Source organism: Neisseria mucosa (genome assembly GCA_003028315.1).
GTDB lineage: Bacteria > Pseudomonadota > Gammaproteobacteria > Burkholderiales > Neisseriaceae > Neisseria > Neisseria mucosa.
Genome location: CP028150.1, coordinates 115,343 through 576,715, shown reverse-complemented (window position 1 = coordinate 576,715; position 461,373 = coordinate 115,343). Strand labels below are relative to the sequence as shown.

Sequence of the window (461,373 nt, the reverse complement as noted above, 5' to 3'; positions counted from 1 at the left end):
TAGTCAATTAAAATAAAAATAGGACAATAGAGCATCGTCAAATCGGGCGTAATCAGACAATACGATTCGCAGATACCGCTTAATATTCGCCCACACCTTCTCAATCGGGTTGAGCTCAGGTGAATAAGGTGCAAGAGGCAATACCTTATGTCCCCATTTTTCCGCCATTTCCCGTAAGACACCCATACGGTGAAATCGTGCATTATCTAAAATAATCACCGATTTTTGAGTCAATACAGGCAGTAGGCATTGCTGAAACCACGCTTCAAAAAAGACTCCGGTCATCGTATTTTGATAAATCATCGGAGCAATCAGCCGGTTGCCGACTTGTGCGGACACCAGAGATAAGCGTCGGTATCTTTTTCCACTTATCTGCGCTTTCACTATTTGCCCTTTCGGGCTGCGGGCATAGGGACGGAACAGGTAGCGGTCAAATCCTGTTTCATCCAAATATAGTTAATTAAAATCAAAATAGGACAGTAGCGCATCGTCAAATCGGGCGTAATCAGACAATACGGTTCGCAGATACCGCTTAATATTCGCCCACACCTTCTCAATCGGGTTGAGCTCAGGTGAATAAGGTGCAAGAGGTAATACCTTATGAGACCTTTGCAAAAAAGCCTTTCCCCAAACAACCGAAACCCCAACACAGATTTTCGGCTGTTTTCGTTTCAAATATTCACCGATTTTACCCAAATACCCCCTTAATCCTCCCCGGATACCCCATAATCAGGCATCCGGGCCGCCTTTTAGGCGGCAACAGGCACACTTAGCCTGTTAGCCGCTTTCAACAGGTTCAAACACATCGCCTTCAGATGGCTTTGCGCACTCACTTTGAGCAGACCAAAATAGGCTGCCCGGGCGTAGCGGAATTTACGGTGCAGCGTACCGAAGCTCTGTTCGACCACATAACGGGTCTTCGACAAATATCGGTTACGTTTGGTTTGCGCTTCCGTCAGCGGACGGTTGCGGTGGGCTTTGCGCATAATGCCGTCTAACAACTGATGCTCTTTCAGATGTTGCCGGTTTTCCTTACTGTCGTAGCCTTTGTCGGCATAGACGGTCGTACCTTCGGCAATGCCTTCCAACAAAGGGGACAGATGGTTGCACTCATGGACATTGGCGGGGGTGATGTGCAGTTTCTCGATATAGCCTTCCTCATCGGTACGGGTATGTTGTTTGTAACCGAGTTTGTAGAGGCCGTTTTTCTTTGTCCAACGGGCATCTTTGTCCTTACTCGGTGTGGTTTGGCCGCTGACTTGTCCTTCCTCGTCGACTTCTATGGCCTGACGCTGTTTGCTGCCGGCAGTCTGAATAATGGTGGCGTCAATGACGGCGGCGGATGCCTTCTCTACTTTTAGGTTTTTTTCGGCCAGTTGTCGGTTAATCAGTTCCAGCAATTCGGACAGGGTGTCGTCTTGCGCCAGCCAGTTACGGTAGCGGCATAAGGTACTGTAATCGGGGATGCTCAGTTCGTCAAAACGGCAAAACAGGTTGAAGTCGATGCGGGTGATGAGGCTGTGTTCGAGTTCGGGATCGGAGAGGCTGTGCCATTGTCCGAGCAGGACGGCTTTGAACATGGACAACAGGGGATAGGCGGGACGGCCGCGGTGGTCTCGGACGTAACGGGTTCTTTGACGATTCAGGTACTGCTCGATCGGTTGCCAATCAATCACCTGATCCAACTTCAATAATGGGAAGCGGTCGATGTGTTTGGCGATCATGGCTTGTGCGGTTTGCTGGAAGAAGGTGCTCATGAGAAATCCCCTAAATGTCTTGATGGGAATTTAGGGGATTTTGGGGAATTTTGCAAAGGTCTCAATTAATGTAATGAGACCTTTGCAAAAATAGTCTGTTAACGAAATTTGACGTATAAAAATGCGCCAAAAAATTTCAATTGACTAAAACCTTCCTAATATTGAGCAAAAAGTAGGAAAAATCAGAAAGGTTTTGCATTTTGGAAATGAGATTGAGCATAAAATTTTAGTAACCTATGTTATTGCAAAGGTCTCGTAATGTATTAAAGTGCTGCAATAATACATTTATGGGTAACTTAACTTTTATAGCATCTTGATGTTAAATCATCATTCGCTTCGACCGCTTTGACCATAAAAATCAAAAAAATCGCCGATACCCTTACTCAAAGGATATCAGCGATTATCTCTCAGTGATGCTACTTAGCTCGAAAATCAACCAAAATCTTTAGAAGATTTCCCGCCAAGATATACGGCGAAGACCGGTCTGACAGATTTTTCCATATGCTTTTACCACAGAGTGAACACCTTGCGTACCCTTAGTACCGCTGATATAGGCAGTATTATTTACTCCAGAGAAACAAATTCTGGGCGCAGGCTTACCGCCGGCGCGTAAAACATCGTCTTCACCATTGCGGAGTGCTCCGAAAATAGTAGTGGAGCTTTGAGAGCCGGTGAGAGAGTTATTGCTGCCGCTAAGCAAGAGCGCATAGTTAGGCAGGCCGGCATTGTAGCTAAAACCTGTATACTTCTTAACGTCCTTGTCGCCAACATCTTTAGTCTTATTCGTACCCTCAAAGTCCAAATAAGCATACTCGCGGTGATTGACACCTTCCGGCGTACCTTTGGTTTTGGCAATATCACCACCATTATCGACTTTAACCTGCATAATCCAGCCTGAACCGGCGGATTCGGTACGTTTTACAGTAGGTTCACATTTATCACCACTTATTGAACCTCCAGTTGGAGCATGTTCGATACGCTTATAACTCCGGGTGCTGAAGACAAGGGTCCTTAACAGCATATCGGGTTGCACAACTACGCGCTCACTCGCTTCACCTGCCTGATTTGACAGTTGGAGATCAAAATACCAACCTTGATAAGTTGCAGGATCTAGGAGCGTATCGGTCATACTGCGTTTGTTTCCATCCGTACTCATCGTTTGCTGAAGCAAATTCACCGTTGTTTTTTCAGTCGGATCCAACACAGTCAAATCGTCATAAATACCATAAACGGACTGCTGAGTACCATCACTTAAATCGCTTTGATATAAATCGCTGCCCGTACCAAAACTAATAATATATTTGTCTTGGTCACGTCTAAACACAGCAGGTGCAGAGGTTACTTTTTGCCCCGGCTTGGCTTGGAATATCTTTTTGGCAGCCCATGAATTTAAAGGACCTCGCAAATCAAAACGATACAGGCCTCCCGAATAATCCGCAGCATAGGCAACATCTGCCACACCGTCAAAGTTTACATCCACTACGGTAGGCTGCATTAAGCCGCCACGATTTTGCTCTGCATTTGGTACTGAGATTTTCTTAATCAACTGGCCTGCCGACATTGCGTTTCTAGGCTGGGTACCTGAAGGATCAGGCAAACCGACGTTTTCTTTATCTAGCGCATTGTAAATATACAAAGCAGCTTCTGTATTATCGTCATTGCCGGACAATTTAGAGAGGTTCCGCGTACCGCTGCTAACAAAAACAGCATATTTGACATCATACAGATTAGTGGTCATGGAACTATTGTCTGCTGCAAGTGTACGATCTGTGGAAACGCGACCAATCTGCGGTGCACCGATGGTATACCCCATGACATTATCGTTTCCTTTTTGCGTTTCAAATAGAGGAACCGATTTGTCCCAGTCATTTTGAGCAGCATCAAGGCCGGCATTTTTTCCGGATTCGGGTAATTTACCGCCCAACGCCAAAGCATAAGCCCCCCTTGCTCCCCGTCCCATATTACCTGCAATAAAATGCAATTGCGGCCTAGATTTGTCAGTCGTACGATAAGTGATGCCCCCATCATTTAAGTAAACATGAGGCTTATCGGAAACCTTACCATATTGAGGATCAACGATATCCTTCAGATTAGTCGCTACGGTTTCATGAATTGAAGAGCGTTCCATACCGGCAGGCAAGTAGTTTAATTTCAAATCATACGGATGATTAGAATCGGAAGAACTTTCAAACAAATAAACCATGCCGTCATTCGCGGCGGTAACCATATACTGCTGCCGATTGTATTTTTGTCCACCAAGGGTAATCAAATCCGAACCGATAACATCACCCATATTCCTTTCATCGGGGTTGTTTTCACGAATACGGTAGCTTAATTGATTAGTATTGATTGCCGCAATTGCCGCATCAGGAGCACTTCTATTCAACCAAGGTGCTAGCGAAGTTTTCCATTCATTGGAATTATTACTTGCTGAAGGAATGTTGAAATAAGCGTTACTACCTACAGAAAGATGGTCGTTAAACCATTCAACTTTATTACCGATATTAATCAATGTACGTCTATTGGCAAAATTCGGTGTACGGTATGTATTTTGCAATGAGCCGCTACTGTTTATATCGTAAATCCGGATTTCGCTACTTCCAGATTGAAGGTTTTGGAAAATTGCAGCCGCACCGACTGCTTTCTTATCGGCATCATTCACATTAATTGCAGGAGTGGCACTAGCAAAAGACGAACCTGCTGCAGTCGAATTTTCACTTTTAATCTGCGAGAAAATCTTCAGGAATGCGTTATCCAACTCAGCCTGATTATTGGCAACCAAATATTGCCCCCCGTTAGCGGTGGCACCGCGTGATAAATATACTTTACCATCATTACTCAAGCCGCTACCGAAGCCGATAGTAAAAGTACCGATGGTTTGCTTGCCGCCGTTGACTTTCGGATCATCCCAACTTTTCCCGGCTGCATCCAAGCCGCCTGTTTTCAAGTCGGTTTCATAGACATATTCGGCAAAGTATTGCATAGCCCTTCCGTCGGAAGCCCAAACAGATTGAGGATAAAGTCCATTTGAAGGGCCAAAATTTACAAAGTCCTGATTCCATTTATAACCACTTCCTTCTTTAATCAGCAAGGCAGAAGCGTGCTCCCCCCCAACGATTTGCTCCGGGGAAATAGGCACGGCTACACGCTTACCTTCGCTGTTATAGCCCAATTTGGTTTGACTTGCCTTCTGACTCACACCGGAAATATATCCGGTAAATTTATCAGGATCCCTATGCAAATAAGTAAAACGGTCACCTTTCGCCCACCACGGAGCAATCGAGGGACCTGATACCGTACTTATTCTGACATTATTGTTATTTCTATCATTATCTGCTGACGGGAAAAAGCCCCTTATTGAATCTCCCCCCATATCTATTCGATAACCGTTGGCATCACCATCCGAAAATAGAACCACATAATTTTTCTGACAGCGGTACGCATTATTTGCATCGTAAGTACTACGTAAAATATGCAATGAATCTAAATATCGCTCTGTTGAGGGGGTTGCGCAACTAGCTGTCAATTTTTCCACGCGCCGAAGCAAATCTCCCGGAGCTACGCCAAATTGCCAGGCAGGATCGCCATCCCTATAGCCATTTGGCCAAAAATTATCCGAGTTACAAAGTGTAATCATGTTCCAATTCACTGCATCTCTAAATTCAGGATTGGTTAACAGCTTCGTAAGCGCCTGCCTTACGACTTGAATACGAGTAGGCCCACCATCAGAACGGTATGTACCATTCATATAAGCGTCCATACTGCCCGAATCATCAATCTGCAGCAGCACATTCGGCTTGACGCCTTCTGTCACCGATACCGACTCATCTTGAAGATGAAGGGGACTCTTGCAAACGGCCCCGTTACCGCTTGCGCATAAGGAATCCCAACCACCATTAAAGCCGCAAAAAGCGCGGTCGGCTTAAAGGGAAACCCTGAAAATCTTTTTTGCTTCAACGTTTTCATTGTTATGTATCCTTGAGTTATATTATTCGATTCGCAATCATGTGAATTAATGTCTGAATGATGTCAAATTACTTGATACTGCTGCTCTTTTCATTATACAGCAATATTAATTCTAAAAGCATACTTTACTTTTTTGAACTTATGGAGAGGCTGTCCGATACGGAAAACACAAACTCCAACTATCGAAGATATTCCTAACAGATATTGAGAAGGCCCTTGGATTCGGATTTCAAGTGCAACACTAGTGTATCAGTGGTTTGAACAGATTCAAGAATAAAACACTTGGCGTTTCGTAGCCAAGTGTTTTTCTTGGCCGGTGGTTCAACTCATCTTGAACCCTGCGTATCTCCCGATCACTGATGTTTCGGAAATCGGTTTGTTTGGGGAAATATTGCCGGATGAGTCCATTGGTGTTCTCATTCAGCCCTTTCTCCCACGAATGGTAAGGGCGGCAAAAATAGGTTTTCGCCTTCAATGCTTTGGCTATTTTGGTGTGTTGGTAGAACTCTTTGCCGTTATCCATGGTGATGGTGTGGACTCTGGCTTTATATGCCTTTAATACCCTAATGGCCGCTAGGGTAGTGTCTTCGGCTTTTAAGTTCTTCAATTTGCAGATGATGGTGTAGCGGGTAACGCGTTCGACCAAGGTCAGTAATGCGCTTTTCTGTCCTTTGCCGACGATGGTGTCGGCTTCCCAATCGCCGATGCGTTTTTTTTGGTCGACGATGGCGGGTCGGTTTTCTATGCCGACACGGTCGGGCACTTTGCCTTTGGTCCATGTGCTGCCGTAGCGTTTGCGGTAGGGTTTGCGGTAGGGTTTGCTGCATATTCTGAGGTGTTGCCACAAAGTGCCGCCGTTGTTTTTGTCTTGGCGAAGGTAGCGGTAAACGGTGCTGTGATGGAGTGTGATACCGTGGTGTTTGCGCAGGTAGGCGCATACCTGTTCGGGACTGAGTTTGCGGCGGATAAGGGTGTCGATGTGTTGAACCAGCTGCGAATCGAGCTTATAGGGTTTTCGCCGGTGCTGTTTGGTCAGCCGGCTTTGCTTCTGTGCTTTTTCGGCGCTGTATTGCTGTCCTTGGATGCAGTGCCGCTTGATTTCTCGGCTGATGGTGCTTTTGTGGCGGTTAAGTTGTTTGGCGATTTCGGCGATGGTGCAGTGGCGGGACAGGTCTTGGGTCAGTTGTGTGTAGCTCATGGCAATCTTTCTTGCAGGAAAGGCCGTATGCTACCGCATACTGGCCTTTTTCTGTTATGGAAAGTTGCACTTCAAATGCGAATCCGCCGACCTTTTGAACCAAGCTCAAGCTCCTGCTGTGTATTTTCTGGCTTCGGTATCGTTCTTCTACAATTTGATTTCCTTTGCGCCACCGTGACGAATGGCAGGTGTTAACGTTGATGGGTCAGCGGTTTTAAGTCTATGGGTTGTCAATCGGCATTGGATATTTTTAGTTTGTGGTCTTTGAGATAAGGTTAGCGTTCCAAAAGTAGATGCTGTATGGCACAGGTAGTCTGAAAGGCGGTATTGTGTGTGCCGGATAGTCCCGCGAAGGTCTCCATCCATTCGATTCCTCTTATATCTGACTCTACTGAGGGCAAAATATTGCAGCAAGGTACTGAGGGAGACCTTTGCAATAACATAGGTTACTAAAATTTTATGCTCAATCTCATTTCCAAAATGCAAAACCTTGCTGATTTTTCCTACTTTTTGCTCAATATTAGGAAGGTTTTAGTCAATTGAAATTTTTTGGCGCATTTTTATGCGTCAAATTTCGTTAACAGACTATTTTTGCAAAGGTCTCTGAGGGATAAAAAATCTCCGCGCTGCTTGCACGGAGATTTTGAACTGAATCGGGAACCTCTCAGCCGACAGATTTGCGATTGCATTGCGGCGGCCGGATTTTGCATAAAGAAATTTTGAATTGGATATAAACTGCCCGACTCGCATTTACAAGCCGGTTAAAGTGCAGGCTTTGTGTTGGCTGCCAGGGACATCCACCAAGGTCAAATCAACCTGATACAAACGGCACAGGTTCTCTTCATTAACAATCTCTGCCGTATCCCCCGCCTTCAAATGGCCCGACCCGTCCAAAATGGCCGTCTGACTGTTCGGGCAGCGGCCATACAGCAACAATGGATGTTCCGGATTATGTGTCGTCATTACTACGGTATAACCTCGTTCCGACAAGTCCGCAATCAGGCGTAAGGTTTTAGCGGCATTACCGTAGTCCAAAGCTGATGTAGGTTCGTCAAATAAAATCAGCTGCGGTTCCTGTACCAACACTTTGGCAATATTTGCCAACTGCTTTTCTCCGCCGCTAGCATCCATATAAATGTGGTCGGCGAGGTGGGCGATGCCCAAAACTTCCAACGCCTGCACTGCCCGTTCATAATCCGCAGCTTCAGGCTTCTGCATTATTCCCAATCGCGCTGCACAACCAAGGACTGCATACTCCAACATCGTATAACGGTAGGTTTGCGGTGAATACTGAGGCACATAAGCGGTTATCTTTGCCATTTGGCGCGCACTCATGGACTGCACCGACTTGCCATCCAACATAATCCGGCCACGTTGCGGCTTTAACAAACCGGCAATGCAGTTTAACAAAGTAGATTTTCCCACCCCATTTCGACCAAGCAGCGTCAGCAGTCCTCCTTTGTCCAGTGTCAAATTAATCCCGTTTAAAACCAAACGATTCCGGTATGCATAATACAGATTACTAATATCCAACATCATTCAATCCGCCACTTTCTGCCGCACCAAAATCCACGCAAAAAACGGCGCGCCGATAAAGCCGGTCATAATCCCTAATGGAATTTCCTGTTCGTAAAGGTTGCGTGACAACATATCGGTCAGAAGAAGGAATACCGATCCTATTAAAGATGCCAAAGGCAAGGCCCGCAAATTATTATCCCCACCCAACATCCTTGCCAAATGCGGCACCACCAAACCGAGCCAGCCTATGGTACCGCTCAGGCAAACTGCCGAAGCCGTCAACAAAGTAGCGCATATCACCACCACTGTCCGCTCGTATGTAATATCTGCCCCCGCCAGCCGCGCTTCTCGGTCGCCCAACGACAACACGTTAATCCGCCAACGCATGGCAAACAAAACGGATATGGCAGCTAGAATCAACGGCGCCAACATGATCAGATTGCCGTAATCCGACTTGGCCAAACTACCCAACTGCCAATAGACAATTTCCGCCAACTCCGTTTCGGGGTCGGCCAAATATTTTACCAACCCCAAAACTGAAGACATAAACCCCGATACCACTATACCGGCCAACACCAGCACGATGGCCGAATCACGACCGACCAGTTTGGGCAATGTCAAGGTTGCGCCTACCGCCGCCAATCCTCCGATAAAGGCAGCCGTCTGAATTCCCCAAATCCCAAAACCTGCCAAAATCGCCACAGCCGCACCAATACACGCGCCGGCTGAAACCCCCAGCAAATCGGGAGACACCAAGGGATTGCGGAAAATACCCTGATAGGCTGTTCCCGCCGCCGACAGCGCAGCACCGACCAAAACTGCAGCCAATACGCGCGGCAGCCGCAAATTCAGCACAACATTCTGTTGTACATCATCAGGATTCTGTTGCAACAGGCTCAGCCATACCCCTTCCATAGGTACGGGAAACCGCCCCCACGATAAAGATACCGCCGCAACAGCAGTCAAAGCCACGATCAATAAGATCAACATCAATTTATACGGCAGATAACGACGTACAAGTTTCGTTTCATTTACCATGTTAAATCCAGCATTCGTAATTGGAACCAATATTCAATAAAAATAAACGTATAGAAAACAATCGTGCTATTTAGCAGCTTGAAACTAAATCTGCCTCCCAAAACAACGGATTGCCAGATTAGCAGCCGGGCAGGACAAGACTTGGAGAGGCAATGTTCCTTAATTTTTTGCACTAGGCAGGAAATTGCTTAGAAAAAATAGAAGTGAGATGCGTGTTTTGATAATGTTCCGCTCCAGTATTTTCCCTAAAGATACTGAAAACAAAACTAATTTCTACCAAAGGGCATACATTCTATTGGGGGTATGGTGATACCGTCATCCATCAAAAGGAGTAAAAAAACATATACTCCTTTTGATTCAATAAATATTCCCAAAATGCCATTAAAATATAAATAAATCCCAATATAAACAATGAAATAAAAAATCAATTTTAAAAATTAATTCTTCTAGACTAATTCTCAAGAAACCTTTTACTTCCATTTACTTAATTGAATAATATCATGCCTATTTTGATACGCTTGAATCTACCTTTTATGTTCAAAAAAACCAAAATTGAAATAAAGCAGGAAATACAATGTTTTTTTAATGTCAAATGGGCATAACCCTATGATGGATCAAAATATAGATTCAGTATTAAACCGCATAAACACACTACGTTTATCATCTAAAACCATTTTAAGGACCACAACCTGATGACTTCCACCATTTTCAAATTAAGTGTTTTAAATACTTTATTGCTTACTGCATTTACCACGTATGCACAAGATAGCGAAACCGCCGCCGAAGTCAGCAAAGGCGAGCTGCCGACTGTTTATGTAACAGCAGAACGCCAAGTCAAACAACAGTTGGGGGCTTCTGTCATTACCGCCCAAGACATCCAAAGAAACCCCGTTACCAACGATTTATCCGAAATCGTCAGCAAAATGCCCGGCGTGAATATGAGTTCCAACTCGCCCGGTGGAGAACGCGGCAACAAACGCCAAATCGACATCCGCTCCATGGGGCCGGAAAACACGCTGATCCTTATAGACGGCAAACCGGTAACTTCACGCAATGCCGAGCGATACGGCAGAAGCGGTGTGCGTAACACCCGTGGCGACAGTAACTGGGTGCCTGCTGAAATGGTAGAAAAAATCGAAGTATTGCGCGGTCCGGCTGCTGCCCGTTATGGTTCCGGCGCGATGGGCGGCGTGGTCAATATTGTTACCAAAGGCATCAGTGACGAAGTTTCCGGAAGCGTGGGCATTTATGCAGACCATCCGCAAAGCGACAAAGAAGGAGCAACCCGCCGTGCAAATTTCGTACTTTCCGCCCCTTTGGTTAAAGACACTTTAGGTCTCCGCGTTTATGGCAATCTAAACAAAACCCAAGCCGATGCATTCGATATCAATGACAGCGTGAAAAGTTCGCGTACTGCATTGAGCGCGGGACGGGAAGGTGTGCGTAACAAAGACATTGCAGGACGTTTGCAATGGAATATTACCCCGGATCAAAAACTGATTTTTGATACTTCATACAGCCGCCAGGGCAACATCTATAACGGCGATACCCAAAGCAGCAATGTGTTGGTTGCAGCCATACAGCCAATTGCACAACAACTGATAGGCAGAGAAACAGCCAGACTGTACCGCCAAAGCTATACCCTAACCCATAAAGGAAAATGGAATTGGGGCAATACTGAAACTTATTTAAGTTATGACAAAACTGTCAACAGCCGCCTACCCGAAGGTCTTTTAGGCAGCACCGAAGGCGCGTACAACGCCACCGAAGGTTTTACCGACAGCATATTGAAAAACTATCGCTTTGGCAGCCGCGCGGACTTTTCCGTCAACAACCATACCGTAACCGTCGGCACAGAAGCCAACCGAGCCAAATTGGACGATACGGCCTCCATGACTGCAAATATGCGTACTTACGGCGTTATCCCATGGCTGGCCAATTCAGGCCGCAGCGGAAAAGGCGCGCAAACCGAATATGCCCTGTATGTGGAAGACAATATCGCCTTAAACGGCGGGAAAACGTTCCTGACGCCCGCCTTGCGCTGGGACAGACACAGCGTTTCCGGTTCCGCATGGACTCCATCGCTCAACTTCTCCCACGCCTTCAATCCGGTATGTAAAATCAAAGGCGGCATCGCGCGTGCCTACAAAGCACCCAACCTTTATCAAAGCCAGCCAAACTACCTGCTGATCAACGCCAGTAACGGCTGTCCGATAGACGCCCAAAACCACTGGAACAACCCCAATGCCTTAACCCATGACGGTGGCAACGGCTCCCGAACCAACCCTTACACCAACAACAGCGCACAAGGTTTTGATTGGGGACGCGCCTGCTATTTCCTCGGCAATAAAAACATCAAACCCGAAACCAGCTTGAATAAGGAAATCGGCTTTGAATTTTCTCAAAACGGTTATTTGGCCTCACTGGCGTACTTCCACAATGATTACCGCAACCGCATTGTAGACAACGGCCAATTTATCGAAACCGTCAACGGCAATTACGACCGCGAAATTCGTACCGACAACACACCTGACGGCACACCCATTTATCGGAATTACAAGGGGACCAACGTCTATCGTTGGGGCAATGGCGCCCGTGCCATTATTTCCGGCTTGGAAGGCAACTTAACCCTTCCTTTGCTAGACAAACGCCTGACAATGACCACCAATTTCACTTATATGCACAAAAATGAGGATCGTGCCACGAAAAACCCTGTTTCCATCGTACCCAAATATACGATTAACAGTACTTTAAACTGGAGAATCAATGACTCATGGGATGTGAATGCCTCATACACACGATACGGTCGCCAGGTTACCCGAAAACACCCCAACCGTTTTATGGACGTTATCTACAACAGTGGCGAGAGCATCGTAAAACAATATGAATTAGGCAGTTATGGTATATTCGGACTGAATGCCGGCTATAACTGGCAAGACAAAATCACAGTACGCGCCGGCGTAAACAACCTGTTCAATAAGAAAATCCTGCGTACCGCCGGCACGGCACGAACCTATAACGAACGCGGTCGTTCTTATTACCTGAGCGCACGCTACTCGTTTTAAATAATCAATAATGTCAAAAAGGTCGTCTGAAAACACAATATCCGTGCTTTCAGACGACCTCCCCCCCCTTTTCCCAACCTTATAGGAAAATCCCAATGTATCGGAATCTGAAAAAAATACTGGCAGGCGCACTGCTTTCCGCCTTTATCCTAACCCCTGCCCCACTATACGCACGCCCGGTTCAAGACATCAACGGCAAAAAAGTCGAACTGGCTGAGCAGGTAAACCGCATTGCCGATTTATGGCATGCAAACAATCAGGTCGTACTGCTTTTAGGAGGCGGTAACAAATTGGTCGCCACCACCGACGTTATCCGCAACAATCCCTGGTTTGCCGAAGTCCTCCCAAAAATTAAAACTGTCCCTGCCCTGACTAACGGCCAAAGCATTCAAATGGAGGCTCTTTTGGCTACACGTCCCGATGCCGTGCTGATGTCCAATCCCACTATGCAGCAACAGGTAGAAAAAGCCGGCATGAAAGCGGTATTAGTCAATTTTCAGGACTTTAACGGCTTGAAGAAAACCGTCCGCATTACCGCCTCCGTCATTGGTGGTAACGCCCCCAAAATTGCCGAAACTTACATCAGCGAATTGGACGGCAATATCAATTTTGTCAACAGCCGACTTAAAAACATACCTGAAAACCGTCGTCCTACCGTATTGCACATTACCGGCAGTACCAACCTGACTGAGATAGACGGCGGAAAATCCATGATTGGCGAATGGATTCGCCTGGCAGGCGGACGCAGCGTCCTGGCAGGGACAGGAAATAAAGCCGTTGTCAGCCTGGAAGAAATCATCAAAGCCGATCCCGAAATCATCATTGTCGGCAGCGGACGCTCCAGCGGCAAAAAAGGAATTGATGCAATTAAGAAAAACCCTGCATGGCAAAGCATACGCGCCGTCAAAAACGGCCGTCTATATGCCAATCCGTCAGGCACATTCCCATGGGACAGATACAGCACCGAAGAAGCACTGCAAATTTTGTGGGCGGCAAAACTGTTCCATCCAGAACAATTCAAAGACCTCGATATGGTGTCCAAAACCCAGGCATTCTATAAAAAATATTACAACTACAACCTCAGCCGTACCAACGCTGAACGCATGTTGGCCGGATTACCGCCCGTAGGCAAATAAAATCAACAGGTCGTCTGAAACCGAGTTTTTTGTTTTCAGACGACCTAATCTTTTTCTGCAAATTTGGGACTAAGGAGGTTTACTAAAATACAACAGAAATGACTGGAAATTTTTTCCATAGCCTTGAGGAGACGAAATGTGAAGTTTTTTAACTTTGGCGTACCGAAACGGTAATTAAAAACCCTGAGAAATGGGTATGATATTTAAGGCCAATCTGCTTCAGCCCCAATTTTTATTAGTCAAACAAAAGGCACTGCTTTAAACAGTGCCTTTAAAATCTGGCAGAGAGGAAGGGATTCGAACCCTCGATACGCTATTCACGTATACACGCTTTCCAGGCGTGCGACTTAAACCACTCATCCACCTCTCTGTGGAATCAAACATATTTTGTCGTCTGATATTGTAGCTTAATCAGACAAATAAATCTATTCAATAAAAAATCCGGATAAGCCGGATAATTGATTTGGTGCCCAGGAGAAGACTCGAACTTCCACACCCGTGAGGATACTAGCACCTGAAGCTAGCGCGTCTACCAATTCCGCCACCTGGGCAATTAGGATGGATAAGCAAAGCGGCGACCAAAAGGTTTGGTGCCCAGGAGAAGACTCGAACTTCCACGCCCGTGAGGACACTAGCACCTGAAGCTAGCGCGTCTACCAATTCCGCCACCTGGGCTTTGCTTTATTTCCTGTTTTGCGTTACAGTGATTGACTATTTCGCAAAGAAGCGGTCATTATATATTTTAGAAAAAGAATGTCAACCAATAAAATGAACAAAAATATTAAATCTTTAAATTTACGAGAAAAAGACCCGTTTTTGAAACGGGAGAAACAACGTTACGAACATCCGCTGCCAAGCAGGGAGTGGATCATTGAATTATTGGAACAAAAAGGCGTGCCGTCGAAAATCGAAGTCTTGGCACGCGAGTTGTCGATTACGGAAGAAGAGTACGAATTTTTCGAACGTCGTCTGAAAGCGATGGCGCGGGACGGTCAGGTTTTAATCAACCGCCGCGGTGCGGTTTGCGCGGCGGACAAATTGGATTTGGTCAAATGCCGTGTCGAGGCGCACAAAGACGGCTTCGGCTTCGCCGTACCGCTCACGCCCACCAAAGACGGCGATTTTGTCTTATATGAACGCCAAATGCGCGGCATCATGCACGGCGACATTGTTACTGTCCGCCCTGCCGGCATAGACCGCAGAGGCCGTCGCGAAGGTACGGTTTTGGATATTGTCGAACGCGCGCAAAGCAAAGTGGTCGGCCGTTTCTATATGGATCGAGGCGTAGCGATTTTGGAAGCGGAAGACAAACGCCTGAATCAAAGCATCGTCTTGGAACCTGACAGCGTCGCGCATTTCAAACCCGAATCCGGTCAGGTCATCGTCGGCGAAATCGAGACTTATCCCGAGCAAAACCGCCCTGCCGTGGCGAAAATCATCGAAGTATTGGGCGATTATGCCGACAGCGGTATGGAAATCGAAATCGCCGTGCGCAAACACCATTTGCCGCACCAATTCAGCGAAGCGTGTGCCAAAGCCGCGAAAAAAATCCCCGACCATGTTCGTAAAAGCGATTTGAAAGGCCGCGTCGATTTGCGCGATTTGCCTTTGGTAACCATAGACGGGGAAACGGCGCGCGATTTCGACGATGCCGTGTTTGCCGAAAAAATCGGGCGCAATTACCGTTTGGTCGTGGCGATTGCCGATGTCAGCCATTATGTCCGCCCCGATGACGCTATCGACACGGACGCGCAGGAACGCAGCACCAGCGTTTACTTCCCGCGCCGCGTGATTCCCATGTTGCCGGAAAACCTGTCCAACGGCATCTGCTCGCTCAATCCCGATGTTGAGCGTTTGTGCATGGTGTGCGACATGGTCATCACTTACGCGGGCAATATTAAAGAATACCGCTTCTACCCTGCGGTTATGCGTTCCCATGCCCGCCTGACGTACAACCAAGTCTGGGATTGGATTTCAGACGACCTCGACCATCCGCACAAAGCCCAAATCGACACTCTCTACAAACTCTTCAAAATCCTTCAGAAAAAACGCTTCGAACGCGGCGCGGTGGAGTTTGAAAGCGTCGAAACCCAAATGCTTTTCGACGACAACGGTAAAATCGAAAAAATCGTGCCCGTTGTCCGCAACGACGCCCATAAGCTGATTGAAGAGTGCATGTTGGCGGCGAACGTCTGCGCGGCAGAATTCCTGATAAAAAACAAACACACCGCCCTCTTCCGCAACCACTTAGGCCCGACACCCGAAAAACTCGCCACCCTGCGCGATCAGCTCGGCTTATTGGGTTTGCAACTGGGCGGCGGCGACAACCCGACGCCGAAAGACTATGCCGCGCTTGCCGAAAAATTCAAAGGCAGACCCGATGCCGAATTGCTGCAAGTCATGATGCTGCGCTCCATGCAGCAGGCAGTTTACGAACCGCATTGCGACGGACACTTCGGCCTTGCCTACGAAGCATACGCCCACTTCACCTCCCCCATCCGCCGCTATCCCGACCTGACCGTACACCGCGCCATCAAAGCCGTGTTGAGCCAGCAAACCTACACGCCAAGCAAAAACTGGCAGGCGTTGGGCGTACATACCTCGTTCTGCGAACGCCGCGCCGACGATGCCAGCCGCGACGTGGAAAACTGGCTGAAAACCTATTACATGCGCGATAAAGTCGGCGAAATATTCGAGGGCAAAATCTCCGGCATGACCAACTTCGGCCTCTTTGTTACCTTGGACGGCATCCACATCGACGGCTTGGTACACATCAGCGATTTAGGCGAAGACTATTTCAACTTCCGTCCCGAAATCATGGCGATAGAAGGCGAACGCAGCGGCATCCGTTTCAACATGGGCGACAAAGTCAGCGTCCGAGTAGCGCGCGCCGATTTGGACACCAGCAAAATCGACCTGACCTTGATCAGCGGCGGAAGCAGCGGCAAAAAACGCCGCACTAAAACCACTGCACAAACCGGCTCGAAAACCAAACGCAAACTGACGGCGAAAGAAATCGAAGACGCGATGAAAACGCCTGTAAAACAGGAAAAACCCGCCGCCAAACGCCGCAGCAAAGTCCAACTGGCCAGCGCAGCAACGTCGTCTGAAAACGGCAAAAAGAAAACCGCCAAAGCCAAAACGGCAACGGAAAAAGCCAAACGCAAAGACAAGAAGCCAAGCAAAAGCGTGAAAATCAAGGTGAAAAATCCGGATACCGCGCCAACCAAGCGCAAAGGCAGAAGCAAGGCTAACGGCTGATATTGCAACCCCAAGCCTCCTTCAATCACAAAAGGTCGTCTGAAATTTTCAGACGACCTTTTGTGTAATGACATTCATTTCGCAACAAATAAATGCCAGTAGTTTGAATATATTTAATTTTTCGGCTCAGGCAATGTTTGATTTTCCGTAACGGATAAAACAATCATCATGGTCAAATTGTAAGACACGGGCACGCTGTTGCTGCAACCACCCCCTCACCGTCCTTAATCCTGAATTCAAATAAGGTACGGTACTTTGTAAAATTTGCGGGCGGATGAACATCACGTTGTAATGCGGCGTTACAGGTGTTTCGATATAAAAGGCATTGCACAAAGGTGTTTTTTTAGAAACTGCCTGAAACCTTTCTACCAAATCATCCGGCAAATTAGGCATATCGCACGGCACAACCAAAAGCCAGTCGGCAGAGGCAATCTGCAAATCATTGGCAGCGGTACACAATGCAGCCAATCCGCCCAAATACCGCCATTGCCTTGCATCCGGCAGCAGGTGCGGGCTTCTGACGGCATAACTTTCCAAATTACGGTTGGCACTGATGGCAATATGGTCAACTTGCGGCCTAATCCTTTCGATAACACAATCAATCAACGTTTTTCCTTGCCAGAGCAACAGGCCTTTATCTACGCCGTCTGACTGTCCCCCTGCCGATATCAACGCAAATATTTTCATATTTATCCTTTGTGAAGCGGTTTGGTTACCCGATGTCGTCTGAAAGTCTTCATCCGAGTGAGCGGGCTTATGATAAAATTCATATAATTTGAATTTTATCATAACATGATTTTACATTGAAACAGTGTCATCTCTATTTCATGGCAACCATCTCGTCGGTCCGATTGCCTCTAAGCCGAATGAATGATATGTTTACACAGTAACCGACCGAAAACTTCCAACGGCATATACCTTCTATGTCTTTCACATTCCGTTTTTTAAACCGCCTGAGCCTGTCTTCGCGCTTGAAGCTGCTGACCATATTATGGGTCGGCTCCGCCCTTTTGTCCGTCATCCTGACTTTGGTACTCTCTTGGAGGTTGCAAAATGCCGCCACCGTTATCGAAGATGCAGGCAACTTGCGGACGCAGGTTTACCGCCTTGCCTACATGGTCGGCGAACGCGCACCCAAGGCGCAAATCAACAATCAAATCCGCGAATTCGAACAAAACCTCAACCGCATCAGCCAGAGTAACGCCATACACCCGCTGATGCCCTCTGAAACACCGCCCGCCTACGACCTGATACAGACCGCGCTGATTGAAGACTGGAAAGCCAACATACAACCCGTCCTGCGTCGTTACGAACGCCCCGACCAAATCAAGCTCTACCGTTTTGCAGCCAATATCGAACTGTTTTTACAGGCGATGGAACACGCCAATGAGAAAAACACACTATGGTTGCGCCGCTTTCAAATGATTATGATGGGGATGATTTTTGCGGCGGCGGGACTAATGATTATCTGGCACTATGCATGGATTATCCGGCCTTTGGAAACACTGAGGGACGGTGTAAAGACCATCAGCCAAGGCAGGTTCGGCGTTCAGATCGACACAGACCAGATAAGCGAGTTTGCCCAAGTCAACAAAGGCTTCAACCAAATGAGCAGCCGGCTAAAGACGCTTTATACCGATTTAGAGGGGCAAGTGGCACGTCAAACTCAAGACCTAGCGCGACAAAACCGTGATCTGACGCTGCTCTATCAAACCACCCGCGATTTGCATCAAACTTTTACCCCCCAACAGGCGGCGGAAGAATTTCTCAAGCGCACCCTGCCTGCCGTCTCCGCAGAAGCAGGCAGCATCCGCCTTTGGGATAACGAACGCAAACGCACGGACATAGTGGCGTCCATCGGGCTGCCTGATGATTCGGATGAGCCAGATACTGCCCCGGATAAAACGGCACTCAAACACGCCGTTTTCCCCATCAGCTATCAAGAAGAAGAACTGGGTGTTTTAAACCTGTATTTTTCAGACGACCTTAAACCAGATAACAACGACAACGAACTGCTGCGTACATTAAGCGGACAATTAGGCGTTTCCATCGTCAACAGCCGCCTCGAGCAAGAACGCCGCCTGCTTGCCGTTTTACAGGAGCGCAACCTGATTGCCCAAGGCCTGCACGACAGCATCGCACAAGCATTGACTTTCCTAAACCTCCAAGTCCAAATGCTGGAAAGCGCATTCTATTCAAACCAAAAAGAACAAGCCGAAGAGAATATCCGCTTCATCAAAGACGGCGTGCAGGAATGTTATGAAGACGTACGCGAACTACTGCTGAACTTCCGCACCAAAATCAGTAACAAAGACTTCCCTGAAGCCGTTTCTGCCCTGCTTACCCGATTTGAAAGGCAGACCAAAATCAACGTCAGTACCGAATGGAGGGATGAAGGCGCGGCATTGAACAACGATGAGCAGTTACAGATTATCTTCATCCTCCAAGAGAGCCTGTCCAACATCCGCAAACACGCCTTGGCACGCAACGTTACCGTCAGCATTGACAACCGTCAGGACTTCACGCTGATCATCCGCGATGACGGCGTAGGTTTCGATCCCGCTCACCTGGACACGCTTTCCGGCGAACATGTCGGCATGGGCATCATGCGCGAACGCGCCCAACGTATCCACGCAGAATTAGAAGTCAGCTCCAAACCGGATGAAGGCACAACCGTTACCCTAACCCTACCCAAACACAAGAGAACATTCTCATGACCATTAAAATTATCCTGATCGACGACCACACACTCTTCCGCAGCGGCATCAAAGCCCTGCTCTCCCGTCAAAGCGACTTCGAAGTCATCGGAGAAGCCGCCGACGGTTTGTCCGGCGTCAAAATGGCGGAACAGCTCAAACCCGACGTCGTCTTACTCGACCTTGACATGCCCGTCATGAATGGTCGCGAAGCACTGGCACAAATCTTGGGCGTCAACCCGAACCAAACCGTCATCATGCTGACCGTTTCCGAAGACAGCGACGACCTGACCGAATGCATGCGCATCGGCGCACGCGGCTTTTTGCTGAAAAACATCAACGCCGACTTCCTGCTCGACAGCATCCGCAAAGCCGTGGACGGCGACAACGTCTTCTCGCCCGAAATGACCACCCGCCTCGTCCAATCCCTGATTTCCCCGTCCGCACCGCGTACCGATCAGGCACTCTCTACCCTCACCCCGCGCGAACTCGAAATCTTAGGCTACCTCGCCGCCGGACACAGTAACAAAGTCATCGCCCGTCATTTGGAATTGGCAGAATCCACCGTCAAGGTTCACGTTCAAAACCTGCTGCGAAAACTTGACCTCAGTAGCCGCGTCCAAGCCGCCGTTTATGCCGTTCAGCACAAAGTCCCGCAGCCTGAAATCAATTAAACGGCTCAAGATACCGGTACTCAAGCGGTAAAACATGAAAGGTCGTCTGAAAATGGTTTAGCAGAATTTACCCTATCCGTTTTCAGACGACCTTTCCCGTTCCAATCGGCTATGAAAAAGAGACAATCCGACGGGCATCATCTATCAAGTAGTCCGATAATCCCCCCTCGCGACGATAAAAAACAATCGCTGCTTTTAATATAAATTAAGGCCTATAAACGGCTGCTGCGTTTATAATGTGCCTGTTCAACCCTTCCACCGAGAAGACGCCATGAAAAAACTCCTTTACTTCTTTACCGCCTTTTTTGCCCTGTGTTCCAGCGCGTTCGCTGTGAACGCCGACGATTTGCTGCCGCCTGAAAAAGCGTTTGTGCCGCAAGTGAACGTTACCGACAAAGGCATCAACGTCGAATTCAAAATCGCCGACGGCTACTATATGTACCAATCGAAAATCGTTGCCGCCACCGCGCCTGAAGGCGTATTGGGCGAACCCGTTTTCAGCAAAGGTGAAGCCAAAGAAGATGAGTTTTTTGGCAAACAAACCGTGTTCCACCGCGCTGCTCAGGTCAACTGGCCTTACAAAAAATCCGCGCCGACCTACAAGCTGACGCTGACTTATCAAGGTTGTGCCGAAGCCGGCGTATGTTACCCGCCCGTGGACACGTCTTTCGAGATTAATGGCAACGGCCTGTACCAGCCGCAAAGCGACGAACCCATATCCGCTAAAGACCGCTTCCTGCAACCCGATTCCGCCAAACCATCCTCCGCCACCGCGCCTAAAGCCTCGCAAAACGATGACAACAGCCGCTTCAAATTATCGTGGGACACATTAAACGCCAACCTGTTGGCGTTTTTTACCGCAGGGGTATTCTTGAGCTTTACCGCCTGTATGTATCCGCTTTTACCGATAGTCTCCAGCATCATCGTCGGCGATAAAACCGCCGGCAAAGGCCGCGCCTTCGCGCTGTCCGTAGCGTATGTGCAAGGTTTGGCACTGACCTACACGCTGGTCGGCGTCATCGCAGGCCTGACGGGTGCACTCTTAACCGTATGGCTGCAACAGGCATGGGTCGTCCTTGCCGCCGCAGGCCTGATGGTCGTCCTTGCACTTTCCATGTTCGGACTCTTCAACATCCAACTGCCCAACGCCGTCCAATCCTATTTCCAAAACCAAAGCAGCAAACTCTCCGGCGGCAAAATCTTCTCCGTCTTCGTCATGGGCATACTCTCCGCGCTGATCGTCGGCCCCTGCGTCGCCCCGCCGCTCGGATTCGCCTTGGGCTATATCGGACAAACCGGCGATGCCGTTTTGGGCGGACTGGCGTTGTATGTCTTGGCACTCGGCACCGGCGTTCCGCTGATCCTCATCGGCACATTCGGCGGCCACGTCCTGCCCAAAGCAGGCGACTGGATGAACGGCATCAAATACGCCTTCGGCTTCATCCTGCTTGCCGTAGCCGTCTATCTCGCCACGCCGCACCTGCCCTACTACCTCGTGGTCGCGCTTTACACCCTGCTCATGATCGTCCCTGCCGTCATGTTGCTGGTTAAATCCGGCAAACAGAAAGGTCGTCTGAAAACCGCAGCCTCCGTTTTAGGCTTCCTGCTCATCATCGGCGGCGCATGGTTCGGCTGGCAAAGCGCAAACAAACAAACCACCGCCCTGCACCACTTCCTGACGCTGTCTCCCCCGTCCAAAGCAGGCACAACCACCGACCACGGCAAAATGTTCACCGACGTCGCCGAACTCAAAGCCGCCATGGACGCCGCATTGAAAGCCAACCCCGACAAACCTGTCGTTTTGGATTTCTACGCCGACTGGTGTATTTCCTGCAAAGAAATGGCAAACTACACGCTCAACCAGCCGCAAGTGCATGAAGCCGTCGATATGGAACGCTTCTTCCAAATCGACGTAACCGCCAACACGCCCGAACATCAGGCACTCTACAAAGAATACGGAATCTACGGCCCGCCGGGCATTTTCGCCATCCACGCCGACGGCAGACGCAGCGACCCCTTGCTCGGCTTCGCCAAACCGGACGAATTCATCAACTGGTACAAACAAAACGAAAAATAAAGACGAAAGGTCGTCTGAAAACCTGAAACAGGGTTTTCAGACGACCTTTTTACAAACAACCGCACTATAATCCCAACTATCTCCCTTCACAAAGGCAGCCTCATGCAAACTTGGCACGAAGCAATCGGCTCGGAAAAGTCCGAACCCTATTTCCAACACATCATCGAAACCGTCAAAAAAGAGCGCGGCATGGTGCGGATTATCTATCCGCCTGCCGAAGACGTGTTCAACGCCTTTAAAGCAACCGAATTCGGTAACGTCAAAGTCGTGATTTTGGGGCAAGACCCGTATCACGGTGCAGGACAGGCGCACGGGCTGGCGTTTTCCGTCCGCGAAGGCATCGCCGTCCCGCCCTCGTTGGTCAATATTTACAAAGAGTTGGCGGACGACATCGAAGGCTTCCGTATCCCGCAACACGGCTATCTGCAATATTGGGCGGAGCAGGGCGTTTTACTGCTCAATACCGTCCTGACCGTCCGCGCGGGACAGGCGCATTCTCATGCGACATTGGGTTGGGAGCGCTTTACCGACGAAGTGGTCAACCAAATCAACCAAAACCGCGAACACGTCGTCTTCATGCTTTGGGGCAGTCATGCGCAGAAAAAAGGCGCGTTTATCGACCGCAGCCGCCATCTCGTCCTCAGCGCGCCACACCCCTCGCCGTTGTCCGCCTATCGCGGTTTCTTCGGCTGCAAACACTTTTCCCGCGCCAATGCTTATTTGCAAGAAAAAGGCATAACGCCGATAGACTGGCAGGTATAAAAACAGGTCGTCTGAAAACGGCAGCCATAGCAAACCGGACAATCCACCCGCCGTCTGAACAAGCCTTCCTTTTTCAGACGACCCCTTCCCCAACCCCACAGGAGAACACTATGCAGGTAACGACTTCAGCCATTGTCAACGGCGAATTTGAAGACAAATACGGCAAGCGCGGCAGCCAGTTCAGTCCAAACAACATGCCGACTTACTCCATCCCCTTTGAAATCAGCGGTGCGCCCGAAGGCACGAAATCCTTTGCCGTTGTTTTGGAAGACAAAGACGCCATTACTGCCAGCGGATTTGTGTGGACACACTGGCTGATTGCTGACCTCAAGCGTACCTCCGTCGCCGAAAACGAAAGCCTGACCGCCACCGACTATACGCAAGGCGCAAACAGTTGGGCGAGCCTGTTGGGCAAGTTGGACATCGAAGAAGCCACAGGCTACGGCGGCATGTATCCGCCCAACTGCCGCCACCGCTACGAACTCATCGTTTACGCACTCGATACCGTATTAAACCTGCCGCGTGGCTTCCGCTTCAACGACCTGCATTTCGCCATGCAGGGACATATCTTGGACAGCGCAAGCGTAATGGGAACGTATGACGTATAAAGTTTAAGCAGTTTGAGACCTTTGCCAGATTTTTCAGAAAGCGCAATCTTAGAAACAGAAACGTCGTCTGAAACCTGTAACTACGTTTTTAGACGACGTTTTTATTGAATCAGCTTAGAATGAACTGACGATTTATTTCAAATAATGTTTATTTTAAATCTTTGCTTTGGAGTTTAAAAAGCAGATTCATTTCAAACTGTCGGTTCTTTTTCACGGGTCTTTATCCGATGATATTGGATGCATCCAACCATTTTGATGGATCGTCGCTATCGAATTTGGCAAATACGGTGCTACTGCTTGAACCTGCTGCACGATAAGCAAGAGTCTGCTGCTCTGTATCAAAGATGAGATAAGGATGGTCTTTTTGGAGAATGACCTCAGAGCGTGTTCATAGTCTTCGTAGCAGGACTCCCAAGAAAGCCAAAGCTACCATTTGCAGACTGGTACTCAACTTACGCTCGCAGTTTTTCCAAAGCCGCCTGTTCTTTTCCAACCAGGAAAAGCTGCGCTCTACTACCCATCGCTTCGGCAATACTGCAAAACGGTGCAATTCGTTTCGTTTGGCAATCTCTACCTGCGCACCAATCAACTCCTGTACCGACGAAGCAAATGCCTTACCCGTGTAACCACCGTCAGCAAGGATTTTTTGTATCGCACCAAGATTATCCCGCCCACGTTCCAATGCCACCAGGCAGCCTTTTCTATCCGTAACATCCGCCGTCGTTACCGCAAGGGCATGCTGCAAACCTTGCGTGTCAACCGCTATATGTCGCTTGATACCGCTAACCTTCTTGCCCGCATCGTAGCCTTTTTCCATGGCGGTATCCGTGTTCTTCACACTCTGCGCATCAATAATCAGGAAAGTAGTTGCTTCATGGCGCCCCTGCTTGCGGCGCTCCGCAACTACCTGATTTTTTTAATGCTTCCTCAAGGATGCTGATGCCACTCTCGCGTGGTTCGGTCCATCTCTGGAAGTAGGAATGCACGGTGCGCCATTTGGGGAAGTCGCCCGGCAAAGCGCGCCAGGAGCAGCCAGTGCGTTGCAGGTAGAGAATGGCACAAAAGACATCGTACAAGTCCACCTGGCGTGGCGCTGTGCGTTTACGGGCACTTTCCAGCAGGGGAAGGAGAGGCGCAAATTGCTCGCGACTGATATCGCTTGGGTAGGTTTTTCTGTTCATGCCGATAGTTTACAGCAGAGGCTGAGACAATGAACACGTTCTCAGGGTCTTTGTCAACGAACATCTTTGACCAGCTCAAATTGGCGTTGCTGCCAGTCAGCAATGAACGCATACCAGATAGGTCGAGTTTATCCGTCTCAGGGTTAAAGTCGAGCAAACGATCTATGCTGCCTTCACGAATATCTGCTGCAGTAAAGGCGACAGTGTCTCTGCCTGCACCTGTTATGATGGTGTCGCTACCCAAGCCGCCTGCAAGATAGTCATCTCCGTCTCCTCCGTTGAGGTGATCATTTCCATTGCCACCTGACAGGGTGTCGTTGCCGCCCATGCCGTACAGGAAATCGTTGCCTTCTTCACCACTCAAGCGGTTGTTGCCGCTGTTGCCTATCAGAATATTGTTAGAGTTGTTGCCAAATCCGAAGGTGTTGCCGTTGCCTTCCAGTGTCAGGTTTTCGACGTGGGTCGGTAAGGTAAAGGTTGTATCGGCGTAAACCGTGTCGTTGCCTTCATTTGCATATTCAACAATGGTGTCGCCCGCGTTCTTACTGTAATAAATATCGTCGCTCAAGCCGCCGTAGAATGTGGTATGTCCGAGACTGCCATGTAAAACGTCATCATGGGGCGTTCCTTTAAGGACGTCTGATTTATTGTTTGCTGCGCTGCGGGATAAAGAGTGCAATGTATTGGCCATGATGGCTCTCCTTGAGATCAAGTAGCCGGGAATATAAATAATTCTATCTATATGACATTAAAGAATTTTTTTCTTGTACATCTCAACGAGGATTTGATCGGCGAATGAAATGATGAGAAAGATATAATAATTTATATTATTGTTTTGTTTATTAATTTAAAATAAAAATGATATTTGATGGCACTTCAATAAAATGCCAATTGCATTTTACATCTTCAGTCAATCATGCTACTGCCGAAGCAAAATTGCAAAAAACGCTTGCTTCAGACTGGAGTCCAAAGTATAAACTGGTGTCATTTAGTAACTTTATTAATGAATTAAAAGGCAAAAATAATGGAAATTAAACAAACCAATTCAACCATCAAATCGCGTGCGGCGGTAGCATTCGCGCCAAATCAACCCTTACAAATTGTGGAAATCGATGTAGAAATGCCGCGTAAAGGCGAGGTGTTAATCCGCAATACCCACACTGGCGTGTGCCATACTGATGCATTTACATTATCAGGGAACGATCCTGAAGGCGTATTCCCTGTGGTGCTTGGACACGAAGGTGCAGGTGTAGTCGTTGCTGTGGGCGAAGGTGTGTTAAGCGTAAAACCAGGTGATCACGTCATTCCTCTTTACACCGCTGAATGTGGAGAATGTGAGTTTTGTCGTTCAGGTAAAACCAACTTATGCGTCTCAGTGCGTGATACGCAAGGTAAAGGCTTAATGCCGGACGGCACGACGCGTTTTTCTTATCAAGGTCAGCCGATCTATCACTATATGGGCTGTTCGACTTTCAGTGAATATTCTGTTGTTGCCGAAGTTTCACTGGCGAAAATCAACCCGGAAGCCAACCACGAACAAGTATGTTTGCTCGGCTGCGGTGTTACCACAGGTATTGGTGCGGTACATAACACGGCAAAAGTGCAAGAAGGCGACTCTGTGGCCGTGTTTGGCTTGGGGGCGATTGGTTTGGCTGTGGTGCAAGGTGCGCGTCAAGCCAAAGCGGGGCGCATTATCGCCATTGATACCAATTCCGCAAAATTCGAGTTGGCAAAACAGTTTGGTGCGACTGACTGCTTAAACCCGAACGATTACGATAAACCAATCAAAGATGTGTTGTTAGACATCAATAAATGGGGCATTGACCATACCTTTGAATGTATCGGCAATGTAAACGTAATGCGTCAAGCATTAGAAAGTGCACACCGTGGTTGGGGACAATCCATTATCATCGGCGTAGCAGGTGCAGGACAAGAAATTTCAACGCGTCCGTTCCAGTTGGTAACCGGTCGTGTTTGGAAAGGCACGGCATTTGGTGGTGTGAAAGGCCGCTCTGAACTTCCGAAAATGGTGGAAGATTCAATGAAAGGTGATATCCAGTTAGAACCGTTTGTGACTCACACAATGACACTTGATCAAATCAATGAAGCCTTTGAGTTAATGCACGAAGGTAAATCGATCCGCTCTGTTATTCATTACTAAGGCCCGTGATGAAACTGATTGAACAACATCAAATTTTCGGCGGTTCGCAACAAGTTTGGGCACATCATGCCCAAACGCTTCAATGCGAAATGAAATTTGCCGTCTATTTGCCGGATAATCAGAAGAATCGACCACTTGGTGTGATTTATTGGCTTTCCGGCTTAACCTGTACTGAACAAAATTTCATTACCAAATCAGGCTTTCAGCGCTATGCGGCAGAACATCAAGTGATTGTGGTTGCCCCCGATACCAGCCCTCGCGGAGAGCAAGTGCCGAACGATGCGGCTTATGATTTAGGGCAAGGTGCAGGCTTCTATCTGAATGCGACCGAGCAGCCTTGGGCGACGAATTATCAAATGTATGATTATATTTTGAACGAGTTGCCCAGTCTGATTGAGGAAAATTTTCCTACCAACGGCAAACGTTCCATTATGGGGCATTCAATGGGCGGACACGGCGCATTGGTATTGGCACTGCGAAACCGAGAACGTTATCAAAGTGTCTCTGCCTTTTCGCCCATTTTGTCGCCAAGCCTTGTGCCTTGGGGAGAAAAAGCCTTTTCTGCCTATTTAGGAAAAGATCGTGAAAAATGGCAACAATATGATGCTGGCACGCTCATTCAACAAGGCTATAAAGTGCAAGGTATGCGCATTGATCAGGGCTTGGAAGATGAGTTTTTACCAACACAATTGCGTACCGAAGATTTTATCGAAACCTGTCGTGCGGCAAATCAGCCGATCAACGTGCGCTTCCATAAAGGCTATGATCATAGCTATTACTTCATCGCCAGTTTTATTGGTGAGCATATTGCATATCATGCGGCATTTTTGAAGTAATCCAAAGAAGTGATTCGTGAATCGAATAAACGTTGAAGTGAACGTTAATTTTTCATGTTAATGAATTAAAAAGGCATCGGATTGATGCCTTTTGTTTTTATAAATGATGAAAAAGTGCTATTAAAATCAGCTATCTCCTAGAATCAGCATGAGGAGACCTTTGCAAAATCTCCTCGCTCATTCTACTTAAATATCCCCCCATTCCAATACAAACCATTGTTGAGAGGTAAAAAACGAAAAGGTCGTCTGAAAACCTGTTTTCAGACGACCTTTTGTTGTTTTCGAGAACTTTGCAAATAGCCCTTTTCACCCCCAACAGTCGAAACCCAAACACAGGTTTTCTGCTGTTTCGTTGCGGATTACAAAAAACAGTCAGGCATACCGCCCTGCCCAGTTTCGTCCTACATATTTTCCTTGCGTCAAGCCCACGCTACGCTGCCAATGCAACAGATTTATTTGATTGATTGCTGACGGTTGATGGCAACTGATTCGTCAAAAACCAAAGAAGCCGTCGATATGCCTTATCCGCAAAAAAAGCAGCCCGTTTCAGGCTGCTTTTTGCGTCATGGGATGTAACGCGTCAAATTTATACCACTTCGGCTTTGGTGATGACGACAGGTTCGGTCGGTACGTCGTCGTGGTAGCCGTGGCGTTTGGTGGCGACGCCTTCGATGGCATCGACTACATCAAAACCATCGACGACTTTGCCGAATACGGCGTAGCCCCAGTCTTGGACGACGGTTTTGCCGTACAGCTCTTTGGAACGGAAGTTCAGGAAGGCGTTGTCGGCGGTGTTGATGAAGAATTGCGCGCTGGCGGAATGCGGGTCGGAGGTGCGCGCCATGGCGATGGTGTATTTCTCGTTGGGCAGGCCGTTGGACGCTTCGTTTTGAATCGGCTCGCGTGTTTCTTTTTCGTTCATGTTCTCGTCCATGCCGCCGCCTTGAATCATGAAGCCTTTGATGACGCGGTGGAAGATTACGCCGTCGTAGAAACCGTCTTTGACGTATTGCTCGAAATTTTTGGCGGTAACGGGGGCTTTGTCGAAATCGAGTTCGATTTTGATGTCGCCTTTATTGGTGTGCAGGATAATCATGGGTTTCCTTTCGTTAAGAATCTTTTTACAAATGGTGCTGGGCGGAAAAACTTCAAGGTCGTCTGAAAAATATTCTTTCAGACGACCTTGTGGTTATGGTTTTACGGGTTTACATCAGGATGAAATAAGCCCACAGCGCAACCAATACGATACAGAGGACGTTCAGCAGCAAGCCGACGTTCATCATTTCGCGTTGCTTAATCAAGCCTGTACCGAACACAATCGCATTGGGCGGCGTGGCAACCGGCAGCATGAACGCGCAAGATGCGCCGATGCCGATGACGAATACCAAGACTTGTTCGGGCAGCCCCATTTGCGTGGCGATGCTGGCGAAAATGGGCACGAGCAGCGCGGCGGAGGCGGTGTTACTGGTGAACTCGGTCAGGAAGATGATGAAGGTGGCGACTACGAAAATCACCAGCAGCGGATGCGCGGCGGTGAAAGTGGTAGCTACCTGCTGACCCAAGGCTTCGGATGCGCCGGAAGATTGCAGCAGCGCGCTCAAGCTGATGCCGCCGCCGAAGAGCATCAACACACCCCAGTCGGTATTGCGGGCGACTTCTTTCCATTGCGCCACGCCGAATACGACGACGGCGACGGCGGCAATCAGGGCGATGACGGTATCGGGGTTGGAAATACCGAATGCTTCTTTGATTTTGGAGCTGAATACCCAAGCGACAGCAGCAGCGATGAAAATCAACAGCGCGATTACACGGTGCAGCGTCCAAGGGATAGACTCGGCTTTGACTTCGACGCGCTCGTTCAGATTGGGCTTGAGGATGACGTACATGGAGAACAGCATCAGCGGCAGAATCAACAGCATCATCGGCAGACCGAGCTTCATCCAGCCGACGAAGTCGAGATTCAGGGCTTTGGCGGCGATCATGTTCGGCGGCGAACCGACCACGGTACCCAAACCGCCGATACTGGCGCAGTAGGCGATGCCGAGCAGGACGAAGACGTAGGTTTTACGTTCTTTTTCTTGGTCGAGGTGGCTCATCATACCCATTGCCAAAGGCAGCATCATGGCGGCGGTCGCGGTATTGCTGATCCACATGGACAGGAAGGCGGTAACGGCAAACAGCATCAACACGGCGACTTTCATATTGCCGCGTGACAGGCGCAAGAGGTTGACGGCGATTTTGCGGTCGAGGCGCTGCATGTGCAGGGCGGTGGCAAGCGCGAAGCCGCCGAAGAAGATGTAAATCGTCGGATCGGCAAAGCCCGCCATCGCTTTTTTGATGTCCATATCGGGGAAGCCGAGTACGACGGCGAGAATCGGCACCATCAATGCGGTTACCGTGATGTGGACGGCTTCGGTGAACCAAAGCGCGGCAACGAAAATCAACAGCGCAATGCCTTTGTTGGCATCGGTGCTGTAGGGCAGGATGCTGTAAATGCCGAAACAGACAACGGCGGAAATGATGGTGGTCAGCAGGCCTTTAAAGTCGGTGATCGGCTTTTGCGCACTGAGCAGCTCGACATTCTCAGGATGCTGGGTTTTGTCCTTTGCATGTAAGTCCATGGAGTATTCCTCTGAAACATAACGTGAAATCGCTAAAACCGCTGATGCCTAGGCTCATCGCCTGACATTGCTTTTTTATTGATTCCACTGAATCGGTTTTTCTTGTTTCCCGCAGCGGGTTGTTCGCAGGCTTTGGATTTCAGGCAAACAAAGCCGTGCGGCATGGCAATGAGTATATTTGTAATCGGGTGTAGTGTAAATATAATGTTAACAATCGGGCGCGGTTTTTTACGAAAACGGATTGATGGGAAACTAAAAATATCTTTTTGTTGATTTTCAGACGACCTCCTTTGTAGTTAAAGCGTTAAGGTCGTCTGAAAACCCTAATTCATACCGTTATCGTGATATGATGCCGCATCCTTAACCGACGTCATGACGTCAATGAAAAAAATATTCAAAATCCTCCTGAAAGCCCTGTTGGCATTTATCATCGCCGCCATCCTTTACTTTGCCGCCGCCTACATACTTGGTAAGATTCCGCAGGACAGCACTGAAGCCTCTGACGGCGGCGTAACCCTTTATCTGCACAGCAACGGCGTACACGCCGACGTCGTCATGCCGCTTTCAGACGACCTTTTCGACTGGACCAGCATCATCAATCCTGCCGACAGCCCCGCAGGGCAAGGCGATGCGCCCATCCGCTACGTCGGCATAGGCTGGGGCGAGCGCAATTTCTATTTGAACACGCCGCAGTGGTCGGATTTGACCGCCTCTACGGCAGTACAGGCGTTAAGCGGGGTCAACAGCACGCTGATTCACGCCATCTACTACCGCGAGCCGCCGCGCGAAGGCGAAAATACCGTCAAATTCACCGTCAGCCGCGAACAATACCGCCGCCTGAGTGCCAACCTGATGCGCCATTTCAAGTTGAAAGCGGGCAAAGCCATCCCTGTCGCCGGCGCGCATTACAGCGCTGACGACGCATTCTACGAGGCAGAAGGACGCTACCATCTTTTCAATACGTGCAACAGCTGGCTCAACCGCCGCCTGACCGAAAGCGGTATCAACGGCGTTGTCTGGACACCATTCCCCGATCCGCTGCTCGACAGCCATCGTACCAATACAGCAGAAAACCCATGAAAACCCTGACCATCCGCCATCTCACGCTCGGCAGCGGGCAACCGAAAATCGCCGTTCCCTTGGTTGCCCGAGACGAAGCAGCCTTATCCGCTGCCCTGAAAAACCTCGAACACGCCTGTTTCGATATTATCGAGTTCAGAGCCGACTATTTCGACCAAGCGGGTAACCCCGAGTACCTGCTCGCCCAAGCCGAAGCCGTACGCCGCGCCTTTCCAGAAACCCCGCTGCTGTTTACCTTCCGACGCGCAGAGGAAGGCGGCGAATACCCTTGCAGCAAAGCGTATTATTTCGAGTTGCTCGATAAAGCTGCCGCTTCAGGCATTATCGACATCATAGACATCGAACTTTCCGCCGGCGAGAGCGAAGTCCGCCAAGCGGTTGCCGCCGCCAAAGCGAACGACACCGCTGTACTGATGAGCAACCACGATTTCCATCAAACACCCGCCAAATCGGACATCACAGGTCGTCTGAAAAAAATGGAAGAGGCAGGCGCGGACATCTGCAAAATTGCCGTGATGCCCCAAAGCCCCGCCGATGTCCTGACGCTTTTGGACGCCACTTGGGAAGCCCGTCAAACCGCAAACCGCCCGATTGTTACCATCTCCATGGGCAAGCTCGGACTCGTCAGCCGCATCGCAGGCTCGACCTTCGGCTCCGCCATCACATTCGGCACGGCAGGCACCGCCTCCGCCCCCGGCCAGCTCGATTCCGCCAATCTGAAAAACATCTTGGATGTTTTGGAAAACGGCAACACCGCCGGATAACAATAAATACAAAAAAACAAAAGGTCGTCTGAAACAGCGTTCAGACGACCTCGTTTTCTTTGTTTCAACAATTTGGCGAGCAAATCTCCTGAACGACGAATTGGTTTCAGACGACTTTTACAGCGGATTGGCTTATAACCATCCAAATAAACCGCACCCTCCACTACCCCGCCCTACCCAAACTCAAACCAAACAAAACGTCGTCTGAAAACAGGCATAGCGTATTTCGCAAAACCGTTTTCAGACGACGTTTTCTCCGAATCCATCTTTTTATCTTCTCTCCTGCCTGCGTATCAGCCACACCGCGAGCAGTGCGAAGGCTATGGTGGGCAGTGCGCCGGCGAGGAAAGGGGGGACGCCGTAGAGTTGGCTGGTAAAGCCGAAGAGCCGTCCGGCGAAGTGGAACAGCAAGCCGAGGCAGATGCCGCCGAAGAGTTTCAAGCCCATATTGCCGTGGCGGGTGGTTTGCGGGGTGAAGGCGAAGGCGACGAGTGCCATGACCCAGGCGGCGACGGGGTAAACCAATTTGCGCCACCAGGCGATGGCGTAGATCTGGGTGTTTTGGTTGTTGTTTTCGAGGTGGCTGATGTAGGTGGTCAGTTCGCCGACCGACATTTGGTCGGGTTTGACAAGCAATACGTCCATCAGGTTGCGCTTGACGGCGATCGGCCAGTTTTCTTCGTTTGCGGTCGAGGTTTCGACTTTGTCTTCGCTAAGTGTGCTGCGGCGGATGTTTTTCAACTGCCAACTGCCGTCGTTGTTTAAAACGGCGGATTCGGCTTCCGTTGCCTGCGTCAGCTCGTTTTTGTCGTTGCGCACCCAAATTTTAATGCCCAGCAGGGTATGGTCGGGCAGCATTTCGCGCACGTTGATGATGCTGTTTTTTTCTTTGAGCCAAAGCCCCGTATTGCCGGTGCTGATTTTGCCGTTGATGGCGGCGGATTTGATGTTTTCGGCTTTTTGGCTGAGGGTGGGGGCAATCCATTCGCCGAGCGTGGCGGTGGCGAGGGCGAAAATCAGTCCGAACTGCGACAGGATCAGCAGCAGTTTTTTGGTGCTCATACCGCTTGCTTTGATGACGGTCAGTTCGCTGCCGGCAGCAAGCTGGCTGAGGGAGACGAGTCCGCCGATGAGGACGGCGAGGGGCATGAGTTCGTAGGCGCGCGCGGGCATCTGCATGAGGACGTATTGCGCCATGGTTGCGCCGTTATAGCTGCCTTTGCCCAAGTCGCCGACTTCGTTGATGATCTCGAAAAAGCTGTACAGGGCGAGGAAGGCCAGGAGGGCGTAAACCGCCATAACCGCCATTTGGCGGATGATGTAACGTGAAATCAGGTTCATTTTCCGCCTTTCAATGTCAGACTTTTGCCAACCGCCCGCCAGAAGGGCTGGCTGGGCATGCTGCGGACGCGCAGGAGTACGACGGCGATGGCGAACATGATGATGTGCATGGGCAGCAGTCCGAGCCAGAAATGGATTTTGCCGTCTTCCACGGCATTGCGCAGGAAGGTCAGTCCGTTTTGGTAAATCAGGAAAAGCCCGATGGCGACGAGGATGTTGTAGGTGTGGCCGCTGCGCGGGTTGAAATAGGAAAGCGGTACGGCAAGCAGGCAGAGCAGGAGGACGCTGACGGTCAGCGAGATACGCCACATCAATTCCGCCTGATGTTGCGGGTTGCTGCTGCCGATGAGCTGCGATGTCGGGATGGTGCGGCGGTGGGAAACGGGGTCGATGAGTTTGGGCGTGGTGCTGATAATCAGGCTGAGGTTTTGAAAGGAAACGCGGTTGTAGTCGGCTTTGCCGGGCGTGCCGCTGTAACGGTAGCCGTTGCGCAGGTCGAGCGTGCGCTTGTTGTCGTTCAGCGAGAAATTACCTTCTTTGGCGAAGATAATGTTGTCGTTGCCGTTTTTATCCTGTTCGCGCAGGAACAGATTTTTCATGATGCCTGATTCGGTATCGAAGGTTTCGACGAAGTAAACCCTGCCGTTGCGCTTGCCCAGGCTGTTGAACTCGCCTGCTTCCACCATGGATAATTCTTGCTTCTGCTTGAGGATTTCGGCGTATTCGCGGCTGCGCAGTTCTGCCCACGGCATGACCCAAAGCTGCATGACGGCAATCAGGATGGCAAACGGTACGGCAAACTGCATGACGGGGCGTATCCATTGCCTCAACGCCAGCCCGCAGGAGAGCCAGACCGACATTTCGCTGTCGCGCCAGTAGCGGGTCAACACGGTCAGCGTGCTGATAAACGCGGTCAAAACCAGCAAAAGCGGCGTCATGCCGATGACCCAGAAGCCGACCAATGCCAACACGGCATCGATGGCGACGCGCCCGTCGGCGGCACGGCCGAGCAGGTTGATTGCCTGCGTGGAGACCAACACTGCCAAGAGGACGACGAAAATGCCGACGGCGGTAAAAGAGAGTTCTTTGATGAAGTTTCTTTGATAAATCATAGAATCGCGGCTAGGAGCGGTAGCGGTTCGGCGCAGGCGGATTGTCTGCGCAAGGTTTCAGACGACCTCTCAAATGGAGTACAATCTTTCCAACCGTTTTCAGACGACCCCTTGATGCAAAGGGTCGTCTGAAACTACCCGAAACCATCTCAATCAGGAGAATAAACGTGGAATTTAGCACAAAAGCCGGAACCTTGCAGCCGCAACAGGCAGGCGCGCAGTTATTTGTCTGCACCGAAACCGCACAATTAAACCACCCGACCGCCCTTGCCCTTTTGTCTTCGCTTGAAGAAGGTCAAACTTTTGCCGACACCAAAATCCCGACGGACAACGGTTTGCAGGTAGTCGCCGTCGTCCGCCTCGAAAAAACCGACCGCGCCGCGCTGAACAAGGCCGCTGCCGAAGCCGCCAAATGGGCGCAAAATCAGGAAACGGTTAATACGGACATCCATGCCTTCGATGAAGCGCAAGCCGCCGCCGTTGCCGAAGCCTTTGCCATCGCGTTCGGTAACGCCGCCTACCGTTTCGACCGCTACAAAAAAGAAGCCAAGCCCGCCAAGTTCTCGCAAGCCGTGTTCCACACCGCACACGAAGCCGCCGTCAAAGAAGCCCTGCGCGTCGCCGAAGCGCAGGTTTACGGACAAAGCCTCTGCCGCGACTTGGGCAATGCCGCGCCCAACGAATGCACGCCCGAATTTTTAGCGCGCACCGCCAAAGCCGAAGCCGAAAAACTGGGCGCACACGCCAAAATCATCGAAAAAGACTATATCAAAGAAAACATGGGTTCGTTCTGGTCGGTCGCCAAAGGCAGCGTGGAAGATCCCTATCTGATTGAATTGAGCTACTTCGGCGCGGCCGACAAAGAAGCCGCCCCCGTCGTCTTGGTCGGTAAAGGCATTACCTTCGACACCGGCGGCATCTCCCTCAAACCCGGTCTGAACATGGACGAAATGAAGTTTGACATGTGCGGCGCGGCAACCGTCATCAGCACCTTCTGCGCCGCCGTCAAACTGCAACTGCCGATTAACCTCGTCGCCGTCGTCGCCACCTGCGAAAACATGCCTTCCGGCGCGGCAAACAAACCGGGCGACGTCGTGAAAAGCATGAAAGGCCTAACGATTGAAGTGTTGAACACCGATGCCGAAGGCCGTCTGATTTTGTGCGACGCGCTTACTTACGCCGAGCAGTTCAAACCCAAAGCCGTCATCGACGTCGCCACCCTGACCGGCGCGTGTATCATCGCCTTGGGACATGACGTCAGCGGCGTGATGGGCAACAACCAGGATTTGGTCGACAGCCTGCTTGCCGCCTCCCGCAACGTGGACGACAAAGCATGGCAGCTGCCGCTCTTTGAAACCTACAAAGACCAGCTCAAATCCAACTTCGCCGACATCCCCAACATCGGCACGCCCGGCGCAGGCACGATTACCGCCGCCACCTTCCTGTCTTACTTCACCGAAGACTACCCGTGGGCGCACCTCGACATCGCGGGTACGGCATGGAAATCCGGCAGCGAAAAAGGCGCGACCGGCCGCCCCGTTCCCTTGTTGCTGAACTATCTGCGCAACGTGAAATAAGCCTTGACGCCTGCGGGGGAAAAGCCATCGCCTCCGTAGGTCGTCTGAAAACGGAACGCATCAACTAATGCAGGCTGTTCGAAAACATATCGGGTTTGGTAACCCCATTATGCAGCGTTGTTGTTCATTGTCCAGCAGTCGGTAATCTTACCGTCTTTGATTTTCAGAAAATCCGTACCGACTTTGACGGCGGTTTGGTTACCGAGCGTAGCGGTTACACGCCAATATGCAGAAATTGTGTCTCCGTCGCGGAACGGACCGAGTACGATTTCATAATGCAAATCTGCTTTAGCACGAATGGTAGCTATCCAAGCCTTTGCACTGGCTATGTCAGTTACGGGCGCGGGTGGTGGAGTGGAATCAGCGGTCAGATGTGCTTTGAAGTTGTTTGACAGCAGTTCATCGGCAATGTTGAGATTGCCATTCCACATCTGTGTCCATGCAGTATAGATTTTTTGTGTTTCGGTCATGTTTTTGTCTCTTAACGATGTTGGGGTAATAAGGAAAATCCTGTGCTGAAAAGCTGGGAAATGATGCTATGCAATCTTACCTGTCGTCAATATTGATACGTAAACTGTCTGAATGCAGCCTGCGCTTTATCTGCCCCAAAAAAACAAACGGAGAACCATGATGAAACCGCTATTTGCCGTATTGTCCGTCGCCTTTCTGCTCGGCACGAGCGTCAGTATCCACGCCGCGGAACAGGCCAAACCTGCCGACCGCAGCGTCCAAGTGTACAAAAAAGCCGACTTGGCGGAGTGGAACCGCGAAAACGCAGCCGGAGGCAAAGGCCCGCTGCTCGGCCGCTTCGCCTTCAACCGCCACCAGACCGCCGCACAAGACGCGTTCAGGGAAATCGGCTGGCTGACCCTGCCGCCGGGCGCATCCATCGGCGAACACAAACACACCGACAACGAAGACGTTTACATCATCGTATCGGGCAAAGGCGTGTTTACCGACAGCACGGGCAAACAGACCCAAGTCGGCGCCGGCGACATCACCATCGCCCGCCCCGGTCAGTCCCATGCGTTGAAAAATATCGGCAAAGAGCCGCTGGTCTTCCTTGACTTGATTGCCGAAACCGCAGCAGTCAAAGTTGCCAAATAGCAGTCATCAAACCGTAAAGGTCGTCTGAAAACGGAATCTGGTTTTCAGACGACCTTTTTTGCTATTTAGGCAACATGATGCTTTGCAAACAAACCGGAAGGGTGGCGTACTGCCGCTATTTCCGTCTTTTTATTATTTTTAAGATATTAGGTTTCCGACGCTATACGGGGTTTTATAGTGGATTAAATTTAAACCAGTACGGCGTTGCCTCGCCTTGCCGTACTATTTGTACTGTCTGCGGCTTCGTCGCCTTGTCCTGATTTAAATTTAATCCACTATATCTTGGGACTGAGGTAGATTAGCAGCTATGCTAATCTACCTCAGTCTCTAATTAAATCCATTTTTCATTTTTAAAATAAGATCTTGCCCACGTGATTACTTTCTCCATTATATCTATACAATATCCTTTTTCTAATATAACCTCCTGAATCTCCCCTTTATAATCTCTAAATATGATTTTTTCCGAATGGTCGGTTGATACCAGCCAGCTATTTTGATTATCAAAAATATTTTCTTCTATATTTAAATAGGTTGAGTCATATAATTGATATTCCTCATAGGTTTCATCTCCGTTTAAGATCTTTTCCAAAATATTTTCTAATTTTTCCAAAATATATTGAGCATCTTGGTTATAGATCGTGAAAGCATTGAATTTATTCAGGCTGCCTATTTTTACATTCAATGAATTTACCGCATCTAGAATGCTGATTGATTGATACTTCAATTCGGTCGGCAATATATAACCTTGAATTATATAATGAAATACTCCATCATTTTTCAAATCTTCTCCCCATTCCAGAAACCAATCTTCTACAAAATCAAATTGAATAGCAAATTTATATGGATCTCCAAAAATCATCATATCCTCCAAGATATATGTATATTAAACTAATTGTTACCAACATCCTTTAATTTTTTAACATTAATATTAAAGTAATGTTTAATTTCTATAGGTATCTGATTAGCCTGTTGTTTTCCTTTTATTCCTGCACAGTGATAGACACCATTACTGAGTGCAAATTGATGAACCATTTCACCATCAAAATAAAAGCGTAAATTACTGTCGGGATTTTATGCGGGTACGGATTTTTTGAATAAATCCAAGAAATTCCTAGATTCAATACTTGCAATAAGTCCCGGACCAGCACCAATTCCTTTCCTAGTGTGTTTAATATTTGATTGATATTTTAAACCATTATCTAAATTTACTACATTTGACCGAAAACGGATTATTGTTATGGTCGCTGTTTAACACTGCCTCTTTATTGTTTTTGGTTTTGCGCTGTTTGTATGGGCTTTGGCTTGGCTGTTTTGCGGCATCAAATGCGATTTGCTTCTTAAATTCTTGTTATATTAATGCTGAAATGTTATATAATAACAAACTTTCGAAATATGATGAAAAACTAAAATGACACAAAACACACTCAAACCCATTGTTTTATCTATTCTTTTAATCAGCACCCCTATTCTTTCTCAAGCGCATGAAACCGAGCAGACGGTGGACTTGGAAACGGTCAACGTCGTCGGTAAAAGCCATCCGCGCGCCACTTCGGGGCTGCTGCACAGTTCAACCGCCTCCGACAAAATCATTGCCGGCGATACTTTGCGGCAAAAAGCCGTCAATCTCGGCGACGCGCTCAACGGCGTGCCGGGCGTCCATGCTTCGCAATATGGCGGCGGCGCATCCGCGCCTGTGATACGCGGGCAGACGGGCAGACGGATTAAAGTGTTGAACCATCACGGTGAAACGGGCGACATGGCGGATTTTTCGCCCGACCATGCCCTGATGGTGGACACCGCCTTGTCGCAACAGGTTGAAATCCTGCGCGGGCCGGTAACGCTGTTGTACAGCTCGGGCAATGTGGCGGGCTTGGTGGATGTTGCCGACGGAAAAATCCCCGAAAAAATGCCTGAAAACGGCGTATCGGGCGAACTGGGGCTGCGTTTGGGCAGTGGCAATTTGGAAAAACTCACGTCCGGCGGCATCAATGTCGGACTGGGTAAAAACTTCGTGTTGCACACGGAAGGGCTGTACCGCAAATCGGGCGACTACGCCGTACCGCGTTACCGCAAAGAAGAGGGTCGTCTGAAACGCTTGCCCGACAGCCATGCCGATTCGCAAACGGGCAGCATCGGGCTGTCTTGGGTGGGCGAGAAAGGCTTTATCGGCGCGGCGTACAGCGACCGTCGCGACCGCTACGGCCTGCCTGCGCACAGCCACCTCTACGACGACTGCCACGCCGACATCATCTGGCAGAAAAGTTTGATTAACAAACGCTATTTGCAGCTTTATCCGCACCTGTTGACCGAAGAAGACGTCGATTACGACAATCCGGGCTTGAGCTGCGGCTTCCACGACGACGATAATGCACACGCGCATACCCACAGCGGCAGACCGTGGATAGACCTGCGCAACAAACGCTACGAAATCCGCGCCGAATGGAAGCAGCCGCTCCCCGGTTTCGAAGCCCTGCGCGTGCACCTGAACCGCAACGACTACCACCACGACGAAAAAGCGGGCGATGCGGTGGAAAACTTCTTTAAAAACAAAACGCAAAATGCCCGCATCGAATTGCGCCACCTGCCCATAGGTCGTCTGAAAGGCAGTTGGGGCGTGCAATACCTCACCCAAAAATCCAGCGCGCTTTCCGCCATTCCCGAAACCGTCCAACAGCCGATGCTGATCGACAACGATGTGCATCATTACAGCTTTTTCGGCGTAGAACAGGCAAATTGGGACAACTTCTCGCTTGAGGGCGGCGTGCGCGTGGAAAAACAAAAAGCCGCCATCCAGTACGACAAAGCCTTAATTGATCGGGAAAACTACTACAACCAACCCTTGCCCGATCTCGGTGCGCACCGCCAAACCGCCCGCTCGTTCGCGCTTTCCGGCAACTGGTATTTCTCGCCATACCACAAACTTAGCCTGACCGCTTCCCATCAGGAACGTCTGCCGTCAACGCAAGAGCTGTACGCACACGGCAAACACGTTGCCACCAATACCTTTGAAGTCGGCAACAAACACCTGAACAAAGAGCGTTCCAACAACATCGAACTCGCGCTGGGCTATGAAGGCGACCGCTGGCAATACAATCTGGCACTCTACCGCAACCGCTTCGGCAACTACATCTACGCCCAAACCCTCAACGACGGACGCGGCCCCAAATCCATCGAAGACGACAGCGAAATGAAGCTCGTGCGCTACAACCAATCCGGCGCCGACTTCTACGGCGCGGAAGGCGAAATCTACTTCAAGCCCACACCGCGCTACCGCATCGGACTTTCCGGCGACTACGTCAGAGGTCGTCTGAAAAACCTCCCGTCGCTGCCCGGCAGGGAAGACGCCTACGGCAACCGTCCCTACATCACCCAAGCCGACCAAAACGCCCCGCGCGTTCCCGCCGCACGGCTCGGCTTCCACCTGAATGCCGCGCTGACCGACCGCATCGATGCCCATCTCGACTACTACCGCGTGTTCGCCCAAAACAAACTCGCCCGCTACGAAACGCGCACGCTCGGACACCATATGCTCAACCTCGGCGCAAACTACCGCCGCCGCACCGGCTACGGCGAGTGGAATTGGTACGTCAAAGCCGACAACCTGTTCAACCAATCCGTTTACGCCCACAGCAGCTTCCTGTCCGACACCCCGCAAATGGGACGCAGCTTCACCGGCGGCGTGAACTTTAAGTTTTAAGGGGCGATAGACAAGAAAAAAGGTTTTCAGACGACCTCTGAAAACCTTTTTTATTCATCCCTTCATGTCATCCCAATCTTTTGACTTTCGTCAAAGGAAATTGTTTTCATCCGTCTACTTCCAGTATTAATCCGGCCTTTCCGCGCTCGTCATAAACCTTTGTAAACCAAATCATCCGACAGGTATCCGATATTCCTCCCCTCTTCGTCCCAAACATCCCCCTGCCCCACAGCCTTCCCCACATAAAATTTTTTTCCAAATAATATATACAGTTACCCCAAACACACCCGCCGCCCTAGGTTTAAAAAAATTCCACATAAAACAATACGGTTACTCCTCTCCAAACCCTGTTCACAAGCAGTTTCTTAAAGTATGATAAGCCTGTCTCCGGCCAATGTTCCCGCCGGAATCAGGCTTCCAAACAAATCCAACCTCAACTCGGAGTAAACATTATGTTGACCCAGACCCAACAGGTCGATTTGACCCTGCATCATCTCAAAGAGCGCGCCTTGGCAGAATATAGCCCCAAACAGCGTGCGACCGTCGAAGCTTCCGAAGACTGGAAACAGTTTGACCGGCGTTTGAACGAGCATTTCCCCAAGCTGATGCACGAGCTGGACAACGTTTACAACGACAACGAAGCCGTCCTGCCCATGCTGGAACAACTGATTGCCCAAGCATGGCAAAGCTATTCCCAACGCGATAAGTCTCTGAAAGCCATCGATGCCGCGCGTGAGAATGACCCCGATTGGATTTTGTCCAATAAACAGGTCGGCGGCGTGTGTTATGTCGATTTGTTCGCGGGCGATTTGAAAGGCTTGAAAGCCAAAATCCCTTATTTTCAAGAGCTGGGGCTGACCTATCTGCACATGATGCCCCTGTTTAAATGCCCTGAAGGCAAAAGCGACGGCGGCTATGCGGTCAGCAGCTACCGCGACGTCAATCCGGCTTTGGGTACGATAGACGATTTGCGCGATGTCATTGCCGCGCTGCACGAAGCGGGCATTTCCGCCGTCGTCGATTTCATCTTCAATCACACTTCCAACGAACACGAATGGGCGAAACGCTGCGCCGCCGGCGATCCGCTTTTCGACAATTTCTACTATATCTTCCCCGACCGCTGGATGCCCGACCAATACGACCGCACCCTGCGCGAAATCTTCCCCGACCAGCATCCGGGCGGCTTCTCCCAATTGGAAGACGGACGCTGGGTATGGACGACGTTCAATTCCTTCCAATGGGATTTGAATTACAGCAATCCATGGGTATTCCGCGCCATGGCAGGCGAAATGATGTTCCTCGCCAATCTGGGCGTCGACATCCTGCGTATGGACGCCGTCGCCTTCATTTGGAAACAAATGGGTACGGATTGCGAAAACCTGCCGCAAGCCCACGCCTTAATCCGCGCGTTCAACGCCGTCATGCGCATCGCCGCACCTGCCGTGTTCTTCAAATCCGAAGCCATCGTCCACCCCGACCAAGTCGTCCAATACATCGGACAAGACGAATGCCAAATCGGCTACAACCCGCTGCAAATGGCATTGTTGTGGAACACCCTCGCCACCCGCGAAGTCAACCTGCTCCACCAAGCCCTCTCCTACCGCCACAACCTGCCCGACCATACCGCATGGGTCAACTACGTCCGCAGCCATGACGACATCGGCTGGACGTTCGCCGACGAAGACGCATGGCAGTTCGGCATCCACGGCTACGACCACCGCCAATTCCTCAACCGCTTCTTCGTCAACCATTTCGACGGCAGCTTCGCGCGCGGCGTCCCCTTCCAATACAACCCCAATACCGGCGACTGCCGCGTCAGCGGTACTGCCGCCGCCTTGGCAGGTTTGGCGCAACACGACCCACACGCCGTTGACCGCATCAAACTCTTGTACAGCATCGCCCTGAGTACCGGCGGCCTGCCCCTGATTTATCTCGGCGACGAAGTCGGCACGCTCAACGACGACGACTGGTCAAACGACAGCAACAAGAGCGACGACAGCCGCTGGGCGCACCGTCCGCGTTACAACGCCGAGTTGTACGAACAGCGCCACGACCCGTCAACCGCGGCAGGACAAATCTATCAAGGCCTGCGCCACATGATAGACATCCGCCAAAACAACCCGCGCTTGAACGGCGGCCGTCTGGTTACCTTCAACACCAACAACAAACACATCATCGGCTACATCCGAAACAATGCGCTGTTGGCGTTCGGCAACTTCAGCGAACACCCGCAAACCATCAGCGCGCACACCCTGCAAGCCATGCCCGCCCGCGCCAAAGACCTCATCAGCGGCGAAACCGTGGCATTGAATCAAGATTTGGTGCTGCGCCCCTACCAAGTGATGTGGCTCGAAATCGCCTGATGATTGAGGCAGCTTAAAAACGCAAAGGTCGTCTGAAAACCGGCATTGCCCGTTTTCAGACGACCTATTTAAAATATAAGGCATCAAACCTACCCAAGCGATGATACTTTCCCCAACATCCGCATACAATGCGCCTTTCCATACGCAGCTTAAAAATAAATTCCATTAATTACAAAAAGTTGAAAAATTATTAATCAAATTTATCCATCAAGTATTGAAATTATTCGACTTTCTGATTTAGAATTCAGCGCATATATATTCAATATCCAGCAAAATACCATCATGCAAACCGCTAAGCATTCAAACGCTTTCTTCTATTGGTACCACACAAATGTGCGGTACTTTTTTGCGCTTGTCTGAAACAGACGGAAATGAACAGCAAAACAAGAGCCGCCCTGATTGAGCGGCTTTTTTTATACCCTTCATGGCCGCCAATCCCGATACACGATGCGAATAGATACCAATAAAGGAAAAGCCATGAACCTCTCTGCAAATATCCAAAGACGTCCACAAACCCTTCACCGCTGCCATATGATTGTTGACGGCAACAGCCACAACACATTTTCAGACAACACCATTCCCCAAACCTCAGGCCTTATCAGCGAGGCCTTGATTCCACAAATCCGCTCTCTCGCCACATTGATTGCGGCCGAACGCCACGACTTCAATTGCAACAGTCCCGCCGTGTTTACAGAAGAAGCCGACTTCTTCGCCGCACGCATCCTTATTTTGGGCGTTCGCCGCTTTCATCTCGACATCACTCTGATGCCCATGCTCAAAACCGCCAATCAGCGCGCACAAACATTTGCCAAACACCATCACCTCCCCTTCTCCCCCGCGGAAATGCACATGAGCCTGCACGCCCGCCGCCCCGACAAACTGCTTATTATGGAAACCGAACACGAAGTGAAACCTCAAGGAAATATTGTTGCCGACAGCCTTGCTTTTGCAGCCAAACTACCGAAACTCCCATTGTAAAAAAGAGCAACCTTGCTTGATAAATCCCCAAAACACACCATATGGCAGGCAGGCCACGCGCTTAGAACCATGCCGACGACTTACATAAGACGGCATTAATGACAACCGACCAAGGAAACACACAACAATGAAAAAAATTATCGCCTTAGCCGCGCTCTCCGCTTTCGCCCTTGCCGCCTGCAAAGACAATACGCAAGCACAGCTTGAACAGCAGCAAAAACAAATCGAAGCCCTGCAACAACAATTGGCACAGCAAAACGGCCAGCAGGACAATACCGTTTACCAACTCACTCCCGAAGCCGTACAAGACACCATCCCTGTCGAAGCGCAAGCTAACGGCAACAACGGCCAACCCGTTACCGGCAAAGACGGACAACAATATATTTACGACCAATCCACAGGAAGCTGGCTGCTTCAAAGCCTAATCGGTACAGCCGCAGGCGCATTTATCGGTAACGCACTGGCAAACAAATTCACCCGTGCGAACAATCAAAACAGCCCGATTGCACAGCGCGCCCGTACCCATTACTACCAATCGGCCCGTCCCAACGGCCGTACCAGCCAGCAACTGAATACCCGCAGCATCCCCGCGCAGCAGGCTCAACAACAACCCCGCTACCGTCAAACCACCCAACAACCTTCCAACTACCGCCGCCCGATGGGTCGCGGATTCGGTCGTCGCCGTTAATTCGGCAACAATTACAAAAGGTCGTCTGAAAATATTTTCAGACGACCTTTTTATTTCAAGCCAACCATTCCGGCTGACAGATTCCATATCTCAATCTTTTTTATGTTCGATGTAAGCCTGATGCTTCGTATCCGAATCTTTACCCGTTACCGTATATTCGCCTTCAATCACATCATCATCTTGTGCTTTAGTTGAAAACGGCCGCTGCCCAAATATATTCCCATCCGTCTCCGCTTGCACAACCGGGCGACCTTTAAACGGCAACAACAGCAATAATGCCAATCCCGTCGAAATAAAGCCCGGACTCATCAGGCACACCGCTGCCACAGCATAGCGTATCGGCCATAGCATCTGATAAAGCGAAACCTTTCCTCCGCTCCGTATCGTCGCTCCTGCCAGTAAAATGCCGGACAGCCCCGTATTGCGCAGCATAAATACGCCGGATACGAAACTGACGACCATCAGCAGCAACGCCACGCTGCCGCCAAGCCAGTCGGCAACCCAGACAATCGACATGATTTCCAAAAAAATCAAAACTAAAAAACCGATACCGAAAAATTGCATAATTACTGTTCCTTAATCTCTAAGCCGAAGCGATTCTGACCAATCCGTATTTATATTCGAAGCCATAGCGGATACTAACATAAAGATAAAATCCCTGCTTTCAAGCAAGGAAAATGTGAAAAACGGTAAGTATTTCCCACCTTTTCAAACCCAAGCCGATAGATATATCGATAAGATGTTTATTATCCAAATATTTATCCGAATCCCGACAGTTTCTCCGACAAAATCCGTGCATCCTGCCGAAAATTCCTCTATAATGCCTGCTTATTCGGAATGTAGCGCAGCCCGGTAGCGCACTTCGTTCGGGACGAAGGGGTCGGAGGTTCGAATCCTCTCATTCCGACCAAATATAAAAACCTGCTTTGATTGCATGATCAAAGCAGGTTTTTTCATATCGTGGTTTTAAGTCTGAATCCTGACATTTTAATAGGGTGGGAAATGACAATGGTTTCCTAGTATATCCAGCTATATCCCCTGTTTTGTTTTCAGACGACCTTTGTCTTTATGGCTTTCCCCTAAAAAATGCAAAATTCCCAGATGTTTTCACTATAATGCTTTTTGATATTCAGTTAAGAACCGTTAATCCGTTCGCGTATAATTTCAAGTTTTCCCAACAAGGCAGATGGTGTTTTATGTCTTCCAACCAACCCCGTCAAACTTGGTCCAACCGTTTGGCTTATATCCTTACCGTTGCCGGCGCGACTGTCGGTTTCGGCGCGACGTGGCGTTTCCCGTATTTGGTCGGTGAAAACGGCGGCGGCGCGTATGTGTTTTTATTCTGTATCGCCATGTTTGTTATCGGTATTCCGATGATTTTGGTGGAAAACGTCATCGGACGGCGCAAAGGTGTGAACGCGCTGGATGCGTTCGGCGGCTCGATGAACGGCAAACCCGTCGCTAAAATTTGGAAACTGGTCGGCTGGATGGGCTTGCTCGGCTCGTTCGGCATCATGGCGTATTACATGGTGCTCGGCGGCTGGGTGATCAGCTATATCATTAATATTATTAGCGGAAACCTGAATATTTCCAGCCCTGTCAGCGGCGAACTAACGAAAAGCTTCTTTACCGAACACATCGAAAACAGCCCCTGGGAAATTGCGTTCTACACTTTCTTGTTTGTCGTTGTGAACCAATGGATTTTGGTCAAAGGCGTCATCGGCGGCATTGAAAAAGCGGCGAAATACCTGATGCCGCTGCTGTTTCTATTCCTGATTGCCATGGTCGTGCGCAACGTTACCTTGCCGGGCGCGATGGAAGGGATTACTTTCTATCTGAAGCCTGACTTCAGCAAGATTACTGCAGAACTTTTCGTCTTCGTTTTGGGGCAAGTATTCTTCGCTTTGAGCTTGGGTTTCGGCGTAATGATTACCTTGTCCAGCTATCTGGATAAAAACGAAAATCTGGTGCAAACCGCAGTCATTACCGCAATTACCAATACCATCATCGCCGTACTGGCGGGCTTTATGATTTTCCCGTCGCTCTTCAGCTTCGGCGTCGCGCCCAATTCCGGTCCGACTTTGGTATTCCAAAGTTTGCCGATTGTATTCTCGAATATGTGGGCAGGACCTGTGTTCGCCGTGATTTTCTTCTCGCTGCTCCTGATTGCCGCGCTGACGACTTCGCTGACCATTTATGAAGTGTTGATTACGACGATTCAGGAAAAAACCAAAATCCGCCGTACTGCCGCGATTACGATTGTATTGGCTGCTATCTTCATCTTCGGCAACATCCCGTCCATTCTGAGCTATGGCCCGTGGAAAGATGTTTCCGTGTTCGGCAAAAATATTTTTGATGCCTTTGACTATATCAGCGGCAATATCTTGTTTATGCTGACGGCGCTCGGCTCCGCGTTGTTTGTCGGTTTTGTGATGAAGGACGAAGCGAAGGACGAATTGCTTTATAAAGGCAACCATACGACGGTCAATATTTGGTTTGCTTATGTGAAATACCTTGTACCGTTAGTGATTTTGCTGATTTTTGTCAGCAACCTGTTCTAAAGTCTAATTAGGACAACAAGGTCGTCTGAAAACCTTTTCAGACGACCTTGTTTTATAAGAAACAGTAAATACGGTATAATTTAGACCTTACACACATTACACCCGACGGATTGATTCCCCGTCGGTTTTCCCTTTTCAGACGACCTGTACCGAATATCAAAAATCCATCCATGACCGCAAAATCCTCTAAAACCGCATCAAAAACTAAAGCCAAAACAAACGCCAAACTGAGCACGCGCCGTCAAAGCCAAACGAAGGCGCAGACAGAGCCGAACAAGGTTTCCGAGCGTTTGAAGGCTGCCAAAGCGCTGCAAAAAAATGAAGAAAAAAAAGCGCGCCCCGAGCATGTCGTCAATCTGATTAACGACGCGCTGTGGCTCTTCGGGCTGATGGTGACGGTCTTCATCGCCATTTCCCTCGCCAGCTTCAAAATGACCGACCCCGCATGGTCGCGCAGCGTGCCGAAATCGGACGACATCGCCAATTTCGGCGGGCTGTTTGGCGCGTATGTTTCCGATGTCGGCTATTATCTTTTCGGACTGTCATTTTGGTGGTGGATCGCCGCTTCGTGCGTTTTCCTCTATAAAAATTTCCGCCCGCTGCAAAAGCGCGAAAACTACAAATCGTACAATCACGGCGTTGCCGCGCTGGCTTTGTTCCTGCTTTTGGTGTGCAGCCCGATTCTCGAATATTTCACCCTTCAAAATACTTTGGACGAAACCCTGCCTGTCGGTGCGGGCGGTTTGGTCGGCGCTTTGGCAGGTTCGGGCTTGGCTTGGCTGCTGGGCAAATCCGGCAGCCTGCTGATTATGTGCGTCATGCTGCTGCTTTCCGTTTCCTTGCTGGCGCAAGTGTCTTGGCTGGAGTTCATGGCAAAAACAGGACGCAATACCGAAAGCCTGTTTTCAGGCATTTGGGGTCGTCTGAAAAAGGCGTTGGGCAGACGCAAGGATGACGGCTCGACCGCCGAAGCCTTGGAAACGGAAAATACACGCCGCATGGTGAAAGAAGCCAAAAACATCACCGCCACGCCCGTTACTCCGCTTGCAGGCAGCACCAGCAACCGCAAATCCGTCGCAGTCTCCGTTGCGCCGCCGCCCAAAATTCAGGCTTCTTTGTTTGAAGACAACGAGCCGCAACAGACAGGCGAATACCACAAACCCAGCATGAGCCTGCTGCGCCTGCCCAATGGCGAACCCGTCAGCATCAATCCCGCCGAATTGGAGCGCACTGCCGAGCTGATTGAGTCCAAGCTGGCTGAGTTCGGCATCGGCGTGCAAGTCGTGTCCGCCACTTCAGGCCCGGTGATTACGCGCTATGAAATCGAACCCGCGCAAGGCATAAAAGGCAGCCAAATCGTTGCTTTGTCTAAAGATTTGGCGCGTTCCATGTCGCTGCAAGCCGTGCGCATCGTGGAAACCATCGCGGGCAAAAACACGATGGGCATTGAGTTGCCGAACGAAAAACGCCAAGACGTGATGTTGAGTGAAATTTTGTCTTCGTCCGTGTTTACCGAAGCCAAATCCAAGCTGACCGTTGCGCTGGGCAAAGACATCTCCGGTACGCCCGTCGTCGGCGATTTGGCAAAAATGCCGCATCTTTTGGTCGCCGGCATGACCGGTTCGGGTAAATCCGTCGGCGTGAACGGCATGATTATGTCCATGCTTTTCAAAGCCACGCCCGACGAAGTCCGCTTCATCATGATTGATCCGAAAATGCTCGAATTGAGCATTTACGACGGCATTCCGCACTTGCTCTGCCCGGTCGTTACCGATATGCGTGAAGCAGGGCAGGCGTTGAACTGGTGTGTCGCCGAAATGGAAAAACGCTACCGCCTGCTTTCCCACGCCGGCGTGCGCAACTTGGAAGGCTTCAACCAAAAAGTCGAAGCCGCCAAAGCATCGGGCAAACCCATGCCCAACCCGTTCAGCCTGAATCCGGACGATCCCGAGCCGCTGGAAAAACTGCCGATGATTGTGGTCGTTATCGACGAGTTGGCAGACCTGATGATGACCGAACGCAAAGCCGTCGAGCAACAAATCGCCCGCCTCGCCCAAAAAGCGCGTGCCGCCGGTATCCATATGATTGTTGCGACCCAACGACCGAGCGTCGATGTCGTCACCGGCTTGATTAAAGCGAATATCCCGACGCGCATGGCGTTTACCGTACAAAGCAAAATCGACAGCCGTACCATCCTCGACCAAATGGGCGCGGACGAATTGCTGAAATACGGCGACTCCCTGTTCCTGCAACCGGGCAGCGCCGAGCCGACCCGCCTGCAAGGCGCGTTTGTTTCAGACGACGAGGTGCATCAAGTCGTCAACTACGTCAAATCGCAAGCCCCCGCCGACTATGTCGAAGGTTTGCTCAGCGGTGAAGCCGCGCTGGAAACCACCAACATCGTCAATCCGAATGCGGGCAGCGATGAATTGTTCGACCAAGCCGTCGCCTACATTTTGGAAAGCAAAAAAACTTCCATCTCCTCCCTGCAACGCCAGTTGCGCATCGGCTACAACCGCGCCGCCAATCTGATGGAAGCGCTCGAAAACGCCGGTATTGTTTCTCCCGCAGACATCAACGGCAGCCGCAGGATTTTGGCGCAAAAAGACCAGTTGTAATCCTTGTAATTACCAAAGGTCGTCTGAAAACTGAACTGCACCCCAAAAGTTGGACATCCCCTCCAACTCACAAGGTGCAGTTTTTTTATGAGCAAATATACATTACACTTCAAATACCAAGCCGTACTCCACTACCTGCATATACGCAGCCAGCAGCGTACCGCAGACCACTACGGCATTTCCCGAACCCACCTGAGACGATGGATACGCGCCTATCAAGAAGGCGGTATCGGCGCACTCGAACATCCCCAATCCAAAACCATGCCCCAACACCGCAAAAACCCCTTCATCGCAGATAAACCCGATCAAGAAAAAACGCAGGCAGAGCTTATTGAAGAGTTGTGCTATATGCGCGCAGAGGTCGCCTACCTAAAGGAGTTAAAAGCCCTCAGCCAAAAGCGGACCGAAAAGGACAAAGCCAAACCGTCCAAACACTGAGGGCGCAACATCCGCTCAAATACCTGCTGCATATCGCAAACCTGCCCAAAAGCAGCTTTTACTACCACCACCAAGACCGATCCGACCCCGACGCAGCCGACAAAGCCCTCCTCGTCGAAACCTACCGGCGGCATAAAGGACGCTACGGGCAAAGGCGCATTGCCGCCGCATTGGGTTGGAACCGCAAAAAAGCGGCGCGGTTGATGAAGCAGTTGGAACTGAAAGCCCTCATACGGGCGAAAAAAGCCTACCGCCATCCCGCCATGGGCGAGATATCGGAACACCTCCTCAAACGCCTATTCAAATCCGAAAAGCCCAACGAAAAATGGCTGACCGACGTTACCGAACTCAAAGGGAAAGACGGCAAACTGTACCTCTCGCCAATCTTGGACTTGTTCAACCGCGAGATCGTCGCCTACGCCATGAGCCGCAGAGCCGACAGCGAAATGGTGAAGGAAATGCTCGAAAAAGCTGCCCCCCGTCTGACTGATAAAGGAACGATGCTTCATTCGGACCAAGGTGTGCTGTACCGTACGGCGGGGTATAGGGAATTGCTTGCGGAGCATTCCATGGTTCAAAGCATGTCGCGAAAGGCGAACTGTTGGGACAATGCGCCGATGGAAAGCTTCTTTGCGGTGTTGAAGACGGAGTGTTTCTATAACGCAGGTGAATTGACGGTGGACGAATTGATGAAGCAGATAGATGATTATATAGACTACTACAACCGTGAGCGTTGCAGTTTGAAATTGAAAAAGCTGAGTCCTGTCGCATACAGAACCCAGCTTGCACAGAGCGCCTGAATAGGCTTTTATGAGTGTCCAAGATTTGGGGGCCAGTTCAAACCGAAATATCGGTTTCAGACGACCTTTTTATCAAACATAAGTAAACCTACCGTTCACCGTTAAGAAATGATTCTCATCCTTTCCTATGTTAAGATAAACGTCTTTACAACCTCACACAAAGGACAAGAATCATGAAAAAAATCATCTTCGCCGCACTCGCAGCAGCAGCCATCGGTACAGCCTCGGCCGCCACCTACAAAGTGGACGAATACCACGCCAACGCCCGTTTCGCCATCGACCACTTCAACACCAGCACCAACGTCGGCGGCTTCTACGGTCTGACCGGCTCCGTCGATTTCGACCAAGCCAAGCGCACCGGCAAAATCGACATCACCATCCCCGTCGCCAACCTGCAAAGTGGTTCGCAACACTTCACCGACCACCTGAAATCCGCCGACATCTTTGACGCCGCCAAATACCCGAACATCCGCTTCGTTTCCACCAAATTCAACTTCAACGGCAAAAAACTGCTCTCCGTTGACGGCAACCTGACCATGCACGGCAAAACCGCCCCCGTCAAACTCAAAGCCGAAAAATTCAACTGCTACCAAAGCCCGATGGCGAAAACCGAAGTTTGCGGCGGCGACTTCAGCACCACCATCGACCGCACCAAATGGGGTGTGAACTATCTGGTTGATGCAGGCATGACCAAAAACGTCCGCATCGACATCCAAATCGAAGCAGCCAAACAATAAGCCACTGCGCAACACATAAGGTCGTCTGAAAACGAAGTTTACTGTATCCGTTTTCAGACGACCTTAAAATATTTCACAACGCCTTTTAGAGATTTCACATAAAATCCGCGATAATAACGTTTGATTTTCACACTACGAGAAACACTCAAATGAACAAAACCCTCAAACTCACTTTCGCCGCCCTTGCCCTTGCCGCAGCCTTCAACGCCCAAGCCGAGACACACGCCGTCATCGAAACCAATATGGGCAACATCAGCCTGTCGCTCGACGAAACCAAAGCACCCAAAACCGTCGCCAACTTCGTCAACTACGCCCGCAAAGGCTTTTACGACAACACCATCTTCCACCGCGTTATCGACGGCTTCATGATTCAAGGCGGCGGCTTTACCCCAGACCTTGCCCAAAAAACCACAGATAAAGCTGTTATCAACGAAGCGGACAACGGCTTAAAAAACACTGTCGGCACCATCGCCATGGCGCGCACCGGCGATCCTAATTCCGCCACCAGCCAGTTCTTCATCAACACTGCCGACAATACATTCCTCAACTTCAAAAACAAAACCCCGCAAGGCTACGGCTATGCCGTCTTCGGCAAAGTAACCTCGGGCATGGATGTCGTACGCCAAATCAGCAAAACACCGACTGAAACACGCGGCTTCCATCAAAACGTCCCAATCAAACCCATTATTATCAAACGTATAACCGTCACCCAATAAATATCGCGAATCCAAATAAAAAGGCCGTCTGAAAAATCGAAATAACGGAATCCTATTTTCAGACGACCTTTTTTTGTTTTAAACGGCTATACCATAAAAATTAACTCAATGACTTACAACGATTTCAAGCGGTTCCAAAACGCCCTGACCTGACCGCCATACAAATCAGCGGACGTACAATACGCAATTTCCAAACCACATTGACCTTGCGTCCCATATTTTTTAATACATTGGTTCAACGCAGTCTGATGGACGCTTTTAAAACGCGGAGAAGTAATAGCGACCACATTTTCCGCCGTGAGGCCGCCTTGCGCTTTCGGATAAGCGAGCGCAATACAGGTATTGTGAAGCGGAATAACCGACTTACACCCTGTCGCCTGCCCCTGCTGCACGCCCGAAAGTGTATCTTGTGCGCGGCAGAAAGCCTCCAATTCGGCATTTGCTTCCAGTTGCGAAGCATTTTCTTTGGTTGTTTTAAGCTGTACGGCACTGCCGCCATCCGCAGGATTCTGCCACATGACCAAGTAGCCATAAGTATCCGCCGCCCCCGCAGTACCTGCACATACGGCAAGAAGCAATGCAATAACTGTTTTTTTCATATTCATCCCTGATTACTTTATTTACATCGGCTGTTGTCATTATAAAACAAAAGAACGGCATGATATATGCCCCTTTCAGGCGACCTTATCCTGCTCGAACGGACTAAAGGTCGTCTGAAAGCTGCTTACTCTTGCGGCTGCTTTCTGTGTTTCACGCATTCTGCGGCATATTGCTCGCCCCAGCGGTGCATCGCCTCGATGACGGGCATCAATGTCCGTCCGAACGCGGTCAGCGAATACTCCACCTTCGGCGGCACCTGTGGATACACTTCGCGATGGACAATACCGTCGTGCTCCAACTCGCGCAGCTGCAACGTCAACATCCGCTGGGTAACACCTGCCAACAGACGCTGCAACTCGTTGAATCGTCGGGTTTCCCCGTATAAATAATATAAAATCAACACTTTCCACTTGCCGCCGATAATATCTAAAGTATTAACGACCGGACAGCAGGCGCCGTGTGCCGGTTCTGTTTCCGCCATTATTGACCTCCGAATGACAGTATAAAAATTGTGCGTACTTGTGAATAAGTTTGTACCCCATATAATACATGCAACAAAGTATGGCAACCACGACATTATTAATTTCATTACACAAAGGTCGTCTGAAAAGGTTTCAGATGAGCCCACAAGAAGGAACCTCATCATGCGCAACGTCAAACAAATCTACCGTGCAATCAGCCAACACTGGGTCGGCGACGGATTCCTCGTCCAACCCTTGTTCTCCCACATGGGCGACGACCGCGGCACCAACCCTTTCCTGATGCTCGACTACGCCGCACCCTATGAATTCTCCCCCAACGAAGCCCGCAGCCCGCGCGGTGTCGGCCAACACCCGCACAAAGGCTTTGAAACCGTTACCATCGCCTACCACGGCGAAGTGGCACACCGCGACTCCAGCGGCGGAGGCGGCATCATTTACGAAGGCGACGTGCAATGGATGACCGCAGGTTCGGGCATCATCCATGAAGAATTCCACTCCGAAAACTTCAGCAAAAAAGGCGGACTGTTTGAAATGGTCCAACTTTGGGTCAACCTGCCCGCCAAAGACAAAAACACGCCGCCGCGCTATCAGCATCTCGCCAAAGCCGGTATCCCCGTGGTTGAGTTCCCTGACGAAGCAGGCTGCCTGCGGCTGATTGCAGGAGAATACAAAGGCGTAAAAGGCGCAGCCGACACCTTCACCGAAATGAACGTCTGGGACATCGTTTTGAATGCCGGTAAAAAAGCCGTATTGGAAATACCCGAAGCCCACAACCTGTCTATGGTCGTCCTGCGGGGCAACGTTACCCTAAACGGCAAAGAGCAGGCGGACGCAGGACAATTGGTCGGCTTTGAGAAAAGCGGCGGCAACGTACACATAGAAGCCGGCAGCGAAGAAGTCAAAATCCTTTTGCTCTCCGGCGTCCCGATTGACGAACCTGTCGTCGGCTATGGCCCGTTTGTGATGAACACCGCCGAAGAAATCCGCCAAGCCATCAGCGATTTCAAAAGCGGCAAATTCGGCAGCATTGATTGAGCCTCTACGCCGAAACAAAATAGGCTGTATCTTACAGACAGGCTTCTCATGCTGAAAACGGAAATCACGCGTTTCACTATAGTGGATTAAATTTAAATCAGGACAAGGCGACGAAGCCGCAGACAGTACAGATAGTACGGAACCGATTCACTTGGTGCTTCAGCACCTTAGAGAATCGTTCTCTTTGAGCTAAGGCGAGGCAACGCCGTACCGGTTTAAAGTTAATCCACTATATATTTTTTTAAGGTTGCCTTAATTTCTTGGGACAACCTCTTTTCTATCTATAAACATAAAATATAGCTCGGCTAAAATGATGCAAAAAAATGGCATACGAGCCTTATTAATATTTGATTACTTACATTAGTAAATTCATATAAATAAACATACAAATATCCGCTAGTTATTTAACTATTATCTCATTTAAACAATGGGTTATTTATTTAAAATATTAGGATTACCGTTCGCTGATATTTATGTCATATCATTTTTTATAACCTCCCAAACACTCGTAAAATAGTTTGCCAAACTCATAATTTTTGATATAAAATGAAAAGAATTAACCCAAACCAACTCTCTCTAAGGATAAGTGGATTTGTTATGTTGAAAAAAACTGTTTTGATGTCCCTTGTGTTATCTGCGCTGGTCGGCTGTTCTCCAACCTATGGCAATATGCGCTTCTTACCTTCCCCTGAACAAGAAGCCACAATGCGGGCTGATTCCCAAAGAGTTCAGCACGATGAACGAGTAGAACGTGCCGAACGCCGTCGCGAACGCCGTGAGGAAATGATGGATGAAGCAGATGCCATCAAACGTGCTTACGGTGATCAAAAAATTTATATCCTCCACTAAATTTACAATACACCCGCTTAATTTTTTTACTAGGTAAAAATTATGAAAAAAACAATTGCTGCCCTGCTTCTTTCTTCTCTGGTAGTAACAGGTTGCGCTACTCAAGGAAGCTCCGTAGGTGACTTGGCTATCGGTGACGATTCCGCAGCCATCAAAGCAGGCCGTAACCGCGCCTCTGCCCAACTCTCCCGTGCGGAACTGGAACAACACCGTCGCCAACGTGCAAACGTTTCTGAAGAGCTGGCATTGGAACGTGAAAAACGCGCCAACAAACGAGACCAAATCAACGGTGCAATGGGTACTGCTGCCGGTGCGGTCGGTCTGATTGGCGGTATCGCAGGTACTGCCGCTTTGATCAAAGCTTGGTTCTAATTTAGCAGGTATTCGTAAGAACGACCGGTACGGCGTATCGGTCGTTTTTCTTATTCTCAGCCTCATAGGCTAATTGAGTTTAAACTTTCTAAATACCGCAGTTTAAACTTGTCCATCCTTTATTAAGTCATAGATAAAACCTAAAAGGTCGTCTGAAAACCCAAACCAGTTTTCAGACGACCTTTATCTATTCAATACCATCAAGCCGCTTTACGATGGTAATGCCGTAGCGCATGTTCTTTGCGCCGTCCGCTCGAGAAGGCGGATACGCGTTTCAGGTAGCCAATAACGCGGGTGCCGTAGTCGATGTCGTGCGAACCGCAGGCGGAACAGGCGTGCAAGGTGCGTTTATCGATGTGGCCGCATTCGTTGCAGATGGTGATGCGCACGTTCACGCAGAAGTAGTTGCAGCCGGTTTGTGCGGCGATGTCCAGCAGCGAACGATAGCCGGATTCAGGCAGGGCTTCGTCAAGATTCAAGTGCAGCGCGGAGCCGCCGTCGAGCCAGTCCACCAGTTCTTTGCCGTGCAGCAGGAATTTGTCGAGCGCGTTGATTTCTTCGTCTTCGACGACGTAGAAATAGGAGTTGTAGCATTCGCGGCTGACTTTGTAGCCGTCGGCTTTGTCCCATTTGGCGTTTTTCACGCCGAGGTTTTCGGCGGGGACAAACTCGGTGTTGAACTTCACGCCGTAGTGTTTGCTGGCGGCTTGGTTGGCTTCGAATATGGTTTTCAGACGACCTTGGACGAAGTTGATGTAATCGTCGTTGTAGCCGACTTTGATGCCTTGCGATTCGGCGGCTTCCGCCATGCCGTTGATACCGATGGTGAGGAACTGTTTGTCCAACGTGATGAAGCCTGCATCGTAAACGGGCAGCATGCCGGCGGCTTGGTATTCTTCCATCAGTTTGCGGTAGGCGTATTGGTATTTGTGGATTTTGGCGACTTCGGCGGCAAGGTCGCGTCCGTCTTGTTCCAGCCGGTTCATATTGATGGTGATGACGTTAATGGAACCAGTCGCCACGCCGCCTGCGCCGAGGGTATAGCTGAAAGTGCGGTCTTCGATGGCGTTACGCAGGCGGCAGCAGGAAGCCAACGAGTCGGGATTGTCGGAAAGATAGACGAAGAAGGAATTGCCCTCCGCCAACTCTTTCGCCATTGCGTCGGCGAACACGGTGTCTTTGCATTTGCCGCCATCAGTCAGCATCGCAGCGGTCACGACGGGGAAAGTCAAAACGGCTTTGGTGCGTTCCTGATTGAACCATTTGAGGAAGAAGTTTTGCAGCTTCGCCACGCTCGCCCACACCGGTTTGCTGAAATCGGGGAAGACGAAATCGCCGAACATTGCGTCGAAATAGTATTGATCGTAAACGGAAATATTCCAGAATACGCTCTGATAGCCGCGCGCGGCAGCGGGCTGGTTGATGCTGTACACCACCTGCTGCATATGGTTGGCGATTTCTTTGCCGTGGGTTTCCAAATAATCGTCGCCATAGTCTTTTCGGGCGAAATAGTCGAAATAGGTCAGAAACTCCACCGTCGCCACCGCGCCGGCAAACTGCGCGCTGATGGCAAACACAAGATTGATAAACGAACCGCAAAACGATGCCAGATGCTGCGGCGCCTTAGATTCGCCGCCGAGTTTGCTTAAGCCGTCGAGCAGGAAGGGATAGAGCGTAACCGACACACAATAAGGCTTGAGGCTGGTTTCGTCGTGCACATAAATCTCGTGTGCCTCAATCTGGCGGATGTATTCGTCGGCAACGGATTGGTCGAAAATTTCGGCGATTTTGCGCGACACTTGGGCGCGGTTAATCTGCACGAAAAAGTCTTTCATGATTTCCGCTTCCATCGTGGCGATGTTTTTCTGGGTAACGTTGGCGTTGGCGTCCATTTTCGAGCCGTCCGCCGCGTTTTGCGCACTGATGTAGTCGTGCATGAATTGCAGTTTGCCGTTTAACTGTTCGGGATGCAGCCGAATCATGTTAAGTCCTCCTGTGTGGGTTGGATAAAAAGCCTCAGGCCGTCTGAAAAGCGGCCGTCTGCGGCTGAGTCGTAATCGGGATGATTTTGGGCGCGGGTTTGTCTTTGATAAACAAGCGGTTCAACACCTCGCCCGTACGCAAATCGATAAACTTCTGATTGGTTGTCGGGCTGTCCAAGCCGCCCAGCTCCATCTGCCAACGGCCGGTTTTCAGATACGTCAGATAAGGCAGGATGCCGTCTGAAACCGCCTCCAGCTCCTCACACTCCAAACCGGTGTACAAACAGGCTTTCAACCCCGCCTGCGTCACGATGCCCAACATTTTCTGCAAGGCTTCCGGCTGCCATTCCCCGCCCATAAACAACACGCAGCTAATCAGCCCGCGATAGCGTTTCAGACGACCTCTCAAATAATCCTCGGTCAATTCCGTGCCGACACCCTCTTTCCACGCATCGGCACTATGGCAACCCTTGCAGCGCAGCGGGCAGCCGGAAAACAGAAACGCCAGCGACACTTCACCCGGCACTTCCTGCCAGACAATTTGCTCGATTGTGAATTTCAACGCTGCCATGACTTGCCACGCATAAATACAATATATGGTGTGAATTAAATCATAAGAACACAAGATATGGTATTTTTATTTAACAATGCAACAAACCGATATGATAGTTTTTAATAATTCCTCATATTGAAATTACAAATCAAGACCGGCTTCCAATACGAAAAATAAGTCGTGATAAGCAAACTCCGTTATGGCAAAGACCTGCTTCAAGGCAGACTGACAATTTGAAATGAGTCGGTTTTGGGCACAGAAAATGCCGGATTCAAGGCAAAAAGCACAGCAAGATTGAACATCTTACGAGCATTTTTAATGCGGAAGACGGCGCTTTATGAGACAAAATACCGCCATTATCGAATGAGCCCCAGTCTAAATCTCAAAAACAGAAAAGGTCGTCTGAAACCCGTTTCCAGGTTTTCAGACGACCTTTACACATTCCCCAAGCCTTCAATCAGACAATATGCTGCACCCGTTCGTACAATTGTGCAGGATTCACCATCTGATCGGCAAAACTCAGACTGAGGTCTCGCGATTGTGCCGAAGCGTAGTAATGCTCAACCTTCACCTCATCCCCTTCACCGAAAGCACGGATAAGCAGGCTGTCTTGGGCGCGTGCGAACACGGCATCTGCCTGTTTCACCCCTTCAAACACCAAACGGTCGGTAAACACGCCCGCACGGGTTGAGCCGTCGGCTACTGTATCTTTGCCGTGTCCCGCCGCAAAAACGTAAGTATCCGCAGTGTTGATACCGCCTGCCAGATAATCATCGCCTTTCCCGCCGATAATCGTGTCTTTGCCGTAGCCGCCGTAGATTTTATCGTTGCCCGCGCCGCCATGAATCGTATCGTTGCCGTGCCAGCCCGTCAGCGTCGCGCCTGTATCGGAGCCATATATTTCCATAGCCGCTGTTTTCATGGCTTCCGCATCCAAGGTTTTGTCGGCAAACTCGAAACGTACATGACGGTTGGCAACCGACTGGAAATAATTGGCGACCGTTACCGAATCGTCTTCACCGTATGCCTTGACGGTCAAATCGTTGCCGCTGCGGATAAATCTGACCGAACCGGAAACCGCGCCATCGAAGCGCAGCGTATCGGTAAATTTACCGCCCTGATAAGTCGCATCCCTGACGGTATCGTGTCCGTGTCCCGCTGCAAAAAGGTAAACATCGCTGCTGTTGATACCGCCATACAGTGTATCATTGCCCGCACCGCCTGCCAGCACATCACTATCCAAGCCGCCGCGCAGCAGATCTTCGCCGTCCGTTCCGGTCAAAATCCTGTCCTGTCCCGACGAACGTCCCAATACTTCCAAGCGCATAGCGGCTTCTGCCGTTGCGCCCTGCGTATCGGCTGCCGTAATTTTCAAATTAAAGCTGCCCGATTGCAGAACCCTGCCGCCGAATACGCCGCGTTTACCGTCAAAATCCATGCCTTCAGGTAGTCTGCCACCATCGGCAAGCGTCGCGCGGTAAGTCAGCGCATCGCCGTCTTTATCGGCAAACAATCCCTCCGGCAATGCAAACTTCCATTCCTGTCCCGCGCGTGCGTATTGCGTATTCAGACGGCTCTGCACTTCGGGCGCATGGTTTTCCGCCCCGATTGCCAACGTCCAATCTTGAGACGCCGACAAACCCTCATTATCGAATGCACTGATTTTCAAAACCAATTTATCCGTTTCAGACGACACTTTGCCGCTCAAAGTACGGCTTGCCGAATCAAACGCCAAACCTTCGGGCAGGGGCGAGCCGTCCGCCAAAGTCAATTCATAGCGCACGACACCCTTATCGTCGCGGAACAAATCATCCGCAAGTTGGTGGCTGAACAGCTTATCCGCCGATACCGACAAAGTTTCAACTGCCTTATCCGCCTGCGGAGCAGCATTGAGCGCAGGCAACGCCAATCCAAACATTCCATCGCGGAAATTCTCTATCGCAATCTGTCCTTGGAACGTCGCGCCCGTCAAAACCAGGCTTGTGCCCATCAGAGCCAGCGTCCAACCTTGCGCCGAATGCCAAACATCAGGCTTATCGGCATCCGCCGTCCAAACCGTACTGTCGAGCGAAACGCCGTCGATAAAGATCGCGCCTTCCCCGCCCGCATCGCGTATGGTTTTCACATCATCGGCATTCTGCAAATCGCGGGACGCAAAGAGATAAGAATCGAAACCCTCGCCACCGTCGAGCAGGTCGCGTCCCGCGCCCGCCGCCAGCGTATCGTGTCCCTTGCCGCCGTAGAGCCTGTCGTCGCCCTCCCCGCCGTCCAGGTAATCGTCTCCCGATACCGCAGCGTCGCGGTTGTCGTCGCCCCACAAAATGTCATTGCCCGAACCGCCGTACAGCACATCGTTGCCGTCCTGGCCGACAAGCAAATCATTACCCGCGCCGCCATGCAGCACATCCGCCGCACCGCCCGCAGCAACGCGGTGTACATTGTCCGAAGGCGCAATTTTCGCCGTCAGCGCGTAATCGCCGGTCTCGGCGTCAATCACAACATCCCAAGCATCCGTATCGTTGTGCGTACGGCTTGCGCTGTTCAGATAGTTCGGATCCCATTTACCGTCGCCCCAAGTATATTCGTAGCTCAGCGTACCGGCAGGAATCCGTACCGGACGCGGCATGACCAAGCCCGGCACCAACGGCATAACGGGCGCAACCGTACCGTAATTGAAATAAATGTCCCCGCCACCCGTGGAAATATAATGTCCGCGGCGGCCGGCGCGCAAAAAGCCGTCGCCCAGAATCACATCGTCGCCCGCGCCGCCGAAGACCGTATCGCTGCCTTCGCCGCCCGTAATCAAATCGCGGTTTGCGCTGCCGAAAACCTCATCATCACCCTCGCCCGCAGCAACCCAGTCGCCGCGTTCGGACGAACCCGTTTCCGACAGATGGCTATCTGTCAGCTCCGAATAAATCACATCGTCGCCCACGCCGCCGTAAATCAAATCCCGGCCTGCGCCGCCGATGATGATGTCGCGGTCTTCCGCCTTCTGCGCCTCGGTTTTGTTGCCCGCAAAATTGCTCCCGTTCAACAAATCGTTGCCCTCGCCGCCGTTGATGACGTCCGCGCCGTAGCTTTCGTACACACGGTCGTTGCCCGCACCTGCCGACACCGTCAGCCTGCCCGCGCCGCCCGCAAACAGCACATCGTCCTTATTGCCGCCCGTCAGATTGAACCAACGGTCTTGCGCATTCGCATAGAACACATTGTACTTGTCCGCCGTACCGACCCCGTCGGTACGCACCAAAGAGCCTTCCCCGGCCTCCGAATCGGGCATGGCAGGCTTCTCTTTGGTCATCAATGTGATCCCCAAAGCCGAAACATCCGATTTCTCGCCTTCAAAGAAACCGCGAATGACCGCCATATCCTTACCGTGTTTCACCAACAGCGAATGGGAAAGAGCAGGACGCACCGCCGTCATCAAACCGTCAGGTTTGCCGTCCACACCCACGCTCAACCAAGTATCGTCGCTTTCGCTGTTTCGGATAAAACGGGACGCGCGGACGTCGTCTGAAAACACGATTGACCCCTTGTGGTCGCTGTCGAAGACATTGTCTAAACCGTTGATACGGTAGGTATCGTCACCGTTGCCGCCTAAGAAACGGTCTGAATATTCAGTACCGATAAGGGTATCGTTACCTTCTCCTGCAATATAGGTTGCACCATATTTCGTATATTTCTGATAATGGTTTAACTCGGTTATCTGTTGCATCAATTCATTAAATAGTCCCAGCTCTTTCGCTATATTGACACTGAGAGGGAATAATGAACTAATTAAAGTATTTATCTGGGTACTGATAGTATTCAAATCAATATTTTTACTTAAATCCAACTCCTGCTCCTGAGTGTCAGTTTTTTCGATATCTACACTCAGAACCTTTTTGATTTTGTAATCATTCAAAGTATCCTTCGACTGAGTTCCATAGATAACCAATTGGTTAGCATCATCCAAATAATCAATTACGCCTGAATTTTGAATAGATTGAAACTCCTTCAAGAAACCAAATAATCTTGATACCATCCTCATCTTATTGATTTGAGGTTGAACATAAGCCTCAAATTTAGGTCGAACATAAGGATCAATATAGGGATGAATAATAGTATTATTATATTCCATAGGGTGAATAGTTTTACCTTCCAGTGCATCAACACCGATATATTGAAACAAGACTTTTTTACCAATGCTGAAAGGATCAGTTATACGGTCAAGTAAAGTGTTGACAACATCTGTTAAGCCGCCATTTCCCTTAAAATCAAAGTTATCTTGAAAGTCTCCATTTCTTTCATTGTAATCTCCAATATTTATCTTGCTATAAGGAAATAATTTAAAATTTTCAATTCGCAAAGGATTACCATTTTTATCAACAATAAAACGAATATTATTTGTATCAAAAGTTAACTTAACCGAACCAAAAACAAAGGCATTCTTACTTAAGTATTCAGCGTTATAATCCTTATCCCAATAAAAGTAATAGTCTCGAACAGGTAGAGCTGATTTCATATAATTAGAATCAAGATTATTGCTTTCTCTATAGAGATAACTTCTAATTTCATTGTAAGTAAGCGATAACTCCCCATTAGAAAATTTTTGAAGATTACCATTTTTTAAAACATTAAAATCTTTACTTCCATTTTCATGTTCATTATTGAAAAACTTTCGAATAACACCAAACTCATAGGGGTGATATTGATATAAACCAGTTTTATCCAAAAAACTTCTTGTATCGATATTTAAAACAATTTGATCTGTTTTTGCTCTATCAATCCAATTTTCAGATATTAAATTGGTCTTTGAAGGGGGGGGCATCCATACCCCATAAATAGTAAGATAGAACCTTATTAGCATAGTTTGTATTTAAATCTAATTCAAAAAATTTATATTGGTTCATTTTTGATTCCTTTTGACGTTACAAGAAAAAAGATATTGTCCATCCCATATAACTTTTTCTTCAGGGTTAGAAATATCAACTTTATATAAAGGTGTGTTATTATTTACCCATTTTGAGCATATATTTAAATCAAAAATATATTTTTTATAAACTTCAAAATTTTTGTATGGGATATATAATTCATTGTGAGCTTTCATCTCATATGTACCCGAATATGGTGATGCTACAGAGTATTTTTCAGGCAAATAATCACCACAATTACTCAGAATATACTTTTTATTTATATAAGTTAAGTTATTATTTTTTCCAATATGTAAACTAGAAACATTTAAAAAATAGCTTCCTAAACCTCTTTCTTCTAGATAATTAGGCACTCCTAAAAATGGGAAATCATCTTCCGTTAAATCTTTTCTATCATTAATACTGCAACATTTATACGGGAAAAAATGAACGGAGCTGTTTTCTATAACAGAATAAAAACTATCATTATTTATTTTTGGATTATTCTTTGATGAAAATAGTAAACCTGAGTTAGAGAAAAGAATTTTCTTGCCTTCTTCTTGATTTAAAAACTTCCTTTTTCTGCTATCAAAAATATATTCTGCTATGCTTGCTTTCCCAACAGAAGTAAGCCAACAAGCACCATCGACAGGGCAATATTCTCTCCATTCACTATTCATTTCGTCATAATATCTACCTTGTGATAAATATCTGAAATAACTGGTCATTCCTCTGGCTAATAATTCTTCCTTATTCAATTTCCTTCCTTCGTCCACGCAAATCCCTTGCAGGTTCTGTTCTATAGCTTTGTTGCTGAGGATTTCAAAAGGAGAGAAGAAGATACGGTAATTGTTGAAAAAATAAATTGAGAACAAGATAACTGAGGTTAAAATCGCTAAAATTATTTTATTATTTTTAATCATATAGTTACCTGATTTTTAAAGTTTGCGGATTATTCTATGAATGTCATGTTTATGCAATAGGATTACTGAAAAGGTCGTCTGAAATTTTCAGACGACCTTTCAATACTAAATCCAAACAACCTCATGCGTACATTCCGCATACATCCTATCTAGTGAAACAGGGACTATAGCTTGCTAAAATTAAAATTTAATGAATGGTGTTATTTTCCCACAATATGTAACTGGATATGCCAATAAAACAGCACTACTGGCATAATTGTTACTTCTTCCTAGCATATTTAAGCCAGTATAAGAAGAAACTGCGCGATCTAAATTATAGGTTTTTATAACTAAGAACTTAATTTTATTCAACTCCTCAATACTCATAAATTTTTCTATAAGATACAATGTATGTACAAAATCATAACTACTTTTTAATTCTGAATATTCCAGCAATCGACAACAATCTTTGGGATACCATACAACACCATCGTAGCTTCTCTGAATAACTGCAAAAGGAGTTTCTCTATTAAAATATTTTCCCTTGTAAGGTCTATCTTCGAAAGGATTAAAAGAAATTCCTGACCACTCTTTTGATACCAATGATTTAAAATCACTTATCTTGTAATTTTTACTTTCCCATTTTTGAATTATATTTAAATCATTATATTCATATAATAACCAAGGATAACAAGTACTGTTTATTTCATTAGATTTTTCTCCATTTATATTCCTCAGCCCGCATATTTTCCTATTTAAATCATATGGAGTATCATCAAGTATTAATTTTTCATCTTTCAATGTTTGAATTTTATTATCCCAATCGGAAATTTTTTCAACCTGATATTTCCAATAATCATCCATAGCTAATTCATATAATTCGCTATTACTTAACTCGTTACTTGGATTATTACATATTAATTTAGAAAAAAAATGCTGCCTATAATTTTCCCTGTTCTGCTCTTCTTTTTTCTTTATCCGAAATTCTTTTTCTTTTGGAGATTCAAAATAAGAACTGATACCCAAATATACTTTTTCTATTTTGGATGCTATCCAAGGTAAATTAAATGCGAAAACAGGAAATAAAATTAAAATGAATATAACTAATGTTAAAATTAGCACAATTATATTTTTATTATTAATCATATAGTTATCCTTGATTTTGTTTTTTGTATTATAAATGACTTGTAAAATTATGCAATCGAACTACCAGACAGGATAGGATTTTTTCAGACGACCTTATAATGCCAAATCCAAACAACTGCGTGCGTCCATTCCGCATACATCCTATCTGATGAAACAGAGACTTTATGCAGGCTACGGCTTGCTCTCCCTTACAATGTCTCTCATCCTATTAAACCTGAATTAGCGGCTTCAGTTACTTTTGTATAAACTGCACACCACACAATATTTTTAATAGTATTAATAAAAATTCCATAGTATGATTTTCAAATATATATACGTTTAAAAATCAATCTCTTTGACTATATTAAAATTATATAACTTATCAATTGAGTTGATATAATGAAGATTACAGTACCTATTAGAGAAGAGAAAAGGCGTTTTCTCTCCCCCTACAGCTCCATTCAATACTTTTGAAATCCACCCCCCTTTAGCTACATAAGGATAAACGATAATGTATTTTTCTCCATGAGAATCAACATATTCCCTCTTATAATAATAAATTTCTAAAAAAGAAAATCCAACATTACTTTTTTTATATCTTACTTCTATTAAATCCTTATTTTTTATCTCATTAGGATTATGCAGAAATACAATACTGGATTGATTACATAATTTTTCAAACTGAATCAATCCTATTAGTTCATCAAAGAACATAAATCCAAATCCCAAAATGAGACTTATAAAGAGATATAACTTTGTTTTTTTACAATCAAGTAGAGTATTCTGCTTTGCATACTGCCACTCAAATGCCACACCAAGCACAAACCCAACTGCCCCAAAAACAATAATATGAAAAATCAGGAGAAGAATACCTATCATAATTTAAGTCCTTACCTTTCTCTTTCTTTCCGAGTGCCTTTTTCTGTAAAACCTTGCCCCAATCCTAAACCCAGGAATAATTCCAATGACTAAAATAAAAATGTAATAAGTAACCGCTGTCATAACCCTTCCATCACGTCTAACAATAAATCCGAGCACTATTATCTCTAAGTTTTTGAATATCCGTATAAACTGCATCAGCTAGCAACGAGCTAATATAAATTCCCTAAATCTGACTCATAATATTTCTTAAATTTAATTATTTAAATTAATGATTTTAACATCATATAAATCTTTTAGTCTTTTATAATCCATAGAATTACAATGTTTATTCCAATCTGAAATCCACATTGGACCAATTGAACTTCCAATTACGGAGTCATTTAAACGTGAAACCCACCCCCCAGATGCCATATAAGATTTAGAAATAATATAAATTTTTTTATCATCACCCCCATACTTACGAACATAATAACGTACAGGAACAGCACTTCCTTTTAATTTTAGATACTTACTATCTAACTCTATTAGATCTTTATGTTTAAAATCTTCAATAGGGAAAACAAAAACCATTTTATTTGAATTGCAGATATTTTTCATTTGAATCTCCCCAATCAGCTCATCTCCAAACATCAAAACAAAGCCAATAACCATCCCTAAAATATAAAATATTTTTCTCTTTTTATTAGAATGAAGAATATTCCATTTTGTATTCTGCCATTCAAATATTGCACCAAGAACAAACCCGATTGACACAAAGACAATAATATGAAGAATCAGGAGAAGAATACCAATCATAATTTAAGTCCTTACCTTTCTCTTTCTTTCCGAATGCCTTTTTCTGTAAAACCTTGCCCCAATCCTAAACCCAGGAATAATTCCGATGATTAAAATAAAAATGTAATAAGCAACCGCCGCCATAACCGTTCCATCATATCTAACAATAAAATTGCCCAATTGATCATTAGGATAATCAAATATCTATCAGCTTGAAATATTCTATAAAAATGGAATAAAAAGACAAAGCGTTTTTACCCAGTGGTTATATTTCTGATATAAAAGGTCATCAGGAATTTTCAAACAACATTTCTACACTAAACCTAAACAACCAAATGAATACATCTCATACAATACTTCGCTTGTATAATTTCCAGACAAATCCAAAACAAATTTTTTAGTTTGAGACATTATTGCATTTTCTCGTGTAATTTAAGAGTCCTTAGGACAACTGTAAAAATCATTACCATTCCAAATGGTTTGGTAGTTGAAAATATAATCCAATCTTTTAAAAAGTAAACGCGTTACAGAATCATCAGGTTTTCCATTACTCCATTTTCTACAGCCAACAGGAATTTCTGTAACCACCTGAATCCAATTTTCATTAATATGAAAACCATAATCTGTAGTCATATGCTTTGTATAATCGCCTTTTACAGAAGAATATTTTTCAGGAAGATATAATCCACAATTATTTATGATATATCTCATATAATATACTTCCATTTTATCTGTTAAATTTAAATTAATTATTTTTAAATCCAAAAAATAATTTCCTAACCCTCTTTGTTCCAATAAATCGGGTGTGCCATTGAACGGATAATCAGATTTCAACAACTCTGACTTTTCCTTGATACCGCAGCAGTCATAAGGGTAAAAAGAACTGAACCTGTTTGAGGCATAAAACCCGAAGGGCAGATTGTGCGATTGGTAGCGGACATTTTTTGGGAAAAACTGATCCGCCCTGCTGAATGTAACTCCATTATTCCTTGCCTTTAATAGCGAGATTCTTTTTTCCTTGTCAAAGATATAATCCCCCATCTCGATAGCGGGCATCATATACAACTGACACGATTTCTCCGTGGGGCATCTGTCCTTCCATGCACCATCAGACGTATCTTCAAAGTACTGCCCCGACGACTCATGCGCGAAATAGCTGACCAAAGCCCGTCTCAGCAACTCTTCCTTACTCAACTTTCTGCCCTCATCCACGCAAATCCCTTGCAGGTTCTGTTCTATGGTTTTGTTGCTGAGGATTTCAAAAGGGGAAAAGAAGATACAGTAATTGTTGAAAAAATAAATTGAGAACAAGATAACTGAAGTTAAAATCGCTAAAATTATTTTATTATTTTTAATCATATAGTTACCTGATTTTTAAAGTTTGCGGATTATTCTACGAATGTCATGTTTATGCAATAAGATTACTGAAAAGGTCGTCTGAAATTTTCAGACGACCTTTCAATATCAAATCCAAACAACCGCGTGCGTCAGTTTCGCATACATCCTATCTAGTGAAACAGAGACTCTATACAGGCTATGCTTGCTTATTAATTAACAAATAATTTATCAGAAGATATAACACTAGAGCAATTTGAAAAATCATCTTTAGTGTATTTACCTTCCACCCCATAAATATTAACAGACTTCCAAATTCTAGTTTTCTGTTTAATATTAATATCTTTCAATAAGAATTCTCCTCCTCCATCTGCCGATGTTGTATTCATATTATGTATTAATGAATAATATGAAAAATTTGCATCATTCTTTGCATCATTTCCAGCAGAGAAGTAATTAATATTTAAAGTTCCCCAAATGCTATCAATATCATTTTTAAATGTATACTTAGTTCTATAAAATAAATATTCTTTTCCCATAAAATTATCAGTAACTATCTCACAATTCGATAGTTTTTTTTCAATAGTATTAGATGAAAATTTAACCTTAGAGTTTAAGCATAGATTATGTGCGCTATTATCGCTAGAATATGTAGTATATATAGTAATCAAACCACAAGAGTAATCGTATTGTTTTTTCTCATATAAACGGCTTACTTCTTCTGAATTTATGTAACTAATATCAGAGTTATATCTGTTATAATAATCATCTAAAACAAAATAATATTTCAATCTAAACAAAAGAAAAAATATTAGCGTAAATACTAATACAGAAAATGAATATATAATGATTTTATTTTTTAACATGACAAATCCAAAACAAATTTTTTAGTTTGAGACATTATTGTATTTCCTCGCGTAATTTAAGGGTTCTTAGGCAACTGTAAAAATCATTACCATCCCAAAGAGTTTGGTAATGAAACATATAATCAAATGATTTTGTTAGAGAATTTATGGTAGAATTATCAGGTTTACCATAATTCCATTTCCAACAGCCAATAGGAATTTCGGAAACAATTTGAATAAAATCTTGCGGCAGATAAAATCCATAGGAAGTTGTCATATATTTAGTATAATTTCCTTGCACGGAAGAATATTTATCAGGAATATATTGTCCACAATTATTAACAATATATCTATGATAATAAACATTCATTCCTTCGCTTACTATTTTTAAATCCAAAAAATAATTTCCCAGCCCTCTTTGTTCCAATAATTCGGGTGTACCATTGAACGGATAATCAGATTTCAACAACTCTGACTTTTCCTTGATACCGCAGCAGTCATAAGGGTAAAAAGAACTGAACCTGTTTGAGGCATAAAACCCGAAGGGCAGCTTGTGCGATTGGTAGCGGACATTTTTTGGAAAAAAATGATCCGCCCTGCTGAATGTAACTCCGTTATTCCTTGCCTTTAATAGCGAGATTCTTTTTTCTTTGTCAAAGATATAATCCCCCATCTCGATGGCCGGCATCATATACAACTGACACGATTTCTCCGTGGGGCATCTGTCCTTCCAGGCGTAGTCAGATGGGTCATCGAAATACTGCCCCGACGACTCATGTGCGAAATAGCTGACCAAAGCCCGTCTCAGCAACTCTTCCTTGCTCAATTTCCTTCCCTCATCCACGCAAATCCCTTGCAGATTCTGTTCTATGGTTTTGTTGCTGAGGATTTCAAAAGGGGAGAAGAAGATACGGTAATTGCTGAAAAAATAAATTGAGAAAGAGATAACTAAAATTAAAATCGTAAAAATTATTTTCTTATTTTTAATCATATTGTTGCCTGCTTTTTAAAGTTTTCGGATTATTCCACGAATGTCATATTTATGTAATAGGATTATCAAAAAGGTCGTCTGAAAATCAAATTTCAGACGACCTTTTTGTTTACGCTTGAAGCTTAATGCTCCAGCCCCTCGGTATCGATTTTGACGACCTTATCGGTTTTATCTTCCGGCAAAAGCAGGTTCAGGATAACTGCCGTGATGCCGCCGGCGGAAATGGAGTTTTGGAACAAGACGGGCAGGTTCTTAAACACTTCCGGCTCAAACGCCACGCCCAAGCCCAGACCGACCGAAGTCGCCGCAATTACCGCTTCGCGCCTGCGGATGCCGTGGCTGACCAAAATCCGCACGCCCGCAATCGCAATCAAGCCGAACATCAAAACCATCGCGCCGCCGAGAACCGGACTCGGAATCGTCGTAAACGCGCGTCCGACGACGGGGAACAAACCCAGCAACACCAAAATCACGGCAATATATTTGCCCACATGGCGCGAAGCCACGCCGGTCATCTGAATCACGCCGTTGTTTTGCGCGAAGGTGGTCAGCGGCAGCGAACCCAAAGCCGTCGCAATCACCGATACCAAGCCGTCCGCCAACACGCCGCCGCGCAGGCGTTTGGTGTATTCCTCGCCTTCAATCGGCTGGTCGGACACCATTGCCGTCGCAGTCAAATCGCCGACCGCTTCAAATACGCTCAACAGGAAAATCGCGCCCGCCACAATAAATGCGTGCCAGTCGAAAGCAAAGCCATATTTAAACGGTACGGGCAGCGTAACCAGCGGCAGGTTTTGCAGCGCGGAAAAGTCTACCTTGCCCAAAAACAGCGCGACAATGTAGCCGACAATCAGCCCGACTGCGATGCCGCTCATACGCAGCAGCGGATTTTTCATGCAGTTGAATATCAACACAATCAGCAACACCAGCGACGCCAGTCCCAAGTTTTCCATCGAGCCGAACGTGTCGCTCGTCTTCGCGCCGAAGCCACCGCCGAAATCAGTAATGCCGACGTGTACCAAACTCAAGCCAATCAGCATCACGACTACGCCGCTGACTGTCGGCGTAATCACTTTCTTCAAATACGGCAGAAGCCATGCCGAGAAGCACACCAAAAACGCGCCGACAAACGATACGCCCAACAGCGTCGAAATCATCGCATCCTTAGTCAAACCGCCCTCTTTCATCCCCGCGCCGAGCGCAATCATGACGGTAACGAACGAGAAATTCACCGACTGGATAGACAGCATCCCCGAACCGACCGGTCCGAAGCGGTTGACCTGCAAATAAGTGCCGACACCCGACGCCACCATCGCCATCGACACGAGATACGCCGTCATCTCCACCGGCAATTCCAGCGCGCCGCCCACAATCAGCGCGGGCGTAATCATCGGCACAAAAATCGCCAGAAGATGCGTTATCGCGCTTAATAAGGCATTTCCGAATGGCGGTTTATCCTCCAAACCGTACACCAAATCAGGCGAATCCGCCTGTTTTTTCATTGTTTCAGCCATCGCAGTCTTTCTATCCGTTGTCAAACGTTAAAAAAATTTAAGAAACGAAATTGTAACCAATACTGTATGTTCTATCAATTTCAGCCTGCAATACAAATACGGCAAAAGGTCGTCTGAAAACCGGCATTGCAAGTTTTCAGACGACCTTTGTATGTGAACAGACGGTTTAGGCTTTGCCCGTGCTGCCGAAGCCGCCTTCGCCGCGTTCGCTGGCGGCAAATTCGTCCACGACTTTAAACGAGGCTTGGACGACGGGGACGATGACCATTTGCGCGATGCGTTCCATCGGCTCGATGGTAAACGCTTCTTTGCCCCTGTTCCACACGGAGACTTTGAGTTCGCCCTGATAGTCCGAGTCGATCAGTCCGACCAAGTTGCCCAAGACGATGCCGTGTTTGTGTCCCAGGCCGGAACGCGGCAGCAAAACGGCGGCGTAGTCGGGATTGGCAAGGTGAACCGCCAGACCGGTCGGAACGAGATAAGTACCGCCCGGTTGCAGGGTAACGGCTTCGTCCAGACAGGCGCGCAAGTCCAGTCCGGCGGAACCCGGCGTGGCGTAGGCGGGCAGTTTGTCCGCCATTTTCGGATTGAGGATTTTCAGTTCGACTTCGGTTTGCATGATTTTTTCCGTTTCATTTGATTTGACGCGGATTATACACATATTCCCCCTCCCTATCGTTGGAGTCGTCTGAAAAAACGGGGTATGATTCATTCAAACAAACTTGAGTATCGGAGGACATCATGGATTTGCACAATATCCGCGAAGATTACAGCAAGCGCGAACTGTCGGAATCGGAATGCTATGCTGACCCGATTGTCCAGTTCGAGCAATGGCTGAACGAGGCGATTCATTCGCAAGTCAACGAGCCGACCGCCGTCAACGTCGCCTCGGTGGGCGAAGACGGCAGGCCGAACAGCCGCATGGTGCTGCTGAAAGAAGTCAATCCGCAGGGATTTGTGTTTTTCAGCAATTACTTAAGCCGCAAAGGACGCTCGTTTGACGCGCATCCGTTTGCCGCCATGACGTTTTTCTGGCCGGAGCTGGAGCGGCAGGTGCGCGTTGAAGGACGCATCGAAAAACTGGATGCCGCCGCTTCGGACGAATATTTCGACAGCCGCCCCTACACCAGCCGTATCGGTGCATGGGCAAGCGCGCAAAGCGAAGTGTTGTCGAGCAAAGCGATGTTGGTTGCCAAAGCCGCTGCCGTAGGCGCGAAACACCCGCTGCACGTCCCGCGCCCACCGCATTGGGGCGGCTATCTCGTCATTCCCGACCGCATCGAATTCTGGCAGGGCCGCCCCAGCCGCCTGCACGACCGCATCCAATACCGTTTGGTTGACGGCAACTGGATACGCGAGCGGCTGTCGCCTTAAACTTTCCACAGCTTCAAGCCGATAGGGTAAAATTCCGACTCCAGCAAAAGGTCGTCTGAAATATAAAAACGTTTTAGCAAAACTCGTTTCATTCGTTTCAGGCGACCTTTTATCCGTAACTTATCCTGCCGCCACCGCCGCAGAAGAACCGTTTTCCACAGCGGGTTGAATTTGACTTGCTCAAATTCAACCCGCTGCCATCAAACGCGTTAGGAGAATCCCATGTCCAAGCAACCCACCAGCAAACGCCAATGGCGCGACGGCGCAGCCCCGTCTGCCAAGAAAACCGCCAAACCTTTCAAAAGCAAAGCCCGTCCCAAAGACGAAACGCGCAAAACCGCTTCCAAACCTTACGGACAAAAAGTTTCAGACGACCTCAAGCCGCAAAACGCCCCCAAACAGCGCGCCGCCAAAGCCAGAAAACTCGTCGTGCGCAACCCCAACCAAAAAATCATGGAACGCGCGCGCGATTTGAAAGAGCGCCGCAGCGACCTGTCGCGCATGGAACCCGAACGCCTGCAAAAAGTGCTTGCCGCGTCCGGCGTCGGTTCACGCCGCGAAATGGAAGAATGGATTAACAACGGCTGGGTAACGGTCAACGGCAAAACCGCGCAACTGGGCGACAAAGTCACCCCCGACGACCACGTTACCGTCAAAGGCAGCATCATCAAACTCAAATGGGCAGACCGCCTGCCGCGCATCATCCTGTATTACAAACAAGAAGGCGAAATCGTCTCCCGCGACGACCCACAAGGCCGCGTCAGCATCTTCGACCGCCTGCCGCAGGCCGCCAGCAGCCGCTGGGTCGCCATCGGACGCTTGGACATCAACACCAGCGGCCTGCTCATCCTGACCACCTCCGGCGAACTCGTCCAACGTTTCGCCCACCCCAGCTTCGAAGTTGAACGCGAATACGCCGTGCGCGTACTGGGCGGGCTGACCACCGAACAAATGCGCAGTCTCACCGAAGAAGGCGTGATGCTCGAAGACGGCTTGGCAAAAGTCGAACGCATCTACGAACAAGGCGGCGAAGGCGCAAACAAATGGTACAACGTTGTAATTAAAGAAGGCCGCAACCGCGAAGTACGCCGCATATTCGAAAGCCAAGGTCTCACCGTCAGCCGCCTCGTGCGTGTCGGCTTCGGCCCCATCGGCCTGCCCAACCGCCTCAAACGCGGACAGTTCTACGAACTCAACCCCGCCGAAGTCGCCAACATCATCAAATGGGCGGACATGCTGCTGCCGGGCGAACGCCGCCGGAAGAAATCCTGACCGCAAAGGTCGTCTGAAAACTTTTCAGACGACCTTTTATACACCCTGCCTCAACCACCATCAGGAGCCGCTTCATGTTCACACTCAAAACCGACAACGACCGCCTGCTGCTCGCCTCAGCCGATTTGCGTGCGGAAATTTATCTCTACGGCGGGCTGCTCAACCGCTACGAAATCCGCCGCCCCGACGGCACATGGTTCAACATCATCAAAGCCTACGACACCCCGCAACACGCCCGCGAGAGCCTGACCGAATGGTTCCGCAGCGGCAAGCTCAGCCCGTACGCCTGCCGCCTGCGCCACGGCAAATACAACTTTGACGGCAAAGCGTATCAGTGCGGCAAATTCAAACTCGCCGAACACGCGGCACACGGTTTGATGTATGACCGCGAGTTTACCCTCGTCAACAGCCATGCCGACGGCCAATCCGCCGAAGTCGAAATCCGCGCAGATTACGCACAAGACGACAGCGGCTATCCCTTCCCCTTCAGCCTGACCGTCCGCTACCTCCTCAGCGCAGACGGCTTAAGCATCCGCTCTACCGTCCGCAACCAAGGCACGACCGCCATGCCGCTCGCAGACGGCTGGCACCCCTATTTCACACTCGGCGGCAAAACCGACGATTGGTCGCTGGAAATCGACAGCAGCAAACGCTTGGGCTTCGATGCCGATTTGGTTCCCGACGGCAGCATGATCGACGACACCCGTTTTCAGACGACCTCAAGCTTGGCAGGCATCGAATTGGACAACAGCTTTGTCTTGGCACGCCAAAAGCCCGCCGCCTGCACGCTTTCAGGCAAAGGACTGACCCTGAGCATTTACCCCGACGCATCCTATCCCTACCTGCAAATCTTCACCCCATCGACCCGCGACACCATCGCCATCGAAAACCTCAGCGGCGCACCCGACTGTTTCAACAACGGCTTAGGGTTAATCAAGCTGGACGCGGGAGAAGAAGCCGCATTTGAAACGCGCTACCATATCGCAGCCAACCGTCCGTAAGCAGCCCGAACCGTTACCGGCAAAGCAAAGGTCGTCTGAAAACGCCCAATCAGGTTTTCAGACGACCTTTTCGATTTTTAAGCGACACATTCGTCCCAAAAATGCCGCAGCACACCGCCAACACTCAAAACAATAATTTCTTAATTAACAATATATTAAGATTATTTTAACAAAGAAACTGTATTAAAACTCTAATTTCCTATTTGATTAGAGTATAATTCCTAAAATCTTAAAACAGGCGTCATTTAGCCGATAAAAGCAACCTCGATACAGATACCGTCTATTAAAAACACCACCCGCAACCATCAAGGAACCCATACATGCAAAACAACTTCGACCCATTGCACATCCGAGGCAAATCATTGATTCCCGTCGTCCAAGGCGGGATGGGCGTGGGCGTTTCCGCATCGAAACTCTCCAGCGCGGTCGCCCGCGAAAACGGTGTCGGCACGATTGCCAGCGTCGATTTGCGCCACCTGCATGACGACCTGCTCGCCGAATCCAAAATCAACCCGAGTGAAGAAAAATACACCCGACTCAACTGTACCGCGCTTGACCGTGAAATCCAAAAAGCCAAAGCCGACGCAAACGGCAAAGGCATGATTGCCGTCAACGTCATGAAGGCCGTCAAAGACCACGCCGCCTATGTCCGCCAAGCCTGCGAATCGGGTGCGGACGCGATTGTGATGGGCGCGGGATTGCCGCTGGATTTGCCCGAAATGACCGAGGGTTATCACAAAGATGTCGCCCTGTTCCCGATTTTGTCCGAATCGCGCGGTATCGGCATCGTATTGAAACGCTGGATGAAAAAAGGTGTTTTGCCCGACGCCATCGTTATCGAACATCCCGCACACGCTGCCGGACACTTGGGCGCGGCAAGCGTGGCAGGTGTGAACGATGCCAAGTTTGAATTCAAACGCGTCATCGAAGAAACTTTCGAAGTATTCAAGAACTTAGGTCTTGAAAGTGAAAAAATCCCGCTCATCCTCGCCGGTGGCATGGCGAACTTTGAAAAAGTCAAAACCGCGCTGAAAAACTGGGGCGCATCCGCCGTCCAAATCGGCACGGCGTTTGCGGTTACCGAAGAAGGCGATGCCCACATCAACTTCAAAAAAACGCTGGCAGGCGCAGAAACCGAGCATGTTGTCGAATTTATGTCCGTCGCCGGACTGCCCGCACGCGGTGTGCGCACCAAATTCCTAGACAGCTACATCAAGCGCGAATCCAAGCTGCAAGCCAATGCCAAAGCCGACCCGCGCCGCTGTACGCAAGGCTTGAACTGTCTGACCAGCTGCGGCCTGCGCGACGGTTTGGCAAAAGCCGGACAATTCTGCATTGATATCCAACTCTCTGCCGCTTTCCGTGGCGAAGTCGATAAGGGCTTGTTTTTCCGAGGTAAAGACCCGCTACCGTTTGGCAACGCCATCCGCACGGTGCAAGAAACCATCCAATATCTGCTCAACGGCGCTCTTCCCGCAGCAGCTAAATAATTCATATCCGCAGATGAACGCTAAAAAAGGGCATATTTCAATATGCCCTTTTTTAGTGGATTAACTTTAAACCAGGACAAGGCGAGGCAACGCCATACTGGTTTAAAGTTAATCCACTATATCTTGCCTGCAAATCGCATGATGCTTAAAAAGGTCGTCTGAAACCGATTTTCAGACGACCTTTTCCCAACGCTGCCTCCCTTTTCCTGCACACATTGTCAACAAAATCCGCATAAAAAATGCTAAGATGACCGTCTCGATAGACATTTGGAACACCCATGAACCCACTACTCGACCAGCTCCAACCCTATCCGTTTGCCCGCCTGCGCGAAGCCATGCAGGGCGTTAATCCTCCCGAAGGTGTCACCCCCGTCCACCTTCACATCGGCGAACCGAAACACCCTACCCCCGAAGTCATCACCAATGCGCTGACCGCCTCGCTGCACGAACTGGAAAAATACCCCCTGACAGCAGGTCTGCCCGAGCTGCGTCAGGCCTGTGCCGACTGGCTGCGCCGCCGTTACGACGGACTGACCGTCAACCCCGATACAGAAGTCCTGCCCGTACTCGGCAGCCGCGAAGCCTTGTTTTCCTTCGTTCAAACCGTCTTAAACCCCGCTTCAGACGACCTCAAACCCGTCATCCTCAGCCCCAACCCGTTCTACCAAATCTACGAAGGCGCAGCCATCCTCGGCGGCGGCGAAATCCGTTTTGCCAACTGCCCTGCCCCGTCCTTCAAGCCCGATTGGAAAAGCATCACCGGAGACGTATGGCAACGCACCAAAGTCATGTTCGTCTGTTCGCCCAACAACCCCAGCGGCAGCGTCCTGCAACTGGAAGACTGGCAAGAAATCTTTGATCTGCAAGACAAATACGGTTTCATCATCGCTTCCGACGAATGTTATTCCGAAATCTATTTCGACGGCAACAAACCCATAGGCGGCTTACAGGCGGCAGCGCAATTAGGACGCGGCAACCGCAATATCGTTATGTTCACCAGCCTCTCCAAACGTTCCAACGTTCCCGGACTGCGCTCCGGCTTTGTCGCAGGCGATGCCGAATTGCTTAAAAACTTCCTGCTCTACCGCACCTACCACGGCAGCGCGATGAGCATCCCCGTCCAACGCGCCAGCATCGCCGCGTGGAACGACGAAGAACACGTCATTGCCAACCGCCGCCTATACCAGGAAAAATTCGATCGCGTCATCCCCATTTTGCAGCAGGCATTCGATGTCAAACTGCCCGACGCATCATTCTACATCTGGCTGAAAGTCCCCGATGGCGACGATTTGGCATTTGCCAAAAACCTCTGGCAAAAAGCCGCCATCCAAGTCCTCCCCGGCCGCTTCCTCGCCCGCGATACCGAATGGGGCAACCCCGGTGAAGGCTACGTCCGCATCGCCTTGGTCGCCGATGTCGACAGCTGCGTCAAAGCCGCTGAAACCATCGTTTCCCTGTATCGCTGAATAAAGTGGCAATTCAATAAAAGGTCGTCTGAAAACTTTAAATCCGAGTTTGAACTGCACCCCAAAAGTTGGACATCCCCTCCAACTCACAAGGTGCAGTTTTTTTATGAGCAAATATATAGTTAATTAAAATCAAAATAGGACAGTAGCGCATCGTCAAATCGGGCGTAATCAGACAATACGGTTCGCAGATACCGCTTAATATTTGCCCACACCTTCTCAATCGGGTTGAGCTCAGGTGAATAAGGTGCAAGAGGCAATACCTTATGTCCCCATTTTTCCGCCATTTCCCGTAAAACACCCATACGGTGAAATCGTGCATTATCTAAAATAATCACCGATTTTTGAGTCAATGCGGGCAGTAGGCATTGCTGAAACCACGCTTCAAAAAAGACTCCGGTCATCGTATTTTGATAAACCATCGGAGCAATCAGCCGGTTGCCGACTTGTGCGGACACCAGAGATAAGCGTCGGTATCTTTTTCCACTTATCTGCGCTTTCACTATTTGCCCTTTCTGGCTGCGGGCATAGGGACGGAACAGGTAGCGGTCAAATCCTGTTTCATCCAAATAAACACGTTGGTAGTCGGAAAATTCGGCCAGCTGTGTCAAATAATGCGTTACTTTGGCCGGATCTTGTTCTTTGTAAGTGGTGGTCTTTTTTTGCGCGTCATTCCCATCTGTTTGAGTGCATAGCAAACGGCGGCTGGCGTACAATCAAAATGTTTGGCGATTTCATGCAGATAGGCATCCGGGTGTTGCCCAACATATTGAGCCAGTTTTTGCCTATCCAATTTGACGGCATTTAGACCGGTAACTTGATGTTTTAGGCTGCCTGTTTGTTTTTTAAGGCGAATCCACAGGTAAAGCGTGTTTCTTGACAAGTTAAATGTTGCTGCGGTTTGGCTGATGTTTTTGCATTGTTCGTAATAGTTTAAAGCTTTGTTTCTTAAGTCCGCAGAGTATGCCATGGTTAAACCTTCAAAGTTGAGTATTGTACTATTTTATTTTTAATTGACTATACATTACACTTCAAATACCAAGCCGTACTCCACTATCTGCATATACGCAGCCAACAGCGTACTGCAGACCACTACGGCATTTCCCGAACCCACCTGAGACGATGGATACGCGCCTATCAAGAAGGCGGTATCGGCGCACTCGAACATCCCCAATCCAAAACCATGCCCCAACACCGCAAAAACCCCTTCATCGCAGATAAACCCGACCAAGAAAAAACACAGGCAGAGCTTATCGAAGAGTTGTGCTATATGCGCGCAGAGGTCGCCTACCTAAAGGAGTTAAAAGCCCTCAGCCAAAAGCGGACCGAAAAGGACAAAGCCAAACCGTCCAAACACTGAGGGCGCAACACCCGCTCAAATACCTGCTGCACATCGCAAACCTGCCCAAAAGCAGCTTTTACTACCACCGTCAAGACCGGCCCGACCCCGACGCAGCCGACAAAGCCCTTATCGCCGAAATCTACGAACAGCATAAAGGACGCTACGGACAAAGGCGCATTGCCGCAGCATTGGGTTGGAACCGCAAAAAAGCAGTGCGGCTGATGAGGCAGCTAGGACTGAAAGCCCTCATACGGGCGAAAAAAGCCTACCGCCATCCCGCCATGGGCGAAATATCGGAACACCTCCTCAAACGTCGGTTCACAGCCAAAAAGCCCAACGAAAAATGGCTGACAGACGTGACCGAACTCAAAGGAAAGGACGGCAAACTGTACCTCTCGCCGATATTGGACTTGTTCAACCGAGAAATCGTCGCCTACGCCATGAGCCGTAATGCTAACAGTGAAATGGTGAAGGAAATGCTCGAAAAAACCGCACCCCGTCTGACTGATAAGGGAACAATGCTGCATTCCGACCAAGGTGTGCTGTACCGTACGGCGGAATATAGGAAATTGATTGCAAAACATTCCATGGTTCAAAGCATGTCGCGAAAGGCGAACTGTTGGGACAATGCGCCGATGGAAAGCTTCTTTGCGGTGTTGAAGACGGAGTGTTTCTATAACGCAGGAGAATTGACGGTGGATGAATTGATGAAACAGATAGATGACTATATGGATTACTACAACCGGGAGCGTTGCAGTTTGAAATTGAAAAAGCTGAGTCCTGTCGCATACAGAACCCAGCTTGCACAGAGCGCCTGAATAGGCTTTTATGAGTGTCCAAGATTTGGGGGCCAGTTCAGTTTTCAGACGACCTTTTTGATTTAGAGATTTCCTCCCACCCCCTTAAACTTCTCCACAAACGCCGCAATTTTCTGAAAAACACTTTGTTTCTTCGTCAGATATTGCGGGTTGAGCGGACTCATTTTCGGCAGGGCTTCGGTCAGTTCCGTGCCGTTTTCGCTGGCATAGCCGCGTTTGAGCGAGCCGGTCAAATAACGTTTAGCGGCGGTTTCGTTCAAACCTTCGGCGGCAATCAGCTCTGCTGCTTCACTCCTCATCACCTCTTGCGCATAGGTGTAGAAGGTTTCCAGTATGGTGGGAACGTCGGGTACTTTGTCCAAATCCGTATCGTTGATGAAATCCACAATCAGGCTCTCTTTGGCGCGGTGGCCGATACTTGCGCGGATGATGCGGCGGATTTCTTCCACCAGCTCCGCTTTGCCTTTGATTTTTTTGTGATGCTCGAAAACCAGTTGCAAGATGTAATCCAGATTGATTTCCTGTGATTTGAGCAAATCCACCTCAAAAACCACATCGTCCCAATCAATTTTTGACTGTTCTTTCTGTTCGCCTGCTTTTTGGCGGCGCAGCCAGTCGCGGATGTCATTGTAGACAGAGCGATAATCCTGCACTGCCCTTTCAGAGGGCATCGGCACTTTCCGCATTTTCTGCACATCTTCATCGCTCAGGTAGTATTTTTCCTGAAACGCCTTCATAGCATCTTCGTCCGCCGCATCCACATTCTGCAACTCGCGCAATGCGGCAAATTCATCGTAGTTCTGCAATACGTTTTCCGCCCGCAGGTATTCGCCGAAGAGCTTGGCAAAATCTTTTTTGTCTTTTTCCGTTTCGATTTTGTCGGGATCGGGGAAACGTTGGCGCAATTCTTTTGCCACATCCAAATAACCGCGCCGCGCTTCGCCGGTCAGGCTGTCGGTATAGCCGTTCATGTATTCTTCGTAACTTTTTTCCAGCACCACATTTTTGGTGTTTTTGTCGCCAAACAGGGTAATCGCATCAATGGTTGCCTGCTCCAAATTGCGGAAGCAGACAATGTTGCCGAAGGTTTTGGTGGCATCATAAATGCGGTTGGTGCGAGAAAACGCCTGCATCAGGCCGTGATAGCGCAGGTTTTTATCGACGAACAGCGTGTTCAGCGTCGGCGCGTCAAAACCCGTCAAAAACATGCCGACCACAATCAGCAAATCCACTTCCTGGTTTTTCACCCGTTTTGCCAAATCGCGGTAGTAGTTCTGAAAGGCTTTGCTATCCGTGCCGAAATTGGTTTTGAAACAGGCGTTGTAATCATTGATGGCAGCCTGCAAAAATTCTTTCGCGCTGCTGTCCATCGCTTCCGGTTCAAAGGTCTCATCGACAATTTCACCGACGGCGTTTTGCTCTTCGTTGGCTGCAAAGGAAAAAATAGTGGCCACTTTCAGCGGGTGCAGGCTGCCTGCCTGTTGTGTTTTGAACGCTTCGTAATAGCACTTCGCCGCATCCACGCTGCTGACGGCAAACATGGCGTTAAAGCCTTTGCCGCCCGCATTCAGCCGGTGAGTTTTCTGCCTGAACTGGTTCAGGATATATTGCGTGATTTCGCGGATGCGTTCGGGGTGAAGCAGGGCTTGGCGGTTTTCGGCGGCACTCAGTTTCTTCTCGTCCTGTTCCGCTTCCACGGCTTTGAACTGCGGGCGCACATCGTTGTAATCCACTTTGAATTTCAATACTTTTTCATCGCGGATGGCATCGGTAATCACATAAGAATGCAGCTCCCGCCCGAACACGCCCGCCGTGGTTTCCGCGCCCAAAGCGTTTTCGGGAAAAATCGGCGTACCGGTAAAGCCGAACTGACAGAATTTTTTAAATTTCTTTTTCAGGTTTTTTTGCGCTTCACCGAATTGCGAGCGGTGGCATTCATCGAAAATAAATACAACCTGCTGGTGATAAACCGGCAGATTATCTTCACTCTTCATCAGGTTGTTCAGCTTTTGGATGGTGGTAACGATGATTTTGTTGTCGTCTTTTTCCAAATTTCGTTTCAAGCCCGCCGTGCTTTCCGAACCGTTCACGCTGTCGGGCGAAAAACGTTGGTATTCCTTCATCGTCTGATAGTCCAAATCCTTCCTATCCACCACGAAGAAAACCTTGTCGATAAACGCCGATTCCGTCGCCAGACGCGCCGCTTTAAAGCTGGTCAGCGTTTTGCCGCTGCCCGTGGTATGCCAAACATAGCCGCCGCTTTCCGGCTTGTTCCAATTCTTCGCCTGCGCCGAGCTGTTGATTTTCCACAAAATGCGTTCGGCGGCGGCAATCTGATACGGACGCATAATCAGCAGCGTATCATTCGTATCAAACACGCTGTAATGCAGCAAAACGCTCAGCAATACGCTTTTCTGCAGGAACGTGGCGGTAAAGTCTTTCAAATCTTTAATCGGATAATTGTCCGACCGCGCCCAATTCATCGTGAAATCGAAGCTGTTTTTGTCGCGCTTGGTGGTGTTGGCGAAATAGCGCGTGTCCGTGCCGTTAGAAATCACGAAGATTTGCAGGAATTTGAACAGCGAATTTTCGCTGTTGAAGCTCTCTTTGCTGTAACGGTGCACCTGATTGAATGCTTCACGCACCGCTACACCGCGCTTTTTCAATTCAATCTGCACCAACGGCAGACCGTTTACCAACACGGTAACATCATAGCGGTTTGCATGCGTGCCCGTCTGCTCAAACTGGTTGATAACCTGCACATGGTTGCGGGCAAGGTTTTTCTTGTCCAGCAGATAAATGTTTTTCAGACGGCCATCATCAAAAGCGAAATCGTAAATATGGTCGTCGTGGGTTTTGCGGGTTTTATCGGTAATGTTTTCAGACGGCCTGTCCAGATATTCCGTCAAAAAACGCGCCCATTCGTCGTCTGAAAACGCCACATCGTTCAGCCGCTGCAACTGCGCGCGCAGGTTTTCCAGCAGCCTGCTTTGGCTGTTCAAATCCTTGCGGTATTCATAACCCTGATTCTGCAAATCGGTGATTAACTCCGCTTCCAACTGGTTTTCCGATTGGTAGCTGCCCGACTGTTCGATTTTTTCATATTGGTCGAGCACGATGAAATTCGGCGTTTCGGCGATGGGTTTGGTTTCGAGGTTCACGGGTCGTCCTTTGCGGTATCGGGTTTTAAACGGTTTGATGTTCGGATTAGGCTACCTGAAAATGTGCAGGCTGCTTTTTCAGGCAGCCTTGGGGAAGGCAAGCAGCTGTTCGCGGTAATATTCGTATTGTTTGCGGCGCAGGGCGATTTCGTGCGGCAGGCCTTCGCTGATGGAGTTGGTCAGGGTATCGAATTTGTCTAGGATGGCGACGATTTTTTCCTGTTCGGGGAGTGGGGGGATGGGGATTTTAATCATCTTTAATGCATTCGCATTAAGTTGAGGTTGTCCTCCGCCTGAAACTAATTTATTAGCTTGTCGCCAAAACAATTCTCCCTGTGCAAAGTGCCAATAATATTTAGGAATTAAAATATTTTTGTCAAAATCTAACTTGATCAAAAAACCTGCATATACCGCAGGATAATCTTCACTAAAAATCATTGTTTTTCCATATGTTGCTCCTGTTCTAGCCATGAGTAAATCATTTTTCTTTAAGAGATATTTTTTACATTCTGGCAAAACATCTATATATTTTTCTCCATTTGGTATCAATTTCCCGTTAGCATTAATATCGGAAATTCGTATAAACCTAGCTGTTCCTGCATCTTGGGCTTTTGCGATATATCCATATGTAAATTTACCCACTTCCCCCAACGTCTTCCAAACCACATCTTTCAGACGGCATTGATAGCCATCAGCTATCCCCCCCCCCGATTTGATTGTCAAAATCTAAAAGAAAGTCGCGGTAATACTGGTATTGGCGTTTGCGCAGGGCTAATTCTGCTTCCAGCGTAGCTTCCAGCGTAGCTTCCAGCTCGGTGAATTTGTCAAGTATTTTTACAATTTTTTGTTGGGTTTCCAGGGGTGGGACGGGGATTTTGATTTTTTCGATTGATACCCGCCCAAGCCTTGGAACGCTTGCTTTTCTAATTTGGCTTGTTAATTGGTGTCTTTCTGAAAGAAGAAAATAATATAAGAATTTGTCATGCAATATTTCTTGGGGGCAGTCAAAGTAATAACAATCATCGGCTGCCCAGAATTCAATATCGCTAAAACCGATTTCGCCTGCTGCTCCCGCTGCAATCACAAAAGTCATATATGCTCTGCAATTCTGGTCGTCGTAAAACCCTAACGGTTGCAAACTATTTTGATACACAGGATACTGACCATTATCTTTTAGCTGGTTGCGAACCAATCTTTTACCTCTTGAAATGGGTACAATCTCCCCCAGCAGCTTCCACTCCACCGGTGCCGTCTGAATCATCTCAATCAATTTTTTCGCTTTGTTTTGAATATCCATGGTTGTTTTCCGTTTCCTTCCCGCTGCGGCGGGATATGGGGCGGTTGCGTGTTGGGCTTCGGCCCGCTATGTCCGTTTGCCGTTGTTTCGGCGGGCTGAAGCCCGTCCTGCTTTCAGGCTGCCTGAAATGGTGTGCAGGCTGCTTTTTCAGGTAGCCTGAATGCGGTTATTTTTTGCGGTCTTTTTTCTGTTTAAGCTGTTGCACGGCTGTTTTTTCCAATGCTTTAACGCTTTCCAGATAGGCTTGCTCCACCGGCGACAGGATGCGCGCTTCATAGGCGCGGTATTCGCGTTCGGCTTTCTGCTGTGCCTGTTTGCGGCTGATGCTGCCTGCGCCCTGTAATGTGCCTTGGCCGTAAAGCCCGGAAAATTTGTCCAATTCGGCTATCCAGTCGCGCATATACATGGGGCTTTGCTCCTGCGCTTTGATTTCCGCCAGGTCGAAGAAGGCGGAAACCAGACGGTTCAGGCGGAACAGTTCGTCTTCGGTCAGGTAGTTTTTGGCGATTTTGGCTTCATTCAGGGTGGGGATTGCGCCTTGAAAGGTGGTCAGCCCCATAAAGTCTTTGCTGCTGTCGGCACGGCTGTATATCAGTTCGGCTGCGGTTTGCCGGCTGGCGGCATAGTGCAGTTTGTTTTGAACGGCGGCAAAAAAGGTTTGGCTTTCGCTGCTTTTGGGGTTGTAGTCTTGGCTGGTGGCGTATAAATCAAGCACTTGCCGGTATAGGGCTTTTTCGCTGCTGCGGATGTCGCGGATACGGTTGAGCAGTTCTTTCCAATAGTCGCCGCTGCCCGTGCCTTTCAGGCGTTCGTCGTCTATGGCAAAGCCTTTGGTCAGATATTCGTCCAGCCGTTCGGTTGCCCATTGGCGGAATTGGGTGCCGCGCGCGGAACGGACGCGGTAGCCGACGGCAATAATCATGGGCAGGGAATAGTGGGCGATTTTGCGGTTTACCTTGCGCCCGTTTTCATTTTGAACTGTCAACTGGAAGTTGACAGTTGCCTCCTCTTCCAATTCTTGCTCTGCAAGAATGGTTTTAATGTGTTTGCTGATATTTTGTTTGGTGGTTTGGTACAGTTCTGCCATGTCCGCCTGCGTCAGCCAAAGCTGTCCGCCAAATTCCTGCAAGGCAAATTGGGCAGTGCCGTCGTTGGCGGTGTATAGGATGATGTTCATGCTTCAATCTCTGCAATCACTTCGTCAATTTCGTGCCGCAGCCGTTCGATTTTGGCGACGGTTTCGCTGATTTCGGCATTGAGCTGTTTGATGTCGATAATTTCACGGGTGTCTTCGGCTTCGACATAGCTGCTGACGGCGAGGTTGTAGCCGTTGTCTTTGACGGTTTGCTGGGCTGCGTTTTGGGCAATATGCGGCACATCAGCCTTATCGGCGAAGAGTTTGACGATTTCGGCAATGTGTTCTTCAGTTAAGACGTTGTTGTTGGTTTCTTTTTTAAAGAAGCTGCTTGCGTCGATAAATTGGATGTCGGTATTGTCTTTGTGTTTGGACAAAACCAGGATATTGACGGCGATGCTGGTGCCGTAAAAGAGATTGGGCGCAAGGGCAATCACGGTTTCCACGTAGTTGCCCTCCACCAGATATTGGCGGATTTTCTGTTCTGCGCCGCCGCGATAGAAAATGCCAGGGAATGAGACGATGGCGGCGCGGCCTCTGCCGGAAAGGTAGTTCAGTGCGTGCAGGATGAAGGCGAAATCGGCTTTGGATTTCGGGGCGAGTACGCCTGCGGGGGCAAAGCGGTCGTCGTTGATTAAGGTGGGGTCGTCGCTGCCTATCCAGTTGATGGAATAAGGCGGATTGGAGACGATGGCATCAAAGGGTTTGCCGTCTTTGAGCTTGGGGTTGGTCAGGGTGTCGCCCAATTCGATGTGGAATTGGTTGTAATTGATGTTGTGCAGAAACATGTTCATGCGGGCGAGGTTGTAGGTGGTGTGGTTGATTTCCTGCCCGAAGAAGCCTTCTTCGATGATGTGCTCGTCAAACTGTTTTTTCGCCTGCAAGAGCAGGCTGCCCGAGCCGCAGGCGGGGTCGTAGATTTTGTTGACTTTCTCCTGCCCGTGCACCGCCAGCCGCGCAATCAGCTTGGAGACGCTTTGCGGGGTGAAAAATTCGCCGCCGGATTTGCCTGCGTTGGCAGCGTAGTTGGAAATCAGGTATTCGTAGGCATCGCCAAAAAGGTCGATGTGGTGGTCTTCAAAACTGCCGAAATCAAGTTCCGCCACGCCTTTGAGGACGGCAGCTAGGCGTTTGTTTTTGTCGGCAACGGTGCTGCCGAGCCGGCTGCTGGTGGTATCGAAGTCGTCAAACAGGCCTTTGATGTCTTGTTCGGACGGATAGCCGGAGGCGGAGCTTTCAATCGCGGTAAAAATTTCTTTCAGCTTAGTGTTGAGCTCTTCGTTTTGATGGGCTTCGGCGGCAATATTGCAAAAAAGCTGGCTGGGGTAGATGAAATAGCCTTTGACTTTGACGGCATCGTCTTTGATTTCAGGCGTGATGATGCTGTCTGACATAGCGGCATAATCAATACTGCTGTCGCCGGCTTGCATATAGTCGGTGAAGTTTTCGCTGATAAAGCGGTAGAAAAGCGTGCCGAGAACGTATTGTTTAAAGTCCCAGCCATCCACCGCGCCGCGTACTTCATCGGCGATTTTCCAGATTTGGCGGTGCAGTTGGGCACGTTGTTGTATTTCGGTCATAATCGAAATCTATATAAAAGTTAAACAAATCAAAATCGCCTGATATTTTCAGACGACCTTTGTTATGGGCATTTCAAATTAAGCCAAATTTTCCAGCATCCATTTGACGTAGCGCCCGACACCTGCTTTGACATCCAAAAATTCTTCCTTGTATCCGGCTTCGCGCAGTTTGGTAATGTCGGCCTGGGTGAAGCTTTGGTATTTGCCTTTGAGCGCGTCGGGGAAGGGGATATAGCGGATAAGTTCTTCTTCTATCAGCTCTTTTAAGCTCAGTTCAGGTTTGCCTTCGGCGGCGCGGCAGGCGTTGACGGTAGCGGCGGCGAGTTCGTTGAATTGTTGGCTGCGGCCGGTGCCGAGGTTGTAGATGCCGGAGAGATTGGGGTGGTCGAAGAAGTAGAGGTTGACTTTGGCGACGTCTTCGACGCTGACGAAGTCGCGGGTTTGTTCGCCGTTGCCGTAGCCGTCGTTGGCACCGAACAGGTTGACGTAACCGTGTTCGCGGTATTGGTTGAAATGGTGGAAGGCGACGGATGCCATGCGGCCTTTGTGTTGTTCGTGTTGTCCGTAAACGTTGAAGTAGCGGAAGCCGACGACTTGGGCGGTCAGGCCTTCTTTCATGCGGCGGCGCAATACTTGGTCGAACAGGAATTTGGAGTAGCCGTACACATTGAGCGGTTTTTCAAGTTCGCGCTCTTCGCGGAAGATTTCGCCTTTGCCGTACACGGCGGCGCTGGAGGCGTAGAGGAAGGGGATGCGTTCGTCCTGACACCAGTCCAAAAGGTCGAGCGTGTACTGGTAGTTGTTGTCCATCATGTAGAGGCCGTCGTGGTTCATGGTGTCGGAACATGCGCCTTGGTGGAAGACGGCTTCGATGTTTTCGTAAGGCAGAAGATGGCCGCGCACTTGACGGATGAATTCGTGTTTGTCGAGGTAGTGGGCGATTTCGCACTCGGCAAGGTTTTTGAATTTTTCGCCACGGGTCAGGTTGTCGACGGCGACGATGTCGGTAATGCCGCGTTGGTTGAGGGCTTTGACGATGTTGCTGCCGATAAAGCCGGCCGCGCCTGTTACGATGATGGTCATATTGGGTTTCCTTTGTTTTTTGGTTTTGGCGAAACTCGTTGCACTCGTTTCAGACGACCTTGGAAAGACGGGGTCGTCTGAAAAAGAAATTACTGCTCTTCCAATGCTTTGTTCAACTCTGCAAACGAGCAAACCGCCGTGCCGAGTTTGGCGACGACGACACCGGCGGCGGTATTGGCGAGGTGCATGGCTTCGGGCATGGTGTAGCCTGCCGCCAGCCCCAAGCCCACTCCGGCAATGACGGTGTCGCCTGCGCCGGATACGTCGTAAACTTCTTGGGCGCGGGTGGGCTGGTAAATGGGTTCGCCTTCGCTGAACAGGGTCATGCCCTCTTCGCTTCGGGTCAGTAAAACGGCGGTCAGATCGAGGTGGCGGCGCAGGTTTTGCGCTTTTTCGGTCAGCTCGCTTTCGTTTTTCCAACTGCCGACCACTTCTTTCAATTCGGCGCGGTTGGGCGTAATCAACGTGGCGCCGGCGTATTTTTCATAATCGTCGCCTTTGGGGTCGATTAATACGGTTTTGCCAGCATGTTTCGCCCAATCTATCATATCGGAGATGTGCGACAGGCCGCCTTTGCCATAGTCTGAAAAAATGATTGCGTCGTATTCGGGCAATATTTCACGGTATTTCTGCTTGATTTGCTCCAACACTTCGCGGTTGGGATGCTCTTCAAAATCAAGGCGGATAAGCTGCTGGTTGCGGGCGACGACACGCAGTTTGACGGTAGTGGCGATTTGTTTGTCGCGCATCAGATAGGAGGCAACTCCGTCTTGCGCCATCAGCGCATCGAGCGCGTCGGCGGCTTCGTCGTCGCCGGTTACCGACAACAGCCCTGCTTTACCGCCCAACGAAGCGATGTTGCGCGCGACGTTCGCCGCTCCGCCCGCCCGTTGGTCGATTCGTCCGATTTTCGCCACCGGCACGGGCGCTTCGGGCGAAATACGGGACACGTCGCCAAACCAATAGCGGTCGAGCATCACGTCGCCGACAACAAGGACTTTGGCTTGTGCGAAACGGGATTTGAGGGTTTCTTGTTGGAACTTGGTGGGCATATTGCCTCCGTTGTGTTTTTTCAAACGGCCTCAACCTGTAAGGTCGTCTGAAAATCAGTTTGCTTCAAGGTTCGCTACGCGGTTCACTTCGCGCAATACGGCTACCGGATCAGCAGCTTTGGTTACCGGACGGCCCATCACCAGATAAGTCGAACCCGCTGCCAATGCTTCGGCGGGCGTCATGATGCGGCGTTGGTCGTCGTTGTTGCCGGCAACGTCCAAACGGATGCCGGGCGTTACCAAGACAAAATCCTGCCCCAATTCGCGGCGCAGTGGCGCGGCTTCTTGGGCGGAGCAGACCACGCCGTCCAAGCCCGAACTTTGCGCCAGTTTTGCCAAGCGGATGACTTGTTCTTCAGGGGCGATGTTCAAACCGATTTCCGCCAAATCGCTTTGTTCCATGCTGGTCAACACGGTTACGCCGATTAAGAGCGGCTTCGTGCCGTATCCGGCAACGGCTTCGGCGGCGGCTTCCATCATGCGGCGGCCGCCCGATGCGTGCATATCGACCATCCACACGCCCATGTCGGCGGCGACTTTGCAGGCTTGCGCGACGGTGTGGGGAATGTCGTGGTATTTCAAATCAAGAAAGAGTTTGAAGCCCTGATGAATCAGGCTTTCCGCCAAACTGCGCCCCGTGGCGGTAAACAGTTCTTTGCCGATTTTGATTTGGCACAACGTCGGATCAAGGTTGCGGACGAATCCGAGCGTGTCTTTTTCGTTGGCAAAATCAAGGGCAACGATGACGGGGGTGCGTTGTTGCGGAGTTTGGAAGTCGGTGATTAAAGGATTCATGGTGTTTTCGTTTTGGGTTTTCAGACGACCTTTATCGTCTTTTTCGCAGTAACAACGTAAATTCAAACCGTAGGTCGGGCATTGATGTCCACCTACGCGGACTCAAGCCCCCGACAAACTGTTTCGGATAAATTTGAACCGGTACATCAGCCGTCATTCCCGCGCAGGCGGGAATCCATTGATAAAACTCAGTTCATCAGATTTAAACAGCGATTGCCCAAATTCAGAAATGGATTTCCGCCTGCGCGGGAATGACGCCGAATGATTATTTTTCGGTTGCAACACGCTGTTTATCAAAAACAGGTCGTCTGAAAACCTGATTTCCTGTTTTCAGACGACCTTTTCGATTTATTTGCCCAATGCGCCCAATATTTCGGCTTTCACGGCTTCTACCGGCTGAGTGCCGTCAACCTTGATGTATTTCGGCGCGTGTTCGCCTTCCAGCTTGCTGTAAAAATCGACCAGCACTTCGGTTTGCTCGTGGTACACGGCAAGGCGTTTTTTGACGGTTTCTTCTTTGTCGTCGTCGCGCTGAATCAAATCTTCGCCGGTTACGTCGTCTTTACCTTCGACTTTGGGCGGATTGTAGGTAACGTGGTAGGTACGGCCGGAAGCCAAGTGGACGCGGCGGCCGCTCATGCGGTCGACAATCACGCTGTCGGGTACGTCGATTTCAACGACCGCGTCCAAATCCACACCCGCTTCAACCATCGCTTCGGCTTGTGCCAGCGTGCGCGGGAAGCCGTCGAACAGGAAACCGTTTTTGCAGTCGTCTTGCGCGATGCGCTCTTTGACCATGCCGATGATGATGTCGTCGCGCACCAAGCCGCCTTCGTCAATGATTTTTTTCGCTTCCAAACCCAGCGGCGTGCCTGCTTTAATCGCAGCGCGGAGCATATCGCCGGTAGAAATTTGCGGAATGCCGAACGCAGCGGTGATGAATTGTGCCTGAGTGCCTTTGCCCGCGCCCGGCGCGCCTAACAATAATACTTTCATGGGTGTTCCTTCTTATTAAGTGATATAGATTTGAAACGTGATTCAAATGATTTTACACGGCTTGCGTTTATCGTTCAAAACTTCAGACGGCCTGTTCCGCGCCGAAATGTTTCCATGCGTCATCGCGCATTTCGGCAAACCATGTGTCTTCGGGAAAACGCTCCAATGCGTCTTTCAAAGTGGAAAGCAGGTTTTGCGATAAAGTCTTCGCCAGATACTCTTCCTCGTTGGCTTCCGCCGCCTTGTCCGCCTGCTGCGCCAAACCGAGCGCGCGGGTCTGATGCCCGTGTGCCAAGTAGTTGAGTGCAATCACCTTTTGCGCCCAAAGCTGCGGAATCTCAGGGCTGTCTTGCAGCAAAACCGACAAAATCGACACGGCAACTGTCAGCCTGCCCCCGTTCAAACGCAAATCCAGCGAACGGTTCGGCGGCAGCGTACTGAGCGTTTCCGCCATACGGAACCAAAACTCGCCGCTGGCTTCATCCGGCGCGGCGGCTTTCAACATCTCATAGTTAAACTCTTGGTCGTCGTTTTGAACCAGCAGGGCAACATCGGCAAGCAGTTTTTGCTCTTCGCGGCTCAAATGGCGTAAATCGGTCATGTTTTTCCTTTCAGACGGCCTCAAAGACGGCTCGGACCCTGTCCAAATCTTCCTGCGTATCCACACCGGCTGCGGGGGCTTGTTTGGCGGTTTCGACGGCAATCGGGTAGCCGTGCCACAGGACGCGCAGTTGCTCCAGCGATTCGATGGTTTCCAGCGGCGAGACGCTCATTTCGGCGTAGCGTTGCAGAAAACCGGCGCGGTAGGCGTAGATGCCGATATGGCGCAGGACGGCGGTTTCGGCGGGCAATTCGCGTTTTTCGGCGCGCATGGCATCGCGCGGATAGGGAATCGGAGCGCGGCTGAAGTAGATGGCATTGCGGTTTTTGTCGAGGACGACTTTGACGACGTTGGGATTCATAAATTCGTCGAAATCGTGCAATTCGTGTGCCGCGGTCGCCATTTGTACGTTGTTTTCCACCAAGACTTCGGCGGTGCGGTCGATGAGTTCGGGGGCAATCAGCGGCTCGTCGCCCTGTACGTTGACGACGACCAGATGTTGCGGCAGTTTTAGTGCGGCGGCGGCTTCGGCAAGGCGCGTCGTGCCGCTTTCGTGTCGGTTTGACGTCATGACGACTTCGACGCCGTGTGCCTGACAGGCCGTCTGAATATCGGGATGGTCGGTGGCAACGACGACACGCGCGGCTTTACTTTTTGCCGCCTGTTCGGCAACGCGCACGACCATCGGTTTGCCGTGAATATCCGCCAAGGCTTTTCCGGGCAGGCGCGATGAATCCAGCCGCGCCGGAATCAATACGACGAATTCGGTCATGCTTTGAGTTCCTCTTCGCTCAACGGGCGTGCTTCGTTTTCCAGCATGTAGGGAATGCCGTCTTTAATCGGATAAGCCAGCTTCGCCTGACGGCTCCACAACTCTTGTTTGTCCTGATGATATTCCAGCCTGCCTTTGGTAACGGGGCAGACGAGGATGTCTAAGAATTTTTTTTCCATGGGGTTTCTTTCGGGTTTGATGGTTTTAGCGAAGCTCGCTTCGCTCGTTTTGGCGAAACTTGCTTCGCTCGTTTTCAGACGACCTCAAGCGGCATTATTTTTTCCGTGCCGGTTTGTTCGGCTGTTTGGCGCAGGCTTGGGCAGGATTTTTGCCTTCGCACATGATTTGGCGGATTTCGCGCCTCAAGTTTGCGCTTTGGTTGGATTGGGTGTATTTGCCGGCAAGGATGTCCATCATAGGTTTCACCGTTGCCTCAAGATAGCGCGGCGTTTTGTCCATTATCGATTGACCTACCGCCGTGCTGTAAAAGCCAATCAATGCGTTGACTTCTTCTTGCGTATAAACCGTCTTCATGCCGTCTAAAGTCGCTTTACGCAATTGGGCGCGCACTTGCGGCGTGTTGATTTCGGCAATCGACCGGGTTGCATACTTTTTCAATACCGCCTCCAACTGCGGACGTTTGTCTTCCGGCGCATCTTTCAAAAATTTCTGTACATTCGGATCGGAAAGCACAATGCCCTCCATGCTTTGGAAAGACTGGTCCAACAGGGCATCCATCTTCTGCACTTCAAACAGACGCTCCAGCGACGCGTCGCTGGGTGTAGCGGCAAATGCGTTGGCACACAATGCAAAGGCAGTAAGGGGCAGCAACAGGGTTTTCAATTTCATCTTTCTCTCCTTCTAAAAACAAAAATACAAATGTTCAGACGATGTTTCCCAAATAAGACGGCTTGCCAGGCATGAATGCCTGACCTACAGAATATTTTCAGACGACCTCTTCAGCAAGACCTAACTGCTCCAACACAAATTCCGCTAAATCAGGTTCGATTATCGCACAAACGGGCAACACCCATACATGGTTTAGATTGAGGTCGTTTGAAAACTTGACCGCATCCTTTTCCGTAATAATGACAGCATCCGCATTGGGCAAATCTACCGCTGCAATGTCGGCATGGTCGGGCAGCGCGACGGTTTGGTTCAATATGATGCCCATGTTCCGCAACGAATCGAAAAAGCGCTCCGGCTTGGCAATACCTGCCACGGCGGCGACGGTTTGGTTTTTCAGACGACCTGTATCCAGTATTTCAGACGGCTGGTTCAAACGGTAAATCTGTCCCGTTTCGATACGGCTGTGAAACATGTTTTCAGACGGCACAAACGACGCATCCGCCTTGCTGCCGCTGACGACGACCGCATCCACCGAATCCAGCCGCGACAAAGGTTCGCGCAAACTGCCGTTGGGCAGCAAATCCAAATCCGTGCGCCCCGTATCCGCCGCCGGAAACACGGCGATTTCCACATCCCGCCGCAGGGCGTAATGCTGCAAACCGTCGTCCGCCACAATCAGCCCGATGTCGGGGTGCGCCGCCAGCAACGCTCTGCCTGCCTCCGCACGGCTGCTGCCCACCGCCGTCGGCGCGCCGGTTTTACGGAACAGCAGCAAAGGCTCGTCGCCTGCATCTCCCGCACGGCTCGCGGCATTCAATACATGAACCGCCTTACTCTTGCGCCCGTAGCCTCGGCTGATGATGCCGACCTTTACGCCTTTTTCCTGCAAACCCGACACCAGCGCGGCGACAATCGGCGTTTTCCCCGTCCCGCCCACGTGGATATTGCCGACCACGACCACAGGTACGGGCAGCTTTTCGCTTTTCAGACGACCTGAAACGAAATCATCGCGCCGTTTTGCCGCAATTTTGGCAAACAGCTTGGATAAGGGTTTGAGCAGGAGAGATAAAAACGGATTGGGGCGTTGCCAATGGCGTTCGATGATTTGATGGAGTTTGGGCATTCAGACGACCTTGAAATATTCGACTGAAGATTATATAACACAAGCCTATCGGCTATAAATGCCGCCCGAAACCCCTTATAATCCAACCTTTCCCCATTTATTCCTGCTCCCGATGTCCGAACTCTTCGCACCCTCCTCCATTTCCGTATCCGAACTCAACGCCCTCGCCAAAGCCTTGCTGGAAGACCATCTTGCCGGTTTGTGGATTGCAGGCGAAGTGTCCAATTTGACCCGTGCCGCCAGCGGGCATTATTATTTCTCGCTCAAAGACAGCCGCGCGCAGGTGCGTTGCGCCATGTTCAAAGGTGCGGCGTCGCGTTTGGCAAAGCCTTTGAAAGAAGGCGACCATATCGAAGTGGCGGGCAAAATTAGTATTTACGAGGCGCGGGGCGAATTTCAGATTACGGTGAACGAGGTGCGGCTCAAAGGTTTGGGGCAGCTTTACGAAGCCTACGAGCGGCTGAAGGCTCAGTTGCAGGCGGAAGGCGCCTTTGCGGCGGAACGCAAGAAACCTTTGCCCGCCCGGGCGCAATGTATTGGCATCGTAACCAGTCTGGCGGCGGCGGCATTGCGCGATGTCGTTACCACCTTGAAACGCCGCGCGCCCGAAATTCCCGTCATCGTTTATCCGACCGCCGTTCAAGGCGCGGGCAGCGAGTTTCAGATTGCCCAAGCAATTAAAACCGCATCGCAACGCGCCGAATGCGATGTGTTGATTGTCTGTCGCGGCGGCGGCAGCATTGAAGACTTGTGGGCGTTTAACGAAGAACCGGTCGTGCGCGCCATCGAAGCCTGCGCGATTCCCGTCGTCAGCGGCGTGGGACACGAAACTGATTTTACGCTCGCCGATTTCGTCGCCGATGTGCGCGCGCCCACGCCGACCGGCGCGGCGGAACTGGTCAGTCCCAACCGCCAAGAATCGTTACACCGTCTCGCCCAAGCCCAAGGTCGTCTGAAAACCGTTTTGGAACAACGCTATTTCGATGCCAGCCAAAAGCTCGACTGGCTCGCGCGGCAAATCCGCCACCCGCGCCAAAAACTCGACGAACAGCGCACCTACATCCACAAACTGGCGCAAATCCTCTCCTACTCGATGACGCAAAACGTCCGCGCTCATACCGCCCGTTTCGAACGCCAAACCCAAGCCCTGAAACATTGTCGCCCCGATATTTCCGTTTACCGGCAAGACATCGACCGCTTTCAGACGACCTTGTCGCACGCCTTCCGCCAACTGCTTGCCCACCGCCGCCAAAGCCTGAACGCCCAAACCGCCCTGCTCGAAGCCGTCTCGCCGCAGCAGATTCTGGAACGCGGCTTCTCCGTCGTTAAAAACACACGCGGACAAGTCATCCGTAACGCCGATGTTTTAAAGCAAGGGCAGAAACTGCACATCACTTTTGCCGACGGCGAAACCGACGTCCGCGTGACCAAAGAGCAGGCGCAGCGGGAATTGTTTGATTAACCGTCGGCTTGAATGAAAAAGGTCGTCTGAAAACAGGGTCGATTAAAATAGAAACCGCCCTTGCCGTTATTCTCGCGCAGGTATGAATCCGGAGATTTGGAATAATGGCGTTCCTAATCCTTCCGAAAACCAAAAATCCGGATGAATGACGGTTCTGATGCTTTTTCTTTGCGCTTATTATTTGAACATTTGCTTTGACAAAATTTGATCCGCCTGTTTTCAGACGGCCCGTCCCTCACGAATCCCTTTCGCCGATATGGCATGGATGCCGAGCCCGCAGGCCAATCATGATCTTCGGAGGCTAAGCCTACGTTATACGCTATTGTTTGTCGGTTCGGATTGATAAAAATACGGCAATTTACGGCTGATTGTTCCTGTTTTTAGAAAGACAGCAAAACTCATATTTCGGTAAAAAGGTCGTCTGAAAGTGAACAAACCCAGTTGTGTTCACACATTTTCAGACGACCTCCTGCACATTCCGGAATCATTTTCATCTCAATACGGTATAATCCCTCCATCTGCTTTGTACTGCATCATCAAACGATTATGGACAACATGCAAAACCAACCGCCAATCCCGCCGCGCAATTCTCTGCGTCAGAACAGTATTTACCTGCTGCCCAACTCCTTTACCATCGCTGCGTTGTTCTGCGCCTTTTTCGCCATCACCCAATCCATGCACGGGCGTTATGAGACGGCAGCGATTGCAGTATTCCTCTCCATGCTGCTCGACGGCATGGACGGTCGCGTGGCGCGGCTGACCAACAGCCAAAGCGCGTTCGGCGAACAGCTCGACAGCCTTGCCGACATGGTCAGTTTCGGCGTTGCGCCCGCCTTGATTGCCTATAAATGGCAGCTTTGGCAGTTCGGCAAAATCGGTTATTCCGTCGCCTTCATCTACTGCGCCTGCGCCGCCCTGCGCCTCGCCCTCTTCAATACGCTTATCGGCAAAGTCGATAAACGATGGTTCATCGGTGTTCCCAGTCCGACTGCCGCTGCGTTGATTGTCGGCCTGATTTGGGTCAACCACAGCATCGAACGCTTCCCCGGCGTACATTGGTGGGCTTTGGGCATCACGCTTTTCGCCGGCATTTCCATGATTGTCCAAATCCCGTTTTGGAGCTTTAAAGAAATCAATATCCGCCGCCAAGTCCCGTTTATGGGCATGGTGCTTGCCGTGTTGGTATTGTTGCTCATCAACTGGAAACCTTCGCTTGTACTTTTCCTGTTTTTCCTGGGTTACAGCCTCTCCGGCTACATCATGGCAGTATGGCGTTGGTTGAAAAAACGCCGTAAAACCAAAAAGGTCGTCTGAAAAATGTGGACTTGGGACATCATCTTCTCCCTGCTCGCCGTCGGAAGCGCGGCGGGCTTTATTGCAGGATTGTTCGGCGTAGGCGGCGGCACATTGATTGTCCCCGTCGTCTTGTGGACGTTGCAACTGCAAGGCATCAGCAACCACCCCTACGCCCAACATCTCGCCATCGGTACATCCTTCGCCGTCATGGTATTCACCACCTTCTCCAGCATGTACGCGCAGCACAAAAAAAGCGCCATCGACTGGCAGACTGTCCGCCGTATGACCCCCTCCATGATATTCGGCGTACTGATCGGCGCGGTAACCGCCAAATACATGCCTACCCGCGCCCTGCAAATCTTCTTTATCGCATTCCTAACCCTTATCGCCCTCAAAACCCTGACAGACTCCAAACCCAAAGCCTCGCGCCACCTGCCCGCCCTACCCGGCTTAAGCGCGGTCGGCACATTGTTCGGCGCAGCTTCGAGCTGGGTCGGCATCGGCGGCGGCTCGCTGTCCGTCCCCTTCCTGATGTATTGCAACTTCCCCGCCCACCGCGCCATCGGCACATCCTCCGGCCTCGCCTGGCCGATTGCGCTCGCCGGCACAATCGGCTATCTCGTTACCGGCTGGAACGTTCCCGATCTGCCACACGGCTCCGGCGGCTTCCTCTATCTACCCGCCGTCGCCATCCTCAGCATCGCCACCATGATTTTTGCTCCGCTCGGCGTCAAAACCGCGCACAAACTCCCCGCCCGCCAGCTTAAAATCTCCTTCGGCATCATGCTGCTGCTGATTGCCATAAAAATGGCTTGGAACCTTGTCCGTTGAATTTTTCCAAACGCTGCCATCATTAAAAGGTCATCTGAAAACGGGCATGGCAGGTTACGCCGAAACCATCCACATTTTTTCAGACGACCTTTCACCTTAGCCCTGTTTCAACACCCCAAATTCTTTTAAAATACCGCCTGATTTGAATTTAACCGAAAGACCGATCTTCATGAACCTACATCAAACCGTCGAACGCGAAGCCGCCGCCGCCTTTGCCGCCGCAGGCATCGCCGACAGCCCCGTTGTTTTGCAGCCAACCAAAAACGCCGAACACGGTGATTTCCAAATCAACGGCGTGATGGGTGCGGCGAAAAAAGCCAAACAAAATCCGCGCGAATTGGCGCAAAAGGTTGCCGAAGCATTGGCGGGCAACGCCGTGATTGAAAGCGCGGAAGTGGCCGGCCCCGGCTTTATCAACCTGCGCCTGCGCCCCGAATTTCTCGCCCAAAATATTCAGACGGCCTTGAACGACGCGCGTTTCGGCATAGCAAAAACCGACAAGTCGCAAACCGTCGTTATCGACTATTCCTCACCCAATCTGGCAAAAGAGATGCACGTCGGCCACCTGCGTTCCAGCATCATCGGCGACAGCATTTCGCGCGTATTGGAATTTATGGGCAACACCGTCATCCGCCAAAACCACGTCGGCGACTGGGGTACGCAATTCGGCATGTTGGTCGCTTATTTGGTCGAGCAGCAAAAAGACAATGCCGCGTTTGAGCTGGCGGACTTGGAGCAATTTTACCGCGCCGCCAAAGTGCGCTTTGACGAAGACCCTGCCTTTGCCGACACCGCGCGTGAATATGTTGTGAAGCTGCAAGGCGGCGATGAAACCGTGTTGGCGTTGTGGAAACAGTTTGTCGATATTTCGCTCTCGCACGCCCAAGCCGTTTACGACACGTTGGGCTTGAAGCTGCGCCCTGAAGACGTGGCGGGCGAATCCAAATACAACGACGATTTGCAGCCCATGGTCGATGATTTGGTTCAAAAAGGTCTGGCGGTCGAAGACGACGGCGCGAAAGTCGTGTTCTTGGACGAGTTCAAAAACAAAGAAGGCGAACCCGCTGCGTTTATCGTGCAAAAACAAGGCGGCGGCTTCCTTTACGCTTCCACCGATTTGGCGTGCCTGCGCTACCGCATAGGTCGTCTGAAAGCCGACCGCCTGCTCTACGTCGTCGACCACCGCCAAGCCATGCACTTCGAACAACTTTTTACCACTTCCCGCAAAGCAGGCTATCTGCCGGAAAATGTAAAAGCCGAGTTTATCGGCTTCGGCACCATGATGGGCAAAGACGGCAAGCCGTTCAAAACGCGCAGCGGCGACACCGTAAAACTGGTTGACCTGCTGACCGAAGCCGTCGAGCGCGCCACGGCTTTGGTGAAAGAAAAAAATCCCGAATTGGGCGCAGACGAAGCGGCGAAAATCGGCAAAACCGTCGGCATCGGCGCGGTCAAATACGCCGATTTGAGCAAAAACCGCACCAGCGATTATGTGTTCGACTGGGACGCCATGCTCTCGTTTGAAGGCAATACCGCCCCCTACCTGCAATACGCCTACACCCGCGTGCAAAGCGTGTTCCGCAAAGCCGGCGAATGGGACGCAACCGCGCCAACCGTTTTGACCGAACCGCTGGAAAAACAGCTTGCCGCCGAGCTTCTGAAATTCGAAGACGTGCTGCAAAGCGTGGCGGACACGGCGTATCCGCACTACCTCGCTGCCTACCTCTACCAAACCGCCACCCTGTTCAGCCGCTTCTACGAAGCCTGCCCGATACTCAAAGCCGAAGGCGCAACCCGCAACAGCCGCCTGCAACTGGCGAAGCTCACCGGCGACACGCTGAAACAAGGCTTGGATTTGCTGGGCATTGATGTGTTGGACGTGATGTAAGGTGTAGAAACCAGTAGCGTTGTTTACAGTATTTCCAGGAGAATACTGAAACATGAACATGCACAAAAACACCCGCACCACCCCGCACCACCGACAAGCCATTTGGCTGGCCTACACGCAGGAAAAGGAAAGCGTCACCTCCCTGGCACGCCGCTACCAAGTCAGCCGCGTCACCATTTACCGCGCCCTTAAAGCCGCAAGGGCCAAGCTGCTCAAACCGCAAACCAGTACCAACAACCGTTTCAAACAGGCAAAGTACGGAATGAAACGCCTGGCCAAGGTAGAACGCAGCATTCAGGAAAAACTCAAAAAGCAGGCCAAACGCTACAATAAATCCTACCCCGGAGAGCTGGTGCATCTCGACACCAAACGGCTGCCGCTGCTCAAAGGACGAAAAGCCGCCGATAAGCGGGATTACCTGTTTGTCGCCATCGACGATTTCTCAAGGGAGCCATACGCCGCCATTTTGCCGGACAAAACCGCAGACAGCACCGCCAAGTTTCTGACCGAACACCTGATTGATCCCTGCCCATACCTGATTGAGTGCGTTTACTCCGACAACGGTACGGAATACAAAGGCTCGGCCAACCATGCTTTCGGTGTGGCCTGTTACGAGAACGGGATTGGTCAAAAGTTTACCCGGGTTGCCCGTCCGCAGACCAACGGTAAGGCGGAGCGGGTTATCCGTACCCTGATGGAGATGTGGCATGAGAAACAGTCGTTTGACAGTCCGGAACATCGGCAAAAGGAGTTGTGCCGCTTTGTTAATTTTTATAACACTGTGAAGCCACACCGCAGTTTGAACGGCGATACGCCGTTTGAGGTCTTGCAGGCTTATTTTTCTCAACCTGTTGTGTAAACAACGCGACAATTTTCTACATGTAAGGCATTTTCCATAAGCCAAGGTCGTCTGAAAACGGATTTTCAGACGACCTGAGACCTTTGCAAAATTCCCCAAAATCCCCTAAATTTCCATCAAGACATTTAGGGGATTTTCCATGAGCACCTTCTTCCAGCAAACCGCACAAGCCATGATTGCCAAACACATCGACCGCTTCCCACTATTGAAGTTGGATAAGGTGATTGATTGGCAACCGATCGAACAGTACCTGAATCGTCAAAGAACCCGTTACCTTAGAGACCACCGCGGCCGTCCCTCCTATCCCCTGTTGTCCATGTTCAAAGCCGTCCTGCTCGGACAATGGCACAGCCTCTCCGATCCCGAACTCGAACACAGCCTCATCACCCGCATTGACTTCAACCTGTTTTGCCGTTTTGACGAACTGAGCATCCCCGATTACAGCACCTTATGCCGCTACCGCAACTGGCTGGCGCAAGACGACACCCTGTCCGAATTGCTGGAACTGATTAACCGACAACTGTCCGAAAAAAACCTAAAAGTAGAGAAGGCATCCGCCGCCGTCATTGATGCCACCATTATTCAGACTGCCGGCAGCAAACAGCGTCAGGCCATAGAAGTCGACGAGGAAGGACAAGTCAGCGGCCAAACCTCACCGAGTAAGGACAAAGATGCCCGTTGGACAAAGAAAAACGGCCTCTACAAACTCGGTTACAAACAACATACCCGTACCGATGAGGAAGGCTATATCGAGAAACTGCACATCACTCCTGCCAATACCCATGAGTGCAACCATCTGTCCCCTTTGTTGGAAGGCATTGCCGAAGGTACGACCGTCTATGCCGACAAAGGCTACGACAGTAAGGAAAACCGGCAACATCTGAAAGAGCATCAGTTGTCAGACGGCATTATGCGCAAAGCCCACCGCAACCGTCCGCTGACGGAAGCGCAAACCAAACGCAACCGATATTTGTCGAAGACCCGTTATGTGGTCGAACAAAGCTTCGGTACGCTGCACCGTAAATTCCGCTACGCCCGGGCAGCCTATTTTGGTCTGCTCAAAGTGAGTGCGCAAAGCCATCTGAAGGCGATGTGTTTAAACCTGTTGAAAGCGGCTAACAGGCTAAGTGTGCCTGTTGCCGCCTAAAAGGCGGCCAGGATGCCTGATTATCGGGTATCCGAGGAAGATTAAGGGGGTATTTGGGTAGAATTAAGGAGTGATTGGGGGCGGAAACAGCCGAAAACAGCCGAAAACCTGTGTTTGGGGTTTCGGTTGTCGGGGGAAAAGGAATTTTGCAAAGGTCTCGACCTTTTTTAAATTCCGGACATTTATTTCGTTTTCAACCAAGCAAACCAAACCAATACGACAACGAAACAAAAATAAGCGATGCTCCAAACCGGCAGCGCAATACCCAAAAAATAATCCGGTACGGCGCAATTACCGAAGCCGCGCACGATGGGTTCGAACCAGTCAAACAACGGCCAGTCCTTCAAGCGGAACGTCCACGGAGCGCCGCAGGAAGGTGCCGTACCCGGCGGCAGACTTTGCAACCACAACTGATAAGCCGCCGTCCCTATCCCGTACACAGCAGGCACGCTGATAAGCAAAGCGGAAAACGTCCGCCCCACTTTGGAAGACTGACGGAAAAATACCGCCAGCAAAGCCGCCACCCCGACCGCCAATACGCACAAACGCTGCACGATGCATAATACGCAGGGATTCATCCCTAAAACATATTGCGAAACAAACGAACCGCAGGCAGCCAATACGGACAAAACGAGCAAAAACAAAGTTGTTTTTCTAAAAAAATTCATAATATCAAAGCTCTTTGTAAATTTCAGACGACCTCTTCATGCCGTCGATCAGCGTCTATTTTACTACAAAACCCACGCCCTTCCGAAAAGCCCTACCCATTCGCTGAAATTCAAAAAAGTACCCACCCGTTATTTGGCAATCCGCAATAATCGCTGAATCTTGCCGAAATCAAAAGCCCGGATTCACGCCTGTTCAGGAAGTTCAGGAATGATGGGAATATTTTCCATTTTAACCTGCTGTAAAATGCACCGAATCAAAACTTCTCGCACATACTTTACGCCACACCCCGATACATTTTCAGACGACATTTCCACAATTTCGTATCAAAAACAGGATTCAGCCGTGCAAAACAGATGAAACTGTGGCATAATCCGCCCGTCTTCACAAAAAGACTTCAGGAGTTTGAACGGGTTCGCGCTCGTCAAACTTGTCCGAACCGAATAACGGTTCTTTTATTTTTCGGAGTTATCCATCATGGCATTGACCGTAGAACAAAAAGCACAAATTGTTAAAGATTTCCAACGCAAAGAAGGCGATACCGGCTCTTCTGAAGTGCAAGTCGCTCTGTTGACTTTCCGCATCAACGACCTTACTCCCCACTTCAAAGCCAACCCTAAAGACCACCACAGCCGTCGCGGCCTGTTGAAAATGGTCAGCCAACGTCGCCGTCTGTTGTCTTACTTGCGCCGTACCCAACCTGATACATACCGCAACCTGATCACCCGCTTGGGTCTGCGCAAATAATTTATGCTTTACCGGACACCGCTTACAAAGCGGTGTTTTTTTTATAGAAAAGGTCGTCTGAAAACGTATTGGTAAAGTTTTCAGACGACCTATCTCTTATGCTTACGAGAGATTTAATCTATCCGTATATATTCCACCGACAAAATCTCAATCTCCTCGCGCCCTTCCGGTGTATTTAAAACGACTTCATCCCCTTCCCTCGCCTTAATCAGACAACGCGCCAACGGGGAAATCCAAGAAATTTTGTTTTGCGCGGTATCGATTTCATCGACGCCGACGATTTTCACGGTTTGCTCGCGCCCGTCGCCGCGCAACAGCCCGACGGTTGCGCCGAAAAAAACTTGGTCGGTCGCTTCGCGCAATTCCGGATCTACGACGACGGCGGCTTCCAAACGCTTGGTCAGAAAACGGATGCGGCGGTCGATTTCGCGCATACGGCGTTTTCCGTAAAGATAGTCGCCGTTTTCGCTGCGGTCACCGTTGCTTGCCGCCCAGTTGACGATTTGAACGATTTCGGGACGTTCTTTATTGACCAGTTGATACAGCTCGTCTTTCAACGCCTGCCAACCAACGGGTGTAATGTAGTTTTTGGTTTCGGTACTCATGATATATATCTGATTATTTAGGATATACGGCAGTTTCAACAAAACTTCGAACTGCTGCATTGAAATGACTGATTCTACCGTCCTTAAGACGGAAGGTTCAAGCTGTCCATATTCATTTCAAAACCATATCCATCGGTTTGAAAATGCCGCAAAGGTCGTCTGAAAACCTACGATACCCGTTTTCAGACGACCTTTATTGATTAAGTATTCAAATTTTAGGCTGTTTTTAAAAATTCCATTCAGCTCCCAACGACCATTGACGGCTGCTGCGTCGTGCATAAGGGGCATTGCTGCGGATGCGGCTGTATCCGTAATTCAAGGTCGGCGTGATGCCTTTGTAGGACAATTTGTCATGGCTGAGGCTAACGGAGAGAGCGCGCTCGCGGTTGCGTTGCGGCTCCGTGCCGAATGCCATAATGCCTTTATAGCGGCGGTTGGCAAATGAAGCGGTCAGGCGGCTGTTCAGCCCGCCCAAAAACGGCCATTGCTGTATCCAGCCTATATTGAACCCGTTGCGGCGGTAGGCAGCATTGTTGACGGCATTGCGTATGTTTTTGTTCTCAGGAACAAAGCGGTTGTATTGCCAACCGCCGAACAGGGTCGTGCTGCCGAAACGGCGCGCCAGGGAGAGATAGGTACTGTCGTGCCAACCGTCGTTACGCAGCGCACGATCGGTTTCCCGGTAGTTTTGATGGTAGCGTTCCAGCGAGTAATAAAGTTGTGTCGCGTTGCCGAGATTGACCCTATGCGAAAGCTGTACGCCGACCCCGTGAGCCAGCATATACGGCGCGGCGCGGCGGTTGTTTTCTTTTTTACTGTCAAATTCGCTGCTGCCCGCCAACTGTGCCTGATAAAACGGTAAAACGCTGACGGTTTGTTTGCCATCCTTGCGCTGCCAGCCCAAATAAGCCCTGCCGAACGCATCGTCGTAAGCTGATTGGCGGTCGAAAAAATAGCTCGTTCCGCTGAGGTTGGCGCGGAATTTGACAGCGTGATGCCCGTACAGCGGGGTGAGTTTTTCGGTGTTCAATTCGTAATTCAAGCCGTTGGCACTGACAGGCAAAGTAATGCTGCACGCGGTTTGCCCCCTTGTTTCGATGCAATAACGCGGAGCAGCGTTGTTGGCGTTATCGCTATGCACGGGACTGATTCCACCAGACCATTTCCATTCTGTCTGCCGCTTGACGGCTTCTTGAAAACGTTTGACGTTTTCCAAAACGGGGGCAGGTATATCGCGCTGCGCGGCATGGCGGAAATGCGCCGTCGCTTCGCCCAAACGATAATCTTGAAACTCTGCCACCGCTAAATCCAATAATATGCGGTCGTCTGAAACGTCGGATTCATAAAGGGTACGATAACGCTCGACCGCTTCGAAAGTCCGCCCTTTCAACTTTGCCAGCAAAGCATCGGCACGTGCAATCAGCTTGGGATTGTGGTTGGGCTGTTTGCGGTAAAGTGCGGCAAGCGAAGAAACCAAATCTGCGCTATTGCCGTTAAGTGCTTGAATCAGCGCGTCCTCTAGAATACGCGGGTTTGCCGCTAAAAAATCATCGCCGACCACAGTCGGTTCTCCTGCATTCTCATTCTTTTCAGACGACCTTTCTTCTTCGGACAAAATATCCAGCCATTGTTTTTGCTGCACTTGTACGGCAGCATCCTGAGAAGGCGAATCCTGCCGGACACCCCCTTCGGGCAATTCAGCCAAGACTGCGGAAGGCAACAGGCAGCATAAAGATACCGAAACCATTTTTTGTTTTATTCTTAACATTCAAAATCATCCGAAATATATGTTTGTATATCGCAGGGATAGCCAAATGCAAACCGCCATGCCCTACTGATTCCCCCAGTCAGGGATTTACGCCTGCCAAAGGTCGTCTGAAACTTTTCATACGACCTTTTTTGCGTAAAAGCAACAGATTCGCATTAAGATGCAGCATTATAGAGGTAAAATTCCAAAACAAACATAACTGATTTATTTTTATGGTCTTATAAATTATTCAAATGTTATTCATCAGTAGATTCATAGGATTAATCAAGCCAACCCACTAAACACGCCTGCAATATATCTTGCGTATCCAAAGCAATAGTTTAATTACACTATCACACGATATTCTTCATCATTAATAGATAGCATTATCAAATCAAATATTTAGAATAAATATTCAAACCTATGTCATTAATTGATTTATTTCTTAATATTTACTTCAAAAATCATAAAAACTCCGCGCAGATATTGCCAAGACGCCATAATTATTACAAAATATTACAACAAAATTGGTAATCCTTATCATTAATTTATAAAATATCAATATTAAGAGAGATTCATCATGAAAATCAAAGTATCCGCAATTTCTGCGGCAGCGACCCTTATTCTGACTGCCTGCGCTGGAGGAGGCGCATCCGAACCCAAAGTCCCCGTTGCCATACCTACGGCTCAGCCTATCGCCAATGTCAAGTTGAGTGATGAAAGCAGTGCGGTACAGACCATCAACACCCTTTCCGGTAAAGGCGGCAGTCTGCATGAAGCGGAACTCGAAGTGAAAACATCATGGGGCGGCAGCTATACCGATAAACAATATGTCTATCAAACCCCTTCCGGCAACTATTACAACATCAGCTCATATTCCGACCCGATTGTCCCCTCTTACTCCAGCCCGTCTTATGCCCTGCGTACCCGCCACGAAGGCCAGCCTTTGTCTGAGGGTGGAAAACTGTTTGTCTGTTGCAGCAATTCCGGACAATTCACCTATGCACCGGCAACCAAACATGACCACCTCAAATTCGGCGCATGGATAAATGCAGACGGCACGGCAGACCTGTTTGTCGGCGGCAAACCCGTCGGAACGGCGAAACCGTCTTATTACACTCCGTCAGACAGTACAGTGGCAAAAGGCAAGACTACATACGAAGTTTGGGCTGTCCGCGTCCGCAACGGCAATATCGTTACCTCAACCTACGATCCGGGCAAATCCTCCGGGTCGTCTGAAAAAAACACGCCCAAACTTTCACTGCTAACAGCCAATTTCAACACCAACAAACTCGGCGGCACGATTTTAGGTAATGCGGATTACGGTCCGGATGTTGTGATGAAAGATGTTGGCATCAACGGCGTTGATTTCTCAGGCACTGCTGAATCCGATGGTAAAAACGGCAAAGTCGAAGGAAAATTCTTTGGTCAATTTAACGGCGATAAAACAGAAGTCAGTATAGGCGGTAAAGTTACCTTTGATGCCGATAAATCGTTGGATACCGTATTCGGCGGCGTGAAGAATGATGACGACCGCAATACAACAGATACGAGTTTGACACCTGTCAGCAAGTAATCGCACATCAGGCATCCCAATAAACCAATAATCAGTACATCTTAAAGAGGCAAAAAATGTCCTTCCCCTTCAAACCCGTACTGCTGGCAGCTATTGTCAGCCAAACTTTCCCTGCCTTCGCTGCCGACCCCGTACCACAAGCCCATCAGGACTTGAATGAAGTCAAAGTCATCGGCGGCCGTAAAGCCCAAAAACTCGGCGAAGAGAAAGTCCGCCGTCAGGCATTGGATAAACAAATGGTCTCTGATGAAAGCGACTTGGTACGCTACGATCCGGGCATCAGCGTCGTCGAAGGCGGACGCTCAGGTTCCAACGGTTTTACCATACGCGGCGTCGATAAAGACCGTGTCGCCATCAACGTGGACGGACTGGCACAAGCAGAAAGCAGGTCGTCTGAAGCATTCCAAGAACTGTTCGGCGCATACGGCAACTTCAATGCCAACCGCAACACTTCCGAACCCGAAAACTTCTCGGAAGTAACCCTTACCAAAGGCGCGGACTCGCTCAAATCCGGCAGCGGCGCATTGGGCGGTGCCGTCAACTATAAAACCAAATCCGCAAGCGACTATGTTTCCGAAGAAAAGCCTTACCACTTAGGCATTAAAGGCGGCTATATCGGACGCAACAGCCAAAAATTCAGCAGCATAACCGCCGCTGGAACCTGGTTGGGGCTGGATGCATTGATGGTTTATACCCGCCGTTTCGGTAAAGAAACCAAAAACAACAGCGACGCTGCCGATACCGTCATCACCGACAACAAACAAAGCTGGAACCCGAATGCCGGCAGCACCAACTACGGCAGCCGCGGCGTAGCCCGCAGCAAACCCGATCCACAAGATTGGGTAAACAAAAGCACCTTATTCAAACTGGGTTACAACTTCAACGATAAAAACCGTATCGGTTGGATTTACGAGGATTCACGCACCGACCGCACGACGACTGAATTATCTAATATGTGGGCGGCAAACTGGAAAGGCGAGGCACTAGGCGATACCCGTTCCCGCCAAGACATCTCCTACCGTAAACGCATCGGTTTTGAATACAAAAACCAACTTGACAAAGGACCATGGGACAGTCTCAACCTGCATTACGACCGTCAAACCATCGACATGAGTACCTGGACTTGGGACTTGCCGACCGATTACGCCAGCAACGGTGTGAACAGCGACGTGTACCATATGTTTCGCAACATCCGTCAAAAAAATACCCAATTCGGTGCCGATGCTGAAAAACAAATCGACTTTTCCAAATTGGTATGGGCAATGCAATACGGATTGGGTGGTTCCCAAAACGACAACGACAATAGAGATCATAGCTATTGGGTACGCCTATACGACCCGAAATATCAAACGTCCAACAACCAAGAATTGACTATGCTGGTCGAAAGCTCCTCCAAAAACCGTTTTGCCTACTGGAACAACACCTTCCAATTCGGCGACAGCAGCCAATACCGCCTCAATGCCGGGCTTCGCTACGACAACAGCAGCAGCAAAGCCAAAGACAATCCCAACTACACTCCTGCCATCCGCGGTCAAATTCCTTATCTCGGCAGCGAACGTAAACACAGCGGTTTCAGCTACGGTTTAGGATTAGACTGGAAATTCACGCCGCGTCTGAATCTTTTGGCAAAATATAGCACTGGCTTCCGCGCGCCGACTTCAGACGAAACCTGGCTATTGTTCCCGCATCCTGACTTCTACCTTAAAGCAAACCCTAACCTTAAGGCAGAAACCGCCAAAAACTTCGAACTGGGACTTGCCGGCAGCGGCAAAGCCGGAAACTTTAAATTCTCCGGCTTCCAAACCCGCTACCGCAACTTTATCGAACTGACCTACATGGGTGTGTCCTCAGACAACCCCAACAGCCCTAATTATGCGCCGATTTCCGACGGTACCGCATTGGTCAGCTCACCCGTTTGGCAAAACCAAAACCGTTCCTCCGCATGGGCGAAAGGTTTGGAATTTAACGGCACATGGAACCTTGACAGCATCGGTTTGCCGCAAGGCACGCACGCAGGTATCAACGTCAGCTACATCAAAGGCAAAGCCAAACAGACCAACGGACAGGAAACCCCGATTAACGCCCTTTCCCCGTGGTCTGCCGTTTACAACCTGGGCTACGATGCTCCTTCCAAACGCTGGGGCATCAACGCATACCTGACCCACACCGCAGCTAAAAAACCGTCTGACACCGTCCACAGCAGCGATGATTTGAACAACCCATGGCCGTTTGCCAAGCACAGCAAAGCCTATACGCTTTTCGACCTGACAGGCTACGTCAACTTGGGCAAATACTTCACCCTGCGCGCCGGTGCGTACAACATCGGCAACAAAAAATACTACACTTGGGAATCGCTGCGCAGCATCCGCGAATTCGGCACAGTCAACCGCGTCGACAACAAAACCCATGCCGGGATAGAACGCTTCACCTCCCCCGGCAGAAGCTACAACTTCACGCTTGAAGCCAAGTTCTAAAGGCGTTTGAAGTAACAAGAAAGGTCGTCTGAAACTTGAAATCCAAGTTTCAGACGACCTTTTTCTATTGATATACAACAATCGGCAGAGAAAATCCTCACCAAACGTTTATGGAATGAAACAACAAATAATGAACAAGACGCAGGCTGAAGCAAACGCCACGCTGTACGCCCGCGCAATCGAAACCCTTGCAGGTCGTCTGAATATGGGAATCCGTGATTTTGACGCAGCCTATGGGGGCATGAATGTGGTCGGCGAAAGCCTTTTAGACGATAGCGTATTGAATCAAGCATTAGCAAGCAACCCGCCGCGCGGATGGGTACATAGCGAAAACCCGCAGGACGCAATCAACATCTGGACAACAGACGGACGGGAAACCGCGAAAAACGAAGCTGTATTTTGGACTTTGGATAACGCGGCAGATACCTGAATTGCCGATACACAGGGATATTCACATTCCATCAGCCGATTTGCAGCACACCACATCTACAAAGAACATGGCAATACCAAAACGGAAGAAGAACGCGGACAGGTTGCCGTAACAGCGGAGGATTTGACGCGGATTCCCGATATTGTTACATCGCCTGACAAAATCGTAACAGGTTTTCAATCAGAACAAGGGGCTGAACGGGTTGCGTATTTGAAGAGATTTGATGACGGGCTGATGGTTTACATCGCCGAAGCCAGCCGTAAAAAGAAAGATTTTCGAGCTATTCCATGCGGAAGTATCCCCCAACGGCAATATCCGAAAATGTCATCAAAAACATTTCCAGCCAAAGCCTCAACGTCCGAAACGGGGAGAGGGCATATGACAATTCTACCCCCAACACCGACACCAATCAAGACATACTGTTTCAAGGCGGCGCAGACCGTGGGATGTTCAGCCGTGAGCATAACCTGATTGCCCTGTTGAAAAACGCCGACGCATCTATATTCGTTCACGAACTGGGGCATTTCTTCCTTGAAACAAATACCCGTATCGCCCGCGACCTGACCGCCAAGCCTGCCGAAAACCTGACCGAACAGGAACGGCAATTCCTGTCCGACGTTCAGACGACCTTGGATTGGTTCGGTGTGAAAGACCTTGCCGCATGGGACGCAATGAGCCTGAACGAGCAGCGCGAGAATCACGAAAAATGGGCGCGCGGTTTTGAAGCCTACCTGTACAAAGGCAAAGCACCAAGCGAAGAATTGCGCGGGGTGTTCCGCCGTTTCCGTTCATGGTTGAAGCAGGTGTATCAATCCCTGAAAAGACTGAACGTAGGATTGACCGATGAAGTCCGCAGCGTGTTTGACCGAATGTTTGCCAGCAACGAGCAGATTCAACAAACCCAATACATCAACGGCATGGCTCCGTTGTCTGATAATAAGGCGTAAGCGAGCATGAACCAAGCTAAGCTGCCCTACTCCTTTCAGGCAACTCTCCATTAAGTTTCTTCTATCTTCCAAAAGAAAAGGTCGTCTGAAATTTTCAGACGACCTTTTGCAGGGTATTCAAGCTAGGATTTATTTATCGCGGCTGAATACGATTTTGGTTGCTTGGATGGCTACGCAGACTGCACCGCCGATGAAGATCAAGTCGGCTGCTGTGCGTACCCAGCGCAGGGTGTCGAGGATTTCCATTTGCAGGAATTCTTCGCTACGGGCATACCACAGACCATGAGTGATGGAGGCGTATGCTTGAATCGCGCCGACAGGCAGCAGGCTGATGGCGATCATGCCGACCAAGCCGCCGTTGAGCAGCCAGAAGCCCCAAGTCATGAGTTTGTCGTCGAAATGTGCGTTTGGTTTCAGGTAGCGGGCAACCAGCAAGACGAAGCCCAGTGCCAAGAAGCCGTATACACCGAACAAGGCTGCGTGTGCGTGAACTGCGGTAGTGTTCAGGCCTTGGATGTAGAACAGGGAAATCGGCGGGTTAATCAGGAAACCGAATACGCCGGCACCGATCATGTTCCAGAAGGCAACTGCTACGAAGCACATCAGCGGCCAACGCAGGCGTTTCGCCCATTCGGACAGGTGTTGGTAAGACCAGTGTTCGTAAGCTTCACGACCCAGCAATACCAGCGGTACGACTTCCAATGCGGAGAAGCAGGCACCGATTGCCATAGAGGCGGAGGTAGAACCGGAGAAGTACAGGTGGTGCAGCGTACCCGGGATACCGCCCAACATGAAGATGGCGGCGGCAGCCAGAGTGGATGCGGTAGCGGTACTGCGGCGGACGAAGCCCATGTTGTAGAAGATGAAGGCAAAGGCTGCGGTAGCGAATACTTCGAAGAAGCCTTCTACCCACAGGTGAACTACCCACCAGCGCCAGTATTCCATTACGGCAATCGGGGATTTTTCGCCGTAGAACAGACCGGGCGCGTAGAACACGCCTACACCGACCATGGAGGCAACGAAGATTGCCAGCAGGTTTTTGTCCACGCCTTTTTCTTTAAAGGCGGAAACGGTACAGCGCAGCATCAGGAACAGCCACAACAGCAGGCCGACCATCAGCAGGAGTTGCCAGAAACGGCCCAAGTCGAGGTATTCGTAACCTTGGTGTCCGAACCAGAAGTTGAGATCGGGACGAATGATGTGGGTCAGGGCGAAGAAGTTACCTGCGTAAGAACCGCCGACTACGATGAACAGGGCGATGTACAGGAAGTTTACGCCGGCGCGTTGGAACTTGGGATCTTTGCCGCCGTTAACAATCGGAGCCAGGAACAGACCTGCTGTCAGGAAGCCGGTTGCAATCCAGAAGATGGCGGATTGGATGTGCCAAGTACGGGTCAATGCGTAAGGGAACCAGTCGGACATTTCGAAGCCGAGTGCTTCGTCAATGCCGTAGAAACCTTGACCTTCGACAGTGTAGTGCGCGGTCAGACCGCCCAGCAACACTTGTACCACAAACAGGGCGACTGTCAGGAAGACGTATTTGCCCAATGCTTTTTGGGAAGGAGTCAGCTGTACTTTGGAAATCGGGTCTTCAGTCGGAACTTCTACTTCTTCGTGTTTGGTCAGGAAGGAGTAACCCCACATCAGCAGGCCGATACCCATCAAGAGCAGGACAACGCTGGTGAACGACCACATGTAGTTTTCAGTAGTCGGTACGTTGTTGATCAGAGGCTCGTGCGGCCAGTTGTTGGTGTAGGTGAAGTTCTCGTCAGGACGGTTGGTCGAAGCAGACCATGAAGTCCAGAAGAAGAAGTTGAACAGTTTTTCACGCGCTTCTTTACTTGGCAATGTGTTGTTTTTCATTGCGAAGTGTTCGCGGGTCGTCTGAAGGGCGGGATCATCGCTGTATACGCCGTGGTAGTAAGGCAGAATGCTCTCAATGGCTTTGACACGGGTATCGCTGATAACGACGCTGCCGTCTTCTTTAATACGGCTTTGGTTGCGGTATTCGTCGGCAAGGCGGGTTTTCAGTACGGCTTGTTCTTCAGGAGAAACTTCGTTGAATTTTTTGCCGTAAGTCTCTTGCGCGGTCAAATCCAACCATGCGACAAGCTCGCGGTGCAGCCAGTCGGCTGTCCAGTCCGGAGCTTGGTATGCGCCGTGTCCCAATACGGAACCGACTTCCATACCGCCGGTGGTTTGCCAGGCTGACTGACCTGCCAAAATATCGTCTTTGGTCATCAGCTGAGTGCCTGATGCCGAAACGACTCTCTCAGGGTAAGGCGGGGCTTTTTTATAAACCTCGCTGCCCATGTAGCCAAGAATGGTAAAGCAGACTGCCAGGACGGCAAACAGCAAGTACCATAGCTTCTTGTACTGTCCCATTTCAGAACTCCTTATTTTGGTAAAAAGTGGTTGCTTATAAATTCATACTATATGAATGTTAAAGATTGTAGCACTCTTTTCAGGCAAAAGAAATATTCTCTTAACAACAATCTTTAAAAAACAGGTATATAGTCAATAATAATTCTTATTATCAAAAATACGATGACATTTTTGTAAAGAATTGGATAAAACATGTGAGCAATAATAGATGATTTGATGTAGTTTTATCTAATTATTAAGTATTAATTAGGTATTAAATTAGGTAGTAAAAGTTCATCTTTGATGAATTAATTGATTTAGGTCAAGATATAGCGGCAAAACCCCCTACATAATCCTACAAAAGTTCATAAGAGATGCTTTTCAGACGACCCTGAATAAGGCAGTTTGTAAAGAGCCGAAAGCGGTATGCCGCGGACGACAAAGGTTGAAAAATTATACCCTGACCTTCTTAAAATAGTTATTAAAGGAAATGACAACTATGAAACGCCAAGCTTTAGCTGCAATCATTGCTTCAGTTTTTGCTTTAGCCGCCTGTGGTGAGCAAGCTGCCCAAAAACCTGCCGAGCAAACCGCTTCCGCTCCTGCAACTGCCGAAGCTCCTGCTTCCAGCACTCAGACTGCTGCCGAAACCCCGGCTGCTGATTTGCCTGTTATCGACGCGGTAACCACCCACGCTCCTGAAGTTCCGCCGGCCATTGACCGCGACCATCCTGCACGTGTACGCGTAAAAATGGAAACCATCGAAAAAACCATGAAAATGGACGATGGCGTGGAATACCACTACTGGACATTTGACGGCGACGTTCCGGGTCGCATGATCCGTGTACGCGAAGGCGATACCGTGGATATCGAATTCTCTAACAACCCGTCTTCTACTGTACCGCACAACGTTGACTTCCACGCTGCTACCGGTCAAGGCGGTGGTGCAGAAGCCAGCTTCACTGCTCCGGGCCGTACTTCTACATTCAGCTTCAAAGCCCTGCAACCCGGTCTGTACATCTATCACTGTGCCGTTGCCCCTGTCGGTATGCACATCGCCAACGGTATGTACGGTCTGATTTTGGTTGAACCTAAAGAAGGCCTGCCTAAAGTGGACAAAGAGTTCTACATCGTACAAGGTGACTTCTACACTAAAGGCAAAAAAGGTGCGCAAGGCCTGCAACCGTTCGATATGGACAAAGCCATCGCAGAACAACCTGAATATGTTGTATTTAACGGCCACGTAGGTTCTATCGCCGGCGACAACGCTCTGAAAGCTAAAGCAGGCGAAACCGTCCGTATGTACGTTGGTAACGGTGGTCCGAACCTCGTTTCTTCCTTCCACGTTATCGGTGAAATCTTCGATAAAGTTTACGTAGAAGGCGGCAAACTGATCAACGAAAACGTACAAAGTACCCTGATCCCTGCCGGTGGTGCAGCGATTGTCGAATTTAAAGCCGATATTCCGGGCAGCTATACTTTGGTTGACCACTCTATCTTCCGTGCATTCAACAAAGGCGCGTTGGGTCAACTGAAAGTAGAGGGCGCAGAAAACCCTGAAATCATGACCAAAAAACTGGAAGACAAAGCCTATGTAGGTAGCGGTGCCGCTTCTGCCCCTGCTGCTTCTGCTCCAGCTGATTCCGCAGCTCCTGCTTCCGCAGCATCTGCAGGTAAAGGCGGCTACTAATCCAGTCATCTCGGCGTAGAGACAGAAAAAAGCCACTGCTGTTCCGGCTGATGCAAGGACAACAGTGGCTTTCTTCCACGACCAATCGAAAGATTGGTTTTTCAGACAACCTATCAAGTATCGAAGGTCGTCTGAAAAACCGGTTTCAAGCATTCACGAACCCGACAAGCCAAAAGCACAATAATCAGACGGCCTCTAAGGATTTTTATCCGGTTTCGCTATATAATCAAAGCCTAATACCCCGCATTCAGATTAGAAAGCCCGTTATGAAACTCATACCACTCCTCACCTTCTTTACCCTTGTCGCAAGCGGCAGTGCAGCGGCGGCCGAAATGGCAAAAGTTGAAGGAGGCAGCTACCGCCCGCTCTATCTGAAGAAAGAAACAAGCATCATTAAAGTCAAACCCTTCCAAATCGACAAATATCCCGTTACCAATGCCGAATTTGCAGAGTTTGTCAAAAAACACCCGCAGTGGCAAAAAGGTAAAGTCAGTTCCAAACAGGCCGAACCTGCCTATCTGAAACACTGGGTTAAAACCGGCAGCAACAGCTACGCGCCCAAACCCAACGAACTGAAACATCCGGTAACCAACGTATCTTGGTTTGCCGCCAATGCCTACTGTACTGCGCAAGGCAAACGCCTGCCGACCATAGACCAATGGGAATTTGCCGGACTTGCCTCCGCCACACAGAAAAACGGTTCTGCCGAACCCGGATACAACCGTACCATTCTTGACTGGTATGCAGACGGCGGCAGAAACGGCTTGCGCGATGTCGGCAAAAGCAAACCCAACTACTGGGGCATTTACGATATGCACGGCCTGATTTGGGAATGGACGGAAGACTTCAACAGCAGCCTGCTCTCGTCAGGCAATGCCGATACGCAAATGTTTTGCAGCGGCGCATCCGTAGGCTCCAGTGACCCATCAAATTACGCCGCCTTCCTGCGCTACGGCATTCGCACCAGCCTGCAATCGAAATACGTCCTGCACAACCTAGGCTTCCGTTGCGCCTCGAAATAACAGGTTTCATCACCAAAGCAGCTTTGGCGGTACTGAAAGGTATCGCCTTTTTTTTGAGTTTGAGGTTAATTTGAAAATAGCGAATGGACAAAACCTCGTGCCTAACAAATTTAGCATGACCAAGTTTCTAACGGGCTGAATATTCCAAGCAACTGGTCTATTTCTCTACCTCTTCCTAATTTTCATTAATAAATATACCGGTAAACCAAAAGGTCGTCTGAATGTTTTTCAGACGACCTTTTATCTATGTTTATCAAGCAGACTGTATCGGGATGATACGGTTTTGATTGCGTTTTGCACCGCCTTCGCAATAATTGACTTTGACGTATTCTTCGACAATCTCTAAGAATTCGGCTGCAATGTTGTCGCCTTTTAAAGTCACTTTGCGTTCTCCGTCAACATAAACCGGGGCAACAGGGGTTTCACCGGTTCCGGGCAGGCTGATGCCGATGTCTGCCAGTTTGCTTTCGCCCGGTCCGTTAACGACGCAGCCCATGACAGCAACGTTTAAAGATTCTACACCGGGGTAAAGGGTGCGCCATACGGTCATTTTTTGGCGAAGGTAATTTTGTACGTCTTGGGCAAGCTCTTGGAAGACTGTGCTGGTGGTGCGTCCGCAGCCCGGGCAGGCGGTAACCATGGGGGTAAACGAGCGCAGTCCCATGGTTTGTAGAATTTCCTGACCGACGATGACTTCCTGCGTGCGCGAGCTGCCGGGTTCAGGGGTCAGGGAAATGCGGATGGTGTCGCCGATACCTTCTTGAAGCAGTACGGCCAAGGCGGCAGTCGAAGCGACAATGCCTTTGCTGCCCATGCCTGCTTCTGTCAAGCCTAAGTGGAGCGGATATTGGCAGCGGCTGCCCAGTTCGCGGTAAACCTGAATCAAATCTTGAACGGAGCTGACCTTGCACGACAAGATGATTTTGTTTTCAGGCAAACCTAATCGGACGGCTTTTTCAGCAGATTCCAACGCCGAAATAATCAAGGCTTCTTTCATGATTTCTTCGGGCGGTTTGGGCGATGAGGACGCCAGATTGGCATCCATCATGCGCTTGGCGAGGCTTTGGTCAAGCGAGCCCCAGTTGACGCCGATACGGACGGCTTTGTCGTTTTCGGCGGCAGTCCGAATCATATAGGCAAATTTTTCATCGCCTTTTGCGCCTTTGCCGACATTACCGGGGTTGATGCGGTATTTGGACAAGGCTTTGCCGCACTCGGGAAATTCTGCCAACAGACGTTCGCCATTGAAATGGAAGTCGCCAATCAGCGGGGTGGTGTAACCCATGTCGTCCAAACGTTGACGGATTTCGGCAACTTTGGAGGCGGCTTCCGGGCTATTGACGGTAATGCGCACCATTTCTGAGCCTGCATCGCTCAATTCTTTGACTTGCAGGGCGGTTGCTTTAGCATCTGCAGTGTCGGTATTGGTCATCGATTGCACGACAACGGGTGCATCCGAACCGACGGTGAGATGATCGATTTGTACTTGATGGGTTTGGCGGCGTTTGGGTGTGTTCATCTTTATTTTTTTCCTGCTACAAAGGAAGCTGATTTTTCACCGGCAACCCGGTATTCTGCCAGATTGATGGTTGTCCCGCCGTAATTGGCTTGTGCGCCTGTGGCAATACCGATCCAGACATTGTAGGGTGCACCGCCTTTAAAACGCCTTTCGCTTCCTGCGGGAATGATCCGGCTGAAAATCATGGTACCTTTCTTGTCGGTGATAATCAGATTGCTTCGGTATTGGACTTTAATCCAAAGCTCGTCTGAATCGACTTTGACTTCAGGTGCGGATGCCGCTGCTTCGGATGCGGCGACACTTGAAGCTGCTTTTTCGGCATTGGATATTTCTTGTTTGCCGTTTTCTGCCATATTGGAAACGGCAACATTTTCTTTTTTCAAATCCGGCGTCTGCATACTGTTGCGTACTGCATCGCTGTTTTGCGCGACTTGTTGTTCGTTTTCATGATTGGACTTGCTTTGCCAAACATAAATACCGCCGCCAAGCAGGATGAGCGCTGCCATGCCCAAAACCCATTTGGGAAAACCGACTTTTTCACCATCTTGGTAGTTCAAGCCGGCATTTTGTTTGCGATCAACCAGATAGACATGGTCTTCTTCCGGCGCGGAAATGGCTTTCAGACGACCTGTAATGGTTGCTTCATCGATTTTCAACAGACGGGCATAAGAACGCAGATAGCCCATAACGAAGACCAATCCTGAAAAGAAAGAATAGTCTCCTTTTTCAAGTGCTTCAATTTGTTCGGCAGACAGTTTCAACCGTCGTGCTACTTCGTCAATATCCCAACCTGATTTGTGTCTGAGTTGTCCCAGCTCATCACCCAATGATTTGGCAGCTTGAATGTCGTATTCGTTTTTCTTTTGATTTTCCATGTAGTTACTTACCTGTGGTTACTGCCTGTAATTGTTCCGAGTAGGGGAAGTTTGCCCTTAACTGGGCTTCGTATTCGTAGGCTGCCTGGCTATTGCCCAAAGCGGTCGCCAATTTCCAACCCAGCAGCAAATCATCTGCCTGCAAGACATCGACTTTGCTTTGGTATTGGCGGAAATAATAGTCCGCTTCGTTTAAATTGCCTGCCAGCATTTTGGTTCTTGCCAATTCTTTAAACGCAGGCGGGAATTGAGGTTGCGCAGCCAAAGAGCGTTCGAGATAAGCTTCTGCCAGCGAATATTGTCCCATCTTCGCGCTGCAAATGCCCTTGTTGAGGTTGGCGATAAACGGAGAAGGATAAGTCGGATCGGCCAGGGCTTTGTCAAAATAACTGATGGACTGGGCGGGATTATTCATCTCGCTGCACAAGAACCAGCCGTAGTTATTGTTGATTTCCGCATTGTCAGGTTTCAAAGATAGGGCTTTTTGGAAGCTTTCTTGCGCCTTTTCGCGAACTTTAAGATATTGATAAATTTGTGCGCGAACCAGCCATGCATCTTCATTGCTGCTGTCCGCTTTCAATGCCTCTTCAATGCTCACCGTTGCTTGACGGTAATCGCCCCCGCGCATGTATTCGATAGCCAACTGTGTTTTGATATTGGCGACCTGTGTCGCACGTTCCGCTCTGCTTGGACCTTTCGGGCCGGCGCATGCGCCCAAAACCAAAGTTAAAATAATGGGTTGCCAAATGTTCAGTTTCATAATCAGCTCTGTTGTTCAACCAAAATCTGCTGCCATTTTTGTTGGCGGCGTGTTTTATCTTGTACTTGTCCTGCCAATTGACCGCAAGCTGCGTCAATATCATCGCCACGCGTTTTGCGAACGGTTACCACGAATCCTGCCTGCTGCAAAATATCGCGGAAAACGCGGATATTTTCATTGGTAGATCGTTCGTAGCCGGAATTGGGGAAAGGATTGAACGGGATCAGATTGAATTTGCACGGTACGTCTTTTACCAGCTCAATCAGTTCGCGCGCATGTTGCGCTTTGTCATTGATTCCGTCCAACATAACGTATTCAAAAGTAATGAAATCTCTTGGTGCTTTGACCAAATAGCGTTGGCATGCCGCCATCAACTCTTTCAACGGATATTTTTTATTCAGCGGAACGATTTGATCGCGTACTTCGTCGTTGGAAGCATGAAGGGATACTGCCAGCGCAACAGGCATCGCATCGCGCAGCCTGTCCATTTGCGGCACCATACCCGATGTAGAAACGGTAACGCGGCGACGGCTTAGGCCGTAGCCATGATCGTCCAGCATGATGCTCAGCGCAGTAACGACATTATCAAAGTTCGCCATTGGTTCGCCCATGCCCATCATGACTACATTGGAAATCACGCGTTCGTTTTTTGGCGTAACGCCCATTGCTTTATTTGCCCACCACAGTTGCCCAATGATTTCGGCAGCGGTCAGATTACGGTTGAAACCTTGGCGGCCGGTAGAACAGAAGGTGCATTCCAATGCGCAGCCGACTTGCGAGGAAATACACAATGTACCGCGTTCTGCTTCAGGAATAAATACTGTTTCCACGCCGTTGCCCGTTCCTACATCCAGCAGCCATTTGCGCGTACCGTCGGTGGATTCTTGCGCCATCATCAGTTTGGGCACATCCACGCTTGCCTGTTCGTTGAGTTTCAGGCGCAGGGATTTTGCCAAATCGGTCATTTCATCGAAACTTTGCGCACCGGCTTGGTGGATCCAGCGCATGACTTGTTTGGCGCGGAACGGTTTTTCGCCCATCTCGGCAAAATGATGGGTCAGTCCGTTTAAATCGTAATTCAGCAGATTGGTTTTCATGTGGTTTATTTCTTGGTAAAGCTTTTAATAAAGGCTGTCGTGATAAATCTTGCGAATCCGGCAGATTAGGACGTTGCATAGTGGGTTTGAACATACCCTGAATCTTGTTGAGCAAACAGCTTTTATTTCCAAGCTCCTTCTATCATATTTTCAGACGACCTCCATTTGAGAAAGGTCGTCTGAAAACAGATTGAGACAAACAATATCGACAAAACCGTCCAAACGCCCGAACCGGTCGGACGTTCGAACGGCATCTATCGTTAACGCGGGCAGATTTCGCTTTGGCTGAAGAAGTAGGCAATCTCGATTGCTGCGTTTTCCAGACTGTCGGAACCATGTACGGCGTTTACGCTGAGAGATTCGGCAAAATCGGCACGTATCGTACCGGGAGCGGCTTCCGCAGGGTTGGTCGCGCCCATCAGTTCACGGTTTTTTGCAACGGCATTTTCACCTTCCAACACCTGAATCATGACAGGACCGCTGGTCATAAAGGCAACCAAGCTGTCGTAAAAAGGACGCTCTTTATGGACAGCATAAAACTCTTGGGCTTCGCGCACGCTGAGGTGCTTCATTTTGGCGGCGACAATACGCAGTCCGTTTTCTTCAAAACGGCTGTAAATTTTGCCGATTACATTTTTACCTACAGCATCGGGTTTAACGATGGAAATCGTGCGCTCAATAGCCATATTATGTCCTTGTTTTTATTGCATTGTGCAATAGTCTGAGGTTGGGGAAAATGAACTGCTATTTTATCAAATTTCAGTATACTTTGGGAAAAGCCGCTCTTTTTTCTTCTCCTGAATCTTATTTTTTCAACGTCAGATGCGGTTGCTCCAAATAAACTTCCGATTGCATTTCCACCATACGGCTGGCGGTACGGGTAAATTCTTCGGCGAAATCGCCTTCGACATAAATATTGTTTACGCCTACCGCGCTGGTGGCACAGAGTTTTACTCGGAAATCGTACAATACGTCAATCAGCCAAGTAAGACGGCGCGCTTCGGCTTTTTCCTGCGGCGTCAGACGTTCCAATCCTGATACGAACACCATTTCATAATGTTCGGCCAAATAGAGGTAATCGGCTTGCGAACGCGGACCAAAGCATAAAGCGCGGAAATCGAACCAAATGGCGCGGTCGGAGTGGGCTTTATGTGGAATTTCACGCCCGTGTATTACGCTGACACCGGGATTCAGTTCGGAAATTCCCGCCATTTCTTTAAACAAATCAGCCAATTTCTGCTCGTTTTCTTCATTGTTGGGAACGAAGAAAATCTCGGCAGGACGTAAAGTGCGCAGGCGGTAGTCTTCTCCGCCGTCAACATTTAAGACGGTCAGACTGGATTCAATCAGCGCAATCGTCGGCAGAAAGCTGCTTCTGTTTTGACCTTGGGGGTAAAGCTCGGACGGGGCGTAGTTGGAAGTTGCCACCAAAACCACGCCTTCGCTCAACAAGTTTTCCAGCAGGCGCCCCAGAATCATCGCATCTGCAATATCGCTGACGTGGAATTCGTCAAAACACAATACGCGGGTCTCTTTGGCAATCTCAGCAGCAACTGCTTTTAAAGGGTTGGCTTCACTTTTCAAGTCTTTCAAACGCTTATGGATTTCCGCCATAAAGGCATGAAAGTGGACACGGCGTTTTCGGCGGTATGGCAAACAGCCGAAAAAAGCATCCATCAAGAAACTTTTGCCGCGACCCACGCCTCCATAAAAATACAGACCTTTCGGCACTTGGGGAGAGCGCAGGCTGCGTCCTAGGAAACGATTGCGTTTGCGTTTGAACATCATCAGTTCCGTCCACAAACGATCCAAATATTCAATCGCCCGCGCTTGCGCTTCATCGCGGATGAAATTCGGTTGTTCGGCTGCCGCCTGATACCAAGTCAGCGGGCTGTGGTTTTCAAATGGAGGGGCGACAAACAGTTGACCTCTATCACTCATATCCGACCTTTATTATGTTCTTGGGTTTGACAATTATAGTGGATTAACTTTAAACCGGTACGGCGTCGCCTCGCCTTAGCTCAAAGAGAACGATTCTCTAAGGTGCTGAAGCACCAAGTGAATCGGTTCCGTACTATCTGTACTGTCTGCGGCTTCGTCGCCTTGTCCTGATTTAAATTTAATCCACTATACGTTTTATCAACGGGCAATCATTAAAAGAAACGTATTATAGATGATTTCAGACGACCCTATGAATTTTCCATTACAAATTCCACCCAAATTACGAAAACAATAGAGAACCATATTTTCAGACAACAAAAACGCCGCATTTCTGCGGCGTTCGTTTACTCAGGTTTAGTTGGCATTTTCTTGTAAAGCCAAGTCCACACGTTCACGCAATTCCTTACCGGGCTTGAAGTGAGGGACGTGTTTTTCAGGCACTTCCACACGTTCGCCGGTTTTGGGGTTGCGACCGATACGGGCTGGGCGATGGTTCAAATCGAAGCTGCCGAAACCACGGATTTCAATACGCTGACCGCGAGCCAGCGAGCGGGTCATGGTATCAACCAAAACTTTTACGCTGTATTCGACGTCTTTTGCCAGCAATTGGTTACCGTTTTTCTCGGCAAAAACTTCTGCCAAACGAACCATTAATTCAGACTTCGTCATGTCTGCAACCTTATTCTTGGTCGCCGGACAGTTTGGCTTTCAGCAAGTCGCCGAGGCTGGTAGTACCTGCGCTGGCGGTTGCAGCAGCGTTGACTGAATTCAGAGCTTCGCGGTTTTCTTTAGCGTCTTTAGCTTTAACAGACAGGCGGATGCTGCGGTTTTTGCGGTCGACGGTTACGATAACGGCTTCAATCTCGTCACCTTCTTTCAGTTTGGTGGTCAGGTCTTCAACGCGGTCGGCTGCGAATTCGGAAGCAGGCAGGTAGCCTTCCACTTCGTCAGACAGGGCAACAACGGCACCTTTGGCGTCAACAGATTTCACAGAACCTTTAACCAAAGAACCTTTGTCGTTTACGCTGATGAAGTTACCGAAAGGATCGCCTTCCAGTTGTTTGATGCCCAAAGAGATACGCTCTTTGTCAACGTCGATTGCCAATACAACGGCTTCAACTTCTTCGCCTTTTTTGTATTTGCGTACAGCTTCTTCGCCGGCTTCAGTCCAAGACAGGTCAGACAGGTGAACCAGACCGTCGATACCGCCGGGCAGACCTACGAATACGCCGAAGTCAGTGATGGATTTAACCGCACCGGAGATTTTGTCGCCTTTGTTGTGGTTTGCGGCAAATTCTTCCCAAGGATTGGCTTGGCATTGTTTCATGCCCAAAGAGATACGGCGGCGGTCTTCGTCGATTTCCAGAATCATGACTTCGACTTCGTCGCCCAATTGTACGACTTTGCTTGGGTGTACGTTTTTGTTGGTCCAGTCCATTTCGGAAACGTGTACCAAACCTTCGATACCTTGTTCGATTTCAACGAACGCACCGTAGTCGGTCAGGTTGGACACTTTACCGAACAGGCGGGTGCCTTGTGGGTAACGACGGGTCAGGCCGCTCCAAGGATCTTCGCCCAATTGTTTCATACCCAGAGAAACGCGTTGTTTGTCTTGGTCGAATTTCAGGACTTTGGCTTCGACTTCCTGACCGACTTCCAACACTTCACTCGGGTGTTTCACGCGGCGCCATGCCAAATCGGTGATGTGCAACAGGCCGTCGATGCCGCCCAAGTCAACGAATGCACCGTAGTCGGTGATGTTTTTAACGATACCTTTGATGATAGAGCCTTCTTGCAGGTTTTCCAGCAGGGCTTTGCGCTCTTCACCCAAAGTAGCTTCCAGAACGGCGCGGCGGGAAACCACGACGTTGTTGCGTTTTTTGTCCAGTTTGATGACTTTGAATTCGATTTCTTTGCCTTCAAAGTGGGAAGTGTCTTTAACGGGACGTACGTCAACCAAAGAACCCGGCAAGAATGCGCGGATGCTGTTGATCATAACGGTCAGGCCGCCTTTGACTTTGCCATTGATAACGCCGGACAGGATGTCGCCGTTTTCCATCGCTTCTTCCAAAGCGATCCAGTCGGCAGCGCGTTTGGCTTTTTCGCGGGACAGTTTGGTTTCGCCGAAGCCGTTTTCAACGGATTCGATGGTAACGGTAACGAAATCGCCAACTTTAACTTCAATCTCGCCCTGAGCGTTTTTGAATTCAGCAACGTCAATCAGAGATTCTGATTTCAGGCCTGCATTAACGGTAACGAAGTTTTGATCGATTGCCACGACTTCGGCAGTAATCACCTCACCCGGATTCATTTCTTGCAGGGTAAAGCTTTCTTCAAGCAACTGGGCAAAATTTTCCATAGTCATATATACTCTTTTCGGTACACCGCCAAGGGGTGCGGGGTAGGTTGGAGGATGCCTGCCGCCCTTGGCACGGCAGGCTTTGAAAATAAATATTTCAGACGACCTTCGGATGCTCCAAAGGTCGTCTGAAACAAAACGCAGGGATTATACCCTAAATTTCAAACTTTATGATACCAATCAAGCACTTTTTTTACAGCTTCTTCGATACTCAGCCCGCTCGTATCCAAAAGTTCCGCATCGGGAAGCTGCTTTAAGGGCGCGACGCTGCGGCGGCGGTCCGCTTCATCGCGTGCCTCGATGTCCGACAAAATCCGTTCAAATTCCAAGCCTTCGCATGGAATGCCGATTTGTTTGGCGCGGCGTTCCGCCCGTATTTTCGCACCTGCGGTCAGAAAAACCTTTAACGCCGCATCGGGGAAAACAACCGAACCCATATCGCGCCCGTCGGCGACCAAACCTTTTCCCGTTAGAAAATCACGCTGCCGCTGCAAAAGCGCGGCACGCACTTTTGGCAACTGCGCCACCGCAGAAGCGCCCATGCCGATGGCTTCACTGCGGATTTGTCCCGAAACGTCTTCGTCATCCAAAAAAACCTGAGTGCCTTCAAAGCGGGCAGGCAGATTTTCCGCCAGCGCGGCAACCGCCTCTTCATCATTCCATTCCACATCCCGTTTCTTCGCATACAGTGCGGTCAGGCGGTATAACGCGCCGGAGTCCAGATAATCGAACCCCAAAGCCTGAGCGACGCGGGAAGCGACCGTCCCTTTTCCCGATGCACTGGGCCCGTCTATGGCGATGACTTTTTGTTTGGTATTCATATTTTGGCTTTCTGAAATAATGTAGGAGGCCGTCTGAAAACAGATGCACCGAAAATATCTTATTTTTCGAATATGCGGGCAATGGTTAAAGTTCTACGACGACCCGGAATTTTACTGGGATAATGTTAAAAAGCAAATCTGACTATTCATCAGTTACTTCACCAAAAAAGGTCGTTTGAAAGCCCTATTTTCGGTTTTCAGACGACCTTTCTATCTATTTCTCTTTAAGCCAACAATTTCCGCCAGCGTTTCACTTGGAAGCGTACTTGCTCCGGCGCGGTGCCGCCCAAGTGGTTACGCGCGTTCAGGCTGCCTTCGGGTGTCAGTACGCCGTATACGTCGTCTGAAATCAGGTTGCTGAAGCCTTGCAGGACTTCGAGCTGCAGTTCGCTCAAATCGACGCCCGTTTGATCGGCGTGGCGCACGGCTTGGGCGACGACTTCGTGGCTGTCGCGGAAAGGCATGCCTTTTTTCACCAAGTAATCCGCCAAATCGGTGGCGGTGGCGAAGCCCTGCATCACGGCGGCGCGCATATTGTCGGGTTTGACGGTTACGCCGCGCATCATGTCGGCGTAAATCCGCAGGGTGTCGATGAGCGTATCGGCGGTGTCAAACAGCGGTTCTTTGTCTTCCTGATTGTCTTTGTTGTACGCCAAGGGCTGCGATTTCATCAGGGTAATCAAGCCGATAAGGTGTCCGATGACACGGCCGGATTTGCCGCGCACGAGTTCGGGCACATCGGGATTTTTCTTCTGCGGCATGATGGACGAACCTGTGCAAAAACGGTCGGCGATGTCGATAAAGCCGAAACGCGGACTCATCCACAAAATCAATTCTTCAGACAGGCGACTCAGGTGAACCATAATCAGCGAAGCGGCGGCGGTAAACTCGACGGCAAAATCGCGGTCGGATACGGCATCGAGCGAGTTTTGGCAGATTTGTTCGAAACCCAGCAATTCGGCGGTGATTTCGCGCTGAATCGGATAAGTCGTACCGGCAAGGGCGGCAGCGCCGAGCGGCATACGGTTGACGCGTTTGCGACAGTCGGTCATGCGCTCGAAATCGCGTCCGAGCATTTCGACGTAGGCGAGCATGTGGTGTCCGAAGCTGACGGGCTGGGCGACTTGCAGATGAGTGAAACCGGGCATGACGGTTTCAGCGTTTTGTTCCGCCAAATCGACCAAGGCCGTCTGAAGGCTCCGAATCAGGTCTTGAATGACGGTAATCTGGTCGCGCAGCCACAGGCGGATGTCGGTGGCGACTTGGTCGTTGCGGCTGCGGCCGGTATGCAGGCGTTTGCCCGCATCGCCGATTTTTTCGGTCAGGCGGCGTTCGATGTTCATGTGGACGTCTTCCAAATCCAGCGACCAAGAAATAGTACCGTCCTTGATTTCTGCTATAATCTCCGCCATTCCCTGACGAATCGCCGCCAAATCTTCTTCACTCAAAACGCCTGATTGAACAAGCATTTGCGCGTGCGCCAGCGAACCCTGAATGTCCCACTCGGCAAGCCGTTTATCGAAATCGATCGAACCGGTGTATTTTTTCACCAGTTCGGAAACAGGCTCGTTAAAACGGCCAGACCAGGTTTTGTCCTTACTCATGGTTTCATCCTCAGATAAAATAACAGAGCCGCAAAGGCTCGTATAAACGCATTAAAAGAAAACGGTTGGAAATATTTTATGTCTATTATACGTCAAATCAACAATACATTCGCCGCCCCCGACCTGCGCAATTCCGCGACAGTCGTGCGCCTTTTGATTATTGTCTTGGGCAGTCTGTTTTTTCTGCCCTTAATCAGCGATTCCTCACTCTCCTATTCTGCAGAAATTTACCATCACTCCAAATGGATTTTCCCCGTACTTTTGGGTATTTTGATCAAAGCCTATTTTGTCAATATATTCGTACCTTCCATCAAAGAAGCACCCTACGGCGTCATCATTACCTATCTTTTGAACCTGTCGATATTTGTGATTGTTGATTTTGTCGTTTTAAAAACGAATGGCAGATCGCTGTCGCAACATTTCTTCCTGTTCAACCTTTTCCTGCTCGGGCTGATGTATTACGAAGCTTCGCGCCGGAACGGCCTTGCACCTTCGATTTCCGAAGCCCGCCTCAGCGCGCTGACCGCCCGCATCCGCCCGCATTTCCTGTTCAACAGCCTCAACGCCGCCATCAGCCTCATCCGCCTGCGTCCGTATGATGCGGAAACCCTGCTGGAGAACCTCGCCAACCTCTTCCGCGCCCAACTGCGCGATGGCAGCCAAAGCAGCACTTTAGGGCAAGAAATCGAATGGGCGCAGGAATACATCGCCATCGAACAAATCCGCATGGGCCATATGCGCGTGCAAGTGATGTGGCAGCACCAGGCGCCCGATGACGCGGAAACGCCGCACCTCCTGCTCCAACCCCTTTTGGAAAACGCGGTCTTCCACGGCGTCGAATCGACCCACCGCCCCGGCATGATTACCGTGTTTACCAAGCTCAACAAATCATCCATCTACATCCGCATTGAAAACCCGTACACCCCGCCCGAAAGCAGTGAAAACGCCAAACCGCACAAAGGCAACTCAATGGCATTGCACAACCTCAAAGAACGCCTGACGCTGATGTACGACAACGATGCCAAAATCCAAAGCCGCCAACTCGACGGCATTTTCCGCGTCGATATCCGCCTGCCTTACCGCAAAAAAGCCTCTGATGTAAACAGGCTGTTCGGTTGAGAAAACATCACCGAATATGACAACAAAGGTCGTCTGAAAACCCGATTGAAAAGGGTTTTCAGACGACCTTTTTGTTTTAATAGCCTTGATTTACTCTGCAGGCGGCATTTGGGCGGCGGTTCCCAGCATCCATGCCGTGGTTTCGGCGAAAGCGGGGCGGGCGAGATGTTTGGCGGCGTAGCGTTGCAATACGTCGGATTCATCGGCGGGCAACACTTTCCAATTTTGCGTTAAGTGCAGAATCAGCGCGGAGCAGTACAAATCCATCGCGGTAAAGCTGTTTCCGACGATGTAGTCGCGGTTTTTCAAGTGTTCGCGCAGTGTGTTCCATGCGGTATCGAAATCGCCGTAACCGATTTGGCGGCGGCATTCGGGCGTATCGACAGGCAGGTTGTGCAGTTTGTTGAAGGCTGCATATTCGAGGTGCATCAATATGCACATCCAGCGGTAGTATTCGCCGCGCTCCAACGTACCTGCGGCGGGGATAAGGTGTTTGTCGGGGAATTGTTCTGCCAAAAAGGTAATGATGGCGGTCGATTCGGTCAGTACGGCATCACCGAATTTGAGCGCGGGGACTTGCCCTTGTGGATTGATGGCGAGGTATTCGGCGGATTTCATTTGCGTGCCGAACTGGACCGGTACAACGGTGTATTCCGCGCCACATTCTTTGAGCATCCATACGACGTATCTGCCGCGTGAAAAGGGATGGGTGTAGAGCGTGATGTTGTGCATGTTTCTTCCTTTTGCACGATGAATGGTTTTGGCGAAACCCACAGCGGGTTTTCAGACGACCTCATCAATAGGCGATGCTTTTTGCCGCTTCGTTCAAACCGTTTTCCAAAGATTCCAGCATGGCGGTATAGCCGTCGCCTTGTTGCGGGGTGGTAACGTCAAACGGTTTGTTGCGTCCGTCCGGCCACAGGGCATAGCCGCTAACGGTAGTCTGCCCCTGATAGCTGCCTTGGAAGGCTTCAACATAGATTTTCAGGGTTTGGCTGCTTTGGCTGCGCGAGGCGGGAACGAAAGTATGGCGCGGATTGAGGCGGTTGAGTTTGTTGCTGAGGTTTGCCGCCAGCGCACCGTCAAGCGGCGCCGCCCAAAGGTGGTTCTTCGCCAGATTTACATGATACGCGTCGGTTTGGTAAACGAGGCCGCCGTTGGCAAGCGGTTCGGCAAGGTTAACTTTGACCGCGATTTCACTGCCTTGCGCCGCCGGTCGGATGTATTGGCTGTCGGGCAGGACGAAATATTGCGGGCTTTGCGCGGTACCGCAGGCGGCAAGCGTCAGGGCGGCGGCAATCGGGAAGAGGCGCATTATCGGCTTCCTTTCGGGATGGGATCTTTGCTGCTGCTGTTAAAAATCAGCGCATTGGGTTTTTCTTTCAAAGTATTAATGACGGGCTGTACGTCTCTGAGGGTTTTGTCCAAACTTTGCAGGGTATTTTGCACGTCGCCGTAGATGGGTGATTGCGGCGATACGCCTTGCAGGGTCTGGCGTAATTCTTTCAGGGTTTGGTTCAGCTCGTTGGGGATGTTTTGCGTTTGCGGTTTGCCGACCAGTTTGTCAATGGAGCTTAAAGCGGCATTGGCAGATTTGAGGGTGGATTTGAGTTCGGCAAGCGAGCCGTTCAACCCGGCAACGGTTTTATCCAACGGTAGATTGTTGAATTTCTCTAATAAATCCGCTACTTTCGCCTGCAAATCGTCTAAACCGCCGCCTTGTGTGGCAATGACGGTATCTCCTGCGTAAACGGTGTGCGGTCGCAGCTTGGGCGAAGACGAGGGCTGGTCGGTCAGTTCGACCATTTTGCTGCCGGTAATCAAGTTGTTGCTGGAGATGGTGGCGGTCAGACCTTTGCCCAAAGCTGCTTGAAATTGTTGTTTCCAATGCTCTTTGCTTTGTTCGTCGGCATTGATTTCCATGCGCGACGGCTCGATGCGGATACGCACGGGAATCCAGCCGTTTTCAAACAGATGCAGGCTGTCGTTGCGGTCGAAATAGGGAACGTCGGAAACCACACCGACATTCAGTCCTTTATATTCGACGGGCGAACCGGCGGTCAGACCGCGCACGGACTGTTTGAAAAACGCGGTGTAATACAACGAACGGTCGTCGGGCAGGTTTGCCACTTCGCTGCGGCTGTCGTAAAGCGTGAAACTGTCTTCGCTTTTCACATTTTTGCTGTTTTTGGTTTTTGGCGAATCAAACGAAATTGCGCCGGAAAGCAACGCAGGCAGGGGAGCGGAATTGAGTTTCACGCCGCTGCCTGTGGTTTCGATATTGATGCCGCTCTCCAGCCAAAAGCGGCTTTCTGAATTAATCAATTTGTCGTTCGGGCTTTGGATGAAGATGGTGTAATGCACGGTTTGGTCGGCAGGCTCGAAATGCGCACTTTCTACCTGTCCGACCATAAAGTTTTCATAAAGCACGGGGCTGCTGACGTTGAGGATTTTGTCGTTTTGTCCGACCAGCTTCAGGCGCAGGCCGCTTTGTCCGATGGCGGCAATCGGCGGGATGTCCTGTACTTCAAATACATCCTTCGTTTCATTGCTTTTGCCCGGCGTAAACGCGATATACGAGCCGGACAGGAGCGTGCTCAAACCGGTTACGCCGCTTTGGTCGATACGCGGTTTCACCACCCAAAACTGCGTATCGCTGCGGATGAGGTCTTTCGCATCGGCGTTAAGCTGGGCGGTGACTTCCACGCCCTTTTGGTCGTCGCGCAGCTTGATGCGGGTAACGTGTCCGACATCGACGTTCAACACTTTAATCACCGTATTGTTGACTTCAATGCCTTCCGCGCTGTCCATCAAAAGCGTGACGACCGGACCTCGGTTACGGATGTCCTTTACCAGCAGCCAGCCGCCCGCAATCAGCGCAATCAGCGGAATCAGCCACACGATAGACGTGAAGACATTGGTTTTTTTGACACGCGCGGGTGCGCGATGTGTTTGAGAAGAATCGTGTTTTTTCATTGTTTCTGGTTATCGTCGGAATCGGGGTCGTCTGAAAGCTGCTGCTGTCTGTCCCAAATCAGGCGGGGGTCGAAATAATAGGCAGACAGCATGGTCAATACCACCACCAGGCAGAAATAAACCGCCGCCCCGCCGGGGACGACGCGCGCCATGTTGGTGTGGAACGAACTCATCAAAATAATAATCACAAAAATATCGATCATCGACCAGCGGCCGATGGATTCGGTAATCCGGTAAAGCACCGACATTTTCGGCGCGCTCATCGGCGGTTTGAAATAAGCAGACGCAATCAAAACCGCCATCGCGATAATCTTCAATACCGGCACCAAAATACTCGCGCTGAAAATAATCACCGCAATCAGCCTGTCGCCATCGTTCCACATATACACAATGCCGTTGAAAATCGTATTGACTTCCAGCGCGGTAGGGTTCGACGAAATCATAATCGGCAGAATATTTGCAGGGAAATACAGGATAAACGCCGCAATCAAAAATGCCAGCGAAATGCTCAGGCTTTTCGGGCGGCGGCGGTATAAATCCGCACCGCAGACCTCGCAAGGCTGCTCGTCTTTATCGCGGAAATACAGGCAGCGGCTGCAACAGGTTTTGTCTTCGGATGCCGTTTGCACCGCATCTCCGCCCGTCAGCCTGTGGATTTTATAATAAACCCAATGCTGAGGAATCGAGACCGAAGTCCGAATCAGCATGACCGACAGCGCAAACATCAAATAAAATGCCGAGCCGAATTCAACCTCCGCCACAGACGAGAGCTTGATATACGCCACCAAAGTGGAAATAAAGAACACATCCACCATAATCGCATGACGCAGCCTGACCAAAACCCGCGTCGCAAACCGCAGCGCAGGATATGCCCGCTCGCGCACCAACGCGGTATAAACGTACAAACAAAGCAGCAAAAACAATACCGGCGCGCCGAACGTGAGGACGAACATCACTTCCGCCAGAAAACCGTAATCCTGATAAATCAAAAGCCGCATCATTTCCGGCAGCGACAGGACGGATGTTACGCCGAAAAGTTCCACGCGGATGTAAACCATGCTGTACGCAAACGCCATCAAAATCAGTGAAGTTGTCGCGTAAGCCAGCGGCGCAACATAAGGATTGTTTTCCACCTCGACCACTTCATGATTGCACACCGGACAATGCGCTTCCTGCCCCTGCCGCAGACGCGGAATATCCATGCGGTTGCCGCAGTCCGGGCAATCCACCGTATGCGCCGGCAGCGATGCGTCGGGTAGGTAGGATTTATAACGCCACCAGCGCGTATAGCTAGGAATCGGTTTCATGGGAAAAGGGGGAGGACGGAAAAGTGTATAGAAAGACTCGGCATTATAAGGGAAAACAGAAAGATAGCCTAACCTCACTAAATATCAAGACATCAAAATATCAAGGCATCAAAAGGTCGTCTGAAAACATTGCTGTTTCTGCCTATATCCGATAAGCCAGAGCAAATCAAAACAGCAAATATCTACATTGTTACCACCACCCTCCCCTGCAATTATTTCACCCAAAAATGTGTGATTCAAAAATCTGAGCTACTTTTCCACAATAAAATAAAAGGTCGTCTGAAAATAAAATTTCAGACGACCTTTCAAGCATACAACCCGATTAACCCAAATCAAACGCTTTGTGCAGGACGCGGGTGGCAAGTTCCATGTATTTCTCGTCAATCAAGACGGAAACTTTGATTTCTGAGGTGGAAATCATTTGGATGTTGATACCTTCTTCGGCGAGGGTGCGGAAGATTTTGGCAGCAACGCCGACGTGCGAACGCATGCCCAAGCCGACTGCGGAGACTTTGCACACGGTGTCGTCGCCGTCGATGGCGGCTGCGCCGATGCTGTCTTGCAGTTTGGTCAGGATTTCGATGGTTTGTTTGTACTCGCCGCGCGGTACAGTGAAGGAGAAATCGGTAGTGCCTTCGCTGCCGACATTTTGGATGATCATGTCGACTTCGATATTGGCATCGGCAACCGCGCCTAAAATCTGATAGGCGACGCCGGGTTTGTCGGGTACGCCGCGTACGTTGATGCGGGCTTGGTTTTTATCGAATGCGATACCGGTTACGGCAGCTCTTTCCATGTTGTCGTCCTCTTCAAAGGTAATTAAGGTGCCGTTGCCGCCGTCTTGCAGGCTGCTCAGTACGCGCAGGCGCACTTTGTATTTTCCGGCGAATTCTACTGAACGGATTTGCAAAACTTTCGAACCGAGGCTTGCCAGCTCGATCATTTCTTCAAATGTAACCGTATCCATGCGGCGCGCTTCAGGCACGACGCGGGGGTCGGTGGTGTAAACGCCGTCTACGTCGGTATAGATTTGGCATTCGTCCGCTTTGAGGGCTGCGGCGAGCGCAACGGCGGAGGTGTCGGAACCGCCGCGTCCGAGCGTGGAAATATCGCCTTCACTGCTGATGCCTTGGAAACCGGCAACGATGACGACTTTGCCCTCGGCGAGGTCGGCGCGCATTTTTTCGTCATCTATGCTTTCGATGCGGGCTTTGGTGTGGGAAGTATCGGTTTTGAGGGCGACCTGCCAGCCGGTGTAGCTCTTGGCATCCACGCCGATGTCTTTCAATGCCATTGCCAAAAGGCCGATGGTTACTTGTTCGCCGGTAGCTAAGACGACGTCCAGCTCGCGCGGATCGGGATGCTCCTGCATTTCGTGCGCCAGCGCAACCAAGCGGTTGGTTTCGCCGCTCATGGCGGATACGACGACAACGATGTCGTGTCCTTCGGCGCGGGCTTTGGCGACACGTTTGGCTACGTTTTTAATGCGTTCGGGTGAGCCTACTGATGTGCCGCCGTATTTGTGTACGATTAACGCCATGTTTCGTGCTTTCTGTTTGAGATTGGTAGGGCAGCGTGGTGCTGCAAAGTCGGAATCTTCCCGCCTGTCTGAGCAGGTTTTCACGCTGCGGCAAAAGGCGGGCAAATCTTTGTGTATTTTACTGTCGTTTACATGAATTTCAAGGATAAATTGGATTTTGGCGACAAACAGGCCGTCGGATGTCGAAGGTCGTCTGAAAATATGGTTTCAGACGACTTTTTATTTCAAACCTAATAGTTGCATCTTGTTATATTTTTCTAATCAATCAGTACAAAATACTAGTTATTAAGACATATTTTATTTAAAAATATATTGTATTTGGACATCAGAAAACGGTATAGTATTGTTCGTTCAAATTCAAACAACAAACACACGAAAGGAATATTATTATGCAAATCAGCGCACGCAACCAATTCAACGGCATCGTTAAAGACATCCGCAACGGCGCGGTCAACAGCGAAGTAACCGTCTCCCTACCGACCGGACAGGAAATCGTAGCAGCCGTTACTTGCGAAAGCGTCAGCAACCTCGGCTTGGAAAAAGGCAAGGCCGTTGTGGTGCTGATTAAAGCGGGCAGCATCTTGATTGCCAACAATCTCGACAACATCAAACTTTCCGCGCGTAACCAACTGTCAGGCATCATCAGCCATATCGAACGCGGTTCGGTCAACAGCATCGTTGACTTGGACTTGGGTGATGGCTTGGCTTTGAGCGCGGGCATTACCATGAAAAGCAGCGATTTACTGAATCTGGTACCCGGCCAAAAAGCAACGGCAATCTTCAAAGCAGGCGCCGTTATTTTGGGCGTATTGGCATAATCCGAACCGTCCGATTCCAAAAGGTCGTCTGAAACTTCAGGTTTCAGACGACCTTTTTATCATTTGCAGAATGCCGTTATCCGATAGGGCAGGATATTTTTAATGCGTTTTGCTGGTGCGCCGTCAACTCGGCAATGCCTTTTTGCGCCAACGCAATCAGTTTGCCCAATTCGTCCAAGCTGAACGGTGCGCCTTCCGCCGTGCCTTGGATTTCGATGATTTTGCCCGAAACGGTCATAACGATGTTGACGTCGCTGTCGCAGCCGGAGTCTTCGGGGTAATCCAAATCCAAAAGCGGTACACCGTTCACGACGCCTGCGGAGACGGCGGCAACGGCTTCGCGGATGGGATTTTCGCTGATGAGGTCGTCTGAAAGCAGCTTGTTGACCGCAATTTGCAGTGCGACGAATGCGCCGGTAATAGACGCGGTGCGCGTCCCGCCGTCTGCCTGAATCACGTCGCAGTCAATTAGGATTTGGCGTTCGCCCAGTTTTTCCATATCTACGACGGCGCGCAGCGAACGCCCGATCAGACGCTGGATTTCCTGAGTGCGACCCGACTGCTTGCCTGCCGCGGCTTCACGGCGCATACGCGAGGCGGTGGACGCGGGCAGCATCCCGTATTCGGCAGTAACCCAGCCCTGCCCCTTGCCGCGAAGGAAGGGCGGAACATTTTCGTCGATGGAAGCGGTGCAGATAACTTTGGTGTTGCCGCATTCGATCAGGCACGAACCATCGGCGTGAGGAAGGAAGTGCGGGGTGATTTTGATGTCGCGCAAGCTGTCGGCAGCGCGTGAAGTGCGGGTGTAACTGCTCATGATTTGTCCTTTGGGGAAGCGGTGAAAATTTGTGGTCGGTATTATACGGGATTCGGCGGGATGGCTGTTTAAGGTCGTCTGAAATCATTTTCAGAAGACCTTATCCTATATTGTGTTATAGTCCCTCCACTTTCACTCGTATATTGAAACGGAGTAAAACCATGACTCAATCCATCCATATCCACAGTATGACCGGCTTTGCCAATGCCGCAGGCGAATGCGGCGGCAAGCGCGTGAATTTGGAAATCCGCGCGGTGAACCACCGTTATCTGGATGTCCAATTCCGTATGCCTGAAGAATTGCGTTATCTGGAAGGCGCGTTGCGCGAAAAAATTGCGGCTTCAGCCACACGCGGCAAATTGGAATGCCGCATTCAGTTGCAAGACGCGGCGGTCGGCGGGCAGAGTTTGGAAACCAATGAAGAATTGGTGAAACAGTTGTCCGATTTGAACAAAACTTGGCGCAAGGAACACGGTTTCGGCAAGCTGACAGTCGCTGAAGTGTTGCGCTTTCCTGGGGTATTGGCAGGTCAAAGCGAAGACCCCGAAGCTTTGGCGAAAACCGTGCAAGAGCTGTTGGACGAAGCGTTGAAAGAGTTTGCCGCCGCCCGCAAACGCGAAGGCAAAAAACTCGGCGAACATCTGTTGCAACGTTTGTCCAGCATGGAAGAAATCGTGGATGCCTTGAGCGAGCTGTTCCCGAGCCTGCTTCAGGCGCATATGGACAAGGTGAACGCGCGTTTGGCGGAAGCAGTCGGCAATATCGACAACGACCGTTTGCAACAGGAATTTGCGCTGTTTATCCAAAAATCCGATGTTGACGAAGAATTCAGCCGCCTGCGCACGCACATCGCCGAAGTCCGCCGCATCGTTACGGAAAACAAAGGCAGCGCGGGCAAACGCTTGGACTTCCTGATGCAGGAATTGAACCGCGAGGCGAACACGCTGGGCAGCAAAGCTATCGCGGCGGAATGCACGCAGGCTTCGGTCGAACTGAAAGTCTTAATCGAGCAAATGCGCGAGCAGGTTCAAAATATCGAATAAGCCTTCAAAAATAAAGCAAAGGTCGTCTGAAAAGCCATTTTCTGCTTTTCAGACGACCTTTTTTGATACCGCAATCCGTGCCCTGCCCTATTGTTCAACATACTGCCCCACCCTATTTACCAAACCTCCTTCCCCCGCTTTTCAGACGACCTCCTGCCCGTTATAATACGCCTGCAAATTATTTGCATTATCATTTAATTCAGGAGAAACGCATGAGCACCCGTACCGAACACGACACCATGGGCAATGTTGAAGTCCCGTCCGAAGCCTATTGGGGCGCGCAGACCCAGCGCAGCCGCAACAATTTCAAAATCGGCGGCGAAACCCTGCCGCAGCCACTAATTTATGCTTTGGCGCTGGTGAAAAAAGCCGCAGCCGCGACCAACGCTTCCCTCGGCAGGATTAAGCCCGAACAAGCGGATTTGATTACGCAGGCAGCGGACGACGTGTTGAACGGCAAGCTCGACGGGCAGTTCCCTTTAGTGGTTTGGCAGACCGGCTCCGGCACGCAGTCCAATATGAACATGAACGAAGTGCTGGCAAACCGCGCCAACGAAATCGCCGGTACGGGTTTGGCGGCGTACCAGCCCGTCCATCCCAACGACCATGTGAACCACGCGCAATCGACCAACGACGCGTTCCCGACCGCCATCCACGTTGCCGCCGCGATTGAAATCAACCGCCACCTCATCCCCGCCGTGAAAGCCCTGCGCGACACATTGGACAAAAAAGCCAAAGAATTCGCCCCCATCGTCAAAATCGGCCGCACCCACTTGCAAGACGCGACACCGCTGACTTTGGGACAAGAGTTTTCCGGCTACGTTTCCCAACTCGACCACGGCTTAGGTCGTCTGAACGACGCGCTCAAAGGTTTATACGAACTCGCCTTAGGCGGCACGGCAGTCGGCACGGGTTTGAACAGCCATCCCGAATACGCCGAAAAAGCCGCTGCCAAACTCTCCGAACTGTCCGGCCTGCCGTTTGTCAGCGCGCCGAACAAATTTGAAGCCTTGGGCGGACGCGATGCCGCCGTCGCCGCTTCGGGCGCATTGAAAACGCTGGCGGCAAGCCTGAACAAAATCGCCAACGACATCCGCTGGCTGGCAAGCGGCCCGCGCTGCGGTTTGGGCGAAATCAAAATCCCCGAAAACGAGCCGGGTTCGTCCATCATGCCGGGCAAAGTCAACCCGACCCAATGCGAAGCGATGACCATGGTGTGCTGCCAAGTGTTCGGCAACGACGTCACCATCGGCATGGCGGGCGCGTCGGGCAATTTCGAGCTGAACGTCTATATGCCCGTTATCGCCTACAACCTCTTGCAATCCATCCGCCTCTTGGGCGACGCGTGCAACAGCTTCAATGAACACTGCGCCGTCGGCATCGAACCCGTACCGGAGAAAATCGACTATTTCCTGCACCATTCCCTGATGCTCGTTACCGCGCTGAACCGCAAAATCGGCTACGAAAACGCCGCCAAAGTCGCCAAAACCGCCTACAAAAACGACAAATCGCTGCGCGAAACCGCCGTTGAGTTGGGCTTGCTGACAGGCGAAGAGTTTGACGAACTGGTCGTCCCCGCCGATATGGTTCATCCGCGCTGATTAACGGTTTGAAATACGGCAAAGGTCGTCTGAAAACCGGGATTGGTTTTCAGACGACCTTCTTTATCTCAACAGCCATATCGCTCGCTTTCTGCAATTTTCAGACGACCTTTCGATAAATCCCGTTGCGAAAAGCATTATAATCACCGCAATCTCAGTTCAACCGCCCTACCCCCGAAAGGTTCGCATGACCACTTATTCCCTCTTCGTTACCTGCCCGCGCGGTCTCGAAGCCCCTTTATCCCAAGAACTCGAACAATTCAAATGCCAAGACATCCGCGCCGTTGACGGCGGCGTCGCGTGCAAAGGCGGTATGGAGCAGGTATACCGCATCAACCTGCATTCGCGCACCGCCAGCCGTGTGTTGCTGCGCCTGACCAAAAGCGGCTACCGCAACGAGCAAGACATTTATAAAGCGGCGAAAAATATCCGCTGGACGGATTGGTTCGACTTGGAACAAACCTTCAAAGTCAAAGTAGAAGGCAAACGCGCCCAAGTCAAAAGCTTGGATTTTGTCGGGCTGAAAATCAAAGACGCCGTATGCGACGTGTTCCGCGACGCTTGCGGCGCGCGCCCCAGCGTCGGCAAAATCCGCCCCGACATCCGCATCCATGCCTTTATCGACGAGCGCGACATTCAAATTTTCATCGACACATCCGGAGAGGCCTTGTTCAAACGCGGCTACCGCCAAGACACAGGCGAAGCGCCGATGCGCGAGAACTTGGCGGCAGGGTTGCTGCTGCTGGCAGGCTATGACGGCTCGCAGCCTTTCCAAGACCCGTTTTGCGGCAGCGGCACCATCGTCATCGAAGCCGCGTGGATTGCCACCCGCCGCGCGCCCGGTCTGATGCGCCGTTTCGGGTTTGAAAAGCTGAAAAATTTCGATGCCGCCCTTTGGAAAAAGCTGCAACACGAAGCCGAAACGCAAATCCGCCCTGCGCCTGCCTCGATTTCAGGCAGCGACAACGACCGCCATATGATCCGCGCCGCCGTTGCCAACGCCCAAGCTGCCGAAGTGGACACGTTTGTCCGTTTTGAAGTCAAAGACGCGCAGGACACCCGTCCGAACGGGGACGGCGGCATTTTGATTTCCAATCCGCCTTACGGCGTCCGCCTTGCCGAAGTCCAAGCCCTGCAAGCCCTTTACCCGCAGTTGGGCGCGTGGCTGAAGCAGCATTACGCGGGCTGGCTGGCGGGCATGTTTACCGGCGACCGCGATATGCCGAAATTCATGCGCCTTTCACCCAAACGCAAAATCCCGCTCTACAACGGCAACTTAGACTGCCGCCTGTTTTTGATGGATATGGTCAAAGGGTCGAACCGATAAATATGATAAAGGTCGTCTGAAACAGATTTGGCGGGTTTCACCAAACGTTTCAGACGACCTTTTGACAAAAAATCAGTATTTCACCGAATCATTGCCACTGTTTTTCTGAATAAACTCGATTTTATAGCCGTCGGGATCTTCAACAAAAGCAATAACGGTCGTGCCGTGCATCATCGGCCCTGCTTCGCGCACGACTTTTCCGCCCATCTCTTTTACACGTTCGCAAGCTTTATAAGCATCGTCCACTTCGATAGCGATGTGGCCGTAGGCGTTGCCTAAATCGTAGCTTTCGGTATCCCAGTTGTGGGTCAGTTCCAAAACCGTATTTTCAGCTTCGCTGCCATAACCGACAAAAGCCAGCGTGAAACGGCCTTCCGGATAATCGTGGCGGCGCAAGAGCTTCATGCCCAAAACGTTTTGATAAAAGTCCAAGGATTTTTCAAGGTTGCCGACGCGCAGCATGGTGTGGAGCAGGCGCATGATTGTGTTCCTTTTATATGTTGTTAAAACAGGATTTTAACACGAAACGCAAGCCCCAGCCCGTATCAATGGCAGCAAACATAAGCTTTCAGACGACCTTTACCGTAAAAGTAAACCATCCGCCGCAGCTATTGCCAGCCGTCAAAAAATTCGCTATAAGGGAATTATATGAAACATATTAACATTTATATACAGACAACCTAAAAAAGGATTCAGAGATGAAAATCGGTATCCCACGCGAGTCATTATCCGGCGAAACCCGCGTCGCCTGTACGCCTGCCACCGTTGCCCTGTTGAGCAAACTGGGCTTTGAAACCGTTGTCGAAAGCGGCGCAGGTTTGGCGGCGAGTTTGGACGATGCCGCTTACCAAACAGCAGGCGCGACCGTTGCCGACAAAGCGACGGTTTGGGCCTGCCCTTTGATTTATAAGGTCAACGCGCCGTCCGAAGGCGAGCTGCCGCTGCTCAAAGAAGGGCAAACTATCGTCAGCTTCCTGTGGCCGCGCCAAAACGAGGCTTTGGTCGAAGCCTTGCGCGCCAAGAAAGTGAACGCGCTGGCGATGGACATGGTGCCCCGCATTTCCCGTGCGCAGGCTTTAGACGCTTTGTCTTCGATGGCAAACATCAGCGGCTATCGCGCCGTAATTGAAGCCGCCAATGCCTTCGGCCGTTTCTTCACCGGTCAAATCACTGCCGCCGGCAAAGTGCCGCCCGCGCAGGTTTTGGTGATTGGCGCAGGTGTGGCAGGTTTGGCGGCAATCGGTACGGCAAACTCGCTCGGCGCAGTGGTGCGCGCGTTTGATACCCGCTTGGAAGTGGCGGAACAAATCGAATCGATGGGCGGCAAGTTCCTGAAACTCGACTTCCCGCAAGAATCGGGCGGCAGCGGCGACGGCTACGCCAAAGTGATGAGCGACGAATTTATCGCCGCCGAGATGAAGCTCTTTGCCGAGCAGGCGAAAGAGGTGGACATCATCATCACCACCGCCGCCATTCCGGGCAAACCCGCGCCCAAGCTGATTACCAAAGAAATGGTGGAAAGCATGAAATCCGGCTCCGTCATCGTCGATTTGGCGGCGGCAACGGGCGGCAACTGCGAACTTACCAAACCGGGCGAATTGTTCGTGACCGACAACGGCGTAAAAATCATCGGTTACACCGACATGGCAAACCGCCTTGCCGGACAGTCTTCCCAGCTTTACGCCACCAACTTGGTCAACCTGACCAAGCTGTTAAGCCCGAACAAAGACGGCGAAATCACGCTGGATTTTGAAGACGTGATTATCCGAAATATGACTGTTACCCGCGACGGCGAAATCACCTTCCCGCCTCCGCCGATTCAAGTTTCCGCCCAGCCGCAGCAAACGTCGTCTGAAAAAGCCGCGCCTGCCGCCAAGCCGGAGCCGAAACCCGTTCCCCTGTGGAAGAAACTCGCGCCCGCCGTCATCGCCGCCGTGTTGGTGCTGTGGGTCGGTGCGGTCGCGCCCGCAGCATTTTTGAACCACTTTATCGTGTTCGTCCTCGCCTGCGTTATCGGCTACTACGTCGTCTGGAACGTCAGCCACTCGCTGCATACCCCGCTGATGTCCGTAACCAACGCCATTTCCGGCATCATCGTCGTCGGCGCGCTGCTGCAAATCAGCCAAGGCAACGGCTTCGTTACCCTGCTTGCCTTCATCGCCATCCTGATTGCCAGCATCAACATCTTCGGCGGCTTCTTCGTAACGCGCCGGATGTTGAATATGTTTAGGAAAGGGTAAACCATGACTTTAGCCTATTGGTGCATCCTGATCGCATCGCTGCTGCCGCTGTTTTGTTCCTTCATCGCCAAAGCGCAGGGCGGTTTTCAGCCGTCGGACAACCGAAATCCGCGCGATTTCCTCGCCCGCACGCAAGGCTTGTCGGCGCGCGCCAATGCCGCGCAGCAAAACGGTTTTGAAGTGTTCGCCCCGTTTGCCGCCGCCGTTTTGGTGGCACACGCCACAGGCAATGCCGCGCAAGCGACCATCAACCTTTTGGCAATATCGTTCATCGCCTTCCGCATTGCTTATATTTTCAGCTATCTGAAAGACAAACCGAGCCTGCGTTCGGCAATGTGGACGGGCGGATTTGTCTGCACCATTGGGCTGTTTGTAGCCGCTGTCTGACAGCGGGGTCGTCTGAAAACGAGTGCAGCGAGTTTTCAGACGACCTGGAAGCCAGTTTTCGAATATGAGGATTTCGACCATGAAAGCAAAATGCCTGTGCGGCAACGTATCTTTAGAAGTGGAACACGACAAACACGTCCACGCCTGCCATTGCTCAATGTGCCGCACTTGGGGCAGCGGCGCGACGTTTTCGCTGATTGCCGCCAAGCCGCCGAAAATCGACGGTGAAGCGAACATCTCCCGCTACCAGTCGTCCGAATGGGCGGAACGCGCGTTCTGCAAAAACTGCGGTACACACCTGTTCTACCATTTCCTGCCGAACGACAGCTATTTCGTCTTCGCCGGACTGTTTGCCGACAACGCCGATTTCAAATTAGAAGAGCAGATTTTCATCGACGCCAAAGCCCCGTACTACGAACTGGCAAACGACACGCCCAAGCTGACCGAAGAAGAATTTTTGGCACAATTCGGCGGCGGATAGGAAACCCGATACAGAGGTCGTCTGAAAATGCAGCGGCAACGGAGTGATGCGGATGAAATAAAAATACCCGAACCGTCATTCCCAAACGGCTCAATCGGTTGATGGCTAAGCGAATCCGCCATCAAACCCTTTTCAGACGGCCTTAATACCTGTTTCACAATCAGTTACTTTCACAAATAATTGGAGAATCACCATGTCTTCAGGACTCGTTACAGCGGCGTACATCGTAGCCGCGATACTGTTCATCTTCTCGCTGGCGGGGCTGTCCAAGCAGGAAACCGCCAAGCAGGGCTGTTATTCCGGCGTAGCGGGGATGGCGGTCGCCTTGTTCGTTACCGTGTTTTCCGAAAACACCCACGGACTGGGCTGGATCATCATCGCCATGCTTATCGGCGCGGCCATCGGCATCTACAAAGCCAAAAAAGTAGAAATGACCGAAATGCCCGAGCTGATTGCGCTCTTGCACAGCTTCGTCGGCTTGGCGGCGGTTTTGGTCGGCTTCAACAGCTATATCGAGCCGGGCGACATCTCATCCGATATGCACACCATCCATCTGGTCGAAGTCTATTTGGGCATCTTCATCGGCGCCGTAACTTTTACCGGCTCGCTGGTCGCGTTCGGCAAGCTCAACGGCAAAATCAGCAGCGCGCCGCTGCAACTGCCCGCCAAACACAAGCTCAACCTCGCCGCATTGGTTTTATCCTTTATCCTGATGCTGGTGTTCGTATCCGTTGACGGCAGCGGCTTCATCCTGATTCTGATGACCCTGATCGCCCTCGCATTTGGCTGGCACTTGGTCGCCTCCATCGGCGGCGCAGATATGCCCGTGGTCGTGTCCATGCTGAACTCCTACTCCGGCTGGGCGGCCGCAGCGGCAGGCTTCATGCTCTCCAACGACCTGCTCATCGTCATCGGCGCGCTGGTCGGCTCCAGCGGCGCGATTCTGTCCTACATCATGTGTAAAGCCATGAACCGCTCCTTCATCTCCGTGATTGCAGGCGGCTTCGGTACCGACGGTTCCGCCGCAGCCTCAGGCAGCCAAGAAGTCGGCGAATACCGCGAAGCCAAACCCGCCGAAGTCGCCGAAATGCTGCGCAACGCAAGCAGCGTCATCATTACCCCGGGCTACGGTATGGCAGTGGCGCAGGCACAATACCCCGTTGCCGAAATCACCGAGCTTTTGCGTAAAAACGGCACCGAAGTACGCTTCGGCATCCACCCCGTCGCCGGCCGCCTGCCCGGTCATATGAACGTACTGCTCGCCGAAGCCAAAGTCCCCTACGACATCGTTTTGGAAATGGACGAAATCAACGACGACTTCCCCGAAACCGACGTAGTGCTGGTTATCGGCGCGAACGACACCGTCAACCCCGCCGCCCAAACCGACCCGAACAGCCCGATTGCCGGCATGCCAGTGTTGGAAGTGTGGAAGGCAAAAGAAGTCGTCGTCTTCAAACGCTCAATGAACACCGGCTACGCAGGCGTACAAAACCCGCTGTTCTTCAACGAAAACAGCGTGATGTGCTTCGGCGACGCGAAGAAAACCGTTGATGAGATTTTGGCGGAATTGAAGAAATAACATTTAGAAACCAAGACAAAAGGTCGTCTGAAAACCCGATTCTAAGGTTTTCAGACGACCTTTTCTTATAAACAAATCACGCCAAACACCCTGCTGTCGTCATTCCCGCGCAGGCGGGAATCCATCGTAAATTCTAAGAAACTGATGTTTGAAAAACAGTTGCCGAAATTTAAAGGTAGATTCACGTCGTAGCCTGTCCTCGCGTAGGTGGGGGCGGGAATGACGGTAGTCAGGCAGAAATTTATGCCGAGACGTGCAGCCTACCACCTCTCCCGTCTGGCGGGAGAGGGCTGGGGAGAGGGTGGCTCTATGAGCTGAACCAGTTTGAATTTGTCTAAAGCTGCAAAGTCACCCCCATCCTAACCTTCCCCCGCCGGACGGGGGAAGGAACAAGATTACTGATACGGTAAAAGGTCGTCTGAAACCGAAAACTTGGTTTCAGACGACCTTCTCCTTTTTTGATTTCAAGCAATACTATAAAATTCGGGCTGCCGTTGATGGTAAATCTAATGATGATTAACAAGAGAGTACAAAATGGGAAATGTAGCGTCTACCTGTGATCAAGTTGTTGCTTTTGTTATCGCCTATAAATGGGCGATTATAAGCATCCTTGTTGTTCTGGTTATTTTAAGCTGGGTATGTTTTGGGAAAAAATGGAGCAATGTACTAAAAGTCTTTTGTGCAGGAACATTTTCCATCGTTATTTTTGATATTTTATTTAATTGGTTTGAATTTTATTCCAAGGATTCGATAGATACCTTATCTGCGGGTTTTTGGAATTTCATTATTCTGATTGTTTCTGCTCCAGTGGCTTTCGCCATTTGGCATTTTCGCGATGAAAATAACAAACAGCAAATCGAGAACCAGCGTAAAGACATTAATCTGAAAGAATTTCAAAAATTATCCGAATGGGTCAGCGGTGCACATTTACCGGAAATCAAAACCGTCAGTAAAACCACAAACAAGTATAATTTAAAAAACGATGCTGAGATCGTCAGACAATCAACTCTGCCCATTGAATATACTACGGAGGAGACCGAAGAATATAGTAAGCAACCTAAAACCGCCGATTTCGATACATTCAGTAAACGCGACGGCGCGGTCGCTTTGCAGATTTCCGCTATCTATAATCTACTGCCGTTTTTTCGAGGCGATTACGGCGAAAGTTTCCGTCGTCCCGCATTTAACCTATTGAAATCCGCTTGGCAGGCGATGCAGCAGGATAGTTTGAAGAAGCTGGATGAGACTCATTTAGCTGATGAAGAGAGAAAGAAAATTTTTGATGAACTGACACAAAAAGCAAAGAGTCCGATGGGCGTGGCTTTAACACAAGTTTTATTAAGTTTGAATCGGGAAAATAAGAAACTCAATTTGCGAGATTTTCCTGAAATGCTGCCTAATATTTGTTTGGCTGGGATGAATTTTCATTTAAGTGGATTGAGTGAAATTTCTAGAGATTTATCGGACTTGAATTTGAATGGAGTGGATTTTCGCGGAGCTAGATTAAATAAGGTCAAATTTCGGAAATGTGAATTGTTGAGAACTAGATGGCAAAAGGCTGAATTGTCGTGCGTGGATTTGCAACATTCTCAACTAGATGGAGTTTGTTTGCAAAATGCTAATTTAAAACGTGCTAATTTAAGACATGCCAAATTAGCGGAAGTTAATTTACAAGGTGCTGAACTAGGGGAGGCTAATTTGAAAAAAGCTGATTTGGTTGACGCTAACTTGCGAAAAGCCAAGTTAGTAAAAGCTAATTTGCAAGAAGCCAACTTATCTACTGCCGATTTGCAAGACACTCAATTGGGAGGGGCTGAATTCCAAAAGGCTATATTAGTAGGAACTCAGTTAGAAAATGCTCAATTATTAGGAACTAATTTACAAGGTACTAATTTAGAATTCGCTAATTTACAAAATGCCTTTTTGAAATCTGCTAATTTAAAAGAATGTCAAGTTAAATGGAGTCAACTAAAAAATGACGTGGTATTGTCTTCTGCAAAAATAACGGAGCATGATTTTATTGAGAATATTTATCCTGATTGGAAAAAAGAAAATGTTCCTAAATGGGCAGAATTGACGAATGAGGAGAAAACGAAAGCAATGCAACAATTCTGTGATGAAACAAGGATATTGATTTTTGATAACAATGGAAAACGACAAATAATGCCTCCCCTTTAGGAAGATTAAAATCTGACTTGAATCGTAACTTATCCCTCAAAGGTCGTCTGAAACTGAAAACTTGGTTTCAGACGACCTTTTCTTATAAACAAACCACGCCAAACACTCCATCACCGTCATTCCCGCGTAGGCGGGAATCCATCGCAAATTCTAAGAAACAGATGTTTGAAAAACAGTTGCTGAGATTTATAGTGGATTAAAATAAAAATGAGACAAGGCGGCAACGCCCGCCGTGTACGGGTAGTATAGTGGATTAAATTTAAATCAGGACAAGGCGACGAAGCCGCAGACAGTACAGATAGTACGGCAAGGCGAGGCAACGCCGTACTGGTTTAAAGTTAATCCACTATACATAAGGGCGTTGGCAGCGCCGTATCATTGCAATTTTAATCCACTATAAAAGTGGATTCCCGCCTGCGCGGGAATGACGATAGTTGGGCAGAAATCTATGTCTCTACGCGCAACCTGCCCCCTCTCCCGTCCGGCGGGAGAGGGTTGGGGAGAGGGTGGCTCTATGGGCGGCTGCACCAGTTTGATTTTGCCTAAAGCTGGGAAGCCACCCCCATCCTAACCTTCCCCCGTGGGACGGGGGAAGGGACAAGATTGTTGATGTAATAAAAGGTCGTCTGAAACCAAAATCCTGTTTTCAGACGACCTCTCTTCATTCCTTCCGCAAAGTCTTTAACACTCAGACGGAGCAATCTCAAAAGGACAATTTACCGCAAGCCATTTGCGTCCAGCCATTTCTCCAAGTCTTCGGCGCTGATTTTGCCGCCGTTTTCTTCCAAATCGAGCTTGTTGACTTGTTTGCCTTTGCTGTATTTCGCTAGGACGGGTGTGCCGCCGAGTTTGTATTGTTGGCGGAACGCGGTCCATGCTTCTTTGTCTTGGTGCAGGCGGTGGACGTTGACGAAGTAGATTTTGCCGTTCAGGTTGCGGCTGGCGATGTAGCGTTTGAACATGGGTTCGAAGGCGTTGCAGTCGCCGCAGCTTGGGCGGCCGATGTAGGCGTAAACGGTGTCTCCGCGGGCGACGCGTTTTTGGAAGCTTTCGACGGTCAGACTGTCGAGGTGGAAGTAGATGTCGGAATAGGTGTCTTCCAGCCGCTTGGTGTTTTCGGCGGAAAGGCGCACGGCGGTTTGCGCTTCGGACAGGCTGTTTTTCAGGGCTTCGGTTTCACGGTCGGCGGCGCAGGAACACAAGAGCAGCGCGGCGGTCAGGACGGGCAGGATTTTCATGATTCGGCTCCTTGGTTGCGATAGGGAAAAGTATACGCCTTTCGCGGCGGCGGGGTCGTCTGAAACGCTGGAAACGGCTTTTTTCAGACGGCCTTTTGATGTATGGCAATGGGCGGGCGAAGTAGCGTTGTGTAGCGTGGGCTTTGCCCGTGGTGGTTTGGAGGCATCGCTTTTTCGCGGGTAGAACCCGCGCTACGCCGGGGTTTATTTCTCATTCAGCCGCCCTACCCCGGCTTTTTTGTTCGACAAGAGTAAGAATTGTTGCTTTTTGAAAAGATCGTCTGAAACCTAAGATTCGGTTTACAGAACATTTGCTTTGCTTGGAAAGCCCTTGAATGAACCGGATAAAGTAGCGTGGGCTTTGCCCGCGGTGGTTGAGGGCGTCGCTTTTTCGCGCGCTAAGGCGGTGTTTATTTCTCATTCAGCCGCCCTACCCCGGCCATCTCTTCAACAAAAGGTCGTCTGAAACCCAAATTTGAGGTTTCAGACGACCTTTTTTACTGCATTGCGTTCAACTTTAAATGTTGTGTCAACCGATTCAAACCAAGCCCAGCTTTTTCAGCAGCGCGACGCTGCCTGCGTCCACAAGCCTGAAGGTTTCGTCAAAGTCGCCGGTGTACCACGGGTCGGGGACGTGGCGGTAGCCGCTTTCGGGGATAAGGTCGGTGAGTTTGAAGATTTTGTCAGGGTGTTTGCCGAACATTTTTTCCAGTTCGGCAAGGTTGTTGTCGTCCATGGCGATGATGAAGTCGAATTCATCGAAATCTTCGGAACGCACTTTGCTGCTGGTAAAACCTTGATGGTCGATGCCGTGGGCGGCGAGGGTTTTGCGCGTGCCTTGGTGCATGTTTTCGCCATCGTGCCAGCCGGATGTACCTGCGCTGTCGGTGCGGATGCGGTGGGCTACGCCTGCTTCGCGGGCGCGGTGGCGCAGGACGTATTCCGCCATGGGGGAGCGGCAGATGTTGCCGAGGCAGACGAAGAGTACGGAATGGTTTTTCATAGGCGGTTTAGGCGTGTTCGGAGAAGAATGGGTTGTGTCCGTCCAGGGACAGGGACTGCGCGTAGGTCGGCAGGTCGGCATTTTCCGGTAAAACGTCGTGCAGGATGCGGATATGCTCGACGCGGCATTCCGCCATCAGGTCGAGGAAGTTGTGTTGGATGACGGCGATGTTGTCGGAAGACGAAAGGTTCCAGACGAACACTTGCGGGACGACTTCAAACGCGCTGTCGGTCGCGTTGAAGCCGAACAGAATCTGCCCGCCCGCCCTTGCGGCGATGACGACGCCGACGCGCGGACTCTGCATACGGATGGCGCGGATGGCGTTGGTGGCGAACACGTCCATCGCCATGCGCTGACGGGTGTGGCTGCCGTCGGTCAGGGCTTGGAGCGGGGTGTTCGGGGACAGCGGATTGGTGAAGAGGGTAACGCCGGTAGCGGCAAGGCTTTCCTGCCAAACCTGCATCAGCGGCAGGCCTGCCTGTTGCAGGTTGACGCCCAAGGCGGTTTGCAGGTTTTTGTCGCCGTAGCCCAACGCGTAAACGACGTGGACGGACTGCCCTTCGGGGCAAATCAGCGGTTTGTCTTCAAAGGTTTGCAAGAACGCAGCGGCGGATTCGCTGTTTTGTTTCGCGTTCCACCACTGTTCGGGCGTGATGCCGCTCAGGTCGTCTGAATGGGCGAGGAAGGGCAGCCATTGGGTGTTTTGCGTTAAGGCGCGCAAGTGGGGATAGTTGGACAGGCAGGCGGTCAGTGCTTCGGTAGGCAGCGTCAGGGGCAGCGTGCGCTCCTGTTTGCAGCCGGCGACGATGACGACGGGCAGGGCAAACCATTGGGCTTCGTCGTCGTTTTCGGCGGATAACACTTGATTGATGCTCTGCATCAGCGCGTTGTAAGTCTCTACATCGGGCGCCATGGTCATGGCGACGGACAAGTTGACGTAGTAGTTTTGATGAAGCTGGCTGCGGATTTCGGTTTGCAACTGCCCCACGGCGATCTTGCGGGTTGCGGCGGTCGTGCCGTGTGCGAGCAGGGAGGCGTTTACCAGTAAATGGTTTTTAACCGGAGTCTGCGGATAAGGACGTGTGTCGTGGAGGATGAAGGTGTTCATATGGATATAAATCGGTGGTTGTCCGGACAGCTCGGATTATAACAATATCGCGATACGGATTGGGAAAAGGTCGTCTGAAAACGAAAAAAGGCGGGAAATACGCCCGCCTGTCCTCAATCAAAAATCATATGCCCCAATTTATCGGCTTTGGTGTGCAGATATCGTTCGTTTTCCGCATTCTCGCCGACATGGAGCGGAATACGTTCGACAACATTGATGCCTGCATTTTTCAACGTCTGAATTTTTTCAGGATTGTTGGTCAACAGCTTGACAGCACGGATATTCAGATGGTCGTAGATTTGCTTGGCAAGCGTAAAGTCGCGCGCATCAACGGGTAGTCCGAGTGCGAGGTTGGCTTCGACCGTATCCATCCCTTCGTCTTGAAGTTTATAGGCACGGATTTTGTTTATTAAACCGATACCGCGTCCTTCTTGACGCAAATAAACGATAACGCCCCGTCCTTCTTGTTGAACCGCCTTCATCGCCGCTTCAAGCTGCGGGCCGCAGTCGCATTTTTTGGAAAACAGGGCATCACCGGTCAAACATTCGGAATGGATGCGGGTCAGGACAGGGAGGTCGTCTGAAAAATCGCCCATCGTCAAAGCGATGTGTTCTTGTCCGTTCGGTTCTTCAAAACCGTGCATAGTGAAGTCGCCCCATTCGGTCGGCAGGCGGCAAGAGGCGACGAATTTCAAGGTATTATTCATGCTCTTCTTCCCTGTCTTCGATGCCTGCCAATGCTTTTAGCGGATCGGCAAGTGCCAACGCCAGCGCCGACCAATCCGTTTGGGCCGCGTCATCGGCTTGATCTTTATCGGCAAATTCAACGTGAACCACGCCCAAAACCGTTCCGTTTTGTGTTGCCACAGGGATGGACAACTGGCTTCCGCTGCCCTCGTTCCGGCTGCCTTGGATTTCGTCCAGCGAAAGCCAATAAGCTATATCGTTGGCAATATTCATCCAACCGCTTTGCGCCGTACGGCAGGCAAGGTAAACCGTACCGTTTTCTTCATGAATAGCCAACAGATTTTCCAAAGGCTCGCCTTGTGCCGCGATACGAACCAGCCTTGCATGCGGTTCGCCCGGAAGGTGGATGTAAACCGCTGCACTTTTGACGGCTGTTGCACGGCTGAATACCGAATCCAAAGCCATGAAAACCTGTTTGAGCAAAGCTTCGTTTTCAGGCGTTTCTTCAATATGGTCTGCCAGCTTCCAGCCGTCTTCCTCACGCCACAAAACCGAGCGGTCAATCGAAGCATTGCCCATATCCATCACCGTCTTCGCGGTCAGATACGCAATACGGAGGTCGTCTGAAGACAGCTTCAAACCCTGTGTCTGTAAAAAATCCTGAATCAGTAAAACAGGCATGATGTTCCTCTTTGATATTAGTGTGTTCCGGCAGATAACCGACCTGCCATTATATCGGTCGGAATAAAGCAATTTCAAGCTAAAGGTTGTTTGCAGAGCAGGATACTTTGTGTATAATCCCGAGTTTCATCACGCGGACGTGGCGAAATTGGTAGACGCACCAGATTTAGGTTCTGGCGCCGAGAGGTGTGAGAGTTCGAGTCTCTCCGTCCGCACCAACATACAAAAACGCTTGAAAATTTCAGGCGTTTTTTTTCGTTTAATCCTGTCTAATACCATCAACCAATCTCAGTAAATACAGGGCTTTCAGGCTGATTGCTATCCTATTGTCTTCTTCCTGATTGTATAATTCCGTCTAATTCAGCTTAATTGAAGTAACCTAAAATTTACGGTATCTTTTGCGGTATCTGAAAAATACCTCGAAAAAATACCGTAAAAATGAAGCTGAACGACCGACAAATCAAAAACGCCAAGCCTGCCGAAAAACCGTTTAAGCTGAATGACGGCAAGGGCTTATATTTGTATATCAATACAAGCGGCGGGAAGTTATGGCGGTTTGATTTTTCGCATAACGGCAAACGGAAAACGCTTTCAATCGGCAAATATCCGACCGTATCACTGGTAGAAGCCCGGCAAGCCGCCGAAAACGCCCGCCGCTTGCTTGTATCGGGGCAAGACCCCAGCGAAGCCAAGCAACAGGAAAAACGCGAACGGCAAGCCGCCACCCTAAATACCTTTGAAGCCATTGCCCGCCGCTGGCATTCTGACAACCTGATCCGCTGGAAAGAAAACCACGCCGCCCGCGTGTTGAGATATTTTGAAACCGACGTTTTCCCCGTCATCGGCGCAATGTCGATACAGGAAATAAGGGTAAGCGATATTAAAGCGGTTCTTGACGGCGTAATGGTGCGGGGCGTGAACAATACCGCCGAAAAAATCAGGGAGTGGACGGGCGCAATATTTGACTATGCTGTCATGCTTGAAATTGTGGAAACCAACCCCGCCTATTCATTGCGGAAATACATCCCCGCCAAGCAGACCGACCATCGCCCCGCCCTGCCCCGTGAAGAACTGACCGAGTTTTTTCGCCGCCTGATACTGGCAGAGATTGAGCCGCAAAACAGAATAGCCCTGATTTTGAATATGCTGACCTTTTTACGAAGCACGGAACTAAGGGGCGGGCAATGGAATGAAATAGACTTTGATGTGGCAATATGGACAGTTCCCGCCCAGCGCATGAAGCACGAAAAGACCGCGCCGAAACCGCCCCATGCCGTCCCACTGGCTGACTGGACGCTTGAACTTTTGGCAGAACTGAAAGAACTCACAGGTAATACGCCGTTTCTGTTTCCGAGCAGAACCAAGACGGACGGTTTTATCAGCGACGCAACAATAGGTCGTATCATTGAGCGTATGGGCTACAAAGGCAGAGTAACCCCGCATGGTTTCCGTTCCCTTGCCAGCAGCGTTTTGAATGAACAAGGCTTCAACCCTGACGCGATAGAGCGACAGCTTGCCCACATTGAAAACAACAAGATCCGCGCCGCCTATAACCGCGCCGATTATCTAAACGAGCGCAAAGGGTTTATGCAATGGTATAGCGACTTTTTGCGGGAACGGTACCGCCAAGCATTACAGATGATCCAAGATGGCAAGACTGGTTAGAGGCCGTCTGAAAAATACCGCTTCAGGTTTGTAGGAAATCTTGTCAAGACTAGATAAGTATCGAAAAATAATATCTAATTGTGTATTCCGATTAAATTCGGAATAAGCGAATAACCCGTGCTTGATATTGAACTGGGTAATATTTATAAGTTGATAATTATGTTTGCTATTGACCGATACTGTAGTAGTTTTGAAGTAGATGGATTATCTCTCCTTGAAATCTTTAGTGGAATGGGCTGTTTGAATTTTGATGTTATGACAGCTAAAGAAGAGATAGCATATAGAGAGCTTGAAAATTTGAGAGAAGATTTGATCAAATGTATTACAGATGGAATATTCAAAACACAAGAGGATTTTAAGGAAAATCAAATAAACACCTGTCTATATATGCTAATAAAAGCCGCTTCGATGATACCCAAACATCTAATGACTGCAAAAAAGGCTTTGAGAAGATATATTCAGGGCTTTCAATGGGAGAAGCGGGGAATAAAATTAAGGGGAGGTTTCAGAAGTAAAGAAGAAGAACAGGAATTTCAGCAGCAGGCAGATAGGAAGCTAGAAGAGATTAAGCAAAGCCTGATTTATCTTATCTGTTATCCAACGCATGGAGGGAGTGGGAAAACACAAACACTTTTAAGGAGAATATATCAGGTTTTCCGGTATTGCTTAGATATTGATGTAATGAATTTGAAAATCGGACTAATAAATCGTGTTTTCGACATTCTCAAGCCTTTAGCAGGATTAGACAATTATCCCGATGTGCAGACAATACGCAAACACTTGAGCAAAGAGAGCAGACAAAAGATAGACAAACAGTTGGAGTTATATAGACAAGAAAAAGCCGCCGGGCTACAAGAACAACTCGGCGGACAATATGAAATTAGTAAACGATAAACAGCCGAAATCATAACACGGCAACTAAGATGAAAAAACAAAAACGCGCCTTTTAAAGGGCGCGTTTTTTGCATATTGCGAAAATGAAAAGAAAAAAAGCAATTTTGCATTATGTGAAAACGAAGCAAAAAAGATGATTTTTATGCCTGTCTTTGAATATTGTAGGTGGATATTATTCCAAAACGTTGAATAATCCAATCAAGCCCGAAGAAAGGGGAAGAAATGACAAATACCGTTTTAAGAGTGGATAGCCTATCACGCACATTTAGCGTTTCAAAAGCTACCGTTTGGAATTGGGTAAACCCAAAAAGCCGCCATTACCGCCCTGATTTTCCCAAACCGTTCAAAATTTCCGCCAATGCGACAGGCTGGCTTGCAAGCGAGATTGACGACTATATCGGCAAACTGGCAGCCAAACGCGAAGAGCAGGCAAATTGATTTATCAGGCGCAAAACAAATGCCGCCTGAACGGACATTCAGACGGCGGAAAGGATTATTAAGCATGAGCGACTATTCTACCAATGGCAAGGCAAAAACGCCAAGTCAAAGAGAGCGCGTTTTATCCCGATTGAAACAGGGCAGCGTTACATCATGGGAGCTTTCCCAAATGGGCATATTGGGCTACAACACGCGCATCATGGAGCTTCGCAGGGCGGGGCATGACATCGTTACCGTGATGGAAGAAGTAACCAACCAATTTGGCGAAACCGTGAAACGCGGTCGGTTCGTATTAATCAATTAAATCAGGAGCTTTACTATGAATATCGAATATACAAAGACAACTTTTGAGACCCGTCAAAAGTTACTGAAAGAAGCAGAAGACAAATGCAGCGAACTGACCGCCCAAATTGAAGCGGCAGAAGCTGGCGTTACAGAAGCGCAGGCGGTTATCAATGAATTTGCGGGGCTACGAAACAGACGCAAAGGCATATTTGCCAACCTGTTGAAAATGGGCAAACCCACAAACAGCGAAGAAGCCAAAGGGCTTGATTCAGAGATTGCCGCCAAACGCGAAGAAGCAGACCGCGCCGCCGATATGCTGGAAGCGCAAAAAGAATTGTTGGAAAGCCTTTTTAATGAACGCCTTCAACATCTGAACCGCATTTCAGAGCTTCGCAATTTACTGGCTGTTTCCCGTTATGAGATGTTTATCATCGACATAGAAGAAACCCACTTGCCCGAGTATATGGAAGCCGCGCGCGCCTATATCAAAGCCGCCGCGAAATTGGTAGGAATCGGTAAAGCCTCCGCTGAGATGAGAGCGAATCTACTTGAAAACGGTTTGCGGGTTGATTGCCCGTCCTATGGGCAATCCCTGCCAAATCGGATCATTGATCTACGTTTACCCGGCTTCTTCAACATGATGGACGGCACAGGCGGGGAAGAAAACGCTATTTTCGACATCTTGGAAGACGTGGAGAAAGAAAAAGAAGCGGCTTTGGACAATTTGAAATAGCAACACTCAAACAACCGCCCAAAGGCTGAAAAATCGCTATTGGGCGGCGTTCTAAAAGGATTAAGGACATGACCCCGAAACAAGAACAGTTTGCCCGTCTGTATGTGGAAACGGGCAATGCAAGCGAAGCATATCGGCAAGCCTACAACGCTGACAACATGAAGCCCGAAACGGTAACGAATGAAGCCTATAAGCTGCTTCAAGACCCCGATATTTCCGCGATGGTAGATGACCTCAAGGCAGAGGCACGGCAACGACACGCGGTAACGGTGGACGACCTGTTGAGCGAATTGGAGCAGGCGCGGGCGGCCGCACTGTCAGCCCCTACCCCACAGAGCAGCGCGGCGGTATCGGCAACGATGGGCAAGGCAAAAATGCTGGGCTTGCTGGTGGATAAGGCGGAAATCAAGGCAGAAGCGGAAATCAGCACGAAACAGGAAGAGTACACTCCGCCGTTAACGGACGATGAAGTGCAGCAAGTCATAAAGTCTTTTTTCAATAAGCCGTACAGTGAAATCACGCTTGAAGACATCATCGGAACCGTTGGAGAAGATACAGAGCGCATCGGGTATGTAATAACCATGATCATCGTGGATAAAAAATTTTAGCCGCTTGATGCAAAAATCATTTGACAAATCGAGCCTTGAGAATCAGAATTTAGGTTCTCTCAAAACGAAATACCCAATCAGCAGGGTAACGCTGATTTTTTATCGCCAAAATTCTTTTACGGGCGTTTGCAATGTTATCAAACGTTAGCATTTCAGACGACCTATCACGAGTTATGGCGGTGTCTGCCAACCGCAAGGCGCAGGCTGGTTTTATTTCGCCAGAGAGAGCACCGCCCCCTTATTTGGGGCATTCTCAAAATCTCTAAAGAAAGAAATACCATGACTTCAAATTTCCCCCAAATTCAAGACGTTCAATACCCATCAGAACAAGGCTTTTGCGCCGTCGTCCACGAACCGACCGCGTATTTAGCCGATATTGACGTTCACTCATGCACCGCCCGCCGTTTGGGTATCTATCCATCACACGCCGCCGCCGTTGCCGCCTGTCAGTCGTTTATTGCTTCGCTTTCAGACGACCTAAAAGCATGGGCTGCTTACAGCGTAACGACAGCCGAACAAATCCGCTAAATCCCTGAAAAACACCCGCCTTTATGCCGCCCGTTTTGGACGGCATGGGGCAAACTTCGCCCTAGTTTTTTTATAAGTATTTGATTTTTCAATGCTTGATAATTTTGGTGCGCTGGGGCATGGAGGACATGAAATCATGAAACCGACTGACAAAAACGACCGTTTTCGCCGCTATTTCAACCGCGCTTTGCTGGTGTTTGGGGTGTTGTTGATGGCTTTGGCAATCCGAGCCTGTAACCAGCCTGCCCATGCGGAGACGGAGCAGGCAATGCAGACAACACCGACCATATGGGAGACCAACCCGATGGCGGGGGTGGTTTTAGAACCTGTAACAGGGGAGGCAGAACAATGAAACCGACCTATCAAGACATCAAAGCCGCCGCGCAATACCGCTGGCAGGAAATCCACGCCGCCATCGGCATAGACCAGCGATACTTGAAAAACAAACACCAGCCATGCCCCGCGTGTGGGGGTAAAGACCGTTTCAGATACGACGACAAGGACGGTAACGGCACATTCATTTGCAGCCATTACCACAACGGCGCGGGCGACGGTTTCGGCTTGGTCATGCACTATCTGAATTGCGGTTTTGACGAAGCATTGCGCGCCGTAGCGGGCGTGTTGCACATGGGCGGGGCAAACCCCTTGCCGATACCGCCCACGCGCCCACAGACGCAGCCACGCCACGAAAAAGACCAAATCGGCAAACTTGCAGCATTGTGGGACGGGGCAGAACCGATAACCGCCGATTCCCCCGCCGTGCAGTATTTGAAATCACGCGGTTTGGACATGGTGCAGTTACCTGAAAACATCCGTTTTTTGAGAGAGGCGGATTATTGGACGACGGGGGAAGACAAGCCGATTTTCATCGGTCGTTTCCCCTGTATGGTTTGCGCCATCCGCGATACGGGCGGAGGGCTTCAAGGCTTGCACATGACCTATCTTCAGACGACCTATGACAAGCCATACGGGGAAGACGGGCTACACGCCCCGCATTATCAGAAGCTGGCAATCAAACACCCCGAAACGGGCGAAGCCCTGCCCGCCAAGAAAATGCAGAGCCGCAAACAGGGCAGCATTTCAGGCATGGCGGTTCACTTGTTCCCCACCCCTGAAAACGGACGGCTTGTCATCGCAGAAGGCATAGAAACCGCCCTTGCCGCCCGTGAATTGTTCCAAGCCCGCGATTGGGGCTTATCCGCCGCCTTGAGCGCAAACAGCATGGCGAAATACCGACTTTCAGACGACCTCAAGGAAATCGTGATTATTGCCGATAACGACACGCCGCGCCCCGTAGGTTTCAAAGCCGCGCATGATTTGGCAGTCCGAGCCATCAAGCAGGGCATCAAGGCGCGCATATGGCAGAGCGACACACTGGGCTATGACGCATTGGACGAACTGAAAGAAGCAAAAAGGTCGTCTGAAGCCCAATCAGACGACCCTATCCAACAAAACAGAGGTGATACACCATGAAAACAAACGCAATTATAGACGCTAAAACCATTGAAGACTACAACATCGACGACATCGAACCATACCGCCCGCGCCCCCGCTTCGATACCGACCATCGGGGCGTATGGTGGATAAACGTCAGGACAGGCAAAGACGGTGAAGCCGTTGAAGCAGAGCCGCTATTGCTTTCCGATCCTATCGACATCATCGGCACGGGGCAGGACAACGACGGCGCGTATTACCGCGTTATCCGCTGGCAGGACAAAATCACACGCCAAACCAAGACTGCCGCCATCCCACAAGCGGAAATCGGCACGGTTCAGGGCTGGCAGCGTTTGCAGGGTTACGGCTTAACCGTCATGAGCGGGCGGGCAAAAAGGGAAAGACTAGCAGATTATTTGCAGACACAGGGCAGCCGTACCGCCTTTACCATTACCGACCGCGCGGGCTGGCACGGCGACACCTACATCATGCCCAGCGGCGAAACCATCACGGCAGACGGCAAAACCCCCGCCGTCATCTACAACGGCGACACCAGCCAAGCGGCGGCATACCGACCAAACGGAGAGCTTGGCGACTGGCAGCAAAATATCGCCCGATACGCAGCGGGAAACAGCCGCCTTTGCCTGGCATTGGGCGCGTCCTTTGCCGCCCCCTTGCTGTCCCTGTTGAGCGAAGAATCGGGCGGTTTCCATCTGACGGGCGATTCATCTGACGGCAAGACCACCGCCGCCAAAGCAGCCTTGAGCGTATGGGGCAGACCATCGGGCAGCCTGTTGTCTTGGAGCGGCACAAAAATAGGCTTTTCCAATACCGCCGCCGCGCGCAATGACGGCTTGCTGGTGTTGGACGAAATCGGGCAGGCAAGCCCGCACGTTATCGGCGACACCGTTTACAGCGTCATGAACGGAATCAACAAAGTACAGGGCGCAAAACAGGGCGGCAACCGCGCCTTGAGCCGCTGGAAAGTGATGATGTTCTCGACAGGCGAAAAGACCCCCGATTCCATCCTGAAACACCACAAAGGCGATTGGAACGCCGGGCAAGCCGCCCGTCTGCCCAGTATCAGAGCCGCCGCCCGATACGGTATTTACGATACCTTGCACGGCTTCGAGAGCGGCGCATTATTGAGCGAACATATCGCCCAATCCGCCGAACAATATCACGGGGCAGCAGGCAGGGCTTTCATCCGACGGCTTTCAGACGACCTAGAACAAGCCAAACAGCAGGCAAACGAGCGCATGACCGCATTTATGGAGACCGTCCCCGAATTGTCAGGGCAGGCGCGAAGAGTGGCAAAACGCTTTGCCCTTGCCGCCGCCGCTTTGGAGCTTGCCGCCCCAGTTACCGGCTTAGCCGCAGGCGTAGGCATGGCAGGCGTGAAACAATGCTTTGATGAATGGCTGGAAACCAACGGGGCGGGGAAACACGAAGACCGCAGAATCATCGAGCAGGCAGCCGCATTTATGGACGTTTACGCCCTGTCCATGCGCTTTTCAGACTGGAGCAGCCAAACCGTAAACCAAAATCACGCAGGCTATCGGAAACAGGAAGGGCATATCACTGAATATTGGTTAGTCCCTGTTGTATTTGAAGAGGAAATCTGCCAAAACTTCGACAAGCTGAAAGTTTGCGAAGTGTTACACGCCGAACAATGGCTGAAAAAACCAAACAACGGCAGATGGCAACACCAGCGCAAATACAACGGCGCGTCAGCACGATTCTATGTTTTAATGGGAGAAGCCCCGCCCGATATTGACCAATGACCGAGAGACAGCCCGCTATGACCGATACAGGCGGGCTTTTTTGCGCCCATTACTTCAGGCAAATCATTCGATACGCCATAAAATCAACAGCAAGCCCCTAATTTTCGAGAATTAGAGCTATTCAATCCCTGCCCGATACCAATCCATACTCAAACAGCAAAACGCGCTTACGGCGCAATTACGCCCTATTTCCGCCATGACTGACGGGGATAAATAATTTCCAGACCAATACACGCGGACAGATAAAACCCTATGCGCGAGACAAATATAGTGGTTACCGTGGTTACCACAAAACTTAACATTTATAACTATATGAATATCAATATAAAAACAAAGAAAAAACGGTAACCACCTACATTAATTTAACAGGTTACCGAGTGGTTACCAGTGGTTACTCTTTTATTTTCATGCGCTTATGCTTCAAATCAAACAGCAGTAACCAGCGGTAACCATGTGAAGATGTGTAAGTGGTTACCATGAAAGCCCCGACTTATAAGACTTTGACGGCTTGGTAACACGGGTAACCACGGTAACCACTACTTTTTTATCTATATACGCTTTTTTGTTTGGGCGCATGACCGACAGAGCCGATACAAACAAAAGCCACCCGAAAGGCAATATCGGACGGCTGGAAGAATAGAGCAAACACCGCCCCAAGACGGCGCGTGATTGCCGGTGTTACAATCCGATCATATTTCACAGCTTGGCAGAAATACCACAAACCGCCCCTGAAAAATTTTGACTTTGACAAATTTACGGTATTTTTTACGGTATTTTGGAATCTATTAAAAATTTAATTAAATAAAAACAATATATTATCTATTTAATTCGAGTCTCTCCGTCACAACATACAAAAACGCTTAGAAATTCTAAGCGTTTTTTTTCGTTTAATCCCGTCTAATGCCATTAACCAATCCTTGTAAATGCAAGGGTTTCAGACTTCTTTATATTCCATTGTTTTCTTTTGGGCTACATAACGCCGTCTAATTTAATCTAATTGAATCAACCAAAATCAGGGGGGATGATTCGGGGTATCTGAAAATATCCCCACTATGCCGCTGAATGACCGACAAATCAAAAACGCCAAGCCCGCCGAAACAGGGAAAAAGACCAAGCTGTTTGACGGCGGCGGATTGTATCTTGAAGTTACCCCAGCAGGCGGGAAAGTTTTCCGCTTGAAATACCGTATAGACGGCAAAGAGAAAACATTTACTATCGGCAAATATCCGACCATATCACTGGTAGAAGCCCGCCAAGCCGCCGAAAACGCCCGCTGCTTGCTTGTATCTCCGCCCTACTTTTATATACAACCATTTGTATATAAATAATTTTATTCAGTATTACATTTTATTGTTCCCCGTTTCTCGTCTTTTCCCGTTTACACAAATCTACCCGAATCGGCATAAAAATGTCGGTGCTTTTGTTGGTGCATGGCACAATGCCTCAAAAAAGCACCAACAAAACTACTGATACTGCTGCTCTTTGCGGTGTGCGGAAAAATCAGAAAGAACCAATGCTTAAATCCGCCGTAATTAGCCATTTGCCGTGGTTTTAAAGTAAGTATTTCTTGTACATCAGGTCAGTCAAATAAAGAACTGACTACATCATCTTCGATGAATTTGATTAACAAAATTAAAAATGCCGTCTGACTTTTCAGGCGGCATTTTTAAATTGTTCATTCCTACTTCGGCGTGTAACGTCCCGCCATCGCTTTATACACCATGTTTTCGTATTTCAGCGTCTCATACCGCTGGTTCAACACGTTTTGGGCAGAGCTGTATTCCGTGTTCAGTGCTTCCAGCCAGTCTTTCAGCTCGTTTTTGCCGTGTTGGTAGCGCACTTGGTAGTAGCGGCTGTTTTTCTTGTCCAAGGCGTAACGCTGCTCTTGATTGTTAAGCGCGGCTTGGGCGTTTTGGTAGGCGAGGTAGTTGGTGTTGACTTCGTTCAGCGCGGTGGTCAGGGCTTTTTCAAAGTCGAGTTTGGCGCTGTCGAAATTGGCTTGGGCGGTTTTGTCTTTCCACTTCATGGTCTGCCAGTTGAGGAACGGCAGGTTGATGGTGGCGGAGCCGCCCAGCAGCGGGATATTGAACGCGCTTTTGGCTTTTTCAGACGACGTGCTCAAGCTCGCGCCCAATGTAATCGAGGGATACCAACTGCGTTTTTGCGCTTTGACGGACTGGAGCGAGGATTGCAGGCGGTATTCGGCGGCGCGCAGGTCAGGGCGGTTCGCCAACACGGTAATCGGTACGTCGAGGTTCACGCCTTTGACGGGCAGCAGGCGGTATTGTGCGGGGTCGGCGGCGATGGCTTCGTTCGGCTTGAGGTTGAGCAGGTTGCGTAAAACCTGTTTTTGCGTGTCAAGGCTGTTTTTCAGGGAAATCAGGCTGTTTTGCGCATTCAACAGCGATTGTTTCGCCTGCGTCGGCTGGCTGGAATCGGCTCTGCCGTAGCGGAACTTGGCATCGGCAATGCGGTTGATTTCCTGATATTGCTTGAGGGATTTTTGCGCCAATTCAATGGCTTCGTTGAGGTAGGCGATGTTGAAATAGGCGTCGGCGACATTATTGATCAAAGTCAGGCGCGTGTTCGCCATATCCTGCCGCGTGGCTTGGTATTCCCAGACTTGCGCGTCGGCGGTGGCACTGAGTTTGCGCCACAAATCCAATTCGTAACTCAAGCCGAGCTGGCTGCTGAAGGTGTTGCCGTGGCTGCCGGTTTTCAGGTTTTTGGATGTGGACGCACTCAACGAGCCGCTGAACGACGGCACCAAATCCGCCCCCAAAATATTCGCTTGATATAGGGCTTTATTGACGCTGATGGCCGCCTGTTTCAAATCGATATTGTTTTCCAAAGCCTGCGCCATCAGGGCGTTGAGCTGCGGGCTTTGGTAGATTTCCCACCAGTTGCCGTTCACGTCGTAACGTTCGGCAGTCTCCGCCGCGCTCATGACCTGCCCCGTCGATTCGAGCGTGAGGTTTTGGTCGGCACTGTGGACGGCGCACGCGCTTAAGGCAAGGGCGAGCGACAGGGATAATGCCGTCTGAAAAAAAGGTTTTGTCTGCATGTTGTGTCTTTCGGTTTAAGGTTTCAGACGACCTGAAAGGTCGGGAGGTCGTCTGAACAATCTCATCGGCTGCGTTTATTTATCGGCTAAAACCGCTTTTCGCTGTTCCGTAAAATGCCACCACGGCTTCGGTTCGTTCCCCTGCATAAAATCAACCAGCGACAGGAAAATGTCGATCATGCAGGGATCGTGTCGGGTTGTGGTCAGGCTGCACAGGCGGTCGTACATTTCGTAAGCGTCCTGCCCCGCCAAATCCTGCGGCTGCGTGATGCCGAGCAAAGCCAAATCCTCCGCCACGGCTTTGCCGACATTGGGCAGGTCGGTCAATGTATTCAGCTTGCTTCGTTGTACTTTGTCGGGGTTCATGTTTCAGCCTTTGATTTGGAGGTCGTCTGAAAACCAGCAATCGGATGGATCAACTTGTTTTCGCGGGCAAAGCCCACGCTACTTTCCGCTCTTCCACCTTAAATGCACCATTGCCGTCGAACGTATTTCATACAAAGCCGAAGTGGTCTTCTCAAACTCATCAGACAATCCGTGTTCGTGGGCGGAGAACGGCGGGGAATCATTCCAAGAACCCATGCCGCCGAAAACGTGGCTTTGTTCGCAGGCAAGTTCCAAACGTTCTTCAGAAGGCAGGGATTCGTTTTCAAGCGTCCGCGCCGCCTTGTCGAAAAAAGCCCTTTTCCAATGCAGTTCGCCAATGGCTTCCGCAAGGGCGGAAATATCGGTTAAAGCCTGATGGAAACGGCGCACCAGTTCTTGCTCGGTCATTTGATTTGTTCTAAGTTCTTCAAACAATTTTTCAGAAGACGTTTTAATTGTTTGGCAGTTTGCGGATGCATCGGCTCTTGCAGTTTACGCTCCAACCGATCGGCTTCGTGTTCGAGTTCATGCTTATATCTGACTCTGGAGCGTTGCTGTCTCTCCAATATTTGTAACTGTTGCCGCCACAAATCCTGCTGCAATTTCTGCCATTCTTTGGTTTTATGCTTCGACGGAAGCGGAATTCTATCCGACAGCTCCACACATGGTTTGGAACACTGCGAACAACGGGGCGAACTGCTGTCTTGGGGGCGGAAATAGCGTTTCGGACGGCGCACGGCGGTGCGGCAGGAAAAACAAACGTAATTCGTATTACTCATTTCAATAAAATTCAATTAAATCAATTATTCATGTACCTTTCGCCGTGGAATCCGTTTTTCAGACGACCTCTTTCCATTCAAAAAGGTCGTCTGAAATCATGAAATCCTAACCACCACGCCGCAATGCTGTTCGGCGGCGGTTTGGTAGAACGCGGCGAGTTCTTTAAACCGCTGCGCCAATTCCGCGCGGGTTTCGGCAAAGGCTTTTTCGTCGCCCCAAATATCGGGGTAGATTTGGTTGTTTTGAAAATCTGCTGCGGTTTTGCCGTCGAGCAGCGCGGCGAAGTCGGCTTGGTTCAGGGCTTGGGCTACTTCGGCAATTTCAGTATCGTCGATCCAGCCGGTGTGTTCGCCCGCTTCTTCATCCTGCCGCAGGATGTTGCCGATAATGGCTTTGCTCAACGGGTTTGCCGCGTCGGCATCGTCCGAGCCTTTGCCGGTCAGGACGAAATGCAGCGCGTCCCATAGTTTGCCTGCGCTGCATTCGGATACGGCGGCAGGCGTGCCGGTGGAGGCTTTGATTTGTTCGATGCCGCTTTGCGGATAGGCTGTGTATGTTGCGTAAACGTCCATAGGTTTCCTTGTATTGAAGGCTGAAGATGCCTGTTTCTGGAGGGGTCGTCTGAAATATGTTGCGGATTCGGACGACGCTCGGGCTGTTTTCGCAATGTATTGTGTGAATCGTGTGTTCGGTATTGCGTCGGGTTCTGACCCGACTTTTGCTTTTTCAGACGACCTTATTTATCCAAACGCAGCAGCGGGTCGCCTGCTTTCTGTACCGCCGTTTGATAGGCGGGGTCTTTTTCAATGCGCTGCAAATAGGCGCGGATGTTGGGATAGTCCGCCAATCCGAAGCGGTCGGCGGCGGCTTGCAGCGGGTAACTCATCATGATGTCGGCGCCGCTGAGCCGGTTGTTGACCAGCCAGTCTTTGCCGTTTAATTCGTTTTCGACATAGGCAAGATGCAGGGCGGCTTGCGGTTCGATAAAGCCGTTTTTGACGTTGCCGCTGATTTTGCGTGCGACGGGTTTGATGAAAAACGGCATGGGGGCGTTTTCTATTTTGCGGAACACCAGCCCGAGCAAAAGCAAGGGCATCAGCGAACCTTCGGCATAGTGCAGCCAGCGTTGGTAATGCCAGTAATCTTGGCTGCCGCGTTCGGGCATGAAGCGTCCGCCGCCGTAGGTTTGAATCAGGTAGTCGGTAATCGCGCCGCTTTCGTTGAGCACGAATCCGTCGTCGTCGATAACGGGGGATTTGCCCAGCGGGTGTACGGCTTTGAGTTCGTCGGGTGCCAGCAGGGTTTCGGGATGGCGCGCGTAGGTTTTGATTTGATACGGTGCGCCGATGAGTTCGAGCAGCCAGACGATGCGCAGGGCGCGGGATTGTGCCAATACATGCAGGGTAATCATTCGGTTTTCCTCGGTGTGTGTATAGTGGATTAACTTTAAACCAGTACGGTGTTGCCTCGCCTTAGCTCAAAGAGAACGATTCTCTAAGGTGCTGAAGCACCAAGTGAATCGGTTCCGTACTATCTGTACTGTCTGCGGCTTCGTCGCCTTGTCCTGATTTTTGTTAATCCACTATATATTCATTGTGATGACAATAGCCAAACTGTGTTTTCAGACGACCTTTTGGGTTTGGAGGTCGTCTGAAATTTTAATCCTTAGACAAGGCATCAATCGGGTTGAGTTTGGAGGCTTTGTTGGCGGGCATAAAACCGAACGCCACGCCGATGGCTGTCGAGCAGACGACCGCGCCGATGACGGAGCCGATGGAAATTTCCATCGGAAATTCGGTGACGAAATGGTTGAACACGAGGCTGATGGCCGTGGACAGCCCTACTCCGACCAAACCGCCGATAATACAGATTAAGACCGCTTCAATCAGGAATTGTTGCAGGATGTTGTTTCGCCGCGCGCCAATCGCCATGCGCACGCCGATTTCTTTGGTGCGCTCGGTAACCGACACCAGCATGATGTTCATCACGCCGATACCGCCAACCACCAACGAAATCAAGGCGATGGAGGAAATCAGCAGTTTCATCGTGCCGGTGGTGCTTTCAACCATCTGCTTGATGCTGTCGCTGTTGTTCATGAAAAAGTCTTCCGTACCGTGCCGCGTTTTGAGCAGCTCGGTCAGCCCTTTTTCGGCGACTTGGGTGTTGGCGTCGTCTTTGATTTTGACGGTAATCGAGTTGGTGTGGCTCTCGCCGGTAATTTGGTGCATCACGGTCGTATAGGGCGACCAGAGCATCAATACGTCGGCGTTACCGAAGGAGTTTTCTTCTTTTTGCATCACGCCGATGACGGTCAGCGGGCGTTTTCTGAAAAGAATTGTTTTACCCAAAGGATCGGTGTCTTCACCAAAAAGTTTGTTTTTGGTGTTTTGGTCAATCACGACGACTTGCGCGTCTTCTTTCACATCGCCCTCGTCAAACAGGCGACCTGATTCCAGCTTCAGCCCGCGCACGTCAAAATATTGTTCGCCCACGCCGTAAAGCGAGGCGGATAAGTCGGTGTTGCGATAGGTCAGCGTGCCGCTGGAATTGGTCTGCGGGGTGGCGGAAGCAACGTAGCTTTGTTTGGCGATGACTTTGGCGTCGTCAATGGTCAAGGTTTTAATCCTGCCGCTGCGCCTGTCGCCGAAGCCGCGCCCGGGGAAGATGCTGATGGTGTTCGTCCCCATCGCGCTGATGTCTGCGAGGATTTTTTTCTCAGAACCGTTGCCCAAAGCGACGACGGACACGACCGAGGCGATGCCGATGATGATGCCGAGCATGGTCAGGAGCGAGCGCATTTTGTGCGCCATAATCGCCTGCACCGACATTTTGAAGGCTTCGACGAATTGGTCGTAATAAAACAGCCACGAAGATTTTTCTTTGATGCGTTCTATTTTGCTTTCGGGGATTTCGGGATTTTTTGAACTGTCGGAGATGATTTCGCCGTCGCGGATTTCGATGATGCGGTTGGCGATGGCGGCGATACCGGGATCGTGCGTAACCATAATCACGGTATGCCCTTCTTTATGCAGCTTTTGGATGATTTCGATTACGTTTTTGCCGCTGGCGGTATCGAGCGCGCCGGTCGGTTCGTCGGCGAAGATGATTTCGCCGCCGTTCATCAGGGCGCGGGCGATGGAGACGCGCTGCTGCTGACCGCCGGAAAGTTCGCTGGGCTTGTTGCCTTCTTTGCCTTCCAAACCCAAATCCTGCAACAGTTTCTCCGCACGATTAGAACGCTCTTTGCCGCCCATGCCCATATACACGGCAGGCAGGGCGACGTTGTCCCGCGCCGTCAGCGAACCCAAAAGGTTGTAGCGTTGGAAAATAAAGCCGAAGCGTTCGCGCCGCAATGCTGCCAATTCGTCCGGCTCCATTTTGGCAGTTTCGATGCCGTCGATTTGATACGAACCCGAAGTCGCGCTATCCAAACAGCCGAGGATGTTCATCAGCGTGGATTTGCCCGAACCGGATTGCCCGATGATGGCGACAAAATCGCCCTTCTCTATCGACAGGCTGACATCTTTCAAAACATGAACGCGGTTCGCGCCGCTGCCGAAGTAGCGGTTGATGTTTTTACATTCGATTAAGCTCATAAGTGTTTCCGACCGATAATGATGTATGGAGTGGAAAGGTCGTCTGAAAGGGGAGTTTTGCTAAGAAACAAAACTTTCAGACGACCTGTTGCCTATTTATCTCGGCGGACCCTGCATGGCGCGTTGCGCCGCTTCAGCCTGCTCCGCCGCGCTCATTTCCGACATCACCACCTTGTCGCCTTCTTTCAAACCGCTTTTCACTTCGGTATTCATACTGTCTTTCAGACCGACCGTAATCTCGCGTTCCGAAGCTTTACCGTCCGCGCCCAAAACGCTGACAAACGATTTGCCGTCGTGTTTTTTAATCGTCAGCGTCGGCACGAGCAAAACGTTTTTCACGCCGTTGATTTCAATCGTGTTCTGCGTCGTCATACCGATGGAAAGTTTGCCGTCGGGATTAGGCACCAAAGCGCGGGCGTAGTAGTAAATCGCATTGGAAGTCGTGTCCGTGCTGGTGGTGTAGCTGCCCAGCGACATCGTGGTCAAGCCCGGATCGACGCTGTCAAGCTTCGCCTTAATCGGCGTATCCGGTTCGGACAGAATCGTAAACGAAATGTCCTGCCCCGCTTTGACCTTGGTAATATCGCCTTCGGCAATCTGCATTTTGTTCAACATCGTATCCAGATTCGCCAACTGGATAATCGTCGGCGTGGACTGCACCGCGTTCACGGTCTGCCCTTCTTCCACCGGAATCGCCACCACCGTACCGTCCATCGTCGCGGTAATGCGGGTATAGCCCAATTCCGATTCGGCGGTATTGATGGAAATTTTGGTTTGCTTGATGGAAGCCTTCAGCTCGGCAACGTTCGCCTTAGCCGCAGCCAGCGCATCCTGCGCGCTTTCCAAATCCTCTTTGGACGTCGCGTTTTCCTTCCACAAAGCCGCTTCGCGCTTGTATTTCTTCTCCGCGCTGTTCAGCGCGATTTCGGCAGAAACCAATTTCGCCTGATACGTTTCCAGCTTGGATTTTTCCGTATTCAGCGTGTTCACCTGAGTGGTCGAATTGATTTCCGCAATCAAATCGCCCTTTTTAACCTGCTGTCCGAGCTTGACGTACAGCTTCTTAATCTGCCCCGAAGCCTGCACGCCCACCGACACCAGATTCGACGGCGAAATCTCGCCCGTAGCGGATACCGTCTGGCTGATGTCACCGCGTTTGACCGTTTCCGTGATGTAAGAAGTTTGAGGTTCGGGCTGGAAATAAGACCACGCAGCAAACCCAAGTACCGCAGCAACCGTTATTCCAACCGTCCATTTATTAATGATTTTTGCCATAACTGACTTTCTGATTCATCCATTTCATCTGTTCAATCCGGCACCCGATTCATGTCGCATAATCCCAACACTTATCCGCCGAAAACGCTGAAAACGGGCGGATTTTACTGCAAGCCTTTACTCCAGCCAAGTCAACGGCAAATCAAATAAAATCATAATAAATTGTTTTATAATCATTTTATAAAAAACCATTTCCAAGATATTGCAACGCATTTACATATTTTCCCAATCCTGAAATCTATCCAAACATTCAAAATGAGAGAAAAGAACTATAATTGCAGTCTGAATTCCCGCCCATACAATAAAAATTACGACATATCATGAAAAACACATTACAAAAAGGCTTCACGCTGGTCGAGCTGCTCATCGTCATCGTCATCCTCGCCATCCTTGCCACCCTTGCCTATCCGTCCTACGAACGCTTTATCCGTAAAAGCCGTTTGGAGAACGTCCGTTCCGAGCTCCTGATCAATGCCCATAATCTCGAACGCTTCTACGCGCAAAACCGTACGTTTGAGAATTTCCCGGTAACAGACTTGGTTCAAAACGAATACTTCACCATCCAGTTTTTCAACTATCAAAACACCCAAAAAGGGAAAGAGAATCCGTCCGCCTCGGGCTTCCTGCTCGAAGCTAAGCCGAATGACGGATACAAAAGCAAAGAGACCTGCTCCGTCTATCTCGACAGCGACGGTATCTTTTGGGCAAGCAGCTCAGCAAACAGCGAGGATTGCCCCGGATATGAACAAATAGACCAAAAATAATCCGAACCTGCTGCCGCATTCTTCTCCGTTCATATAAAAGGTCGTCTGAAAACTTGTTCAAGATTTTCAGACGACCTTTTCATCATCAGCTAAAATCTGCTATTTCCAAGTCAGAAAACCACATCATGAAAATTACACCCGTCCAAGCCCTAAACGACAACTACATTTGGATGATTCAAGACGGCAACCACGCCGCCTGCGTCGATCCGTCCGATGCCACGCCCGTTTTGGTATTCCTCGTCCGCAACCGCCTGATGCTGGCGCAAACGTGGGTTACCCATCTGCATCACGACCATATCGGCGGAGTCCAATCACTCAAAAACGGCTTTATGGAATCGCCTGTGTACGGCGAGGCGGATATCGATGTGGCAACGCATACGGTAACGGCAGGTACGCAGTTTCCCTTCGGCAACGGGCTGGTTACCGTGTGGGCGACGCCCGGCCATACTGACCGCCACGTCAGCTATCTTTTGGAAAACGCCGAAGGTCTGCACGTTTTCTGCGGCGATACCTTATTCTCCGCCGGCTGCGGCAGGGTGTTTACGGGAACGATAGAAGAGTTGTACGACAGTTTCCAAAGATTCAATCAGTTGCCCGAAGACACGCTGTTTTATCCTGCGCATGAATACACCGCCGCCAATCTGCGTTTCGCCGAATTTATCGAACCGGAGAATCCCGATATTCAAGCGGCTTTACGCGCGGCGGAACATACGCCGACCCTGCCCGTAACCCTTGCGCATGAACGCAAAATCAATCCGTTTTTACGGGTCGATTTGCCCCAAGTCCGCGAACGGGTTGAGGAATTGGTAGGGAAGCAACTGGACAGCGGTTTGGAAGTGTTCGCCGCGCTGCGGGAATTGAAAAACCGGTTTTAGGTCGTCTGAAAACTCAATCCAGCCAATTCAAACCAAAGCAATTGATCCCTTATCCCGTCGCTGTATAAACACAGACGGGAATGACAGCCCTTTTATAGTGGATTAACTTTAAACCGGTACGGCGTTGCCTCGCCTTAGCTCAAAGAGAACGATTCTCTAAGGTGCTGAAGCACCAAGTGAATCGGTTCCGTACTATCTGTACTGTCTGCGGCTTCGTCGCCTTGTCCTGATTTAAATTTAATCCACTATATTTCAATCGGCCATAAAACCTGCATTCCAATCTATTGCAGGGATTTTGAATACTTTCGCCCCGATAAACTATAATCGGCACATTCAGACGACCTTTCCCAAGCCATGACCCGACAAGTTTTCATCCTAGGCGACCAGCCGCTCCCCGAAGGCAGCAGTAAGCCCTATGCGCTTTTGACGGCGAATCCGACCAAGGAACACCACTATATCGCCCAAACCGAGCAACGGCAGCATGCGCACAATCCCCAAGTCAGCCCACAAAACCAAAATGTTTACCGGCTACCCCTATCCTTGTTTGGCACTCATCCCCATCAGCAGCATGATGAAAGGAAAAAACGCAAACACGCCGCCAAACCGGCCGCCCCGCCCGAAGCGGCAAGCGTCAACATCATCGGCAATCTGGCGGCGAAAAACCTCTACACGCTGACTTTCGTTGAAAACACCGGCAACCAATACAACCTCGAAAGCTGGTTCAACCGCCACGAAAGCGGCTACGAAGATGCCTGCGAACACCTGCGCACGCTGCCCGGATGTCGTCTGAAAACGAGCGAAGCGAGTTTCGCCAAAACAAGCAAAGCGGGTTTGGATAAAACCGATTCAGTCAAAGTTCCTGACGCGCTGTGGCGCGTGCTGCGGCTCAAATTCCTCGGCATTTTGCGCAATCCCCGCAACCATCAAAACCCGTTTGCCTACCGCCTGCTTCAAGTCCTGCGCTCACGGCTCCCCGAAGCGGGATTCGAGTTCGTCAGCCTCATCAGCCGCCGCGACCCGAAACGCATCGAATCCATCATGCAGGATTTCCATTTTTCCTTTCTCGGCTATGTCAACTGGCTCTCAGGGCTGTATGGCATGTTGAGCGAAGGCGTTTCACAACCGTCGCTGTTTGAGCGGTTGTTCTGCGCCGTTTTTGCCGAACCTCAAGCCGTGAAAATCGAGCTGTTCCGCTATCCCGACGATACGGGGCTGTGCCTCTTCGGCGACAGCGGTTTCTGCATTCAGGCATCGTCCGAACTCATCAGCATCGGCGTCAATATTTCCCACGATATGTTTGCCGTCGTCCATCTGCAAGCCGCACGCTGGCACGATTTTAAAAATACTTTCCATCATGACGCGCCGAAACTGCAAGGCAAAGTGAAGATTATCGACGGCGACCAAACCCAACGCGTCATGTTCAACCGGCTCTGTATCCGCCAATCGCACGAAGCCGTGTTCGGCAGAAGCCCGAACGTAAAAGACTACATCTGAACCATCAACAGCATGAATACTTCCCCCGACGCATCTATCTTAGGCCTAGGCTACCTCGGCCGTCCTTTGGCGCAGAAACTTTACGAAAACGGCAGCCGCGTCGCCGCCGTCAAGCGCAGCCTGACTTCGGACGATATTAATCTGCCCATACACCTCGACACCCTCGACCTCAATCAAGACAGCGTGTTTCAAAGCACGAACCTTGCCCGCGATACAAGCTTTTGGCAGCACCACGCCGACAAACCCGTTTGGTTCTGCCTTTTGCCTCCATCCTCGCTGACGCATTACGCCGATACCGTCAAACAATGGGCAGAACTTGCCCGAGCGTGCAATGTGCAGCATCTGATTTTCACCAGCAGCACCAGTGTTTACGGCGATAAAGCGCGCGAATGCGACGAAACTGCCACACCCGACCCGAAAACCGAGTCTGCCCGCCAAATCCTCGCCGCCGAACAATACCTGCTCGACAGCGGCGTGCCTAACATCGACATCCTGCGGCTGGGCGGGCTTTATTGCGCCGAACGCCATCCCGTCAGCCGTCTCGTTCAAAAACAAAACATCCCGGGTGGCAACCGGCCCGTCAATATCGTCCACCGCGACATTGCCGTCGAAACCCTGTTTCAGACGACCCTCCATCCAAACGGCAGGCGCATCCGCAACATCGTCGAACCGCGCCACCCGACCCGCCGCGATTTTTATACCTCCGAAGCCGCCAAACTCGGACTTTCGCCGCCCGATTTCGCTCCTGATGACACCAGCAGCGGCAAAATTGTAAATACCGTTTCCGCCGACGGATTAAGCCTGTAAAATTGGCGCTCCGCAACCGTTTCAGACGACCTTTCGGCAGCGGCAAAACCAAAACCAAAAAACACAGTCTTACTTAACAACCCCAAGCCCGAAAGTATCGAGAACACCCTATGTCCGCCCTATTTCCCGTTATCAACCACCTGATACAGCAAAATCCGGAACATCAACAAGACCTGTCCCGCCTGTCAGGTAAAACCCTGAGCCTCAACCTCGCCGGATTCGGACTGACCGGACGCATCAATCACGACGGCTTCCTCGAAACCGCCGACCAACCCGCCGACACCCTCATCACCTTCCACCAAAGCGCCATCCGCAAAATCCTAACCGGACAAGAACCTGGTGTCGGCGACATCAGCCTCGAAGGCGACCTCATGCTCGGCATGACCGTCCTGCCCATACTCGGCAGCCTGCGCTACTACGCTTCAGACGACCTCGCCCGCATCTTCGGCGACTCACTCGCAGGCAGCATCAGCGAACGCGCCGCAAACATCGGGCAAACCGTCAAAAAAATCGGACAAAGCATAGCCGAGCAAATCAGCGACTTTTCCCGCGAACCCGAATCCCCCGTTATCGACGCCACCACCCTGTCCGCCTGGATGGAAGAAGTGGACAAACTGCGCGACGACGTCGCCCGCCTCAACGAACGCCTCGACCGGCTCGAACGCGATATCTGGATAGACTAATTTTCAGACGACCCCATGCCTATGAACAGCCCGTTTCACAACATCGGTATCGTAACCCGCCCCAATACCCCCGAAATCCAAAACACCGCCCACACCCTCATCCACTTCCTGCAGGGACACGGCCTCACCGTCTATCTGGACGAAATCGGAATAGAAGAACGCTGCATCTATGTTCAAGACACCGTCGGCTGCCACATCGTCAGCAAATCCGACTTGGGCAAACACTGCGACCTCGTCATCGTCCTCGGCGGCGACGGCACATTCCTCTCCGTCGCCCGCGAAATCGCCCCCCGCGCCGTACCCGTTATCGGCATCAACCAAGGGCATTTAGGCTTCCTCACCCAAATCCCCCGCGAAAACATGACCGGAGAGCTGCTGCCCGTCCTCGAAGGCAAATACCTGCCCGAAGAACGCATCCTCATCGAAGCCGCCCTCGTCCGCGACGGACAAACCTTTCACCGCGCCCTTGCCCTCAACGACGCCGTCCTCTCGCGCGGCGGTGCCGGACAAATGATAGAGTTCGAAGTCTTCATCAACCAAGAATTCGTCTATACCCAACGCTCCGACGGCCTCATCGTCTCCACCCCCACCGGCTCCACCGCCTACTCACTAGCCGCCGGCGGCCCCATCATGCAGGCAGGATTGCACGCCTTCACCCTCGTGCCTATCTGCCCCCAATCCATGACCAACCGCCCCATCGCCATCCCCGATACCTCCGAAATCGAAATCCTCGTTACCCAAAGCGGCGATGCCCGCGTCCATTTCGACGGACAATCCTTTATCGACGTGCAAAACCTCGACCGCATCATCATCCGCCGCTACCACAACCCCCTGCGCATCCTCCATCCTACCGACTACCAATACTTCCGAACCCTGCGCCAAAAACTCCACTGGGGCGAACAGCTCGTATAAACGCAAAAGGTCGTCTGAAACCCAATTGCCCAGTTTTCAGACAACCTTTAATAACCATCCGTTCAAATCCCAAATACGCATATCCCGTCATTCCCGCGCAGGCTGGAATAACAAAATTCATCAATCATTTACACTAAAAATTGATAATATAGTGGATTAACAAAAATCAGGACAAAGCGACGAAGCCGCAGACAGTACAGATAGTACGGAACCGATTCACTTGGTGCTTCAGCACCTTAGAGAATCGTTCTCTTTGAGCTAAAGCGAGGCAACGCCGTACTGGTTTAAAGTTAATCCACTATAAAAGACGATAAAAATTACTGAGATACCTTTATCTGTTTCCCCACTTTTTCAGACGACCCCGCTATGCCCATCCTCGCTTGGAACACCCCGCCCGCCCCCGCCGAACTTGCCCGCGTGATCGAAACTCATCCTGCGCCGCTGCATCTGGTTGCCTGCCTGACCGAAAACCGCATTCCCGATTTTCCTTTTTCCGATGCACCGACCGAGCTAGAAGGCCGTTTGAAAAACCGCCTAGACCAAGCCGTGAAATGCCTTCAGTTCAACAGCGTCAACTTTCTGGAAAACCTGTTGCCCGACGTACATATCTGGCTTGTCCCGCCGCACCGCGCCGACAGCCTGCACGAACATTTCGACCCTATCGAATGGCAGACCGAAGCCGTGCCGCAAGTCTCACCCAAGCCCGTCAAACCTTGGTTCAGACGACCCCAAGCCACCACTCTGCCCGAACACGCGCTGGTTATCGGCGCAGGCATAGCCGGTGCCGCGACCGCGCGCAAGCTGGCGGAACACGGCGTGCGCGTTACCGTTTTGGAAGCGGGCAAAGCGGCGCAAGGCGGCAGCGGCAACCGCCAAGGGCTGCTCTACGCCAAAATCTCGCCGCACGACACCGAGCAGACCGAACTGCTGCTGGCAGGCTACGGCTACACCCGCCGCCTGCTGCAAGACCTATTGCCCGATTCCGACGCATGGGGCGGCGACGGCGTGTTGCATCTTAATTTTGACGAAGCTGAACGCAAACGCAATCAGGCATTGGGTTTGCAACAGCATCACGCCCACCTTTACCGCAGCGTGTCCGCCGACGAAGCCGCGCAAATCGCAGGCATAGACGTCTTTTCAGACGGCCTCTACTGGCCGCAGGGCGTATGGCTGAACCCACCCGCCGTCGTCCGCGCCTTGCTGAATCACCCGCTGATTGCGTTGCATGAAGACACGCCCTTATCCGCTACCGAATACGACGGCGCAAACTGGACGGCACACACCCCGCGCGGCAGCTTCAGCGCAACCCACATCATTTACTGCATGGGCGCACACAGCCCGAACGCCGCCGATGCCAACGTCTCCGCCCTACCGTTCCGCCAAATCCGCGGGCAAACCGGCGTAGCGGCGGCAAGCAGTTTTTCCACACGCCTGCGCTGCGCCCTATCCGGTGAAAGCTACATCAGCCCGAGCTGGCAAGGGCAACACTGCTACGGCGCAACCTTCGTCCTCAACAGCAACGACGATGCTTGGCACCCGCACGAAGAAGCCGCCAACCGCGCCGCCCTGCAACAGCTCAACCCGCCATTGGCGCAATCATTGTTTGAGCAAAACTCTCTTTACTCGTTTTCAGACGACCCCTTTGCAAAACCGCAAGGACACGCCGCCCTGCGCTGCGACAGCCCCGACCACCTGCCCGTCGTCGGCGCGCTCGGCGACATCGCTGCCATGCAGACCGCCTACGCCAAACTCGCGTTGGACAAAAATTACCGCCTCGACAACGTCCCCTGCCCCTACCTGCCGAACGCCTACATCAATACCGCACACGGCACGCGCGGACTCGCCACCGCCCCCGTCTGCGCCGCCGCCATTGCCGCCGACATCCTCGGCCTGCCCCAGCCCCTGTCCCAACGCCTGCGCACCGCCCTGCATCCAAACCGCGCCGTCATCCGCGCCATCGTGCGGCAGCAGTCTTTGCTTTGATGCATCGCACAGGTCGTCTGAAAGCGGATAAAGCACGTTCGCTAAAACATGAAGACGAGTTTTCAGACGACCCCGGCACGACAACAACAAAGCTCCCATAAAATCATAAAAATATTAACAACCTGTTTTCAAAAATATCTTTCTTAACTTTAAAACCCGAAATTTACATATAAATATCAACCCCTCCCCTTGTCCATTTATATATTTCGTTTAAAATACCGACCTAAACAACAACTATTCTATATAGATAAAATGCGTCATTACGGAACCATCATCCGCTGGAACGACAATCGGAGGTTCGGAGCCATCCGGGAAGAAAACATGGGCAAAGAAATATTCGCCCCGCTCTCCGCCTTCACCACGCTGCCGCACCCGCCCGCCGAAGGTCAGCGTGTATCGTTTGAAATTATCAAAGGCAGACGCGGGCGCGACGAAGCGGAAAACATCTGCTTCGCTTCCGACTGCATCGGCGAAGCCGACTTTTTCGCCCCCGAGCCCGAGCCTTTTAAAGCAGCCTTTTCCAAACTCCTGTGGATCATCCCCGTCATTGCCCTCTTTGCCGCAGGCGGATGGTTCGGCTGGAACTATTGGCAGGAATACCGCCGTCAGGTACAGGAAGCAACAGCGGCTGCACCGGTTACAATGGTGTCCGAAGTTGCCGAAAAGATGAAAGCCGAACGCAAGGCATGGAAAGACGCGGCAAGCGGGCGTACTGCTTTCAAACATGGTTCAACTGCCTCAACCGGCTCCGCTGCCACCACCGACACTACCACTGCATTCAAATGCGACGGTCGTCAGCACTGTTCTCAAATGAATTCTTTGGAAGAGGCGGAATTTTTTATCAAAAACTGCCCAAATACCAAAATGGACGGTGATCATGACGGTATTCCGTGCGAAAACGACAGCCGTTGGCATTAATCGCCCACAATGCAAAAAGGTCGTCTGAAAATGTTTTTCAGACGACCTTTTTAAATCGGCTACAATATCGCGCAATACAAACCTACCCTACCACCATGTCCAAAAAAATCCTCATCATCACCCCGAGCTGGATCGGCGACTGCGTCATGACCCAGCCGCTTTACCGCCGCCTGCACGAACTCCATCCCGGCTGCACCATAGACGCATTCGCGCCCAAATGGTCGATGGCGGTGTTCGAGCGTATGCCCGAAATCAGCCGCGTCATCGAAAACCCGTTCGGACACGGCGCGTTGGAACTGAAAAAACGCTGGCGCATCGGGCGCGAACTGGGCAAACAGGGTTACGACCAAGTCATCGTCCTGCCCGGCTCGCTCAAATCCGCCCTCATTGCCTTCGCCACCGGCATCAAGCAGCGCACCGGCTACGTCGGCGAATCGCGTTATTTTTTATTGAACGACATCCGCAAACTCGACAAAGCCACCCTGCCCCTGATGGTCGACCGCTACACCGCCCTCGCCCATCCGACGCAGGTGGACTTCAACGGACATTCCGATAACCCGCGTTTCACCATTTCCCCCGAAAGCCGCGCCGCCGCGCTTGCCAAATACGGCTTGGCCACGGACAAACCCGTTCTCGCCTTCTGTCCGGGCGCGGAATACGGCCCCGCCAAACGCTGGCCCGCACGCCATTTTGCCGAACTCGGCCGCCGCTATTTGGCGGAAGGCTGGCAGGTTTGGCTGTTCGGCTCGCAAAAAGATTTCGACATCGCCGAGGAAATCAACCGCCTTTCAGACGACCTCTGCACCAACCTTTGCGGCAAAACCAACCTTTCCGAAGCGATTGACCTGCTCTCCTGCGCCGACACCGTCGTCTGCAACGACAGCGGCCTGATGCACCTCGCCGCCGCCCTCGACCGCAAACTCGTCGCCGCCTACGGCTCATCCAGCCCCGACCACACCCCGCCCTTGAGCCAAAAAGCCAAAATCGTCAGCCTGCACCTCGAATGCTCGCCCTGCTTCAAACGCGAATGCCCGTTGGGACACACCGACTGCCTGAACAAACTCACGCCAGACATGGTTCAAAAAGCGGCGGAGGAATTGGCGCAAACGGAATCTGAGTAAATACGGTCAAAGGTCGTCTGAAACCTGCTTTCCAAAACAGATTAAAATGGCAATACCCATGTTGTCATTCCCGCGCAGGCGTGAATCCAGAGTCTTGAAGCCGTACCCATCTTTAAACATTCCTAAAAATCAAGGTCTGGATTCCCGCCTGCGCGGGAATGACGGCATAGAGGCTTCTTGTTTTCCTTCACCCTATCTTTTCAGACAGAAGTAGCGTGGGCTTTGCCCGCGAAATCTACCAATTCCCGATACGGTGTTTATCCACTATCATTATTCCCGTCCCTGCCTATGCAGAAGTGGGAATAACTGCCCGACCTACTGCCTCCTGAAGCCCACTTTCAAATTTTCAGACGACCTTTCCACCATTGACCTCGAAACTCCATGCTGCCGTGAAACAAACCGAAAGTTAGCCGCCTTCACCCTGTTTTGTATTGAATTCCCGTTCAGACGACCTTATCATCAACCCATTCCCACTTTATCCGCAGAAACACCATGCAAAACATTCAAGACTACGTCCACCGCACCGCGTCCGCCGCCAAGCAGGCTTCCTATATTGTCGCTGCCGCCGAGACCGCGCAAAAAAACGCTGCGCTCCTGCGCACCGCCGAACTCATCAAACACCATCAAACCGCCATCCTCGCCGCCAACGCCCAAGACATGGAACAAGCCGAACAGAAAGGTTTGAACGACGCCCTGCTCGACCGCCTTCGGCTGAGCGAAAAAACCATAGATGCCATGTGCGAAGGTTTGCGCCAGATTGCCGCCCTGCCCGACCCCGTCGGCGAAATGGACGAATTCCGCACCCGCGAAAACGGCCTGCAAATCGGCAAAATGCGCGTACCGCTGGGCGTTGTCGGCATCATTTACGAATCCCGACCCAACGTAACCGTCGATGCCGCCGCCCTCTGCCTCAAGTCCGGCAACGCCTGCGTCCTGCGCGGCGGCAGCGAAGCCTTCAACAGCAATATGGCGCTCTCCAAACTGATTACGCAGGCGTTAGTTGAAAACGGCCTGCCCGCAGCAGCCGTCAGCCTGATTGAAAATACCGACCGCGAAAGCGTCGGCGCCATACTGCAAAGCCCAGAGTTTATCGACGTCGTCATCCCGCGCGGCGGCAAATCGTTGGTTTCCCGCATCGCCGCCGAAGCCCGCGTGCCCGTCATCAAACACCTCGACGGCATCTGCCACGTCTATATCGACCGCGCCGCCGACGCCGAAAAAGCCGTCAACATCGCCTTTAACGCCAAAACCTCGCGCTACGGCACCTGCAACACCATGGAAACCCTGCTCGTCCACCAAAGCCGCGCCGCCGAAATCCTGCCCGTACTGGCAGAGAAATACGCCGCCCGCAACGTCAAGCTGCGCGGCTGCCCGCGTACCCTGTCCATCCTGCCCCACATTCAGACGGCCTCCGAAGAAGACTGGGACACCGAATACCTCGCCCCCATCCTCTCCGTCAAAATCGTCGACAGCCTCGAAGAAGCCGTCGCCCACATCAACACCCACGGCAGCCACCACACCGACAGCATCGTAACCGAATCCTACACCGACGCCCGCACCTTCCTGCGCACGGTCGACAGCGCCAGCGTCATGGTCAATGCCTCCACCCGCTTCGCCGACGGCTTCGAATACGGCCTCGGTGCGGAAATCGGCATTTCCACCGACAAAATCCACGTCCGCGGCCCCGTCGGCCTGCACGGGCTGACTTCGCAGAAATGGATAGTGTTGGGCGACGGGCAGGTTCGGTCGTAATTCCTTCACTTTCTTGAGAAATATAGTCAATTAAAATCAAAATAGGACAGTAGCGCATCGTCAAATCGGGCGTAATCAGACAATACGGTTCGCAGATACCGCTTAATATTCGCCCACACCTTCTCAATCGGGTTGAGCTCAGGTGAATAAGGTGCAAGAGGCAATACCTTATGTCCCCATTTTTCCGCCATTTCCCGTAAAACACCCATACGGTGAAATCGTGCATTATCTAAAATAATCACCGATTTTTGAGTCAATGCGGGCAGTAGGCATTGCTGAAACCACGCTTCAAAAAAGACTCCGGTCATCGTATTTTGATAAACCATCGGAGCAATCAGCCGGTTGCCGACTTGTGCGGACACCAGAGATAAGCGTCGGTATCTTTTTCCACTTATCTGCGCTTTCACTATTTGCCCTTTCTGGCTGCGGGCATAGGGACGGAACAGGTAGCGGTCAAATCCTGTTTCATCCAAATAAACACGTTGGTAGTCGGAAAATTCGGCCAGCTGTGTCAAATAATGCGTTACTTTGGCCGGGTCTTGTTCTTTGTAAGTGGTGGTCTTTTTTTGCGCGTCATCCCCATCTGTTTGAGTGCATAGCAAACGGCGGCTGGCGTACAATCAAAATGTTTGGCGATTTCATGCAGATAGGCATCCTGGTGTTGCTCAACATATTGAGCCAGTTTTTGCCTATCCAATTTGACGGCATTTAGACCGGTAACTTGATGTTTTAGGCTGCCTGTTTGTTTTTTAAGGCGAATCCACAGGTAAAGCGTGTTTCTTGACAAGTTAAATGTTGCTGCGGTTTGGCTGATGTTTTTGCATTGTTCGTAATAGTTTAAAGTTTTGTTTCTTAAGTCCGCAGAGTATGCCATGGTTAAACCTTCAAAGTTGAGTATTGTACTATTTTGTTTTTAATTGACTATAAAACGACAAAAGGTCGTCTGAAAAACAGTTTTCAGACGACCTTTTCAGTTTTACTTTCCCTATTATCGGCACACCAAATGTCTCACCTAATTATTTCTAATTTTAAATTAACATATTAAACAATATGTTAAATTATTATATCTTATCCATTATTGTTTTCTCCGATACAATCGACATCATGCCATATAAGAAAAAATCTATTTAATGTCAAATAGATATAAATTTATTATTCACTCTTCCCATCCATTTTTCCACAGGAGAACTATTATGGCTGATACATTGCTTTCTTTAAAAAACAACCAATCCGTCGTTATTACCGGTACGGACCGTAATGATACTTTATATGGTAGTACGGGACATACCATATTCTACGGTGGTTTAGGGAACGATACTTACTACAGTAAAAATGCGGGCGATACCATCATCGAGCGTAAAAACGAAGGCCGCGATCTAATCTATAGCAGCACCGACTTTACCTTACCAGAACATGTCGAAGATCTGAAGTTGCAGGGCAACAGTATGTTAGGTATCGGCAATGATGCAGACAATGTTATATCGGGCAATTCCAACGGCAACCGTCTATATGGCAAAGGCGGCAATGATCTGATGCTTGGCGGAAATGGCAACGATTATCTATGGGGCGACGATGGTGATGACCGACTTGGCGGACTAGGTGGCAACGACGTTCTGAATGGTGGAAGCGGAAACGATTTTCTATCTGGGGATGACGGGGAAGATATCTTATATGGCGGTACGGGTATGGACACCATGCTCGGAGGAAAGGGAAACGATACTTTCTATGTAGATAATATAAAAGATACAGTCGTCGAAGACGCAGATGCAGGCTACGATACGATATACAGCAGTGTTACCTATACCGCGCCAACCCACGTTGAAAAACTGATTTTAGAAGGTAAAGACAATATCTTCGGCTTTGGCAACAATGCCGATAACAGCCTTATCGGCAACAGCGGCAACAATCGCTTGAGTGGCGGGCGAGGTAGCGACACGCTCTATGGCATGGAAGGTAACGACCTATTAATGGGTGGTGATGATCGCGACGAACTTTACGGCGGACAAGGTGATGACATCCTGCGCGGCGATGCAGGCAACGACCTGCTCGACGGAGGCTATGGCAACGACACTTTAGACGGCGGCAGCGGTGCAGACACTATGGTCGGCGGCTTGGGAAATGATGTCTATCATGTTGATAATGTGAACGATACGGTTATTGAGGAAATGAACGGCGGTATCGACACGATTTATAGCAGTGTTACCTATACCGCGCCAACCCACGTTGAAAACCTAACGCTAACAGGCAACGACAATACCTTCGCATTCGGCAACAACGCCGATAATATTCTGACGGGAAACAGCGGCAATAACCGATTAAGCGGAGGACGCGGCAGCGATACGCTATACGGCAACGAAGGCAACGACCTGCTGATGGGAGGGGATGATAGAGATTTCCTATACGGCGGTAACGGAGACGACATTCTTCGCGGCGACGAAGGTAACGACCTGCTTGATGGTGGCAGTGGCAATGATACTTTGGACGGAGGCAGCGGTGCAGATACCATGTCTGGTGGGTACGGGAATGATATCTACCATGTAGATAATGTCAAAGATACAGTTACTGAGTGGTGGGGAGAAGGTGTCGATACGATATATAGTAGTGTTTCCTACACAATCCCAACCTACGTCGAACACCTGACCCTGACCGGCAGCAACAACACTTTCGGCATCGGCAATTACGGCGATAATACCATTACCGGCAACAGCGGCCACAACCAATTAAACGGTGAGGGCGGCAATGATACCCTTTACGGCATGAGTGGAGACGACCTGTTGTCGGGCGGCAGCGGAAACGACTATCTCTACGGCGGCGACGGGGATGACAGGCTGAATGGAGGAGACGGGATCGATTACCTCCACGGCGGCGACGGCAACGACTACCTCACAGGCGGTTCGGGCAGCGATACCATCGTTACAGGTGCAGGTAAAGATACCGTCGCTTTCTCCGCCTCAGACATCCGCGACGGCAGCATAGATCGTATTACCGACTTCAACCCTTATATGGACAAGCTTGATCTGTCCGGTATGCGTTCCCTGCTAAGTGGCAGCGAGGCAAATGTGAGCTGGTCGGAACTGTTCGTCAAAAATCCTTATTATTACGACACCGGCCGTTCTTACCTCGTCTTCGACTCTGTATCTCAAACCCTCGCCTACCGAGCGGCAGGTGCAAGCAGCAATACCGTGTTCGCCAAATTTGACGACAGTCAGGCAGTTTGGTTGAGCGCTTCCAATATCATCGGCTAAGCTGAGGCAAACCGGATTTTTTTAGAGGAAGCCTGAGCGCAAACGTCGTCTGAAACCGAAAATCAGGTTTCAGACGACGTTTCTTATTTACAACAAATTAATAAAAAATCAGATTTGGGGAAAGAAGACAAAGTCCTTCATCATCTGCAAAGATTGCTTCAGGCAGGCTTAGCAGATTCATGGACGAAGCCCATACTGCGGCTTATTTCGAACTCAAGATACCCTGATTTTTCATTCTGATTTTTATCCGAAAAATACCTGAAAGGTCGTCTGAAAAACAGTTTTCAGACGACCTTTTTGATCGTTGACTATCAATCCAACTTCCGTTTAGAAGTCAGCTATTTATCTTAAGTAAATTATCTAAATGAATCCAATTTTTCCATCTTAAATCATTGTTAAATTGATTAGGGTAACAAATACCATTCCGAATATTTTCAAACAATAGTGATGAATCTTGTTCTAATTTTTCAGCGATACAAGCTGGTTGTATTCGGGATAAATGCAGATAAACAAATTTATCCAGCTCTACAATCGAAGCAAACCATTCTTGTTGGAAATTCAGGATTTGATTAATTTCGTTTTGAATGAAATTTTCTCTATCCTGTTTAGGAAGCATTATTTGGAAATATTTCACTAAAGCCCTATCTAGGACACTTCTAGCAATTGAGTATGAATTCTCAAATTTCGAATCTTTCCACTTCTCATAAGCTAATTTACATAAATACCGAACCCTATGCTTATCGGCATGATCAAAAAAATACGCCAAACATTCTTTGATATTTGCTTCATCTTGATTTAATTGCAAACTGTCAATATAGATGCAGATTTTCTCATCGGTAGCATTGCTCAAAAATGCACCGAATCCTAGCTGTAAAGAAGGGTATCTGACCGGATATTGGTTAAAAATATAAATCCATTCATCAGGGCAATTTTGCCAAATACCTGACAATTCGATTTGCTCGTCTTTCATCTCATTTCTAGATAAATGATCTAATCTAAGCAGCAAAAGAAATTTTGCTAACTTATTGGTTGTCTGTAATGAAAAAGGTTGGCGATATTTTTCTGGTAGCAAAGCAAGCCAATATAAAAGATTACAAACGTTTGTTTCTTGATTAATCAGTAACAAGATCTCATCTCTATGATTTTCAGATACAAATGAATATGATTGATGAAAATTCCGAGATAGTTTTTCATATAGTGCTTCTAACTGCCACCAACTTTCTTCAAGATTTTTCCATTGTTTATTTTCTAAGTTTTCTAATAGAGCATCTATCATCTCATTATCATTAATTGATGCATTCTGGAGAGTAGACAACTCAATTTCCAGATGAGATAAATATCTCATCGCTAAATTTTTAGAGGATTGAGAGAAAATAATTCCTTCTTCGTAGCTGATTGCCCAAAATTTAGGAAGAAGACAAGTCAATTCAAAAGCTATCTTTTGATCTTTCTCACTAGGATGCTCATCTTGCAAAATGTTAATCAGCCATGAAATACTTTCTATCAACGTATTTTTCTTATCTATATCATCAATATAAATAACTGCATCTTGATAGTCGAAGCTTGATGGATAGAAATTATCCTGATATTGCCAAAAATGGGATTTATCATCCCATTTCCAACTAGCAAAATCAAAATGCTCATCAAAGAATGAAAATATTCCATCGGGAACGCTGGCATCATACTCATGGGATTGAGCGAGGCAAAGTATTTGGGCAGTAGTTAATTGTTGTTGGATTTCCATATAATATTATCCTCATCATTAATTGATTGTTCCCACATTTCTTCAAAGGCATCAGCAATAATCTGTCCATCTTCAACTTCTTGAATTATATGAAAGCTGTTTCCTAGACTATTCACCGATGTTCCCAATGACCAAGCTCTAACAGGTTTATCTATTGCTTGTGGAAAAATAATAAAACGGTCATGAAAATCCCCGTCCTTAGAGCGGTCAGCATTGACAAAGGTCAGATCCAATCGGCCAACTTGAAGAATTGCTTGGTTAATTTTGTTTGCAAAGTCGGCTTTATAAGATGATTTTTTATTTTCTTGTGGCGCAATTTTTAAGCCTGTTAGTGCTTTGATTGGCGAATCATCATGCGGCTTAAAAAATACGGTTTCCAATAAATCTTGCACATTCAAATAGGGATCCCAAAGATAAATACCATTTTTCCCATATTTTTTAATCAACTCTCTAATAAAATCCAAGGCCTCTTGGCGCATACCCTGCTTAAATGGTCTCAAACTTAGAGAATTTTCCAAATCATGTTTTCTTTTTTTTAGCAATCTGTCAGCAACCCAGTCTCGATAATCTTTGACATGGTTACCAGTATGATTTTTTGATGTTTGAGCAACAATATCAATTTTTTGCTTAGTTTTATCTGGTAATTTGGATATTCTCTGAATTTGTTCTTGCATACTTATAGAAAAATTTACCTGCTCCAAAAAAAACGTTATTTCACCACCGGCACAAATTATCTGATTACTTTCATCCCAAATCGTATAATACCCTCTCCCATTAATTTGCTGAAATGGAATGATATTTCTCCCCTCAACTAATGGAATTTTCTGAAAATCAATCATACTGCCATGTTTTTCCCTCCAAAAAATACCTGAAAAGTTTATCTCTCCTGAGAAATGGGGGCTAACTGCTAAATCAGATAATAACTGATGGCTTTGTTTATCTTTTCTTTCTATTGTAAATGCCACCGCAGCACAAGGAATTTGCACGATGATATTGCCCAATCTATCAGAATGAGTACCGATTTTAATGGGTAAGTATTCCTGTAACCTTCCAGAAAGCTCGTCCAAGGCAGCAAGATTTTTTATCAGTGGCGCAACGTATTCTTTGCTTTCGTCAAACCATTCAAAAAGATGTGAACCACCAAAAAAGTTATTCTTGAGCAAACCTAAAAACTCATTTTTTCCTCGCTCTAAGGCCGGAACATAAACTGGAGGAATAGCTTTTAAATAACCATAACAAAGTTTATTGCCATCATCTTCATTCGAACCTGGAGTAACTAAGTAAGAAATAATATTAAGAAAATCTTCTATAGAAACAATTCTTTTAAAAACTCCAAATTTTAGAGATTTATCAGCCTTTAACTTAATAAGCTTTGGTGTAATTTCCTCTTTCTCTGTCAAAGGCAAATCTGTCTCATGAGCAACTGCCAGTGAGAAAATATTAAAAGGCGGATTACTATCTTTTATGCCAATCACTTCAAAAAGCTCAATACATTTAAAATTACCGATAGACGGCATGGCTAATATTTTTTTCATCGATTCAATGGTCATTTAATTTCTCCATACAAAATATCTGAAAAATTCCAAATCATTTTGTTTTAATCAAAATATTAACTTACAAAACCTGAAATAGTTCACAATTTTGACTATTACCACCTTGATGCCATTTTACTATATTTAAAATTTAAAAACCCTAAAAAACACTGCACTTTATCGCTATCAGATGTCTTTCTTTCACTAAAGCATTTCAATGACCTACAAAATTAAATTCAAACATAACCGACTGATTTTTTATATAAACTATTTAAAAAAAGAAAAATCAGCCTGCACTTTAATTTGCAAGTGCAGGCTGATTTTTAGCTTTAAAAAAACTCTATATGCAGGCAATTCTAAACAGCCGAAAACAGCTTGAAAAATCTAGAATAGAAGCAGCAAGGGGCAGTCAAACATTACAAATACTGAACAGTCCTAAAACCAAACCGCTAATTCTCATAATTTACCTAAGACAAATTTTATGAATATGCGACCAGAAAGCAAAATTTGGCTTGGATAATGACAGCTACTCACATTAACAGGGCTGATACTGGCAAACTATTATGAAAAGTCGTCTGAAAAAACTTGCTTTCGAATTTTCAGACGACCTTTTAGGTTTTCATATACAAATAAAATTCATTAAATTTCAAAACTGTCCGTTTGGTCAGCCTTGCGTATCATGCCTGCGGCGACGGTGTGGTTGGTGGCTTCGTCTATCAGGATGAACGCGCCGAGGGCATGGTTTTCTTCGTAGGGTACGGCGGCGATCGGCTGCTGGGTTTTGAGGCTGACGCTGCCGATGTCGTTGAGCTTGAGCGTGTCGGCGGATTCGACGCGGCTGAGGGTGTTCACGTCCCAAACGTAGGAAATCGCGCTGATTTTGACGGGCGTGGTTTGGGTGGTGTGTTTCAGCAGGTATTTGCGGCGCAGGTTGAGCGGGATGTCGTCGAACCAGCACAGCGCGGCTTGGAACTGCTGTTCGGGCGCGACGGAGCTGTCGGCGGCGGCGATGCTGTTGCCGCGCGAGATGTCGAGGTCGGTGTCGAGTGTGACGGTCAGCACTTCGCCCGCTTCGGCGGATTCGGTTTTGCCGTTTGGATTGTAGATTTCGGCGATTTTGGCGGTATGTCCGCCAGGCAGGATTTTGACTTCGTCGCCGGTTTTCAGACGGCCTGCTTCCAGCCTGCCTTGATAGCCGCGGAAGTCGTCGCTGCTGCTGCCGTCTTGCCGTGCGACGCGCTGCACGGGGAAGTGGGCGGCTTGGTCGGCGGCGTTTTGGCGGTTGACGGGCAGGCTTTCGAGCAGGGGTAACAGCGGCAAACCTTGATACCACGGGGTTTGGCTGCTGGCGTTGACGATGTTGTCGCCTTTTAACGCGCTGATGGGCAGGAAGTGGATTTGGGCTTGGAGGCCGATTTGTTCCGCCAGCTTGCGGTAGGCTGCGGTAATGGCCTGATATTTGGTTTCGTCGAAGTCGAGCAGGTCGAGTTTATTGACGGCGACGATGATGTTGGGGCAGCCCAAGAGTTTCAGAATTGCGCTGTGGCGTTTGGTCTGCGGCAGGAGGACGGGTTCGCTGCCGGAAAAATCGACGCGCGTTGCGTCTATCAGGACGATGGCGGCATCGGCGGTCGATGCGCCCGTTACCATGTTGCGGGTGTATTGTTCGTGTCCGGGCGTGTCGGCGATGATAAATTTGCGCTTGGGTGTGGCGAAATAGCGGTAGGCAACATCGATGGTGATGCCTTGTTCGCGCTCGGCGGCAAGGCCGTCGGTGAGGCTGGCGAAGTCGGGCGTTTCGCCGTTTTCGGCAGCGCGGTTGAGTTTGTCGAGCTGGTCGGTCAGCAGGGTTTTGCTGTCGTAGAGCAGGCGGCCGATGAGGGTGGATTTGCCGTCGTCGACGCTGCCGGCAGTGATGAAGCGCAAAAGCGGGGCGGTGGTTGCGGTCATGGTTCTTTCCTTAATTCTCGGATTGCACGTTACTTTAATGAGGTCGTCTGAAAATGGGAAAGAATGCTTGGTTTTAAAAAAAGATGATTTCGTTATATTCGTAAAAGAAGCGAATCGAGATGAAAATACTGTAAGACCCTATTCCCACACAGACAGGAGTGAGGACTGCCAACACTCCCCTATCCGACAAAAAGGTCGTCTGAAATACATTTTCAGACGACCTTTTGTACGGTTAATCAAATTTTATTAGGAAAAAATTAACGCTCGCTCAATGCCTGTTTCATGCGGGTAATCGGTTTGATCAGGTATTGGAAGATGGTTTTTTCACCGGTTTTAATATCCACCGTAGCAACCATACCCGGAATAATCGGCATGTCTTTACCGTTTTTGTCTTTTAGGGCGTTGTTCTCAGTTTGGACGATGACTCGGTAGTAAACTTGGTTGGGGTCGAGCTTCAGATCGTTGGCACGGCTTTGCATGGAGTTGCTGACGGTATCTGCGCCGACAAGGGTAACTTTGCCTTCCAATCCGCCGTAGATGGAGTAGTCATATGCGCTGACTTTGACCAGTGCGGGCTGTCCTGCGCGGACGAAGGCGATGTCTTGCGGACGGATATAGGCTTCGACAAGGAGTTTGTCGTCAACGGGGACGATTTGCATGATTTCTTCGCCCGGGTTGACTACGCCGCCGATGGTATTGATTTTGATGTTTTTGACGATGCCGCGCATGGGGGAGCGGATTTGGGAGCGGTCAACCGGGTCGGCGCGCATGGCCATGTTTTCTTTGGATTGCGCCAGCTCGGATTCGGATTGCACGAGTTCGTTGTTGGCATCTGTCCTGTAACGGTTGCGGCGTTCGGCAATTTGCAGGGTCAGATCGCTGGATTCGCGGCGCATTTTGAGGAGTTCGACTTCGGACATAACGCCTTGTGCCACCATAGGTGCAGTAATGGCGATCTCGCGATCAAGCGCCGCTTTGCTTTGTACCAGACTTTGTACGGCATCGGTCATGGCTTGGCGGCGGGCGTTATATGCGGCGGTTTCGCGGCGACGGAGTTCGGGGCTGACGCTGTTGGGGAACGTGAGTTTGCCGCCGTAAGCTTCGGCTTTCAGGCGGGCGATGGTGGCCTCGAGGTTTTGGACTTTGGCTTCGCTTTCGCGCAATACGGCAAGGCTGCGCGTATCGTCGAGCTTCAGCAGGATTTGGTCTTTTTCGACCAAATCGCCTTCCTTAACCATCATTTGGGTAATGACGCCGGCGTCCAGACTTTGGATGACTTGTTCGCGGCTACTGGGGATAACGTTGCCGTTGCCGCGGGTTACTTCTTCGACAGTGCTGTTGTATGCCCATACGACAAAGACGACGAGCAGCAGGAAAAACAGGATGATGACCCAAAATTGGCCGCTGTGTTTTTCTTTTTGCAAGGCTGCATTCAAATCGTTAATGAGATGCAGGTCTTTGGATTTAACGTTGTTTTCGCTCATAATGATGAATCTTCGGTATCTGTTTGTTGTTTTCAAAGAGGTCGTCTGAAACGCTTTCTGCTTGTGTTTTCAGACGACCTTTTCCCTTTTCGTCATGCTTGCGCCGCTTCGCCGGGACGTTGGTTTTCCTGCGCTTGTTGTGCTGCTTTGACTTTGTTTTGCTCGTTTTGCATCAGTTTTTGCAACACTAAATCGCGCGGGCCGTCCATAACGACTTTGCCGTTTTCCATTACGATGATGCGGTTAACGATTTGCAGCACTTGCGGACGGTGGGTCACCAAAAGCATGGTGCGGTTGCGTCCCCAGTGGGCGATCGCGTTCAATGCCATGCGTTCGGTACCTTGGTCGAGGCTGGTTGTCGGCTCGTCCAAAAGAACGACTTTGGGGTCGCGCAGCGTCATGCGTGCTAGGGCGATGATTTGTTTTTGACCGCCGGACAGACCCAAACCGTCTTCACCCAAAGGCATATCCAAGCCTCTCGGGTGGTTGCGGATGATTTGGTCCAGACCGAAGCGTTTGAGTGCGGTCAGCAGATCTTGGTCGGTCGAATAGCTGTCGGTACGCGCCAAATCCATGTTTTCGCGCAATGTTCCCAAGAAAAGGCGTGGAGATTGACTAAACAGGAGTACTTGGTTCCGCAGGAAATTCGGATCAAGTTGGCGCATATCGACGCCGTCGAGGGTTACGTTGCCTTTTTCGGTGTCGTACAGACCGCTCGCCAGCTTCAGCATGGTACTTTTACCGCTGCCGATACGTCCGAGGATACCGACTTTTTCACCAGGTCGGATGTTGATGCGCAACTCGTCAACTGCGTTGTTGCTTTCGTTTTTGTATTTGAACGTTACGTTTTCAAAGGCGATATTGCCTTGAACGTTATCCAAAGTAATGTATTTGCGCTCGGGGCTGCGTTCGATCGGACGGGAAACAATGTCGTTCACGCCTCTTAACGCCAGCTTCGCTTGTTGGAAGCGGGTAGCAAGGCCGGCAACTTGAGCCAACGGCGCCAACGCGCGGCCAGACAGAATAACGGAGGCAATCAACGCACCCATGGTAATCCGTTCCGCATGGTTGTCGGCATGAATCAGATAGGTACCGACAACGACCAAAAAGACAGTATTGAGCTGCTGCATGGCAACAGCGAAGTTGACCATGAAGTTGCTGGTATCTTTAACTTTAATAGATGAAGCGGAGGTTTTGGCGGTGTATTCATCCCAACGTTGTTGCGCCCATGAAGTCGCGTTGTTGGTTTTCAGGGTTTCGATGCCTTCAATGGCTTCTACGGCAAGGCCTGAACGTTGCGAGCTTTCTTTCATGGATTCGTTAATGTGGCGCGACAAGGGGCGTTGGACGATGAAGCCGACAATGACGACAATCGGAATAATCGCCAAAGGAACCAAAGCCAATTTGCCGCCGACTATCGAAATAACAAAGATAAACAGCAACAGGAACGGCAAGTCCACCAAAGTCAACAGGCTCGCGCTGGTCATGAATTCGCGTACGGATTCAAATTCGCGCAGGTTGTTGGCGTATGAGCCGGACGAAGCGGGACGGTCGGCGAGACGCAATGCCATCACGCGGCGGAACAAGGCAGAGCTGATAATCAGGTCGGCCTTTTTACCGGCGATGTCGGTCAAATGGCCGCGTATCATCTTGGCGGCAAATTCGAACAAAATGGCGAGGACAACGCCGATACTCAAAACCCACAGGGTTTCATAGGCTTGGTTGGGAATGACGCGGTCGTACACGTTCATGACATACAACGAGCTGACCAAGGCGAGGAAGTTGATGATGACGGTTGCCAAAATCACTTGATAGTAATAGCTGCGGAAACGCCAAATGACTTTCCAAAACCATGCTTTGGGAAGGTGGTATTCAGGCAGTTCGGAACGTGTGTCCGCCGCCATTTTGGGCTTGATAAACCAGCAGTAACCCAGATACAGACCGGAAAGCTGGTCATGATCAAGCTGCTGCTCCAAGCCATCTACCTGACGGATATGATATTTCCTGTTCCGACCCGAACCTTCGATATTGGTAATGACGGCAGCCTCTTCGTTGTGAAGAATGATCATCACAGGAACGGCAAGCGATGGAATGTCTTCCAGATTGCGCTTGGACAATGTGTTTTCGAAGCCGTGGCTGCGTAAGACTTCGACGAGGGAATGATAGTTGACATTGAGTTTTTTATCCCGCACCACCTCTGCCGTCAGCGCGGCTTCTGACACAGGCGCCCCTAAGAGACGGGTAACCAACACAATATGTTCAATGATTGCTTTCATGATAATTCGCGTAATGAGTAATGATGTTAAGATTTTATGTTATTGCTTCAAGCCTGCCCAATTCGCCATTTGCGCCTGCGCAGCCAGATAATCCAACGCGGCATCGCGGAAGTCGTTGCGCGCCGAAATGTTTTCCTGCTCGATGCTGGACAATTCATTGTATGCGCCTAAAACGTCGGTCAGCGTGCGGCGGGCAATTTTGAATTGCAACTCGTAAGTTTTAACCACGTCTTTTTGAGCGGCAATATGTTGCGCGGCAATATCGGCACGGCGTTCGCTCTCGCGCATGTCGATTTCGGCGGTTTGGGTTTTTTCGGTGATGTCGCGCATAATCTGCTCGGATTTCGATTCGGCGGCAATCAGTGCATCGGCATTTTTCTGCACATTATGCCGCGCGGCAACGTCCAAAACATTCCACGCCACATTTAAATAAAGCTGTCTGTTGTCGCGGTTCGCATTGCCTTCCAGATTCACGGCAGGCAGGCGCTCTGCTTTGGAAACGTCCAAATCTGCCTTCACGCTGTCGCGTTCTGCCACCTGCGCCCGATAGGAAGGATTGGTATTGTTATCGGCTGTTTTGAAACGGCGGACCAATGATTCCGCGCTGTCGTTGGCAAATGGATCTTCCAAATCCTCTGCCGTCAACTGCCGTCCGGTATAGCGGGACAAACGGCTCAATGCCAATTCCATCGTGCGTTGTTGTTGCGCGATGGATGATTCGACCTGCAACAGGCGCGCACGCGCTTCAATGAGTTCGGAACGGCGGCCGCTATCGTATTTCACGATAATATTCAAATCTTTCAGAAGATTATTGTGTCGGACCAAGCTCTGCCGGTTGATGCGCAAGATTTCTTTCGCGCGCAATGCGGTCAAATAGAGTTTGCCGATGTCGCTGCCCAGACGTTCCTGATTTTCGAAATAACGATGATGGTAGTATTGCTCTCTGTTTTTATCGCGCCGTACCGCCGCATTGATGGCGCCCCATGAATATACATTCAAAGTTCCGCGTATGCCGACACCGTCATTCATATCATTGCTGGAATATTTGTTTTTCTGCGCCAAAACTTTGGTACCCGTCAGCGTCAACACGGGATAATGGCGCGCACGGGTAGCCTTCGTCGTACTTTTGGCCGAATCTTCGGTTGCTTTCGCTTCCTTCACAATCGGGTCGGACACCATGGCATCCCTTAAAATAGCCTGCAAAGGATAAGCCTGCGCCGTTGCCACGCATACTGCCGCGCACACCGCGGCAGCAATTTGTCCGGTGCGGAAAACGGATGTCTTGGGACGATTCAAAAAAGTTTTTTTCTTCATATTATTCACAACAATACGGTTCGTCATTTATCAGATTGGCAGAGGGGTGGCCTGTTGCAAATCAATTCTTTGAGCATATTATCATTAATCGGAATCCCTGTTTTCAGATTGCGATAAAAGGTAGTTATCTGCTCCTGAAAGTAACATGGATGATATTCCTACTATTGCTAAATCACGACACCGTATTAAAAACGAGCAAAAGGTCGTCTGAAAACGACCTCCTGTTTACAGATGTCCGCTAATGATTTGCAACATTTGCGCCAGCACTTTCGGATTGGCTGCCACAATATCGCCGCTTTCCAGCCAGCCTTCATTGCCGGACATATCGGTAACGATACCGCCCGCCTCCTGCACAATCAGCGCGCCTGCGGCAATATCCCAAGGTTTGAGGTTGAACTCGAAGAAACCGTCCAAACGGCCGGCCGCTACGGCACACAAATCCAACGAAGCCGCGCCCTCTCTGCGACCACCGGCCGTTTTTGCCAAAAAGTCTTTCAAAATAGCCAGATACTTGTCCATCATGCTTTGATCAACGACAGGGAAGCCGGTACCGATCAAGCAGCGGTTCAACTCAATGCGGGAAGAAACGCGGATACGGCGGTCGTTGAGCAACGCGCCTTTGCCGCGCGAAGCCATGTAAACATCGTTGCGTTCAGGTGCGTACACCAAAGCTTCCTGCAACACGCCTTTGTGCAGCAGCGCCATAGAAATCGCGTATTGGGGATGTCCGTGTAAGAAGTTGGTCGTGCCGTCGAGCGGATCGATAATCCATTCGTATTCCGCAGAGGCTTTGCCGTGAGAACCGCCTTCTTCGCAAGTGATTTTGTGATGCGGATAGGCTTCTTTAAGCGCTTCCACCAAAATCATCTCGGAATTGCGGTCAACGTCGGAAACGAAATCGTTGAATGCCTTGCTGTCAACTTTGACGGCATCCAGATTGCCGCTTGCGCGGATCATCATCTGCCCGGCTTTACGGGCGGCTTTGAAAGCGGTATTTAAAAACGGATTCATGGGTTTTCTTTCTAAATCAGGTAAAATACCGTCCGGCGCACCTGCACCGGACGCAACGTTTGTACGTTTCCGACGTTGTTAAAGAACATTTCAGACGACCTCTCAAGCCCAAAGGCGAAAGGTCGTCTGAAAACAAAAAGATGGCGTATTATACCCGATTCCCGAACAAACCGAAAACAAAACATGACTTCAACCAAGCCCGAATTGCCCGACTATCTCGGCAACATCCGCATCATCCTCACCCGCACCAGCCATCCCGCCAATATCGGCTCCGCCGCCCGCGCCATGAAAACCATGGGGCTGCACAAACTCACCATCGTCGCCCCGAATTTGATGTCCACGCCGATGACCGGGCAACCGCCCGTTTTCAACCCCGAAAACCCGCAAGATTTCCAACTGCCGGAGGAAAGTTTCATCCTCGCTTCCGGCGCGGCAGACGTATTGCACAACGCCGTAATTGCCGCCACGCTCGACGAAGCCCTCGCCGACACCACGCTCGCCTGCGCCCTTACCAGCCGCCGCCGCGAAATCACCGCCCCGCTGCAAACCCCGCGCGAACTGGTTCCCAAATTATTGCAGGCGGCACAACGCGGAGAACAAGTTGCCCTCGTCTTCGGCAACGAAACCTTCGGCTTGAGCATCGAAGAAGTGCAGGCATGCAACCGTCTGATGACCATCAACGGCAATCCCGACTATTTCTCGCTCAACCTCGCCCAAGCCGTTCAGGTCGTGTGTTACGAAATCTTCAGCCAGACCGATATACCCATGACCCACCTGCAACAGGAAGACCACGCCGCCACCCACGAACAAATCAAAGGCATGGTCGCCCACATGGAAAGCGTCATGGACGATATCGGCTTCTTCAACCGCCGCAACAGCGAACGCCTGATGCGCCGTATGCAAAGCCTGTTCGGCCGCGCCAACACGCAAACCGAAGACATCGACATCCTGCGCGGCTTTTTCAATACCGTCAGCCATCGCTTGAAGAAGAAAGACTGAAAAAGGTCATCTGAAAACTTGATTGCAAGTTTTCAGACGACCTCAGCCAAACTATCAACCAGATACAGCCATGAACTACGCCCTAGATGCCCTTTGGTGGAAACTCGCCACCCCGTCCGTCCGCGACCTCGCCACCCTGCTGACCGCTCCGCCGCTTTGGCAAAGCGGCTGTGAACTGAGCGTGCGCGAACTGTTGGGCGAACGCGGCTTCGGCTATCTTTTGGATTTGGACGGTAATCCCGCCCCGCTCAACGACTATCTCGCCGAACACGCCCCCTTCGGCAACCGACTCGGCATCTACGCCGAACGCCTGCTCGCATTTTGGTTCACCCACGCGCCGCATACCGAATTGCACGCCTATAATCTGCCCGTGTTTTCAGACGACCTCACGCAAGGCGCCGCCGATTTCATCGCCTCCATCAACGGCAAACCCTATCATATCGAACTGACCTGCAAATATTACGGCAGCGGCAGCGGCAAATCCGCAGACCTGTGCGGACTCAATTCCAAAGACACCCTCGCCGCCAAAGCCGCCAAACTGCCCCGCCAACTCGCCCTGCTTCAATCCCCCGAAGGCAGCGAAACCCTGCGGCAAAACCGCCTCCCCGACGCGCCGAAACCCGCCTCAATCATACGCGGCATCGGCTTTTTCCCCGTCGGCGCAGATTCCGCCGAAGCCCCGCTGAACCCATACTGCTGGCGCGGCGTCTTCGTCCGCGACTGGCCGGCATATCCGACCGCCGAAGGCGCACGCTACCACTTCATCGACCGCATGGCATACCTTGCCCCCGCCCGCGTCGCCGAGGCGCAAACCTTGTCCGACCGAGACGTCCGCCAAATCGAAAGCGGCTTAATTGCCAAACTCGAATTGCGCCCCGACGGCTTTTGGCATGAAATCGAACGCATCATGAAAGTTGCTTGAGTCCAAAGCATCCACACCTACAAACCATATAGCAAACATACTTAACTTTAAATACAGAATGTCATGAAATTCCGTCATTCCCGCCCCCTCGCCTACGCGAGGACAGGCTACGGCGGAAATCCATCGTAAAACTTGAGAAACCTTGATTTGAAAAACAGTTTCTGAATCTCAAAAATGGATTCCCGCCTGCGTGGGAACGATGATACCCAGTAAGTTGCGTATCGAAAATAAAGTAATTTAGCTATATTTTCCAAATTGCCGATACAAAAAGGTCGTCTGAAACCTTTTATCTAAAATAAAGGTTTCAGACGACCTTGTCCGTCAGACTGAGAAATGTCCTACCTTACTCTTTCTTACCGGCCAAACCGATTTCCTGAATTTTACCGCCGTCGTTGATTTTAGCCTTACCGGCAATTTCTTCGGCTTTACTGCCGAAAAGCTTCAGCTCGTAACTACCTTTTTCTACACCGTCCTTCATGGCTTTGCCGCTCAAGCCTGAGCCGTTGGCCATGGTCTGAATATCGGTTTTCGCCAATTCGACGTTATAGCCGCTATACATTCCGCTGATGCTGCCGCTGCCTTGTTTCTTCTCAAAATCAACCGTATAAGACAAACGCCCGCTGCGGTCGTCGCCGTTGAACGCGATACCTTTGTAGTTTATTTGCCCCAATTTAGGCAGATTACCGAAAGCAATGTCCTGCCCCTGAATTTCGTTAACATGAAAATCGAATGCCTCAGAACGCGCTCCATCTGCCGGATTGGTTTTCTGCTTTGCCAAAGTGGCGGCAACGATGGAATGGTTTTGTTTATACACCAAGAAATCACCGCGCTCCAATTCGATAAGTTGTCCATTTACATGGATTTTTTTCACATAGTCAAAATCGGAAACACGGTCGTTTTTCAGATAACCCGTATCCAAAACCCCGCCTTTTTTCAGGGTTTGGGTTTTACCGCCCCTGTCGGTCAACTCCAATACGCCGCCATCGGGAACAGATTCGGAAACAGTCAGTTGCTTCCAATCTTTTGCATTAGGATCAAACGGTTTGGTCAGCCCGTCCGCCAAGCTGCTGCCTGCGCTGCTGCAAGCGGACAAAATGCAGGTGGCAGCCAAAACCGCCAATAAAGATTTCGCTTTCATTCGTTTCCTTTCATTATCGTGATTCATGACTATTGTGTCTCCGTATTTCGGCGGCAATGTCTGCAAACAAAATCCGTCCGAATCTTCGGATACACTCCGTAAGTTATACTATAACGGTTTTATGATGATATTCATGACTTAAATCAAAATAAATATACTTCATTATATCAATCCTCTTTCCTGCTTTTCTTGCCATTGCTCCCGCCCTGACCAGTAAATGGCTTATGTGCTTATTTTTCCATTACAATCCGCTACAAAGCAAACAGGTCGTCTGAAATTTGACGCCACCCCGTCCAAGTGTTATTAATAATTCCTATTCACAAACAAACAGGAACAAACATGAAAAAAGTTGGTAATAAGGTGGTCGTTGTAGGCTTGGGCGCGGTCGGGGTCAGCTATGCCTATTCCATGCTCAACCAAGCCTTGTGCGACGACATGGTTTTAATCGACATCAACCGCACGCGCGCGGAAGGCGAAGCGCGCGACTTCCGCCACGGAATGCCTTATGCCGCCTCGCCTGCGCGCATTTACGTCGGCGATTACGATGATTGCTCGGATGCAGACATCGTGTGTATTTGCGCGGGCGCGGCGCAGGCTCCCGGCGAAACCCGTTTGGACTTAATCGACAAAAACCTGCGCATCTTCCGCGACATCGTTTCGAAAGTCATGGCTTCGGGCTTTGACGGCATTTTCTTGGTCGCCTCCAATCCTGTGGACGTACTGTCTTATGCCGTCCTGCGCTTTTCAGGCCTGCCCAAAGAGCGCGTTATCGGCTCGGGCACTATCCTTGACTCCGCCCGTTTCCGCGTTTGTCTGGGCAACGAATTCGACGTCGCGCCTTGGAGCGTCGATGCCATGATGATTGGCGAACACGGCGACAGCATCATTGCGCTTTGGAGTACCGCCAACATCGCGGGTATGTCGGTTCAGAAGATGTTGGAACAATCAGAAGACGGGCAGGCGCGTATGGACAAAATCTATACCACCGTGCGCAATGCCGCCTACGAAGTCATCGCCGCCAAAGGCTCGACCAGCCACGGCATCGGCATGGGCTTGAGCCGCATCTCCAACGCCATCCTGCACAATCAAGGCGTCGTGCTGCCCGTCTCCACCCTGCTTGAAGGCGAGTTCGGACAAAACGGCGTGTATATCGGCGTACCGACCGTCGTCAACCGCCAAGGCGCGGTCCGCATCATCGACCTGCAACTTTCCGACGACGAAGCCGAACGCTTCGCCCGCTCGGCGGAGCTGTTGAAAAGCTATCAACGCAAAGTCGATGAAATGGTCGGATAAAGAGATAATCTTTGAATAAAACGTCGTCTGAAAACCGGAAATTTGGTTTTCAGACGACGTTTGCTATATAGGGATAGGACGAAGTTAATCTGTCAATAGTCTAAATTCAAATACAAAATACCTAGTTACTTTATTTTCGATACGCAATTTACCGGTTGTCGTCATTCCCGCGCAGGCGGGAATCCATTTTTGAAATTCGGAAACTGTTTTTCAAATAAAGGTTTCTTAGGTCTTACGATGGATTCCCGCCTGCGCGGGAATGACGGTGCTAATCTGCCTATAAAAAACGTCGTCTGAAAACCAAATTTCCGGTTTTCAGACGACGTCTTCCGTTCACAAACCCAAGCCCTATTTCTCTGCCTTCAACACCCGTTGACGGCGCGTTTCGCTCAACACCATGCCTGCGCTGACGGAGACGTTCATGCTTTCGACCGTGCCGAACATGGGTATCGACACCAGCATGTCGCAATGTTCGCGCGTCAGGCGGCGCATGCCTTCGCCTTCGTTGCCCATCACCCATGCCGCGCTGTCGGGCAGGTCGCAATGGTAGAGGTCGGCATCGCCGCCCATGTCGGTGCCGATGATCCAGATGCCGTATTCTTTCAGCTCGCGCAGGGTGCGGGCGAGGTTGGTTACGGTGATGTAGGGGACGGTTTCTGCCGCGCCGCAGGCGACTTTGCTGACGGTGGCGTTCAGCCCCGCGCTTTTGTCTTTCGGCGCGATGACGGCGTGTACGCCCATTGCGTCGGCGGTACGCAGGCACGCGCCGAGGTTGTGCGGGTCGGTGATGCCGTCGAGTATCAGCAATAGCGGCGGTTCGCTCAGGTTTTCCAATACGTCTTCGAGGTGGACGTGGTTTTTGGAAGCATCGATAAACCCGACCACGCCCTGATGCCGCGCGCTTTTGCTGATGGCGTTGAGGCGGTCGGCGTCGGCGAAGTGTACGCGCACGTTTTCGTTTGCCGCTTTCTCCAACACGTCGCGCGTGCGGGCATCGTTTTTGCCTTCTTGGACGTAGAGTTCGGTAATCGATTTCGGATTTTGCCACAGGCGGGCGTTGACGGCGTGGAAGCCGTAGATGAGTCTTTGGTTTGCCATGATTTTGCTTTATAAAAAATTTCAGACGACATTATAACAAGATAAGGTCGTCTGAAAGCAGGTGTAACCGGTTTCACTCAAATGCAGCCGCCTAGCGCATCAAATATCCCAACAACCCCGAACTGCCCACGCCGATCAACACGGTAACCAACATGGAAAACCTGCTTGCGGCAAGCACGGTCAGCGCAATGGCAATCAGCTCGTGCGGCTTGTCGGATACGAAATAAGGCGCGATGACGGAAATCAACACGCAACCCGGCGCGGCTTCCATCACGATTTGTGCGCGGTGGCTTAAGGTGCGGTTGCGTAAAGCGAAAAAACCAATAAGGCGGGTGGAATACGTTACCGCCAGCATACTGGCAAACAGCAGGAACGACTGCCAAGAGAGCAAATCCTTCATTCCTTCTCACCCCAAAGATAGGCGGCAAGCAGGCCGGAAATCGCACCCATCGGCACATACCAATGCCCGTCCACTGACAAATAAGTCCCGCACGCCACAATCAGGCTGACGAACCAAGGGCGTGCCGCCTTAAAGCTTTTCCACATACCGCGCAGCAGCACCAAAAACACGGCGGGAAACGCCATGCCGAAACCCCATGCCGCGACATCGCCGAACATCGGCCCGACCGCCGCGCCAAACGCCGCAAAGCCGATCCAAGTGGTATACAGGATAAAGCACACTCCCGCGTAATAAGGCATATTGAACGCCGGCAGCCCCATCGCCTTGCGCTTTTGGATTTCCGCAAACGCCAGCGCCCAACTTTCGTCGCACATAAAAAACAGCGCGGGCATGGCTTTTTTCAGCGGCATATCCCGCATATAAGGCGCGATTGCCGCCCCCATCAGAATATGGCGCGAATTAATCATGAAGGTAACGGTGGCGATGATCAGTATCGGCAACGGATTTGCCCACAAGTTGACCGCTGCAAATTCCGAGCCGCCGGCAAAGTTCATGCCCGTCATCAGCAGCATTTCCAGCCAGCTCATCCCTTTCTGCCCGCCTTGTACGCCGAGTATCAGCGCCCACGGCAAAAGCCCGATAAGCATGGGCGAACATTCTTTGATGCCGCGTAAAAATTCGGATTGCGGGGAATTTGGGTGTGTCATTTTGTTGAGAAATTTAAATAGAGTGTGAAGATGAAAAATGAGGGAAGGTATTATACACAGTCGGACAAACTTAAAAAGGTCGTCTGAAACGGGCTTCGATAAAGCAAAAATCATCGCCGCAAGACTTTAACACTTTTTAATCCTTGACAGGCATTTCACTATGAAAATATGCTAAATTTTTGATTAAAAACATCATTATTCATTAAGATAAACATTACGTTCAGCTTCGCACGGCTACCGTCCGGTCAAGATGTTTCACACAAACAACAAAGTAAGCTACAATTCCAAGCATTTCCTTCCCTTTAGAAGCAAACCCTCTTCCGCCCTACAAATAAAAGGTTTCCTTATGTTACAAGGCAGTTTGGTTGCCCTGATTACCCCCATGAATCAAGACGGCAGCATCCATTACGAACAACTCCGCGATTTGATCGACTGGCATATCGAAAACGGTACCGACGGCATCGTCGCCGTCGGCACGACAGGCGAATCCGCCACCCTCTCCGTCGAAGAACATTTAAGCGTAATCGAAGAAACGGTCAAACACGTCAACAAGCGTGTTCCCGTTATCGCCGGCACCGGCGCCAACAACACCCTCGAAGCCATCGCGCTCTCCCGCGCCGCCGAAAAAGCCGGTGCAGACTACACCCTCTCCGTCGTCCCCTATTACAACAAGCCCTCCCAAGAAGGCATTTACCAACATTTCAAAACCATCGCCGAATCCACCTCGATTCCGATGATTATCTACAATGTACCCGGCCGCACCGTCGTCAGCATGACCAACGACACCATCCTGCGCCTTGCCAAAATCCCGAACATCGTCGGCGTCAAAGAAGCCAGCGGCAACATCGGCAGCAATCTCGAATTAATCAAACACGCGCCCGAAGGTTTCACCATCCTTTCCGGCGATGACCCCACCGGCCTGCCCTTCATGCTCTGCGGCGGGAAAGGCGTTGTGACCGTTGCCGCCAATGTCGCCCCCAAACTCTTCGCCGATATGTGCCGCGCCGCCCTTGCAGGCGATATTGCGACCGCTCGTCAATTAAATGACCGCCTGATTCCGATTTATAACACTATGTTCTGCGAACCAAGTCCTGCCGCGCCCAAATGGGGCATCTCCGCATTGGGCAAATGCGACCCTTATGTCCGCCTGCCGCTCGTCCCCCTAACCGAAGCCGGACAGGCAAAAGTCCGCGCCGCATTGCAAGAATCCGGACAACTCACCGCATAAACCGCAAAGGTCGTCTGAAAACCGTTTCCAAATTTTCAGACGACCTGCCGTTAACCCATCACATCCCACAGGAAACCAATATGGCCTATATAAAACCTGTCGTCGTAGCAATCGCCCTGATCAGCATGACTGCCTGTTCAGGCAACAAAAAAGACCTGCCTAAGCTGGATTACCAAACCCAGACACGCAAAATCGTCAAATTAGAAGTACCGCCTGATTTGACTAACCCCGATCAAGGCAATCTTTATCAAGTACCTGCGGGCAGCGGTGCCGTCCGTGCCAGCGACCTGAGCCGCCGCACATCGGCAACCCAACAAGCCGCCAACTCCGAAGTCCTCAAATCCGTCAAAGGCGTCCGTTTAGAACGCGATGGCAACCAACGCTGGGTTGAAGTCCAAGGTAAATCTCCTGCCGAAATTTGGCCTTTGCTGAAAGCATTCTGGCAAGAAAACGGTTTCGACATCAAATCCGAAGAACCCGGTATCGGTCAAATGGAAACCGAGTGGGCTGAAAACCGCGCGAAAATTCCGCAAGACGGCCTGCGCCACCTCTTGGACAAAGTCGGCTTAGGCGGCATCTATTCCACCAGCGAGCGCGATAAATTTATCATCCGTATCGAACAAAGCAAAAACGGCACGACCGACGTCTTCTTCGCCCACAAAGGCATGAAAGAAGTTTACGCAGACAAAAACAAAGACACGACCACATGGCAGCCTGCCGCCAACGACCCAAATCTTGAAGCCGCCTTCCTCGCACGCTTCATGCAATATATGGGCGTCGATCAGCAACAAGCCGAAAATGCGCTGTCCCAAAGCGTCGCCAAACGCAGCGGCAACGAATTGGCGCGAATCGACGGCAACACCCTGCTCGTCTCCGGCGACTACGGCCGCAACTGGCGCCGCACCGCGCTCGCCCTCGACCGCATCGGCTTGAATGTCTTGGGTCAAAACATCGAACGCCACGCCTTCTTGGTTCAACAGGCACCTAACGAAAGCGAAGCCGTTTCCACGAAAAAACCGGGCCTCTTCGGCCGTATATTCGGCAAAGGCAAAAAAGTTGAGAAACCAGCAGCCTACCCCGAAATCATCGTATTCGTCGAGCCTGTTAACGGCGGTTCGCGAATCCGCCTTCTCAACAAAGATGGCAGCGCATACAACGGCAGCGATGCCTCTACACTCCTCAGCCGCCTGCATACAGAACTGCGCTAATCCGCTTCTCAAAAAACCTCCTGTACGCAGGAGGTTTTTGTGCTTATCAAAAGCGACAAGCAAAATAAAGTTATTTCAAAAATAGATCTGTCAATTTATTGATTCAATTTAAAAATGAGTACACCATATTACTTCTAAAGCCGGTTAACGCTTAAACATCAGCTAAGCGAAAGGTCGTCTGAAAACAGAAATCCTGTTTTCAGACGACCTTTTTTCATGAAACCGTTTCGTTATAAATAAAATTGTTATATTATAACCAATCAAATTTCTACCCGATACATTTGGAGAACCCATGAAAAAAACCGCATTGTTCATCGCATCCGCACTCCTGTTCAGCACAACCGCCCAAGCACACCGCGTCTGGGTCGAAACCGCCCATACGCACGGCGGCGAATACCTGCAAGCCGAATTGGGCTATGGCGAGTTCCCCGAACTCGAACCCATCGCCAAAGACCGCCTGCACATTTTCAGCAAGCCCATGCAGCTGATTACCGAAAAAGGCAAAGAAAATCTGATTCAAAAAGGGACGTACAACTACCAATACCGCAGCAAACTCCCTGTCAAAGACGGCAGCTACCTCGTTACCGCCGAATACCAGCCGACTTTCTGGTCTAAAAACAGCGCAGGCTGGAAACAAGCGAGCATCAACGAAATGCCTGACGCCAGCTATTGCGAACAAACCCGAATGTTCGGTAAAAACATCGTCAACGTCGGCCACGAAAGCGCAGACACCGCCGTCATCACCAAGCAAGTCGGACAACATCTGGAAATCGTTCCGCTGGACAACCCCGCCAACGTCCACGTCGGCGAACGCTTCAAAGTCCGCGTCCTTTTCAACGGCGAGCCGCTACCGAACGCCACCGTTACCGCCACATTTGACGGCTTCGACACCAGCGACCGCAGCAAAACCCACAAAACCGAAGCCCAAGCCTTCTCCGATACTACGGACGACAAAGGCGAAGTCAGCATCATCCCCCTGCGTCAAGGCTTCTGGAAAGCCAGCGTAGAACACAAAGCCGATTTCCCCGATCAAAGCGTGTGCCAAAAACAGGCGAACTACACCACCCTGACCTTCCAAATCGGTCATACGCATCATTAATATCCAATAACAAAGGTCGTCTGAAAACCGTATTGCAGGGTTTTCAGACGACCTTTTTATCTATATTTTAAAATTAAGATATTTTTGAGAAATAAAATTTTAGTAATCTGTGTAAACAGTTAGGTTACCCGTTCTCCAATGTTCTGTATCCCATGATAGAACATCTGGTAAATCTCTATAAATAGCTCGCTGGTTAAATCTAGGCTGTCCGTCTTTTGTGAACCAATAATTTATTACTGTTGTTGATTTAGGCGGAGAAATTTTTTTCTTTTCGTTTAAAGAGGGTTGCCAGAAATAAATAATCAGTGCTTCAGCCATTTCAAGATAATAACGGCTCGCATTTGCTGGTACAGCCACTGTTCCCAACCAAAATTCCTGTTCTCTTGTAATAAGTGGGAGTTTGTGATGATTCCTAAATCTTGAGGAGAAATTTCCTTCCGTAATTCCACAATATTGGATGGAATTATCACCTCTTTCATATTTTTGTTTGCCTGCCGCAAGATATAGTGGATTAAATTTAAATCAGGACAAGGCGACGAAGCCGCAGACAGTACAAATAGTACGGCAAGGCGAGGCAACGCCGTACTGGTTTAAATTTAATCCACTATACAATCCATTTCTCAACTCTGGATTGTTGGTAATATCATCGTATGAATATGGACCTTTCCAATTAATAATCAGCGTAGTATGTTCTGACATTTCATGACCTCAGGTAGTGATTTTAAATTTCACAAAAATAAATAAATATTGAATATAAATAACAATACTTAATATTTTATCAGACAATTTCATGAATTAGTATTTTATTGTTAATATTAATTTTAATGATCTTAATCAAGGCTTATGCGGCGCAAACGTCCATTGCCCAAGCGCCAAGCCCAAATCGAATAGATTCAGACGACCTATCGCCACCCTGACCAAACGCAGGCACGGAAAGCCCGCCTTAGCCGTCATCCGTCTGACCTGCCGGTTTTTCCCTTCCGAAATCCGAATTTCCACCCAAAAATCAGGCACGGATTTGCGCACGCGGATAGGCGGCACGCGCGGCCATAAAACATCCGCTTCGCCCGCTTCCAACACGCGGACCTTTGCCGGACGCGTGACAAAATCCCCCAAATCCACCCCGCGCCGCAGCATATCCAGCTTCGCTTCGTCGGGCGAACCTTCCACCTGCGCCCAATAAGTTTTCTCCAGCTTAAACTTAGGATCCGCAATCCGCGCCTGCAAACGCCCGTCGTTCGTCAGCAGCAGCAAACCCTCGCTGTCCGTATCCAAACGTCCCGCCGGATAAAAGTCCGGCAGAGCCACATAATCTTTCAAACACCCATACTTTTCATGCGCCGAAAACTGGCAAATCACGCCATAAGGCTTGTTCAATACGATTAAATCATTCATTTTCATCACATCCTGAAACCAAGCATGAATTGTACCAGCCACCGCATACGGGCTACAATTTCACACTTCTTTATATTTTATACAAATGATTTCATACGGTTAAAAAATACCCTGAAGCCCGGCTTGACACGCCCGAGCCAAACCAGTATATTACGCACTTCCTTAGGAGTAATGGCTGAGAGGCTGAAGGCACTTCCCTGCTAAGGAAGCATGTGGGGTCAACCTGCATCGAGGGTTCGAATCCCTCTTACTCCGCCACCATACGAAAGCCCGTCGATTATCCGACGGGTTTTCTTTATTTCCCCATGAAACAAAAAGCAGTCATATCACCCCACGCAATCGGGGCTAAGAACAACAGATAGCAAGTAGCTCATCCTAACCGAATATCCCTGCGATAAACTCCTTGTCAGACCCGGTTTATATAAAAGGTCGTCTGAAAATACATTTTCAGACGACCTTTTTCAAGTTTGGCTTCCGTATCTGTCAAACAATCCGATCGGATACAGCCGCGTCAATCAATAACGGCCCGGAACGGTTCCCATACGCTGTTTCAGCGAGGTTTGCGGTTCGTTGAACAGGGATGCGTAGAAGGTCGCATTGGTCATGACTTTTTTGACGTAGTCGCGCGTTTCGGTGAAGGGGATGGTTTCGGCGTAAATCGCGCCTTCCAGAGGCGTAGAAGCCTGCCAGTTGCGGGCGCGGCCGGGGCCGGCGTTGTAGCCTGCGGTTGCCATCACTTCGTTGTTTTGCAGGCGGCGTTTGGCATCTGCCATGTACCATGTACCCATGCGGATGTTGCCGTCCATGGTGTAGAGTTCGCTGCTGCTCATGCCGATTTTGCCGGCGATTTCGCGGGCGGTGGCGGGCATAACCTGCATCAGGCCTTGCGCGCCGACGCTGGATTGCGCGCCCATGACAAAGCGGCTTTCTTGACGGATCAGGCCGTAAACCCAAGCGGGATCAATGCCTGCTTGCGAGGCGTAGCGGACGGCAGTCTCTTTAAACGGAGAGAGGTAGCGCAGGTTGTAGTTGAGTTTGCGCTCGGTCCGGTCGGCGCTGTTGATCGCCATATCGTAGAACTGGTTTTCAAAGGCGACTTGCGCGGCAGTCAGGAGGTTGTCCTCGTTGAAGTCGCGGGTGGCAAAACGCCATTCTGCCTGTGCTTGACGGCGCATTTTGGCATCGTTGCTGCTTTGGCTGTTTTTAAACAGAACCAGCGCGCGTTTGATGGCGCCGTCGTCTGCCATGCGGCGGACGTCTTTTTTATCGGCGTCGGAAACGTTGTTTTTGGTATTGATGCGGCGGCCGAGTTCTTCACCTGCTAAGACGGCGTAGAAATTACGTCCGCTTGCGGCGGCTTTTTCGTACATTTCTTTAGCACGGCTTTGGTTGCCTTGTGCTGCGTAGCTGCGGCCCAGCCAGTATTGCCAAGTCGGGTCTTTTTGCAGGTTGTCGGGCATTTGTTGGATGATGCCGGACAATTCGTTCCAGCGTTGCAGACGCAGGGCGGCGCGGGCGTACCATTCAAACTGCTCGTCGGTCAATTGTTTGCGGTCGGAAACGCGGTTGTAGTAGCTCAACGCGGTCTGCATGTTTTGATTTTGCGCTTGGTAGAGTCCCAATACGCCCCATGCGAAGCTGCTTTGTTCTCGGCTTAAGCCGGATTCCATGCCGGACAGGGTAGAGGCTGCGGAGGAGGATTTGCGCGCGTCTTTGCCGATGACGTTCAAAAGGCTGTATTCGCGCGCACCTTGCGAGCCGCCTTCAAACGGGCTGCCTAAGGCGGCTGCCAAGCTGCGTGCGTCGCTGGTTTGGCTGTTGCTCAACAATCCGCGTACGCGACGCCATGCGTCGTTGCTGTTCAGACGACCTGCCGATGCCGCGCTTTCGATCAAACGGGTACAACCCGCAGGCAGCTTGTTCGTAACGCGCACAAGTTCTGCCGCCATGTTGTAGCTGCCGCTGCTCAGCTCGGCATAACATTGCACTTCCTGCACCCGGCCCGCCGCATTCAGCTTTTTGTTTTCTTGGCGGAACACATCCCATTGTCCGCGCGCGCCGAGGCTTTTGAGCCATTCGTTGCGGACGTTTTCAGCCATCGCGCTGTCGCCCGCTTGCGCCAAGAATTGTTGCACCCACATATCGTCGCCGCGTTTGGCAGCGTCCAGCGCGCCTTGATATTGACCGTAATCGGACAATACTTTGGATTCGCCTTCGGCGCGGCGGGCGGGGATGGAAGCGGGTTCGGTCAGGGAAGAGCCAGGCTCTTTGGATGAAGTCGTGTCGTTTTCGGAGGCACACGCCGACAAAATCGCGGCGGCAATCAGGCTGAGTGAGAGGGAAAATATGCGTTGTGCGTTCATTACGTACCGTATCTTTATTAGAATCAATTAGAACCGCATTCTAAACGATTTGGCGGCATTATCCGAATCTGAAACCGATATTTACATTAACCGCGTAATAAGGGGCAACAAAAAGGTCGTCTGAAAAGCAGGATGGCTGTTTCAGACGACCTTTGAGGCATGGGCAAAGTTTACATGCAGCCTTCGTTTTGCAGCAGGGTAAACAGGGGAACGCCGTTTTCGCGGATTTTGCTGCCGCCAATCAAATCCGTAAATTCCAAAATCGCCGCCGCTTCAACGACTTCGCCGCCGAGTTTGCGGATTAATTCCACGCCTGCGAGCATGGTGCCGCCGGTTGCGACCAGGTCATCGACCAGCAGCACGCGTGCGCCGGGTTTGACCGCGTCTTTGTGGATTTCGACCGTCGCTTCGCCGTATTCCAGCGCGTAGCTTTGCGAAATCGTATCAAAAGGCAGCTTGCCCTTTTTGCGGATGGGGACGAAGCCGACGTTCAATTGATACGCCAACGCCGCGCCGATGATGAAGCCGCGTGCATCCAAGCCTGCCACGACATCGATTTTCTGACCCATATAGCGGTAAACCAGCAAGTCCACCAAAAGGCGGAAATATTCCGCGCTTTGAAGCACCGGCGTAATGTCGTGAAATAAAATGCCTTTTTGCGGCCAGTTTTCGATTTTGCGGATTTTGTCCGCCAATGCGGCGACGCCCATCGCCTCAGGATGAACCAACATTTTGCGTGTTCCCAAATGAAAAGTTTTTAAGAGCGTGTTCATAGTCTTCGTAGCAGGACTCCCAAGAAAGCCAAAGCTACCATTTGCAGACTGGTACTCAACTTACGCTCGCAGTTTTTCCAAAGCCGCCTGTTCTTTTCCAACCAGGAAAAGCTGCGCTCTACTACCCATCGCTTCGGCAATACTGCAAAACGGTGCAATTCGTTTCGTTTGGCAATCTCTACCTCCGCACCAATCAACTCCTGTACCGACGAAGCAAATGCCTTACCCGTGTAACCACCGTCAGCAAGGATTTTTTGTATCGCACCAAGGTTATCCCGCCCACGTTCCAATGCCACCAGGCAGCCTTTTCTATCCGTAACATCCGCCGTCGTTACCGCAAGGGCATGCGGCAAACCTTGCGTGTCAACCGCTATATGTCGCTTGATACCGCTAACCTTCTTGCCCGCATCGTAGCCTTTTTCCATGGCGGTATCCGTGTTCTTCACACTCTGCGCATCAATAATCAGGAAAGTAGTTGCTTCATGGCGCCCCTGCTTGCGGCGCTGCGCAACTACCTGATTTTTTTAATGCTTCCTCAAGAATGCTGATGCCACTCTCGCGTGGTTCGGTCCATCTCTGGAAGTAGGAATGCACGGTGCGCCATTTGGGGAAGTCGCCCGGCAAAGCGCGCCAGGAGCAGCCAGTGCGTTGCAGGTAGAGAATGGCACAAAAGACATCGTACAAGTCCACCTGGCGTGGCGCTGTGCGTTTACGGGCACTTTCCAGCAGGGGAAGGAGAGGCGCAAATTGCTCGCGACTGATATCGCTTGGGTAGGTTTTTCTGTTCATGCCGATAGTTTACAGCAGAGGCTGAGACAATGAACACGTTCTAACGCGATATTGTAGCCGTCAGACCGTCGGTTGCCAAATCCATCGGGGCTGAAAGGTCGTCTGAACATGAAATTACACGCCCCGTATGCTACAATCAACAGATAATCCCATCGGTACCAAAATCATGAAACCCCATAAAAAAGGCAATATTTTCATCATTTCCGCCGCTTCCGGCACGGGCAAGACCACGCTGGTTTCCCGTCTTTTGAAAAACAACGCCGATTTGCGCGTCTCCGTATCGCACACCACCCGCCAGCCGCGCGAAGGCGAGCAGCATGGCGTGCATTATCATTTTGTTCCCAAAGAAGAATTTGAATCCTTGATTGAACAAAAAGCCTTCCTCGAACACGCAAACGTTTTCGGCAATTATTACGGAACCAGCATCGCGGGGGTCAATTCCCTTAGCGAAGAGGGCTACGATGTGATTTTGGAAATCGACGTGCAAGGTGCGGCGCAGGTGCGCAAATCCCTGCCCGAAGCCAGCAGCATCTTCATCCTGCCGCCTTCGTTCGAAGTCCTTGCCGAACGCCTTATCGGGCGCGGCACCGACAGCGAGGAAGTCATCCAAACCCGCCTCTCCAAAGCGCGTCACGAAATCGAACAATCCGTCCTGTTTGACTATATTGTCGTCAACGATGATTTGGATAGGGCAGAAGCCGATTTGCTCCACATCATCAAAGCAGGTCGTCTGAAAAAATCTTCCCAGCAAGGATTTATCTCAAACCTGTTGGAAAATTCCTGAAAAACAGCGAAAATACGCATTTACATTCCATCACAAATTAATAGAAAGAAAGCAAACATATGGCCCGTATCACCACTGAAGACTGCACAGGCAAAATCCCCAATCATTTCGACCTGACCCTCGTCGCCGCCCGTCGCGCACGCCAGCTTGAAAACGGCAACGCCCCTATGGTTGACGACATCCGCAACAACAAGCCGACCGTTACCGCCCTGCGCGAAATCGCCGCCGGTCAAATCGGTACCGAACTGCTGACACGCAACAAATAATACCGGCAGGCAAAACCTGCCCAACCGCCGCGCGGATTGTATCGGCGCGACATCCGACCGATACAGTCTGACGGCTCAAAACAAAACACACACCGAAGGCCGTCTGAAATGCCCGCCCCCCAGCCCACTGCCCCCTACGACGCGCTGACTGCCGAAGCACGCGAACTTTTGTTCCGTACCGCCTCCTATCTCAGCCCATCCGAACAGGCCGAGCTTGAAAAAGCCGTCGCCTACGCCTTTCACGCCCATGACGGACAAACCCGTAAAAGCGGCGAACCCTACATTACCCACCCCCTTGCCGTCGCCACGCAACTTGCGTTGTGGCACATGGACATACAAGGTTTGTGCGCGGGCGTAATGCACGACGTACTCGAAGACACGGGCGTATCCAAAATCGAAATGGCGGCAGAGTTCGGCGAAACCATCTCCGAGATGGTGGACGGACTTTCCAAACTCGAAAAACTCAAATTTGAAGATCATGCCGAGCATCAGGCGGAAAGTTTCCGCAAGCTCATCCTCGCCATGACCAAAGACGTGCGCGTGATCGTCGTCAAACTCGCCGACCGCCTGCACAATATGCGCACGCTCGGCTCCATGCGTCCCGACAAACGCCGCCGTATCGCTAAAGAAACCCTCGAAATCTACGCCCAAATCGCCAACCGCATCGGCTTGAACAACGCCTACCAAGAGCTTCAAGATTTATCGTTTCAAAACCTTCACCCGAACCGCTACGAAACCCTTAAAAAAGCGATGGACAACAGCCGCAAAAACCGCCGCGATGTCGTCGGCAAAGTTTTGCGCGCCTTCAGTCAGCGTTTGGTCGGCGCGAACATCGAAGCCAAAATCAAAGGCAGGGAAAAAAACCTGTACAGCATCCATCAAAAAATGTTGGCGAAAAAATTGCGATTTGCCGAAGTCATGGACATTTACGGATTCCGCGTCATCGTCAACAGCATTCCCGCGTGTTACGCCGCACTGGGCGCGCTGCACAATCTCTATCAGCCCAAACCCGGCCGCTTCAAAGACTATATCGCCATCCCGAAAAGCAACGGCTACCAAAGCCTGCACACGACCCTGGTCGGCCCATACGGCTTGCCGATTGAAGTCCAAATCCGCACGCGCGAAATGGATGCCGTAGCCGAAGGCGGCATCGCCGGCCACTGGATATACAAATCCGGCGAAAATACCGTCGATCAAGCCGTCCTCCATACCAACCAATGGCTTAAAAACATCCTCGATTTGCAAGCCAGCAGCGCGAACGCCATCGAATTCCTCGAACACGTCAAAGTCGACCTGTTCCCCAACGAAGTCTACATCCTGACACCTAAAGGCAAAATCCTCACCCTGCCTAAAGGATCGACGCCCATAGACTTCGCCTACGCCGTTCACACCGACATCGGCCACAAAACCGTTGCCGCCCGCATCAACAACACCATGATGCCCCTGCGCACCAAACTCAAAACCGGCGATTCCGTTGAAATCATCACATCCGAACACGCCAAGCCCAATCCGGCATGGCTGAATTTCACCGTTTCCAGCCGTGCGCGCAGCGCCATCCGCCAATACGTCAAAAACCTCAACCGTCACGACGCCATCGTCCTCGGCGAAAACCTCCTGCAAAAAGCCCTGTCCAGCCTGTTGCCCAAAGACGTATTGCTTTCAGACGACCTCAAAGAAAAATACCTCGCCGACCTCAACGACAAACAAACCTCGTTTGAAGAAGTCCTCTACAACGTCGGCATGGGGCATACCCTGCCCGTGTACGTCGCCATGCACATCGCCGAACTGGCAGGGCAGCACTTCGGCAGCGAAGTCAAACTCAGCCCCATCAAAGTCAACGACCAAGAAACCGGCCGCATCCATTTTGCCGAATGTTGCCACCCCGTCCCGGGCGATTCCGTCCGCGCCCTTTTGGTCAAAGACAAAGGCATGATTATTCACCGCGATACCTGTCCGACCCTGCTCAAATCCGACCCTGAACAGCAGCTTGATGCGAACTGGGAAGGAATAGGCAGCCATACCTACCGCACCGGACTCAGCATCCAGTCCGAAGATGCCCACGGCCTGCTCGCCCTTATGGCGCAAGCCATCTCTAACTCCGGCGCAGATATCGAGTCCGTCGAAACCCCCAACAAAGCGCTGGCAGGTACGGAAGGCTTTGTCGAATTCAAGTTCATCATCAAAGTGAAGGACTTGGCGCAAATCAACCAAATTATTCACAACCTGCACGCCATTCCCCAAGTGCGCAAAGTGGTCCGAAGCTAACGGGACGGTATCGATTTAAATTGAATCTGCTCTAAAACATAAAAAGGTCGTCTGAAAACCCGTATTTCAGGTTTTCAGACGACCTTTTTTAACCTCATCGTTTACCGTTCGGCGGCGCTGCTTCTTTCGGCTTGCTCTTCTGCCGCTTCATACGCTTCCACAATTTTCTGTACCAACGGGTGACGGACGACGTCTTCGCTGGTGAAGGTGTGGAAATACAGCCCTTCCACGTCGCGCAGTTTTTCGCGGGCGTCTTTCAAGCCGGATTTGATGTTGCGCGGAAGGTCGATTTGGCTGATGTCGCCGGTGATGACGGCTTTTGCGCCGAAGCCGATGCGGGTCAGGAACATTTTCATCTGTTCGGGCGTGGTGTTTTGCGCTTCGTCCAGAATCACATACGCTCCGTTGAGCGTGCGGCCGCGCATGTAGGCGAGCGGGGCGATTTCAATCAGGCCTTTTTCCATCAGTTTGGTCACGCGGTCGAAGCCCATCAGGTCGTAGAGCGCGTCGTAAAGCGGGCGCAGGTAGGGGTCGACTTTTTGCGCCAAATCGCCGGGCAGGAAGCCGAGTTTTTCGCCTGCTTCGACGGCGGGGCGGACGAGGACGATGCGCTCGATTTGGTGTTTTTCCATAGCATCGACGGCGGCGGCGACGGCGAGATAGGTTTTACCCGTACCCGCGGGGCCCAACCCGAAGACGACGTCGTGGTTTAACAAGGCGCGGATGTAGCCGTTTTGGCGCGGTGTACGCCCGCCTATGCTGCCGCGTTTGGTGCGGAAATAATATTGTTGGTCGTGGTGTTTTTCTTCGTGTTTCTCGTCGGCGGTTTTGGCTTCGACGGCAGCGAGGCGGATGGCGTTGTCGTCCAAATCGCCTTGTTCGGCGGCTTCGGCCAGCGCGAGCAAGGCGCGGCGGCCGGCGTGGGCGAGTTCGCCCATGAAGGTGAAGTGTTCGAAGCGGCGGCTGATTTGGATATCGAGGGCTTTGCCCAAGGCTTCGAGGTTGCCGTCGAGCGCGCCGCAGAGGCGTTGGAGGACGGTGTTGTCGATGTCTTCAAATTGAAGATGGACGGTATGGGTCATATCTTGTTTCCATGATGATTAAAGGTCGTCTGAAAGGTGCGGGATGCTTTTCAGACGACCTTTCGGTGTTATTTGTTTTGCGCTTGTTCGCGAAGCTCGCGGCGCAGGATTTTGCCGACGTTGGACTTGGGCAGTTCGTCGCGGAACTCGATGTCTTTCGGCACTTTATAAGCGGTCAGCTCGGTACGGCAGAATTCGATGAGTTCTTCTTTGGTCAGGCTCGGATCTTTTTTGACGACGAAGACTTTGAGAGCTTCGCCTGTTTTTTCGTTGGGCACGCCGATACAGGCGACTTCCATGACTTTATCGTTGTGTGAAACGACTTCTTCGATTTCGTTCGGATAAACATTGAAACCGGAAACGACGATGAGGTCTTTTTTGCGGTCAACCAGTTTCAACCAGCCTTTTTCGTCCATGACGGCGATGTCGCCGGTTTCCAAAAAGCCGCGCGCGTCTATGGTTTTGGCGGTTTCTTCGGGGCGGTTCCAATAGCCTTTCATCACTTGCGGGCCGCGCACCCAAAGTTCGCCCGGCTGTCCGATGCCGACTTCCTTGCCGTCCGCATCGCGCAATTCGACTTCGGTGGAGGGAACGGGCAATCCGATGCCGCCGCTGTATGCTTCGATATTGAGCGGGTTGCAGCACACGCCGGGGCTGGCTTCGGTCAGGCCGTAGGCTTCAACGATGGGCGTGCCGGTGATTTTTTTCCATTTTTCGGCGACGGCTTTTTGAGTCGCCATGCCGCCGCCCAAAGTCAGGCGCAGGTTGGAGAAATCGACGGCGGCGAAATCGGGTTGGTTGACCATGCCGTTAAACAAAGTGTTCACGCCGATGAAGACGCTGATGCGCTCTTTTTTGAGTTCGCCGATAAAGCCTTTCATGTCGCGCGGGTTGGTAATCAGGATGATTTTGGAACCGGCGTTGGTGAAAATCATCAGGTTCACCGTCAGGGCGAAGATGTGGTAAAGCGGCAACGCGGCGATGACGGTTTCTTTACCTTCGCGCAGTTGGTTCTTAATCCATTCTTTCGCCTGCAGCATATTGGCGCAGATGTTGCCGTGGCTGAGGACGGCGCCTTTTGCCACACCGGTCGTGCCGCCCGTATATTGCAACAGCGCGGTATCTTCGCGGGTCAGGGTAACGGGGCGGAAGGTATGCGCTGCACCTTCTTTCAGGGTCGTCTGAAAAGGGATGGCGCCGGAAATACGGTATTCGGGCACCATTTTTTTGATTTTGCGCAGCACGAAATTCATCAGCGTGCCTTTGAAGAAGCCGAACATTTCTCCGACAGAAGCGACGATGACGTGTTTGATTTGCGTGCGCGGCAGCACCAGCTCCAGCGTGTTGGCAAAATTTTCCAAAACGATGATAGTGGTCGCGCCGCTGTCTTTCAACTGATGCTCCAGCTCGCGCGGGGTGTAGAGCGGATTGGTGTTTACCGCCACCAGCCCCGCCTGCAGGATGCCGAAAAGCGCAATCGGGTATTGCAGCAGGTTGGGCAGCATAATCGCCACGCGCTCGCCGCGCGGCAACTTCAGGACGTTTTGCAGATAGGAGGCGAAATTTTCCGCCAGCTTGCCGACCTCGGCGTAAGTGAGCGTTTTGCCCATGTTTTGAAACGCGGGTTGGTGCGCGAATTTTTCAACGCTTTGACGGAATACGTCGCTGATCGAGCTGTATTGCGTGATGTCGATTTCGGCATTGACGCCTTGTTCGTAGCTGTTGAGCCAGAGTTTTTCCATATAAATAGTCTTGTTTCGTTGGTTTTATGGTTGTCTTGAGGTCGTCTGAAAAGACGGGAACAAACCTGCTGTAATGGTTTTCAGACGACCTTTTATCTTTTTTATTCAAGCGGTAATAATAACGGGCTTGTCGGTGGACATGATAATGCCGCCGCCCAAGCAGACATCGCCGTCGTACAGCACGGCGGATTGACCGGGCGTTACCGCCCATTGCGGTTCGTCAAACACCAGCTCGACCGTTTCATCATCAAGATAACGCAATTCACAGGGCGCGTCCGCCATGCGGTAGCGGGTTTTGCAGGTGTAGCGCCCTTCTTTCGGGCGTTCGGGCAGGGTGAAACTCAAATCGTTCATGACGAGGCTGCGGGTATAGAGCAGCGGATGGTCATGACCTTGTACGACGATGAGTTCGTTTTTCGTCAAATCCTTCGCAGCGACAAACCACGGCTCGCCTGCGCCGCCGATGCCCAATCCTTTGCGCTGTCCGAGCGTGTAGAACATCAGCCCGACGTGTTCGCCGACGGTTTTGCCTTCGGGCGTGACCATTTTGCCGTTGTTGGTCGGCAGGTATTTTTGCAGGAACTCGCGGAACGGACGTTCGCCGATGAAGCAGATGCCGGTACTGTCTTTTTTGGCGGCAGTCGGCAAATTGAATTCGGCGGCAAGGCGACGGACTTCAGGTTTTTCCAAACCGCCCAATGGGAAAATCGCGCGCTCGAGTTGGAAAGGCTTGAGGCGGTAGAGGAAATAGCTTTGGTCTTTGTTTTGATCCAAACCTTTGAGCAGGTAATGAGTGCCGTTGCGGACTTCTTTGCGCGCATAGTGTCCGGTGGCAATGGTATCCGCGCCCTGCTCTATGGCGTAGTCCAAAAAGCATTTGAATTTGATTTCGGCGTTACACAACACATCCGGATTCGGCGTGCGCCCCGCGCTGTATTCTTTGAGGAAATAGGCGAATACGTTGTCTTTGTATTGGGCGGCAAAATTGACGATGTCGATGTCTATGCCGATGATGTCGGCGACGGCAATGGCATCGAAAGAGTCTTGCTTGATGCTGCAATATTCGTCATTGTCGTCGTCCTCCCAGTTTTGCATAAATACACCGCGCACTTGGTAACCCTGCTGTTTGAGCAAGGCGGCGGTTACGGAGGAATCGACACCGCCGGAGAGTCCGACGATGATATTTGAAGGTTGTTGAGTAATGTCCATAAAGGGGATATGGGTAGGAAACAGCAGTTTTTAAAGGCGGATTTTAGCACATTTTGATGAAGGGATAAGGAAGGCCCTAAAAGAGAAATGGCGTTCGGATGAATTTCATACCGCAAGAAATGATTGAATTTACTCAACCAAAATAACAAAAAGGTCGTCTGAAAATATTCAGACGACCTTTTGAGTTCAAACTATGAACGATTAGTGTTGATGTGCGCCACCGTGACCATGGCCGTGACCGTGGTCCATGCCGGATTGCGGTGCGGTTTTCACTTCCAGTTGTACGGTTTGAGGTTTGGCATTTTTGAATTTCAGGGTAACAGGTACTTTTTCGCCTTCTTTCAGCGGTTTTTTCAGACCCATGAACATAACGTGGTAGCTGCCCGGTTTCAGCTCGGTTACGCCTTTTGCTTCCAGCGGGATGCCGCCTTTAACTTCGCGCATGCGCATTACGCCGTTGTCGTTTACATGGGTATGCACTTCAACGCGGTCGGCTACCGGGCTGCTGCCACCGACCAAGAAGTCTTGTTTGGCTTCATCGTTGTGGATCTTCATGAACGCACCGCCCATTTTCATGCCTTCGACAGTAGAACGCGCCCAACCGTCTTCAACGTGAACACCGGCTGCGGAAGCGGTGGATACCAAACCTGCTGCGATCAGGGTTGCCAATAATTTTTTCATGTATTGCTCCTTTATGATGAAATGGGTGGTTTTGTTGCGGCAAAAGCTTTCCGCGCGACATTGCATGTCGGTAATACTGTTCTCATCCTACATGCAATGGTCGTCTGAATGCTTTGACTCAGATTAAACAAAATGATTCAAATTAATTCATGAGAATTAATACTTAGTAAGTATAAATCATCTCAAAGTAAATTTAAACATACCCGCGCCATAATGCGATCGCCCACACGATACCCAACATCGTCAAAGCGAGCAATTGCGCGGCGGAGCCGGCATCTTTGGCGCGTTTTGCCAACTCGTGTTTTTCGGTGGAAGTGTGATCGACGGCGGCTTCGACGGCGGTGTTGAACAATTCGGTAATCAGCGAAACAAACGACGCAATAATCAGCAGCATTTTGGTCGCGGAGTCGAAATTGAGGATGAAGGTCAAGACAATCAAAATCAGGTTCAGCCACAATACTTGGCGGAACGCGCTTTCATAGCGGTAGGCGGCGGCAAGCCCGTCTTTGGAATAGCCGAATGCGTTGATGATGCGTTTGATACCGCTTTTACCTTTTTTATCGGCAGCGTAAGAAGATGGTTTCATAAGTAATGTTTGTATCAATATTTATATTTGTAAAAAGGGGTCGTCTGAAAACGAGCGAAGCGAGTTTCGCCAAAACGAGCGCAGCGAGTTTCGCTAAAACGAGCAAAGCGGGTTTTACTAAAACAGATTCGGATTTCAGACGACCTTTCGGGATTATTGTTTGGACCAAGCTTCGACAGCGTCGGCAAACATCGCGGCGACGTCGAAGTTTTTTTGTTTCATGATTTCTTGGAAACCGGTCGGGCTGGTAACGTTGACTTCGGTCAGGTTGCGGCCGATGACGTCCAAACCTGCCAACAAGATGCCGCGGCGTTTGAGTTCGGGGGCGAGGGTTTCGGCGATTTCTCGGTCGCGTTCGCTCAATTCCTGCGCCACGCCGCGTCCGCCTGCCGCAAGGTTGCCGCGCGTTTCGCCGTTTTGCGGAATACGCGCCAAAGCATAGGGGACGACTTCGCCGCCGATAATCAGGATGCGTTTATCGCCGTGGATGATTTCGGGGATGTAGCGTTGCGCCATGATGGTGCGGGAATCAAGCTGCATCAGGGTTTCGAGGATGCTGCCGATGTTGGGGTCTTTTTCGGTCAGGCGGAAAATGCCCATGCCGCCCATGCCGTCCAGCGGTTTGATGATGATGTCGCCGTGTTCTTTCAAAAATGCGCGGACATCGGCGGAACGGGTCGTAACCAGCGTAGGCGCAGTGAACTGGCTGAAATTCAAAATCGCCAGTTTTTCATTGAAGTCGCGCATCGCCTGCCCGCTGTTAAAGACCTTCGCGCCCTGCTGTTCGGCCAGCGTCAGGAATTGGGTAGCGTAGAGGTATTGCATATCGAACGGCGGGTCGGTGCGCATAATGACGGCATCGAAGTCTTTCAAGGTCGTCTGAACTTTGTCTGCCGCTTTAAACCATTCATGGTCATCGTCGCTTTTTGCACCGAGAAACTCAAACGGTGCAGCCTGAGCTGTCACCAATCCTTGCTGTACGGACAATTCGCCGCTCAAGGTATGGAAAAGCTGCCAGCCGCGTTTTGCCATCTCGCGCATCATGGCGTAGGTGGTGTCTTTGTAGGTTTTGAAACTTGCCATCGGATCGGCAATAAACAGGACTTTCATGGGAACTTCCTTATAAACAAACGACGTAATCATACCTTGTATTGAGGTCGTCTGAAAGGGCGCAGGCGGTTTGGCAAAGAGGTCGTCTGAAAAGCAGTTTGTGAATGGTTACACAAACTTCCTTTTCAGACGACCTCTCCGATTCTGAGTTTAAGCGGCGGCAAGGCTGATTAACTCTGCCGCATGGCTGCGGGTCGTGTCGGTAATGATTTCGCCGCCAAGCATACGGGCGATTTCTTCGATACGCTGCTGATGGTCCAACACGCTGATTTCGCTGACAGTTTGTTCGCCTTCGCTGTGTTTGCGCACCTGCCAATGGTTTTCACCGCAGGAAGCGACTTGCGGCAGGTGGGTCACGGCGAGCACCTGATGTTTTTTACCCAAAGCACGCAGGGCTTTGCCGACCATTTCTGCCACGCCGCCGCCGATACCGGTATCAACTTCGTCAAAAATCAGCGTGGGGACTTGCGTGTATTGGCTGGTGACCACCTGCAAGGCAAGGCTGATGCGGGCAAGTTCGCCGCCAGAGGCGACTTTGTTCAGCGGACGGGACGGATTGCCTTTGTTGGCGGCAACTTGGAACTGTACCTGCTCCAAACCGTGCGCTGTGGGCGAAGACGGCAGCAGGACGATGTCGAAACGCGCGCCTTTCATGGCGAGATGCTGCATATGTCCGGTCGTTTCCTCGCCCAACCTGCCCGCCGCCTGATGGCGCATGGCGGAAAGAACATGGGCGGCTTCCTGATATTCGACAAGGTTGCGGGCAACGGTTTGCGCCAACGCTTCCAAATCGGCAGCGGCTTGCAGGCTTTGCAGGCGCTCGTCGATTTCAGCCAGCTTTTGCGGCAGGGCTTCAGGCTCGATGCGGTATTTCCGCGCCATCCCCATCAGCTCGCCCATGCGCTGCTCCTGCGCCGCCAATTCATTGGGATCGATGTCGCTTCGGCCTGCGACGTCGCGCATATTGGCACTGATTTCGCCCAATTCGGCTTCAATGCTCGCCAGCATATTCAGGCTTTCGGCAAAGCGCGGCTCGATGTTTTGCAGATTGGTCAATAGCTTTTGGCATTGATAAATTTGGCGTTGGATGCCGTTGTCGCCATCAATGTAGTCGCCGACTTCTTCGGCGGCTTGCAACAGCTCGGCAGAATGGGCAAGGCTGTCGTGGCTTTGGCTGAGGGCTTCCCATTCGCCTTGTTTGACGTCTAACTGGTTCAATTCGTTGAACTGCCATTCCAAACGCTCACGCTCGATAATGATGGTCTCGGCGTGTTCCTGCGCCTCTTGGAGGGCTTTTTTCGCATTGACCCAGTTTTGATAAAGCTGTCTGACGGTTTCCGCCTGCGCCTTACTGCCTGCAAATGCGTCCAACAATTCGCGCTGGGCGGATTCTTGATTGAGGGAATGGTGGGCGTTTTGCCCGTGGATGTCGATAAGCTGCCCGCCGACTGCTTTAAGCTGTGCCAACGTGGCTGCCTGATTATTGATGAAGCTGCGGCTTTTTCCTTTGGCGTCGATGATGCGGCGGATGCTGAGTTCTTCCGCGTCTTCGTCCAAAAAACCCTGCTCCTGCAATTGGGCTTTAAGTTCGGGCAAAAGGCTGATGTCGAACAATGCCGACAACTGCGCTTCCTTCGCGCCGCTGCGGACTTGGCTGTAATCGGCTTTGTCGCCCAACAAAAGCCCGATTGCATCCAACGTAATCGATTTGCCCGCGCCTGTTTCGCCGGTCAAGACGGTAAAACCGCTTTGGAAATCCAGATTGAGGTTTTCAACAATGACAAAATCGCGCAGGGAAAGTGCCAACAGCATGGTAGTGTTCCTTAGTAAATCGACCGCGCATCGGCGGCATAACTTTAGATATGCTGATTATAACTAAGATTTTTTATAGTTTGAATAAGATTTTCTATATTTATTCAAATTTTTCTTATTGAAATTTTATACATCTGATTTTTATTATTTTATTTACAACACCTTCCAAATAGATCGTCTGAAAACAGTCGGCAACAAAAAAACCTGCCAAAAACGGCAGGTTTTTTATCGGATGACTCGCTTATTACAGACCGCTCAAACGGGCGGTGTCGTGTGCAATCATCAATTCTTCGTTGGTCGGGATAACAACGGCGACGGCTGCGCTGTCGGCAGTCGTAATCACGCCTGCGTTACCGAAGCGGGCTTTCAGGTTGGCTTCGTGGTCGGCTTTCAGACCGAGGAAGCCCAAGTAGCCGAGTACGCGCTCGCGGATGATGTCGGAGTTTTCGCCGATACCGCCGGTGAAGACGAGCACGTCCAGGCCGCCGGCTGCCACAGCCATGCTGCCGATGTATTTGGCGAGGCGGTAGATGAAGACGTCCAGGGCGAGTTTCGCGCCGGGATGGCCTTTGCCGGATTCTTCTTCGATGGTACGGCAGTCATTGGACAGGCCGGACAAGCCGAGCAGGCCGGATTTTTTGTTCAGCATGTCGGTGATTTGGGTGATGGTCATGTTGGCGTTTTCAGCGAGGAAGCCGAAGACTGCGGGATCGATGTCGCCACTGCGCGTACCCATCACGAGGCCTTCCAGCGGGGTCAGGCCCATGCTGGTATCGCGTGATTCGCCGTTGGCGACGGCGGTAATGGACGCGCCGTTACCCAAGTGGGCAATCACCATGCGCAGGTCTTTTTTATCTTTGCCGAGGAAACGGGCGGTTTCATCAGAAACGTAGCGGTAGCTGGTACCGTGTGCGCCGTAGCGGCGCAAGCCGTATTTTTCATACAGTTCATGCGGAATCGCGTATGTGTAGGCGTGTTCCGGCATGGTTTGGTGGAAGGCGGTGTCGAACACGACAACGTTGGGCAGGCCTTTGAAAATGCTTTGTGCGGCACGCAGGCCCAAGAGGTGCGCGGGGTTGTGCAGCGGGGCGAGCGGGATACATTTTTCGATGCCGGCGATGACTTCGTCGTCAACGAGGATGGATTCGCTGTACAGTTCGCCGCCGCTGACGACGCGGTGGCCGATAGCGCCGATGCGGCTGTCGAGGCCGTGGGCTTTGAGTTCCTCCATCAGGGCTTCAACTGCGCCGGTGTGGTCGGGCTTGGCGGACAGGTCGACTTTGTGTTTTTCGCCGTTTACTTTGAACGTGATGTAAGCGTCGGGCAGGTTGAGTTTTTCGGCAAGGCAGCTGAGCAGGACTTCGCCGCTGTCGTTATCCAGCACGGCGCCTTTGAGGGATGAGCTGCCGCAGTTCAAAACTAAGATGAGTTTTTGGGTCATTTGTTGTGGCTCCTGGATGTTTCAGACGACCTGTGCGGGCAGTATCGGCAATCTGTTCTTTGTCGTAGATATACCGCCAAACACCTCCCGCAGGCATAGTGGATGCGCTTGAGGTTCGAGCCGGGCATCTGCGCGGCAGGCCGTATCGGTTGGTGGCGTAAAATCTATGAAAGAAAAATGATTGCTACATTCGGAATGGGGCAACTTTATGAATATTGCTTTCCGTGTGGTTTCTGCCGCCGCCGGTTGGACGGGGTCGTCTGAAATCGGTTGATGAATGTAAACCGCTCTATTCTAGCAAAAAACGGGGGCGGCTGCTTGGCTTAATGTTTAACTTGGAGCAGGCGGAAAGCGATAAAAGAAGATATTGATGTTTAAAGGGAAACGGTTTGTTTTCAGACAACCTGTCGAACGCGGGGGCGTAAAGCCCTTTGCAGGGGCGTGTCAAACTGTTACATTTAGAAAGTTTTTGTATTCACTATGTCGTCTGAAAACAGCGGCAGCCTTTTAAGATTCTTTGATATGCACTATTTCAGTATCCATACGCAACAAGGCGCCCATGTGGGCTTTTTCATCATGCTGCCGGATGATGAATCCGAAACGCAGCCGCAGAGCGGACGTTTCGCTGTCAAGTTGCAAAGTGAAGAAGGCGTGGCGGCGGAGGTTTTGGCGCCTTTCGGGCAAACCGAGATTCCGCAATATTGGCGCGTCGTGAAAGACCGTATCGAGCTGTTTTTTGACGACGCCCCCGTCGGCTCGCTGCGCAACGAATATCTGACCGTATCGGGACAGACTTTTGTCTTAACCGATTTGACCGGAGCGATGTGATGGAAAGTATGTTTATCTTAGTGCCCATCAGCATTATTTTGGCGTTTGCCATCGGCTATTTTTTCTGGTGGTCGGGCAAAAACGGGCAGTTTGACGATCTCGAAGGACCGGCACACCGCATCCTGATGGACGACGATTCCACCGACAAACTGCTTGAAAACGAAATAGAAAAAGAAGAACAAGAATCCGAAAAATGAGCCTCAAAAAAGACAATCTGAATTTCCCGACCAGCCGCCGTTTCGCCCCATTATTCGGCACGCAGTTTCTGGGCGCGTTCAACGACAATATGTTCAAAACCGCGCTGTTTGTGATGATCAGCTTCTACGGTTTGGGCAAAAACAACTTCCTGCCCGCCAGCCAAATGCTGAACTTGGGCGCGTTGCTGTTTATCCTGCCGTATTTCCTGTTTTCCGCACTGTCGGGACAACTGAGCACCAAATTCGACAAAGCCGTCTTGGCGCGATGGATCAAAGTATTGGAAATCGTCATCATGGCGGTGGCGGCGTTCGGCTTCTATATCCAGTCCGCCCCGCTGCTCTTGGTCTGTCTGTTTTGCATGGGCGCACAATCGACGCTGTTCGGCCCGCTGAAATACGCCATCCTGCCCGATTACCTCAACGACAAAGAGCTGATTATGGGCAACAGCCTGATCGAATCAGGAACATTCATCGCCATTTTGTTCGGTCAGATTTTAGGCACGTCCGTCGCAGGCTTGCCGCCCTCCGTCGTCGGCATCTTAGTCTTGCTCGTCGCCATCGGCGGCACGCTGACCAGCTTCTTCATGCCTAACGTCCCCGCCAAAGCCCCCAACACCAAAATCGAATGGAACATCGTCAAAGGTACGCACGCGCTCCTACGCGAAACCGCGCAATATGATTCCGTCTTCACATCCATCATCGGCATATCATGGTTTTGGTTTATCGGCTCGGTGTACACCACCCAACTGCCGACTTTCACGCAAATCCATTTGGGCGGCAACGACAACGTCTTCAACCTCATGCTCGCCCTATTCTCCATCGGCATCGCCGCCGGCTCGGTGTTGTGCGCCAAACTCAGCCACGAACGCCTGCTCTTGGGCTTGGTAACCGTCGGCACGACGGGTTTGACCGTATTCGGCTTGATTTTGGTATGGCTGACCCAAGGGCAACGCTTTACCGAACTCAACGGCATCACCTGGTTCCTGTCGCAAGGCATGGCGTATCCCGTCATGCTCGTCATGACGCTGATCGGCTTCTTCGGCGGCTTCTTCTCCGTCCCGCTCTACACTTGGCTGCAAACCGCCAGCAGCGAATCCTTCCGCGCCCACGCCGTCGCCGCCAACAACATCATCAATGGCGTGTTCATGGTATCGGCTGCCATTTTAAGCGCGGTACTCTTGATGCTGTTCGACAGCATTTCCCTGCTTTACCTGATCGTCGCCATCGGCAATATCCCCTTGATTGTTTACCTGATACAGCGCGAACCCCGTTTCTTAAACGATATGGGCAAGATATTTCACAATATCGGCAAACGGTAAGCCTAAGCTTAAGAAAGGTCGTCTGAAAACGGGAATCCCATTTTCAGACGACCTTTTACTTATCTAGTGCTTATGCCTCAACCGGCTTTAGAAGCAATCTGAGGTTTTCGTTTTTCACTTGCAACAGCAGATCGATATTGGGATGTTTGCCCGGATTGGCTTGCGCATCGGCAACGTGTTCGGCAAACCAATCCAAGCCCTGCGCAGCGGCGGCGGCATCGAGTTTGCCGCCGAAATTCAATGCCAAAGCGTTATACAGTTTCAGCGAGCCTTGCTTGCCGGGCTCGTTGGGGATGTGATGGACGGCTTTGCCTTGTGCGTCGAGGATGTCGAGCCCGCTCAAATGACCGATGTCGGGCATGGCGGCGAGGTTGTCTTGGAAGCTCATGGTTGTCCTTTCTAACATGGGATTTTCAACGAAAAATACCTTGTATAGTGGATTAACTTTAAACCAGTACGGCGTTGCGTTGCCTTGCCGTACTATCTGTACTGTCTGCGGCTTCGTCGCCTTGTCCTGATTTAAATTTAATCCACTATAAAAAAGATAGTGTATTCCACCGTCAACAACATTTACATATCTTAAAGATACACAAGGTCTGCGCCCCGATTTTTCGGGGCGTTTTTTCATGCCGCTGTCTAATTTCGGTATCGGGAACGGTCGTAATCTTTACCTGTTTTATACAGTTGGTAGGCAATGACGGCCAGTTTTCGCATTATGGCGACTATTATCAGCTTCGGGGGCTTTCCCCTCGCTTTGAGGCGGGCTGTAAAGGCTGGAAAGGCGTTCATACGGTAAGCGACGAGGGCGGGCATATACAGGGCTTTACGGGCGTTCTTTTGCCCCTGTTTTGATATTCGGGACTTTCCTTTGACGCTTGTCCCCGAATCTTTGATTTTTGGGTCTAAACCGAGGTAAGCGGCAAATTGGTTTTGATTTGCAAAGTCGTAGCGTATGAGTTTGGCGAGCAGGGCAGAAGCGGCGGATTCGCCTATACCGTCTATGGTTTTCAGGCGGTTCTTCTTTTCGTTGTATATTGGATTTTGGCGGTAGAAGTCTTTGAGTTCGTTTTGTACGGTTGCTATAAGCCTGTTCAGATGGTCTATTGTGGTCTGTATGTGATGGCGGATAGTATCGGGGGCGGTTTGGTGTTTGGTCTGCTCTGCGGCTCTCTGCTGCTTAAGGCGAGCTATATAGTCTGTGATGGCTTGGAGGTATTCTTGCTCTTCTGTCGGCGGCTGCCATGCTTGCGGCTGCATTCTTCGACAGTATTCGGCTATCAGCCTAGCGTCCTGCCTGTCGGTCTTGGTTCGTGTCTGTTCGGCTTCTCTGAAGCCTTTTATCTTGCTTGGATTGACTATGCTTACGGTGTGTTTCTGCCTTAGGTGGGCGGCTATGGCTTCGTGGTAGATTCCTGTCGATTCGCAACAGCAATGCACTGCTTCGGCTGTGTACTCCTGTATCCAGTCGTCCAACCGTCCGAATCCGTCCTCTGTGTTGTCAAACCTCCGTTCATAAAAAATGCTGTCTGAAATCAGACAGCAATCTATGGTTTTCTTTGATACGTCTATCCCTAGGTAGTACATTGTTTTGCCTTATTTATTCAGGCTCGCAGCCTTGTATAGTGTTCAAACTGAGTATGTACAAAAAGCCCGCGCTTCTATCTTTTTTCCAAGCTGTAGCTTTGGTCGTGCTTTGGAAGTCGCGGACTGCGGTTCGGGTCATGAATCCGAACCCCTGAAAGGGTTGGTTACCCGTTCAGGGCTTTGGACTCTTTTTGCCTTCGGCGACGTTCGCCACGTGGCAGAGGGTGGGGTAAAAAACACACCCCACCCCTTGCGGGCAGCGTCTTTGGGTGGGTTAGCGTCAAGGGGTATCCAAAAAGATTTATAAAGACAATAAAGCCGTCTTTACAAATCTTTCTGGACGCCCTCCCCTTGACTTGTGGTTAGGTGTGCGATTGAGCTGCGAACATTAAAACCCCTGCGGCACATAATACAAGAAAAATAATAGCAAGACCAAAAATAAAAATGCCAAATTCTTTAATCAACATTTTGAAATAAGCCGTGCCATGCTTTCTATGAATATGAATTATTGCATACACAACCAAACACGAAATAACAAATTCTAATGCATTCATCGTTTCCCTAATTTATTTTCCCGCCCACATTGGTAAGGGCTTTATCATTGTATCCGTCATACATCAAATTCTGCGGGATCTGACCGCCCATTGTCAAGACCTGCGGGGCGTCAGGAGTGTAGGCTGTCTGCGTCGGTTTGGCGTTTTCGGCTGTTTGAGCTTTGTACGGATTAAACGGCAAGCCGTCTTTTACATAGTTCAGGCAGGTTTGTTTGCCGATGTCTTTAATCTTCGTTCCTTGGTCGGTATAGCAGGTGCAGCGGTTCTCTGCTTTGATACAGGCAGCAGGCCACGGCATGACTTTTACGGCTTTGTTCATGCCGTCGTATATCGGGGCGGTTTCAGGACGTTCTTCGATACGGGGCTTATAGTCTTCTTCAGTCAGATGGGGCTTTGGCGGTTCGGACGGCGTTTGCACCTTTGCGGCTGCGTAGCGCCCCGCTGCGCCGTCGTCCGCCGCGGGAGCGGCTGCCGCCTGCGCTTCGGGGCTTGCCGCTGGCGCGGCAATATGTGCCTGTGCCGTCTGTCCCGCTGTCTCTATGGGTTTTTCCAAATTTTTCCAAAAGGAAGCGAAATAATACAAACCTCCGCCAAGCATGGCTATTGCGACGGGTATCAGGTACAGAACCTTGCTGCGCTTGGTTCTGATTTTGGTGTGTTCTTCGGCTGACTTGTACAGTCCGTACACGCTCTTATCGAGCTTATATACGCTGACAAGGGCTTCTTTGATGTTCGCCCTGCTTTCGGGTTCTTTTGCGCCCCCTGTCGTCCATTCGAGCTTGCGGCGAAGTCCTAGGTTGGTCTTTCCGAAATGGGTATGGTGTTCAATCAGGGAGCGGAGGTGTACGTCTATAAGGCGAGGATGCTGTGTAATAAGCAGGAAGTCTAATCCTCTGTGTCTGTGGGTTTCCAGTTCTGCGACATAGTCGGGAACGGCGGAACTACTGGAACGGGGGCGAAATATACGCTGACATTCGTCAACGACGATGATTGCACCGTCGGGCGCCCATTTGGGCCACGTTTTAATGCTTTCGCCTTCGGGTATTTCTTCGTGGGGTATTTTTAAATCAGGTATGCCGTCAATGAACAGGGGACGGTTTTTAAAATCTTTGCGTTTGGCGAGCATGGAAACTACTTGAAGTGTCTTGCCCGAACCGGGTACGCCTGTAAACAGATATAACATGTTTTCTTCCTATTTCGACTGAATGATGGTAGACAGTTTTTTAAAGCCTTTTAGGGATATGACGAAGCTGAATGCGCCAAATATCCAGTTCAGAATGACACCAAATCCCGCTATATACAGGATTTGCAAAGCTTCGTCGGGGAAACCGCCGATACTTCGACTTATTTCGTTTATGAAATAACTCTGCAAAGAATTCAGTCCTGTTACTGAAATAAAACTCAAACCTACGGCGGTCAGTATGCGCCCTGCTACGGACATGAGGACGCCGGTTATCAATGAAGCCCAGTTCATTTCACAATTCCTTTACGGATTCATAGACAAAATAGGCACAGGTCAGCACGCATATTGCGATGAAGATAGGGCGAAGCTTGCGCGCCAAATCGCACAACGGGTCATAACTGAACTCTACCTGTCCCAATGCACCGAAATCGACGGAACGGGGAGCGGGACACGTCCCGTCAGACTGGAATACGTCCAAAGGCTTGAAATCCAAATCTATTGTGTTTTCAGGCAAGACGATGTCTTCATAGCTCGCATCGCCACCCGGCATACATTGAGCAGCATTCGGGTTTTGCTGACAAAAGTCCTGCTTCTGATTCTCTTGGTTTTGATTTTGCTGCCCTGTCGGATTGTTCGGCGTATTCGGAATGTTCGGTGTCGTCGGTACATTCGGACTATCAGGCGTTGTAGGTGTATTCGGACTATTGGGTGTTGTCGGTGTGTTCTGTCCTTTATTCGGTGTCGGTATTATTTCGCTGCGTGTCGGTGCTAGGGTTGAATTTGGTTTCAGATCAGGACGCGGAATAATGGTTGTCGTAATCGAACCGTCTCTATTTATCGTGAATCTTGTTTGTTGAGGTGTATTGCTGCCTTGCGGGGTGTAGGGTGCTGAATCGGCGGTCATCGGCGTGAATTCATTCGAAATCGTGGATTTTTCAACGGAATCGCCAATTTTGGACAACTGATTCATCAGTTCGGCATGGTTAGTCTGTTGGTTATTCAACATACGCTCTAATATGTCTTTGATATCCTTTTGATTGAGCGTCATATTTTCGACTGTTTTTTGTGGGTCAGGTTTAAAAGTCGATGATGCTTCTACTCCAACAGTACTAGAATTCTTATCTTTAAATTGATAATAAACATAATCACCTTGCACACCTCTTAAATAAATTTTTGCCGAACCACCTTGATTTACACCATTATTATTGTTATAAAAATTTTTTAAATATGAATAATATATTTTGTTTGAGTAATATATTTTCCCCGTTGGCGATTGTTCCCTAAAAATAACGTTGACGGGATAAAGACCATTTTCTTTTTGACTTTCTTTTGCTTTCTGCCATTGCTCTTGCTGTTTGGCTGCTTCTGCTGCTCCTTCGGCTGCTTTTCGGGCGGCTGCGGCTGCGACTGCTTCGCCTAATTGACCGCTTTGTTCCTTCTGCATTTGCCATTGATAAAAACGTTCTCCAGCTTGTCTTAAATCTTGAGGAGACGGGCTATCAATCAAACCTAATCCACGTCCTAAATTCCCCAAGGACTCTGCAATTCCTCCAAACAAATTATTTCCAAAGGTACCAGCCATTAAAACACCACTTTCGACAGCACCTTTATAATCTCCTGACCTTATTCTTGCTCCCATCAAACCACTATGTTTATCAACCGAAGCTGCCAATGCACCACCTGCCCAAACGCCATTTATAGTATTCTGCAATTTTGACGAGCTTACAGTCTGCGTTTGTGTCGTCCGAATCGTTCCCTTTTCTCCATAATTGCCCGTTACGGTTACGGTCTTCGGTTGTGACCCCTTGATGGTATCGCCCGACTTGGTTACGGTCGGTCTGCCGTTGTTTTGGCTTTGCACTCGCCATACGCCCGTTTTCGGGTCGTAGCCCTTTTGTCTTAATGCTTGCTCAGACGGGAAACCCGCCCCCTGATGTTGTGCTGGCGGCGGCAGTCCTGCGTCTGCCCATGCCTGCCCTACGACCAAGAGCGAGCCAAGACATACAGAAAGACGGCTAATGTTAGGGGCTTTACCATACCCAGTAAAAACGCTGATTCGGGTGTCATTCTTCATTTCTTTCTCTCTGCCATAAAACCAGTTTCACAATAACGACAACGGCAAAAAGTGAAATCATTACAAACATCATCTGTATGCCGATTTGTTCGCCGAGACGGTAATATTTCATGCTGTCGCACTGCGGAAACTGAAGTTTTACGGTCTGTTCGTTATAAGTCCAAGTCTGCCCGTTAAAAACGGGGTGATGCAGCACCCCGTCTTTATCTATGGTCGGTACGACTTGGGTCATCACTTCGTTTTTTGCCTGCTCTGCCGTTTCATGACATATTCGACCGACCTGATAACCCATGTTGCACCTTATGCGGAACGTTTCACTGCGGATTTGATAACACTGATGGAAACGGCGGCAACAGCCAAAGCAACAGCAACTGCGCCGACGGCAATAATGCCTGTTTTCAATCCACCGAGTTCCGTTTTGGCGGCTTCAACCATGCCGCTATCTTCTGCGAATGCCATTACCGGCAATGCTGAAACGGTTACAAATGCGGCTGCTTTTTGAAATTTGGTTTTGATACTCATGATGTTTTCCTTTATGGAGTTAAAAAAATGGTTATGGCGGTGTTTCGGGGTCAATTCAGGGGACACCGCCGAACCCCTGAAACTGGTTTATGCTTCGTCCGAATAGTAGATGTTGTCTTTAAATGCACGGGGAAATACCTGCATGGAGACGATTTGCTGCGGTTTATACTGCTCGTACTTTTCGGGATGTTTGGTGCGGACTTCGCAAAGGCGGGTTTCGGTGTCTGAACGGATAATCAGACCGACATAGTGGGTTTTGCTGAATGTGCCGTCTTGGTTTTTGCGTTCGCGTGTGAACATTCGGTCAAATGCGGCGATGACGAAAATACCTTGTTTGCGTTCGTTTTCTTGAGACATGATGTTTCCTTTCTGCCAACTTAGGGCATATTGATGATGGTTTCTCGGTTATAAAACGCCCATTTCGGGCTTAAAAGGGCTGATAGGACGGCGTTGTAATTGTCCTCTGTAATCTTTTTGGGCTTTCTTTCGTAAAAAAGCTCGGCATGCGCCTGTAAAAGGGGTTCAATGCAGATAACCCACTTTTGCAGCTTCTCGCGCCACTGGCGCGAACCTGCGGATACAAACGAAAAATTGCTGTTCGCAATCTTCCACAACTGTTTTTTGTCTATGGTGGTACGAATAAGACGGTAGCCTTTGTCTTCAGGCAGACGGCTATCAATGTGTTTGGCGATGTACTTGCCAACATATCTGGCAAGACCTTTGCTGTTGGTTTTAACGGGCAGCAGTTCGGATCGTCCGAATCCGTACTTTTCCATGTTTTCACGGAGAACTTGCCAAAGCTGACGTAGATTTTTATTTGCGCTTGTGTAGTTACGAGCTTGAATTTGTTGGAAATTCAGACCGCGGCGGATGTCTTCGCGGGTGTTGACGATAAGATGGAAGTGAATACGACCGCTTTTCATGCGCTCGTATACACAGACATAGTGTTCGAAATGCTTTTTAAGAAAGTTTGTGCGCAGGCTGTGAAAGCGGCGGCTTGCCTCTTTAACGTCTTGTACTTCGTCGGCAAATGTGAGGGTAAGGAATCCGACCTTTTCAATTCCGAAAACTTCGATGAATTGGCGTACATTCATCTCAAGGGCGGCGGCGGATTTCTTGTGTGAGGTGGAAAATTCGTTGAATTCGGGTTTTGCTGTGTTCGGCAGGTATTTTTCTATACTTGCGGGTTTTTGCTTTTCCTTGATTACATTGGTATTTTTTTCGTCAATGCAGTTGTTACTATTTAGACAAGGAAGCACGGCACGCTTCGCGGCCGCTTGCTGCTGAAACTCAATTTGTTGCTGTAAAAACATTTTAGACCCCTCTCAAATGTCGGTTAATCGAATTTGTCAAGGGGTTCTAAATGTATTTTACGCTCCCTTAACGGAAGCGAAATATATAAGGTCGTCTGAAACCCATACATTCAGTTTCAGACGACCTCAAATCACGAATCAGCGCGTACCGAAAATCTTATCGCCCGCATCGCCCAAGCCGGGGATGATGTAGCCGTTTTCGTTCAAATGGCTGTCGAGGGCGGCGGTGTAGATGGTAACGTCGGGATGCGCTTCATTGACGGCTTTGACGCCTTCGGGCGCGGCAACGAGTACCAACGCTTTGATATTTTTGCAACCTTTCGCCTTCAACAGATCAATAGTGGCCACCATAGAGCCGCCGGTCGCGAGCATGGGGTCGATAATCAGCGCGGGGCGTTCGTCCATGCTGTCCACGAATTTTTCAAAATAGGAAACGGGTTTGAGCGTTTCTTCGTCGCGCTGCAATCCGACCACGCTGATTTTGGCAGTCGGAATCAGGTCGAGCACGCCGTCGAGCATACCCAAACCGGCACGCAAAATCGGTACGACGGTCAAGGTTTTGCCCTTGATGCGGTCGCCTTCGATTTGACCGCACCAGCCGTCGATAATGTATTTTTCAATTTCAAAATCACGGCTGGCTTCGTAAGCCATCAGGCGTGCCAGCTCGGTAGTGAGGGTGCGGAATTTGTAAGTGCTGCAATCGGCCTCGCGCATGAGCGTGAGTTTGTGGCGGACAAGGGGGTGATTGATAACGGTTACGTTCATTTGGCAGGCTTCGGATTGTTTTTGAATGGGTGTGATTATACTTTTTTTTGAATATTCGGAAAAGCAGGCAGAACACGGCAAAAGGTCGTCTGAAAAATTTTTCAGACGACCTTTTGCTATATTTCATCAGGCTTTCAGCAAATCTTGCAATTCGCCGGCTTCAAACATTTCCATCAAAATATCGGAACCGCCGACAAATTCCCCGTTGACGTAAAGTTGGGGGATGGTCGGCCAATCACTGTATTCCTTAATACCTTGGCGGACGGCATCGTTTTCCAAAACATTAACGGTTACATAATCGGTGCAACCTGCGGCATTAAGAATTTGAACGGCACGGGATGAGAAACCGCATTGCGGGAACTGCTTCGTGCCTTTCATAAACAAAACAACACGGTGAGTGGTAACAACTTCTTTAATTTGGTCATGAATAGAGGTCATGGTGTGGTATTCCTTATTGACATAGTCGGTTAATCGGGAGTTGCGCCATTATACGCAAATTAATGCGATTGGTGTCGGATGTTTGAAGAAGGCTTCCGAAACTCTGACACTGTTTTTTAGACAATCCCCCAGCTTGACAGAAACTGTCTAATCAAAGATAATCCCGCAATTCATTTGCAGCCGCATCGACGGCATATTTGGCACCAAGCCGACTTGTTAGGAGGTGATGTTTACATCACGGCGCGTATCCCGCCGGTCGCAAGACACCCGAGATACAAACAACCACTTTTTTACAAACCGCCCCTTTTATCCTTATCCCTTTTGGCGGTTTGAAACCAGAATTAAATTTAAAGGAAATAAAATGCCTGCAATCCGCGTTAAAGAGAACGAACCCTTCGAAGTAGCCATGCGCCGTTTCAAACGTGCCGTAGAAAAAACCGGTCTGTTGACTGAGCTGCGTGCCCGTGAAGCTTACGAAAAACCGACTACCGAGCGCAAACGCAAAAAAGCCGCAGCCGTAAAACGCCTGCAAAAACGCCTGCGCAGCCAACAACTGCCTCCTAAAATGTACTAAACATCAATTGCAGGTCTGCCCTGTGATGCCGAAACACACCGCAAGGCTTGACCTGCGGTGTGTTTTGTTTTTCAGACGACCTGTAAGACAAAAGGTCGTCTGAAAAATAGAGAATCCCTAAGGCAGTATGTGCAATACCATCTTCCATTTTTCCTGAAAGTCATCCTATGAGCCTGAAAGCACAATTAACCGAAGACATGAAAACCGCGATGCGTGCCAAAGATCAAACTACGTTAAGCACCATCCGCCTCATCAATGCCGCCATCAAACAATTTGAAGTGGACGAGCGCACCGAAGCCGATGACGGCAAAGTGATTGCCATCATCACCAAAATGGTCAAACAGCGCAAAGACAGCGCCAACATCTACGCCGAAGCAGGCCGTCAGGACTTGGCGGACAAAGAAAATGCCGAAATCGAAATCCTGCACCGCTACCTGCCGCAAATGATGTCTGCCGAAGAAATCCGCACTGCTGTGGAAACCGTAATAGCCATGACCGGTGCTTCCGGTATGGCCGACATGGGCAAAGCCATGGGCGTATTGAAAACCCAGTTGGCAGGCAAAGCCGATATGGGCGAAGTCAACAAAATCCTCAAAGCTGCGCTGACTTCATAATTGAATGAAGTCCGACCACCTTGGGTGGATTCAAGAAAAACAAAAAGCTCGTCTGAAACCGATATTTCGGGTTTCAGACGACCTTTTTCCTTCTACTGAACTGTTTTGTTTTTTAAACCGCTTCAGCTTCTTCTGCGAGGAAACCGCGCAGTTTTTGCATGGCTTTGGCTTCGATTTGGCGGATGCGCTCGGCAGACACGCCGTATTCGGCTGCCAGTTCGTGCAGGGTCAATCCGCCATCGTCTTGCAGCCAGCGACTTTCTACGATGCGGCGGCTGCGGTCATCCAGTTGCGCCAATGCGTTTTGCAGACCTTCGGTTTGCAGGGCGTAATGGGCTTGCTTGGACAGTTGGCGGCTGGGCTCGGCATCGTGGTCGGCAAGCCAGTCGATGGGGGCGAAGCTGTCTTCGTCATCGTTGTTGTCCGCCATGATGGCGATGTCGTGTCCGGTCATGCGTTGTTCCATTTCCATGACTTCGGACAATTTGACGCCCAAATCGTCGGCGATGTCTTGCGCTTCTTTCGGAGACAAGGCATTCAGGTTTTTACGCATACTGCGCAGATTGAAGAACAGTTTGCGTTGCGGCTTGGTGGTCGCTACGCGTACCAGTCGCCAATTGCGCAGGATAAATTCGTGGATTTCGGCCTTAATCCAGTGTACGGCGAATGAAAACAGGCGCGCGCCACGGCTGGGCTCGTAGCGTTTGACCGCCTTCATCAATCCGATGTTGCCTTCTTGGATAAGGTCGGCTTGGTTCAGGCCATAGCCGTCGTAGCCTCGTGCAATGGAGACGACGACGCGCAAATGGGAAAGGATGAGTTGTTTGGCGGCGTTAAGGTCGCCTTTTTGCTGACGCTCCGCGAGTTGGCTTTCTTCTTCGGGCGTCAACATGGGAATGCTGTTGACGGTATGAATGTATTGCTCAAGGCTGCCGTTGCCGCTGTGGATGACGGGTAATGCAAAGGCGTTATTCATGAGAGTTGCTTTCCTTTATATGATGTAGAAACTATTGTTTACTTGTTGTTTGCCGTGCAGTATATCACTGCCTGTTGCCCTATCGTATGCTGTCAAATGCCTTTTTCTGTAAAAGACTGTTTGATAGGTGGATTTTCTTGCTTTTTGAAATTCGATTGATTTTGAAAATTTGACTGTTTTACTGGGAATAAGTTCAGTATATTACAAACATTCTTGTATGTAAATATTAAAGTTCAAGAAAAACGGCCTTATGAAAAGACCGCTTTTCAAACTCAATCTGCTTTTTTCCTGATTAAAAACAGTGCGATGGCAATAATTGATAATACCCCGATCAGCCACAGCGAACCGCCTGCCTTCATATAAGGGGTTTCGCCGATATAGCCTTTGATATGCCCTTCCAAGACGGCATCGGTATTGGGTTCGCTCTCGGCGATGATGCTGCCTTTGGGAGAAATAATGGCGGTTGCACCGGTATTGGTGGCACGGACCATATAGCGTCCAAGCTCCATCGCGCGGGCTTGGGATTGCTGGAGCTGTTGGTACATCGCGTTGGAATCGCCATACCACGCCATATTGCTGACGTTGGCAAGCAGCGTAGCGTTTTTGGCGGTAGCAATGAGTTCGTCGCCAAAGCCGTCTTCATAGCAGATGTTGAAGGCGACTTTTTGATCTTTCATCGTCAAGGGAGCCTGCCCCGCTCCGCCGCGACGGAAGTCGGCAAGCGGCATATTCATCAGCTTATACAACGGTTCGGTCAAAAAGGGCAGCGGTTTGTATTCGCCAAAGGGAACCAGATGATTTTTGGCGTAATACGGGAGGTCGTCTGAAATATCATCGTAGTCGCTCAAATTGATTACGGCGTTTTCGTATCCGCTGCCGTCCGCAGTGTATTGACCGATACCGACGGCCAATGCGCTGCCGTTCGTGCGCGCCTGCTCGGCAAACTGGGTCAGGATGTTTTCCGGCAAATCCTGACGCATTACAGGCAGAGCGGTTTCAGGCAGGATAACGATGTCGGCGGATGTTTTGCTGATTTGACCGTAGTATTTCTGAATGGTGGGGACGACTTGTTCTTCATTCCATTTCAGACTCTGTTCGATATTGCCCTGCACGAGCGCGACGGTACTGGTGCTGCCGTCAGGTTTGGTAAAGTCGGTTTGCTGGGCGACATAGCCGACGGTACACAACATAACAATCATACACATCGGCAGCAGGCGCTGTTTCAGACGACCCGTATTGTCAATCAGCAACACCAGCCATGCGCTGACAAATGCCGTCGCCAGCGTCACCAGATGAATACCGCCCAAAGGCGCAAAGCCGGCAAGCGGGCTTTCTTTGACGATTTGGGAATAGCCGATTGCCCCCCAGCCGAAGCCGGTCAACAGGCGTTCGCGGGCAAATTCTGCCAGCGTCCACAAAATCGGCAAAACGATGCCGACCTTAACCCAACGCGGCAGATGAAACTTCTTCCACAACCAAAAACAGGCGGCAGGATACAGCGCGAGAAACGCCGGCAGCAGGAAAGTCAGCGGAACCGCGTATAAATTAGGCAGGCCGGAAACATCGTGCAGCGCGGTATGTATCCAATAAAACTGTGCCGTATAAGCAACCAGCCCAAACAGATAGGCGGTAGAAACAGCAAAGCGCGGACGCAGTTCAATCAGTCGGATCAGCGCGCCAAACAGCAAAGGCATCAGCCAAAAATGGTAATAAGGCGCGAAAGTCAACGGCGTGACGGCGGCAATCAGGATCACCAGCGGCCAGTACAGCACAGGATGCTGCCAATATTGTTCGAGTTTGCGGAAAATGTTCATTGCAGAGAAAAGAAAATAAGAGGTCGTCTGAAAATACAGCCTCAACAAAGTTGAACCATTTTCAGACGACGTATCGGTTGTTTAGTGTTTTTGAAACAGCTTCATCAAAGGCAGCGCAACAGCGCAGGCGATGGCACCGGCAATCAGCCCGACGGCAAGGTTAGCAACATGCTCCATCAAGCCGCTGTCCCAATGTTGCGCGTGTAAGAAATCATGCAAAAAACCCAAGTTGTGGATAATCAAACCGCCGCCGACAAGGAACATGGCAAGCGTACCCACCACGCTCAAACCGCGCATGAACCAAGGCATAAAGGCAATCAAGCCCCGTCCGACCATTTGAATGCCCGTGCTTTTTTGACGCATCAGCAGCATACCGAAGTCGTCGAGTTTGACGATAACGCCGACCAAACCGTACACAAAAGCGGTCATACCGATGCCGATTGCCGTCATCACCAGCGAACGGGTCATCAGATCGTATTTTTCAACCACGCCCAAAGCAATAATAATGATCTCGGCAGACAGGATGAAATCCGTACGAATCGCGCCTTTAATCTTGGTTTTTTCGTCCAGCGTTTCGGCGTCTGCCTCCTCGTCTTCATGCGCTTCGTGGCGGTGTAAAAACTTATGCAGCAGCTTTTCCACGCCCTCGAAACACAAATAAATCCCGCCCATCATCAATAAAGGCGTAATCAGCTTCGGCAAAAAGGCAGACAGCAGCAAAGCCAGCGGCACCAAAATCAGCTTGTTCACCAAAGAACCTTTCGCCACCGCCCAAATAATTGGCAGCTCGCGTTCTGCCGACACGCCGGTAACCTGATTCGCATTGAGCGCCAAATCATCGCCGACCACGCCCGCCGTTTTCTTCGCGGCCATTTTGGTCATCAGGGCAACGTCGTCCAAGACAGCGGTAATATCGTCCAAAAGGGTGAAAAGCGAGGCAAATGCCATGATATATTTCCGAAAAGGGTCAGATTGAAGAAACCGGCTATTATAACCGAGAAAGTATGACACCGAAGGCTTTCAGACGACCTTTAATGGAAATTAACGGAATTTGGCGGGAAAGTTGAAGCATTTTCGAAGGCGACTGCGCGATATGGACAACAATTCAAATCATCACGGCTTCCATAACAGTAAAACAACCGCCCTGCCCTTTTTCAGACGACCTTTCCATGCAGAAAATCATCAGGAAATGTCATGCAGTTTCGCCCGAAACAGACAGTCAATGCTATACTTGCCAACTTATTGTCGATGAAAACCGGCTGGAAACAGCCGTTACGGAAACGAGAAATCAAGATGAGCAGAATCCAGCAAACCTTTGCCGCGCTTGACGGCGCAAAAGCCCTGATTCCCTATATTACCGTAGGCAATCCCGATCTCGATACCACGCTTGCGCTGATGCACAGTTTGGTTGAAAACGGCGCCGACATCCTGGAATTGGGCGTTCCCTTTTCCGACCCGATGGCGGACGGTCCGACCATCCAGCGCGCCGCCGAGCGTGCGTTGGCAAACAAAGTTTCCCTCAACGACGTATTGAACATCGTACGCCGCTTCCGTGAAACAAACGGCAACACGCCCGTCGTCCTGATGGGTTATCTGAACCCGATTCATAAAATGGGTTATCAGGCATTTGCCCAAGCGGCTGCCGAAGCGGGCGTGGACGGCGTGCTGACCGTTGATTCCCCTGTCGAAACCATCACCCCGCTGCACGACGAACTCAAAGCGCGCGGTATCGACTGCATCTTCCTGATTGCCCCGACCACGACCGAAGAGCGTATCCAAACCATCGCCCGCGTTGCAGGCGGCTTTGTCTATTATGTTTCGCTCAAAGGCGTTACTGGCGCGGCAAGTTTGGATACCGAAGAAGTTTCGCGTAAAATAGAGCTTTTGCGCAAGTATATCGACATCCCGATCGGTGTCGGCTTCGGTATCAGCAACGCCGAAAGCGCGCGCAAAATCGGTGCCGTTGCCGATGCCGTCATCGTCGGCAGCCGCATCGTCAAAGAAATTGAAAATAACGCAGGCCGCGAAGCAGAAGCCGTCGGCGCGTTGGTAAAAGAATTAAAAGACGCAATCCGTTAAGGCCTTTTCCGAAAACACACGCAAAGGTCGTCTGAATCCCGAATTCCAAGGAGTCATCCATGAGTTGGTTAGACAAAATCCTACCGCCCAAAATCAAAAACCGCAGTAAAAGCGAAGGCTCGTCCAACGTTCCCGAAGGCCTGTGGCACAAATGCCCTTCCTGCTCGGCAACCATCTACTCGACCGAACTTCAGCAAAACGACCAAGTTTGCCCGAAATGTAACCACCACAACCCGCTTTCCGCGCGCGAACGCCTCAATTTGCTTTTGGACGAGGAAGGTCGCGAAGAAATCGCCGCCAATATCAAACCGACCGACCCGCTGAAATTCAAAGACAGCAAAAAATATCCCGAACGCTTGGCCGCAGCGCGCAAAGCCACCGGCGAAGATGATGCGTTGGTCGTGATGAAAGGCTTTATGAACGGCCTGCCCGTCGTGATTGCCGCCTTCGAATTCCGCTTTATCGGCGGCTCTATGGGTTCCGTCGTCGGCGAACGCTTCGTTCAAGGCGTACGCCGCGCCGTAGCCGACAACTGCTCTTTCATCTGCGTTGCCGCATCGGGCGGTGCGCGTATGCAGGAAGGTGTCAACTCATTGATGCAGATGACCAAAACCAGCGCGGCATTGCATCTTCTGACTGAAAAACGCCTGCCGTTCATCTCCGTCCTGACCGACCCGACCATGGGCGGCGTATCCGCCAGCTTCGCCTTCCTCGGCGATGTCGTGCTTGCCGAACCCAACGCCCTTATCGGCTTTGCCGGCCCTCGCGTTATTGAACAAACCGTCCGCGAAACTTTGCCCGAAGGCTTCCAACGCGCAGAGTTCCTGCTGGAAAAAGGCGCTATCGACCAAATCGTCGACCGCCGCAGCATGAAACAGCGCATCAGCGACCTGATTACCCTGCTGCGCCGCGAAGACAAAGTCAACGCTGCTTAAACCGGGGAGGTTTGAGCTAAACAAAGGTCGTCTGAAAACTGATTTTTCGGTTTTCAGACGATCTCTTTATTTAGATAGCCCTCATTCAATACATATGTTTATTTCAACTAATAATCAATCCAAACCAAGACATCTAGAAGCAGGCAAAAGCATATAATCACTTTGTTTTCTATTTCTATTTGTAATGAAATCAGACCCATATCCATATACTTATAAAGTATTACATACCCTCCAAATCTGGTTTTAAGATTTGTAAATTTGACATAGGTCAAATTATTGCAAATAATGGATTCATATAATGTTAATGTTTAGAGTATCGAATAATCGGGAACAGCCATGTCCTGCCTAAAAACGAAACACACATCAGGCATCTTGAATACGATGCTGGCGATGTTTGCCGTATTTGTCCTATTGTTTTCGACACTGCCCGCTTACGCCGAGCGTTTGCCTGACTTCCTGTCAAAAGTCCAGCCTTCGGAAATTTTTCCGGGTGCAGACCGTTATGGCAAGCCTGAAGGCAAGCCTATGGTTGCCCGTGTTTATAAGGGCAACGAGCAGTTGGGCTTGGTGTATATCACGACGGACGTGGTCAATACACGCGGCTATTCGAGCAAACCGATTGATACGATGATGGCTTTGGCCAACGACGGAACGATCGCCGGTGCGAAGCTGGTCGATCACCATGAGCCGATTATGCTTATTGGTATCCCGCAGTCGCGTGTGGATAAATTCATCAATAAGTATATCGGTTTGAATTTTATTAAAAATCCGCCTACTCCGGGTGTTGCACCCGGGGACATCATCAGCGGCGCGACCGTTACGCTGATGGTGATTAACGACAGCATCCAGCGTTCGTTCAAAGTTGTTGCCGGCAAATATGGTTTGGGCACTGACAAAACCGTTCAGACGACCTCCGCCAATGCTGCGGATACGCAACAGGCTGCCGCACCTGCGGCTCAAACCCGACCTCGCCGCGCTGTCAACCCTGACAAACAGGACATCCAATCTTGGAATGCGCTGCTGGAACAAAAAGCCATCGGTCATCTGCACATTACTGTTGACGAAATCAACAAGCTGTTTGAAAAAGGCGGCAAAGCAGGTGTTGCCGAACACGCCGAACAAGGCGCAGGCGACGATACCTTTATCGATTTGTACACTGCCGTAGTCAGCCAGCCTTCCATCGGCAAAAGCCTGTTGGGCGAGGAAGGTTGGAAAAACCTGCAAAACCGTCTGCAACCGGGTCAACAAGCTGTCTTGGTTGCCGGTGAAGGCCGTTATTCTTGGAAAGGTTCGGGCTATGTCCGCGGCGGTATTTTCGACCGTATCGAGATGATTCAAGGCGAAAACAGCTTCCGCTTTACTGACGCGCAACACGAACGCTTGGTTGATTTGGCAGCCGAAGGCGCGCCCCACTTTAAAGAAGTATCTTGGTTTACGATTCCCGAAGGTGTGGAATTCGATGCTGCCGAACCTTGGCGTTTGCAGTTGATGGTTCAACGCGTACTGAGCGTAAACGACAAAGCGTTCGTAACCGCCGATTTGGATTACGAGCTGCCTCAAGGTTACTATGTCGATGACCCGAAAGCACCGCCTGTCGAAATCAGCGCGCCAGTCGAACCGGCAGCCGCTCCTGCCGCCGACCAAGCCTCAGACACCAAAGGCATAGCCGAAGAAGCCTCTGAAGCCTCTTCAAACGACGGTGCATCCAACCAACTCTGGAAACAGGTGTGGAAAGCGAAACAGGGACAAATCGCCGTAGTCGGCATCGCCTTGACCATCCTGCTTTTGGTCTTCCTGTTCCAAGACTGGATTGTCCGCTATGAGAAATGGTACGACCGCTTCCGCCTGGTATTCCTGACATTTACCCTGTTCTATATCGGTTGGTACGCTCAGGCGCAACTGTCGGTCGTCAATACGCTGACACTGTTCTCCGCCATCCTGACCGAATTCCGTTGGGACTTCTTCCTGATGGATCCGATTGTGTTCATCCTGTGGCTGTTTACCGCCGCAACCATGCTGCTGTGGAACCGCGGTACATTCTGCGGCTGGCTCTGCCCCTTCGGTTCGCTGCAAGAGTTGACCAACCGTATCGCCAAAAAATTGGGCGTGAAACAGATTACCGTGCCGCACCTGCTGCACACGCGCCTGACTGCGATTAAATACGTCATTTTCTTCGCATTGTTGGCAATTTCCCTGTACGATTTGGGCACGGCGGAAAAATTCGCAGAGGTAGAACCCTTTAAAACGGCGATTATTTTGAAATTCGTCCGCGAATGGTGGTTTGTCGCGTTTGCCGTTACCCTTTTGGTTGCCGGCCTGTTTATCGAACGCTTCTTCTGCCGCTATCTGTGCCCATTGGGCGCGGGCATCGCCCTACCCGGCCGCTTCCGCGTATTCGACTGGCTTCGCCGCTACAAAATGTGCGGCAACCCTTGCCAAATCTGTACGCACGAATGCCCCGTTCAGGCGATTGCACCGGAAGGCGACATCCATCCGAACGAATGTATCCAGTGCCTGCACTGCCAAGTCATGTATCACCATGACACACGTTGCCCGCAAGTTGTGGCAACCAACAAGAAAAAACAAAAACAGGCGGCGGCAAAAGCCGACCCCGAAACCGCATCTGCAAAACAGCAGCCTGGGGAGCAGGTTGTGCAGTTTGTGAAAAAAGAAACCGCCCCTAAAGCCGGCGAATAATCTGAAACCCTAAAGAAATACCGGGTCAACCGTACCCACACTTATAAACATAAATACGTTTTTTCAATCGGCAGGTCGTCTGAAAACGCCGGCTGCCGAATTTTATCCAAGGAGTGTTGTATGTCAGACGAAAAATTAGAACAAAACGGCTTAAGCCGTCGTTCATTCTTAGGTACTGCCGCCGTTTCAGGCGCAGGTATTGCCGGCGCCGGTCTGTTGGGTTTGGCGGGCTGTTCCAAAGAGGGTGGCGATAAAGCCGCCGCTTCAGGTGCTGCGCCTGCCGCCAAAACCGAGTCTCATGCCTCTGCCGAACCGGGCAAACAGACTTCCGAAGTCGGTCCGGGCGAACTCGACCAATACTACGGCTTCCTCTCCGGCGGCCAATCGGGCGAAATGCGCTTGATCGGCGTACCTTCCATGCGCGAACTGATGCGTATCCCCGTGTTCAACATGGACAGCGCGACCGGTTGGGGCCGTACCAACGAGAGCCTGCGTATTTTGAATGAAAAAAATACACCGGAAACCAACCAGTTCCTGAAAGACAGCGGCCTGCGCTGCTACCCTAACGGCGACTTGCACCACCCTCACTTGTCGTTTACCGACCAAACTTACGACGGCCGCTACGCGTATGCCAACGACAAAGCAAACAACCGCGTTTGCCGCGTCCGCCTGGACTTCATGAAAACCGACAAAATCACCGAAATCCCTAACGTTTCCGGTGTACACGGTCTGCGTCCGCAACGTTATCCGAAAACCGGCTATGTCTTTGCCAACGGCGAACACATCGTACCGGTAAGTGGCGTGGGTACTTGGAACGACGCCAAAACTTGGAATGCCGTTTATACCGCCATTGACGGCGAAACCATGGACATCGCATGGCAAGTATTGGTGGACGGCAACTTGGACAACGGCGATGCCGACTACCAAGGCAAATACTCCTTCTCCACCTGCTACAACTCCGAACGCGCCCTGACCGTACAAGGTGCTTCTTCCAACGAGCAAGACTGGTGCGTAGTCTTCAATCTTGCCGCCATCGAAGAAGGCATCAAAAAAGGCGACTTCAAAGAAGTCAACGGCGTGAAAATGCTGGACGGCCGCGCAGAAGCCAATTCCCCTTACACCCGCTACATCCCCGTGCCGAACTCTCCGCACGGCTGTAACGCTTCCCCTGACGGCAAATACATCATGCTCAACGGTAAACTGTCTCCGACCGTTACCGTATTGGACGTCAGCAAACTGGACGATTTGTTCGCCGGCAAAATCAAAGAGCGCGACGTGGTTGTCGCCGAACCCCAACTGGGTCTCGGTCCTTTACACACCGCGTTTGACGGCCGCGGCAACGCCTACACTACGCTGTTTATCGACAGCCAAATGGTCAAATGGAACATCGACGACGCCATCAAAGCCTACAAAGGCGAAAAAGTGGATCCGATCAAACAGAAACTCGACGTTCACTACCAACCCGGCCACAACCATACGACCATGGGCGAAACCAAGGAAGCCGACGGCAAATGGCTGGTATCTTTGAACAAATTCTCCAAAGACCGCTTCCTCAACGCCGGCCCGCTGAAACCGGAATGCGACCAGTTGATCGACATTTCCGGCGACGAAATGCGCCTGGTACACGACAACCCGACCTTTGCCGAACCGCATGACCTGTGTCTGGTTGCCGCTTCCAAAGTCAATCCGAAAAAAACCTGGGACCGCAAAGACCCATGGTTCTGGCAAGATGCTGTGGAACAGGCGAAAAAAGACGGTGTCGAGCTGGAAAAAGCCGCCAAAGTCATCCGCGAGGGCAACAAAGTCCGCGTATACATGACTGCCGTTGCGCCTGCGTACAGCATCCCGCAATTCGAAGTCAACCAAGGCGACGAAGTAACCGTATATGTGACCAACGTCGAAACCATCGAAGACTTGACCCACGGCTTCACTTTGGAAGGCTACGGCATCGCCATGGAAATCGGCCCGCAAGCTACCCAATCGGTAACCTTCAAAGCCGTCCGTCCGGGCGTACACTGGTACTACTGCCAATGGTTCTGCCACGCCCTGCACATGGAAATGTCCGGTCAAATGATCGTTAAACCCCGATAATCGGGTTTGACGGTTTATCACTGACTTAACGGAAAGGTCGTCTGAAAAAACTTTCAGGTCTTAGCGAAACCCGCTGCCCTCGTTTTCAGACGACCTTTTATAGCAGAACCGTTTGGACGCAACAGACTGTTCCGCTATAAAACAAAAACACGGCCCTCACAGGCAGGCATCACCGTGCCGACGCACACCGCACGAATCAGAGGAACTCCATGCACACACCCCAATTCAAAACATGGCGACGCGCTGTCCTGACATTTATGTTCGGCGGCATGATTCAGACGACCTTTGCAGCCACCATCGACGTTTCCCCTACCGACAACCTCCCCGAAGTCATCGCGCGCGCGCAGGCAGGCGATACGCTCAAGCTCGCCTCCGGCACTTACAAAACCAAACTGCTTATCGACAAACCCATCACCATCGAAGGCCCTGCCGACCGGTCCGCCAAAATCGAAGGCGACCGCACCGGCCGCACCATTGCCGTCATCGCCCCCGACGTTACCCTGCGCAACCTCACCGTCACCCGTTCCGGCATGAGCCTGCCCGCCATGGACGCCGGCATCTACCTCGAAGAAACCGCCCCCCGCGCCTTAATCGAACACAACAACATCCTCGACAACTCCGTCGGCGTGTATATCCACGGTTCTGCCGAATCCATGGTGCGCGAGAACAAAATCGTCGGCGACTCCACCCTGCGCGTCAACGAACGCGGCAACGGCGTAACCGTCTGGAACGCCCCCGGCGCGCAAGTCGTCAGTAACGACATTTCCAAAGGCCGCGACGGCATTTTCTCCAACACCAGCAAAAACAACACCTATAAAAACAACCGCTTCAGCGACCTGCGTTTCGCCGTCCACTACATGTACACCAACGACAGCGAAGTCAGCGGCAACATTTCCGTCGGCAACAACATGGGCTACGTTTTGATGTTCTCCGACCGTCTCAACGTGTACGGCAACATCGCCGTCGGCAGCCGCGACCAAGGCATCATGCTCAACTACGTCAACTATTCCGACATCCACGACAACATCATCAACAAAGCCGGCAAATGCGTTTTCGCCTACAACGCCAACTACAACAAAATCGTCGCCAACCATTTTGAAAACTGCCAAATCGGCATCCACTTCACCGCCGCCATCGAAGGCACCACCCTTTCCGACAACGCCTTCATCAACAACGAAAGCCAAGTCAAATACGTCAGCACACGTTTTCTTGACTGGGGCGAAGGCGGGCGCGGCAACTACTGGAGCGACAACAGCGCGTTCGACCTCGACGGCGACGGCTTCGGCGACAGCGCGTACCGTCCCAACGGCATCATCGACCAAATCATCTGGCGCGCGCCTGTTTCCCGCCTCCTGATGAACAGCCCCGCCATCAGCATCGTCAAATGGGCGCAATCGCAGTTCCCCGCCATCCTCCCCGGCGGCGTGATCGACAGCAAACCGCTGATGAAGGCAGGCAGCAACAAAACCACCACCAAATACGAAGCCATGAAAGAACAACTGTTGCAAGAAGCCAAAACCCATCAGTCCGAATGGAGCGATGCCGAAAACGGCTCATTGAACTAAGTGGAACCGGCAAACACGTCCCCAACGTCGTCTGAAAACTCTTCAGACGACCTTGAAACCCCGCCGTAGCAAGGGTTTGCCCCTCATTGCCGTACCAACGGGCATCCGCCGCAAATACCGTGCAACCCTCAACGCAGGTAACAGTCAAAAACGCCAATCCATCACCAACGTCGTCTGAAACCCCCTTTTCAGACGACCCCATACAAAGAACGCCCTTTTCAGACGACCCTCAACGTCGTCTGAAACCCAATCCACACAAGGAAGCACTCATGAGCGCACACCATGTCGAATTGAGAAACGTAACCAAACGCTTCGGCGCACAAAAAGCCGTCAACCAAGTCGATTTAGTCTTGAAGGCAGGCGAAAGTGTCGGTCTTGCCGGACACAACGGCGCAGGCAAATCCACGCTCATCAAATTGATACTCGGGCTGATTACCCCCACCGAAGGCGAAGTCATGCTGCTGGGCGAGCGCACCGGCAGCAAAGCAGGCGCGCAGTTACGCAGCCAAATCGGCTACCTGCCCGAAACCGTCGCGCTACACCCTTCTCTCAGCGGCATCGAAACCCTCAATTTCTACGCAAAACTCAAAAAACAGCCGCTTACCAAAAACCATGAACTCCTCGAGCGCGTCGGCATTTCCCAAGCCGCCCGCCGCCGCGTCGGCACCTACTCCAAAGGTATGCGCCAACGCCTCGCCCTCGCCCAAGCCTTGCTCGGAGAACCCAAAGTATTGCTGTTTGACGAACCCACCACAGGCCTCGACCCCGCCTCGCGCCAAATGTTTTACGAAGTCGTGCGCGAACTCAACGGACGCGGCGCCACCGTCCTCCTCAGCACCCACGCCCTCGCCGAACTCGACGGCCACGCCGACCGCATCGTCGTCATGAAAAACGGCGTCAAAGTCGCCGACGGCAGCATGGACGAGCTGCACGTCCAAAGCGGACTCCCCCTCACCGTCAACATCCGCCTCAAATCCCCGCGTCCGTTAAGCGAACGCTGGCAGCCGCTTTCAGACGACCTCAGTTATCAGGCGCAATGTCAGGCTGAAGAACGCATGGCATTACTCAGCGAACTGGGCAACCTGTCCGACCTCGCCTACCTCGACATCCACACACCCACACTCGACGACATGTACGCACAATTCTTAAAAAGGGAGGACGTATGAACCCCGTTTGGATTATCACCGGAAAAGAAGTCCGCGACAGCCTGCGCAACCGCTGGGTACTCGCCGCCTCCGTCCTGCTCGCCGCCCTCGCCCTCTCATTGGGCTTCCTCGGCAGCTCGCCCACAGGCTCGGTTAAAGTCGATCCGCTGACCGTAACCGTCGTCAGCCTCTCCAGCCTGTCCATCTTCCTGATTCCGCTCATCGCCATGCTCCTCTCCTACGATTCCCTTATCGGCGAAATCGAACGCGGCACCATGGCGCTGCTGTTGAGCTACCCCGTTTCCCGCAACCAAATCCTTGCCGGAAAATTCATCGGACACCTCATCATCCTCGCCCTCGCCACCACCGCAGGCTACGGAATCGCGGGCATCACGCTCCAACTCGCCAACGGCAGCTTCGACATCGCCGCGTGGAAACCCTTTGCCCTGCTGATTGCCGCCAGCGTTATCTTGGGCGCCGCATTCCTGTCCATGGGCTACCTCATCAGCGCGAAAGTGAAAGAACGCGGCACCGCCGCCGGTATCGCCATTGGCGTTTGGCTGTTTTTCGTCGTCATCTTCGACATGGCGCTTTTGGGTATCCTCGTCGCCGATACCCAGCAAACAATTACCGCACCCGTCGTCGAAACCGTCCTCCTTTTCAACCCCACCGACATCTACCGCCTGCTCAACCTGACCGGTTACGAGAACACCGCCATGTACGCAGGCATGGCAGGTTTGAGCGAACAAATCAGCCTGACCATGCCCGTATTGCTGACCGCGCAGATATTATGGGTTATTATTCCCCTTATCTTGGCAGCAAGAATTTTTGGAAAGCGACAAATATGAAAAAGATTTTACCTGCGCTCCTCGCCGCCCTGCTCCTGAGTGCCTGTCCCAAAGAGGATGACACCCCGCCGCCTGAGCCTCAGCAAATCAGCGACCGCGCCGTGGGGCACTATTGCAGCATGAACCTGACCGAACACAACGGCCCCAAAGCCCAAATCTACCTCAACGGCAAACCCGACCGCCCCGTCTGGTTCTCCACCATCAAACAGATGTTCGGCTACACCAAGCTGCCCGAAGAGCCTAAAGGCATCCACGTCATCTACGTTACCGACATGGGCAAAGTCAAAGACTGGAGCAAACCCAATGCTGATACCGCATGGATAGACGGCAAAAAAGCCTACTACGTCATCGAAAGCGGCTTCATCGGCGGCATGGGTGCGGAAGACGCCCTCCCCTTCGCCGACAAAGCCCAAGCAGAGAAATTTGCCAAAGAAAAAGGCGGCCGCGTCGTCAGCTTCGACGAAATGCCCGATTCCTACATCTTCAAATAATCCCTTCTCATCAAAAAGGTCGTCTGAAAACCTTTGAACTGGCCCCCAAATCTTGGACACTCATAAAAGCCTATTCAGGCGCTCTGTGCAAGCTGGGTTCTGTATGCGACAGGACTCAGCTTTTTCAATTTCAAACTGCAACGCTCCCGGTTGTAGTAATCCATATAGTCATCTATCTGCTTCATCAATTCGTCCACCGTCAATTCACCTGCGTTATAGAAACACTCCGTCTTCAACACCGCAAAGAAGCTTTCCATCGGCGCATTGTCCCAGCAGTTCGCCTTACGCGACATGCTTTGAACCATGGAATGCTCCGCAAGCAATTCCCTATACCCCGCCGTACGGTACAGCACACCTTGGTCCGAATGAAGCATCGTTCCTTTAGCAGTCAGACGGGGGCGGCTTTTTCGAGCATTTCCTTCACCATTTCGCTGTCGGCTCTGCGGCTCATGGCGTAGGCGACGATCTCGCGGTTGAACAAGTCCAAGATTGGCGAGAGGTACAGTTTGCCGTCCTTCCCTTTGAGTTCGGTAACGTCGGTCAGCCATTTTTCGTTGGGCTTTCGGGCTTTGAACCGGCGTTTGAGGAGGTTTTCCGATATTTCGCCCATAGCGGGATGGCGGTAGGCTTTTTTCGCCCGTATGAGGGCTTTCAGTTCCAACTGCTTCATCAACCGCGCCGCTTTTTTGCGGTTCCAACCCAATGCTGCGGCAATGCGCCTTTGCCCGTAGCGTTCTTTATGCCGCCGGTAGGTTTCGACGAGGAGGGCTTTGTCGGCTGCGTCGGGGTCGGGTCGGTCTTGGTGGTGGTAGTAAAAGCTGCTTTTGGGCAGGTTTGCGATGTGCAGCAGGTATTTGAGCGGGTGTTGCGCCCTCAGTGTTTGGACGGTTTGGCTTTGTCCTTTTCGGTCTGCTTTTGGCTGAGGGCTTTTAACTCCTTTAGGTAGGCGACCTCTGCGCCCATATAGCACAACTCTTCGATAAGCTCTGCCTGTGTTTTTTCTTGGTCGGGTTTATCTGCGATGAAGGGGTTTTTTCGATGTTGGGGTATGGTTTTGGATTGGGGATGTTCGAGTGCGCCGATACCGCCTTCTTGATAGGCGCGTATCCATCGTCTCAGGTGGGTTCGGGAAATGCCGTAGTGGTCTGCGGTACGCTGCTGGCTGCGTATGTGCAGGTAGTGGAGTACGGCTTGGTATTTGAAGTGTAATGTATATTTGCTCATAAAAAAACTGCACCTTATGAGTTGGAGGGGATGTCCAACTTTTGGGGTGCAGTTCACCTTATCCATCAGGTTTTCAGACGACCTTTTCGTATCTGCCGTATCAAAAGACAAGAAAAACAGATTAAGTTGAAAAGCCTAACAATGTTTTGAAATTAAGAGATTTCATTTAGATACAACTTTAACCCGCGATTACTTTATTGACGGACACCGGGGGCATTTTTGAATATATTTTCGGGGTATTTCAGAAACCCCAAATTATACCCATGAAAACGGTTGATTCAATTAGGTAGGAATAGACGGGATTATATGATTTACAGATACCGAAACCGTCTGAAAACCCTGTCCATTTTGGTTTTAGTTTACGGTGTTAGACTGCGATAGACAAAAAAATAACCGCTGATAAGCGGTTTATTGTCCAACAGGGATAGCAAGGGAGCAGCAAAGGACGTGCCCAATGCCAAGCATAGGCGGCTGTTTCCCGCTGCGTATCGGGCGATACTTTGCTGCCAATCGGTAAGCTCTCAGTTTGGTCGGTATGCCGCCGCTTGGCTAGTGTCGCCGTTGTAGATGACGGTGTGGGTTTTGCCGTCTGCCGTGATGGTTTCGCCGCTGGGCAAACTGTCGCTCTACTACGTCGCTGTTAAAACCGTTTTCATTCAATACGTCTGTGGCTAGACTTCTGAAACCGTGGGGCGTTGCTACGCCCTTATAGCCCATTCTGCCCATCAAGTAAGATAGGGTGTTTTCACTCAATATGCTCGTCAGGGTCTTTTACCAATGGGAACAGATAACGGCTATGTCCTGTCAGTTCCTTCAGTTCTGCCAAAAGTTCAAGCGTCCAATCGGCAAGGGGGAGACGATATGCGGGGCTTTCATCTTCATCTTGGCGGCGGGTATGCTCCACTCTGTCCCGTCTAAATCAAATTCCGACCATTCCGCCGCCCTAAGCTCTTTATTTCTGACGAGGGTCAGCATGATTAACTGCATGGCTATTTTTGTTTGCTGTTTGGCTTGTTTCAACATCAAACGGCGGTAAAACTCGATCAGTTCCGATTGCGGCAAGGCGGGCTGATGTTTCTGCTTTGGGGCTTTGATTAAACCTCCCAATGGAACAGCGGGATTGTTTTCCGCCCGTTCCGTCCGTATCGCATAAGTGAAAACAGACTTGATACGCCGCAATATCCGCCCGCCGTTTCAAGTGCTCCCCTTGCCGCCACCGCTTCAATCACTTCTTTTACCTGACTGACTTTGATTTCACTGATAGACAAGCTGCCCAGCGTGGGGAAAACGTCCTTTCCCAAACTGTCCCATACACGGGCGGCGTGATTGCCTGTCAATCCCGTTTCACGGTGTTTGTGCCATTCGGCGGCAATGTTCCGAAAGGTATTACTGACAGCGGCTTGGCGGGCTTCTACCAGTGATACGGTCGGATATTTGCCGATTGAAAGCGTTTTACGTTTGCCGTTATACGAAAAATCAAACCGCCATAACTTCCCGCCGCCCGTATTGATATACAGATACAAGCCCTTCCCGTCATTGAGCTTGAACGGTTTTTCGGCGGGTTTGGCGTTTTTGATTTGGCGGTCGTTCAGCTTCATTTTTACGGTATTTTTTCGAGGTATTTTTTTCGAGGTATTTTTCAGATACCGCAAAAGATACCGTAAATTTTAGGTTACTTCAATTAGGCAGAAATAGGCAGGATTATATGATGCAAAGATACCGAAACCAGCGGAAAGCCTTATCTTTCTTGGCTTTGGTTTACGGTGTTAGGCTGCGACAGGCAAAAAAATAACCGCTGATAAGCGGTTTATTGTGGTGCCCAGGGTCGGACTCGAACCGACACACCTTGCGGCGGGGGATTTTGAGTCCCCTGCGTCTACCAATTTCGCCACCTGGGCTGGTGAAGAAGTCGCTATTATAGCGGCGTATTCGGGCTTGTAAAGCAAAATCTTGCCTTGTTTGCAGATATATTGCTTATATTTTTGATTTTTAAAAACATTAAATTTATTTTATTTTGTTCCTGACGCATTCTACTCTTTCCACTTATATCAAACATCATTCATTTTCAGCCGAAAAACGGCATAAACCGCTATATTAAATGTTGCAAACGCGCTAAGATGGCAGCGTTCGTTTCATTTTTTATTTTCAGACGACGTTCACACACCATATTTGCATTGGAGAATTTTTATGATGCCTACTGCAATCCGTACCGCTATTTTGGGCGCATTCGCCCTTACCGCACTTACTGCCTGCAAACCTGAAGCCAAAACGCCGGAGCAAAATCCTGCACCAGCTTCAGCTGCTTCTTCAACAGCGTCCGCCCCAGCCGCAACGCCTGCTTCTTCTCCTGAAACGACCTCGCTTAATGCTGCTGCCGCTCCCAAACCGCAAGGTCCGGGAACGGATATGCGTAAAGAGGACATCGGCGGCGATTTCACGCTGACCGACGGCGACGGCAAGCCGTTCAGCTTAAGCGACCTGAAAGGCAAAGTCGTGATCCTGTCCTTCGGTTATACGCACTGCCCCGACGTTTGTCCGACCGAATTGCTGACTTACAGCGACACATTGAAACAATTGGGCGATCAGGCGAAAGATGTGAAAGTGGTATTTGCCAGCATCGACCCCGAGCGCGACACGCCTGAAGTCATCAGCAAATACGTCAAGCAGTTCAATCCTGAATTTATCGGTCTGACTGCGACAGGCGACCAAAGCCTGCCGGTCATCAAACAGCAATACCGCGTGGTTTCCGCCAAAGTGGTTCAGAAGGAAGACAGTGAAAACTATTTGGTTGACCACTCTTCCGGCGCGTATCTGATCGACAAAAACGGCGAAGTGGCGATTTTCTCGCCTTACGGCAGCGAACCGGCAACCATTGCCGCCGACATCAAAAAACTGCTTTGATCCACATGAGGTCGTCTGAATGCCGGTCGCGGTTTTCAGACGACCTTTTTCCCATCTGAAACATATAGTGGATTAACTAAATCAGGACAAGGCGACGAAGCCGCAGACAGTACAGACAGTACGGAACCGATTCACTTGGTGCTTCAGCACCTTAGAGAATCGTTCTCTTTGAGCTAAGGCGAGGCAACGCCGTACTGGTTTAAAGTTAACCCACTATACAATGGAGAAAGTCAGACCGCCTGCTTGATACAGGTTCGAAGTCTGACGGCACACAACAACAATGACTGAAAACACGCTGACCATCGCCCTGTCCAAAGGGCGCATCTTTGAAGAAACGCTGCCGCTTTTGGCGGCGGCGGGCATCATTCCTGCCGAAGCGCCCGAAAAATCGCGCAAGCTGATTATCGGCACCAACCATGAAAACATCCGCCTCGTCATCGTCCGCGCCACCGATGTACCGACTTACGTCCAATACGGCGCGGCAGACTTCGGCATCGCGGGCAAAGACGTTTTAATCGAACACGGCGGCAGCGGGCTTTATCAGCCGCTGGATTTGCACATCGCCGAATGCCGCATGATGGTCGCCGTCCGCAAGGGTTTCGACTACGCCGCCGCCTCGCAGCCCGGCAGCCGCCTGCGCATCGCGACGAAATACCCCAACATCGCCGCCGAGCATTTCGCCGGCAAAGGCGTACACGTCGACATCATCAAACTCTACGGCTCAATGGAGCTTGCACCGCTGGTCGGTTTGAGCGACGCCATCGTCGATTTGGTCTCCACCGGCAACACGCTTAAGGCAAACGGCTTGGAAGCGGTCGAACACGTTGTCGATATTTCCAGCCGTCTGGTGGTCAACAAAGCCACATTGAAAACGAAACACGCGCTGCTGGAGCCGATTATTCAGGCGTTCGGCAGCGCAGCGAAGGCGGGGTGAGCGTTCATTTGAATGAAGATGCGTTTTCAGACGACCCTAGCCGTTTCCGCCGACAGGTCGTCTGAAAATATCACCGGCAGTAAACTGTATAGGAGGATTTAAAATGGCTGCAAAAATAAAAAAATTTTCAGATTCAACCCTTTCCGTATTAAATAACGGCGAGCGTCGGTTTTACGTCTATTGCCTGACCGACCTGAAAAAAGACAAAATCCTCTACATCGGCAAAGGCTGCGACAACCGCATCTTCGAGCATGAACAAGCCGCCCGTTCGCAAGACGGCGACATTGACGTGCCGGCACGCAAAGCCATCGCCAAATGTAAGAAACTCGGCCGCCATATCATCAGCTATCATCTGACTGAAGTCGAAGCGCTAGCCGCTGAATCTGCCCTGATTCATTTCGTCAAATCCGTTGTCGGCAAAAAATTCAAAAACCAATCTGCCGGATGCGGCGCAGGCGGCATCAGCGCGGAAGAACTCGACAGCCGCTTCAAATTCACGCCCTGCCCGCTTGACGACCTAAATCCCGACGGACTGGTTCTTGCCGTCAAAATCCAAGACGCTTTGGACTTGGATACCGACGAAGAAGCCGACTACCGCTTCGACAACCAAGACGATGCCAACCTCAAATCGCGTACGTTGGGCAACTGGGTTATCGGCAAAGATGCCGCGTCAAAAGTGAAATACGTTATCGGCATTCACACCGCGCTGCAAAACGCTGTTGTCAGCGCGTATGAGGTGGACGGTTTCGAAACGCTTGAAGAAACCAAAAACGGCAGAAAACAAACCCGTTACCGTTTCCATACCACCTCTCGTAGCGAAGAGGTATTAGCCAAACTCGGCCTGCAACAAAAATGCCTGCCCGAATTGAAGTTTGGTAGCGGGGGAGAAAAAGCGTATATCAGACCCAAAACCGAGACTGAACAAAAAAATATTCAGACGACCCCAAGTCCAAAAATATCAAAGGAGAATCCCAAATCATGAAAAAACTCAACACCCAATCGCCCGATTTCCAAGCCGAGCTCAAAGCCCTGCTGGCTTTTGAAACCGCTCAGAATCCCGAAATCGACCACATCGTCGCCGACATCTGCGCCGACGTGCAGAAGCGCGGCGATGCGGCGCTCATTGAATACACCAACCGCTTCGACGGCACATCCGCCCAAACCATAGCCGACCTCATTCTCACTCAAGACGATTTGCAGGCCGCGTTTGAGCGTTTGCAGCCCGAAATTCAGACGGCCTTGAAAACTGCTGCCGAACGGGTCGAAAGCTACCACCAACGCCAAAAAATGGAATCTTGGACGTACGAAGACGAAGACGGCACGCGGTTGGGACAACAGATTACACCGCTCGACCGCGTCGGCATTTACGTTCCCGGCGGCAAAGCGGCGTATCCGAGTTCCGTCATCATGAACGCCATGCCCGCCCATGTCGCAGGTGTGAAAGAAATCATCATGGTCGTCCCCACGCCCAAAGGCGAACGCAACGACATCGTGCTTGCCGCCGCCTTCGTTGCGGGCGTTACTAAAGTCTTCACCGTCGGCGGCGCGCAGGCGGTTGCCGCCCTCGCCTACGGCACCGAGTCCGTACCGCAGGTCGATAAAATCACCGGCCCGGGCAACGCCTTCGTCGCCGCCGCCAAACGCCGCGTGTTCGGCGTCGTCGGTATCGACATGGTGGCGGGGCCGTCTGAAATCCTCGTCATCGCCGACGGCACCACGCCCGCCGACTGGGTGGCGATGGATTTGTTCAGCCAAGCCGAACACGACGAAATCGCCCAAGCCATCCTTATCGGCACGTCGCAGCCCTATCTCGACGAAGTTCAAGCCGCCATGAACCGCCTCATAGCAACCATGCCCCGCCGCGACATCATCGAAGCCTCGCTCGGCAACAGGGGCGCGATGATACTCGCCAAAGACTTGGACGAAGCCTGCGAAATCGCCAACTACATTTCCCCCGAACACTTGGAATTGTCGGTAGAAAACCCGCAGCAATGGGCGAAAAAAATCCGCCACGCCGGCGCGATTTTCATGGGACGCTACACCAGCGAAAGCCTCGGCGACTACTGCGCCGGCCCCAACCACGTCCTGCCCACCAGCCGTACCGCCCGCTTCTCCTCGCCGCTGGGCACTTACGACTTCCAAAAACGCTCCAGCCTGATCCAAGTCTCCGAACAAGGCGCGCAGAAACTGGGCAAAACCGCCAGCGTGTTGGCACACGGCGAAAGCCTGACCGCCCACGCGCGCTCAGCGGAATTCAGGTTGAAAGACTGATTCGGGCGAACCCGCCATCCATCAAAAAGCAAAGGTCCTTGGATTCGGATTTCAAGTGCAACACTAGTGTATCAGTGGTTTGAACAGATTCAAGAATAAAACACTTGGCGTTTCGTAGCCAAGTGTTTTTCTTGGCCGGTGGTTCAACTCATCTTGAACCCTGCGTATCTCCCGATCGCTGATATTTCGGAAATCGGTTTGTTTGGGGAAATATTGCCGGATGAGTCCATTGGTGTTCTCATTCAGCCCTTTCTCCCAAGAATGGTAAGGGCGGCAAAAATAGGTTTCCGCCTTTAATGCTTTGGCTATTTTGGTGTGTTGGTAGAACTCTTTGCCGTTATCCATGGTGATGGTGTGGACTCTGGCTTTATGTGCCTTTAATACCCTAATGGCCGCCCGGGCAGTGTCTTCGGCTTTTAAGTTCTTTAATTTGCAGATGATGGTGTAGCGGGTAACGCGTTCGACCAAGGTCAATAACGCGCTTTTCTGATTTTTGCCGACGATGGTGTCGGCCTCCCAATCGCCGATGCGGGTTTTCTGGTCGACGATAGCAGGTCGGTTTTCTATGCCGACGCGGTCGGGCACTTTGCCTCTGGTCCATGTGCTGCCGTAGCGTTTGCGGTAGGGTTTGCTGCATATTCTGAGATGTTGCCACAAAGTGCCGCCGTTGCTTTTGTCTTGGCGAAGGTAGCGGTAAACGGTGCTGTGATGGAGTGTGATCCCGTGGTGTTTATGCAGGTAGGCGCATACTTGTTCGGGACTGAGTTTGCGGCGGATAAGGGTGTCGATGTGTTGAATCAGCTGCGAATCGAGCTTATAGGGTTTTCGCCGGTGCTGTTTGGTCAGCCGGCTTTGCTTCTGTGCTTTTTCGGCGCTGTATTGCTGTCCTTGGATGCAGTGTCGCTTGATTTCTCGGCTGATGGTGCTTTTGTGGCGGTTAAGTTGTTTGGCGATTTCGGCGATGGTGCAGTGGCGGGACAGGTATTGGATATGGTATCGTTCGTCTTGGGTCAGTTGTGTGTAGCTCATGGCAATCTTTCTTGCAGGAAAGGCCGTATGCTACCGCATACTGGCCTTTTTCTGTTATGGAAAGTTGCACTTCAAATGCGAATCCGCCGTCGTCTGAAAACCTGTTTTTAGGATTTTCAGACGACCTTTCGTTATCTCTTCCTCATCAAATCAAATATTCAATCAACTCGTTTTGAGAAAACACATAAACCTGTTTCGGCACCAATGCCAATTCCCGCCCTGCGGTCAAATCCAGCCGAGAAGCGTCGCTGCCTGCCAGCGTGATGTGTACGTCCTGTTTGCCGTGTTTCACCAAAACGTGCGTCAGGGCGCCGACGGCGTGGATTTTTTCGATTTCGGCGCGGATCATCGGGGTTTCGTGTTCGGCAGCGAGCTGCCATTCGTGCGGGCGGATGTAGCCGGTGGCGGTTTGTTCCTGCCATTTGTATTGCGCGTCCAATTTCCACGCGAAGCCGTTGTAGTGCCAGATGCCTTTTTCGATTCTGCCTTCGAAGGCGTCGGTCTCGCCGAGAAATTCGGTAACGAAGGCGTTTTCGGGTTTGCGGTAAATGGCTTCGGCGCTGCCGGTTTGTTCGATTTTGCCGTGGTTCATAACGACGATTTCGTCGGAAACTTCAAGGGCTTCTTCTTGGTCGTGGGTAACCAGAATGCTGGTTACGCCCAAGTTGTGATGGATGTCGCGCAGCCAGGTACGCAATTCTTTGCGTACTTTGGCATCCAGCGCGCCGAAGGGTTCGTCCAGAAGCAGGAGTTTGGGTTCGACCGCGAGGGCGCGGGCGAGGGCGATGCGTTGGCGTTGGCCGCCGGAGAGCTGGTGCGGATAGGATTTGGCGAGATGGGAGAGTTGTACGAGCTTCAACAATTCTTCGACTTTGGTGCGGATTTGTTCTTTGGACGGGCGTTCGGACTTGGGCAATACGGTCAAACCGAAGGCGACGTTGTCAAACACGTTCATGTGGCGGAAGAGGGCGTAGTGTTGGAACACAAAACCGACTTTACGCTCGCGCACATGCTTGGCGGTTACGTCTTGCCCGTCAAACAGGATATTGCCACCGTCGGCGTTTTCCAGTCCGGCAATGATGCGCAGGAGCGTGGTTTTGCCGCAGCCGGAAGGGCCGAGCAGGGAAACGAGTTTGCCGGTGGGGACGTTGAGGTTGATGTTTTTCAGCGCGTGGAAATTGCCGAAGTGTTTGTTTAGGTTTTGGATGGTGATGCTCATGCTGCGTTCCTTTCGGCGGCGGCGAGTTTTTTATCTTGTAATTTTGTGATGATGTTCTGCACCGCCAGCGTCGCCAGTGCTAAAAGTGCCAATACGCCGGAGAGGGCGAATGCGCCGGTGAAGTTGTATTCGTTGTAGAAGATTTCGACCAAAAGCGGGATGGTGTTGGTTTCGCCGCGTATGTGTCCCGATACTACGCTGACTGCGCCGAACTCGCCCATCGCGCGGGCGTTGGTGAGGATGATGCCGTAGAGCAGCGCCCATTTGATGTTGGGCAGGGTAACGCGCCAAAACATCTGCCAGCCGCTTGCGCCGAGAATCAGCGCGGCTTGTTCTTCGCTGTCGCCCTGCGCCTGCATCAGCGGGATGATTTCGCGCGCGACAAAGGGGAAGGTAACGAACAGTGTCGCCAAAATAATGCCGGGGATGGCGAAGATAATCTGTATGCCTTGCGCTTCCAGCCAGCCGCCCAATGCCGTGTGCGCGCCGAACAATAAGACGAACATCAAACCGGCAACCACAGGCGATACGGAAAACGGCAAATCGAGCAGGGTGGTCAGCAACTGCTTGCCGCGGAAGTCGAAACGGGTCAGCAGCCACGCCATCGCCACGCCCAAGACGGCATTGACGGGAACGACCACCGCAGCGGTAATCAGGGTGAGCTTGATCGCTGCCCACGCTTCGGGGTCGGTAAGGGATTGCAGGTACAAATCCCAACCGCCTTTCAGCGCCTCGTAAAATACGGCGACGAGCGGGACGACCAGCATCAGCAGCAGGAACCCCAGCGCGACGGCGGTCAGCAGCACGCGCAGCCAGCGCGGTTCGGTCAGGTTGGGATTGGCGGAATAGGGTTTCATGGCGGTGGTGTTCTCTGGTTTGTTGTTTAAGGTGTTTGGAGGTCGTCTGAAAAACCGTTTTCGTGGGGAGGATTTGTTTTCAGACGACCTTTTATTGATTAAGAGAGCAAAAAGCGTCTAGCTGCCGTCATTCCCGCGCAGGCGGGAATCCATCGCACGGCAATAGGAAAACAGAAAATCAATAAGGCAGCCGAAATTCACCAATGGATTCCCGCCTGCGCGGGAATGACGGCAACAGCGTAGTTCAGGTTTTCAGACGACCCCTCAACCCTTTGCTCCCGAACGCCTGCTCAACGCCCACTGCATCACGTTCAGCGCAAACAGAATCACAAACGAAACCAGCAGCATAAACAACGCCACCGCCGATGCGCCCTGTACGTCGAACTGTTCCAGCTTGCCCGTAATAATCAGCGGCAGGATTTCGGAAACCATCGGAATGTTGCCCGCGATGAAAATCACCGAGCCGTATTCCCCCGTTGCCCGCGCGAACATCATGCCCGCGCCGGTTAAGAGCGCCGGCGTGATTTCCGGCAGCAGCACGCGGCGGAACGTCGTGAAGCGGTTTGCCCCCAAAGTCGCCGCCGCTTCCTCATATTCGCCCGACAATTCCTCCAATACCGGCTGCACGGCGCGGACGATAAAGGGCAGGCTGACGACGACCAGCGCAATCCAAATGCCGACGGGCGTAAACGCGATTTTGATGCCCAAAGGCTCGAAAAAACGGCCTATCCAACCGTTGGGCGCATACAGGGTCGCCAACGCGATGCCCGTAACCGCCGTCGGCAGCGCAAACGGCAAATCGACCAGTGCGTTCACCAGCCCCTTGAGCGGAAATTCATAGCGCACCAACACCCACGCCACCAGCGTGCCGAACACGACATTGGTCAGCATCGCATAAAACGACATCCGCAAACTCAGCCACACCGCCGCCAACACGTTCGGCTCGGCAATCGTGTTCCAAAAGCCACCCCAGCCGATTTCCGCCGCTTTCGCCGCCATCATCGCAAACGGTAAAACCACCAGAAGCGACAGGCACAATACGGTCAGGCCGAGGCTGATTTTGAAGCCGGGCAGTACGCTGGGCGTTTTGAGTAATAACATGGTCGCTCGGAAGGGAAAAAGAAGATGCTGCCACTTTAACGGGGTCATCTGAAAAACGGAAAGAATGGTTTGTTTCCGGCAAAGAAAAATTGGTTATAAGTATTGCGTGAAACAAGGCCGAAAACTGTACATCCGCCCGCGCGGGGTGTATGCTTCGAATACATTCATACAATATCAATCTTTACCACAAACCTTAAACGTCGTCTGAAAACGACTAAATTCAGGAATACCGCCATGACCGATTTGACCGTTTGGGAAGTTTCCCCCGTAAATACCGTGATAGACCATGTCATCAGCCGCTATCACAATACCCACCGCGCACAACTTGAAGAGCTTGTCCCCTTGGCGCATAAAATCGCCTCAACCTCGCCCGACGGCTTCCCTGCCGAACTGCCGGAACTGCTCGAATACATCCAAAACGAGCTGCTGATGCACATGATGAAGGAAGAACGTATGTTGTTCCCGATGGCAAAACAAGGCTTGGGCAGCCGTGCCGCCATGCCGGTTAATGTCATGATGCACGAACACGAAGAACACGACCGTGCACTGGCGCAGTTGAAAACCCTGACCAATCATTTCACTCCGTCGCAAAACGCCGACAAAGACCAGCAAAGGTTATATGCGTTGGCACAAGAACTGTCGGACGATTTGGAAGAACATATCCACTTGGAGAACGAAATCCTGTTCCCACGCATCTTAGCTTCATAAAAAATATCGGCGGCTATCTAGCCGCCGATATTTTTTTACCTATGCCAATCTATAATATATAATTGTTTTATATGGATATTCAACCCATGAGAATTATCTTATGAAGCCTATTGCCACCGCGTTATCGCTATCCGCCTTCATCCTGACCGCCTGCACCGCAAACTCGCCCCGCATGTCGGTAGGCCTCGGCTTGGGAACAGCTATAGGCAGCCATATCGGATTAGGTACCTCTGTCAATATTCCCGTCGGCATCGACAAAAGGGAAAACCGTATCCCTAAAAACAACGGCGGTATCCATATTATCGAGGAACAAATCGTTACTTACTTTGACGCACAGGGCAACCCTGCCGACAGCCCCGTCAAGGGCGGTTACTATCGGCAATTAATCAGCAGGCACAATCATGAATATCTGGTACAGGATTTCTACAGCGACAACAGCAGGAAACGCACCGACCCCTACCCCTTGCCCCGCGACCGGCTGCTACAATTCCGCGCCACACCGTATGACGGTTCATTAGCCGTATATGCCTACAACGGCAACGTCATGCAGCAACAGGTATTTAAAAACGGGAAATTAATCAGCGCAAAATATTAATGGAATAAAGTCAAAATAATATACTTACCATTCAAATATTTGAAATGCTGCCGTTTCGTCAGTTAAAATTTTAGTTGACACTTTTTTTCAGGGCTATATAATACGCCCCATTCCCCGATAGCTCAGTCGGTAGAGCGACGGACTGTTAATCCGCAGGTCCCTGGTTCGAGCCCAGGTCGGGGAGCCAAATTTAAAAAGCCTGAACAATTTGTTCAGGCTTTTTTGCATGTACTTATTATCTTCAATCGGCGAAAAATAAAAGTCTTCCTATCGTCTAAAGTATTAAGATTTGCCTGATTGCTCCTTTCAGACGACCTTCCTATAATCTGTTTTTCTTTTTTTATAAAGAGGCAATAAATCATGAATATTACCGAAATCGTCCGCCAACGATACAGCACCAAATCTTTCGACCCGTCCAAAAAAATCGCTGCCGAAGACTTCGCCCATATCGAAGCCGCCCTGCGCAACAGCCCCTCCAGTGTCAATATGCAGCCGTGGCACTTCATCATCGCCGATGATGAAGCGGGCAAAGCGCGCATTGCCAAATCCACCGAAAAACTCCCTTACAACGCCCCAAAAATTACTCATGCCTCCCACGTCGTCGTCTTCACCGCCCGCGTTTGCGCCGACGATGATTATGTCGCCGCCGTATTGGCACAAGAAGACAAAGATGGACGTTTTGCTACGGAAGAAGCCAAGCAGGCCGGCGACTCTACCCGCCGCTTGTTCTTGGGCATCCACCGCAACCAAATCCAAGATGAAGAGCAATGGCTTGCCAAACAAGTCTATCTCAACATAGGCTTCACCCTATTCGCCGCTGCCGCAGCAGGCATCGACGCCGTGCCGATGGAAGGCGTGGATTTGCAGGTTTTGAATGAGGAATTCGGTTTGACCGAAAAAGGCTACAAAGCCGTCGCCGTCGTCTCCTTCGGCTACCGTGCCGCAGATGATTTCAACGCTGCGCTGCCAAAATCGCGTTTTGAAAACGAAGCCATCTTTACCAAAATCTAAAAAAAAATGATGAAACGGCAATAGGTCGTCTGAAACCTTCAGATAGAGGGTTTCAGACGACCTTTTTGCGTCATCACATCCTGTTTCGGTATAATTCGCGTTCCAATATCCGGCTGAAAGCCGTTCAGACCTGCCCGTGAATACATCATCGAAACCTTCCCTACCCTATCTTGCCTCGTGTGCCAGCCTGATTTTTCTGATTCTGCTTTCCCTGTCTTGGGAATTGTGGATTGCGCCTTTGCGCAACGGCGGTTCATGGCTTGCCCTCAAAGCCCTGCCTTTATGCCTGCCACTGGGCGGCATACTCAAGGGCCGTATTTATACTTATCAATACAGCTCTATGCTGATTCTGATTTATTTTGCCGAGGCGGTCATGCGCCTGTTTGACGCTTCGCCTGCCGAACGCCTGTGCGCCACATTGTCGCTCACCTCCTGCATAATTTTCTTTGTCGCCTGTCTCGCATTTATCAAACAACACAAAAAAGAGGGGAAATGATGTTTGCCCGTACCGCATATCATCTTAAAAATGAATGGAATATCCGCTTGCTGCCTTTATGGGTTTGTTTTATCTGGGTTTGCGCCGTCCCTTTCCTGTCGATTTACCGCGTAGGCCCGCTGTCGAGCTTCTACCTTGAAGCCGGGTCTCTATTGGGGGCGACAATTTTAGTATTGGCTTCTGCATATAAAGGCTTACTCAATATCCGCCTGCCTTATGTATCTGTCGGACTGTTGCTGATGGCGGCATATTGGGCGATACAGCCACGGGCAATGGGTTTGCTGTATCCGGGGATGAGCGACTTGGCGGCATGGACTTTCGTCATTCTCGCCCTTTCTGCCTGGGCCTGCCGCGGCTGGATTTCCGCTTACGGGCAGGACCGGGTTGTTACCGTATTCGCATGGTCGTTGTTTTTTGGTGCAGCCGCGCAGGCTGTCGTGGCGTTTATGCAGTTCAAAGGATGGTCGGACATTTCCCTGTTCCACGGCATATTGGCTTACGGCGGCGGAACGGTAAACGGCCAGCTCGGGCAGCGCAACCATCTGGGCCATTATCTGATGTGGGGCGTACTTGCCGCATCCTATTTATGGGCAACGCGGAAAATGCCCGACTGGCTGGGATTGGTTTGCGTATTTCTGCTGACTGCCGTCTTGGGTTTGGTCAACTCGCGTACTATCTTGGGCTATATCATCGCCATCGTATTGATTCTGCCTTTTTGGTACTGGCGGGCAGGCCGCGAATCGGTGCGCTTAATTAAAATCTTCTTTTTCGCAGCGGTATTGGCTGCGGTTTTCCAGTTCGGCATGGGGACATTGCTTGATTTACTGGGCAACAGCCGTTACGAAACCGCCGTCGAACGTGCGGGGCACAGCGATTTTGAAGGTTCTGCGCGCCAAATCGAATGGCGGAATGCCTGGACCGCCTTTACCCGCTCCCCAATCCTCGGACACGGCTGGAACAGCTTCGGCAGCCTGAGTTTCCTGTTAAATGCGGAAAAACAGTACTTTGCCAATAACATTCTCGGCGTTTTGTTCACCCACTGCCACAACCTTATCCTGCAAATCCTTGCCGAAATGGGGCTGACAGGTGCATTATTGAGTGCGGGAACCATGCTGGCGGGCGTTTGGCGTTTGATTACCCGTCCGTCCAATCCTGCCAACCTGTTCCTACTGACCGCCGCAAGCGTAACCATGTGCCACAGCATGCTCGAATACCCGCTTTGGTACATCTACTTCCTGACTCCGTTCGCCCTCATGCTTTCGCTCTCAAGCGCGCGTTTTGAAGATGTATCCGACGGAATCAAACAAGCCCGCCGCCGCAATTTGGCAGGCGGTATCGCCGCATTGGCCATTATCGGCGGCACGCTGCACTTAGGCTGGAACTACACCGACCTGACCGCTTACAGCCGTCAACCCAAAACCGACGACCCGTCTCAAGTTAACGCCAAAATTTCCGGACTGCGCCGCATTTCCGAAACCAGTCCCATGCTGGCCTATTATGCCGACCTGAGCCTGACCCGCCGTGCCGATCCGGCCGATGAAAAAGTCCAACCTTGGGCGCAAAAAGCGGCATTCGACGCACTCACCTACCGCCCTTACAGCAATGCCTACCAGGTCGGCCTCTACCTCTACCGTCAAGGTAAAACCAAAGAAGGCGCGCAATGGATGCAAGATATGTATTATTACTATCCTTACATGATGCCGTTTTACACCGGCAAAATCCGCAGTAGAAAGGAATTCAAACCGCTTCTGCCCCAAATTTTGGAAGACTGCCGCAATTTCCTGAAATCGCCAAAACATAAAACCGCCAAACCTTGCGCGGCGGAGATACCGGCATCGTAAACAACCAAGGTCGTCTGAAATATTTTCAGACGACCTTTTGCTATCGATCCCAATAAACAGCCGGCCTACCATTTCCCACTGGCAAGAGAAACCATATTCGGACATAGCGATTTAAATATGTTTTAAGGTCGTCTGAAACGTTTTCAGACGACTTTAAACCCATCTCTCTCCGTTACTATTCAATCCCTAAAACAGATCCGGTAAAACAACCGTCATCAGCCGATAAGCCCATATCCTGTCGATCCAAATAAAAATACCTGTACCGATATTCACGCGCAGGTATTTTCTATTGCAATCCACTATATAATCCCGTTTATTATCCACCGCCCTACTCCCGCCATGTTCTACCTCTACCAGTCCAACCGCCTCGAATCACTAGCCGCCCTGTTTGCCGGAATCCAAAGGGTCAGGCCGCTTGAGTCTGCTTTGGCGGCGGAACAGATTGTGGTGCAGAGTCAGGGGATGCGACGTTATTTGAGCGTGTATCTGGCGCGCGAACTGGGGGTGGCGGCGAATTTGCAATTCAGCCTGCCGGCGGGTTTGACGTGGCAGTTGATGCAGAAGCTGATTCCCGATATTCCCGCGCTCAGTCCGTTTTCGCCGGAGGTGATGCGCTGGCGGCTTTTGGATTTGTTTCGCAGCGAGCGTTTTCAGACGACCTCTGAATTTAAAAACGTCCGCTCTGTCTTGCAAAGCTATTTGGGCAGCGGTGAGTCGGCGGATTATCAGTTGGCGGGGCAGTTGGCGGATATTTTCGACCAGTATCTAGTGTACCGACCGCAGTGGATTGATGCCTGGCAGGAAGGCAAACTTCTGGGACTGGGCGAGGACGAGGTCTGGCAGGCGCAGCTTTGGCGCTATTTGGACGACGGCAACCAATCCGCGCCGCACCGTGTGGCGCTGTGGGAAAAGCTGCTGTCGTCTTTGGATAAGGCGCACCTGCCCGAGCGGTTTTTCGTGTTCGGCATTTCGACGATGGCGCCGATGTATTTGCAGCTTTTGCAGAAAATTTCGGAACATTGCGATGTGTTTGTGTTCGCGCTCAATCCGAGCGGCCAGTATTGGGGCAATGTGATTGAGGCGGCGCAGCTTTTGAAGGGCGGCGACGAGGCGGATTTGTCGCAGACGGGGCATCCGCTCTTGGCGTCGTTGGGCAAGCAGGGGCGTGATTTTTTTGATTTTCTGACGGAAATCGGCTTGGAGGAGCAGCCTGTGTTTGAAGAGGTTTCAGACGACACGCTGCTGCACTGCCTGCAAAACGACATTCAAAACCTGCGGATGCCGTACCACGGGCAGGCTACGCACTCTGAACACAGCCGCGCGGATTTGCTGGACGACGGCTCCGTCCGTATCGTGTCGGCACACAGCCCTCTGCGCGAATTGCAGATTTTGAAAGACAAGCTGTTGCGGATTCTGCACGAACATCCCGACTGGCAGCCGCACGATATTGCCGTTTTGACGCCGAACATCGAACCATACAGCCCGTTTATCGAAGCGGTGTTCGGGCAGGCACAGGGCGGGGCGCAGGCTTTGCCGTATTCGGTGTCGGACGTGAAACTCAGCCGCCGCCAGCCGCTGCTTTACGCGCTGGAGCAGACGCTGGATTTGCTGGAAAGCCGGTTTGAAGTCGATAAAGTGCTGCCGCTGTTGGAAAGCGGTTTGGTGCTGCGCCGTTTCGGGCTGACGGCGGACGATTTGCCGCTGCTGCACGACACCATTGCCGAGTTGAACGTGCATTGGGGTTTGGACGGCACCATGCGCGGCGCGGCGGACAATCTGTTCACTTGGCAGCAGGCGTTGGAACGCATCGTGTTGGGCTGGATGCTGCCCGACGACGGCAGCCCGCTCTGGCAAAACGTCAGCGCGTGGTACGGCGATGTCAACCGCCTTGATGTGTTCGGCCGCTTTGCCGCCTTTATCCGCACACTGTCCCGCCTTGCCGCCGAGTGGCGCAAACCCGCAGCGGCGGAGGAATGGACGGAACGCTGCCGCGATTTGGTGCAGTCGTTGTTCCTGCCCGACGCCGACGACCAATACGCCTTGCAGCAGTTCGAGCAGGCGTTGGCAAAATGGCAGGAAGAAACCGCGTTGGCAGGCTTTCGCGGCACCTTGCCGCAACACACCGTCATCCGCCACATCCGCCGCTTCTTAGGCAGCGAAAGTCAGGCAGGATTCCTGCGCGGCGGCATCACCTTTTGCAGCATGGTGCCGATGAGGAGCCTGCCGTTTAAAGTTATCTGCCTCTTGGGGCTGAACGACGGCGATTTCCCGCGCAATACCAAAGCCGCCGTGTTCGACCTGATTGCCAAACACCCGCAAAAAGGTGACCGCGCCCGCCGCGACGACGACCGCTACCTCTTCCTCGAAGCCATCATCAGCGCGCGCGACATCCTTTATCTTTCCTACGTCGGCCGCAGCATCCGCAACGACGACGAACTCGCCCCGTCCGCCCTTGTCAGCGAACTCATCGACACCATCGTCGCCATGACCGGACGGCGCAGCAAAGAGCTGGCGGAACACTGGGTCGAACAACATCCCCTGCAACCGTTCTCACACCGCTATTTCATCGCAGACAAAATTTCAGACGACCTCTTCAGCACGCGGCAGGACTACGCTGACGCCCTCAACCGCCCGCGCGAACAGGCGCGTCCGTTTTTCAGCGAAGCCCTCGAAGAAAACAGCCCCGAACCGACCGTCTGGCAGGACGATTTCATCCGCTTCTGGAAAAATCCCGTCAAAGCATGGCTGCAACAAACCTTGGGCTGGCGCGAACCCTACCGCGACGAAGCATGGGAATCCGCCGAACCCTTCGAGCCGCAACGCGCCGACAAAATCGCCGCCGCCTACCTCGACGCCCGTCGCCACAACCAAGACTTTCAAGAAACCGCCGTCCGCCTCGACGCCGAAAGCCTGTTGCCTGCCGGTGAACTGGGTAAATTGTGGCAGCAGAATTTCCAAGCCGCCGCCAAACGTATAGACGGCGCATTGCTGCAAAGCCCCAAACTGCCGCCTTTCGCCTACGAAATCCCGTTCGACGGGCAAACCCTGCAAGGCAGCCTCAGCAACCTGTACCAATGCGGCCAAGTGTTCTACCTCGACCGCAAACCCAATGCCCCGCAACGCATCGCCCTCCTGCTCGAACATTTAATCTTTTGCGCAGTAGGGTTGGCGGTAGGGTCGTCTGAAACCGAAACCTGCCAAACCCATATCGTTCAGCCTGAAGAAACAACGATTTATCCCGCAATCCCTAGCAGCCAAGCGCAACAAATGCTGCAAAAATGGCTGACGTTCTTCAACCTCGGACAAACGCGCCCGCTGCCTTTCTTCGCCAAAACCAGCCTTGCCGCCGCCGAAGCCTACGGCAAAAAACAGAGCTGGGAAGATGCCCTGAACAAAGCCCGCACCGAATACCACGGCAACAAAGTCAGCAAAGGGCAAAAAGACTATACCGAAGTCGCCTTAGTGTTCGGCAACGAAGATACCGAACCGGTAGAAGGAGCGTTGTTCCAAAGATTGGTGGAAGAGCTGCTGATACCGCTGCTGGACGCGGTAAAGGAAGAATCGTCGGATGCGGCATAGAAGCCGAAAATCGGGAGAGGTCGTCTGAAAACGTGAATTCATCGTTTCAGACGACCTCTTCCCTGGTAAACCTGTTTTTAAAACCCTCACTTCCGCCGTCATTCACCAAACTGGAATCCATTGGAAATTCGAAAGGGCAAATGTTTCAAAAACAGTTGCCGAAATACAACCGAAACCTTTGCAAAAAATCCCTTTTCCCCAGCAACCGAAAACCCATGTTTGGGTTTCGGCTGTCAGGGAAAGAAAAATTTTGCAAAGATCGGTCTTTGCTTCAACTGAATTCAAATCTTTCTATATTGACTTTATATTTTGCATTTCACGTTTTTTGCCGGTTTCATTTTAAACCGACGGCCCAATTCACATATTGCAATCAAATTTTCTTCTTTCGTCTGTTTAAATCCAATTAAATCTTCCCTCTTCCCTGCTAATCAAATTCAAATTCAGACCCGCTTTATCTTTTCAGCCATATTCATCATATGCGTTTGAGTTATCTCCTAAAACAAGAATCTGCTTTATTGTTTAATAAATGAAATTCATTATTAAAATATTTGTAAAGTTTAATAATATGTTATAAAGTAACGGACTTCATTTCTGAGGTAACTATTATGAATCCGAATTTCAAATTAAACCTATTGACATTATCTTTACTGGCTATAACAAGTATCGCACACGCAGAAGACGAGGTTTCAACTCAAGAGCTTGATGAAATTCAAGTCAAAGGCAAATACATTGCCAAAGAGAAAAAAGTTTTTACCGAAGGTCAAGCCAAAAGTTCGCGTGAACGCGTTTATCAATCCAGCGAAAACATCGATGCCATCGTGCGGAGCATGCCCGGCGTCTTCACCCAACAAGACAAGGGATCGGGGGTATTGGCGGTCAATATTCGTGGCGATAGCGGTTTGGGACGCGTCAATACGATGGTTGACGGCGTAACCCAAACCTTCTATTCCACTTCTGCCGATGCCGGACGCAGCGGCAGCTCTTCGCAATTCGGTACGGCACTGGATCCCAATTTTATTGCCGGTGTGGATGTAACCAAAGGCAGTTTCTCGGGTGCCAACGGCATCAATACCTTATCCGGTACAGCCAATTTCCGTACTTTACGGGTGGACGATGTGGTACACGGAAACCATACCTTCGGCCTTTTAACCAAAGGATTGACCGGCACAAACAGCACAAAAAGCAATTTTATGGCAACCGGAGCGGTACAAAAATGGTTTGACAGCGGTGCGCGCCTCGGCGCGTTATATGGTTACAGCCACCGTAATGTCGAGCAAAACTATAAAGTAGGCGGCGGCGGTCAGCATATCGGCAATTTTGGCGAAGAATATTTGGACCGTAAAAAACAAGAATATTTTGAAAGCAACTTATTGAAATTCGACCAAGGGCAAAATCGTTGGGTTCGCGACTTTTCTAAGCGCAACGCAGTCGGTAAAAGCTATTGGGACTACCCTTTCTCCAAAAAATATAACGATCCTGAGGTTTTGCAAAGAGATTATGTTGATGATTTGGAAAGAAGCTGGAAAGAGAATTTGGCACCGCAATGGGATCTGACGCCTATCGACCCTAGCAGCCTGCAACAACGCTCAAACAGTCATTTGGTCAAAGTGGAATACGAAAACGACAACAACAAGCTGGATCTTCAGCTTCGTACCATGAACAACCGTATCGGCAGCCGCAAAGTAGAAAATCGCAACTACCAAGCCAATTACAATTTAAACATTGGAGATTATGTCGATTTAAACGTATTGGCCGCCCATAATCTGGGAAAACAAAAATATCCGAAAAACTCACGTTTTTCAGGATGGGGGCTGCTGGATTATTTGGAAACCAAAAACACAGCCAATCTTTTGGATATCAACAACCGCTTCTCTTTCAACCTTCCCAACAAAACAGATTTAAAAGCCACCGTCGGTTTCAATTTCTTTAAAAACCAATACAGTAAAAACCGCTTTCCGGAAGAGCTGAGCCTGTTTTACGACGGCCCCGATCAAGATGCCGGCCTGTACAGCTTTTTAGGCCGCTTCAAAGGCGACAAAGGAATATTTCCTCAAAAATCAACCATATTACAACCTTCAGGCCAGCAAAAATTCAATACGTTCTATTTTGATACTTCCTTGAAAAAAGGCATTTATCAATTGAATTACAGCACCAATATGGTCAACTACCGCTACAAAGGCGAATATACCGACTACTTCAATACCCAAGAAGATTTTAAAAAAGCATTTGGAGAAGATTCTGAAATTTATAAACAGCATTGCACGCCAAGCTGCGACCTTTACGAACCGGTTTATACCAAATCCGGTAAAAAGCATGCGGTAAACCATTCGTTAGCATTAAACATCAATGTCAACGACTACTTTATGCCGTTTATCAGCTATTCGCGTACGCATAGAATGCCAAATATTCAAGAAATGTATTTTTCACAAATCGGCGACTCGGGCGTCAATACCGCCCTTAAGCCGGAACAGGCCAATACTTACCAAATAGGCTTCAATACCTTCAAAAAAGGGATTTTCAAGCCGGATGATGTATTGGGTTTCAAACTGGTCGCCTATCGCAGCAGGATAAACAACTATATTCACAATGTTTATGGCAAATGGTGGGATTTGGATAAAGCACCCAGCTGGGTAACCAGTACCGGCCTGCAATACTCTATCCAGCATCGAAACTATGCCAAACCTGTCCATAAAAATGGTTTGGAAGTGGAAATGAACTATGATTTTGGCCGCTTTTTTTCAACCCTGTCTTACGCATATCAAAAAACCAACCAGCCGACCAATTATAGCGATGCCAGCGAGTCGCCCCGTAACTCTTCTAAAGAAGACCAGATCAAACAAGGTTACGGCTTAAGCAAAATTTCCCGCTTGCCCCGAGATTACGGGCGGTTTGAATTGGGTTCCCGCTGGTTAGGCAACAAATTGACCATCGGCGGCATTATGCGCTATTACGGCAAAAGTACACGGGCGACGACTGAGGAAGAATTTGTTGACGGTACAACCGGTGCCAACACCTACTCTTCACACCAAATGGGCAGAAGGGCGATCAAAAAAACAGAAAGCATCAACAGACAGCCGCTGATTTTTGATTTCTATGCCAATTACGAACCGAAGAAAAACCTTATCCTTCGTTTCGACATTCAAAATGCGTTCAATAAACGCTATATCGATCCTTTGGATGCTGCAAATGATGCCGCAACTCAGCGCTATTTCAGCGTATTTGAAAGAAAAGGCGGTTTAGATGACGAAGAAGTCGAATGTGATGCCAACGGTTTATGCAATGGCAAATATGGTGGCACGACACGCTCCGTCCTGAATAACTATGCGCGTGGCAGGACTTTGCTGTTTACCATCAGTTATAAGTTCTAAATCCAACCATCAGCATTCTTAATACTGTGCTGACTAAAAAGCCGACAAACATAATGTTTGCCGGCTTTTTCAATATATTCTCAAAGGTCTCAACTCATCTTATTGCAAAGATCTCCGCATATAAAAAGGTCGTCTGAACATATGTTTCAGACGACCTTTTTAACTCTTGCTGCTTATTTGTTGTGTTGACGGAAATACGCCCACTCTTCCACAACGGTACCGTCAGGCAGATGGCACATTCCATACTCTCCGCCATCCTTGTCTTTTTTGATTTCCAACTTACCGCCCTGCTTCACGCAAAATTCTGAAGCCGGATTGGGCATACCAGTCATCGGTACACTTTCTTTCTCAAGAGTATTGCAAGCTGCCAAAGTAGTTACAGCCGCGAGGCTTAAAATAATCGGCTTAATCACATGTTTTCCTTTTACTATCCAAATATCTCTATTAATTGGATACTCGGTTTTCAGACGACCTCTAAAACAGTTTGAAAATATCCATCAACACAAAATATCAGCGTTTATTTTGGTGATAAATGGGCATAACTTCCGGCAACATCCTTCGTATTGCTTCGATACGGGTATTGTTGGCGGGATGGGTTGACAAGATGGCTACCTGACTGCCGCCTTGCGCCTTATTCATTTTTTCCCATACGCTGATTGCCGCCTGCGGATTGTAACCTGCCTGAGCCATCAGGCGGACGCCTCCCGCATCTGCCTCACTTTCCTGATGACGCGAAAAAGGTTTGGTTGCCAATAAATCTGTTCCGACGCCGACCAAATTCCCGTCCAAACCGACGGCACCTGCCAAAATAGAACCACCCAAGCCGGTCAATACCTGACCTCCGATGGCTTTTTTGCTGTGTTCGAGCAGCGCATGCGTCATTTCATGCCCGATGACTGCGGCGATTTCATCATCCGTCAGTTGCAAACGTTCGACCATGCCGGTATATACCGCCATTTTTCCGCCCGGCATCGCCCAAGCATTCAACTCGTTGCTGCGGATAACATTCATCTGCCAATTAAAAGGTATGCCGGTACGGTTGGCGCGGTTGGCATACGGAACCAGTCGGGAAAACACCCGATGAACACGCTGCGCCGTCGGAGAGCTGACATCCAGCGCATTCTGGCTGCGCGCTTTTTGTACAACCTGCGTATAGTTTCGCTCGGCTCCCTCATTCAAAGCAGCCGTATCGTATCCCACCATATCGGCGACGGAAGTACAGCCCGCCAACGCCGCAACCCCGAACCATAATCCGTACTTTTTACTGATTTTATTCATTTTATTGATTTTATTCATTTCAAAAATTCCTTGATGCCTGACAAAAGATTGAAATCAAAACCGTACAAAACGCCTTCCGTTTTCACCCACTGACCGTAAAATAAAATGCCGCCTGATTTTCAGACGGCATAACAAATATTTTAAGAGCGGCGCTGCAACATCCAAGATTCGATCTTACGCGCGTCGTTGACTCGGGTTGTCGAAGTCGGCGAGTTCAGCAATACGATGGTAATCGGTTGGTTTTGGACGTTTGCCTTAACCACCATCGAACGTCCTGCTTCGCGGATATAACCGGTTTTTTGAAGCTCGATGTTCCAGCTGCCTTCGCGGACGAGGGCGTTGGAGTTTTTATAGTTTTGGCGGCCGTTTGCCGTCCAAACCGAGCCGTAGTTGGAGGTTGAGTTTTTGCTGATGAGCGGATATTTGCTCGCCGCAGCGACCATACGGTTTAAATCGTTGGCGGTTGATACGTTTTGGAAATTTAGGCCGGTAGGTTCGTAGAAACGGCTGCTATACATGCCAAGACTTTGCGCTTTGGCATTCATGGCAGCAACAAACGCCGACATACCGCCCGGATAGGTGCGGCCCAGCGCGTGGGTTGCGCGGTTTTCGCTGCTCATCAGGCTCAGGTGCAGCAATTCGCCGCGCGTCAGTGTTGTGCCGACTGCAAGGCGGCTGCCTGTACCCTTCAAGCGGTCGATTTCATCGGCAGTAATGGTAATGGGCTCGTTCATATCCAACCGTGCGTCCAAAACGACCATTGCGCTCATCAGTTTGGAAATGGACGCAATCGGCATCACGCGATCTGCGTTTTTCTGATACAGGATTTCACCTGTTTTGTTGTTGAAAATCAAAGCAGCCTGCGATGTCAAAAGCGGCCCCGCCATCATCGCCTGAGCCTCGATTTTTTGTGCGTGGCTTAATGCGAAAGCTTCCATCGGGTCATTTTGGGTTGGAAAATTTTGCTCCAAAAATTGACCCAAAACGTCCATATCGTCTGCAGCGGCAGGGGCGGCGGCGACAGTCAACGCCATACCCAAACAGGCTGCACTCAGTGTTTTATAAAATTTCATAACCGACATACTTCAACCAGTAGAATTTAAGACAATTGAATTATTAAAGGGGATATTTTGCTTAAAATACAACAAAATGTAAAGTTTAATATGGCTTTTTTGCGTTTGTTTGCATCTTTTTCCCAAATTGGAAACCATCTTAAGGATGGGAAATTGTGGCGTGTTGCCATGCGTCGGAGGGTCGTCTGAAAACCTTACGCCCAACAGCTTGCCATACGGTATTTGATAAACCTTAAGATACTGATTATACTTACCGACTTTGCCGAAAACCGTTCCCGCAGCATTCGGATGACGGTTTGCCGATATTGCTTGAAAACAGAAGATAAATTATGACTGAAGAAAAACGCTCCTGCTCGTTTTGCGGAAAATCCGAGCATGAAGTCAAAAACCTGATTGAAGGCGAAAACGCTTTTATCTGTAACGAATGTGTAGAAACTTGCGGCGTGATGCTGCAAAGTTCAGACGACCTCTCCGCAGACAAATCTGCAACGGATGCGTCCCATCCGAACAACAAGCTGCCCACGCCTGCCGAAATCGTCGCCAACCTCAACGATCACGTTATCGGTCAGGAACAAGCCAAGAAAGCCTTGGCGGTGTCGGTGTACAACCATTACAAACGCCTGCGCCATCCCAAAGCCAACGGCAACGTCGAATTGTCGAAATCCAACATCCTGCTTATCGGTCCGACCGGTTCGGGTAAAACGCTGTTGGCGCAGTCTTTAGCGCGCAAACTGGACGTACCGTTCGTCATGGCGGACGCGACCACGCTGACTGAAGCGGGTTATGTCGGTGAAGACGTCGAACAAATCATTACCAAGCTTTTGGGCAAATGCGATTTTGATGTCGAAAAAGCCCAGCGCGGCATCGTTTATATCGACGAAATCGACAAAATCTCGCGTAAAAGCGACAACCCGTCGATTACCCGCGACGTATCCGGCGAGGGCGTGCAACAAGCCTTGCTGAAACTGATTGAAGGTACGGTTGCCAGCGTTCCGCCCCAAGGCGGCCGCAAACATCCGAATCAGGAATTTATCAACGTCGATACGACGAACATCCTGTTTATCTGCGGCGGCGCGTTTGCAGGCTTGGAAAAAGTGATCCGTCAGCGTACTGAAAAAGGCGGTATCGGTTTTGGCGCGTCCGTTCACAGCAAGGACGAAAATGCCGACATTACCGGATTGTTTGAAATCGTTGAGCCTGAAGACTTGATTAAATTCGGTCTGATTCCCGAGTTAATCGGCCGTCTGCCCGTTATCGCTACGCTGGCGGAATTGGACGAAGACGCATTGGTCAACATTTTGACCAAGCCGAAAAATGCCTTGGTGAAACAATATCAAACCCTGTTCGGCATGGAAAATGTCGAATTGGAATTTGAAGAAGAAGCCTTGCGCAGCATCGCCCGTCAGGCAATGGAACGCAAAACCGGCGCGCGCGGCCTGCGCTCCATCGTTGAACGTTGCCTGTTGGATACCATGTATCAACTGCCTGATTTGAAAGGCGTGACCAAAGTTGTCATCGGTAAAAACGTCATTGAGAAAGGCGAACAGCCCAAGCTCCTGCGTGAAGACGGAAGCGAATATCAGGCAAACACCCGATAAAAGAACGAACCGGTCATTCCGATAAAACATAAAAGGTCGTCTGAAACCCTGTTTTCAGACGACCTTTTCGTATTTTTCAAGATAATTCGTTTCAATAGCAAACACCTATTACATCCGATAACATAAATATTCCAATTTTTGCCAAACTGGTCTATGATACCTAAAAGGATTGTTTACAATTCTTTGATTGCAAATCATTTGCAACGGATAGAAGAAAAACAGAAAAAAGGAACAAAGAGATGTTAGAAGCCTATCGCAAAGCCGCCGCCGAGCGCGCCGCCCTCGGTATCCCACCCCTCCCTTTGAACGCGCAGCAAACCGCCGATTTGGTTGAGCTGCTGAAAAACCCGCCCGCAGGCGAAGGCGAATTCTTGGTCGAACTGCTTGCCCACCGTGTTCCGCCCGGTGTGGACGATGCCGCCAAAGTCAAAGCCTCATTCCTGGCTGCCGTTGCCGAAGGCAGCGTATCCAGCCCGCTGATTTCCCCCGAATATGCGACCGAACTTTTAGGTACGATGCTCGGCGGTTACAACATTCACGCCTTAATCGAACTCTTGGATAACGACAAACTCGCGCCCATCGCTGCCAAAGGTTTGAAACATACGCTTCTGATGTTCGATTCTTTCCACGACGTTCAGGAAAAGGCCGAAAAAGGCAATAAATACGCGCAGGAAGTTTTGCAATCTTGGGCGGATGCCGAATGGTTCACTTCACGCGCCAAAGTTCCCGAAAAAATCACCGTTACCGTCTTCAAAGTTGACGGCGAAACCAATACAGACGACCTCTCTCCCGCTCCCGACGCATGGAGTCGTCCCGATATTCCGCTGCACGCGCTGGCGATGCTGAAAAACCCGCGCGACGGCATCACGCCCGACAAACCGGGCGAAGTCGGTCCGATTAAATTGTTGGAAGAACTCAAAGCCAAAGGCCACCCCGTTGCCTATGTCGGCGACGTGGTCGGTACCGGTTCTTCACGCAAATCCGCGACCAACTCTGTGATTTGGCATACCGGCGAAGACATTCCGTTTGTGCCGAACAAACGCTTCGGTGGCGTATGTTTGGGCGGAAAAATCGCGCCGATTTTCTTCAATACTCAAGAAGACTCCGGCGCGCTGCCGATTGAAGTCGATGTTTCCGCGCTGAAAATGGGCGATGTCGTCGATATCCTGCCTTATGAAGGCAAAATCGTGAAAAACGGCGAAACCGTTGCCGAATTCAGCCTGAAATCTCAAGTATTGCTGGACGAAGTGCAAGCGGGCGGCCGTATCAACCTGATTATCGGCCGCGGTCTGACCGCCAAAGCGCGCGAAGCCCTGAAACTGCCTGCTTCCACCGAATTCCGTCTGCCTCAAGCGCCTGCCGAAAGCAAAGCCGGTTTCACGTTGGCGCAAAAAATGGTCGGTCGCGCCTGCGGTCTGCCCGAAGGACAAGGCGTACGTCCGGGTACTTATTGCGAACCGCGCATGACGACGGTCGGCTCGCAAGACACTACCGGCCCGATGACCCGCGACGAGTTGAAAGACTTGGCTTGTTTGGGCTTCTCCGCCGATATGGTGATGCAGTCTTTCTGTCACACCGCTGCTTATCCGAAACCTGTCGATGTCAGAACCCATAAAGAACTGCCCGCCTTTATTTCTACCCGTGGCGGCGTATCTCTGCGTCCGGGCGACGGCGTGATCCACTCATGGCTCAACCGCCTGCTGCTGCCCGATACCGTCGGCACCGGCGGCGACAGCCACACCCGTTTCCCTATCGGTATTTCCTTCCCTGCCGGCTCCGGCTTGGTTGCTTTCGCAGCAGCCACCGGCGTGATGCCGCTCGATATGCCTGAATCCGTATTGGTACGCTTCAGCGGCAAACTGCAACCGGGCGTCACCCTGCGCGATTTGGTGAACGCGATTCCGCTTTACGCGATTAAGCAAGGTTTGCTGACCGTGGCCAAAGCCGGTAAGAAAAACATCTTCTCTGGCCGCATCCTCGAAATCGAAGGTCTGCCTGATTTGAAAGTGGAGCAAGCCTTTGAATTGACCGACGCATCCGCCGAACGCTCCGCCGCCGGCTGTACCGTGAAGCTCAACAAAGAGCCGATTATCGAGTACATGAAATCCAACGTCGTGTTGATGAAAAACATGATTGCCGACGGCTATCAAGACCCGCGTACTTTGGAACGCCGTATCAAAGCAATGGAAAAATGGCTGGCGAATCCGGAGCTGCTCGAAGCGGATAAAGATGCCGAATACGCCGCCGTGATTGAAATCAACATGGACGACATCAAAGAGCCGATTATCGCCTGCCCGAACGACCCGGACGACGTATGCTTCATGTCCGAACGTTCCGGCACCAAAATCGACGAAGTGTTCATCGGTTCGTGCATGACCAACATCGGCCACTTTCGCGCCGCCTCCAAACTCTTGGAAGGCAAGTCCGACATCCCCGTCCGCCTGTGGATGGCGCCGCCAACCAAAATGGATGCGAAAGAGTTGTCTGACGAAGGCCACTACGGCGTACTCGGCCGCGCCGGCGCGCGTATGGAAATGCCGGGTTGTTCGCTGTGTATGGGTAACCAAGCCCAAGTACACGAAGGTGCAACTGTCATGTCCACTTCTACCCGAAACTTCCCGAACCGCCTGGGTAAAAACACCTTCGTTTATCTCGGCTCGGCAGAGTTGGCGGCGATTTGCTCCAAACTGGGCAAAATCCCGACCGTTGAAGAATACCAAGCCAACATCGGCATCATCAACGAACAGGGCGACCAAATCTACCGCTACATGAACTTCAACGAAATTGACAGCTACAACGAAGTAGCCGAAACCGTGAATGTTTAATGGGTAGGTAAAACCGTTTCAGACGACCCCTCAGAGGCTAAACCCGTGAGGTCGTCTGAAAACAAAAAACAGAACAGTTTTCGCTGTTCTGTTTTTTTTGTTTTCAAGTCAATCACCATATTCCCTACTACCGGATATATCTCCTAGCCGCTGATAATCCCGTTCACACCTGCTGCCGCTGCCAAACGATACAATATTTCCTGAGGCATATCATTGTGCCACAGACGGGTAATATTGGCGATAACCGGAAGACGGCACACTTTCCTAACCCGAACGATGGCATCGACATCCAAACGGTAGGCATGTTCCGGCTCAAAACTGAGTGTCCCAGCTTCACCGAGCACAATGTGGCTGTTGCCGCGCAAAGCGATATGTTCTGCCGCCATCAGCCAATCATCAACGCGATGATGCTTGTCTTTACACAACACTACCGGCGTATTCAGACGACCTACCTCATCCAAAAGCGTCCGATTGTTCATCATACTGCCGCCCAAATACAAAATATCCGCTCCGGCAGACAAGGCCTCATCTATCTGGCGCACATCACGGATACGGACAATGACGGGCTTGCCTGTTTTCTGCAAATCAGAAATTTCCTGAACAATCGCCCGAACCCGTAAGTTTTCACGCTGCTCGTCCACTTTTTCATAAGGGCGTGCAGGAAGGTAAAACGGATCGACAAATACTGCATCCGCCTCTTCCGCCCTATCCGTATCGGCAGTAATATCCAACCGCTTCACTCCGCCGAATATCACACCCCGTACAACAATCCTGCCGTCTTCCTCGTCCGCCTCTCGGCTGATAATTTTCCAATCGTTCAATACCCGGACAACGCGTTCCACATCAGGCAGACGTTCCAATTCATTTGGACGGAACACCCGCTCATCACCAACCGCACCGATAATCGTCCGCTCTTCCCCCCGAGAGATATGCTCTTTCAACCCCTTATTACGAATAAACCCGATTACCCCCTCTACCGACTCCTGAGAAGCATTCTTACCCATCACAATAATCATCATATATCTCCTGAAACAGACAGAAATATTAGCATATTGACTTAGCAAGTAAAATTTATTTTATAGCAAATTAAAATCAAAATAGGACAGTAGCGCATCGTCAAATCGGGCGTAATCAGACAATACGGTTCGCAGATACCGCTTAATATTCGCCCACACCTTCTCAATCGGATTGAGCTCAGGTGAATAAGGTGCAAGAGGCAATACCTTATGTCCCCATTTTTTCGCCATTTCCCGTAAGACACCCATACGGTGAAATCGTGCATTATCTAAAATAATCACCGATTTTTGAGTCAATGCGGGCAGTAGGCATTGCTGAAACCACGCTTCAAAAAAGACTCCGGTCATCGTATTTTGATAAACCATCGGAGCAATCAGCCGGTTGCCGACTTGTGCGGACACCAGAGATAAGCGTCGGTATCTTTTTCCACTTATCTGCGCTTTTACTATTTGCCCTTTTAGGCTGCGGGCATAGGGACGGAACAGGTAGCGGTCAAATCCTGTTTCATCCAAATAAACACGTTGGTAGTCGGAAAATTCGGCCAGCTGTGTCAAATAATGCGTTACTTTGGCCGGGTCTTGTTCTTTGTAAGTGGTGGTCTTTTTTTGCGCGTCATCCCCATCTGTTTGAGTGCATAGCAAACGGCGGCTGGCGTACAATCAAAATGTTTGGCGATTTCATGTAGATAGGCATCCTGGTGTTGCTCAACATATTGAGCCAGTTTTTGCCTATCCAATTTGACGGCATTTAGAGCGTGTTCATAGTCTTCGTAGCAGGACTCCCAAGAAAGCCAAAGCTACCATTTGCAGACTGGTACTCAACTTACGCTCGCAGTTTTTCCAAAGCCGCCTGTTCTTTTCCAACCAGGAAAAGCTGCGCTCTACTACCCATCGCTTCGGCAATACTGCAAAACGGTGCAATTCGTTTCGTTTGGCAATCTCTACCTCCGCACCAATCAACTCCTGTACCGACGAAGCAAATGCCTTACCCGTGTAACCACCTTCAGCAAGGATTTTTTGTATCGCACCAAGATTATCCCGCCCACGTTCCAATGCCACCAGGCAGCCTTTTCTATCCGTAACATCCGCCGTCGTTACCGCAAGGGCATGCGGCAAACCTTGCGTGTCAACCGCTATATGTCGCTTGATACCGCTAACCTTCTTGCCCGCATCGTAGCCTTTTTCCATGGCGGTATCCGTGTTCTTCACACTCTGCGCATCAATAATCAGGAAAGTAGTTGCTTCATGGCGCCCCTGCTTGCGACGCTCCGCAACTACCTGATTTTTTTAATGCTTCCTCAAGGATGCTGATGCCACTCTCGCGTGGTTCGGTCCATCTCTGGAAGTAGGAATGCACGGTGCGCCATTTGGGGAAGTCGCCCGGCAAAGCGCGCCAGGAGCAGCCAGTGCGTTGCAGGTAGAGAATGGCACAAAAGACATCGTACAAGTCCACCTGGCGTGGCGCTGTGCGTTTACGGGCACTTTCCAGCAGGGGAAGGAGAGGCGCAAATTGCTCGCGACTGATATCGCTTGGGTAGGTTTTTCTGTTCATGCCGATAGTTTACAGCAGAGGCTGAGACAATGAACACGTTCTTAGACCGGTAACTTGATGTTTTAGGCTGCCTGTTTGTTTTTTAAGGCGAATCCACAGGTAAAGCGTGTTTCTTGACAAGTTAAATGTTGCTGCGGTTTGGCTGATGTTTTTGCATTGTTCGTAATAGTTTAAAGCTTTGTTTCTTAAGTCCGCAGAGTATGCCATGGTTAGACCTTCAAAGTTGAGTATTGTGCTATTTTGTTTTTAATTGACTATATAAGCCGAGACCTTTGCAAATTGGTTTCAGCATATAGCCGATTAAGAGCAGAGTGTTGATTACACGGTAAAAGAATTAGTTGTTTAAAAACCAAAAGGTCGTCTGAAACCATTTCAGACGACCTTTTTATGCGTTTATATAGTGGATTAAATTTAAATCAGGACAAGGCGACGAAGCCGCAGACAGTACAGATAGTACGGCAAGGCGAGGCAACGCCGTACTGGTTTAAAGTTAATCACTATATCTTTACTTTTATTCCCACTCGATCGTAGCAGGCGGTTTGCCGCTTACATCGTAAACCACGCGGTTGATGCCTTTGACTTCGTTGATGATGCGGTTGGACACGCGGCCGAGCAGCGAGTACGGCAGTTCTGCCCAGTGTGCGGTCATGAAGTCGCTGGTGATGACTGCGCGCAGCGCGACGACGTAATCGTAAGTGCGTCCGTCGCCCATTACGCCGACGGATTTTACGGGCAGGAACACGGCGAAGGCTTGGCTGGTCAAATCGTACCAAGATGTGCCGTTTTCGTCGGTGGTATTGCGCAATTCTTGGATGAAAATGTCGTCCGCCTGACGCAGCAAATCGGCGTATTCTTTTTTCACTTCGCCCAAGATACGCACGCCCAAACCGGGACCGGGGAACGGATGGCGGTACACCATTTCGCGCGGCAAGCCCAAAGCAACGCCCAGTTCGCGCACTTCGTCTTTGAACAAGTCGCGCAACGGCTCAAGCAGCTTGAGCTTCATGTTTTCAGGCAGACCGCCGACGTTATGATGCGATTTGATGGCGTGGGCTTTTTTGGTTTTCGCACCTGCGGATTCGATGACGTCGGGGTAAATCGTGCCTTGCGCCAGCCATTTGGCGTTAGTGAGTTTTTTCTCTTCGGCATCAAATACTTCGATAAATTCCGCACCGATAATTTTGCGTTTTTTCTCGGGATCGGTAACGCCTGCGAGTTTCTCCATGAATTGCTCTTCGGCATCGACGTGAATCACTTTCACACCCAAGTTGCGGGCGAACATATCCATGACCATTTTACCTTCGTTCAGGCGCAAGAGGCCGTGATCGACGAACACGCAGGTCAATTGGTCGCCGATGGCGCGGTGAATCAGCGCGGCGGCTACGGAAGAATCCACGCCGCCAGACAGACCCAAAATCACTTCGTCGCTGCCGACCTGTTCGCGGATTTTGGCAACGGCTTCTTCGATGTAGTTCGGCATTGTCCAGCTGGGTTGCGCGCCGCAGATGTCCAAGACAAAGCGGTTCAACAGGGCGCGGCCTTGTTTGGTGTGGGTCACTTCGGGATGGAATTGGATGCCGTAGAATTGTTTTTCGACGTTTTCTATCATGGCAATCGGGCATGACGGGGTATCGCCGATGACGGCAAAGCCGTTGGGCAGTTTGGACACTTTGTCGCCGTGACTCATCCATACGTCCAGCGTATTCGGCGCGTCGTCGTAAATATCGCGGGTCAGTTCGCTATCAATGGTTTTGACTTGCGCGTAACCGAATTCGCGCTGGTTGCCGGGCTGAACTTCGCCGCCCAAGTGGTGCGCCATAAACTGCATTCCGTAGCAGATGCCCAAAACCGGAATGCCCAAATCGAAAATGCCGGTATCGGCTTGATAATCGGATTCGTAAACGGAATTGGGGCCGCCGGAGAGGATGATGCCTTTCGGATTGAAGGCTTTGATTTCGTCCAAAGGCATGTCGAAAGAATGTAGCTCGCAGTAAACATGAGCTTCGCGCACGCGGCGGGCGATCAGCTGGGTAACTTGCGAACCGAAGTCGAGGATGAGGATTTTGTCTTGGGTCATGGCGGGAACTTTGCAGAGTGATAGGGAACGGTCTGACTGTTTCAAAACGGGATTCCGATAACAAAACAGGTCGTCTGAAAACGGCGGATTATACCATTTTCAGACGACCTTTGCAGGAAGGGGGGCTTAGTTATCCTGCTGTTTATGCTGCTTATAAGGCACCATATCGCTGCGCGAAAGCAGCAGCAGGCAGCCCAGCACCATCATTCCCAAAGCAACCAGCGGCGAATAGCCGAGCCAATATTGATTGTGCAGATACACCGCCGCGCCGATATACACCAGCAGCGGGCCGGAAACGATAGACTGCTTGTTGACACCGTCCATCACCAAAACCGCAATCCCCGCCACCACCATACCGGCGGACACGATGGTCGAAGTTGCGGGCAGGATGTCCGTCGTTTTCAAAAACCAAACGGCACCGAAGATAATCAAAAACAGCGGCAGGAAAAGCGAAGAGCGGGACATGGCGTTACTCCGTAAAATTTCAGACGACCCTGATTATTGGGTCGCAGGGGTCGTCTGAAAAGCCTGAAGAAAGCAATCTTGGGTATGTTTTTGCAAACATAGGGCTTGATGTGTAAACGGCGGGTATAGTGGATTAACTTTAAACCAGTACGGCGTTGCCTTGCCTTAGCTCAAAGAGAACGATTCTCTAAGGTGCTGAAGCACCCACCAAGTGAATCGGTTCCGTACTATCTGTACTGTCTGCGGCTTCGTCGCCTTGTCCTGATTTAAAGTTAATCCACTATACACGTTTGCGGCAACATCGGCGTCATGCGGTCAATTCAAGCTGCTATCAGCCTCAGCGCACATTTTTCATCAAACGTTGTTTTTCGCGTTTCCAGTCGGCTTCTTTCAGGCTTTGGCGTTTGTCATGTTGTTTTTTACCCTTCGCCAAACCGATTTCCATTTTGATTTTGCCGCGCGTAAAGTGCAGGTTCAACGGGACGATGGTATAACCCGCACGCTCGGTTTTACCGATGAGCTTGTTGATTTCGGATTGCTTGAGCAAAAGCTTGCGCGGACGGACGGGGTCGGGTTTGACGTGTGTCGAGGCAGTCGGCAGCGCGGTGATGTGGCAGCCGACCAGATAAAAAGCGTCTTTTTTCCAGTAGATATAGCTTTCTTTCAGCTGCACCCGCCCGGCGCGGATGGCTTTGACTTCCCAACCTTCCAATACCAGACCGGCTTCGAGCTGATCTTCGATAAAGAAGTCGTGAAAGGCTTTTTTATTATTGGCAATACTCATAATTCTATTCTTGTCTTCTGTCTTTTCAGACCGGGTATTTTAACAGGATGCGGGGGTAGTGCGAACTGCTTCTCAAACCGACTGTATTTTCCACCCTCTTCCGCTTTTCAATCTTTAAACGTATGCCGCTCTATACGGCAAATTATAGTGGATTAACTTTAAACCAGTACGGCGTTGCCTCGCCTTGCCGTACTATCTGTACTGTCTGCGACTTCGTCGCCTTGTCCTGATTTAAATTTAATCCACTATAAAATCAGAAACACCAGACTACCCTAGCCTCACATTCGTATAGTATGGCAAAGTGAAATAGAAAATCCCCAACCTATCGCCCTTCCCCTCTCTTCCTAAAAAGCAAAAGAATAGGCTGGAATTTTGCTTCATACTGATTTTCGCAAGAAGCATATCAAATGCACCACACGCTCCTCGATGAAGGTCGTCTGAAACTGGGAATAGGTTTTCAGACGACCTTTCCGATTGCTGTCTGTCAATTTTCCGCATCGCGGCAGATTTCGATGGCTTCCTGAAGGCTGGAAACGCCGAAGATTTTTAGATTCGGAAACTCTTTTGCGTTGCGCGGCATATTGGCTTTGGGGACGATGGCGCGTTTGAAACCGAGTTTTTCCGCTTCTTTGAGCCGCTCCTGTCCGCGTGCGACGGGGCGGACTTCGCCGCTTAGGCCGATTTCGCCGAAGGCAACCATTTTTTCGGGCAGCGGGCGGTTGCGGAAGCTGGAGAGCATGGCGAGGATGACGGCGAGGTCGGCGGCGGGTTCGCCGATTTTGACGCCGCCGACGGCATTGAGGAACACGTCTTGGTCGAAACAGGCGATGCCGCCGTGGCGGTTGAGGACGGCAAGCAGCATGGCGAGGCGGTTTTGTTCGAGGCCGACGGTGAGGCGTTTGGGGGTGAAACCGTGCGCATCATCGACCAATGCCTGAATTTCGACCAAAAGCGGGCGGCTGCCTTCCTGCGTGACCAAAACGCACGAGCCGGGCGTGTCGTCGCGGTAGCTGGCAAGGAAGATGGCGGACGGGTTGGACACGCCTTTCAAACCGTTTTCGGTCATGGCGAACACGCCCAGTTCGTTTGCCGCGCCGAAGCGGTTTTTGATGGCGCGTATCATGCGGTAGTTGGAATGTTGGTCGCCCTCGAAATACAGCACGGTATCGACCATGTGTTCCAGTACGCGCGGGCCTGCAATCGCGCCGTCTTTGGTAACGTGTCCGACCAGTATCATGGCGATGCCCATCTGTTTCGCCATGCGCGTCAGTTGGGCGGCGCATTCGCGCACCTGCGACACGGAGCCGGGGGCGGAGGTGATTTGGTCGGAATACATGGTTTGGATGGAGTCGATGACGACGACTTCGGGCTGATGCTGTTTCAAGGCCGTCTGAATCGCTTCCATGCGGATTTCGGCAAGCAGGTTCACGCCTTCGGTGGGCAGTTCCAAACGCTGCGCGCGCAGGGCGACCTGTTGGGCGGATTCTTCGCCGGAAACATACAGCACTTTACGGCTTTGCGCCATTTTGGCGATGGTTTGCAACAGCAGTGTGGATTTGCCGATGCCGGGGTCGCCGCCGAGCAGGATGACCGCGCCATCGACCAGGCCGCCGCCCAATACTCGGTCGAGTTCGCCCATGCCGGTCGGATTGCGCGGCACTTCGGTGGCGGTAACGGCGGAGAGGGATTGGACAGTCGATGTGTCCGCCGCCCAAGATTGGAAGCGGGCGTTTTTCGGTTCGGGCGCGGCAAGGCTTTCTTGAAGCGTGTTCCACTCGCCGCAATGCGGGCATTTGCCTTGCCATTTCGGGGAAGTGCCGCCGCATTCGGTGCATTGGTAGATGGTTTTGGGAGCTTTTGCCATGATGTTTTCCCTATGGGGTTTTTGAAGTGTGAAAAGGTCGTCTGAAAACTGATATCGTTTTCAGACGACCTTTTATTATGCGGACTTTACTTGTGATTGCAAGACTGTATCACTATGTGAATAGGGGAGTTTCCTGTTGTTTTATGGCATAATGACAAAAAAGCACTAGATAGGACTTTCAGACAATGACTTTCTCCTTATATACAATGGTAAAATTTGCGTTGCGTTGCGTTGCGTTGCGTTGCGTTGCGTTGCGTTGCGTTGCGTTGCGTTGCGTTGCGTTGCGTTGCGTTGCGTTCAGAGCATAGTTCACCTTTAAAATCCATACAAGGATTTTTATCAAATTTATGCATAGGAGTGAAATCCTATGCTATCTAAACAAATCTCAAATCTTAATTCTTCTAGCAATAAACCAAAAATCCTATCTCTATTTTCAGGATGTGGTGGTTTGGATTTGGGCTTTCACCAAGCTGGTTATGAAACTGTTTGGGCGAACGATTTCTCCCATTGGGCTTGTGAAAGTTTCCGTAAAAATATCGGCGATGTCATCGTAGAGGGTGACATTGAACAAATTGACCCAAACGATCCAACTATTCCTGATTGCGACATCATTTTAGGAGGCTTCCCTTGTCAGGACTTTTCCATGATTTGGAAACAACCTGGCTTGGAAGGCGAACGAGGCAATCTGTATAAAAGTTTTTTACGTTTTGTAAATGCAAAAAAACCGAAAGTCTTTGTTGCTGAAAATGTTAAAGGTCTATTGACCGCCAATAAAAAAAAGGCCATCCAACAAATCATTACCGACTTCGAAAATTGTGGTTATTACGTTCAGGCAAAGCTATATAACTTTGCTGAATTTGGTGTACCTCAATTTCGTGAGCGTGTGTTGATTGTTGGGGTGCGTTTAGATACAGGATTTAATTTTCGTCATCCAGAACCGACACACAATGAAACTGGTAAAAATGGCTTAAAACCATATGTAACAGCAGGTCAAGCCGTATCCAATATTCCACAGAATGCCAGTAATAATGAATTGCTGAAAATCAGCGATAAAACACGCCGTATGTTGGACTTAATTCCTGAAGGTGGCAATTTTACCGATATTCCCAAAGATCATCCTTTATATGTAAAAGGTATGATTAGCCACGTTTATCGTCGCATGCATCGAAACGAGCCGTCAAAAACAATTATTGCAGCAGGTGGTGGTGGCACTTGGGGCTACCATTTTCCTGAACCGCGTGCCTTTACTAACCGTGAACGCGCAAGGTTGCAAAGCTTTCCCGATGATTTTGAATTTGTCGGTTCAACAACCGAAGTACGCCGTCAAATTGGTAATGCTGTCCCACCTCAAGGAGTGATTGAACTGGCAAAAACCATTTTGCCGATTTTTTCAGACAACTACGAAAAAATAGATTTGCATGAGAAATTAATCGCAGAGAAAGAAATTTTATTCCATGACCGACTAAGCAAAATTCGAGGGGGAAAACAATGAATACAGTTTTTTCCAATATCGCCAATGCCAAAATCACTGAAAAATCTCTTAATGCGGTTTGGATGGATTTATTTAAATCAGCGGATGAAGTGTTGATGGCGACTGGTTATGTATCTAATGACGCGGTGGTTGAGTTACATAAAATTTTGGAGCTAAACGATCATATTCAAAAAATAGATCTATTGGTCGGAATGCATTATTTGGAAGGTTTTAGCCATTTGCAATATGACAGCTTATGTAAACTAAATGATTTTTTGCAACATGAGAAAAGAGGAGCCGTCTATATTTCCCCCTTTGTGAAATTTCACGGGAAAATGTATTCCTTTAAAAATTATCAACAAATCGATGGATTAATTGGTTCTGCTAACTTAACGTGTTTTTGGGATAGTACAGAACGTACTTATGAAACCATGTTACATTTGGACGGTAAGGTTGCACAAATGTTACAGGCAGATATTCAAAATACCATTCATAAACTAGGCAAAAATATCCAAGAAGTTGAGAGACCGAGTACATTTATTGAACATAACAATCATTTAGAAAATTGTTTGGGTGTACAAAAAATTGTACCAGAAAAAATTCGGCAACTATTTGCCCAAACGTCAGAATATCATTTCTCAATTCCGGCTAAAACCGAAGAAAAAAGTAATTTAAATGTATTTTTTGGAGAAGGTCGACGAGATAAACGGGGGTTTGTCAAACCACGACCCTGGTATGAAGTAGAGTTGATTGTATCCAAAGACATCACTTCACAAGAAGGGTATCCGGTTCTGAAGTCTTTTACAGTTATTACTGACGATGGTTGGCAATTTCAATGTAAGACATCGGGAGATTATTCCAAAAATTTCCGCTCAGAAAATGACTTGAAAACACTTGGCAAATGGATTAAAGGTCGTTTGGAAAATCGTGGTTGTCTGCAAAATAACGAGAAGATTACTCATGAAACCTTACGCCAATACGGTAACGATCATTTTGAGTTCCGTTCAACCGACAATCCTGATGTTTGGCTGCTCTCATTTAAGGGGAAAAACTAAATGTTGCAAACCTACTTGAATCAATTAACCCCGCCCGAATTAGCTGATTCTGTTAAAAATACCGTTGATGGTTTTATGGGGAAATTATCACAAACTAAGCCGAAAATTGCTCAAAATGTTTTATTGCTAGGCAATGTTCAAAGTGGGAAAACGGCACAGGTTTTGGGTGTATTAAGTGCGCTGGCTGATGATGGCGACCACAAAGTTTTTTTGTATCTTACTACTGACAGCGTAGATTTACAGGAACAAACAGTCAAGCGAGCCAAAGACAATCTGAAAAATTTTATTGTGTTGTCTGAAAATGATGACCGAAGTTTTATACAGGTAATGAAGGCAAATAATCCTATCTTGGTTGTGATTAAAAAGAATGCTCGTGTATTGAAACGTTGGCGTAATTTGTTTGCCAGTCAAAATAGCCTGAAAGGCTATCCTTTGGTTATTGTGGACGATGAAGCCGATGCTGCCAGCCTAAATACTAATTCTGATAAGCCGGCTAAAGATGCCAGTACTATCAATAAACTGCTAAACGACATCAAAAATTCCTGTTGTCAAAGCTTGTTTATCCAGTTGACTGCCACGCCTCAATCGCTTTTGTTGCAACATGAAAAATCTGATTGGCAACCTGAATTTATCCACTTCTTTGAAGCAGGCGAAAAATACATCGGTGGCAACTTTGTCTTTTCTGATCCACCAAGCTATATAGTTCGTTTTATTGATAGCGAATTGGATGATATGAAAGACGAGAGTGGTGAAATTGCCGAAGGGGCAAAACAGGCATTGCTTAGTTTTCTAATAACCTGTGCAGAATTCGCGCTATGTGATAAAACTAACTGTAATTTTGCACTGCATCCAAGCTATAAAATTCAAGATCATCAAGCCTTTTCAAAGAAAATCCAAGCCTTTTTAAATGACTTAGTGCAAGCAGTCAATAATGGGGAAGATCTTGCAGGTAGCTTTAAAGAAAGTTATTGGGATTTGCAAAAGACCAAGCCCGATATTCATCACTTTGATAAAATATACGAAAAATTGACCGTACTTTTGGAGAATAAACAAATCTCTACTCTTGTCGTTAATTCGCAGACAGAAGCTGATTTTGACTTGGAAAAAGGTTTCAACATCATTATTGGTGGTAATGTGATTGGTCGTGGCTTGACTATTCCAAAACTGCAAACAGTTTATTACAGTCGTACAGCTAAAAAACCTAATGCAGATACTTTCTGGCAGCATTCGCGCATTTTTGGATATGACCGAGATAAATCATTGTTACGGCTTTATATTCCGTCTGATGTCTATCATTTCTTTGTTCAACTCAATCAGGCAAACAATCTGATTATTGAGCAGGCAAAAAATTCAGATGGCAATATTCAGGTTATTTACCCGAAAAGCATCAACCCGACACGAAGAAATGTATTAAAATCTGACAGCATCAATCAAATGGTCGGAGGAGTAAATTACTTCCCACTTCGTCCGAATGAAAACAACTTGTTGACTATCAACAACCTTCTTCCCTCTGTTTTGACAAATAAGGTGCAATCTGATTTGTATAAAATAGGCATAGAAGAGCTATTCTTGATTTTAGATAAACTTGGTAATTATGTATCTGATGATTGGGACAAGGAAAAATTTATTGCTGGCATAGAAGCATTAAAAACGCAATATCCAGCTTTCAAAATCTATGTTTTGGTTAAAACAGAGCGTAATCTTTCTCGAGCAACAGGCACAATGCTTTCGGAAGACGACCGTAAATTAGGAGAAAAATATCCCGATGATTTATTCCTTACACTTTATCAAGTAGTGGGAAGTAAAGATAAAGGTTGGCAGGGTAAAGATTTTTGGTTACCGAATATCAAGTTACCACATAAGGGATTGGTGTATTGGGGCGTGAAGTAAAATACAAAGGTCGTCTGAAAACTGATATCGTTTTCAGACGACCTTTTTTCAAGGATTCGGACTGAGCTTATTTGCTTTCGTCTTTACCGTCTTTCTTGTCTTTTTTCGGAGCCGGTTTTTTCGCCGCCAAACCTAAAGACTTCTGCCATTCGGCTGGATTTTTGACTAAATCCAAGGCTTTGCGGAGCTGGTCGTCTTTGGCAGGATTAGGAATACGACGGCTGGAGAGGTCTTCGTCTTTCTCTTTGTCCTTGCCTTTTTTGGACTTGGCGTTTTCATCGGCTTTCGCGGCTTCGTTTGAATCAGGCGTGCTGATTTCGTTGCTGCTGTTGACGTCTTCGCCGCCGAGCGGGTTGCCGATGTGTCCGGCGAGGTCGGCTTCGCGGCTTTCAAAGGCGCGGTCTTTGTCTTTGACTTCGACGTCGGGGACGATGCCTTGCGCTTGAATCGAGCGGTCGTTCGGCGTGTAGTACAGGGCGGTGGTCAGTTTGACTGCGCTGCCGTTGGACAGCGGAATCAGGGTTTGTACCGAGCCTTTGCCGAAACTTTGCGTACCGACGACGACGGCGCGTTTGTGGTCTTGCAGTGCGCCTGCGACGATTTCAGAAGCGGAAGCAGAGCCTGAGTTAATCAAGACGGTCATCGGAATGGTTTTCAACTCGGTAGGCAGATCTGCCAGCGGGTCTTTGCCGCTTACGCGGATATAGTCTTCGGGACGGGCTTTCAATACCGAGCTTTCTTTGCCGTCGCGTCCTTTGGTGCTGACGACTTTTGCATCTGCAGGCAGGAAGGCGGCGGATACGCCGACCGCGCCGTCAAGCAAGCCGCCCGGGTCGTCGCGCAGATCGAGGACGAGGCCTTTGAGTGGCGCGCCTTTATTTTCTTTAATCAATGCCTTGGCGGATTCATTGATGGCTGCCACGGTGCGCTCTTGGAATTGGGACACGCGGATGTAGCCGTAGTTCGGCTCAAGCAGGTGGTGGCGGACGCTTTTGACTTTAATGATGGCGCGTGTCAGGTTGACGACGATGGGTTTATCCGCATTTTTGCGCGAAAGGGTCAGGGTGATTTTGGTACCCGGTTTGCCGCGCATTTTTTTCACGGCTTCACTGGTGGTCAGACCGCGTGTGGAAACGTTGTCGATTTTGACAATGAAGTCGCCACTTTTCACACCTGCACGCTCGGCGGGCGTATCCTCAATCGGGGCAACGACTTTGATAAATCCGTCTTCCTGCCCGATTTCCATACCCAAGCCGCCGAATTCGCCGCTGGTAGATTCTTTCATATCGGCAAAGCCTTTTTTATCCAAATATTCGGAATGCGGGTCGAGGTCGGACACCATGCCTTTCATCGCGCCTTCAAAGAGATCGGCATCGGATTTGTCTTGGTAATAATTGGCTTTGATTTGCCCGTAAACTTCCGCCATGTTGCGGATGGATTGTACGGGCAGGGTTTCGTTGTCTTTTTTGTCTTTTTCGGCGGCAAAGCTTTGAACGCTCAAGCTGAGGGCGACACCGCTGAATGCGCCGAGTGTGTAGAGTGCGACTTTTTTCAAAGTGGATGTTGACATTATAAATAGCTTTCTTTTTGTCTTATTTCATTTCAGACCGTAATGACTGTGAAACGGGATGGGGAAACATTGCTTCAGACGACCTGAATATACGTCCGCAAGACTGTATGCGATTTACGCTTGGCAAACAACAGGGTTAGCGTAAAAAATATCTGCGCGGGTGTAAAAGCTTTTGAATATAGGGCCGTCGGGTTCAGTTGTTAAATTTCAGACGACCCCGTGATACGGCAAAAGGTCGTCTGAAAACATCAAACCGGTTTGCAGGTCAGCTTATCCAGGAGAGCGGGTTCATTGCCTGCCCGTTGTAGCGGACTTCCAAATACAGGCCTTCCATGCCCGAAGGCAGGGTTCCGCTGATGCCCAGGCGGTTGCCTGCGGCTACGGCGTAGCCTTTGGCGACTTCGATTTCGCTCAAGCCTGAATAAATGCTGATATAGCCGTCGCCGTGATCGATGACGATGACTTTGCCGAAACCTTCCAATTCATCGGCGTAGGTAACCGTACCGCCGGCAATGCTGCTGACGATTGCCGGAGTTGTTTGGTAGAACACGCCTTTCCAAACTTCACCGTCGCCGCGGTCTTGTCCGAAGAGTCCGGCAAGCGTGCCGCTGACCGGTTTTTTCAGACGACCCTGCATACGACTGAAGCTGTTGGCATTGCTGATTCTGACGTAGGAAGGCGCGCGGATGTTCATGTCTTCTGCAGTCAGGTTGGACATGGCGGCGCGTTCGTCGGCAGCTTTTTGCGCGGCGGCGGCGCGGTCTTTGCGCGCTTTTTCAGCGGCGGCAAGACGGGCTTCGGCGGCTTTTTTTCGCGCTTCGGCTTCCTGGCGGCGTTGCTCGGCTTTACGCTTTTCCAAGTCTTTCAACAGATTGTTCAGGCGTTGTTCGTTTTCTTTGTGGTTGATTTTTTTCTGCGCCTCTTTTGCCATCTGCGCGTTTTGGCGGCGGCTTTCAGCCTGTTCGGCAGTGTTGGTTACACCTTGGCGGCGCAGCGAGGACTGGATGTTGACCTGAAGTTTTTTCAGGTATGCCAGTTCGTTGTTGATTTTCTGCTCTTGCGCTGCCAGCTCTTTTTGCTGCTTCTCAAGGTCTTTGATGACTTGATCGTTGGCGGTGTTGATATAGCGGGTGTAACGCAGGAAGCGGGTTTTCTGACCCGGCTCGGCATTTTTCAGGAACAGGGCAACGGCGTTAGGCTGGCTGTTTTTATAGTTGCCTGAAACGAAACGGGAAATTTGTGCGCGCGTATTCGATACCTGAGTTTTCAGGTAGTTCAAATCCGCATTGAGCTTTTGGAATTTATCCCATGCGTCGCGCTGTTGGCGGTTGATGGCGGACAGGTTGATACGGCTTTGCTGCAACTGTTTCAACGTGGTGTTGACATGGATGATGAAACCTTCGTTGCGGCTGCGCAGCGATTTTTTGCTTTCCAAATCATTGGCGGCGGCGGTTACTGCGGCTTTGAAGTCGTCTGAATCGGCGGCAGCGGTTTTCTTATCGGCTTTGTCCGCTTTTTTCTCGACGGATTTTTTATCTTGTTTTGCCGCTGCTTCGTCTTTTTTAGGCAACTCGGCGGCTTCTTTTTTTGCCTTTACATTATTTTTGGCTGCGGGTTTGTCTGCCGCTTTGTCTTTGCCTTTTACAGGCTCGGTTTTTGCGGGAACGGCTTTGCCTGCCTTCTCTTCCGCTTTGGCTTCACCTTTTTTGTTTTTGTCGGCTTTATCTTGTTTTTTGGTTTCTTTGTCGTTTCTGCGTTCTTTGGCACGCTCGTTTTTCTCCGCTTCGGCAGTTTCCTTTTTGCTTTTGGCTACGGGCTTGTCTTCTGCCTTGTCCTTGGCGTTTTTGGCGGCAGGTTTCGCTTTGTCTTTGGCAGCTTCTTTTTTAGCAGGTTCGGCATCTTTTTTGTCTTTGACGCTTTTTTTGACAGGCGCAGCCTTTTCCTTGGGCGCGTCTTTGGCGGCGAAAGAAGGCGAAGCGAAACCGATGAGCAGGGCAAGTAAAAGAGGTTTGTAACGCATGATTGGGTTCTGGATCGTTAAAATAAAGGCAATAGGCGGAATTATATAGTCAGCGGGGTCGTCTGAAAATAACATCTGCCCATATTTGTCTAGACAATGCTTTTCTCTGCGCTTGCAATCTGAACAAGCGGTCTTATATAGTAGGAGCTACGGTGTTAGCTTCTTTATTTTCAACCTTCAAAGGTTTCTTAATTTACATGAATAAAATTATTCTGCCTGCGCTTTGCGCCCTGCTTCTTGCTTCCTGCGGTAACGATACTGACAAAATCGGACGTGCCAGCACGGTTTTTCATATGCTGGGAAAAAATGACCGTATTGAAGTCGAGGGGTTTGATGATCCTGATGTGCAAGGGGTTGCCTGTTATATTTCTTATGCGAAAAAAGGCGGTTTGAAAGAGACGGTGAATTTGGAGGAAGATGCGAGCGATGCTTCCGTGTCGTGCGTGCAGACGGCGGAGGTCATCCGTTATAACGAGCAAGCCGTCGTCAAGCCGCGGGAAGTGTTTAAGCGCAGCGCGAGCTTGGCGTTTAAGAGCCAGCAGATTATCCGTTATTACGATCCTAAACGTAAGGCGTTTGCGTATTTGGTTTACAGCGACAAAATCGTTCAGGGTTCGCCGAAGAACTCTTTGAGCGCGGTGTCGTGCTTTGGCGGTGCTAAAGCGGATGCGCAGCAAGTTGCCGGCGGTATGGAAGGCAAACAGATTTACGGTGCGTGCGTCGTAGATGCGCCTGTGCCGAACAAGTAAAAGATGAGCGATATGAACCTAACCGACCATTTCCTGATTGCCATGCCCGATATGGACGACCCGTTTTTCGAAAATTCGGTGATTTATGTGTGCGAACACAACGAAGAGGGCGCGTTGGGCATCATCATCAACAAACCGTCGCCGATTACGATGGACATGATTTTTGCGGCAACCGACCGCAACATCCCTTTGCGGATGCAGCACGAACACGTCATGATGGGCGGGCCGGTACAGATCGACCGCGGCTATGTCGTGCATACGCCCGTGGGCAACTGGCAAAACAGTATGATTGTTTCAGACGACATTGCGCTGACGTCTTCGCGCGATGTGATTGAAAACTTATCGCGTGATGGCGCGGTGGACAAGATTTTAATCAGCATAGGCTATTCGAGCTGGAGCAAAGGGCAGCTTGAACGCGAGCTGGCGGACAATGTCTGGCTGACGGTGAAGGCGGACGAGCATATTTTGTTCGATATGCCTTACGAACACCGCTACGCTGCCGCGTTTGCCAAGCTGGGCATCCAGCCCGATGCGCTTGTATGTGGAGCCGGTCATGCATAAAGCACCGGTAGGGACGGTTTTGGCGTTTGATTTCGGCGAGGCGCGTATCGGCGTGGCTCAGGGCGATGCGGAACTTGGCTTGTCGCATCCTTTGGCGACTGTGACCGGCAACAGCAACGATGAGAAATTCAACGCCATCGCCAAGCTGATACGGGAATGGCAGCCCAAGCATTTGGTCGTCGGATTGCCGACCCACGCCGACGGTACGGAACACGAGTTGACCCGCCTCAGCCGCAAATTCGGCCGCCGCCTGCACGGGCGTTTCAACCTGCCCGTATATTGGGTGGATGAGCGGATGTCCTCGCTATATGCGGAAAGCCTGCTTGCCGAGGCGCAGGTGTTCGGGCGCAAACAGAAGGCGGTACTTGACCAAGTGGCCGCGCAAGCGATTTTGCAGGGCTTTTTCGACGGCGGCGCGGCGGAGTATTTCAACGGCAGGGAAGAAGGTTCGGAAGAATCATCCGTTTGAGAGAGTTTGAAAAAATTTTGAGAAAAAAGGTCGTCTGAAAGCTGTATTGACGGGATTGAATCCGGCAACAGGCTTTCAGACGACCTTTTTGCATCAGAACAAGGCTTCAATCCTTAACAGCGCGCCGACGCGGTGTTTTTGGTTTTCTTTGCGGTTGTTGTAGTAGTTGACTTCGGTTTGGGTAAACAGCCAGTTGCGCCAAATCGGTTGGCGGTAGGTGGTAAACGGGCCGTAAGTATTGAGGGCGGCTTTGCGTTTTTCGATATTGCCGCCGGTGTACACGCCGTAGTTGACGTGGCGGTGTTTGCCGAGGTTGTGTTGGCGGAAGAGGCTGTTGCCCCATGTCCAGTCTTCGGTTTTATCGTGTTCGTATTGCAGGTGTGCCTGATTGGCGATAAAGCTTTTTTCGCTGGGGATGTAACGCGTTTCCCAGTTGGTACGGACATGGTGTTTGCTCTTGATGCCGTAACGGTAGATTTGTTCCAAACTGGTGTCGATGTTGTCGGTCAGTTGCCAATTGCTCGAGCTTTTGGCGCGGGCGAACAGGTCGCTGCCGGAGCGGATACCGATATCGAAGTCGGTATCGGTGCGCTGTTTTGCGAATGCTTCAGACCAGCGTACGGCAAGGGAGGCGTTGTTGTCGCGGCTTTGGGATGCGTCGAATATCCTGCCGTTGGTATTGGTACGGTTGCGGTAGGCACTGGCCTCGTGTTTCAGCTCGTCGTCCAAAGAGTCGTCACCGAAAACCACATGGACTTTTTTCTCCAAGGTCGGCAGTTTCAGACGACCCCGTACGCGGGGCGTCACGGTAAATTCGTCGTCAGGGTTCCATTCGGTATCGAGCATGACGCGAAGGTTGGCATCGGCAGGATGGTCGGGATTTGGTTCGCCAAACCAGTCGTCTATGCGGTTGGACCATTTGTCCAAGCGTTTGGAAACTCCTTTGTGGCGGTGGTCCAACCAAGTGTCGCCGTCGGCGGGTGGTTCGTCGTTCGCTGCAGCCATCGTCGGGAAAAGGATAAGCAGGGTGAGTAGGGATAACGTAGAGGTTCGGAGAGTCATTGTTTTTCCTAGCTTAAAGCATAAAGCTATTATGGACGGTATCTTAGGGGTAATGCAAGTCGTCTGAAAAAGGCTGTGATAAAATCCTGCACGCCCGGTTTGTCGCCGTTCTGTTGTGCAGAAAAGCATTCAAGCGGGCGCATACCAATACATTAAGGAAAACCGAATGAGTATTTTGTCGAAAATTTTTGGGAACAAGCCGTCCGGCGAAACGGCAGAAGAGCCGCGCAGGCTTTCCGCGCAGGAAAAAAGCGAGGGCGCGGCACGGGCGATTTATGCGAAAGATAAAGTGTATGTGCCGCTGTCTGCCATGCAGGCGGATGTGTCGGAAGGGACGGGCATCCCGTATATAGGTCGTCTGAAAGACGGGCGGACGGTTTTATATGTGTTTGAAAACTATGAGGCGGCGCGGGCTTTTTCAGACGGGCAGGACGGCGCTTTAGACGGCATCGCTTTGGTCGGCGCGTTGGATAAGGCGGACCAGTTCAATAATTTGAGTAATGTCCTGCGTGTCGCGCACTCGCTGGGCATTCAACTGATGGAATACCGAGGACAGGACGGCGAGCATTTCGAATGCGCACTTTCTTGGTTGATGCGTGTGAACGGCGCGGACGGCATGGCGGCTTCCAGAGAGAAGATGGATGCTTTGTCCATCGGTAGCGATGCCAAGCTGCCGCTGCAATTTCACCCGATAGACATCATCGGTTTTTCCAATCCCTACAAAGTAACGCCGGCGCGGGCGGAGGAATTGTTCAAGCAGTTTACGAATGTCGAAGATGAGGAATTGCTGAATTTTTTTGCCGGCAACACGCCGCAAGAGAATGTGCTACTGATCGGATTGGTGGAAAAATATTCGGCGGATTTGGCGAAATCCGTGAAATATATTGTTTGGAACCAATTGGCGGAGCAGCCGCTTTTTGTCGGGATAAACCACAAAGACGGCGGGCTTTACGCGCGGGACGGTTATTTATACCTCTTTTACACCGACCGTTTCCAACACATGGGTCCTGCCGGCTGCCATCCCGTTTCCGGCAAGGAAGCCGTGTTGGGCTTGGTTCGCCGCCACGAAATGAAAGGCATCGCCCTGACCGACGGGCTGCACAATATGGCGCGGTTTGAAAACGACGTGATTTTCCAAGACGGGGAATAGCGGAAACCTCCCTGCCTCGGCTTGAAATAAAGGGGCCTTGGATTCAGATTTCAAGTGCAACACAGGCTTTCAGACGACCTTTTTTGTTTTCGCGTCAATTCTCCCTAAGCCGGGTTTAATTGAGTTAAACCGCGAATTAAATGACGGAATTTTGTTACACTCGGCATTTTACACTTCACACAAAGGAAACATCATGGCATTAATAGACAGCCTGCTGAACACGGCAGCACAAGCACTGGGCGGTAAAGACGGTAGCGGCGCACAAAACTCTCTGACCGATATGGCGATGGATTTGGTACGTCAGCAAGGCGGCGTGGGCAGTCTGATCAACCAGTTACAGCAAGGCGGATTGGGCGACGTATTGAACAGCTGGATTTCCAACCAACAAGACAACGCGCCCATATCCGGCAGCGATTTGCAAAACGCGCTGGGCAGCGACACCATCAGCCAAATGGCGCAAAAGTTCGGCATTGATGCCAACCAGGCGGGCGACCTGCTGGCTCAAGTCCTGCCCAACCTCGTTGATAAAGCCACCCCCAACGGCTCGGCGCAGGAAGCCGACGGTTTCGGCTTGGACGACATCGCCTCCGCCATACTGAAAAACTTCACCAAATAAGTGGTACTTTAAACAAAAAGGTCGTCTGAAAACATTCTTTCAGACGACCTTTTTACATCCTTTTCACATCAATCCTGCATCAGCCAATATTGCAGGCCGATTAGGGTTTTGCCGTCTTTGATTTCGTTGTGTGCCAAAGCGGTGCGGGCTTCTTCCTTGCTCATCAGGACGGTTTCGGTGATTTCGTCTTCGTCGTTGCTCAAGGTGCTGCCAGGGCGTACGCCTTCTGCTTGGTAGAAGTACATTTTTTCGTCGCAGAAGCCGATGGCGGTGTAGAAGCTGCTGATGAGTTTGACGCGGTCGGCAGTGTACGGAGTTTCTTCCGCCAGCTCGCGCAGGGCGCATTCGGCGGGGTCTTCGCCTGCATCGAGTTTGCCGGCGGGAAGCTCGAGCGTGGCAGCGTCTGCGGCGTAACGCCATTGGCGCACGAGTACGGCTTTGCCCTCTTCGGTAACCGCTAAAACGCAGGCCGCGCCGGGATGGCGGATGACGATGCGCTGGCTTTCGTTGCCGTTGGGCAGGCGGACTTTGTCGCGGTTGATGGTAACAAATGAGCCTTGATAAATCGGCTCGCTGCTGAGTTTGGTTTCTTTCAAATCCATTTGCGTGTTCTCTTTGTAAAGTTTGATACGGGGTCGTCTGAAAATCGGGAATGGGTTTTAACTTCGTTGAAGCCGAGCTTTCAGACGACCTCTTGAGTCATGAAAAGGCTCGTCTGAAAGGGAGCGAAGCGGGTTTCGCTAAAACGTTTGTGCTGTTTTAAACCCTGCTGCGTTCGATTTCAATGCCGACTTCTTTGACATCGGGCAGGATGCCGGGCTTGATGATTTTGACGCGCACACTCAACGCGCTGAAATTGTCAAGGATGAGTTTGGCGATGTGTTCCGCCAATGATTCGAGCAAGAGGAAGCTTTGTTCGGCAAGGCTTGCCCTGACGGCTTCGCAGACTTCGCCGTAGTGGACGGTATTGCCGATGTGGTCGTCTTGACCGCTTTGTTCGGGGATGCCGATGTCCAAGTCCAAAATCAGGGTTTGGGGGCGTTCGCGTTCCCAGTCGTACACGCCGATTAAGGTGTCCGCCTTCATGCCGCGTAAAAAGATTTTGTCCATTTGCCTGCCTGTTTTTTTGATAAAATGAGCGTCCCATTTTAAGTAAAGCATCTGAAATGTTCAATGTATCCGCCGTTATCGCGGCTTATTTAATCGGTTCGTTGTCGTTTGCCGTCATTGTTTCCAAATATTACGGCATGGACGATCCGCGCACTTACGGCTCGGGCAACCCCGGCGCGACCAATGTTTTGCGCAGCGGCAAGAAAAAAGCGGCGGCGCTGACTTTGCTGGGCGACGCGCTCAAAGGTTTGGTGGCGGTGGTTTTGGCACGCTGTCTGCAAGATGCTTTGAATCTGTCGGACATCACCATAGCGGTGGTTGCCGTCGCCGCGTTGGTCGGACATATGTGGCCGCTGTTTTTCGGCTTTAAAGGCGGCAAGGGCGTAGCGACTGCGTTGGGCGTACTGCTGGCACTTTCTCCTGCAACGGCTTTGGTTTGCGCGGCAATTTGGCTGGTGATGGCGTTCGGCTTTAAAGTGTCCTCGCTCGCCGCGCTCGCCGCCACCGTAGCCGCGCCGCTCGTCGCCTTCTGGCTGATGCCCTCCCCTTCTTGGGCTTGGGCGACCGTCGTCATCGCCGTGCTGGTGTTGTACCGCCATAAAAGCAATATCCAAAACCTGCTTCAAGGCAAAGAAGGCAAAATCGGAGACAAGGCGGACAAGCCTTAAACCTGATTTTATTTTTCAGACGACCTGTCCGATTGCGGAATGAACCAAGATCGTCTGAAAACCTTTCAATCTACGCTGCGGCATCGCCTTAACCCGCCGGCAGGTATCGAAAACCGATTTAATCCATTATAATCAAGCTCTTTTGTTTCACAACCAAACTTCCATGCCGAAACGCCCGTTCAAAACCGTCCTGACCGCCTTTACCTTGGCCGCGCTGTCTGCCTGCTCGCTGGTCAAGTATCAGCCTGTCGCCACCATCAATAAAATTGATATGAACCAAGGCTATCGTTTTGAAACCAGCCAGTTTCGGCGCGAAGAAGACGACACCTTCATCATCCTGATGCTCTCCGGCGGCGGCACACGCGCGGCGGCGTTGGGCTACGGCGTGTTGGAACAGCTTCAGCAGCAAAAAGTTACCATCGGCGGCAAAAGCAAATCGCTGATGTCCAATGTCGATTTGGTGGTCGGCGTATCCGGCGGCTCCGTCCTCGCCGCCTATTTCGCGCTCAAAGGCGAAGAAACCATCCCCATGTTTTACAAGCGTTTCCTTCACCAAAACTTCCAACGCCAAGTCGTCAAACAAGCCTTCTCCATGACCAACCTGCCCCGCCTCGCCTCACCCGAATACGGACGCGGCGACCTCTTGCAGGAGCAGTTTGAAAACCACCTTTTCGGCAAAACCACCTTCCGCGATTTGGAAATGCACGGCAAAGGCCCGTTCGCCATCATTTCCGCCACCGATATGGGGGCGGGCGAACGCCTGAACTTCACGCAAGAATACTTCGACCCCATGTGTATCGACTTGGGCAGATTGCGCCTGGCCCGCGCCGTTGCCGCTTCCAGCGCAGTGCCCATGATCTTCGCCCCGATTACCCTCAACAACAACGGCGGCAACTGCGGCTACACCCTGTCGCCGCAGCTACAAATGACCGGCCTCGAGTCCCAAAAGCAGCAAAACGCCACCTATCAAGAGTTTAAAGACAGGTTCAACAAATACAGCGACAGCAAAACCCGTCCCTACATCCACCTGATAGACGGCGGCTTAACCGACAACCTCGGCATGCGCAGCCTCTTGGACATGACCGAAATGTATCCCGACAAAGTGTTGGAACAACAAATCCGCAGCCGCAACCTACGACACATCGTCGTCATCAGCGTCAACGCCCAAAACCAAATCAGCAGCAATATGGACAAAACCGCCGCCGTACCCGGATTCCGCGACGTCGTTACTGCCATCGTCAACATCCCCATCGACCAGTACACCCAAGAATCCCAACGCCGCTTCCGCGCCTTTGTCGACAAGCGCAACGAAGCCAGCCGACAAAACGGCGACGGAATCAGCTTTTCCTTCGTCAGCCTCAACCTCAAAGACCTACCGCCGTCCGCATTGCGCGACAAAGTGTTGAACATCCCCACCAGCTTCTACCTCCCGCCCGAAGACGTGGACAACCTGCGGACCGCCGCAGCGGAGCTGATGAAACAGTCCCAAGACTACCAAAAACTGCTGCACGAATTTGCCGCACACCCCAACCCCGAAAGCATCTTCGCCGAGCCGCCGCCACCCGACCCCAAAGACGGCAAAGCAGCCAAAAAACAAAACAAACCCATCCAATAACCACACCACAACCCTTTCAGACGACCCATATAGTGGAGTAAATTTAAATCAGGACAAGGCGACGAAGCCGCAGACAGTACAGATAGTACGGCAAGGCAAGGCAACGCCGTACTGGTTTAAATTTAATCCACTATAAAACCCAAAGGTCGTCTGAAACACCGAAACGGAACACCCTGATCATGAACGACAAAACCAGCCCCATCGTTACCGACATCAACCGCCCCGTCCTCGTCCCGCCCGGCGGCAATAAAAAAGTCCTCTTGCATTCCTGCTGCGCCCCGTGCAGCGGCGAAGTCATGGAAGCCATGCTCGCCAGCGGCATCGACTACACCATCTACTTCTACAATCCCAACATCCACCCGCTCAAAGAATACATGTTGCGCAAAGAAGAAAACATGCGCTTCGCCGACAAATTCGGCATCCCCTTCATCGACAAAGACGACGACTACGAAAACGACCGCAAAGAATGGTTCGCCAAAGCCAAAGGCATGGAATTCGAACCCGAACGCGGCATCCGCTGCACCATGTGTTTCGACATGCGTTTCGAAAAAGCCGCCCAATACGCCCACGAAAACGGCTTCCCCGTCTTCACCAGCTCGCTGGGCATTTCCCGCTGGAAAAACATGGCGCAAATCAACGACTGCGGCCACCGCGCCGCCGCACCTTACGACGACGTCGTCTATTGGGATTTCAACTGGCGCAAAGGCGGCGGCAGCGCGCGCATGATCGAAATCAGCAAACGCGAACACTTCTACCAACAAGAATACTGCGGCTGCGCCTACTCCCTGCGCGACTCCAACGCCCACCGCAAATCGCAAGGCCGCATCCCCATCAAACTCGGCGTGCTGTATTACGGCGATGAGTCCACACAATACGAACCCTCGCCTGACGAACAGGCAGCCAAAATCGTTGTGGACAAATAATTGATGTCGGTTTTATGAGACCTTTGCAAAATTCCCCAAAATCCCCTAAATTCCCACCAAGACACTTAGGGGATTTTTCATGAGCACCTTCTTCCGGCAAACCGCACAAGCCATGATTGCCAAACACATCGACCGCTTCCCACTATTGAAGTTGGATAAGGTGATTGATTGGCAACCGATCGAACAGTACCTGAATCGTCAAAGAACCCGTTACCTTAGAGACCACCGCGGCCGTCCCTCCTATCCCCTGTTGTCCATGTTCAAAGCCGTCCTGCTCGGACAATGGCACAGCCTCTCCGATCCCGAACTCGAACACAGCCTCATCACCCGCATCGATTTCAACCTGTTTTGCCGTTTTGACGAACTGAGCATCCCCGATTACAGCACCTTATGCCGCTACCGTAACTGGCTGGCGCAAGACGACACCCTGTCCGAATTGCTGGAACTGATTAACCGACAACTGGCCGAAAAAAACCTAAAAGTAGAGAAGGCATCCGCCGCCGTCATTGATGCCACCATTATTCAGACTGCCGGCAGCAAACAGCGTCAGGCCATAGAAGTCGACGAGGAAGGACAAGTCAGCGGCCAAACCACACCGAGTAAGGACAAAGATGCCCGTTGGACAAAGAAAAACGGCCTCTACAAACTCGGTTACAAACAACATACCCGTACCGATGAGGAAGGCTATATCGAGAAACTGCACATCACTCCTGCCAATACCCATGAGTGCAACCATCTGTCCCCTTTGTTGGAAGGTATTGCTGAAGGCACGACCGTCTATGCCGACAAAGGCTACGACAGTAAGGAAAACCGGCAACATCTGAAAGAGCATCAGTTGTTAGACGGCATTATGCGCAAAGCCCACCGCAACCGTCCGCTGACGGAGGCGCAAACCAAACGCAACCGATATTTGTCGAAGACCCGTTATGTGGTCGAACAAAGCTTCGGTACGCTGCACCGTAAATTCCGCTACGCCCGGGCAGCCTATTTTGGTCTGCTCAAAGTGAGTGCGCAAAGCCATCTGAAGGCGATGTGTTTAAACCTGTTGAAAGCGGCTAACAGGCTAAGTGTGCCTGTTGCCGCCTAAAAGGCGGCCCGGATGCCTGATTATGGGGTATCCGGGGAGGATTAAGGGGGTATTTGGGTAGAATTAAGGAGTGATTGGGGGCGGAAACAGCCGAAAACAGCCGAAAACCTGTGTTTGGGGTTTCGGTTGTCGGGGGAAAAGGAATTTTGCAAAGGTCTCTGCCTGTTTGTTTTTTAAGGCGAAGACTATACATTGTCTTTCCCCGCTCTGTTCCACGGTAACAAGATTATTTCAACAAACAAAAACGCCCACTCTCTTCCGGGATTGGACGTTTTTTAGTTTGGCCATCGTATTCACCTGCAATTCCATGAATACGCAAATAAGGCTATTTTTTAGGTGATGGGACGGCGTTTTTAGCTTTTGGGTTGGCAGGTGCGGGCGCGACGGTTGCTTCGGCCTTCAGTTTGGAGAAGATACCCTCGCCGATGCCTTTAACGTTTTTGAGCTCTTCCACTGATTTGAAGGCACCGTGCTGCTGGCGGTAGTCCACAATGGCTTTCGCTTTGGCCGGACCGATGCCGGGCAGGGCTTCCAATTCGGAAGAAGAGGCGGTATTGATGTTGACGGCGGCCAGCGACAGCGAGGCAGTCAAAACGGAGAGTGCGGCAAAGAGGAATTTTTTCATAAGGGCGTTTTCCTATCATTTCATTAATATGGACGGCACCGCCGTGGAGGCGTTACCACTAAATATTTTATTATCATATGCTTCTCATCATTTTAATTCAAACAATTTTAAATATTTCCAACTTCACTATCCCCAAATGTATTTATTCTGCAACATTCTCCAACTTACTTCAATTCCGGAGCGGCCTCCTCCCACATCAATAAAGCCCATCCTTCTGCAACCGGATCATCCGGAATATTACCCCACTCCACCGCCGCCATACAGGGTAATGATATTCGCCAAACCGAAACAATACAAAGTAAAAGCCCCCGACATCTGTCGGGGGCTTAGGATAGGTGTTTGGCAGTGACCTACTTTCGCATGGAAGAACCACACTATCATCGGCGCTGAGTCGTTTCACGGTCCTGTTCGGGATGGGAAGGCGTGGGACCAACTCGCTATGGCCGCCAAACTTAAACTGTACAAATCGGCAAAGCCTTAATCAATATATTCGGTGATGACTGGATCAGTCAGTAAGCTTTTTATTTGAAGTTCTTCAAATGATAGAGTCAAGCCTCACGAGCAATTAGTATGGGTTAGCTTCACGCGTTACCGCGCTTCCACACCCCACCTATCAACGTCCTGGTCTCGAACGACTCTTTAGTGCGGTTAAACCGCAAGGGAAGTCTCATCTTCAGGCGAGTTTCGCGCTTAGATGCTTTCAGCGCTTATCTCTTCCGAACTTAGCTACCCGGCTATGCAACTGGCGTTACAACCGGTACACCAGAGGTTCGTCCACTCCGGTCCTCTCGTACTAGGAGCAGCCCCCGTCAAACTTCCAACGCCCACTGCAGATAGGGACCAAACTGTCTCACGACGTTTTAAACCCAGCTCACGTACCACTTTAAATGGCGAACAGCCATACCCTTGGGACCGACTACAGCCCCAGGATGTGATGAGCCGACATCGAGGTGCCAAACTCCGCCGTCGATATGAACTCTTGGGCGGAATCAGCCTGTTATCCCCGGAGTACCTTTTATCCGTTGAGCGATGGCCCTTCCATACAGAACCACCGGATCACTATGTCCTGCTTTCGCACCTGCTCGACTTGTCGGTCTCGCAGTTAAGCTACCTTTTGCCATTGCACTATCAGTCCGATTTCCGACCGGACCTAGGTAACCTTCGAACTCCTCCGTTACTCTTTGGGAGGAGACCGCCCCAGTCAAACTGCCTACCATGCACGGTCCCCGACCCGGATTACGGGTCTGGGTTAGAACCTCAAAGACACCAGGGTGGTATTTCAAGGACGGCTCCACAGAGACTGGCGTCTCTGCTTCAAAGCCTCCCACCTATCCTACACAAGTGACTTCAAAGTCCAATGCAAAGCTACAGTAAAGGTTCACGGGGTCTTTCCGTCTAGCAGCGGGTAGATTGCATCTTCACAACCACTTCAACTTCGCTGAGTCTCGGGAGGAGACAGTGTGGCCATCGTTACGCCATTCGTGCGGGTCGGAACTTACCCGACAAGGAATTTCGCTACCTTAGGACCGTTATAGTTACGGCCGCCGTTTACTGGGGCTTCGATCCGATGCTCTCACATCTTCAATTAACCTTCCAGCACCGGGCAGGCGTCACACCCTATACGTCCACTTTCGTGTTAGCAGAGTGCTGTGTTTTTAATAAACAGTCGCAGCCACCTATTCTCTGCGACCCTCCGAGGCTTACGGAGCAAGTCCTTAACCTTAGAGGGCATACCTTCTCCCGAAGTTACGGTATCAATTTGCCGAGTTCCTTCTCCCGAGTTCTCTCAAGCGCCTTAGAATTCTCATCCTGCCCACCTGTGTCGGTTTGCGGTACGGTTCGATTCAAACTGAAGCTTAGTGGCTTTTCCTGGAAGCGTGGTATCGGTTACTTCATGTCCGTAGACACTCGTCGTCACTTCTCGGTGTTAAGAAGACCCGGATTTGCCTAAGTCTTCCACCTACCGGCTTAAACAAGCTATTCCAACAGCTTGCTAACCTAACCTTCTCCGTCCCCACATCGCATTTGAATCAAGTACAGGAATATTAACCTGTTTCCCATCGACTACGCATTTCTGCCTCGCCTTAGGGGCCGACTCACCCTACGCCGATGAACGTTGCGTAGGAAACCTTGGGCTTTCGGCGAGCGGGCTTTTCACCCGCTTTATCGCTACTCATGTCAACATTCGCACTTCTGATACCTCCAGCACACTTTACAATGCACCTTCATCGGCCTACAGAACGCTCCCCTACCATGCCAGTAAACTGGCATCCGCAGCTTCGGTTATAGATTTGAGCCCCGTTACATCTTCCGCGCAGGACGACTCGACCAGTGAGCTATTACGCTTTCTTTAAATGATGGCTGCTTCTAAGCCAACATCCTGGCTGTCTGGGCCTTCCCACTTCGTTTACCACTTAATCTATCATTTGGGACCTTAGCTGGCGGTCTGGGTTGTTTCCCTCTTGACAACGGACGTTAGCACCCGCTGTCTGTCTCCCGAGGAACCACTTGATGGTATTCTTAGTTTGCCATGGGTTGGTAAGTTGCAATAACCCCCTAGCCATAACAGTGCTTTACCCCCATCAGTGTCTTGCTCGAGGCACTACCTAAATAGTTTTCGGGGAGAACCAGCTATCTCCGAGTTTGTTTAGCCTTTCACCCCTATCCACAGCTCATCCCCGCATTTTGCAACATGCGTGGGTTCGGTCCTCCAGTACCTGTTACGGCACCTTCAACCTGGCCATGGATAGATCACTCGGTTTCGGGTCTACACCCAGCAACTGTTCGCCCTATTAAGACTCGGTTTCCCTACGCCTCCCCTATTCGGTTAAGCTCGCTACTGAATGTAAGTCGTTGACCCATTATACAAAAGGTACGCAGTCACACCACATGGGTGCTCCCACTGTTTGTATGCATCAGGTTTCAGGTTCTATTTCACTCCCCTCCCGGGGTTCTTTTCGCCTTTCCCTCACGGTACTGGTTCACTATCGGTCGATGATGAGTATTTAGCCTTGGAGGATGGTCCCCCCATATTCAGACAGGATTTCACGTGTCCCGCCCTACTTTTCGTACGCTTAGTACCACCGTTGAGATTTCGAATACGGGACTATCACCCACTATGGTCAAGCTTCCCAGCTTGTTCTTCTATCTCGACAGTTATTACGTACAGGCTCCTCCGCGTTCGCTCGCCACTACTTGCGGAATCTCGGTTGATTTCTTTTCCTCCGGGTACTTAGATGGTTCAGTTCTCCGGGTTCGCTTCTCTAAGTCTATGTATTCAACTTAGGATACTGCACAGAATGCAGTGGGTTTCCCCATTCGGACATCGCGGGATCATAGCTTTATTGCCAGCTCCCCCACGCTTTTCGCAGGCTTACACGTCCTTCGTCGCCTATCATCGCCAAGGCATCCACCTGATGCACTTATTCACTTGACTCTATCATTTCAAGAACTTCTCTGACTTTGCCTGACATTCCGTTGACTAGAATATCAAACTTGAATTTCCTACTCTGATAAAGCTTACTGCTTGTTGTGTCTTAATCCCGCCTTTTGTCTTTCGGGATTAAGTCGATACAATCATCACCCAAATACTGTACCTGTTTTTCTTTTCCTGTTCAGGAGACAACTGACCGTTTGCAATCGGTCAATCATCAAAAACAGACACATTGTCTTTGTTTGTTGATTTCGGCTTTCCAATTTGTTAAAGATCGATGCGTTCAATATTGCTATTTACTTCGCAAATCAAAATGAGCTGATTATTATAGCAGCCTTTCTTTTTCCGTCAAACTAATTCGTCAGCAGACTTCTCTTTAGAAAAAAAGAAAGCAGTCACACTGCCTTTTTAACTCGCTTTGATTTGGAAAGTATTGGTGGAGGCAAACGGGATCGAACCGATGACCCCCTGCTTGCAAAGCAGGTGCTCTACCAACTGAGCTATGCCCCCGTTCTTGGTGGGTCTGGGAGGACTTGAACCTCCGACCCCACGCTTATCAAGCGTGTGCTCTAACCAGCTGAGCTACAAACCCGGATTCTCTTCTTAAGCGAACCTTGTCTTCACTCAAGCATTTTTCCGCATCTTCTACAGTTTACCGATAAGTGTGAATGCGACAACCTCTTCTTTCTCTAGAAAGGAGGTGATCCAGCCGCAGGTTCCCCTACGGCTACCTTGTTACGACTTCACCCCAGTCATGAAGCATACCGTGGTAAGCGGGCTCCTTGCGGTTACCCTACCTACTTCTGGTATCCCCCACTCCCATGGTGTGACGGGCGGTGTGTACAAGACCCGGGAACGTATTCACCGCAGTATGCTGACCTGCGATTACTAGCGATTCCGACTTCATGCACTCGAGTTGCAGAGTGCAATCCGGACTACGATCGGTTTTGTGAGATTGGCTCCACCTCGCGGCTTGGCTACCCTCTGTACCGACCATTGTATGACGTGTGAAGCCCTGGTCATAAGGGCCATGAGGACTTGACGTCATCCCCACCTTCCTCCGGCTTGTCACCGGCAGTCTCATTAGAGTGCCCAACTTAATGATGGCAACTAATGACAAGGGTTGCGCTCGTTGCGGGACTTAACCCAACATCTCACGACACGAGCTGACGACAGCCATGCAGCACCTGTGTTACGGCTCCCGAAGGCACTCCTCCGTCTCTGGAGGATTCCGTACATGTCAAGACCAGGTAAGGTTCTTCGCGTTGCATCGAATTAATCCACATCATCCACCGCTTGTGCGGGTCCCCGTCAATTCCTTTGAGTTTTAATCTTGCGACCGTACTCCCCAGGCGGTCGATTTCACGCGTTAGCTTCGCTACTAAGCAGTCATGCTGCCCAACAGCTAATCGACATCGTTTAGGGCGTGGACTACCAGGGTATCTAATCCTGTTTGCTACCCACGCTTTCGGGCATGAACGTCAGTGTTATCCCAGGAGGCTGCCTTCGCCATCGGTATTCCTCCACATCTCTACGCATTTCACTGCTACACGTGGAATTCTACCTCCCTCTGACACACTCTAGTCACCCAGTTCAGAACGCAGTTCCCAGGTTGAGCCCGGGGATTTCACATCCTGCTTAAGTAACCGTCTGCGCCCGCTTTACGCCCAGTAATTCCGATTAACGCTCGCACCCTACGTATTACCGCGGCTGCTGGCACGTAGTTAGCCGGTGCTTATTCTTCAGGTACCGTCATCAGACAGGGGTATTAACCCCGCCCTTTTCTTCCCTGACAAAAGTCCTTTACAACCCGAAGGCCTTCTTCAGACACGCGGCATGGCTGGATCAGGCTTGCGCCCATTGTCCAAAATTCCCCACTGCTGCCTCCCGTAGGAGTCTGGGCCGTGTCTCAGTCCCAGTGTGGCGGATCATCCTCTCAGACCCGCTACTGATCGTCGCCTTGGTAGGCCTTTACCCCACCAACTAGCTAATCAGATATCGGCCGCTCAAACAGCGCAAGGCCAAATGGTCCCCTGCTTTCTTCCTCAGAATATATGCGGTATTAGCTAATCTTTCGATTAGTTATCCCCCACTGCTCGGTACGTTCCGATATGTTACTCACCCGTTCGCCACTCGCCACCCAAGAAGCAAGCTTCTCTGTGCTGCCGTCCGACTTGCATGTGTAAAGCATGCCGCCAGCGTTCAATCTGAGCCAGGATCAAACTCTTATGTTCAATCTCTAACTTTTTAACTTCTGGTCTGCTTCAAAGAAACCAACAGGACAATGTCTAAAACATCATCTTGTCTGTCTTTCAAACAGTGTGAGGCTGTCGCACTCACACTTATCGGTAATCTGTTTTGTTAAAGAGCGAAAACGAATTATAAAGCATTTCATCTCATTGTCAATCAAAACTTTTCTTAAAACCTCGAAAAATCAGACCAACTGTGATATACTTACCTGTTCGTTCAATCACCGCCGAAGCAGCGAAGAACCGAACTATACCCCCCTCCTCAAAAACCGTCAACTCCTAAACCGCAAAAAATTCCACAAAACTAAACAACAACCTGAAATACAAAGACTTTTATTTCAAATCAAAAACAGCAAAGGTCGTCTGAAATCCCTTTCAGACGACCTTTGAAATCAATACAACATATCCAAATTCAGTTCAGACTTAACAACAAATCCCTAAAAACATTTGGATCTTTGATAAAAGTCATTTCACCCTCTTGGGGAAAGTGAAAATCTAACAGTCTTGACACCCAAAAGCGTACGCACCCAGCTCGCTGCGCCACAGGAAAATATTCCTTCTCCGCATCAGATAGCGGACGAATGTTTTCATAACCGTCAATAAACGCTTTGCATAACTTCGCATCCAACTTGTTATCAGAAGTTCTCGACCAATCATTTACTGCGATTGCCAAGTCATACATGAAATTTCCATTACATGCATAATAGAAATCGATGAACCCAGCCACATTTTCCCCATCCAACAAAACGTTGTCTTTAAATAAATCGGCATGAATGATGCCGGATGGCAAATGACCGCCGAGATTGTTTTCCAAATCCGAAATTTCCTTACCCAGCAACTGGGCATCAGCCTCATTCAACTGTGGCAATAATTGTTCATAAGCTTGCTTCCACCATGTGTTATATCGGGGATTTTCCATTTTTTCGGGAAAATCTTGAACCGCCAAATGCATTTTGGCCAACATTGCTCCCGTGTTAAAACACTGCGCCTCGGTCGCCCATGCGGTATCCGCACCATTTAATCTGGTAACGACGCAAGCCGGTTTACCTGCCAATACCGAATCCAGCTTTCCATCTTTTCGTACAATCGGACTTGGACAAGCTACGCTTTTACTACTCAAATGCTTGTTCAAATTCAAGAAAAATGGCAATTCATCCTGACGCAACACTTCAAATACAGTTAAAACATAGCTGCCTTTAGAAGTATTTAAAAAGTAATTACTGTTGGTAATTCCCTGTGCAATGCCTTGCAGGGAAACAAATTCCCCCAGATCATAATCTGACAAAAACTCCCGTATTTGCTCATCAGAAATATTAGTATAGACAGACATAAACTCAATCCAGTGTAAACAATTAATTACAGTATTTTCAGACGACCTACAAACCCAATTCCCTGAGGAAGCGCACGTCGTCCGCCCAGCCTGATTTGACCTTGACCCAAACCTTTAAAAACACTTTGGTATCAAACAGTTTTTCCATATCGAGGCGGGCTTCGGTGGAGATTTTTTTCAGTTTTTCCCCGCCTTTGCCGATTAAGATGGCTTTTTGGCTGTCTTTATCGACCAATACGGCGATGTAAATTCGGTAGAGTCCGTTTTCCTCTTCTTCGAATTGTTCGATCTCCACATTCATGGCGTAGGGCAGCTCTTCACCGAGGTAGCGGAACAGTTTTTCGCGCACGATTTCGGTGGCGAGGAAACGGCTGGAACGGTCGGTCACCATTTCTTCCGGATACATCGGCACGCTTTGGGGCAGATAAGGTCTGAGGCGCGCGAGCAGGTTGGCGATGCCCAATCCGTGTTTGGCGCTGACGGTTTCATGTCCTGCAAATTTGAATTCTGCGCTGATTTGGTCGATAAATTCCTGCAAACCGCTGCTGCCCGCTTTGTTTTTGTCGATTTTGTTGATAACGAGGATGACGGGCGTGTTTGTCGGCAGTTGTTTCATCACGATGCGGTCGGCATCGGTAAAGCGCATGGCTTCGACGACGAAAACGACGGCATCGACGCCGCTCAACGCTTCGGTGACGTTTTGATTGAGGCGGTCGTTCAGGGCGTTGCGGTGTTTGGTTTGGAAGCCGGGGGTATCGACGAAAACGAATTGGGCGGTGTCGTCGGTGTAAATACCGGTAACGCGGTTGCGCGTGGTTTGGGCTTTTTTGCTGGTGATGCTGATTTTTTGCCCGATAAGGTGGTTCATCAGCGTGGATTTGCCGACGTTGGGGCGGCCGACAATGGCGACGAAGCCGCAGCGGTAGTCGGTGGGATGGCTGGATTCGTTTTGCAGGAAGGTTTCGATGTCCATGATGGCTTTCTATTTGAAGTTTCAGACGACTTTTTTGTATCCATAGGTCGTCTGAAAAATAAATTAGCTATTTTTTTGCTTTTTTCAAAGGATGATGTTGTTCGAGCCATTGCAGCGCTTCTTTGGCAGCTTGCTGCTCGGCAACTTTGCGGCTGCTGCCTTGTGCTTTGCAGATGAAGCCCAGTTCGCCCAAGTCGCATGAAATCAGGAACATACTATCGTTGGCATGACCGATTTGTTCTTCGATGCGGTATTTGGGCAGGGCAAGGCGGCGGGCTTGGAGGGCTTCTTGCAGGGCGGTTTTGTTGTCTTTTCCCTGCGTTTTGAAATCGGCGCGTTTGACGCGTTCGGCAAACAAGTGCCGCACCACTTTCTCCGCTTCGGCAAAATCCGCGTCAAAGCTGACGGCGGCAAACATCGCCTCCATAGCATCGGCAAGGATGGAGGGTCGTCTGAATCCGCCGCTTTTCAACTCGCCCGCGCCCAAATAAAGCCCGTCGCCGACATTCATTTCCAAAGCGATTTCCGCCAACACGCCTTCATTGACCAAGCTTGCGCGCAAACGCGACAACTCACCTTCGGTCAGCTTGGGGAACGCGTCAAACAACATTTTGGCGACGGTGTAGTTCAAAATCGAATCGCCGACGAACTCGAAACGTTCGTTGTTTTTCGCATGGTAGCTGCGGTGGGTCAGCGCCTGCTGCAAAAGCGCGGTATCTTTGAAATGGTAACCCAGTTTATTCTGAATGGCGGCATGCGCCTGCTGTTTTAACACATCTGTTTTCATGAGGACGTTTATCTTTCTTCTTGCTTCGGCGTATCGGGTGGGAGGCGGCAAAAATTCAGCCTCCCAAACCAACCCGAATGCGTTTCGGCACTTCATGCAAATACGGAAACACTTTAGGGCTGCAACAGTCGTCTGAAACACAGTTCAGCCCGTTTCAGACGACCAGCATTGTACCATCAAACCATAAGCGGCAAATATATAGTGGATTAACTTTAAACCAGTACGGCGTTACCTCGCCTTGCCGTACTATCTGTACTGTCTGCGGCTTCGTCGCCTTGTCCTGATTTAAAGTTAATCCACTATTAAAGATACACGGTGCAGAGGCTGCCCTAATCATGATAAAATCCGCACAATTTTTACGGCATGCACACACCGCAATGAATAAATTTGCCCAAGCCCTCTTAGCCGCCCTCGACCGCTGCATCGTGACCAATACGGTAGCCAAACAAGGCGAACCCGTCGGCTTCCTCTACCGCGAAGCCCCCGTTTTCGAAAACGACAGCGGCTGGCGCTTCTTCAGCGGCGACGAAACCGACGAATACACCGACGATCCCGACAATTTCAGCGTCGTCAGCCTTTCCGAAATTACCCAGTCCAACCCCGCTATCGCCGCGCTCATAACCCAACCCGAAGGCAGCGCATGGGAAATAGGCGAAGACGGCGAGTTTCAAGCCGTTGCCGACTGGCAGCCACAAGAATAAATCCCCAAATATCGTTTTCAGAAAAGCCAAATGTCGTCTGAAAACCCGTTTACCGCTCAAAATACAAGGAAACACCATGAACATCATCGCCCCGAACCTCGACGGCGCACACCTGCGCATCGGCATCGTACAAGCCCGCTTTACCAACGAAATCGGCAGCGAAATGCTCAAAGTCTGCTGCCGCACCCTGCAAGAATTGGGCGTAGCCGACAACAACATCACCATCGCCACCGTACCCGGCGCGCTCGAAGTACCGCTCGTCCTGCAAAACATGGCAGCTTCCGAGCAATACGACGCACTGATTGCCATCGGCGTCGTCATCCGCGGCGAAACCTACCACTTCGAACTCGTTTCCAACGAATCCGGTTCAGGCGTAACCCGTGTCGGACTCGACTACAACATCCCCATCGCCAACGCCATCCTGACCACCGAAAACGACGAACAAGCCGTCGCGCGCATTGAAGAAAAAGCTTCAGACGCCGCCAAAGTCGCCGTCGAGTGCGCCAACCTCGTCAACCATCTGATTGAAGAGCAGTTTGACGACGAAGAAGAATAAGCCCGAACGCGAAACCCATAGCTTTACCGCATTCCGGTTTCGCACCATCTACCGGACAAACCGTTTTCAGACGACCCGTCATCCGACAGAGGTCGTCTGAAACATTCATTACCGCACCCACCGTGCCGCCAACGAAGGAATCCCCATGAAAACCCCACGCCGCCGCGCCCGCGAGTTAGCCGTACAAGCCCTCTACCAAGCCGGCATCAACAACACCGCCGCCCCCGAAATCGCCAAAAACATCCAAGATCAGCCCGACTTTGCCAAAGCGGACGAAGAGCTGTTCAACAAACTCTTCTTCGGCACGCACACCCACGCCGCCGAATACATCCAACAAATCCGCCCCCTGCTCGACCGCGATGAAAAAGACCTCAGCCCCATCGAACGCGCCGTCCTGCTGATGGCATGCCACGAATTGAGCGCAATGCCCGAAACCCCCTACCCCGTCATCATCAACGAAGCCATCGAAGTGACCAAAACCTTCGGCGGCACCGACGGACACAAATTTGTCAACGGCATCCTCGACAAACTCGCCGCCCAACTGCGCCCGAACGACCCGAAACGCGGCAATGCATAATTTAAATGAGCAATCATGAAAAAGGCCGTCTGAAAATTTCAGACGGCTTTTTTTGTTTGACATGGGAGTTTACATCGCCCCCGAAGGTCGTCTGAAAATAAGAAACCTTTTTTACCACCGTCGAACTAACAGATTATCAACGCAATATTTAAGGAGCTTTATGACTGCCTTCATCCGCTTCGCTTCAGTGTTGTTGACCGCATCCGCATTGACCGCCTGCGCAAGTGCCGCTGCCAAACCCGTTGCAGGAAAACGCGTCGCGGTGCAGTCTTCCAAAGGCAAGGTCATTCTGCCCGCCGGGTATGCCAAAATGATTAACGACTTCCCCGATCCTAACCCGAAACTGCTGGAGCCGATCCCTATTTCAAATGTGAAATCGCCATACGGACGGGCGGATTTGGTTAAATTTTTCGAAATCGTTTTACAGTCTCATTCGGAATTGATGGCGGCACAAGATGAATTTAACCGGGCCGGAGAAAATTCGACACATTCTCCAGAATTTTTTGAAGCTGCAAAAAAGCTGGATGATGAGTGGAAAAAAGTTACCGGAAGGTTTTTGGATGCTGATTTCCGCGATCCTGAAATTAAAGCAGTGGTTAACCGGAGGGTCGAAATCAACATATTGGCAAGTCATGTTTTGGAATATTTGATAAAACATCGAAAAACCTTGATGGGTGAAGGAGAAAAAAACCCCTGAAATAAACCAATTGGATGTAATGGCTTTTCGAGAAAAACGAAATAAAGCTCAAGAAGGAGTTAAGAAAAGCAATACAGAAATATTGAAAGCCGTCCGTGCATTAAAGAAAAAATATTCCCTATAATCCCCCCAAAGGTCGTCTGAAAACGCTACCGAAGCCGTTTCAGACGACCTTTTTGCAAACTGATTGATAACATATTAAAACCATATCCCAAGCCTGCCGAAATATGCCATAATAGCCACGCAGCGCGCTTTTGCGCCGCATTCGAAAAGAAAAACCTAACCTACAAGAGAATATCCCATGACTAGCAAAGCCACCATTATCTACACCCATACCGATGAAGCCCCCGCGCTGGCGACCCAATCCCTGCTGCCGATTGTGCAGGCGTTTACCCGCCATGCCGGTATCGAAGTCAAAACCAGCGATATTTCCCTGTCCGGCCGCATTCTGGCGGCGTTCCCCGAATATCTGACCGAAACGCAGCGCGTACCCGATGCGCTTGCCGAGTTGGGCGAACTGGTGAAACAGCCCGACGCCAACGTGATCAAACTGCCGAACATCAGCGCGTCCGTACCGCAACTGACCGCCGCAATTAAAGAATTGCAGGCAAAAGGCTTTGCCGTCCCCGATTACCCCGCCGACCCGCAAACCGATGAAGAAAAAGCCGTGCGCGAACGTTACGACCGCATCAAAGGCAGCGCGGTCAACCCTGTCCTGCGCGAAGGCAACTCCGACCGCCGCGCGCCTAAGGCAGTGAAAAACTTTGCGAAAAAAAATCCGCACAGCATGGGCGCATGGACGAAAGACTCCAAAACCCACGTTGCCACCATGCAAAGCGGCGACTTTTTCCATAACGAACAATCTGTTACCGTACCCGATGCGACTTCCGTATCCATCGTGTTCACCGACAAACAAGGCAACAAGAAAGAGTTGCGCGAGCCCGTCGCCCTGAAAGCCGGCGAAATCATCGACGCGACCGTGATGAGCAAAAAAGCCCTGCTCGCCTTCCTTGCAGAGCAAGTAAAAGACGCGAAAGCAAAAGGCGTTTTGTTCTCGCTGCACATGAAAGCTACCATGATGAAAGTGTCCGACCCGATTATCTTCGGACACGCCGTCAAAGTGTTCTTCGCGCCTGTTTTTGAAAAATTCGGCGACAAACTGGCTGCTGCAGGCGTCAACGTCAATAACGGCTTCGGCAACTTGCTTGCCAATCTGGACAAACTGGATGCGGACACCCGCGCTGCCGTCGAAGCCGAAATCGCTGCCGTTTACGCTGCCAACCCTGATTTGGCGATGGTCGATTCCGACAAAGGCATCACCAACCTGCACGTCCCCAGCGACGTCATCGTCGATGCTTCCATGCCCGCGATGATCCGCAACTCCGGCCGCATGTGGGACAAAGACGGCAAAGCGCAAGACACCAAAGCCGTGATTCCCGACAGCAGCTACGCAGGCGTTTATCAGGCAACCATCGACTTCTGCCGCGAACACGGCGCGTTCGATCCGACAACCATGGGTACAGTACCCAACGTCGGCCTGATGGCGCAGGCGGCCGAAGAATACGGCTCGCACAATAAAACCTTCGAAATCGAAGCCGACGGTCAAGTTCAAGTCATCGATGCGTCAGGTAAAGTCCTAATGCAGCACGACGTTGAAGCAGGCGACATCTGGCGTATGTGCCAAACCAAAGACGCGCCCGTCAAAGACTGGGTACAACTCGCCGTCAACCGCGCCCGCCTGAGCAACACGCCCGCCGTGTTCTGGCTCGACGAAAACCGTCCGCACGATAAAAGCCTGCTCGCCAAAGTCAAAGCCTACCTTGCCGAGCTGGATACCAACGGCCTCGACATCCGCGTCCTCGCCCCCGAAGAAGCCGCCAAGTTCAGCTTGGGTCGTCTGAAAAACGGCGAAGACACCATTTCCGTAACCGGTAACGTCCTGCGCGATTATCTGACCGACCTGTTCCCGATTTTGGAACTCGGCACCAGCGCGAAAATGCTGTCCATCGTTCCATTGATGAACGGCGGCGGTATGTTTGAAACCGGCGCGGGCGGCTCCGCACCGAAACATGTCCAACAGTTCCTCGAAGAAAACCACCTGCGTTGGGACTCGCTGGGCGAATTCCTCGCACTCGCCGTATCGTTTGAACATCTGGCGCAAAAAACCGGCAACACCAAAGCCCAAGTCCTCGCCGACACGCTGGATGCCGCCACCGAAAAACTGCTGTTGAACGACAAATCGCCCAAACGCAAAGCAGGCGAACTAGACAACCGTGGCAGCCATTTCTACCTCACCCTCTACTGGGCACAAGAGCTGGCAGCGCAGGATAAAGACGCGGAATTGAAAGCGGCATTTGCGCCGTTGGCAGAAACCCTGACCGCCGACGAAGCCAAAATCGTTGCCGAACTTTCTGCCGTACAAGGCAAAGCAGCCGACATCGGCGGCTACTACGCCCCCGACGCCGCAAAAGCCGCCCAAGCCATGCGCCCGAGCGAAACGTTCAATCAGGCATTGGCAAAGCTGTAAAAGCATTACGGTAAAGCTGTAAACATGAAAGGTCGTCTGAAAACCTGTATTTAAAGGTTTTCAGACGACCTTTTTGGTACTTAGCTTTTATACAGTTCTTATTTTTCGTCCTTGCAACGCCGGCTGAAAAACTGGTTTTGAATTTTACCGACGCTTTGCCAATATCTCTTTATTGGGGTTTCCAATAAATTCCCGCTTGCGCGGAAATGATGGCTGGTGGCAGATAAGGGGTTAAAAAGAAGTGAACCTTGCCATTTGCTATAAAAACGCCGGACTCAAGAATCCTGCCTACGGATGAAAAGGGCTGTGATAAAATCTTTACGTTTTCACTATCCCTTTCAGACGACCTTTTTATGTTGAACCCATCCCGAAAACTCGCCGAACTTGTCCGTATTTTGGAAGAGGGCGGCTATATTTTTGCCGGCGATCCCGTGCAGGCGACGGAGGCGTTGCGTCATGTCGAGGGCGGCTTGGAAGGAAAAATCATCCGCCGCGCGGAGATGATAGACAGAGACCGCAGGCTTCGGCATACCTTGGAACAAGTACGGACCGGGTCGTTTTGGCTGTGGGTCGTGGCGGCGACGATGATGTTTAGCGGCGGCTTTTCCGGCACTTACCTTCTGATGGACAGCCAAGGGCTGAATTTTTTCCTGATTTTGGCGGGCGTGTTGGGTATGAATACGCTGATGTTGGCGGTATGGTTGGCAACGCTGTTCCTGCGTGTGAAAGTGGGGCGGTTTTTCAGCAGTCCCGCGACGTGGTTTCGGGGTAAAGACCCCGTCAATCAGGCGGTGTTCCGGCTGTATGCGGACGAATGGCGGCAGCCTTCGGCGCGTTGGATTACCGGCGCGACTTCGCACAGTCTATGGCTCTGCACCCTGAGCGGGATGCTGGTGTCGGTATTGCTGCTGCTTTTGGTGCGCCAATATACGTTCAACTGGGAAAGCACACTGTTGACCAATGCCGCTTCGGTACGCGCGGTGGAAATGCTGGCGTGGCTGCCGTCGAAACTCGGTTTCCCTGCACCTGATGCGCGGGCGGTGGTCGAAGGTCGTCTGAACGGCAACATCGCCGATGCGCGCGCGTGGTCGGGACTGTTGGTCGGCAGTATTGCCTGCTACGGCATCCTGCCGCGCCTGCTGGCTTGGGCGGTGTGCAAAATCTTTTTAAAAACAAGCCAAAGCAAGCTGGATTTGGAGAAGCCTTATTATCAGGCGGTCATCCGCCGTTGGCAGAACAAAATCGTCGATGCGGACACGCGTCGGGAAACCGTGTCTGCCGTTTCCCCGAAAATCACCTTAAACGACGCGCCCAAGTGGGCAGTCATGCTGGAAACCGAATGGCACGAAGGCACATGGTTTGCGGGCAGGCTGGCGCAGGAATGGCTGGATAAAGGCGTGGCGGCGAATCGTGAAGAAGTTGCCGCTTTGGAAGTTGAGTTGAAACAGAAGCCCGCCCAGCTCCTCATCGGTGTGCGCGCGGAAGCTGTCCCCGACCGCGGCGTGTTGCGGCAGATTGTCCGACTTTCGGAAGCAGCGCAGGGCGGGGCGGTGGTGCAGCTTTTGACGGAACGGGCGCTTTCAGACGACCTGTCCGAAACATTGGACCACTGGCGCAACGCGTTGGCAGAGTGCGACGTGGCATGGCTGGAACCTGACAAGGCGGCGCAGGAAGGTCGTCTGAAAAACCAATAACGTACTTGAAATGTTTTGTTAAGCCGCCATCCTGAAAAAGGTCGTCTGAAAATCCATTCTCTCAAAATATGATGAACAACCAACCCCTTTCACTCGCCGTCGTCGGGCACACCAATACCGGCAAAACCTCGCTCCTGCGCACCCTGTTGCGCGACAGCGGGTTCGGCGAAGTCAAAAACGCTCCGTCCACCACGCGCCATGTTGAAGAAGCCGCGATTACCGACGGCGCCGACACGCTGCTGTACCTATACGATACGCCCGGGCTCGAAGACGCGGGCGGCGTTTTGGATTGGCTGGAAACCCATACGGATGCACGCGCCGACGGCATTGAGCGGCTGCAAAAGTTCCTCGACAGCCACGGCGCGCATCACGATTTCAACCAAGAAGCCAAAGTGCTGCGGCAGCTTCTGCAAAGCGATATGGCGTTGTACGTCATCGACGCGCGCGAACCCGTCCTCGACAAATATCGGGACGAATTGACCATCCTTTCATGGTGCGCCAAACCGGTCATGCCCGTGTTCAACTTTACCGGCGGACAGCTTCCCGAAGCGTGGACGACCATGCTGGCGCGCCGCAACCTGCACGTTTTCGCAGGATTCGATACCGTCGCTTTCGATTTTGAAGGCGAATTGAACCTCTGGAACAAGCTCGCCACCATGCTGCCGCAACACGACATCATCGACCGTCTGACCGCTTCCCGCCGCCGCGAATGGACGCGTCTGGACAAAGAAGCGCGGCACGAAATCGCAGGTTTCCTGCTCGATGTGGCAGCCTTCACGCAGGAAATCGACGAAAACGACGACCCCGCGCCCGTCCTGCAAACCATGCAGGCAGAAATCCGCCAGCTCGAACGACAGATGCAGCAGCGGCTGTTTGCCCTCTACCGCTTCTACCACAGCGAAATCGACGGCGGCGACTGGGTACCCAAAGCCTTCCATCAAGATCCGTTCGACAGCGAGTTGCTCAAACAATACGGCATCCGTACCGGCACGGGCGCGGCAACCGGCGCACTCATCGGCTTGGGGCTGGACATCGCCACGCTCGGCGGTTCGCTCGGATTGGGTACGGCAATCGGCGGTTTTTTGGGCGGCATCCTGCCCAATACCCGCACCATTTCTGACAAGCTCACCGGCCGCCAAACCCTGCACACCGACCCCGAAACCCTGACCCTGCTCGCCGCCCGCGCCCTCGATTTGCTCCACATCCTGCAAACGCGCGGCCACGCGGCGCAATCGCAAGTCGAGTTGCACAGCCGCAAAGCGCCCTGGACGCCGGACAAACTCCCGTCCGAACTCAACAAAGCGCGCAGCAGGTGGAAATGGTCGTCGCTCAACACCCACCTCCCCGAAACCAGCCGCGCCGAGCGCGAGGAATATGCGGAAAGTTTGAGTAGGAAACTGGGCGGATAAAAAATCAAAGGTCGTCTGAAACCTTAACTCAAGGCTTTCAGACGACCTTTGCCATATTGGCAACTTCACCTACTCTACTAAGTGTAGCGGGTTGAAAACCCAAAGTGTCGCAATGTGGACTTTACCTGCGACAATACAATACCGAATTGAAAAAGGTCGCCTGAAAGTCGGAATATAGGTTTGAGGAAACTTGCTATATCCGTTTTCAGACGACCTTTTTACAAAGACAGCGCATTGCGCCGTCAAACTTTCGTGTAACGAGACAAACCCAAATCATCGCTGCGGATTTCGGTTTCCTTACCGCAGACTATATCCGCGGCCAGTTTGGCAGAGCCGAGCGACATGGTCCAACCCAAAGTCCCGTGTCCTGTGTTCAAAAACAAGTTTTCCAATGGTGTTTTGCCGATAAGCGGCGTGCTGTCGGGCGTCATCGGCCGTAACCCGCTCCAAAATTCCGCCTGCTGCAAATCTCCGCCGCCCGGGAAAAGGTCGTTGACGACCAATGCCAAAGTAGCACGGCGTTTTTCAGATAAATGCAATCCGTAACCTGACAACTCCGCCATACCGCCGACGCGGGTGCGTTTGTCGAAGCGGGTGATGGCAACTTTGTATGTTTCATCAAGAACGGTGGAAACCGGTGCTTTTTCATCATGAACGACAGGGAGGGTCAATGAATAGCCTTTTACCGGATAAATCGGCAAATCCCAGCCCAAATCCTCCAAAACCGTTCTGCTGAAACAGCCTAAGGCGCATACGAATGCGTCTGCCTCAAACTGTCCTTGATCGGTTTCAACGGCAGTAATGCGACGTCGGTCGTGTATGATGCGGCGTATGTGATGTCCGAATTCAAAACGCACGCCTTTCTGTATGCACAAATCGCGCAGTTTTTGGGTAAACAGACGGCAATCGCCGGTGGCATCGGCAGGAAGGTGCAATCCGCCTGCGATTTTAGGTAAAGCATGGTGTAGCGCGGGTTCGAATTCCAAGCATTCTTCAGGTTTCAGACGACGTAGGGGAACGCCGTAACGTTCTAAAACGGCAATGTCTTTTTCAGCCGCGGCAACTTCTTTTTGCGTGCGGAAGATTTGCAAAGTACCCTTGTTCCTACCTTCAAAATCAATGTTTTCCTGTTCTTTAAAAAGACGGAACATTTCACGGCTGTATTCCGAAATCCGAACCATCCTCTCTTTATTGATTTGATAACGCTCCGCCGTACAGTTGTCCAGCATTTGTTTGAGCCAGCGGATTTGAAACAGGCTTCCGTCGGGTTGAAAAATTAAGGGCGAGTGTTGCTTGAACATCCACTTCAAGGCCTTGAGCGGAATACCCGGAGCCGCCCAAGGCGTGGTGTAGCCGTAAGAGAGCTGCCCGGCATTGGCAAAGCTGGTTTCCATTGCCACATCGTCGGCGCGGTCGATGACGGTTATGTCATGCCCTTCGGAAGCCAAATACCATGCGGTTGAAACTCCGGCGATACCTGCGCCCAAAACAATCAGCTTCATATCTTCTCCTTAAAATTTAAATTATTTTTAATTATGAATGGCTAGTTTAGGATATTTTTATTAGAGATATTCACTTTATTTTTAATAATTTCGTATGTATTATCCCTATTTAATGACATTCAAAAGGAAAAGCATCATGAAAGAACTGGATAAAACCGATCTGAAAATTTTAAAATTTCTGCAACAAAACGCCCGGATACCGATGACGGAGCTGGCGGAGAAAGTGGGGCTTTCGACTACGCCTGTTACCGAGCGCGTCAAACGGCTGGAGCGCGATAATTTCATTACCGGCTATCACGCCCGCCTCAATCCGAATTTATTGGGCAAAGGATTGTTGATTTTTGTCGAATTGAAGCTGCGTTCGAAGTCAGGCAATATTTTTGAAGATTTTCGTCGGGAAGTCATGAGGATTCCGCAAATTTTGGAATGCCACTTGGTATCGGGCGAATACGATTATCTGATTAAAGTCCGCCTGCCCGATATGTCGGCCTATCGGGATATGTTGGGCAATATTTTACTGCACCTGCCTGCCGCGGCGGAAAGCCGAAGTTATGTGGTGATGGAGGAAGTAAAAGAAGAAACGGTATTGGATTTGGATTGAGTGTAGGACAGAAGCCAAGATTAGAATAATTACACTGGTAGATAGTAGATAGGGAAATATGAAATATTGTAACTTCTTTGCTTATATCATTAGATTGAAAGAAAAAAGCAAAAAAAATGCACACATCAATAAGATGTGTGCCAAGTCTACAAAGGAGAAATAGAGGAGAAACTATTAACTGACTACTCGAACCAGCTAACGGGGCGAATTATGCGCTTTAAGCGGAAGTAATGCAAGTTTTTTCTTGTAAAGTTTCTCTTTGATTGTTGTATTTTTGTATTTTGTAGTTATATTCCATGAAGTATAAATAAATTAGGAATAACCCTTTGGCAAAATCAGGCTCTTTCATTCAAAGGGAAAAGGCCGTCTGAAAACCCTTTCCCCTTAAAGGAGGGCGGTTTTCAGACGACCTTTTGCCTTAATCGTTCAAACCGGTTTTATTCTTCGTCACCCGTATCGCTGATGCTGATGCTGTGTTCCATCCTGCTCGGGTGGATTTTCAAGCCGCCGCAGCCGGATTTCTCGGCGGACAGGCGATCGAGGTAGGCCTGGTCGATGTCCCCGGTTTGATAGATGCCGTTGAAACAGGACGAATCGAAGGATTCGATTTGAGGATTGAGTGCTTTGACGACGGTTTCCAAATCGCTCAAATTTTGGAAAACGATGCCGTCCGCGCCGATTTCGGCGGCAATTTCCGCCGCGCTGCGCCCGTTGGCAATCAATTCTTCGCGCGTGGGCATGTCGATGCCGTACACATTGGGATAGCGTACTTCGGGAGCGGCGGAGGCGATATAGACTTTGCGCGCGCCTGCTGCGCGTACCATTTCGACGATTTCGCGGCTGGTTGTCCCGCGCACGATGGAGTCGTCCACCAGCAACACGCTTTTTCCTTCAAACTCGGTTTCCATCGGGCTGAGTTTTTGGCGCACGGATTTTTTGCGCGTCGCCTGACCGGGCATGATAAAGGTGCGGCCGATATAGCGGTTTTTAATCAAACCTTCGCGGTAAGGCTTTTTGAGGTGGACGGCAAGTTCCATCGCACTGGGGCGGCTGGTGTCGGGAATGGGCATCACAACGTCGATGTCGTCCACGGGCAGCTCGCGTTTGATTTTTTCCGCTAAGGACACGCCCATATCCAAACGCGATTGGTAAACCGATACGCCGTCGATTACGGAGTCGGGACGGGCAAAATAGACGTATTCGAAGAGGCAGGGGCTGAGTTTGGCGCGGTCACTGCATTGACGGGCAATCAGTGCGCCGTCAAAGCCGACGAATACTGCTTCGCCCGGCTGGATATCGCGTTCCAAATCGTAGGCAAGCGCATTGAAGGCAACGGATTCGGAGGCGACGGCATAGGATTTTCTGCCTGCCTCGTCGGTTTGCGAACCCAACACCAGCGGGCGGATGCCGTAAGGATCGCGGAAAGCGAGCATACCGTAGCCCGCAATCATGGCAACCACGCCGTATGCGCCGCGCACCAGGCGGTGGACTTCGGCAACGGCGTTGAAAATATTGTCGATATTGAGCCGGTGGGGATTGGCGTTTTTAGAGACTTCGCGGCGCAATTCGTGCGCGAATACGTTGAGCAAGACTTCGGAATCGGAGCTGGTGTTGACGTGGCGCAGGTGTTTGTTGCACACGTTTTCATACAGTTCGGCGGTATTGGTGAGGTTACCGTTGTGCGCCAAAACGATGCCGAAAGGCGAGCTGACGTAGAAAGGCTGCGCCTCCGCGCTGCTGCCCGCGTTGCCCGCCGTAGGATAACGGACGTGGGCGATGCCCGCGTTGCCGATCAAATCGCGCATATTGCGTGTGCGGAACACTTCGCGCACCATGCCTTTGCCTTTGTGCATATGGAACGTGCTGCCTTCCGCCGTCACAATGCCCGCCGCATCCTGCCCCCTGTGCTGCAACATCTGCAAACCGTCGTACAGAAGCTGGTTTACCGGCTCATGGCTGACCAAACCTAATACACCGCACATATCGTCTTCTCCGAATTCGAGGTTAACTTGGAAAACAGAATTATAGAATAAATCGGACAAAGTTGCCCAAATTGTTGACAATATTTTCATGTCAACCCCAAAAATACGGAAACGTCGTCTGAACAAACGGCTGGAGTTTTTCAGACGACCTTTGCGGCAGACCATCCCTATTTCAATATACAATAGCAGCTCAAACCCCATTCCTACGACACCATGACCGCCAACCGCACCCTCATCATCTCCGTCTTCATCGTCGCCAGTTGCGGCCTCGCCTACGAACTCATCATCGCCGCGCTGGCGAGCTATCTTTTGGGCGACAGCATTTTGCAGTTTTCTTCCGTCATCGGACTTTATCTTTTCTCGATGGGCATCGGCGCGCACCTGACCCGCTACATCAAAGACGAAGACGTGTTGCACCGCTTTATCGAAATCGAACTTTTGGTCGGCATCATCGGTGGCATTTCCGCGCTGGCCTTGTTCGTCGCCTTCGGGCTTTCCGCCGCCCCGTTCCGCACCCTGCTCTATGCCTTCGTGCTGATTGTCGGCGCAGTCGTCGGCATGGAAATCCCGTTGGTCATGCGCGTGTTAAACCGCAAAGGCGCAGAGTTTAAAGAACTCGTTGCCAAAGTCCTGACCTTCGACTATCTGGGCGCACTCGCCGTTTCCTTGCTCTTCCCGCTTCTACTCGCCCCCAAACTCGGCATGGCGCGTTCCGCTCTCTTGTTCGGCATCCTCAACGCCGCCGTCGCCTACCTGACCGCGCGTGTCTTCAAAGCCGAACTGCCCCGCTACCGCGCCATCCGCCTGCGCGCGCTGATTGTCTTGTCCGTCCTCGCCGCCACCTTCGCCTACGCCGACCGCATCTCCTTCAAAGCCGAACAAAGCTATTTCGGCGACCCCGTCGTCTATCAAAGCCACTCGCCCTACCAGCGGCTCGTCGTTACCCGCTGGAAAGACGACACCCGCCTCTACATCAACGGCAACCTGCAATTCTCCTCGCGCGACGAAGCCCGTTACCACGAAGCCCTCGTCCTGCCCGCCATGCAGATGGTTTCCAACGCCTCCCGCATCCTCATCCTCGGCGGCGGCGACGGACTGGCGGCGCGCGAAGTCTTGAAATACCCGCAGGTCAAACACGTTACCCTGGTCGATTTAGACCCCGACATGACCGCCACTTTTAAAACCTCCGCCGCCTTAAGCGCGCTCAACCAAGGCTCGCTGTCCCATCCCAAAATGCACGTCGTCAACGACGATGCCGCCAAATGGCTGGAGGGGTCGTCTGAAAAATTCGACGTCATCATCATCGACCTGCCCGACCCGTCCAATTTCTCACTGGGCAAACTCTACTCCGTCCCCATGTACCGCCTCGTCGCCCGCCATCTTCAGCCGCAGGGCAAAATCGTCGTCCAATCCACCTCGCCCTACTTCGCCCCAAACGCCTACTGGTCGGTCGTCGCCACCCTCGAAGCCGCCGGCCTTTCCACCGCGCCTTATCACGTTTACGTCCCCTCCTTCGGCGAATGGGGATTTGTGTTGGCAGGCTTCGATAAGCAATTCCCCGTCCCGCAGAAATTCGACGTTCCCACGCGTTATCTGAACGCCCAAACCGCCGCCGAAATGTTCCGCTTCCCGCCCGACATGGCAAGGCGCAAGGTCGAGCCGAACTATCTGAACAACCAAATCCTCGTCAGCTATTTCGAAAGCGACTGGCGCAACGTAACTCGTTGAGCCGTTTTCCCAAAACAAAGGTCGTCTGAAAACCAAGCATTTCTGTTTTTCAGACGACCTTTTGATTTCCAGCTTTCAACTCTTTCTCTTATTTTTTCGAATTTGCCAACCCAAAGTCGGGCTATAGCTAAATTATAGTAGATTAAATTTAAATCAGGACAAGGCGACGAAGCCGCAGACAGTACAGATAGTACGGCAAGGCGAGGCAACGCCGTACTGGTTTAAAGTTAATCCACTATACTTTTCTCCGATACGCAATTTACCTTACCAGTTATCGTCATTCCTGAGCAGGCGGCAATCCATTTTTGAAATTCAGAAACTGTTTTTCAAACCAAGGTTTCTCAAGTTTTACGATGGACTCCCGCCTGCATGGGAATGACAGAATTTGATGATATGCCGGATTTAAAGTTAAGTATGTTTGCTATATTCGGACGACCTTTCGAATAAGATATCACAGCATGGGCTTTGCCAGCGAAAACTTTCCTTCCCGCCGTCTGTCCGACTGCAGCAATCTGGAGACACAGCCTGCACCACGACAACTTTTCAAACGTTCCATCAAACCCACCCCTAAAGTGAACGCTTGCGCCCCGCATTCGCCCGCGAAAACCGTTACCCCAAAAACCAAAAGGTCGTCTGAATTTTTCAGACGACCTTTCTTCCTGTACATCCTTCCTTACCTGCACTCATACCCAAAAATCGCGCGGCGGGTCGAGGACGGGTTTGACGATGCCGGTACGGACGGCAAAATCGCCGAAGCCTTCGTCGTCGAGGCGGTTTTGCGCCCAGTTACCGACCCAGCCGTCGACGATTTCGAGGATTTCGGGTTCGGTAATGTTTTCTTTAAAGAGGCGCGGGATGCGGGTGCCTTCGCGGTTGCCGCCTGCGTAGAGGTTGTAGCGGCCGACGGCTTTGCCGACTAAGCCGATTTCGGCGAGCATGGCGCGGCCGCAGCCATTGGGGCAGCCTGTGACGCGCAGGACGATGTATTCGTCTTCCAAGCCGTATTTGGCGAACATTTCGTCGATTTTGTCGGAGAACGATGGCAGGAAGCGTTCGGCCTCCGCCATCGCCAGCGGACAGGTCGGCAGGGCGACGCACGCCATCGAGTTTTCGCGCTGGATGGTGATGGATTTGCTGATTAAGCCGTGTTCTTTGGCGATTTTGTCTATGGTGTCTTTCAGCTCGGGCGGAACGTTGGCGACAACGAGGTTTTGGTTGGCGGTCAGGCGAAAGTCGCCGGGGTGAATTTTGGCGATTTCGCGCACGCCGGTTTTCAACGGTCTGCCGGGGTAGTCGAGCAGGCGGCCGTTCTCGATGAACAGGGTCAGGTGCCAGTTGCCTTCGAGTCCTTTAACCCAGCCGATGTGGTCGCCGCGATGGGTGAAGGCGTAGGGGCGGATAGGTTCGAACTTGATGCCCATGCGCCGTTCAACTTCTTCTTTGAACACTTCGACGCCGACGCGCTGGAGGGTATAGCGGGTACGTGCGGCTTTGCGGTCGCTGCGGTTGCCCCAGTCGCGCTGGGTGCTGACGACGGCTTCGGCGGCGTTGAGGGTGTATTCGAGGGGGACGAAACCGAATTCGTAGGAGGTGTTGGGGTAGGTTTTGGTGTTGCCGTGTTCGCTGGACAGCCCGCCGCCGACAAGGACGTTGAAGCCGACAAGTTTGCCGTTTTCTTCTATGGCGACGAAGCCTAAGTCGTTGGAATGGATGTCCACATCGTTGTCAGGCGGGATGACGACGGCGGTTTTGAATTTGCGCGGCAGGTAGGTTTTGCCCAAAATCGGTTCGACGTCGTCGGCAATTTCTTTGTTGCGTGGTTCGGTCGGTTCGGTGGTGAACACTTTTTCGCCGTCCAGCCAGACATCGGCGTATGCCATAGTGCGCGGCAGAAGGTGCATACTGATGCGTTTCGCCCATTCGTAGGCTTCTTGGTGCAGCGGGCTTTGAACGGGATTGCTGGTGCAGAGTACGTTGCGGTTGACGTCGCTGGCGGTGGCGATGGAATCGAGGCCGAGTTTGTGCAGGGACTGGTGCGCCAGTTTCAAATCGGTTTTTAAAATGCCGTGGTATTGGAAGGTTTGGCGGTTGGTCAGGCGGATGGAGCCGTAAATGGTGTGGTCGCCGGCAAATTCGTCTATGCCCAGCCACTGCGCCGGCGTAATGATGCCGCCGGGCAAGCGGCAGCGCAACATCATGTTTTTTAAGGGTTCGAGTTTTTGATCGGTACGCTCGGCGCGGATGTCGCGGTTGTCCTGCTCGTACATGCCGTGGAAACGGATGAGCTGGAAATTGTCGGCGGTAAAGCCGCCGGTAAAGTCATCGGTCAGGTCTTGTTTGATGGTACCGTGCAGATAGTCGCTGCGGTCTTTCAGGGCTTCGTTGCCGGAAAGCGGGGTGTCGGGCAGTTTGGCGCGCGGGTCGGCGGTGGTAGTCATAGGGTGCTCCTTATTCTCAGTTTGGAGCTACTTTAATCAGGTCGTCTGAAAATGGGAAAGAATGGTTTGTTCGATTTAAAGATGATTTCGTTATATCCAAAAGATTACCTGTAATGTAGGGGCACACTGCACCAAATAGAAAAAAGGTCGTCTGAAAATATTTTCAGACGACCTTTAACAGGATATTTGGGATTTAGCGCACGCTGCAAGAAGTTTCTACACGGTTGCCGTACGGATCGGTAAAGCTGAAGGATGCTTCGCCGTTTTTCTCATGCCATTCCGCACCTTTGCCGAACAGGCCGCGGTTGGAAGTGTAGCGCGAGCCGGAACCGGAAACATCGGATGACAATACAGCGCGCTTGTCGTCAAGGCGCAATTCCAACTGATCGTTATTCAAGTTGCGGACATCAACAGACAATCCGTTCTCACAAGAGAAAGTGCGCAAACGGCGGGACTCTGATGTGCGACGGTTTTCTTCATAACGACGCTCTTCACGGCGCATCTCGTTACGATCGTAATTATCATCACGATTGTCGTAACGGTGTTCATGGCGATGCTCGTGACGGGAACCACGTTCGAAATCATAATCCATGTCGGGTGCGACACAGGCACCAAGGGATAATGCGGCGGCAACAGCCAGTAATACTTTTGATTTCATAAATATCTCCTAAATAGGAATTTGTCTGCTAAATGCGCTGCCATGTTATAAACATCTCCACCTCCAAACAAGCGGGATTACGCTAATTTACCCGATATTCCTAAAACCGGTTGTTTGCAGGCAAAAAAGATATTTTTAATGATATTAACCAACATGAGTTTACATGATTACCAAAAAAATCCGCACCATTTTCAGGTGCGGACAGTCGATCCAACCGGTATTTAACGCTGACGTGCCTTAAAGCGCGGGTTACTCTTACAAATAACGTAAACCTTACCCTTCCTGCGGACGATTTGACAGTCGCGGTGGCGTTTTTTCGCTGTTTTCAGTGAAGATAAAACTTGCATTATTTGTCCTTTCTAAATGAAGACATCATCGATTGGAAACGCTGATTGAACTTGCTCGCACGCCCTTCAGTGTTAACGTTTCGCTGTCTGCCGGTGTACACAGGATGAGATGCAGACGACGTATCCAGCGCGAAAAGCGGGTATTCTTTTCCATCTTTCCAAACCATCGTCTTACCATGCGTCTCCGCACAAGAGCGGATAAGCCAGCCTTCATTTGCACCGCTGTCGAAAAATAAAACAGTACGGTAATTATCAGGATGAATATTCGGTTTCATCAATCAATACTCCATAATTAATATGTTATAATATAACATTATACACTATTTTAAAAATATCGCAAGTTCCCTCCAAATACCTTTTCATAAAAAAGAAATACGGATAAGGCATTAAACCTTACCCGTACTTCTTTTTCATGTATTTTAACGGTTATTCAACAACATAACCTTCTTTATCCCAATGCGTTTTCTTCACCAGCTGATCGTTGGAATAAACCGATTCTGACTTTTTGGCCCCATCTTCGTACCATTCCAAAACAATACCATTACGACGACCATTAGAAATGCTGATTTCCGATAAAATACGACCATTTTCGTCCCAACTCAAAATCTCAGTCGGTTTATCGTTGACCATATTCATTTCCATCTTCGGACTGCCGTCCGGATACCATTGCTTCCAATAACCGTTGGCTTTGTCGTGTTTGAACTGGATCTCGCTTTCCTTCACCCCATTACGGTAATATCGCGAACCGGTTCCTTCGCTCAAACCGTTTTGATAAGGCATCACAGCAGATTTCTTACCGTTCGGATACCAGTTTGTCCATTCACCGTTCGGCTTGCTGTTTTTATAAGTCCCTACCATTTTTTTCTGTCCGTTGAAATGCCAAAGCGTCAACGTCCCATTATCTAACACGGGAACAAACACTTTAATTTGCTCTGCAGGAACTTCATACGGATCAGAATATTTCTTCATGGACGGGTAATAAAAATCCTGCGCCTTGGCAATACCTGATTGAACCGTATATTGTCGGACATATGCAACCGATGACATCGTTGCTGTAATTTTGCCATGTTGATTAAAATAAACAGAATGGAATTGCGCCCATGTTTGAGAAAATACCCCTAAAAGCAGTACGGCAGCCAAACTTTTTTGCCAATATTGAATCATTGTCAGATTATCCAGAAACTGGAGCCAATAATATCGCTCCTTAGATTAAATGTGCAGATTGAAGTATGCCGACAACACATCATTGTGTTTGTATCATTATAACTTTCATAGCATGGATTGTTAAACACAATATCCGTGCAGGCTATTGATATAAAAGACAATAACTTCGAAAAATGGTTCAATTCAATACAAGCAGCATCAATACATCATTTAAAAACAGGTACCTATCATATTTATTAAGGATGCTTATAAACTAGGTAAATATTTTCTAATATAGTGGATTAACTTTAAACCAGTACGGCGTTGCCTCACCTTGCCGTACTGTCTGTACTGTCTGCGGCTTCGTCGCCTTGTCCTGATTTAAATTTAATCCACTATACATAGCAAGCCCCAAAATCCATAAAAACAAACAGCCACTTCCCTTAGATAAGGAAGCGGCTGTTTATCTAATAAACTAAGCAAGTGCTTTTTGCAAATCTGCCAATATAGAATTTAATCCGGCTTTAACCTCTTCCGCTTTTGCAGCAGGATGACCGTTTGCATCCAAAGAATCACGACTGAAGCGGTCGACATAAGGCGCAAAGGTATCTTTCAACTTCAGCAGTTTCACCACATCGGGACGGGTGTAACGATCGCCGCCGTAACCGACAACGATACCGTTCTCATGTTGCCACTGGGCAAATTGTGACGGGCTGATTTGCACCAATTCGCACATTTCGTCCAGCGAGAAATAACGTTTTGCAGGAATAACGGGATTAGCGTTGTTTGTCATAGTAATGCTCCACCATGCCTTTGAGTTTTTGGCTGGCATGGAAAGTTACTACGCGGCGGGCGGTAATCGGTACTTCTTCGCCAGTTTTCGGATTACGGCCGGGACGCTGCGGTTTGTCGCGCAACTGAAAATTACCGAAACCGGAAATTTTGATTTCTTCGCCGCGTGCCAAAGTGCTGCGGATTTCTTCAAAAAAGAGTTCGACGATTTCTTTGGCATCGTTTTTGGTTACATTGCTGACTTTATCTACCAAAATATCGGCCAATTCGGCTTTAGTTAATGTCATATTATTACCTTCTGTTGTAACAGGTGCAGATTATTACTAATTTCTATTTAAAATTCAAGCGAATATTTATTTTTTAGCTGCGAAGTTGTGCTCCCGCAGCAGTTGCCGCGTCAATCAGTTTTCCGATAACCGGCTCGACTGTTTCATCCGTCAGCGTGTTTTCCATATCCTGCAAAATCACTTTGACCGCCATGCTCTTCATCCCTTCAGGCAGTCCCGTACCGCGATATACGTCAAATACGCTGATTTCCTGTACCAACTTGTTTGCTGCACCTTTCAATGCGGCCAACAAATCATCATGAGTCATGGTTTCAGGCATAACAAACGCCAAATCCCTGCGCACCGGCTGGAATTTCGATACTGCCTGATAGCGCATTTTTTCGCGTTCCAACACGGCGGCCATATCGATTTCAAATACCAGCGGTGCTTGCGGCAAGTCGTATTTTTGCAGCCATTTCGGATGCAATTCGCCGACAAAGCCGATGACTTGGCCGTCTGAAACAATATTGGCGGCGCGTCCTGGATGCAGGGCGGGATGTTCGGTTTTGACAAACTCAACTGCTTTGTTTTTCAACAGATTTTCCACATCGGCCTTGATGTCGTAAAAATCCGCGTTGCGCGTTTTCTCTCCCCATTGTTCGGGCATTGCCGCGCCGTACCACAGGCCACCGATGCGTTCGTTTTGTACAAACAGGCCGTCTGAATCCTTGCTGAACACGCGGGCGATTTCAAACACGCGCACGCGGTTTTGCTTGCGGTTCAGATTGTTTTGCAGAATTTCCACCAAGCCGCCGATGAGCGTGGAACGCATCACGGCATACTGCGCCGCCAGCGGGTTTTGCAGACGGATGGGATTGGCGTTGGCGGCAAAGTCGTGTTCCCACTGCTCGTCAACGAAGGCATAGCTGACCACTTCGCGGTAGTCGCGCGCCGCCATTTCGTTATAAACGGCAAAACGCGGACGGCGGGTTTCGGGCAGCGCCAGCATTTTCAGACGACCTGACGTGTAATCGTCGGGGATATTTTCATAGCCGTAAACGCGGCCGATTTCTTCAATCAAATCGGCTTCGATTTCGATGTCGAAACGGAAACTCGGCGCGGTAACGCGGAAGCCTTCTGCGGTTTTTTCAGGCTGCAGACCCAAGTGCTGCAAAATGGTTTCCACCTGTTCGGCGGGAATGTCCACGCCCAACACCGTTTTCAGACGACCTAAACGCAATTCAACCTGCTTCGCTTCAGGCAATTCGCCTTGCGCTTCCACCATTTCTCCTGCCGCACCGCCGCAGATTTGCAAAACCAATTCGGTGGCGCGTTCGATAGCATCAGCCTGTAAACGGTAATCCACGCCGCGCTCAAAGCGGAACGACGAATCCGAGCCAAAACCGTATTGGCGCGATTTGCCGGCGATGATTTCAGGCGCAAACCAAGCCGCTTCCAGCACGATATTTTGCGTGTCGTCTGAAACCGCGCTTGCCGCGCCGCCCATCAGACCCGCCAAGCTCAACGCACCTTTTTCGTCGGCCACTACCAGCGTGTTTTCAGACAAAGAGACGGTTTTCTCGTTCAGGCATTTCAGCGTTTCACCTTCGCGCGCACGGCGGATGTGCAGGCTGCCTGAAAGTTTGTCGGCATCAAAAACATGCATCGGCTGACCAATTTCCAGCATCACATAATTGCCAATGTCCACCAGAGCGGAAATACTGCGGATACCGCTGCGCTCCAAACGCTGCTTCATCCAATCCGGCGTAGCGGCGCGCGCGTTCACGTTTTCAATCACGCGGCTGATAAAGCGGCCGCAATCGGCAGGCGCATCAATCTGCACGGGCTGTTTGCGGCTACCTGTGATTGGCGCGGCATGGATTGCAGGCCGCTTGAACGCGCAACCCGTCAGCGCGGACACTTCACGCGCAATGCCTTTGATGCTCAGGCAGTCGGCACGGTTCGGCGTGATTTTCAGCGTGAACACCGTATCGTCCAAATCCAAATATTCACGGATGTTTGCACCGACGGGAGCGTCTTGCGGCAGAATGTGCAGGCCGTTCACGCCGTCGTCAGGCAGACCGAGTTCATCGGTGGAACACAACATCCCGTTCGACACCACGCCGCGCATCTTGGTCGGCTTGATTTTGAAATTGCCCGGCAACACCGCGCCCGGCAGCGAACACGGCACTTTGATGCCCGCTTTCACATTCGGCGCACCGCACACAATCTGTACCAACTCGCCCGTCCCCGCATCGACTTGGGTAACGTTCAAACGGTCGGCATCAGGATGTTTTTCAACGGATTTCACTTCAGCAATTACCACGCCTGTAAACGCAGGGGCGGCAGTCTCGGCCTCTTCCACTTCCAAGCCGGACATGGTTAACAAATGTTCCAGCTTATCGGCGGAAAGTTCGGTATCGGCTTGGATTTTCAGCCATGAGTAGGAGAATTGCATGTTATGTTCTCAATCAACTAATTAACTTTTGTTTTATCAGATTTTGTTTTCAGACGACCTGTTTGCTTGGGAGTGCAGGCTGCTTTTTAACTTTGTTAGGGCAGTTTCTTTTAGGCAGCCTGCACAATCATTTCGCAAACTGCTTCAAAAAGTTCAAATCGTTATCAAAAAACAGTCGCAAATCATTCACGTTGTAACGCAACATAGCGAAACGGTCGAGACCAATGCCGAAGGCGAAACCAGTGTATTTCTCGGGGTCGATATTCACGTTTTTCAACACGTTGGGATGCACCATGCCGCAGCCGCCGACTTCCAGCCATTTGCCGTTTTCGCCCATGATGTCGATTTCGGCGGACGGTTCGGTGAACGGGAAGAAAGACGGACGGAAACGTACTTGCAAATCATCGCGTTCGAAAAAGCGGCGGATAAAGTCGGTAAACACGGCTTTCAAATCGGCGAAGGTTACGCCCTCTTCCACCCACAGGCCTTCGGCTTGGTGAAACATGGGTGAGTGCGTAGCATCGCTGTCCACACGGTAAACGCGGCCGGGAGCGATAATACGGATGGGCGGCTCTTTTTTATCGAGCATGTAGCGGATTTGAATCGGGGAAGTGTGCGTACGCAAAACATCGCCGTTTTCAACGTAGAACGTATCCTGCATGGCGCGTGCCGGGTGGTTTGCGGGGATGTTCAGGGCTTGGAAGTTGTGGAAATCGTCTTCGATTTCCGGGCCGTCTGCCACTTCAAAACCCATACCGTGAAAGAGTTCGACCACGCGCTGCAAAGTCAGGGTTACGGGATGCAGACCGCCATTTTCCTGCGCGCGTCCGGGCAGGGTAATATCGAGTGCTTCGGCGGCAAGCTGGGCTTGAAGTTTGGCTTCGTTGAGGGCATCGCGTTTATTGTTAAAGGCCGTCTGAAACTGGTTTTTGCATTCATTGATATGCGCACCTATGGTTTTGCGCTCTTCAGGCGACATTTGACCTAAGGTTTTCAGAAGTCCGGTCAACTCGCCGGTTTTACCAAGATAACGGGCTTTGATTTGTTCTAGAGCGTTGAAGTCTTGCGCGGCCTCTACTGCGGCAATACCTTCTGCAACGATACGGTTTACATTTTCCATAGTGGTTTATCGTCTGTCGGTTGATGATGGGTCGTCTGAAACAATGAGGCCGCCTGTATGGTTTGGTGTTGCCAAACTTTTCAGACGACCTTTTATCGTTTACGGCCAATCCGTTTGATAGAATCGACGTATTTTAGCGCAAATCAATTCAAAAAAATAGACTTTAAAGAAAGAAAATCAATCACATAGACTTTATTCAAACAAAGAAAAAAGGAAGCCGTAGCTTCCTTTTTAAATTTTTTGGATTAAGCAGCCAAAGCAGCTTTAGCTTTCTCAACCAATTGTGCAAAAGCGGCTTTATCAAATACAGCCAAATCAGCCAATACTTTGCGGTCGATTTCGATAGAGGCGCGTTTCAGACCGTTCATGAATTTGCTGTAAGACAGACCATTTTCACGGGCACCTGCATTGATACGGACAATCCACAATTGACGGAATTGGCGTTTGCGTTGACGACGGTCACGGTATGCGTACTGACCAGCTTTCATTACCGCTTGCTTGGCAACGCGGTATACGTTTTTACGACGACCGCGGTAGCCTTTGGCTAACGCGAAGATTTTTTGGTGACGGGCACGAGCGGTTACACCGCGTTTTACGCGTGGCATATTCTAAACTCCTTAAGCGTAGGGTAACATTTTAGCAACAGAAGCCAAATCGCGATCGTTTACCATAGAGGTACCGCGCAGTTGGCGTTTGTTTTTAGTGGTCTTTTTAGTCAAGATGTGGCGTTTGAACGCATGAGCGCGTTTTACACCGCCGTTACCCAGTACTTTGAAGCGTTTTTTCGCGCTAGACTTGGTTTTCATTTTAGGCATGGGAAAACTCCATTCGTTATTAGATAAGGCATCAGGGGGTTTTAAAACATTGGTTTCAAACACTTGAACCCAAAATGCCACGGTTTTTGCCGCCAATCAAAAGCTTACTCCGAAGCGGCAATCGGGGTAAGCTGAAAATTATAACTTTATTTTTTCTTCGGTGCAATCATCATCACCATTTGACGGCCTTCCATTTTAGGGAAGGATTCGATTTGAGCCACTTCCGCCAAATCCTCTTTTACGCGCTCTAAAAGTTGCGCACCGAGTTGCTGGTGAGCCATTTCACGCCCGCGGAAACGAAGCGTGACTTTGACTTTATCGCCGTCAGCCAAGAAGCGGTTGATGTTGCGCATTTTGATTTGATAATCGCCTTCATCGGTACCCGGACGGAATTTGATTTCCTTAATTTGTACCTGCTTCTGGTTTTTCTTGGCTTCGTCGCGTTTCTTGGCTTGTTGGTATTTATATTTACCGTAATCCATCAGTTTGCACACAGGCGGTTTGGCAGTAGGGGAAATCTCTACCAAATCCACATCCTGCTCTTCGGCCATGGCCAAAGCTTCACGAACCGATACAACACCAAGCTGTTCGCCTGACTCACTGATTAAACGCACTTCTTTAGCGGTAATTTCGCCATTGATTCGTGCTTCGCGTTCTTGAGCGATGATGAATACTCCTATAAAAATTAATGGTTGACGAGGGCGTCTGCGATTTCTTGCTGCAGTTGCGCAATGAAATCATCCAAATCCAAAGAACCCAAGTCTTCTGCTTTGCGGCGCACGGCCACTTTGTTTTCTTGCTTCTCTTTATCGCCGACAACGATTTGATAAGGGAAGCGGTATTGGCTGTTATCACGGATTTTGTAACCGATTTTTTCGTTACGCAAATCCAGCTCTACACGGAAGCCAGCAGCCTGCAATTTGGCAGCCACTTCACGGCAGTAATCTGCTTGATTTTCGGTGATATTCATAATCACCATTTGAACCGGCGCCAACCATAGTGGGAAAGAACCTGCATGGTTTTCAATCAAAATACCGATAAATCGTTCCAAAGAACCCAAAATGGCTCGGTGCAACATTACCGGACGGGCGCGGTCATTGTTTTCGGTTACATATTCTGCATCTAAACGTTCCGGCAATACAAAGTCCAGTTGCAGCGTACCACACTGCCAAGAACGTCCCAATGCATCTTTAACATGATATTCGATTTTAGGTCCGTAGAACGCACCTTCACCCGGCAATTCGCCCCATTCCACGCCGCAAGCAGTCAATGCTTCGCGCAGGCCTTGTTCTGCCTTATCCCAGACGTCGTCTGAACCGGCACGCTTCTCAGGACGCAGTGAAAGTTTGACGGACACATCATGGAAACCGAATTGCTTGTAAATACGAACCAGCAATTCATTGAATGCCCGCGCTTCGCTGACGATTTGATCTTCGGTACAGAAAATATGCGCATCGTCTTGTACAAAACCTCGGACACGCATCAGTCCATGTAATGCACCGCTCGGCTCGTTGCGATGGCAAGAACCAAATTCTGCTAAACGCATTGGCAAATCGCGGTACGAGCGCAGACCGTTATTGAAAATCTGAACATGTCCCGGGCAGTTCATCGGCTTAACCGCGTATTCACGTTTTTCCGAACTGGTTACGAACATATTGTCTTTGTAGTTATCCCAGTGACCGGATTTTTCCCAAAAGGTTTTATCCATGATTTGGGGGGTTTTGACTTCTTTGTAACCGGCGGCATTCAGCTCTTTACGCATATGCTGCTCAATAGTCTGCCACAAAGCCCAACCTTTAGGATGCCAAAACACCATACCCGGCGCTTCGTCTTGCAAGTGGAACAAATCCAGTTGCTTGCCCAATTTGCGGTGGTCACGTTTTTCTGCTTCTTCAATACGCTGGATATAGGCTTTTAATTCGTCTTTTGTTGCCCAAGCTGTACCGTAAATGCGTTGCAGCATTTCATTATTGCTGTCGCCGCGCCAGTATGCGCCTGCCAGCTTGGTCAGCTTGAAGTTTTTCAGGAAGCGGGTGTTCGGAACGTGCGGACCGCGGCACATATCGACATATTCCTGATGATGATACATACCCATTGCTTCAACTTCGGGCATATCTTCAATCAGGCGCAGTTTGTATTCTTCGCCGCGATCTTGGAAAATTTTGATGGTTTCGGCGCGCGGAGTCATGATTTTGATTACATCATAATCTTGTGCAATCAATTCTTTCATGCGCGCTTCGATGACAGCGACATCTTCAGGCGTAAACGGTTTTTCCGTCGCAATATCGTAATAAAAGCCCTCTTCAATGACGGGGCCGATAACCATTTTTGCATTAGGATAGAGCTGCTTGACCGCATGACCGACAAGGTGGGCGCAAGAGTGGCGGATGATTTCAACGCCTTCTTGGTCTTTCGGGGTAATGATTTGGACGGTTGAATCTTCGGTAATCGGATCGCACGCATCGACCAATTTGCCGTTTACCTTACCCGCCACCGTCGCCTTCGCCAAACCTGCTCCGATAGACGCGGCAATCTGTGCCACGGTAACGGGCGATTCGTATTGGCGGACTGAGCCGTCCGGCAAGGTAATGTTCAACATCAAAAAAGCTCCAAAACATTAAAAAATAACGGCATAAATGCCGTTTGGGAAATTTGGTAGGCACGATTGGATTCGAACCAACGACCCCCACCATGTCAAGGTGGTGCTCTAACCAACTGAGCTACGTGCCTGTTTAACAGGGTTCGGATTATAGACGATACTTTGACGCAATGGCAAGTATGAAAACGAGGTTTCAGACGACATTGTCGGAACATTGTGATTTTTTTGAAACATTTTCAACAGTGAACATCTCGATACGAATAAGGTCGTCTGAAATATTCAAACACCGCTATTGCAATGAAAATCCTTTATAATCGCGTTTTTACCTCAATCGTTTGACTGCACGGCGGCTTCGCACGCCGTTTCCTACATTTATAGATACAACCTATGCTCAAATTTACCTTACATAAAAAAGATGGTCATGCCCGACGCGGCACGCTGGAACTGAACCACGGCAAAATCGAAACGCCCGTATTTATGCCGGTTGGCACTTACGGCTCGGTTAAGGCGATGAATCCGCAAAACCTGCACGACATCAAGGCACAAATTATTTTGGGCAACACTTACCATTTATGGCTGCGCCCCGGTTTGGAAGTCATCGAACAATTTGGCGGCCTGCACGATTTTATCGGCTGGAACAAACCCATCTTGACCGACTCGGGCGGTTTTCAGGTTTTCTCGCTCTCCGACATGCGCAAACTCACTGAAGAAGGCTGCACCTTCCAAAGCCCGATCAACGGCGACAGACTCTTCCTCTCGCCCGAAATCTCCATGAAAATCCAAACCGTACTCAATTCCGACATCGTGATGCAGTTGGACGAATGCACACCCGGCGAAGCAACGCACGAACAGGCGCAAAAATCCCTGCAAATGAGCCTGCGTTGGGCAGAACGCAGCAAAAAAGCCTTTGAAGATTTGAAGAACCCGAATGCCCTGTTCGGCATCGTGCAAGGCGCGATGTATGAAGATTTGCGCGAAGAATCGCTGCGCGGCTTGGAACAATTCGACTTCCCCGGGCTTGCCATCGGCGGACTGTCCGTCGGCGAACCCAAACCCGAAATGTACCGCATGCTGCGCACCGTCGGACCGATGCTGCCCGAACACAAACCGCATTACCTGATGGGCGTCGGCACGCCCGAAGACCTCGTTTACGGCGTGGCGCACGGCGTGGACATGTTCGACTGCGTCATGCCCACCCGCAATGCGCGCAACGGCTGGCTGTTCACCCGTTTCGGCGATTTGAAAATCAAAAACGCCAAACACAAGCTCGACAAACGCCCGATAGACGAAAGCTGCACCTGCTACGCCTGCCAAAACTTCAGCCGCGCTTACCTGCACCACCTGCACCGCGCCGGCGAAATCTTGGGCGCACAGCTCAACACCATCCACAACCTGCATTTCTACCAAGTCATCATGGCAGAAATGCGCGAAGCCATCGAGCAAGAGAAATTTGCTGATTGGCAGGCGCAATTCCATGAAAACCGCGCCCGCGGGGTGGATTGAGATTGAACCATGCTTATCGAGGTCGTCTGAAAACGTTTAACTTGATTATTCCCTTTGTTTTTCAGATGACCTTTCACACAAAAAATCATTCAATATTAAAGAAACAAACCATGCCCCGTTTCCTGCCAGAGCCTCCCCTCCCCTATACCGAACAAAACCGTACCGCCGTCCTACTGCTTAACCTCGGCACACCGGATGCTCCGACCGCACAAGCCGTCAAACCCTACCTGCTCGACTTTTTATCCGACCAACGCGTGGTGGAACTGCCGAAGCTATTGTGGCAACCGATCTTGCGCGGCCTGATACTGACGCTGCGCCCGAAAAAAAGCGCGCACGCCTATGAAAAAATCTGGTTTAAAGACGGCTCACCCTTATTGGTTTATACCGCACGCCAAGCCGAAACCTTGGGCAAACTACTGCCGGATATAACCGTCCGCTACGCCATGACTTACGGCAACCCGGGCGTTGACGACGTCTTGGCGGAATTGAAATCGCAAGGCATCGGTAATCTTTTGGTAGTCCCACTCTACCCGCAATATGCGGCATCGAGCACAGGTGCGGCTTTGGATAAAGTATTCTTGCAATTACTGCGCCAGCGCAACCAACTCAGCATACGCACGGTGTCCCGTTTCTACGAGGATGCAGGCTATATCGAAGCCATGAAAAAACATATTCAGGCATATTGGACGGAACACGGACGCGGCGAAAAACTGATGCTGAGTTTTCACGGCATACCGCAGAAACAGTACGACGAGGGCGACCCTTATCCCGACGAATGCCGCCATACGGCCAAACTGCTTGCCGAAGCCTTGGGACTGACTGAGCAGGAATATATCGTCTCCTTCCAAAGCCAGTTCGGCAAGGCGAAATGGGTTAAACCGAGTACGCAGGTTCTGTTTGACGAACTGCCGAAACAAGGCATAACGAAATTGGACGTTTTCTGTCCGGGCTTCATGGCAGACTGCTTGGAAACGATGGAAGAAATCGCTTTGATGGGGCGCGAACAATTTCATGCCGCCGGCGGTAAAGAATACCGCTATATCCCCTGCCTGAACGACAGCGCAGAATGGATAGGCGCACTGGCAGATTTGGTGCGGCGCAATTTGTGCGGATGGGTTTGAAGCATCCCCGTTGTTTCTTTGACTTAAATCTAAGGTCGTCTGAAAAGCTTCGGCAGGATAGGTTTTCAGACGACCTTTATTGTATGATTGCCCTATTCCTTTAAAACAAAAACATCCCGACCATCTGCAAGGACAAACCATGAAAACCATCCACATCCTGACACTTGCCGCACTCTCCTGCTTTTCCGCCCCAACCTTCGCCGCCGATGCCGCACAGATGGCGCAAGGGCAGAAAATTTACGAAACCAACTGCGCCGCCTGCCACGGTAAAAAAGGCGAAGGCAGAGGAGCAATGTTCCCGCCCCTGTTCCGTTCCGACTACATCATGAAAAAACCGCAGGTACTGTTGAACAGCATGCTCAAAGGCATCAACGGCCCGATCAAGGTTAACGGCAAACCCTACAACGGCTTCATGCCTGCAACAGCCATTAACGAAGCGGACGTAGCAGCAGTTTCGACCTACATTATGAATGCATTTGATAACGGCGGCGGCACCATCACCGAAAAAGATGTGAAAGCGGCAAAAGGCAAAAAATAACCGCTTCCGCACCCAAGAGGTCGTCTGAAACCATGCTTTCAGACGACCTCTGTTATAATCGCTCCGCTTTGCAACAAATGACTTCCCGATTCTGCCGCCCGAAGGACGGTGCTCCGACCATTAAGGATTTTGATGAATATGTTTACCCAAGCAGCCCAAGAATTGACCTCCGTCCGCGACATCCTGCGTTTCGCCGTCAGCCGTTTCAACGATGCCGGTTTGTTTTTCGGGCATGGCTCGGACAACGCGCACGACGAAGCCGCCTACCTCATCCTGCATACCCTCAACCTGCCTTTGGACACGCTGGAGCCCTACCTCGATGCTAAGCTGCTGCAAAGCGAGAAAGAAGAAGTGTTGGCAGTACTGGAACGCCGCGCAGTCGAACACATCCCCGCCGCCTACCTTACCCATCAGGCATGGCAAGGCGATTTCGATTTTTATGTTGACGAACGCGTCATCGTACCGCGCTCGTTTATTTACGAGCTGCTCGGCGACAGCCTCACCCCATGGATAGAGCATCCCGAATTGGTTCACCGCGCATTGGATTTGTGTACCGGCAGCGGCTGCCTCGCCATTCAAATGGCGCACCACTACCCTGCCGCTGAAATTGACGCCGTCGATTTGAGTTTGGATGCGCTGGAAGTAGCCGCCATCAACGTTGAAGATTATGGTTTGGAAGAGCGCATCAACCTGATTCACACCGACTTGTTCGAAGGATTGGAAGGCACATACGACCTGATTGTTTCCAACCCGCCCTACGTCGATGCCGAATCGGTCGATATGTTGCCCGACGAATACCTGCACGAACCCGAACTCGCCCTGGGCAGCGGCGAAGACGGCTTGGACGCCACCCGCCAAATCCTGCTGCACGCCGCCAAATACTTGAATCCCAAAGGCGTCCTGCTGGTCGAAATCGGGCACAACCGCGACGTATTGGAAGCCGCCTACCCCGAATTGCCGTTTACTTGGCTGGAAACCAGCGGCGGCGACGGATTCGTATTCTTACTGACCCGCGAGCAGCTATTGGGCGAATACTAACCCGTCCTTTTTCAAGCAGCATTAATATAAAAAGGTCGTCTGAAAACTTTCAGACGACCTTTTTTTCAACCGTTCAAGCGATTAGCAACATCTTCCGCCGTTTGCACCGCAGCGGCGTTTGCGACAATAGTCTTGAAATTGCAGCTCGGTCATGACGGGGGCGTTGGGATTATGTTTGCGTTGTTGTGCAACGTAGTTTTCATAATCGGGCACCCCTGCCATGAGGTTGGCGGTAAGTTTGGCGGTTTTCCACCAAGCAGCGAGTTTATGCTTCACTTTGTGCCTCCGGTTGTTTGCCGTCGCGGTACACCGCCGGAATTTCTTTGGCGGTTGACCAGCCGACTTTGCGTGCTTTCATAGCGGTACGCACACCGTAGATGGCAACGACGACGACGACGGAGAGGAACAATGCGGTCAGGCCGGCATTGATCTGGTCGTTGAAGATGATTTGCGACATCTCGCCGATGTCTTTAGCGGGCGCGAGGACTTCGTTTTTAGCCAATGCTTCGCTGTATTTGCCGGCATGGGCAAGGAAGCTGACGCGCGGGTCGCTGTGGAACAGTTTTTGCAGGCCGGCGTAGCAGGTTACAAACAGTACGCCGACGGCGGGAACGAGTGCCACCCAGACATAACGGTCGCGTTTCATCTTAATCAACACAACGGCACACATAATCAAGGCTACGCCTGCCAGCATTTGGTTGGCGATGCCGAACAAAGGCCAGAGCGAGTTGATGCCGCCCAACGGGTCGGTCACGCCGGTGTAGAGGAAGTAGCCCCACAATGCCACGGCGAAGAAGGTTGCAATCAGGTTGGCAGGGATGGAGTCGGTGTTGCCGAAAGGTTTGTAGAAGATACTGCCCAAGTCTTGAATCATGAAACGTGCGACGCGCGTACCGGCATCGACGGCGGTCAGGATGAACAAGGCTTCAAACAACAGGGCAAAGTGATACCAGAATGCCATCATGGCTTCGCCCGGAATCAGGCGGCTCATGATGTGTGCCATACCGACTGCGAGGGTAGGCGCACCGCCCGCACGGGACAGGATGGTGTTTTCGCCCACTTCCTTAGCGGTGTGCAACAGGGTTGCGGCATCGACAGGGAATTGCAGCTTGGTGGTAATCACTTCAGCGGCGGTATTGGCATCCGTACCGATCAGGGCGGCAGGGCTGTTCATGGCGAAGTACACACCGGGATCAAGCGATGCGGCAGCAGCAAGCGCCATAATGGCCACGAAACTTTCCATCAACATACCGCCGTAACCGATCATGCGGACGTGGGTTTCGTTTTCCAGCATTTTCGGCGTAGTACCGGAAGAAATCAGCGCGTGGAAGCCTGAAACCGCGCCACAGGCGATGGTAATGAAGAGGAACGGGAACAATGCGCCTGAGAATACAGGGCCGGAACCGTCGATAAAGTGGGTTACGGCAGGCATTTGCAGAGCAGGGCTGACGATGAGGATGCCGATGGCGAGTGCGACAATCGTACCGATTTTCAGGAAGGTAGAGAGATAGTCGCGCGGAGTCAGCAGCAGCCATACCGGCAATACTGATGCCACGAAGCCGTAAATCATAATCGCCCAAGTGAGCTGGATGCCGTCAAGGTCAAACCAGTGACCGATGGAGCTGTGCGCCACATTGTCGCCGTAAATGACCGCCAGCATCAGCAGGATAAAGCCGACGATGGAAATCTCGCCGATTTTGCCCGGACGGATATAGCGGGTGTAAATACCCATAAACAGAGCAATCGGCATGGTGGCGGCAATCGTAAACGTACCCCAAGGGCTGTGAACCAGTGCTTTCACCACAATCAGCGCCAACACCGCCATGATGATAACCATAATCATCAAAATACCGATGGACGCAATCACGCCGGGGACGGTGCCGAGTTCTTGTTTTACGATATCGCCCAAAGACTTACCGTCGCGGCGCATGGAGACGAACAAGACCATCATGTCTTGTACCGCGCCGGCAAACACTACGCCGAAGATAATCCACAGCGTACCCGGCAGATAACCCATTTGCGCAGCCAGCACGGGACCGACCAAGGGACCTGCGCCCGCAATCGCGGCAAAGTGGTGTCCGAACAATACGCCTTTGTGTGTCGGCACATAGTCCAAACCGTCATTGTGCCGCTCGGCGGGCGTGAGGCGGTTCGGATCAAGCTGCATCACATATTTGGCGATGTAGAGACTGTAAAAACGGTAAGCGATGCAGTACACCGACACGGCGGCGGTGACCATCCATACCGCACTGACCTGCTCGCCCCGACTGAGGGCCAAAGTGGTAAAGGACGCTACGCCGACCAAAACCACAATGCCCCAAATAAGGAACGTTTTGAGCGATTTCATTGTTTAATCCTTAAAATACAAGAGTGAGAATGTTCGGGTTCTTATTGTTGCGGGGGGACAAACTGCATCCCGAAGCATTTATGGAAGAAAAAAATGAAGCGATGATGGTGCGGGAACCCTGGCTTGAGATAATTAATAAACAAGGGAACTAAAGTCCTAGAATGTTAACTATTATCAAGCCTAGCGTAAGGTTAACACAATCCGATAACGTGCGGGCTAGATTTAACTCAAGCAATCGTCATTCATTACGATATTACCGCTTATTTTTTGACAGACTCTTTACAAATGCCATAAAGCCACACTGCCCGGTTACATATGGCTAAAAGGTTAACGCCACGCCATCCCAATTCAATCAGCCCCATAAACAAAAAGGTCGTCCCTTTCGGGTGGCAATATATAAGGTCGTCTGAAAACCAGTTTTCAGACGACCCCTATCTTTTTAAAACTCAATAATCTGCTTCAAATCAATCCGCTTCCAAAACCACTTTCATGGCTTGGTTTTCGGCGGCGTGTTTGAACACGTCGTAGGCTTTTTCCAATTCGCTGAATTTGAAACGGTGGGTCAGCATTTTGGTGTAATCGACGGAGCTGCTGGAAATTGCCTTCATCAGCATTTCGGTGGTATTGGCGTTTACCAAACCGGTTGTGATGGCGAGGTTTTTAATCCAGAGTTTTTCAAGTTTGAAATCAACGGATTGACCGTGTACGCCAACAACGGCGATATGACCGCCCGGTTTGACGATGTCTTGACACATATTCCATGTAGCGGGGATGCCGACGGCTTCGATGGCGCAGTCCACGCCGTCGTCGCCGACGATGGCAAAGACTTGTTTGAATACGTCGCCTGAAGCGGGGCTGATGGTATGGGTTGCACCCAGCTCTTTCGCCAGTTTCAAACGGTTTTCGTCCATATCGCAGACGATGATGGCGGCGGGGCTGTACAGTTGGGCGGTCAACAGGGCGGACATACCGACAGGACCTGCGCCTGCGATGAAGACGGTATCGCCGGGTTTGACATCGCCGTATTGCACGCCGATTTCGTGGGCGGTCGGCAAGGCGTCGCTCAACAGCAGGGCGACTTCTTCGTTGACATTGTCGGGCAGCGGAACAAGGCTGTTGTCGGCATAAGGCGTGCGGACGTATTCGGCTTGAGTGCCGTCGATCATGTAGCCCAAAATCCAGCCGCCATTACGGCAGTGTGAATAGAGTTGGATTTTGCAGTTGTCGCAAGTACAGCATTTGCTGACGCATGAAATAATGACTTTATCACCGACTTTGATGTTTTTTACAGCCTCGCCGACTTCTTCTACAATACCGATGCCTTCATGACCAAGAATACGGCCGTCGGCGACTTCAGGGTTTTTGCCTTTCCAAATACCCAAGTCGGTACCGCAAATCGTGGTTTTGACGATTTTCACCACCGCATCGGTCGGATCGATAATCTGCGGACGGGGTTTTTCTTCAAAACGGATGTCGTTTGCGCCGTGATAAACCATTGCTTTCATGCTGATACTCCTTGCTTGTTGATAAATGATTTCAATACTGCAATAAAGTCTCTTTATATGAGTTATATACCCCTAAAAAAAATAAGTCAATAAGAATTATTTTCACAATGTTATATCATAACATTTTGTTTTCAATATAAATAAAACCACTGATTGATATTAATGAACACACCCACCTCCTTCTCCGAACGGCTCATCCGCTGGCAAAAACAACACGGCAGGCACCACCTCCCTTGGCAGGTCAAAAACCCTTATTGCGTCTGGCTTTCCGAAATCATGCTCCAGCAGACGCAGGTCGCCACCGTGTTGGACTACTATCCGCGTTTCTTGGAAAAATTCCCTACCGTACAAGCACTTGCCGCCGCGCCGCAAGACGAAGTGTTGTCGTTGTGGGCGGGCTTGGGCTATTACAGCCGCGCGCGCAATCTGCACAAAGCCGCGCAACAAGTCGTCGAACAATTCGGCGGCACGTTTCCGTCGGAGCGCAAAGACTTGGAAACCCTCTGCGGCGTAGGCAGAAGCACCGCCGCCGCTATTTGCGCCTTTGCCTTCAACCGCCGCGAAACCATTTTGGACGGCAACGTCAAACGCGTGCTCTGCCGCGTATTCGCCCGCGACGGCAATCCGCAGGACAAAAAATTTGAAAACTCGCTCTGGACGCTTGCCGAAAGCCTGCTGCCGTCTGAAAACGCCGATATGCCCGCCTATACGCAGGGCTTGATGGACTTAGGCGCAACCGTGTGCAAACGAACAAAACCCTTGTGCCATCAATGCCCGATGGCGGACATCTGCGAAGCGAAAAAGCAAAACCGCATCGCCAAGCTGCCGCGCAAAAAAACCGCCCTTGAAGTGCAAACCCTGCCGCTTTACTGGCTGATTGTCCGCAACCAAGACGGCGCAATCTTGCTGGAAAAACGCCCCGCCAAAGGCATTTGGGGCGGGCTGTATTGCGTGCCGTGTTTTGAAAAATTAGACGAAACATACGCTTGCGCCGAAAAGCTCGGCATCGTTTCAGACGACCTTTCCGAGCACCCCGCCCTCACCCACCGCCTGACGCATCGTTTATTGATGATTACGCCGTTTGAAGCGCAAATTAGTTCGCCCGACACGCTGCCCCGTTCTGAAAACGCATCAAAAGATAACCGCTTCTGGGTGAAACCCGAAAATTTGGCGGATTACGGTTTGCCCAAACCGCTGGCAGATTATTTGAAACAACGGCAGCAGGCATTGTTTTAAAAATGCTTGAAAATCAGACACACAGCATCCAACTCTAAAACACAATAAACATACCCGCGCGTTATACAAACCTGCCCACGCCCGTCAGGAATCCCATGCACACACTCCCCCTGCTTACCCAACAGTTCGCCGAACTCTCGCCGTTTTTCTATTCCCGCGTTTCCCCTGAGCCACTGACCGCGCCCTACTGGGTCGCCTTCAACACCGATTTGGCGGCAGAGTTGAATCTGGATACAGATTTTCAGACGACCGCCAACCTTGCCTACCTCAGCGGTAACGCGCCGCAATACGCGCCCGCGCCCATTGCCGGTGTTTACAGCGGACATCAGTTCGGCGTCTATACCCCGCGTCTTGGCGACGGACGAGCAATCTTGATTGGCGACTCCGTCGATGCCGCGGGACAACGCCAAGAGTGGCAGCTCAAGGGCGCAGGCAAAACGCCCTACTCCCGCTTTGCCGACGGGCGCGCCGTCTTGCGCTCCTCCATCCGCGAATACCTCTGTTCCGAAGCCATGCACGGTCTCGGCATCCCCACGACCCGCGCCCTCGCCCTGTGCGGCAGCAATGACCCCGTTTATCGGGAAACCGTCGAAACCGCCGCCGTTCTGACCCGCATCGCCCCGAGCTTTCTACGTTTCGGCCATTTCGAATACTTCTATTACACCGGCCGCGAAGCCGAAATCCAACAACTTGCCGACTACCTCATCCGGCATTACTACCCCGACTGCCAAGATGCCGACAATCCCTACGCCGCCTTGTTGGAACAAATCCGAAACCGCACCGCCTATACCGTCGTCGCATGGCAAAGCGTCGGCTTCTGCCACGGCGTAATGAATACCGACAACATGTCCGCACTGGGGCTGACCATAGACTACGGCCCTTTCGGCTTCCTCGACGATTACGACCGCCGCCACGTCTGCAACCACTCCGACACCCAAGGCCGCTACGCCTACAATGCCCAGCCCTTCGTCGCCCATTGGAATTTCTCTGCCCTCGCCTCCTGCTTCGACACCCTCGTCCCACACGACACCCTTGAGCAACTCATCGACGGCTGGACAGAAGTTTTTCAGACGACCTATTTAGAGAAAATGCGCCGAAAACTCGGTTTGCAGCAAGCAGACAAAAGAGACGACGAAAGCCTTATCGCCGACCTCTTCACTGCCCTGCAAGATCAAAAAACCGACTTCACCCTGTTTTTCAGAAACCTGTCCGAAGTCAGCAATACACACGGCGAACCCCTCCCGCCCAAACTCGAACAAACCTTCAAAAACGGCGTTCCGCCCGCCTTCATCCGCTGGCTCGGACGCTACCGCCAACGCCTGCGTGCCGAAAACAGCGATCCCGCCGAACGCGCAATACGCATGAACCTGACCAACCCGCTCTACATCCTGCGCAACTACCTTGCCGAACAAGCCATCGCCCAAGCCAGAAACGGCGACTACCGCGAAATCGAACGCCTGCGCCGCTGCCTCGCCCGTCCCTTTGACGAACAGGCAGAGTTCGCCGACCTTGCCGAACCGCCGCCCGAAGGCAGCATTCCGGTTTGCGTCAGTTGTTCAAGTTGAATGAGATTTCCAACAAGGCAAAGGCGAAATCGCCCTATTCGGTCTGTAAGCCCCAAAAACTAAAAGGTCGTCTGAAAACCCAAATCGGTTTTCAGACGACCTTTTGACATTGCTCTAGCCGAAAACAATCGGCTTATTCGAAAATCAACGATGCTGCGGGTTGTAGCGGTTTTCCAAGCGCAGGAACACCCAGCCCAAGAAAGTCGTCATCAAGAGGTAAATCAGCGCGACGGTATAGAGCGGTTCTTCATAAACGGAATAGCGGCCGCTAATCGTACTTTGCACATAAGCCAGCTCCGCCACGGCGATAACGGACAACAGCGAGCTGTCTTTCAAAAGCGTAATAAATTCGCTGGCAAGCGGCGGCAGCATACGGCGCAACGCCTGCGGGAGAATCACATAGCGCATAGCCTGCGGATAAGTCAGACCCAGCGAACGCGCCGCTTCCATCTGACCGCGGTCGATGGACTGGATGCCCGCGCGGAAAATCTCGCAGATATACGCGCCGGAGTTGGCAATCAAGGCAAGCGAACCGGCAATCAGCGCGCCGTAAGAGCGTCGGATTTCCACCGCCTCGTCGCCGTTGATCAGCAAACCGTCGGTAGGATGGACGAAAAACGGGAACCAGACGTAAGACCAAATCACAATCTGCACAAACAGCGGCGTACCACGGAACAGCGTTACATACAGCAGCGAAACCTTACGCAAAACCCAAGCCAGCGCACGCATGGGCGCACCCGCCTTTTCCAGATGAATCAGGCGCGCCAGCGCGAGCAGCAGACCCAATACGGAGCCGCCTGCCGTCGCCACTACGGTCAAGCCCAGCGTAGTCAGCGCGCCGTAGAAAAACATCCAGCGGTATTCGTAAATAATGTCAAACCGAAAATCCATACTCGTCCGCCTGTCTAAAACTCCGGGAAACGGTTTGCGGCAGCCGCCCGATTCCCGAACATTGGAAAAATGAAACTCGATATTTTACAAGAAAATACATTCTTTGAATGCCTTTTTGTTAAATTAATCGGGTTGCCGTCCGTTTTTTACATTTCCCCGCCCGTCGCGCCTATCAGCTTATTATCACTCCGAAACCCGTTTTCCTCTGAAAAAACAACGCCAAACAATCCCGATATGCCGCCGCAAAATTGACCGTCCCGACAAAAAGGCGGATAATCCGCCCATCCTTAAACACCTTTTCAGACGACCTTTCCCCGTGATTCAAAAGGTCGTCTGAAACCTTTTATAAAGCTCGAACATGAAAGCACCCGAACTCCTCCTTCCCGCCGGCGGTCTCGAACGTATGCGCGCCGCCTACGATTACGGCGCAGACGCCGTTTATGCCGGCAGCCCGCGTTACTCCCTGCGCGCCCGAAACAACGAATTTGCCAAACTCGACGTCCTCGAGCAAGGCATTAAAGAAGCGCACGAGCGCAACAAAAAATTCTTTTTGACCGTCAACACCCTGCCGCACAATTCCAAACTCAAAACCTTCGTTGCCGACATGGAGCCGCTGATTGCCATGAAACCCGACGCGCTGATTATGGCGGATCCGGGTTTGATTATGACCGTGCGCGAAAAATGGCCGGAGATGCCGATCCACCTGTCCGTACAGGCGAACACCACCAACTACTGGGGCGTGAAATTCTGGCAGAACATCGGCGTCGAACGCATCATCCTGTCGCGCGAATTGAGCATGGAAGAAATCGCCGAAATCCGCCAAGAATGCCCCGACATCGAACTCGAAGTCTTCATCCACGGCGCATTGTGCATCGCCTACTCAGGCCGTTGCCTATTGTCGGGCTATTTCAACCACCGTGACCCCAACCAAGGCACCTGCACCAACTCCTGCCGCTGGGATTACAAAGTCCACAACGCCACTGAAAGCGATGCGGGCGACGCCCAGCTTCTGCAAGGCTTCAACTTTGAAAAAGCCCAAGAAGAAGCCAACCAAAACTTCGAAGGCATCAACGGTCAGAAACGCCACCCCTACGCCGACAAAGTCTTCCTGATTGAAGAGTCCAACCGCCCGGGCGAAATGATGCCGATTATGGAAGACGAACACGGCACCTACATCATGAATTCCAAAGACCTGCGCGGTATCGAAGTCGTCGAAAAACTCGCCAAAATCGGCGTGGACAGCCTCAAAGTCGAAGGCCGCACCAAGTCGCTCTACTACGTCGCCCGCGTCGCCCAGTCCTACCGCAAAGCGATTGACGACGCCGTCGCAGGTCGTCCATTCGACTACGGTTTGCTGAGCGAACTTGAAGGCCTCGCCAACCGCGGCTACACCAGCGGCTTCCTCGAACGCCACCAAACCCAAGACTATCAAAACTACCTCAGCGGTCATTCCACCGCCAAACAAAGCCAATACGTCGGACACGTTACCGAAATCGACGCCGAAGGCTGGGCAACGGTAGAAGTCAAAAACCGCTTTGCCGTCGGCGACACTTTGGAAATCATCCACCCCAAAGGCAACCAAACCGTCACGCTGGAACAAATGACCCGCAAAGGCGCAGCCGTCGAAGTCGCCCCGGGCAACGGCATCCAAGTCAAAATCCCGAATATGCAGGGCAAAGAAAAAGCCTTGCTGGCGCGGGTCATCAAATAATCATGAGGTCGTCTGAAAACTTTCAGACGACCTTTTGCCTTTCCTGCTCCGCTTCTTCTAAAATATCTAAATAAACGGTTTCAAAACATTCCTTCAATATTAATATATCCTTATTTTTTCATATTGATTTAACAAGAAAATTTCCTCTGCAATCTTTAATCGATAAAATATAAATGTTTTCAAAAATTAACGTATGCATGTAAGCCATTGATTCTTTAGTTAGTTGCTTCATGAATGGGGTGATTGGTTGAAAATCGGTATTGCTACGGTTTGCTAAGTAGGAAGTTATCAGATAAGGTGTACTACAAGCGGTTACATCCGTGAGTATAAAATTAATCAATAAGATAGTTGATTCAATATAAAACTGTTACATCTCACAACAAACGGAAGGCTCTCCCTCGACCGTTTGCACATCAAACCGTTTGCACACCAAACAGAAAGGAAAAAACCATGCTTCATTATGCAGTTATTTTCTTTGTTATCGCCATTATTGCAGCTGTACTGGGCTTCGGCGGTATTGCAGGCAGCGCGGCAGGTATCGCTAAAATCCTGTTTGTCGGTTTCCTGATTTTGTCAGTGTTGTCCCTGATTTTTGGCAAGAAAAAATAAAACTGACAAACAGATAAGGCGTAACCACGCTACCTTCTGAATGAACGTTTTTTAAAACAAAGGTCGTCTGAAATTTTCAGACGACCTTTCTTCATATTAAACCTTAATCTTCATACGCTTCCATCGGCGGGCAAGAGCAGACCAGATTCCGGTCGCCGTACACGTCGTCCACGCGGTTGACGCTCGGCCAGAATTTGTTTTCGCGCACGAAGGGCAGCGGGAAGACGGCTTCTTCGCGGGAGTACGGATGCGCCCACTCGCCGGTTACGTCGGCGGCGGTGTGCGGGGCGTTGACCAGCGGGTTGTCGTCTTTCGACCATTCGCCGCGTTCGACTTTCAGCACTTCCTGTTTGATTTGTTTCAGGGCGGCGATGAAGCGGTCGAGTTCGGCTTTGCTCTCGCTTTCGGTCGGCTCGATCATCAGCGTGCCGGCAACGGGGAAGGAGACGGTCGGGGCGTGGAAGCCGTAGTCCATCAGGCGTTTGGCGATGTCGGTTTCGGTGATGCCGCTTTCGGCTTTGAGCGGACGCAAATCGACGATACATTCGTGCGCGACACGGCCGTTTTTGCCTGTGTAGAGAACGGGATAGTCTTCGCTCAGGCGTTTGGCGACGTAGTTGGCGTTGAGCAATGCCCAGCGCGTTGCCTGCTCCATGCCTTGTTTGCCCATCATGGTCAGGTACATCCAAGTAATCGGCAGGATGGACGCGGAACCGAAGGCAGCAGCAGCAACGGCGGTTTGCTCGGCACTGGCGCTGTGCGTGTCGGTCAAGGTATGGCCTGGGGCAAACGGGGCGAGGTGGGCTTTCAATCCGATGGGACCCATGCCCGGGCCGCCGCCGCCGTGAGGGATACAGAAGGTTTTGTGCAGGTTCATGTGCAACACGTCCGCGCCGACTTCGGCAGGCTGCATGATGCCGATTTGGGCGTTGAGGTTGGCGCCGTCCATGTAAACCTGTCCGCCGTTTTCATGGATGATGCGGCAGATGTCGCGGATGCCTTCTTCGTACACGCCGTGGGTGGACGGATAGGTAATCATGATGGCGGACAAAGCGTCGCGGTGTTGTTCGGCTTTGGCTTTCAAATCGTCGATATTGACGTTGCCGTGTTCGTCGGTATCGACGACGACGACTTTCAAACCGAGCATGGCGGCGGTGGCGGGGTTGGTGCCGTGGGCGGATTTGGGAATCAGGCAGATGTTGCGCTGCGCTTCGCCTTGGGCTTCCTGATAACGGCGGATGGCGAGCATACCGCTGTATTCGCCCTGCGCGCCGGAGTTGGGCTGGAAGGAAATCGCGTCAAAGCCGGTGATGGCTTTCAGGCTGTTTTCCATGTCGGTCAAGAGTTCGCGGTAGCCCACAGTTTGGGCTTCGGGGGCGTAGGGGTGGATGTCGGAGAACTCCGCCCAAGTAATCGGCAGCATTTCGGCGGTGGCGTTGAGCTTCATGGTGCAGCTTCCCAGCGAAATCATGCTGCGGTTCATCGCCAAATCGCGGTCTTCGAGCTTTTTCAGGTAGCGCAGCATTTCGTGTTCGGTGTGGTAACGGTTGAACACGGGATGTTGCAAGATATTGTCCTGACGCAGGAATTCGGTTTTCAGACGGCCTTTGACGTCGTCTGAAAGCGTGAAGGTGTTGTTGCCCGTGAAGGCGTAGTACAACACGGCAAGGTCTTCGCGCACGGATGTTTCGTGGAAGGCGGCGGCGATTCGGGTGTCGCTGACGCGGCGCAGGTTGTAGCCCAGCTCTAAAGCGGTTTGGAACGCTTTGTCCGCTTTTTCTTTGCTGCCGAAATCAACGGCGACGGTATCGAAGAAGACTTCGTGAACCACTTTCAGGCCGTCTGAAGCCAGCGCGTCGGCAAAGGCGGAAGCCAGCGCGTGAATGCGGTTGGCGATGCGTTTCACACCTTCGGGGCCGTGATAGACGGCGTACATGCCCGCCAAGTTCGCCAGCAATGCCTGCGCGGTACAAATATTGGACGTGGCTTTTTCGCGGCGGATGTGTTGCTCGCGGGTGGACAACGCCATGCGCAGCGCGGGTTTGCCCGATGCGTCTTTGGATACGCCGATGATGCGGCCCGGGGCGGAGCGTTTGAACTCGTCTTTAAAGGCGAAATAAGCGGCGTGCGGCCCGCCAAAGCCCATCGGTACGCCGAAGCGTTGCGTGTTGCCCAACGCGATGTCTGCGCCCAATTCGGCAGGCGATTTCAGCAAAACCAAGCTCATGATGTCGGCGGCAACGGCAACAATCGTGCCTTTGGTTTTCAGACGACCTATAACGCTTTGCAAGTCTTGTACGTCGCCGTCTTTGCCGACGTATTGGAACAGCGCGCCGAAGTATTCTCCTTCATCCGCTTTGGCAAAATCGCCGACCACCAGCTCGAAGCCGAAATATTTGGCGCGGGTTTTCATCACGTCCAAAGTCTGCGGATAGACGCGCTCGTCCACAAAGAAACGCTCGGATTTCACCTTGCCCACGCGGTGCGCCATCGCCATCGCTTCGGCGGCGGCGGTCGCCTCGTCCAGCAAAGACGCGCCCGCCACGGGGAAACCGGTCAAATCGATACACACCTGCTGGAAGTTCAACAGCGCTTCCAAACGCCCCTGCGCGATTTCCGCCTGATACGGCGTGTAGGCGGTGTACCAGCCCGGATTTTCCAACACGTTGCGCAAAATCACGTTCGGCACGCGGGTCGGGTAATAGCCCAAACCGATATAGGACTTGTTGATCACATTTTTCGACGCAATGCCTTTCAATTTCGCCAATGCGTCCGCCTCGGTCAGGGCTTCGGGCAGGTCGAGTTCGGACGGCATACGGATGCTTTGCGGCACGGTGTTGCCGACAAATTCGTCCATACTCTTCTCGCCGAGCGCCTCCAAAAGCGCAGCCTCGTCGCCGAAACTCAAATGACGCGCGGCAAATTCATTGGGGTTGAACAGTTCGGATAGTTTCATTTCTACTCCTTCGGTGTTGTAGGAATCTGCCGTTGGGCAGGTGTTTTGATGTTTCAGACGACGTTTGGATTCGGGAGGTCGTCTGAAAACATTTATTTAAAAATAAATACGGTAAGTGATACCAAAAAACCGTTTTCAGACGACCTCTGTCCATTTCGGGCGGCATTCTAAAACTCCTTGATAAACCGGACAGCTTTCAATATGCGCACCGGACAGGTAGCCGGTGCTCATTAAAAATTCGCCGACGATTTCGCCGCCGACAAATTTGAAATGTTTTTTAAAGAGCTTCACCCACCCGGCTTTATCGAGCGGATGGTGCGCATCGAGCCAGTGTTTGAACGAGCCGTATTCCTGCTGCAACTTTTTGATTTGCCGTGCGTTGTAAATGGCGGCATTGATTTTCAGGCGGTTGCGGACGATGCCTGCGTCGGCAAGCAGGCGTTCGATGTCGGCTTCGTCGAATGCGGCGACAGCGTCGATGTCGAAATCTTTAAATGCAGCCCGAAACGCCTGTTGTTTCTTCAGCATCAACGTCCAGCTCAAACCCGCCTGATTGATTTCCAACACCAGCCGTCCGAACAACTCGTTGTCGTCTGAAATCGGAAAACCGTATTGCTTATCGTGGTAATGCTTGTTCGGATTGTCCGTATCGCTCGGAAGGGCGGCAATAAATTCGCAGTAATTCATGTTTTATCGGTCAAGCGAAACAAAGGTCGTCTGAAAACCTAAAACGGGGTTTCAGACGACCTTTCAAAATCAAAACGCGGCAATATGCCTGCCGCGCCATTTTAAAATCAATCCACTTCGCCCGCGTATTGTTCGGCGGTCAGCAGGCCGTCGTAGTCGGCAGGATTGGCAGGTTTGATTTTGAAAAACCAGCCTGCGCCGTAAGGGTCGCTGTTGGCGGTTTCCGGCGCGCTGGGCAAATCTTCGTTGACGGCGACGACTTCGCCTGCAATCGGCGCGTACACGTCGGACGCGGCTTTCACAGACTCAACCACACCGGCTTGTTCTTCGGCGGCAAGGTTCGCGCCGACTTCGGGCAGCTCGACGAACACGATGTCGCCCAACAACTCTTGCGCGTGGTGGGTAATGCCGACGGTAATCGTACCGTCTTCTTCAAGGCGCAGCCATTCGTGGCTGGCAACGTATTTCAGTTCGGCTGGGATGTTGTTGCTCATGGTTTGATTCTCCATTGGTTTTTTGGCTTAAAGAGTGAAGCCTTCGGATATGATCGACAGGCTGTTTTACGTTTGCTTTCAGACGACCTCTGTCAAACAAAGGTCGTCTGAAACCGCATCAATCAAACTGTTTCTGTCCGTTGCGTACAAACGGCAGCTTCAATACGCGCACGTCCACTTCCTTGCCGCGTATCAGCACTTTGGCGGTATCGCCGTCAAAATCTTTCGGTACGCGGGCGATGGCGATGGATTGTTTCAGGCTGGGCGAGAATACGCCGCTGGTGGTTTCGCCTTTGCCTTTGTCGGTCAACACTTCCATATGCGCGCGCAGGATGCCGCCTTTGTCGAGCAGCAAACCGACTTGTTTGACGGCAACGCCTTTTTCTTTCAATGCCAACAAAGCGGCTTTGCCGACGAAATCGCGGTTTTCGTCTTTCAAATCAACGGTCCAGCCCATGCCTGCTTCGAGCGGGCTGGTGTCGTCGTCCATATCGTTGCCGTAGAGGTTCATGCCGGCTTCCATGCGCAGGGTGTCGCGCGCGCCGAGGCCGCAGGGCTGTACGCCGGCTTGTTGCAGGGCTTTGAAAAATGCGACGGCTTCAGTGCCGGGCAGGATGACTTCGACGCCGTCTTCGCCGGTGTAGCCGGTGCGGGCGACGAACCAGTCGTTGCCCAAATCCGCGCCTTGGAACGGTTTGAGGTTGTGGACGACATCCGCCCATTCGGGTTTGACGGTCAGGAGTTTTTCAATGGCTTTAGGACCTTGCACGGCAAGCATACCGAGGTCGTAGCGCGGGTTGAAGGCGACACCGAATTCTTGTCCGACTTTGTGGAACTGGGCGGTGTCTTTTTCGCGGGTCGCGCCGTTGGACACGATGCGGTATTGGGTTTCGGCTTCGTTGGTGCGGTAAACAATCAAGTCGTCAATCACGCCGCCGTTTTCGTTGAGCAGCGCTGAATAAAGGGCTTTGCCGACGAAGGCGAGTTTGGCAACGTCGTTGGCAATCAGTTTGCGGAAAAAGGCTTTGGCGTTCGCTCCGGCGACGTCGGTAACGAGCATGTGGGATACGTCGAACATGCCTGCGTCGGTGCGCACGGCTTCGTGTTCGGCGATTTGCGAACCATAATGGATGGGCAACTCCCAGCCGGCAAAATCGACCAGCTTTGCGCCTGCATCTTGATGGGCTTGGTGAAACGGGGTGGTTTTCAGGGCAGTCATTCTCAGCTTCTCCGGATTTATTGTTCAGATGCCGTCCGCACATAAGCAGCGCGGAAGACCCTATCTGTCCTTGAACCTGAGATTTTCGGCATACCCGCTTGATGGCAAACCAGTCTGCTCACTGCTTTGCGCGGTTGTCTGAATGGTGGTTCAGACGGCCTTCTCCCCTTCGGTGGGTGCGATCGCACCGCTCTCCAGATGTTTTATTTCAATGTGCAGTCCCTGTTGCCTGAGCGATTTAAGGGCATCTGCGCCTTCGGCGGCTACATGTAACCTGATGTAGCTCTCTCCTGCACATGCCCCGATTATGGCTTGAAAAGGCGGTTTGGGCAAGCCGTCTCTTTAAAATAAAGCCGTTGTGAAAACCTCCAAAATCATAAACTATTTAACACAGATTATACCGACAAATCACCTGTCATTAGAGGATAATATGTTAAAAACAACTTATTTAGGATATAATGCTACCAACTTAACCAACCGACCCGGCAAAAGGGTTCGGAGAAAGAACGCAAATGACCCAGCAGATTACTTTAGATAAAACCGATTTGAAAATTTTACAGGTTTTACAGGAAAACGGACGTTTGACCAATGTCGAGCTGGCGGAACGCATCTCCCTCTCCCCCTCGCCCTGCTTACGCCGCCTCAAACAACTGGAAGACGCGGGCATCATCCGCCGCTATGCCGCCCTACTCTCTCCTGCAGCCGTCGATTTGGGCTTACAGGCGTTTATCCGCGTTTCCATCAGCAAAGCAAAAGACGCACGCGAAGATTTCGCGCAATCGGTAAAAGAATGGCCGGAAGTATTGAGCTGCTTCGCCCTTACCGGTGAAACCGACTACCTGCTCCACGCATTTTTCACCGATATGAATGCTTTTTCCCATTTCGTCTTGGATACACTCCTTTCCCACCACGGCGTACAGGACGCGCAATCAAGCTTCGTATTGAAAGAAATCAAAACCACCACCTCCCTGCCGCTTTCGCATTTGGTACGGGAATAGGCAGAGTCTTCAAAAAGGTCGTCTGAAATGACAGTTTCAGACGACCTTTTTTATCACATTAAAATAACTTTCATAACAATTTCAGACAGCCTCAATCTAAAATCTTGCCGACGATTTCGCCCACGTCTTTCGACAATCCTTCCTGCGCCCGAATGCGCTGCAATTCTTGTTTCACCAAGTTTCTGCGGTGCGGTTCGAGCTTGTTGCAGAGGTTGAACGCCTGCACTAAGCGGGCAGCGACCTGCGGGTTGAAGCGGTCGATTTCGATGACTTTGTCGGCGATGAAGCGGTAGCCGCTGCCATCTTCTGCGTGGAAATGCGGAACGTTGCGGCTGAAGCTGCCGATGAGCGAACGGGCTTTGTTAGGGTTTTCGAGGCTGAATTTCGGATGTTGCAAGGCGGTTTGAACCTGTTGCAGGGTGTCGCTGCGGCGGCTTAAGCCGACGAGGGCGAAATATTTGTCCATCACCAGCGCGTCGTCTGAAAACTTGTCGGCAAACTGCACCAGCAGGCGGTTGCGCGTATCGCTTTCGTTGCCGTTGACGGCGGACAGGATGCCCCATTCGTGGGTCATGTTTTGCGCCATTTCGCCGTATTTTTCGGCAACGGTTTCGATGTGTGCGGGGTCGGCGCGCAGGACGAAGGCGCGGCAGACGTTGCGCAGCGTGCGCCAGCCGGCGGTTTCGGGGCTGTACTCGTAGCTTTGGTTTTCCTGCTTCGCCGCCTGACGGTTCAATTCGTGCCATTTCGGTAGAAAGCGGACGGCAAGCGTATCCAACAAGGCTTCGCGCGCCTGATGGTAGCGCAGCGGGTCGATGTTTTCTGCGCCGTCCCACAGTTCGGCTTCAGACGGTACGCCCAAAAGCAGGGCTTTGAAGGCGTTGTCCAAGAGGTCGTCTGAAATGACTTTTTCGACGGCGGCAAGCAGTTTGTCGTGTTTCGGCAACTCGACGCCGTCTGAAAACGCGGCAAGGTTGGCGGCGACGGCGCGGCGGTAGAGCGTTTGTGCGGCTTCCCAGCGCGTGAAGGCGTCGCTGTCATGAGCGAGCAGGAGCAGCAGGTCGTCGTCGCTGTATGGATAGTTCAGATGCACCGGCGCGCTGAACCCGCGCAACAGCGAGGGAACGACGGCTTCGGTTACGCCTTCGAGCGGGAAGGTCTGTTCGGCTTCGGTCAGCAGCAACACGGCTTCGGTCGCGCGTTTGCCCTGATAATCGAATGCCACTGCTTCGCCGTTGCGGTTCAGCAGCCCGATTTTGACCGGAATCATCATCGGCTGCTTGTCCGCCATATCGGGCGTGGACGGCACGGTTTGTTTGACGGTCAACTCGAAAATATTGTTTTTCAGACGACCTTCCGCTTCCAAAACGGGCGTGCCCGCCTGGCTGTACCACAAGGCGAACTGGTCGAGATTGATGCCGTTCGCGTCCGCCATCGCCGCGCGGAAATCGTCGCAGGTAACGGCCTGCCCGTCGTGGCGTTGGAAATAGAGCTTCATGCCTTTTTGGAAGCCCTCTTCGCCGAGCAGGGTGTGATACATCCGCACCACTTCCGCACCTTTTTCATAAACGGTCATGGTGTAGAAATTGTTTATCTCCTCATAGCTGGCGGGACGCACCGGATGCGCGGTCGGGCCTGCGTCTTCGGGGAACTGGTGCTGGCGCAAAAGGCGGATGTTTTCGATGCGGCGCACGGCGCGGCTGGCGCGGTCGCCGGAAAATTCTTGGTCGCGGAACACGGTCAGCCCTTCTTTCAGCGAAAGCTGGAACCAATCGCGGCAGGTCACGCGGTTGCCCGTCCAGTTGTGGAAATACTCGTGTCCGACCACGGATTCGATGCCTTCGAAATCGGTATCGGTGGCGGTGAGGCTGTCGGCAAGGACAAACTTGGTGTTAAAGATGTTCAAGCCCTTGTTTTCCATCGCGCCCATATTGAAATCGCCCACGGCGACGACCATGAAAATATCCAAGTCGTATTCCAAACCGAAGCGCGTTTCGTCCCACTTCATCGCGTTTTTCAACGATTCCACGGCAAAGCCGACCTTGGGCTTGTCCGCTTCGGTGGTGTAAAACTCGATTTTGACGTTTCTGCCGCTCATGGTGGTGAAACGGTCTTCCGTGACCGCCAAATCGCCCGCGACCAAAGCAAACAGATAGCTCGGTTTGGCAAACGGGTCTTCCCATTTCACCCAATGGCGGTCGTCTGAAAACTCGCCGCCGTCGATTTTGTTGCCGTTGGAGAGCAAAACGGGATAGCGTTTTTTGTCCGCGACGATGGTGGTCGTGAACTTGGACATCACATCCGGACGGTCGATGTAGAACGTGATTTTGCGGAAACCTTCCGGCTCGCATTGGGTAAACAAATTACCGCCGGAAGCATACAGCCCCATCAGCGATTTGTTTTCCGCCGGCAGGATTTCGGTTTCCACTTCAACGGTGAAGCGCTCGGACGGCACGCCCGCAATCGTCAGCGTCTCGCCTTCCAACACATAATCCACAGCCGCCCCGTTGATTTTGACGGACAAGAGTTTCGCCGAACCGTCCAACACCAGCGGCTCCCCCACCCTCTGCGGCTCGACCGTCAAACGGGATTTCACGACGGTTTGCGGTTCGGCAATATCAAAATGCAGGTCGGTTTCGAGAATGCGGTAGGCAGGCGTTTGGTAATCTTTCAGATAACGGACGGTTTTGCTCATGGTTTTGCTTTCGAGTAAAAATGGGAATACAGACGGTAAGCATAACGTTTCAGACGACCTTAATTCAAGCCTTCTATCAAATTTTTATCGTATAGTGGATTAAGGTCGTCTGAAACCCGAGACTATTGCAAACATACTTAACTTTAAATACAGTAGGTCATCAAATTCCGTCATTCCCGCTCAGGCGGTAATCCATCGTACAATCTAAAGAAACCTCGATTTGAAAAACAGTTTCTGAATTTCAAAAATGGATTCCCGCCTACGCGGGAATGACGACAGTCAGTAAGTTGCGTATCGAAAATAAAGTATAGTGGATTAACTTTAAACCAGTACGGCGTTACCTCGCCTTGCCGTACTATCTGTACTGTCTGCGGCTTCGTCGCCTTGTCCTGATTTAAATTTAATCCACTATAATTTAGCTATATCACAGATTCAAATAAAAACCTTCTGCATATCCGTATTTGCAGCCCACAACGACAAAAAGGTCGTCTGAAACCCAAATTGGATTTCAGACGACCTTTTTTATTTCAAGCCAATTGGCTTATTTGTTGAAGAAAACCAGCGTCCACGGCAAGACATAAGCTTGCAGCAGGGTCAGTAGGCCGACGAAGGTACAGAAAATCAAGCTGTGTTTCACGGTAAAGCGGAACAGGTTGGATTCTTTGCCTTCCAGACCGACCGCCGCGCAGGCGATGGCGATGGATTGCGGCGAAATCATTTTGCCGGTCACGCCGCCGGTGGTGTTGGCTGCGACGGTCAGTTCGGGTACGACGTTGATTTGATGCGCAGTGCTGGCTTGCAGCGAACCGAAGAGCGCGTTGGCGGAAGTGTCCGAACCGGTCAGGAATACGCCCAGCCAGCCGAGGAACGGCGAGAAGAACGGGAATACGGTACCGGTAGCGGCGAGGACGAGTGCCAATGTGGACGACAGGCCTGAATAGTTTGCCACGAATGCGAAGCCGAGTACCAAGCCGATAGACAGGATGGACAGGCGCAGTTCTTTGAGCGTTTCAAAGAAAGTGCTGACGGCTTCGGAAGGTTTCATTTTCAGCAAAGCGGCGGAAACGATGGAAGCAAACAGGATTGCCGTACCGACTGCGCCGAGGAGGTCAATTTTGAACACGGCGGCGTATGGTGTCGGTTCGCTGACGATGGGCGCGGCTTTTTGTACCAAGTTGTGCAGCATCGGCCAGTCGAATTTGATGGTGGCAACACCCAAAGCCTCTTTAACGCCCTTAATCGTCCATACGCTGACGAAAACGGTCAGGATGGCGAAAGGCGACCAGGCTTTGATGATTTGTCCGGCAGTGTATTCGCCCGCTTTGCGCTCGGCCGGTTTTTTCATGCCGTTGAAGGTGAAGATTTCTTTAGGCTGCCATTTTTTCAGGAAGGCAGACAGGCAGACCAGGCTGACCAATGCGGAGGTCACGTCGGGTAACTCGGGGCCGATGAAGTTGGCGGTAATGAACTGGGTAGTGGCGAAAGATACGCCCGCCACCAATACGGCAGGCCAAGTTTGGCGTATGCCGCGCATACCGTCCATCATGGCGACCAACCAGAAAGGAACGATAATCGACAGGATCGGCAGTTGGCGGCCGGCGACCTGACCGATGTGGTAAGGGTCGAGGTTGGACACTTGACCGGCAACCAAGATTGGAATACCCATCGCACCGAAAGCCACGGGCGCGGTATTGGCAATCAAACACAAACCGGCGGCGTAGAGCGGATTGAAACCTAAGCCCACCAACAACGAGGCGGTAATCGCCACCGGCGCGCCGAAGCCTGCCGCGCCTTCGAGGAAGGCGCCGAAGGAGAAGCCGACCAGCAACATTTGCAGGCGTTGGTCTTCGGTAATCGAAATCACGGAAGCGCGGATGATGTCGAACTGCCCTGTTTTCACGGTAATTTTATACAGGAACACGGCAGTAACGATAATCCATGCAATCGGCCACAAACCGTAAGCGAAGCCGTACAGCGCGGAAGAAACCGCCATGCCAGCAGGCATTCCGAAACCTAATACGGCAACGCCAAGCGCAATCAGAAGCGTATAAAGCCCCGCCTGATAGCCTTTAAGCTTCAGGACGGTCAGTGCGACAAAGAAAAAGATAATGGGCAGGAGGGCGACGGCTGCCGTCAAATATAGGCTGCCGCCCACTGCGGTATAATTTTGAATCCAAGTTTCCATTGGGAAAATCTCCGAATATTTTTCTAATATACTTTCCTAAATTGGTAAAACCAATTTTTTGAACGGAGGACACTTTACGAAACTTTAATATGGCAGTCAATTATTTTTTTAAACAACCTTGCTGCATAAGTGCAAAATTGTTATTTAATTTTAAATAAAACAAAACATTATATGAATTGTAAAAATGTAACCCGATATAGTTTTAAACCATATTCGGGTAGAACAAGCCATATTGACGGGATATGGCCGGTTAATTAGAATACCGCGACATTGGGCATACCAATTTGGTCATGCCAATTTTGACGCAGATTGCCATTTCAGACGACCTGCCGCATCACATTATCGGATTTGAGTCTTCCTCATAAAGAAAACATGAGGGAAAAGAGGGAATTAAAATGACAAAACTGGTTCGGCCACAAAAAATCAGCGACCAAATATTGTCGATATTAGAAGAACGGATTGCGACGGGCGTTTACGAGGAAGGCGGCAAAATCCCGCCCGAGCGCACGCTGGCGGAAGAGTTCGGCGTATCGCGCCCGTCGGTCAGAGTCGCACTCAACATCCTGATTGCGCGGCAGGTTTTGGAAGCGCGGCAGGGCGACGGCTATTACGTTTCCGTCAAACCGCAGCAGGATTTCCTCCAAAGCTGGCAAGAATTGCTCGGCAAACATTCCAACTGGGAAACCGACGTTTTCGATTTCAGCTGCCACATCGAAGGCTGCATGGCGTCGCTGGCTGCCGAACGGCGCACCGATGCCGATTTGAAGCGGATTGATTTTTGGCGGCAAAAATTCGAATCCGCCTGCGAAAGCGGCCATCTGGAACATCAAAGCGAAGCCGACGTAAGCTTTCACCAAACCATCGCCGATGCCGCACACAACATCCTCTTCAGCCACCTCTCCGGCGGCCTGCTCAAAATGCTCTACCGCCAGACGCGCAGCAGCATCATCTATTCCAACCAAACCGAAGACCCGCGCCCCAAGCTGATCGCGCAACACCGCGCCATCTACGAAGCCATACTCGAACGCCGCCCTGCCGATGCCGCCGAAGCCGCCAAAATACACTTAAACTACGTCGCCAACAGCATCTTGCAAAACAGGGAATACAAAAGCCGCAACGAACACGCCGACACGCTGGCGCAGAACGACTTGAAGCGGGCGCAGGACTGGTAAACATTCAACACTTCTCAGATTAGAGCATGAATACTTCGGCGGCTAATCCTTCTTGCTGATATAAGTTCATGCACACAAAGGTCGTCTGAAAACCTGAATGCAAGGTTTTCAGACGACCTTTTTCTATTTCTTGTTTTACACATTAAGCCCATACAACAAGATTTGTCTGAAAATTAAACCTATTCAAATACCAATATTTATATAGTGGATTAACTTTAAACCAGTACGGCGTTGCCTCGCCTTGCCGTACTATCTGTACTGTCTGCGGCTTCGTTGCCTTGTCCTGATTCAAATTTAATCCACTATACCTATCCAACGCCCTGAAATTTAATTTGTTTTAAGCGCAGACAGGCAAAAAAAACGCCTCCTGCCGGGAGCTGGCGGAGGCTATCCAAGGAGTTTTAAAAGTAACCCTAAAGAACTATGAAACTAGTCAAAAAGAACTATATTACTAATCTGAACGGTTTGCAAGTTCGTCGAGTGGTTTTAAATTAACTTTACGTCCGAACAAGGCTTGGATTTCGGGTTGGTGGCTGATGCCGATGACGAGGGTGTCGGGTAAGGCACGTTTGAGGGTTTGCATCAGCGTCAATGCGGATTCGCCGTCGAGCTGGTTGGTGGCTTCGTCGAGGAACAGGATTTGCGGTTTGTGCAGCAGCGCGCGGGCGAGGCTGAGGCGTTGCTGTTCGCCGCCGGAAAGGATGCCGTGCCATTCGTATGGTTCGTCTAAATTATCTTTCAGGCGGCCTAGTCCGACTTGTTCCAAGGTCGTCTGAATGATTTGGTCGTCTTGGCAGGCGGGGTGGGGATAGCTGACGGTGTGGCGTAGGGTGTCAGCGGGGAGGTAGGGGCGTTGGGGTAGGAAGAGGAGGCTGCCGCCGAGGGCGAAACTGCCTTGGTAATACGGCCATAAGCCTGCGAGGGCGCGCAGCAGGGTGGATTTGCCGATGCCGCTTCTGCCTTCGAGCAATACCCATTCGGGGGCGTGGGCTTCGAGGTTGATGTCGGTGAGCAGGGGGCTGCCGGTTTGGGTGTGGACGGTGAGGTTTTGCAGGACGAGGATGCCGCTTTGGCGGTGGTTGTTTAAAGTCAGGGCGGGTGCGGACGCTGGGCGGGCGGCGCTTCTGCCTTCTTGTTCTATTTGTTCCAATGCCGTCTGAAAACCGGAGAGGCGTTCGACAACTGCCGCCCATTCGATGAGGCGGCGGTAGGAGTCGGTAAACCAGCCGAAGCTGTCTTGGACGCGGGCAAACGATGTGCGGGTCTGCATCATGTCGCCGAAGGTCATGGTTTTGGCGAGGTACATGGGCAGGGTGGCGAGGATGGGGATGAAGATGCTGATGCGCACATAGGTCGCCCAGAAGGTTTCTTGGCGGAATTCGCAGTTGGTGAGACGGCGCCAGTTGTCGCGGATGCGGAGGTAGCGTTGTTTCAGACGACCTGTTTCGGCTTCGCCGCCGTTGTAAAAGGCGATTTGTTCGGCGTGGTCGCGCACGCGCAGGAGGGCGGCGCGGTAGTCGGCTTCGCGGTGTTGGCGGTCGATGTTGAGGTTTTTGAGTTTGCGGCCGACGAGGTGGGCAATCAGAGTGCTGATGACGGAATAAATCAGGGCAACCCAGACGAGGTAGCCGTGTATGGTGATGTCGCGCCCGCCGATATTGAAGGTTTGCACGCCGGAGAGTGTCCACAATACAGCGACGAACGCGCTGAATTTGGCAATATTATTGATGAAGGAGCGGAACAGTCCGATGCTTTTGTCGGCGAGGAGGTAGATGTCTTCGGCGATGCGCTGGTCGGGGTTGTCGGGTTCGCCGGTCAGACGCAGGCGATAGTGTTTGTGGCCTTCGAGCCAGTTTTGCTGGAATTGTTCGGTCAGGTGAGTGCGCCAACGGAAGATGAGGCGTTTTTGCAGCCAGTCGCCGCAGACGATGCAGCCGATAATCATCGCCATGTAGCCGAGGTATTCGACGATGAGCGCGGGCATGGACGCGCCGTCAAACGCGGCGAGCGCGTCGTAGAAGCGTTTGTCCCACGCGGCGATCCAAACGCTGATGGTAATGGAACAAAGGGTGAAGCCGATGAGGACGGCGAGCATCAGCCATTGGATGCGCCCGTGCGCCCCTGTCCAAAAAGGGCGGGCGAGTCGGAAGAATTTTTTGAGGATGTTCATGGATGGTGTGTTGGTACGAATAACGGGAGCTCGTCTGAAAATCTATGTGTGCAAGATAAGATTTTGGTTAGACACATAATAGACAACCCAAAATCCATTGAATTATGAAGAATCCTTAGATCTAAGCTGTTCCAATTCCCAGCGAAGTTTTTTATTTTCCTCAAATAGCCTGTTATATTCCAAGTTTTCTTGTTCCAGCTGTAAATGAATTTCTTTTTCCCTTTCTTGTCGCATATCATTTTCTACTTGTTGGGCTTGATACGAAATATATTCAATCCTCTCTTGTAGTTCAGCTATTTCCTTATTCAAATTTTCAATTTTTTTCTGATAATCCGAATGAATACTTCCTATTTCATCACTATGTAATTTGTTCATTTCCTCTATTCTATTATTATAGTTTTTTGAAAGCCTACTCATCTCTTCTAATAAATTACGCAACTCATCATCCCTATCGCGTAATTGATCGGCAAAGCTTCTATCAGTAGTATTTTGATTTTGTAAATTTCTATATTCTCGTTCTTCTATTTCTCTTTTTAGTTTTATTTTCCTACATTCAGATTCAAACTCCGCTTGAATATTAAAATTCATTTTCTTAAATGAAGAAATTATATAATTAACTTTTAGTTGTATATATGGAAATAAAATCATATATATAGTAGTTATAAAGATAGAAAATAGAATACTTTGCCACCAGGAAGAAATAATGAAATTTTTTTCAATCAAATTAATTTGATTATCTATCTTAATAATTCTGGTTTCTATATCTTGCTTAGAAAGAAGAAAAATACTAATTGGTTTCCAATAAATCCAGATTTTAAACACTAAGAAAGCAATTAAAAACGTAACAAATGTAGGAAGCTTTATTTTTTCTTCCTGTGCTTTCAAAAAATTTGAAAAAAATTCTTTTAACACTTCCATAATAGTGCACAAAAAATCTTATGAATTTAAAAAAACAATATGAATAAAAACTTATATACCGTCATTCCCATGCAAGCCGAGAATGACGGTACTACTATACTATATTACATCTTCCACTTCAGGCTGAACACAGCATTGCGCGGTTCGCCGTAGAAGTTGCCGTAGTTTTTTGTACGGTTGCTGTTGTTTTCATAGTAGCGTTTGTCAGTCAGGTTGTTGACCGCCAGCCCAAGTTGCAAATTGTCGGTCGGACGGTATTGCAAACCGGCATTCCAAACGGTATAGCCGCCTTGGGGCAGCTTGCTGCCAGTTTTGCTTTGACTGGACAAGCCTATACCGATACTTAACTTACCGTTTGCAAACGGCGGCGTATAGCTGCTGTAAGCGCGGAAAATGTGTTTTGGGGTCCAGTTGGCAAAATCGCCCTCGGTATTGGGATGGTTTTCTGTTTTGCGGATATTGTAGGTATAGCCGGCAAACAGTTTCCAATTTGCGCCGATTGCTCCGGAAATTTCCGCATCTACACCGCGGCTGCGTTCTTTTGCGGGAACGTAGTAGAAAGTCTGTTTCCTGTTGCCGCTGGCCGGAACGTTGACACGCACGCCGACGTTGGTGTTATCGGTTTGGAACAGGGAAACGGCCGTATTGAGTTTGCTCTGCATCCATTCGCCTTTCCAACCCAATTCGTAGTTTTTACCGACTTCGGGCGCGAGATAGCTGTTGTCTGCATTTGTTTTCAGAGTCGGTTTGTAGATGGATGTATAGCTTGCATAGAGGCTTTGCCCCGGCATGAAATCGTAAGTGATGCCGATGTATGGAATGAATTTGCTGTTTTTGACCGAATAGGTTTTTGCATCATTGTCCGGAGCGCCTGCATAACGGGACCAGTTGTAATCGAAGTCGCGTTTCCAATGGGTATAGCGTCCGCCTACCAACAGATGCAGTTTTTCCGTAGGATTGATGCGGGTACCTGCTGCAAGGGCGTGCGTATAGAAATGGTTGTTGCTGTCCATAATGCTGTATGGTTCGGCAGCCCAGTCCGGCTGGGGGATAACGGCAGAAAATGGATTGTAGCTGCCGGTTGCCTGCATACGGGTATGGTGCAGGTTATTGCGCTCTTTCGAATAATTATGAGTCAGGAAGATGTCGTGGGTTTGACCCAAGGCTTCAAACTTGCCGCGCAGGTTGTTTTGAATATGCAGATGTTTGCTGTCGTGCTGATAGCGGAAAGCCTGTTGATCTTCAATACCGATGGATTGATTGGCTTTCAATCCGCTTTTGTCTGCCATTAAGAAAGCATACCTTTGGTCGGAGTGGCTGTTTCGCCAATCGATTTTGCTGTTCCATTTCCAGTTGTCGTTGAAGTAGTGGTCAAATTCTGCAAAAACACCGTTTTTGATGAATCGCCCATGATTCCAATCGGCACCGAAATAGCTGTCGCGCGGCAGACTGCTTCCGTCTTCCCATAAAGGTAAGCCGTTGAGATTGGGGGTGTTGCGCTGGGCGATACGGTACGCACCGACAGAAACCTTGCTGTTTTCTCCGATGTCTTTTTCCAAAACGCCATAAAGAAGGCTATTTTGCCCTTTCACTTTATCCTGAAATGTTTTGTCATGATCAAAACTGCCGACAATACGCCCGCGGAGTTGGTTTTCTGAGCTTAAAGTGCCCGAGGCATCCAATTCGATATGCCGTTTACCGAAACGGTCGGCTAAACCATTCATACTGATTTGTTTTTTAACCGTCGGTTTTTTGCGTACGGCATTAATCGTACCTCCGGGCGCGCTGTTGGATTGGGTCAGCCCGGCCGCACCGCGCACAACTTCAATGTGGTCATACATGGCAAGGTCGGTGATGTTGTGCCCGTCTCTGGCAGGACTGCCAAATATGCCCGGCGCACCAATAGTGGTAGCCATGCCGTCTTCTTCCAATTTTTCAATATAGAATCCGCGGCTTTGGAAATGGGTGCGGTTCCCTTGGCGAACGACATTTACGCCAGTCGTTGTTTTCAACGCATCTGCCAGCGTAGTAATACCTTGATCGTTAATTTGATTTTTTGTAATAACGCTGACGGATTGCGGCGTCTCGCGCGGAGTCAATGCCAGTCCTGTGGTAGAACTCATAGCCGAAGTCGTATAGTCATTTCGATTTTCGGTACGCAGGCTGCGGTTTTTGCCGACCACATTGACCTGCTTTAATTCGACCTGCTGCACTTCTTCAGCGGCTTGAACGGCTTGCGGCAGCGCGGCAAGGCAGAACGCCAAGGTGCTGAGTTTGAAAAGTTTCTCTTTGTTTGTATTGTTCATTTGATTGATTCCAGATAAAGCTGTTGTCGTAAAATGTTTATTTTTATTTGATATTTATAACCATAAAAACTATAAATATTCAAAGTATTAGGTTTTTCAGACGACCTGCGTCAGATAAAACGGACGGATTTTATCAAATCCCGGCGGATAAAAAAATGTTGCCGCCGGGCAGAGTACCCAATGGCAACTACTTATCCAAGGTTGCAAAGATAGATATAAGGAATTAGCTGAAAATTAGTTATAAAGAACTATAAACCATCTGTAAAAAATGGCAAGCGTTTTTTCAGACGACCTCACGTTTTTTCACATACTCTTGCCATAAGTCAAAATTCTGGCCGGCAATAAAATACCCCTTCTTCTGTTTGGCGAGGGGGTATCTGTGTATCAGTCAGTTTTAGCTTCATTTTCTTGCGAACCGTGAAAAGGCGGATTGCCGTGTGGCTAGGCAGGTTGTCTGAAAACAGTTTTCAGACGACCTTTCTACGGAAGGCGGATTAGAATTTGTAATTGACGTTGAACATTACATTACGCGGTTCGCCGTAGTAGTTGTTCGCGCCTTTGCTGCTGACTTTGTTGTTCTCGTAGTAGTATCGGTTGGACAGGTTGGTCGAAATCAGCGCAAGTTTCAGGTTTTTCGATGCCTGATAATCGATATTGACATTGAAGACCGCATGACTGCCGCGCTTCACGCCGTAGAGGCTGGCGGTTTTACTTTGTGCGGTTACGCCGCCGCCGATGGTCCATTTTTTGCCGCCAAACGGCAGGTTGTAGCTGGTGTGGAGGCGCAGGATGTGTTTCGGCGTGTGTAGGCTGAAATTGGTGCCTGCAGGGACGGTGCCTTTGCTTTCCGCTTCAAGATATTTGGACCGGTTGAACGTATAACCCGCAAACAGTTTCCAATCTTCGCTCAGGTTGCCGGATATTTCGGCTTCGATGCCTCGGCTGCGGACTTTGCCGACGGGTTCCCAATACCATTTTTGGTCTGCCGTATCCCAAACCTGCACCGCGCGGTTTTTCTGTTCGATGTCAAACAGGGCAAGCGAGGTATTCAGCTTGTGGTCAAACCATTCGCCCTTCCAGCCGATTTCGTAGTTCGCGCCGGTAACGGGGTCGAGATAGGATTTGTCTTTGCGCTGATTGCTGTTCGGTTTGAAGATGGATGTGTAGCTGGCATACAGGCTTTGGTTCGGCGTCAAATCGTAGGTAACGGCGAAATAAGGATTGAAACGGACGGTTTTGCGGTCGGTAACCGAATCGGGATCGTTGTCTATCTTGCCATCCGTGTAGAAATAGTCGGTTATATATTTCGATTTGATGTGGTTCCAACGCGTACCTGCCATGATGTGCAGTTTTTCTTTCAACATATTGAAACGGAAGCCCAAAAGCAGCGCGTGGGTGGTGCGTTTGGAATGGGTTTCCCAATACATCTGATAAGGTGTGGCGTACCAGTCGGCGGGTTCGGCGATTTCGTTGCCGGTAAAGGTCATCGGGTCGAAGGAAACGCCCGGGTTGTATTGACGGCGGCTGCCGTTGTTTTTGGTATGCGTGTAAGTGTATTCGGTAAAGATTTCCTGCGGCACGCCCGCAATTTCAAATTTGCCGTTCAAATTGTTTTTGAAGGTCAGTTGTTTTTCGTCATTGTCGTAACGGCTCAACCAGCCGGAGGCTAATGTGCCGCCGGGCGTGTAGCCTGCGTAGGACGTGGACGTATTGTAAATGCCGCTGTTTTTCTTGGTATTTTCGTTGTAGTTGTAATCCAGCTTGCCGGTATAACGCCAGTTGTCGTTGAAATAGTGTTCCACTTCGGCGAATGCGTTCGCTTTATCGTAAATGCCTTTGTTCCAGTTGTAGCCCAGATAGGTATCGCGCGGCAGGTTCAATGCCACACCCCAGTCGTCGGGCTTGGTGTGTTTGCGCTGATAGAGGCCGCCCCAAGTGATTTTGGTGTTGTCGCCGACGGATGCATCCATCACGCCGTAAAGTGTGGCATTGCCGCCTTTGACGCGGTCTTTAAAATTTTTGTCGCGTTCCAATGCGACGACGGCGCGGCCGCGCAAGGTGCCTTCATCGTTCAGACGACCTGAAAAATCTCCGGTGGTACGGACTTTACCGAAGCGGTCGATTTGGACTTCGCCCTGAATGATGCGTTCGCCGGTGGGGCGTTTGCGTACGGCGTTCACCGTACCGCCCGGCTCGCCGTTTGCCTGCGTCAGCCCGGTCGCACCGCGCACGACTCCGATATGGTCGTAAACGGCGATGTCGTTCATGCTTTGCGCGTCATACATCGGATTGTTGATGGCGCCGGGGACGGTAGATGAGATTCCGTCCTCTTCGATTTGGTCGATATAGAACCCGCGCGATTGGAAGCGCGGAATGCCGGCATCACGGATGACGTTGACACCGGTGGTGGTTTTCAGGGCATCAACCAAATTGGTAATCCCCTGCTCATTGATTTGTGTCTTGGTAATCACGCTCACCGATTGCGGCGTTTCTTTTGGGGACAAGGCAAGGCCGGTGGTGGTGCGCATGGCAGAGGTGGTGTAAGAGTCGCGGTTTTCGGTGCGGGTAGAACGGTTTTTGCCGGTTACGTTGACGGTTTGCAATTCCGAAGTCAGTACAGGTTGCGGCACGTCTTCAGCAAATGCGGCATAAGGTAATGCGGTAGCAATAAGTGCGAGGGTTTTTAAAGGTTTCATGCGTAAGTTCTCGGGTTGATAATCAAGTTAATTATTATGAATAATAATGATTATATTTTATCTTAATGCACATAATTTGTAATTAAATAACTAATGTTAATTGAGCTATTTCATGATTTCCGTACTTCTGCTTTTTTTTGATAAACAACATCCGCATGAAGATTCAAGATCGTCTGAAACGGCTTTCAGACGACCTATGTTACAATTTGACGCATCCGAACCAAACCTATTACAGGAAACCTCATGGAAGCCACCGTCTATCTCGAAGACAACGAATACATCGCCTTATGCGACCTTCTGAAGCTCGCCGGACTTGCCGAAAGCGGCGGGCAGGCGAAAGCGTTTATCACCGAAGGGCTGGTATTGCGCAACGGAGAAACCGAAACCCGTAAAACCGCCAAAATACGCGGCGGCGAAGTCATCGAGTTTGACGGCGCGCGCTTGGAAATTGCCGATGGATACGACCCTGAAGAATAAAGCCGAAGCCCTCTTGGGCGAACCGCTTCTAGACGAACCCGTCCGCCCAGAATCGTGGGAATGCTGCGGCAGCGACTGCGGCGATGCCTGCATCCAGACGATTTATTGGACGGATAAAGCCAAATACGACGCGCAACGGCGGAAATTGAAAGAAGCGGGTTGGACGGACGACGAAGACAACGGAAAGGTCGTCTGAAAACGGTTCGGCTTGATGGAAACCGCGTTTTCAGACGACCTTTTATTGTGAATTGAAATAGAAAATACTTATATCGTCATTCCCGCGCAGGCGGGAATCCAGAAGTTTGAAATAGCGGTTAACCTTAAACATTTCCGACAAATCAAAGTCTGGATTCCCGCCTGCGCGGGAATGACAGCATAGGGTCTTTTCCTTTGAATTTGCCATACACCCGTTTTTAAAATTACCGCCGTCGCCACTGCCCGACAATATTAAAACACCCCGCCCACCGTTCACCACACGCATAACGCCCCATGATAGACCTGCATTGCCATTCCACCGTTTCCGACGGTATGCTCTCCCCTACCGAAGTCGTGCGCCTTGCGCATCAAAACGGCTGCACGCTGCTGGCGTTGACCGACCACGACCACACCGGCGGCATTGCCGAAGCACGTGCCGAAGCCGACAAGCTCGGGCTGCGTTTCGTCAACGGCGTGGAAATCTCCGTAACTTGGCGCGGGCGCACCATACACGTCGTCGGTTTGGATTTCGACGAACAGGACGAAAACCTGCAAAACCTGTTGGCACAAGTGCGGCAAGGTCGTCTGAAACGCCTTGAAGCCATCGCCGCCAAGCTCGAAAAGAAAGGCATCGGCGGCGCATACGACGGTGCGCTCGCGCTGGCAGCAAACAAAGAAATGGTCAGCCGCACCCACATCGCCGAGTTCCTCATCCAAGCGGGACACGTCAAAAACAAGCAGCAGGCGTTCACCAAATACTTGGGCGACGGCAAATCCTGCGCCGTCCGTCACGAATGGGCGACGCTGGCAGACTGCGTCTCCGCCGTCAACGGCGCAGGCGGCATGGCTATCATCGCCCACCCCATGCGCTACGACTTGTCCGCCACCGTCAAGCGCAATCTGTTTGAAGAATTTAAAAACCTCGGCGGCGTGGGCATCGAAGTCCACAGCGGCAACTGCTGCAAAAACGACCGCCTCAACTACGCGCTGCTGGCAGAACGCTTCGGTATGCTCGCCAGCGCGGGCAGCGATTTCCACCGCTTAAACGACTTCAGTGGCGGCATCCTCGGCGCGTGTCCCGAACTGCCGGAAAACTGCAAACCGGTTTGGGAACATTTCAAAAGGGTTTGAGGCGTTTAAGGCCAAGTTTGGATATTGGGACAAACTTGCCGACGCTACACGCCATACCTTACCAAATCCCGTCGCGTATGCTTTATCCGCTAGTTTGCCGAAAATTTCAAACAACTTGTCCGTGCAAAATCTTGGCAGGTAAAACCAAACCGTACCGCCGCCGTCATGCCCATACACACAAAAGCAGCCATGATGGCGAATAGGCGTCCTATTTGATTCAAAGGAATTATAGTGGATTAACTTTAAACCAGTACGGCGTTGCCTCGCCTTGCCGTACTATCTGTACTGTCTGCGGCTTCGTCGCCTTGTCCTGATTTAAATTTAATCCACTATACTTCCCCAAAAGGTCGTCTGAAAACCGCTTCGTCGCATCGCCGCACGCATACGGTTTTCATCAGGAAGCCCGTTTTCAGACGACCTTCCCGATATGAAATCTTCAGGCTTTGCTATAATCCGCAATCCGCATTTTTTGAGCCACCGCCATGCCGCATGCCCTCGTCCTCCAATTCCCCTCCCCCGAAGCCCTGCCTTCCGCTCTCCTCACCCGCCTGCCCGAGCCTGATTACGCCGATGAAAAGCGTATGCGTTTTATTGTTGAAGAAGGGTTTTCTTTCAACGAAGCAGACGCGGCGTTGCTGGACAGCCGTCAAATCGACCACGCCGTGTTGCCCGATATGGCGTTCGGCGAACTCGGGCTGATTGTCAGCGATATGGATTCGACGCTGATTACCATTGAATGCGTCGATGAAATTGCGGCGGGTGTCGGCTTGAAAGACCGTGTGGCGGAAATTACCGAACGCTCGATGCGCGGTGAATTGGATTTCGAGCAGTCTTTGCGCAGCCGCGTCGCCCTGTTGGCGGGATTGAACGAACGGGTTTTGGCGGAGGTTTATGAAAACGTTTTGCGGCTCTCGCCCGGCGCGGAATTTTTGCTGGACGAATGCAAGGCGCACGGCGTGAAATTCATGCTGGTGTCGGGCGGATTCACGTTTTTCACCGAAAGGCTGCAACAACGCCTCGGCTTCGAATACCAACACGCCAATATTTTGGAAATTGAAAACGGCAAGCTGACAGGTCGTCTGAAAGGCAGAATCATCGACGCGCAGGCCAAGGCGGATTTATTGCGCGAATACCGCGACCGCCTCGGATTGCAGCCGCATCAGGTTTTGGCGATGGGCGACGGTGCGAACGATATTCCGATGCTTAAAGAAGCGGGCGTAGGCGTGGCTTACCGCGCCAAACCGAAAGCGCAGGCAGTCGCCGATGCCTGCATCAATTTCGGCGGGCTGGAGCGCGTCAGGGGTTGGTTTAAATAAACCGTCTGTATCGGTGGTCAGGAGTTTCCCGTTAAAACCAAGGTCGTCTGAAAAATTTTCAGACGACCTTTTTGCTGTTTGAAATATCGTAATGACTGTAAACGGAATGCCAAGGGACACGCCTTCGCAGCACGCCGAAACAGGTTTGCACACCAATCCTGAACACAGCCCTCTTTATCCCCGCAGCAACCTTATTCCTTCTTCCTGCCAGATGGAAAAGCAGGCAATTAATCAATACAGTTACTACTATTATTCAAATAATTTAATTATGCCTCAAAAATATTGACTTAAATTAAATAAAACCGTTTTATTACTCACAAACTGCCTGACATTCTTTATACTACCAAAGTAGTAATTAACTACACCCAATGAACTAAACCAATAAAAGGAGCTCTAAGAATGAAACACCAGCTACTCCTTCTGCCGATTGCCTTAGCCGTATCCCAGGCTTGGGCGGACACAGACCCCGTTCCCGAAGAAACTGTTATCCTTTCCCCCGTTACCGTCACCGGCACACAACAACAAAAAGCCAATAGCGTTACTTTCAACCCCAAAGCTGCTTTGCAACCCCTCCCTGCCGGAGACGGTGCGGACCTTTTACAATCCGTGCCCAACATGAGCATCATCCGCAAAGGCGGAAGCTCGGGCGATCCATTGTTCCGCGGTTTGGGCGGTTCGCGCCTGTCGATTAACGCAGACGACCAGTTTATTTACGGCGGCTGCAGCATGCGTATGGACCCGCCGACTGCCTACATCCACCCGAATTCTTTCGACAAAGTCGTCGTCACCAAAGGCCCGCAAACCGTAACCCAAGGCATGGGTTTGGTCAGCGGCTCGGTACAATTCATCCGCAAAGACCCTGATTTCAGCGAAAAACCCTACAACATCAACGCCTCCCTGACCGCAGGCAGCAACGACCGCCGCGACGGTTCGCTTGAAGCCGAGTTCGGCGGCAAATACGGCTACGTCCGCAGCAATATTTCCCATAACGAAGCCGGCGACTACAAAGACGGCTCAGGCAAGAGCGTCCACTCCCATTTCAAACGCGACAGCCAAATGCTGCAACTGGGCATCACCCCGACCGAAAACACCACCATTGCCGGCACATACGAACGCAGCAGGGCCAAAGTCGCCTACGCCGACCGCATGATGGACGGCAGCAAATTCGACCGCGACGCATGGAACGTCCGCTTTACCCAACGCAACCTCACCCCTTGGTTCAGCGAACTCGAATTGCGCTACGGTGAAAGCGAAATCGACCACGTCATGGACACATACAGCCTGCGCACCATCCGCAATCCGGCAGGCAAACAGATTAAAAACGCCAACAACCCCAAACGCAACACCGACACAGGTCGTCTGAAAGCCACCTTCGACTGGGACAAACTCAATCTGCAAACCGGCGTAGATTATATGGACGACGTACACGTCGCCCGTATGGAACGCGGCGGCGACGGTTACAGCCACAAGCCCTACATGCCCAATCAAAGTTTCAAACAATGGGGCGTTTTCACCGAAGCCGCTTGGCAGCAAACCGACAAACAACGTTGGGTAGCAGGCTTGCGCCACGACCGTGTCAAAGCGCATTACGATTCCGCAGACGTAACCGATCCCGTTTTGAAACATCAGAAATTCAACTTGAATTCCGGTTTCTTACGTTGGGAACGTGATACGGATAACGGCTTGAAATACTACGCCGGATTCGGTATCGCCGAACGCTCGCCCGACTACTGGGAACGTCTGCGCGCCAAAAAGAAAATCATCCATCCCGAACAAAACCGCCAAATCGATGCGGGCATCATCTGGAAACGTCCTAACCTCCATGCCTCCGTATCCGTATTCGGCAGCGATGTCAAAAACTTCATCATACTCGAACGCCAAGGCACGGATTTAGGCGTACGCAACGTTAAAGCCTCTCGTTTCGGCGGCGAAGCCGAAGTCAAATGGACGTTTGCACCTAATTGGGAAATCGGCAGCAGCCTCGCCTACACCCACGGCAAAAACCGTACCGACGGCAAACCTTTGGCACAAACCCCGCCGCTCGAGTGGAACAACACCCTCGCCTTTGACAACGGCAAATACAGCGCAGGCGCGTTATGGCGCGTCGTAGCGAAACAAAACCGTTACAGCAAAGGTCAAGGCAATATCGTCGGTCAGGACATCGGTGCCTCTTCCGGATTCGGCGTACTCTCGCTCAATGCCGGCTGGAAATTCAGCAAATACGCCACCTTGCAGGCCGGCATAGACAACGTGTTCAACAAAACCTATGCCGAATTCGTCAGCAAAGGCGGCGACCCTTCAGCAGGCACGCAAACCTTGCGCGTCAACGAACCTGGCCGTACCGCTTGGTTGAGGCTGCAAGCGAAATTCTGATGTTGAGTTGAGAAAGTGAAAGGTCGTCTGAAAACCCGATTGTGGGTTTTCAGACGACCTTTAGTTTTCCAACGCATCAAAACGGCTATTTGCCTGCTTTCAGCGATTGCCACAAGCGGACGCTCAGGCGGCTTGCATCTGTTGATTTGGGCGATACGATGAAACTTTTATCCATCAATTCCTTGGTCGGGAAGATAGACGCATCGCCGGTATATTTTTCGTCCATCAATGCACGGGCAGGGCGGCTGGCGGGGGCGTAGGTAACGAAATTGCCGTTTTGTGCCGCGACTTCGGGATCGAGCGTGTGGTTGATGTATTTGTGCGCATTGGCGATATTTTGGGCATCGCGCGGAATCATCAGGGAATCCACCCAGATGCCGACGCCGCTTTTGGGTGCTAACACTTCGATTTCGACGCCGTTCTTCGCTTCTTGCGCGCGTGTTTTGGCGATGTTCAAATCGCCACCGTAACCGACTGAAACGCAAAGGTTGCCCGCCGCCATATCGTCAATATAGCCTGACGAAGTGAAGCGTTTGATGTCGGGACGCACTTTTTTCATCATGTTGACGGCGGCTTTGATATCGTCCGGGTTTTCGGTATTCGGGTCTTTGCCTAAATAATGCAGCGCGAGCGGGATTTGTTCGATGGCGCTGTCAAAATAGCTGATGCCGCAGGATTTTAGCTTTTTGGTGTATTCGGGATTGAACACCAAATCCCATTCGTTTTCGGGCAGCTGCTCCGTCCCCAAGGCTTTTTGAACCAGTTTTTTGTTGATGGCGAGCGTGTTGATGCCCCAGAAATAAGGGACGGCGTATTGGTTGCCCGGATCAACTTTTGCCATCATGGCAAGCAGGTCGGCATCGATGTTGGCGTAGTTCGGGATTTGGCTTTTGTCGATTTTTTGATACGCACCGGCTTTGATTTGGCGTCCGACGTTGGCAATGGACGGTGCAACGAGGTCGTAACCGGATTTGCCGGTCAAAAGCTTGGCTTCGAGGGCTTCGTTGCTGTCGTAGTAGTCGTAGCGGACGTTGATATGCGTATTTTTTTCGAACGCTTCAAGCGTGGCGGGATCGACGTAGTCCGACCAGTTGTAGATATTGAGCTTGTCGGAGGCTGTATGGGAAGAAGGTGCGGAAGATTCTGCGGCGGTTTGTTGGCCGCCGCTGCATGCAGTCAAGACGAGGCCGATGAGTGCCGCCGCCATTGAAGTTTTTTTCATGGGTACAGTCCTTTTGTGGAAGGGGGAATTGTTGCAGCGGCGGCAGTCAGTCAAGCGCAGACTGTCCGCATACAAAAGGTTAACTGTGGGGGCGGCCGGCATATGCCTCGGGCCCTTGATTCAGCAGGTTCGCATTAAACGGCAAAATCCCTGTCGACGCAATAGGTTAGACGGGAAAATTTCTTCGTTTTTTCATTGCTTTCCGCTATGGTTTTCTTCATAAACAAAAAAATATTTAGACGACCTGTTACATACTGGCCACACATAAATTTTCCCTATCCGCACACCCATGCCCTTTGCCTAAAACCCATGTTATTTGTTATACTTTTTGAGAACTATTTTTAATTAAATCAAATCCTAATTCCCGCATGACTACCCCTGACTCCGCCACCGTAACCGACCACACCCGCCAATGGCTCGAAAAAGCCGTCATCGGACTCAACCTCTGCCCCTTCGCCAAAGCGCCGCACGTCAAAAACCTCGTGCGCATCAGCGTCAGCCAGGCCCGCCATCTGGACGGTTTCCTCGAAGACTTAGACCGCGAATTGCAGCTTTTGGGCGACACGCCCGCCGACGAGCTGGAAACCACCCTGCTTGTCCACCCAACCCTTTTCCCCGACTTCGACACCTTCAACCAAATGCTCGACATTGCCGATGCCGCCGTTGTGGACAACGGTTTGGAAGGCATTGTCCAAATCGCCCCGTTTCATCCCGATTTCCAATTTGAAGGCACGGATTCAGACGACATCGGCAACTACACCAACCGCTCGCCCTACCCCACCCTGCACCTCATCCGCGAAGACAGCATCGCCAAAGCCGCACAAGCCTTCCCCGACGCCTCCGCCATTTTCGAGCGCAACATCGCCCTGCTCGAAAAAATGGGACACGAAGGCTGGGACAAGCTCGATATTCCCCGCTGCCCGTTTGATCACGGCAAAACCAAAGCATCCGAATAAGATTTCCAACAAAACAACATGATTCGCTACTTACTCATCTTTTGCGGCGCAGTTTCCTTACTTTTAGGTATCATCGGCATTTTCCTGCCATTGCTGCCAACCACACCTTTCGTCCTGCTCGCCGCCGCCTGCTGGGCAAAAGCCTCGCCCCGTTTCCACCGCTGGCTGCACCAACACCGCTATTTCGGCCCCATGGTGCAAAACTGGGAAAACAACGGCGCCGTCCCGCGCAAAGCCAAAATCTTCGCCATCAGCATGATGAGCCTATCCTGCATCTTCATGTTTTGGCGCTTTCCCGAAAAATGGTGGATAGGCGCGGCGTCCACATTGGGCTGCGGCTGCGTCGCCGTCTGGATGTGGCTGCGTCCCGAACCCTGATTCGCATCCAAAACACAAGGTCGTCTGAAAACGCAGTTTCCGTTCCGAAACCGTATTTTCAGACGACCTTTTGTCATTTCAAACCATCGGTTTTAAAATATCCGCAACACAAACTGCCAAAAGGAAAACCGCCATGGCACAATTCTTCGCCATCCACCCCGACAACCCGCAGGAACGCCTGATCAAACAGGCCGCCGACATCGTCCGAAGCGGCGGAGTCATCGTGTACCCCACCGACTCCTGCTACGCGCTCGGCTGCAAACTCGGCGACAAAGCCGCGATGGAACGCATCCTCGCCATCCGCAAAATCGACTTGAAACACCACCTGACCCTCATGTGCGCCGATTTGAGCGAATTGGGCACTTACGCCAAAGTCGACAACGCCCAATTCCGCCAGCTCAAAGCCGCCACCCCCGGCAGCTACACCTTCATCCTGCAAGCCACCAAAGAAGTCCCGAACCGCACGCTGCACCCGAAACGCAAAACCATAGGCCTGCGCGTACCCGACAATACCATCGCCCTGAGCCTGTTGCAGGAATTGGGCGAGCCGCTGCTCAGTTGCACCCTGATGCTGCCCGAAGACGACGAGCCGCTGACCGATCCTTACGAAATCCGCGACCGCCTCGAACACAGCGTCGATTTGGTGATTGACGGCGGCTGGTGCGGTACCGAGCCAACCACCGTCATCGACATGACCAACGGCACGGAACTCATCCGCCAAGGCAAAGGCGACACCGCCCTATTCGGTCTGTAAGCCCTAAAAATAAAAGGTCGTCTGAAAACCCAAATCCGTTTTCAGACGACCTTTTTGCTTTTCAAACCAACGGCATCAAATATCCAATTCCGCCGTATCGCCTTCACGCTCCATCCATGCGCGGCGGGCGGCGGCTTCGCCTTTGCCCATCAGTTTGACGAAGATGTCGCGTGTTTCGTCATCCGCGCCTTCGGGGATTTGCACCTGCAACAGGCGGCGGGTGTCGGGGTGCATGGTGGTGTCTTTGAGCTGGTCGGGGTTCATCTCGCCCAAACCTTTGAAACGGCTGATGGAATAGGCGGTTTCTTTGACACCTTCTTTTTGCAGCCGCTCCAAAATGCTGTCGAGTTCGTTTTGGTCGAGGGCGTAGAATTTGCGGGCGGGTTTGCTTTTGCCTTGTGCGTTGACATCGACGCGGAACAGCGGCGGCTGGGCGACGTAGATGTGTCCGTCGGCGACCAGTTTCGGGAAGTGGCGGTAGAACAGGGTCAACAGCAAAACTTGAATATGCGAGCCGTCCACGTCGGCATCGGACAGGATGGCGATTTTGCCGTAGCGCAGGCCGCTTATGTCGGGATGGTCGTTGATGCCGTGCGGATCAACGCCGATGGCGACGGAAATGTCGTGGATTTCGGCGTTGCCGAAGAGTTGGTCGGGGTGGACTTCGAAGCTGTTGAGTACTTTGCCGCGCAGGGGCAGGATGGCTTGTGTGGCTTTGTCGCGGGCGAGTTTGGCGGAGCCGCCGGCGGAATCGCCTTCGACGAGGAAGAGTTCGTTTTCGCGGATGTCTTCGCTTTCGCAGTCGGTCAGTTTGCCGGGCAGGACGGCGACGCCGCTGCCTTTTTTCTTTTCGATTTTTTTAACCGAACGCATCCGCGCCTGTGCCTGACGGATGGCGAGTTCGGCGATTTTTTTGCCGAAGTCCACGTTTTGGTTCAGCCACAATTCCAAAGGGTCACCCGATACGGCGGCAACGAGTTTCAGCGCGTCGCGGTTGGTCAGCTTGTCTTTGGTCTGACCTTGGAACTGAGGATCGAGGACGCGGGCGGAGAGGACGAAGGCGGTTTTGCTGAATACGTCGTCGCTTTGCACTTTCACGCCGCGCGGTAGGAGGTTGTGCAGGTTGATGAAGTTGTTGACGGCGTTGAACACGGCTTGTTTCAAGCCCGCTTCGTGCGTACCGCCCAGCGGGGTGGGGATGAGGTTGACGTAGCTTTCGTTGGCGCACGAGCCTTCTTCCAGCCAGGTCAGGGCAAACGCGGCGCCTTCGCCGATGCTGAAATCGCCGTTGTGGTCGTCTGAAATGTAGTTTTCGCAGGAGAACAGCGGCACGGCTTCTTGCGCGTCGGCAATCAGGTCGGTCAAATAGCTTTTTAGGCCGTCGGGGTAGTGCCAGGTTTGGGTGTGCGCTTCGTCTTCGCCTTTTACCGGGCGGGTCAGGGAAACGCGCACGCCCGGCAGCAGCACGGCTTTGGCGCGCAGCAGGCGTTCGAGTTCGGGGATGCTGTAATTCGGGCTTTCAAAATATTTGCCGTCCGGCCAGACGCGCACTTCGGTGCCGCTGTCTTTGACGGCGCATTTGCCCACTTCCGCCAACGGCTCGACCACGTCGCCGCCGGCAAACACGATGCGGTGGATTTTGCCTTCGCGTTTGACGGTGACCTCAAGGCGGGTGGAGAGGGCGTTGGTCACGGACACGCCCACGCCATGCAGACCGCCTGAAAAGGCATACGCGCTGCCGCCGTCTTTTTTGTTGAACTTGCCGCCCGCGTGCAGACGGGTAAACACGAGTTCGACCACAGGCACGCCTTCGACAGGGTGCAGCCCGACGGGAATGCCGCGCCCGTTGTCGTGCACGGAAAGCGAACCGTCGTCGTGGATGCGCACGTCGATTTCAGTGGCGAAACCGCCCAACGCCTCGTCCGCCGCGTTGTCGATGACTTCTTGGCAGATGTGGGTCGGGCTGTCGGTGCGGGTGTACATGCCGGGACGTTCTTTGACCGGCTCCAAGCCTTTGAGGACAGTAATGCTGGATTCGCTGTATTGGTTGTTTTTAGTCATAGGGGAAGAGGTCGTCTGAAAGGAAGAACAACGCTTTCAGACGACCTGAAAGCGTTGCGTTTCGTTGTTTTATCGGTTGTCAAAAGGCAGGCGCGCGGTAAAGTCTTCGTAGCTTTCCATACCGCGCAGGAAGCGGGAGGAGAGTTCTTTCAATGCCCCCAAGTAAACGTCGCGTTTGAAATCAATCACTTCGTCAACGGGAGCCCAATATTGGTGCCAACGCCAGCCGTCAAATTCGGGATGGTGGCAGGCGCGCAGATTGATGTCGCTGTCGCGCCCGACCAGCCGCAAAAGATACCAAATCTGCTTCTGCCCGCGATACGAACCGCGCCATTCGCGGCGTACCCAGTGGCTCGGCACGTCGTAACGCAGCCAGTCGCGCGTGCGGCCGACGATTTTGATGTGTTGCGGCAACAGCCCGACTTCTTCGTACAGCTCGCGGTACATGGCGGTTTCGGGGCTTTCGCCCGGCTTGATGCCGCCTTGCGGGAACTGCCAAGAATGTTCGCGCACACGTTTGCCCCAAAAGACTTCGTTGCGGTTGTTGATTAAGATGATACCGACATTGGGGCGATAGCCTTCTCTGTCTAACACGGTGTCGCCCTTCGTTAAATTAAAATTAAATCATGCGATTTTCCCATAAATCGGGCAGGTTTGACAAATCGCGAGACCGTATCGGCGGGCATTTGAAACCAGATTCGGCAGGTTCCTTCAAACGCATCTGAAACATATATACTTCCTGCCTTATCTCAATCACCCCTCATGTAATAATCTTTCTTTTGAGCCAAAGCAAGGCGGCGCGACCTCATTTTAGGTTTAATACACTATTGTTTTTTATCCGATAAGACCGTAAACCGGCATCCCCCGACACTGCCCTACCGCGACAGTTTTGCCGTCTTTCAAAAGCGGCGTTCCCACCTCAATCCACTTTAAGGAAAATCATGGCTTCGCGCGATTTATACCCACAGGAAATTTTACAGGTCGTCCTCGATAAAAGCTGTGCCAAAGCACAATCCAGCGTTTCCACGCTGGCGGTTTTGAGCGTTTTGGCAGGCGGATATATCGGCTTCGGTTATCTTGCCTATTTGAAAGTGGTCAGCGGCATTCCGCACGAATGGGGCGGCTTGGCGACTTTACTCGGCGCGGCAATGTTCCCCATCGCCCTAATCTGCATCCTGCTCGGCGGCGGCGAGCTGGTAACGAGCAATATGATGATTATGTCTTTGGGGCGTTTGGCAGGGCGGATTTCCACAAAAATGCTGCTGCGCAACTGGGTCGTCGTGTGTCTGGGCAATTTGGCGGGAACGCTGGCGATGGCGTTTTTCCTCGGACACTACGTCGGGATGACCGAAGGCAGCGTGGCAGAAAAAACGATTGCGGTGGCGGAAGCCAAAGTCCATATGGATTTCGGCAGGGCTTTCGTCTCGGCGGTCGCGTGTAACTGGATGGTGTGTATGGGCGCATGGCTGCACTTTGCCGCCAAACATACGGCAGGGCGGATGTTGGCGATTTGGTTTCCTGTGATGATTTTCGTGTTAAACGGTTTCCAACACCTTGTCGCCAATATGTTCGTCATCCCCGCCGGTATTTTGGCGGGCGCAGACATCACATGGGGGCAGTTTTTCTTCAACATGATTCCCGTGTTTTTAGGCAATGTCTTCGGCGGCGCATCGTTTGTCGGCGCATCGTACCTTTATACTTATAAAGATACGCTGAAAGATTGTGCCGAGTCTTGAATAGATTGGTATTGAAAAGGTTTAGAAACGCAAAGGTCGTCTGAAAACTGAACTGGCCCCCAAATCTTGGACACTCATAAAAGCCTATTCAGGCGCTCTGTGCAAGCTGGGTTCTGTATGCGACAGGACTCAGCTTTTTCAATTTCAAACTGCAACGCTCCCGGTTGTAGTAATCCATATAGTCATCTATCTGCTTCATCAATTCATCTACCGTCAATTCACCTGCATTATAGAAACACTCCGTCTTCAACACCGCAAAGAAGCTTTCCATCGGCGCATTGTCCCAACAGTTCGCCTTTCGCGACATGCTTTGAACCATGGAATGCTCCGCAAGCAATTCCCTATACCCCGCCGTACGGTACAGTACACCTTGGTCCGAATGAAGCATCGTTCCTTTAGCAGTCAGACGGGGGGCAGCTTTTTCGAGCATTTCCTTCACCATTTCGCTGTCGGCTCTGCGGCTCATGGCGTAGGCGACGATCTCGCGGTTGAACAAGTCCAAGATTGGCGAGAGGTACAGTTTGCCGTCGCTCCCTTTGAGTTCGGTCACGTCGGTCAGCCATTTTTCGTTGGGCTTTTGGGCTTTGAACCGGCGTTTGAGGAGGTGTTCCGATATTTCACCCATGGCGGGATGGCGGTAGGCTTTTTTTGCCCGTATTTTGGCTTTCAGCCCCATCTGTTTCATCAACCGAGCTGCTTTTTTGCGGTTCCAATCCAATGCTGCGGCAATGCGCCTTTGCCCGTAGCGTCCTTTATGCCGCCGGTAGGTTTCGACAAGGAGGGCTTTGTCGGCTGCGTCGGGGTCGGGTCGGTCTTGGTGGTGGTAGTAAAAGCTGCTTTTGGGCAGGTTTGCGATGTGCAGCAGGTATTTGAGCGGGTGTTGCGCCCTCAGTGTTTGGACGGTTTGGCTTTGTCCTTTGCGGTCTGCTTTTGGCTGAGGGCTTTTAACTCCTTTAGGTAGGCGACCTCTGCGCGCATATAGCACAACTCTTCGATAAGCTCTGCCTGTGTTTTTTCTTGGTCGGGTTTATCTGCGATGAAGGGGTTTTTTCGATGTTGGGGCATGGTTTTGGATTGGGGATGTTCGAGTGCGCCGATACCGCCTTCTTGATAGGCGCGTATCCATCGTCTCAGGTGGGTTCGGGAAATGCCGTAGTGGTCTGCGGTACGCTGTTGGCTGCGTATATGCAGGTAGTGGAGTACGGCTTGGTATTTGAAGTGTAATGTATATTTGCTCATAAAAAAACTGCACCTTGTGAGTTGGAGGGGATGTGTCCAACTTTTGGGGTGCAGTTCAAACAGAATTTTGGTTTTCAGACGACCTTTTGTTTCATTCAAATTAATGAGGCAATTCACCGCTTCGGATTTTCTTTTTGAAATCCTGAGTTTCCCTGACAATTACTTTCGCCATCAGCAAGAGGGCGATTAAGTTGGGCAAAGCCATCAATCCGTTGAACGTATCCGAAGCGAGCCAAACCAAATCAAGACTCAAGACGGTTCCCAGCATGACCGAGGCGACGTAAAAAACTCGGTAGAGATTCGCGGATTTTTCGCCGAATACATATGCCGCACATTTCTCACCGTAGTAACACCAGCCCAAAATAGTCGAATAGGCAAAGAAAATCAAACCGATGGTAACGACCCAGCCGCCGAAACCGGGCAGCATTTTTTGGAAGGTAACGGTAGTCAGCGCCGCGCCGCTCAATTCCGGTTTGACAAACTCACCGCCCGCGCCGAGCAAACCCATCACCAATACAATTCCCGTAATCGAGCAGACGACGATCGTGTCCAAAAACGTCCCGGTCATGGAAACCAATGCCTGGCGGACGGGATGGTCGGTTTTCGCGGCTGCAGCGGCAATCGGTGCAGAACCCATACCCGCCTCGTTAGAAAACACGCCGCGCGCCACGCCGTAGCGGATCATCGTCCCGATTGCGCCGCCTGCCACAGCCTGCGCGCTGAACGCATCGGAGAAAATCAGTTTGACGGCGGGTGCTAGCAAGCCTGCATTGACGGCAATAATGGCAATGCCGCCTAAAACGTAAAACACCGCCATCGCAGGTACGATAAACGAAGCAGCTTTAGCGATACCTTTAATACCGCCCAAAACAACGATAGCTGTCAGAATGGTCAGGACGACGCCGGTATAGCCCGGTTCCACGCCGAAACTCGTCTGAACGGCCTGCGCAACCGAGTTGGACTGTACCGAACTGCCGATACCGAACGAAGCAAATGTGCCGAATAAAGCAAACGCCAATGCCATCCATTTCCAGTTTTTGCCCAAGCCTTTTTCGATGTAATACATCGGCCCGCCAGACATTTCGCCTTTGGAGTTGGTCACGCGGTATTTCACCGCCAACACGCCCTCGGCGTATTTGGTAGCCATACCGAAAATGGCGGTCATCCACATCCAAAATACCGCACCCGGACCTCCGGTAACCACGGCGGTCGCCACACCTGCAATGTTGCCTGTACCGATGGTGGCGGACAGGGCGGTCATCAAAGCAGCGAAATGGGAAATATCGCCTTCGTGGTCTTCGCCGTCATCCGTTGTTTTCTGCGGCATAAACGCCTGCTTGAGCGCGTAACCGAGCATAGAAAATTGCAGGCCTTTGAGCATAACGGTCAACAAAACGCCCGTTCCGACCAATAACACCAGCATAACAGGTCCCCAGACCCAGCCGCTGACTGTTTCAAAAAACGCTTTTAAATTTTCCAAAAATAATTGCATATTTTTCTCCTCATTATGTTTTTAGTGTTCGGTCATTTCAGCATAAAGTGTTTAAAAACGCAACGGTCTGATGATATGCCCCTTATTTTTCCATAAATCCAAATTCATAACGTCAGATCTCAATGTGGAAAACATTAAAATAAAAATACCCGTCTGACATCAGCCTGCGCAAATGGAAATCTGTATTTCAACATGATAAAAAGCCAATAAATATCGGCGACTGAAAATACCTGCCCTATCTGCACAAGCATAAAAAAACGAGGTCTTTCTATTTTGATTCACGGATTAATTTCAGACGACCTTCTTACCGCTAAAAAACCATCACCCAACATTTAAATCAAACGAACAGGCAAAAAAAGGTCGTCTGAAAGCCCCTTATCTCTTTCAGACGACTCTGAATTCCCGCTTTGTATTGTTTTCGGGTATTTTATTGCAGGGTAAAGCCTGCTTTGAAATCCAGCTTCGGCACGCCGATGATAAAACGCTCGCCGATACTGTCTTCAAACTCGTATGCGCCTTCGATACTGCCCCAAGGCGTGCTGATTTGCGAACCGCTGTTGTACTCGTATTCCTCACCCGGATACAGGACAGGCTGCTCTTCGATCAAACCGCCGTGTCCGACCTGCCCGATTTCTCCGTGCCCGTCGGTAACTTCCCAAAACCGCTGGCGCAATGTGATGACTTCATTGCTGCGGTTGCAGATGGTGATTTGATAATTAAAAGCATAGCGGTCACGATAAACATCGCTTTTTCCGGCGATATAACGCGGCTTTACACTGATTTCTATACTATTCATTTTGCTTCCCCGTGATGATGCGGTTCTATTTTTATTTAAAAGTGAGTGAAAGTGTGCCTGCCTTATATTTTTTATCGGCAGTCATATATTTAATTGTGTGTGTTTAAAAAATCCAAGATGCCAGCCCTAATACCAGACCGGTCATCAGTGCGGCGATCAGGTCGTCAAGCATAATACCCAGCCCGCCGTGGATGCGGCTGTCGAACCATTTAATCGGCCAAGGCTTGAGCATGTCGAATAATCGGAACACGATAAAAGCCGCAAGCCACCAGCTCCAGCGGAAAGGCACGAAAGACAAAACCAAAATCATTGCTACGATTTCATCCCAAACGATACCCCCGTAATCCTGTATGCCCAGCTCTTTTTCGGTATACCCGCAAATGCGGATTCCCCAAACAAACATGGCGATGCACAACAATGCCAAAACCCAGCCGCCGATTCCGATCAAATGAAGGACAAACGCCAAAGGCAAAGCCGCCAAAGTACCGGCTGTTCCCGGCGCGACGGGAGAAAGACCGCTGCCGAAACCGAAGCCCAAGAAGCATAAAGGACGCTCTTTGAGCCATGTGAAAGTAGGTTTAAATTCAGCCAAAATGATCGAACCCCCGTGAAGTAAGCAATAATTCGCCGCCTTTTTTATCCTTTATTTTCAGACGGCCTGAGTTGTTTGTTTTCCCTATCCTCGTTACCGCCACACCGCATTGCGCTGCTGCGGCAAGGATTTCACTGCGACGGTCTGTGGAAGCGGTAAATACCAATTCGTAATCGTCGCCGCCCGATAAGGCGAAAGCCGTCCATTGTTCTTCAGACAGCGATGTTCTCAATTCATCAGGAACCGGCAAGACATCTATCGAAATTTCCGCCCCCAAAGACGACGCGGTCAAAATGTGCCCCAAATCCTGCGCCAGCCCGTCCGAAATATCTTGGGCGGCATGGGCAAGCGGCAAAAGTGCCAAACCTAAATCTACCCTTGGCTCCGGTCTGAGGAGTTTATCTTCGCAAAGTCCGAAGACTTCCGGCGGCAGGGTGCAGTTTTTCAGACGATGGTTTAATGCTGCCGCAGCCATACCGATTTGCCCGGACACCCAAATATCATCCCCTTCTTGCGCTGCATCGCGCCGCAGGGCTTGCCCTTGGGGCAGTTCGCCGACGATGGTGATGTTGAATACCAAATCACCTTTGGTCGTATCGCCGCCGATAAGCGTGATACCGAAACGTTGTGCCAGCGAGAAGAAACTTTCGCAAAACCGCGTCAGCCATTTTTCGTCCAAATCGGGCAATCCCGCACTGAGCAGAACCCATTTTGGAACGGCACCCATCGCCGCCATATCGGATATGTTAACTGCAAGCATTTTCCATGCCAAATCTTCAGGAGAAACATCTGAAAAAAAATGTTTGTCCTTAATCAACATATCGGAACTAAAACACAAATCAAATCCGATACTTGGACGGATGATGGCTGCATCGTCCCCGATACCCAACACCAAACCTTCCGCCTGCTGTTTTTGCAAAAACTGTCTAATAAAGTCAAATTCTGTCATATTTAATGTAAAAAATTGTCAACTCGTTTACATTACAGGAAACTGTCCGGCAAGACATCTCTTTTATAAATAGCGGTGTTCGTTGCATTATCACAAAAATTCACAACCAAAGGTCGTCTGAAAACACGATTTCGATAAGACGGAACGTTTTCAGACGACCTTTTCTGCTGCCAGCAACATTTCCACATTCCGCTCGGTCGCTTCGGCTATCTCTTCAACGGCAACACCGCGAATTTCAGCAGCGATGGCGGCGATTTGGCGGATGTTGGCGGGCGTGTTGATTTCGTTTTTCAGCATAAACGGGCTGTCAGTTTCCAAGACGAAATCGGTGTCATTCAAGGTTTTGAGGGTTTCGCGTATTTTTCGTGCGTTCGGGTTGAGCAACAGCGAACCGATGCCGATTTTGAAACCTAATTTCGTCAACACGCGCGCTTCTTCCGCGCTGCCGGAGAAGGCGTGGACGATGCCGCCTTGGGCAAAACCTGTCTGTTTGACGGCGGCGGCGATGTCGGCGGTGGCTTTAAGATTATGGATAATCACGCGGCGGCGCAGGGTTTGCGCGATTTCAAGCTGGCGGCTGAAGACTTGGATTTGCCGTTCGCGCTGCGGCGGCGTTTGGGTTTTGTCGTAAAAATCCAAGCCGATTTCGCCGACCCATGCCGTCGGACGCGCTTGCAATGCTTGTTCCAAATGCTGGAAATCCGGTTCGGAAACGTCGTCTGAAAACCAAGGATGGATGCCGAGCGCGATATGGATGTTGTCCCAAAGCGGGTTTTCAGACGACCTTTGCACCAAATCCGCCACGTCCTGCCAATCCTGCAGCCGGGTCGCGGGAACGATAAACCGCCCTACCCCTGCCTCCCGCGCGGCGGTCAGGATATGCGTCAGGTTTTCGCGCAGGGCGGGATCGGCAAGGTGGCAATGGGTGTCGGTGAGGTTCATCGATTTCACACTAATTTTAGTCTTACCAATTCTTTGTGAACATCTTCCCCCCCCAGCCTTGCGATACGGCAAGGGTCATGAGCGTGGTGGCGGTTTCGAGGTTGCATTTGCCGCCGTTGATGATGCCCGAGTTGCGGAACGCGTTGCCTTGCGCGTAAACGGCGGCGGTTCTACCTTGTCGGACTTGGCTGATGTTAAGCAGCAGTTTTCCTTGCTGCGTAAAGTCTCGGACGGCGCGGATGAAGCCTTCGTCTGCGGGGGTGTTGCCGTGTCCGTAGCTTTGCAAGATAAGGGCGTGGGCGGGAAGCTGTCCGAGTCCGTCCGCAAGTTCTTGGACGGCAAAGCCGGGGATAAGCGTGCGGACGGCGATTTTTGCCTGCGGATCGGGATAGCGGATTTTGAGGTCGTCTGAAACATCTGCCGCGTCTTGGGACGGGATGTGGATATGGTGCCAGCCTTGGGTTTCGTCCCATTCGGCGATGGCGCCGAAATGCGGATTGTCGAAGCCTGCGGCGGTTTCGGTACTGACTTTGCTGCTGCCGACGGCGGGATAAAGTTTGCCGTCAAAGGCGATGACGGTTTGTTTGAGCTTGAGGCTGAAGGCGGCGACGGCGGTGGAGAGGTTGCGCGGGGCATCGCTGTTTTCGGCAGCGTAAGGCCATTGGGAGCCGGTCAGGACGATGGGTTTACCCAAACCTTGCAGGGCAAGCGCGAGGAGGTTGGCGGTGTACGCCATGCTGTCCGTGCCGTGCAGTATCAGAATGCCGTCGCAGGAAGGCAGTTTGGCGGCGATGATGTCCAGCCAGTCGCGCCAGTGTTGCAGCGTGACGGACGAAGAATCAATCAATGGATTGCAGACGTGCCACTCGAAGTCGAGGTCGTCTGAAAAAGGGGAAAGGGCTTGGCTGACAAGCGCGGTATCGGGGCGCAGGCCTTCGCTGCTTTGGGTCATGCCTATGGTGCCGCCTGTGTAGAGGACGAAGATTTTTTGTTTCATGGACATCATCGGGTCGTCTGAAAATAATGATGCGGCTTATTTAACTATATTTCGGACAGGCTGGCAATTTGGCGGCGCAGACGGTTTTCAGACGACCTTGAAATGAAAAAGCACCCCGAGACTGCCGATATTTGATTTTCCAAGTGGATTTTTATTCACGAAGCGGGAGATTCAAGGCGGACGCCTCAACAAGCTTGGACGCTTGGTGAGGATTGCCAAGGCAGAAGATACCGCTTTGGGGATAAAAAGACACGGAAACTATTGAATATCGGCAACCTTGTCAGGGGACTTGATTTTATTGTTCGCTTTGCGCGGCTTTTTTGGCTGCCTTGGCGGCTTTGCGCTGCGCCCGCTTTTCGCTCAATTTGGTACGGTAGAACTGGAGGCGCTGGCGTTTTTTCCACCAAAACCAAGCCAACACCACTGCCAATATACCCAAAACAGTAAAGATGCCGGATTGTAGGCTGTGCATTTTTGCCATCAGCCAATCGATGTTGTTCGCACCGTATTCGCCCAAATAAATCCAAACCGGCACGGAAATCAATGCGGCAAGCCCGTCCATCAGAATGAAACGGGTATAGGAAACTTTGCGGCTGATGCCCGCAGTCACGAAAACGGCGGTACGCAAACCGGGCAGGAAGCGGGCGACGAACAATACCCAGTTGCCGTATTTGTCGAATTTTTCCTGCACCTGCGCGTAACGCTTGGGCGTCATCACGCGGGCAATCGGTTTGAACTTAAGGATTTTCTGCCCCCACAAGCGTCCGGCGACAAACATAAATCCGTCGCCCGCCAACACGCCGAGCATACCGACGACAACCATCCAATGCGAATTGGTGTACCCCAAGCCGGAAATCACACCGCCTGTCACCAGCGTCAAATCTTCGGGAATCGGTACGCCAAAGCCGCAGATGACCAAAACGAAAAACACGGCTGCGTAGCCGTATTGGACAAAAAAGGCTTCTAAAAAGGCAAACATGGCGTATCCGTCGGTTGTAATGTGGAGGGGAAATTCATTTGAACTGAATGTCGTATTTTACCAAAGATAGGGTCGTCTGAAAGAAATAACAAGGAAGGTTATGAAAATAGACCTCTTGCGAAAATATTCATCCCATCGCATTAACCAGTCCTGCAATCAGATTTGCCCTTAACCCGAACCGTTTCCGCCTGTTGCGGTAAGGTAGCGACAAGATTTTGAATATCTTAATTTTTCTGTTGATGTGCTCGATGACGGTTCTGAGTTTGCCTAACCACCTGTTCGCCTCTTTATCCTGTTTGTTCAGCGGATGATGTTTAGATTTCTTTTTCGGGGTCTGTAATCCGGTTTTAGCCAATCCTTGATAACCCCTATCCGCAATGACTATTTTGTAGGGATAAAGCTCTGCAAGGTGCTTCTTGGCTAAACGCATGTCATGCTGAGCACCCATCCCCGTCTGGATGCTGATGATTTTTTCAGTTTCTCTGCCGTATATGACTTGGATTTTAACCGTGTGTCGCTTTTTCTTGCCGCTGTAATACTGCCGCTGTTTTTTTGGGACGTTCAATCGGGCTTTCGGTAACGTCAATGATGACCGTTTGATCGCCCGGATTCTTGTGTTTTGGCAGGGAAAAGCGTTTGCAACGAATGAGAGCGTCCTCAGTTTTACGGATGGTGCGGCAGACATTACTTTCAGAAAGACCGTAGATAGCGGCCAATTCGAGTTGGGTATGATAATGGCGCAGATAACTTAGGGTAAGCAGCAGTTGGTCTGCCAAACCGAGCGTATGCGGCCTGCCCGACTTGACCTTCCGGCTTTCTGCTTCTGTGGTGACTTGCAGCATTTCATGAAAAAGGACGGGCGTTACACCTGTGAGCCGTTTGAATTCCCTGTCGCTTCTTTGGATTAGGTTTTCGTATTTCATTTGGGAATTGTAAATCTTCAGGATACTTTCGCAAGAGGTCTAATAGGTGTGAACAATATGAATTGATGTGTTTCAGACGACCTCGAATCCTAAAAAACACAATCACAATGGATTAACCTTAAACCGGCATGGCGTTCCCCGCCTTGCCCTGATTTAAAATCAATCCACTGTACCGCCGTTCCCGCTTGCGTGGAAACGACGGCAGTTCCAAGGTTTGCTAAAAACCTGATTGATTTTTTGACGGCATTACTGCTTGCCGGTGATGGCTGCTGCGATGCGTTCCGCACCTTTTTTCGCCCAGTCCGCCTGACGCGCTTCGACCATGACGCGCACGACCGGCTCGGTACCCGATGCGCGCAACACGACGCGGCCTTTGCCTTCGAGTTCTTTTTCCACTTCAGCCAATACGTCTTTCGAGGCTTCCTGCCATTTCTGACCTTTTTGAATGCGCACGTTGATCATGGTTTGCGGATACGGCTGCCAGTCGGCGCAAACGGTGGCAAGGTCTTGGTTCAGGATTTGCAGCGCCGCCAAAACTTGCAGCGCGGAGATGATACCGTCGCCGGTGTTGTGTTTGTCCATACACAAAATATGGCCGCTGGCTTCGCCGCCGATGAGCCAGCCGCGTTGGTTCAGTTGTTCCAACACATAGCGGTCGCCGACTTTGGCTCGGCAGAAATCGACGCCCTGCTCTTTCAGGGCAATTTCCATCGCCATATTGGTCATGACCGTACCGACCACGCCGCCGATGTTGATGCCTTCGCGGGCGCGGGCTTTGGCAATGACGTAAATCAGGCTGTCGCCGTCGTACACTTTGCCGTTGCGGTCGACCATCATCAGGCGGTCGCCGTCGCCGTCCAACGCGATGCCGTAGTCGGCTTCGTTTTGCAATACGGCAGCCTGCAAGGCTTTGGGATGGGTTGCGCCGCATTTTTCGTTGATGTTGTAGCCGTTGGGTTCGTCGCCGATGCTGACGACTTGCGCGCCGAGTTCGTGGAACACTTTGGGCGCAACGTCATAGCCTGCGCCATGCGCGGTATCGACCACCAATTTCAGGCCGCGCAAATCCAAATGGCTGGGGAAGGTGGATTTGCAGAATTCGATGTAACGGTCGTCCGCGCCGTTGATGCGGCGGGCGCGTCCGAGGCGGGCGGACGGCTGGGTTTTCATTTCCTCGTCGATTTTGGCTTCGATTTCCAACTCGATTTCATCACTCAGTTTCACGCCGCCTTCGGCAAAGAATTTGATGCCGTTGTCGGAATAGACGTTGTGCGACGCGGAAATCATCACGCCGGCGGACAAACGCAGCGCACGGGTCAGATAAGCCACACCCGGCGTAGGCAGCGGGCCGGTTTGGATGACGTTGACACCTGCGGCGGTAAAACCCGCCACCAGCGCGGCTTCAAGCATGTAGCCGGAAATACGCGTGTCTTTGCCGATCAGGACGGTCGGCTTCTGCCCGCCGTCATGTTGCACCAACACCTGCCCCGCCGCATAACCGAGTTTCAATACGAAATCGGGGGTAATCGGAAATTGACCGACTTCGCCGCGCACGCCGTCCGTGCCGAAATATTTTTTTGCCATAAATTTGCTCCGTGAGGATGTTTTTAAAATGAGAATACCCGTGAATGTTATAACGGGCAGTATAGGGGATTTTATGCAAACCTGTTGGGATTTATGTTTAGCGTTATTAGATTGAGCCTGAGCGGTATAGTTTCTTATCTTATCAAAATCCGAAACAAGTTAACCGTATTAAACAAACAGGTCGTCTGAAACCTCAAAACTCTTTTTCAGACGACCTCTTTATCACCACTTCAGGGGCTGCCGACATTTCATTTTCCAAGTGGTTTTTTGCTTCCAAAACGAAAACTATCGGACGCCGGCAGGCCCTAAGGCATCCCACACCTTCAACGCATCCGCCGTCGCCTTCACATCATGCACCCGCACGATTTGCGCGCCGCGTGCTACGGAAGCCAGCGCCGCCGCCACGCTGCCGTGTACGCGCGCCGCTGCGTCCGCCTCGCCGGTCAGCTCGCCTATCATGCGTTTGCGCGACACACCGATCAGCAGCGGGAAACCCGTTTCTGCCATCAATTCGGGCAAGTGCCGCATCAGCGCGATATTGTGTTGCAGGTTTTTGCCGAAACCGAAACCCGGATCAAGCGTGATGCGTTGCGGAGCGATGCCTGCCGCGATACATTCCGCCGCCCTCTCTTTCAAATACCGCACCACTTCGCCGACCACATCTTGATATTTGGGATTAATCTGCATGTTTTCGGGCAAACCCTGCATGTGCATCAGGCAAATGCCCGTGTCCGCCTGACGCGCCAGCAATTCGACCGCGCCCTCGTCGGTCAACGCCGCTATATCATTAATAATATCGACGCTGCCGAGCGCCAACGCTTTTTCCATAATCACCGTGCGGCGCGTGTCCAAACTGACAGGAACGCCCCACCCCGCCACTTCCGCCAATACAGGCGCAACCCGCGCCCATTCTTCTTCAGGCGAAACATAATCCGCACCCGGCCGCGTCGATTCTCCGCCGATGTCGAGAATGTCCGCACCCTCTTTTAGAAGCTGTTCGGCGTGTGCCAAGGCTGTTTGGGCGTTTTGCGAATATACGCCGCCGTCGGAAAAAGAATCGGGTGTCAGGTTGACGATACCCATGATTTTCGGCTTGTCCAAACCGATTTCAAACCTGCCTGCCTGCCAGATGCGCGTGGTCATGATGGTGTTCCGTAAAATAATGAAGACGAAATTATAGGTCGTCTAAAAACATCATGCAGCTTTCAGACGACCCCGTTTTACAAATCCTGCCGTTTAATGCAAAAATCAGGTTTCCCGTCCCCATCCGTCTGATAAAGGAAGCATCATGTACCGCCACGTCGAATACTACCCCGGCGACCCGATTTTGAGTTTGGTCGAAACCTTCAAAAACGACCCGCGCCCTGAAAAAGTCAATTTGAGCATAGGCATTTATTTCGACGATGAAGGCAAAATGCCCGTATTGGAATCCGTGAGCCGTGCCGAAACCGCCCGCGCCGCTACGCCTGCGCCGTCGCCCTACCTGCCGATGGAGGGCTTGAACACTTACCGCAGCGCGGTGCAGCATTTATTGTTCGGCAAAGACAACCCCGCGCTCGCACAAGGGCGCATCGTTACCGTACAAACTTTGGGCGGCTCAGGCGCGCTCAAAGTCGGGGCGGATTTCCTGCACCGCTGGTTCCCCGCAGCGCGCGCCTACGTCAGCGACCCGACTTGGGACAACCACCGCGGCATTTTTGAAGGCGCCGGTTTCGAGGTCGGCACTTATCCTTATTACGACCCCGCCACCGTCGGCGTCAAATTCGACGAAATGACCGCGTTTTTCAACACCCTGCCCGAACACAGCGTCCTAATCCTACACCCCTGCTGCCACAATCCGACCGGCGTGGATATGTCGGAACAGCAATGGGACGAAGTGTTGCAAATCATCAAAACGCGCAAACTGATTCCGTTTATGGACATCGCCTACCAAGGCTTCGGCGGCGATTTGGACAGCGATGCCTACGCCATCCGCAAAGCGGTGGAAATGGAATTGCCGCTGTTCGTCAGCAATTCCTTCTCGAAAAACCTGTCGCTCTACGGCGAGCGCGTCGGCGGCTTGAGCGTGGTTTGCCCGAATAAAGAAGAAGCGGAATTGGTGTTCGGACAACTCAAATTCACCGTCCGCCGCATCTACTCCAGCCCGCCCGCACATGGCGCCTATATCGCCGCCGACGTGATGAACAACCCCGAGCTTTACGCCTTGTGGCAAAATGAAGTCTATGTCATGCGCGACCGCATCCGCGCCATGCGGCAGAAACTTTACGACGTATTGACCGTCCAAATCCCTGACCGCGATTTCACTTATTTCATCAAACAGCGCGGCATGTTCAGCTACACAGGATTGAGCGTAGAACAAGTCCGCAGGCTGCGCGACGAATTTGCCGTTTACCTGCTGGATTCAGGCAGGATGTGCGTCGCCGGGCTGAATGCTTCGAATATCGCCTATGTTGCCGATGCGTTTGCCGAAGTGCTGAAATAAAACGCAAAAAGCAAAAGGTCGTCTGAAACCCGATGTAGTTTTATTTGAAGTAAATCAAAAGGCCGCCCGAAAAATTTTCATCTTTCAGACGGCCTCTCTATAATTGGCGCACCCAACAGGGATCGAACCTGTGACCTCCAGCTTCGGAAACTGACACTCTTCCAACTGAGCTATGGGTGCGAAGAAGGCGTAAGATTAACGCAAATCCCGCCTGTTGGCAAAGCCTATTATGCAGGATGGCGCAAACAAGACAAATTTGAAGAAAAATCCCACAAAATAATCAACAACATACACAACCCACCCCTTAACAGGCGGCAAAAAACCGCCGCCTTTGCGTATATTTTCCACAAGAGCGATTGGAAAGCCCTTGTGAATTCAGTATAATCCAGCAAAATATTGTTAACTGCGTTTAACACACCAAACTATAACTCAAAGCACAACCTAACCTAACGGCGAGGCCTACCAAATGAAACAACTCCGCGACTCCAAAGCCCAAGGCTCTGCATTGTTTACCCTTGTGAGCGGTATCGTTATTGCCATTGCAGTCATTTACTTCCTCATCAAATTGGCGGGCAGCGGCTCGTATGCAGACGTTGCCCAATCTTCCGAAACCGCCACCCAAACCCGCATCCAGCCCGTAGGACAGCTTACCTTGGGAGACGGCATTCCGGTAGGCGAACGCAAAGGCGATCAGATTTTCAACAAAATCTGTATCCAGTGTCACGGCACAGACAGCTCTGTACCCAACGCACCGAAAGTTGAACACAACAGCGACTGGGCTCCCCGTATCGCACAAGGCTTCGATACCCTTTTCCAACACGCTCTGAACGGCTTTAACGCCATGCCTGCAAAAGGCGGCGCAGCCGATTTGACCGACCAAGAACTCAAACGCGTCATCACTTACATGGCGAACAAGAGCGGCGGCACCTTCCCTGATCCGGATGCCGCAGCGCCTGCCGATCAAGCCGCTTCAGGCAATGCAGCCGCCTCCGCACCGGCCGCTGCCGGCTCTGCCCCCGCAGCCGATGCACCTAAAGCCGAAGACAAAGGCGCAGCCGCTCCTGCAGCCTCCGGCGCAGACGGTAAAAAAGTTTTCGAAGCAACCTGTCAGGCATGTCATGGCGGCGCAGTCCCCGGCATTCCAGGTATAGGTAAAAAAGACGAATGGGCTTCGCGCATCAAACAAGGTAAAGAAACCCTGCACAAACACGCTCTCGAAGGCTTCAACGCCATGCCTGCAAAAGGCGGCAACGCCGGTCTGAGCGACGATGAAGTCAAAGCAGCGGTCGACTACATGGCAAACCAATCAGGCGCTAAATTCTGATTTGTTCAAAAAACGCCATATATCCCATAAAAAACGCACCTTTAAACAAGGTGCGTTTTTTATGAGTTCCAAGAAATATGTAATCCCCTATCAACGCAGGTTTGGGACAAATAACATCCCCACTTCATTTACGATATATTTTATTCATTAACCCGTTCATTCTACCCTGCCTACACAAAACATACTGAGATAGAAAGAACAGCATTAAATTTTCTTTCAATTGGCAGCACAACAAGATTTTCAATTCACGCACACTGTTTATAAAAACCAATCTAAAAAAGGTCGTCTGAAAGTGAACTGCACCCCAAAAGTTGGACATCCCCTCCAACTCACAAGGTGCAGTTTTTTTATGAGCAAATATACATTACACTTCAAATACCAAGCCGTACTCCACTACCTGCATATACGCAGCCAACAGCGTACCGCAGACCACTACGGCATTTCCCGAACCCACCTGCGACGATGGATACGCGCCTATCAAGAAGGCGGTATCGGCGCACTCGAACATCCCCAATCCAAAACCATGACACAACACCGCAAAAACCCCTTCATCGCAGATAAACCCGACCAAGAAAAAACGCAGGCAGAGCTTATTGAAGAGTTGTGCTATATGCGTGCAGAGGTTGCCTACCTAAAGGAGTTAAAAGCCCTCAGCCAAAAGCAGACCGCAAAGGACAAAGCCAAACCGTCCAAACACTGAGGGCGCAACACCCGCTCAAATACCTGCTGCACATCGCAAACCTGCCCAAAAGCAGCTTTTACTACCATCACCAAGACCGACCCGACCCCGACGCAGCCGACAAAGCCCTCCTAGTCGAAACCTACCGGCGGCATAAAGGACGCTACGGACAAAGGCGCATTGCCGCCGCATTGGGTTGGAACCGCAAAAAAGCGGCGCGGCTGATGAAGCAGTTGGAACTGAAAGCCCTCATACGGGCGAAAAAAGCCTACCGCCATCCCGCCATGGGCGAGATATCGGAACACCTCCTCAAACGCCGGTTCAAAGCCCGAAAGCCCAACGAAAAATGGCTGACCGACGTGACCGAACTCAAAGGAAGCGACGGCAAACTGTACCTCTCGCCAATCTTGGACTTGTTCAACCGAGAAATCGTCGCCTACGCCATGAGCCGCAGAGCCGACAGCGAAATGGTGAAGGAAATGCTCGAAAAAGCCACACCCCGTCTGACTGATAAGGGAACAATGCTGCATTCCGACCAAGGTGTGCTGTACCGTACGGCGGAATATAGGAAATTGATTGCAAAACATTCCATGGTTCAAAGCATGTCGCGTAAGGCGAACTGCTGGGACAATGCGCCGATGGAGAGCTTCTTTGCGGTGTTGAAGACGGAGTGTTTCTATAACGCAGGTGAATTGACAGTAGATGAATTGATGAAGCAGATAGATGACTATATGGATTACTACAACCGGGAGCGTTGCAGTTTGAAATTGAAAAAGCTGAGTCCTGTCGCATACAGAACCCAGCTTGCACAGAGCGCCTGAATAGGCTTTTATGAGTGTCCAAGATTTGGGGGCCAGTTCAAACCTTATTTGGGTTTTCAGACGACCTTTTTTTACTTTTGAAGTTTACTGCTTATTTTGCTGCCGAAGCCGTAGAGGCTGCTTCGGCTTTTGCACCGACAGCTGCATCTTCACCCCATGCAGCAGGATATTTATAGCCTTCGAAGCGTTTGTGCGCATAGGCTTTGAACTCATCGGAGTTATAGGCTTCGGTTACATCTTTGAGCCATTGGCTGTCTTTATCGGCAGTTTTGACTGCTGCCCAGTTAACATAGGCAAAGCTCGGTTCTTGGAACAGGGCTTCGGTCAGCTTCATACCGCTGCTCATGGCATAGTTACCGTTTACGATGGCGAAATCAACATCGGCGCGGCTGCGTGGCAGTTGCGCGGCTTCAAGTTCTACGATTTTGATGTTTTTCGGATTTTCGGCGATGTCTGCTTTGGAAGCAGTCAGCGGATTAACGCCGTCTTTCAACTTAACCCAGCCCAATTCGTTCAACATCACCAGCGCACGGGCGAAGTTGGACGGGTCGTTAGGCGCGGAAACACTGCTGCCGTCTTTGACTTCGTCCAAAGATTTCAGTTTGCCCGGATACAGGCCCAAAGGCGCAGTCGGCACTTGGAAAGTCTCAGTAATGTCTAATTTGTGTTCTTTTTTAAAGTCATCCAAATAAGGTTTGTGTTGGAAAATATTGATGTCCAGCTCGCCTTCAGCCAAAGCAAGGTTGGGACGGACGTAGTCGGTAAACTCGACCAGTTTGACGGTGTAGCCTTTTTTCTCCAGTGCAGGTTGGATTTGATCTTTGACCATGTCGCCAAAGTCGCCGACGGTTGTGCCGAAGACGATTTCCTTTTTCGCCGCGCCGTTGTCGGTAGCCGGCGATGCGGCGGATGCGGCAGGTGCGCTGTCTTTTTGACCGCCGCAGGCTACCAACACAAGGGCTAGCGCAGCAGCAGAAAGGGTTTTGATTAAGGTGTTCGCTTGCATATTTTGCTCCTGATTATTTATCGAAACGGTTTTCAGACGACCTCTGTCATCAAAAGATAAGGATTTTAAATCTATTTGGGCAGCTTGCGGACGTTTTTTGCAGAATCAAAATATTAAAAGGTCGTCTGAAACCTGATTTGGGTTTTCAGACGACCTTTTGACAGGTCGCCACGAATCGGTTTTTACTTTATAAATCGATGTGTGAAGACAGTACCTGACCGCTGTTGGCATCGACGCGTACTTCGTATTTTTGGATGCCGTTGACGGTTTCCACTTTATAAACCGACGGGCCTTTTTTATAGCTCAAATCGGCATCCTTCGCGCGGCCGCCTGTTTTGGCTTTGGCTGCGGCAATCGCCTGTTTCAGGGAAATATTGGTGTTCGGCAGCGGTTGGAGCGGTTTTTTGTCGTAGTCTGGGCGGCTTTCGATGATGTGCCCGTTAGCTGCATCGACGAAAACTTCTTGTTTCTGGTCATCGGCAACTATTTCTACTTTATAGTAGCTCTGGCCGTTTTTGTGGCGGAAATCGACTTCGACGGCGCGGCCCGGAATTTTGGCCACTGCGTAATCGACAGCTTGGGCGGCACTGATTTTGCTACTGGAGAAAGCGGCGGCTTTGGTTCCGGGTATGGCCCCTGCGGCATATGCACCGACACTGGCAGTACCGATGGTCAGAGCGGTTGCGACGGCGATGATGAGACCTTTTTTGCTGAATTTCATGATGTTTCCTTTTTTGTCGGATAAAAATAAAAATGTTTGTGTATTTGAAATCTGCCAACAGTGTCTGCTGGATTGAGCGTATTAAAACAAGCCAAACTTAAGCGAACCTTAAGAAAAAGATTTTTCTATAAATTTTATTCAAATTATTGTTTTTATTTTATATTTATTCCTCCAAATTTCTTAAGTTCTACTTAAGCCCAGCCTGTTTTAATGACAGGCCTCAGCCTGAAACCAAGGGTAAAACGGGCAGTCTGCATGATGTTCCATTGCCATCCCGACTTTGGTTTTCAGACGACACTGCCTTACAATATTGTTTTGAAGCAAGGCAGTACAACAAAACGAGTTTCAAGCCAATCCGCTATACAATCCATATCATATAGAGCCAATTAAAATAGAGGCACCTGGTTTTCGCCATGCCTTTTCTTGCGAAGGCGGGAAATGGCAGGATAGAGCGTCTTGATTTGAATTCACTGCATTTATCCGAACAAACAGGAGTATCTTTATGCGTATCCTGCTGGTGGAAGACGACCCGCACATCGGCGACGGTATTGCCGCCGGGCTGAAAAAGCTCGGTATGGTGGTGGACTGGTTTTCAGATGGCGCTCAAGGACAGTCCGCACCACTGGCTGCGCCTTATGATGCGGCGGTGTTGGATTTGGGTCTGCCGAACATCGATGGCATAGAAATATTGCGGCACTGGCGCAAACAAGGTCTGACGCTACCCGTGCTGATTCTGACGGCACGCGATGCGCTGCCCGACCGCCTGACCGGGTTGAACAGCGGCGCGGACGATTACCTGTGCAAACCCTTCGCATTGGAAGAACTTGAAGCACGGCTGAATGCCTTGGTGCGCCGCAGCCACGGACGCAGCGACAGCGGCCTGACCTTCGGCAGCCTGTATTTGGATACCTCCGCCCAAACCGCCACACTCGGCGGCAAGCCGCTGAACCTGACCGCGCGCGAATGGCGGCTGCTGGAAATGCTGGTCGCCAATCCGAAACACATCATCAGCCGCGCCCAAATCGAAGACAAACTATACGGCTGGGATCAAGAAGTTGAAAGCAACGCGGTCGAAGTGCATATCCACAACCTGCGCAAAAAAATCGGTTCATCCGTGATTCAAACCAAGCGCGGATTGGGTTACCAACTCGGAGAAATGCCTTAAGGTCGTCTGAAAACGCAAAAATTGAAGAAACAGCCCCCTTGCACAAAAAGGTCGTTCCATGTTTAAAAAGCTTCCGCCCGAAACTTCTATCCGCAAACGCCTGATACTCTATATCGGCAGCGGACTGCTCTTGGCATGGTTCGCCGCCAACGCTGTTTCACTGGCAATGGCGTTACACGAACTGAACGAATCCGCCGACAGTCAGATGAGCGACCTTGCCCAATCACTGCCCTACATCGAACCGGAAAAAGCCGTGCTGCTGCCCAAAGTTAAAAAAAGCCTGGGCAAAGGCCATACCGGTTTTGCAGAAGACAAACAAAACGGCATCTCCGTCTGGAATGCAGACGGCAGGCTGTTGCTCTCAGACAAAAGGGGTAAAGAAATTCCATTCCGCAAAATTTCCGGCTTCACCGACATCGGGAAGCCTTGGCAGGAAAAAAGCCTACGCGTCATCTATTACCACGACGGGAAAACCGGACAGACAGTCGCCGTCGCCCAACCCTGGCGCAACCGCCTTGAAATTTTGTGGAACATTGTTTGGGCGCACCTTGCCGCCTCGCTGCTTGTTCTGCCGCTGATGGTGCTGCTACTGCATCTGGCGGTCAAACGCAGCATCTACCCGCTGAAAGAGCTCGCATCAGAATTGTCCGAACGCCGCGCCGACAACCTTGTCCCCGTCAGCCGCGCCGTACCGCAGGAGACCCAAACCCTGGTCGACGCCCTCAACCGCCTGTTCGCCCGCGTTCAGACCAGCATCGAACGCGAACAACGCTTTACCTCCGATGCTGCCCACGAACTGCGCAGCCCGCTTGCCGCATTGAAAGTGCAGACCGAAGTCCTCGCCCTCAGCGACACTGCCGAACAGCCCTACCACCTGCAACAAATCCAACAAAGCCTCAACCGCGCCGAACACCTAATCAACCAACTGCTCACGCTGGCACGGCTCGATCCCGAACAAGGCCTGAAAAATACCACCCCCATCAATTGGGAGAGCCTCAGCAGCCAAGTGCTGCAAAACACCAACCTCTCCGCCCGCGAAAAACGCATCCGCCTCAAGCGCGAATTTCTTGCCAAGCCGCCCCTCCTGCAAGGCGACGACGCGCTACTGCAACTCATGTTGCGCAACCTGCTCGACAACGCTGTGCGCTATTCGCCCGAAAACAGCGAGGTTGGACTGTATTTTCACGCTGACCGTATCGAAGTACGTGACCAAGGCACCGGCATCGCCCCCGAACACCTGTCGCGGATTAAAGAACGTTTCTACCGTCCTGCCGGACAAAATGCCCAAGGCAGCGGACTGGGTTTGTCCATCGCCGAACACATCGCCAAACTCCACGGCCTGACGTTGAAACTTGAAAACCGCGACGGAGAAGGTTTGAGTGCATGGCTGGAGAGAGCCTGACAATAAGTACAAAACAGCAGCTTCCTATATTTGGCAAACGCTTCCCCCAATCACCCAAAGGTCGTCTGAAATTCCTGACAAATCAGGTTTTCAGACGACCTTCTATAATCAATTAAAATAAAAAACACCCAATATCCTTCATTTCCGCGCAGGTAGGAATCCGAATCTGGAGTTTTCAAAAATACTCAAGGATTGCAGCGAATACAATATCTAAACGGAAGGTGCAGAACACTTTTGTTTCTAGCTCTGAAAACAGTTCCGATTAAATAATCAGCCTTCCTACCCTCGACACCTTGGGTTTATCAAACTCTGCATCCTTACAAGAAACACACCTTTAAAAACATAGAAATATTCAAACCAAGCATACGGCAAAACTAAAAGGTCGTCTGAAAGCACGGTTCTGACAAAATCAAAACCGCCCGTTTCCAGACGACCTCTTGCCCCATCAGGCGTATTTCAACTAAACAATCAAATAGAAAAGTCCTCGACTACTGGAGTATAAAGCGTTCTATCGACCACTTCACGCGTCAACTTAGGCGCGAACAATTCTATAAAATCATATGCATACCCCCTAAGATAGGTATCTTTCCTAACGGCAATCCAAGTTGGAGACGACTCAAACAAATGTGAGGCGTCCACTAATTCCAGATCCGTGTCATTCTCAGGATCGTAAGCCATCTTCGCCATCAACCCGACACCAAGACCCAAACGGACATACGTCTTTAAAACATCCGTGTCCGCTGCCGACAACACAACATCGGGCTGCTCTAATCTGGCTTTATTAAAAGCCCGGGCAATACTACTCCCCTGATTGAACGCAAATTCATAAGTAATCAAGGGAAAAGAGGCCAAATCCTCAATACTCAAAGGATTTTTACAATCCAACAAAGGATGTTCATGCGGCACGATAACCGCATGATTCCATTCATAACAAGTTAATTTACCCAACTCCGGATGCTCATCGATACGCTCAGTTACAATCGCAATATCCGCCTCTCCGTTACTAACCATCTGGGCGATGGCCGCAGGACTGCCCTGCTTGATGGTCAGTGTTACCTTCGGATAACGTTTGACAAATTCCGCCACAATCAAAGGCAGGGCATAACGTGCCTGCGTATGAGTCGTCGCAACAATCAACGAACCACTGTCATGATCAGTAAACTCACTGCCTATATTTTTAATATTCTGCACATCGCGCAAAATCCGTTCTACAATTTCCAACACAGCCTTGCCGGGCTGCGACACAGAAACCACGCGTTTGCCGCTGCGGATAAAAATCTGTACGCCCAACTCCTCCTCAAGAAGCCTGATTTGCTTGGAAATACCCGGCTGGGAGGTAAAAAGGGCTTCAGCAGCTTCAGACACATTCAGATTATGCCGGTACACCTCCAATGCATACCGTAATTGCTGTAATTTCATAAACGGCTCGTGTTCTATATATTTGTATGATTTGTACGACAAATGGCAGACAATTTAACATATTTTTCCTAAATTGTCGGCAGCACCCTCACCTCAAATAAAAACTTTTGTTTTAAATAGTACTATACAAACCGATTATCGAAACCAACATTTCCCTCAGTACAAACTGTATCCTTCATACAACAACAAATGGCAACAAACTCCGATTTACCCATAAATAAATGACACAAACTTGATTTTTAGGCATGATTCGAAGCTAGGAAGCAGGCAGTTTCATGATTGTATGAGGCATTGAGTATTGACAGTAGGCACCATGCTTCTTTATAGTGCAAACTGATATATCCGATTTGCCGCTGCTTAGTATGCTGCGGCCTGTATATTGGTAATTTGCAGCGGTTCTTAAACACCCGCCGCATAACAATTTAAATGAGGGAATAAAATGACCAAACAGCTGAAATTAAGCGCATTGTTCGTTGCATTGGTTGCTTCCGGCACCGCAATGGCAAGCGAACCGCATACCAAACACGGCTACACCGTAAGCAGCCAGTCTCAAGAAGTTGTCCGCAACAACTATGGCGAATGCTGGAAAAACAGCTATTTCGACAAAGAAACCCAAGGTCGTGTCGAATGTGGCGACCGTGAAGCAGTAGCCGCAGTCCAACAAGCTCCAGAATATGTTGATGAAACCGTATCTCTGTCTTCTAAAACACTGTTCGGCTTCGATAAAGACAACCTCCGCCCTGAGGCTCAAGAGAACCTGAACGCATTAGCCCAACGCCTGAACAATGAAAATGTTCAAACTGTGCGTGTCGAAGGTCACACCGACTTTATGGGTTCAGAAGAGTACAACCAAGCTCTGTCCGAACGCCGTGCAAACGTAGTTGCCAACTACTTGGTTGGCCGTGGTATTCCTTCCAGCAAAGTTTCCGCTGTAGGTCTTGGCGAATCTCAAGCTCAAATGACTGCCACTTGTGAAGCAGAAGTAGCAAAACTGGGCAAAAAAGTATCCAAAGCCAAAAAACGTGCTGCTTTGATTGCATGTATCGAACCTGATCGTCGTGTTGACGTGAAAATCCGCAGCACTGTTACCAAACAAGTTGCCCCAGGTCAAACAATTGAAGGTCAAGGTGAACGTCCTGCAGTAGATGAAGGTTGGATTCCTTCTCCCTACAACGGTGTACACGGTTACGCCAAACCTTAACTAAATTCAGTTTTAATTCAAAACCCCGCCTCTGCGGGGTTTTCTTATATTTTTATTTTCTCCTCTACAAATTAAGAGACTTTTTATCCCCTCTTACACCCACCTCTATAAATAATCAAAAAAATCAATAAACAAAACTTAATGAAAAACAAATAAAAAAGTATCCTAAGATTACTCAGGATACCCTCTTCAAGCCTCATATCATCAAGTAAAATTACTTAACTCTATCTTCTCTACTCCGCCCATATAAGGCTGCAAAGCGGCGGGAATATTGATGCTGCCGTCGGCGTTTTGATGGTTTTCCAAAACAGCAACCAAAGTACGGCCGACTGCCAAGCCGGAGCCGTTTAAGGTGTGTACCAAGCGGTTTTTGCCGTTTTCGTCTTTAAAACGCGCCTTCATGCGGCGGGCTTGGAAATCTTCGCAGTTGGAACAGCTTGAGATTTCGCGGTAGGTGTTTTGCGCGGGAACCCAGACTTCCAAATCATAGGTCTTAGTCGCGCCGAAGCCCATGTCGCCGGTACACAGGGTAATCACGCGGTAGGGCAGCTCCAAGGCCTTCAGGATGTTTTCGGCATGACCGACCATTTCTTCCAGCGCTTCGTATGATTTTTCGGGATGAACGATTTGCACCATTTCTACTTTATCGAATTGGTGTTGGCGAATCAGACCGCGCACGTCTTTGCCGTATGCGCCTGCTTCAGAGCGAAAACATGGGGAATGGGCGGTCAGTTTCAGCGGCAAATCGCCTTCCGCCAAAATGCTGTCGGCAACGGTGTTGGTCAGCGTCACTTCGGCGGTCGGAATCAGATATTGTGTTTTTTTGCTCTCGTCACCGCCGCGGGTAACATGAAACAAATCTTCTGCAAATTTAGGCAGTTGGCCTGTACCTTGCAGGGTGGTGTCGTCCACGATGTAGGGTGTGTAATGCTCGGTGTAGCCGTGTTTCAGCGTGTGCGTATCGAGCATGAATTGCGCCAGCGCGCGGTGCAAGCGGGCAATTTGACCTTTCATGACGGTAAAGCGCGCGCCGGAGAGTTTCGCGCCGCCTTCGAAATCCAAGCCCAAAGGTTCGCCCAAATCGACATGGTCTTTGATTTCAAAGTCAAATTCGCGCGGCGTGCCGACTTTGCGGACTTCGACGTTTTCGGTTTCGTCTTTACCGACGGGTACACTTTCGTGCGGCAGGTTGGGAATGCTCAACAACCATGCGTCCAATTCTTTCTGAACGGCATCCAAATCGGCAGCGGCCTGCTCCAAATCGGTTTTGATTTGGGCGACTTGATCCATGGCTGCCTGCGCCTCTTCGTGTTTGCCCTGTCCTTTCAATGCGCCGATTTGTTTGGAAATGCTGTTGCGCGAGGCTTGCAGTTCTTCGGTTTTCACTTGGACGGCTTTGCGCTGCTCTTCCAAGGCATTGAAACGTGCGGTATCAAACTCGTAACCGCGCTGCGCCAAACGTTCAGCGACGGCTGCGGTGTGGCTGCGGAGCTGTTGGATATCTAACATTTTGTTATTCTCTCGATAGAATTCAGAAATGGCATTATTGTAAACCAAATCGCCAATCTTTTCATGACAACACTTTTATTCAAAAACCCCTTTCTTACATATCATCCATTGCAGAAAAAGCAAGAATGGGATAGAATCCATCGTTTTGTCAAACCTTGCCTTTTGCTTTCGCATGGCAAAAGGCTGTATTTAATCATCCATAAGGAGATAACATGCGTCATTATGAGATCGTGTTTATCGTTCATCCTGATCAAAGCGAGCAAGTGCCTGCTATGGTTGAACGTTACAAAACCATGATTGCCGAAGCCGGCGGCAAAATCCACCGCTTGGAAGACTGGGGCCGCCGTCAACTGGCTTACCCGATTAACAAAATCCACAAAGCACACTATGTTTTGATGAACATCGAAACTACTCCTGAAGTAGTTGAAGAGCTGGAAACCGCTTTCCGCTTTAACGATGCCGTACTGCGCCATCTGACCATCAAAACAAAACATGCTGTAACCGAAGCCTCTCCTATGCTGGGCGGCGAAAAAGCAAAAAACTTGCTGAACGGTGCGGCTGAAGAAGTTGCAGCAGCCGAATAAGATTGGATAATCTTACAAAGCTTACCGCCTTGATTTACAAGGTTGAATCCTTGAGATACACGCCGGCAGGAATCCCTGTTTTGGATATTATGTTAAAGCATGAATCTTGGCAGGAAGAAAACGGGCAAAAATGCCTGGTCAGTTTTGAAATTCCCGCGCGTATTTTAGGTAAGCAGGCTGAAGAATGGCAGTATCGGCAAGATACGATGGTTGAAGCAGAAGGCTTTCTCGCACAGCGAAGCAAACGCTTCCCAAGGCCGATACTCCGCATACAGAACATTAAAGAATATAAAGGTTAAACGACAATGGCTCGTCAATCATTCAAACGTAGAAAATTCTGCCGCTTTACGGCTGAAAAAATCCAAGAAGTCGATTACAAACAAGTTGATTTGCTGAAAGACTTCATTTCTGAAAACGGCAAGATCATCCCTGCCCGCATCACCGGCACCAAAGCGCATTACCAACGCCAATTGGCTACTGCAGTCAAACGCGCACGCTTCCTGGCTCTGCTGCCTTACACCGATCAACACAAATAATTTTGGAGTTTAAATCATGCAAATTATTCTGTTAGAGAAAATCGGCGGTTTGGGCAACCTGGGCGACATCGTTACCGTGAAAAACGGTTACGCCCGCAACTTCCTGATTCCTGCCGGCAAAGCCAAACGCGCTACTGAAGCCAACATGAAAGAATTCGAAGCACGCCGTGCCGAATTGGAAGCCAAACAAGCCGAAATCTTGGCCGATGCTAAAGCACGTCAAGAAAAACTGGACGGTCAAACCATCACTATCGCTCAAAAAGCCGGTGTGGACGGTCGTCTGTTTGGTTCCGTTACCAATGCCGACATCGCTGCTGCGATTGTTGCTTCAGGCGTTGAAGCTGCAAAATCCAACGTCCGCCTGCCTAACGGCCCTCTGAAAGCCGTAGGCGAGTACGAAGTTGAAGTGGCTCTGCACACTGACGCTGTTGCTGCGATTACCGTTGCTGTTGTTGCGGCTGCCGAGTAATAGACAGTCTTAAAAGGTCGTCTGAAAGGGAATGGAATGTATATTCCTACCGTCTTTCAGACGACCTTTTTGCATAATTAAGACTACTTCCTTAGTGACTATAAATTCAGATATGAAAAAACTTATTCCTTCTCTTGCGATATCAACTGCGTTGCTGCTTGTTGCTTGCAATACAACCAAAACAAACGTTGAGTCTGCTAAAACGGTTGAGCCGATCAATCAAAGCAAAAACCAGCGTCCTGCTTTTGATTCTGCTGCGGAATCGGTTGCCAGCAGCGGCTTTAATGCCAATACCAATGTCCGCCAGTTTATCCGTTATGAGGCAGCGAAAAAGCAGTTTACAGAAGCCGAGCTGCAAAACTTTTTTAATGGCGTGGTTTACAAGGGCAATATCATCAATATCATGTACCGCCCGTCAACTTCCCGCCCTTGGTATGAATTCCGCACGGGCAACTCCGGCGCGACGAAATTTAACGGCGGCAAACAGTTTTACGCTGCCAACCGTGCCGTTATCGATGATGTGGCACGCAAATACGGCGTACCTGCCGAGCTGATTGTGGCGATTATCGGCATTGAAACCAACTACGGTAAAAACACGGGCAGCTTCCGCGTTGCCGATGCTTTGAGTACCTTGGGTTTTGATTATCCGCGTCGCGCCGAGTTTTTCCAAAACGAGCTGATTGAGCTTTTGCTGATGGCGAAAGAAGAAAAAGAGAACGTTTTTGACTTCAAAGGCAGCTATGCGGGCGCGATGGGGATGCCGCAATTCATGCCTTCGAGCTATCGCAAATGGGCGGTCGATTATGATGGCGACGGACACCGTGATATTTGGAACAATATCGGCGACGTTGCCGCCTCTGTTGCCAATTATATGAAGCAGCACGGTTGGAAAACAGGCGGCAAAATGATTGTTCCCGTCAATCTGACAATTACGCCCGATTTAAAAGCCATCATTGATGAAAAAACCGCATTGAACCGTACTGTTGCCGATTTCAAAGCGATGGGCGTGGTTCCGCAAAAAGCGGTTGCCGACAATGAGAAAGCCGTTTTATTCAGCTTGGAAACTAGTCCGGGCGTATTTGAATATTATCTCGGTCTGAATAATTTCTATACGGTTTGGCAGTATAACAACAGCCGAATGTATGTTACCGCCGTGCGCGACATTGCGAATGCAATCAACAACAACGGTTTGTAATGTTTAAAAACCACCTTCTCCAAGGTGGTTTTTTATTTGAGGGCCTGAAACAAATCCACTCCAAATTCAAGCAATCAAACGGATTTTCATGCCGTAACGCTTTTTGCCATGCCCCGAGACAAACTGCCCACCGCGCGCAGGCGATAAAAAGGCGTTGCCTTTGGCGGTAGGCTCTGCGCAGGTGTATTGTCCGTTTCGGTCGCTCCAAAGCGCGTAAACGGGCAGGTTTTGCGTTCGGATGTCGAGTTTCAGTCCGTCAAACGCAACATGTGTATCCGACGGTGAAGCGACAAATTCCGTGTGTGCGATATAGTCGGCGTCGTAGGGTGCGCCGTTGAAATCGAATTGGGTGCCGACGGCGGGGAAATAGGGATGGAAACCGGGTGAAGTGCGCACGGGCGCGTCGCCGTAATTGCAGACGGTCAGCGTGGCGACTGCTTCGTTTTCGTTCGGCAGGCTGTAATCCAGCAGCCACTCGACGTTTTCGTAGCCCTTTGCCGTACTGATTAATCTCAAGCCGACATCCGATTCGTTTTGATAACGGATTTGCCAAGTAGAGGTTCTGCCGAAACCGTGTTGCGCCAAATGGTTTTTACTGTCCGGCCCGAACTACGGCAGGCAGACGTGCATCCCGCCGCGTAATTTTGTGTCAGTGCCGACTTGGACGCTGGTTTTCGGGAATAACACTTCTCGACCGTGTAAAACCAAATTGTCCACATATGCGCCCAGGGTGTTTATCTGCATGGATGCGGAATGATTGCGTAAGATGATTTCAGACATAGTGATTTGTTCTTCAAGATATTTTAGATTTTGTAATATTCTAACGAATATACACGCGCCTTTCCTGATATGCAGACAGAAAATCCTTAATAAAAATCAAAAAAATGCTAAAATACCCATCATTTTCCAAGGTCGTCTGAAAGGCGTTCAACCACTTTTCAGACGACCTTCCGATTTATTTCCAGCAGAGAAAACCTTATGGCTTATCAAGTTCTTGCCCGTAAATGGCGTCCGAAAACCTTTGCCGATTTAGTCGGTCAGGAACATGTCGTCAAAGCCTTGCGCAACGCGCTGGACGAAGGCCGCCTTCACCATGCCTACCTGCTGACCGGTACGCGCGGGGTCGGGAAAACCACCATCGCCCGTATTCTGGCGAAAAGCCTGAACTGCGAAAACGCGCAACACGGCGAACCTTGCGGCGTGTGCCAAAGCTGTACGCAAATCGACACCGGACGCTACGTTGACCTGCTGGAAATCGACGCCGCCTCCAATACCGGCATCGACAACATCCGCGAAGTATTGGAAAACGCCCAATACGCGCCGACCGCCGGCAAATACAAAGTCTATATCATCGACGAAGTACATATGCTCTCCAAAAGCGCGTTCAACGCCATGCTGAAAACGCTGGAAGAGCCGCCCGAACACGTCAAATTCATCCTTGCGACCACCGATCCGCACAAAGTCCCCATTACCGTTTTGAGCCGCTGCCTGCAATTTGTCTTGCGCAACATGACTTCGCAACAGGTTGCCGACCACCTTGCCCATGTTTTAAACAACGAAAACATCGCCTACGAACCCGCCGCCCTGCAACTTTTAGGCCGTGCCGCCGCAGGCTCGATGCGCGATGCCCTGAGCCTGCTCGACCAAGCCATTGCCATGGGTTCGGGCAGCGTTGCCGAACAAGACGTCCGCCAAATGATAGGCGCGGTGGACAAGCAATATCTGTACGAACTGCTGGCGGGCATCGTCAACCAAGACGGCGAAGCCCTGCTGGCGAAAGCGCAGGAAATGGCGGCGCGCGCCATCGGCTTTGACAGCGCGTTGAGCGAACTTGCCATGCTGTTGCAACGCCTCGCCTTGATACAGGCGGTTCCTTCCGCTTTGGCACACGACGACCCTGAGCGCGAAACCCTGTTGCAACTAAGCCAGGCACTCAGCGGCGAACAAATCCAGCTTTATTATCAATGCACTATCCACGGCAAACAGGATTTGAGCCTTGCGCCCGACGAATACGCTGGCTTCGTCATGACCCTGCTGCGTATGCTTGCGTTTGCCCCGTTGGCAGCGGATGCGCACGACGTTGGCGGACATATCGAAAATACCGAGCTGCATTCTGCCGAAACGGGTGTCCATACCGCAAAAAAGCCTTTGCAACTTCCCCAGTCTGAAGCCGCCAAACCACCCGTTCGGACGACCTCCACGCCTGCAACGTCGTCTGAAAACAAGGTTGCCGAACCGATTTCAACTCAAGGAAACAACGACGTTCCACCTTGGGAAGACGCGCCGAGCGATGTGGAAACCGTATCGGACACGCCTGTGCAAACGGCGGATGCGAGCGTTCAGACGACCTCTGACGCAGCAGAGACAAACACTCCGTCCGCAAACGAAGCAGAAACGCCGTTTCAGACGACCCCTCAAGCCGAAACGTCGTCTGAAAACCAAGTTTCCGATTACGGGGCAGCAAACAACGAAGCCGACGTTTCCTTGTCTCAAACGTCGTCTGAAAACCCTATTCAGACGACCCCGATTGAAGAAACCGTGGAAGCAGAAGCATTTGTGCATGAAGCTCCCGCAGAGCCTTTCTACGATTACGGTTCGCCCGAGCATGACTACCCTGTAGCGGATAGCGCGGAAATGCCCCCGCCGCCGGATTGGGAACACGCCGTCCCTGCCGATACGGCAGAAGCAGAATCGGAAGCCGAAGAAGACAGCGACGACGAAGACGGCACGCAGTTCGCCCCGCTGCCCGAGTTTTCTACTGAAAACTGGGCGGCAATCGTCCGACACTTCGCCCGCAAGCTCGGCGCCGCGCAAATGCTGGCGCAACACGCCGCATGGACGCACTACGACGCAGGCAGCCATCTGATGATGCTGTCGCTGACCGACGAAGCCCGCGCCACCGCCAACAAAGAGCGGCTCGACAAAATCAAAAACACGCTTGCCGAAGCCTACGGCCTGCCGTTGAAATTGCAAACCGAACCATGGCGCGACGATGCAGGTTGGGAAACCCCGACCATGCGCCGCCAACGCCTCCAGCTCGAAGGCAGGCAGCAGGCACAGGATTTGCTCGAAGCCGACGAAACCGCGCGTCAGGTTTTAAAAGTTTTCGAAGCCCAATGGCAGCCCGATTCTTTGGAACTGGCGGAGCAAGCGGAATAACGGCATCGAAAACTTCCGTTTCCCTTCGGATACATAAACATTCAGGTCGTCTGAAAACCGTCAACCCGCTTTCAGACGACCCTTCACACCAAACGGTATGACCCCATAACCTTAACGATTCAACCACAGGAGTTTTAAATATGTTCGGAAAAGCCGGATTAGGCGGCCTGATGAAACAGGCGCAGCAAATGCAGGAAAACATGAAAAAAGCGCAAGCGAAACTTGCCGAGACCGAAGTAGAAGGCGAAGCAGGCAACGGCTTGGTTAAAGTCGTCATGACCTGCGCCCACGTCGTGCGCAAACTCGAAATCAGCCCCGACCTGATTCAAGAAGCCGCAGACGACAAAGAAATGCTCGAAGATTTGGTGCTCGCCGCCATCAACGCCGCTTCTGAAAAAGCCGAAGAAACCACCAACAAAACCATGGGTGCATTCACCCAAGGCCTGCCCGCAGGCATGGGCGACTTCTTCCGTTAAACCCGCGCCGCAAAGCAAATAAAGGTCGTCTGAAACGCCAAAAAGCAGTTTCAGACGACCTTAGGATTATCGTTTTAACAAATCGACACCCGTCCAATATTTTCAGACGACCCCTGCCCGCTTTGGTAAAATATAGTGGATTAAATTTAAATCAGGACAAGGCGACGAAGCCGCAGACAGTACAGATAGTACGGAACCGATTCACTTGGTGCTTCAGCACCTTAGAGAATCGTTCTCTTTGAGCTAAGGCGAGGCAACGCCGTACCGGTTTAAAGTTAATCCACTATACACCATACAATCAACCGCCCTTTTCCACCCTTCCCCAGCAACGCCAACTGCCCATGACCAACCAGCGTATCAACCACGAACCCGTCTTCCTGCTTGCTTCTGCCCCTTGGCGCGAGAGCAGTTTATGGGTGGAAGTGTTCAGTCGCCGTTACGGGCGCGTGGCTTTACTGGCGAGAAGTGCGCGCAAGCGGCAGAGCGAGTTGCGCGGCGTATTGGTGCCGTTTGTACCGGTCAGCGCCTCTTGGTACGGTTCGCAAGAGTTGAAAACGCTGCATCGTGCAGAGTGGATAGGCGGCTGGCCGCAGCCGCAAGGCAGGGCTTTGTTCAGCGGTCTGTATATCAACGAACTAATGCTCAAACTGACGGCTCGCGAAGACCCGATACCCGAGCTTTACGACGCTCTGGAAGCAGTGATGCGGGCGGTATGCGGTGAAAACAGCCATACCGCTGCGCTGCGGCGTTTCGAATGGGCTTTACTTACCCGTTTGGGATTCGCGCCCGATTTGTTCCACGATGGCAACGGCGAAGCAATCCGCGCCGAAGAAACCTACTGGCTGACGCCTGAAAACGCGGTTGTCCCGATCGAAGAAGCTGAACGCTTCAATCCGCGCAACCATGGTGTTGCCGTCAGCGGCGACATCTTGATTCAGTTGCGCGAAGGCGATTTCACCCACCCCGAAAGTCTCGGACAGTCGCTAAAAATCACGCGCCTGCTGATTGACAACCTCCTGCCCGAAGGCATTAAATCCAGACAGGTTTTGCAACAGCTCCAGCAATTCAGTTTCGGTATTTAATCCTTTTCAGACGACCTTTTAAATTTCGATTTTTTCTCTTAGTTTCATACTGATGCGGAAAATCAAAAGCATACCGCGCACATCAATCCGCGATCTCCGCAAACTTCTCCCAATTTGCCAACACATACGCCACAGCCGCCGCCATATCGTCGTCCGCGATTTCGTAATATTCGCCGTCCAATTCCTCAAAATCGGGAAACTTAGCACGAATCTCGTCCAAAGATGCCCCTCTGTCCGCCATTTCCTCGATTTTTGCGCCGTCCCGCCCGTATAAAGCCTTTGCCTTATCCAAAATCTTAGGTGTCGGTTTAATCCGCCAGCGGCGCAGGCTGTCGGCGACGGGGTTATGGAACACATATTCGCCGTAACCCGCCGCAATCAGTTGCACAAAGCCGCCCTCCTGCACTTGGCTGTCCAAATAGCAGTAAGCCGTCAGCGTGTGCTGCTCGTCGTTCAAACACCGCATTTCCTCATCGCCTGCCGCATCCGTATAATCCAAATACGCCGCGCTCAATGTGTAGAGAAATTCTGCAGCGTCTTGAGGGTTCAAATCATCCTGCCGGAAAAGTGTCGTCATGTTAAAGCCCGTTTGAAAATAAAGCGATTTAAAGCTAATTCATCATAAAAACCGCATTATAGTGGATTAATTTTAAACCGGTACGGCGTTGCCTCGCCTTAGCTCAAAGAGAACGATTCTCTAAGGTGCTGAAGCACCAAGTGAATCGGTTCCGTACTGTCTGTACTGTCTGCGGCTTCGTCGCCTTGTCCTGATTTAAATTTAATCCACTATATAACCAAAGCATTATCAAACCAAAACCCATTTTCAGACGACCTTTTGCGCTGCACAAACAGGCGATATATCGTACAATAAGGTCGGACTTACCAAGGAAAAATCATGAACGCAAACACCGAAACCGTCATTATCTACCCCAAAGACCTGCCGCTGCACTGCTCCGGCCCCAACCACGAAACTTGGAACGGTCATCCGCGCGTCTTCCTCCCGATTCAGTCCGACAGCGACATCGAATGCCCCTACTGCGGGACGCGTTACCATCTCGAAGGCCACATTCCCCACCACCATTATTGAGACGCTATGAAGAGATACGCCCTCCTGCTGTTGCTCGGACTGTGTACCGCCTGCGGTTCGTATAAAGCCGTTCGCCCCGATGCCCCTCTCGCCGTCGTCGCCGAAGCGCAAAACAACGCCATCCGCTACCAAGCCGCCGACGGCAGCCGCATCTCCGCCATCTACGTCAACAGCAACAGCCCGATGACGGTCGAACTGCGTCAGGGAAGTACGGTCGAAAAACTGACGCAAACCCATTCGATGACCAAAACCACGGAATACCGCAATGCAAGCACAATATGGCAGCTTCAGGACGGCTTCGCCACGCTTACCCGCGGCGGCAAAACCGTCGTCTTCACCGAAATCATCGAATAATCCTGTCTGAAGTTCTTATCAAAAGGTCGTCTGAAACCCCAAAACAAGGTTTCAGACGACCTTTTTATTCAACTGCCTACATCAAATTAATGATGACCGCAGCCGCATTCTTTTTTCATGTCGATAACCATGCGGCCGGTGATTTTGCCTTCGCGCATTTCTTGGAAAATCGCCGGAGCTTCGTCCAAAGCACGCAGTTGGACTTTCGGTACGACCAAGCCTTCTGCGCCGAATTGGAAGGCTTCTTCCAAGTCTTTGCGCGTACCGACCAGCGAGCCGACCACTTCGATGCCGTCCAAGACCAGACGCGGGATGGACAAGTCCATAGATTCGGGCGGCAGACCAATGGCAACGACGCGGCCGCCTGCACGGACGCAGTCCACGGCAGAATTGAACGCGGCGGCGGATACGGCGGTGACAACGGCTGCGTGTGCACCGCCGGTTTTTTCCTGAATCACTTTGGCAGCGTCTTCTTTGGCGGCGTTGATGACTAAATCAGCGCCGCTTTCTTTAGCGAATGCCAGTTTTTCATCGTTGATGTCGATGGCGACGACGTGTGCGCCGAATACTTTTTTCGCGTATTGGACACCCAAGTTACCCAAACCGCCCGCACCGTAAATGGCAATCCATTGTCCCGGACGCACGCCGGAAACTTTCACGCCTTTGTAAGTGGTTACGCCGGCGCAGGTAATGCTGGAAGCTTGCGCAGGGTCGAGGCCGTCGGGTACTTTGACGGCGTAGTCTGCATCGACGATACAGTGGGTCGCCATGCCGCCGTCGGCGGTGTAGCCTGCGTTCAATACGGAACGACACAAGGTTTCGCGGCCGGTATTACAGTATTCGCACGAACCGCAGCTTTGGAACAACCATGCGATGCTGACGCGGTCGCCGACTTTCAGTGCATTCGCGCCCGGAGCAACTTCTTTGACGATACCGATGCCTTCGTGTCCCAACACGCGTCCCGGTTTTTCGCCGTAGTCGCCCGCCGCAACGTGCAGGTCGGTATGGCACACGCCGCAACATTCGACTTCAACCAACGCCTCGCCGTATTCCAACGGGCGTACTTCGCGTTCTACAACTTCTACATCACCTGCTACATTTTGATTCACAACAACTGCTTGCATCTTCATGGTGTTCTCCTTGGCATTCGTAAGAAATCCGTAAATGGTGGGACAGGCGGAATCGGAATAACGCCCTTCCTCTGAATGAGAATACTCCCCTTCATTTCGCTGTGTCAACACCCTATCTTTTTGAAAAATAAGAAATAAAATGTTATACCATAACAATCTGTTTGCGCAGAAATATATCTGCCAAGCCGCTGAAAAATTCTTACACATATCATGTAAAAAAGGTCGTCTGAAAACTTTAAATACATTAACAAACCCGCTTCATTTCCATGCGGGGTCAAGCCTTATCGGATTAGATTTCCTATTTTAGAAAATTACATATTTGGAATTTTGAGAACGATATCATTTTTAGTGCTTGAACTGAAAGAGAAAAAATACTATTCTATTTTCAGACGACGTTGGAGATACGTCCGAAACCTCAAGAAGACAACCAAGGAGACAGCATCATGGCAAAAGATTTAAATGTGTTTGATAAAGAGTACGGCCTCTTGATTAACGGCGTGTGGACCAAACCCGGCGCGCTTTTGGATTCATACAATCCTGCCAACGGAGAATTGTTAGCCAAATTTACCGACGCATCCGATGCCGATGTCGATGCTGCGGTTGCCGCCGCGCAAGAAGCGTTCAAAACATGGCGCAAAACCACCACCACCGAACGCGCTGCCATCCTCAACAAAATCGCCGATGTGATTGACGAAAACTTGGAATTGTTCGCCTTGCAGGAAACGCTGGACAACGGCAAACCCATCCGCGAAACCCGCGCCGCCGACATCCCGCTGGCTTCCGACCATTTCCGCTACTTTGCCAGCGTGATCCGCGGCGAAGAAGGCACTGCCACCCAGCTTGACTCCGAAGACCTGTCTATCGTCCTGCGCGAACCCATCGGCGTAGTCGGTCAGATTATTCCGTGGAACTTCCCCTTCCTGATGGCGGCTTGGAAAATCGCCCCCGCGCTCGCCGCAGGCTGTACCATCGTTATCCACCCGTCTTCCAGCACTTCGCTGAGCCTGTTGTCGCTCGCTCAAAAAATTAACCACCTGCTGCCTAAAGGCGTGCTGAACATCATCACCGGACGCGGTTCTAAATCCGGCGAATACATGCTGCACCACAAAGGCTTCAACAAACTCGCCTTCACCGGCTCGACCGAAATCGGCCGCCGCATCGGCATCGCTGCCGCCGAAATGCTCATTCCCTCCACCTTGGAGCTGGGCGGCAAATCCGCCAACATCTTCTTTGACGACATGCCGTTTGACAAAGCCCTCGAAGGCGCGCAAAAAGGCATTTTGTTCAACCAAGGCCAAGTATGCTGCGCCGGTTCGCGCATCTTCGTACAAGAAGGCATTTACGACAAATTCGTCAACGCCTTGGCGGAAGAGTTCAAAAAAATCAAAGTCGGCCTGCCTTGGGAAGACGATACCCAAATGGGTTCGCAAGTCAACGCCGGTCAGCTTGAAACCATTTTGAAATACGTCAAAATTGGCGAACAGGAAGGCTGTCGCATCATCACCGGCGGTAAGAAAATCGAAGGCGCGTTGGGCAAAGGCGAATTTGTCGAGCCGACCTTGATCGAAGCCGGCAGCAACAGCGCCCGCGTCGCCCAAGAAGAAATCTTCGGCCCGGTTGCTACCGTGATTAAATTCAAAACCGAAGAAGAAGTCATCAAAATGGCCAACGACAGCGAATACGGCCTGGGCGGCGCAGTGTGGAGTACCGATATCAACCGCTGCCTGCGCGTTTCCAACGCACTGGAAACCGGCCGCGTCTGGGTGAACTGCTACAACCGCCTGCCCGCAGGCGCACCGTTCGGCGGCTACAAGACTTCAGGTATCGGCCGCGAAACCCACAAAATGATGCTTGCCGCCTACACGCAGGTGAAAAACATCTACATTTCCACCCGCGAAGAGCGCGAAGGCTTCTATTGATTGCCTGCTGAACATCGTTTATTGATGTAAAAAAAAGGTCGTCTGAAAATCCAGATTCGGGTTGAACTGCACCCCAAAAGTTGGACATCCCCTCCAACTCACAAGGTGCAGTTTTTTTATGAGCAAATATACATTACACTTCAAATACCAAGCCGTACTCCACTACCTGCATATACGCAGCCAGCAGCGTACCGCAGACCACTACGGCATTTCCCGAACCCACCTGAGACGATGGATACGCGCCTATCAAGAAGGCGGTATCGGCGCACTCGAACATCCCCAATCCAAAACCATGCCCCAACACCGCAAAAACCCCTTCATCGCAGATAAACCCGACCAAGAAAAAACGCAGGCAGAGCTTATTGAAGAGTTGTGCTATATGCGCGCAGAGGTCGCCTACCTAAAGGAGTTAAAAGCCCTCAGCCAAAAACAGACCGCAAAGGACAAAGCCAAACCGTCCAAACACTGAGGGCGCAACACCCGCTCAAATACCTGCTGCACATCGCAAACCTGCCCAAAAGCAGCTTTTACTACCATCACCAAGACCGACCTGATCCCGATGAAGCCGACAAAGCCCTCCTTGTCGAAACCTACCGGCGGCATAAAGGACGCTACGGGCAAAGGCGCATTGCCGCAGCATTGGATTGGAACCGCAAAAAAGCAGCTCGGTTGATGAAACAGATGGGGCTGAAAGCCAAAATACGGGCAAAAAAAGCCTACCGCCATCCCGCCATGGGTGAAATATCGGAACATGTAGAAACCAGTAGCGTTGTTTACAGTATTTCCAGGAGAATACTGAAACATGAACATGCACAAAAACACCCGCCTCACCCCGCACCACCGACAAGCCATTTGGCTGGCCTACACGCAGGGGAAGGAAAGCGTCACCTCCCTGGCACGCCGCTACCAAGTCAGCCGCGTCACCATTTACCGCGCACTTAAAGCCGCAAGAGGCAGAATGCTCAAACCGCAAACCAGTACCAACAACCGTTTCAAACAGGCAAAGTACGGAATGAAACGCCTGGCCAAGGTAGAACGCAGCATTCAGGAAAAACTCAAAAAGCAGGCCAAACGCTACAATAAATCCTACCCCGGAGAGCTGGTGCATCTCGACACCAAACGGCTGCCGCTGCTCAAAGGGCAGAAAGCCACCGATAAGCGGGATTACCTGTTTGTCGCCATCGACGATTTCTCAAGGGAGCTATACGCCGCCATTTTGCCGGACAAAACCGCAGACAGCGCCGCCAAGTTTCTGACCGAACACCTGATTGATCCCTGCCCATACCTGATTGAGTGCGTTTACTCCGACAACGGTACGGAATACAAAGGCTCGGCCAACCATGCTTTCGGTGTAGCCTGTTACGAGAACGGGATTGGTCAAAAGTTTACCCGGGTTGCCCGTCCGCAGACCAACGGTAAGGCGGAGCGGGTTATCCGTACCCTGATGGAGATGTGGCATGAGAAACAGTCGTTTGAGAGTCCGGAACATCGGCAAAAGGAGTTGTGCCGCTTTGTTAATTTTTATAACACTGTGAAGCCACACCGCAGTTTGAACGGCGATACGCCGTTTGAGGTCTTACAGGCTTATTTTTCTCAACCTGTTGTGTAAACAACGCGACAATTTTCTACACGGAACACCTCCTCAAACGCCGGTTCAAAGCCCGAAAGCCCAACGAAAAATGGCTGACCGACGTGACCGAACTCAAAGGGAAGGACGGCAAACTGTACCTATCGCCGATATTGGACCTGTTCAACCGCGAGATCGTCGCCTACGCCATGAGCCGCAGAGCCGACAGCGAAATGGTGAAGGAAATGCTCGAAAAAGCCGCCCCCCGTCTGACTGATAAAGGAACGATGCTTCATTCGGACCAAGGTGTGCTGTACCGTACGGCGGGGTATAGGGAATTGCTTGCGGAGCATTCCATGGTTCAAAGCATGTCGCGAAAGGCGAACTGTTGGGACAATGCGCCGATGGAAAGCTTCTTTGCGGTGTTGAAGACGGAGTGTTTCTATAACGCAGGTGAATTGACGGTAGATGAATTGATGAAGCAGATAGATGACTATATGGATTACTACAACCGGGAGCGTTGCAGTTTGAAATTGAAAAAGCTGAGTCCTGTCGCATACAGAACCCAGCTTGCACAGAGCGCCTGAATAGGCTTTTATGAGTGTCCAAGATTTGGGGGCCAGTTCAGGTTTCAGACGACCTTTTTGTGTTGACTGGAATTTTATGAGTGCTTGTTGTTATAGACAAATAAACCGTCAGGCTTGGCTTTGGGAAAGATTAAACGGTTTGCAGGAGATCTATGAAGTCAAAGGGTAGGGATGATTTCACTATACGGTGTTCGCCATCATGATTAACGGATAAGGTTCCAAGCCATTTTGCCGGCAATCAGTTGGAAATGTCGGATTCGAGAATCCGACCTACGGCAAAAACCGTAGCATGAGAATAGAAACCCGTAGCGCGTGGGCTTTGCCCATGAAAAAATTGCAGACGACCTTTTTTACCTAGCATCATCGTGGGCAAAGCCCACGCTACAATGCACACCGACGGGGCAATAGGTCGTCTGAAAACAGGGGGGGAGCAATTTTTGCCGAAACCTCTACCGTCATTCCCGCGCAGGCGGGAATCCATTTTTTAAATTCAGAAACTGTTTTTCAAATTAAGGTTTCTTAGGTTTTACGATGGATTCCCGCCTGCGCGGGAATGATGAAATTTGATGACATACCGGATTTAAAGTTAAGTATGTTTGCTATAGAAAGCCGGATAAATCCGTTATTTCAAATTTAACGAATTTAAATTTGAAATAACAAATCAAAGGTCATCTGAAAATCTGTTTTCAGACGACCTTTTTTGAAATTGCAGTCAGGTCATCGTTACCTTATCGACGTTTCAAATTACCTAATTACCTGAAAGCCTGCCACACCACCCAAGCAATGATTGTCCAAGCAAATACCATTCCCGCTGCCAATATCTTCACAAATACCAGCCAGAGGGCAATCTCCATCTTACGTCCGGTCAATACGCGCCGTACTTTCCGCCGGCCGCCATGTCGATATGCGCGGCGCAGAACGGAAATGCGCTTTTTGCCGTAGCTCAGGAAATCCCAAGTGGCGGCAAAGAGTTCGAGAACGCCAGCTACAAAATCCAATACCACTATTTAAACTCCGTAAAATATACTGGCGTTATAGTAAATCCAAACAAGAAATCCCTATTCCGTCATGTACGCGCAGGCGGGAATCCGAGCCCTGATTTATCAGGAATATTTAGAGGTTGCCGCGACTTCAAACTTCTGGATTCCCGCCTGCGCGGGAATGACGGTAATTGAATCTTCCCTGTTCCAATCCGCTGTAAAAAACGTTTTCAGACGACCTTTTTGATGTTAGGGTTTACAACCCCAACTCCCCCCAAATCTCATCAATCTTAGCTGTAACCGCAGAGTCTTTTTTGATCACCCGCCCCCATTCGCGGTCGGTTTCGCCCGGCCATTTGTTGGTCGCGTCCAAGCCCATTTTGCCGCCGAGCCCGCTGACGGGGCTGGCGAAGTCGAGGTAGTCGATGGGCGTGTTTTCCACTAAAACGGTGTCGCGCACGGGGTCCATGCGCGTGGTGACTGCCCATATGACTTCTTTCCAGTCGCGTACGTTCACATCGTCATCGACCACGATGATGAATTTAGTGTACATAAACTGGCGCAGGAACGACCAGCAACCCATCATCACGCGCTTGGCGTGTCCGGCATACTGTTTTTTCATGCTGACCACCGCCATGCGGTAGGAGCAGCCTTCGGGCGGCAGGTAGAAATCGGTGATTTCGGGAAACTGCTTTTGCAAGAGCGGTACGAACACTTCATTCAACGCCACGCCCAAAACGGCGGGTTCATCGGGCGGTTTGCCTGTGTAGGTCGAATGGTAAATCGGGTTTTCGCGCATGGTGATGCGTTCGACCGTGAACACGGGAAAATGGTCCTGCTCGTTGTAATAGCCCGTGTGATCGCCGTATGGGCCTTCCAACGCGGTTTCGTTCGGATGGATGACGCCTTCCAACACGATTTCTGCGCGGGCGGGCACTTGCAAATCGTTGCCGATACATTTCACCAGCTCCGTCCGCGAGCCACGCAGCAGTCCTGCAAACTGGTATTCACTCAAAGTATCGGGAACGGGTGTTACCGCGCCTAAAATAGTGGCGGGGTCGCAACCGAGCACGACGGCGACGGGATACGGCGTATCAGGATTGAGTTTGCGGAATTCCTGATAATCCAACGCGCCGCCGCGATGCGACAGCCAGCGCATAATCAGCTTGTTTTTGCCGATGAGTTGTTGGCGGTAAATGCCTAAATTTTGGCGTTTTTTGTGCGGTCCGCGCGTTACGGTCAAGCCCCACGTTACCAGCGGCGCAACGTCTTCCGGCCAGCAATACTGAATCGGAAGTTTATATAAATCAACGTCTTCGCCTTCCCACACGATTTCTTGACACGGCGCGTTTTTCACCACGTTCGGCGCCATGCTCCAAATGTCTTTCAGCAGCGGCAGTTTGGAAAATGCGTCTTTAATGCCTTTGGGCGGTTCGGGTTCTTTCAAATACGCCAGCGTCTGCCCGATTTCGCGCAGTTTGGACACGCTGTCCGCGCCCATGCCCATTGCCACGCGCTCGGGCGTACCGAACAGGTTCGCCAACACGGGATAATCGTAGCGCGTGCCGTCGGGCTTAATCGGGTGCTCAAACAGCAACGCCGGCCCTTCGGCGCGCAGCACGCGGTCGGCGATTTCGGTCATTTCCAAATGCGGGGAAACGGGATGCGCGACGCGTTTGAGTTTGCCCTGCTGTTCGAGCATAGCGATGAAGTCGCGTAGGTCTTTGTATTTCATGTTGATCCTTATTTGAGGTCGTCTGAAAACCGGACTTTGGATTTCAGACGACCTGAATCATAGATTGCAATATAGCTTCGGGGCATTCGCTGTTTTCGGCAAAAAACCAATATTCACCATATGGGTTGTGAATACTGAACTTCCAGCCCTTGTAACCGAAATCTATCCACGTTTCGCCTGTTATTTCATCAGAAACGAAGGCGGTAATGGTTCCGCCTAAGCGGACAATTTGCCGCAGCAGGCTCGACGGCGGGTAGGTTTGCGGCAGTTGCAGGAACAGGCGGGAGCCGTTGTGCATGGTTTCGTTCAATAGAGGGCGGTTTGTCATTTGGTCCTTAATAGTCTGCCCCGAATGCCGCCTCTATCCTTGCCTGCGCTTCGGCATATTCTATGCCGTGATAAAAGTCGCGTACCAGCGGATGTTCGCTACCTTGATGGAGTTGCAGCAGGGGACGTCGGTTGTCGGACTGGGTAACGACATTGCAGTGCAGACCGAAGGTGTCGGATTCGTAAGGGGGCAGCCAGTTGCAGATCATGCCGAAATAAACGACGTTTTCCGGATTGTCGTGAAAGTGGCTTTGATAGTCGTTAAAACTCTTTTCGCTGACGGATACCCACACCCCGTATTCCAGCGTTTCCTCATGCCCGATAATCGGAATAAGCAGCACCGCGCGGATAAAGCGGTCGGTTTGGTCGGGATAACGGATGATACAGAAATCAGAATCGCATTCCGCTTGATAAGCAATGCGTTCTTCTTCACTGAGTTGGTCATAGGGAGCGGGAGTGGCAAAGCAGAGCGCCGGCATGTCTTCATGTTTTTCGCCGCAGGAAGTGCAAGTGTACATGATGGATTCCTTTTGAGTTTTAGGCGGGACTGGTTTTCAGACGACCTGTCAGTGTGATACAGGCATTTGTAAGAAACGCTTTTTAACCGTTCAAATAAGGCAGATCCAAAGCTTCACCATAGCTTTCTTCCAAAATTTTGTTGATACGGGCGGCAAATTCAATAGCAGGCATATCGACGGTTTCGGGGTCGTCAGGCGTGGGGAAAATGGCAATGTAGCTGCCAATGTCCATCAGATAGGGAATGCCGTCTTCTAAAAATTCTTCAAGCTCCAATTCGAAGATGCAAAGACTTGCGTCTCCTGCCTGTGCCAAGGATAAGCGGGCAAATTCCAAATCTGACCAAATAGCCAGCGAGGTATGGCCGTCATCATCGCCCCAAAATGACCAGTCTCCTTCTTCGTCTGCCATCACATAAAGACATTCTGCATCGGCAATGTCTTTAACGGCGTGTTCAAAACGTTTTTGTGCGGACAGACGCAGAATAGATTGAATGGCTTGTGGTGGATATCCCATAAGCAGTTTCCTTTTATGACTAATTTGAAGTTCGGGTCGTCTGAAAAACAGGGGGTAGTCTATATTGCACTAGTTGTTTTTCGGCTGTGGTTTTCAATTCCTTCTGCTACGGTGGCTAAGAAATCCAGATATTTCGGGTCTTCGTCCAGCCACGCTTCATCGTCCAAACCCATGTAGGCGCGCATCAGCTCGTCAGCGGCGCGTTCCATATTGCCTAATTCAAACTGCGCCTGTCCTAAACGCAAATGCAAAAACGGGTTGCCGATTGCGTCCGGGCAATACATGGCGTGGCTTAAATGCTCGTGCGCGGCGGCAAAATCGCCACTCAAAAAATCCGCATCGCCGATGGCTGCCAGAATCCATGTTGCCGCTTCCCAGTCGGTTTTCGGTTCGGGCAACAAATCCCATGCCTGCCAATAAAGGTCGAGTGCTTCGGCGTATTGCCCGTCGTCCGCCAAAGTGTCGCCTTGTTCGCAAAGCTGGCAAATAGTGTCGTAGGTTTGGTCGTTTAATTCGCTCATGGTTTATCTCCTCAATGGGTGTGGTTTCATGTTGCAGTAAATCTGCTTTCAGACGACCTTTTATGTTTTCGATTCATTCTGAGTCAGGGTCAATATTATAGTGGATTAACTTTAAACCAGTACGGCGTTGCCTCGCCTTGCCGTACTATCTGTACTGTCTGCGGCTTCGTCGCCTTGTCCTAATTTAAAGTTAATCCACTATAGTGTTGTTTTGCGTTTTCAGACGACGTCTTTGAATGGTTTATCAAACGTCGTCTGAAAATAAAGGTACGGCTTTGTATTTTAATGGCGATGCAGTTTAAACAGCAGCTTTCCGTCGCTGTTTCAGACGACCCCTGTTCCTTACCAATTCACGCGCACTGCCCTGCTGCCGAGCAGTTTTTCCAGTTCGTCGAATAACGCAGAGCTGGGCGTAACCATCCATTTTGGCGGCACTTGAAACTTGCCCGACGCTTTGTCGTTGCTGTACGACAGTTGCAGCGGGATGTGCGATGTGTCGGGCAGGCGGTGGGCGGTGAGGATGGCGGCGAGGCGTGCGATGTCGTGGCCGGGGGCGAGGGCGAGGCTGAGGCTGCGGGCGTAACGTTCGCGCGCCATTTGCAGGGTCATGACTTGGTTTGCCATGATGCGCAGCCCGTCGCCGCCGCCGTAGTCGTCGCGGCTGACTTTGGATTCGATAATCAGCACTTGGTCGGATTTGAGGTAGTCGGCGCAGTTTTCCAGTGTCTGGCCACTGACCATGATTTCAATCTGCCCGCTCAAATCTTCGAGGCTGACGAAGGCGATTTTGCCGCGTTTGCCCATCATGGTGCGCACGGCGGTAACGAATCCGGCGAGGCGCACGCTGTCTTGCGGTTTCAGACGGCCTAATTTGGTCGGGGCGATTTGGCGGACTTCTTGGGCATACGGGCCGAACGGGTGGCCGGACAGGTAAAAGCCGATGACGGTTTTTTCTTCGGCGAGTTTTTCCGATTCGCTCCACATGGGCGCGTCGATGAGCTGCACCGGTTCGATGGCATCTTCCATCATGTCGAAGAGCCCGCCCTGATTGGCGTTGGCGGCTTTTTGGTCGGCGTTGTTCATGGCGAGGTCGATGTTCGCCAAGAGCATGGCGCGGTTGGGTTCGATGCTGTCGAACGCGCCGCCGCGTATCAGGGCTTCGAGGGTGCGGCGGTTCATGTGTTCTTTGCCGACGCGCTCGCAGAAGTCCAACAGGCCGGTAAACTTGCCGCCGCTTTGCCGCGCGGCGATGATGGATTCGACGGCGGCTTCGCCCGTGCCTTTAATCGCGCCGAGTGCGTAGCGGATTTTCATGTTCGGATACGGCGTGAAACGGTAGTCGGATTCGTTGATGTCGGGCGGCAGGAACTCGATGCCGTTGGCGCGGCAGTCGTCGTAGAAATGCTTGAGCTGGTCGGTATTGTCCAATTCAGACGACATGGTTGCCGCCATAAATTCGGCGGGGTAATGGGCTTTGAGCCATGCGGTCTGGTAGGAAATCAGGGCGTAGGCGGCGGCGTGGGATTTGTTGAAACCGTAGCCGGCGAATTTTTCCATGTAGTTGAAGATTTCGTCGGATTTTTCTCGCGAAATGCCTTGTTTTGCTGCACCTTCGGCGAAGATTTCGCGGTGTTTCACCATTTCTTCGGGCTTTTTCTTACCCATGGCGCGGCGCAGCAAGTCCGCGCCGCCGAGCGAGTAGCCGCCGATAATCTGCGCCGCCTGCATCACTTGTTCCTGATACACCATAATCCCGTAGGTCGGTGCGAGGATGCCTTCCAGCAGAGGGTGGATGTATTGAAATTCCTGACCCTTCATGCGCGCGACGAAGTCGGGAATGTTGTCCATCGGGCCGGGGCGGTAGAGCGATACGAAGGCGATGAGTTCTTCAAACTTGGTGGTGTGCGCCGTTTTCAGCATTTTTTTCATGCCGGTCGATTCGAACTGGAATACGGCGGTGGTGTTCGCATCGCGGAAGATTTTGTAGGCGGCCTGGTCGTCAAGCGGGATTTTGCCGACATCGACAATATCGCCGGTGGTGTTTTTGATGTTGTTCTGCGCCATTTCGATAATGGTCAGGTTGCGCAGGCCCAAAAAGTCGAACTTCACCAAACCGACGTCTTCCACGTCGCCCTTGTCGTACATCGATACGGGCGAGGCGGATTCGTCCGCCTGATACACGGGGCTGTAATCGGAAATCTTGCCCGGCGCAATCAACACGCCGCCCGCGTGCATACCCAGACCGCGCGTCAGGTCTTCCAGCTTTTTCGCCAGCGTAATCAGTTCGTCCGCTTCTTCCGCTTCAATCAATTCCTGAATCTGCGGCTCCGCCTTCATCGCGTCGTCCAAACCCAAAGGTTTGTTGGCTTCCAGCGGAATCAGCTTCGACAGTTTGTCGCACAGGGTAAACGGCAATTCCAGTACGCGCCCCACGTCGCGTATCACCGCTTTGGACGACATCGTGCCGAAGGTCACAATTTGGCTCACCGCCTCTGCGCCGTATTTGTCGCGCACATACTCAATCACGCGACCGCGGTTGCTTTGGCAAAAGTCCACGTCGAAGTCGGGCATGGAAACGCGTTCGGGGTTTAAGAAACGTTCGAACAGCAGCGCGTATTTCAGCGGGTCGAGGTCGGTAATTTTCAGCGAATACGCCACCAGCGAACCCGCGCCCGAACCGCGTCCCGGCCCGACCGGACAGCCGTGCGTTTTCGCCCAGTTGATAAAGTCTTGTACAATAAGGAAATAGCCGGGGAATTTCATCTGGATGATGATATTCAACTCAAAATCCAGCCGCTCCTGATATTCCGGCATTTTCGCCGCCCGTTCCGCCTCGTCGGGATAAAGCTGAACCATGCGTTCCTGCAAGCCCTCGTTGGACAGCTTCACCAAATAATCGTCCAGCGACAGACCGTCGGGCGTCGGGAACAGGGGCAGGAAGTTTTTGCCCAGCGTGATATGGATATTGCAGCGTTTGGCAATTTCCACCGTGTTTTCCAAGGCTTCGGGCAAATCGGCGAAACGTTCCAGCATCGTTTCCGGCGGAATGAAAAACTGGCTCGGCGTAAAATCGCGCGGACGTTTCTTGTCCGTCAATACCCAGCCGCCCGCGATGCACACCCGCGCCTCGTGCGCGTTGAAATCGTCGCGGCTCATAAACTGCGTCGGGTGTGTCGCCACCACCGGCAAACCCAATTCCTCCGCCAGCTTCACGCTGCCCGAAACGCAAGCCTCCCATTCGGGGCGTTCGGGCAGGCGTTGCAGCTCCAGATAAAACGCATCGGGAAACCACGCCGCATACTTCAACGCCGCCGCACGCGCCGCGTCTTCATTGCCGTTCAACAGATTCACGCCCACTTCGCCGTAATGCGCGCCGCTCAAACAAATCAAGCCGCTGTTGTCGCCGTTTTCCAGCCATTCGGGATTGAGTTCCGCATGATGGACATTGCGGTCTTTGCCGACATAAGCCGCCGTCAAAAGTTCGCTCAAGCGCAGATAGCCCGCATCGTTGCGGATAATCAGCATGGCGCGGAACGGCTTGTCGGGCGCATTCGGATTGCCTATCCAAATATCCGCCGCCCCGACGGGCTTAATCCCCGCGCTGCGGCAGGCTTTATAGAATTTCACCAAACCGAATTCGTTCATCAAATCGCTGATGCCCAAAGCAGGCAAACCGTATTCCTGCGCTTTGGCAATCAGTTTTTTAATCCGCACCATACCGTCGGTAATCGAAAACTCGGTATGCAGGCGCAGCGGGATGTAGGTCGGCTCGGTCATGGCAAAATCGGCGTGAACAATAAAAGGCGTATTGTAGCAGGGTTGGAAAAAGGTCGTCTGAAAAGGAGTGAAGCGGGGCTTGCCAAAACAAACAAAGTGAGTTTCGCTAAAACGGGCACGGCGGGTTTTCAGACGACCTTGAAAGAAAAATGGTATGTAAAAAAGATAAAATTTTCTATTCTATTTAAATTTTATAAAAAACAAAATAAAAACCGACCAATGTACAAATTTAGCATTCAAACGGTATGAAATTTCCGAAATTTTACGATTTAATTACAACAAAATCTGATATTAAAATATGAAAACCGGGAATTAATATTGCATTTGCAATTCCAGCGGGTACAATGACGCAAAATGCCTATCGGCATAGAGAATGCGGTTTCCTGCATATTTCAATATCAATAAAGACCGCCTGATACGGTTGTATCGTGTTTCAAAAGGGATATATCAGAATGCTCCATATCAAAGTCGTCGTCGTCGGTAGTATCAACATGGATTTAGTAACCCGCGCCACCCAATTCGCGCGCGCGGGCGAGACTTTGCTGGGAAGCTCATTCCATCGCTACATGGGAGGCAAAGGTGCCAACCAAGCAGTTGCCGCCGCACGCCTAGGGGCATGCGTAACCATCATCGGTGCAGTCGGCGACGACGATTTCGGACTGGAAATGGTAACCAACCTCCGCCACGAAGGCATATGTACCGATTATGTCCAAACCATCATGGGACAAAACAGCGGCATGGCAAACATTACCGTTGCCGACGAAGAAAATTCCATCATCGTTATTGCCGGCGCAAATATGTATCTGACCGTTGCCGACATCGAAGCCGCAGAAGAACGGTTTGCCGAAGCCGACATCATCCTCAGCCAGCTTGAAATTCCGATGGAGTGCGTGATAGCCACATCAAAACTGGCAGCAAAATACAACAAACCCTTTATCCTTAATCCCGCACCCGCCCGCGCCATCCCGAAAGAATTGTTGGAGCAAATTACCATCTTAACACCCAACCGCTATGAGCTTGCCGCCAGCTTGGGAGCACCGCAAGGCTTGTCTCCCGAAGAGTTGATTTTAAAATCCCCCTGCCCCGTCCTGATGACTTCAGGCAGTAAAGGCGCTGTATATAAAGACCCCAAAGGCCGTCTGCGCCATGTTTCAGGTTTTAAGGTACAAACCTCCGACACCACGGGTGCCAGCGATGCCTTCAACGGCGCATTGGCAGTATTCTGGCACGAAGGCATAGACATCGCCGTACGCAAGGCCTGCGCCGCTGCCGCCCTGTCTATTACCCGCTCCGGCGCGCAAAACGGAATGCCTTTCGAGTTCGAGTTAAGCGGCTTTCTCGCCTCTCAAAAATAAGGTTTGATGCGGCAGATTTTCCCCTCTGACACACTATCTAAAACTACCTCAAAACGAGAACATCAGAATTTAATATTCTAAAATAATTTATTTTTTTAACTGTTAAGGCGTTTTCCTATGTAAAAAGGACAAACAGATCCGCCGTATTCGAACCTTCTATTAAATTTGGAAATATTTAAATTTTTATATGATAAAAGGTCGTCTGAAACCCAAAATCAGGTTTCAGACGACCTTTTATATTTTCTGATTATCCTTACGGTTTCATCAGAATTTATGAACCATACCCAAAGAAACGGCTTTTTGCTCAACAGACCCTGTTTGAGTCGGCGTCAGGCGGGTTTTGCTGCCCAGTTTCATATAACCGGCATGAGCAAGCATAGAAGTACGTTTGCTGAATTTGTAGTTGGCACCAACTACTACTTGGTCGAATTTATCGACTAGTTTCTCGCCGCTGTTCACGCCTTTTGCCGCCCAGCCGTGGGCGTAAGTGAGGCGCGGGGTCAGGTTGCCGAAGGTATAACCCACGGTAACGGCTGCATCTGCAACTTTGACGGCTTCATTTTTACCGGCATCGGCAGTAATGTCAGTGCCTTTGTACGTATTGAAATCATCGGTAAAGTAACCCAAATATTTATTTGCGCTTTCATGGCCTTTGGTATATTGCGCGCCTACGCCGACGAACAGGTTGTTTTTGTCATAGTAGCTTTCGATTTTAGCGATTTGTGCGGCTTTGATTTTACCGTTCTTGTCGGTGTACGCGCCTTTGTAATGGCCGTAGGCAAGGTTGGTGGTGAAACCGCTGTTTTCATAAGTCAAACCGGCGGTATATTGTTCTTTGCTGGGTTTTTCATGTTTATATTTGTCGTCCGGATTGCGGTTGTCGCGTGGCGCGTAGGACGCATTGAATTTGAACCCGCCGAACGAAGGACTGTCGTAGCGTACGGATGTGGTGCGCACACCGGTGCGTGTGTTGATGCCCAAACCCATCGCGTTGGTTTTATACAACCAAGGGTCGATGGTATCCATCTCGTTGAGCATATTGTTCATATTGCCGACGCGAACCTTACCGAATGAGCCTTCCAAGCCTATGAAGGAATCACGGTTGCCGAAACTTTGGCTATTGGATTCGCCCAAAATGGAAGTGCGCTGTTCCACCTGCCAGATGGCTTTGAGGTCGTCTGAGAGTTTTTCGCTGCCTTTGAAGCCGATGCGCGAGGTATTATCGTTGATGCGGGTTGCAGTCGCGCTTTTTTCCGTACCTTCGTTACCTTTGATTTTCACCTGTCCGGAAGTGATGGTGCTTTTAACTTGTCCGTACAGGACAACTTCGGCGGATGCTGCAAAAGGCAAAGCCGCGATAGTCAGGGCAATAATGGCTTTTTTCATACAAACTCCTCTTTAATCAAAGAATCAAATTTAGGTCTATCGTTTAACAAAAATAAGAGACTCAAAACCAAAAACAGCAAGACCCGTGGAACAATTTGCGCAATCATAATGAACTTTCGATATTTAAACAATCTTTTTCATCTTGATAAGAATTATTATTCATTAGAGTTTAGACTTTTTACAACATTCATCCATTTTTTTATAGTTGATTCAAATAGAAACGCAAACCCACCATTTATGGATAGGTAGGAATTTGAGATTTGAAAGTAGCTTTTCCCCCATACACTTCATCCCGACTCCTAAAACCGGTCTCCACTCTCCCCAAAAATAATGATAAGTCATTTTTATCTGAATGAATATCCGGTATAGTCGTCTGAAAACACAAAAAAGCACCTCAACCGAGGTGCTTTTTCTCTTTTCAGACGACCTTTTTCTGGGCATCAGCCTTTTTTATTGTTCAACGCGGCTTTGACAAACGCGGTGAACAAAGGATGGCCTCTGCGCGGGTTGGACGTGAACTCTGGGTGGAACTGGCAGGCGAAGAACCAAGGATGGTTCGGCAGCTCGATGGTTTCGACCAAGCGTTCACGTCCGGCAGATACGCCACCGATGACCAAGCCAGCCTGTTCCAGCGTGGGAACGTAGTTGTTGTTGACTTCGTAGCGGTGACGGTGGCGTTCACGGATGTGTTCGCTGCCGTAGATTTTGGCGGCAAGGCTGCCTGCTTTCAACTCAACCTCTTGCGCGCCCAACCGCATGGTGCCGCCCAAATCGGCGGATTCGTCACGGGTTTCGACGCTGCCGTCGGCGGTTTGCCATTCGTCAATCAGGGCGACGACAGGCGCGGCGCATTTGAGGTCGAACTCGGTGGAATTCGCGCCTTTCAAGCCTGCCACATCGCGGGCGTATTCGATCAGCGCAATCTGCATACCGAGGCAGATGCCCAAGTATGGCACGTTGTTTTCGCGGGCGTAGCGCACGGCGGCGATTTTGCCTTCCACGCCGCGCGAACCGAAACCGCCGGGAACGAGGATGGCGTCCATGTCTTTGAGCATGGAAACGTCGCCGTTGTTTTTCTCGATGTTTTCGCTGTCAACGAAGGTGATTTGCACGTCGGTTTCGGTGTGGATACCCGCGTGTTTCAAGGCTTCGATCAGCGATTTGTAGGATTCGGTCAAATCGACGTATTTGCCGACCATGGCGATTTTGACGGTGTGTTTCGGATTTTTGATGGCATGGACGATTTTTTTCCACGCGGTCAAATCCGCCTGTTGTACGTTGAGCTGCAATTGCTCGGTAATGATGTTGTCGATGCCTTGGTCGTGCAGCATTTCGGGGCATTCGTAGATGCTGTCCACGTCGTAGCTGCCGACAATCGCGCGCTCTTCCACGTTGCAGAACAAGGCGATTTTGCGGCGTTCGTCCGCGGGCATTTTCCTGTCCATGCGGCAAATCAGGATGTCGGGCTGCAAACCGATACTCAACATTTCTTTAACGGTATGCTGGGTCGGCTTGGTTTTGATTTCGCCGGCGGCGGCAATGTAGGGAACGTAGCTCAGGTGGGCGAACAAAGTGTTGTTGCGTCCCAACTGGCTGCGCATCTGACGGATGGCTTCCAAAAACGGCAGCGATTCAATGTCGCCGACCGTACCGCCGATTTCGACGATGGCGACATCGTAACCCGTCGCGCCTTCGTGGATGCGGCGTTTGATTTCGTCGGTAATGTGCGGGATGACTTGAACCGTACCGCCAAGGTAGTCGCCGCGGCGTTCTTTGGCGATGACGTTTTCGTACACCTGCCCCGTGCTGAAGCTGTTGCGGCGGGTCATGGTGGCGTTGATGAAACGTTCGTAGTGTCCCAAGTCGAGGTCGGTTTCCGCGCCGTCGTCGGTCACGAACACTTCGCCGTGCTGGAACGGACTCATCGTGCCGGGGTCGACGTTAATATAAGGGTCGAGCTTGAGCATGGTCACGTTCAGACCGCGCGATTCGAGGATGGTGGCAATAGAAGCGGCGGCGATACCTTTTCCGAGTGAAGATACGACGCCGCCGGTTACGAAAATAAATTTAGTCATGATGCAGTACCCATGTTGGAATACGGAATTTTACCTTTAAGCGGGTTTTCTGGCAAACGCGGGACGGGATGCGGATGTGGTTTTCAGACGACCTCCACTTCTACCCTTTTGCGTCTAGACAAGGCAATAATTTGTTAAAATAACGTCTGTTTGCGATTACCGATGACGATAAGGTCGTCTGAAAATGTCGGCTTCCTCATCGCCATCCCATGCCGCCGGATGATTCGGCCGGTTTGTTAAGATTAATTGATATGTATAAGTTCCTCCCTATTGTCCACGTTTTGTCCAGACTGGGGCTGCTGTTTTCCATGGTGCTCGCAGTACCGACGCTGATGTCGTATTTTTTTCTGGACAACGCGTTTCCGGCGTTTGCCTACACGGCTTTGGCGACAACGCTGACCTCTTGCGCGGTTTGGCTGCTGACCTTCCATTTCCGCCGCGAGCTGCGCCCGCGCGACGGGTTTACGTTGGTTTTGATGTTGTGGCTGGCATTTGCGCTGGTGGCGGCGATGCCGATCTATATTCACATTCCGGGCATCAGTTTTACCGATGCGTTTTTTGAGGCAATGTCCGGACTGACGACGACGGGCGCGACGGTCATGACGAGCTTGGACACGCTGGCCCCGTCGGTGAATTTTTGGCGGCATATGCTCAACTGGCTGGGCGGCATGGGTATCATCGTGCTGGCGGTCGCGATTCTGCCGATGCTGGGCGTGGGCGGAACGCAGCTCTTCAAGGCTGAAATTCCGGGGATGGACAAAGAAAGCAAGATGGCGCCGCGCATTTCGCAGGTGGCAAAAAAACTTTGGTTCTTCTATACGATGACGACGGCGGCGGCTTTTCTGACGCTGCATTTTGCGGGAATGAGCTGGTTTGACGCGCTTTGCCATGCGATGTCGGCGGTGTCGCTGGGCGGTTTTTCGACACACGATGCCAGCATCGCTTATTTTGATTCGCTGACCGTCGAATGGGCGATCATGTTTTTTACGCTTTGGGGCGGTGTGAATTTTGCCACGCATTTCACGGCGCTGACACGGCGTTCGCTCAAATCTTATTGGCAGGACGAGGAATGCCGCGTACTGCTGGTGCTGCTGGCGGGCAGTATTTTGATGTCGGCGGTGTATCTGTGGCAGAAGGATTTTTATGCAACCTTTGGGGATTCGCTGCGTTTTGTCAGCTTCAACTTTGTCTCCATCGGACTGGCAAGCGGTTTTTCCAACACGGATTTCGCGCAATGGCCGCTGATCGTGTCGCTGTGGATGTTTTTCCTGTCCAACCTGTTGGCAAGCTCCGGCTCTATGGGCGGCGGCATTAAAAACGTGCGGGCGTTGGTCTTGTTCAAATTCAGCCTGCGCGAGATGATGATTCTGCTGCACCCGAAAGCGGTGCGCACGGTCAAGGTCAACGGGCGCATGATTCCCGACCGCATGGCGCTGACGGTGATGGCGTTTATTTCGATTTATTTCATGACGACGATTGTGTTCAGCTTTTTGCTGATGGCAAGCGGGATGGAATTTATCTCCGCCTTCACCGCCGTCATCGCGTGTATTACCAATGCGGGCCCGGGCTTGGGCGAAGTCGGGCCGGCAGGCAGCTATGCGGTATTGAGCGATGTGCAAAAATGGCTGTGTTCAGCCGTGATGCTGCTGGGCCGCTTGGAAATTTTTACGGTGTTGATTTTGTTGACACCGGCTTATTGGAAAAAATAAAGACAGGTCGTCTGAAAACGGATTTCCGGTTTTCAGACGACCTTTTTGCTTCACTGACACATCTTCATTACCGCACAACAGCTTTTCCTACCGTTACGCCTTCTATACATCCTTCTCATGACAAGAATGCTACAATTGGCATATTTTTACCGTTATCGGACAGGTGTTTTATGCAGTATTTCTGCCTACTCATCCCCATCCTCATTGGCTATTTTCTTGACGAAATGACCGTCGGCGTCATTTTCGGCTCTATTTTATGGTTGTTTGCGCGTGAACTCGGCAAACCGCGTCAGGAAGAACATGATGCGAAACTGCAAAATCTGGAAAAAGAAATCGAGTTGCTGAAGCTGCGTTTGACGGCTTTGGAACATGAAACCGTTCATGATGAAGCAGGAGTCGGGCAGGCGCGGAAACTGCGTGCTGTTTTGTCCGAACATGCCGACGATATTCAGACGACCCCTGCGCCGCTTCATGAGAAGGTTGAGCCTGCGGCGACTGCGGACAATGCGCCTGTCGAGCCGCACATCGAACCGGTTGCCACCCCCTCTTTTTCTACACCTGTTCCCCCTGTTTCCGCCGAACCTTCCGTGCAGCCCGAACCTGCTCTGTACGCAGACAGCGTCGAAACACCTGCCCAAGTTTCCGCTATTCAAGAAGACGAACGCAAACAAGACGCGCCTGTCCTGCAAACGTCGTCTGAAAACGAAGCGCCGATGTCGTCTGAAAATATATCTGAAAACGCAGACGCAGATTCTCGTGAAACCGTTATCCATAAAGAGGAAGGTTTCGATTTCAAATTCTCCGAAAACCCCATTGTTGCTTGGTTCCTGCGCGGTAATCCGCTGCTGAAAACCGGTATCGTGGTGCTGTTCCTCGGCTTGGCGTTCCTCTTGCGCTATGCCTCCGAACGGATTTATGTGCCGGTGGAAATGCGTTACCTGACCGTGGCAGGCGCGGGTCTGGCGGCGGTCATCGGCGGCTGGAAGCTGCAAAGCCGCAAGCGCGAATACGGCTTGGTGTTGCAAGGCTTCGGCGTGGCGGTGATGTATCTGACCTCTTTGGCGGCGTTGAAACTGCATCCGCTCTTGCCCGCACCGATTGTGTTCGTGCTGATGGTGGCGATGGTCGTATTGATGGCGTTGCTGGCGATCAGGCAAAACGCGCAGATTATGGCGCAGGTTGCCTTGGTCGGCGGTCTGGCGGCGCCCATCCTGGTATCGGACGGCAGCGGCAATTATTTGGTGCTGTTTTCCTACCTTTCCCTGCTCAATGCCGGCGTAGCGGCGATTGCTTGGTTTAAGGCATGGCGGCCGCTGAACCTGACGGGCTTCGCCGGAACTTTCTCCATCGCCGCGTTGTGGGGCATGCAAAGCTATACGCCGCAGCATTTCACCACCACCGAGCCTTTCCTGATTTACCACTGGCTGCTCTACACCTTCATCGCCTATCTGTTCGCCCGCCGCAAGCTGACGGAAAGCCGCGAAGACACGCTCGCGCCCGTTGCCGACAATGCGACGCTGGAAGAAATTTGGAACAGCATCTGCTCCCACGGCCTGCGCGTCCACGTCCTCGACCATACTTTATTGTTCGGCACGATGGCGGCGGCGTTCGGACTGCAATACCGCATGGTGGAACACTGGCCGTCTGCGGACGCATTCTCCGCGCTGGGCTTCGCCGCCGTTTACGGACTTGCCGCGCTGATGCTGAAACGGCAACAGGGTTTGTATATCCTGCGTCAGGCGTTTTTTGCCCTGTCGCTGCTTTTCCTCACGCTCGCCGTTCCGCTTCACTTTGAACGCGGCAACACCGTCATCCTGTGGACGGTAGAATCCGCGCTCGTGTATTTCTTCGGGCTGCGCCAACAGCGTCCGCATATGCGTTTGGGTGCGCTCGTCGTGTATCTGCTGGCGGCGCTGACCCAACTGAGCGGTTATCAGGAGGGAGGATCGACCATCCTGCAAGGTCAATGGTTTACCACCCTGCTGACCCTGTTCGGCGGCGCAGCAATTTACCTGCAGTGGCACCTCTACCGCCGTAAAGGCTCGGCACACTGGGAACACACGCTTCAAAACGCAACCCTCTGCGCCGCCCTACTCTACACATCCATCCTGCCTTTACTGTTTTTCGCGGAACGCGGCAGCATCATCATTTTCTCTGCTTTGGTGGCAGCTTGGGCGTTCTGCCGAGGCAAAGGCAAGTCGGACGTGTTCAGCACATTCGCCTTGGGCAATGCAATCTTTATCCTGCTCTTCCAAGCCTCGATTAATAATGAATCCAACGGCTTCCTGACACACTGGCACCTCTTTGCCGCCGCGCCGCTGCTGTTTGCCGCTGCCTACATGCTGCAATATTCGCGCGTCCAAACCGAAGCATCGGAAAACCAAGGCAAACAAGACCAAACCCTCCCGTTCTCGCAGATTGCAGGCTGGGCTATCCTCGTTATCGCCCTGATGTTGGGCGGCTTCGCCACCTATACCCAATGGACGGGCGAAGAAACCCTGTTCATCGAGCTTTGGGCATTGCCGATATTCACTACCTTGCTGCTGCTTGCCAACCGTTTGAACTGGAAAGAGCTTTTTCAGACGACCTTGGCATTCCTGCCCTTGTTTGCCCTGCACTTCATCGGCTATCACCTCGAACACCTATGGACGGCCGCTGCAGCCCTGCCGCTTGCCGCCGCTACCGTGTTGAACTTCATCATCCTGAACAACCGCCGAACCAATGCGCCTATCGGCTTGCACAAACTCAACATCATCCTGATCGGCATCCTTTGGTCGCTTTGGGCAGGAATGTATGTCGGCGATCGTCTCGACGGCGTTTGGTCGCAGCTCTCGTGGCTTGCCGTACCGCTGATCATGTGGGTCGTCCTCCATACGCAGCGGCAGCGCGGCTTTTTCAGACGACATCAAGCTGCCTATCAGCATTCCGCCCTGCCGATAGCCGCCCTTGCCGCGGCAAGTTGGATGATATGGACGAACTTCTCTACTCCGTTCCAACCCACGCCGTTGCCGTATATCCCGCTGCTTAACCCGCTGGAACTCGCCTGCGCCGGAATGCTGTGGTTCGCCCTGAAGTCCCTGCCCGAAGCTCTGCCTGCAGAATACCGCCGCGTGAACGCGCCCGGCGTCGCCGCCCTCGCATTCATGGTCATCAGCGCGGGCGTGATGCGCCTGTGGCACTTCTACGATGGCATCACTTGGCAACTCGACATCATGCTCCAATCCTTCGGCCTGCAAGCCAGCCTCTCCGTCGTGTGGGCAGTTACCGCCATCATCCTGATGGTGTACGGCAACCGCCGCAAACTTCGCCCCTTCTGGATAACCGGCGCGGCGCTGATGGCCATCGTCGTCATCAAGCTCTTCCTCATCGAGCTTTCCAACAGCGGCGGCATCGCCCGCATCGCCTCCTTCATCATCGTCGGCGTGCTGCTGCTCTTGGTCGGCTGGTTCGCGCCCGTTCCGCCCAAAGCGGTGGAAAACGAAGAGGACAAAGCATAGCCCAGTCCCCCAAAGCAAAGGTCGTCTGAAAACCGATTCAGGTTTTCAGACGACCTTTTTAGTAGAAAGAACGTTATAGCCCGATTGTCAAGCAGTTCAATATCCCGGTTGAGCCACCGACATCAGGGCAAACGTCTCCGAGCGATTATTTCAGATGAATCGTCGGTTGATAGCCTTTTGCCTCTTCCGAACCGTCAAACGGCACAACAACGCCATCCGCGTAAGTGACATACGCTTTGTATTTCACTGATACATCGCCTTTAGGATTTAGCGCGATAAATGGGAATGAAGTAAATTCGCCCGCTTCCATGCGGCCTTTGTAAGTAATACTGACGATATTGCCTTCCGCATCTTTTTCTGTTTTATAAGTCCAACCCGGAACAGGATGAATGAACAACAGTTTCACACCTTCAGCGACCACCATTTTTACCCCGGTTACCGCCTTACCGCGATTGGTCGGCACATTCAGGCGGAAATGGTCTGATTTTCCAGAAATACTATCAACACCATTAGAATAATTGCGAATCGTAACATGCGCCTGAGCGTCCATCATCAATGCAGACAGAGCCAAAGCAGAAAACAATAGCTTTATTTTCATTGTGTTATCTCCGTAGGAAGAGTGGATAAAAAGATCATTGTTGAAGGCTTGCCCGAATCCTAGCAGAGAATATCCATCAAAAGAGCATATGTTCGCCTTTATTGCACCAACAAGGGAACAGAAAGCCGAATACGCCCATTAAGGTCGTCTGAAAGACAGATTTAGGCTTTCAGACGATCTTTCGAATAATTTGCTTGAGCACTATTCAGCAGCTTTTTGAATCTTGACCCACACTACCTCAAACGCCCGCCTTGCTCCCCCATTGCCGTTATTCCCATTCCTACCGACGCAAGGAAAATACGCAAAAATCCATAAGTTAGAATTTGCAGCAGCCTTGAAATATGCCCGAAATACCAAGGTCTGGATTCCCGCCTGCGCGGGAATGACGGCGGCAGGTTAAGCCATCGAACCCGAGCGGCAAGACAGTATCGACGCAGCGCCATCCCGTAGCGTGGGCTTTGCCCACGAAATCCGTTTGAAAACCTTGAACCAAAGAATAGCTATAAGATTGAACGGATGATGACTGTTTTAAAGCAAAGGTCGTCTGAAAACGGACAGCAAGTTTCGCCAAAACGTTTTCAGACGACCTTTTGGGTAACAACTGTCTCTTAGTCAATTCCCCATAGATTTCTTGCCGGACAAATCGGCAATCTTATTCAACAAATCAAGCACCTTATCCGATCCGAAATCATTGTCCGACTGCTTATCTGCCGATGAATTGTCAGGCAGGTATTGGCTATTGAGTAGGCGATTGCGGATTTGGGTAAAGGTTTCCTGCACATATTCATCTGCTTTTACCGGATTACCAAAGCTGGCGGCAGCATGCTGAGAGGCTTCAAGCAAACCGCTATACAGCTCGATTTGGTGTTTCATATTGGAAAAATGGCGGACTTCTGCTAACAGGTTTTTCTGATGGCGCAGACAGGTTGTGCCAATCAGCATTAGGGTAATAATGGGGAATGTATAAAACAGGATATTCAGATTCTTCTCAACGAAAAATTTAGGATGGCATAAAACGAATCCACTAAGAACCAATAATAAAATTATGGCAAGACCGAACAGAATGATTCCTAGCCATTTAAACCAACAAGCCGTATTTTCATTATTTTGGATCTGACTATCGGTATTTTTCAAAGCTCCTGCCAAAGATTTTTGTGCATCTTTAATTCGATTGCTTAATCCTTCTGTTAATTCTTCAATTTTTGAATTTAACTCTTCCTTTATTTTTTCCTTTTCTATTTTCTCTCTCTCAAGCTGAGTTAATAGCTTTTTGATTTCTTCATCGTTTCGCACTGTATCAGATTGCGCTTGCTTTAATTTTATTTGTAAATCCTGAATAAATGTTTCTGAAGATCGGAGATTTCTTTGCAAACTATCTACTAGCAAAGAGGAAGTTTCAAAGTGTGGTTGATCATATAAATCTAAATTAACTGTCTCTAAACCTGTTCCATCTAAATTTGCTCCATCTAAGTTTACTTCATCGAAACTTGTTCCTTCTATCATTGCTCCACGCAAATTCGCACCACATAAATCTGCCCCATCTAATTTTGTCTCAATTAGACTTGCACCAATCAAATTTGCACCAATTAAACTTGCTCTACATAAATTTGCTTCATCTAAATCTGCTTCATATAAATCTGCTCCATCTAAATTTGCTCCATATAAATCTGCTCCATACAATTTTGCCCTACGTAAATTTGCCCTACGTAAATTTGCCCTACGTAAATTTGCTCTACCTAATTTCACACCAATTAAATCTTTTCCATATAGGTCAGCTCTTTTACCATTTTCCCCACCACTTTCAATCCATAATTGGTGTTGTTCTAATATAGATGCAAGAGTTTCTTGATCTATTTTGATATTGTTATTTTCCATGACGTACTCCCTTTCATTAAATTTATGATTTCTTAAAGCTGATAAACAAAAATTGTTGAATTGATAAAATCTGTCATCTTAAGCAACGTAATCATTGCCCTATTTACCTGCCATGTACGTCATCAACGTCCTTCCGTGGGCAAAGCCCACGCTACGGGTTTCAGACGGCCTCTGCTATCTCCCTTGCCATCCCCCTTTTCACATCTCTTCCAATTTCGCAAACTTGGTATCCAGCTCTTTTACGCCCTGTTTGCCGAAGTTGATGGTCAGTCGGGCGGATTCGCCTTTGTCCACGGCATCGATGATGACGCCGGTGCCGAATTTGGCGTGGCGGACGTTTTGTCCGATGCGGAAGCCTGCGTAGGTTTGGGGCTGTTTGTAGTCGTCGATGATTTTGTCTTTGGGCGCGGCGGTTTGGCGTGTGTTGCCGTAGCTGTCGTAGGCAGGTTTTTTGACGGACAGGTAGTGCAATACTTCGGGTGGGATTTCTTCGACGAAGCGGGAGACGATGCCGAATTGGGTTTGTCCGTGCAGCATGCGCTGTTGCGCCATGGTGATGTAGAGGCGTTTGCGGGCGCGGGTGATGGCGACGTACATGAGGCGGCGTTCTTCTTCGAGGCCGCCGCGTTCGGCAAGGCTCATTTCGCTGGGGAAGCGGCCTTCTTCCATGCCGGTGAGGAAGACGGCGTTGAATTCCAAGCCTTTGGCGGCGTGGACGGTCATGAGTTGGACGGCTTTTTCGCCCGCGCCTGCTTGGTTTTCGCCGGATTCGAGGGCGGCATTGCTTAGGAAGGCGAGGATGGGGAAGGCGGGGTCGTCTGAAATGTTGTCGGGCAGGATTTCGAAGTTGCTGTCTTCGGGTTTGAACTCGATGGCGGCGTTGACGAGTTCGTCGAGGTTGTCGAGGCGGTCTTGGTTGTCGCCTTTTTGGGTTCGGTAGTGTTCGGTCAGGCCGCTGTCTTTGAGGATGCCGACGATGATTTCGGGCAGGGGCAGTTGTCCGACTTGGTTGCGCAGGGCTTCAATCAGGCGGACGAAGGCGGCGACTTTGCCGGCTTTTGCGCCGGCGTTGCAGGCTGCCTGCCAGAGGGTGATGCCTTGTTCGCTTGAGGTCGTCTGAAGGTTTTCGACAGTACGCGCGCCGATGCCGCGCGGCGGGAAGTTGATGACGCGCAAGAGGGCGTTGTCGTCGTCGGGATTGACGGCGAGGCGCAGGTAGGCGAGCGCGTGTTTGATTTCTTGGCGTTCGTAAAAGCGCAGTCCGCCGTAGATTTTGTAGGGGATGCCGCTGCGGAACAGGCTTTGTTCGATGACGCGGGATTGGGCGTTGCTGCGGTAGAGGACGGCGATTTCGTCCAAATCCCAGCCTTCGCGTTCGAGGGCTTTGGTTTCGTCCACGATGAATTGGGCTTCTTCGAGGTCGGTAAAGGCGGAGTAGTAGCGGATTTTGTCGCCTGCTTCGGCATCGGTACGCAGGTTTTTGCCGAGGCGTTCGTCGTTGTTTTCGATAACAGTGTTGGCGGCGGCGAGGATGTTGCCGACGGAGCGGTAGTTTTGTTCGAGTTTGACGGGCGCGTCGATGTGGAACTCTTCCATCAGCGCGGTCATGTTGCCGACGTGCGCGCCGCGGAATCGGTAGATGCTTTGGTCGTCGTCGCCGACGGCAAACACTGCCGCGTTGCCGCCCGCCATGAGTTTGAGCCACGCGTATTGCAGCTTGTTGGTGTCTTGGAACTCGTCGACGAGAATGTGGTTGAAGCGGTTTTGATAGTGCTGGCGCAGGATTTCGTTGCTTTGCAGCATTTCGTAGCTGCGGAGCATGAGTTCGGCGAAATCGACCACGCCTTCGCGTTGGCAGATTTTGTCGTATTCGGCGTAGCATTCAATCATGCGGCTTGTGTGCGGGTCGGGCGCGCTCAACACGGAAGCGCGCAAACCGGATTCTTTTTGCGCATTGATAAAGCCTTGCAGCGAACGCGGCGCGATGATTTCTTCGGCGATGTTGAGACTTTTGAGCAGGCGTTTGATAAGGGAAAGCTGGTCGCCGTTGTCGAGGATTTGAAAGGAAGACGGCAGACCGGCATCGCGGTGGTGCAGCCGTAGGAAGCGGTGGCAGAGACCGTGAAACGTGCCGAGCCACATGGCGCGGACGTTGATGGGAATCATTGCGCCAAGACGGGTTTGCATTTCTTTGGCGGCTTTGTTGGTAAACGTTACCGCCATAATGCTGTGTACGCTTGCCTGACCGGTTTGCAACAGCCATGCGATGCGCGTGGTCAGCACGCGCGTTTTGCCGCTGCCCGCGCCCGCCAAAACGAGGGCGGATTGCGGTGGCCAGGTTACGGCGGAGAGTTGTTCGGGGTTTAAGCCTTGCAGGAGGGCTGCGGAAGAGGACTCGGAAAACATAAATACCGCATGAAAAAAAGTAGGAATACGGTATTTTAATAGAAACGGTTTAAGGTCGTCTGAAAAAGTGCAGCGGCATGGCAGCACTTTTCCAATCGACGGTTTGATGATGCGGCACAGAAGATATTGACAAACCGCCGCCTCTGCATATAGATTCATTAAAACATAACTAAAATGAACAACAAATGAGAATAGAGATCACACCAATCAGCGAATCCGCTTTGGTCTGCCGACTGAATGCACCTTCCGAACTGGGCAAACAGCAAAAGTTGTGGGAGTTTGCCGCTGCGCTCGAACAGCACGACAGGATTGAGGAAGTGGTGGTCGGCATGAACAATCTGACCGTGTTCACCCGTTTCGATACCGATTTGGCGACGCTTGCCGATGAATTGCAATATGTGTGGGAACACACCGCCGTTACAGACCATCAGGGCAAACTGGTGGAAATTTCCGTCTGCTACGGCGGCGAATACGGGCCGGATTTGGCGGAAGTCGCTGCTTTCCATCAGACGGATATTTCCGAAATCGTCCGCCGCCATACGGCGCAAACCTATACCGTATTTATGATAGGCTTCCAGCCCGGTTTCCCTTATCTGGGCGGCTTGCCCGAAGCATTGCACACGCCCCGCCGTGCCGTGCCGAGAACCTCCGTTCCCGCCGGCTCGGTCGGTATCGGCGGCAGTCAGACCGGTGTGTATCCGTTCGCTTCGCCCGGCGGCTGGCAGATTATCGGCAGAACCGAATTACCCTTGTTCCGAGCCGATTTGAATCCGCCGACCCTGCTGGCGGCGGGCGACCAAGTCCGCTTTGTTGCAGAAAGGATTGAGCCATGATTCACGTTTCGGCAGTGCAGGCACCGGCGCATATTCAGGATACTGGTCGCTACGGACACCGGCGTTACGGCATCGGTCATGCCGGTGCGATGGATACGGTTGCTTTGGCGGCGGGCAATATTTTATTGGGCAACGACGAAGGCACGGCCGCAATCGAAATCGCTTTGGGCGGGATAATGCTGGTGTTTGAACGGGATATGCCGTTTTGTCTCACCGGTGCCGTGTATCAGGCGGAATTGGACGGCGAACCGGTCCATTCGTATTGGCGTTATACCGCCCGCAAAGGGCAGACCTTGAAGCTGGTGCGTGCCGTGCAGGGCATGTACGGCTATGTGTGCGTGGCGGGCGGATTTGATGTGCCGGAAGTGATGGGTTCGAGAAGCACCGACCTGAAAGCCGGTTTCGGCGGCTATCAGGGCAGAATGCTGCAAAAAGGCGATTGTCTCCCCATCGGCAAAGGTGCGCAGGAATTGTCCAAAGTCGGCATCGCCCCGATACCGTTTACCGATACCGTCCACCTTGTTCCTTCGTCGGAATATGCCTCTTTCAGTGAAAAAGGGCGTCTGAATCTGGAACGGGAAACGTGGACGCTGCAAAGCGACAGCAACCGCATGGGCTACCGCTTCGACGGACAGCCGCTGACCCTGTCGCAACCTTTGGAAATGCTGTCCCACGCTGTTCAGGCAGGAACCGTGCAGGTGCCGCCCGGCGGCAAACCGATTATCCTGCTGGCCGATGCGCAAACCACCGGCGGTTATCCGAAAATCGCCACCGTTGCCGCCGCCGATTTGGGCAGGCTGGCACAGGTGCGTTTCGGCAGCAAAGTCAAATTCAAAATAATCGGCTTGAAAGAAGCCTCCGCCCTGCGGCGCAAAAACCAAGCCTATCTGAACCAAATACGGAGAATCGCCCATGAAGCAGGTTGATTTAAACGCCGATCTCGCCGAAGGCTGCGGCAGCGACGAAGCCCTGTTGCAGGTGATTACTTCGGCCAACATCGCCTGCGCCCAACACGCCGGCAGCATTGCCGATATTCGGGCGGCATTGGCGTATGCCCAACAAAACGGCGTACGCATCGGAGCACACCCCGGCTATCCCGATCGGGAAAACTTCGGCCGTACCGAAATGAATCTGTCCGAAGCCGATTTGCGGGCGTGTCTGAATTACCAGTTGGGCGCATTGCAGGCCTTGTGCCGTGATCAGGATTTGGAAATGGCCTATGTCAAACCGCACGGCGCAATGTACAACCAAGCGGCGAAAAACCGTGCGCTGGCGGATACCGTTGCCCGAATTGTGGCGGATTTCGACCCGAAATTGAAACTGATGGCACTTTCCGGCAGCCTGCTCTTGGAAGCCGGAAAAGCCGCAGGCTTGGGCGTGATTTCCGAAGTTTTCGCCGACCGCCGCTATATGCCCGACGGCACGCTGGTTCCCCGCAGCCGCCACGATGCGCAGGTGGACAGCGACGAAGAAGCCATTGCCCAAGTATTGCAGATGGTGCGGGACGGGCAGGTCAAAGCAGTGAACGGCAACCTGGTTGCCGTGCAAGCCGACAGCATCTGTCTGCACGGCGACGGGCCGCACGCCGTGGTGTTTGCCGAAAAAATCCGGCAGGAACTACTGGCGGCAGGCATCAAAGTTTCTGCTTGAAAAACAGTTCATAGGCGGTCTGAAAACCGCAGGCTGAAAACCGCAGGTTTCGCCCAAACACAGTAACAGCCAATTTTATAGAGAATAAGCGATTATGTCTGATCAAAAAAACCGCAGAAATGCCTTAATCGGCGCTGCATTCCTGATGGCAACTTCCGCCATCGGCCCGGGCTTTCTGACCCAAACCGCCACTTTCACCCAAGCACTGGGGGCAAGTTTCGGCTTTGTGATTCTGCTCTCGATTCTGCTCGACATCGGGGCGCAGCTCAATATTTGGCGGATTGTCGCCGCTTCCGAAAAACGGGCGCAGGATATTGCCAATCAGGTCTTGCCCGGCGCAGGCTATTTCTTGGCTGTGCTGATTGTGATGGGCGGTTTGGCATTCAATATCGGTAACGTCGGCGGCGCAGGCTTGGGTCTGAACCTGCTGACCGGACTGTCGCCGGAAACCGGTGCCGTGATCAGCGGCGTGATTGCCATCGGTGTGTTTCTGTTTAAAGAAGCAGGCAAAGTGATGGACAAATTCGCCCAAGTGATGGGTTTCGTAATGATTGCGCTGACGGTTTATGTGGCATGGCAGGCGAATCCGCCGCTGGCAGATGCCGCCGTGCATACCTTTATGCCGGAAAAACTCGATGCAATGGCGATTGTTACACTGGTGGGCGGCACGGTCGGCGGCTACATCACCTTCGCCGGTGCGCACCGTCTGCTGGACGCAGGCATCAAAGGCAAATCGGCGTTGCCGGAAGTGAGCCAAAGCTCGGTGCGGGCGATCCTGATTGCCTCGATTATGCGGATTGTATTGTTTTTGGCGGTTTTAGGCGTGGTCAGCCAAGGCGTACAGCTCAATCCCGACAACCCTGCTTCCACACCGTTTGAATATGCGGCGGGATACATCGGCCTGCTGATTTTCGGCGTGGTGATTTGGGCGGCTTCGATTACTTCGGTGATTGGTGCGGCTTATACTTCGGTGTCGTTCTTCTCCGGTCTCAGCCCGTCTATCGAACGCAATAAAAACAAATGGATTATTGCCTTTATCGCCGTGTCTACCGCCGTATTTTCCACTATCGGCAAACCGGCGCAGGTGCTGGTGTTCGTAGGCGCATTAAACGGCCTGATTTTACCGATTTCCCTCGGTCTGATTCTGATTGCCGCCTACAAAACCAAAATTGTCGGCGACTACAAACACCCGCTGTGGCTCACTGTTTCCGGCGTGATAGTGGTCGGTTTGATGGCAGTACTCAGCGCCATCACCATCAGCAAATATATCAGCGGTTTGTTCGGCTGAACCTTGTAGCGCAGATGTTTGATTTTGTATATGATCCGAAGTTTGCCGCCTGATATGGAAAGTCCCTGTTTCAGACGATGTATCCGGTCTGAAACCTATTTACAACTATGAAACGCTTCACCTATCCTCTTTCCGACGGTTTGTGCATCGAAATCGAACTCAAACGCAGTGCCAAGAAAAATCTGATTCTTCGCCCCGTCAATACGCAAACGGTCAGCATCAACGTCCCACCCTTTTTTCAAGACCACGCGTTGGCAAACTGGCTGGCGGCAAACGAAACGATTTTGCGGAATACGCTTGCCAAAACGCCCGTACATCCTGTTTCCCACCCAAACTTACCCGAGTGGATTTGGTATCTGGGAGTAAAGACCAAGCTGGATACCCACAGCCAAAGCCATATCCGCATCACGTCGTCTGAAATCCTGCTTCCCAGAAAAGAAACTGCCGCACAAATCGACCACCTGCGCCGCCTGTTGAACGAACGCGCCCGCGAATACCTGCTGCCCCGCCTTAAAAAACACGCAGCCGAAACAGGACTGACGCCCGCTGCCACAGACCTGAGCAACGCTAAAACCTTTTGGGGCGTATGCCGCCCGCACACCGGCATCCGCCTCAATTGGCGGCTGATCGGCGCGCCCCAATACGTCGCCGACTATGTCTGCATCCACGAACTCTGCCACCTCCGCCACCCCGACCACAGTCCGCGCTTTTGGCATTTGGTGAACACGCTGACGCCGCATACCAACAATGCTAAAAGTTGGCTGAAGGCGCACGGGCAGGAATTGTTTGTTCTTGGGTGAAGGGTAACCGTAGCGTGGGCTTCGCCCGCGAGAATCCGTCCTCTCCCGTCCGGCTGGAGAGAATTGGAGAGAGTGTGGCTCTTGCCCCTTATACCGTATATCCGCAAGCCACCCCCATCCTAACCTTCCCTCACCAGCCGTGGGAAGGGATCAGGTTGCCGTAGCTGAAAAAAGGTCGTCTGAAAAACCTATTTCGAGCTTTTCAGACGACCTCTCTGTATTACCGCATCAACTCAAATCAGCTTCTGCTGTTTCAACTCATTCTTCAGATACGCATAATAAACCGGTGCGACGATGATGCCGCCGACGCCGAAAATCCGTTCGAACACGACCATCGCCACCAAGAGTTCCCATGCGCTTGATTCGATTTCCGAGCCGATGATTTTCGCGTTCAGGAAGTATTCGAGCTTGTGGATGACGACCAGAAACACCAGCGAGGCGACTGCCACATATAAAGACGCGCCGAGGCTCAAGATGATAATGATGGTGTTGGAAATCAGGTTGCCCGCCACGGGAATCAGCCCGACGATGAAGGCGATCACCAACACGGTTATTTTAAACGGCAACTCCACGCCGAAAAGCGGCAGGATCAGATAGAGGTACACGCCCGTCAGTGCGGTATCGATCAGCGAGATTTTGACCTGCGCCAAAAACACGCGTTCGAAGCTGGTTTCGAAGTTCACAATCCGCCGCACCAGCTCTGCCTTGAAGGGCGGCATTTTGCGGCGGTTTTTGCGCATGTTGAGGCGGTGGAAACTGAGCATTGCGCCGATGATGATGCCGATAAGGATGTACACGAACGAGGTGAAGCTGTTTTTGCTGATGCGCGTCAGCGCGGCGCTGTATTCTTCAATCAATTTGACCGCATAGGCTTTGATTTCGGCGGTATTGTTGGGCAGCATGTTCAAAACCGACTGCGGCAGGCTGCTGCTGTTTTTCGTGTCTTCCAGAATCGCCGCCAGCTTGGTCAGCATCACGGTGATGTGCCCGCCGTGAATCAGGTGGTAAATCCCCAGCGACATCAAGAGGATAACCGTCAATACGATGCCTATGGTCAGCGTGGTCGAAATCAGGTTGATATTGTGCGCGTTGAGCGATTTGTGCAGAAACGTATTGCGCGCGAGCGTACGGCGGCGCAGCCAAAGAATCAGGCCGTTGGTCTTGGTGATGAAGACGTAGGTCAGTATCACGGCGAGCAAAAGGGGCAAAAAGTGGAAATACAGCACCGCAAGCAGGGCAAGCCCCATCAGGATGTAGGATGCATTGCGGAATCGGGGGTGTTCGAAAATCATCGGATGTAATGCCATGAAATATATAAATTTAAACAATCAAGCTATGAGGTGCGATTAATAAAGCAGGACAAAGGGGTTAACCCTCCTTTTGAAACTTTATTTCAATTTCGCTCGAGCTGACTTCGGTTTACAAACAAACCGTTACAATAAAAACTCAATCGCACCAAGTGGTTATGCGGTTGTCTTTACGCAAATTGCCATTTGGCATTTGACGGAATGATTTTATCAGACAAATTTCCCGAAAGGATATTACACATGAAAACATTGTCTAAATTGACCTCTCTCGTTCTTGTTTCTGCCGGTCTGATCGCTGCTCCTGTGGCTATGGCCCAACCTGCTTCCGGTAAAGCCGCTAAGGCAGAACACGTTCACAAAAAAGCCAATAAAGCTAAAAAACAAGCCAACGAATTGAAACAAGACAAAGCCGCCGAAGCTGCAACAACTGAAGCCACTTCCGCTGATGCCGAAACCAATGCGTTGGGCGAACAAGGTCAGGCTGCAACCCAAACCGCACCCGCAGCCACTCCGACCGAACAAGTTCCTGCAAAATAAGCAGGATGATAGTGGACTGAATTAAAAGAGGGATTTCATTTCCCACGCACCGTTTTGACGGCTGTCGTCCTTTTTGAATTTAGGCCATTAAATGTCTACCGCAGGCAAAAGGTCGTCTGAAGATTGAACTGGCCCCCAAATCTTGGACACTCATAAAAGCCTATTCAGGCGCTCTGTGCAAGCTGGGTTCTGTATGCGACAGGACTCAGCTTTTTCAATTTCAAACTGCAACGCTCCCGGTTGTAGTAATCCATATAGTCATCTATCTGTTTCATCAATTCATCCACCGTCAATTCTCCTGCGTTATAGAAACACTCCGTCTTCAACACCGCAAAGAAGCTTTCCATCGGCGCATTGTCCCAGCAGTTCGCCTTACGCGACATGCTTTGAACCATGGAATGTTTTGCAATCAATTTCCTATATTCCGCCGTACGGTACAGCACACCTTGGTCGGAATGAAGCATCGTTCCTTTAGCAGTCAGACGGGGGGCGGCTTTTTCGAGCATTTCCTTCACCATTTCGCTGTTGGCATTGCGGCTCATGGCGTAGGCGACGATTTCCCGGTTGAACAGGTCCAATATCGGCGAGAGGTACAGTTTGCCGTCCTTCCCTTTGAGTTCGGTAACGTCGGTCAGCCATTTTTCGTTGGGCTTTCGGGCTTTGAACCGGCGTTTGAGGAGGTGTTCCGATATCTCGCCCATAGCGGGATGGCGGTAGGCTTTTTTCGCCCGTATGAGGGCTTTCAGTTCCAACTGCCTCATCAACCGCGCCGCTTTTTTGCGGTTCCAACCCAATGCGGCGGCAATGCGCCTTTGTCCGTAGCGTCCTTTATGCCGCCGGTAGGTTTCGACGAGGAGGGCTTTGTCGGCTGCGTCGGGGTCGGGTCGGTCTTGGTGGTGGTAGTAAAAGCTGCTTTTGGGCAGGTTTGCGATGTGCAGCAGGTATTTGAGCGGGTGTTGCACCCTCAGTGCTTGGACGGTTTGGCTTTGTCCTTTTCGGTCTGCTTTTGGCTGAGGGCTTTTAACTCCTTTAGGTAGGCGACCTCTGCGCGCATATAGCACAACTCTTCAATAAGCTCTGCCTGTGTTTTTTCTTGGTCGGGTTTATCTGCGATGAAGGGGTTTTTTCGATGTTGGGGCATGGTTTTGGATTGGGGATGTTCGAGTGCGCCGATACCGCCTTCTTGATAGGCGCGTATCCATCGTCTCAGGTGGGTTCGGGAAATGCCGTAGTGGTCTGCGGTACGCTGTTGGCTGCGTATATGCAGGTAGTGGAGTACGGCTTGGTATTTGAAGTGTAATGTATATTTGCTCATAAAAAAACTGCACCTTGTGAGTTGGAGGGGATGTCCAACTTTTGGGGTGCAGTTCAGATTTCAGACGACCTTTTGCCGTTCACGATTCACACATATTCGCTTTTATCGTTTTCTTTCCAAGCCTGATGCGAGCAGAGCCAAAGCAACACAATCCCGCACGCCGTCGAGGCCAGCATCATGCCCGCCATCACCAACGCAGAACCATTGTGCAGCCGCGTCGCCAACAGCCCCACGCTTGCGCCGATGATGGATTGGAACACGCCCAATACCGCGTTTGCGCTGCCGCTTTCCTGCTTGAAATAAGCCATAAAGCAAGCCTGCGTGTTCGCGCCGACCAAGCCCTGCGTGCCTACCGAAAACATTACACAAAGCACCAAAGCCCACATCGGCGGCAGTCCCATCGACCAGACCAGCAGTACCATCGTCAGGTTCGCCACAAACTGCACGATAATGCCCCATTTCAAAATACTTTGCGGGTGCGCCCCCGTTTTCAGCCGCCATGCCGTGATGCGGTTAAACGAAGCCATCGTGAGGATGTTCAGCGCAAACACCCAAGCGTATTGGCGCGGCGTAACATGGTACAGCTTTTGGTAAACAAAAGACGATTCCGTCAAAAATGCAAACATCGACGCAAAGCTGAATGCCTGAAAAAACAGATAGCCCATCGCCGCCCGCGTCTTCAGCACTCTGGCGAACCTGCCCGCCACTAGTCCGAAAATGTCCATCCCGATTTTGCCCGTCTGCTTTGGACGCGGCAGGAAAGCAAACACCAAGATGAACAAAATAAACGAATACGCCGCCAAAAAACCGAAAATAAAACGCCAGCCGCCCAATTCCTGCAACAGAGAGCCGAACATAGGTGCAATCAGCGGCACGACCATCAGGATAATGCCGATTAAGGCAAACATTTGCGCCGCCTCCCTGCCCGAATAATAATCGCGCACCATCGCCCCGACGATGACCACCGTCATCCCCGCTCCGAACGCCTGTACGGCACGCAGGTTCAAAAGCCCGTCCACCGACTGCACCATCGTCAGCGCGGCAACGGCCGCAAAATAAATGCTCAAACCGACCAAAGCCACCGGTCTGCGCCCCTTGATGTCCGAAACCGCGCCGCCGACAATCTGACCGAACGCCACGCCGAACATAAACAAAACCAAACTCTGCTCAATGCGGTGTATATCCGCGCTCAGCGACTGCGCCATTTCCGGAATGGCGGGCAGGTAGGCATCAACCGAAAACGGCATCAGGGCAACCAACATCGCCATCAAAACCGCCATTTGCTTTTCGCCCAGCGGGGCGGGGGTGGATTGGGACATAAGGGACTTTCAGAATGTTCAAACGAAACAAACCGCCCTGACATATCCTAGGCGGTTGAAATAAAAAGAAGTATATCATGTTTTCATACCAGGCCGCAGCATACTCCCCCTATTAACAAAGAGGTCGTCTGAAAAACGTCCCGACAGATTTCAGACGACCTCTCCCGTTTTCCGTTACAATAAACACCCCCCGAATCACAGCACACGACCGTCCATGTACGACAACATCCGCTTCCACCTAGACGAAGAATATCCCGAAGGCCTGCCGTCCGAAAACGCCGCCACGCATATCGGTATGTACTGGATATGGGCGGCGCAGGCAGGGCTGGCGAATCCCGTTTGGCAAACTGCCCCCGAAAGCGCGGAAGATTTCGCCAATATGCTCAAAGGCAGAACCAGCGGTCGCCGCTTCCTGCTCAAACACATGGACGGCGCGCTCACGCCCGACGACTTCACCGAACAAGGGCGGCAATTCACCTCCTATTACTACGACAATGAAGAAGACGGCTACGGCGCATTCTTAGAAGACTACGTCCGCACCCTCGACACCCCGTCGCTCGGCGGCTTCTACCACGTCCCCAACACCCCCGAAATCTACAAACGCCTCAAACCCGTCTTTCAGGCAGCGTTTGAGCAATGGAAAAACCATTTGGAACAGTCAAAAAATGATTAAAACAATCGACTTGACCATTAATTGCCTCCGGCATGGAGGCGGCATGGAAAGTTATGCCTTCGACCTGATCCGCGGTTTGAGCGCGCAAAATATCAACATCAACGCTTACGCCGCCAAAATCGACACAAGCACGGCAGAATACGCCCTAGTCAACGCCTGCCTTGTCAATCAAAACCTCATGCCCAAAAAACTGCGGCCGTTCTTCTTCAGCCGCGCCTTCAAAAAAGTCCGCCGCGAAACCAACCTGCTTATTGCCTGCAACCCCTGCGACCATGCGGATATATTCGCCTGCGGCGGCACACACTTGGGCTACCTGCATAACATGGAGCAAAAAACAGGCCTGCTCGACCGCCTCACCATCCGCCGCAACCGCAGCAACTACGCGACGGCCAAATCCATCATGGCACATTCGCACCTGATGCAGCGCGAACTGACCCAACTCTACGACGTACCGCCCGAAAAAATCCGCGTCATCCACCCGCCTGCCGATACCGCCCGCTTCTGCCCCGCTCCCGATGAA

General features: G+C 50.8%; 410 protein-coding genes, 12 tRNA genes, 3 rRNA genes, 36 pseudogenes and 1 riboswitch (2 of these 462 only partly in view). Of the genes and pseudogenes, 214 read left to right on the top strand and 247 right to left on the bottom strand.

Annotated features, from left to right (window positions below; genetic code table 11):
* Nucleotides 1-11, top strand: the end of a protein-coding gene (locus tag NM96_02905) for a hypothetical protein (GenBank protein ID AVR78443.1). 550 nt of this gene lie to the left of the window's left edge; only the last 11 of its 561 coding nucleotides appear in the window; the start codon falls outside the window, past its left edge; its stop codon occupies nt 9-11.
* Here the strand turns inward: NM96_02905 and NM96_02900 are convergent.
* Both NM96_02900 and NM96_02895 read right to left on the bottom strand, forming a co-directional pair.
* A pseudogene (locus NM96_02900) lies at nt 4-456 on the bottom strand (IS630 family transposase). The gene NM96_02905 and the pseudogene NM96_02900 sit on opposite strands and share 8 nt — an antisense overlap.
* Nucleotides 457-696, bottom strand: a complete 240-nt coding sequence (locus tag NM96_02895) for a hypothetical protein (GenBank protein AVR78442.1) — start codon at nt 694-696, stop codon at nt 457-459.
* Between NM96_02895 and NM96_02890 the strand changes: the two are divergent.
* Nucleotides 632-781 (top strand): annotated as a pseudogene (locus NM96_02890) (IS110 family transposase). The gene NM96_02895 and the pseudogene NM96_02890 overlap by 65 nt on opposite strands.
* On the opposite strand, the gene NM96_02885 reads toward NM96_02890, so the two are convergent.
* From NM96_02885 to NM96_02860, 6 genes are all read right to left on the bottom strand, one after another.
* Nucleotides 750-1,757, bottom strand: a complete 1,008-nt coding sequence (locus NM96_02885; protein AVR78441.1) for an IS5/IS1182 family transposase — start codon at nt 1,755-1,757, stop codon at nt 750-752. The pseudogene NM96_02890 and the gene NM96_02885 sit on opposite strands and share 32 nt — an antisense overlap.
* Nucleotides 1,758-2,202: 445 nt before the next feature.
* Entirely contained in the window at nt 2,203-5,571 is a 3,369-nt protein-coding gene (locus NM96_02880; protein AVR78440.1) for a hypothetical protein, read from the bottom strand.
* A 393-nt stretch (nt 5,572-5,964) separates the two neighbouring features.
* On the bottom strand, nt 5,965-6,921 hold the full coding sequence (locus NM96_02875; protein AVR78439.1) for an IS30 family transposase: 957 nt from the start codon (nt 6,919-6,921) through the stop codon (nt 5,965-5,967).
* Nucleotides 6,922-7,068: 147 nt separating this feature from the next.
* Nucleotides 7,069-7,407, bottom strand: a complete 339-nt coding sequence (locus tag NM96_02870; protein AVR78438.1) for a hypothetical protein — start codon at nt 7,405-7,407, stop codon at nt 7,069-7,071.
* Nucleotides 7,408-7,671: 264 nt separating this feature from the next.
* Nucleotides 7,672-8,457 carry an ABC transporter ATP-binding protein gene (locus tag NM96_02865; GenBank protein ID AVR80247.1) on the bottom strand — a complete coding sequence of 262 codons (786 nt, stop codon included), beginning with the start codon at nt 8,455-8,457 and terminating at the stop codon, nt 7,672-7,674.
* Nucleotides 8,458-8,460: 3 nt separating this feature from the next.
* Nucleotides 8,461-9,477, bottom strand: a complete 1,017-nt coding sequence (locus NM96_02860; GenBank protein AVR78437.1) for an iron ABC transporter permease — start codon at nt 9,475-9,477, stop codon at nt 8,461-8,463.
* A 692-nt stretch (nt 9,478-10,169) separates the two neighbouring features.
* Between NM96_02860 and NM96_02855 the strand changes: the two genes are divergently transcribed.
* Both NM96_02855 and NM96_02850 read left to right on the top strand, forming a co-directional pair.
* A complete protein-coding gene (locus tag NM96_02855; protein AVR78436.1) occupies nt 10,170-12,542 on the top strand; it encodes a ferric enterobactin receptor in 2,373 nt (790 codons plus the stop codon).
* 95 nt (nt 12,543-12,637) lie between these two features.
* A complete protein-coding gene (locus NM96_02850) occupies nt 12,638-13,678 on the top strand; it encodes a peptide ABC transporter substrate-binding protein (protein ID AVR78435.1) in 1,041 nt (346 codons plus the stop codon).
* A gap of 279 nt (nt 13,679-13,957) precedes the next feature.
* Here NM96_02850 and NM96_02845 read toward each other — a convergent pair.
* From NM96_02845 to NM96_02835, 3 genes are all read right to left on the bottom strand, one after another.
* Nucleotides 13,958-14,048: transfer RNA gene (locus NM96_02845), tRNA-Ser, on the bottom strand.
* Between the two features lie 94 nt (nt 14,049-14,142).
* A tRNA-Leu gene (locus NM96_02840) sits at nt 14,143-14,229 on the bottom strand.
* 37 nt (nt 14,230-14,266) lie between these two features.
* Nucleotides 14,267-14,353, bottom strand: a tRNA-Leu gene (locus NM96_02835).
* A 93-nt stretch (nt 14,354-14,446) separates the two neighbouring features.
* Between NM96_02835 and rnr the strand changes: the two genes are divergently transcribed.
* Entirely contained in the window at nt 14,447-16,939 is a 2,493-nt protein-coding gene (rnr, locus tag NM96_02830; GenBank protein ID AVR80246.1) for a ribonuclease R, read from the top strand.
* Nucleotides 16,940-17,065: 126 nt separating this feature from the next.
* Here the strand turns inward: rnr and NM96_02825 are convergent, their stop codons facing one another.
* Complete coding sequence (locus NM96_02825; GenBank protein ID AVR78434.1) at nt 17,066-17,626, bottom strand: molybdenum cofactor guanylyltransferase; 561 nt, start codon at nt 17,624-17,626, stop codon at nt 17,066-17,068.
* A gap of 236 nt (nt 17,627-17,862) precedes the next feature.
* Here NM96_02825 and NM96_02820 point away from each other — a divergent pair, with 236 nt between their 5' ends.
* From NM96_02820 to NM96_02800, 5 genes are all read left to right on the top strand, one after another.
* On the top strand, nt 17,863-19,656 hold the full coding sequence (locus NM96_02820; GenBank protein AVR78433.1) for a HAMP domain-containing protein: 1,794 nt from the start codon (nt 17,863-17,865) through the stop codon (nt 19,654-19,656).
* A complete protein-coding gene (locus tag NM96_02815) occupies nt 19,653-20,309 on the top strand; it encodes a DNA-binding response regulator (protein ID AVR78432.1) in 657 nt (218 codons plus the stop codon). Before NM96_02820 ends, NM96_02815 begins: the two co-directional genes overlap by 4 nt.
* 271 nt (nt 20,310-20,580) lie before the next feature.
* Nucleotides 20,581-22,386: a protein-disulfide reductase DsbD gene (locus NM96_02810; protein AVR78431.1), complete on the top strand. Its 1,806-nt coding sequence runs from the start codon at nt 20,581-20,583 to the stop codon at nt 22,384-22,386.
* Nucleotides 22,387-22,488: 102 nt separating this feature from the next.
* A complete protein-coding gene (locus tag NM96_02805) occupies nt 22,489-23,148 on the top strand; it encodes a uracil-DNA glycosylase (GenBank protein AVR78430.1) in 660 nt (219 codons plus the stop codon).
* A 110-nt stretch (nt 23,149-23,258) separates the two neighbouring features.
* Complete coding sequence (locus NM96_02800; protein ID AVR78429.1) at nt 23,259-23,756, top strand: YbhB/YbcL family Raf kinase inhibitor-like protein; 498 nt, start codon at nt 23,259-23,261, stop codon at nt 23,754-23,756.
* A 220-nt stretch (nt 23,757-23,976) separates the two neighbouring features.
* Here NM96_02800 and NM96_02795 read toward each other — a convergent pair.
* The 3 genes and pseudogenes from NM96_02795 to NM96_02785 all read right to left on the bottom strand — a co-directional run bounded on the left by NM96_02795 (nt 23,977) and on the right by NM96_02785 (nt 25,628).
* Nucleotides 23,977-24,108: pseudogene (locus tag NM96_02795) on the bottom strand (outer membrane secretion protein).
* Between the two features lie 36 nt (nt 24,109-24,144).
* Nucleotides 24,145-24,937, bottom strand: a protein-coding gene (locus tag NM96_02790) for an IS5/IS1182 family transposase (protein AVR78428.1) whose coding sequence is annotated in 2 segments (ribosomal slippage) — nt 24,145-24,673 and nt 24,672-24,937 — 795 coding nt in all. Because the reading frame shifts where the segments join, the coding sequence is not laid out codon by codon here.
* A 40-nt stretch (nt 24,938-24,977) separates the two neighbouring features.
* A pseudogene (locus tag NM96_02785) lies at nt 24,978-25,628 on the bottom strand (outer membrane secretion protein).
* Between the two features lie 333 nt (nt 25,629-25,961).
* On the opposite strand from NM96_02785, the gene NM96_02780 reads away from it, so the two are divergent.
* Both NM96_02780 and fghA read left to right on the top strand, forming a co-directional pair.
* Nucleotides 25,962-27,098 (top strand): S-(hydroxymethyl)glutathione dehydrogenase/class III alcohol dehydrogenase, encoded by a 1,137-nt coding sequence (locus tag NM96_02780; GenBank protein AVR78427.1) that lies wholly within the window; start codon nt 25,962-25,964, stop codon nt 27,096-27,098.
* Between the two features lie 8 nt (nt 27,099-27,106).
* Nucleotides 27,107-27,934 (top strand): S-formylglutathione hydrolase, encoded by an 828-nt coding sequence (gene fghA, locus NM96_02775; GenBank protein ID AVR78426.1) that lies wholly within the window; start codon nt 27,107-27,109, stop codon nt 27,932-27,934.
* A 586-nt stretch (nt 27,935-28,520) separates the two neighbouring features.
* Here fghA and NM96_02770 read toward each other — a convergent pair.
* Nucleotides 28,521-29,030 (bottom strand): peptidylprolyl isomerase, encoded by a 510-nt coding sequence (locus NM96_02770; GenBank protein AVR78425.1) that lies wholly within the window; start codon nt 29,028-29,030, stop codon nt 28,521-28,523.
* 109 nt (nt 29,031-29,139) lie between these two features.
* Nucleotides 29,140-30,555 carry an SLC13 family permease gene (locus NM96_02765; GenBank protein AVR78424.1) on the bottom strand — a complete coding sequence of 472 codons (1,416 nt, stop codon included), beginning with the start codon at nt 30,553-30,555 and terminating at the stop codon, nt 29,140-29,142.
* 381 nt (nt 30,556-30,936) lie between these two features.
* Here NM96_02765 and NM96_02760 point away from each other — a divergent pair, with 381 nt between their 5' ends.
* Genes NM96_02760 through NM96_02750 form a run of 3 tightly spaced genes read left to right on the top strand, consistent with a single transcriptional unit; the run spans nt 30,937 to nt 32,607 of the window.
* Nucleotides 30,937-31,635, top strand: a complete 699-nt coding sequence (locus NM96_02760; protein AVR78423.1) for a TIGR02117 family protein — start codon at nt 30,937-30,939, stop codon at nt 31,633-31,635.
* Entirely contained in the window at nt 31,632-32,399 is a 768-nt protein-coding gene (locus NM96_02755) for a type I 3-dehydroquinate dehydratase (GenBank protein AVR78422.1), read from the top strand. Before NM96_02760 ends, NM96_02755 begins: the two co-directional genes overlap by 4 nt.
* Entirely contained in the window at nt 32,368-32,607 is a 240-nt protein-coding gene (locus NM96_02750) for a hypothetical protein (protein AVR78421.1), read from the top strand. Before NM96_02755 ends, NM96_02750 begins: the two co-directional genes overlap by 32 nt.
* 62 nt (nt 32,608-32,669) lie before the next feature.
* On the opposite strand, the gene lptG is transcribed toward NM96_02750, so the two are convergent.
* Together lptG and lptF are read right to left on the bottom strand one after the other, a co-directional pair.
* Nucleotides 32,670-33,740, bottom strand: a complete 1,071-nt coding sequence (gene lptG, locus NM96_02745) for an LPS export ABC transporter permease LptG (protein ID AVR78420.1) — start codon at nt 33,738-33,740, stop codon at nt 32,670-32,672.
* The gene (gene lptF / locus NM96_02740; protein ID AVR78419.1) at nt 33,737-34,852 is read right to left on the bottom strand and encodes an LPS export ABC transporter permease LptF; all 1,116 of its coding nucleotides are present in this window, start codon (nt 34,850-34,852) and stop codon (nt 33,737-33,739) included. Before lptF ends, lptG begins: the two co-directional genes overlap by 4 nt.
* A gap of 167 nt (nt 34,853-35,019) precedes the next feature.
* Between lptF and NM96_02735 the strand changes: the two genes are divergently transcribed.
* Nucleotides 35,020-36,429, top strand: a complete 1,410-nt coding sequence (locus NM96_02735) for a leucyl aminopeptidase (GenBank protein ID AVR78418.1) — start codon at nt 35,020-35,022, stop codon at nt 36,427-36,429.
* 107 nt (nt 36,430-36,536) lie between these two features.
* Here NM96_02735 and NM96_02730 read toward each other — a convergent pair whose 3' ends face one another.
* Complete coding sequence (locus NM96_02730) at nt 36,537-36,899, bottom strand: hypothetical protein (GenBank protein ID AVR78417.1); 363 nt, start codon at nt 36,897-36,899, stop codon at nt 36,537-36,539.
* A gap of 160 nt (nt 36,900-37,059) precedes the next feature.
* Between NM96_02730 and NM96_02725 the strand changes: the two genes are divergently transcribed.
* Nucleotides 37,060-37,536 carry a cupin domain-containing protein gene (locus NM96_02725; GenBank protein AVR78416.1) on the top strand — a complete coding sequence of 159 codons (477 nt, stop codon included), beginning with the start codon at nt 37,060-37,062 and terminating at the stop codon, nt 37,534-37,536.
* A 172-nt stretch (nt 37,537-37,708) separates the two neighbouring features.
* Here NM96_02725 and NM96_02720 read toward each other — a convergent pair.
* A pseudogene (locus NM96_02720) lies at nt 37,709-37,828 on the bottom strand (transposase).
* A 39-nt stretch (nt 37,829-37,867) separates the two neighbouring features.
* Nucleotides 37,868-38,398, bottom strand: a complete 531-nt coding sequence (locus NM96_02715) for a hypothetical protein (GenBank protein AVR80245.1) — start codon at nt 38,396-38,398, stop codon at nt 37,868-37,870.
* 546 nt (nt 38,399-38,944) lie between these two features.
* Here NM96_02715 and NM96_02710 point away from each other — a divergent pair.
* From NM96_02710 to NM96_02695, 4 genes are all read left to right on the top strand, one after another.
* Nucleotides 38,945-41,233, top strand: coding sequence for a ligand-gated channel (locus NM96_02710; GenBank protein AVR78415.1), 2,289 nt, complete (start codon nt 38,945-38,947; stop codon nt 41,231-41,233).
* 452 nt (nt 41,234-41,685) lie between these two features.
* Nucleotides 41,686-43,596, top strand: coding sequence for an amylosucrase (locus NM96_02705; protein ID AVR78414.1), 1,911 nt, complete (start codon nt 41,686-41,688; stop codon nt 43,594-43,596).
* 477 nt (nt 43,597-44,073) lie between these two features.
* Nucleotides 44,074-44,574: a hypothetical protein gene (locus NM96_02700; GenBank protein AVR78413.1), complete on the top strand. Its 501-nt coding sequence runs from the start codon at nt 44,074-44,076 to the stop codon at nt 44,572-44,574.
* 127 nt (nt 44,575-44,701) lie between these two features.
* Nucleotides 44,702-45,262 (top strand): hypothetical protein, encoded by a 561-nt coding sequence (locus tag NM96_02695; protein AVR78412.1) that lies wholly within the window; start codon nt 44,702-44,704, stop codon nt 45,260-45,262.
* A gap of 90 nt (nt 45,263-45,352) precedes the next feature.
* Here the strand turns inward: NM96_02695 and NM96_02690 are convergent, their stop codons facing one another.
* Complete coding sequence (locus NM96_02690) at nt 45,353-45,826, bottom strand: membrane protein FxsA (GenBank protein ID AVR78411.1); 474 nt, start codon at nt 45,824-45,826, stop codon at nt 45,353-45,355.
* Nucleotides 45,827-46,095: 269 nt separating this feature from the next.
* Between NM96_02690 and NM96_02685 the strand changes: the two genes are divergently transcribed.
* From NM96_02685 to NM96_02655, 7 genes and pseudogenes are all read left to right on the top strand, one after another.
* A tRNA-Pro gene (locus NM96_02685) sits at nt 46,096-46,172 on the top strand.
* Between the two features lie 286 nt (nt 46,173-46,458).
* Nucleotides 46,459-47,823, top strand: coding sequence for a sodium-dependent transporter (locus tag NM96_02680; protein AVR78410.1), 1,365 nt, complete (start codon nt 46,459-46,461; stop codon nt 47,821-47,823).
* Between the two features lie 170 nt (nt 47,824-47,993).
* The gene (locus NM96_02675) at nt 47,994-50,441 is read left to right on the top strand and encodes a cell division protein FtsK (GenBank protein AVR78409.1); all 2,448 of its coding nucleotides are present in this window, start codon (nt 47,994-47,996) and stop codon (nt 50,439-50,441) included.
* A 30-nt stretch (nt 50,442-50,471) separates the two neighbouring features.
* Nucleotides 50,472-50,879: pseudogene (locus NM96_02670) on the top strand (transposase).
* A gap of 170 nt (nt 50,880-51,049) precedes the next feature.
* Nucleotides 51,050-51,679, top strand: a complete 630-nt coding sequence (locus NM96_02665) for a hypothetical protein (protein ID AVR78408.1) — start codon at nt 51,050-51,052, stop codon at nt 51,677-51,679.
* A 173-nt stretch (nt 51,680-51,852) separates the two neighbouring features.
* Nucleotides 51,853-52,416, top strand: a complete 564-nt coding sequence (locus NM96_02660; protein AVR78407.1) for a polyisoprenoid-binding protein — start codon at nt 51,853-51,855, stop codon at nt 52,414-52,416.
* A 149-nt stretch (nt 52,417-52,565) separates the two neighbouring features.
* A complete protein-coding gene (locus NM96_02655; GenBank protein ID AVR78406.1) occupies nt 52,566-53,132 on the top strand; it encodes a peptidylprolyl isomerase in 567 nt (188 codons plus the stop codon).
* A gap of 113 nt (nt 53,133-53,245) precedes the next feature.
* On the opposite strand, the gene NM96_02650 is transcribed toward NM96_02655, so the two are convergent.
* Together NM96_02650 and NM96_02645 are read right to left on the bottom strand one after the other, a co-directional pair.
* Nucleotides 53,246-53,737, bottom strand: a complete 492-nt coding sequence (locus NM96_02650; GenBank protein ID AVR78405.1) for a DUF4189 domain-containing protein — start codon at nt 53,735-53,737, stop codon at nt 53,246-53,248.
* Between the two features lie 119 nt (nt 53,738-53,856).
* The gene (locus NM96_02645) at nt 53,857-54,213 is read right to left on the bottom strand and encodes a transcriptional regulator (GenBank protein AVR78404.1); all 357 of its coding nucleotides are present in this window, start codon (nt 54,211-54,213) and stop codon (nt 53,857-53,859) included.
* Nucleotides 54,214-54,376: 163 nt separating this feature from the next.
* Here NM96_02645 and NM96_02640 point away from each other — a divergent pair, with 163 nt between their 5' ends.
* On the top strand, nt 54,377-55,249 hold the full coding sequence (locus tag NM96_02640; GenBank protein ID AVR78403.1) for a short-chain dehydrogenase: 873 nt from the start codon (nt 54,377-54,379) through the stop codon (nt 55,247-55,249).
* 95 nt (nt 55,250-55,344) lie between these two features.
* On the opposite strand, the pseudogene NM96_02635 reads toward NM96_02640, so the two are convergent.
* Nucleotides 55,345-55,486 (bottom strand): annotated as a pseudogene (locus NM96_02635) (IS5/IS1182 family transposase).
* A gap of 360 nt (nt 55,487-55,846) precedes the next feature.
* On the opposite strand from NM96_02635, the gene NM96_02630 reads away from it, so the two are divergent.
* On the top strand, nt 55,847-56,098 hold the full coding sequence (locus NM96_02630) for a hypothetical protein (GenBank protein AVR78402.1): 252 nt from the start codon (nt 55,847-55,849) through the stop codon (nt 56,096-56,098).
* Nucleotides 56,099-56,140: 42 nt separating this feature from the next.
* Nucleotides 56,141-56,470, top strand: coding sequence for a hypothetical protein (locus tag NM96_02625; GenBank protein AVR78401.1), 330 nt, complete (start codon nt 56,141-56,143; stop codon nt 56,468-56,470).
* A 200-nt stretch (nt 56,471-56,670) separates the two neighbouring features.
* Here the strand turns inward: NM96_02625 and nrdD are convergent, their stop codons facing one another.
* The 11 genes from nrdD to NM96_02570 all read right to left on the bottom strand — a co-directional run bounded on the left by nrdD (nt 56,671) and on the right by NM96_02570 (nt 72,887).
* Nucleotides 56,671-58,452, bottom strand: coding sequence for an anaerobic ribonucleoside-triphosphate reductase (gene nrdD / locus NM96_02620; GenBank protein ID AVR78400.1), 1,782 nt, complete (start codon nt 58,450-58,452; stop codon nt 56,671-56,673).
* A 34-nt stretch (nt 58,453-58,486) separates the two neighbouring features.
* Nucleotides 58,487-59,023, bottom strand: coding sequence for an anaerobic ribonucleoside-triphosphate reductase activating protein (gene nrdG, locus NM96_02615; GenBank protein AVR78399.1), 537 nt, complete (start codon nt 59,021-59,023; stop codon nt 58,487-58,489).
* Nucleotides 59,024-59,462: 439 nt separating this feature from the next.
* The gene (locus NM96_02610) at nt 59,463-62,723 is read right to left on the bottom strand and encodes a hypothetical protein (protein AVR78398.1); all 3,261 of its coding nucleotides are present in this window, start codon (nt 62,721-62,723) and stop codon (nt 59,463-59,465) included.
* 1,173 nt (nt 62,724-63,896) lie between these two features.
* The gene (locus NM96_02605; GenBank protein AVR78397.1) at nt 63,897-64,823 is read right to left on the bottom strand and encodes a hypothetical protein; all 927 of its coding nucleotides are present in this window, start codon (nt 64,821-64,823) and stop codon (nt 63,897-63,899) included.
* Nucleotides 64,824-65,003: 180 nt separating this feature from the next.
* On the bottom strand, nt 65,004-65,948 hold the full coding sequence (locus NM96_02600) for a hypothetical protein (protein AVR78396.1): 945 nt from the start codon (nt 65,946-65,948) through the stop codon (nt 65,004-65,006).
* 318 nt (nt 65,949-66,266) lie between these two features.
* Nucleotides 66,267-66,806 carry a hypothetical protein gene (locus tag NM96_02595; GenBank protein AVR78395.1) on the bottom strand — a complete coding sequence of 180 codons (540 nt, stop codon included), beginning with the start codon at nt 66,804-66,806 and terminating at the stop codon, nt 66,267-66,269.
* Nucleotides 66,807-67,061: 255 nt separating this feature from the next.
* The gene (locus NM96_02590) at nt 67,062-67,604 is read right to left on the bottom strand and encodes a hypothetical protein (protein AVR78394.1); all 543 of its coding nucleotides are present in this window, start codon (nt 67,602-67,604) and stop codon (nt 67,062-67,064) included.
* A gap of 411 nt (nt 67,605-68,015) precedes the next feature.
* On the bottom strand, nt 68,016-68,942 hold the full coding sequence (locus tag NM96_02585) for a hypothetical protein (protein AVR78393.1): 927 nt from the start codon (nt 68,940-68,942) through the stop codon (nt 68,016-68,018).
* Between the two features lie 876 nt (nt 68,943-69,818).
* The gene (locus NM96_02580) at nt 69,819-70,754 is read right to left on the bottom strand and encodes a hypothetical protein (protein AVR78392.1); all 936 of its coding nucleotides are present in this window, start codon (nt 70,752-70,754) and stop codon (nt 69,819-69,821) included.
* Nucleotides 70,755-70,876: 122 nt separating this feature from the next.
* Complete coding sequence (locus NM96_02575; protein ID AVR78391.1) at nt 70,877-72,268, bottom strand: purine permease; 1,392 nt, start codon at nt 72,266-72,268, stop codon at nt 70,877-70,879.
* A gap of 166 nt (nt 72,269-72,434) precedes the next feature.
* The gene (locus NM96_02570; GenBank protein AVR80244.1) at nt 72,435-72,887 is read right to left on the bottom strand and encodes a dUTP diphosphatase; all 453 of its coding nucleotides are present in this window, start codon (nt 72,885-72,887) and stop codon (nt 72,435-72,437) included.
* 122 nt (nt 72,888-73,009) lie between these two features.
* On the opposite strand from NM96_02570, the gene pdxH reads away from it, so the two are divergent.
* The 6 genes and pseudogenes from pdxH (at nt 73,010) to NM96_02540 (ending at nt 78,998) form a co-directional block, all read left to right on the top strand.
* A complete protein-coding gene (gene pdxH / locus NM96_02565) occupies nt 73,010-73,642 on the top strand; it encodes a pyridoxamine 5'-phosphate oxidase (protein AVR78390.1) in 633 nt (210 codons plus the stop codon).
* 222 nt (nt 73,643-73,864) lie between these two features.
* Complete coding sequence (locus tag NM96_02560) at nt 73,865-74,914, top strand: rRNA pseudouridine synthase (protein AVR78389.1); 1,050 nt, start codon at nt 73,865-73,867, stop codon at nt 74,912-74,914.
* 74 nt (nt 74,915-74,988) lie between these two features.
* The gene (locus tag NM96_02555) at nt 74,989-75,915 is read left to right on the top strand and encodes an aldose 1-epimerase (GenBank protein AVR78388.1); all 927 of its coding nucleotides are present in this window, start codon (nt 74,989-74,991) and stop codon (nt 75,913-75,915) included.
* A 320-nt stretch (nt 75,916-76,235) separates the two neighbouring features.
* The gene (locus NM96_02550) at nt 76,236-77,405 is read left to right on the top strand and encodes a nitronate monooxygenase (protein AVR78387.1); all 1,170 of its coding nucleotides are present in this window, start codon (nt 76,236-76,238) and stop codon (nt 77,403-77,405) included.
* A gap of 278 nt (nt 77,406-77,683) precedes the next feature.
* A complete protein-coding gene (locus NM96_02545) occupies nt 77,684-78,871 on the top strand; it encodes a succinyldiaminopimelate transaminase (GenBank protein ID AVR78386.1) in 1,188 nt (395 codons plus the stop codon).
* 16 nt (nt 78,872-78,887) lie between these two features.
* Nucleotides 78,888-78,998 (top strand): annotated as a pseudogene (locus tag NM96_02540) (transposase).
* Here NM96_02540 and NM96_02535 read toward each other — a convergent pair.
* Nucleotides 78,994-79,841, bottom strand: a protein-coding gene (locus tag NM96_02535) for an IS630 family transposase (GenBank protein ID AVR78385.1) whose coding sequence is annotated in 2 segments (ribosomal slippage) — nt 78,994-79,526 and nt 79,526-79,841 — 849 coding nt in all. Because the reading frame shifts where the segments join, the coding sequence is not laid out codon by codon here. The pseudogene NM96_02540 and the gene NM96_02535 sit on opposite strands and share 5 nt — an antisense overlap.
* 30 nt (nt 79,842-79,871) lie before the next feature.
* Between NM96_02535 and NM96_02530 the strand changes: the two genes are divergently transcribed.
* Together NM96_02530 and NM96_02525 are read left to right on the top strand one after the other, a co-directional pair.
* A complete protein-coding gene (locus NM96_02530; protein ID AVR78384.1) occupies nt 79,872-80,231 on the top strand; it encodes a helix-turn-helix domain-containing protein in 360 nt (119 codons plus the stop codon).
* A complete protein-coding gene (locus NM96_02525) occupies nt 80,135-81,031 on the top strand; it encodes an IS3 family transposase (protein ID AVR78383.1) in 897 nt (298 codons plus the stop codon). Before NM96_02530 ends, NM96_02525 begins: the two co-directional genes overlap by 97 nt.
* Before the next feature lie 62 nt (nt 81,032-81,093).
* Here NM96_02525 and NM96_02520 read toward each other — a convergent pair whose 3' ends face one another.
* The 14 genes from NM96_02520 to NM96_02455 all read right to left on the bottom strand — a co-directional run bounded on the left by NM96_02520 (nt 81,094) and on the right by NM96_02455 (nt 95,475).
* The gene (locus tag NM96_02520) at nt 81,094-84,192 is read right to left on the bottom strand and encodes a type I restriction endonuclease subunit R (protein AVR78382.1); all 3,099 of its coding nucleotides are present in this window, start codon (nt 84,190-84,192) and stop codon (nt 81,094-81,096) included.
* 78 nt (nt 84,193-84,270) lie between these two features.
* Entirely contained in the window at nt 84,271-84,918 is a 648-nt protein-coding gene (locus NM96_02515; protein ID AVR78381.1) for a type I restriction endonuclease subunit S, read from the bottom strand.
* The gene (locus NM96_02510; GenBank protein ID AVR78380.1) at nt 84,884-85,489 is read right to left on the bottom strand and encodes a restriction endonuclease subunit S; all 606 of its coding nucleotides are present in this window, start codon (nt 85,487-85,489) and stop codon (nt 84,884-84,886) included. The genes NM96_02515 and NM96_02510 overlap by 35 nt, the downstream gene beginning before the upstream one ends.
* Nucleotides 85,490-85,655: 166 nt before the next feature.
* Entirely contained in the window at nt 85,656-86,666 is a 1,011-nt protein-coding gene (locus tag NM96_02505) for a cell filamentation protein Fic (protein ID AVR78379.1), read from the bottom strand.
* Complete coding sequence (locus tag NM96_02500; protein AVR78378.1) at nt 86,663-88,207, bottom strand: type I restriction-modification system subunit M; 1,545 nt, start codon at nt 88,205-88,207, stop codon at nt 86,663-86,665. Before NM96_02500 ends, NM96_02505 begins: the two co-directional genes overlap by 4 nt.
* Before the next feature lie 75 nt (nt 88,208-88,282).
* Nucleotides 88,283-89,287 (bottom strand): ADP-glyceromanno-heptose 6-epimerase, encoded by a 1,005-nt coding sequence (gene rfaD, locus NM96_02495; GenBank protein AVR78377.1) that lies wholly within the window; start codon nt 89,285-89,287, stop codon nt 88,283-88,285.
* Between the two features lie 89 nt (nt 89,288-89,376).
* On the bottom strand, nt 89,377-90,339 hold the full coding sequence (gene rfaE1 / locus NM96_02490; GenBank protein ID AVR78376.1) for a D-glycero-beta-D-manno-heptose-7-phosphate kinase: 963 nt from the start codon (nt 90,337-90,339) through the stop codon (nt 89,377-89,379).
* A gap of 54 nt (nt 90,340-90,393) precedes the next feature.
* Nucleotides 90,394-91,134 carry an orotidine-5'-phosphate decarboxylase gene (locus NM96_02485; protein AVR78375.1) on the bottom strand — a complete coding sequence of 247 codons (741 nt, stop codon included), beginning with the start codon at nt 91,132-91,134 and terminating at the stop codon, nt 90,394-90,396.
* A gap of 348 nt (nt 91,135-91,482) precedes the next feature.
* On the bottom strand, nt 91,483-92,130 hold the full coding sequence (locus NM96_02480) for an adenylate kinase (protein ID AVR78374.1): 648 nt from the start codon (nt 92,128-92,130) through the stop codon (nt 91,483-91,485).
* Nucleotides 92,131-92,212: 82 nt separating this feature from the next.
* Nucleotides 92,213-92,731: a 3-deoxy-manno-octulosonate cytidylyltransferase gene (locus tag NM96_02475; GenBank protein AVR78373.1), complete on the bottom strand. Its 519-nt coding sequence runs from the start codon at nt 92,729-92,731 to the stop codon at nt 92,213-92,215.
* Nucleotides 92,732-92,741: 10 nt separating this feature from the next.
* On the bottom strand, nt 92,742-93,503 hold the full coding sequence (locus tag NM96_02470; GenBank protein AVR78372.1) for a 3-deoxy-manno-octulosonate cytidylyltransferase: 762 nt from the start codon (nt 93,501-93,503) through the stop codon (nt 92,742-92,744).
* The gene (locus tag NM96_02465) at nt 93,500-93,682 is read right to left on the bottom strand and encodes a Trm112 family protein (GenBank protein AVR78371.1); all 183 of its coding nucleotides are present in this window, start codon (nt 93,680-93,682) and stop codon (nt 93,500-93,502) included. The genes NM96_02470 and NM96_02465 overlap by 4 nt, the downstream gene beginning before the upstream one ends.
* 94 nt (nt 93,683-93,776) lie before the next feature.
* Complete coding sequence (locus NM96_02460; GenBank protein ID AVR78370.1) at nt 93,777-94,352, bottom strand: DUF2059 domain-containing protein; 576 nt, start codon at nt 94,350-94,352, stop codon at nt 93,777-93,779.
* Between the two features lie 97 nt (nt 94,353-94,449).
* Complete coding sequence (locus NM96_02455) at nt 94,450-95,475, bottom strand: tetraacyldisaccharide 4'-kinase (GenBank protein AVR78369.1); 1,026 nt, start codon at nt 95,473-95,475, stop codon at nt 94,450-94,452.
* A 112-nt stretch (nt 95,476-95,587) separates the two neighbouring features.
* On the opposite strand from NM96_02455, the gene NM96_02450 reads away from it, so the two are divergent.
* The 5 genes from NM96_02450 to NM96_02430 all read left to right on the top strand — a co-directional run bounded on the left by NM96_02450 (nt 95,588) and on the right by NM96_02430 (nt 101,811).
* The gene (locus NM96_02450; GenBank protein AVR80243.1) at nt 95,588-96,937 is read left to right on the top strand and encodes an exodeoxyribonuclease VII large subunit; all 1,350 of its coding nucleotides are present in this window, start codon (nt 95,588-95,590) and stop codon (nt 96,935-96,937) included.
* A 546-nt stretch (nt 96,938-97,483) separates the two neighbouring features.
* Nucleotides 97,484-98,251, top strand: a complete 768-nt coding sequence (pssA, locus tag NM96_02445) for a CDP-diacylglycerol--serine O-phosphatidyltransferase (protein AVR78368.1) — start codon at nt 97,484-97,486, stop codon at nt 98,249-98,251.
* Between the two features lie 3 nt (nt 98,252-98,254).
* The gene (locus NM96_02440; protein AVR78367.1) at nt 98,255-99,064 is read left to right on the top strand and encodes a sulfite exporter TauE/SafE family protein; all 810 of its coding nucleotides are present in this window, start codon (nt 98,255-98,257) and stop codon (nt 99,062-99,064) included.
* A gap of 169 nt (nt 99,065-99,233) precedes the next feature.
* Nucleotides 99,234-100,952 carry an arginine--tRNA ligase gene (locus tag NM96_02435; GenBank protein ID AVR78366.1) on the top strand — a complete coding sequence of 573 codons (1,719 nt, stop codon included), beginning with the start codon at nt 99,234-99,236 and terminating at the stop codon, nt 100,950-100,952.
* 52 nt (nt 100,953-101,004) lie between these two features.
* The gene (locus NM96_02430) at nt 101,005-101,811 is read left to right on the top strand and encodes an IS481 family transposase (protein ID AVR78365.1); all 807 of its coding nucleotides are present in this window, start codon (nt 101,005-101,007) and stop codon (nt 101,809-101,811) included.
* Between the two features lie 16 nt (nt 101,812-101,827).
* Here the strand turns inward: NM96_02430 and NM96_02425 are convergent, their stop codons facing one another.
* Complete coding sequence (locus NM96_02425) at nt 101,828-101,998, bottom strand: NAD(P)H-flavin oxidoreductase (GenBank protein AVR78364.1); 171 nt, start codon at nt 101,996-101,998, stop codon at nt 101,828-101,830.
* Between NM96_02425 and NM96_02420 the strand changes: the two genes are divergently transcribed.
* Nucleotides 101,951-102,958: an IS5/IS1182 family transposase gene (locus tag NM96_02420; protein AVR78363.1), complete on the top strand. Its 1,008-nt coding sequence runs from the start codon at nt 101,951-101,953 to the stop codon at nt 102,956-102,958. The two genes, NM96_02425 and NM96_02420, sit on opposite strands and share 48 nt — an antisense overlap.
* Here NM96_02420 and NM96_02415 read toward each other — a convergent pair.
* Nucleotides 102,927-103,116: pseudogene (locus NM96_02415) on the bottom strand (SAM-dependent DNA methyltransferase). The gene NM96_02420 and the pseudogene NM96_02415 overlap by 32 nt on opposite strands.
* A 24-nt stretch (nt 103,117-103,140) precedes the next feature.
* Nucleotides 103,141-103,626 (bottom strand): disulfide bond formation protein B, encoded by a 486-nt coding sequence (locus NM96_02410; GenBank protein AVR78362.1) that lies wholly within the window; start codon nt 103,624-103,626, stop codon nt 103,141-103,143.
* A 475-nt stretch (nt 103,627-104,101) separates the two neighbouring features.
* Between NM96_02410 and NM96_02405 the strand changes: the two genes are divergently transcribed.
* Nucleotides 104,102-104,371 carry a 30S ribosomal protein S15 gene (locus tag NM96_02405; protein AVR78361.1) on the top strand — a complete coding sequence of 90 codons (270 nt, stop codon included), beginning with the start codon at nt 104,102-104,104 and terminating at the stop codon, nt 104,369-104,371.
* A 113-nt stretch (nt 104,372-104,484) separates the two neighbouring features.
* On the opposite strand, the gene greB is transcribed toward NM96_02405, so the two are convergent.
* Nucleotides 104,485-104,976 carry a transcription elongation factor GreB gene (gene greB, locus NM96_02400; protein AVR80242.1) on the bottom strand — a complete coding sequence of 164 codons (492 nt, stop codon included), beginning with the start codon at nt 104,974-104,976 and terminating at the stop codon, nt 104,485-104,487.
* 226 nt (nt 104,977-105,202) lie between these two features.
* Complete coding sequence (locus NM96_02395; protein ID AVR78360.1) at nt 105,203-106,744, bottom strand: hypothetical protein; 1,542 nt, start codon at nt 106,742-106,744, stop codon at nt 105,203-105,205.
* Between the two features lie 559 nt (nt 106,745-107,303).
* Between NM96_02395 and NM96_02390 the strand changes: the two genes are divergently transcribed.
* From NM96_02390 to NM96_02380, 3 genes and pseudogenes are all read left to right on the top strand, one after another.
* A complete protein-coding gene (locus NM96_02390) occupies nt 107,304-108,299 on the top strand; it encodes a hemoglobin-haptoglobin-utilization protein (protein ID AVR78359.1) in 996 nt (331 codons plus the stop codon).
* Nucleotides 108,300-108,355: 56 nt separating this feature from the next.
* The gene (locus NM96_02385) at nt 108,356-110,773 is read left to right on the top strand and encodes a TonB-dependent hemoglobin/transferrin/lactoferrin family receptor (GenBank protein ID AVR78358.1); all 2,418 of its coding nucleotides are present in this window, start codon (nt 108,356-108,358) and stop codon (nt 110,771-110,773) included.
* Between the two features lie 130 nt (nt 110,774-110,903).
* A pseudogene (locus NM96_02380) lies at nt 110,904-112,150 on the top strand (hypothetical protein).
* A gap of 129 nt (nt 112,151-112,279) precedes the next feature.
* Here the strand turns inward: NM96_02380 and NM96_02375 are convergent.
* On the bottom strand, nt 112,280-114,535 hold the full coding sequence (locus NM96_02375) for a nitric-oxide reductase large subunit (protein ID AVR78357.1): 2,256 nt from the start codon (nt 114,533-114,535) through the stop codon (nt 112,280-112,282).
* Nucleotides 114,536-115,013: 478 nt separating this feature from the next.
* Here NM96_02375 and nirK point away from each other — a divergent pair, with 478 nt between their 5' ends.
* Nucleotides 115,014-116,204, top strand: a complete 1,191-nt coding sequence (nirK, locus tag NM96_02370; GenBank protein AVR78356.1) for a nitrite reductase, copper-containing — start codon at nt 115,014-115,016, stop codon at nt 116,202-116,204.
* A gap of 266 nt (nt 116,205-116,470) precedes the next feature.
* Nucleotides 116,471-117,226 carry a formylglycine-generating enzyme family protein gene (locus tag NM96_02365; GenBank protein ID AVR78355.1) on the top strand — a complete coding sequence of 252 codons (756 nt, stop codon included), beginning with the start codon at nt 116,471-116,473 and terminating at the stop codon, nt 117,224-117,226.
* Between the two features lie 253 nt (nt 117,227-117,479).
* Here the strand turns inward: NM96_02365 and ispG are convergent, their stop codons facing one another.
* From ispG to NM96_02335, 6 genes are all read right to left on the bottom strand, one after another.
* The gene (gene ispG / locus NM96_02360; protein AVR78354.1) at nt 117,480-118,745 is read right to left on the bottom strand and encodes a flavodoxin-dependent (E)-4-hydroxy-3-methylbut-2-enyl-diphosphate synthase; all 1,266 of its coding nucleotides are present in this window, start codon (nt 118,743-118,745) and stop codon (nt 117,480-117,482) included.
* Nucleotides 118,746-118,747: 2 nt separating this feature from the next.
* Entirely contained in the window at nt 118,748-119,620 is an 873-nt protein-coding gene (locus NM96_02355) for a helix-turn-helix domain-containing protein (protein AVR78353.1), read from the bottom strand.
* Nucleotides 119,621-119,624: 4 nt separating this feature from the next.
* The gene (locus NM96_02350; GenBank protein AVR78352.1) at nt 119,625-120,380 is read right to left on the bottom strand and encodes a type IV pilus biogenesis/stability protein PilW; all 756 of its coding nucleotides are present in this window, start codon (nt 120,378-120,380) and stop codon (nt 119,625-119,627) included.
* Nucleotides 120,381-120,382: 2 nt separating this feature from the next.
* Entirely contained in the window at nt 120,383-121,477 is a 1,095-nt protein-coding gene (gene rlmN, locus NM96_02345) for a 23S rRNA (adenine(2503)-C(2))-methyltransferase RlmN (protein ID AVR78351.1), read from the bottom strand.
* Nucleotides 121,478-121,737: 260 nt separating this feature from the next.
* Nucleotides 121,738-122,163, bottom strand: a complete 426-nt coding sequence (locus NM96_02340) for a nucleoside-diphosphate kinase (GenBank protein ID AVR78350.1) — start codon at nt 122,161-122,163, stop codon at nt 121,738-121,740.
* A gap of 118 nt (nt 122,164-122,281) precedes the next feature.
* The gene (locus NM96_02335) at nt 122,282-123,418 is read right to left on the bottom strand and encodes a cell division protein ZapE (protein ID AVR78349.1); all 1,137 of its coding nucleotides are present in this window, start codon (nt 123,416-123,418) and stop codon (nt 122,282-122,284) included.
* A 53-nt stretch (nt 123,419-123,471) separates the two neighbouring features.
* Between NM96_02335 and NM96_02330 the strand changes: the two are divergent.
* Nucleotides 123,472-123,591: pseudogene (locus NM96_02330) on the top strand (IS5/IS1182 family transposase).
* Nucleotides 123,592-123,772: 181 nt separating this feature from the next.
* Here NM96_02330 and NM96_02325 read toward each other — a convergent pair.
* The 5 genes from NM96_02325 to argH form a co-directional block, all read right to left on the bottom strand.
* Nucleotides 123,773-124,087, bottom strand: coding sequence for an integration host factor subunit beta (locus NM96_02325; protein ID AVR78348.1), 315 nt, complete (start codon nt 124,085-124,087; stop codon nt 123,773-123,775).
* A gap of 10 nt (nt 124,088-124,097) precedes the next feature.
* Nucleotides 124,098-125,783 (bottom strand): 30S ribosomal protein S1, encoded by a 1,686-nt coding sequence (locus tag NM96_02320; GenBank protein AVR78347.1) that lies wholly within the window; start codon nt 125,781-125,783, stop codon nt 124,098-124,100.
* Nucleotides 125,780-125,914 (bottom strand): LysR family transcriptional regulator, encoded by a 135-nt coding sequence (locus NM96_02315; GenBank protein AVR78346.1) that lies wholly within the window; start codon nt 125,912-125,914, stop codon nt 125,780-125,782. The genes NM96_02320 and NM96_02315 overlap by 4 nt, the downstream gene beginning before the upstream one ends.
* A gap of 24 nt (nt 125,915-125,938) precedes the next feature.
* Nucleotides 125,939-126,598, bottom strand: a complete 660-nt coding sequence (locus tag NM96_02310) for a (d)CMP kinase (protein AVR78345.1) — start codon at nt 126,596-126,598, stop codon at nt 125,939-125,941.
* A gap of 224 nt (nt 126,599-126,822) precedes the next feature.
* Nucleotides 126,823-128,202, bottom strand: a complete 1,380-nt coding sequence (argH, locus tag NM96_02305; GenBank protein AVR78344.1) for an argininosuccinate lyase — start codon at nt 128,200-128,202, stop codon at nt 126,823-126,825.
* A 78-nt stretch (nt 128,203-128,280) separates the two neighbouring features.
* On the opposite strand from argH, the gene NM96_02300 reads away from it, so the two are divergent.
* Nucleotides 128,281-129,321, top strand: coding sequence for a sensor histidine kinase (locus NM96_02300; GenBank protein ID AVR78343.1), 1,041 nt, complete (start codon nt 128,281-128,283; stop codon nt 129,319-129,321).
* Nucleotides 129,322-129,411: 90 nt separating this feature from the next.
* Here the strand turns inward: NM96_02300 and NM96_02295 are convergent, their stop codons facing one another.
* The 5 genes from NM96_02295 to NM96_02275 form a co-directional block, all read right to left on the bottom strand.
* Nucleotides 129,412-130,053, bottom strand: coding sequence for a glutathione S-transferase family protein (locus NM96_02295; protein AVR78342.1), 642 nt, complete (start codon nt 130,051-130,053; stop codon nt 129,412-129,414).
* A 64-nt stretch (nt 130,054-130,117) separates the two neighbouring features.
* Nucleotides 130,118-130,636: a hypothetical protein gene (locus NM96_02290; GenBank protein ID AVR78341.1), complete on the bottom strand. Its 519-nt coding sequence runs from the start codon at nt 130,634-130,636 to the stop codon at nt 130,118-130,120.
* Nucleotides 130,636-132,297: an intermembrane transport protein PqiB gene (locus NM96_02285; protein AVR78340.1), complete on the bottom strand. Its 1,662-nt coding sequence runs from the start codon at nt 132,295-132,297 to the stop codon at nt 130,636-130,638. The genes NM96_02290 and NM96_02285 overlap by 1 nt, the downstream gene beginning before the upstream one ends.
* A complete protein-coding gene (locus tag NM96_02280) occupies nt 132,294-133,604 on the bottom strand; it encodes a paraquat-inducible protein A (protein AVR78339.1) in 1,311 nt (436 codons plus the stop codon). Before NM96_02280 ends, NM96_02285 begins: the two co-directional genes overlap by 4 nt.
* A 322-nt stretch (nt 133,605-133,926) precedes the next feature.
* Nucleotides 133,927-135,144, bottom strand: a complete 1,218-nt coding sequence (locus NM96_02275; protein AVR78338.1) for an aspartate kinase — start codon at nt 135,142-135,144, stop codon at nt 133,927-133,929.
* A 389-nt stretch (nt 135,145-135,533) separates the two neighbouring features.
* Between NM96_02275 and NM96_02270 the strand changes: the two genes are divergently transcribed.
* On the top strand, nt 135,534-135,962 hold the full coding sequence (locus NM96_02270; GenBank protein AVR78337.1) for a transporter: 429 nt from the start codon (nt 135,534-135,536) through the stop codon (nt 135,960-135,962).
* A 76-nt stretch (nt 135,963-136,038) separates the two neighbouring features.
* Here the strand turns inward: NM96_02270 and rph are convergent, their stop codons facing one another.
* Nucleotides 136,039-136,779 (bottom strand): ribonuclease PH, encoded by a 741-nt coding sequence (gene rph / locus NM96_02265; GenBank protein ID AVR78336.1) that lies wholly within the window; start codon nt 136,777-136,779, stop codon nt 136,039-136,041.
* Between the two features lie 161 nt (nt 136,780-136,940).
* Between rph and NM96_02260 the strand changes: the two genes are divergently transcribed.
* The 3 genes from NM96_02260 to NM96_02250 all read left to right on the top strand — a co-directional run bounded on the left by NM96_02260 (nt 136,941) and on the right by NM96_02250 (nt 140,750).
* Entirely contained in the window at nt 136,941-137,822 is an 882-nt protein-coding gene (locus NM96_02260; GenBank protein AVR78335.1) for a YicC family protein, read from the top strand.
* Between the two features lie 212 nt (nt 137,823-138,034).
* On the top strand, nt 138,035-139,423 hold the full coding sequence (gene fumC, locus NM96_02255) for a class II fumarate hydratase (protein ID AVR78334.1): 1,389 nt from the start codon (nt 138,035-138,037) through the stop codon (nt 139,421-139,423).
* Between the two features lie 187 nt (nt 139,424-139,610).
* Nucleotides 139,611-140,750: a class I SAM-dependent RNA methyltransferase gene (locus tag NM96_02250; GenBank protein ID AVR78333.1), complete on the top strand. Its 1,140-nt coding sequence runs from the start codon at nt 139,611-139,613 to the stop codon at nt 140,748-140,750.
* Between the two features lie 72 nt (nt 140,751-140,822).
* Here the strand turns inward: NM96_02250 and gloA are convergent, their stop codons facing one another.
* Nucleotides 140,823-141,230, bottom strand: a complete 408-nt coding sequence (gene gloA, locus NM96_02245; GenBank protein ID AVR78332.1) for a lactoylglutathione lyase — start codon at nt 141,228-141,230, stop codon at nt 140,823-140,825.
* Nucleotides 141,231-141,448: 218 nt separating this feature from the next.
* Here gloA and NM96_02240 point away from each other — a divergent pair, with 218 nt between their 5' ends.
* The 6 genes from NM96_02240 (at nt 141,449) to NM96_02215 (ending at nt 147,615) form a co-directional block, all read left to right on the top strand.
* Entirely contained in the window at nt 141,449-142,990 is a 1,542-nt protein-coding gene (locus NM96_02240; protein AVR78331.1) for a Re/Si-specific NAD(P)(+) transhydrogenase subunit alpha, read from the top strand.
* Nucleotides 142,991-142,993: 3 nt separating this feature from the next.
* Nucleotides 142,994-143,377 (top strand): hypothetical protein, encoded by a 384-nt coding sequence (locus NM96_02235; GenBank protein ID AVR78330.1) that lies wholly within the window; start codon nt 142,994-142,996, stop codon nt 143,375-143,377.
* 79 nt (nt 143,378-143,456) lie between these two features.
* Nucleotides 143,457-143,858, top strand: coding sequence for an aldehyde-activating protein (locus tag NM96_02230; protein AVR78329.1), 402 nt, complete (start codon nt 143,457-143,459; stop codon nt 143,856-143,858).
* 193 nt (nt 143,859-144,051) lie between these two features.
* Nucleotides 144,052-145,437 carry an NAD(P)(+) transhydrogenase (Re/Si-specific) subunit beta gene (locus tag NM96_02225; GenBank protein ID AVR78328.1) on the top strand — a complete coding sequence of 462 codons (1,386 nt, stop codon included), beginning with the start codon at nt 144,052-144,054 and terminating at the stop codon, nt 145,435-145,437.
* Between the two features lie 90 nt (nt 145,438-145,527).
* Complete coding sequence (locus NM96_02220) at nt 145,528-145,629, top strand: pilS cassette (GenBank protein AVR80241.1); 102 nt, start codon at nt 145,528-145,530, stop codon at nt 145,627-145,629.
* Between the two features lie 342 nt (nt 145,630-145,971).
* On the top strand, nt 145,972-147,615 hold the full coding sequence (locus NM96_02215; GenBank protein AVR78327.1) for a pentapeptide repeat-containing protein: 1,644 nt from the start codon (nt 145,972-145,974) through the stop codon (nt 147,613-147,615).
* 116 nt (nt 147,616-147,731) lie between these two features.
* Here NM96_02215 and NM96_02210 read toward each other — a convergent pair whose 3' ends face one another.
* Nucleotides 147,732-147,935, bottom strand: a complete 204-nt coding sequence (locus NM96_02210; GenBank protein ID AVR78326.1) for a hypothetical protein — start codon at nt 147,933-147,935, stop codon at nt 147,732-147,734.
* 396 nt (nt 147,936-148,331) lie between these two features.
* Nucleotides 148,332-148,853, bottom strand: coding sequence for a thioredoxin (locus NM96_02205; GenBank protein AVR78325.1), 522 nt, complete (start codon nt 148,851-148,853; stop codon nt 148,332-148,334).
* Between NM96_02205 and NM96_02200 the strand changes: the two genes are divergently transcribed.
* Nucleotides 148,852-149,037, top strand: a complete 186-nt coding sequence (locus NM96_02200) for a hypothetical protein (GenBank protein ID AVR78324.1) — start codon at nt 148,852-148,854, stop codon at nt 149,035-149,037. The two genes, NM96_02205 and NM96_02200, sit on opposite strands and share 2 nt — an antisense overlap.
* 354 nt (nt 149,038-149,391) lie before the next feature.
* On the opposite strand, the gene NM96_02195 is transcribed toward NM96_02200, so the two are convergent.
* The 4 genes from NM96_02195 to NM96_02180 form a co-directional block, all read right to left on the bottom strand.
* A complete protein-coding gene (locus NM96_02195; protein AVR78323.1) occupies nt 149,392-149,856 on the bottom strand; it encodes a low molecular weight phosphotyrosine protein phosphatase in 465 nt (154 codons plus the stop codon).
* Nucleotides 149,857-149,863: 7 nt separating this feature from the next.
* A complete protein-coding gene (locus tag NM96_02190) occupies nt 149,864-150,964 on the bottom strand; it encodes a conjugal transfer protein (protein ID AVR78322.1) in 1,101 nt (366 codons plus the stop codon).
* Nucleotides 150,965-151,077: 113 nt separating this feature from the next.
* Complete coding sequence (ribA, locus tag NM96_02185; protein ID AVR78321.1) at nt 151,078-151,671, bottom strand: GTP cyclohydrolase II; 594 nt, start codon at nt 151,669-151,671, stop codon at nt 151,078-151,080.
* Nucleotides 151,664-152,332, bottom strand: coding sequence for a hypothetical protein (locus tag NM96_02180; protein AVR78320.1), 669 nt, complete (start codon nt 152,330-152,332; stop codon nt 151,664-151,666). Before NM96_02180 ends, ribA begins: the two co-directional genes overlap by 8 nt.
* 133 nt (nt 152,333-152,465) lie before the next feature.
* On the opposite strand from NM96_02180, the gene NM96_02175 reads away from it, so the two are divergent.
* The 12 genes from NM96_02175 (at nt 152,466) to NM96_02120 (ending at nt 162,029) form a co-directional block, all read left to right on the top strand.
* Nucleotides 152,466-152,550, top strand: a tRNA-Leu gene (locus tag NM96_02175).
* Nucleotides 152,551-152,770: 220 nt separating this feature from the next.
* Nucleotides 152,771-153,997: a DUF4102 domain-containing protein gene (locus tag NM96_02170; GenBank protein AVR78319.1), complete on the top strand. Its 1,227-nt coding sequence runs from the start codon at nt 152,771-152,773 to the stop codon at nt 153,995-153,997.
* Nucleotides 153,998-154,114: 117 nt separating this feature from the next.
* Nucleotides 154,115-154,891 (top strand): hypothetical protein, encoded by a 777-nt coding sequence (locus NM96_02165; GenBank protein AVR78318.1) that lies wholly within the window; start codon nt 154,115-154,117, stop codon nt 154,889-154,891.
* 222 nt (nt 154,892-155,113) lie between these two features.
* On the top strand, nt 155,114-155,329 hold the full coding sequence (locus NM96_02160) for an AlpA family phage regulatory protein (protein AVR78317.1): 216 nt from the start codon (nt 155,114-155,116) through the stop codon (nt 155,327-155,329).
* Nucleotides 155,330-155,393: 64 nt separating this feature from the next.
* A complete protein-coding gene (locus NM96_02155; protein ID AVR78316.1) occupies nt 155,394-155,633 on the top strand; it encodes a DNA-binding protein in 240 nt (79 codons plus the stop codon).
* A gap of 15 nt (nt 155,634-155,648) precedes the next feature.
* Nucleotides 155,649-156,347: a hypothetical protein gene (locus NM96_02150; protein ID AVR78315.1), complete on the top strand. Its 699-nt coding sequence runs from the start codon at nt 155,649-155,651 to the stop codon at nt 156,345-156,347.
* Nucleotides 156,348-156,415: 68 nt separating this feature from the next.
* Nucleotides 156,416-156,955, top strand: coding sequence for a terminase small subunit (locus NM96_02145; protein ID AVR78314.1), 540 nt, complete (start codon nt 156,416-156,418; stop codon nt 156,953-156,955).
* 279 nt (nt 156,956-157,234) lie between these two features.
* Nucleotides 157,235-157,483, top strand: coding sequence for a hypothetical protein (locus NM96_02140; protein AVR78313.1), 249 nt, complete (start codon nt 157,235-157,237; stop codon nt 157,481-157,483).
* Nucleotides 157,484-157,619: 136 nt separating this feature from the next.
* Nucleotides 157,620-157,835, top strand: a complete 216-nt coding sequence (locus NM96_02135) for a PTS sugar transporter subunit IID (GenBank protein ID AVR78312.1) — start codon at nt 157,620-157,622, stop codon at nt 157,833-157,835.
* A complete protein-coding gene (locus NM96_02130) occupies nt 157,832-158,956 on the top strand; it encodes a DNA primase (GenBank protein ID AVR78311.1) in 1,125 nt (374 codons plus the stop codon). The genes NM96_02135 and NM96_02130 overlap by 4 nt, the downstream gene beginning before the upstream one ends.
* A complete protein-coding gene (locus NM96_02125) occupies nt 158,953-160,701 on the top strand; it encodes a helicase (protein AVR78310.1) in 1,749 nt (582 codons plus the stop codon). Before NM96_02130 ends, NM96_02125 begins: the two co-directional genes overlap by 4 nt.
* Nucleotides 160,702-161,753: 1,052 nt before the next feature.
* Nucleotides 161,754-162,029: a DUF4102 domain-containing protein gene (locus tag NM96_02120; protein ID AVR78309.1), complete on the top strand. Its 276-nt coding sequence runs from the start codon at nt 161,754-161,756 to the stop codon at nt 162,027-162,029.
* Nucleotides 162,030-162,382: 353 nt separating this feature from the next.
* Here the strand turns inward: NM96_02120 and NM96_02115 are convergent, their stop codons facing one another.
* The 8 genes from NM96_02115 to NM96_02080 all read right to left on the bottom strand — a co-directional run bounded on the left by NM96_02115 (nt 162,383) and on the right by NM96_02080 (nt 169,782).
* The gene (locus tag NM96_02115; protein ID AVR78308.1) at nt 162,383-163,765 is read right to left on the bottom strand and encodes a TolC family protein; all 1,383 of its coding nucleotides are present in this window, start codon (nt 163,763-163,765) and stop codon (nt 162,383-162,385) included.
* Between the two features lie 75 nt (nt 163,766-163,840).
* Nucleotides 163,841-164,131, bottom strand: coding sequence for a mitomycin resistance protein (locus tag NM96_02110; protein AVR78307.1), 291 nt, complete (start codon nt 164,129-164,131; stop codon nt 163,841-163,843).
* 78 nt (nt 164,132-164,209) lie between these two features.
* Complete coding sequence (locus NM96_02105; GenBank protein ID AVR78306.1) at nt 164,210-164,539, bottom strand: hypothetical protein; 330 nt, start codon at nt 164,537-164,539, stop codon at nt 164,210-164,212.
* Nucleotides 164,536-164,793 carry a hypothetical protein gene (locus NM96_02100; GenBank protein ID AVR78305.1) on the bottom strand — a complete coding sequence of 86 codons (258 nt, stop codon included), beginning with the start codon at nt 164,791-164,793 and terminating at the stop codon, nt 164,536-164,538. The genes NM96_02105 and NM96_02100 overlap by 4 nt, the downstream gene beginning before the upstream one ends.
* A gap of 213 nt (nt 164,794-165,006) precedes the next feature.
* Nucleotides 165,007-165,483, bottom strand: coding sequence for a DUF1877 domain-containing protein (locus NM96_02095; GenBank protein ID AVR78304.1), 477 nt, complete (start codon nt 165,481-165,483; stop codon nt 165,007-165,009).
* Nucleotides 165,484-165,647: 164 nt separating this feature from the next.
* Nucleotides 165,648-166,322, bottom strand: coding sequence for a glutathione S-transferase (locus NM96_02090; protein ID AVR78303.1), 675 nt, complete (start codon nt 166,320-166,322; stop codon nt 165,648-165,650).
* Between the two features lie 247 nt (nt 166,323-166,569).
* Complete coding sequence (locus NM96_02085) at nt 166,570-168,507, bottom strand: MacB family efflux pump subunit (GenBank protein ID AVR78302.1); 1,938 nt, start codon at nt 168,505-168,507, stop codon at nt 166,570-166,572.
* 96 nt (nt 168,508-168,603) lie between these two features.
* Entirely contained in the window at nt 168,604-169,782 is a 1,179-nt protein-coding gene (locus NM96_02080; GenBank protein ID AVR78301.1) for an efflux transporter periplasmic adaptor subunit, read from the bottom strand.
* A 320-nt stretch (nt 169,783-170,102) separates the two neighbouring features.
* Between NM96_02080 and NM96_02075 the strand changes: the two genes are divergently transcribed.
* From NM96_02075 to NM96_02025, 11 genes and pseudogenes are all read left to right on the top strand, one after another.
* A complete protein-coding gene (locus tag NM96_02075) occupies nt 170,103-170,546 on the top strand; it encodes a type IV pilin protein (protein ID AVR78300.1) in 444 nt (147 codons plus the stop codon).
* A 125-nt stretch (nt 170,547-170,671) separates the two neighbouring features.
* Entirely contained in the window at nt 170,672-171,421 is a 750-nt protein-coding gene (gloB, locus tag NM96_02070) for a hydroxyacylglutathione hydrolase (GenBank protein AVR78299.1), read from the top strand.
* Nucleotides 171,422-171,545: 124 nt separating this feature from the next.
* Nucleotides 171,546-171,653 (top strand): annotated as a pseudogene (locus NM96_02065) (IS5/IS1182 family transposase).
* Nucleotides 171,654-171,775: 122 nt separating this feature from the next.
* The gene (locus tag NM96_02060; GenBank protein ID AVR78298.1) at nt 171,776-172,915 is read left to right on the top strand and encodes a hypothetical protein; all 1,140 of its coding nucleotides are present in this window, start codon (nt 171,776-171,778) and stop codon (nt 172,913-172,915) included.
* Between the two features lie 12 nt (nt 172,916-172,927).
* Nucleotides 172,928-173,722, top strand: coding sequence for an NAD(P)-dependent oxidoreductase (locus tag NM96_02055; protein AVR78297.1), 795 nt, complete (start codon nt 172,928-172,930; stop codon nt 173,720-173,722).
* 110 nt (nt 173,723-173,832) lie between these two features.
* Nucleotides 173,833-174,405: an SCP2 domain-containing protein gene (locus NM96_02050; GenBank protein AVR78296.1), complete on the top strand. Its 573-nt coding sequence runs from the start codon at nt 173,833-173,835 to the stop codon at nt 174,403-174,405.
* 21 nt (nt 174,406-174,426) lie between these two features.
* Nucleotides 174,427-175,317 (top strand): NAD(+) kinase, encoded by an 891-nt coding sequence (locus tag NM96_02045; GenBank protein AVR78295.1) that lies wholly within the window; start codon nt 174,427-174,429, stop codon nt 175,315-175,317.
* 366 nt (nt 175,318-175,683) lie between these two features.
* Nucleotides 175,684-177,300, top strand: coding sequence for an FAD-dependent oxidoreductase (locus NM96_02040; GenBank protein ID AVR78294.1), 1,617 nt, complete (start codon nt 175,684-175,686; stop codon nt 177,298-177,300).
* Between the two features lie 252 nt (nt 177,301-177,552).
* Nucleotides 177,553-178,218: a cold-shock protein gene (locus NM96_02035; protein ID AVR78293.1), complete on the top strand. Its 666-nt coding sequence runs from the start codon at nt 177,553-177,555 to the stop codon at nt 178,216-178,218.
* A 95-nt stretch (nt 178,219-178,313) separates the two neighbouring features.
* Nucleotides 178,314-179,339 (top strand): lipopolysaccharide heptosyltransferase II, encoded by a 1,026-nt coding sequence (waaF, locus tag NM96_02030; GenBank protein AVR78292.1) that lies wholly within the window; start codon nt 178,314-178,316, stop codon nt 179,337-179,339.
* 492 nt (nt 179,340-179,831) lie between these two features.
* On the top strand, nt 179,832-181,091 hold the full coding sequence (locus tag NM96_02025) for a glutamate-5-semialdehyde dehydrogenase (protein AVR78291.1): 1,260 nt from the start codon (nt 179,832-179,834) through the stop codon (nt 181,089-181,091).
* Nucleotides 181,092-181,117: 26 nt separating this feature from the next.
* On the opposite strand, the gene NM96_02020 is transcribed toward NM96_02025, so the two are convergent.
* Nucleotides 181,118-181,965 (bottom strand): IS630 family transposase gene (locus NM96_02020; protein AVR78290.1). Its coding sequence is split into 2 segments (ribosomal slippage): nt 181,118-181,650 and nt 181,650-181,965, totalling 849 coding nucleotides; the frame shifts between segments, so codons are not numbered across the junction.
* A gap of 319 nt (nt 181,966-182,284) precedes the next feature.
* On the opposite strand from NM96_02020, the gene NM96_02015 reads away from it, so the two are divergent.
* On the top strand, nt 182,285-184,336 hold the full coding sequence (locus tag NM96_02015) for a type I secretion protein (GenBank protein AVR78289.1): 2,052 nt from the start codon (nt 182,285-182,287) through the stop codon (nt 184,334-184,336).
* A gap of 334 nt (nt 184,337-184,670) precedes the next feature.
* On the opposite strand, the gene NM96_02010 is transcribed toward NM96_02015, so the two are convergent.
* The 3 genes from NM96_02010 to NM96_02000 form a co-directional block, all read right to left on the bottom strand.
* Nucleotides 184,671-186,080 (bottom strand): hypothetical protein, encoded by a 1,410-nt coding sequence (locus tag NM96_02010; protein ID AVR78288.1) that lies wholly within the window; start codon nt 186,078-186,080, stop codon nt 184,671-184,673.
* Nucleotides 186,059-187,630: a hypothetical protein gene (locus NM96_02005; GenBank protein AVR78287.1), complete on the bottom strand. Its 1,572-nt coding sequence runs from the start codon at nt 187,628-187,630 to the stop codon at nt 186,059-186,061. The genes NM96_02010 and NM96_02005 overlap by 22 nt, the downstream gene beginning before the upstream one ends.
* A 621-nt stretch (nt 187,631-188,251) precedes the next feature.
* Nucleotides 188,252-189,562, bottom strand: coding sequence for a sulfate adenylyltransferase (locus NM96_02000; protein AVR78286.1), 1,311 nt, complete (start codon nt 189,560-189,562; stop codon nt 188,252-188,254).
* On the opposite strand from NM96_02000, the pseudogene NM96_01995 reads away from it, so the two are divergent.
* Nucleotides 189,561-189,662 (top strand): annotated as a pseudogene (locus NM96_01995) (chaperonin). The gene NM96_02000 and the pseudogene NM96_01995 sit on opposite strands and share 2 nt — an antisense overlap.
* A gap of 157 nt (nt 189,663-189,819) precedes the next feature.
* On the opposite strand, the gene NM96_01990 reads toward NM96_01995, so the two are convergent.
* From NM96_01990 to NM96_01980, 3 genes are all read right to left on the bottom strand, one after another.
* A complete protein-coding gene (locus NM96_01990) occupies nt 189,820-191,046 on the bottom strand; it encodes an HlyD family type I secretion periplasmic adaptor subunit (protein ID AVR78285.1) in 1,227 nt (408 codons plus the stop codon).
* A gap of 92 nt (nt 191,047-191,138) precedes the next feature.
* Entirely contained in the window at nt 191,139-193,322 is a 2,184-nt protein-coding gene (locus NM96_01985) for a type I secretion system permease/ATPase (GenBank protein ID AVR78284.1), read from the bottom strand.
* Nucleotides 193,323-193,361: 39 nt separating this feature from the next.
* A complete protein-coding gene (locus tag NM96_01980) occupies nt 193,362-194,663 on the bottom strand; it encodes a transporter (protein AVR78283.1) in 1,302 nt (433 codons plus the stop codon).
* Between NM96_01980 and NM96_01975 the strand changes: the two genes are divergently transcribed.
* Nucleotides 194,600-194,878, top strand: a complete 279-nt coding sequence (locus NM96_01975) for a hypothetical protein (GenBank protein ID AVR80240.1) — start codon at nt 194,600-194,602, stop codon at nt 194,876-194,878. The genes NM96_01980 and NM96_01975 overlap by 64 nt on opposite strands.
* Here NM96_01975 and NM96_01970 read toward each other — a convergent pair.
* Nucleotides 194,862-195,647, bottom strand: a complete 786-nt coding sequence (locus NM96_01970; protein ID AVR78282.1) for an inositol monophosphatase — start codon at nt 195,645-195,647, stop codon at nt 194,862-194,864. The genes NM96_01975 and NM96_01970 overlap by 17 nt on opposite strands.
* 183 nt (nt 195,648-195,830) lie before the next feature.
* Here NM96_01970 and NM96_01965 point away from each other — a divergent pair, with 183 nt between their 5' ends.
* On the top strand, nt 195,831-196,646 hold the full coding sequence (locus tag NM96_01965) for an RNA methyltransferase (protein AVR78281.1): 816 nt from the start codon (nt 195,831-195,833) through the stop codon (nt 196,644-196,646).
* Between the two features lie 70 nt (nt 196,647-196,716).
* Nucleotides 196,717-197,568 (top strand): DUF1853 domain-containing protein, encoded by an 852-nt coding sequence (locus NM96_01960; GenBank protein ID AVR78280.1) that lies wholly within the window; start codon nt 196,717-196,719, stop codon nt 197,566-197,568.
* 107 nt (nt 197,569-197,675) lie between these two features.
* Here NM96_01960 and NM96_01955 read toward each other — a convergent pair whose 3' ends face one another.
* Together NM96_01955 and NM96_01950 are read right to left on the bottom strand one after the other, a co-directional pair.
* Nucleotides 197,676-197,813 (bottom strand): pilS cassette, encoded by a 138-nt coding sequence (locus tag NM96_01955; protein AVR80239.1) that lies wholly within the window; start codon nt 197,811-197,813, stop codon nt 197,676-197,678.
* 98 nt (nt 197,814-197,911) lie between these two features.
* Nucleotides 197,912-198,706 carry a hypothetical protein gene (locus NM96_01950; protein AVR78279.1) on the bottom strand — a complete coding sequence of 265 codons (795 nt, stop codon included), beginning with the start codon at nt 198,704-198,706 and terminating at the stop codon, nt 197,912-197,914.
* Nucleotides 198,707-199,045: 339 nt separating this feature from the next.
* Here NM96_01950 and NM96_01945 point away from each other — a divergent pair, with 339 nt between their 5' ends.
* Nucleotides 199,046-199,999: an L-lactate dehydrogenase gene (locus NM96_01945; GenBank protein AVR78278.1), complete on the top strand. Its 954-nt coding sequence runs from the start codon at nt 199,046-199,048 to the stop codon at nt 199,997-199,999.
* A gap of 161 nt (nt 200,000-200,160) precedes the next feature.
* Here NM96_01945 and NM96_01940 read toward each other — a convergent pair whose 3' ends face one another.
* From NM96_01940 to NM96_01925, 4 genes are all read right to left on the bottom strand, one after another.
* The gene (locus NM96_01940) at nt 200,161-200,280 is read right to left on the bottom strand and encodes a pilS cassette (protein AVR80238.1); all 120 of its coding nucleotides are present in this window, start codon (nt 200,278-200,280) and stop codon (nt 200,161-200,163) included.
* Nucleotides 200,281-200,347: 67 nt separating this feature from the next.
* On the bottom strand, nt 200,348-201,097 hold the full coding sequence (locus NM96_01935) for a 23S rRNA (guanosine(2251)-2'-O)-methyltransferase RlmB (protein ID AVR78277.1): 750 nt from the start codon (nt 201,095-201,097) through the stop codon (nt 200,348-200,350).
* A gap of 91 nt (nt 201,098-201,188) precedes the next feature.
* Entirely contained in the window at nt 201,189-201,497 is a 309-nt protein-coding gene (locus tag NM96_01930; GenBank protein ID AVR78276.1) for an AzlD family protein, read from the bottom strand.
* Nucleotides 201,494-202,204 carry a branched-chain amino acid ABC transporter permease gene (locus tag NM96_01925; GenBank protein ID AVR78275.1) on the bottom strand — a complete coding sequence of 237 codons (711 nt, stop codon included), beginning with the start codon at nt 202,202-202,204 and terminating at the stop codon, nt 201,494-201,496. The genes NM96_01930 and NM96_01925 overlap by 4 nt, the downstream gene beginning before the upstream one ends.
* A gap of 346 nt (nt 202,205-202,550) precedes the next feature.
* Between NM96_01925 and NM96_01920 the strand changes: the two genes are divergently transcribed.
* Complete coding sequence (locus NM96_01920; protein AVR78274.1) at nt 202,551-203,432, top strand: 4-hydroxy-tetrahydrodipicolinate synthase; 882 nt, start codon at nt 202,551-202,553, stop codon at nt 203,430-203,432.
* Nucleotides 203,433-203,512: 80 nt separating this feature from the next.
* Nucleotides 203,513-204,640, top strand: coding sequence for a hypothetical protein (locus NM96_01915; protein ID AVR78273.1), 1,128 nt, complete (start codon nt 203,513-203,515; stop codon nt 204,638-204,640).
* A gap of 162 nt (nt 204,641-204,802) precedes the next feature.
* Here the strand turns inward: NM96_01915 and NM96_01910 are convergent, their stop codons facing one another.
* Complete coding sequence (locus tag NM96_01910) at nt 204,803-204,934, bottom strand: carboxylase (protein AVR78272.1); 132 nt, start codon at nt 204,932-204,934, stop codon at nt 204,803-204,805.
* Between NM96_01910 and NM96_01905 the strand changes: the two genes are divergently transcribed.
* Entirely contained in the window at nt 204,933-205,739 is an 807-nt protein-coding gene (locus NM96_01905) for a DUF4198 domain-containing protein (GenBank protein AVR78271.1), read from the top strand. The genes NM96_01910 and NM96_01905 overlap by 2 nt on opposite strands.
* An 834-nt stretch (nt 205,740-206,573) precedes the next feature.
* Here NM96_01905 and NM96_01900 read toward each other — a convergent pair.
* Complete coding sequence (locus NM96_01900; GenBank protein AVR80237.1) at nt 206,574-207,134, bottom strand: pseudouridine synthase; 561 nt, start codon at nt 207,132-207,134, stop codon at nt 206,574-206,576.
* Nucleotides 207,135-207,299: 165 nt separating this feature from the next.
* Here NM96_01900 and NM96_01895 point away from each other — a divergent pair.
* Nucleotides 207,300-207,392: transfer RNA gene (locus tag NM96_01895), tRNA-Ser, on the top strand.
* Between the two features lie 257 nt (nt 207,393-207,649).
* Here the strand turns inward: NM96_01895 and NM96_01890 are convergent.
* The 4 genes and pseudogenes from NM96_01890 to NM96_01875 all read right to left on the bottom strand — a co-directional run bounded on the left by NM96_01890 (nt 207,650) and on the right by NM96_01875 (nt 211,169).
* Nucleotides 207,650-209,497: a lytic murein transglycosylase gene (locus tag NM96_01890; protein AVR78270.1), complete on the bottom strand. Its 1,848-nt coding sequence runs from the start codon at nt 209,495-209,497 to the stop codon at nt 207,650-207,652.
* A 170-nt stretch (nt 209,498-209,667) separates the two neighbouring features.
* Complete coding sequence (locus NM96_01885; GenBank protein ID AVR80236.1) at nt 209,668-210,228, bottom strand: adenine phosphoribosyltransferase; 561 nt, start codon at nt 210,226-210,228, stop codon at nt 209,668-209,670.
* A 38-nt stretch (nt 210,229-210,266) separates the two neighbouring features.
* Nucleotides 210,267-211,059 (bottom strand): IS5/IS1182 family transposase gene (locus NM96_01880; GenBank protein ID AVR78269.1). Its coding sequence is split into 2 segments (ribosomal slippage): nt 210,267-210,795 and nt 210,794-211,059, totalling 795 coding nucleotides; the frame shifts between segments, so codons are not numbered across the junction.
* A 38-nt stretch (nt 211,060-211,097) separates the two neighbouring features.
* Nucleotides 211,098-211,169: pseudogene (locus NM96_01875) on the bottom strand (adenine phosphoribosyltransferase).
* Between the two features lie 56 nt (nt 211,170-211,225).
* On the opposite strand from NM96_01875, the gene NM96_01870 reads away from it, so the two are divergent.
* The 3 genes from NM96_01870 to NM96_01860 all read left to right on the top strand — a co-directional run bounded on the left by NM96_01870 (nt 211,226) and on the right by NM96_01860 (nt 214,374).
* Complete coding sequence (locus NM96_01870) at nt 211,226-211,843, top strand: guanylate kinase (protein ID AVR80235.1); 618 nt, start codon at nt 211,226-211,228, stop codon at nt 211,841-211,843.
* A 59-nt stretch (nt 211,844-211,902) separates the two neighbouring features.
* A complete protein-coding gene (locus NM96_01865; protein ID AVR78268.1) occupies nt 211,903-212,109 on the top strand; it encodes a DNA-directed RNA polymerase subunit omega in 207 nt (68 codons plus the stop codon).
* Nucleotides 212,110-212,217: 108 nt separating this feature from the next.
* On the top strand, nt 212,218-214,374 hold the full coding sequence (locus NM96_01860; GenBank protein AVR78267.1) for a bifunctional (p)ppGpp synthetase/guanosine-3',5'-bis(diphosphate) 3'-pyrophosphohydrolase: 2,157 nt from the start codon (nt 212,218-212,220) through the stop codon (nt 214,372-214,374).
* A gap of 101 nt (nt 214,375-214,475) precedes the next feature.
* Here the strand turns inward: NM96_01860 and NM96_01855 are convergent, their stop codons facing one another.
* The 5 genes from NM96_01855 to NM96_01835 all read right to left on the bottom strand — a co-directional run bounded on the left by NM96_01855 (nt 214,476) and on the right by NM96_01835 (nt 219,674).
* On the bottom strand, nt 214,476-215,456 hold the full coding sequence (locus NM96_01855; GenBank protein ID AVR78266.1) for a PhoH family protein: 981 nt from the start codon (nt 215,454-215,456) through the stop codon (nt 214,476-214,478).
* 68 nt (nt 215,457-215,524) lie between these two features.
* Nucleotides 215,525-217,198 (bottom strand): long-chain-fatty-acid--CoA ligase, encoded by a 1,674-nt coding sequence (locus NM96_01850; GenBank protein AVR78265.1) that lies wholly within the window; start codon nt 217,196-217,198, stop codon nt 215,525-215,527.
* Between the two features lie 105 nt (nt 217,199-217,303).
* On the bottom strand, nt 217,304-218,407 hold the full coding sequence (locus tag NM96_01845) for a tRNA 2-thiouridine(34) synthase MnmA (protein AVR78264.1): 1,104 nt from the start codon (nt 218,405-218,407) through the stop codon (nt 217,304-217,306).
* Nucleotides 218,408-218,608: 201 nt separating this feature from the next.
* Nucleotides 218,609-219,088, bottom strand: coding sequence for a copper chaperone PCu(A)C (locus NM96_01840; protein ID AVR78263.1), 480 nt, complete (start codon nt 219,086-219,088; stop codon nt 218,609-218,611).
* 193 nt (nt 219,089-219,281) lie between these two features.
* Nucleotides 219,282-219,674: a diacylglycerol kinase gene (locus tag NM96_01835; protein ID AVR78262.1), complete on the bottom strand. Its 393-nt coding sequence runs from the start codon at nt 219,672-219,674 to the stop codon at nt 219,282-219,284.
* Nucleotides 219,675-219,679: 5 nt separating this feature from the next.
* Here NM96_01835 and NM96_01830 point away from each other — a divergent pair, with 5 nt between their 5' ends.
* Nucleotides 219,680-219,898, top strand: coding sequence for a hypothetical protein (locus NM96_01830; GenBank protein AVR78261.1), 219 nt, complete (start codon nt 219,680-219,682; stop codon nt 219,896-219,898).
* Here the strand turns inward: NM96_01830 and gshB are convergent.
* The 3 genes from gshB to NM96_01815 form a co-directional block, all read right to left on the bottom strand.
* A complete protein-coding gene (gshB, locus tag NM96_01825; protein AVR78260.1) occupies nt 219,828-220,784 on the bottom strand; it encodes a glutathione synthase in 957 nt (318 codons plus the stop codon). The genes NM96_01830 and gshB overlap by 71 nt on opposite strands.
* Before the next feature lie 150 nt (nt 220,785-220,934).
* Entirely contained in the window at nt 220,935-222,596 is a 1,662-nt protein-coding gene (locus NM96_01820; protein ID AVR78259.1) for a DNA repair protein RecN, read from the bottom strand.
* 244 nt (nt 222,597-222,840) lie between these two features.
* Nucleotides 222,841-224,037, bottom strand: coding sequence for an acetate kinase (locus NM96_01815; protein ID AVR78258.1), 1,197 nt, complete (start codon nt 224,035-224,037; stop codon nt 222,841-222,843).
* A 522-nt stretch (nt 224,038-224,559) separates the two neighbouring features.
* On the opposite strand from NM96_01815, the gene NM96_01810 reads away from it, so the two are divergent.
* Genes NM96_01810 through NM96_01800 form a run of 3 tightly spaced genes read left to right on the top strand, consistent with a single transcriptional unit; the run spans nt 224,560 to nt 226,381 of the window.
* Nucleotides 224,560-224,865, top strand: coding sequence for a hypothetical protein (locus tag NM96_01810; GenBank protein ID AVR78257.1), 306 nt, complete (start codon nt 224,560-224,562; stop codon nt 224,863-224,865).
* Nucleotides 224,865-225,062 carry a cbb3-type cytochrome oxidase assembly protein CcoS gene (ccoS, locus tag NM96_01805; GenBank protein ID AVR78256.1) on the top strand — a complete coding sequence of 66 codons (198 nt, stop codon included), beginning with the start codon at nt 224,865-224,867 and terminating at the stop codon, nt 225,060-225,062. Before NM96_01810 ends, ccoS begins: the two co-directional genes overlap by 1 nt.
* Entirely contained in the window at nt 225,059-226,381 is a 1,323-nt protein-coding gene (locus NM96_01800) for an MFS transporter (protein ID AVR78255.1), read from the top strand. Before ccoS ends, NM96_01800 begins: the two co-directional genes overlap by 4 nt.
* A 70-nt stretch (nt 226,382-226,451) precedes the next feature.
* Here the strand turns inward: NM96_01800 and NM96_01795 are convergent, their stop codons facing one another.
* Both NM96_01795 and NM96_01790 read right to left on the bottom strand, forming a co-directional pair.
* On the bottom strand, nt 226,452-226,769 hold the full coding sequence (locus NM96_01795) for a DUF2322 domain-containing protein (GenBank protein AVR78254.1): 318 nt from the start codon (nt 226,767-226,769) through the stop codon (nt 226,452-226,454).
* Nucleotides 226,770-227,017: 248 nt separating this feature from the next.
* Nucleotides 227,018-227,965 (bottom strand): IS110 family transposase, encoded by a 948-nt coding sequence (locus tag NM96_01790; protein ID AVR78253.1) that lies wholly within the window; start codon nt 227,963-227,965, stop codon nt 227,018-227,020.
* A 180-nt stretch (nt 227,966-228,145) separates the two neighbouring features.
* Between NM96_01790 and NM96_01785 the strand changes: the two genes are divergently transcribed.
* A complete protein-coding gene (locus NM96_01785; GenBank protein ID AVR78252.1) occupies nt 228,146-228,331 on the top strand; it encodes a hypothetical protein in 186 nt (61 codons plus the stop codon).
* Here the strand turns inward: NM96_01785 and NM96_01780 are convergent.
* The 10 genes from NM96_01780 to grxD form a co-directional block, all read right to left on the bottom strand.
* On the bottom strand, nt 228,328-228,519 hold the full coding sequence (locus tag NM96_01780; GenBank protein ID AVR78251.1) for a hypothetical protein: 192 nt from the start codon (nt 228,517-228,519) through the stop codon (nt 228,328-228,330). The two genes, NM96_01785 and NM96_01780, sit on opposite strands and share 4 nt — an antisense overlap.
* A gap of 7 nt (nt 228,520-228,526) precedes the next feature.
* A complete protein-coding gene (locus tag NM96_01775) occupies nt 228,527-229,702 on the bottom strand; it encodes a zonular occludens toxin family protein (GenBank protein AVR78250.1) in 1,176 nt (391 codons plus the stop codon).
* 9 nt (nt 229,703-229,711) lie between these two features.
* Nucleotides 229,712-229,993 carry a hypothetical protein gene (locus NM96_01770; protein AVR78249.1) on the bottom strand — a complete coding sequence of 94 codons (282 nt, stop codon included), beginning with the start codon at nt 229,991-229,993 and terminating at the stop codon, nt 229,712-229,714.
* A gap of 1 nt (nt 229,994) precedes the next feature.
* A complete protein-coding gene (locus tag NM96_01765; protein ID AVR78248.1) occupies nt 229,995-231,776 on the bottom strand; it encodes a hypothetical protein in 1,782 nt (593 codons plus the stop codon).
* Nucleotides 231,766-232,068, bottom strand: a complete 303-nt coding sequence (locus NM96_01760; GenBank protein ID AVR78247.1) for a hypothetical protein — start codon at nt 232,066-232,068, stop codon at nt 231,766-231,768. The genes NM96_01765 and NM96_01760 overlap by 11 nt, the downstream gene beginning before the upstream one ends.
* 8 nt (nt 232,069-232,076) lie before the next feature.
* Nucleotides 232,077-232,298, bottom strand: a complete 222-nt coding sequence (locus NM96_01755; GenBank protein ID AVR78246.1) for a hypothetical protein — start codon at nt 232,296-232,298, stop codon at nt 232,077-232,079.
* 87 nt (nt 232,299-232,385) lie between these two features.
* Nucleotides 232,386-232,655, bottom strand: a complete 270-nt coding sequence (locus tag NM96_01750; GenBank protein ID AVR78245.1) for a hypothetical protein — start codon at nt 232,653-232,655, stop codon at nt 232,386-232,388.
* Nucleotides 232,656-232,675: 20 nt separating this feature from the next.
* Entirely contained in the window at nt 232,676-233,611 is a 936-nt protein-coding gene (locus NM96_01745; GenBank protein ID AVR78244.1) for a phasyl DNA replicon protein arp, read from the bottom strand.
* 138 nt (nt 233,612-233,749) lie between these two features.
* On the bottom strand, nt 233,750-234,376 hold the full coding sequence (gene upp, locus NM96_01740) for a uracil phosphoribosyltransferase (GenBank protein ID AVR80234.1): 627 nt from the start codon (nt 234,374-234,376) through the stop codon (nt 233,750-233,752).
* A 126-nt stretch (nt 234,377-234,502) separates the two neighbouring features.
* Nucleotides 234,503-234,814: a Grx4 family monothiol glutaredoxin gene (gene grxD, locus NM96_01735; protein AVR78243.1), complete on the bottom strand. Its 312-nt coding sequence runs from the start codon at nt 234,812-234,814 to the stop codon at nt 234,503-234,505.
* Between the two features lie 361 nt (nt 234,815-235,175).
* Between grxD and NM96_01730 the strand changes: the two genes are divergently transcribed.
* Both NM96_01730 and NM96_01725 read left to right on the top strand, forming a co-directional pair.
* Nucleotides 235,176-235,388, top strand: coding sequence for a 30S ribosomal protein S21 (locus NM96_01730; protein ID AVR78242.1), 213 nt, complete (start codon nt 235,176-235,178; stop codon nt 235,386-235,388).
* Nucleotides 235,389-235,555: 167 nt separating this feature from the next.
* Complete coding sequence (locus tag NM96_01725) at nt 235,556-236,002, top strand: GatB/YqeY domain-containing protein (GenBank protein AVR78241.1); 447 nt, start codon at nt 235,556-235,558, stop codon at nt 236,000-236,002.
* Nucleotides 236,003-236,114: 112 nt separating this feature from the next.
* Here NM96_01725 and rpoH read toward each other — a convergent pair whose 3' ends face one another.
* The 3 genes from rpoH to NM96_01710 all read right to left on the bottom strand — a co-directional run bounded on the left by rpoH (nt 236,115) and on the right by NM96_01710 (nt 239,740).
* Nucleotides 236,115-236,978, bottom strand: a complete 864-nt coding sequence (gene rpoH, locus NM96_01720; protein ID AVR78240.1) for an RNA polymerase sigma factor RpoH — start codon at nt 236,976-236,978, stop codon at nt 236,115-236,117.
* A gap of 272 nt (nt 236,979-237,250) precedes the next feature.
* Nucleotides 237,251-238,792 carry an apolipoprotein N-acyltransferase gene (locus tag NM96_01715; GenBank protein AVR78239.1) on the bottom strand — a complete coding sequence of 514 codons (1,542 nt, stop codon included), beginning with the start codon at nt 238,790-238,792 and terminating at the stop codon, nt 237,251-237,253.
* A gap of 81 nt (nt 238,793-238,873) precedes the next feature.
* On the bottom strand, nt 238,874-239,740 hold the full coding sequence (locus NM96_01710) for a DUF808 domain-containing protein (protein ID AVR78238.1): 867 nt from the start codon (nt 239,738-239,740) through the stop codon (nt 238,874-238,876).
* Between the two features lie 345 nt (nt 239,741-240,085).
* Here NM96_01710 and NM96_01705 point away from each other — a divergent pair, with 345 nt between their 5' ends.
* The 8 genes from NM96_01705 (at nt 240,086) to NM96_01670 (ending at nt 250,643) form a co-directional block, all read left to right on the top strand.
* Nucleotides 240,086-240,871 carry a tryptophan synthase subunit alpha gene (locus NM96_01705; protein AVR78237.1) on the top strand — a complete coding sequence of 262 codons (786 nt, stop codon included), beginning with the start codon at nt 240,086-240,088 and terminating at the stop codon, nt 240,869-240,871.
* A gap of 59 nt (nt 240,872-240,930) precedes the next feature.
* Nucleotides 240,931-241,806, top strand: coding sequence for an acetyl-CoA carboxylase carboxyltransferase subunit beta (locus NM96_01700; GenBank protein AVR78236.1), 876 nt, complete (start codon nt 240,931-240,933; stop codon nt 241,804-241,806).
* 423 nt (nt 241,807-242,229) lie between these two features.
* Nucleotides 242,230-244,503, top strand: coding sequence for a regulatory protein NosR (locus NM96_01695; GenBank protein AVR80233.1), 2,274 nt, complete (start codon nt 242,230-242,232; stop codon nt 244,501-244,503).
* 120 nt (nt 244,504-244,623) lie between these two features.
* Complete coding sequence (gene nosZ, locus NM96_01690; protein AVR78235.1) at nt 244,624-246,594, top strand: TAT-dependent nitrous-oxide reductase; 1,971 nt, start codon at nt 244,624-244,626, stop codon at nt 246,592-246,594.
* Between the two features lie 209 nt (nt 246,595-246,803).
* Nucleotides 246,804-248,159 carry a nitrous oxide reductase family maturation protein NosD gene (locus tag NM96_01685; GenBank protein AVR78234.1) on the top strand — a complete coding sequence of 452 codons (1,356 nt, stop codon included), beginning with the start codon at nt 246,804-246,806 and terminating at the stop codon, nt 248,157-248,159.
* Between the two features lie 269 nt (nt 248,160-248,428).
* Nucleotides 248,429-249,325 carry an ABC transporter ATP-binding protein gene (locus NM96_01680; GenBank protein ID AVR78233.1) on the top strand — a complete coding sequence of 299 codons (897 nt, stop codon included), beginning with the start codon at nt 248,429-248,431 and terminating at the stop codon, nt 249,323-249,325.
* Nucleotides 249,322-250,152 carry a hypothetical protein gene (locus NM96_01675; protein AVR78232.1) on the top strand — a complete coding sequence of 277 codons (831 nt, stop codon included), beginning with the start codon at nt 249,322-249,324 and terminating at the stop codon, nt 250,150-250,152. Before NM96_01680 ends, NM96_01675 begins: the two co-directional genes overlap by 4 nt.
* Nucleotides 250,149-250,643 carry a copper-binding protein gene (locus NM96_01670; protein AVR78231.1) on the top strand — a complete coding sequence of 165 codons (495 nt, stop codon included), beginning with the start codon at nt 250,149-250,151 and terminating at the stop codon, nt 250,641-250,643. The genes NM96_01675 and NM96_01670 overlap by 4 nt, the downstream gene beginning before the upstream one ends.
* A gap of 74 nt (nt 250,644-250,717) precedes the next feature.
* On the opposite strand, the gene NM96_01665 is transcribed toward NM96_01670, so the two are convergent.
* The 6 genes and pseudogenes from NM96_01665 to NM96_01640 all read right to left on the bottom strand — a co-directional run bounded on the left by NM96_01665 (nt 250,718) and on the right by NM96_01640 (nt 253,765).
* Nucleotides 250,718-251,017 carry an IS3 family transposase gene (locus tag NM96_01665; GenBank protein AVR78230.1) on the bottom strand — a complete coding sequence of 100 codons (300 nt, stop codon included), beginning with the start codon at nt 251,015-251,017 and terminating at the stop codon, nt 250,718-250,720.
* Nucleotides 251,018-251,031: 14 nt separating this feature from the next.
* Entirely contained in the window at nt 251,032-251,346 is a 315-nt protein-coding gene (locus NM96_01660; protein AVR78229.1) for a hypothetical protein, read from the bottom strand.
* Nucleotides 251,347-251,516: 170 nt separating this feature from the next.
* Nucleotides 251,517-251,919, bottom strand: a pseudogene (locus NM96_01655) (transposase).
* Nucleotides 251,920-252,283: 364 nt separating this feature from the next.
* A pseudogene (locus NM96_01650) lies at nt 252,284-252,484 on the bottom strand (helicase).
* 1 nt (nt 252,485) lies between these two features.
* A pseudogene (locus NM96_01645) lies at nt 252,486-253,465 on the bottom strand (integrase).
* 215 nt (nt 253,466-253,680) lie between these two features.
* A tRNA-Leu gene (locus NM96_01640) sits at nt 253,681-253,765 on the bottom strand.
* Between the two features lie 57 nt (nt 253,766-253,822).
* On the opposite strand from NM96_01640, the pseudogene NM96_01635 reads away from it, so the two are divergent.
* Nucleotides 253,823-254,058 (top strand): annotated as a pseudogene (locus NM96_01635) (hypothetical protein).
* A complete protein-coding gene (locus tag NM96_01630) occupies nt 254,049-254,768 on the top strand; it encodes an SCO family protein (protein ID AVR80232.1) in 720 nt (239 codons plus the stop codon). Before NM96_01635 ends, NM96_01630 begins: the two are co-directional and overlap by 10 nt.
* A gap of 79 nt (nt 254,769-254,847) precedes the next feature.
* Here the strand turns inward: NM96_01630 and NM96_01625 are convergent.
* Nucleotides 254,848-254,955 (bottom strand): annotated as a pseudogene (locus NM96_01625) (IS5/IS1182 family transposase).
* A 93-nt stretch (nt 254,956-255,048) separates the two neighbouring features.
* Between NM96_01625 and NM96_01620 the strand changes: the two are divergent.
* The 3 genes from NM96_01620 to hisD all read left to right on the top strand — a co-directional run bounded on the left by NM96_01620 (nt 255,049) and on the right by hisD (nt 257,973).
* A complete protein-coding gene (locus NM96_01620; protein ID AVR78228.1) occupies nt 255,049-255,702 on the top strand; it encodes an ATP phosphoribosyltransferase in 654 nt (217 codons plus the stop codon).
* 103 nt (nt 255,703-255,805) lie between these two features.
* Nucleotides 255,806-256,684 carry an endonuclease gene (locus tag NM96_01615; protein AVR78227.1) on the top strand — a complete coding sequence of 293 codons (879 nt, stop codon included), beginning with the start codon at nt 255,806-255,808 and terminating at the stop codon, nt 256,682-256,684.
* Nucleotides 256,681-257,973 (top strand): histidinol dehydrogenase, encoded by a 1,293-nt coding sequence (hisD, locus tag NM96_01610; protein AVR78226.1) that lies wholly within the window; start codon nt 256,681-256,683, stop codon nt 257,971-257,973. The genes NM96_01615 and hisD overlap by 4 nt, the downstream gene beginning before the upstream one ends.
* Before the next feature lie 63 nt (nt 257,974-258,036).
* Here the strand turns inward: hisD and NM96_01605 are convergent, their stop codons facing one another.
* The 4 genes from NM96_01605 to cysT all read right to left on the bottom strand — a co-directional run bounded on the left by NM96_01605 (nt 258,037) and on the right by cysT (nt 262,179).
* Nucleotides 258,037-259,002: an IS30 family transposase gene (locus tag NM96_01605; GenBank protein ID AVR78225.1), complete on the bottom strand. Its 966-nt coding sequence runs from the start codon at nt 259,000-259,002 to the stop codon at nt 258,037-258,039.
* A gap of 145 nt (nt 259,003-259,147) precedes the next feature.
* Entirely contained in the window at nt 259,148-260,221 is a 1,074-nt protein-coding gene (locus NM96_01600; protein ID AVR78224.1) for a sulfate ABC transporter ATP-binding protein, read from the bottom strand.
* Nucleotides 260,218-261,078, bottom strand: a complete 861-nt coding sequence (gene cysW / locus NM96_01595; protein ID AVR78223.1) for a sulfate ABC transporter permease subunit CysW — start codon at nt 261,076-261,078, stop codon at nt 260,218-260,220. The genes NM96_01600 and cysW overlap by 4 nt, the downstream gene beginning before the upstream one ends.
* 264 nt (nt 261,079-261,342) lie before the next feature.
* The gene (cysT, locus tag NM96_01590) at nt 261,343-262,179 is read right to left on the bottom strand and encodes a sulfate ABC transporter permease subunit CysT (GenBank protein ID AVR78222.1); all 837 of its coding nucleotides are present in this window, start codon (nt 262,177-262,179) and stop codon (nt 261,343-261,345) included.
* A 234-nt stretch (nt 262,180-262,413) separates the two neighbouring features.
* Here cysT and NM96_01585 point away from each other — a divergent pair, with 234 nt between their 5' ends.
* The 8 genes from NM96_01585 to NM96_01550 all read left to right on the top strand — a co-directional run bounded on the left by NM96_01585 (nt 262,414) and on the right by NM96_01550 (nt 273,777).
* Nucleotides 262,414-262,887: an iron-sulfur cluster repair protein DnrN gene (locus NM96_01585; protein AVR78221.1), complete on the top strand. Its 474-nt coding sequence runs from the start codon at nt 262,414-262,416 to the stop codon at nt 262,885-262,887.
* 100 nt (nt 262,888-262,987) lie between these two features.
* Nucleotides 262,988-263,482, top strand: coding sequence for a NemA protein (locus NM96_01580; protein AVR78220.1), 495 nt, complete (start codon nt 262,988-262,990; stop codon nt 263,480-263,482).
* Nucleotides 263,483-263,593: 111 nt separating this feature from the next.
* Nucleotides 263,594-263,669 (top strand) — tRNA-Asn (locus tag NM96_01575).
* 173 nt (nt 263,670-263,842) lie between these two features.
* A complete protein-coding gene (locus NM96_01570) occupies nt 263,843-264,493 on the top strand; it encodes an oxygen-insensitive NAD(P)H-dependent nitroreductase NfsB (GenBank protein AVR78219.1) in 651 nt (216 codons plus the stop codon).
* A 136-nt stretch (nt 264,494-264,629) separates the two neighbouring features.
* Entirely contained in the window at nt 264,630-264,989 is a 360-nt protein-coding gene (locus tag NM96_01565) for a DUF2069 domain-containing protein (GenBank protein AVR78218.1), read from the top strand.
* Entirely contained in the window at nt 264,986-266,830 is a 1,845-nt protein-coding gene (locus tag NM96_01560) for a polymerase (GenBank protein ID AVR78217.1), read from the top strand. The genes NM96_01565 and NM96_01560 overlap by 4 nt, the downstream gene beginning before the upstream one ends.
* A gap of 339 nt (nt 266,831-267,169) precedes the next feature.
* Nucleotides 267,170-270,409 (top strand): exodeoxyribonuclease V subunit gamma, encoded by a 3,240-nt coding sequence (gene recC / locus NM96_01555; protein ID AVR78216.1) that lies wholly within the window; start codon nt 267,170-267,172, stop codon nt 270,407-270,409.
* A gap of 605 nt (nt 270,410-271,014) precedes the next feature.
* The gene (locus NM96_01550) at nt 271,015-273,777 is read left to right on the top strand and encodes a TonB-dependent receptor (protein ID AVR78215.1); all 2,763 of its coding nucleotides are present in this window, start codon (nt 271,015-271,017) and stop codon (nt 273,775-273,777) included.
* Nucleotides 273,778-273,950: 173 nt separating this feature from the next.
* Here the strand turns inward: NM96_01550 and NM96_01545 are convergent, their stop codons facing one another.
* The 3 genes from NM96_01545 to NM96_01535 all read right to left on the bottom strand — a co-directional run bounded on the left by NM96_01545 (nt 273,951) and on the right by NM96_01535 (nt 276,137).
* On the bottom strand, nt 273,951-274,190 hold the full coding sequence (locus NM96_01545) for a DUF333 domain-containing protein (protein AVR78214.1): 240 nt from the start codon (nt 274,188-274,190) through the stop codon (nt 273,951-273,953).
* 97 nt (nt 274,191-274,287) lie between these two features.
* A complete protein-coding gene (locus NM96_01540; protein AVR80231.1) occupies nt 274,288-275,055 on the bottom strand; it encodes a M48 family peptidase in 768 nt (255 codons plus the stop codon).
* A gap of 140 nt (nt 275,056-275,195) precedes the next feature.
* On the bottom strand, nt 275,196-276,137 hold the full coding sequence (locus tag NM96_01535) for a D-alanyl-D-alanine endopeptidase (GenBank protein ID AVR78213.1): 942 nt from the start codon (nt 276,135-276,137) through the stop codon (nt 275,196-275,198).
* A 320-nt stretch (nt 276,138-276,457) separates the two neighbouring features.
* On the opposite strand from NM96_01535, the gene clpX reads away from it, so the two are divergent.
* On the top strand, nt 276,458-277,726 hold the full coding sequence (gene clpX, locus NM96_01530; protein AVR78212.1) for an ATP-dependent Clp protease ATP-binding subunit ClpX: 1,269 nt from the start codon (nt 276,458-276,460) through the stop codon (nt 277,724-277,726).
* Nucleotides 277,727-277,965: 239 nt separating this feature from the next.
* Nucleotides 277,966-280,551: a bifunctional aconitate hydratase 2/2-methylisocitrate dehydratase gene (gene acnB, locus NM96_01525; GenBank protein ID AVR78211.1), complete on the top strand. Its 2,586-nt coding sequence runs from the start codon at nt 277,966-277,968 to the stop codon at nt 280,549-280,551.
* A gap of 143 nt (nt 280,552-280,694) precedes the next feature.
* Here acnB and NM96_01520 read toward each other — a convergent pair whose 3' ends face one another.
* The 7 genes and pseudogenes from NM96_01520 to NM96_01490 all read right to left on the bottom strand — a co-directional run bounded on the left by NM96_01520 (nt 280,695) and on the right by NM96_01490 (nt 285,661).
* Nucleotides 280,695-281,570, bottom strand: a complete 876-nt coding sequence (locus NM96_01520) for a chorismate mutase (protein AVR78210.1) — start codon at nt 281,568-281,570, stop codon at nt 280,695-280,697.
* A 57-nt stretch (nt 281,571-281,627) separates the two neighbouring features.
* Nucleotides 281,628-282,227, bottom strand: a complete 600-nt coding sequence (locus tag NM96_01515; GenBank protein ID AVR78209.1) for a hypothetical protein — start codon at nt 282,225-282,227, stop codon at nt 281,628-281,630.
* Nucleotides 282,131-282,304, bottom strand: coding sequence for a hypothetical protein (locus NM96_01510; protein ID AVR80230.1), 174 nt, complete (start codon nt 282,302-282,304; stop codon nt 282,131-282,133). The genes NM96_01515 and NM96_01510 overlap by 97 nt, the downstream gene beginning before the upstream one ends.
* A gap of 22 nt (nt 282,305-282,326) precedes the next feature.
* Nucleotides 282,327-283,119 (bottom strand): IS5/IS1182 family transposase gene (locus NM96_01505; protein ID AVR78208.1). Its coding sequence is split into 2 segments (ribosomal slippage): nt 282,327-282,855 and nt 282,854-283,119, totalling 795 coding nucleotides; the frame shifts between segments, so codons are not numbered across the junction.
* Nucleotides 283,120-283,161: 42 nt separating this feature from the next.
* Nucleotides 283,162-283,326 (bottom strand): annotated as a pseudogene (locus tag NM96_01500) (IS630 family transposase).
* 304 nt (nt 283,327-283,630) lie between these two features.
* Nucleotides 283,631-285,196 carry a GMP synthase (glutamine-hydrolyzing) gene (locus tag NM96_01495; protein AVR78207.1) on the bottom strand — a complete coding sequence of 522 codons (1,566 nt, stop codon included), beginning with the start codon at nt 285,194-285,196 and terminating at the stop codon, nt 283,631-283,633.
* Between the two features lie 126 nt (nt 285,197-285,322).
* Nucleotides 285,323-285,661: a hypothetical protein gene (locus NM96_01490; protein AVR78206.1), complete on the bottom strand. Its 339-nt coding sequence runs from the start codon at nt 285,659-285,661 to the stop codon at nt 285,323-285,325.
* A 155-nt stretch (nt 285,662-285,816) separates the two neighbouring features.
* On the opposite strand from NM96_01490, the pseudogene NM96_01485 reads away from it, so the two are divergent.
* Nucleotides 285,817-285,947, top strand: a pseudogene (locus NM96_01485) (IS5/IS1182 family transposase).
* A 51-nt stretch (nt 285,948-285,998) separates the two neighbouring features.
* On the opposite strand, the gene NM96_01480 reads toward NM96_01485, so the two are convergent.
* From NM96_01480 to NM96_01465, 4 genes and pseudogenes are all read right to left on the bottom strand, one after another.
* Nucleotides 285,999-286,445, bottom strand: coding sequence for an SsrA-binding protein SmpB (locus NM96_01480; GenBank protein AVR78205.1), 447 nt, complete (start codon nt 286,443-286,445; stop codon nt 285,999-286,001).
* A 267-nt stretch (nt 286,446-286,712) separates the two neighbouring features.
* Nucleotides 286,713-286,943, bottom strand: coding sequence for a hypothetical protein (locus tag NM96_01475; GenBank protein ID AVR78204.1), 231 nt, complete (start codon nt 286,941-286,943; stop codon nt 286,713-286,715).
* A complete protein-coding gene (locus NM96_01470) occupies nt 286,930-288,309 on the bottom strand; it encodes a DNA repair protein RadA (protein AVR78203.1) in 1,380 nt (459 codons plus the stop codon). Before NM96_01470 ends, NM96_01475 begins: the two co-directional genes overlap by 14 nt.
* 141 nt (nt 288,310-288,450) lie before the next feature.
* Nucleotides 288,451-288,652, bottom strand: a pseudogene (locus NM96_01465) (hypothetical protein).
* 24 nt (nt 288,653-288,676) lie between these two features.
* On the opposite strand from NM96_01465, the gene NM96_01460 reads away from it, so the two are divergent.
* From NM96_01460 to NM96_01450, 3 genes are read left to right on the top strand one after another with little or no spacing between them, the layout of a single operon-like run.
* On the top strand, nt 288,677-289,801 hold the full coding sequence (locus NM96_01460; protein ID AVR78202.1) for a DNA (cytosine-5-)-methyltransferase: 1,125 nt from the start codon (nt 288,677-288,679) through the stop codon (nt 289,799-289,801).
* Nucleotides 289,798-290,835 (top strand): NgoFVII family restriction endonuclease, encoded by a 1,038-nt coding sequence (locus tag NM96_01455; protein AVR78201.1) that lies wholly within the window; start codon nt 289,798-289,800, stop codon nt 290,833-290,835. Before NM96_01460 ends, NM96_01455 begins: the two co-directional genes overlap by 4 nt.
* Nucleotides 290,836-292,725, top strand: coding sequence for a DEAD/DEAH box helicase (locus NM96_01450; protein ID AVR78200.1), 1,890 nt, complete (start codon nt 290,836-290,838; stop codon nt 292,723-292,725).
* 67 nt (nt 292,726-292,792) lie between these two features.
* Here NM96_01450 and NM96_01445 read toward each other — a convergent pair whose 3' ends face one another.
* Both NM96_01445 and NM96_01440 read right to left on the bottom strand, forming a co-directional pair.
* Nucleotides 292,793-294,295, bottom strand: a complete 1,503-nt coding sequence (locus NM96_01445) for a peptidase S41 (GenBank protein ID AVR78199.1) — start codon at nt 294,293-294,295, stop codon at nt 292,793-292,795.
* Nucleotides 294,296-294,560: 265 nt separating this feature from the next.
* Nucleotides 294,561-296,315: a hypothetical protein gene (locus NM96_01440; protein AVR78198.1), complete on the bottom strand. Its 1,755-nt coding sequence runs from the start codon at nt 296,313-296,315 to the stop codon at nt 294,561-294,563.
* A 197-nt stretch (nt 296,316-296,512) separates the two neighbouring features.
* Between NM96_01440 and NM96_01435 the strand changes: the two genes are divergently transcribed.
* The 3 genes from NM96_01435 to NM96_01425 are packed head-to-tail and all read left to right on the top strand — an operon-like array spanning nt 296,513 to nt 298,094.
* Nucleotides 296,513-297,064: a CreA protein gene (locus tag NM96_01435; protein ID AVR78197.1), complete on the top strand. Its 552-nt coding sequence runs from the start codon at nt 296,513-296,515 to the stop codon at nt 297,062-297,064.
* A gap of 12 nt (nt 297,065-297,076) precedes the next feature.
* Nucleotides 297,077-297,625 carry a YqgE/AlgH family protein gene (locus NM96_01430; GenBank protein AVR78196.1) on the top strand — a complete coding sequence of 183 codons (549 nt, stop codon included), beginning with the start codon at nt 297,077-297,079 and terminating at the stop codon, nt 297,623-297,625.
* Nucleotides 297,618-298,094: a Holliday junction resolvase RuvX gene (locus NM96_01425; protein ID AVR78195.1), complete on the top strand. Its 477-nt coding sequence runs from the start codon at nt 297,618-297,620 to the stop codon at nt 298,092-298,094. Before NM96_01430 ends, NM96_01425 begins: the two co-directional genes overlap by 8 nt.
* 93 nt (nt 298,095-298,187) lie before the next feature.
* Here the strand turns inward: NM96_01425 and NM96_01420 are convergent, their stop codons facing one another.
* The gene (locus tag NM96_01420) at nt 298,188-299,156 is read right to left on the bottom strand and encodes a hypothetical protein (protein ID AVR78194.1); all 969 of its coding nucleotides are present in this window, start codon (nt 299,154-299,156) and stop codon (nt 298,188-298,190) included.
* A gap of 166 nt (nt 299,157-299,322) precedes the next feature.
* On the opposite strand from NM96_01420, the gene NM96_01415 reads away from it, so the two are divergent.
* Together NM96_01415 and NM96_01410 are read left to right on the top strand one after the other, a co-directional pair.
* Nucleotides 299,323-300,306 (top strand): hypothetical protein, encoded by a 984-nt coding sequence (locus NM96_01415; GenBank protein ID AVR78193.1) that lies wholly within the window; start codon nt 299,323-299,325, stop codon nt 300,304-300,306.
* 193 nt (nt 300,307-300,499) lie between these two features.
* On the top strand, nt 300,500-300,922 hold the full coding sequence (locus NM96_01410; GenBank protein ID AVR78192.1) for a DUF937 domain-containing protein: 423 nt from the start codon (nt 300,500-300,502) through the stop codon (nt 300,920-300,922).
* 68 nt (nt 300,923-300,990) lie between these two features.
* Here the strand turns inward: NM96_01410 and NM96_01405 are convergent, their stop codons facing one another.
* Nucleotides 300,991-301,524 (bottom strand): NUDIX hydrolase, encoded by a 534-nt coding sequence (locus NM96_01405; GenBank protein AVR78191.1) that lies wholly within the window; start codon nt 301,522-301,524, stop codon nt 300,991-300,993.
* Between the two features lie 157 nt (nt 301,525-301,681).
* On the bottom strand, nt 301,682-302,032 hold the full coding sequence (gene folB / locus NM96_01400; protein ID AVR80229.1) for a dihydroneopterin aldolase: 351 nt from the start codon (nt 302,030-302,032) through the stop codon (nt 301,682-301,684).
* A 56-nt stretch (nt 302,033-302,088) separates the two neighbouring features.
* On the opposite strand from folB, the gene NM96_01395 reads away from it, so the two are divergent.
* The 5 genes from NM96_01395 (at nt 302,089) to NM96_01375 (ending at nt 306,325) form a co-directional block, all read left to right on the top strand.
* Nucleotides 302,089-302,700, top strand: a complete 612-nt coding sequence (locus NM96_01395) for a glycerol-3-phosphate 1-O-acyltransferase PlsY (protein ID AVR78190.1) — start codon at nt 302,089-302,091, stop codon at nt 302,698-302,700.
* Nucleotides 302,701-302,863: 163 nt separating this feature from the next.
* Nucleotides 302,864-304,315, top strand: coding sequence for a patatin (locus NM96_01390; GenBank protein AVR78189.1), 1,452 nt, complete (start codon nt 302,864-302,866; stop codon nt 304,313-304,315).
* Nucleotides 304,215-304,451 carry a transposase gene (locus NM96_01385; GenBank protein ID AVR78188.1) on the top strand — a complete coding sequence of 79 codons (237 nt, stop codon included), beginning with the start codon at nt 304,215-304,217 and terminating at the stop codon, nt 304,449-304,451. Before NM96_01390 ends, NM96_01385 begins: the two co-directional genes overlap by 101 nt.
* Nucleotides 304,452-304,494: 43 nt before the next feature.
* Complete coding sequence (locus tag NM96_01380; protein ID AVR78187.1) at nt 304,495-305,238, top strand: hypothetical protein; 744 nt, start codon at nt 304,495-304,497, stop codon at nt 305,236-305,238.
* Nucleotides 305,239-305,317: 79 nt separating this feature from the next.
* Nucleotides 305,318-306,325, top strand: coding sequence for an IS5/IS1182 family transposase (locus NM96_01375; protein AVR78186.1), 1,008 nt, complete (start codon nt 305,318-305,320; stop codon nt 306,323-306,325).
* Here the strand turns inward: NM96_01375 and NM96_01370 are convergent.
* The 7 genes and pseudogenes from NM96_01370 to NM96_01340 all read right to left on the bottom strand — a co-directional run bounded on the left by NM96_01370 (nt 306,297) and on the right by NM96_01340 (nt 312,620).
* A pseudogene (locus tag NM96_01370) lies at nt 306,297-306,477 on the bottom strand (SAM-dependent DNA methyltransferase). The gene NM96_01375 and the pseudogene NM96_01370 sit on opposite strands and share 29 nt — an antisense overlap.
* Nucleotides 306,478-306,650: 173 nt before the next feature.
* On the bottom strand, nt 306,651-306,950 hold the full coding sequence (locus NM96_01365; GenBank protein ID AVR78185.1) for a topoisomerase: 300 nt from the start codon (nt 306,948-306,950) through the stop codon (nt 306,651-306,653).
* A gap of 337 nt (nt 306,951-307,287) precedes the next feature.
* Nucleotides 307,288-307,401: ribosomal RNA gene (gene rrf, locus NM96_01360) — 5S ribosomal RNA — on the bottom strand.
* Nucleotides 307,402-307,492: 91 nt separating this feature from the next.
* Nucleotides 307,493-310,390: ribosomal RNA gene (locus tag NM96_01355) — 23S ribosomal RNA — on the bottom strand.
* A gap of 427 nt (nt 310,391-310,817) precedes the next feature.
* Nucleotides 310,818-310,893: transfer RNA gene (locus NM96_01350), tRNA-Ala, on the bottom strand.
* A 5-nt stretch (nt 310,894-310,898) separates the two neighbouring features.
* A tRNA-Ile gene (locus tag NM96_01345) sits at nt 310,899-310,975 on the bottom strand.
* A 99-nt stretch (nt 310,976-311,074) separates the two neighbouring features.
* Nucleotides 311,075-312,620, bottom strand: a 16S ribosomal RNA gene (locus NM96_01340).
* The 16S, 23S and 5S rRNA genes sit together here with 2 tRNA genes alongside, the layout of an rRNA operon.
* An 84-nt stretch (nt 312,621-312,704) precedes the next feature.
* Here NM96_01340 and NM96_01335 point away from each other — a divergent pair.
* Complete coding sequence (locus tag NM96_01335; GenBank protein AVR78184.1) at nt 312,705-313,022, top strand: hypothetical protein; 318 nt, start codon at nt 312,705-312,707, stop codon at nt 313,020-313,022.
* A 22-nt stretch (nt 313,023-313,044) separates the two neighbouring features.
* Here the strand turns inward: NM96_01335 and thrB are convergent, their stop codons facing one another.
* The 4 genes from thrB to NM96_01315 form a co-directional block, all read right to left on the bottom strand.
* Nucleotides 313,045-313,962, bottom strand: a complete 918-nt coding sequence (gene thrB, locus NM96_01330) for a homoserine kinase (GenBank protein AVR78183.1) — start codon at nt 313,960-313,962, stop codon at nt 313,045-313,047.
* A 46-nt stretch (nt 313,963-314,008) separates the two neighbouring features.
* Nucleotides 314,009-314,935 (bottom strand): GTPase Era, encoded by a 927-nt coding sequence (locus tag NM96_01325; protein ID AVR78182.1) that lies wholly within the window; start codon nt 314,933-314,935, stop codon nt 314,009-314,011.
* A 67-nt stretch (nt 314,936-315,002) separates the two neighbouring features.
* A complete protein-coding gene (locus tag NM96_01320) occupies nt 315,003-315,722 on the bottom strand; it encodes a ribonuclease III (protein ID AVR78181.1) in 720 nt (239 codons plus the stop codon).
* 154 nt (nt 315,723-315,876) lie between these two features.
* Entirely contained in the window at nt 315,877-316,059 is a 183-nt protein-coding gene (locus NM96_01315) for a hypothetical protein (GenBank protein AVR78180.1), read from the bottom strand.
* 40 nt (nt 316,060-316,099) lie between these two features.
* Here NM96_01315 and NM96_01310 point away from each other — a divergent pair, with 40 nt between their 5' ends.
* The 7 genes and pseudogenes from NM96_01310 (at nt 316,100) to NM96_01280 (ending at nt 323,883) form a co-directional block, all read left to right on the top strand.
* Nucleotides 316,100-316,423, top strand: a complete 324-nt coding sequence (locus tag NM96_01310; protein AVR80228.1) for a DUF2185 domain-containing protein — start codon at nt 316,100-316,102, stop codon at nt 316,421-316,423.
* A gap of 76 nt (nt 316,424-316,499) precedes the next feature.
* Nucleotides 316,500-316,979 carry a 6,7-dimethyl-8-ribityllumazine synthase gene (locus NM96_01305; GenBank protein AVR78179.1) on the top strand — a complete coding sequence of 160 codons (480 nt, stop codon included), beginning with the start codon at nt 316,500-316,502 and terminating at the stop codon, nt 316,977-316,979.
* A gap of 145 nt (nt 316,980-317,124) precedes the next feature.
* Nucleotides 317,125-317,556 (top strand): transcription antitermination factor NusB, encoded by a 432-nt coding sequence (locus tag NM96_01300; protein ID AVR78178.1) that lies wholly within the window; start codon nt 317,125-317,127, stop codon nt 317,554-317,556.
* A gap of 160 nt (nt 317,557-317,716) precedes the next feature.
* A pseudogene (locus tag NM96_01295) lies at nt 317,717-318,377 on the top strand (hypothetical protein).
* A 177-nt stretch (nt 318,378-318,554) separates the two neighbouring features.
* Nucleotides 318,555-320,780 (top strand): NADP-dependent isocitrate dehydrogenase, encoded by a 2,226-nt coding sequence (locus NM96_01290; GenBank protein ID AVR78177.1) that lies wholly within the window; start codon nt 318,555-318,557, stop codon nt 320,778-320,780.
* A 353-nt stretch (nt 320,781-321,133) separates the two neighbouring features.
* Entirely contained in the window at nt 321,134-322,474 is a 1,341-nt protein-coding gene (locus tag NM96_01285; protein ID AVR78176.1) for a DUF2868 domain-containing protein, read from the top strand.
* Nucleotides 322,475-322,545: 71 nt separating this feature from the next.
* Nucleotides 322,546-323,883 carry a DUF3482 domain-containing protein gene (locus NM96_01280; protein AVR80227.1) on the top strand — a complete coding sequence of 446 codons (1,338 nt, stop codon included), beginning with the start codon at nt 322,546-322,548 and terminating at the stop codon, nt 323,881-323,883.
* Between the two features lie 242 nt (nt 323,884-324,125).
* Here NM96_01280 and NM96_01275 read toward each other — a convergent pair whose 3' ends face one another.
* Complete coding sequence (locus NM96_01275; GenBank protein ID AVR78175.1) at nt 324,126-325,385, bottom strand: D-amino acid dehydrogenase small subunit; 1,260 nt, start codon at nt 325,383-325,385, stop codon at nt 324,126-324,128.
* 136 nt (nt 325,386-325,521) lie between these two features.
* Here NM96_01275 and NM96_01270 point away from each other — a divergent pair, with 136 nt between their 5' ends.
* Complete coding sequence (locus NM96_01270) at nt 325,522-325,986, top strand: transcriptional regulator (protein AVR78174.1); 465 nt, start codon at nt 325,522-325,524, stop codon at nt 325,984-325,986.
* A gap of 437 nt (nt 325,987-326,423) precedes the next feature.
* On the opposite strand, the gene NM96_01265 is transcribed toward NM96_01270, so the two are convergent.
* Complete coding sequence (locus tag NM96_01265; GenBank protein ID AVR80226.1) at nt 326,424-327,968, bottom strand: amidophosphoribosyltransferase; 1,545 nt, start codon at nt 327,966-327,968, stop codon at nt 326,424-326,426.
* Between the two features lie 213 nt (nt 327,969-328,181).
* Between NM96_01265 and NM96_01260 the strand changes: the two genes are divergently transcribed.
* Nucleotides 328,182-329,696 (top strand): spermidine synthase, encoded by a 1,515-nt coding sequence (locus tag NM96_01260; GenBank protein AVR78173.1) that lies wholly within the window; start codon nt 328,182-328,184, stop codon nt 329,694-329,696.
* Nucleotides 329,697-330,037: 341 nt separating this feature from the next.
* Here NM96_01260 and NM96_01255 read toward each other — a convergent pair whose 3' ends face one another.
* The 15 genes from NM96_01255 to NM96_01185 all read right to left on the bottom strand — a co-directional run bounded on the left by NM96_01255 (nt 330,038) and on the right by NM96_01185 (nt 342,463).
* Nucleotides 330,038-330,289 carry a hypothetical protein gene (locus NM96_01255; GenBank protein AVR78172.1) on the bottom strand — a complete coding sequence of 84 codons (252 nt, stop codon included), beginning with the start codon at nt 330,287-330,289 and terminating at the stop codon, nt 330,038-330,040.
* A 90-nt stretch (nt 330,290-330,379) separates the two neighbouring features.
* Entirely contained in the window at nt 330,380-332,134 is a 1,755-nt protein-coding gene (locus NM96_01250) for an assimilatory sulfite reductase (NADPH) hemoprotein subunit (protein AVR78171.1), read from the bottom strand.
* A gap of 193 nt (nt 332,135-332,327) precedes the next feature.
* Nucleotides 332,328-332,792, bottom strand: coding sequence for a hypothetical protein (locus tag NM96_01245; protein ID AVR78170.1), 465 nt, complete (start codon nt 332,790-332,792; stop codon nt 332,328-332,330).
* A gap of 221 nt (nt 332,793-333,013) precedes the next feature.
* Complete coding sequence (locus NM96_01240; GenBank protein AVR78169.1) at nt 333,014-333,139, bottom strand: 50S ribosomal protein L36; 126 nt, start codon at nt 333,137-333,139, stop codon at nt 333,014-333,016.
* Nucleotides 333,139-333,414 carry a type B 50S ribosomal protein L31 gene (locus NM96_01235; GenBank protein ID AVR78168.1) on the bottom strand — a complete coding sequence of 92 codons (276 nt, stop codon included), beginning with the start codon at nt 333,412-333,414 and terminating at the stop codon, nt 333,139-333,141. The genes NM96_01240 and NM96_01235 overlap by 1 nt, the downstream gene beginning before the upstream one ends.
* 151 nt (nt 333,415-333,565) lie before the next feature.
* Nucleotides 333,566-334,303, bottom strand: a complete 738-nt coding sequence (locus NM96_01230) for a hypothetical protein (GenBank protein ID AVR78167.1) — start codon at nt 334,301-334,303, stop codon at nt 333,566-333,568.
* 454 nt (nt 334,304-334,757) lie between these two features.
* On the bottom strand, nt 334,758-335,075 hold the full coding sequence (locus NM96_01225; GenBank protein ID AVR78166.1) for a hypothetical protein: 318 nt from the start codon (nt 335,073-335,075) through the stop codon (nt 334,758-334,760).
* Nucleotides 335,059-335,361: an integration host factor subunit alpha gene (locus tag NM96_01220; GenBank protein AVR78165.1), complete on the bottom strand. Its 303-nt coding sequence runs from the start codon at nt 335,359-335,361 to the stop codon at nt 335,059-335,061. The genes NM96_01225 and NM96_01220 overlap by 17 nt, the downstream gene beginning before the upstream one ends.
* A gap of 73 nt (nt 335,362-335,434) precedes the next feature.
* Nucleotides 335,435-337,798 (bottom strand): phenylalanine--tRNA ligase subunit beta, encoded by a 2,364-nt coding sequence (locus NM96_01215; GenBank protein AVR78164.1) that lies wholly within the window; start codon nt 337,796-337,798, stop codon nt 335,435-335,437.
* Between the two features lie 127 nt (nt 337,799-337,925).
* Nucleotides 337,926-338,918, bottom strand: a complete 993-nt coding sequence (locus NM96_01210; GenBank protein AVR78163.1) for a phenylalanine--tRNA ligase subunit alpha — start codon at nt 338,916-338,918, stop codon at nt 337,926-337,928.
* Nucleotides 338,919-339,163: 245 nt separating this feature from the next.
* The gene (locus tag NM96_01205; protein ID AVR78162.1) at nt 339,164-339,523 is read right to left on the bottom strand and encodes a 50S ribosomal protein L20; all 360 of its coding nucleotides are present in this window, start codon (nt 339,521-339,523) and stop codon (nt 339,164-339,166) included.
* A 12-nt stretch (nt 339,524-339,535) separates the two neighbouring features.
* Nucleotides 339,536-339,733 (bottom strand): 50S ribosomal protein L35, encoded by a 198-nt coding sequence (locus NM96_01200; protein ID AVR78161.1) that lies wholly within the window; start codon nt 339,731-339,733, stop codon nt 339,536-339,538.
* A 146-nt stretch (nt 339,734-339,879) separates the two neighbouring features.
* The gene (locus NM96_01195; GenBank protein ID AVR78160.1) at nt 339,880-340,401 is read right to left on the bottom strand and encodes a translation initiation factor IF-3; all 522 of its coding nucleotides are present in this window, start codon (nt 340,399-340,401) and stop codon (nt 339,880-339,882) included.
* Nucleotides 340,402-340,418: 17 nt separating this feature from the next.
* Nucleotides 340,419-342,332 (bottom strand): threonine--tRNA ligase, encoded by a 1,914-nt coding sequence (locus tag NM96_01190; protein ID AVR78159.1) that lies wholly within the window; start codon nt 342,330-342,332, stop codon nt 340,419-340,421.
* A gap of 54 nt (nt 342,333-342,386) precedes the next feature.
* Nucleotides 342,387-342,463: transfer RNA gene (locus NM96_01185), tRNA-Val, on the bottom strand.
* Nucleotides 342,464-342,719: 256 nt separating this feature from the next.
* On the opposite strand from NM96_01185, the gene NM96_01180 reads away from it, so the two are divergent.
* From NM96_01180 to NM96_01165, 4 genes are all read left to right on the top strand, one after another.
* Nucleotides 342,720-343,835, top strand: a complete 1,116-nt coding sequence (locus NM96_01180; protein ID AVR78158.1) for a tRNA guanosine(34) transglycosylase Tgt — start codon at nt 342,720-342,722, stop codon at nt 343,833-343,835.
* Between the two features lie 110 nt (nt 343,836-343,945).
* The gene (locus tag NM96_01175) at nt 343,946-344,956 is read left to right on the top strand and encodes a ferrochelatase (GenBank protein AVR78157.1); all 1,011 of its coding nucleotides are present in this window, start codon (nt 343,946-343,948) and stop codon (nt 344,954-344,956) included.
* A 139-nt stretch (nt 344,957-345,095) separates the two neighbouring features.
* A complete protein-coding gene (locus NM96_01170) occupies nt 345,096-345,494 on the top strand; it encodes a cytochrome C (GenBank protein ID AVR78156.1) in 399 nt (132 codons plus the stop codon).
* A gap of 126 nt (nt 345,495-345,620) precedes the next feature.
* A complete protein-coding gene (locus NM96_01165) occupies nt 345,621-346,532 on the top strand; it encodes a 50S ribosomal protein L3 N(5)-glutamine methyltransferase (protein AVR80225.1) in 912 nt (303 codons plus the stop codon).
* 81 nt (nt 346,533-346,613) lie between these two features.
* Here NM96_01165 and NM96_01160 read toward each other — a convergent pair whose 3' ends face one another.
* From NM96_01160 to NM96_01150, 3 genes are all read right to left on the bottom strand, one after another.
* On the bottom strand, nt 346,614-346,808 hold the full coding sequence (locus NM96_01160; GenBank protein AVR78155.1) for a DUF466 domain-containing protein: 195 nt from the start codon (nt 346,806-346,808) through the stop codon (nt 346,614-346,616).
* Nucleotides 346,798-348,879, bottom strand: a complete 2,082-nt coding sequence (locus NM96_01155) for a carbon starvation protein A (GenBank protein ID AVR78154.1) — start codon at nt 348,877-348,879, stop codon at nt 346,798-346,800. Before NM96_01155 ends, NM96_01160 begins: the two co-directional genes overlap by 11 nt.
* Before the next feature lie 464 nt (nt 348,880-349,343).
* Nucleotides 349,344-350,384: an alcohol dehydrogenase gene (locus tag NM96_01150; GenBank protein ID AVR78153.1), complete on the bottom strand. Its 1,041-nt coding sequence runs from the start codon at nt 350,382-350,384 to the stop codon at nt 349,344-349,346.
* A gap of 153 nt (nt 350,385-350,537) precedes the next feature.
* On the opposite strand from NM96_01150, the gene mutY reads away from it, so the two are divergent.
* The gene (gene mutY, locus NM96_01145; GenBank protein AVR78152.1) at nt 350,538-351,620 is read left to right on the top strand and encodes an A/G-specific adenine glycosylase; all 1,083 of its coding nucleotides are present in this window, start codon (nt 350,538-350,540) and stop codon (nt 351,618-351,620) included.
* 95 nt (nt 351,621-351,715) lie between these two features.
* Nucleotides 351,716-353,185, top strand: a complete 1,470-nt coding sequence (locus tag NM96_01140; GenBank protein ID AVR78151.1) for a YdiU family protein — start codon at nt 351,716-351,718, stop codon at nt 353,183-353,185.
* 144 nt (nt 353,186-353,329) lie between these two features.
* Here the strand turns inward: NM96_01140 and NM96_01135 are convergent, their stop codons facing one another.
* Entirely contained in the window at nt 353,330-354,076 is a 747-nt protein-coding gene (locus NM96_01135) for an amino acid ABC transporter permease (GenBank protein AVR78150.1), read from the bottom strand.
* A gap of 69 nt (nt 354,077-354,145) precedes the next feature.
* On the opposite strand from NM96_01135, the gene NM96_01130 reads away from it, so the two are divergent.
* The 3 genes from NM96_01130 (at nt 354,146) to NM96_01120 (ending at nt 356,396) form a co-directional block, all read left to right on the top strand.
* Nucleotides 354,146-354,328, top strand: a complete 183-nt coding sequence (locus NM96_01130) for a hypothetical protein (GenBank protein ID AVR78149.1) — start codon at nt 354,146-354,148, stop codon at nt 354,326-354,328.
* A gap of 106 nt (nt 354,329-354,434) precedes the next feature.
* Complete coding sequence (locus NM96_01125) at nt 354,435-355,787, top strand: U32 family peptidase (GenBank protein ID AVR78148.1); 1,353 nt, start codon at nt 354,435-354,437, stop codon at nt 355,785-355,787.
* A 450-nt stretch (nt 355,788-356,237) separates the two neighbouring features.
* Nucleotides 356,238-356,396 carry a DUF1328 domain-containing protein gene (locus tag NM96_01120; protein AVR78147.1) on the top strand — a complete coding sequence of 53 codons (159 nt, stop codon included), beginning with the start codon at nt 356,238-356,240 and terminating at the stop codon, nt 356,394-356,396.
* Nucleotides 356,397-356,499: 103 nt separating this feature from the next.
* On the opposite strand, the gene gcvP is transcribed toward NM96_01120, so the two are convergent.
* From gcvP to gcvT, 4 genes are all read right to left on the bottom strand, one after another.
* Nucleotides 356,500-359,352, bottom strand: coding sequence for a glycine dehydrogenase (aminomethyl-transferring) (gcvP, locus tag NM96_01115; GenBank protein AVR78146.1), 2,853 nt, complete (start codon nt 359,350-359,352; stop codon nt 356,500-356,502).
* Between the two features lie 135 nt (nt 359,353-359,487).
* Complete coding sequence (locus tag NM96_01110; GenBank protein ID AVR78145.1) at nt 359,488-360,039, bottom strand: DNA-3-methyladenine glycosylase I; 552 nt, start codon at nt 360,037-360,039, stop codon at nt 359,488-359,490.
* Between the two features lie 107 nt (nt 360,040-360,146).
* The gene (gene gcvH / locus NM96_01105) at nt 360,147-360,533 is read right to left on the bottom strand and encodes a glycine cleavage system protein GcvH (protein ID AVR80224.1); all 387 of its coding nucleotides are present in this window, start codon (nt 360,531-360,533) and stop codon (nt 360,147-360,149) included.
* A gap of 118 nt (nt 360,534-360,651) precedes the next feature.
* The gene (gene gcvT, locus NM96_01100) at nt 360,652-361,752 is read right to left on the bottom strand and encodes a glycine cleavage system protein T (GenBank protein AVR78144.1); all 1,101 of its coding nucleotides are present in this window, start codon (nt 361,750-361,752) and stop codon (nt 360,652-360,654) included.
* Here gcvT and NM96_01095 point away from each other — a divergent pair.
* Both NM96_01095 and NM96_01090 read left to right on the top strand, forming a co-directional pair.
* Nucleotides 361,723-361,928, top strand: a pseudogene (locus NM96_01095) (tRNA delta(2)-isopentenylpyrophosphate transferase). The gene gcvT and the pseudogene NM96_01095 sit on opposite strands and share 30 nt — an antisense overlap.
* A 30-nt stretch (nt 361,929-361,958) precedes the next feature.
* Nucleotides 361,959-362,055: riboswitch (glycine riboswitch) on the bottom strand.
* A gap of 209 nt (nt 362,056-362,264) precedes the next feature.
* Complete coding sequence (locus NM96_01090) at nt 362,265-362,750, top strand: Lrp/AsnC family transcriptional regulator (protein ID AVR78143.1); 486 nt, start codon at nt 362,265-362,267, stop codon at nt 362,748-362,750.
* A 91-nt stretch (nt 362,751-362,841) separates the two neighbouring features.
* Here NM96_01090 and pepN read toward each other — a convergent pair whose 3' ends face one another.
* Nucleotides 362,842-365,445, bottom strand: a complete 2,604-nt coding sequence (gene pepN / locus NM96_01085; GenBank protein AVR78142.1) for an aminopeptidase N — start codon at nt 365,443-365,445, stop codon at nt 362,842-362,844.
* 541 nt (nt 365,446-365,986) lie between these two features.
* On the bottom strand, nt 365,987-367,630 hold the full coding sequence (locus tag NM96_01080) for an L-lactate permease (protein ID AVR78141.1): 1,644 nt from the start codon (nt 367,628-367,630) through the stop codon (nt 365,987-365,989).
* A gap of 395 nt (nt 367,631-368,025) precedes the next feature.
* Here NM96_01080 and NM96_01075 point away from each other — a divergent pair, with 395 nt between their 5' ends.
* Nucleotides 368,026-368,802, top strand: a complete 777-nt coding sequence (locus tag NM96_01075) for a FadR family transcriptional regulator (protein ID AVR78140.1) — start codon at nt 368,026-368,028, stop codon at nt 368,800-368,802.
* A gap of 451 nt (nt 368,803-369,253) precedes the next feature.
* On the opposite strand, the gene NM96_01070 is transcribed toward NM96_01075, so the two are convergent.
* The 4 genes from NM96_01070 to NM96_01055 all read right to left on the bottom strand — a co-directional run bounded on the left by NM96_01070 (nt 369,254) and on the right by NM96_01055 (nt 376,892).
* Complete coding sequence (locus tag NM96_01070) at nt 369,254-370,972, bottom strand: ABC transporter ATP-binding protein (protein AVR78139.1); 1,719 nt, start codon at nt 370,970-370,972, stop codon at nt 369,254-369,256.
* 102 nt (nt 370,973-371,074) lie between these two features.
* Entirely contained in the window at nt 371,075-371,794 is a 720-nt protein-coding gene (locus NM96_01065) for a hypothetical protein (protein ID AVR80223.1), read from the bottom strand.
* Between the two features lie 200 nt (nt 371,795-371,994).
* Nucleotides 371,995-374,196, bottom strand: coding sequence for a TonB-dependent siderophore receptor (locus NM96_01060; protein ID AVR78138.1), 2,202 nt, complete (start codon nt 374,194-374,196; stop codon nt 371,995-371,997).
* Nucleotides 374,197-374,690: 494 nt separating this feature from the next.
* Nucleotides 374,691-376,892 carry a TonB-dependent siderophore receptor gene (locus NM96_01055; GenBank protein ID AVR78137.1) on the bottom strand — a complete coding sequence of 734 codons (2,202 nt, stop codon included), beginning with the start codon at nt 376,890-376,892 and terminating at the stop codon, nt 374,691-374,693.
* Nucleotides 376,893-377,135: 243 nt separating this feature from the next.
* Between NM96_01055 and NM96_01050 the strand changes: the two genes are divergently transcribed.
* From NM96_01050 to NM96_01030, 5 genes are all read left to right on the top strand, one after another.
* Entirely contained in the window at nt 377,136-377,369 is a 234-nt protein-coding gene (locus NM96_01050; GenBank protein AVR78136.1) for an RNA-binding protein, read from the top strand.
* Nucleotides 377,347-377,565 (top strand): hypothetical protein, encoded by a 219-nt coding sequence (locus tag NM96_01045; protein AVR78135.1) that lies wholly within the window; start codon nt 377,347-377,349, stop codon nt 377,563-377,565. Before NM96_01050 ends, NM96_01045 begins: the two co-directional genes overlap by 23 nt.
* 293 nt (nt 377,566-377,858) lie before the next feature.
* Nucleotides 377,859-378,695, top strand: coding sequence for a PHP domain-containing protein (locus NM96_01040; GenBank protein AVR78134.1), 837 nt, complete (start codon nt 377,859-377,861; stop codon nt 378,693-378,695).
* 482 nt (nt 378,696-379,177) lie between these two features.
* Nucleotides 379,178-380,011: a phosphoserine phosphatase SerB gene (serB, locus tag NM96_01035; GenBank protein AVR78133.1), complete on the top strand. Its 834-nt coding sequence runs from the start codon at nt 379,178-379,180 to the stop codon at nt 380,009-380,011.
* 399 nt (nt 380,012-380,410) lie between these two features.
* Entirely contained in the window at nt 380,411-382,384 is a 1,974-nt protein-coding gene (locus tag NM96_01030; protein AVR78132.1) for a TonB-dependent copper receptor, read from the top strand.
* Between the two features lie 85 nt (nt 382,385-382,469).
* On the opposite strand, the gene NM96_01025 is transcribed toward NM96_01030, so the two are convergent.
* Nucleotides 382,470-383,606, bottom strand: coding sequence for a polyamine ABC transporter substrate-binding protein (locus NM96_01025; protein ID AVR78131.1), 1,137 nt, complete (start codon nt 383,604-383,606; stop codon nt 382,470-382,472).
* A gap of 368 nt (nt 383,607-383,974) precedes the next feature.
* On the opposite strand from NM96_01025, the gene NM96_01020 reads away from it, so the two are divergent.
* The 3 genes from NM96_01020 (at nt 383,975) to NM96_01010 (ending at nt 385,694) form a co-directional block, all read left to right on the top strand.
* Nucleotides 383,975-384,562 carry a DUF1415 domain-containing protein gene (locus NM96_01020; protein ID AVR78130.1) on the top strand — a complete coding sequence of 196 codons (588 nt, stop codon included), beginning with the start codon at nt 383,975-383,977 and terminating at the stop codon, nt 384,560-384,562.
* Between the two features lie 18 nt (nt 384,563-384,580).
* Complete coding sequence (locus tag NM96_01015) at nt 384,581-384,940, top strand: DUF454 domain-containing protein (GenBank protein ID AVR78129.1); 360 nt, start codon at nt 384,581-384,583, stop codon at nt 384,938-384,940.
* 133 nt (nt 384,941-385,073) lie between these two features.
* Nucleotides 385,074-385,694, top strand: a complete 621-nt coding sequence (locus NM96_01010; GenBank protein AVR78128.1) for a threonylcarbamoyl-AMP synthase — start codon at nt 385,074-385,076, stop codon at nt 385,692-385,694.
* A 75-nt stretch (nt 385,695-385,769) separates the two neighbouring features.
* Here NM96_01010 and parE read toward each other — a convergent pair whose 3' ends face one another.
* Both parE and NM96_01000 read right to left on the bottom strand, forming a co-directional pair.
* The gene (gene parE, locus NM96_01005; GenBank protein AVR78127.1) at nt 385,770-387,755 is read right to left on the bottom strand and encodes a DNA topoisomerase IV subunit B; all 1,986 of its coding nucleotides are present in this window, start codon (nt 387,753-387,755) and stop codon (nt 385,770-385,772) included.
* Between the two features lie 69 nt (nt 387,756-387,824).
* On the bottom strand, nt 387,825-388,349 hold the full coding sequence (locus tag NM96_01000; protein ID AVR78126.1) for an RNA pyrophosphohydrolase: 525 nt from the start codon (nt 388,347-388,349) through the stop codon (nt 387,825-387,827).
* A gap of 347 nt (nt 388,350-388,696) precedes the next feature.
* On the opposite strand from NM96_01000, the gene NM96_00995 reads away from it, so the two are divergent.
* The gene (locus NM96_00995; GenBank protein ID AVR78125.1) at nt 388,697-389,491 is read left to right on the top strand and encodes a formate/nitrite transporter family protein; all 795 of its coding nucleotides are present in this window, start codon (nt 388,697-388,699) and stop codon (nt 389,489-389,491) included.
* An 88-nt stretch (nt 389,492-389,579) separates the two neighbouring features.
* On the opposite strand, the gene NM96_00990 is transcribed toward NM96_00995, so the two are convergent.
* From NM96_00990 to folP, 12 genes and pseudogenes are all read right to left on the bottom strand, one after another.
* Entirely contained in the window at nt 389,580-390,476 is an 897-nt protein-coding gene (locus tag NM96_00990; protein AVR78124.1) for a hypothetical protein, read from the bottom strand.
* A complete protein-coding gene (locus tag NM96_00985; GenBank protein ID AVR80222.1) occupies nt 390,380-390,835 on the bottom strand; it encodes a transposase in 456 nt (151 codons plus the stop codon). Before NM96_00985 ends, NM96_00990 begins: the two co-directional genes overlap by 97 nt.
* A complete protein-coding gene (locus NM96_00980) occupies nt 390,831-392,222 on the bottom strand; it encodes a sodium:alanine symporter family protein (protein ID AVR78123.1) in 1,392 nt (463 codons plus the stop codon). The genes NM96_00985 and NM96_00980 overlap by 5 nt, the downstream gene beginning before the upstream one ends.
* A gap of 427 nt (nt 392,223-392,649) precedes the next feature.
* On the bottom strand, nt 392,650-393,018 hold the full coding sequence (locus NM96_00975) for a Co2+/Mg2+ efflux protein ApaG (GenBank protein AVR78122.1): 369 nt from the start codon (nt 393,016-393,018) through the stop codon (nt 392,650-392,652).
* 103 nt (nt 393,019-393,121) lie between these two features.
* A complete protein-coding gene (locus NM96_00970; GenBank protein ID AVR78121.1) occupies nt 393,122-393,610 on the bottom strand; it encodes a phosphatidylglycerophosphatase A in 489 nt (162 codons plus the stop codon).
* Nucleotides 393,603-394,559: a thiamine-phosphate kinase gene (thiL, locus tag NM96_00965; protein AVR78120.1), complete on the bottom strand. Its 957-nt coding sequence runs from the start codon at nt 394,557-394,559 to the stop codon at nt 393,603-393,605. The genes NM96_00970 and thiL overlap by 8 nt, the downstream gene beginning before the upstream one ends.
* A gap of 150 nt (nt 394,560-394,709) precedes the next feature.
* A complete protein-coding gene (locus tag NM96_00960; GenBank protein ID AVR78119.1) occupies nt 394,710-395,501 on the bottom strand; it encodes a TatD family deoxyribonuclease in 792 nt (263 codons plus the stop codon).
* A 5-nt stretch (nt 395,502-395,506) separates the two neighbouring features.
* A pseudogene (locus NM96_00955) lies at nt 395,507-396,507 on the bottom strand (asparaginase).
* A 286-nt stretch (nt 396,508-396,793) separates the two neighbouring features.
* Nucleotides 396,794-397,477: a DedA family protein gene (locus NM96_00950; GenBank protein ID AVR78118.1), complete on the bottom strand. Its 684-nt coding sequence runs from the start codon at nt 397,475-397,477 to the stop codon at nt 396,794-396,796.
* A 127-nt stretch (nt 397,478-397,604) separates the two neighbouring features.
* Nucleotides 397,605-398,400, bottom strand: a protein-coding gene (locus tag NM96_00945; protein AVR78117.1) for an IS5/IS1182 family transposase whose coding sequence is annotated in 2 segments (ribosomal slippage) — nt 397,605-398,033 and nt 398,035-398,400 — 795 coding nt in all. Because the reading frame shifts where the segments join, the coding sequence is not laid out codon by codon here.
* 246 nt (nt 398,401-398,646) lie between these two features.
* Entirely contained in the window at nt 398,647-399,984 is a 1,338-nt protein-coding gene (locus NM96_00940; protein ID AVR78116.1) for a phosphoglucosamine mutase, read from the bottom strand.
* Between the two features lie 285 nt (nt 399,985-400,269).
* Nucleotides 400,270-401,127, bottom strand: a complete 858-nt coding sequence (folP, locus tag NM96_00935) for a dihydropteroate synthase (GenBank protein ID AVR78115.1) — start codon at nt 401,125-401,127, stop codon at nt 400,270-400,272.
* A 145-nt stretch (nt 401,128-401,272) separates the two neighbouring features.
* Between folP and NM96_00930 the strand changes: the two genes are divergently transcribed.
* Nucleotides 401,273-402,466 carry an aromatic amino acid aminotransferase gene (locus NM96_00930; protein ID AVR78114.1) on the top strand — a complete coding sequence of 398 codons (1,194 nt, stop codon included), beginning with the start codon at nt 401,273-401,275 and terminating at the stop codon, nt 402,464-402,466.
* A 104-nt stretch (nt 402,467-402,570) separates the two neighbouring features.
* Here NM96_00930 and NM96_00925 read toward each other — a convergent pair.
* Nucleotides 402,571-402,646 (bottom strand) — tRNA-Arg (locus NM96_00925).
* A 286-nt stretch (nt 402,647-402,932) separates the two neighbouring features.
* Here NM96_00925 and NM96_00920 point away from each other — a divergent pair.
* The 3 genes and pseudogenes from NM96_00920 to NM96_00910 all read left to right on the top strand — a co-directional run bounded on the left by NM96_00920 (nt 402,933) and on the right by NM96_00910 (nt 405,290).
* Nucleotides 402,933-403,790, top strand: a complete 858-nt coding sequence (locus tag NM96_00920) for a cytochrome c5 family protein (protein AVR78113.1) — start codon at nt 402,933-402,935, stop codon at nt 403,788-403,790.
* A 292-nt stretch (nt 403,791-404,082) separates the two neighbouring features.
* Nucleotides 404,083-404,490: pseudogene (locus NM96_00915) on the top strand (transposase).
* A gap of 170 nt (nt 404,491-404,660) precedes the next feature.
* Nucleotides 404,661-405,290 (top strand): hypothetical protein, encoded by a 630-nt coding sequence (locus NM96_00910; protein AVR78112.1) that lies wholly within the window; start codon nt 404,661-404,663, stop codon nt 405,288-405,290.
* 91 nt (nt 405,291-405,381) lie between these two features.
* On the opposite strand, the gene NM96_00905 is transcribed toward NM96_00910, so the two are convergent.
* Nucleotides 405,382-406,296, bottom strand: a complete 915-nt coding sequence (locus NM96_00905; GenBank protein AVR78111.1) for a hypothetical protein — start codon at nt 406,294-406,296, stop codon at nt 405,382-405,384.
* Between the two features lie 187 nt (nt 406,297-406,483).
* Nucleotides 406,484-407,017 carry a peptidase gene (locus NM96_00900; GenBank protein AVR78110.1) on the bottom strand — a complete coding sequence of 178 codons (534 nt, stop codon included), beginning with the start codon at nt 407,015-407,017 and terminating at the stop codon, nt 406,484-406,486.
* 502 nt (nt 407,018-407,519) lie between these two features.
* Between NM96_00900 and NM96_00895 the strand changes: the two genes are divergently transcribed.
* Both NM96_00895 and NM96_00890 read left to right on the top strand, forming a co-directional pair.
* Nucleotides 407,520-408,182: a two-component system response regulator QseB gene (locus tag NM96_00895; protein ID AVR78109.1), complete on the top strand. Its 663-nt coding sequence runs from the start codon at nt 407,520-407,522 to the stop codon at nt 408,180-408,182.
* Between the two features lie 58 nt (nt 408,183-408,240).
* Nucleotides 408,241-409,584: a two-component sensor histidine kinase gene (locus NM96_00890; protein ID AVR78108.1), complete on the top strand. Its 1,344-nt coding sequence runs from the start codon at nt 408,241-408,243 to the stop codon at nt 409,582-409,584.
* 468 nt (nt 409,585-410,052) lie between these two features.
* Here the strand turns inward: NM96_00890 and cysB are convergent, their stop codons facing one another.
* Together cysB and NM96_00880 are read right to left on the bottom strand one after the other, a co-directional pair.
* Complete coding sequence (gene cysB, locus NM96_00885) at nt 410,053-411,003, bottom strand: CysB family HTH-type transcriptional regulator (GenBank protein AVR78107.1); 951 nt, start codon at nt 411,001-411,003, stop codon at nt 410,053-410,055.
* 239 nt (nt 411,004-411,242) lie between these two features.
* Nucleotides 411,243-411,424: pseudogene (locus NM96_00880) on the bottom strand (hypothetical protein).
* An 18-nt stretch (nt 411,425-411,442) separates the two neighbouring features.
* On the opposite strand from NM96_00880, the gene NM96_00875 reads away from it, so the two are divergent.
* Complete coding sequence (locus NM96_00875; protein AVR78106.1) at nt 411,443-412,204, top strand: hypothetical protein; 762 nt, start codon at nt 411,443-411,445, stop codon at nt 412,202-412,204.
* 204 nt (nt 412,205-412,408) lie between these two features.
* Here the strand turns inward: NM96_00875 and NM96_00870 are convergent, their stop codons facing one another.
* A complete protein-coding gene (locus NM96_00870) occupies nt 412,409-413,713 on the bottom strand; it encodes a serine--tRNA ligase (GenBank protein AVR78105.1) in 1,305 nt (434 codons plus the stop codon).
* A 212-nt stretch (nt 413,714-413,925) separates the two neighbouring features.
* On the opposite strand from NM96_00870, the gene NM96_00865 reads away from it, so the two are divergent.
* The 4 genes from NM96_00865 to NM96_00850 are packed head-to-tail and all read left to right on the top strand — an operon-like array spanning nt 413,926 to nt 415,302.
* Nucleotides 413,926-414,297 (top strand): 30S ribosomal protein S6, encoded by a 372-nt coding sequence (locus NM96_00865; GenBank protein AVR78104.1) that lies wholly within the window; start codon nt 413,926-413,928, stop codon nt 414,295-414,297.
* A 2-nt stretch (nt 414,298-414,299) separates the two neighbouring features.
* The gene (priB, locus tag NM96_00860; protein AVR78103.1) at nt 414,300-414,596 is read left to right on the top strand and encodes a primosomal replication protein N; all 297 of its coding nucleotides are present in this window, start codon (nt 414,300-414,302) and stop codon (nt 414,594-414,596) included.
* Nucleotides 414,597-414,602: 6 nt separating this feature from the next.
* Nucleotides 414,603-414,833, top strand: a complete 231-nt coding sequence (gene rpsR / locus NM96_00855; protein AVR78102.1) for a 30S ribosomal protein S18 — start codon at nt 414,603-414,605, stop codon at nt 414,831-414,833.
* A 16-nt stretch (nt 414,834-414,849) separates the two neighbouring features.
* Nucleotides 414,850-415,302 carry a 50S ribosomal protein L9 gene (locus tag NM96_00850; protein ID AVR78101.1) on the top strand — a complete coding sequence of 151 codons (453 nt, stop codon included), beginning with the start codon at nt 414,850-414,852 and terminating at the stop codon, nt 415,300-415,302.
* A gap of 9 nt (nt 415,303-415,311) precedes the next feature.
* Here NM96_00850 and NM96_00845 read toward each other — a convergent pair whose 3' ends face one another.
* On the bottom strand, nt 415,312-415,482 hold the full coding sequence (locus NM96_00845) for an FMN-dependent NADH-azoreductase (protein AVR80221.1): 171 nt from the start codon (nt 415,480-415,482) through the stop codon (nt 415,312-415,314).
* Between NM96_00845 and mltB the strand changes: the two genes are divergently transcribed.
* The gene (gene mltB / locus NM96_00840; GenBank protein AVR78100.1) at nt 415,415-416,497 is read left to right on the top strand and encodes a lytic murein transglycosylase B; all 1,083 of its coding nucleotides are present in this window, start codon (nt 415,415-415,417) and stop codon (nt 416,495-416,497) included. The genes NM96_00845 and mltB overlap by 68 nt on opposite strands.
* 66 nt (nt 416,498-416,563) lie before the next feature.
* Here the strand turns inward: mltB and NM96_00835 are convergent.
* Nucleotides 416,564-417,277, bottom strand: a pseudogene (locus tag NM96_00835) (aldose epimerase).
* Between NM96_00835 and NM96_00830 the strand changes: the two are divergent.
* The 3 genes from NM96_00830 (at nt 417,264) to NM96_00820 (ending at nt 420,132) form a co-directional block, all read left to right on the top strand.
* Nucleotides 417,264-417,530 (top strand): hypothetical protein, encoded by a 267-nt coding sequence (locus NM96_00830; GenBank protein AVR78099.1) that lies wholly within the window; start codon nt 417,264-417,266, stop codon nt 417,528-417,530. The pseudogene NM96_00835 and the gene NM96_00830 overlap by 14 nt on opposite strands.
* Nucleotides 417,476-419,656: a DNA polymerase III subunit gamma/tau gene (locus tag NM96_00825; GenBank protein AVR78098.1), complete on the top strand. Its 2,181-nt coding sequence runs from the start codon at nt 417,476-417,478 to the stop codon at nt 419,654-419,656. The genes NM96_00830 and NM96_00825 overlap by 55 nt, the downstream gene beginning before the upstream one ends.
* Before the next feature lie 140 nt (nt 419,657-419,796).
* Entirely contained in the window at nt 419,797-420,132 is a 336-nt protein-coding gene (locus NM96_00820; protein AVR78097.1) for a nucleoid-associated protein, YbaB/EbfC family, read from the top strand.
* Between the two features lie 149 nt (nt 420,133-420,281).
* Here the strand turns inward: NM96_00820 and NM96_00815 are convergent.
* Nucleotides 420,282-420,426: pseudogene (locus NM96_00815) on the bottom strand (IS5/IS1182 family transposase).
* A 47-nt stretch (nt 420,427-420,473) separates the two neighbouring features.
* Between NM96_00815 and recO the strand changes: the two are divergent.
* Nucleotides 420,474-421,214 carry a DNA repair protein RecO gene (gene recO, locus NM96_00810; GenBank protein ID AVR78096.1) on the top strand — a complete coding sequence of 247 codons (741 nt, stop codon included), beginning with the start codon at nt 420,474-420,476 and terminating at the stop codon, nt 421,212-421,214.
* Between the two features lie 82 nt (nt 421,215-421,296).
* On the opposite strand, the gene NM96_00805 is transcribed toward recO, so the two are convergent.
* On the bottom strand, nt 421,297-421,791 hold the full coding sequence (locus NM96_00805) for a DUF4375 domain-containing protein (protein ID AVR78095.1): 495 nt from the start codon (nt 421,789-421,791) through the stop codon (nt 421,297-421,299).
* Nucleotides 421,792-421,860: 69 nt separating this feature from the next.
* On the opposite strand from NM96_00805, the pseudogene NM96_00800 reads away from it, so the two are divergent.
* The 3 genes and pseudogenes from NM96_00800 (at nt 421,861) to NM96_00790 (ending at nt 422,655) form a co-directional block, all read left to right on the top strand.
* A pseudogene (locus NM96_00800) lies at nt 421,861-421,987 on the top strand (IS5/IS1182 family transposase).
* 122 nt (nt 421,988-422,109) lie between these two features.
* Nucleotides 422,110-422,301, top strand: a complete 192-nt coding sequence (locus tag NM96_00795; protein AVR78094.1) for a zinc-finger domain-containing protein — start codon at nt 422,110-422,112, stop codon at nt 422,299-422,301.
* Between the two features lie 6 nt (nt 422,302-422,307).
* The gene (locus NM96_00790) at nt 422,308-422,655 is read left to right on the top strand and encodes a hypothetical protein (GenBank protein ID AVR78093.1); all 348 of its coding nucleotides are present in this window, start codon (nt 422,308-422,310) and stop codon (nt 422,653-422,655) included.
* Between the two features lie 86 nt (nt 422,656-422,741).
* On the opposite strand, the gene NM96_00785 is transcribed toward NM96_00790, so the two are convergent.
* The gene (locus NM96_00785; protein AVR80220.1) at nt 422,742-423,779 is read right to left on the bottom strand and encodes an alcohol dehydrogenase AdhP; all 1,038 of its coding nucleotides are present in this window, start codon (nt 423,777-423,779) and stop codon (nt 422,742-422,744) included.
* Between the two features lie 449 nt (nt 423,780-424,228).
* On the opposite strand from NM96_00785, the gene NM96_00780 reads away from it, so the two are divergent.
* The 6 genes and pseudogenes from NM96_00780 (at nt 424,229) to NM96_00755 (ending at nt 428,381) form a co-directional block, all read left to right on the top strand.
* Complete coding sequence (locus NM96_00780) at nt 424,229-425,704, top strand: aldehyde dehydrogenase (protein AVR78092.1); 1,476 nt, start codon at nt 424,229-424,231, stop codon at nt 425,702-425,704.
* 48 nt (nt 425,705-425,752) lie between these two features.
* Nucleotides 425,753-426,173, top strand: a pseudogene (locus NM96_00775) (transposase).
* Complete coding sequence (locus tag NM96_00770) at nt 426,077-426,646, top strand: hypothetical protein (GenBank protein AVR78091.1); 570 nt, start codon at nt 426,077-426,079, stop codon at nt 426,644-426,646. Before NM96_00775 ends, NM96_00770 begins: the two are co-directional and overlap by 97 nt.
* Nucleotides 426,507-427,313 (top strand): IS481 family transposase, encoded by an 807-nt coding sequence (locus NM96_00765; GenBank protein AVR78090.1) that lies wholly within the window; start codon nt 426,507-426,509, stop codon nt 427,311-427,313. The genes NM96_00770 and NM96_00765 overlap by 140 nt, the downstream gene beginning before the upstream one ends.
* A gap of 11 nt (nt 427,314-427,324) precedes the next feature.
* Nucleotides 427,325-427,858 (top strand): hypothetical protein, encoded by a 534-nt coding sequence (locus tag NM96_00760; protein AVR78089.1) that lies wholly within the window; start codon nt 427,325-427,327, stop codon nt 427,856-427,858.
* A 312-nt stretch (nt 427,859-428,170) separates the two neighbouring features.
* Nucleotides 428,171-428,381: pseudogene (locus NM96_00755) on the top strand (hypothetical protein).
* A gap of 229 nt (nt 428,382-428,610) precedes the next feature.
* On the opposite strand, the gene NM96_00750 reads toward NM96_00755, so the two are convergent.
* The 6 genes from NM96_00750 to NM96_00725 form a co-directional block, all read right to left on the bottom strand.
* Entirely contained in the window at nt 428,611-428,862 is a 252-nt protein-coding gene (locus NM96_00750) for a hypothetical protein (GenBank protein ID AVR78088.1), read from the bottom strand.
* Between the two features lie 232 nt (nt 428,863-429,094).
* Nucleotides 429,095-430,573, bottom strand: coding sequence for a 4-hydroxy-3-polyprenylbenzoate decarboxylase (locus tag NM96_00745; GenBank protein ID AVR78087.1), 1,479 nt, complete (start codon nt 430,571-430,573; stop codon nt 429,095-429,097).
* Nucleotides 430,574-430,908: 335 nt separating this feature from the next.
* Nucleotides 430,909-431,418: a DUF2199 domain-containing protein gene (locus NM96_00740; GenBank protein ID AVR78086.1), complete on the bottom strand. Its 510-nt coding sequence runs from the start codon at nt 431,416-431,418 to the stop codon at nt 430,909-430,911.
* Nucleotides 431,419-431,500: 82 nt separating this feature from the next.
* The gene (locus NM96_00735; GenBank protein ID AVR78085.1) at nt 431,501-431,932 is read right to left on the bottom strand and encodes a DUF2750 domain-containing protein; all 432 of its coding nucleotides are present in this window, start codon (nt 431,930-431,932) and stop codon (nt 431,501-431,503) included.
* A 59-nt stretch (nt 431,933-431,991) separates the two neighbouring features.
* Nucleotides 431,992-432,453, bottom strand: coding sequence for a tetratricopeptide repeat protein (locus tag NM96_00730; GenBank protein ID AVR78084.1), 462 nt, complete (start codon nt 432,451-432,453; stop codon nt 431,992-431,994).
* A 342-nt stretch (nt 432,454-432,795) separates the two neighbouring features.
* A complete protein-coding gene (locus NM96_00725) occupies nt 432,796-436,230 on the bottom strand; it encodes a DNA polymerase III subunit alpha (GenBank protein AVR78083.1) in 3,435 nt (1,144 codons plus the stop codon).
* Here NM96_00725 and NM96_00720 point away from each other — a divergent pair.
* Both NM96_00720 and NM96_00715 read left to right on the top strand, forming a co-directional pair.
* Nucleotides 436,195-436,479: a hypothetical protein gene (locus tag NM96_00720; GenBank protein AVR80219.1), complete on the top strand. Its 285-nt coding sequence runs from the start codon at nt 436,195-436,197 to the stop codon at nt 436,477-436,479. The two genes, NM96_00725 and NM96_00720, sit on opposite strands and share 36 nt — an antisense overlap.
* Nucleotides 436,480-436,682: 203 nt before the next feature.
* On the top strand, nt 436,683-437,585 hold the full coding sequence (locus tag NM96_00715) for a ribokinase (protein AVR78082.1): 903 nt from the start codon (nt 436,683-436,685) through the stop codon (nt 437,583-437,585).
* Nucleotides 437,586-437,849: 264 nt separating this feature from the next.
* Here NM96_00715 and NM96_00710 read toward each other — a convergent pair whose 3' ends face one another.
* The 3 genes and pseudogenes from NM96_00710 to NM96_00700 form a co-directional block, all read right to left on the bottom strand.
* Nucleotides 437,850-438,971 carry a porin gene (locus NM96_00710; protein ID AVR78081.1) on the bottom strand — a complete coding sequence of 374 codons (1,122 nt, stop codon included), beginning with the start codon at nt 438,969-438,971 and terminating at the stop codon, nt 437,850-437,852.
* 440 nt (nt 438,972-439,411) lie between these two features.
* The gene (gene pyrG / locus NM96_00705; GenBank protein ID AVR78080.1) at nt 439,412-441,046 is read right to left on the bottom strand and encodes a CTP synthase; all 1,635 of its coding nucleotides are present in this window, start codon (nt 441,044-441,046) and stop codon (nt 439,412-439,414) included.
* Nucleotides 441,043-441,108 (bottom strand): annotated as a pseudogene (locus NM96_00700) (chaperonin). Before NM96_00700 ends, pyrG begins: the two are co-directional and overlap by 4 nt.
* Nucleotides 441,109-441,297: 189 nt before the next feature.
* On the opposite strand from NM96_00700, the gene NM96_00695 reads away from it, so the two are divergent.
* Nucleotides 441,298-442,755 (top strand): potassium transporter Trk, encoded by a 1,458-nt coding sequence (locus NM96_00695; protein AVR78079.1) that lies wholly within the window; start codon nt 441,298-441,300, stop codon nt 442,753-442,755.
* Between the two features lie 170 nt (nt 442,756-442,925).
* Complete coding sequence (locus tag NM96_00690) at nt 442,926-446,252, top strand: DUF2339 domain-containing protein (GenBank protein AVR78078.1); 3,327 nt, start codon at nt 442,926-442,928, stop codon at nt 446,250-446,252.
* A gap of 145 nt (nt 446,253-446,397) precedes the next feature.
* On the opposite strand, the gene NM96_00685 is transcribed toward NM96_00690, so the two are convergent.
* The 3 genes from NM96_00685 to uvrD form a co-directional block, all read right to left on the bottom strand.
* On the bottom strand, nt 446,398-446,850 hold the full coding sequence (locus NM96_00685) for a DUF1775 domain-containing protein (protein AVR78077.1): 453 nt from the start codon (nt 446,848-446,850) through the stop codon (nt 446,398-446,400).
* 612 nt (nt 446,851-447,462) lie between these two features.
* On the bottom strand, nt 447,463-448,725 hold the full coding sequence (locus NM96_00680; GenBank protein AVR78076.1) for a hypothetical protein: 1,263 nt from the start codon (nt 448,723-448,725) through the stop codon (nt 447,463-447,465).
* Nucleotides 448,726-448,923: 198 nt separating this feature from the next.
* The gene (gene uvrD, locus NM96_00675; protein ID AVR78075.1) at nt 448,924-451,131 is read right to left on the bottom strand and encodes a DNA helicase II; all 2,208 of its coding nucleotides are present in this window, start codon (nt 451,129-451,131) and stop codon (nt 448,924-448,926) included.
* A 25-nt stretch (nt 451,132-451,156) separates the two neighbouring features.
* Here uvrD and NM96_00670 point away from each other — a divergent pair, with 25 nt between their 5' ends.
* From NM96_00670 to NM96_00645, 6 genes are all read left to right on the top strand, one after another.
* Nucleotides 451,157-451,261: a hypothetical protein gene (locus NM96_00670; protein AVR80218.1), complete on the top strand. Its 105-nt coding sequence runs from the start codon at nt 451,157-451,159 to the stop codon at nt 451,259-451,261.
* Between the two features lie 55 nt (nt 451,262-451,316).
* A complete protein-coding gene (locus NM96_00665) occupies nt 451,317-451,964 on the top strand; it encodes a hypothetical protein (protein AVR78074.1) in 648 nt (215 codons plus the stop codon).
* Nucleotides 451,961-452,890: a hypothetical protein gene (locus NM96_00660; GenBank protein AVR78073.1), complete on the top strand. Its 930-nt coding sequence runs from the start codon at nt 451,961-451,963 to the stop codon at nt 452,888-452,890. Before NM96_00665 ends, NM96_00660 begins: the two co-directional genes overlap by 4 nt.
* Nucleotides 452,877-453,614 carry a LamB/YcsF family protein gene (locus NM96_00655; protein AVR78072.1) on the top strand — a complete coding sequence of 246 codons (738 nt, stop codon included), beginning with the start codon at nt 452,877-452,879 and terminating at the stop codon, nt 453,612-453,614. The genes NM96_00660 and NM96_00655 overlap by 14 nt, the downstream gene beginning before the upstream one ends.
* Nucleotides 453,615-453,708: 94 nt before the next feature.
* Nucleotides 453,709-454,902, top strand: a complete 1,194-nt coding sequence (locus NM96_00650; protein ID AVR78071.1) for a divalent metal cation transporter — start codon at nt 453,709-453,711, stop codon at nt 454,900-454,902.
* A 107-nt stretch (nt 454,903-455,009) separates the two neighbouring features.
* Nucleotides 455,010-455,702 (top strand): M48 family peptidase, encoded by a 693-nt coding sequence (locus tag NM96_00645; protein AVR78070.1) that lies wholly within the window; start codon nt 455,010-455,012, stop codon nt 455,700-455,702.
* A gap of 233 nt (nt 455,703-455,935) precedes the next feature.
* On the opposite strand, the gene NM96_00640 is transcribed toward NM96_00645, so the two are convergent.
* Complete coding sequence (locus NM96_00640) at nt 455,936-456,994, bottom strand: AI-2E family transporter (GenBank protein AVR80217.1); 1,059 nt, start codon at nt 456,992-456,994, stop codon at nt 455,936-455,938.
* Nucleotides 456,995-457,249: 255 nt separating this feature from the next.
* On the opposite strand from NM96_00640, the gene NM96_00635 reads away from it, so the two are divergent.
* Nucleotides 457,250-457,546, top strand: a complete 297-nt coding sequence (locus tag NM96_00635) for a late embryogeneis abundant protein (GenBank protein ID AVR78069.1) — start codon at nt 457,250-457,252, stop codon at nt 457,544-457,546.
* A gap of 164 nt (nt 457,547-457,710) precedes the next feature.
* Here the strand turns inward: NM96_00635 and NM96_00630 are convergent, their stop codons facing one another.
* The gene (locus NM96_00630; GenBank protein AVR78068.1) at nt 457,711-458,508 is read right to left on the bottom strand and encodes a hypothetical protein; all 798 of its coding nucleotides are present in this window, start codon (nt 458,506-458,508) and stop codon (nt 457,711-457,713) included.
* 67 nt (nt 458,509-458,575) lie between these two features.
* Nucleotides 458,576-458,861, bottom strand: a pseudogene (locus NM96_00625) (helix-turn-helix domain-containing protein).
* Here NM96_00625 and NM96_00620 point away from each other — a divergent pair.
* Nucleotides 458,854-458,934, top strand: a pseudogene (locus NM96_00620) (bifunctional heptose 7-phosphate kinase/heptose 1-phosphate adenyltransferase). The pseudogenes NM96_00625 and NM96_00620 overlap by 8 nt on opposite strands.
* A gap of 13 nt (nt 458,935-458,947) precedes the next feature.
* Here NM96_00620 and NM96_00615 read toward each other — a convergent pair.
* Entirely contained in the window at nt 458,948-460,180 is a 1,233-nt protein-coding gene (locus NM96_00615; protein AVR78067.1) for a Bcr/CflA family drug resistance efflux transporter, read from the bottom strand.
* Between the two features lie 214 nt (nt 460,181-460,394).
* On the opposite strand from NM96_00615, the gene NM96_00610 reads away from it, so the two are divergent.
* Both NM96_00610 and NM96_00605 read left to right on the top strand, forming a co-directional pair.
* Nucleotides 460,395-460,853: a cell surface protein gene (locus NM96_00610; GenBank protein ID AVR78066.1), complete on the top strand. Its 459-nt coding sequence runs from the start codon at nt 460,395-460,397 to the stop codon at nt 460,851-460,853.
* A protein-coding gene (locus NM96_00605) for a glycosyl transferase family 1 (GenBank protein ID AVR78065.1) crosses the window boundary here: on the top strand, nt 460,846-461,373 show its start. 558 nt of this gene lie beyond the right edge of the window; only the first 528 of its 1,086 coding nucleotides appear in the window; its start codon is at nt 460,846-460,848; its stop codon lies beyond the right edge, outside the window. The genes NM96_00610 and NM96_00605 overlap by 8 nt, the downstream gene beginning before the upstream one ends.

Excerpts from the sequence above, each read along its gene's own strand:
- NM96_00665 (AVR78074.1), top strand. The coding sequence starts at position 451,317 with ATGAGAATAGAGATCACACCAATCAGCGAATCCGCTTTGGTCTGCCGA.
- NM96_01120 (AVR78147.1), top strand. The coding sequence starts at position 356,238 with ATGCTTCATTATGCAGTTATTTTCTTTGTTATCGCCATTATTGCAGCT.
- lptF (AVR78419.1), bottom strand. The coding sequence starts at position 34,852 with ATGATTTATCAAAGAAACTTCATCAAAGAACTCTCTTTTACCGCCGTC.
- NM96_01200 (AVR78161.1), bottom strand. The coding sequence starts at position 339,733 with ATGCCTAAAATGAAAACCAAGTCTAGCGCGAAAAAACGCTTCAAAGTA.
- NM96_01010 (AVR78128.1), top strand. The coding sequence starts at position 385,074 with ATGGCACAATTCTTCGCCATCCACCCCGACAACCCGCAGGAACGCCTG.
- NM96_02310 (AVR78345.1), bottom strand. The coding sequence starts at position 126,598 with ATGAATACCAAACAAAAAGTCATCGCCATAGACGGGCCCAGTGCATCG.
- NM96_00865 (AVR78104.1), top strand. The coding sequence starts at position 413,926 with ATGCGTCATTATGAGATCGTGTTTATCGTTCATCCTGATCAAAGCGAG.
- NM96_01830 (AVR78261.1), top strand. The coding sequence starts at position 219,680 with ATGTTTGTATCAATATTTATATTTGTAAAAAGGGGTCGTCTGAAAACG.
- NM96_01715 (AVR78239.1), bottom strand. The coding sequence starts at position 238,792 with ATGAACATTTTCCGCAAACTCGAACAATATTGGCAGCATCCTGTGCTG.
- NM96_01020 (AVR78130.1), top strand. The coding sequence starts at position 383,975 with ATGACTACCCCTGACTCCGCCACCGTAACCGACCACACCCGCCAATGG.
- NM96_01980 (AVR78283.1), bottom strand. The coding sequence starts at position 194,663 with ATGACGAACCGTATTGTTGTGAATAATATGAAGAAAAAAACTTTTTTG.
- NM96_01155 (AVR78154.1), bottom strand. The coding sequence starts at position 348,879 with ATGAAATCGCTCAAAACGTTCCTTATTTGGGGCATTGTGGTTTTGGTC.
- NM96_01140 (AVR78151.1), top strand. The coding sequence starts at position 351,716 with ATGCACACACTCCCCCTGCTTACCCAACAGTTCGCCGAACTCTCGCCG.
- NM96_01845 (AVR78264.1), bottom strand. The coding sequence starts at position 218,407 with ATGGACATTACTCAACAACCTTCAAATATCATCGTCGGACTCTCCGGC.
- NM96_02810 (AVR78431.1), top strand. The coding sequence starts at position 20,581 with ATGAAAAAACTCCTTTACTTCTTTACCGCCTTTTTTGCCCTGTGTTCC.
- NM96_02700 (AVR78413.1), top strand. The coding sequence starts at position 44,074 with ATGAACCTCTCTGCAAATATCCAAAGACGTCCACAAACCCTTCACCGC.
- NM96_00615 (AVR78067.1), bottom strand. The coding sequence starts at position 460,180 with ATGTCCCAATCCACCCCCGCCCCGCTGGGCGAAAAGCAAATGGCGGTT.
- NM96_01170 (AVR78156.1), top strand. The coding sequence starts at position 345,096 with ATGAAAACCATCCACATCCTGACACTTGCCGCACTCTCCTGCTTTTCC.
- NM96_02275 (AVR78338.1), bottom strand. The coding sequence starts at position 135,144 with ATGGCGTTAATCGTACACAAATACGGCGGCACATCAGTAGGCTCACCC.
- thiL (AVR78120.1), bottom strand. The coding sequence starts at position 394,559 with ATGACAGAATTTGACTTTATTAGACAGTTTTTGCAAAAACAGCAGGCG.
- NM96_01850 (AVR78265.1), bottom strand. The coding sequence starts at position 217,198 with ATGGAAAAACTCTGGCTCAACAGCTACGAACAAGGCGTCAATGCCGAA.
- lptG (AVR78420.1), bottom strand. The coding sequence starts at position 33,740 with ATGAACCTGATTTCACGTTACATCATCCGCCAAATGGCGGTTATGGCG.
- cysW (AVR78223.1), bottom strand. The coding sequence starts at position 261,078 with ATGAAACCCTATTCCGCCAATCCCAACCTGACCGAACCGCGCTGGCTG.
- nosZ (AVR78235.1), top strand. The coding sequence starts at position 244,624 with ATGTCAGACGAAAAATTAGAACAAAACGGCTTAAGCCGTCGTTCATTC.
- NM96_01250 (AVR78171.1), bottom strand. The coding sequence starts at position 332,134 with ATGACTACCACCGCCGACCCGCGCGCCAAACTGCCCGACACCCCGCTT.
- NM96_02260 (AVR78335.1), top strand. The coding sequence starts at position 136,941 with ATGACTCAATCCATCCATATCCACAGTATGACCGGCTTTGCCAATGCC.
- gloA (AVR78332.1), bottom strand. The coding sequence starts at position 141,230 with ATGCGCCTGCTCCACACCATGCTGCGCGTCGGCAACCTTGAAAAATCC.
- NM96_01480 (AVR78205.1), bottom strand. The coding sequence starts at position 286,445 with ATGAGTATTGCCAATAATAAAAAAGCCTTTCACGACTTCTTTATCGAA.
- upp (AVR80234.1), bottom strand. The coding sequence starts at position 234,376 with ATGAACGTAACCGTTATCAATCACCCCCTTGTCCGCCACAAACTCACG.
- NM96_02240 (AVR78331.1), top strand. The coding sequence starts at position 141,449 with ATGAAAATCGGTATCCCACGCGAGTCATTATCCGGCGAAACCCGCGTC.
- NM96_02090 (AVR78303.1), bottom strand. The coding sequence starts at position 166,322 with ATGATTACCCTGCATGTATTGGCACAATCCCGCGCCCTGCGCATCGTC.
- NM96_00745 (AVR78087.1), bottom strand. The coding sequence starts at position 430,573 with ATGAAATACAAAGACCTACGCGACTTCATCGCTATGCTCGAACAGCAG.
- mltB (AVR78100.1), top strand. The coding sequence starts at position 415,415 with ATGAAAAAACTTATTCCTTCTCTTGCGATATCAACTGCGTTGCTGCTT.
- NM96_01280 (AVR80227.1), top strand. The coding sequence starts at position 322,546 with ATGAACAACCAACCCCTTTCACTCGCCGTCGTCGGGCACACCAATACC.
- NM96_01125 (AVR78148.1), top strand. The coding sequence starts at position 354,435 with ATGAAAGCACCCGAACTCCTCCTTCCCGCCGGCGGTCTCGAACGTATG.
- NM96_02080 (AVR78301.1), bottom strand. The coding sequence starts at position 169,782 with ATGGCAAAAATCATTAATAAATGGACGGTTGGAATAACGGTTGCTGCG.
- hisD (AVR78226.1), top strand. The coding sequence starts at position 256,681 with ATGAAAAAACTCAACACCCAATCGCCCGATTTCCAAGCCGAGCTCAAA.
- NM96_02270 (AVR78337.1), top strand. The coding sequence starts at position 135,534 with ATGCAAATCAGCGCACGCAACCAATTCAACGGCATCGTTAAAGACATC.
- NM96_01050 (AVR78136.1), top strand. The coding sequence starts at position 377,136 with ATGGAAGCCACCGTCTATCTCGAAGACAACGAATACATCGCCTTATGC.
- NM96_00780 (AVR78092.1), top strand. The coding sequence starts at position 424,229 with ATGGCAAAAGATTTAAATGTGTTTGATAAAGAGTACGGCCTCTTGATT.
- nrdG (AVR78399.1), bottom strand. The coding sequence starts at position 59,023 with ATGGCAGCGTTGAAATTCACAATCGAGCAAATTGTCTGGCAGGAAGTG.
- NM96_00710 (AVR78081.1), bottom strand. The coding sequence starts at position 438,971 with ATGAAAAAAGCCATTATTGCCCTGACTATCGCGGCTTTGCCTTTTGCA.
- rpoH (AVR78240.1), bottom strand. The coding sequence starts at position 236,978 with ATGAATAACGCCTTTGCATTACCCGTCATCCACAGCGGCAACGGCAGC.
- NM96_02420 (AVR78363.1), top strand. The coding sequence starts at position 101,951 with ATGAGCACCTTCTTCCAGCAAACCGCACAAGCCATGATTGCCAAACAC.
- NM96_00905 (AVR78111.1), bottom strand. The coding sequence starts at position 406,296 with ATGCAAGCGAACACCTTAATCAAAACCCTTTCTGCTGCTGCGCTAGCC.
- NM96_00725 (AVR78083.1), bottom strand. The coding sequence starts at position 436,230 with ATGACCGAGCCGACCTACATCCCGCTGCGCCTGCATACCGAGTTTTCG.
- NM96_02820 (AVR78433.1), top strand. The coding sequence starts at position 17,863 with ATGTCTTTCACATTCCGTTTTTTAAACCGCCTGAGCCTGTCTTCGCGC.
- NM96_01210 (AVR78163.1), bottom strand. The coding sequence starts at position 338,918 with ATGGAAAATGTAAACCGTATCGTTGCAGAAGGTATTGCCGCAGTAGAG.
- NM96_02395 (AVR78360.1), bottom strand. The coding sequence starts at position 106,744 with ATGTTAAGAATAAAACAAAAAATGGTTTCGGTATCTTTATGCTGCCTG.
- rnr (AVR80246.1), top strand. The coding sequence starts at position 14,447 with ATGAACAAAAATATTAAATCTTTAAATTTACGAGAAAAAGACCCGTTT.
- thrB (AVR78183.1), bottom strand. The coding sequence starts at position 313,962 with ATGTCTGTCTATACTAATATTTCTGATGAGCAAATACGGGAGTTTTTG.
- NM96_02465 (AVR78371.1), bottom strand. The coding sequence starts at position 93,682 with ATGGAAAAAAAATTCTTAGACATCCTCGTCTGCCCCGTTACCAAAGGC.
- NM96_02135 (AVR78312.1), top strand. The coding sequence starts at position 157,620 with ATGAAACCGACTGACAAAAACGACCGTTTTCGCCGCTATTTCAACCGC.
- NM96_00870 (AVR78105.1), bottom strand. The coding sequence starts at position 413,713 with ATGTTAGATATCCAACAGCTCCGCAGCCACACCGCAGCCGTCGCTGAA.
- NM96_02215 (AVR78327.1), top strand. The coding sequence starts at position 145,972 with ATGGGAAATGTAGCGTCTACCTGTGATCAAGTTGTTGCTTTTGTTATC.
- NM96_02645 (AVR78404.1), bottom strand. The coding sequence starts at position 54,213 with ATGGCGGAAACAGAACCGGCACACGGCGCCTGCTGTCCGGTCGTTAAT.
- NM96_02045 (AVR78295.1), top strand. The coding sequence starts at position 174,427 with ATGAACAGCCCGTTTCACAACATCGGTATCGTAACCCGCCCCAATACC.
- NM96_02190 (AVR78322.1), bottom strand. The coding sequence starts at position 150,964 with ATGAACACCTTCATCCTCCACGACACACGTCCTTATCCGCAGACTCCG.
- NM96_00640 (AVR80217.1), bottom strand. The coding sequence starts at position 456,994 with ATGATTTTCGAACACCCCCGATTCCGCAATGCATCCTACATCCTGATG.
- NM96_01535 (AVR78213.1), bottom strand. The coding sequence starts at position 276,137 with ATGTCGGTTATGAAATTTTATAAAACACTGAGTGCAGCCTGTTTGGGT.
- NM96_02365 (AVR78355.1), top strand. The coding sequence starts at position 116,471 with ATGAAACTCATACCACTCCTCACCTTCTTTACCCTTGTCGCAAGCGGC.
- NM96_01770 (AVR78249.1), bottom strand. The coding sequence starts at position 229,993 with ATGAACTGGGCTTCATTGATAACCGGCGTCCTCATGTCCGTAGCAGGG.
- NM96_02655 (AVR78406.1), top strand. The coding sequence starts at position 52,566 with ATGAACAAAACCCTCAAACTCACTTTCGCCGCCCTTGCCCTTGCCGCA.
- NM96_01550 (AVR78215.1), top strand. The coding sequence starts at position 271,015 with ATGAATCCGAATTTCAAATTAAACCTATTGACATTATCTTTACTGGCT.
- NM96_02765 (AVR78424.1), bottom strand. The coding sequence starts at position 30,555 with ATGGACTTACATGCAAAGGACAAAACCCAGCATCCTGAGAATGTCGAG.
- NM96_02800 (AVR78429.1), top strand. The coding sequence starts at position 23,259 with ATGCAGGTAACGACTTCAGCCATTGTCAACGGCGAATTTGAAGACAAA.
- NM96_02550 (AVR78387.1), top strand. The coding sequence starts at position 76,236 with ATGCAAAACAACTTCGACCCATTGCACATCCGAGGCAAATCATTGATT.
- NM96_01745 (AVR78244.1), bottom strand. The coding sequence starts at position 233,611 with ATGTTTTTACAGCAACAAATTGAGTTTCAGCAGCAAGCGGCCGCGAAG.
- NM96_01855 (AVR78266.1), bottom strand. The coding sequence starts at position 215,456 with ATGACCCATACCGTCCATCTTCAATTTGAAGACATCGACAACACCGTC.
- NM96_02610 (AVR78398.1), bottom strand. The coding sequence starts at position 62,723 with ATGCAACAGATAACCGAGTTAAACCATTATCAGAAATATACGAAATAT.
- NM96_01270 (AVR78174.1), top strand. The coding sequence starts at position 325,522 with ATGAAAGAACTGGATAAAACCGATCTGAAAATTTTAAAATTTCTGCAA.
- NM96_02285 (AVR78340.1), bottom strand. The coding sequence starts at position 132,297 with ATGAAAAAACACGATTCTTCTCAAACACATCGCGCACCCGCGCGTGTC.
- NM96_02130 (AVR78311.1), top strand. The coding sequence starts at position 157,832 with ATGAAACCGACCTATCAAGACATCAAAGCCGCCGCGCAATACCGCTGG.
- NM96_01540 (AVR80231.1), bottom strand. The coding sequence starts at position 275,055 with ATGAATAAAATCAGTAAAAAGTACGGATTATGGTTCGGGGTTGCGGCG.
- NM96_01860 (AVR78267.1), top strand. The coding sequence starts at position 212,218 with ATGCCCGCCCCCCAGCCCACTGCCCCCTACGACGCGCTGACTGCCGAA.
- NM96_01260 (AVR78173.1), top strand. The coding sequence starts at position 328,182 with ATGACCGCCAACCGCACCCTCATCATCTCCGTCTTCATCGTCGCCAGT.
- NM96_02555 (AVR78388.1), top strand. The coding sequence starts at position 74,989 with ATGTTCACACTCAAAACCGACAACGACCGCCTGCTGCTCGCCTCAGCC.
- NM96_02505 (AVR78379.1), bottom strand. The coding sequence starts at position 86,666 with ATGAACATCATCCTATACACCGCCAACGACGGCACTGCCCAATTTGCC.
- NM96_01665 (AVR78230.1), bottom strand. The coding sequence starts at position 251,017 with ATGCTTCATTCGGACCAAGGTGTGCTGTACCGTACGGCGGGGTATAGG.
- NM96_02200 (AVR78324.1), top strand. The coding sequence starts at position 148,852 with ATGATTCGGCTCCTTGGTTGCGATAGGGAAAAGTATACGCCTTTCGCG.
- NM96_01405 (AVR78191.1), bottom strand. The coding sequence starts at position 301,524 with ATGGATTTGAAAGAAACCAAACTCAGCAGCGAGCCGATTTATCAAGGC.
- NM96_02280 (AVR78339.1), bottom strand. The coding sequence starts at position 133,604 with ATGAAACCGATTCCTAGCTATACGCGCTGGTGGCGTTATAAATCCTAC.
- NM96_01680 (AVR78233.1), top strand. The coding sequence starts at position 248,429 with ATGAGCGCACACCATGTCGAATTGAGAAACGTAACCAAACGCTTCGGC.
- NM96_01920 (AVR78274.1), top strand. The coding sequence starts at position 202,551 with ATGTTACAAGGCAGTTTGGTTGCCCTGATTACCCCCATGAATCAAGAC.
- uvrD (AVR78075.1), bottom strand. The coding sequence starts at position 451,131 with ATGTTTTCCGAGTCCTCTTCCGCAGCCCTCCTGCAAGGCTTAAACCCC.
- NM96_02770 (AVR78425.1), bottom strand. The coding sequence starts at position 29,030 with ATGATTATCCTGCACACCAATAAAGGCGACATCAAAATCGAACTCGAT.
- NM96_01430 (AVR78196.1), top strand. The coding sequence starts at position 297,077 with ATGAACCTAACCGACCATTTCCTGATTGCCATGCCCGATATGGACGAC.
- NM96_00685 (AVR78077.1), bottom strand. The coding sequence starts at position 446,850 with ATGAAAATAAAGCTATTGTTTTCTGCTTTGGCTCTGTCTGCATTGATG.
- NM96_02630 (AVR78402.1), top strand. The coding sequence starts at position 55,847 with ATGTTGAAAAAAACTGTTTTGATGTCCCTTGTGTTATCTGCGCTGGTC.
- NM96_01325 (AVR78182.1), bottom strand. The coding sequence starts at position 314,935 with ATGGACATCGAAACCTTCCTGCAAAACGAATCCAGCCATCCCACCGAC.
- NM96_02675 (AVR78409.1), top strand. The coding sequence starts at position 47,994 with ATGACCGCAAAATCCTCTAAAACCGCATCAAAAACTAAAGCCAAAACA.
- NM96_00720 (AVR80219.1), top strand. The coding sequence starts at position 436,195 with ATGCAGGCGCAGCGGGATGTAGGTCGGCTCGGTCATGGCAAAATCGGC.
- NM96_02410 (AVR78362.1), bottom strand. The coding sequence starts at position 103,626 with ATGAATTTTTTTAGAAAAACAACTTTGTTTTTGCTCGTTTTGTCCGTA.
- nrdD (AVR78400.1), bottom strand. The coding sequence starts at position 58,452 with ATGATTCGGCTGCATCCCGAACAGTTAAACGGCAAACTGCAATTCATG.
- NM96_01445 (AVR78199.1), bottom strand. The coding sequence starts at position 294,295 with ATGTCAACATCCACTTTGAAAAAAGTCGCACTCTACACACTCGGCGCA.
- NM96_02825 (AVR78434.1), bottom strand. The coding sequence starts at position 17,626 with ATGAAAATATTTGCGTTGATATCGGCAGGGGGACAGTCAGACGGCGTA.
- NM96_02590 (AVR78394.1), bottom strand. The coding sequence starts at position 67,604 with ATGATTGGTATTCTTCTCCTGATTCTTCATATTATTGTCTTTGTGTCA.
- NM96_01410 (AVR78192.1), top strand. The coding sequence starts at position 300,500 with ATGGCATTAATAGACAGCCTGCTGAACACGGCAGCACAAGCACTGGGC.
- NM96_01310 (AVR80228.1), top strand. The coding sequence starts at position 316,100 with ATGAATAAATTTGCCCAAGCCCTCTTAGCCGCCCTCGACCGCTGCATC.
- NM96_01415 (AVR78193.1), top strand. The coding sequence starts at position 299,323 with ATGAGTATTTTGTCGAAAATTTTTGGGAACAAGCCGTCCGGCGAAACG.
- NM96_00790 (AVR78093.1), top strand. The coding sequence starts at position 422,308 with ATGAAGAGATACGCCCTCCTGCTGTTGCTCGGACTGTGTACCGCCTGC.
- NM96_02560 (AVR78389.1), top strand. The coding sequence starts at position 73,865 with ATGTCCAAGCAACCCACCAGCAAACGCCAATGGCGCGACGGCGCAGCC.
- NM96_02625 (AVR78401.1), top strand. The coding sequence starts at position 56,141 with ATGAAAAAAACAATTGCTGCCCTGCTTCTTTCTTCTCTGGTAGTAACA.
- NM96_02730 (AVR78417.1), bottom strand. The coding sequence starts at position 36,899 with ATGACCGAAACACAAAAAATCTATACTGCATGGACACAGATGTGGAAT.
- NM96_02325 (AVR78348.1), bottom strand. The coding sequence starts at position 124,087 with ATGACGAAGTCTGAATTAATGGTTCGTTTGGCAGAAGTTTTTGCCGAG.
- NM96_02715 (AVR80245.1), bottom strand. The coding sequence starts at position 38,398 with ATGATGATTTTTGGAGATCCATATAAATTTGCTATTCAATTTGATTTT.
- NM96_00900 (AVR78110.1), bottom strand. The coding sequence starts at position 407,017 with ATGAAATTCAGCAAAAAAGGTCTCATCATCGCCGTCGCAACCGCTCTG.
- NM96_00830 (AVR78099.1), top strand. The coding sequence starts at position 417,264 with ATGATTTCAGACATAGTGATTTGTTCTTCAAGATATTTTAGATTTTGT.
- fumC (AVR78334.1), top strand. The coding sequence starts at position 138,035 with ATGAGCACCCGTACCGAACACGACACCATGGGCAATGTTGAAGTCCCG.
- NM96_00735 (AVR78085.1), bottom strand. The coding sequence starts at position 431,932 with ATGGGATATCCACCACAAGCCATTCAATCTATTCTGCGTCTGTCCGCA.
- NM96_02455 (AVR78369.1), bottom strand. The coding sequence starts at position 95,475 with ATGCCCAAACTCCATCAAATCATCGAACGCCATTGGCAACGCCCCAAT.
- NM96_01725 (AVR78241.1), top strand. The coding sequence starts at position 235,556 with ATGAGCCTGAAAGCACAATTAACCGAAGACATGAAAACCGCGATGCGT.
- NM96_02335 (AVR78349.1), bottom strand. The coding sequence starts at position 123,418 with ATGAGTGATAGAGGTCAACTGTTTGTCGCCCCTCCATTTGAAAACCAC.
- NM96_01815 (AVR78258.1), bottom strand. The coding sequence starts at position 224,037 with ATGACCCAAAAACTCATCTTAGTTTTGAACTGCGGCAGCTCATCCCTC.
- NM96_01755 (AVR78246.1), bottom strand. The coding sequence starts at position 232,298 with ATGAGTATCAAAACCAAATTTCAAAAAGCAGCCGCATTTGTAACCGTT.
- NM96_00715 (AVR78082.1), top strand. The coding sequence starts at position 436,683 with ATGCTCCATATCAAAGTCGTCGTCGTCGGTAGTATCAACATGGATTTA.
- NM96_02435 (AVR78366.1), top strand. The coding sequence starts at position 99,234 with ATGAACCTACATCAAACCGTCGAACGCGAAGCCGCCGCCGCCTTTGCC.
- NM96_00930 (AVR78114.1), top strand. The coding sequence starts at position 401,273 with ATGTACCGCCACGTCGAATACTACCCCGGCGACCCGATTTTGAGTTTG.
- NM96_02340 (AVR78350.1), bottom strand. The coding sequence starts at position 122,163 with ATGGCTATTGAGCGCACGATTTCCATCGTTAAACCCGATGCTGTAGGT.
- NM96_02470 (AVR78372.1), bottom strand. The coding sequence starts at position 93,503 with ATGACCGAATTCGTCGTATTGATTCCGGCGCGGCTGGATTCATCGCGC.
- NM96_01900 (AVR80237.1), bottom strand. The coding sequence starts at position 207,134 with ATGAATGATTTAATCGTATTGAACAAGCCTTATGGCGTGATTTGCCAG.
- NM96_02125 (AVR78310.1), top strand. The coding sequence starts at position 158,953 with ATGAAAACAAACGCAATTATAGACGCTAAAACCATTGAAGACTACAAC.
- waaF (AVR78292.1), top strand. The coding sequence starts at position 178,314 with ATGTCCAAAAAAATCCTCATCATCACCCCGAGCTGGATCGGCGACTGC.
- NM96_02865 (AVR80247.1), bottom strand. The coding sequence starts at position 8,457 with ATGTTGGATATTAGTAATCTGTATTATGCATACCGGAATCGTTTGGTT.
- NM96_00850 (AVR78101.1), top strand. The coding sequence starts at position 414,850 with ATGCAAATTATTCTGTTAGAGAAAATCGGCGGTTTGGGCAACCTGGGC.
- NM96_02155 (AVR78316.1), top strand. The coding sequence starts at position 155,394 with ATGAGCGACTATTCTACCAATGGCAAGGCAAAAACGCCAAGTCAAAGA.
- NM96_01075 (AVR78140.1), top strand. The coding sequence starts at position 368,026 with ATGACAAAACTGGTTCGGCCACAAAAAATCAGCGACCAAATATTGTCG.
- NM96_01275 (AVR78175.1), bottom strand. The coding sequence starts at position 325,385 with ATGAAGCTGATTGTTTTGGGCGCAGGTATCGCCGGAGTTTCAACCGCA.
- NM96_01060 (AVR78138.1), bottom strand. The coding sequence starts at position 374,196 with ATGAACAATACAAACAAAGAGAAACTTTTCAAACTCAGCACCTTGGCG.
- NM96_01670 (AVR78231.1), top strand. The coding sequence starts at position 250,149 with ATGAAAAAGATTTTACCTGCGCTCCTCGCCGCCCTGCTCCTGAGTGCC.
- cysB (AVR78107.1), bottom strand. The coding sequence starts at position 411,003 with ATGAAATTACAGCAATTACGGTATGCATTGGAGGTGTACCGGCATAAT.
- NM96_02780 (AVR78427.1), top strand. The coding sequence starts at position 25,962 with ATGGAAATTAAACAAACCAATTCAACCATCAAATCGCGTGCGGCGGTA.
- NM96_01675 (AVR78232.1), top strand. The coding sequence starts at position 249,322 with ATGAACCCCGTTTGGATTATCACCGGAAAAGAAGTCCGCGACAGCCTG.
- NM96_02725 (AVR78416.1), top strand. The coding sequence starts at position 37,060 with ATGAAACCGCTATTTGCCGTATTGTCCGTCGCCTTTCTGCTCGGCACG.
- NM96_01585 (AVR78221.1), top strand. The coding sequence starts at position 262,414 with ATGACCGATTTGACCGTTTGGGAAGTTTCCCCCGTAAATACCGTGATA.
- NM96_01240 (AVR78169.1), bottom strand. The coding sequence starts at position 333,139 with ATGCAAGTTTTATCTTCACTGAAAACAGCGAAAAAACGCCACCGCGAC.
- NM96_02075 (AVR78300.1), top strand. The coding sequence starts at position 170,103 with ATGAAAAACACATTACAAAAAGGCTTCACGCTGGTCGAGCTGCTCATC.
- NM96_01910 (AVR78272.1), bottom strand. The coding sequence starts at position 204,934 with ATGGGTTCTCCAAATGTATCGGGTAGAAATTTGATTGGTTATAATATA.
- NM96_02430 (AVR78365.1), top strand. The coding sequence starts at position 101,005 with ATGAACATGCACAAAAACACCCGCACCACCCCGCACCACCGACAAGCC.
- NM96_01290 (AVR78177.1), top strand. The coding sequence starts at position 318,555 with ATGACTAGCAAAGCCACCATTATCTACACCCATACCGATGAAGCCCCC.
- NM96_01925 (AVR78275.1), bottom strand. The coding sequence starts at position 202,204 with ATGACACACCCAAATTCCCCGCAATCCGAATTTTTACGCGGCATCAAA.
- NM96_02885 (AVR78441.1), bottom strand. The coding sequence starts at position 1,757 with ATGAGCACCTTCTTCCAGCAAACCGCACAAGCCATGATCGCCAAACAC.
- clpX (AVR78212.1), top strand. The coding sequence starts at position 276,458 with ATGACTGAAGAAAAACGCTCCTGCTCGTTTTGCGGAAAATCCGAGCAT.
- rpsR (AVR78102.1), top strand. The coding sequence starts at position 414,603 with ATGGCTCGTCAATCATTCAAACGTAGAAAATTCTGCCGCTTTACGGCT.
- NM96_01080 (AVR78141.1), bottom strand. The coding sequence starts at position 367,630 with ATGGAAACTTGGATTCAAAATTATACCGCAGTGGGCGGCAGCCTATAT.
- NM96_02475 (AVR78373.1), bottom strand. The coding sequence starts at position 92,731 with ATGACCGATTTACGCCATTTGAGCCGCGAAGAGCAAAAACTGCTTGCC.
- rfaD (AVR78377.1), bottom strand. The coding sequence starts at position 89,287 with ATGACCATCATCGTAACAGGCGCGGCCGGCTTTATCGGCAGCAACATC.
- NM96_01425 (AVR78195.1), top strand. The coding sequence starts at position 297,618 with ATGCATAAAGCACCGGTAGGGACGGTTTTGGCGTTTGATTTCGGCGAG.
- NM96_02015 (AVR78289.1), top strand. The coding sequence starts at position 182,285 with ATGGCTGATACATTGCTTTCTTTAAAAAACAACCAATCCGTCGTTATT.
- NM96_01045 (AVR78135.1), top strand. The coding sequence starts at position 377,347 with ATGGATACGACCCTGAAGAATAAAGCCGAAGCCCTCTTGGGCGAACCG.
- NM96_01970 (AVR78282.1), bottom strand. The coding sequence starts at position 195,647 with ATGAATCCGTTTTTAAATACCGCTTTCAAAGCCGCCCGTAAAGCCGGG.
- NM96_01935 (AVR78277.1), bottom strand. The coding sequence starts at position 201,097 with ATGGCAAACCAAAGACTCATCTACGGCTTCCACGCCGTCAACGCCCGC.
- NM96_01520 (AVR78210.1), bottom strand. The coding sequence starts at position 281,570 with ATGATGATTATTGTGATGGGTAAGAATGCTTCTCAGGAGTCGGTAGAG.
- NM96_02150 (AVR78315.1), top strand. The coding sequence starts at position 155,649 with ATGAATATCGAATATACAAAGACAACTTTTGAGACCCGTCAAAAGTTA.
- greB (AVR80242.1), bottom strand. The coding sequence starts at position 104,976 with ATGAGTACCGAAACCAAAAACTACATTACACCCGTTGGTTGGCAGGCG.
- NM96_01180 (AVR78158.1), top strand. The coding sequence starts at position 342,720 with ATGCTCAAATTTACCTTACATAAAAAAGATGGTCATGCCCGACGCGGC.
- NM96_02485 (AVR78375.1), bottom strand. The coding sequence starts at position 91,134 with ATGAATCCTTTAATCACCGACTTCCAAACTCCGCAACAACGCACCCCC.
- NM96_01090 (AVR78143.1), top strand. The coding sequence starts at position 362,265 with ATGACCCAGCAGATTACTTTAGATAAAACCGATTTGAAAATTTTACAG.
- NM96_01205 (AVR78162.1), bottom strand. The coding sequence starts at position 339,523 with ATGCCACGCGTAAAACGCGGTGTAACCGCTCGTGCCCGTCACCAAAAA.
- gshB (AVR78260.1), bottom strand. The coding sequence starts at position 220,784 with ATGAAAGTCCTGTTTATTGCCGATCCGATGGCAAGTTTCAAAACCTAC.
- NM96_02650 (AVR78405.1), bottom strand. The coding sequence starts at position 53,737 with ATGAATATGAAAAAAACAGTTATTGCATTGCTTCTTGCCGTATGTGCA.
- NM96_02290 (AVR78341.1), bottom strand. The coding sequence starts at position 130,636 with ATGCGCCTCTTCCCGATTGCCGCCGCCCTGACGCTTGCCGCCTGCGGT.
- NM96_01300 (AVR78178.1), top strand. The coding sequence starts at position 317,125 with ATGAAAACCCCACGCCGCCGCGCCCGCGAGTTAGCCGTACAAGCCCTC.
- NM96_00890 (AVR78108.1), top strand. The coding sequence starts at position 408,241 with ATGTTTAAAAAGCTTCCGCCCGAAACTTCTATCCGCAAACGCCTGATA.
- NM96_02320 (AVR78347.1), bottom strand. The coding sequence starts at position 125,783 with ATGACTATGGAAAATTTTGCCCAGTTGCTTGAAGAAAGCTTTACCCTG.
- recO (AVR78096.1), top strand. The coding sequence starts at position 420,474 with ATGACCAACCAGCGTATCAACCACGAACCCGTCTTCCTGCTTGCTTCT.
- NM96_02225 (AVR78328.1), top strand. The coding sequence starts at position 144,052 with ATGTCTTCAGGACTCGTTACAGCGGCGTACATCGTAGCCGCGATACTG.
- NM96_02230 (AVR78329.1), top strand. The coding sequence starts at position 143,457 with ATGAAAGCAAAATGCCTGTGCGGCAACGTATCTTTAGAAGTGGAACAC.
- rlmN (AVR78351.1), bottom strand. The coding sequence starts at position 121,477 with ATGAAAACCAATCTGCTGAATTACGATTTAAACGGACTGACCCATCAT.
- NM96_01255 (AVR78172.1), bottom strand. The coding sequence starts at position 330,289 with ATGCGGGGCGCAAGCGTTCACTTTAGGGGTGGGTTTGATGGAACGTTT.
- ribA (AVR78321.1), bottom strand. The coding sequence starts at position 151,671 with ATGAATAATACCTTGAAATTCGTCGCCTCTTGCCGCCTGCCGACCGAA.
- NM96_01135 (AVR78150.1), bottom strand. The coding sequence starts at position 354,076 with ATGGATTTTCGGTTTGACATTATTTACGAATACCGCTGGATGTTTTTC.
- NM96_01600 (AVR78224.1), bottom strand. The coding sequence starts at position 260,221 with ATGAGCATCACCATCCAAAACCTAAACAAACACTTCGGCAATTTCCAC.
- NM96_01700 (AVR78236.1), top strand. The coding sequence starts at position 240,931 with ATGAGTTGGTTAGACAAAATCCTACCGCCCAAAATCAAAAACCGCAGT.
- NM96_02055 (AVR78297.1), top strand. The coding sequence starts at position 172,928 with ATGAATACTTCCCCCGACGCATCTATCTTAGGCCTAGGCTACCTCGGC.
- NM96_01950 (AVR78279.1), bottom strand. The coding sequence starts at position 198,706 with ATGAAAGCGAAATCTTTATTGGCGGTTTTGGCTGCCACCTGCATTTTG.
- NM96_02460 (AVR78370.1), bottom strand. The coding sequence starts at position 94,352 with ATGAAATTGAAAACCCTGTTGCTGCCCCTTACTGCCTTTGCATTGTGT.
- NM96_00895 (AVR78109.1), top strand. The coding sequence starts at position 407,520 with ATGCGTATCCTGCTGGTGGAAGACGACCCGCACATCGGCGACGGTATT.
- NM96_01265 (AVR80226.1), bottom strand. The coding sequence starts at position 327,968 with ATGTGCGGTGTATTAGGTTTGGTCAGCCATGAGCCGGTAAACCAGCTT.
- NM96_01710 (AVR78238.1), bottom strand. The coding sequence starts at position 239,740 with ATGGCATTTGCCTCGCTTTTCACCCTTTTGGACGATATTACCGCTGTC.
- NM96_01435 (AVR78197.1), top strand. The coding sequence starts at position 296,513 with ATGAATAAAATTATTCTGCCTGCGCTTTGCGCCCTGCTTCTTGCTTCC.
- NM96_01150 (AVR78153.1), bottom strand. The coding sequence starts at position 350,384 with ATGAAAGCAATGGTTTATCACGGCGCAAACGACATCCGTTTTGAAGAA.
- folP (AVR78115.1), bottom strand. The coding sequence starts at position 401,127 with ATGACCACGCGCATCTGGCAGGCAGGCAGGTTTGAAATCGGTTTGGAC.
- NM96_01615 (AVR78227.1), top strand. The coding sequence starts at position 255,806 with ATGGCTGCAAAAATAAAAAAATTTTCAGATTCAACCCTTTCCGTATTA.
- NM96_01760 (AVR78247.1), bottom strand. The coding sequence starts at position 232,068 with ATGGGTTATCAGGTCGGTCGAATATGTCATGAAACGGCAGAGCAGGCA.
- argH (AVR78344.1), bottom strand. The coding sequence starts at position 128,202 with ATGAGTAAGGACAAAACCTGGTCTGGCCGTTTTAACGAGCCTGTTTCC.
- NM96_01905 (AVR78271.1), top strand. The coding sequence starts at position 204,933 with ATGAAAAAAACCGCATTGTTCATCGCATCCGCACTCCTGTTCAGCACA.
- gcvT (AVR78144.1), bottom strand. The coding sequence starts at position 361,752 with ATGACTGCCCTGAAAACCACCCCGTTTCACCAAGCCCATCAAGATGCA.
- NM96_02695 (AVR78412.1), top strand. The coding sequence starts at position 44,702 with ATGAAAAAAATTATCGCCTTAGCCGCGCTCTCCGCTTTCGCCCTTGCC.
- pyrG (AVR78080.1), bottom strand. The coding sequence starts at position 441,046 with ATGACTAAATTTATTTTCGTAACCGGCGGCGTCGTATCTTCACTCGGA.
- NM96_01775 (AVR78250.1), bottom strand. The coding sequence starts at position 229,702 with ATGTTATATCTGTTTACAGGCGTACCCGGTTCGGGCAAGACACTTCAA.
- NM96_01245 (AVR78170.1), bottom strand. The coding sequence starts at position 332,792 with ATGAAATCAAAAGTATTACTGGCTGTTGCCGCCGCATTATCCCTTGGT.
- NM96_02595 (AVR78395.1), bottom strand. The coding sequence starts at position 66,806 with ATGATAGGTATTCTTCTCCTGATTTTTCATATTATTGTTTTTGGGGCA.
- acnB (AVR78211.1), top strand. The coding sequence starts at position 277,966 with ATGTTAGAAGCCTATCGCAAAGCCGCCGCCGAGCGCGCCGCCCTCGGT.
- NM96_02570 (AVR80244.1), bottom strand. The coding sequence starts at position 72,887 with ATGCAAACCGAAGTCGAACTGAAAATCCTCAATCCGAAAATGGCGGAC.
- NM96_01030 (AVR78132.1), top strand. The coding sequence starts at position 380,411 with ATGAAACACCAGCTACTCCTTCTGCCGATTGCCTTAGCCGTATCCCAG.
- NM96_01820 (AVR78259.1), bottom strand. The coding sequence starts at position 222,596 with ATGCTGTTGGCACTTTCCCTGCGCGATTTTGTCATTGTTGAAAACCTC.
- NM96_01765 (AVR78248.1), bottom strand. The coding sequence starts at position 231,776 with ATGAAGAATGACACCCGAATCAGCGTTTTTACTGGGTATGGTAAAGCC.
- NM96_02095 (AVR78304.1), bottom strand. The coding sequence starts at position 165,483 with ATGGACGTTTACGCAACATACACAGCCTATCCGCAAAGCGGCATCGAA.
- NM96_00940 (AVR78116.1), bottom strand. The coding sequence starts at position 399,984 with ATGGCAAAAAAATATTTCGGCACGGACGGCGTGCGCGGCGAAGTCGGT.
- NM96_00820 (AVR78097.1), top strand. The coding sequence starts at position 419,797 with ATGTTCGGAAAAGCCGGATTAGGCGGCCTGATGAAACAGGCGCAGCAA.
- NM96_01460 (AVR78202.1), top strand. The coding sequence starts at position 288,677 with ATGCTATCTAAACAAATCTCAAATCTTAATTCTTCTAGCAATAAACCA.
- NM96_00875 (AVR78106.1), top strand. The coding sequence starts at position 411,443 with ATGACCAAACAGCTGAAATTAAGCGCATTGTTCGTTGCATTGGTTGCT.
- NM96_02545 (AVR78386.1), top strand. The coding sequence starts at position 77,684 with ATGAACCCACTACTCGACCAGCTCCAACCCTATCCGTTTGCCCGCCTG.
- NM96_02710 (AVR78415.1), top strand. The coding sequence starts at position 38,945 with ATGACACAAAACACACTCAAACCCATTGTTTTATCTATTCTTTTAATC.
- recC (AVR78216.1), top strand. The coding sequence starts at position 267,170 with ATGTTCTACCTCTACCAGTCCAACCGCCTCGAATCACTAGCCGCCCTG.
- NM96_00650 (AVR78071.1), top strand. The coding sequence starts at position 453,709 with ATGTCTGATCAAAAAAACCGCAGAAATGCCTTAATCGGCGCTGCATTC.
- NM96_02755 (AVR78422.1), top strand. The coding sequence starts at position 31,632 with ATGAAAACCCTGACCATCCGCCATCTCACGCTCGGCAGCGGGCAACCG.
- NM96_00740 (AVR78086.1), bottom strand. The coding sequence starts at position 431,418 with ATGTACACTTGCACTTCCTGCGGCGAAAAACATGAAGACATGCCGGCG.
- NM96_01985 (AVR78284.1), bottom strand. The coding sequence starts at position 193,322 with ATGAAAGCAATCATTGAACATATTGTGTTGGTTACCCGTCTCTTAGGG.
- NM96_01015 (AVR78129.1), top strand. The coding sequence starts at position 384,581 with ATGATTCGCTACTTACTCATCTTTTGCGGCGCAGTTTCCTTACTTTTA.
- pssA (AVR78368.1), top strand. The coding sequence starts at position 97,484 with ATGGACAACATGCAAAACCAACCGCCAATCCCGCCGCGCAATTCTCTG.
- NM96_00695 (AVR78079.1), top strand. The coding sequence starts at position 441,298 with ATGTATAAGTTCCTCCCTATTGTCCACGTTTTGTCCAGACTGGGGCTG.
- NM96_01685 (AVR78234.1), top strand. The coding sequence starts at position 246,804 with ATGCACACACCCCAATTCAAAACATGGCGACGCGCTGTCCTGACATTT.
- gcvH (AVR80224.1), bottom strand. The coding sequence starts at position 360,533 with ATGAGCAACAACATCCCAGCCGAACTGAAATACGTTGCCAGCCACGAA.
- rph (AVR78336.1), bottom strand. The coding sequence starts at position 136,779 with ATGAGCAGTTACACCCGCACTTCACGCGCTGCCGACAGCTTGCGCGAC.
- NM96_02250 (AVR78333.1), top strand. The coding sequence starts at position 139,611 with ATGACCACTTATTCCCTCTTCGTTACCTGCCCGCGCGGTCTCGAAGCC.
- NM96_01450 (AVR78200.1), top strand. The coding sequence starts at position 290,836 with ATGTTGCAAACCTACTTGAATCAATTAACCCCGCCCGAATTAGCTGAT.
- NM96_00660 (AVR78073.1), top strand. The coding sequence starts at position 451,961 with ATGATTCACGTTTCGGCAGTGCAGGCACCGGCGCATATTCAGGATACT.
- NM96_02860 (AVR78437.1), bottom strand. The coding sequence starts at position 9,477 with ATGGTAAATGAAACGAAACTTGTACGTCGTTATCTGCCGTATAAATTG.
- NM96_01230 (AVR78167.1), bottom strand. The coding sequence starts at position 334,303 with ATGATTCAATATTGGCAAAAAAGTTTGGCTGCCGTACTGCTTTTAGGG.
- NM96_02120 (AVR78309.1), top strand. The coding sequence starts at position 161,754 with ATGCCGCTGAATGACCGACAAATCAAAAACGCCAAGCCCGCCGAAACA.
- NM96_00995 (AVR78125.1), top strand. The coding sequence starts at position 388,697 with ATGGCTTCGCGCGATTTATACCCACAGGAAATTTTACAGGTCGTCCTC.
- NM96_02140 (AVR78313.1), top strand. The coding sequence starts at position 157,235 with ATGACTTCAAATTTCCCCCAAATTCAAGACGTTCAATACCCATCAGAA.
- NM96_00975 (AVR78122.1), bottom strand. The coding sequence starts at position 393,018 with ATGAATAGTATAGAAATCAGTGTAAAGCCGCGTTATATCGCCGGAAAA.
- NM96_02040 (AVR78294.1), top strand. The coding sequence starts at position 175,684 with ATGCCCATCCTCGCTTGGAACACCCCGCCCGCCCCCGCCGAACTTGCC.
- NM96_02060 (AVR78298.1), top strand. The coding sequence starts at position 171,776 with ATGACCCGACAAGTTTTCATCCTAGGCGACCAGCCGCTCCCCGAAGGC.
- nirK (AVR78356.1), top strand. The coding sequence starts at position 115,014 with ATGAAACGCCAAGCTTTAGCTGCAATCATTGCTTCAGTTTTTGCTTTA.
- NM96_01390 (AVR78189.1), top strand. The coding sequence starts at position 302,864 with ATGCCGAAACGCCCGTTCAAAACCGTCCTGACCGCCTTTACCTTGGCC.
- NM96_01070 (AVR78139.1), bottom strand. The coding sequence starts at position 370,972 with ATGAACATCCTCAAAAAATTCTTCCGACTCGCCCGCCCTTTTTGGACA.
- NM96_02170 (AVR78319.1), top strand. The coding sequence starts at position 152,771 with ATGAAGCTGAACGACCGACAAATCAAAAACGCCAAGCCTGCCGAAAAA.
- NM96_02350 (AVR78352.1), bottom strand. The coding sequence starts at position 120,380 with ATGAAACTGAACATTTGGCAACCCATTATTTTAACTTTGGTTTTGGGC.
- NM96_01130 (AVR78149.1), top strand. The coding sequence starts at position 354,146 with ATGAAACTCGATATTTTACAAGAAAATACATTCTTTGAATGCCTTTTT.
- NM96_02110 (AVR78307.1), bottom strand. The coding sequence starts at position 164,131 with ATGAACCCCGACAAAGTACAACGAAGCAAGCTGAATACATTGACCGAC.
- NM96_01040 (AVR78134.1), top strand. The coding sequence starts at position 377,859 with ATGATAGACCTGCATTGCCATTCCACCGTTTCCGACGGTATGCTCTCC.
- NM96_01560 (AVR78217.1), top strand. The coding sequence starts at position 264,986 with ATGATGTTTGCCCGTACCGCATATCATCTTAAAAATGAATGGAATATC.
- NM96_01620 (AVR78228.1), top strand. The coding sequence starts at position 255,049 with ATGACTGAAAACACGCTGACCATCGCCCTGTCCAAAGGGCGCATCTTT.
- NM96_01395 (AVR78190.1), top strand. The coding sequence starts at position 302,089 with ATGTTCAATGTATCCGCCGTTATCGCGGCTTATTTAATCGGTTCGTTG.
- NM96_01175 (AVR78157.1), top strand. The coding sequence starts at position 343,946 with ATGCCCCGTTTCCTGCCAGAGCCTCCCCTCCCCTATACCGAACAAAAC.
- NM96_02575 (AVR78391.1), bottom strand. The coding sequence starts at position 72,268 with ATGGCTGAAACAATGAAAAAACAGGCGGATTCGCCTGATTTGGTGTAC.
- NM96_02805 (AVR78430.1), top strand. The coding sequence starts at position 22,489 with ATGCAAACTTGGCACGAAGCAATCGGCTCGGAAAAGTCCGAACCCTAT.
- NM96_02855 (AVR78436.1), top strand. The coding sequence starts at position 10,170 with ATGACTTCCACCATTTTCAAATTAAGTGTTTTAAATACTTTATTGCTT.
- NM96_01380 (AVR78187.1), top strand. The coding sequence starts at position 304,495 with ATGAACGACAAAACCAGCCCCATCGTTACCGACATCAACCGCCCCGTC.
- NM96_00765 (AVR78090.1), top strand. The coding sequence starts at position 426,507 with ATGAACATGCACAAAAACACCCGCCTCACCCCGCACCACCGACAAGCC.
- NM96_00805 (AVR78095.1), bottom strand. The coding sequence starts at position 421,791 with ATGACGACACTTTTCCGGCAGGATGATTTGAACCCTCAAGACGCTGCA.
- NM96_01750 (AVR78245.1), bottom strand. The coding sequence starts at position 232,655 with ATGTCTCAAGAAAACGAACGCAAACAAGGTATTTTCGTCATCGCCGCA.
- NM96_01495 (AVR78207.1), bottom strand. The coding sequence starts at position 285,196 with ATGACCCAAGACAAAATCCTCATCCTCGACTTCGGTTCGCAAGTTACC.
- NM96_00980 (AVR78123.1), bottom strand. The coding sequence starts at position 392,222 with ATGCAATTATTTTTGGAAAATTTAAAAGCGTTTTTTGAAACAGTCAGC.
- NM96_02025 (AVR78291.1), top strand. The coding sequence starts at position 179,832 with ATGCAAAACATTCAAGACTACGTCCACCGCACCGCGTCCGCCGCCAAG.
- NM96_02375 (AVR78357.1), bottom strand. The coding sequence starts at position 114,535 with ATGGGACAGTACAAGAAGCTATGGTACTTGCTGTTTGCCGTCCTGGCA.
- NM96_02850 (AVR78435.1), top strand. The coding sequence starts at position 12,638 with ATGTATCGGAATCTGAAAAAAATACTGGCAGGCGCACTGCTTTCCGCC.
- NM96_01440 (AVR78198.1), bottom strand. The coding sequence starts at position 296,315 with ATGCGTTACAAACCTCTTTTACTTGCCCTGCTCATCGGTTTCGCTTCG.
- NM96_02390 (AVR78359.1), top strand. The coding sequence starts at position 107,304 with ATGAAAATCAAAGTATCCGCAATTTCTGCGGCAGCGACCCTTATTCTG.
- NM96_01320 (AVR78181.1), bottom strand. The coding sequence starts at position 315,722 with ATGAAAACAGATGTGTTAAAACAGCAGGCGCATGCCGCCATTCAGAAT.
- fghA (AVR78426.1), top strand. The coding sequence starts at position 27,107 with ATGAAACTGATTGAACAACATCAAATTTTCGGCGGTTCGCAACAAGTT.
- ispG (AVR78354.1), bottom strand. The coding sequence starts at position 118,745 with ATGAACACACCCAAACGCCGCCAAACCCATCAAGTACAAATCGATCAT.
- NM96_02295 (AVR78342.1), bottom strand. The coding sequence starts at position 130,053 with ATGCACAACATCACGCTCTACACCCATCCCTTTTCACGCGGCAGATAC.
- NM96_02440 (AVR78367.1), top strand. The coding sequence starts at position 98,255 with ATGTGGACTTGGGACATCATCTTCTCCCTGCTCGCCGTCGGAAGCGCG.
- NM96_01490 (AVR78206.1), bottom strand. The coding sequence starts at position 285,661 with ATGTCCCGCTCTTCGCTTTTCCTGCCGCTGTTTTTGATTATCTTCGGT.
- cysT (AVR78222.1), bottom strand. The coding sequence starts at position 262,179 with ATGTTATTACTCAAAACGCCCAGCGTACTGCCCGGCTTCAAAATCAGC.
- NM96_01965 (AVR78281.1), top strand. The coding sequence starts at position 195,831 with ATGACTTCAACCAAGCCCGAATTGCCCGACTATCTCGGCAACATCCGC.
- NM96_02300 (AVR78343.1), top strand. The coding sequence starts at position 128,281 with ATGTCTATTATACGTCAAATCAACAATACATTCGCCGCCCCCGACCTG.
- NM96_01305 (AVR78179.1), top strand. The coding sequence starts at position 316,500 with ATGAACATCATCGCCCCGAACCTCGACGGCGCACACCTGCGCATCGGC.
- NM96_00690 (AVR78078.1), top strand. The coding sequence starts at position 442,926 with ATGCAGTATTTCTGCCTACTCATCCCCATCCTCATTGGCTATTTTCTT.
- NM96_01945 (AVR78278.1), top strand. The coding sequence starts at position 199,046 with ATGAAAAAAGTTGGTAATAAGGTGGTCGTTGTAGGCTTGGGCGCGGTC.
- NM96_02235 (AVR78330.1), top strand. The coding sequence starts at position 142,994 with ATGACTTTAGCCTATTGGTGCATCCTGATCGCATCGCTGCTGCCGCTG.
- NM96_01890 (AVR78270.1), bottom strand. The coding sequence starts at position 209,497 with ATGAACGCACAACGCATATTTTCCCTCTCACTCAGCCTGATTGCCGCC.
- NM96_01475 (AVR78204.1), bottom strand. The coding sequence starts at position 286,943 with ATGCGGAAAATTGACAGACAGCAATCGGAAAGGTCGTCTGAAAACCTA.
- NM96_02690 (AVR78411.1), bottom strand. The coding sequence starts at position 45,826 with ATGCAATTTTTCGGTATCGGTTTTTTAGTTTTGATTTTTTTGGAAATC.
- NM96_01570 (AVR78219.1), top strand. The coding sequence starts at position 263,843 with ATGAATATTACCGAAATCGTCCGCCAACGATACAGCACCAAATCTTTC.
- NM96_01025 (AVR78131.1), bottom strand. The coding sequence starts at position 383,606 with ATGAAAAAAACTTCAATGGCGGCGGCACTCATCGGCCTCGTCTTGACT.
- NM96_01225 (AVR78166.1), bottom strand. The coding sequence starts at position 335,075 with ATGACAAACAACGCTAATCCCGTTATTCCTGCAAAACGTTATTTCTCG.
- NM96_02640 (AVR78403.1), top strand. The coding sequence starts at position 54,377 with ATGCGCAACGTCAAACAAATCTACCGTGCAATCAGCCAACACTGGGTC.
- NM96_00785 (AVR80220.1), bottom strand. The coding sequence starts at position 423,779 with ATGCAAGCAGTTGTTGTGAATCAAAATGTAGCAGGTGATGTAGAAGTT.
- NM96_01795 (AVR78254.1), bottom strand. The coding sequence starts at position 226,769 with ATGAGCTTCCAAGACAACCTCGCCGCCATGCCCGACATCGGTCATTTG.
- NM96_01705 (AVR78237.1), top strand. The coding sequence starts at position 240,086 with ATGAGCAGAATCCAGCAAACCTTTGCCGCGCTTGACGGCGCAAAAGCC.
- NM96_01835 (AVR78262.1), bottom strand. The coding sequence starts at position 219,674 with ATGAAACCATCTTCTTACGCTGCCGATAAAAAAGGTAAAAGCGGTATC.
- NM96_01800 (AVR78255.1), top strand. The coding sequence starts at position 225,059 with ATGAGCCTCAAAAAAGACAATCTGAATTTCCCGACCAGCCGCCGTTTC.
- NM96_00655 (AVR78072.1), top strand. The coding sequence starts at position 452,877 with ATGAAGCAGGTTGATTTAAACGCCGATCTCGCCGAAGGCTGCGGCAGC.
- NM96_01110 (AVR78145.1), bottom strand. The coding sequence starts at position 360,039 with ATGAATTACTGCGAATTTATTGCCGCCCTTCCGAGCGATACGGACAAT.
- NM96_02600 (AVR78396.1), bottom strand. The coding sequence starts at position 65,948 with ATGATTAATAATAAAAATATAATTGTGCTAATTTTAACATTAGTTATA.
- NM96_02160 (AVR78317.1), top strand. The coding sequence starts at position 155,114 with ATGACAAATACCGTTTTAAGAGTGGATAGCCTATCACGCACATTTAGC.
- NM96_02195 (AVR78323.1), bottom strand. The coding sequence starts at position 149,856 with ATGAAAAACCATTCCGTACTCTTCGTCTGCCTCGGCAACATCTGCCGC.
- ccoS (AVR78256.1), top strand. The coding sequence starts at position 224,865 with ATGGAAAGTATGTTTATCTTAGTGCCCATCAGCATTATTTTGGCGTTT.
- NM96_01605 (AVR78225.1), bottom strand. The coding sequence starts at position 259,002 with ATGAGCTACACACAACTGACCCAAGACGAACGATACCATATCCAATAC.
- serB (AVR78133.1), top strand. The coding sequence starts at position 379,178 with ATGCCGCATGCCCTCGTCCTCCAATTCCCCTCCCCCGAAGCCCTGCCT.
- NM96_02035 (AVR78293.1), top strand. The coding sequence starts at position 177,553 with ATGCGTCATTACGGAACCATCATCCGCTGGAACGACAATCGGAGGTTC.
- NM96_01730 (AVR78242.1), top strand. The coding sequence starts at position 235,176 with ATGCCTGCAATCCGCGTTAAAGAGAACGAACCCTTCGAAGTAGCCATG.
- NM96_02760 (AVR78423.1), top strand. The coding sequence starts at position 30,937 with ATGAAAAAAATATTCAAAATCCTCCTGAAAGCCCTGTTGGCATTTATC.
- NM96_01055 (AVR78137.1), bottom strand. The coding sequence starts at position 376,892 with ATGAAACCTTTAAAAACCCTCGCACTTATTGCTACCGCATTACCTTAT.
- gcvP (AVR78146.1), bottom strand. The coding sequence starts at position 359,352 with ATGAAACTATCCGAACTGTTCAACCCCAATGAATTTGCCGCGCGTCAT.
- NM96_02480 (AVR78374.1), bottom strand. The coding sequence starts at position 92,130 with ATGAAAGTATTATTGTTAGGCGCGCCGGGCGCGGGCAAAGGCACTCAG.
- pdxH (AVR78390.1), top strand. The coding sequence starts at position 73,010 with ATGGATTTGCACAATATCCGCGAAGATTACAGCAAGCGCGAACTGTCG.
- folB (AVR80229.1), bottom strand. The coding sequence starts at position 302,032 with ATGGACAAAATCTTTTTACGCGGCATGAAGGCGGACACCTTAATCGGC.
- NM96_02705 (AVR78414.1), top strand. The coding sequence starts at position 41,686 with ATGTTGACCCAGACCCAACAGGTCGATTTGACCCTGCATCATCTCAAA.
- NM96_02385 (AVR78358.1), top strand. The coding sequence starts at position 108,356 with ATGTCCTTCCCCTTCAAACCCGTACTGCTGGCAGCTATTGTCAGCCAA.
- NM96_02115 (AVR78308.1), bottom strand. The coding sequence starts at position 163,765 with ATGCAGACAAAACCTTTTTTTCAGACGGCATTATCCCTGTCGCTCGCC.
- NM96_01870 (AVR80235.1), top strand. The coding sequence starts at position 211,226 with ATGAAACCCCATAAAAAAGGCAATATTTTCATCATTTCCGCCGCTTCC.
- pepN (AVR78142.1), bottom strand. The coding sequence starts at position 365,445 with ATGAGCAAAACCGTCCGTTATCTGAAAGATTACCAAACGCCTGCCTAC.
- NM96_02815 (AVR78432.1), top strand. The coding sequence starts at position 19,653 with ATGACCATTAAAATTATCCTGATCGACGACCACACACTCTTCCGCAGC.
- NM96_02145 (AVR78314.1), top strand. The coding sequence starts at position 156,416 with ATGACCCCGAAACAAGAACAGTTTGCCCGTCTGTATGTGGAAACGGGC.
- NM96_01285 (AVR78176.1), top strand. The coding sequence starts at position 321,134 with ATGTTGAACCCATCCCGAAAACTCGCCGAACTTGTCCGTATTTTGGAA.
- NM96_01375 (AVR78186.1), top strand. The coding sequence starts at position 305,318 with ATGAGCACCTTCTTCCGGCAAACCGCACAAGCCATGATTGCCAAACAC.
- NM96_01975 (AVR80240.1), top strand. The coding sequence starts at position 194,600 with ATGTCTTGGGACGATTCAAAAAAGTTTTTTTCTTCATATTATTCACAA.
- NM96_02585 (AVR78393.1), bottom strand. The coding sequence starts at position 68,942 with ATGATTAAAAATAATAAAATAATTTTAGCGATTTTAACTTCAGTTATC.
- NM96_02660 (AVR78407.1), top strand. The coding sequence starts at position 51,853 with ATGAAAAAAATCATCTTCGCCGCACTCGCAGCAGCAGCCATCGGTACA.
- NM96_01810 (AVR78257.1), top strand. The coding sequence starts at position 224,560 with ATGCACTATTTCAGTATCCATACGCAACAAGGCGCCCATGTGGGCTTT.
- NM96_02105 (AVR78306.1), bottom strand. The coding sequence starts at position 164,539 with ATGACCGAGCAAGAACTGGTGCGCCGTTTCCATCAGGCTTTAACCGAT.
- NM96_00795 (AVR78094.1), top strand. The coding sequence starts at position 422,110 with ATGAACGCAAACACCGAAACCGTCATTATCTACCCCAAAGACCTGCCG.
- parE (AVR78127.1), bottom strand. The coding sequence starts at position 387,755 with ATGACTAAAAACAACCAATACAGCGAATCCAGCATTACTGTCCTCAAA.
- grxD (AVR78243.1), bottom strand. The coding sequence starts at position 234,814 with ATGACCTCTATTCATGACCAAATTAAAGAAGTTGTTACCACTCACCGT.
- NM96_02510 (AVR78380.1), bottom strand. The coding sequence starts at position 85,489 with ATGGATATTCAAAACAAAGCGAAAAAATTGATTGAGATGATTCAGACG.
- NM96_00730 (AVR78084.1), bottom strand. The coding sequence starts at position 432,453 with ATGAGCGAATTAAACGACCAAACCTACGACACTATTTGCCAGCTTTGC.
- NM96_00635 (AVR78069.1), top strand. The coding sequence starts at position 457,250 with ATGAAAACATTGTCTAAATTGACCTCTCTCGTTCTTGTTTCTGCCGGT.
- NM96_02355 (AVR78353.1), bottom strand. The coding sequence starts at position 119,620 with ATGGAAAATCAAAAGAAAAACGAATACGACATTCAAGCTGCCAAATCA.
- NM96_01470 (AVR78203.1), bottom strand. The coding sequence starts at position 288,309 with ATGGCAAAAGCTCCCAAAACCATCTACCAATGCACCGAATGCGGCGGC.
- NM96_02000 (AVR78286.1), bottom strand. The coding sequence starts at position 189,562 with ATGACCGCAACCACCGCCCCGCTTTTGCGCTTCATCACTGCCGGCAGC.
- NM96_01790 (AVR78253.1), bottom strand. The coding sequence starts at position 227,965 with ATGTACTACCTAGGGATAGACGTATCAAAGAAAACCATAGATTGCTGT.
- NM96_02205 (AVR78325.1), bottom strand. The coding sequence starts at position 148,853 with ATGAAAATCCTGCCCGTCCTGACCGCCGCGCTGCTCTTGTGTTCCTGC.
- NM96_02005 (AVR78287.1), bottom strand. The coding sequence starts at position 187,630 with ATGACCATTGAATCGATGAAAAAAATATTAGCCATGCCGTCTATCGGT.
- NM96_00920 (AVR78113.1), top strand. The coding sequence starts at position 402,933 with ATGAAACAACTCCGCGACTCCAAAGCCCAAGGCTCTGCATTGTTTACC.
- NM96_02750 (AVR78421.1), top strand. The coding sequence starts at position 32,368 with ATGTTTTGGAAAACGGCAACACCGCCGGATAACAATAAATACAAAAAA.
- NM96_02875 (AVR78439.1), bottom strand. The coding sequence starts at position 6,921 with ATGAGCTACACACAACTGACCCAAGACCTGTCCCGCCACTGCACCATC.
- NM96_01220 (AVR78165.1), bottom strand. The coding sequence starts at position 335,361 with ATGACATTAACTAAAGCCGAATTGGCCGATATTTTGGTAGATAAAGTC.
- NM96_01960 (AVR78280.1), top strand. The coding sequence starts at position 196,717 with ATGAACTACGCCCTAGATGCCCTTTGGTGGAAACTCGCCACCCCGTCC.
- NM96_00610 (AVR78066.1), top strand. The coding sequence starts at position 460,395 with ATGTACGACAACATCCGCTTCCACCTAGACGAAGAATATCCCGAAGGC.
- NM96_00825 (AVR78098.1), top strand. The coding sequence starts at position 417,476 with ATGGCTTATCAAGTTCTTGCCCGTAAATGGCGTCCGAAAACCTTTGCC.
- gloB (AVR78299.1), top strand. The coding sequence starts at position 170,672 with ATGAAAATTACACCCGTCCAAGCCCTAAACGACAACTACATTTGGATG.
- NM96_02180 (AVR78320.1), bottom strand. The coding sequence starts at position 152,332 with ATGCCTGTTTTACTGATTCAGGATTTTTTACAGACACAGGGTTTGAAG.
- NM96_02680 (AVR78410.1), top strand. The coding sequence starts at position 46,459 with ATGTCTTCCAACCAACCCCGTCAAACTTGGTCCAACCGTTTGGCTTAT.
- NM96_01780 (AVR78251.1), bottom strand. The coding sequence starts at position 228,519 with ATGAATGCATTAGAATTTGTTATTTCGTGTTTGGTTGTGTATGCAATA.
- NM96_00960 (AVR78119.1), bottom strand. The coding sequence starts at position 395,501 with ATGAACCTCACCGACACCCATTGCCACCTTGCCGATCCCGCCCTGCGC.
- NM96_02605 (AVR78397.1), bottom strand. The coding sequence starts at position 64,823 with ATGATTAAAAATAATAAAATAATTTTAGCGATTTTAACCTCAGTTATC.
- NM96_01990 (AVR78285.1), bottom strand. The coding sequence starts at position 191,046 with ATGAGCGAAAACAACGTTAAATCCAAAGACCTGCATCTCATTAACGAT.
- NM96_01190 (AVR78159.1), bottom strand. The coding sequence starts at position 342,332 with ATGTTGAACATTACCTTGCCGGACGGCTCAGTCCGCCAATACGAATCG.
- NM96_01885 (AVR80236.1), bottom strand. The coding sequence starts at position 210,228 with ATGTTGGTTCATCCTGAGGCGATGGGCGTCGCCGCATTGGCGGACAAA.
- NM96_01455 (AVR78201.1), top strand. The coding sequence starts at position 289,798 with ATGAATACAGTTTTTTCCAATATCGCCAATGCCAAAATCACTGAAAAA.
- rfaE1 (AVR78376.1), bottom strand. The coding sequence starts at position 90,339 with ATGCCCACCAAGTTCCAACAAGAAACCCTCAAATCCCGTTTCGCACAA.
- NM96_02085 (AVR78302.1), bottom strand. The coding sequence starts at position 168,507 with ATGAGCTTAATCGAATGTAAAAACATCAACCGCTACTTCGGCAGCGGC.
- NM96_01315 (AVR78180.1), bottom strand. The coding sequence starts at position 316,059 with ATGATTAGGGCAGCCTCTGCACCGTGTATCTTTAATAGTGGATTAACT.
- NM96_02050 (AVR78296.1), top strand. The coding sequence starts at position 173,833 with ATGTCCGCCCTATTTCCCGTTATCAACCACCTGATACAGCAAAATCCG.
- NM96_01865 (AVR78268.1), top strand. The coding sequence starts at position 211,903 with ATGGCCCGTATCACCACTGAAGACTGCACAGGCAAAATCCCCAATCAT.
- NM96_02405 (AVR78361.1), top strand. The coding sequence starts at position 104,102 with ATGGCATTGACCGTAGAACAAAAAGCACAAATTGTTAAAGATTTCCAA.
- NM96_02010 (AVR78288.1), bottom strand. The coding sequence starts at position 186,080 with ATGGAAATCCAACAACAATTAACTACTGCCCAAATACTTTGCCTCGCT.
- NM96_01930 (AVR78276.1), bottom strand. The coding sequence starts at position 201,497 with ATGAAGGATTTGCTCTCTTGGCAGTCGTTCCTGCTGTTTGCCAGTATG.
- NM96_01215 (AVR78164.1), bottom strand. The coding sequence starts at position 337,798 with ATGCAATTCTCCTACTCATGGCTGAAAATCCAAGCCGATACCGAACTT.
- NM96_00645 (AVR78070.1), top strand. The coding sequence starts at position 455,010 with ATGAAACGCTTCACCTATCCTCTTTCCGACGGTTTGTGCATCGAAATC.
- NM96_01840 (AVR78263.1), bottom strand. The coding sequence starts at position 219,088 with ATGAAAAAATTATTGGCAACCCTGATCGCAGCAGGTTTGGTATCCACC.
- NM96_00950 (AVR78118.1), bottom strand. The coding sequence starts at position 397,477 with ATGTTTGCCTTTTTAGAAGCCTTTTTTGTCCAATACGGCTACGCAGCC.
- NM96_00680 (AVR78076.1), bottom strand. The coding sequence starts at position 448,725 with ATGGAAAATAACAATATCAAAATAGATCAAGAAACTCTTGCATCTATA.
- NM96_01235 (AVR78168.1), bottom strand. The coding sequence starts at position 333,414 with ATGAAACCGAATATTCATCCTGATAATTACCGTACTGTTTTATTTTTC.
- NM96_01420 (AVR78194.1), bottom strand. The coding sequence starts at position 299,156 with ATGACTCTCCGAACCTCTACGTTATCCCTACTCACCCTGCTTATCCTT.
- NM96_02580 (AVR78392.1), bottom strand. The coding sequence starts at position 70,754 with ATGATTAAAAATAAGAAAATAATTTTTACGATTTTAATTTTAGTTATC.
- NM96_01365 (AVR78185.1), bottom strand. The coding sequence starts at position 306,950 with ATGAAAAAATTCCTCTTTGCCGCACTCTCCGTTTTGACTGCCTCGCTG.
- NM96_02450 (AVR80243.1), top strand. The coding sequence starts at position 95,588 with ATGTCCGAACTCTTCGCACCCTCCTCCATTTCCGTATCCGAACTCAAC.
- NM96_01915 (AVR78273.1), top strand. The coding sequence starts at position 203,513 with ATGGCCTATATAAAACCTGTCGTCGTAGCAATCGCCCTGATCAGCATG.
- NM96_01580 (AVR78220.1), top strand. The coding sequence starts at position 262,988 with ATGAAGCCTATTGCCACCGCGTTATCGCTATCCGCCTTCATCCTGACC.